The sequence below is a fragment of the Salinibacter ruber DSM 13855 genome (assembly GCF_000013045.1).
GTDB lineage: Bacteria > Bacteroidota > Rhodothermia > Rhodothermales > Salinibacteraceae > Salinibacter > Salinibacter ruber.
In genome coordinates this window covers 343,667-805,039 of the sequence record NC_007677.1, presented here as the reverse complement: position 1 = coordinate 805,039, position 461,373 = coordinate 343,667, and the positions used below count along the sequence as shown (strand labels likewise).

Sequence of the window (461,373 nt, the reverse complement as noted above, 5' to 3'; positions counted from 1 at the left end):
CGCCTCTTCCGACCAAACGAGAAGCCACCGCTGCTTGACTTCTCCGTATGTCGAATGGAGAACCTCTCCGCGATACCCGTCGGTGAGGGACTTCATTGACTCGCGATCCGCTCTCGCAACGGCTTGCTTGGCCTCCTCGATCGTACCCGGGACCCGCGTGATGAACTTGGTCCCCGTCTCGTCGAGATCCCGGATGTGACCAGAACTGTAAAGAGCACTGTCGGCCACCACGTAGTCGAACCCGTGAGCATGCTGGAGATGGCTTAAATGCCGGTCGATCAGCTCCGGAAGGCTCCCCTGATCGCTCGCGTTGCCGGAAAGCGGCTCCATAAGCATGGGGAGCCCTGCCTGATGCTCGACCATCAAGTCGAGAACGACCTGGTTGAGGTCTGGGCGCCGATCCCGAGAATACCCTTTCTGAACGCTGATAACCTCGCCGGTGGACTCCTCCTCAGACTCATACTCGCCGTGGAACGAAAAACTGGTCGCGTCCAGGTGGGCAAACCGAGAGGTCAGGTCCAGTTGATCGGCCGCATGAGTCGCTAGATCCCGGAATAACTCAGTCACTCCGTAATCGTAGAGATCGTCGAGCGCCCGCCCGAGAGTGTCGTCGTGAAGGTGTCCCGGCTCGATCCCCTCTCCGATCAGGCTTTCGGTGGGCTTGCTCTCAAAAAATTGCGGCGTCAGATAGAGGGACTGTTGGCAAATCCTAATCCGTTGAGCACCATTGCCTTAACAGCGCGTCCGACAGAGACCTCGCGCTGGGAGAAGTCCTGAGCAATGTGATCATCGATGCGCCTGCCAATCTCCAACCCCTCGTACATCCCAGCAACCAAACCCAAATGGCCCAAGTCCTTGCTCTCACACCTCTCAAGGAACTCCTCGATCGCGATGTCCTCTCGGGTCGGATCCATGCTAGAAGCGCAGTTCAGAAGCCACAAACGAGAGCAAAAAGCAAACTGTACTTCTGTAGACTATCACTGCGGCGGGATCGGTTCCAGGGCAATCATGGTCAGGGTGCGCTTTTTGTTATCCACGCCACTTCAGGGGTACGGAAGATGGGTTGCATAATGCAGGCGATATACAATGTCAGATAAAACTAGCACAGGCGTGTATACTATGACCATAATTCCCATAGATTTATAGTAGAGGGCCTATTCTCATGAGGGGTTCTATCTAAGATCTGCTCTACATCACGGATATGAGGCTTAAATTTTACGAGCAGCTCCTTCTTCATTTCTGCCGGAAGTGGATTATTACGCGACGATGTAAATGACAAGATTCTATTTAAGTAATCACCAATAATAGCGCCCGTTCTACCCGGTATCATGCGCTCAATATCAATCAATGTCTTGTACTTGGTATTTACTTTAGGTTTTTGATCGAGGCTAGGAGGTACGTAGGTCGATTGAACACCCAGGTGGCTGAATACTTTCCGCACAACGTGTTTTCGATCACATTGTATATCATCATAAAGAACAACCAAAAGACTATCAGGGCTATACTGGTCAACATAGGGCGCCAGCTGCTCCCCATAAAAACTCCTGGTAACTAAACTATCAAGATGTGGTTCATCAAGACGATTAGGAAACCCTGTTGGCTGAGATAGCAGCGGCTTAAAAGCCCTTTCTATAGGTTTGTTTGGCAAATACCCCCGACGTACCTTCCAAAAATACGCTGAGACCATTCTGTCAACAGGGTTTCGTATGCATGCCACAAACTTTGGGTTTCGTGTGTAGTTACTTACAGCGCAAGGTGCGGCTGGGTCTATCATATAGTCAACCGCTACGTCGCCAACTACCTTCTGCTGGTCAGTCTCCGAAAACCGGCCAAAATACCAGTCCTCACCCTTATTTTTAAATAGGTCTCCACCAATATACGCATGCTCGACCTTATCATCAGGCACAATTACCTGCGGGTGCTCATCTAAGCAATAGTATAGCCATGACGTAGCACATTTCTGTGCTCCTATAACAAAAAAATCAATTAAAAAGGGTTTACTACTTCTCATTCTATCTTCTACTTTTTATTTGTATCGGCGATTTTATAACAAAAGAAAGCAATAGAGAAAGGCTTATCATATCTTTTAGTGTGCCGACGATAAATCTCGATAAGTCCCCCCCCACTAAACCTAACCCTAACTTTGTGCCAACAAAAGTAAAGAATATAATATGTACTGGACTATTTGGAACAAGTAAAGTGAGATTTGTGTAATTCACCATTAGACCTAACATATACATTACTATTATTGCGCCCATGAAGCTAAAGTTGATGTAACCCTCCATCATAATTGTAGGGGGTACACCGGACAGATTGTTATTGCCGTATACTTTCCTATTAATTGTTTTACCGATACTAATAATTGGCTTGGATGGCCACATACTTCTGGGTATTGGTGCATACACCCATCTTACCATGGTCGACCCATACATGTAATTCATATTTTCTGGTACTTCTTTGTAAATTTTAGCTGTCTTTTTTATACCAAACATATTTTCATTGAGTATTATTTTATCAGTCTCCTTATACAAACTGTGGGCTATATTTCTGGTGCTCAGTGTGGGATCTCGCAGAATAGTCATGAAAGCAAACAGTATAACAGATATTGATAACCCAGTCACAACAGCTCGTACACTGATCCTTTTTTGTAAGAAATGGTATATAATTATTGTGTATATTATTAAAGAAATTACCCCACCTCTTGAGCTTAGTACGAAATAATATCCTGTACTAAACAAAAATAAAACAACTAGAAGTAATGAGTCAACAGACCACAAGCTCTTATCTTTATAAAAGTAATATGCCGCATAAATTACATACATGTACGTTACCAGACCGGCTGCCCACCTCATATAACCGGAGGATGTATATTGCCATTTTTCTCCGCCAACAAACGTTCTTCTCTTAGACGAGACTTCTTCGAGTGTCGTAAACAATAATGTATTTAGATCAAATAACTTGTAACTAACCCATCCTGATATGACTATTACCACCACGCTTATGCCTATTAAATATCGCCTACTCCATATTGCTGGGTTAGAGAACTTAAATGGTACCCTGACGTTTTTTATTTTCGTATAGTAACCTAAAAGATATGCTATTAATCCAGAGAAAACGAGTGGGTATGCGCTTAATACGTCCGTTACTGATATAGATCCTAAAAATTCGTTTACACTATCCGTCTGAAATAAACTTATCCATATGCCCCTCAAAATAACGCCAATAACAACGGACAATAGAACGAATGAGTGGGCTTCGAACACGTCATAATCGGGCTTTATATATATAGGAGATACTATTAGGCCCAATACTGATACACTGCATATATATAATATTAATAGTTTTTCGTCATTTATCGTCAACGCTGGAAAGATGCTCAACAGTCCTATAACACCGACAAATATCTGTAAATTGGTTTTATGTCGTATTCTTTTTCTCATATAACTACCTTATTTATCCTCCGAAATATGTCCATCTACTGCCGTCCCTTTCACCAAACATCACCGTCTTCTCAACTCCCTCCGCCTTCAAGTGGGTCAGCCGACTCGTAGCCTTGGCCAAGCACCAGTGTCTCGAGCGCGAATTATGCATCAGGTCTAGACTTTTGTGTAACGCGCCCTGCCTGTCAGGCCCGCTCCAGCGTGGGATTAGGAGATTCCGATTGCAGTTCTTCAGTGCCTCTTTCGGACTCTTTGATCCGCCCCTCGTTGAACTTCTCCATCGTCCAGCAGCGCCGTCCGGTAGACCATTCCTCGTGTTTTTCGGCCAGTAAGGCCCCGACGTTTCGCCAGGCTGACGCCTTGATCGATAAGATCCGAATAACCTTCTCCCGTCGGCGGCTCTCCTGAGTGAGCCGCTCCACCACGTTTGTCGTTCGGGGTCTCTTGCGATACTTTTCTGGAAGAGCTAGAACAGCAGTGACATCCAGAAGGACTTCTTCAAGGGCCTTGAAAACGGACGGGGCTTTCAGTTCAAGCTCCTCGGAAGTCTCTTTGAGGTGGGCCTGTGCCTCCGTCTGGGAGCCGGTCTTCAGAACCCGATCGAGGAGCTTATGCATCCAGTCCTGGTAGTCAGTAGACGTCTTATCGAGCACGTTGCGGCGGAAGTGCTCCGGACGTACCCGGGGAAGGCCTCCCTTAGAGACCGTTTTGATTTCAACCTAAGTTAACATTCGTTTCCAAAAAAGGTGGGAGTCCGCCCCGTTTTCGGAATGAGTCTACGATCTCTTCCGAAAACGATTTGCCAGAGCCATGCGCCAGAAGCGCTACGACTCCGACCTGACGAACTCCCAGTGGGAACGACTCAGCCGTTATTTTGCAACCGACCGTAAGCGAAGCTATTCCCTGAGGTACCATGTGCTAGACGCGATCTTGTATGTTGTCAAAACAGGTACCCAGTGGCGCATGTTGCCCGGCGAGTTTGCTCAGTGGCAGACCGTGTACTACTACTTTCGCCGGTGGCGAGAGGAAGGACGTATCCTGTGCATTTTGAGTATTATCTCTCGTGCAGCTCGGCGCCGGACCGGTCAGCACGGAGAACCAAGTGCACTGATTATCGACTGCCAGTCAGTTCCGAGCACGCGAGTGGGCGGAATCAGCAGTTTCGACGCCTTCAAAAAGGTTGATGGACGAAAACGACATATCGCTGTCGATACGCAGGGCTTGCTCTGGGGGCTGGTGGTCCATGCGGCTGGAGATCACGAGACGCAGTGGGCCTTGCAGTTGCTCGCTCCGGTCGCCTCTCGCTTAGACCGCGTGGAGACGGTCTTTGCCGATCAGGCCTATCAGGGCCTGGAGGAGAAGCTCGACCGGGAGCTCGGATGGAAGCTTCAAGTTGTCGACTCCGAGGAGGAGACCCCTGGATTTTCCATCGATCCGAAGCGATGGATCGTGGAACGAACCTACGGGTGGTTCGGAGGATGGCGCCGGCTGGACCGAGAGTACGAGCGGCGGACTGACTCCAGCGAGACAATGGTCTGCTTCGCCATGCTTCGCATCGCCCTGAATCGGCTCGACTAAAAATCAAAACAGACTCTTAGAGCAGATTTAAGGCTCTCATGCACGTCGCTATTTTCCAGTTCCGCGTCGGAGGGTCCTCGATCCATGAGCTGGCGAATAAACCAGTGACATCCTCCTCACTCCAAGCGAGGGTCCACATGAACCCTTTCTTAAATTATATGTCGAGGATGTCAAACTGTGGATACAAGTTACTTTGTGTACTTCGTATAAATATGCCAACTCCCTGGGGTTGAAATAGCTTCTTATTCATTTCTTGCACCACATTACTCATCTTTACGGGGTTATTATTTGTAACTCTTTCTGTTCCATGTGTTGCGGAACTCGGTACACTCTCATGCGTCCAAAAGTAGCCTTCAGATAGGTCAACTCCATATAGCACTATTCGTTTATAATCCATTATATACGCAATGCATAAACACATATCCAAGGTTCCCCGTATTTGGGGTAAAGGTTCGCAAAAGGTTAAGTCCGTATATACCTCCGGATCTATACTACCCGCATCCTCCAAATGATATTTCCACCTTGGCACCATAAATATTCTAGATACTTCGAGTCTTGATATAACCCCAGATAATGACCCTCTCCTATAGAACCAAGGAAACGACTTGATAATAAACAATGTATCGCTATACTCGCTAGACCTATTATTTATAAGCTCAATATCTTTATCATCTCGTCGAGGATTATGGTTTCCTTCGTAAATATATATATCTGGTATTATTTCATCGTTATGCGCCCATTTATTCATTGCTATTACGTCACATTTCTCCAAAAATGATATATCTTTTTGATCAATCTCATTAATACTTGGCCCATTGCCCATTATCGCAACTGTGTTCGAATCCTTCATTTTTTTAGGGTTTATACGTTTTTCCCTATATCTGTTATATTCTTTTATACTTTCAACCAATGATGTTTTTTTTCTTCTAAGAATGAAATAAGCTATCTCTGGTGTATATTGCAGGAGATTCCATGTTTTATTTTTAATTAATTGTATGAAATTCATCTTGCCAGAATTATTTAATTTTACGACACATACACCTACACGTACGGGTTTTCATTTAAACCTTTTCACCTTTTACATATTCCCAACCTCAACCATCTTCAACTTTTCTTATCGTAGAGGTGAACTGCTGCTCTCCAAACGATCTTTCAACAGTTCGCACCACGCTAGATCTAACGCCGTATCTACATCCGCCGACCGCTCAGGCGGCATTGGGTGCCCGATGGTGGCCTCGGTGTAAAACGATTCGTGTTTCTGCAACCACGATGTTTCGGCTGCATACACAGCCCCATTCGGAACGTAAACGTCCGGTGCCGCTTGTCGTCGTGTGATCGACTCCTCCTGGTCCACCACCGGTTCCAACCGGTGATTATCGCGTAAAATATACATCCACTGCGGCGGCTTGTCTGTCTCGGTCACCGTTACGCAGGCTGTGCCACCGTTTCGATGACAAAGGGACATGGTTGCGTCGATATCATCGGCCGTGCGAAGGGGCGAAGTCGGCTGGAGCAGCACAATGTAGTCGTGCGATTCGACCTGTTCGATGGCGTGGAGCAACGTGTCTATGCTCGGGGTGTCGTCCTGCGCCAGCTCCGCGGGACGCTGAAACGGGACCTCGCAGCCGTACTCCTCCGCGACTTCCATGATCTCGCCATCGTCGCTGGAGAGGATGAGTCGGTCGAGGTACTCAGACTCGTGCCCGGCTTCGATTGTCCAAGCAATTAATGGCTTTCCCGCCAGGTCGCGGATGTTTTTGCGAGGGAGCCCTTTCGACCCGCCACGAGCCAGAATGACACCGAGTACGCTATGCCCATCAATCATGTGTCGAAGACCTCCTCGTATTCGCCATTCACGCGGTGAAAGTCTTCTTTCCGCCCCACGTCCTGCCAGTACTCCCGCACCGGAAAGACCGTCGCTTCCTTCCCCTCGTCTATGAGACGCTTGAAGAGGTCCGGCATGTCGAAGAACTCGTTCTCCGGCACGTAGCCCAGCGTCTCCGGCTCAAGCACGTAAATGCCCGCGTTCACGAAATAGCGTTCGGTGGGCTTCTCTTCGATACCCTCCATGGACTGATCGTCCGTCTCTATGACGCCGTAGGGCACCTGCGTCTCGTGCTCTCGCACGCACATAGTGGCGACAGCGCCGTGCTCGCGGTGGAAATCCAGCAGGTGGGTGAAGTTAAGCTTCGTGAGCAGGTCTCCGTTCATGACGATCATCGTCTCGTCCGGCCGTTCGGGAAGTAGGGAGAGCGGCCCCGCCGTGCCGAGTCGCTTCTCCTCGTGAACGTAGCTGATGTCAACGCCCCAGTTGCTCCCGTCCCTGAAATAGTCTTCGATCATCCCGGCCTTATAGTTCACCGATAGATAAAACCGGTGGAAGCCATGCGCGATGAAGCCCTCAAGGATCGTCTCCAGGATCGGCTTATCGCCCACCTCCAGCAGGGGCTTGGGACAATCATCTGTGAGCGGTCGGAGCCGAGTTCCGAGGCCCCCGGCCATAAGGACGACCGGATTGGGTCGAGCCTCCGGCTCTAGCAAATCGTCGAGTACCTCGATCCCTACGACGCGACCCTCGTTGTCCACCAGCGGAATCTGATGAATCCGGCGGGCCCGCATCGTGTCGATCAGGCTTTGCCGATCTTCCTGTGGCCGCGCCGTGATGGGATCTTCGTTCATGACAGACGCGACCGGCGCGCCGAGATCGAGGTCTTTCAGGATGCCGCGCCGGATGTCACCGTCAGTTACAATGCCCTGCAAGTGGTCGTGGCCGTCCGCAACGATCGCGATCTGGACTGCGCCCTCGTCGATGACCTCCAAAGTCTCGCGGATGGACTCGTCAGGGCGTACCGCTATTTCTCGCCAGTTATTCATTGCTTAACGCTACTTTGGATGTGCTGGAACGCCGATAACGACCGTCTCGGGGGGAACGTCTTCGATCACCACCGCTCCGGCTCCTACGACACTGTTCTTCCCGACGTCCACCCCCTGAATGATTGACGCACCCGTTCCCACATGGACTTGGGACTCCAATACAACTTCTCCCGATAGAGTTGCTCCCGAAGCGACATGGGAATGGGCTCCAATCTGACAGTCGTGGTCTACGGAGGCATTGGTATTCACGATCACATTTTCGCCCAGCGACGCGCCGGGCTGAATCACGCCCCCAGCCATCACCTGTACCCCTGCTTTTGTCTTTGCCTCAGAAGCTAAGACTGCATCCGGATGGATGAGCGTAGGGAACCGAAATCCGTTTTCGACCTGCTCGGTGAACAGGCCGGCGCGATGGCCGGTGTCTCGTACCGATCCCATGCCCATTGTCAACGCCACCTTGGACGGATCCTTCTCGGTGAGGATTTTGTCTCTTCCAAGGTGCTCGATGCCGTCGCCAAGCGTTGCCTCTTCATCAGGATCCGTAAAGCCAAGAATTGTTTCGCCGAGCCGACGAAGGGTGCTTGCCACGACTCTGGCGTGTCCCCCTCCTCCCACAATGATAAATGAACAGTCGCTCATTGGATTTGCTCCCCTTCTGAGTAGCGACGTGAAGAAGCGGTACCCAGATACTCCCAGTAGCGCATGGGCGAAATACCATCTCCCGGCCGCTTAACACCGAGACTGTCCGTCGTAAAATCCTCTCCCTCGTCGATCGGCTGCGTCGCCACCAAACTTTTTCGGACAGCCGGACGGTTCTTCCACTCTGGTTCAGTAGGAGCCTTACGCGCCGTTCCCAGTGCGGCCTCGGTGTCGCGAATTCCCTGTACCATATCACGAAGTTCCTCCGGCTCCAGGGAGGCTTCGTGGTCGGGACCCGGCAGCGAGCGGTCGAGGGTAAAGTGCTTCTCAATCAGCGTGGCGCCTCGGGCAACCGCAGCGATGGGGACGGCAATCCCCTCTGTATGGTCGGACAATCCCACAGGAAGGTCGAATGCTTCATGTAGCGTATCCATCGCACGGAGATTTGCGGCCTCCACCGGCGCAGGATACTCCGTAACACAATGAAGCACCGTTACATTTTGTGCAAGGGCGTTCTGTCCCTCCGTGGACGCGAATGCCCGTTCAAGCTCTTCTACTGACGGCCGGTCCCCGTCCGTGATGTACCCGTACCCCAGCACCGAAAGGGCCTGCTCCACTTCCCCGAGCGTGCCCATTCCCGTCGATAAGATCACGGGCCGCCCAAGACGAGCGATGTTAAGGAGAAGAGGCCCGTTGGTCAGCTCTCCAGAGCCGATCTTTACGCGTGGCATGTCGAACTCGTCGACCAGGAACCGGGCGCTCTGTGCATCGAAGGGCGTCGAGAGAAATTGTAGATCGTGGACGGTGCAGTGCTGTACAATTGTGTGATGCTGTTCGGGACTTAGCTCCAACTTTCGGAGCATTTCGGCCTGTGACTCTTCGGCGTCAGTCGTCTCGGTCTGGTAGTCTGCTTTCGGTGCATCTTCCGCGACCAGCTCTTCAGAGCGAAAGGTCTGAAATTTAATGGCATCCACACCGGCCTCGGCGGCCACCTCAACCAGGTCGCGGGCCAGGTCCATGGAGCCGTTATGATTGACGCCAGCTTCGGCAATTATGTACGTCGACATCTCTAGTCTACGAAACTCGTTCTCTCAACAGCATGAAGGCTTCCGCGGCATCAAAGCCCGCCGTCGACCCGCGGAGGGTTGCTCTTGCTCGTATGGCAGACTCACTTCGCGGAAAGGGATGCTCCCCAATCTCACTGTCATAGATCCGCATGATCCCAATTTTTTCCTCCACTTTCCCTGTGATGTCGATAAACACATTGGGCTGGAACCCACTGACATCGGGATTGAGCGTAAATTCTGTTTCGGAAAGCGTCTCATAGGCCAGGACACGCTGGACTGACGGATAGCGAAACCACTTCGTGCAGGAGGTTACGGCATCGAAGACAACCGCGTGGTCGGTATGGATGTCATTTCGGTACGGGGTGTAAACCAGCTCCGGCTCGATCTCCTGAAACGCATTTCCAATTGCATCTACAAGCGCGTTCATCGGCTGCGCGTCGAGCCGGGTCGTCGGAAACTTGAGATTGATCGGTTGCTCTATGCTATAGTGCCCGGCAACACGCTCAATTTCCTGCTCTCGTTGTTCAATTCGTTCCGCCTCAAATCCAAACTCTTCTAGGATGTGCGTCACGATGAGCCAGTAGACGGTGTCTCCCTGCTCCACGTGTCGCAGTATTGTCCCTCCGCATCCCAGCGTTTCATCATCGGGATGAGGAGCAATGACCAGTACCGTGCTCATCTCAAATAGTCTCCCTCGTCTGGAAGCTTATCAAATTCATGCTCCTGAATCTGAATAACACCTTCTCCGCATTTCACTACAACACGCTCATCGTCCGAAGCAAGAACCTTTCCGGGCTCCAAATTTTCAATATTCCCAAACTCACCGTCAACGACATCGGCCGACCATATTTTCACTTCGCGCCCGTTGACGGTACAGTGCGCCCCGGGATATGGATGGGTAAGAGCCCGAACAAGGTTATACACAGAACTAGAGGACATCCGCCAATCAATTTCCCCGTCTTCCCGCGACCGCTTCCGCCAGTAATTGGCCTTCTCGTCGTCCTGTGGATTGCCCGAATGTTCGCGCGCCGCAAGCTTAGGCGTGAAATCCGAGATCTGCTCTTTCGCAACGTCCATCAGACGATCGTAGAGGGAGCGAGCGTCGTCCTCCCAACGGATCGGAACGTCGCGTTGGCTCAAGAGATCTCCGGTGTCTGCTCCCTCGTCCATGAAGAAGAATGAGGACGCGGTTTCCTCCAGCCCAAGTGCGAGCGCCCAGATAACCGGGTGGCGCCCTCGGTTTCGGGGAAGCTTCGTTGGATGAAATCCAATGAATCCGAGCTCAGGGATCGAAAGCACCTCGGGATTCAACAAGTATGACCAGCCGAAGCAATATCCCACTTCGGGACGTCGTTCCTGGATCCAAGACGCCAGGTCCGTCTGATTATTGTCGGTGTCGATGTAACAGGGAATGTCGTTCTTCTCGGCCAGTGGTTCCAACGAGGCGAAATCGGCATTAAATGAAGAGGAACGCCGCGTTACGATTCCGACGACCTCCCCCTTGGGGATTTGAAGAACTTGCCGGAGCATCCGCTGGCTGGACTCTACGCACCCGATGTATACAATTCGCATTGGTCTACTGGCCATCCAAGTCATAGAATCCTTTTTTGAGGACATCCTCGCCTAACGGCACTTCTTTTAGTTTCTGTTTGATCCGCGGAGAGGTGTGCCCCTTTCCGTACGGCGACGCAATATTTTGAATCTCCTCCCGAAAAGCCGAGGAAAGTGCTTGCTCAAGAGCGTTTCGGATGCTTTCCCGCTCTTCGCGGCAATCGATAATAGACTCTGCTCGGAGACGTCCATCCTGGCGATCGCCGAGATTCACCGTTGGAACCGGTACAGCAGGTGCCTCAATAATGCCACTTGACGAGTTTCCAACAACTGCATCCACATGCTTCAGCGCACTCAGGTAACGCCGTTGTCCCAGTGACGTAAATACGCAGGCTCGCTCGCCATGAGTGGCCACATATTCCTCAATCATTTGATTGATGACCCGGCCTTCCGTGTCTGCATTGCACTTCGTAAAAATGATCCGCAGATCCGGAAAGTCATCAAGTGCATCGAGCAACTCTCCAAATGGCTCGGCAGGCGAGACCTCACTGAGCGTGACAGGGTGATACGTGACGATGCATGATCGCTGACCAAGCTCAAAGCCAATGGACTCTTCGAAGGCTTTTCGGCCCAAGAGATCCAGTCTGTTCAAATGATCGAGTTGAGGCGCCCCAAAGTTATAAACTTTCTCCGGATGCTCCCCAAGCTGAATGACTCGCCTGCGATATGGCTCTGCGGCTACGAAATGGTAGTGCGATATTTTAGTTAGTGAGTGTCGAATCGGATCGTCGATCAGGCCCTGAGTGGCCTCACCACCATAAACATGTGCAATTGGAATCCGCGACACCATGGCGGCCTGCGCAGCCGATAGCGCTTCGTAACGATCACATGGGATGAGTGCTATATCCGGTTCGAGCCGGTCAAATGCTTCGGCAAACCCGATCGTGCCGAGTCCCATCGACTTGGCCACTCCAATGGGCGTATCACTGGAAAGCAACATTTCCACCTTCTCATTAATTTCAAAACCGTCCTCCTCGATAGCCCGGTAGGTCAAACCAAACTCGGGAGAGAGGTGCATGCCCGTGGCGATGATCTGAAGTTGAAGCTCCGGGTCCTCCTTAATTTCGTGCAGGACCCACTGTAGCAGCCCATACTCCGATCGTGCCCCGGTGACAAAGCAAACTTTGCGGTTGGCCATCGACGGACTCCGTGTACTTGAAGTTCGATGCTATATTTCGAAGATCACTGCACGATGTTTGACTAATATTCCAGTCTTAGAAACGATCTGACACGCACCTGAAGACATGATCAGAGCAGGCCTCTTGTCACGACTGTACTTCTTCCACGAGAGAAGGTGTGCTGGGAATGTTGATCAGGCGGCGCTCCAGGTCCTTGGCCGTCGAGAGATCCATCCGCGAACAACCTTCGTACATCGGCAAAGACGAGAGGAGCTGCCACGTCGGGCGCGTCATAAGACCTGCCTCGTTGGTGGTTTCCAACACTGCGTCGCGCCGATCGGCGGCATCCTCATCGAGGAGAAGCACATTGAGCCAGTAGTTGCTTCGCGTGCCCTCCCGCTCCGTAAAGAACGAGACGCCGTCCACGTCCGCAAATGCATCTCGATAACGCTCCGCCAGCGCTCGTTTACGATCCAGAAAGGAGGGCAACTCCTCCAACTGAGCACAGCCCAGCGCGGCATTCAGATTCGGAAGACGGTAGTTGTACCCCGTTTTGTCGTGGAAATACTCCCACTCGTGATCCTTCTTCGCAACCGTCGTGAGGTGCTTGGCCTCATCGGCCAAATCGTCATCGTCCGTGAGAATCGCCCCGCCGCCGCCCGTCGTGATCGTCTTGTTGCCGTTAAAGCTGAGTACCCCAAGGCGACCGATCGTTCCCGTATGGGTACCGTCGTAAAACGAGCCCAAGGATTCGGCGGCATCCTCCACGAGAGTTAGTTGATATTGCTCACAAACCTCCTGGAGCGGGTCCAGATCGACTGGATGGCCATATGCGTGCATGGGCACCACGGCCTTGATCGGGTTTCCTGTCTGCGTATTTATGCACGTCCCATCGCGCACCTTTGCAATGTCGTCGAGATAGGCTCCCAGCTTTGCCGGATCGAGCCCAAGCGTGCGCTCTTCGCTATCGACGAAATGCGGCGTTGCCCCCTGATAGGTCACGGCATTGGCCGTTGCTACGAACGTAAGTGCGGGTACCAGCACCTCATCGCCCGCCTCCACACCCACGAGTCGTAGGCAGACGTGAAGGGCCGAGGTCCCATTCACTACGACGACGGCCCGCTTCGCCCCTGTGTAATCGGCCAAGTCCTCCTCAAATCGATCGACATACGAGCCTACCGAGGAGACCCATTCGGTATCGATGCATTCCTTCACGTAGTCCCACTCGTTGCCCTCGAACGTCGGCTTGTGGAGGGGGACAAATTCGTCTCGGTCTCCGATCACCGTCCGAATAGCATCGATGATCCGCTCCTCCACAGATGTACTCACAGTGTCCGTTGCCATTGAAATAAGGCTCTTTTCGCGTTACTCGAAGACCTCTCGTCCAGATCGGTAATAGTCGGCGTACCACTCCACGGTTTCGCGTACCCCCTCTTTCCAGTGTACCTGCGGCTCATAGCCGAACACCTCCCGGGCCCGGTCTACGTCCGGGCACCGGCGGGACACGCTGCCTGCGTGCGAGGGCCCCTGTTCGTACTCGCCGTGAAAGTCCATGAGATCACCGATGTATCGAATCAGCGTCTCGATCGTGATCTCGTGCCGGTCGTCTCCGATGTGATAGGTTCGCCCGGCCGCTTCGGGCGTCTCCATTGCTTGCACCACGCCGCGAACTGCATCGTCAACGTGACAGAAGGCCCGCGTCTGGTCGTAGCCGTAGACCGTGAACGGATCCTCCGCCTCGTGGAACCGCTCCACGACCTGCGGAATCACGTGTTTAAACCCCATCCGCGGCCCATACACGTTGTGGAAGCGGACAGTGACCTGCTCGAAGTCGTACGCCTGCGCGTAGTGCGCAATGCCCGCCTCGCCGAGCATCTTCGTCACCGCGTACGTGAAGCGGGGCTGCGTGATGTCGGTGATGGAGAGCGGCACGTCCTCCGGGGTGGGAATCTCGGCCCCGAATTCTTCTACCGTGCCCGCGTAGGTCTCACTCGTCGAGGCAAAGAGCACGCGGGAGACGCTGCTCTCGCGAAGCCACTCGAACGTGTTGAGCGTGATCGCCGTATTGATCCGCCACACCTCCTCCGGCATGTCTTCCGTGTAGCCCACCCCGACCACGGCGGCGAGCGCGTAGACGTGATCGTACTCGTCGTCCAGCTGGTCGAACGTCGAGCGCTCGGTGAGGTCCCCTTCGACGATGTCAACGGCCGACGACTGGAGAAGCGTGTCCAGCTCCTCGTCCTGTTTGCTCCGAAAGAAATTGTCAACCAGCGTCACCCGGCAATCGCTCCGCTCCACGAGGTGACGTCCCAGGTGGTACCCGATAAACCCGGCACCGCCGAGCAGAAGAACGCGTTTCATGAAGAAGAGGTGGCAGTGGTCGAAGAATCGAAAGAGGGCACAGGAAAGGAATCAGTCTCCGTGGAGTGCGTTTGTTCGGAATGAAGATCCCCGCGCCCCGACACTTGCACGCGGTGCGTGCTCTGAAGCGCCCCAATCTCCCCGTCGCTCAGCACGCCCCAGGCATCGTGGACCACGATGCTGTCGGGGAGTGCATGCAGCCGTCGTTGCAGTTCAGCGTTATCTTCGTATTCGGTATGCGGCGTCGAAAATACGACGGCGTCGACCTTCTCCGTGAGGACGGCCTCCAGGTCCTGACGTACCTCACGGTCTCGCTCGTCCCAGTGCTCGACGTATGGATCGTGGAGCTTCACCGCGGCCCCATGCTCTTCCAGGAGGTCGTACAGGTACGCAGCGGGCGTATACCGCGTGTCCCCCACGTCCTTCCGATACGACACGCCGAGCAGCACGATCGTCTTTCCTTCAACCGTATCGTCCAGGGCCGTCTGGAGTCGCTCGAAGGTGTGACGGGGCATTCGATCGTTGATTTCGACCGCCGTTTCACTTTGTGGAAGGTGGGCTTCCCCATCCCCTTTTCCGTGAGCAGAGCGGGCCCAGGACGCCAGAAGCGGATCTTTCGTGAGGCAATACCCCCCTACACCGAGCCCCGGAAACATGAGGTTCCGGTGCGTCGGCCGCTTTCGAATCGCCTCAATGACCTCGTAGAGATTCACCCCCACCTCTTCGGCAAATTCCGTCCACTCTTGCACAAACGCAATGTTCATCGCCCGATACGAATTCTCCAGCACCTTCGTCATTTCTGACGCCGTGGTGCTGCCAAGACGAGTGAGCGGAAACTCATCCGTGTAGATGATCGACTCCAGAAAGTCGCGGGTGGCGTCCGCACTGTCCTCATCGATCCCCGCGTACACGCGGTAGAAATTGCGGATGGAGTCAACGTAGTCCGGTCCGGGCATCACCCGCTCAAAGGAGTGACCCAGCCGATACGTCTTTGCCAGGCCGCGCTTCTCAAACGTCTCATCGAAGATTGGTTTGACGACGTTTCGACACGTCCCCGGCGGGACCGTCGTCTCTACAATCACGAGCGTCTCGGAAGGGCAACGCTCAGCAACTGTGCGGCAGGCGCTTTTGAAGGGGGAGAGATCTACGTCGTACCCCCGAAGTGCTCGATCTGAATCCGTGTTCTTTTCTACGTCCAGATTGACATCCACGACGACGACATCGGCAACCTCATAGGCGTGCTCGTTACACGTGGCGAGGAAGTTTTGCTGATCCAGTGCTTGCTCGTGTAGTTCTTCGACTGTCGGATCAGCCGACTCAATTGGGAAAACGCCCTTATTCAGCGCATCAACCTTCTGCTTCCCTTCGTGTGTTGGCAAATCTACCCCGATGACTACGTAATCTTCATGCGGTGCATTTGCCACTACCAGTGCCATTACAGCCCCCACGAATCCAAGCCCCTGCACCACCACGACCTCCCTCTCGGGATGAGTAGCAACGAACTTCTCGATTTTTGGGACTGGGTCCGTCATTCGATAAATAAATTATGCAAGTATCAAATGATACCCGTTTGCAGAGTTCAGGAATGAATCCGCTGATTTCCGGCTCTACCGGCGATGGCGGCTGGAATCTGAAGCCAAATTCCTGAACTGATCAACAGGATTTGGTATGAGGTCAATATCGTAGGTGTGGAGTTTAAATCAGTGGCGTCACATGATACACCAAGTCGATACGACGCATCGCCCCAGGTCCTTCTAAGATAGCGCCATAGAACGAAACTTCGAGTGACCCTCTGCTAGCTCATCATACGTTCCTTCACCGACTTTCCGGCCCTGCTCCAGCATCACAATGTTATCCGCGCGTTTTACCGTACTCAACCGGTGCGCAATTATAAGCATCGTGTGATTTTCCTCCAGCTCATAGATGGCTTCCATAACGCTCGCTTCCGTTTCCTGATCAAGCGCGCTCGTCGCCTCGTCAAAAACGAGAACAGACGGATTGTGATAGAGCGCACGGGCAATACCTATACGTTGCTGCTGCCCACCGGAGAGCTTTACACCCCTCTCGCCTACGACCGTGTTCCATCGGTCCGGAAGTTCGCCTTCGACAAAGTCGTAGATGTGTGCCTTGCGCGCAGCATCTCGCACGGCGTCTAAGTCGATTTCATCCTCGGACACACCGAAGGCGATGTTCCGCGCCACAGTATCGTCCGAAAGGTAGATGTCCTGTGGAACATACCCAATGGCCTGCTGCCAACGACGGATGGTATCGTTTTGGATTGGTGTACCGTCGACAGAGATAATGCCCTGCTGCGGGCGTAAAAGCCCCAGCACAAGATCGACCGTGGTTGTCTTACCCGACCCTGTCTTACCTACGAAGCCAACCGTCGAGTGCGCAGGAATCTCTAGAGTCAGACCCTGAATAGCTGGCTCTTTTGCACCGGGATACGTAAAGTGTACTCCTTCGAGTGCGAGGTGGTCGTCGAGCGTGAGGGGCTCCTGCCCCTGCCTCTTCTCGACGTCTGAATATACCTGCGGCGGGGATGCTGTCGTTTCTTTTAGCCCCATGCGCAGCTTTTCCAGCGCCGCGAGGTTGTAACGCGCACTGGCGATACCCTTAAACGCACTTTGAAGTGCAGGCATGAGCCGATACCCCGCAAAGGCGTAAAGGCCAAGCATAGGAATCACCTGCCGAATGTTCTCCTGCACGGCGATCAGATATATGGCTATGAGAATTATGCCGCCGAATGCTATAGCCTCCAAGACATATCTCGGCGCTCTTTTCATTACTCGGTAACGTGCCTGGTAGCGGGAATACCACTTGGAGGGATTGTTGTATTGATCCAGAAACGCATCTTCCTTACTGCGGAGTTTAACCTCCTTAATCCCGCCAAAAGCTTCACTCACAAACTGGTAACGCTTTGTGTTCTCTTTTACTCGCTTCTCTCCGTAAATATCTAGCCGCTTTCGTACTGCAAAGTAGACTCCCATATATGCTAATCCTAGTATGGTTGCGACCGACAACGCCACGAACGGATCGATGAATACCAGGAAACCGATTATAAAGAGCGCCACAATTCCTTTTGCAATTCCACGGAGCCCTGGTATTAACATCTGGCTGACCACTTCCTTCACTTCCTCCAGAATGTTCTTCCCTAGTTCAGCACTGTTGCGCGTGAGAAAGTATTCGTACGGCCGGTATAGGTAGCTGCGCAGAAGGCGACTCGAGAGGCTGTGGTTGCGCCCCCATGCGTAGCGTTGCAGGGCCCACGTAGTCAATACAATAAACGCGTTACTCAAAACGAGTACCGCGAATGCTCCCAATCCAAGTGCAATGAGGAAGGTATTGGTATCGGTAAAGCCGAAGGTCTCGTAGAACCAGCTCAAGTAGACGTTCTCGTGCACGCTCGCCGGGTCGGCTGCCACCTTTAGAAAGGGCATGATGGAGCCGATGCTCACCACTTCCAATCCAGCCATTAAGAGCACGGCGCCGAAGAGCATGTACAGATTACGCCGCTCGCGGCGGGTAAGGATATCGAAAATGGCTTTCAAAATGTTCACGTTACCATTCATCTATTCACACGCCGTCTCACAATATTCAGGTGAACATTCTTCCCAAATATTAAACTCGATCATTTCGTTTGGGCCGGCATTTTAATTCTGCCTTGAAGTACTCCAGCGTCCGCTCCAGCCCTTCCCGCCGATCGACTTCCGGGGCCCACCCGAGCACCTCCTTCGCCCGCGAAATGTCCGGCTGCCGCACCTGCGGGTCGTCCTCCGGGAGCGGCTCGTACGTGATGTCGCTGTCTGAGCCGGTCACCTCGATGATCTCCTCCGCAAACTCCTTGATCGTAATCTCGTCCGGGTTGCCGAGGTTGACCGGCTCTGCCCAATCGCTCATGAGAAGCCGGTAGAGGCCCTCCACCAGGTCGTCCACGTAGCAGAAGGCCCGCGTCTGGCTTCCGTCGCCGTACACCGTGAGCGGCTCGCCACGCAGGGCCTGCCCCATGAAGGTCGGCAGGGCCCGCCCGTCGTCGACCCGCATCCGCGGGCCGTACGTGTTGAAGATCCGCGCGATCCGCGTCTCGACCCCGTGGTACCGGTGGTACGCCATCGCCAGGGCCTCCCCAAAGCGCTTCGCCTCGTCGTAGACGCCGCGCTCCCCGATCGGGTTGACGTTGCCCCAGTAGTCCTCCGGCTGTGGATGGACCAGCGGGTCCCCGTACACCTCACTCGTCGACGCCAGAAGCAGGCGCGCGTCTTTCGCTTTGGCGAGGCCGAGCGCCTTGTGCGTGCCCAGGGCGCCGACCTTCAAGGTCTGAATCGGATACTGCAGGTAGTCGTCCGGCGCGGCGGGGCTGGCAAAGTGGAGGACGTAGTCCAGCTCACCGCCCACGTGCAGATAGTCGGTCACGTCGTACTCGACGAACCGGAAGCGGTCCTGCCCGAGCTCGAAGAGGTGCTCGATGTTTTCCGTGTCACCGGTAATGAGGTTGTCCATGCAAACGACCGAGTGGCCCTCCTCGATCAGCCGGTCGCAGAGGTGCGAGCCTAAAAAGCCTGCGCCGCCGGTGATGAGCGTTCGGGGCATGTGTGAGCGTAGGTGTGCGGGGGCGCGGGAGTGGAGAGGGGCGAAGTGCGAGAGGCGCTCTGGCCGTTCAGGCTGGTTGGCCGTTTTGGGCGAGGGCCGTCTCGATCGCTTCCTCCTTCGTCTCTGGCGCGTAGCTGGGGCGGCCGATCGACTGGTACTCAAAGCCCATCTCCGCCATCCGGGCCGGGTCGTACAGGTTCCGCCCGTCGAAGACAATCGGCTGGGCGAGAAGATTTCTCACTTTGCCCAGGTCCGGCCGCCGAAACTCGTGCCACTCGGTGCAGATGATCAGCGCGTCGGCCCCTTCGAGCACCTCGTACATCCCCTCCCCGTACTCGATCTGGTCCCCGAAGGTCTCTCGGGTGGTCCCCATCGCCTCCGGATCGTACCCGGCGACCTCGGCGCCGTCTTCCAGTAGCTCGTGGATGATTACATGGGAGGGCGCCTCCCGTGTGTCGTCGGTCCCCGGCTTGAAGGACAGGCCCCACACCGCGATCTTCTTGCCGGAGAGGTCTCCGTCGAAGCGCTCTTTCGCCTCGATCGCCAGGCGCCGCCGCTGCCAGTCGTTGACGTCGAGGGTGGCCTCCAGCACCTTCGGCTCGTAGCCGACCTCCCCTCCCTTCCGGGCCAGCGCCTTCACGTCCTTCGGGAAGCAACCCCCCCCCGAAGCCGATGCCCGCATACAGGAAATGCGCCCCGATGCGGTGGTCCTTGCTGATACCGAGGCGCACCTTGTCGACATTGGCCCCGACCCGCTCGCAGACGTTCGCGATCTCGTTCATAAACGAGATACGGGTCGCAAGCAGCGAGTTCGCCGCGTACTTGATCATCTCCGCCGAGCGTCGGTCCACGGTCAAAATGGGGTTCCCCTGCCGAACGAACGGCTCGTAGAGGCGCTCCATCTCTTCGGCGGCCCACTCGATCTCGGTCCCGATCACCACGCGGTCCGGCTTCATGAAGTCCTCCACCGCCGACCCCTCCCGCAGAAACTCGGGATTGGAGACCACCGCCACGTCGGTGCCGTGCTCCAGACTCCGCTCGGCGAAGACCTCCTCGACCTCCTCGCCCGTGCCGACCGGCACGGTACTCTTGTTCACGACGATGCGCTGCTTGGGGCCCTGGAGAGTGCCCGACGCGAACAGGTCGGCGACGTCCCCGGCGGCCTGCTTCACGTAGGTCAGGTCCGCCGACCCGTCTTCGCCCGGGGGCGTCGGGAGGGCGAAGAAGATGACTTTTGCCCCGTCGATGCCCTCGGCCAGATCCGTCGTGAAATGGAGGCGGCCCTCCGAGCGGGCCCGCTCGAAGTACTTCTCCAGGTCCGGCTCGTAAATGGGCAGTTCCCCCGAGGAGAGCTGAGCGACTTTTTCCTCGTCGATGTCCACACAGGTCACGTCGTGGCCCATCTCTGCGAAGCAGGTGCCCGAGACGAGCCCGACGTAGCCGGTGCCGATGACCGCAATTTCCATACTGAACTGCAAGAACGTCGTGAGGTGAAAGAACCAGAGATGCGAGTTTTCTAAACCAGGCGCTTCACCGTTACGTCATCGCCGCAATGAAGTCTTCGTCCCGGCTCTCGTCCACGAAGCCGTCAATGTAGTCCTGCGTCTGCTCCACGTTGCTGTGGCCGAGAAACTTGCTCACCTTGTAAATGTCGCCGACGTTTTGGTACAGCTTCCACGCTGCCGCGTTGCGGGAGAGGTGAAACGTCACCCGCTTCTCGATCCCAGCCTGCCCGGCGAGCTCTTTCAGGTGCCGGTTCGCGGCTGAATTGCGCTGACACTTGCGGCGGTGCAGCGCCTCTTCGTTTCCCGGATCGATGCCCTCGGAGATGGGAAAGACCCAATCTTCGCCGTCCCCCTCCTCGTAGCGACATAAGATCTCCTTCGCCTCGGGGATCAGGGGCACGCCGACCGTGTCGGCGGTCTTCTTCATCTTGTAGCAGACGCGGGGCCTTCCGGAGCGGCCCTCCCGGATGTGCTGCCACTGGAGGGTGGCCACGTCGGAAAAGCGCATCCCCCCGGCGTAGTACGCAAACAAAAACCAGCGCCGCGCCTCGGCAGCTGGGCTCTCTTCGTCGATCTCCAGATCCGCGATCCGCTCCACCTCCTCCGGGGTGAGAAGCTCTTTCTGGCTCGGCTCGCTGTCGATCGTGATGTGCTCGAACGGGTACGCCGACAGCTTCCCTTCTTTCATCGCGTGGCGCACGAGCGTGCGCATGATGCCCAACTCGCGGCCCACGGTGTTGGTGCTATTGCCCCTTTCCTCGTAGCAGTACGTCCGAAACTCCCGAAAGAGCTCTGCTTCGAGTGCACCAAAGGGCACCTCGTCCCGCCCGTAGGTCTCCTCGATGAACGCCGTGAACTTGCGGCAGGTGGTCCGGTAGGACCGGAAGGTGCCGATCTGCCCGCGCCGCTTGTAGCCTTTGACTTTCTCGCGGGCAAACGCGAGGAAATCCTCCGGCGCGCTTTTCACCTCTTCACGCTCCTCCTGGATTTCGTCTTTGATACGCTGGGCCGTAATGAGCGTCCCGGCCCGCTCGAGCCGCGAGATTACCGAGAAGGCCGCCCGTTCCAGGTCCGACAGGAAGGTATTGATCTCTCCTGCGTCCGGGTGGGTCCCGGTCACCCGCCGTTTGTCTCCGTTCCACTTTTTAGCGAGGACCTTGACGGGAAGCGCGATGAAGCGTTTTTCCCCGCGGTGGGAAATGCGGAGCCGGATCGGAACGCGTCCGTGGTCGTCTTTGCGGCGGGTGCGGGCGATGATTGAGATCGCTGGCATGGGCGGGATTTGGGATCCATAACGGGTGCGATCGAACGGCCGCGTTATGGAGACAATCCCGGGACAAGCCCGCCGGACCCCCCCCTTAGCAGCCGTAGACGCCGATTTTGACGCGGTATGTCTACGGATGCGGCGGGGGGGAGCGTTGCGCCCACACCACACGCTCTGCCGATTTATTCTCTACAGCGGCGTTGAAGGAAGGTTTTACCTCAACGGGTGCGAATTTTAGGAGCGGTGGCGTGAGCGACTCTCACATTAAGCGCTCCATAGCGCACCCCCCCCAAGTGCATCCGCCACTGGCAAAGCCCTACCGCTGGGTGAGGGAGCCGTCAGGGTCGTTCTCGATTCCGAGCTCCTCTCGCACACCTTCCGCAATTCCAGACGGCTTCCATGCCTTTTGAACTTCCTGAATTTGCTCCTGAGCTTCTCCGTCGTCTTCTTGGCTTTGGATTGCCGATCGGAAAAAAGTAGCACCCACCCCAAACAGTCCGCCAAGGAAAAGCGACAGCACGACGTTCAGCGTTCGGTTCGGCGCGCTCGGCTCAGCTGGTGGTGCCGGCTTCTCAGCAACCGTGACAACTGGCTGCTCTTTTTGAAGTTGAAGCCGGGTCTGGGTAACCTGCTTCTGCATCTGGCTGTAGAGCTGCTCTTTAAATCCCACTTCCCGGCGGAGACGCTCCCTGCGGGATTCAAGTTGAGGCTTGCTACCTGCAGCCAGAACGCCCTTGTTTCGCTCGAGAAACTGAACCAGACGGTTTTCTGCAGCATCAAGTTCTTGCTTTACTTCTCCAAACCGCTTTTCGACAAACCGCAGGTTTCTCCGCGTTTTCTCCGTCTGCAGCTCTCGGACGCGGGTGCGAAGGTGCTCTATGAAGCGTTCGTTGAGCCGCGCCGATAGCCCTGGATTGCCTGACGATGCAGAGACCGTCATCAGGCCACTTCCTCCCTCCAGTGCTCCGGACTCAGAAACCGAAGCAGAAACCATTTCACCCAGCGCGCTTATCGCTTTTTCCTCTTCTTCAGTCGGGTAGATGAGCGTTCCTGTACTGTCGGTTCCGGCAGAACGCTTCCCTTGGCCGCTACCGATGAGGCTGCCCAACGCCCCTTTCACCGTCCACGGTAGGTACACGGTGTAAGACAGGATTTGATCAAGTGTACCGGGTGGCCTGTTTACGTAGTCCACGAATGTCGTACGCCGCCCAAGCGACGGGAAATAAAACGTATCCCGCGCTACTGCCAAACGGACCTCTCGGCTTGTCGCAATTTCCGGGTACGACGCCGGCGAGAGCCCGACGCTGCCTCCTCCCCCGATGTCAATACCGAGTCCACCTGCGATCCCCCCGATACCACTCGGCAAACTGGGCCCGCCTCCGCCTTCTCCAGCTTCTCGGATGACTTTCGACTCGGCAGTGTACCTCGAGGGTGTCGCTACCGAATAGAGAACACCGAGAAGGCCAATCCCAACGACCGAAAGCACAATCAGCCCTCGCCCGCGGCTCAGAGTGACGATCAGCTCCATAAGGGTAATCTCATCTTCAGGCGGGGGCATTCGCCTCCCTGGCCGAGACCCTCGCGGGCCGCCATCCCTTGATGGAGTGGATTCAGAGTCGCTCATCCGCGCGTAACCGTGTCAAAGAGGTTCTACAAGATCGAAAATCGATTGAGCTACCCTTTCCTGCAGTAGGGATGCTGCGAGTTTCTCAAGCATGAGGAAGTTCTTATGCGCGCTTCTCACAGCTGTGTGTTGCTCGCCTCTTGCAAGCGCTTGATTCTCACTTTTCCAGAACGGGCGTTCTGAGTCGGTGTGATCTTTTTTCCGAGCACCGATGTCACACGGAGCGTTTCTGAATAGCTCAGGCGCGCTTCTACCCCTGCAGGGAGAAGTGTGTTGGAAGGTACCTATAGGCAGTGGGAAAGCCTCATCCGCAAGGCCTTCGGAGCTTTTGGTCAGGCACTGGGCCAGAGGGCAATTTACCTTCACATCTCTACTTTTCGCCGAAGACCCTCTTGGAACAGGGCCCTCTTAGGAGAGGACCCTCCGAGAACATGTACTTTACCCTCTCGGCAGCGACGTTTCTCGGCAGCGACGATTCCCGGTGGCCGCCATAGATCAGAAGATGGCTAAAGAGAGAGGAGACAAATATTACGTCTAGATGCAGCTCCGCCACGTCAGTCCCATTCAGCATTCGAAAATGGCATTTCCTGGCCGCTCCTTTTCGGTAGCGCCGAAACCTTCCGAGAGGTTTCGGCGCCGGTCACCTGCGTCACGCCCAAGAAGCGTGCCTCGGGTTTCGCAACTGCGCAAGATTCGCCTCAGCTAGGTTGCCTCCCCGGGCAGTATTCCACGCTATAGCCCTTCCCGGCTGACTCATCGATCATGTATCGACTGAAAGCACTGGGAACTGAGGAATTCAGTGTTTACTCTCAGCACAGGAGTCGGAGCTTATGTTCTTTCAACCGTTCCACATAGTGAACCCTCACCTAGAGATTCGCAAGCGCCTCTACCGGATTCAATGTTTCCTCAACTTCGGTTGAGCAGCACGGATAGCAGTTCAACACGTGGGGGCAGTTGCTCTTTAAGAGGTGGCGCGTCCGGTCCGCCAGCCTGGCCTCTCAGAACGGCTTGCGCTACACGTCGAAGGTATGTGATCCGGCCAAATAGAAGCAGTAGGGGCGGTTTTCCGGTCTCGAATGAGACTCTACACTCATTCAACCGGCGACGCCCCTGCTGCTGTGATCGAATGCGCCCTCCTGCCAAAGAGTTGTTCCTGACTCTCCACTGGAGTCGCCCACGACCCCCGCCCGAAAGCTGCGCCCGACTGGGTTCGGTGGCGCAACGGGTCAGGCCACGTGGACATGCCCCGCCCAGAAGATATCACCTTGTCGGTCATGCAAACCTTATCGATCATGCAGGAGGACCGGTCCGACGAGATCACCACGCCCGAGTCTCCCCGATGGAGATCGGCGGTGATGCCTATTTGTGCCGCTGAGGCGGGATTTTCTCCGTCGAAGCGGAAATTTTTTTCGGGTTCATGCCGCATCTGCTTGTGTTTGGCGACGGATCAATCTGCGACTTTGTGCTCAGCCCAGCGAATGTCAGGGAGCGCCGCGCCCAAGTGCACTTGCTTGCCGCCGAGGCAAAGCGGCAGGCCCGGTAGTCGGCCTTTCTTGCGAAGGCCTATCCGGTGTTGGCCGTGGGCGGACTACTGCGGCGATTGGCTCGCGATCCTTTTTGGCAAAAGCGGCAAAGCGCTCTGGCATGTGCTGCGGCGAGGCAAGAAAGCCAAATCGGAAGGCAAGACGGCGCTTCGGGCCTCCCGCCGTGGCCCTCGGGCTCGGATCGAGAGCATCTTCTCGTCGCTCTCCGGGCAGTTTCAGGTTGAAGAGACCCGGGCTCGGTCCGTTTGAGGCGCAATGACGCACGTCGTGTCGAAGCTACTGTCCTACACGATCGGATTCGTGCCCAACGAAGCGCTCGGCCGACCCGGAACGGCTCTGGAGAGCCTCTATCGGTGATGAGTACATGTCAAACACCACAGCACAACCCGTTCTTAGCATTTCACATGGCTTTTCTTCAGGATGCTCCAGTTCTCGCCTCACGGGGGATCCTTCTTCCCGAGATTGCCAGGGAACCTATCGCTTCACTTTAACGCCTGGAGCTATTGTTTACCGGGACATGAGCGGCTTGTGGTAGCCAATGCAGCCGTGCTTTGCAGAGAGCAGAACGAAATTAGCGGTCGATCTCTGTGGTCATGCGGACTGCTTCGCTGGCCTTTTGCTCGGTCATATCGGGGAGTTCTGGTTATCTGGTGCCCCTGGGAAAGCCGCAAGTGCAGTTCCCGATGTAGGCGAGAAACCAGCGCAGTTTTCGGCAGGTGTCATCTTTCGGCAGCGCGGTCACGGCTTCTTGCACACGAGCTTCTTGCATGCGAGGAGGACGTTCGCCCTCTGCGGGAGAGCGTCCACCCTTTTCAAGACAGCTCACACACGGGCACTTCGCGCAGGTATTTCCAGAGGCGAGGGAGTACTCAGGACGTGACCGACTGAGGCATGTGTCCCTACCCGAGCCTCAGAGGTAGATTCCACCTTTGGTCTAGTTGAAGGCCTGGGTCGCGAGCACGATCAAACTCAGAGTGCTTGAGACGACCTGTGCCACGTTGGAGGCAATCTCAGAGTAGTCAATCTCTTGGTCTTGTTCAGGCTCGGCCTCAACCCGGATGACAGCCCCATCGTCCACGACAGGGGCGCGCCGGAACCAACCCGTGTTCACCTCAAAGGTGGCGCCGGACGCCTGGGTGAGGAACACATCTTGGGTATTCTGGCGCGTTCCTCCAGCACGGTCGAGGTAATAGCCTACGCGCCGGCCCTCTTCATGCTTGATCAAACCCTCATTCGCCACGTTCCCTCGCACAGATACCGTATTCGGCTGAGTCGGAATCACAATCTCATCGCCCGGGCGGAGGATGAGATCTTCAGCCGGATTGCCCCGCACGGCTCGTCTCATCTCCACGATGACTTGCTGCCCGTCTCGCTGAACCTGAAACCCCTGCCCCCCCTGATTCTCTTCTGGTCGGATGAGCCGCCCGCCTTTCAAGTAGCCGGTGGGCAAAACGCCCCCAGCCCGCTGGATGACGCTGGAAAGGCGCTCGTTGTCTTGAAGAATCGTGTATTCGCCAGGATACCGCACCTCCCCTTCGACTGAAACCGTTTCCTGTGGCTGAAAGGAGGGGCTCTCTCGCACGAAAATGCGGTCTCGGTGCTGCAGGTCGAAGTTTTCGGCTGCCTCTAGAGCACGCGCTGTATCTTGAACTGAGAAGTTCACATCTTTAGGGTCTATGTCCCGCTTTACAAGGGGAACTGAGATACTGCTGGCACGCTGCCCTTCCTCATCCTTCTTTTCTACCATCCGAGTGATCTCTACTTCCTGTAGAGATGCTCCTTCGCCAAACCCGTTCGCCTGGAGAATAGCATCCTTGAGCGTCATGTTGTCGCGGAACGCGTAGCGGCCAGCGTCTTGAACGGCCCCGCTGATCCGAACAAACTTCTCCTCTAGACGCCCGACAGTCGCGGGGTAGACGCGAATCTCATCTTCTGGGCGCAGCTCGCGGTCAGCCATGCCCTCTCCCGCCAGAGCGTCGCCCAGGTGAAACGGAATAATCCGCTCCTCCCCCCCATCGCGCGAGACCCGGAATAGGTCGGCCCGGCCCAGAAAGACGTCCTTGAGGTACTCGTCGTCGGTCAGCCCGCCAGCCTTCTGCAACAGGCTCCGAATCGTCATGCCCTTTCGGAAGCGATAGCTTCCAGGGTCGCGCACATTGCCTGTGATGCGGACCTGCCGGTTCCCTCTCATCTCTTGAATAGAGGAGACGTGCAGGCTGTCACCCGGCTGGAGAACGACGTTAGCCTGAGGCTGATCGTTCATGACGGCCTGGAGGTCAAGGGATCGGCTCGTCTCGCTCAGGGTGTCGCCAATCCGCACAAGATCAGCTTGCTGGCGGTACGCATCGCCTGTGAGGCCGTCGGCTTGCTCGATCAGGTCCTTAACCGTGCGCACCGGTCCCCCGATCTCGTACTGCCCGGGCTGGAAGACCGCTCCCGTGACCTCTGCGGCGTCGACCCGCGCCTTTACGGCCTGGTCCTGAGCTTCCGTAAGGGACAGGACCTTAACGCGGTCACCGTCGGCAAGCGGCACCTGCGCGGTGTCGGCGCGGGCTGCCTGCAGGCTGGCGTCGAGCACCTCACGGGCAACGGACGGGTCCTCCCGTTCAGAGGGTGGCACAATGCGCTCGATCTGGAAGCGCTTGGTGTAGGCGTTCGGCTGGAGGCCGCCCGCGTAGTCGATCAAGTCCGCGACCGTCTCGCTCTCTTTCATCTCGTAGTATGCCGGGCGCTTGACCGGCCCCGTGATGGCGACGGTTTCCCCGCGAGGCGGCACAAAGATGTAATCGTTGCTCTGCAGCTGTACTGGATCGGGGCTGTAGCCCTCCAAAAGATAGTCGTACAGGTCGACGGTCTCGACCACCTCTCCGTCGCGGATGACGCTGATGTTGCGCAGGCTCCCACGGCGCAGCGGCCCGCCGACGCTGTAGAGGGCATTGAAGACAGTTGCAAAGCTGCTGACGGTGTATCCTCCAGGTTGTGGTACCTCGCCAAGCACAAAGACCTGTGTGGGTCGCACGCGGGTGAGCGTGAGGTCCATGTAAACCGTTGGTGGGTCGCTCGTAAGGCCTGAGTAGCTCTGGGAGAGCCACTGTTTCATCTCTCTGCGCAGCTCGTCGAGCGACTTGCCGGACACGGTGAACTGTCCTACATTGGGCACTGTCACCCGACCTCCGCGGTCAACTTGGAGATCATATGTGAACTCTGCACCTCCCCACACTGTGAGCCGGAGTTCGTCTTGCGGCCCTACCACGTAGCTTCCATCAACCGGGCCTGTAGACTGAGGAGTGAAGGCCTCAGGAATAGTTTCAAAAGTGTCGTACCCGAAGTACGGCAGCGTCTCCGCTGCACCCGTGGGACGCTGCTCCATTTGCTCTACGATTTTCAGCTCGCGACCAGTGGGAAGTACTGTGCTTGTATCCTGGTTCGCCACCCGAACGTAGAGCCCCCAAGTGCCAACGCCCGTTTCTCTCGGTACTGTCACCCTACCACGCCACTGCCCGTCGATGACGGACCCACCGATGCGGTTTACGTCTTGCACCTCCACTGAGTCTCCATCCGCGGTGAGGAAGCCTATGCGCACCTGCCGAATTTGACTTTCACTGCGAAGTGGGACGGTCGCTGCGACGTCCACCGGCAACTGGTCAACGGAGATACTGTCGGGCTCAATTCCTGGCGTTCCAGAGAGCGTCGGCGCAGGTGGCGCAACTGAGCCACCTGTGCTCTGCATGCCCCCGCCGTCTCCCTGTCGGTCCTGTACGGCTTGAAGGAGCGCCTGTATCCGTGCTTCTGATACGCCCAACTCACGGGCTCGCTGAGCAGCCTGCTCAGGGTTGTTGGGATCGATGCCCAACTGCCGTAGGCGCTGGCGCGCCTCTTGAACTGTCATCTCCCGCTCCTCCAGCGCTTGCTGAGCCTCCTCCGGTAGATCACTTCGCTGCTGAGCTTGAACCGCCCCGGGAAAAACAGTCAGGGCAACAAGGAAGACGCACAGTGTTGAGGAGATCCAACGCATTGCAGCTGTAGTCGAGTTGAAAGAAAAGCAGTAGAGGCTACCCGACTACCGCCACACGAACAGGGTACCGTGACAGCAGAAGGGACAAGCCAGAGATGTTTGTTAGGCAATGCCAGGTAAAAAGGCGAACCAATTCCGACTGTACCCGACAACTTTTTCGAATATTCGCTGGTACGCCACCGAAATCCCGCCCGCCCATCAGCCGCGCGCCAGGCGCTCCCCGCCGGCAGTCCGCACGCGCTTGCGGAACCGGTCCAGCTGCGCCGTCCACGTCGTGGCCGGCAGGTCGAACGCGGCCCGGGCGCGGCTGGAGTCGAGCACGGTGTAGGCCGGGCGGGGCGCGGCCGTTTCGTATTCGTCCGACGACACCGGCTGGGCCGCCACGTCCGTGCGCCCAAACTGCGCGAAGACCGCCCGGGCGAGGCCGTACCAGCTCGTCTGGCCTGTGCCGGCGAGGTGGTAGCACCCGGCCTCCGGCGCGGCGTCGTCCGCGAGGAGACGCTCGCAGACCGACGCCGTCGCCTCCGCGCACCAGCCCGCCCAGGTCGGCACGCCGATCTGGTCGTCCACCACGGTCAGCCGGTCGTTCTCGGCCGCCAGGCCCAGCATGGTCCGCACGAAATTCGAGCGGCGGCGGCTGTACACCCAGCTCGTGCGCAGGATGAGGTGGCGCCCGCCGACGGCCTGAATGGCCGCCTCCCCGTCCCGCTTCGTTCGCCCGTATACGCTAATGGGGCTGGGGGCGTCGGCCTCGGTGTACGGGGCGCGCTTCGTCCCGCCAAACACGTAGTCCGTGGAGTAGTGCACCAGCCAGGCCCCCACTGCCCGGGCCGCCTCGGCCAGCACGCGGGGCGCCTCGGCGTTGATCCGGGCCGCCCGCCCTGGCTCCTCCTCCGCCCCGTCCACGTCGGTATAGGCCGCCGCGTTTACGACAAGGTCCGGCCCCAACTCTCGCACCGCCGCCCGCACGGACGTCAGGTCCGTCAGGTCCACCGCGGCGCGGCCTGGCGTGTGCACTCGGCCGAGCGGCGCGAGGGTACGCCTCAGCGCGTGGCCCACCTGGCCGGTGGCGCCGAGCAGCAGAATGGAAGCGGTCGCGTCGGGCATTGCGGGTCGATGTCATCGCACGTCGTCGAACCGAAGGGCCTCGCGGGGGATTTCGTCCAGCGCAGGCGCCCCCGCATCCTTCTCCGACAGGATCGGGTCTTCTGTTGGCCAGTCGATGCCAAGGGCCGGGTCGTCCCACCGGACCGTCCGGTCGGCCTCCGGGTGGTAGAAGTCGGTGCACTTGTAATGGAAGAGGACCTCGCCGCTCGTCGCCACGAAGCCGTGGGCGTAGCCCTCCGGCACGTACAGCTGCCGCGCGTTCTCGGCCGAGAGGACCTGCCCCTCCCACGCTCCAAACGTATCCGCCCCCGCCCGCACGTCGACGACCACGTCGTAGACGGCACCCTCCAGCACCGAAATCAGCTTCCCCTGCGCCCGGGGGTTCTGGAAGTGCAGCCCCCGCAGTACCCCTTCGCGGGACCGGGACAGGTTGTCCTGCACGAACGTGACGTCAAGGCCGTGGTGGCCGTAGTCCCGCACGTTCCACAGCTCGGCGAACGAGCCGCGATCGTCCGTGTAGACGTCCGGCTCGATCAGGCGCACGCCGGGAAGGGAGGTCTCAGAAACGGTCATCGGACAGGAGGACAGGGAAACAGGCGGGCTAGGCGGAGGTGGGTGTGGTGTCGCTCTCGGCGCGCTCCACGAGGTCGAGCAGGTACTGGCCGTAGGCGTTGTTGTCCATCGACCGGCCGATCCGCACCACGTCGTTGGCCTCAATCCAGCCCTGTTGCCAGGCAATCTCCTCGGGGCAACTGATCTTGAGGCCCTGGCGCGCCTCGATCGTCTGCACGAAGTTCGCCGCCTGCAGCAGCGAGTCGTGCGTGCCGGTATCGAGCCACGCCATGCCCCGCCCGAGGGTTTCGACCTGGAGCTGCCCCTCCTGGAGGTAGTGCCGGTTCACGTCCGTAATTTCCAGCTCGCCCCGATCGGACGGCTCCAGCCCCTCGGCGACGTCCACGACGCTACTGTCGTAGAAGTAGAGCCCTGTGACGGCGTAGTTGGAGGGCGGCACGTCGGGCTTCTCCTCGATGGCGAGGGCCCGCCCCGCCGCGTCGAAGTCCACGACCCCGTAGCGCTCCGGGTCGCTTACGTAGTAGGCGAACACGGTCCCTCCCGAGGGCTGCCCGGACGCCCGGCGCAGCTTTTCGCTCAGCCTATCCCCGTAGAAGATGTTATCACCGAGAATCAGACATACGTCGTCGCCGCCGATGAAGTCGGCCCCGATCGTAAGCGCCTGCGCGATGCCCTTCGGCTCCGGCTGCTCGGCGTAGCGGAGACTCAGGCCCCACTGGCGCCCGTCCCCCAGCAGGTCTTCAAACCGGGGCAGGTCCTTCGGCGTCGAGATGAGCAGGATGTCCCGGATGCCCGCCCGCATCAGCGTCGACAGCGGGTAGTACACCATCGGCTTGTCGTAGACGGGCACGAGCTGCTTGCTCACCGCCCGGGTGGCCGGGTACAGCCGCGTGCCGGCGCCGCCGGCCAGCAGGATGCCCTTTCGGGTACGTGTTGAAGGGTCCGTTTCGTCGTTGCTCATCCTGTCAAAGCTGCGCTTCGATGCGTAGGCGCTTCGTCAACGCACGTGGTGCGTGAGGAGCGACTCGTGAGGAATGATGCATGATATGCAAGCAAGTTGGCCCGTACTGCCTTCCTCCCCCTTCACGGTTCACGCACCAATTTGTCTCACCCGTGTATTGCGTATTTCGTATTGCGCATCTCGTGCTGCGTGACAACCGTCAAATTAGAGTCCCCCCAACCCTCAGCCCTGCACCGCCCGCACCCAGTCGCGGTGCTCTACGTACCAGTCGACCGTCCGGCGCAGGCCCTCCTCAAACGAGACCTCAGGCGCCCACCCGAGCTCGCCTTCGATTTTGCTCGCGTCGATGGCGTAGCGCCAGTCGTGCCCCGGCCGATCCTCCACAAATGTAATCAGGTCGTGGTGGCTCTTCGTCTCAAGGGTGCTGCCCGGCGGCCGCGTCTCATCGAGGATATCACAAATCTGGCGGACGACCGCAATGTTCTCTCGCTCCTGCCCCCCCCCGATGTTGTAGGTTTCGCCCACTCTCCCCTCAGTCAGCACGCGCAGCAGGGCCCGCACATGGTCCTTCACGTAAAGCCAATCGCGCACATTTTTCCCGTCGCCGTACACCGGAATGGGCTCACCCTCTAAGGCATTCAGGATCACGACCGGAATCAGCTTCTCCGGGTGCTGATGCGGGCCGTAGTTGTTCGAGCAGTTCGTGATGAGCACCGGCAGGTCGTAGGTGCGGTGCCACGCCCGGGCGAGGTGGTCGGCCCCGGCCTTGCTGGCCGAATACGGGGAACTCGGGTCGTAGGGCGTCTCCTCCGTGAACGCGCCGGTCTCCCCGAGCTCCCCGTACACCTCGTCGGTCGAGACGTGGAGGAAGCGAAAGCCGCCCGGCCGGCCCTGGTCTTCCCAGTAGGTCCGCGCCGCCTCCAGCAGCACCTGCGTGCCGACCACATTCGTCTGCACGAAGGCGGCGGGGCCGCCGATGGAGCGGTCCACGTGCGACTCCGCCGCGAGGTGGATTGCCCCATCTGGCTCATGCTCCTCGAACAGCCGATGCATCACCGGGGCGTCGGTGATGTCCTCCTGCTCGAAATGGTGACGGGGACTTTCCATCACCGGCGCGAGGTTTTCGCGATGCCCGGCGTAGGTGAGGGCGTCGACTGTGACAACCGTCGCCTCGGTCTCTTGGATGAGGTGGCGCACCACCGCCGAGCCGATAAAACCGGCCCCACCGGTGACAAGAAGGGTGTCGTTCATGCGACTGGATCGCGTCAGTCCGCTTATGAGTCTGGCGTCTCCCCGCCCGTTTCGACATGGCCCTCCACCCACTCCACGACACGTTCAGCGATTGCTACAGCCCGTTCGTAATCGTCCTCGCTTACGGGATCGTCCAACCCAGGGTAGCACGTGAGGACTACGTAGCGTGTAAGCCGCCCGGCTTCCCGCACTGCGTCAGGCACAGGCTGTCCTTCGTCTTGAAGCAGCGTCACGAGGCGTGCCAGATCATGCACGTAGGGAAAGTCAATCCCACGCTCAATACAGAGGGCCTTGAGGGCTTTCTCAGCGGCTTGTTGGGCATCAAAACAGAGATCCTCTAGGTATACATCCGGCATCCGTTGCCGGGACCGGATCAGGTTACTACGCGCCCGATCCAGCCAGGCTTGCGGATCATCCGGACGACGCTGCTTCTCGTGTGGCACGGTACACCTCCTGGCCTTCATCCAGAGCTGGCGAAATGACTAGCGAGTGGCTGTCACGGTACTCTTCAATCTCTTCCGGGCTCACGACGATCACATCTACTGCCTGACCTACACCGATGAGATTCATGTAGATCTCCTCCACGAGATGTCCCCGGGACCTCCCCTCGACCTTTCTCACCACCAACAGATCCAGGTCACTGTGCGGCCCCATCTCCCCGTGCGCCGCCGACCCAAACAGGATGATGCGTTCGGGATCAGCCACCTCCACAATGCGCTCGATGATGGTATCAAGGACTGGCGGTTCCATAAGGAGCTGTCGATGATTGGAAAAACGGAGGTGCCTCACTCCGTAGAGGCCATCCGGTCGAGTGTGTCGGTGAAGGCGCGAAGATCCTTGAAGACGAGGTCAGCGGTGTTGGGCAACCGCTTTACAAGAAGGTTGATCTGTTCGGGGTCGAACTCGAAGGCATGCGCGTTGCGAACCACGTGCCGGAATCCTCGATATCGGTCCAGTCGTTTTCGGGCTTCGTTCGACAAGACCGGCGGCCGGACCCCATTCAGCTCCGCGTTCATCTGCCCTAATAGCTCCTGGCGCCAACTCCCACCTTCTGGAACCGTCTGATCGATCCGGTCCGCTATCGTCTTGAGTATCCGCTCCAGCCCCGCATAGAACCCATGCAAGTTGAGCGCAACGGCGTCGATTCTATGGTCCGCTGGACGATCGAGATCCACATCGTTCCAGATTTCCTGGGCGCGATCCACGACCGTTTTGATCTGCTCAAGCTCCCGGCGAATGTGCCCTGCCACGGCGAGATAGGACTCCCTCATATCTCGCGGCCCTCCCGCCGAACCACGTCCCGGAGCGACGCGGGACACTGTTCGAGACGAACCAGATCGACCTGAAATGGGGCCGCCTCGTCCTGAACACGGGCGACGGCCTCAAAATAGTCATCCTTGTCGAGCCCCCGAACGGCCAGATCAATGTCCGACTGGGGCCCGAGGGGCACCTCCTCACCGGCCACAGGCCTAGACAGCACGACGCGGGCTGCGCCGTAGGTGTGCCGGAGATACTCGGCAACCCGTCGGGCGGTCTTCTGCGCGCGACAGCGACGCCGCTCCTGCTCGCGGCGGGCCTGTCCGCCCCGTCGGCGCATCGTGTTCCAGTAGGAGACAAGCGGGCCCGCCATTTGAACGAAAGGGCTCCGATTTCCGCGGAGCATCAGTGGAAGAAAGCAACTATTTTCCAATATGTTTTAACGCAAAACGGACCGTTCAGGGTTTCCGGTCCCGTTGGGCTACAGCCACACCAGCGAAATGATGCCCACCGACGTTCCCATGACCAGCAGCGTCACCGGCCAGCCTACGCGGGCGTAGTCGCTAAACCGGTACCCCCCCGGCGCCATCACCATCAGGTTCGTCTGGTACCCGATGGGCGTGAGGAAGCTCGCGGAGGCCGCCACGGCCACGAGGACCCCGAAGGCCACGGGCGGGGCCCCGAGGCTCGACGCCGCGGCCATCGCGACGGGCAGCATCAGCACCGCCGCAGCGTTGTTCGTGATGATTTCGGTGAGCAGGTTGGTGAGAAGGTACAGCGCCACGAGGACGACCACGGGCCCGAACGGCTCGGCGACGGAGAGCACCCCCTGGGCCGCCGCCGTCGCGAGGCCGGTGGTCTCGATGGCTTTCCCGATCCCAAGGGCCGCTGCGATCACGACGAGCACTTGCACGTTGAGCGCCCGCTGCGCCTCCGCCGGCCGGATGCACCCGGCCAGGATCATGAGGAGGGCCGCGAGGAAGGCGGCCGTGACGATGGGGGCCAGGCCCGTTGCTGCGGCCAGTACCATCGTGCCCGTTAGCCCTAAGGCAATCGGCGCCCGCCCCGACCGATCCGTCTCCTCGTCGTCGTGTTCAGGCGCCCCGCCCTGGCGCGCCCGTCCGTCGCGGGGCGCCACGAGGTAGAATTCCTCTCGGCTCCCGCTGCTCCACCGCTCCTCGAAGTCGCCGGGCGCCTCCACGATCAGCAGGTCGCCCGCCTGCAGCTCCGTCGTGCCCACCGGGCTCGTCACCGGCTCGTCCTGGCGCTGGATGCCAAGGACGACGCCCTGGTACTGCTCGCGGAAGTTGGCCTCCCCCAGCGTGGTGCCCACCAGGTTCGACGATTCGGCGATGACCGCTTCGTAAAGCGGCAGGGTTTCGTAGCGGGCGGGGTCGTCGTGGGTCCCGTCCGGATGGGGCAGGGTGCGCGAGAGGCCGGGGCGCTCCAGAAGCCGCTCGCGTGCGGCCAGACTGCCGTTGAAGGCCAGGATGTCGCCCTGTTCAAGGGTGCGGTCCGGGCGGCCCTGCAACACCTCCGTCCCACGGCGGACGTGCGTCAGGTAGGCGTCACCGAGGTCTCGCAGGCCCGCCTCGGCCACCGTCTGGCCCACGATGGGGGACGGTGCGGTCACCGTGACCTCGAACATGTTCTGGCCCAGCCGCCGCTCGGCCGCCGGGGCGGAGGTGCCGCGGTCCGGCAGCAGCCGATGCCCACCCAGGACGAAGTAGGCAACGACGACTAGGGCCGCAGGGACGCCGACCCAGGTGACGTCGAAGAGCGAAAGCGGATCGTACCCTTCCGCCTCCATCAGCCCCGCCACGATGAGGTTCGTGGAGGTCCCGACGAGCGTCATCATGCCCCCGGTGATGGCCGCGTAGGAGAGCGGGATCATCAGCTTCGAGGCGGGGATGTCCTGCGCATCGGCCCATTCCTGCAGGCGCGGCGTGAGCATCGCCACGATAGGCGTGTTGTTGAGCAGCCCGGACAGGACGGAGGTCGGCACCATGAAGCGGGCCAGAACGGGCCCGAGCCGCGTGGTGTTGGGAAAGAGCACCCGGTCGAGCCTCGAGAGGGCACTCGTCTGTTGCACTCCCCCGGCCACCACATAGAGGGCGCCCACGGTGAGGACGGCGGGGTTGGAGAACCCGGCAAAGGCCTCCGCCGGCGGCACGACGCCCGTGACGAGCAGCGCGGCGAGGCCGCTCAGCAGCACAAGGTCCGGGCGCCCGAGGTCCGACATCAGCGCTCCTACCAGCCCAACCACCACGGCAACGGTGATCCAGGCATCGGGGCCGAGACTGCTAAGCGGAGCCACGAGACGGGCCGTCGAATGAGCCGTAGAACGCGGTCAGTTTTTCAACAGAGGAGCAGGCCCCTCGGTCGAGATAGTGTGCCCCTCAGAGATACCGAGCAAACACGGAGCGGAGCCGCTCAATTTCACCGAGGCGATTCTGAATCGCGTCGTGCACAATGGTGCGGTCAATGTCGATGTAGTCGTGTACGAGCACATTCCGAAAGCCAATCATGTCGGCCCACTGGTCGCGCAGTTCCCCCCCGATCAGTCCTTCGGACTCGAAAATGTGGGGCAAATCCTGAGCCCGTTCCGCGGCCCCGAGGTTCTCATCGACGGCCACATGGCTGGCCACATCGTTGATGGCTTCGATCGACAGCTGCAGAAATCGCTCAGCACTTCCGTAGAGGTGAGGGTCGTCGACGAATTCCGAACGAGAATACTGCTGTGTTTTCCTCAGAATGTCGAGATGCTCACCGAGCTTCTGCAGCCGGCGCCGGATCACACTTGGGTCAACCATGGGCCTTCTCTTGCAGGCGTTCTTTGAGGGCCTTGCGCTGCCGCCGGAGGTGGGGCTCGAAGTCCCAGTACATGCGCACCACCTTTGAGACGAACGCTCCGTGGTCGAAGTCATCCGCGCCGTAGAGCGGTGCGTTCGGCCGCACGGCCTCAAACTGCAGCACGAGGGGGGCACCGTTGAGCACGACGAGGTCGATCCAGTCCCGCCCTGCCGCCTCCATGCAGTCGGTGATGAGCGGGACCTTGTCGTCGGTGGGCTCCCACCGATCGGAATCGACGACGATGCCGAGGTCAAGGTCGCTGCGGTCCCGTTCGCGACCCGCCGCAACGGATCCGAAGAGGTACGCCGCCCGCACGGCAGGGTGATCCGCAAAGACGTTTCGGAGCCGATGCTCAGTGGCCTCGGAAAGCATAACGGCGGGGCGTCTGAGACAAAGGGGAGTCTGCCGACGAGTATGCCGACCTAAACGAAGCGTCCCCAAAAAAGATCACTGTCCCGTCCATCTCCCCCAGTCGGCTAGACATCTCCTCCAATCGGCTAGACAATGCCACGCGCTTCGAGGGCCTCGACGATCTGATCGGCGCATGCCTCGACGCCCATCTCGTCGGTGTTCACGACCACATCCGGGTCCTCGGGCGCCTCGTACGGCGCGGAGACGCCGGTGAAGTTGGTGATCTCACCAGCCTCAGCCTTCTCGTAGAGGCCCTTCGTGTCCCGCTCCTTGCACACCTCCAGCGGGCAGTCGACGTGCACCTCCAGGAAGCGGTCGCGCACGTCCTCTGGCAGCAGCTCGCGGGCCCGGTCGCGGTCCTCCTGGTAGGGGGAGACGAACGAGCAGAGCGTCACGTTGCCCTGCTCGAAGAAGAGGCGCGCCACCTCGCTGACGCGACGGATGTTTTCTGTGCGGTCGGCGGGCGTGAAGCCAAGGTCGCCGCTCAGGCCGTGCCGCACGTTGTCCCCGTCGAGCATCATCGTCTGCACGTCCGCGTCGAAGAGGCGCTCCTCCACCGCCTTCGCGATGGTGGACTTGCCGGCGCCGGACAGGCCCGTCAGCCAAACGACGCCTGCCTTGTGCCCGTTCTGCTTTTCACGCTCCTCGCGCGGAACCGAGAGCCCCTCCCACGTCACGTTCGGGGAGCTCTCTGCCTCATCCTCCGCCTGCGGCTCTGCCTGCTGGCCGAACGGCGTCACGCCGGTGGCCACGCCCCGAATCATGCCGGCGGCCACCGTATCGTTGGTGTCCGGGTCGATGAGGATGAAGCTGCCCGTGGCCCGGTTGAGCTTGTACGGGTCGACGAACAGCGGGTCGGCGGTCTCGATCTCCACCCGCCCGATGTCGTTGAGCTCGAAGGTAGAAGCCTCCTCGCGGTGGAAGGTCTCCACGTTGGTGCGGTAGACGATTTTCGACACGTAGGCCTGCGTCCGGCGCGTGGTGTGCTGCAGGACGTAGGGGCGGTCCTGACGCATCGCCTCCTGGTTCATCCAGCAGAGGTCGGCGTCCAGCTGCCGCGTCACGTCCGGCTTGTTGCGGCTCCGCACGATCATCGACCCGCGGCTGACGTCAAGCTCATCCTCAAGGGACAGCACCACCGAGTCGCCGGGGCCCGCCTCGTCGAGATCCCCGTCCAGCGTCGTGATCGTGTCCACCTCCGAGGTGTAGCCGGACGGGAGCACCGTAATCTCTTCCCCCGGTCGCACCTTTCCGGAGGCCACCTGCCCGGCAAAACCGCGAAAGTCCTGGTGCGGCCGGATCGTCGTCTGCACCGGGAACCGGAAGTCCACCTGGTTGCGCGTCGACTCGGTCCGCACGCTCTCCAGGCGGTGCAGGAGGGTCGAGCCCTCGTACCAGGGCATGTTACCCGAGTGGTGCACCACGTTGTCCCCCTTCAGGGCCGAGATCGGGACGAACGTGATGTCCTGCACGTCCAGGTTGTCGGCGAAGTCCTCGTACTCGGCCACGATCTCGCGGAAGCGCGCCTCGCTGTAGCCGACCAGGTCCATCTTGTTGACCGCCACGATGACGTGGGGGATCTGCAGCAGCGAGGTGATGAAGCCGTGCCGCCGCGTCTGCTCCAGCACCCCGTTCCGGGCGTCAATCAGCTCCACGGCCAGTTCCGCCGTCGAGGCGCCGGTGACCATGTTGCGGGTATACTGCTCGTGGCCCGGCGTGTCGGCGATGATAAACTTGCGCTCCGGCGTGGAGAAGTACCGGTAGGCCACGTCGATCGTGATGCCCTGCTCCCGCTCCGCGCGGAGGCCGTCGGTCAGGAGGGCCAGCTCCAGCTCCTCGTCGTCCCGCTGGGTGTTGCGCTCGATCTCCTCCATTTTCTCCTCGAAGATCTCCTGGGTGTCGTACATGAGCCGCCCAATGAGCGTGCTCTTACCGTCGTCGACGCTCCCCGCGGTCGTAAACCGCAATACGTCCATGTCTTGGGTGCTGGCGCCTTGTGTCTCCATCAGATCAGTGTCGAGTTTCGAGATGCGAGTGTCGAATTGTGCGTTCGTGCCTACAGGCCGCGCACACGGACCGCTGAACCGGGTCAGTCGCCCAACGCCCCCCATTGCCCCACTCAGCCACTGCCAAAATCAGCCCACGGCCCCCAATGCCAAAATGCCCAAAATGGCCCCAATGCCAAAATGGCCACAATACTTCAATGACCAAATGACTAGAAGTACCCCTCTCGTTTCCGCTCCTCCATCGCGGCTTCGGCCCGCTGGTCGTCGGCCCGGGCCCCGCGTTCGGCCTGCTGCGTCGTGGCCACCTCCGCGATCACCTCGTCGAGCGTCGTCGCCGTCGACTCCACCGCACCGGTGCAGGTCATGTCCCCGATCGTCCGGAAGCGGACCGTCTTCTCCACGTAGTGCTCATCCTCCCGCAGGTCGTTGTACGGGGACTTGGGCAGCAGCACGCCGTCCCGCTCGAACATCGTGCGCTCGTGAGCGAGGTATAGGCTCGGAATCTCGACGCCCTCCTGCCGGATGTACTGCCACACGTCCAGCTCCGTCCAGTTGCTGAGGGGAAAGGCCCGGAAGTGCTCACCCTGCCGGCTCCGGCCGTTGTACAGGTTCCAGAGCTCCGGGCGCTGGTTCTTCGGGTCCCAATTCCCGAATCGGTCGCGGTGCGAGAAGAAGCGCTCCTTCGCCCGCGCCTTCTCCTCGTCCCGGCGCGCCCCGCCCAGGGCCGCGTCGAATCCGTATTCTTCAATCGTGTCGAGCAGCGTGACGATCTGAAGCTTGTTGCGGCTCGCGTCCGGACCCTGCTCCTCCTTCGCCCGGCCCGACTCGATCGTCTCCTCCACGCTGCCCACGATCAGGTCTAAGCCATGCTTCTCCATCAGGGTGTCCCGGAATTCGATCGTCTCCGGAAAGTTGTGGCCCGTGTCCACGTGGAGGATCGGGAACGGCACCTTCGCCGGATAGAACGCCTTCCGCGCCAGGTGAATCATGGTGAGAGAGTCCTTCCCCCCACTGAACATGAGAACGGGGTTGTCGAACTGGGCCACGGTCTCCCGCATGACGTGAATCGCCTCCGACTCCAGCCAGTCGAGGTGCTCAGAGGTGCTATCGGACATGGGCATAGTTGGCGTGCTGCTTCCGTGGAATTTAATATGAAGCGAGGTCGTTCACGTGCGATGCCGTGGCATTCGGATAAGAGGCGTTACCCGAGTGCGAATCCAACGCAATGGGACGGACCAATTGCATCGCTTTTACCTGTCCAGATCCTACTCGTGGTTTACGAGCGGTGTATTTTGGTTGGGCCAGCCGTGTCTCCCCTGTAATTTTTAAGGCACAGGACCATTCTTAAAAGCTCCAGCCGAAAAAGCAATGGGCTCCGTCCCCAAAGTGTCATTTGGTCGGGGTTCTATCCGATCTTCATTGCGGCAAGGGTGCATGGCAGCCATTCATGTTCTTTTCCACAGGGAGAGAGCCACTCTTGCCTCGATACGCCGTGGCGGGACCACCAAGTGGCAGGATCACCAACTTGCTGAAGCCAACGGTCCAGAGGCAGACATTAGCCACTGCGGCCTCAGCGACTGCCAGAGACCAGATCATTTGACTGGTACCGTTTGTTTTGCAGGATTTCCGGGCGGAACAGTACAACTTTGGCTGAGACGCTTCTGGTTCTCATCTGCAGACCAATTTGGTGCGATTGCACTTGACAAGCAACCGATGGGGCAGATGCTCCCCGAGAAATGAAACAATTTAGTATCTCGAAAAATAAACGTCTCGCTTACGGCGGTAGCTGTAAGCTCCCCTGCTGGCTGTCCCTTCCAAGAGACCAGGCCAGCAGGGTTTTTTTGTTGCAATGGGAAAGGTGCTGGAAATGCTTAACCCAATTTCAGTCGCGGGTTGAATCAGCGGGTTGGGACACGATGCCGGCTCGCTCCAGATTGAAGTGGAACACCTTCAGCAGCAGGCTTGCCTGTGGGCCGTGCCAGGACTGTGCGTAGACTCGACCGGTGAACCGGCGCCAGAGGCCCGAAAAGCTGCTTTCGGCCTGCCGGATGGCCTGGCGCACGGCCAGTCGTGGCGCACGGACAGTCGAAGAGGTCGCTACCCCGGTATCCCCTATCGGCCAGAAGGACGCCTCCGCTCGTCGACCGCGCCAAGGCGGGAGCGGCGACCTGGTCGCTTCGGTTGCCTGGAAGGAGCATGGCAGCGGATACCATCTGCGTCGGCCGGTGGATGAGCGCGTGAATCTTGAATCCGTAAAACCAGTCTCCTAGCGCTTTCACCCCGACCTTTGCGCTGTCTTCGGCTAGTAGGCGAGCCCGGCCATGGCGCGCCACCTCACGCAGCGAGATCGGCAGCGAGTCGGCCGCTTGACTTCTCCCCCGGATGATGGTGATTGAGAAATTATACCTGTAACACGTGGGCCGGGTTATCATGGGAATCAGCACCTATCGTCACGCTGTCTTCTCACGCCGACCCTTTTGCCCATGCCCTCCGCGCTGACCCTTGCCCTGACCGACGCCGAACGCCGCACGCTCTGCGATGCTCGCAAGCGCCACGACAAGCCCTACGTTCGGGAACGCGCTGCTGCTCTGCTGAAGATAGACGACGGTTGGTCCGGCCGCAAAGTTGCCCGCGGGGGTCTTTTGCAGTCCCGTACTCCCGACACCGTCTACACCTCCTATCACGACTGGCAAGATCACGGAATTGCTGCCCTACACATCGAGGAAGGCCGCGGGCTCTGGGCCCGCTTTTCCCCTGAGCACAGCTTGGAGGAGGAGGCTCGCGAGGCCGCGCTACGCCTGGTGCGCCGCACCCCGCGCAGCATGGGTCTCGATCGGACGCGCTGGACCCTGGGTCTCCTGGCCCGGAAGATGGAGGCGGTCGGAGACATTCCCGACAGCACCCGCCCGAGGAGGATTCTCGAATCTGCTCGGCCGATTGGGCATCTCTTACAAGCGGGGGCTCTCGGCGAATGCGAAGTCCAGATCCAGACTACGAAGAGAAGCGCCAGTACGCCGCCGAGCGGCTTCAGGAGGCCCGCACCGACTCAGACGTGACGCTACTCTACCTTGGGTGAGCGCGGGCACGAGAAGATCCCTACCCTCGCGACCGAGGCTACGAGGCGAAGGGAGAGAAGCAGCCGACCGCCGCTCCTTCGCAGAGCTCCAGCCAGCAGATGCGCGTTGCGGCCTGCCTGAACGCCACTACCGGGACAGTACACGCTCGCCGGGCCGAAGAGACCGGCCGACAGGTCTTGCTCGATCTCTATCGGGAGGTTGTCGACTGCTATCCGGAAGCTCAGGTAATTTACATAGTACAGGATAACTGGCCGGTTCACTACCACGCCGGCATTATCGGAAAACTGGAGCCCCAGCAGTGGCCCTGGCCCTTCAAGGTCCCTGGCAACTGGCCGGAGGTTCCCTCAGGAGCGACAGCCGAAGACCCGCTGCCGATTCAAGTGGTTGGCCTGCCGACCTATGCTCCGTGGCCGGGTCCGATTGAGAAGCTATGGCGCTATCTGAAACAGGAAGTGGTTCATCTACATCAAGAAGAGAACTTCGCCCCGCTTCACGATCACGTCGATGCCTTCCTGGATCAGTTCGCGGACGGATCCCAGCATCTGCTCCGGTGTGTAGGATTGTTACCAAATTAAATAATCAACGACCATAAGCCGGGAGTCCATGAACCGACAGGTTCAGGCCTTTCTCGTGCTCTACCCAATACTGTTAGGGATTGATGGGGCCTTCGGAAACACCCTTCTACGATGGCAGGTAACGGGAATCCTTCCTCTTCTGAGATCTATATGCTTCACTGTGATCCCCGACTTTCTACTGCCCGAGTGGGTGCCCAACGCACATCCACTCATCGTGCACTTCCCCATCGCTCTCATTTTCGTGGCCATTGCCGCCGACGCCCTCGCCCTATGGCTCGGGGAGCGCTGGGAGACAGGCCAGGAGGTGGCGACGGGGCTCTACGCGGCGACGGGGCTGAGCGCGGTCGTGAGCTACTACAGCGGCACCTGGGCGATCGACACGGTTTCCATCGTGACGCCCGGCGCCGCCCAGACCCTGTCGGCGCACTCGTTCTGGGCGTGGTACACGATGGTCTCGACGAGCGGGTACGCCCTCCTTCGGGCCGCCGGGCTCTTTATTCACTGGGTCCGGACCCGGCGCGCCGCCCATCTCGTCCTGTTCCTCCTCGGGCTGGGGACCCTGGTTCCGATGCACGAGACCGGGGAGAACGGCGGGGCCATGGTGTACAAGCGGGGCGTCGGCGTCACGCGCACGCAGGAGATACCGGCCCCGTCTTCTCCCGCCCCGGACTCCACACGTCGGGACACGGTGCAACAGGACACGGTGCAACAGGACACGGTGCAACGGGACACAGTGCAGGGTCCCGCCCCGGCGGCAGGCTCGTCCTCCCCCGGCGCCGGGGCCCCGTAGCCCCGCCGGGCAGGTCTAAAACGCGGCCAGGTCACGCGCCGCCTCCAGAATGCCCTCGTCGCTCGGGAGCACGCTCCGCTCCAGCGAGTGGGCGAACGGGATGGGCGTAAACTCGCCGGCGACGCGGCGGATGGGGGCGTCGAGGTACGTAAACGCGTCGTCGGCAATCTGGGCGCTGAGTTCGGCGCCGAAGCCGATGAACTCGTGATCCTCGTAAACGACGAGCGCGCGGTTCGTCTTCCGCACCGACTCCAGAATCGTCTCCGAGTCGAGCGGCACGATGGTGCGCAGGTCGACGACCTCCACGTCCACGCCCTCCTGCTCCAGCTCCTCCGCCACGTTGAGCGACTTTTGGGTCATCATGCCGTAGGTCACGATCGTCATGTCCGACCCCTCGCGGGCGATGCGCGCCTTTCCGAAGGGCAGGGTGTAGTCCTCCGGCGGCGTGGGGGTGCGGGCCGACGCGGCGCGGTAGAGCGCCTTGTGCTCCAGGAAGAGCACCGGGTCCTCCGAGCGGATGGCGGTGGCGAGGAGGCCCTTCGCGTCGGCGGCCGTGGACGGGAGGGCCACCTTCAGGCCCGGCGTATGGCCGAAGATGGACTCGATGTTCTGCGAGTGGCACAGGCCGCCGTGGATGTAGCCCCCACAGGGCACGCGGACGACCATCGGGCAGCTCCACTCCCCGTCCGAGCGGTAGCGGAAGGGCGCCACCTGATTGCGCAGCTGCTGCATTGCCGGCCAGATGTAGTCGGCAAACTGGATCTCGACAACCGGCGTGAAGCCGCTCGCGGCGTACCCCACCGCGGTGCCAATGATGGACCCTTCCGCCAGGGGGGAGTTGAAGCAGCGGTCCCCGCCAAACTCGTCGGTGAGGTCCTTGGTCGCGGTGAAGACGCCGCCCTTGTCGCCCGCCACGTCCTCGCCGTACACGATGACCGACTCGTCACGCGCCATCTCTTCTTTGAGCGTGCGGTTGATGGCGTCGACCATCACCATCGGCTCGGCGTCCTCGTCGAGGTCGTCTTCGGAATTGTAGTCGAGACCGAGGTCGCCCTCGAAGAAGACGTGGTCGCCGGCGGTTTCAGGGGAGGGGCCGTCCTGCCGTTTCGCCCACTCGGTCGCCTCGTCGACCTCTTCGTGGACCTCCTCCTGCAGGGCCTCGGCATCTGCCTCCGTCAGAATGCCTTCGCCGATGAGGGCCGCCTCCAGGCGGTCAATGGGGTCGATCTTGCGGTCGGCCTCCAGCTCGTCGGGCGTGCGGTACTTGGTGTGGTCGTCCGAGGAGGAGTGCGGCAGCAGGCGCACCACGTCGGCCACGAGACAGACCGGCCCCTTGCCGTCGCGGATGTGTTGGATGGCGGCCTGCGCGGCGGCGGCACTGGCGAAAAAGTCGGTCCCGTCCACGCGCATCCGGCTGAGCCCTTCGTAGCCCGCAGCCAGCTTGTAGGGGGTGCCGCCCGCGGTCTGCTCCTCGATGGGAACGCTGATGGCGTACTTGTTGTCCTGCACCAGAAACAAGGCGGGCGCCTGCTCGCGGGCCGCCCAGTTGAGGGCCTCGTGGAAGTCGCCCTGCGAGGTGGCCCCGTCGCCGCACGAGATGTACACATAGCTATCCTCCCCGCGCTGCTGAATTCCAAACCCGAACCCGACCCCGGGGTTGAACTGCGCCCCGACCGACGAGGCCGTTGTCATGACGTTGAGGTGCTTCAGGCCGAAGTGCTCCGGCATCTGACGACCCCCCGAGTTCGGGTCGTCGGCCTTGGCGAGGTGGGCCAGCAGGGCCTCCTTTGTCGTCATCCCGAGGGAGAGCGCCATGCACAGGTCCCGGTAGTAGAAACAGAACCAGTCGTGGCCGGGGCCCTCGCCGGGCCGGGAGTAGCGGCTGAGGGCCGACTGCACGGCTTCGTGCCCGGCACACCCGATGTGGAAGTGTCCCTCCCCCTGCTTGAGCAGCGTCATCATCTTTTCGTCGAGCCGCCGCGAGAGCATCATCGTGCGGAGCCGCTGCCGCAGGTCGTCGGGCTCAAAATCGGCGGGGGACAGCTCGTCGACCTCAATCGATCCGTCCGACGTGATGGACGGAATCTGGGGGATGGCCGCGTGGCCGTCCCCATGCATGAGGTTTTCGGCCGGAATCTCCTCCGCGGCCGTCTTCACGCCCCCCGCCGCGCCGGACGGCGAGGACGATGCATTCGTCTGAGTGTCACGGTCCGAGTCGTTCGTGTCTTGCATCTCGGGTGGTAGCCATTGGTCGAAGCCAGCTGGATAAGTCGACACGGCGTCGAGCGCCAAAGGATCCCCTTCCGCCGTTTGTCCCCGCCTGCCTCCCGCCCATGCGTTCTCCAGGACACCATGACCGCCATGGGGGTGCGTACTGCGTCACCCCCACTTGAAAGCGCTTCCGGAGCGTCCGTTCTCTAAGGAAAAGGGGCAGACACCTCTTCTAGAGTATACAAAATTCTCGGGACTCCAAAAAGCCCCCTGTGGCGGCCGGTCGCGAAGGCAGGACGACCGAGCAACGACGGCCGCAGGCCACACGTCGGGCTACGCCTCAACGGCTTCCGGCTCCGGCTCGTAGGGAAGCTCAAACCAGAATCGGGTCCCTCGTCCCTTGGTGCTCTCGACGTGGATGTCTTCGCCGTGGGCCTGCAGGATCTGCTTGACGATGCTGAGCCCGAGCCCGGTTCCCCCACTCTCGCGGGAGCGGTCCGGGTCCACCCGGTAGAAGCGTTCGAAGATGCGGTCGAGGTGGTCTTCGTCGATGCCCTGCCCCGTGTCCACGACCTCCACGCGGACCTTGTCGAGGCGCCGCTGCACCCGGCACCGCACCGACCCGCCCCCCGTGTAGGCGATCCCGTTCTCGATGAGGTTGGTCAGTACCTGGCGGACGCGGGAGCGATCGGCGTGGACGAAGAAGCGCGACACGTCGGCCTCCAGGTCGAGCCCCTTTTCCTCGGCCTTGGGCCGAAGCATCTCGGCCACCTCGTCGACCAGGTCCTTTAGGTCAAACACCGACCGGTTGATGAGGTCCTCCTTGTACTCGAGGCGGGCAATGTCGATGAGATCGTTGAAGAGGTTCTGGAGGCGATTTAGGTTGGTGAGCGCCTTCTCGGAGTACATCTTCCGCTGCTCGTCGTCGAGCCCGGGCGTCCCGAGGGCCTCCAGGTACCCACTGATGGAAAAGATCGGGTTGCGGACCTCGTGGGAGACGTTGCCGATGAACTCGCTCTGCAGCCGGGTCATGCGCTCCAGCTCTTCGATCTTCTCCCGGAACGTGTCGGAGGCCCGGTTGAGGCTCTCGGCAAGGTCCTGAAACTCCGCCGCGCGGGACTCGACCTGAATTTTGCCGGTCAACTTTCCATCCGCCACCCGGCGGGCCGTTTCGCTAATGCGGGTGAGGGGGGTTGTGACCTGGTAGGCCGCGATGAAGCTGCCGATGAGGGCCAGCACGAGTGCCAAAATCATCCCCAGCACGAGCACGACCTGAGAGCGCTGGGCCAGCGAGTACAGCGGCGGGGGCGGCTGGCCCACCTGCACGATCAGGTTCGCGGAGGGGCGGTAGAGGGCCGCAAGGAAGAACTGCTGCCCGTCGTCGGGGTCGTGCCGTGCAAACCGGACCGTCTCCTCCGTCATGTTCCGGAGGGCCGACACCTCGACCAGCGTGTCGGCCGGAAACGGGGGGGCCGTCTGCGGGGAGGGACGGTAAGTCGTGTCGGGGGTAACGAGGGAGACGTGCAGGTCTTGCAGCTCCGTCAGGTTGTCCACGATGCGCCCACGCCCCGCCGGGCCGGGCTCCTGCTCCGCCTGCACCGCAATCCGGTCGGCCTGGTCGTGGAGCGTCTCCTGCATGGCCGTTCGCATCTCTCCCCGGAGGACCAGCATCACGTACAGCCCCACGCCCACGACGGCCGTGCCCACGAACAGGGCAAACGTCAAGACCATCCAGGTCTGCGTTGAGGCCCGGCGGGGCAGGAGCGCGTCCCGAATCGACCGAACGAAAGACATACAGCGCAGGCAAGAGCCAACTCCCGCGAATCACAGGCGAACCCCGATGGGACTACGCTTCGTGGGACTACGCTTCGGCCGATTCCTCCTCCTGCACGAACCGGTACCCAACGCCCCGAACCGTCTGGATGTGCTTGGCGAAGTCGCCCAGCTTCTCGCGCAGGTTCTTAATGTGCGCGTCCACGGTTCGCTCGGTCACCATCATCGCGTCCTTCCAGATGGTTTCCAGCAGCTGCTGGCGGGTAAAGGCCTTGCGCGGATGGCGCACCAGGTAGCGAAGCAGCTCAAACTCCGTCAGTGTCAGGCCCAGGTCCTCCCCGTTCAGTTCCGCGCGGTACTCGTCCTCGTAGATCTTGAGGCCGTCCACTTCGAGGATGCTGCTCTCCTCCACGCCGGAGCGCCGGAGCACGGCCTTCACGTGCGCCACGAGCACCTGTGGCGAGACGGGCTTGGTGAGGTAGTCGTCGCCCCCAAGCATCAGGCCCTCAATCTGGTCCTCCTCTTCGGTCTTTGCACTCAAAAAGACAATGGGAATCTCTTCGGTCTCGACGCTGTCTCGGAGCTCTCGACACACCTCATAGCCGTCTACGCCGGGAAGCATGATGTCCAGGACGATCAGGTCGATTTTTCCGGAGGCCGTCTCGAGGGCCTCCTCCCCATCGAACGCCGTGTGAACAGTATATCCTTCCTCCTCAAGAAAATGACCTACGACTTCGACGACATCTTTTTCGTCGTCAACGACGAGAACATCGATGTCGCTGGGGTCGGCAGTAATGGGCATTGGTTATAGGGGGATTAATGAGTAGAAATAAACCTTTATAGATCGTTCTGATCGCAGATCGGGAACGAACGATTCGCTCGCCTTACATCCTATGCGACAGCCACAGGATGGGATGCAGCATCTGCATTGTGACTGCCGACTTAAATGTAACGATAGCGTGTATCGTTCAGCCCCCCGACGCGGTGGGCCGTGTCAGACGGGACGGAGCCCGCATGTCGTCGGTGCCGTTTTCGTCGGTGCAATTTACGTGCCGTCGGGGCACACGGGGGGACACCCCGCACAGAATCTCGTAGGGGATGGTATCGCTCCACTGGGCCACGTCGTACGCGGTGGGCCCGGCGGGGCCGAACAAGACGGCCTCGTCGCCCCGGTCGACCCGCGTGGCCGGGGCCTCGTTTGGCGGCCCAAGATCAACCATACACATGTCCATGCAGATGGTGCCCACGATGGGACACGAGGCGCCCCCAATCCGCACCGAGGCGCGGCCGGAGCACCGGCGCGGGTAGCCGTCGCCGTACCCGATGCCTAGCGTCGCGATGCGGGTCCGGCGCGGGGCCTCCCACTGCGCCCCGTAGGAGATCGGCGTGCCGGCCGGGACCGTCTTGAGGTGGGTGACCCGGGCCGCAAGCCGCATCGCCGGACGCAGGTCGAGGCGGGCGCTCAGCTCCGGGGTCGCCGCCAGGCCGTACAGCGCAATGCCGCTCCGGACAAGGGACGCGTCGAACTCGTGGGTGGGCGCCCCGATGGTGAGGAGCCCCCCCGTGTTGGCCGCGTGCACGTGCTCGACGTCCACGTCGACCGCGCCCACCACCGCCCGAAAGCGATCGAGTTGGGTCTGTGCAAACGAACTTCCGGGGGCGTCGGCCGTCGCGAAGTGGGTCCACAGCCCGGCGAGGCGGACGCCGGAGGCGTCGGCCAGGCGCGTCATCACCGCCGGCACGTCGTCGGGGGCCAGTCCCAGGCGCCCCATGCCCGTGTCGACCGTCACGTGGACCCGGAGCGGGGCCTCCGGCGACGCGTGCCGCACGACCGCGGCCGCAACGTCGGCCGAAGAGACAGTCAGGTCAAGGTCGTATTCGGCATACCGCGGCAGCTGCGTGGGGGCCGGGGCCCCAAGGACAAGAATGCGCCCCCCGTGTCCGGCCTCCCGCAGGTGCACGCCCTCCGGCAGCCGGGCCACGCCGTAGTGACGAATCCCCGCCTCGTAGGCCGCCTGGGCCACTGGGCGCACGCCGTGTCCGTACGCGTCGGCCTTGATGATGGCCATCACGTCGGCCCCACCGGCCCGCTCCTGCAAAACGCCTGCGTTGTGCCGAATAGCCGCCAGGTCTACGGTGGCGGTCACCGGCGCGGCTCCGACTGTGTGAGGCGACCGATCGATGGCAAAAGGGACAGGGCTGCGCGCGAAGATGAGTGAGCAGGCGCATGATAGGCGCCTGCCCGGACGATGGTTCCCAAAGCCCTCAGCCCCGATGGCCCGACGGACGTGTTCGCCGCGCCCGCCGGCCTCGCAACCCACAGGGCTTCGACCAGTTGAGTTAACTGGCACCACAAATGCCCCACGAGACGAATATGTTCTCGGCAGTCGTGCCGGTCATTTCTCCCTAACCAGTTCTCCGTCCTTGATGATGCGCCGCATCGCCTTTTCGCTCGTCGCTCTTCTGGTGCTCTCCGTCCCCGCAGGTCCTGTGCAGGGGCAGGATGGCCCCGAGTTTACCCTCGAAAGCATCCACGCCTCGGCCACGCTCCGCGCCAGCACCTTTCAGGGCGGGAAATGGGCGGATCAGGGCCCGGTCATCACGTACATCGAGGCCGCCGACTCCGCCGACGCGACGCACCTCATGCGCTACAACCTGCGGACGGACAAGCAGACGCGGGTGATTGACGGGACGACCCTGCATGCAGGCGACGTAGGCCGGGTCGTGCCGATTGAGGACTACACCTTTGGCCCAGCGGGCGACAAGGTGCTGATCTACACGGACTCGAAGGAGGTGTGGCGCGCCAATACGAAGGGCTACTATTACGTCTACGACCTCGACGCACAGACGCTCACGCCGGTCTCCGATCGCGACAGGGGGTACCAGATGTTTGCGAAGTTCAGCCCGTCGGGCGCGAAGGTGGCCTTCGTCCGGAACCGAAACCTGCACGTCGTGAACCTGACGACGGGGACGGAGACGGCCCTCACGACGGACGGCGACGAGGGCACCATCATCAACGGCACGTTTGACTGGGTCTACGAGGAGGAGTTTGGCGTGCGGGACGGCTGGCAGTGGGGCCCGGACGGCCGGCGCATCGCGTTCTTCAAGCTCGACGAGTCTGAGACCCGCTCGTTTCCGCTGATGAACAACACCGCGCGCTACCCGGACATCACGACGTTTCGCTATCCGAAGGCGGGCGAACAGAACAGCGAGATCAAAATCGGGGTGGTCGACCTCGCGGCGGTCGACACCACCGCCCGGGGCCAGCCGCAGGCGATCCAGTACTTCGACACCAATACGTGGAACGCCGGGGGCCAGGCGCACGAGTACCTGGCCCGCATGGGCTGGACCCCCGAGATCGACGGCACACACCGGGTTTGGATGTACCGTCTCAACCGGAACCAGAACGTCCTCGATCTCCTGTACGGCCACCCCGAGACCGGACGCACGGAACCGGTCCTCCAGGACACGCAGGACACGTACATCGACGTCACGGACGACAAGCTCACCTACCTCGACGACGGGGAGCACTTCGTCTTCCTGTCGGAACGGAGCGGGTACAACCACGCCTACCTGTACCGCACCGACGGCACGGAGCTGGGCCCGATCACCGGGGGCGAGTGGGAGGTGACGCAGTTCCATGGCGTGGACACGGAGGCCTCGACGGCCTACGTCACCGGCACCCGCGACACCTCGCTGGAGCGGCACCTCTACGCGACCGACGTGTCGCTTGACGCGCACGAGGAGGCCCCGCCCGCCCGTAAGGTGACGTCGCGACCGGGGTGGCACGCCATCAACCTGTCGACGGACCGCGACTACTACATTGACCGGCACTCGGCGGCGGGCACCCCGCCCTCCTGGGCCCTCCACGAGGCGTCCGGCGACCGTCTCACGACGCTCCAGGCTAACGACACACTCGAGAAGCGCCTCGACAGCCTCAATCTTCCCCCGAAGCAGTTCACGCGCCTCCCGGGGGCCGACGGCACCGCCCTCAACGCGTCCATCATCAAGCCCAACGACTTCGATCCCGCCCGGACGTACCCGGTGCTGATGTACGTGTACGGCGGGCCCGGCGTGCAGACGGTCACCAACCAGTGGGGCAGCAGCCGGCAGCTGTGGCACCAGTACCTGGCCCGGGCGCACGACATGGTCGTCGTCAGTGTCGACAACCGGGGCACCGGCGGGCGCGGAAAGGCGTTCCAGGACGTGTCGTATCAGCGCCTCGGCCAGCCGGAGTCGGCCGACCAGATCCGCGCGGCACAGGCCCTAGCCGACTCCGCGTGGGTCGACGACGCCAACATCGGCATCTGGGGCTGGAGCTACGGCGGGTACATGACCCTCATGTCCATGCTGACCGAGGACGGCCCGTCCACGTTCGACACGGGCGTCTCGGTGGCCCCCGTCACCGACTGGCGGCTCTACGACACCATCTACACCGAGCGCTACATGTCGACGCCCGACCAGAACGCAGACGGCTACAAGAACGGCGCCCCGCAGGCCTACGCCGACCGCCTGCGCGAGGACCAAAACCTACTGATCGTACACGGCGACGACGACGACAACGTGCACTTCCAAAACAGCGTCCAGATGGTGAATCGTCTGCAGTCGGCCAACAAGCAGTTCCGGTTTATGATGTATCCGACCCACGAGCACGGCATTGCGGGGGGACGGACGCGGCTGCACCTGTTCACCATGATCACCAACCACCTCACCGAACACTTGTCTTCGGACGAGCCCGCACAGCACACGGAATAGCCTCCCCGCACGATGACGCCGGCCCTACTGCTCTCCCTTCTCGCCACGGTCGGGATCGGGATGCCCGCCACCGCAGGCGCCGCTCCTCCCCCCGACTCGGTGGCCCCGCCAGAGGCCTTCGACCTGCAGGGCCACCGGGGCGCCCGCGGCCTCGCCCCCGAAAACACGATTCCGGCGTTCCGTCGGGCCCTGGCACTCGGCGTGACGACGCTGGAGATGGACGTTGTGATCAGTGCCGACGGGGCGGTCGTCGTGTCGCACGAGCCGTGGATGCACCCCGACATCTGCACGCTCCCGTCCGGGGCCCCGGTGCCTGAAGGCGACGCACGCGGGCACAACCTCTACCAAATGCCGTACGTCGATATCGAGCGGTACGACTGCGGCCGGCGACGACACCCTGACTTTCCCCGGCAGGCCCCCCAGCCGGCCGTCAAGCCCCGCCTCCACGACGTGATTCGGATGGCGGAGGCCTACGTGGTGGAGCACGACCGCCCCCCCACGTTCTACAACATCGAGATCAAGTCGCGGCCCGCTTGGGACGGGACGTTTCATCCCGAGCCGGAGGCCTTCGCACAGCGTGTCCTCGAGGTGGTGCGTGGGCGTGGCGTCGCGGCCCGGACGACGATCCAGTCGTTCGACGAGCGGGCCCTCCGGGCGGCCCGGCGCCTGCGTGGGGACGCGGACCCGGCCGTGGGGCTTGCCCTTCTGGCAACGGACGGCACGGCGGAGGCCCTCCCGGACCAACTCGACGCCCTCGGCTTCGTGCCGGCCGTATACAGCCCCGCCCACACTACGGTCGACGCGGGGCTGCTGCGGGCCGCCCACGACCGCGGGCTCCGGGTGGTCCCCTGGACCGTCAACGAGCGCGACACGATGCGCCGCCTGATTCGCCTCGGGGTCGACGGCCTCATTACCGACTACCCGGACACCGGCATGGACGTCGTCGAGACCATGTCCGTCGGCGAATGACCCCCTTCCGGGCTTCCGGCACCGCCCCCCACTGCCAATTCATTCCCCCCTTTCTTCCATGACACGCGACGGCCCAGACACGGACGCCCCAGACACGGACACGTCCGCCAAGCGACACTATCGGAACTGGACGGTTCTTGCCCCGCTCGGCCTCCTGGCCACCGGCCTCGGCGCCAGCGGCGTTGGGCAGTCCACCCTCCTCAAGGGCCGCGGCGCGCCAACCTGGAAATGGGTGGCCGCCGGCACGGCCAGCCTCGTGGCGCTCAACGCCGGCCTGTGCCTCTTCGGCGACGCCATCAAGCACCGCGCGCTCTACGAATGGGCGCACGAGCAGGAGGCCGAGGCCGACGATGCCGGGCATGCGGAGGGGCTCCAATGAGGAGGGGCTCCAATGAGGAGACGACGGAACGGAGGATCCGCCAGGGGACGTCGACCGCGGCGGAACAGCACCCGCCACGGGCCTTGCCTTCGTTCGTCCGCACCGGTATGCTGGTAGCGCTCATCGTGCGTGGCGCCCACGCGCGCCTCGACCGTCGCCCCGGGCGGGCGGGTCCGGGGCCCAATCACTGCTTTTTTGACCACGCAGCCCCCATCGCCTTGAGCCTGACTGTAGTCGCGAACCGTGTCCCCATTCGACAGACCGACGACGGCTGGGAAACGTCGGTGGGCGGCCTCACCACTGCCCTCCTTCCCGTGCTCGAAGAGGAAGGGGGGATGTGGGTGGGCATGGGCGAAGACCCGGACCTGCCCGAGCGCCAGGAGTACCCGGCCGACGATCCCGACTTTCTCGTGCGGCGCGTGCCCCTGAGCTCGAAGGAACTTGAGGGGTACTACTACGGCATGGCCAACCAGATCCTGTGGCCGCTGTCGCACTACCTGATCCAGCACCTCAACCTGGACGACCAGTTCATCGAGACGTACCGCCAGGTAAATGAGCGCTTCGCCGAGGCCGTCCTCGCGGAAACCGAGACGGGCGACGAGGACGTCATCTGGATCCAGGATTATCACCAGATGCTGTCGCCCAACCTCATCCGGCAGGAGCGCCCGGACGCCACGATCGGCCACTTCTGGCACATTCCGTGGCCCGCCATGGAGATCTTCCGCATCCTGCCGTGGTCGCGCGAGCTGCTGCGCGGCATGCTGGGCTGCGACCTGATCGGCTTTCACGTGCAGGAGTACGTCGACAACTTCATCGAGAGCGCCGAGGTGCTGCTCGGCGCGGAGGTCGACGGCGACCGCGTCCGGCACAACGGGCACGAGACCCGGGTGGAGGCCCACCCCATCGGCATCGACGTGGACCGCTTCAAGGAGATGTCCCGGGACGACTCCATCGAGCAGGACGCCCAGAAATTCCGCGAGCGCCTCGGCTCCGACCACATCGTCATCGGCATCGACCGGCTCGACTACACGAAAGGCATTCGGTCGCGCATGCTGGCCTTCGAGAAGTTCTTGGAGGAGAACCCCGAGTACCACGGCAATGTGAGCTTCTTTCAGATCGCCACCCCGAGCCGCACGGAGCTGGAGTCGTACCAGCAGATCCGACGCGAGGTGGACGAGGTGGTGGGCCGCATCAACGGCCGCTTTGCCGAAGAAAACTGGGTGCCCGTCAACTACCGCTACCGGACGTACACGCAGTACGAGCTGTGCGCCTTCTACCGGGCGGCCGACGCGGCGCTCATCACGCCCCTCCGGGACGGCATGAACGTGGTCACCCAGGAGTTCGTCACCGCCTCGCAGGACGGCGTGCTCATCCTCTCAGAGCTGACCGGGGCCGCCTACCTGCTGCCGGAGGCCGTGCAGGTCAACCCCTACGACCACGGCGGCGTGGCCGACGCCATCCGCACCGCCCTCGAGATGCCGACGGGCGAGCGCGAGGAGCGGCTCGCCGGGCTCAAGGACACCATCGAGACCCTCGACGTGCACAACTGGGCCGGGAATTTCCTAGACTCGATCCAGGAGTAGGAGCCTCGTGATCTGTGGTTTGCCGTCCGGAGGCCAGAGGCTGCTCCGGCGTAGAGGCACGTGTTGCGTAGTGCGTATTGCGCAATGCGTGGCACCCCACGGATACGAAATACGGAATACAAAACACGCGACACGAACGGCCGCTCATGCCCACCGTCGTCGAGCCCCCCCTATTTTTCCTCGACTACGACGGCACCCTTGCCCCCATCGTGGACGACCCGGCCGCGGCGGTGCCCCACCCCGAGGCCCCGGACCTGCTCCGCGACCTCGACGCGCAGTTTCCCCTCTGGATCGTCACGGGGCGCGACCTGCAGGCCCTCTCCTCGTTTCTCGATCGCCCGTACTCGGCGATCGGCCTGCACGGGGCGCAGGAGGGCGTCGTGGGCCGGGACATCCACAACCGCATGTCGGACGAGGCCGCCGCGGCCCTCCGCCGCCTCCGCGCCTCCGTGCCGTCGGTCGACGGGCTCCGGGTTGAGGACAAGGCCCGCTCCTTCGCGGTGCACTACCGCGAGGCCAGGGACGAGTCCGGCGCACGGGACCAGCTCAAGGACTGGCTCGCCGACCTCCCGGAGGTCCTCGACGCCATCTGGGGCAAGAAAGTGGTGGAGCTCCGTCCGGACGGGTTAACGAAAGGCACCGCCGTGCGCCGCATCGCGGCACAGCACCCCGATCATGTGCCCGTCTACCTGGGCGACGACGTGACGGACGAGGACGCATTCGCGGCGCTCCAGGAAATGGACCGGGACGCCGTCTCCATTAAGGTCGGCCCCGGCGACACGCGGGCCGACGCGCGGCTCGACGGCCCCGACGCCGTCATGGCGTACCTGCGCCGGTACGTGTAGGCCCGGCCGCCGCATCGAACCGGACAGTCCGGCGGGGCCCCCGATGCCGGCCGGGCGCCGCCCTGGTCACACGTACTCCTCAAACTGGTGGGCGTGGAGGTACTCCACCACCTGCTTCACCTGCTGGGCACTCTCGCGGTCGCAGACCAGCACCGCGTCGCCGGTGTCGACGACCACCTTGTCGTGGATGCCCACGAGCACCACCAGCCGGTCCTCGGTCTGGACGTAGCACCGGCTGGAGTCCTGCATGATGACCTCCCCCTCGATGACGTTGCCGTGCTCGTCCTTTTCGCTCAGGTCGTAGACGGCCCGCCAGTCGCCCACGTCGTTCCAGTCGAACGTGCCCGGCACCACGTAGACCGTGTCGGCCTGCTCCATCACCCCGTAGTCGATGGAAATGCGCGGGCTTTCCCGGAAGGCTTCGGTAAGCGTCTCGGAGTCGGCGGCGCCGTCGGCCGCACGGACCGGGGCGAACGCTTCGTGGGCATCGGGCAGATGCGTCTCAATCTGGTCGAGGATCGTGTCCGCCCGCCAGATAAACATGCCGCTGTTCCACAGAAAGTCGCCGGCGTCGATGAACCGCTCGGCCGTGGACTGGTCCGGCTTCTCGGCAAAGGTGCGCACGGGATAGGCCTCCAGGGCCGGCGGGTCCGCCCCGGAGCCGTCGTACTGGATGTAGCCGTACCCGGTGGCCGGATACGTGGGGTCGATGCCGATGGTGACGAGGGCGTCGCGCTCCTGGGCGGCGTCGAACGCCACGTCCAGCGTGTCGTGGAACCGGGCCACGTTCCCGATGACGTGGTCGGCCGGGAGGACTGCCATCGTCGCGTCCGGGTCCCGCTTCGCGAGCGTCGTGGCCGCGTAGGCGATGCAGGGGGCCGTGTTGCGGCTGATCGGCTCCGCGAGGATGTTCTCCTCCGGAACGGCCGGAAGCTGCTTCTTCGTCTTCTCCACGTACCGCTCGTGGGTCACCACCAGACACCGCTCCGGCGGCACGAGCCCCTGGAGCCGCGCGATGGTGTTTTGGATGAGCGTCCCGTCACCGAAGATGTCCAGAAACTGCTTGGGGTGCTCCTTGCGGCTGACAGGCCAGAAGCGGGTGCCGATACCCCCGGCCATGATGACAGCATACCTCATAGAAACGTCGGATTGAAGAGAAAAAATAAGAGTTGCTTCAGCGGGCAGCGTCCCACGCGGAATCGTGGGGCGTGGCTCATGAGGAGAGCTTTAAACATAGGCCTCGACGCGGGAAGTTGCACGCCTCTATTTAGACCTCCACCGCCTCCCGCTGAAACGTGGAAGCGAGCGGGCCGAGATCCATCAGCCTCTCTGCGGTTACTTTCGGATGTCCTATCTGTCAGATGGCCCGTCTGTGCTTATTGAAAAGCCTGTGCTATAATATTCAATTTGAAAGTTCAAAGCCCGCGAGTCAGTGAAACAGACATCAATACTGCTTATCCTCATTGTCGTCAGGCGAATGCCGCGTTGCCCAGTTTTCTAGCAAAGCCGGCGTCTAGGAAAAGTCACCGGTGCTGAATTGCTGCGGGAGTAAAGAGCCCCGCCCTTCTGGGCGGGGCATCAATCGCACTCTCGTGAGAATTGCCTTCAGGAGTAATTCATCTCCGAGAACAGATCGCCTCTGGAAGCAAGCCTCTAGAAAGACACGTTAGTCCATAATCCGTTGCCACTGTGGGGTCCTGTCCCTTTCTGGCGGCGTGATAACTTCTGGCGGCGTGATAACCAGAACCGAACCTTCTTGAGTGCTCATATTTACAAAGGGTGCTGCTCTAGTCAGGGCGGTGCCTTCATGCGCTCCCCCACACGCCAGGCCTCGACTGTGCTTCCCGAACGAATTCCCATCCCCAAGTCCCTTCACTCCATCGAGACCGGGGACCCGATCGCCACGTGCCTCGCCTGCGATGCGCCCCTGCTGGACGGGCCCACCGAGTACCTGGTCGAAAAGGGCTACCGCCAGTACGAGGCCTACGACGTGCAGGAGACCGTCTTCGAGTACGCCATCTGTATGGACTGCCACGCCGAAATGCGACAGTCCTTCTCCGAACCCTCGAAGCGCCGGTGTCAGGCATACCTGTCCGAGCACGTGGACCTGGCCGCCCGCACCGGGCGGCTCCTCGACGCCGACTCGCGGGACCCGGCCGACTGGACGCGCCAGTGCGTGGTGCACGGCACGCCCCGGGACGAGCTTGAGGAGTATCAGGTCATCGCGCACTGCCAGGGGGACGAACTGCTGCTTACCCACCTCCCCCTCTTGATGGGCGGCCCCGCGATCGACGCCCTTGTGCAACGTCTCTCCAGCGAAACGCTCGACGACCTGGGCGGCTTCCGCGACGAGCACCTCGGCCTCCCGCCCGAACTGAAGCGCGACCTCCAGGGCCCGATCGTCGCGTAGTCCCCCGTCCCCTCCATCTCGTCAGGACCCTCCGCTCCATGAAGCCCACCACGCTCCTCTCGACGCTCGTTCTCGCGTTCTTGCTGATTGGCTGCGCCGGGAGCCGCCCTCCCACCACGCCGACGACCTCCGATTCCCCTGCGCCATCCAACTCAGCGGCCCCGGACACGACCACCCAAGCGGCCGACGTCCCGCCGCCGGCCCCCTCTCGGGCCCCGCAGGATTGGTACCACCTCGACCGCGTTCCACGAAGCGGGCCCGGCCTCGACACGCGGGCGGCCTACCGGGACGTGCTTCAGGGCCGGCCGCCCCAAGACACGGTCCAGGTCGCCGTTATCGACTCTGGCCTTGACATCGACCACGAGGACCTCGCGGCCAAGCTGTGGACCAACGCCGACGAAATCCCCGGCAACGACGTCGACGACGACGGCAACGGCTACGTCGACGACGTGCACGGGTGGAACTTCATCGGGGGCCCCGGCGGCAAGAACGTAGATCAGGACACGTACGAGCTCACCCGGATCTACGTGGACCTTCAGGAGCGCTTCGCCGGGGTCGACTCGGCACGCGTTGGCCCCGACGCTCGGGACCGGTACCAGCGGTATCAGGACATCAAGCGCACGTTTCAGAAGAAACGACGCGAGGCCCGCAAGCGGCTTGCAAAGGTCGGAAAGGCCCAGAAGGCCGTGCAGGCGTCCGTGGACGTGCTCAAGTCCCACCTCGGCACGGACAGCCTTACCCAGTCGGCCGTCCGATCGGTAACGAGCTCCCGCCGCGATGTGCGTCGGGCGCAGCAGACCCTGCAATACTTCTACGATCAGGACCTCTCCCCCTCCGACCTCAAGGACTACAAAAACCAGCTGGAGCGCCAGGTCGAATACAACTACAATCCCGACTTCAATCCGCGCCCCATCGTGGGCGACGACTACGCGGACAAGACCGAACGGCGGTACGGAAACAACGACGCGGAGGGCCCCGACCCCGGACACGGTACGCACGTGGCGGGCATCATCGGCGCCACCCGCGACAATTCAATCGGCATCGACGGCGTCGCCCGGGGCGTGCGCCTCATGTCCGTCCGTGCGGTGCCGAACGGGGACGAGCGCGACAAGGACGTCGCCAACGCGATCCGCTACGCGGTCGACAACGGGGCCGACGTGATCAACATGAGCTTCGGCAAGTCGTACTCCCCGCACAAAGGCGTGGTCGACGCCGCCGTGCAGTACGCCGACTCGATGGGCGTCCTCATGGTCCACGCCGCTGGCAACGACGGGGCGAGCGTCGACTCGACCGACAACTTCCCGTCGCCCTACTACGCAGACGGCGGCCGGGCGCAGCGGTGGATCGAAGTCGGGGCCTCCTCCTGGAAAGGGGGCGAAAAGCTGGCCGCCTCGTTTAGCAACTACGGCGCGGAGCGCGTGGATGTCTTTGCGCCGGGACACTCCATCTACTCGACCGTCCCCGACGACGCGTACGAGCGCAACGATGGGACGAGCATGGCGGCCCCCATGGTGAGCGGCCTCGCCGCCCTGATCATGGCCTACTACCCGTCCCTGACCGCCACGGACGTCCGCACCATCATCCTCGAGACGGCGACGCCCTACAGAAACCGGACGGTCGCTCGTCCCGGTGACGGCGAGACCGTTCCGTTCGGCACGCTCTCCGACACCGGTGCGGTCGTGAACGCCCACGCGGCCCTCCGGCGGGCCGCCGACCGGGTCGCCGCGCAGTAGATTGCGGCGGCCGTCCGGGGCGGGGCCCCCTGGCGAGAGCCCTCCGCGAGAGCCCTCCTGCGAAAGGACGTTCCGCGAAAGGGCGTTCCGCGGGACGAGCCCGGGATTCCGCTCGGCCGGCCCCCTCCCCGTCCTCCCAAACACGAAAAGCCACGCGCCGGCGCAGGGCCGGGCGTGGCTCTCGCGCATGGCACGGAAGCCGCCGGGACACTCCCGGGGCCCCTCGTGCACAACCACAGCACCGCAACGCTGCTCAAACGCTGCGGTCAGGCATCCGGGCGGCCGACGGGACGAGACCCGACAGGACCTGGTCTGCCCCAAACGAGGGCAGTGTCCCGCCGCGGCGCCGGACGGCCTGTGGTGGGGCTGGAGGGCCCACTTTTTGATGCGGTCGGGGGTCGGTTTTCGACGAAGACATAACGGATCGAGTCAGGGTTCACACGGCGGTCTCACACGGCGGTCCACTTCTGCTCGAGGCATGCGCCCCGGCGCTACTCAGTCCATCATCTTGCGGAGGAACGCAGGGGTGTCGGTGTCGTCGTCGGTCTCCTCCTCGGAGCGGGAGCGCTCGTCGCGGTCCGTCCGTTCGTTCAGGTCGTCGGCCTCCAGGCGACGGATGTTGGGAGTGTCGTCCTCGCTCTCCCCGTCCGTCTCGTCGGTCGGCTCGTCCTCCGACGGTTCGGAACGAAGGGGCGCATTGCGGCGCTCGTAGGCCGGCGTGTCGAGCTGCCGGAGGTTGGTTTCGCCCTTGTAGTCCGCCGGGTCGTCGTCCTCGTTTTGGTCCTCCAGCGGCACCGTGCGCCGCCCGTCGTCGCCCTCGTCCTCCGGCTCCTCGTCGCGGTCGAAGCCGGTGGCGATCACGGTCACGCGGAGCTTGTCCTCGATGTCCTCCTCGATGACGGTCCCGAAGATGACCTCCACGTCCTCGCCGGCCTCCTTTTGAATGACGCTCGTGGCCTGGGTGGCCTCGCGGATGCCGAGGGACGGGCCGCTGGTGATGTTGACGAGCACGTTGGTGGCGCCGGCGATGGAGAGGCCGTCCAGCAGCGGGCTGCTGATGGCCTGCACGGCGGCCTTCTCCGAGCGGTTCTCGCCGGTGGCCGTGGCCGAGCCCATCAGGGCCGTGCCGCCGTCCTTCATCGTCGTCTGCACGTCGGCGAAGTCGAGGTTGATCAGGCCGTGGACCGTGATCAGGTCGCTGATCCCCCGGGTGGCGTTGTAGAGCACCTCGTCGGCCTTTTCGAACGCCTCGATGAGGCTCGTGTCCGGGTCGGCAATGTCGAGCAGCCGCTCGTTGGGAATGACGATGAGCGTGTCGACGTTTTCGCGCAGCAGCTCGATGCCTTCCTGCGCCGTGTTCATGCGCCGCGACCCTTCGCAGTCGAAGGGCTTGGTGACAATGGCGACGGTCAGGATGTCGAGGCTGCGGGCGATGGCCGCCACCACGGGCGCGCCGCCGGTGCCGGTGCCACCGCCCATGCCGGCCGTGATGAAGGCCATGTCGTAGCCGTCGAGGGCCTGCCGGATTTCTTCGCTGCTCTCCTCGATGGCCTCGGCGCCGACGCTGGGCCGCGCCCCGGCCCCCAGGCCGCTGGTCAGGTCCTGGCCCGCCTGAATTTTCTGGGGCGCGCGGTTCTCGCTAAGCGCCTGCGAGTCGGTGTTGACGGCAATAAACTCCACGCTGCCGTGGATGCCTTTCTGCACCATGTTGTTGATGGCGTTGCCGCCCCCGCCGCCGACCCCGACGACGCAGATCTTGGCCTCCTCGTTTGCGGCATCGTCGAACGAAAATTTTGAGCTAAAGTCTTGGTCCATGGTCCCTCCAGTGGGTCTGTGGTGTTGAGAGTATGAGAGTACAGCCCGGCGGGCCTGAAGTGAGCGGCTCCAAGCGCGTGCGTGCCGGCCTGTCGAAGTGGCGTTGTACTAGCTGATTGTGGCGTGTAGGTCTGAACGTAGACGGCGGGCGGCATGGGGACGGGTTGGCGGAACGATTGGGCGGTCCTCCTGCCCGTCACCGCCGATTTACAATTCGTCGAACCAGGCCTTCATGCGGTTGGCGATGCGGGCCATGAGCGTTTCTCCGCCGGCCTGCCCATTCTGGTGGGCCCGCACCTCTTCGGAGAGCGTGGTGCCGCCGATGATGTCGGGGCGCATGCCGTAGAGGACGAGGCCCACCCCGGTCGAGAACTTGGGGTCGCTCACCTCCTCCACGAGCCCGCCGCTCAGGCCCATGGGGCGCCCCACGCGGGCCTCCATGCCGAGCACCTCGGCGGCCAGTTCATCGGTGTAGGGGACGAGCGACCCGCCCCCGGTCAGCACGGCGCCGACGCCCAGGTGCCGGCCGTAGCCGCTGCGCTTGATTTCCATCGCCGCGATCTCCAGAATCTCTTCCAGGCGCGGCTGAATGATCTGGGCGAGGGCGTCGCGCCCAATCGTCTTCTCGTCCCGCCCGCCGATGCCCGGAATCTCGATTTTCTCGTCCGAGTCCGCCTCCCCGGCGAGGGCCACGCCGAACTGGCGCTTCAGCTGCTCGGCCTGGTCCCGCATCACGCCGAGGCCCTTCCGGATGTCGTCGGTCACCTTGTCGCCGGCCACCGCGATGACGGCCGTATGGCGGATCGTGTGGTCCTCGAAGACGGCAATGTCGGTCGTGCCGCCGCCGATGTCGATGAGGGCCACCCCCACCTCCTTCTCGTCCTCGTGCAGCACGCTGAACGAGGAGGCGAGCGGCTCCAGCACCAGGTCGGACACCCGAAAGCCGGCCTTCTCGATGCACCGGTAGATGTTCTTGGCGGCGGAGACGAGCCCGGTGATGATGTGCACGTCCGCCTCCAGGCGCACCCCACTCATGCCCACGGGGTCGGCCACGCCGTCCTGCCCATCCACGATGAACTCCTGCGGGATGACGTGCAGGATCTCGCGGTCGGCGGGCAGGGCCACGTGCGTCGTGTCCTCGAGGAGGCGCTGCACGTCGTTCTGCGTAATCTCGTTGGCGTTGATCGTCACCACCCCGCGCGTCTGGAAGCTTTGCACATGATCGCCCGCGATGCCCACGACCACGTTCTGCACCTCCACGCCGGCGGCCCGCTCGGCCTCCTCCACCGCCTCCCGAACGGCCGCCACGGTGCGGTCGATGTTGACCACCACCCCGCGGTTGAGGCCGTCGGAGGGGGCCATGCCCACCCCAAGAATGTTCACGCGGTCGAGGTCATCCTTGCCGGCGACGACGGCACAGACCTTGGTCGTGCCGATGTCGACTCCTACGACGATGTTTTCATTCATGGCAGTTTGGGGGATCAATGTCAGGCTGAGTCGTGATTCGTGATGCGCGATGGCGCGTGCCGTCCCGCGGCTCACACGTCACTCATCACTGAGCAGAGCACAGCGCACTATGAAGACCGGATCGCATGCATTATCCGTCGAGCGGGCGCGTTCGGGTGACCACTTGTCCATCGAAGCGGAGGTCGATGCGTTCGATCGGCTCGTCCGGCGACGATGCGAGCACCTGGCGCGCAAAGGCGCGGAGCGTGCGCAGTTTTCGGGACACGTTGCCGCTCCCGAGGTGCACCGGCAGGGCGTCGTGCGGGCCGATCGGGGTCGTCGTAAGTTGGATCGCATCGTCGGGCTGCATCTCAATCTCGGCCACGAGGTCGGCCACCCCCGCCTCGGGGAGGGCCCGAAGCACCCGACGCAGCGACGACGGGGTCTGTGCGGTGTCGGGCTGCGTCCAGGGGGCCTCCGCCTCGAGGCCCCGCACGAGCGGCACGTCGTACCCGGCACTGTCGGGCAGGGGCATCGCGTGGCCGCTCCGGTCGAGGTAGTAGGCCGGACGGCCCTGCGCGTCCACCGCGAGGGCCGCGGGGGTGCGCTCGGTGACCGAAATCGTTAGGGCGCCCTGCATCCACTGCGTCTCGGCGGTCGCCTCTTTCACCCACGGGTGGCGGGCCACCCGATCGGCCACGAGCATCGGCGCCACGGCCCGCATCGCCGTGCCGCGGCCCACACGGGCCAGGCGGCGCAGCGTGTCGGGCGGGGCGTGCTGCGCCCCGGTCACGGCCACCCGGTCCACCGTCACGTTCGCCCGCCACTGCCAACCCAGGAGGCCCAGCGCCACGACGCCCGCCACGAGGAGCCCGCTCCCCGCGACGCGGAGGGCATGGCGTCCGAATGTCGCAGTTTGGTCCCGTGTCATGAGTGTCGAAAAATGATCGTCGTGTTTGTTGAAACGGCCGGAGAATTCGTGATTCGTGGAACGTGAAGCGTGAAGAGAGCGAACGCCCTGTTCTCACACGTCACGGTTCACTCGTCACGCCTCACGCATCACACCGTCGATCAAAATTCAGTCGCGTTCAATTGCTGTCCCACCGTCGTTTTCAAGTAGCTCCACGAAGGCCTCACTCGCGCGCCAGATGTCGCCCGCACCCAGCATCAGGACGACGTCGCCCGGCCCCACGAGCTCCTGCAGGCGGCCCGGGAGGTCGGTCTTCTCCGGCACGTAGTGCACGGCCCGGTGCCCGAACTGCTCGGCCCGCTCGGCCAGGCGCCCCCCGGTCACCCCTTCGATCGGCGCCTCGCGCGCCCCGTACACGTCGGTCAGGACGAGCATGTCGGCGTTGAAGAAGGAGCAGGCGAACTCGTCCATGAAGTTTTGAGTGCGGGAGTACATGTGCGGCTGAAAGACCGCGACGACACGGCGGTCGGGAAAGCCCTGGTGGGCCGCGTCCAGGGTCGCCTCAATTTCGGTTGGGTGATGGGCGTAGTCGTCGAGCACCGTGATGCCGCCCACCTCTCCCTTCTTCTCGAACCGGCGGCGGACGCCGGTGAAGGTGCCGAGCCCGTCGCGCACCCGCTCGAACGAAATCTCGAGCTCCTGGCCCACCGCCACGGCGGCAAGCGCGTTGCGCACGTTGTGCATGCCCGGCACGTGCAGCTCGATGGTGCCGAGGCGCTCTCCGCGCACCACCACGTCGAACCGGGTCGTCATGCCCTCCCGCCGGACGTTCTCGCCCCGCACCTCCGCCTGGCGTGTCGTGCCGTAGGTCACGACGCGGCGCTCCACGTCGCCGACGATGGCCTGCACGTTTGGGTCGTCGAGGCACAGGATGGCCGCCCCGAAGAACGGCACGCTGTTGGCGTACTGCGTGAAGGACGCCTGGATGGCCGCCAGGTCCTCGTACACGTCGAGGTGATCCTCCTCGATGCTCGTGATGACCGCCAGCGACGGCGTAAGGCGCAGGAACGTGCGGTCGTACTCGTCGGCCTCAATCACGAGGACGTCGCCCTCCCCCGTGATGGCGTTGGAGCCGAAGGCCGTCACCTTCCCCCCCACGATCACGGTCGGATCGAAGCCCCCCTCGGCCACCACGAGCCCCGCCATCGAGGTCGTGGTCGTCTTGCCGTGGGTGCCGGCCACGCCGACGCCAAACTTCATCCGGATCAGCTCACCCAGCATCTCGGCGCGCGGGATGAGCGAGATGCGGCGGCGTTCGGCCTCGCGGGTCTCCGGGTTCTCGTCGGGGTCGACGGCACTGGAATAGACCACCACGTCGGCCGTGCCCACCTGCTCGGCGGCGTGCCCCTCGTGAATGGTCGCCCCCTCCGCCTCCAGGCGCTCGGTGACGTCGCTGCGCTCCAGGTCCGAGCCCGTCACGTCGTAGCCGCGGTTCAGGAGCACCTCGGCGATGGAGCTCATGCCGATGCCGCCAATGCCCACCATGTGGACCTGGCGGATGCGGCCCAAAGCCGGTTGTGTTCGAAGTTCAGCCATCGCGTCCGTTCGGGTCGGTCGGGTTGGTGGCTCCGCGGGGCCCGGGCAGATGCCCACGGGCCGGCGGGAGCGAATCGGAATTAATTCGTGCGGTAGCGGTCGGCAAGGGCGAGCACGTCGCGGGCAATCGTCTCCGCGGCGTCGGGGCGGGCCCGGTCGCGGGCGGCCTCGGCCATCCGGGCGCGCCGGTCGGAATTGCCGAGCAGGTCGAGCAGCACCGTCTCCAGGTGCGCGTCGAGGTCCGCCTCGTCCAGCCAGACGGCGGCGCCGGCCCGTTCCAGGCTCCGTGCGTTCTTGGTCTGATGGTCGGCCGTCACGTTGGGCGAGGGCACGAGCACCGCGGGCGTGCCCGTGACCGTCAGCTCGCTGCAGGTGAGCGCCCCCGCCCGGCACACCGCGAGGTCGGCCGCGGCGTAGGCGTGTCCCATCTGGTCGATGTACTCGACGACGCGAAGTCGCGGGTGCTCGTCGAGGTCCTCCGTCAGGTCGTCGTAGTACCGGGTTCCCGTCTGCCAGACCACATGCACGTCGCCCTCGGCCAGCAGGGGATCCAGGATCCGCTGGATCGCCCCGTTGATCGCGGCACTGCCCAGCGACCCCCCCATGACCAACAGCACACGCCCGTCCTCCGGAACGTTGAAGGCCGCCCGGGCCGCGTCGGGATCTGCGTCCCGCAACGACTGGCGCGTGGGGTTTCCGCTCACCACCGCGTGCTCGGCGGGCACCCAGTCCTTCGCCTCAGGAAAGGCGAGGTGGATGCGCAGCGCAAGCCGCGCGAGCACCCGGTTCGTGAGGCCCGCGTAGGCGTTCTGCTCCTGTATCAGGAGGGGCCGTCCACGCAGCCACGCCGCCATCAGCACCGGGGCGGCCACGTACCCGCCCGTGCCCACCGCCACGTCCGGCTCGATGGCCCCCACGAGGCGCCAGCTCTGCACCAGGCCCTGCGCCACACGGAACGGCAGCAGCAGGTTGGACGCCACGGCCCGTCGCTGAAGGCCCTGCGCCGTAATCGGGTGGAGGGCATATCCCGCCTCCGGCACGGCCCGCGCTTCGAGCCGGTCCTGCGTGCCCGCAAACACGATCTGAGCGTCCGGACGGAGGGCCCGCACCGCGTCGGCAATGGCGATGGCCGGGTACACGTGTCCCCCAGTGCCACCACCCACCATCAGTATGTGCGGAGCGCGCGTGCTCATTGGTCACAAACGAAATCATCGACGGGCCCAAGGGCCCAGAGGAGAGAGAAAGATGAACGAGTCAAACCCGCTCGGCGGAACGCTGTCCCGCGTGACGGGAGATATTCAACAGGACTCCAATCATGATGCCGTTGGCCAGCAGAGACGTCCCTCCGTACGAGACAAACGGCATGGGCAGGCCCGTCACCGGTAACAGCCCACTGGCCACCCCGGCGTGCACAAACCCGTACGTCACGACCAGTGTGGTCATCCCCACCGCCAGAATGAGCCCGAGCGGGTCCGGGGCGTCCCGCGCAATGCGGAGGTACCCGCGAAAGAGCAGCACGAAGAACCCGGTCAACAGGGCCAGGGCCCCGAAGATGCCGTACTCCTCCGCGATGATGGCGAAAATAAAGTCGTTATAGGGTTCGGGAAGGAAGTCGCGCTGGACACTCTTCCCCGGCCCCACCCCAGTGAACCCGCCCGCCGCGAAGGCCATCCGGGCCTGCCGGGACTGATACTGCTCCCCCCGCGCGTCCATGACCTGCTCCGTATCGGTGTTCGGAAACAAGTCCATCCCGAGGTACGCCTCCAGGCGGGCGGCCCGGTCGGGCGATGTCGACAGCACGCCGAACGCCATCACGCCCCCCAGCACGGCGAGCCCACCGATCTGCAGAACGCTCACGCGCCCCACGAAGCTCATCAGCAGCACCCCGAGCAGCAACACGAGGGCCGTCGACAGGTCGTCAAGGGCGATGAGTCCCACCGTCACCCCCACCCAAAACAGCACTGGCAGGAACGTGCGGCTGAAGCTCTTCACGTAGTCCTGCTTCTGCACCAACAACACCGCCACGTACAAGACGAGCGCCACCCGCGCGAACTCCGACGGCTGAAACCCGACCCCGCCAATCTGCAGCCAGCGGTCGGCCCCGCCCGAGAACAGACCGACGACCTTGACGGCGACCAGCAGGAGCAGGGTGCCCACGAGCGCCAGCCGGCTGTACCGGGCCAGCGTGCGGTAGTCGATGAGGCTCACCACCCCCATCGCCCCGAGGGCAATCCCCACACGGGCCAGGTGGCGAAGCAGGAAGTGCACCGGCTCGGTCCCGGCCCGCACCTCCGCCAGGTACGTGACGGCGCTATACACCGCCACCACGCCCACGGACGACAGCGCCAACACGACCCACACCACGTACTTGTCCGCCGGGGCGCGGTCGGTCACTTTCTGTGTGAGGGACTGGACGATGCTCATCGAGCGTCAGTGTGAAGTCGGAAAATTGAGTCGTCGGGTTGAATGTCGTGCGTATTTCGTATTGCGTACGTGGTCGGAGAGACGATCGGATACGCAATACGCAACACGTAATTCCTATAGCAGCGTCTCCACGAGGCGGCGGAAGGTGTCGCCCCGCTCCTCGTAGTTCTCGTACATGTCGAAGGAGGAGCACGCCGGGCTCAGCAGCACCACGTCGCCCGGCTGGGCCGCGCGCTGGGCCTGGGTCAGGGCGTCCTCCATCGTCTCCGCTCGGCTGTGGTCGGGGGCTTCTCCGCCAAGCTCCCGCTCCACTTTCTCGGCACTCTCCCCGAGGGCCACCACCGCCCGCACCTGGTCGCGAACGAGCGGCTTGAGGTCCGTGTAGTCGTTTCCCTTGTCTCGGCCCCCGGCAATCAGGACGATGGGCCGGTCGAAGCTCTCCAGGGCGTACCAGACCGCGTTCACGTTGGTGGCCTTCGAGTCGTTGACGTACAGCACGTCGTCCACCGTGTGCACCTCCTCCAGCCGGTGCGGCACGCCCTCGAAGCCGGACAGGCTCTCGCGAATGACGTCGTTCTCGACCTCCATCACACGAGCCGAGACGGCGGCCGCAAGCGAGTTGTACATGTTGTGACGCCCTCGAAGGGCGAGCTCGTCCTGAGGCATAAGCGAATCGTCTTCGTCGTCGGTTCGAAGCACGATGCGGCCGTCCCGGAATCCGGCCCCGGCCGCCGGCACCCCCTCTCTGGTGATGGCCATCGGGCGGACGCCCTGCTCCGCGGCCGCCTCCTCCGCGGCGTTCCGTACGTCGTCATCGTCCCGATTGTAGACCACCACGTCGCCCTCGCCCTGATTGCGGAAAATGTTGTGCTTGGCCTGCGCGTAGGCCTCGAAGTCGTGGTCGTAGCGCCCCAGGTGATCGGGCGTGATGTTCAGCAGCACGCTCACGCGCGGGCGGAACGTCTCCACGTGGTCGAGCTGGAAGCTGGACACCTCCAGTACCACCACGTCTGTCGGCTCCGTCTCGAGCACGTAGTCGGAAAACGGGTACCCGATGTTGCCGGCCACGATGGCCTCCCGGCCCAGGGTGTCCGCGAATGCCGTTCGGAAAACGTGCCCGGTGAGGCTCGTCGTGGTCGTCTTGCCGTTGGTACCGGTGATGGCCACGATGGGCGCGTCGCAGAACCAGGACGCCGCCTCAATTTCGGAGTACACGTCGAGTCCCGCCCGCAGCGCCTGCTGCACGATGTTCGACTGCGTGGGCACCCCGGGACTGAGCACAAGAACGTCGGCGTCGAGGGCCTCGGCCGTGTGCCCCCCAAACTCGTACTCGACGCCGGCCTCGTCGAGGGCCGCCGCGGCCCCGTCCGACGGGGCGTCCTGCTCGGTGAGAAACACCTCGCCCCCCACCTTCGCCAGCAGCCGGGCCGCGGCGCGCCCACTGCGGGCGCCGCCCACCACGGTGGCTCGTGTCCTGCGGACTTCGTCCGGTGTCATTGCAGAGGATGAGGGGGATTGGAGGATCGGTTCGGCCCCACGCCGCAGCGCGGGGTTCGTCATCGGAGTCGCTATCGAATGCGGAGGATGAGCAGGGCGGCAATCACGGTGATGGCGGTCACAATCCAGAAGCGCGTCACGATTTTTGCCTCGTGGAGCCCGCGGGCCTCATAGTGGTGATGCAGGGGCGCCATCCGGAAGACGCGCTTTCCGGTGCCGGTGCGGCGTCGGGTGTATTTGAAGTAGCTCGTCTGCACGATGACCGAGAGCGCCTCGGCAAAGTACACGATGCCGAGCAGCGGCAGCAGCAGCTCCTTGCGCACCATGAGGATCGTGCTCCCCACGGCCCCGCCGAGGGCGAGGGCGCCGGTGTCGCCCATAAAGACGGTCGCCGGGTATCCGTTGTACCACAGAAACCCGAAGCAGGCCGCCGTGACGGCCGCCACGAACACCGTCAGCTCCCCGGTGCCCGGCAGGTGCATGACGTTCAGGAACGTCGCAAACTCCGCGTTGCCGGACACATACACCAGCGCGACGAGCCCCAGCGACACGAACGCCGTGACGCCGGTCGTCAGGCCGTCGAGGCCGTCGGTCAGGTTCACGGCGTTGGAGACCGCCGTCACAATGAAGACGACCACCGGAAGGTAAACGAGCCATCCGAGGTCGACCCCCAGCTCTAGAAACCGAAAGAGGTCATAATCGAGCACCTGATCTTTCAAAAAGGGAATGAACGTGAACGTATTGTAGGCCGCAAAGTCGGGATGGAAGTACAGCACGCTCCCCACGAAAAGCCCGACGGCGACCTGCCCCGCCACCTTGTACCAGGCATTGAGGCCGTCCTTTTGCTTCCGTACCGTCTTTACGTAGTCGTCGGCGAAGCCCACCACGCCGAGCCCGCCCATCGCCACGAGGGAGAGCCACACGTACGTATTGGCGACGGCCCCCCAGAGCAGCGTCGCCCCGCCCACGGACAGCAGGATGATGATGCCGCCCATCGTGGGCGTGCCCGCCTTGTGGGCGTGGCTGATGGCCCCGGCCGCCTCGCCCTCTCGCACCTGTTCCCCCAACTGCTGCTGCCGCAGCCAGCGGATGATGCCCCGGCCCGCCCCCAGCGCGATGCCGAGCGCCGTGATGGAGGCCAGCGCCGCCCGCACGGTGATGAACCGAATCACCTGAAACCCCGGCGGGTGGTACAGCCGCTCAATGTAGTCGATGAGGTAGTAGAGCATTGTGGGTAGGCGCCGGGGCGGGCATCGGACTTCGATCACACCCGCCCGGACGCGTCGTCAGCCAAAGTATCGTCGTGCCACCTCGCGGTCGTCGAAGGGGCGGGTGTCGGTGCCGATGGTCTGTGTCGTCTCGTGGCCCTTGCCCGCGATCACGACCACGTCGCCCGGCATCGTCTCGTCGGCCGCGGCCTGGATGGCCTCCTCCCTGTCTACAATCCAGCGCATCGATTCCGGCCGCTCCACCCCGTCGCAGATGTCCCGCAGAATGGCCACCGGGGCTTCCGTGCGGGGGTTGTCGCTCGTCACGATCACGCGGTCCGCGAGCCGCTCGGCGATGCGGCCCATCGTGGGCCGCTTGCCCGCGTCGCGGTCGCCCCCGCACCCAAACACGCACCAGAGCGCGGCCTTCGCCGGGGTCGTGTCGCGCACCGTGCGGAGCACGTTCTCCAGCGCGTCGGGCGTGTGGGCGTAGTCGACAATGACCGTGGTGCCGTCCCCGAAGCGCAGCGGCTCGACCCGGCCCGGCACCGGCGGCGCATCGGCGAGGGCGTCGGCCACGGCCTCCGGCGCGTGGCCGAGGGCCGTGCCGGTCCCGTAGGCGGCCGCCATGTTGGAGGCGTTGAAGCGCCCCGCCAGTTGGGTGTCCCGCTCGTGGCCGTCGAGCCGCACCCGTTGACCGTCGAGCCGCGCCTCCAGCACAGTCGCCTCGATGTCCGCGTCTCGGTCGAGCCCAAAGGACACGACCCGCGCCTCCGTATCGGCCACCATCGTGGGGCCGGCCTCGTCGTCGGCGTTGTAGAGGGCCGTCGCGTCGGGCCCGAGTGCGTCGAACAGGGTTTTCTTTGCCGCCCGGTAGTCGTCCAGCGTGTCGTGGTAGTCGAGATGATCGACCGAAAGGGTGGTGAAGATGGCCACCTCGTAGTCGAGCCCGTGCACACGGTCCTGATCGAGCGCGTGGGACGACACCTCCATCGCACAGGCCGTACAGCCCCGGTCCACCATGCGCCGCAGCGTGCGGTGCAGGACCAGCGGTCCCGGCGTCGTGAGGGCGAGGGCCGTCGTCTCGCCGCCCGCCTGGACCTTGATCGTGCTGAGCAGCCCGGCGGTCTCGCCCAGCGCCTCCAACAGGTGGTGGACGAGGTAGGCGACGGTGGTCTTTCCGTTGGTGCCCGTCACGCCCACGAGACGCAGCTCGTCGGCCGGGTCCCCGTGCAGGGCCGCGGCGCCCTCGGCCAGGGCCGTCCGCGTGTCCGTCACGCGCGCAAACACGACTCCGGGGAAGCGCTCGCGCGCTCGGGTCGGCAGCGCCTCGCACACGACGAGGCGCGCTCCGTTGTCTACCGCCATGTCAATGAACGAGTGGCCGTCGGCGTCCACGCCGCGAATCGCGACGAAGCCACCGCCCGGCGTGACCGCCCGACTGTCGTCCGTCAGGCCGCCGATCGCGAGGGTGTCGGGATCGGGGGCTTCCGCCCCCGCTATCGTTTCGTCCAGCAAATCCGCCTTCCGCAGCCGACGCCGGAGCGCCGACCAGGGGAGGGGATCGGGCTCCCACTCCGAAATCCGCTCGGTGTGTGCAGACGTAGGGCCTGGCATCGGCTCACTGGGCCGCCGTGAGAAGGGCACGAGTTTCTGGAAGCGGGGCCCCGGGACGAGGCCGCTGGCGCACCACTTTGCCCGCCCCGCGAAGCTGTGGCTCAATGTCTCGCCCCCGCAACCACGCCACCGCCCGGCGCGTGCTGAGTCCCGTCAGGTCGGGCATCGCGTCCGGCCGGCCCGACGGAAGCGTGTCCACCGACGGACGGACCTCCATCGGCGCCGCGGTCGGTGCGGGCGACGGGTCCGGCGTCATCCGGTCCACCACCGCGGGGAACGTGCCGGCCCACCGGCGCGCCACCCGCCGAAACACCGGCGCGGCCACCTCCCCACCGTGGGGGCCTCCGTCGGGCGCCCCCAGGACCACCAGCAGCGCCACCTCCGGCGCGTCGGCGGGAAAGAACCCCACAAAGGAGGCGCGGGTCTCGTCCGCAGAATACTCCCCGTCCGCGAGTTGAAGCGCCGTGCCCGTCTTGCCGGCCACACGGAGGCCGTCAATCTGGGCGTTGGTGCCCGTTCCGGTCTCGACGGCGCGCTTAAAGGCAGACCGGAGCGTATCGGCCGTCTCTTCCCGAAAGGCCCGCCGGATGGTCTCCGGCTCGTTCTCCCAGAGGGTCTTCCCCGTCACGTCCCGCCGCTCGGCGACGACGTAGGGGCGCTTGAGGAGGCCGCCGTTCGCCAGCGCGCTGTAGGCCGTGATCAGCTGCAGCGGCGTGATCGACACCTCGTAGCCGATGGCCATCGAGGTCTGGGTCGTGGCGCTCCACTGGGGCGGGCGCTTCAGTACGCCCCCCACCTCCCCCGGCAGGTCGATCCACGTGGGCTGACTAAAGCCCATGTTGCGGGCGTACTGGTAGTAGGTGCCTCGGTCGAGTTCGTCCACCGTCTTGGCCATGCCCACGTTGCTCGATTTCGCAATGACGTCGGCGAACGAGATCGTCCCGTGCGCCTGCACGTCCTTCATCGTGTAGCCGTGGAAGACGGCCCACCCGTCGCCGGTCTCCACCGAGTCGTCGAGCGACACGAGGCCCTGCTCGATGGCCGCAACGGCCCCGACGAGCTTGAAGGTGGACCCCGGCTCGAAGCGATCGGTGAGGGCCCGGTTGCGCCGCGCCCCACTGGGGGCCCGGCCCGGACGGTTGGGATTGTAGGTCGGCACGTTGGCCATGCCGAGGATGGCACCGGTGCTCGGGTCCATCGCCACGGCCGTCCCCCATTCGGCCCCGCTTTCCCGCACGCCGCGGCGAAGCTCGTTTTCGAGCGCCGCCTGCCGCGTCAGGTCGATCGTGAGCACGAGGTCGTCGCCCCGCTCCGGCTGCACCACCGTTCCGCCCACGTACGCCTCGATGCGCCCGCTCCGGTCCCGCCGCACGATGCGCCGTCCGGGCGTGCCGGTCAGCGTGTCGTCGTACGCCAGCTCCAGCCCGGCAAGGCCGGTCCCGTTGCTCCCGACGTGTCCGATCACGTGGGCCGTCGTCGACCCGTAGTTGTAGCGCCGCCCAAACTCCGGCGTGAGGATCACGCCCGGCACGTCCCACCCCCGAATGGCTTCGTACTGGCGGGGCGTGAGCTCCTCCCGCAGCTTCACGTACTGCGGGCTGTGCCGGTCGCGCACCCGCCGCCGGTACCGCGACGCCGGCGCGTCGGTTAGGTCGGCCAGCTTGTCAAAGAACGTCCCCGCCTGTCCCCGAAACCCCTCCACCGTCGGGTCCACGGCCAGGTCGTACCGGGCCGTGTTCGTTGCGAGGCCCCGGCCGTCCCGGTCCCGGATGGCGCCGCGCATGGCCGGAATCGTCACCGACGAGCGAGCCTGCGCCCGCACCTTATCGCGGAGCGCGTCGGTCTCGGTCACTACAATCCGGCCCATCTGTGCCGCGACGGCCAGCGGGGCGAGGCCCACCAGCGTCAGCGCCACGTACATCCGGGCCAGAATCTGGTCTTTGGGCTTCATGGGCACGTGTGGTTCGAGTGGGAGTGGGCGCCGGCACGTCGGGACGCCCCGGCGCGCTGTTCGGTATCATTCAGCGGGGTCGACGGTGATGGGCGGCCCGTACGTGACGCTCCCCCGCAATCCGAGTTCGCGGGCACGCTCGTAGATGACCGACGGGCCCACCTGGCGACCGAACTCGCCCTGGAGGCGGTTGTGCTTGAGGTGCAGGCGCTGGTTCTCCGTCCGGGCCTGCTGAAGCTGATTGTACAGATCGGTCGTGGCGTGCACGTGCCCCACGTACAGGGTGAACACCGCCCCCACCGCGAGGATGAGGAGCGAAAAGCGAAGGGTCGACACGTTTTCCAGGAACGCGCCCTCGGACGTTCGGCGGCGCCGGTTCTGCGACGGCTCGAGGTCGGTCCAGCTCGGAAGCGCCGTGCCGTGCCGCACCCACCCGTCGGACGCGGCCCTGGAGACCGCACTCGACGCGGCGGAGTCGTTCGGGGCCCCATCGCCGCGGCCGGGCCGCAGGGGGGCGCCCGTAGACGATCGTTCTGCATGTGAGGAGCCGGTTCGTCTGCTCATGATGCTGTGTCGGATCGAATGGTGCGGGTGCGGGTCCGCCTCAAGAGAGCGGCGGGAGCGGAGCCCCCGCCTCGTCGTCGTCTCGTCGTTCGGCCACCCGGAGGTGCGCGCTTCGCGCCCGGGGATTGGCCTCCACTTCCGACTCGCCGGCCTCGATGGGGCCGCGGGGCGTCTCGGCCCAGGGCGCCACGAGGGTGCCGTACAGGTCGCGGCGCGGCTCGCCCTCGAAGTTGCCGTAGCGGAGGTACCGCTTCACCCGCCGGTCCTCCAGCGAGTGGTAGCTGATGGCCGCGATGCGTCCCCCCGTGCGGACCACCTCCGTGGCCTGCTCCAGCACCTGCTCCAACTCGTCGAGCTCGGCGTTCACCACGATGCGGAGCGCCTGGAAGACGCGGGTCAGGGTCTTGACCGTGTCGGGGGGCGGCGCGCAGTCTTCTACGACTTCCGCCAGGGCCCGCGTTGTGTCGAGCGGGCGGGCGTCGCAAAGGGCCCGGGCGATCTGTCCCGCCCGCGACTCCTCCCCGTACTCGCGAAGCACATCGCGCAGGTCACGCTCGCCCCAGCCGTTGACGACCTGCTGTGCAGTGAGGCCGCGCTGCGGGTCCATCCGCATGTCGAGCGGGCCCTCGTCCCGGAAGCTAAAGCCCCGCTCGGGCACGTCGATCTGATGGGACGAGACACCGAGGTCGAGCAACAGCCCGTCGATGGGGATCAGGTCCTCGGCCGCCAGCACGTCTCGTAGGTTTCCGAAGGTCCCGTGCACCGCCCAGAAGCGCCCCGCCTCGCGCTCGTCGGCCAGGCGGTCGCGGGCCGTCTCCAGGGCCTCCGGGTCCCGGTCGATGCCGAGGACAACCCCGTCGGGGTCGAGCACATCGAGCAGGGCTCGGGCGTGCCCGCCCCCCCCGAGGGTCGCATCGACGTAGCGCCCCGATGCGTCGGTGACGAGCCGGGCCTGTACGTCGTGTGAAAGAACAGGTGCGTGAAAGTCGGTCGCGTACCGGCGAGGATCGCCCTCCGGAACGGAATCGTCTTGAGAATCGTCGTCTGACATCGGTTCGGGTCCACGTCCCTGCGGGAAGTCGTCTACCTCATGACGCTCTCGGCGAGCGTTTCGTAGTCGTCGGGCTGCTCGTTGAGGTACCCGTCGAACTGCGCCGGGTCCCAAATCTCAATGTGGTCGAACGCCCCCAAGATAAGGGCCGAGTCGTCGAGCCCGGCAAAGTCGATTAGCGGATTCGGAATGCTGATGCGCCCCTGCCCGTCCAGGGAAACTTCACTGGCCCATCGCATGATGAGGCGCACGAAATTTCGAACCTCTCGATCGTACATGCTCAGCTCGTCGATCTCCTCTTCAATGTCGGCCCACTCGTCCATCGGGTAGAGGAAGATGCAATCCTCGAACCCCCGCGTGATCGTAAACGTCTCGTTCGCAGCGGGCGACAGGGACTTCCGCATCTTGGCCGGAATGGCGACCCGGCCCTTGCTGTCGACGGAATATTCGGCCTGTCCTTTGAACGCCATGACTGTACATGCCCCACGAGTGGCGCGGCGGAACGGCAAACGAGAACGGAGAAGCGAAAACCATCCTGGGACGATTCCCCACATTTCCCCACGCGCCCCACAATGTACGCGGTTCCGGGCCAATGTCAAGGTTCAGCGGCGCCAAAAGCCGATTATCGCCCCCATTTCCCCCGGGCCGGGCCGCCCGCACATATCGAAATACAGGCCGGCTCCGTCCTGTCGGCGGCAAAATAAAAATTTTTTCACCCCTTGAAGAAAATATTTTCACCTCTTTGCTCTTGCCCGGCTGGGGCGGGCGCACATATGTTTGTAGTCCCTCACGACAACGTTCCCGTACGCCCCCTCGCCCTCCGCCTCAGCCCGCCTCGTTCTCCATGAGCAAGGAGCCCCTCACCCAGCGCCAGAATCAGGTGTACGACTTCATCGAGCAGTACCTCGACCGCCACCGGAAGCCCCCCACCCTGCAAGAGATTGGGGACGCCCTGGACATCGCGTCCACGAACGGCGTCTACAAGCTTCTCCAGAAGCTCGAAGAGAAGGGCTGGATCGAGCGCGAGAAGCACAAGGCCCGGAGCATCCAGCTTGCAGGGCGGGAGCAGGACCCGCTTGGGCAGGGCGGGGGTCCCCCGAACCTTCCCATCGTGAGCCGCACGCCCAGCGACCACCCGGAGCGGCTCCGGGAGCGGCCCGCCGGCACCCTGTCCGTCGACCACCAGCTTCTGCGCAACGCTCGAACGCCCGACGATTGTCTGCTCGGACGGGCCGGCGACGATGGAATGATCGAGACGGGCATTCAGAAGGGGGACCTCCTGTTGATCGAAGAGCGGGAATGGGACGACCTGGACAACAGGACGCTCGTGGCCGTTCTCCTTCAAGACCAGTTGCTGGCGCGCGAATTCGAGTTCGCCAACCGAAAGATTCACCTCCGCCCCACCGCCCCCCATTACGCCGAGGAGACGTTCTCCCCGACGGAATCCGACTACTACGTCGTCGGTCGCGTGTTGGGCCTCATCCGCACGCTCTGACTGCGTTGGACGGTTGGTGCGTCAGAACGTTGAACGTTCAGGCACTAGCAGGCGCCTGCGGGGAGGCCCGTGAAGAACGGGGCCGGGCACACACGAGGTGAAGGGCCACGTTCCCCCGCCCTCGCCAGAACGGACCCACACAACGGTCCGACCTACAACACGCCGGCGTCCCGACGCGATCTACATGTCGACCGACGCGAGGGGGACCGCCTTTCGCTCGGGCGGCTGGGGCGAGGTGACGAGGTCCTCCTCGTGGGCGTAGGCCGTACAGGCCCGCACAAACGACCGAAACAGCGGGTGCGGATCCCCCACCGTGGTCCGGTATTCCGGGTGGAACTGCACGCCCAGGAACCAGCGCTTGTCGGGCAGCTCCATGATCTCGACCAGGTCCGTATCGGGGTTCACGCCGCTGAAGCGCATGCCCTCCTCCAGCAGCTTGTAGCGGAGGACGTTGTTCACCTCGTACCGGTGCCGGTGCCGCTCCTGGACCATGTCGGCCTCGTAGATCTCGTGGGCGCGCGAGCCGTCCTGAATGCGGCAATCGTACTGCCCGAGGCGCATCGTCCCCCCCTTGTCGGAAATCTCCTTCTGCTCCTCCATGAGGTCGATGACGGGGTAGGCGGTGTCCTCGTCGAACTCGGTGGAGTGGGCCCCGTCCCACCCGCACACGTGCCGCGCAAACTCGACGATGGCGCACTGCAGCCCCAGGCAGATGCCGAAGAAGGGCACGTCGTGCTCCCGGGCGTACTGGGCCGCCAAAATCTTGCCCTCCACGCCCCGGTCCCCAAAGCCGGGCGCCACGAGAACACCCGCCACGTCTCCGAGCTGGGATTCTACGGTGTCCGGCGACAGGTCCTCCGAGGGCACGTACTTCACCTCCACCTGGACCTCGTCGGGCACCCCGGCGAGGATGAAGCTCTCGGTGATGGACTTGTAGGCGTCCTGGTGCTCTACGTACTTTCCCACGAGGGCGATGGGAATCGTTTCTTCCGGGTTCTTCAGGCGCTTCAAAAACCCAATCCAGTCGCTGAGGTCGGGCGTGTCGCTGCATTTCTCGTTTTCGTCGCCCCTCTTGGGGTAGAAGCGGTCGACGACGAGCTCGCCCGTGCCTTCGTCGCGGAGCAGGAGCGGCACCTCGTAGATCGACTCCGCGTCGAGCATCTGGATGACGGCCTCCTCCTCGACGTTGCAGAAGAGGGAAATCTTGCGCCGCACTTCCGCGGTGATGGACCGCTCCGACCGGCAGACGATGGTGTCCGGCTGAAGGCCGTGGGCGAGGAGCTCCTTCACGGAGTGCTGCGTCGGCTTCGTCTTCAGCTCGCCCGCGGCGCGCAGGTGAGGGATGAGCGTAAGGTGGGCGATCATCGTGTTGCGCGGGCCCAGCTCGTTGCGCAGCTGGCGGATGGCCTCCAGGTAGGGCTGGCCCTCGATGTCGCCCACCGTCCCTCCGATCTCGGTGATGACGACGTCGTAGTCGCCCGTCTCCCCAAGCTTCAGCATCCAGTGCTTGATCTCATCGATGATGTGGGGCACCACCTGCACGGTCTTGCCCAGGTACGCCCCCTCCCGCTCCTTGCTGATCACCTCCATGTAGACCCGCCCGGTGGTGACGTTGTTGGCCTGGCTGGTGGGCTGGTCGAGGAACCGCTCGTAGTGCCCGAGGTCGAGGTCCGTCTCGGCCCCGTCGTTGGTTACGTACACCTCCCCGTGCTCGTACGGGTTCATCGTCCCCGGGTCGACGTTGATGTACGGGTCGAACTTTTGAATCGTCACGTCGAGCCCGCGGTCGGAGAGCAGCCGCCCCAGGGAGGCACTGAAGATGCCCTTGCCGAGAGAGGACGTGACGCCACCGGTGACGAAGATGTACTTGGTCTGCACGGCACGAAAGGAGATTGGAGGGAGGAAAGACGACGGGACCCCCGATCCGTGAGGTCTGTCCTCAAGATAGGGGGCCCCGTGGGGCTTTATCAATTCGACCCGTCGGCGTCGGCCCCGCACCGCACAATCATGACTCAGTTTTCTTCGGCCAGCCCGGGGGCCCGGCCGTCGACGCCCGAAACCACACGCGGCGGCGTGCCGGTTGGCTCGACCCGAGACCCCGCGGTCGGGGCGCTCACGCCCCCTCCGACACGTAATACTCCAGCATGTCCTTTCCGGTCACGATGCCGATGAGGTCGCCCCCCTCCACCACCGGCAGCGACGACACGCGGTTGTCAAGCAGCGTCTGGGAGGCCTCCTCGACCGGCGTGCCGGGCGCGACCGTGATGGGGTCCCCCTGCATGATCTCCGATGCCGGCCGGCTGAGCGTCTTTACGTCGCGATGCTTCTCACTGTAGGTGTCGAGGAAGGGACTGATCGCCTTCAGGACGTCCCGGTCCGAGATCACGCCGCACAGTGCGCCGTCCTCAACGACGAGCATGTGGTTGAACCCGCCTTCTTGAAGGCGCTTGCGGATGTCGATGAGGGCCGCGTCCGGAGCGACCGTGACGACGTCGCGGCTCATGATGCGGTCGATGGTCATGGTGAAGCGGGGGTCGGGGTCAGGAGAACGTGATCGGACGACCGTAGGGTCGGCGTGCGGGCCGGGGAGCCGCCCGTCTCGTGACAGAAACGCAACGAAGAGATGGGCGAGGCAAGACGACGCCGGGGGCTCCGTGGCACTTCGTGTGCCGCCGTCCGCAACCGGCAAATCGTGCCGGTGTTCGGTGGACACAGGGCGTGCAAATTCAGTCTCCACAAAGGAGATATGAACACTCTGTGAGGCTACGGCCCGCCCGATCCCCCGTTCCGCGACTCGGGCGTCGGCGGGCGACGGGCGACCATGAAGAGCCCCGTGCCGCGGGCGTTGTCGCGTTTCACGTCGGTTGCGTTGAGGAGCAGGCCCAGGGGCAGTGCCGCGGCGTAGTAGAACGGGAGCGCGAGGAGCGACGCCCAGGTGGCCCCCAGCATCTGCATGGGCCACTTGATGAGCCCCCGCCACGCCGCGGCGCCGTACGGCCCGTAGGTGTAGAGCCCCCGCACCGGCTCCAGCCCCGCGGCCCGGAGTTTGTCGGCAAGCTCGGCCCGCCCGTAGCCCTCCCGCACGTGCTCCCCGATAAAGCTCTCGTCGCCCTCGTCCTGCACGTCCGAGCCGCCCTGGTCCGAGGGCGTATTGATGATGACGTGCCCCCCCGGCCGCAGCACGCGCTCGAAGTGCTCGAACACGGCCTCGTCGTCGGGAATGTGCTCCATCACGTCGACCGCCAGGATCAGGTCGAACGGCCCCTCCGACTGCAGGGCCGTCAGGTCGTCAATCGCCCAGTCCACCCGATCGGCCTGCGGGGTCTGATCGACGAATGTGCGGGCCCGCTCCAGGTACTCGCGCTTCACGTCGACGGCCCGCACCTGCGCGTCCGGGAACGTGCGGGCCACGAAATAGGCGTACTGCCCGAACCCCGTGCCGGCGTCGAGCACCCGTGCCGGGCGGTCGACCGGGCGGGCACCGAGGAGCCGTCGCACCGCCCGCCGCACGTACCACGCCCGGAGGAAGAGCAGGTTGAGGAGCCCGAAGAGCAGTCGCTGCAGCAGGGGGTGGCGGCTCGCAAGGTCGCCGAGCCGGTCCTTGATGGGATCGTACTTCATGGGACGGTGAGGCGCGCCCGAACGGAGAGGGACGCGAACGGTCACGAGAGAATGAACACAACAGGGATGTGAGACTACAGTCTGTACCCTGAAGCATCAACTCTGTTCGTCCCTGCTTTCTTCGACGCCCCCACAGCTCTCATGACGCACGTGGACGCCGGGGTCACGATCGAACTGACGACGGGCGACATTGCGAAGCAGTCCGACGTGGAGGCCGTCGTCAACGCGGCCAACGCACAGCTGCGGTCGGGCGGCGGCGTGGCCGGCGCCCTCCATTCGGCCGCCGGGCCCGGGCTCGCAACGGAGACGCGCCCCATGGCCCCGATCGAACCCGGCGAGGCCGTCATTAGCGGGGCTCACGACCTTCCGAACGACCACGTCATTCACGTCCTCGGGCCCGTCTACGGGCGCGACGAACCGTCCGACGAGTTGCTGCGGACCGGCTACGAGAACGCCCTCCGGCAGGCCGAGGAGAACGGCATCTCGTCCGTCGCCTTTCCGGCCCTCTCGACGGGCGCCTTCGGGTTTCCGATGAGGCCGGCCGCCCGCATCGCCTTAGAGACAATCCTCGACGCGGCCCCCAACCTCGACTCGGTCACCCACGTCCGGTTCGTGCTCTTCGACGAAGCCGCCCGTTCGGTCCACGAGAAGGCCCTGTCGGCCGTCCGGGACGAGACTGATCCGTAGCGCAGGGTGCATTCGCCCCGTCGCCCGTGTCGTTCCCCATCCCCGGGCCCAGCCGGATCGGGGCGACTTCCAGCCTGCCCGTTCGCGCCACGTGGGCGCGCCGCTCCCGACGCGCCGCGCTACCCCTGAAACAGGCTGCGCAGGACGAACCAGACGTTTTCCTTCTTCTCGCGCAGGCGGCGGGAAAAGTACGGAAACCACTCCGTGCCGTAGGGCACGTACACGAGCATGTTGTAGCCGTCCGCCGCCATCTCCCGCTGCGTGGTACGGCGCAGGCCGTAGAGCATCTGAAACTCAAAGTCGTCCCGGTCGATGCCGCGACGGTCGACGAATGACTTGGTCGCCTCAATAAGCTCGTCGTCATGCGTGGCGATGCCGGAGTCGTCGGTGTGCTGCAGGAGCCGCTCCGTGTAGTCGAGGTACCGCTCCCGGATCTGACTCATGTCCTGGTACGCGAGCGAGGTCGGCTCGGCGTAGGCGCCCTTGCACAGGCGCACGCTCACGCCAAGCTCGCACATGCGGTCGACGTCGCGGTCCGTTCGCTTCAGCATGGCCTGCAGGACCGGCCCCACGTGGTTGGGAAAGTCGGGGTAGACGGCCTCAAAAAGGTCGAGCGTCGACTGGGTGAGGTCGCTGCCCTCCATGTCCAGCCGCACGAACAGGTCGTGCTCGGCGGCCACCTCCAGGAGCCGCCGCAGGTTCTCCTCGCAGAAGTCCTCGTCGATGAGTTGCCCCATCATCGAGAGCTTGATCGAGATGCGGTTCCGCTGCCCGTGGTCGTCCCGCTCGGCCATCGTGCGGACGAGGTCGATGTAGGCGTCCCGGGCCGCGATCGCCTCGCTTCGGTTCTGGACGTGCTCGCCGAGCTTGTCGAGGGCCACGTGGAGCCCGTCCTGATTGAGGTCGTCCACGACCGGAAGGGAGGTCTCGAGCGTCTCGCCCGCCACGAAGCGGCTCGCGAGGAAGAAGGGCAGTTTCATACAGCGTGAGGCACGGATCTAGGGTGAAAGCGCTATCATTCCCAACACCCCGGAATCAAAGAAGTTGGAAGGACGACGTAAAGTGGTCCGCAATTTCTCAACCGTTTCCCGCAATGCCTTCTTCTACGGAACCCAGTGCCTGGGTGGCCGGGACGGACGGCTTTCGCGACGGCTGGGTCGTCGTCCTGCACCGTCCCCGCACCGGCACGACGCGGTGCCGCACCGTCGACGGCGTCGACGCCCTGTTCGACCTGCCCGAAGATCCGTCCGTGCTCGGCGTCGACATGGTGATTGGCCTGCCCGACCGGGCCGTCCCCGGCGGGCGCACGTGCGACCAGGCCGCCCGCCAATTGCTGGGCCACCCGCGGGGCGCCAGCGTCTTCTCGCCGCCCGCCCATGCCGTGCTCGGGGCCGAGACCTACGACGAGGCCCAGCGCCGCAATCGCGCCAGCAGCCCCGACGCCCCGGGCCTCACGAAGCAGGCCTTCCACCTGCTTCCCAAGATGCGGGCCCTGGCCGAGCGCATGACGCCCGCCCGGCAGGATCGTGTCCGCGAGGTGCACCCGGAGCTCGCCTTTTACGCGATGAACGGCGACGCCCCCGTCGCGGACAGCAAGCACACCGACGCGGGCCGGGCGGCCCGGTCGGCGCTCCTCGCCGCCCGCGGGTTTTCAGAGATTGAGACGGTCACCGACGGACTGTCGGGCGGCCCGGTCGGCGCCGACGACGTGCTCGACGCCCACGCGGCGTGCTGGACGGCCCGCCGCATCCACGCGGGCACGGCCGAGCGGTGTCCGTCCAAAGACGCCGCCGCGCCGCGCAACGACCGCGGCCTGCGGATGGAGATCTGGCGGTAGCCGCGCTTCGAGCCGGGCGGGGGCACGGCCGTATTACACCCCCGCAAAAGATGCGGCCCGCCCGAAACGAGGGGCTGTACCGGGGCGTTTCGAACTTGCTGTTTTCGACCACAACTCATTCCGCCCATGTCCAAGCTCGCTGACCTACGCCAGGAGTACGCCCGGGCCGAGCTCTCGCGCGACCACGTGACCGACGACCCGATCGAGCAGTTCCGGGCCTGGTTCGACGAGGCCGAAGACGCGGAGCTGGAGGAGCCGAATGCCATGACGCTCGCCACCGCCGCCACGGACGGCACGCCCTCCGCCCGCATCGTGTTGCTGAAGGGCCTCGACGACCGCGGCTTCCACTTCTACACGAACTACGAAAGCCGCAAGGGCACCGACCTGAGCCAAAACCCGCACGCGGCACTCGTCTTCCTGTGGAAGCCGCTCGAACGGCAGGTGCGCATTGAGGGTACGGTCGAGCGCCTGCCCGCCGAGGAGTCGACCGAGTACTTTCACCGCCGCCCCCGCGGGGCGCAGATGGGGGCCTGGGCCTCCCCCCAGAGCCGCGTGGTGGACAGCCGGGCCGACCTGGAGGAGAACCTGGATACCGTGAAGGCCGAATATGGAGACGAGGACGAGATTCCCCGGCCCTCCCACTGGGGCGGCTACGTGGTGCGCCCCACGGAGGTCGAGTTCTGGCAGGGCCGCCCCAATCGCCTCCACGACCGCCTCCGCTACCGCCGGTCCGACCCGGCAGGCGACTGGACCCTCGAACGCCTTGCGCCCTGAGCAAAGCGAGGAAGTGCTTTCAGAGTGCGCCGTGAACAAAGTGAACAAGTACTCCCCGGAGTGCCCCCTGAGCGACGGTTACAACCAGCCCACGCTTTTCACCGAACGTCGCCCCGTACCGCCCGAAGTGGTGCGGGCTATCCCAGCAGGAGGTAAAGGACGAGGAGCACGACCGCGGCGGCCCCGAGCACGCCCGCCACGCCGCCCGTCGACATCGTGAGGGCTGCCGGCTCCCCCGTCCCGTCGGGCTCCTCCGGCCGCTCCACCGGCTGCGGCAACAGGTCGGCGGCGTCGAGGGCCTCGTAGGCGTCCTGGGCCGCCCCGCTCATGCCCACCAGCTTGACCCCGTGCGGGCGCTGCATTTGCGGGTGCATGCCGCCGGCGTCGTCGGCCTGCACGAACGCTTCGATGTCCGCCTCCTGCAGGTACTCTTTCGCCACCTCCGCGTCGCGGCGCGTCGAGTAGATGGCGAACACGGTTGTCTCTTCGGTGGATCGATCGCGGGACACGGCACCTGAAGGGGCGGATGAACGAGGACCACTGCGGCATCGGACCGGCTTGAGCCCTGTGTTATGGTTAACTATTTCTTTGCAAAACGTCAACTCCAGCGGCGAAAATCCCGATCGCCTGCTCTCCCTGGGGGGATGGGCTCCGTCCCCCACTGCGTTTCTCCCCTGAACCCCTTACGTTGAGTCGTCCCCCGCAGGGCAGCGCGCGCTCGATTTTGGCTAGACGCACCCATTCCGATGACGGTCTACTTCAACGGCAGCTACATGGACAAGGCGGACGTGTCCATCTCTCCCGACGACCGGGGCTTCATGTTCGGGGACGGGGTCTACGAGGTGGCCCGGGCCGAGGACGGCGCCCTCTTTCAGCTGGATGCCCACCGGCGGCGCCTCGCCCGCAGCCTGGAGGCGATCCGAATCCACGACGTCGACCCCGACGCCCTCTGGGAGCGCGTCCGCGGGCTGCTGCCCCGCAACGGCCTCGACGCGGGCCCCGCAAAGGTGTACCTGCAGGTCACGCGGGGGGCCGCGCCGCGCCAGCACGCGTTTCCCGATGCGTCGACCGAACCGACCGTTTACGCCCGCGCCTCCGCCCACGAGCCCCCGTTGGCGAAGTGGCGCAACGGCGTCAAGGTGATCCTACGGCCCGACCAGCGCTGGGACCGCTGCGACATCAAGTCGCTCAACTACTTGCCCAACGTGCTCGCCAACCAGGCCGCCCAGGAGGCCGGCGCCTACGAGGCGCTCCTGGTCCGCGACGGGTTTGTGACGGAGGGCTCCCACTCCAGCGTGGCGGCCGTCTTCGACGGCACGGTCACGGTCCACCCGTTCACCAACCGCACCCTGCCCGGGATCACGCGGGAGGTCGTGTTGGAGCTCTGCGAGGACCTGGGCCGTCCCGTCGAGACCTTTCCGGTGGCCGTCGACGCCCTGCCCGACGCCGACGAGCTCTTTCTGATGGGCACCACGACGGGCGTCATGCCCATCGTGCAGGTGGACGACTGGACGGTGGGGGACGGCACGCCCGGGCCGGTGGCGCAGGAGCTGCTGGCGGCGTTTCGGGCGCTGGAGCCGGCGTGACGCCCGGGCCGCCTGGACGGCGCCTCCTCAATGAGCTGTCGGGGGCGCGGCCCCCAACAGGAAACCCTCTCGTCCCGCCGTGGAGCGGGACGCGGCGAAATCGGTGCGCATCAATGGGAATTCTGTTCTCCAGCTGCCGAAGTCTTGCACGTCCCCTCCCACCTCTGCTATGCTTTGAACAGAGATGGTGATTTTCTCTTTCGTGGGCCGTGTATAATCCTTTCGTCCGATGCAAGACTCATCGTCCCAGCACGAGCCTCTTTGGGACCGTTTCGGCGATCTTACCGTCTGGAAGCGCGGTGACCAGCGGGCCCCACACAAGCCACTCCTCATCCTCTACGCGCTGGGACGACTCGCGCAGGGAGACCGATGGCTCCGGTTTTCTGACATCGAAGAGGATCTCACGGACCTCTTGATCGAGTTCGGCCCGCCCCGGCAGAGCCATCACCCGGAGTATCCCTTCTGGCACCTACGGTCCGACGGCGTATGGGTGGTGCCAGAGGCCGACGTCCTGGAGATGCGACAAAGTGCGTCGAACCCGCCCAAGACTGAACTCCGCGAGAAGGAGGCACGGGGTGGGTTTTCCGACGACATTCATCAGGCCTTTCGCAACGATTCTGAACTTCGGCGAGGGATTGCCCGGTTGCTCCTGTCCTCCCATTTCCCGACCTCTCTCCACGAAGACATCGCCACTGCAGTGTCCCTCGACCTTGAGGGAGCAGCTTCAGAACGTCGAGACCCTGAGTTTCGCACGCAGGTACTCCAAGCGTACCAGTACCGGTGTGCGATCTGCGGCTTTAATTTGCAGCTTGGTATGAGCGGAACACCAATCGGTGTTGAAGCGGCGCACATCAAGTGGAAGCAGGCGCGGGGCCCAGACGAGATTTCCAACGGCATTGCTCTCTGCGCACTCCATCACAAAATGCTCGACAAAGGAGCGCTGCACGTCACCGAAGATCTGCGTCTCTTCGTTTCCGAGGCCGTCCACGGCTCTCAGCCCCATCTTTCTCGCTTGCAAGACCGACACGGCAATCGCATCCACACTCCTCAGCGCGAGACATATTATCCGAACGGAGAGGTCGTGACCTGGCATGTGAACGAGGTCTTCCGGGGCCCGCCGCGGGTGTAAAGGGCATAGTGAATAAGAACGCAGTAATGAACACAGCTACTACCCACAATCGATGTTGCTATGTCGCAACAAGACGCGAGATTAGGGCAGCACGCAAAGCAGTTCGAACGACTGCGGAAGGACAAAAATCAAAATCGGTACCCGGCGTCTACAGAGCACACCGCCCCCCACAAGCCATTTCTTCTACTCTCTGTCCTTGACCTCTTTGCGGAGGGGACGCTCAGCAAGAACGTGATCGCGTTGGATCCCCAGCTCCTCGATCTCTTCAATGGGTACTGGGATCTGATTATGCCCGAGCAGCGACGCGGCAATATTGCACTTCCCTTCTACCACCTGTCCAGCGAGGACTTCTGGCATCTCATTCCACAGGACGGCAGCGAAGATGTGCTCGACGCCGGACGGCGCCTCCGCACCATTCGACAGCTCAAGGAGCACACCCGCGGGGCCCGACTCGACGACGCCCTCCATACCCTCCTGTCCCACGAGGAACCCCGAGACATTCTCCGGACCACCCTGATCGAGGCCCATTTCGACGAGTCGGTTCACGAGACCCTAGCCGACCAGAGCTCAATCCATGTCGAAGCCTTCGAATATAGGCGAAAGCTACTGCGGCAGGCCCGCGAGGAAGACGAAACTGCAGAAGACACGTCTTCTGAAATCACCGAACCGGCCCGGGACCAGGGATTTCGACAAGCCGTCGTGGAGGCCTACGACTATCGATGTGCCCTCAGTGGCGTTCGCATCCTCACGGTGGACCACCACACAGCCGTCGACGCAGCACACATCAAACCATGGAGTGTGAGTCACAACGACGATCCGCGAAACGGCCTCGCGCTGAGTAAGCTCTGCCACTGGGCCTTCGAGGAAGGACTCCTCACTGTCTCGGCTGACTACACGATTCTTCTCTCCCCCGAACTGACGGCCCCCTACAACACGACGGGTCACCTGGACACACTCGACGGCCGCTTGCTCCATCTTCCGGACGAAGAGGCTCTCTGGCCCGATCAGGAATACTTGTCGTGGCACCGGAGGAAGCGATTTCGGGGCTAATTTCTCACCCCGAGCCCCTTGTCCGAAAAGGAATTCTCGAACAGCGTATCGTTTCCCTCATGGCCGACAACTCATACCCTCCGCTCGACCACCCCAGGCGCATCGCCGATATCTGGGTGCAGGCCTGGAACCGGCGCGACGCGGACCGGCTGGCCGCCCTATTCGAAGCGGACGCCGAGTTCGTGAACGTGACGGGGCTGTGGTGGCACGATCGCGCAGCGATCCGACGGGCCCACGACTACGGCCTCCGCACCATCTTCGACCAGTCGACAATCGCGCTCGTGGACCGGCGCGTCCGGTGGCTCGTGGGCGGCCCGGACGGGGACCCGGCCGTGGCGACCGTCCACGCCAAAATGGAGCTGGAGGGCCAAACCGCCGTCGCCGACGTCGACGATCCCCGCCCCCGCCGCACCATCTTCACGTTCGTGGTGCGCCGGACGGAGGAGGGCTGGCGCTGCGCGTCGGCTCAGAATACCGACGTGGTGCCGGGTGCGGAAACCAACGTGATCGACGATCAGGGGCGGATGCGCTCCGTCAGCTACCGGTCGGGCGATCCGCCCGATTGGAACTGAACGTCTTCAGCCGCCCACGCGCCCTTCTTCCTCCTCACCCGATCACGCGCAGGTTGGCGTATTTGAGCTTCAGCTTCTTGTTGCCCACGTCCGAGCCGAAGAACACGACCGCGGTGGCCTTGTCCCCCTCCCCCTCTAGGGACTGCACCTTGCCCCGCCCAAACTTCTGGTGCTCCACCTGGGCGCCCGGCACGATCTCGCCGTGCCCCTCGTCGTAGACCACGCGCCGCCCGCCGCCCCCGTCGGTCGACTCGATGCGCCGAAGGCCGTCCGACGAGCCGGTCGCCCCGCCGTCCCCGCTCAGGTCCTGCCGGTAGTAGTGCGGGTCCATCTCGTCGTAGTCGGCCGAGGGGCCCTCCTCCGCCGAGAAGCGGTCCGTCTGCTGCTCCAGCTCGCCGCCCGCCTCGGTGCGCACCACGTCGGAGTCGACCTCCTCCAGGAAGCGGCTGCGCGTGTTGGAGGTCTGTTCGCCGTAGCGGTAGCGGCTGCGCGCCCAGCTGAGGTAGAGGCGCTCCTCCGCCCGCGTGACGCCGACGTAGAAGAGGCGCCGCTCCTCCTCCAGCTCCGCCTTCTCCTGGGTCGCCTGCTCCAGCGGAAAGAGCCCCTCCTCCAGGCCCGCGACGAAGACGACCGGAAATTCGGTCCCCTTCGCGGCGTGGAGCGTCATGAGCGTCACCTTGTCGTCCCCCTCTTCGGCCTCGTCCTGGTCGGTCATGAGGGCCACCTCCTGCAGGAACGTGCTGATGGTGGCGTCCTCGGTGGACTCGACGTACTCGGCCAGCGCGCTGATCAGCTCCTGCACGTTCTCCCAGCGCTGCAGGTTTTCGCGGGTGTGCTCCTTGCGCAGCTCGCTGAGCAGGCCGGCGTCCTGGATCAGGTCGCGCGCCAGCTCGTCGGCCGGCACGCTGCCGGTGCCCGCCTTCGAGGCGTAGCGGGCAATGAGGCGCCGAAATTTGCCGACGGCCCGCTCGGCGCGCGTGCCCAGCGTCTCGATCTCCTCCACCCGCTCGACGGCCTGCCACAGCGAGAGGCTGTGCTGCTGGGCGTAGCGCTGGAGGCGCGCCTGCGTCTTGTCGCCGATGCCACGGGTGGGGTAGTTGATGACGCGCTGCAGGCTGGCCGTGTCGTTCGGGTTCACCAGCAGCTTCAGGTACGCCAGCACGTCCTTGATCTCCTTCCGCTCGTAGAAGGACGTGCCCCCGATCACGCGGTACGGCACGTTCTCCTTGCGCAGCGCCTCCTCGATGGCCCGGCTCTGGGCGTTGGTGCGGTAGAGGACCGCAAAGTCGCCGTACTCCATCCCGTCGCGCAGGTGCAGGTCGCGGACGCGGCGCTCGATCTTTTGCGCCTCGTCCTTCTCGCTGAGCGCCTCCATGAGCGCCACGTACTCCCCCTCCGCGTTGTCCGTCCAGAGGCTCTTCTCGATCTGGTCGTCGTTCTCCTCGATGATCGAGTCGGCCAGGCGGATGATGTTCTCGGTGGAGCGGTAGTTGCGCTCCAGCCGGATCGTGGTGGCGTCCGGGTAGTCGTTGTCGAAGTTGAGGATGTTGGTGATATCGGCCCCGCGGAAGGCGTAGATGCTCTGCGCGTCGTCGCCCACCACGCAGAGGTTTTTGTGGCGGGCGGACAGCTTGCGGGCCAGAACGTACTGCGCCTGGTTCGTGTCCTGGTACTCGTCGATGTGGACGTACTGCCAGCGGGTCTGGTACTTCTCCAGGACGTCCTCGTGCTGCTCAAACAGCTCGATCGGCTTGAGGAGCAGGTCGTCGAAGTCGAGCGCGTTGGCCTGCTTGAGGGCGCGCTCGTAGGCGGGATAGACCTCCGCGACGATCTCCTGCTGGTCCCCACGCGCCAGCTCCGCGTACTCCTGCGGGTCGATCATTTCGTTCTTGGCGCTGGAGATCATGCGCTGCACCGACCGCGGCTTCACCACGTCGGTGTCGAGGTTGCGCCCCTTCATCTGCTGTCGGATGAGGCGCTTCGAGTCGGCGGTGTCGTAGATCGAAAAGTCCTCCGAGTAGCCGATCTTGTCCCCCTCCATCCGCAGCAGCCGGGCGAACGAGGAGTGGAAGGTGCCCACCCACATCCCCCGGGCGTCGTCGCCCACGAGGGCCTCCACACGCTCCTGCATCTCGTTGGCCGCCTTGTTGGTAAAGGTGAGGGCCAGGATGTCGCGCGGCTGGGCTTTGCCGGCGGCCAGCAGATAGGCGATGCGGTGGGTCAGCGCGCGCGTCTTGCCGGACCCCGGCCCGGCGATAATCATGACCGGCCCCTCGGTGGTCGTCACGGCCTCGCGCTGCTTGTCGTTGAGGCCGTCGAGAATGCGCTGCTCGGCCTCCGGGTCGGGGTCAACCTGGGTGTGGGTGGTGGAACGGCGGATCGGGATGCGGCGCATGCGGCAGGGCAGGAATCAGTGTAAGGCAGGCCTATCGACATGCTTCTGTACGCCCGGGGCACGGTGGCGTTCGGGCGCCGGCCCCGGGCTCAGGCCGGACGGTGCGCCCGGCCCTAACCATGCTTTAACGTTTTCGTCCTTCTAATTCGCCCACAGAAGGATTACGTTACAGGGTGTCGGCGCTTTTTCTCATCAATCCCCCTCCCTCCCGCCATGCGTCTCCGTCCTCGCCTGCTTACCAGCGTCCTGGTCGCGGCGCTCGTCCCCATGCTGTGGGGCGGGGCCTTCGCCCAGCAGTCCCCCGACCAGGTGCCTGAGCACAACCTCGAGGCGTTCGAGCCGGTCGACCTCCCCGACCCGAACCGCTACCGCGACGCCGACGGCAGTCCCGGCCGCGCGTACTGGCAGAACGCCGCCGACTACCAGATCGACGTGGCGCTCGACACGGCGCGCAAGCGCGTCACCGGCACCGAGACCATCACCTACACCAACAACGCCCCGGAGGCCCTGGAGCGGCTCTGGGTGCAGCTGGAGCAGAACTACTTCAAGACGGGCAGCCGCGGCAACGCCGCCGTGCCCGCCGATGCCCGTTTCGGGGGCTTCTTCGAGGAGGCCGGGTACGACCTTTCGAACCTCCGGCTCCGGCGCGGGGGCGAGACCACGACGCCGGACACGCTCGTCGACGGCACCCGGATGCGCGTGTCGCTCGATGAGCCGCTCGCGTCCGGCGACAGCCTTCAGCTCTCGTTCGACTTCGCGTACACGCTCCCGAAGGACGGCGCCGACCGCCACGGCTGGATGGAGATGGAGGACGGCACCGTCTACCAGTTCGCCCAGTGGTACCCGCGGATGTACGTCTACGACGACGTCCACGGCTGGAACCCGCTCCCCTACCTGGGCCAGGGCGAGTACTACCTGGAGTACGGCACCTTTAACGTCAACATCACCGTGCCGCGCAACATGATCGTGGGCGGCACCGGGCGCCTCCAGAACCCCGACGACGTGCTCACGGAGACGCAGCGCGAGCGGCTGGCCGAGGCGCGCCAGAGCCGCGAGCCGGTCATGATCATCGACAGCACGGAGGTGGGCGCCCCCGACACCCGCCCCGACGGGACGGGCCGCCTGACCTGGCGGTACGAGGCCGACCGGGTGCGCGACTTTGCGTGGGCGGCCTCCAGTGCCTTTATCTGGGACGCGGCCCGGGCCAACGCCGGGGACCGCACGGTGCTTGCCCAGTCGCTGTACCCGAGAGAGGGGCTCGGCACCGACCAGAACCCCGGCTGGGAGCGGTCGACCGCGTACACCCAGCACTCCGTCGAGTTCTACTCCGACTTCGTGGCGCCTTACCCCTATCCCAACGCGATCAACGTGGCCGGGCGGGTGCAGGGCATGGAGTACCCCCAGATCGTGTTCTGCGACGTCAACTCGCGCGGGCGCTCCCTCTTCCAGGTCACCGACCACGAGTTCGGGCACACCTGGTTTCCGATGGTCGTCGGGTCCGACGAGCGCCGCTGGGTCTGGATGGACGAGGGCCTCAATACCTTCATGAACCAGTACTCGGCGCTCGACTTCTACGGCCAGGGCCGGGTGCCGCCGGCGAAGGTAATGGGCGGCCTCTCGAAGTACGTGACGAAGCAGATGGGCTCCCCCTTCGGGGACCAGCCGATCATGACGTACGCCGACCGCATTCGGGACGACGCCCTGGGGTTTCTTGCCTACCTGAAGCCGGGCTACGGCCTCATGGTGCTGCGCGAACACGTGCTGGGGCCCGAGCGCTTCGACTCCGCCTTTAAGGAGTACTTCGACCGCTGGGCCTACAAGCACCCGAAGCCCGCCGACTTCTTCCGCACCATGGAGGACGTGAGCGGCGAGGACCTGGACTGGTTCTGGCGGAGCTGGTTCTACGAGACCGACGCGCTGGACCAGGCCGTCGACTCGGTGGCCCGCGGCGACACGACGATGGTGACGGTCTCGCAGAATGAGCAGCTGATGCTGCCGGTAACGGTGCAGCTCACCTACGAGGACGGCTCCACGGAGCAGCGCCGCATCCCCGCCGAGGCCTTCTACACGCGAGACACCAACACCCTGCGCGTGACGGACGGGCCTCTGCAGCGCATCGCCCTCGACCCGAACCAGATCCTGCCGGACATGAACCGGGGCAACAACATTTGGACGCCGTCGGACGCCACGGAATCGTCGTCCACGGGGTCGTCCACGGAGTCCACTTCGGACTCGGGTCGCTAAACGAACGACGTTCCATTCCGGGACGCATCCACAGGGGCACTCGGCCGTCCGCCGGGTGCCCTTGCTGTTTTGCGGGGGCGACGAACGCTCGGGCCGGGGCGACTTGTGTTCGCGTCCATGGTGGTTATCTTACGCTCGGCTCGGAGGGAGGGCTCCGCCGTACTCCCCTCGTCTTACATCCATACGCGCCTTCATGTCGTTTCCCGTCGCCCTGCTTCGTGGCCTCATCGGCCTTGTCGTCTTCGTCGGCATCGCCGTGCTGTTCTCCACCAACCGCAAGGCCATCAACTGGCGGCTCGTGGGCGCGGGGATTGGGCTGCAGCTCGTTTTCGCGTTCCTGGTGCTGAAGACCGGCCCGGGGGAGATGCTGTTCGACACCCTCGCGACCTTCTTCGACACGCTGCTGTCGTTCACGTACGAGGGGTCGGAGTTCATCTTCGGCGACCTGGGCAACCCGGACGAGGGCAACAACTTTGCCTTTCAGGTGCTGCCGACGATCATCTTTTTTGCCTCCCTGATGGGCGTGCTCTATCACCTGCGGATCGTCCAGCCGCTCGTGAACGGCATGGGGTGGGTCATGCAGAAGACCCTGCGCATCTCCGGGGCGGAGTCGCTGGCCGCCGCGGCGAACGTGTTCATTGGGCAGACGGAGGCACCCCTGGCCGTGAAGCCCTACGTGGAGGACATGACGCGCAGCGAGATCATGACGCTCATGACGGGCGGGATGGCGACCATCGCGGGCGGGGTGCTGGCCGCCTACATCGGGTTTCTGGGCGGGGACTCCCCCGAGTCGCGGCAGCTGTTCGCGAAGCACCTCCTGTCGGCGTCGGTGATGAGCGCGCCCGCGGCGATCGTGATGGCGAAGATTCTGGTGCCGGAGACCGAGACCCCCAAGACCCAGGGCGGGGCCGAAATTCAGGACACGGAGGAGGCCGACAACGTCATCGAGGCCGCCGCCAACGGCGCCTCCGACGGCCTGCGCCTCGCCCTCAACGTGGGCGCCATGCTGCTCGCCTTTCTGGCCCTCATCGGCACCATCAACGCCGGGTTCGAGTGGGTGGGCGCGCCGGTCGTCTACGGCGTCGAGCTCTACAACGTGAACGAGCTCGTGGCGCAGGCGTCCGGCGGCCGCTTCGACGCCCTCTCGCTGGAGGCGGTGTTCGGGTTCCTCTTCGCCCCGCTGGCGTGGGCGATGGGCGTGGGGGCGGCCGACATCCTGCAGTTCGGCACGCTGCTCGGCGAGAAGGTGGCCGTGAACGAGTTCGTGGCCTACGCCTCGCTGCGCGACCTCCAGGGGGCCCTCAGCGAGCGGTCCATGATTATCGGCACGTACGCCCTGTGCGGGTTCGCCAACTTCTCGTCCATCGCGATCCAGATTGGGGGCCTCGGGGGCATCGCGCCGTCGCGCAAGAGCGAGATCGCAGCGCTCGGCCTGCGGGCCGTGCTCGGGGGCGCGCTCGCCTCGTGGCTCACCGCCACGGTCGCCGGCGTCCTCGTGGCCTAACCGTGACCTAGCGGACGGGGGGCTTTCTTCGCATCGATCGCCCCCACATACGCTCGGCCCCTCCGCGCGGGGCAGAGGGGCCGAGTGCAGGGCGCGCTGGGCGGGCCGGCCTGGACGGACCGGCTACGGCTTGGAAGGCGATCCTACCGCATCTGGAACGGAATGTTGAACTGGACCCAGCTCTCAGTTGGGGTCCAGCTGCCGTCTTCCAGAACGTAGGCGGGCTTCCACGTGGCCTGGGTCGCGGCCTTCAGGGCAATGCGATTCAGCGTCGGGTGCGGCCCCGAGAGCACCTCCACGGCGTCGGCCCGAGAGGTCGCGTTCTCCCCCTCGCCCTCCACGTCAAGGTGCACCTGCAGCTGCACGACGCCGGAGTACTCCTCCGACCGCAGGCTGTCGGGCCAAGTGATGTTGTCGGGCGACTGATCGCGCTGGGGCTCGCGGAAGTACTCGGTGATCGCTTCGTAGGCCACCTTCTGGTTCTTGTTCAGCAGGTCCGACTTCAGCTCCCCGTTGCTCTGCAGAACGTTTCCGCCCAGGTCCACCTCCTCCAGTTGCGGGGCGGCGTACTCCTCAAAGAGCGAGTCGACGACCATCGGATTGTTGCGGTAGAGCGGCAGGAGGCTGCGCTTGATCGCCGCCTGGAACTGCTCCTGGTTGACGTCGCCACTCGCCGACAGCTGCACCTCTGCGTTCTCAACGCCCATGCTGGAGAGGCTGTCGAGCGTGATGAACACCGCCGAGGTGTCTACCCCCTCCGCCCACCAGTGCATGTCCGACGTCTGCCAGCCGTCCGGCGGCGCCGTGGGGCTGTTGCCGCCGCCGCACCCGACGACAAAGAAGAAGAGAACGCCGACGAGCGCTGTGGCAATGTTGCGGGTCGAAAACATGATACAATCCTGTAATCAGTGAGATGGGTGAAATTGTGCTACGATGTTAGGAGCCCGGTCCGGAGGCGTTCCCGGCGTGGGGCCGGCTCGGGGCGGCGTCGGCCGGGTCCGGTCATTCGATAAGCACCGGCGTCCCGACGCGCACCTGCTCCCAGATCACGTCCATGGCTCCGTTTCGAATGGCCACGCAGCCCTGCGTCCAGGCGGTCGCGTCCCCCGTGCCGTCGCCGTGAATCTCAATCCACCCGCCCAGGTCCGTGCCCATGGGCGGCATCCGGTGTTCCTGCTGGGCCTGCCGGATGGCCTCGTACTGGGCGCGGGAGATCAGCCCTGCGTCCAGCCCCCGGCGTGCGTCCTCCACCTTCGGGTAGTTGAGCACGAGCGCCTTGTAGAACTCGCTCTGCGGGTTCTTGTGGACCACGTAGAACGTCCCCTCGGGCGTGCGCCAGTGGTCGGGGCGGGTTTTGCCGCCGTTTCGCTTCTTGTCGGCGAAGGCATTGTAGGCCATGTCCGCCTCAAAGGCGTGGGCGAGCTCCGCCCCGCGGTACACGTAGACGCGCCGCTTCCGCTTCGAGACGCGGATCCACACGTTGGACAGGGCGTCGGCGGCGACGTACCCGGTCGTGCCCCCGTCGGTCCGCACCCGGCACCAGTCTGCCTCGCACGACAGGCGCCGGACGGGCGTGCGCATCGCCAGCCGGGTCACCGGGGCGTTCAGGCCGGAGCGGTTGTGCAGGGTCGCCGCGTCTTCGGCCACGTAAAACAGCGGCGTCGCTTCCAGGGCGCCGCCCTGCCCTGCGAGGTCGCCCGAAGCGGGGGCCGGCGATGGGGCCACGGCGTCCCCTCGGATGGTGTCGGGCGGGGCGCTCGGCTGGCCGGCGGCCGACGACAGGCCGCCTGCCAGTCCCCCGATGAGAAGAAGCAACCATCCTATCGTGCGCATGACACGTCGGCTGACGAGGGTGAGACGCGGACGCTCGGGGCGGTGCGTAGGGGCTCGAGTTAGGAGTCGTTCTGGGCCCGACAATATCGGAAGGCCTCCAAGACGCCGTCAAGAACCGTCCCCTCCGTCACATGGTCCACCTGGGCCCGCACCGTCGCGTCGGCGTTGGCCGGGGCGAACGACGTTCCGACGGCGTTGAGGGCCTCCAGGTCGGTCTCGGCGTCGCCGATGTACGCCGTCTCGTCGAGCGCCAGCCCGAGGCGGTCGGCCAGCCACTCGACCCCGTCCCGCTTCGTGATGCCGGGCGGCACGACGTCCACCGAAATGTCGGTCGCAAAGACGTGGAGGCCGGGCGTCTCCTCGGCCACGAACTGCTCGGTGCGGGGCCGCAGGGCCCGAATTTCGTCCCCCTTCGGCGAGACGACCCCGGTCTGCGTGCGCTTGGCGTGGTCGATCGAGATCTGAGTGCCCGGCACGCACTCCGTCGCGAACCAGCGTTCCACGGTGCGGAGCTTCGCCTCCACCTCGTCGGTCAGGTGCGGGCTCCAGGCGGTTTGGGCTGCCACCGGGTCGAACTGCCCCCCGCCGGCCTCGAACAGCACCGGGGTGGTGAGGGCGAGCGCCTGCGTCATGGCCTCCACGTACGGGTAGGAGCGGCCCGAACAGAGGGTGAGGGCCGGGGCCGTGTCCGCCTCATGCGGGAGCCGCCGGAGCGTGTCGAGCCCCGTTAGGTCGTACGCCTCGTAGGGCGACGCCAGGCACCCGTCGATGTCGGCGATGAACAGCTCAATCACAGCGTTGGTGCGGTGTGCGTTGGACGATGGGACGTTCGACGTGCAACGTGCCAACCTGAAACACTACTCGTCCTCCTCGTCCTCCGCAAAGGCATCCTCCATCGCCTCCACGATTTCGTCGGAGATGCCCATGGTGGAGAAGCCGCCGTCGTGGTAGAGCGTCTGCATGGTCACCATGCGCGTGAGGTCGCTGAGGAGCGTCACGGCGTAGTCGGCGCAGCTGTCGGCGTCGGCGTTGCCGAGGGGGGCGACGCGCTCGGCAAACTCGTACATCGCGTCGAAGCCGTCGATCCCGGAGCCGGCGGTCGTCTTCGTGGGGCTCTGGGAGATGGCGTTGATCCGGATGTTGCGCTCGCCCAGTCGGTAGCCGAAGGAGCGCACGATGCTTTCCAGCAGCGCCTTGGCGTCGCCCATCTCCGAGTACTTCGAGAAGATGCGCTCGGCGCCGATGTAGCTCATCGCCAGGATCGACCCGCCGTCGTCGATCGCCTCGGTGTCGAGGGCGTGGTTCACGATGCGGTGCAGGCTCACGGCCGACACGTCGAGCGTCTGCTCGTACCAGTTGTAGTTGAGGTCCTCGTAGGGCACGTCCTTGCGCACGTTAACGCCCATCCCGATGGAGTGGACGATGAAGTCGATCGAGCCGTACTCGTCCTTGACCTCTTCGAAGAGCGCGGCGAGCTCCTCGTCGTCGGTGGCGTCGGCCCAGATGATGGGGCTGTCCGTCTCCTCCGCCAGCGCGTCGAGGGAGCCGAGGCGGCGGGCCACCGGGGCGTTGGAGAGGACAAAGTCCGCCCCCTCGCGGTGACAGGCCTGAGCAACCGACCAGGCGATGCTGTCCTCATTGAGGGCCCCAAAGATGACGCCCGTCTTTCCGTCGAGCAGGTCGTAACCGTCCATGACAGTCGAAGTCGTAGTTGGAAGAAAATGAGCAAGGAGAGGCCCCGCACGGCCGGCTACAGTCGCACGTCGTCCATCGGGGCCAGGTGGCCCAGCAGGGCGGCGTGCACCGGCCCGTTGGTGGCGCACATCTGTTGGTCGAATACGGGCGTGAGCCCGGCGTCGTCGTGATAGTTTGTGACCCGTCCGCCGCCCTCACGCACGAGCAGGACGCCCGCCGCGATGTCCCAGGGATTGAGCCCGGTCTCAAAGAAGCCATCGAACCGGCCGCAGGCCGTCCAGGCCAGGTCAACCGCCGCGGACCCGTGCCGGCGCACCCCTTGAGCGTCGCGGAGGATGTCGGCCAGCACGTCCAGGTACCGGTCCGTGTGCTCGAACCGGCGGTAGGGAAACCCCGTCGCCAGGAACGCCTCCCCAAACGCGTCCGTCGCGCTCACCCCTTCTTCCTCCCCGTTCACCTGAAGCCCGTGCCCTGCCACCGCCGTGAAGAGTTCGTCGCGCGGCACGTCGAGCACCACGCCGACCACAATCTCGTCCTCCTCCTGCAGCGCGATGCTGACGGCGTAGGGCGGCACCTGATGCATGAAGTTTGTCGTGCCGTCGATCGGGTCCACGATCCAGCGCCGCCCCGACACGACCGGCGCCTCCCCGTCGCCCGCCGCCCCTTCCTCGGCGAGGATGGCGTCTCGGGGAAAGGTCTCCCGGAGAGACTCGACGATGACCGCCTGGGCCCGCTCGTCGGCATCGGTCACGAAGTCGTTGCGGCTTTTGTCGCGCACGCCGCCGGGCCTGCCGGCCTGCTCCCGAATGACGGCGGCGGCCCGGCGGGCCGCCTGCACGGCCGTGTCGAGGAGCAGGTCGTACGGCGAGTCGTGCATGGGGGCGTCCATCTGTGCACGGTTGATTGCGGGCGCCGGAGGCCGAACGCCCCGAAGACTTTACGAAGCCCATTGCACGGGCCGAAACTTTTGTCCGGTTCTAGGCTAGCGGTACCGGAATGCGCCCCAACATATAAACCGACGATGAGTGATGCAGCCCGCCCCCTCCAAACGCGCCCGTTTTTTACATATCATTGTGGGCGGGTGGCTCCTGGCACTCGGGGGCCTGGGCTGTACGTCCCCCCCCGAGCACGGCGGGACGTACGCCGCGTTCGGCGCCCTCGACACGATTGAGGCCACAGACACGCCTCGGGACTCGGCCCTCGCCGTTCTTGCGCGACTGGACCGGACGGCGTTCGACTCGGCCTTTGCCCGTCTCGATGCGTACGCCGTCACCCGGGACGTGCGGACCGAGCAGCTGGACACGACCGGGGCCACCACCGCCTACCGGACGCGCACGCTCCGGTACCCGCCCGGCACCGGCCCCGGCACGATTCAACGGGCCGACTCGGCCGGCCGCTTCCAGGCCGGCGGATTTTTGGCACGCCTCACCCCTTCGCAGTCCCCTCGCGCCCGTCCCGGCAACCTGGCGGGGCAGGCCCTCGCCGACCAGCCGGCATACCTCGCCCCCCGCACGCAGGAGGCCTACCGGTACGCCCTGCGCCGCGACTCGCTTCTGGACGGCACGCCGACCCACGTGGTGGAGGCGAAAGTGCGCTCGGGCGAACGGGGCGCCGACCGGAGCATCCGGTACGCCCGCCTCACGGTCGATCGTGCGTCGCACGAACTGGTGGGCCTCACCACGACCCGGGCCAGCCGGATTCTGCTGTTCCGCGAGCGGAGCCAGATCACGCTCCGTCTCCGCCGCGCCCCCGACGAGACCTGGGTGCCCCACCTGACCCGCGTCCGGGCCGTCGTGGACGTGCCCCTTCGCGCCCCGCGCCAGTTCCGGACGGTGTCGGCGTACCGCGGGTACGCCGCCCGTTAGCAGAGGGCCGCAGGGCAGTGTTCACGCCCCGTCTCGATTTCCCCGCACCGACGCTTTCGTCTCATGCCCCTTCCCCTCGCCGCGGACACGCGGGATCGGCTCTCTACCGACCGCTTCGGCCGGTCGATGCGCGGATTCGAGACGGTCGGCTCGACGAACGAACGGGCGGCGCAGTGGGCCGCAGCGGGCGCGCCGGAGGGCGCCACGGTGCTTACCGAATACCAGACCACCGGACGGGGGCGCCACGGGCGCGACTGGACCGCCGACAAGGGCCGCAATCTTCTCTTCTCCGTGGTGCTCCGTCCCACGCTGCCGCCGGACCGGTTTGGGCTTCTCACCGTGGCCGCGGGCGTGGCCGTTGCCGAGGCGATTGAGGACTTCGTCTCGCCCCACTCGGCCGCCCTCAAGTGGCCCAACGACGTTCTTCTAGAGGGCCGCAAGGCCTGTGGCATCCTGCTGGAGTCGTCTCTGGCCCCGCCCAACACCGACGCCGTCGTCGTGCTGGGGGTCGGCCTCAACGTCAACCAAACCGACTTTCCCGACGCCCTCGCCGACACGGCCACGTCGCTCCGCCTCGCCAGCGGCCGCCCCGTGCCGCGCCCTCCCCTCCTGGCCCGGCTGCTCCGGGCCCTCGAACGTCGGTACGACGCCGTACAGCACAACGGGGCCGGCTCAGTCCGCGGCGCGTTCCGGGAGCGCCTTGCCGCCCTCGGGTCCTCCTTGTCCCTGCGCCTCCCCGGCACCGACGAGACCCTCTCGGGCACCGTGCAGGGCATCACGGAGACCGGGGCCCTGCGGCTGCGCACGGCAGACGGGGTGGAGAAAACGGTGCACGCGGGTGAGGTCACGACCCGGCGCTAAGTCTTTCATTCCCCCTCCTTTCCACACATGCTTCTCGCCCTCGACGTCGGAAACAGTGCCGTGAAGGCGGGCCTTTTCTCGGGCGACGAGCTCGTCCGCGTCTTCTCCGTCGACCCTCCGGACGCCGACGCGACGGACGCCTCCTACTGGCGAGCGGAGCTCGACTCGGCCCTTGCCGACGCGACGGTCGAGCACGCGGGGCTCGTGTCCGTCGTCCCCGCCCGCACCGACGCCGTGGCCCGCGGGCTTCGGGGCGTCGTGGACGCCCCCTTGACGATCGTTGCCCCCGAAATGGCCCTCCCCTTCACGCTCGACTACGACACCCCCGACACGCTGGGCACCGACCGGCTGGCCGCGGCGGCCGCCGGGTGGACCCGATACGGGCGCGACGCGTCCCGGAGCGTCATCGTGGTGGATGCCGGAACAGCCGTCAACTACGAGGTGGTGCACCGGACCGGCACCTACCGGGGCGGGGCGATCGGGCCGGGGGCCGTCCTCATGCGGAACGCCCTTCAGGCCGGCACCGCCCAGTTGCCCGACGTCCCCCTGCACCTTCCGGAGACGCCGGTCGGCTCCTCCACCCGGACGGCCCTGCAGAGCGGGATCCTGTGGGGCCTCATCGACAGCGTTCAGGGGATGGCTGCCCGTCTCGCCGCCCAACTCCCCGATGCGCCCCGGCTCGTCCTCACGGGCGGCTGGAGCAATCCACTCATCGACCACCTCACGATCGAGGCCGCGCACGCTCCCCACCTCGTGCTGCGCGGCGTGCGGCTGCTTGCGGAGAAAAACCGCGCGTAGCCCCCGCCCGCTGGGGCGGCGTGCCGGTGCTATGCCTGCAGCGTTCCCTGTTCCACCAGGCGGAGCAGCTCTTGAATCCGCGACATCACCATCTGGATGGCCACCTCGTTGTGCCCGCCCCGGGGAATAATGATGTCGGCCTCCCGCTTCGAGGGCTCGACGAACTCGAGGTGCATCGGGCGGACGGTTCGCTCGTACTGGCGCAGAATGCCCTCGATGGACCGATCCCGCTCCTGCATGTCCCGCCGGATGCGGCGCATGAGCCGGATGTCGTCGGCCGCGTCGACGTAGATCTTGATGTCCATCCGCTCCTCAAGGGCCGACTCGGCCAGCACGAGGATGCCCTCGATGATGATGACGGGGCGGGGCTCTACCGTCTCGGTCTCCTCGCGGCGGGTGTGCGTGGTGAAGTCGTACACCGGCTTCTCGATCGCCTCCCCCTCAATGAGGCGGTCGAGGTGCTCGCGCATGAGCGACGTCTCCAGCGCGTCGGGGTGGTCGAAATTAAACTGCGCCCGCTTCTCTCGGGAAAGGTGCGAGAGGTCGTGGTAGTACGCGTCGTGGTCGAGGATCGCAATCGGGTCGGACCCAAACTCCTCGAGGATGTGGTTCAGGACCGTCGTCTTGCCCGACCCGGACCCACCGGCAATACCGATAACGACCGGGGGGTTCATGGGCATCGGGGCGCGAGGGGCAGGCATGCGCAGGCAATGGGCGAGTCAGAACGGGGGCCGGGACGGCCCCACCGAGCAATTGGGGACTAGTCTTGTACCATGACGATTTCCCACGTTTTCGTGTCCTCGTCGTAGGTGGAGGCGTCTTCGTCGAACGTAAGTTCGTCGGACTCCTCTTCCGACCACTCCCGAAGGTCCTCCATCTCCTCGGCCGTCTCCTGCACGATGAAGTTCACGAACTGGCCGCGCTGCACCTCCAGGTCTTCTCCGGTGATGGGCACGCGCTCCCCGTCCTCGACGCGCTCGAACTGCACCTCAACGCGGGCCGTGTACGTGTGCTCGTCGGTCCAGGCGTTCCGGTGCACCTCAGGCAGCAGGTCCCACACCCACCGGTCCTCGAGGCTTTCGTTGAGCATGGGGCTGATGATGGGCCGCCAGTAGTCGGCCACCGGCCCCACGTCCGGCAGGGACGCCTCCATGCCGAGCTGGTAGTTCGGGATCAGGTCGTCGGGGCGCAGAAGCCCGAACAGCCCCGACAGGATCACTCCGTTTTCGAGGAGGCGACGCTGCGCCCCCGTGGGGAGGTTTGCGAAGTCCATGGCGGCGTACATCACGCCCGGGCTGAACCGGTCGAGGGCCGACATGAGCGGGGCATCGTAGATTTCGTCGTTGACGCGGATGGCCTCCTCCAGCTCGTAGCCCTCCACCCCAAACACCTCGCCGAGCGCCTCTTCGTCTTCCTCGTCGACCACCGCCTGCAGGGTGTCGATGAGTTCGCGCCGGTCGGGGTTCAGGTCGTCGAAATAGTTGAACGTCCCCGATGTGCGGTAGTCAAACATGTCCGGGGCGAACGGATTTCCGCCGGGCTGCTTCTGGTCGGCGGGGGAGAGCAGGACGGTCAGGTCTGGCATGTAGGGGTGGGTGGGTCAATCGATGGCGACAGAATGGAGAGCGGGGCCGAAGAGAAGGGGGCCCCGGCACGAGACGGGAGTCAGTCTGCGTCGTCGGCCTGCGACGCCTGGCGGAGCTCTTCCATCAACGCGTCAATGTCGTCGCGGATGTGGTCGGCCCGGGTTTCTGCGTCCTCGACGACGGCGGCGCTGTTGCGGCGCCCTTCGCTCTCCCCCCCGGATTGAAGGAGCCGACGGAACAGCACCCCCGTCTGGGCCGACAGTTGTTCGAGCTGATACGCGATGCGGCGGCGCGCGTCGGGGCCCCGCTGTGGGGCAAACAGCATGCCCAGGGCAAACCCGACGGCCCCGCCCGCCAATGCACTGCACACCCCAATTCGAGTCATGCGTTTCCGTGACGTCTCCTTCATGAACAATCGGCGTGCTAGGCGAGAAAACGTGTGGGGGAGCTGAATGGTGTTCTACCGCACAACAACGGTCCAGTTTCTCTCAGCGAGGGACCCGGCGCGGGTGCACGGCGGCCGCGTCCCCCGGCCGGAACGAGCCTCTTCCGCAAATCTTCGTTGCGTTCCTCGTGGTGCCCGGGCGGGGGGCAGGACGAAAAACGAACCCTTTTGGGCTCAGGGCTTTGAATATTATCGACCTCGTGCGTTTCTTGCAACACGTAATTGGGAATCTACACGGCCTTTGCCTACGCGCGTCGGCCGATCTTGCTGTTCCCCACCGACCGGGCCGGGGCCTCCCCGCCCGTCTCTGTGACGGTACCCCGCAGGTCGTACGCGTCGCCCTTCGTTGGGGCCTGAGGGTCGTTCCGGGCGTTCCGCCGGGAGCGATGCTCGGCGCGGCCTCGAACTGCCCCGCCCTCATTGACGACGAGCCTACGACGTATGCACGAAACCCCCTTCCCCATCCACGAAACGGGCTCCTTCCGCTACAACGCGGAGGGCCCCACCGACTCCCCCCTTCCCCCGGTCGTCCTCCTGCACGGCATGCTGGGCGACCTAAGCAACTGGGTCGACACCGTGGAGGCCCTCTCGGACAACGGCTACCGGGTGCTCGCCCCTATCCTTCCGGTCTACGACTTCCCGCTGTCGGAAACGGGGGTGCCGCGCCTCACGACGCACGTCCGGGACTTCGTGGACACGCTCGACCTGGATCGCGTCGTCCTCGTGGGCAACTCCCTTGGGGGGCACGTCGCCCTCCTGTACGCCCTAGACCAGGTGGAGAAGGTCCACGCCATGGTCCTCTCCGGGTCCTCCGGCATTTACGAGACCACAATGGGCTCGTCGTTCTTTCGGCGCCAGGACCGCGAGTTCATCCGGGAACGCACCGAGATGACCTTTTACGACCCGGCTCACGCCACCGAGGAGCTGGTCGACGAGATGCTCGAGATCGTGAACGATCGGCCGCGGGCCTTTCGGCTGCTCAAAATTGCCCGCTCGGCCGACGAGGAGACCGTGACGGAGCAGCTTTCGCAGCTTGACATGCCGTCGCTCCTGGTGTGGGGCCGCGACGACATCGTCACGCCGCCCGAGGTGGGGGAGGAGTTTCGGGATCGGATGCCGGACGCTCGCCTCGAGTTCATCGACAAGTGCGGGCACGCCCCGATGATTGAACACCCGGATACGTTTAACGCACTGACGCTCGAGTTCCTGGAGGAGCTCGCCGAGGAGGCCCCCCTCACGCCCCCGTCTGGCCGCTAGGGGGCCCGCGCTGTCCAATCGGCCGGACAGCTGTGTGGCGAAGCGCACGCCGTCCCCCCTGTAGGCGGCGCTCATCCGCAGAAGCGCCGACCGATTCCTGCCTGGCACACACATTGCAGGCTCTCTACGACACAGCGTCGGTCGCGTGCGCGGTCACGTTGTGCGGGACGTTACAGTCCCTAGGAGGCCTCCATCCTTGCCGGGCAGGTGCGTCTTTGGGTGAGCGCATCTGCCCGGCTTTTTTTGTTGTGAGGGGGGCCGCGGGCGGCACCGAAGCGCCTGCAAGCGCCGGGACGGCCCCAGGCATTTCTTTTGTTTGGCACAAAAGTTATGGTACAGGCCGTCCGTGTGTCTGTGGAACGAACAAGGGTTCGTGCTCTTCTTTTGGCGTTCGCCCGTACCGCAGCACCGTCCCGGGACACTTTTCGCGGCTCGTCGTATAGAGAATCCCGACACGGGACCGTACGGGGGCGCGGGCACTCATCGATCTTCGAACAATACGGCTAGGTGGTCATCATGGCACGCGGAGTCAACAAGGTCATTCTCATCGGCAACCTCGGCGACGATCCCGAACTGCGGTACACCGGCAGCGGGACGGCTGTCTGCAACATGTCGCTCGCGACCAACGAAACCTACACCGATAGCGACGGCAATGAGGTGCAAAACACCGAGTGGCACGACGTCGTGGCGTGGGGGCGGCTCGGAGAGATCTGCAACGAGTACCTTGACAAGGGCTCCCAGGTCTACTTCGAGGGCAAGCTCCAAACCCGCTCTTGGGAGGACCGCGACAACAACACGCGCTACTCGACGGAGGTGAAGGCCCAAGAGATGATGTTCCTCGACAGCAATCGCCAGGGCGGGGCGGACATGGACGGCTTCGACCAGACCCGTGGGGACGAATCCCTGGACCAAACCCGCCAGGAGCAGCCCGCCGGCTCTTCCGGTCCGCAGCCTGGGCAGCAGGCGTCCTCCGGGGGCGAGGACGAGGACACATTCGAGCCGGACGATGATCTTCCGTTCTAGTCGGGGATCGTTCCGGCACAGCTCCCCGCCATCGTGCGTCTTGAGAGGAGGGAGGTCGAGATTGCCTCGGCCTTCCTCCTCTTCGTGTTTTTGTCCATCCTCCGTCTTGACCTTTCGGTGTCGTGCCTCGTGGCATCGGGGACGCAAACCCGGAACTTGCCTTTTTCCTCGGCCTCCCCCGGCGATTTGTTGCAGCTTCGTTTGCAGATTGCTCCTCTGCGGTCGATCTTTTGCATTGTATGCTCGTTGCGGTAGGGCGACAACGCAACAACCACACTCTGTCACGGCCCTCAATTCGGGCCCACTGTCTCCTTGAGACCCCAGTACAATGAGCATCGCCTCCTACCTGTCCGAGGACCTCGGGACCTCCGTCGAATTCGAGACGTTCCGGGACGCCTTCCAGAAGAAGCTCCACAAGGTCTTCCGCATGCGCGGCGACTTCGATGCGGTCAGCACCCAACGCGGCCTCCCGCCGTTCATGATGCGGGAAATTCAGTCGATGACTCCGCTCTCGGTCTTTATCCCCGAGGAGTACGGGGGACGGGGCGGCCACGTGCACGAGTGCCAGTCCATCCTCGCCACGGCCTCCTACGAGTCGCTCGCCCTCTCCCTCACCCTGGGCATCAACGGCGCCCTGTTCCTTCAGCCCCTTACGAAGTACGGCGCCGAGTCCATCAAGCCCCCGGTTTTTGAGCGCTTCATTGAGGAAAAGAACCTGGGGGGGCTCATGATTACGGAGCCGGACTACGGGACCGACGCCCTCAGCATGGAGACGTCCTACACGGAGACAGGGGACGGCGACTACCACCTCACGGGCACGAAGCACTGGGCCGGCCTCACGGGCTGGGCCGACTTCTGGCTCGTCACGGCCCGGCGCCAGGGCGCCGACGGCGACCTGGGGCGCGACATCGACTTCTTCGTCGCCGACATGAACCAGCCCGAGCAGATGATCGAGGTCGAGGAGTTCTACGAGAACCTCGGCCTCTACATGATTCCGTACGGGCGCAACCACGTCGACATTCAGGTGCCCGCAAAGCATCGTCTCCAGCCCAAGAGTACGGGCATCAAGATGATGCTCGACACCCTGCACCGGAGCCGGATCGAGTTTCCGGGGATGGGCATGGGCTTCCTCCAGCGCATTCTCGACGAGGCGCTGGCGCACTGCAAGGAACGCTTCGTGGGCGGCAAGTCGCTCCTCGAGTACGACCAGGTGCAGCGCCGCGTGGCGGACATCCAGGCCGCCTACACGGCGTGCTCGGCCATGTGCCTCCACACCAGTGAACACGCCCATACCGACAACAACCTTGCCGGAAAGGCCCTCTCGGCCAACGCCACCAAGACGGTGGTGACGGACCTCATGCAGAACGCCGCCCAGTCGCTCCTGCAGCTGACCGGGGGCAAGGGCTACCGGCTCGACCACGTGGCCGGCCGCTCGGTGGTCGACAGCCGCCCGTTCCAGATCTTCGAGGGCTCGAACGACGTCCTCTACCAGCAAATTACGGAGTCGATTCTCAAGTCCATGCGCCAGGCGAAGGAGCGCAACCTCCGCTCGTTCCTGGAGGACCACGACCTGACGGCCCGTGCAACCGATTACTTCTCCGGGGCGCTCGACTTTGAGGTCGACCAGTCGCTTCCGCAGCGCAAGCTCGTGGACCTGGGGCGCGTCCTGGGGCGCGTCGTCACGATGGAGATGGTCATCGAGCTCGGCGATCGGGGCTTCCGGAGCGACCTGATCTCCAACTGCCTGCAGTCGTTCCAGGAGAAGGTCGAACGCCTGCTCGCCTCGTACGGACGCTCACAAACGCCGTCTGTGATCGACGACTACGTGGAGGGAAGCGCGTGGCTCGACTTCGTGAAGGCGTAGCCCCAACCCGCGTGCCGCTGCGGATTTTGAAAGCCGGACGCGGCCCCCTCTGCGGCCCCTGTTCATCCTCTTGTTTGCCCACCGCCCTGCTTCCTCATGTCTGCCCGCTTCGGTGTCGTCGTCTTTCCGGGGTCGAACTGTGACCACGACGCCTACCATGCCGCCCACGACGTCTTCGACCAGGAGGCGCGCTTCATCTGGCACGAGGAGGCGTCGCTCGGGGACGTGGACGTGGTGATCGTGCCGGGCGGGTTCTCGTACGGTGACTATCTGCGGTCCGGCGCGGTTGCGCGCTTCTCGCCCATCATGCAGGACGTGGTGCGGTTCGCCGAGGACGGCGGGCTCGTATTCGGCATCTGCAACGGCTTTCAGGTCCTCTGCGAAGCGGGGCTCCTCCCCGGCACCCTCATGCGCAACGAGTCGCTCCGCTTCGTCTGCAAGGACACGCCGCTCCGCGTCGAAAACGCCGGCACGCCCTTCACGAACGCCCTGACGGAGGGCCAGGTCATCACGATTCCGGTCTCCCACGGCGAGGGCCGCTACTACGCCGACGAGGATGTGCTCGCCCGCATCGAGGCCAACGACCAGGTGCTCCTCCGCTACTCCACGGCGGACGGCGCGGTCACCGACGAGGCCAACCCGAACGGCTCGGTCCACGGCATCGCCGGCCTCGTCAACGAGGCGGGCAACGTGTGCGGCCTCATGCCCCATCCGGAGCGGTGCGTAGAGTCGCTGCTCGGGGGAGACGACGGCCGGCTCATCTTCGAGTCGCTCCTGAACCACGTCTCTATCGTCGCGGCGTAAGGCGTGACGGGAGGGGCGTCTTCTCCAGCGCCCTCCACACGCCCTGCGGTGTGTCGGCACGCATTTCCGCCCCCGCCCTCCCCCTTCGTTGTCCAGTTCCCCCGCTTTTCTCGTCTCCCACGTCCCGCTCGTCCCCCGAATGGAGCGTCTGCTTCAGGCCCCCATCACGCTCGCGCTGCTGCTCTCCAACCTGGGCGTGAGTCTGTACGCCTTCACCGACCCGTCCCTCCTCCGGGAGCTGTCGTTCCGGCCCCACCGCATCCGGACCCACCGGGAGGGCTACCGGTTCCTCACGGCCGGCTTCGTGCACGCCAGCGGCACGCACCTGGCCTTCAACATGATCACGTTCTACTTCTTCGGGCCCTTGCTGGAAGGGATCTTGGGGATCGGGGCGTTCTTGCTGCTCTACTTCGGCTCCGAGCTCGCGGCCCACGCCCTTACGTTCGCCGCGCACCGCGACGATCCGAACTACTCGGCGGTCGGGGCGTCGGGCGCCATCAGCGGGGTCGTGTTCGCGTTCTGCGTGTTCTTTCCGCTTCGCAACCTCTACCTGTTCTTCGCACTGCCCATTCCGGCCGTCCTGTTCGCGTTCGGGTACGTGTTCGGGTCGATCTACGCCATGGGAGGTGACAGCCGCGGCGGTGCGCGCGGCAGCGTGGGCGACTGGATTGCGCACGAGGCCCACGTGGGGGGCGCACTCGCGGGCGTCGCGCTCACGATCCTCCTGGAGCCGCGCTCCGTACAGGTCTTTCTGGAGTCGTTCCGGCAGCTTCTCGGGTAGCCTAGAGCACCCGGGCGCGCAGGTCGCCCCAGTCCGAGAAGGTGAAGCCCCGCTCGTTCGTCGAGTGGCCGTTGGTGCCATTCCGGGCGTACCACGCCACCCGCCACCCCACCGGCTCCGCACCCTCCACGTCGGACCGGTACGAGTCCCCCACGTAGAGCACGTCTTCGTAGGCGACCCCTGCCGTCTCCGTGGCGTGGTCGAACACCTCCGGATCGGGCTTGAGGACGCCGACGTCCTCACAAATCACGAGGGCGTCGGACCGCTCGCGAAGCAGGGGAAACTGATCGAACTTCTTCTCTTGCACCTCGGCGAAGCCGTTCGTGATGACGCCCACCGGGTGCCGATCGGCGATGGCCTCAAACGTCTCTCGTGCCCCTGGAATAAAGGCCCAATGCTCGGCGTAGCGCTGCATGTAGTGCCGGGCGATAAGGGTCGCGTCGGCGTGGGGGGCATCCACCGCCTCCAGCAGCCCCTCGAAGCGCCGCTGCTGCACGGTCCGCTTGTCGATCTCCCCGTCGGCGTACCGGCGCCAGAGCGGGGCGTTGATGGTGTGGTAGGTCTCCTGCAGCTCGTCGACCGAGAGGGCGCCGAAGACAGTCAGATAGCGGGTCCGCACGTCGGCCAAGGCCTTCCGCTCGGCGGTCTGGTGGTCGAGCAGTGTGTCGTCGAGGTCGAAGTACACGAATTCGGGGTCCATCGTCGGAGGGGCAACGTTCGGGGTCGAGGGGCGGGCGTCGGTGTGCAGTCGGCCGTTCGCGTCTTTAGTCGTTCTGGGAAAGGGGCGTCTCGAACATCGCGTATTCCTTGTCGACGACGGCCCCCAGGGACTCGACGTGGTTTTTGAGTCGGTCGTTCGTATCGAGGACCCAGCTCATCTCGCAGGCCGCGTAGCCGTTCGCCGGCCCATTCTCGATGGTGGCGAGGACGAGCATGCTATCCAGTCCCTTTCCCTGATAGTCCTTCCGAATGCCCATGAGCGGCATGCGGCACTCGTGAACCCCGTACTGCATGTGGAGGAACAGCGTTGTGAGGCCGGACGGCACGCCGTACGGGAAGAGGCGCCCATCGGGGACGTGCCGCAGCGCCTGGTTCACGTCCGGGAGCGCGACGGAGAAGCCGACCGGCGTGCCCTCGTGCTCGACGAAGAAGACGATCTCCGGGTCGACAATCTGCTTCAGCTCGTCGGCGAGCTGCTGGAGCTCCCCCTCCGTCATGGGCACGAACCCCCAGTTGTCGGACCACGCGTCGTTGTAGATGTCGCGGACGGTGCGCACCTCCTCTTCGAGGCGGTCCATGTCGAGCGTACGCAGCGACAGGCCCGGCGTGCGTCGTTTGACCAGATCCACGCCGCGCTGCAGCCGCTCGTACTTCGCGTACTTCTTGTGGAGGTAATACGCCCACATCGTCATCGCCCGCTCCAGTCCGTAGCGCTCCAGAAAGCCCTCGTGGTACGGCGGGTTGTAGGGCATGAGCAGGGACGGCGCCCGGTCGAACCCGTCCACCAGCAGGCCGGCGGTGTCGTTGAGCGACGGGTTGGCCGGGCCGCGCATGCGGCGGAGGCCCTGCTCGCGGAGCCAGTCGGCGGCGGCGTCGAGGAGCGCCTCGGCAACGGCGTACTCCTCCACGCACTCGAAGAAGCCAAAGAACCCGGTCCCGTCCTCGTGCTTCTCCAGGTGCATGCCGTTGACGATGCCCGCGATGCGCCCGACGACCGCGCCGGAGGCATCCTCCGCCAGGAAGAGCTGCATGTCGCCATGTTCGAAGAACGCGTTCGAGGACGGGTCGAGCGTGTCCTTCACGTCGCGGCGCAGCGGCGGCACCCACTCCGGGTAGCGCCCCGGATAGAAATCGTAGGGGACGTCGATGAACCGTGTCCGGTCGCGCCCCCCATCGACGGGGCGGACAGTCACGGCGGAGGTCGAGGCCGGCATGCGGGACGAACGGGAGCTGTGGGAGGGCCATGCGAAAACGCCGCCGCTTCCCGACGACAGATCGGAAAACGACGGCGTCATTACGGGCCGAATGGGGCCGCTGTTCGGGACCGGCTACGCGCCCGCGGGCACCTCGTGGCCGTTCGTTCCGATCACGCCCAACTTCTTGCCCACCTTGTGAAAGGCGTCGAGAATCTGGTCGAGTTCTTCGTCGGTGTGCGTGGCCATGTAGGAGGTGCGCATGAGGGCCTGCCCCTTCGGCACGGCGGGCGGCACGACGGCGTTGACGAAGACCCCCTCGTCGATCAGCTCCCGCCAGAAGCGGAAGCACAGCTCCATGTCGCCGATGACGACGGGGATGATGGGCGTTTCGCTCTCCCAGACGTCGAAGCCGAGGTTGCGGAACCCGTCGCGCATGTAGTCGGAGATCTCGTGCAGTCGGTCGAGCCGCTCCGGCTCGTCCTGAAGAATCTCGAGAGACTTCAGGACGGTGGCCACGGTCGACGGCGGCATCGACGCGCTGAAGACGTGGGTCGACGCTTCGTGCCGGATGTACTCAACCACGTCGTGGTCTCCCACGCAGAAGCCCCCGATGGAGGCAAAGCTCTTGGAAAAGGTGCCCGTGATGAGGTGGACGTCATCCTTGCGGCCGAACGTGGAGGCCGATCCGCGCCCGCCGTCGCCGATGACCCCAATTGCGTGGGCGTCGTCGAGCATGAGGGCCGCGTCGAACTCGTCCGCGAGGTCGAGCAGGTCGGGCACCCGCGCAATTTTGCCGCTCATGGAGAAGACGCCGTCCGTGGCGATGAGCTTGCCTGCGTCCGGGCGCTCCTCGTGGGCCCGCTTGAGCATTTTGCGGAGGTGGTCAAAGTCGTTGTGACGGTACCGCTTGGTCTCCGCGAGGCTTTTCTGCGCCCCTGCATTGATGCAGGCATGGTTGTCTTTGTCCGAAAAAATGATGTCGCCACGGCCCGCCACGGCTTCGAGCACGCCTTCGTTCGTCATGTAGCCGGTGGAGAACAACACGGCCTCCTCCTTCCCCATGAAGTCGGCGAGCTTCTCCTCCAGCTCCAGGTGCAGGTCGAGCGTTCCGTTGAGGAAGCGACTGCCGGTACAGCCGGTGCCGTACGTGGCCGTTGCCTCCTGGGCCGCCTCCTTCACCCGGGGGTCCGCGGTAAGCCCAAGGTAGTTGTTCGATCCTGCCATCACGAGCTCGTCGCCGTTCATGACGGCCCGGGACCCTTCACTCTCCTCGATGGGCCGGAAGTAGGGATACAAGTCTGCTTGCTTCAGTTTGGCGTAGTCGCCCGACGGATCGAAGAAGCGGTGGCACTTCTCAAACAGAGACGGCTCTTCCTGGGCGGGAGACGCCTGCTCGGGCTCCTCGGGCCGGGTGGACTGGCGGGGGGGGCGATCGGGTGTCGTCATAAAAGCGGGAACGCAGTGCGTAGTTCAGGACGCGAAGGACGTAAGGTATGCCGCGCGTTCGTGGGTGCCCGCGACGAAGCACAGTCTTTCTGCATCTAGGTATCGCCGCACCGCTCCGAACGAAAGTAACACGCGACGCCCGGGGCTTCCCGCTGCGTGGGGTGCTACAGTTCTCGGGCCCGGGGAATAACAAAACGTGATTGATCAGTACGTCTCGCGGCGCAGGGGTTTCACCAGTTTCCCGCATCGAAGGGCTTCCATTCTCCCCCATGCCCAAAATTTTGGGGCAGTTTTACATCTTGTTCGCCGCGGGCGTGATCGGGCGCGCCGCTAGAACCGGACGTGGAGGCGAACCCCAATGCCATTAATATCTCGCAAAGACACTTCTTCGGGCGTCCGGTCGGTCCCGTTCTGCCGTCCCGCGACCACGGGCTCGCCTCCGCTCGGACGCACGTCGAGCGCGACGTCCCCCACATTGAAGCTCAACAGGTGCGCACTGACGTACGCGTCCAGCACAGTGAGGGCGTAGAACAGGCCCGTGCCTAGAATCGACAGGTCGCGCCAGCGCCGATACTGATCGCGCTGGTCGCGGAGTTGACGCCCCCCGACGGTGCTACCCTGCGGGTCGCCGCCCAGTCGCACGACGGCCTCGTCGTACTCCCCTTCGAACTGCCCGTACGGATTGTCCCCGCCATTTTCCTCGGCCCGGTTCCGTCCAATCACGTAGAGGTTGGCGTTCCGGAACAGGCGGTAGCGCCGGGTCAGGGTGTAGATGGCGTACCCGCCGCCCGCCAGGCCCGCGTAGACGAACGGCATCTTGTAGTACTGACGGTTGTAGAATTGTCCCCATCCGGGCGCGGCGGCCGCCCGCCAGAGGGCCCCACGGGGAGAGTGATCCGGCGAAAATCCCTTCTCCTCCAGGATGGAGGCGCGCACGCTGTCCGGCTGCGCGGAGGCCGTGCCGGTGCTTAGGCTCGCTCCCAGGAGCACAACGAGCAGTCCCAAGCCGAGTCCGACACGGCGCATCTGGATCACAGGCACCCGATCGACGAACGAAACAACACGGTGTGTCACCAGGGGAGGCGTCTCCTCCCCGGCCGCTCCCGGTCCTTGGCCGGGGGCCCCGATCTCAACCCCGCTTCAAAGCAGTGGCCCCACCTACTCGCTCGCCAGAAGCTCCACGAGACGATTCAGGTCCTCCTCCGAGTAGTAAGAAATTTCGATCGTTCCCTCGCCGTCCTTCCGGTGCTGAATCTGTACCTGGGTGCTAAACCGGGACCGAAGCCGGTTTCGGAGCTCTTCGAACTGAAGATCGTCCCGGTCGGGGGCCGTCTCGGGAACCGCGGTGTCGTCGGCCCCCTCTGCTGCTTCGGAGTCGGCCGCCCCCTCGTCTTCGTGCCACTGGCGGGCCCGTCGCTCCACCTCACGCACCGACAGGTCCTCCGCGATGGTTTCTTCGAGCAGCGCCACCTGGGCCTCGTCGTCGTCCATCGCAATGAGGGCCCGGGCGTGGCCCATGCTCACCTGCTTGTCCCGGAGTGCGGCCTGAATGCGGGGCGGCAGGCGGAGCAGACGAAGGAAGTTGGACACCGTCGCCCGGCTCTTGCTCACGCGCTCGGCCACCTCTTCCTGCGTCAGGTCGCACTCCTCGACGAGGCGCTGGTAGCCGAGGGCAATCTCGATGGGGTTCAGCTCCTCGCGCTGGACGTTTTCGACGAGGGCCATCTCGAGCATTTCCTCCGAGTCGGCCTCGCGGATAAATGCCGGCAGGTGCTCCATGCCCGCCCGCCGGGCCGCCCGCAGGCGACGCTCACCCGAGATGATCTCGAACTCGCCGTCCCCCAGCGCCCGCACCGTAATGGGCTGGATGATGCCGATCTGCTCGATGGAGGCCGCCAGCTCGTCGAGGGCCCCCTCCTCGAACTCCTGGCGCGGCTGGTAGGGGTTGGGCCGGATGCGCTCCACCGCCACCTCCGCAACGCGCCCCAGCAGGCGGGTCCCGTCTTCGAACTGGTACAACTGACTCTGCTCCTCCGGCGCCTCGTCGGTTGAACCCTCGCCGTCCCCCGACGCCTGCTCGTCCTGGTCTTCGGGCAGGAGCGCGTTGAGGCCTTTGCCTAGTGCTGATTTCTTACCCATTCGAAACCGGGGATCGACGAAAAAGGAGAGCGAAGCAATCAGGTACGGCGATCGCAGCGTCCAGGGCTACATGGAGAACTCGTCGGCCGGCGTGGCGGCGTCCTCGTCGGCCTCGGACGACGCCCCGATCGCGTCCGACAGGGTTTCCTGGTCGCCGGCGGACGGCGTCTCGATGCTTTCCGCGTCGCCCCGGCCGTTGCTGTCCGGTGCAGAATCGAGGTACTCCTCGTTGTGGGCCAGAATCTCGCGGGCAAGGGCCATGTAGTTCTGGGCCCCGGTGCTGGACGCCTCGTACAACAGGGCAGGCTTCCCGAAGCTGGGCGCCTCCGAGAGGCGCACGTTGCGCTTCACGATGGTCTCGAACACCCGCTCGCCGAAGTACCGGCGCACCTCGTCGGCCACCTGGTTGGACAGGCGAAGGCGCGTGTCGAACATGGTCATGAGCACGCCCTCGATGTCCAGGTCCGGGTTCAGGTGCTGGCGAACAATCTTGATCGTGTTCAGCAGCTGCCCCAGCCCCTCCAGCGCGAAGTACTCGGCCTGCACCGGGATGAGAACCGAGTCCGAGGCGGTGAGCGAGTTGAGGGTGAGCAGCCCCAGCGAGGGCGGGCAGTCGATGACGATGAAGTCGTACTTGCGCCGGATGCGGGGCAGGGCGGCGCTCAGCAGCTTCTCGCGCTGGGTCTCGTCGATGATTTCAACCTCGGCGCCCACGAGGTTGATGTGGCTCGGCATCATGTCGAGGAACGGCATCGCCGTGCTCATCACCGCGTCGGACGCATCCACCTCCCCGATGAGCACCTCGTAGATGGAGTTGTCCACCTCGTCGGACTCGATGCCGATGCCGGAGGTGCAGTTGGCCTGCGGATCGATGTCCAGCAGGAGGGTGGGGTGCTCCGTCGCCGCCAGGGAGGCGGCCAGGTTGATTGCGGTGGTCGTTTTGCCCACCCCGCCCTTCTGGTTGGCGATCGCGATAACTTTTCCCATAGTAAACTACCGAAGACAATCTCGCTCGCAAAGAGGTTCACCCGGCCCCACGCTTGACGACGGGCCCGGACATGACGACGGGGGACTATAACCTACGAACCACGCCCCCCCAATGTCTACCCCCCGCGACCGGATCACTCGTCCCGGCACGGAGGTTTAGTACGTGGTTCTTTTTGCCCGGCCCCTAATCCTGGGACTGTCTCCCAACCGGCCGCTGCCGGTCAGTGTTCTGCCCACCGCGGGCGCCACGCCGGCCTGCCCCCCGCCCCGTCGCTGTCTCACCTCGCTGTCTCGCCCACGTCCTCGCTCCCCACCATGGCGCGCCGCATTGTACTGTCGTCGGACCGGGACGAGCCGTCGGGGTCGACCGAAGACCTTACGATCGAGTACGCGGAGGCCCTCAACGAGCAGCAGTATGCGGCGGCGACGGCTGGGAAGGGGCCGCTCCTCATCGTGGCCGGGGCGGGCACCGGCAAGACGCGCACCCTCATCTACCGCCTCGCCTATCTGGTCGAGACGGGCACGCGCCCCCAGCAGATCGTGCTGCTCACCTTCACGCGACGGGCGGCCAACGACATGACGGCCCGCGCGTCCAATCTGCTCGACGGGCGTTGCGAGAAGGTGCGCGGCGGCACGTTCCACGCCTTCTGCCTGGAGGTCCTGCGGCAGCACGCCGAGGCCCTCGGCTTCCCGCGCAACTTTACGGTCCTCGACGCGGCGGACGCCGCCGATGTGCTCAGCGTCATTCGCACCCGCGGCGAGTACGGCGACGGGGAGGAACGCTTTCCCCAGAAGAACACGCTCTACTCGATGTTCTCCTCGGCCACGAACCGCGACGAGACGCTCGGCGAGACGATTACGAAGCGCTACCCCCAGTTCACGAGCCTGCACGCGGAGCTCAAGGCCCTCCGCGACGCGTACCGGCGGTACAAGAAGGAGCACGGGCTCATGGACTTCGACGACCTGCTGGAGCGCACGCTGGAGCTCCTCGAGACGGACGACGATGTGCGGCACCAGGTGGCCAGCCGCTGCCGGCACGTGCTGGTTGACGAGTACCAGGACACCAACGCCCTCCAGGCCGAACTGGTCAAAAAGTTTTCGTCGGTCCACGGCAACGTGACCGTGGTGGGCGACGACGCGCAGAGCATCTACAAATTTCGGGGCGCCGACTTCCGCAACATCTTCCGCTTCCCCGACGAGTTCGACGACACCGAGGTCGTGAAGCTGGAGCACAACTACCGCTCGACCCAGCCGATCCTGGACCTGGCCAACCGCGTCATCGAGCAGGCCGAGCGCTCGTACGACAAGACGCTCTTTACCGAGAAGACAGAGGGAGAGCTCCCGGCCCTCGTCCCGGCCGCCGACGGCGACATGGAGGCCCGGTTCGTGGCCGAGATGGTGCTTCGCCTGCGCGAAGACGGGGTTCCGCTCAGCGATGTGGCGGTGCTCTTCCGCAGCAGCCACAACGCGTACGACCTGGAGGTGGAGCTCAACCAGCGCAACATTCCGTTCGTAAAGTACGGCGGGATGAAGCTCAACGAGGCGGCCCACATCAAGGACGTGCTGGCCCACCTGAAGGTGGTGGAGAACCCGCAGGACGCCGCCTCCTGGAACCGGGCGCTCCAGCTCATCCACGGCATCGGGCCCAAGACGGCCCAGTCCCTCATCGAGTGGACGACGGAGGCGGCCGAGGACCCCCTGACGCTCGGGGACGGCGCCCCGTTCTCCGACCGGTACGCGGCCCGGCTCAAGCAGCTCTTCTCGACGCTCCGCCACGTCCGCTCCGACGATACGTCCGTCACCGAGCAGGTGGAGGCCATCCTCGACTACTACCAGCCCCTCTTCGAAAACAAGTACGCCGACGACCACCCGAAGCGGGCCCCGGACCTGGAGCACCTGGCCGGCCTCGCCGCCAACCACGAGTCGCGCCAGCGCTTCCTCTCCTCGCTCACGCTCGATCCCATCGAGCTGACCGCCCTGGACCAGGAGACCGGAGAGGACGACGAGCCCCCCCTCGTGCTGTCGACCATCCACTCGGCGAAGGGCCTCGAATTCCACACCGTCTTCCTGATCCGGGCGCTCGACGGCACCATTCCCTCGCGCCACGCGCTCCGCGAGCCGGGCGGGGTCGACGAGGAGCTGCGCCTCTTCTACGTGGCCGTGACGCGGGCGGAGGAGGGCCTGTTCATCTCCTACCCGATGACGCAGTACCGGCGGGGGCAGGGCGAGTACATGACGACCCCGAGCCGCTTCGTCGAGGACCTGCCCGACGACGTCCTCGAACCGGTGCAGCTCGTCGAAGAAGACGCCGTGGACGAGAACGCCCCGGATGCGCCTGAGGGGGGCGACACACTGCCCTCTTCCCGGAACGGGGAGGCCCCGGCGCCCCCCGAATCCACGCGGGACGACGGGCCCCCCGACGACCCTGCCGACGCCGACGGCCTTCCGTTTTAGACGACACGCTTCCGACCTGCTCTCCCCCACTGCTTCATCATGAGGACGCCACACGAGCATTCCACGCCGCCCGAGGCGCACGAGGCGGCCAAGGTCCCCCTCGAGATCCTGGAGGTGGGCATGGAGCAACTCGATGCAATCCGGCGCCTCAACGTCGCCATCTTCGACGACGCCCACATCATCGAGACGTTTGAGCGGGACGACCTGCTCATGCTGCTCGCCCGGTCGGGCGGCACCGACGTGGGCTTCAAGCTGGGCTACCGGCTCAACGAGGCCGCGTTCTACAGCGCCAAGGGCGGCGTCCACCCGGCCCATCGTCGCAACGGCATTGCCCGGGCCCTTCTCTACGACATGCTCGACGTCGTGGCCGGCCGCGGCTACGAGCGATTCGTGTACGATACGTTTCCAAACAAGCACCCCGGGATGACGGTCCTCGGCCTCGACGAAGGATTCGAGGTGATTCGGGCCGGCTACAGCGCCAAGTACCAGGACTACCGGCTCCGCTTTGCGTGGACCTTCGACGCGGCATGACGTTCGGGCGGATCAGGGACCGCGCCGACGGTGCCAGAACGCAATCGACGGGTGCCCCCCACAACACATCTCCGATACTCTGCCTTCCCTCACACGCTCTTCTATGGATCGCGACACCGCCAAGCAGGCCGCCGCCGAGGCCGCCGCTCAACTCGTCCGCGACGGCATGTGCGTAGGCCTTGGCTCCGGCTCCACCACCGCCTACGCCCTCGAATTTCTCGGCCGCCGCATTCAGGCCGAGGACCTCGACGTGCAGGGCGTCCCCACGTCGTTTGCCACCGAGCGCCGCGCCCGCACCCACGGCATCCCGCTCACCTCGCTCGACGACACCCCCAGCCTCGACCTTGCGCTCGATGGGGCCGACGAGGTCGACGACGCCTTTCGCCTCATCAAGGGCGCCGGCGGGGCGCACGCCCGCGAGAAGGTGGTGGCCCACCAGGCCGACCGATTCGTGGTGCTGGTCGACCCGACGAAAGAGGTGAGCCGGCTCGGCACCCAGTTCCCGGTGCCCGTGGAGGTGCTCCCCATGGCCGCGACGCCGGTAATGAACGCCCTAGACGCAGCGGGGGCGACGCCGACGCTCCGCACGGCCGACGCCAAGGACGGCCCGGTGGTCACCGACCAGGGCCTGTGGATCATCGACGCCCGGTTCCCCGACGGCATCGAGAACCCCGACGCCCTTAATCGAAGACTTTGCGACCGCCCCGGCGTGCTCGACCACGGCCTGTTCCTGGACATGGCGACCGATGTCCTCGTGGGCCGTCCCGATGAGTCCGTAGACCACCGTTCGGCGTCCTAGCCCGGAGGGGCCGGGCCAACTGCTCGCCCTGCACAAAAACAAAAAAACGCGCACCGCGGGTGCTCCCACGGTGCGCGCTGAAACGGACCAGACGAGAATCGGAGGCCGCGTTACTGAAGCCGGAACGTCACGGGAAGGGACATCTGGACCTTTACGGCCTGTCCCCGCTGCTTCCCGGGCTTGAAGCTCTGCTCCTTCACCGCCTTGACGGCTTCCTCATTCAGAAGCTTGTGGACGCCCCGTGTCACCTTTGGGTTCTTCACGTTGCCCTGCTCGTCCACGACGAACTGAACGATCACGCGCCCCTCGATGCCGGCCTTCTTCGCAAATTCGGGGTACTCGACCGACTGCTGGAGCGCCCTCATGCCGCCGACCAACTCGGGTTGGTTCTCGACGACCATAAAGATTTCCTGCTCCTCTTCCTCCTCCTCTTCCCCGTCGTCGGGCGGCCCTTGACTGGTGTCCAGCCGCTCGTCCATGTCGAGCGAGGCGTCGAAGTCGGTCTCATTCTCGATAACTTCGTTGTTCGGCACCTCCTGGGGCACCGGGGGCTTCGGGGGCGGCGGCGGCTCCTTCTCCTGCTGGGTCTGCTGGATCTGCTTCATGTCCACGGTCTCCTGCTCCTCCATCTGGACCTGGAACGAGCTTTCGTTCGAGAAGTCGGCCCGGAAGGCCACGATGAGGAGCGTAAGCGAGAGAACCAGGCCGATCTCTACGTACAGCGGGTACTGTTTGCGTAGATCCGCCCCTTCTTCCTTGCGCAAGGCCATGGTGGGTCACCTTGTTGTGAGACGATGCGAGTACCGCCGCGCGGACACACGGCCGGATGCTGAGCAATACGCGAGACGAAAATGAATACACCGGCCCTTTCTCGATGTTTCATCTTTGGGGCGCCCCCGTCACGCGGATCGGGCTCGCCGAGGGGCCCCGTCGGCCCGCCTGCCCTCCAGTGTAGCGCCACGGCCTAGGCCGATGCCCGATCCGTCCGACGCACATGGTAGACGTAGTATCCTACAAATGCAACGCCGAACCCGAGGAGGTCCGCCGTGACGTCGTAGGGATCCGCCATCCGCTGGACGGGCAGCAGGTGCTGGTACACCTCCGTTCCCACCGCAAACAGCAGCCCCCCGACGAAAAACATTCCGCCGCGCCGACGAAAGCACGCCGAGAGCCTCTCGGTGTCCGGCGGGCACAGGCCGCGCAGCCAGAGAATTCCGAATCCGGCGAAGAGCCCCGCGTGCACGACCTTGTCGAGACCAGTGGCCTGGGCGTCCGGCATGCTTCCGGTGGGGAGGGTCAACGCAACGAGAATGCCGACCGTCCAGAGCGTCGCAAGAAGGCGGTAGTGAACGGTGCGGAGGGACGACAGAATGCGCATCGGGCGGAGGCGTATCAGGGAGAAACAGAAATTTCAGGGAAGGCGCGAGATTTACCTCTGCCGACGCCCCTCTCCGAACCGTTCGGCGGCCACACGGGGTATCATGTCGAGCAGGTCGGTCGCCACCATCGACCGGGGGTCGTGGGTGGCGCCGTACCGCTCGGCCGCGGCCCCGCCCACGTGCAGGGCCGCCGCGGCAGCATTGAGCGGCGACAGCCCCTGGGCCATGAGCCCCACGCACTGGCCGGCCAGCACGTCGCCCGTGCCCGCCGTCGCCAGGGCCGGCGTGGCAATGCTTCCGAGGACGGTCCGACCGGTCGGCCCGGCAACGACGCTCGGCATGCCTTTCAGCAGACACACGGCGTCCCACCGCTCCGCGTAGGTTTGTGCGGCGCGCACCCGGTCGGTGAGGGCCCCCTCCTCCCCCGCAAGCCGCCGGAACTCCCCGGCGTGCGGCGTCAAGACCCACGGCGCCTGTCGCTGGTCGGCCAACTCATCGATGTGACCGGCCAGTGCGTTGAGGCCGTCGGCGTCGAGCACAAGGGGCGTATCGACCGTCCGCACCAGTCGTCGCACGAACTGTGCCGTTCCCGGGGCGCGCCCGAGGCCCGGCCCCACGAGAATAGCGTCCGCAGTGTCTGCGGCCTCGGCCAGCGCATCGAGGGCCGCGTCTGGGGCAATGCCGTCGTCGTCCCCGGTCGGGAGTGGAAGGGTGGGAATCGTCGTGAGGGCCCCGGCGAGCGTCGCGTGGATGGTCTCCGGCCCCGCACACCGCACGTACCCGGCGCCGCTGCGCCCCGCCGCCTTTGCCGCCATGACCGGCGCCCCCGCAAACGGAGGCGCCCCCCCGACGATCAGAGCCGTCCCGACACTGTATTTGTAAGCGTCGGGGTCTCGTGCCGGCCACCACGCCCGCACCGCCGCGTCGGTCGTCTCGCGCACGCAGCCCGGCTTCTCCGCGGCACGGTCGAGCACGAACGGAGGCATGCCAATATCGACGACCTCGACGGTTCCGGCCCGCGTGGGCCCCTCGCCGACCCGCAGGCCCACCTTCGGCGCGGCCATCGTCGCCGTGCGGTCGGCCCGGACGGCGACGCCAAGAACCGCCCCGGTGTCGCTGTGGAGGCCGGTGGGCACGTCGAGGGCCACCGTCGGCGCCGTCCGCCCATTCACCCACGTCACGAGGCTGCGGATGGGCTCCCGCACGTCGCTCGTGAGCCCCGTCCCCAGGAGCGCGTCGACGTAGAGGCGAGGCCGAAGCGGCGCCACCGCGGCCGTCAGTGTCTCCACGTCCTCCAGCTCCCCGATGGTCAGTCGCTCCCCGACCGCCCCGTCCGCCTGGAGTTGCCGCAGCAGCGACAGATTGTGGGCCGCGTCGTCGCTCAGCTCGTCGGGGGCGCTCGCCAGGACGACGTGTACCCGCGCCCCGTCGGTCACGAGGTGCCGCGCCACGACGAGCCCGTCCCCGCCGTTGTTGCCCTTGCCGCAGAGCACCACCACGGCCTCGTCCTCCAGGGGCCCGTAGGCGTCCTGGATGCGCGCGGCACAGCCCCGACCGGCCGTCTCCATGAGCGTAAAGCTGGGCAGGCCGTACTCCTCAATCGTGTAGCGGTCGGCCGCCTGCATGGCACCCGCCGTAAGGACGGGGGGGCACAGTGCTTCAGCGTCGGAAGAAGCCATCATTTCGAGCAGTGTGTTGCAGTTCAACCAATCGCGCGGAAGTCGTCTCAGCGGCCCCGCCCAGCGGATCCGGATGTGTCGGGCGGCGACGCGTCGGGCCGGGCCGGCTCCGGCACGAGAACCGGGATCCGCAGCGGGACCGGCAGCTCTGTCGTCCACCGGGGGCGCGCCTCCAGCGGCTCCCGGAGCCACGTCACCGGTTCCGCCGGCACGTAGGGCTGGATTTGGCCGCCGTCCCACCGCCCGTTCTCGTTGCGGTCCAGGTACGCCCGGAACCGATACCGGCCCTCCGGCAGCTCCGCGAACTCAAACAGACTGTCGGGCGGCGTGGTCAGTCGGCGGGGGGCCACCGGAATGGAGGACTCGACCGCCGTCAGGTCGACCGCAACCGGGCCGCCGTCCAGCAGCGAGTCCGGAGGCGTCGCGTCCCGCTGGGTCCCCAACGAGTCTTCGGGGGCGGCGAGGGAGTCGGCCCGAGCCGAGTCGGCACGAATGGGCGACGGGCGGGCCGCGGGGGCGTCCGCGTCCGCTTCTCCCCCCTCCTCCGCCGCGCGCGTCGTGTCGATGACGCGGGCCCGACCCGCAAGCGCGCCGAGCACCCGGCCGGTAACGCGCCGGAAGCGACGACGAACGGTCGTGTCCGGCTGGGCAAATACGTCCCCCGCCACCCGCACGTCGACGACCTTCCCCGGCGAAAGGGGCGGGTCGGGCCGAAGTCGGTAGGTGGTGCCGTCGTCGGTTGCGAACGAGACAGACTGGGGGGCGCCGGTGGTGTCCCGGACGTCCACGCCCTCCCGCAGTGCCGCGCTGTCCGGGGCCTGATTAAATCGGACGCCCGGCTGCACGCCCGGCAGGAGGGGACGCGCCCCCGTCGAGTCTTGCCCCAGGCCGGTCGGCACGAATCCTCGGAACCGCGTGCGCAGGGTGTCAGCCCGCGCGGCCGCCCGGAACCGGGCCGTGTCCGGCCTGAGCGGCTGCCCCAAGGTATCGACCACCGCGCCACGTCGCAGCGGCAGGGCGTGGCGCGCATCGGGCATCGGCGCCGTGCGCACCACGATCGCGTTCGGGCGATCGGGGGCGTTGTACACCCCCCGCACGGCCACCGGGGTGCCGGTGGCCGAGTCGCGCGGGGCCCATGCCGTCGGGGATCGCGTCCCGAGCCGCACCGGCTCGTCGAAGCGCAGGCGCAGGCGCTGCCGACTCACCGGCCGCACCTGCTGGAGCTGCGGGGCGGTCGTGTCGCGCCGCGCCAGGAGCCAGGGCACCGGCACCGCCGCGGCCCCACTGTCGGCCCGGATCGACAGCCGGGGCGGCACGGCCACCGGCTCTTGGGGATCGGGCTGACGATTGCGGTTGTTGTCGCGGAGGGCAAGAACGTAGTAGGGCCCTTCCCGCATGTAGTCGAACGAAAAGCGCCCCCCCTCGCCGGTCTGTGTGCGATAGCTGGGCGCGTCGGGCAGCGGCCGGACGGCCGACGCCCCGGGCGGGAGGGCGTAGGCAAACACATCCACGCCCTGCTGGGTGGTGCCCGAGGGGCCGTTCACGACGCGGCCTTCAATTTGGCCCCGATTGATGCGCTCCCCCGTCGAAAACGCCACCGTGATCGGGGTTTCGAGCGAGACGCCCCGGGCGTCGCTCAGGGTCGTGCCGAATGTGAAGATGTAAGTCGTGCTGTCGCGAAGCGCGGACGGAAACTGAATCTCGACCGCCCGTCCGTCCCAGCTGAACTGGGGCCGCTGCTCGAAAGTCGGGGTAATGGACAGGGCCTGGGAGAGGGTGCTCCGCTCCACGTACTCCGAAAACTCGACACGCAGCGCGCCCACGTCCGTAGACACGTCGACGGTGTCCTGTACGGGGCGTGTCTGGACGACCGAGGGGGGCGTGCTGTCCCTCGGGCCGCCGCTCGGGGCCTGCGGATTGGCACAGGACACGAGAAGCCCAATCAGCAGCCCGAAGGCACTTCCGACGGCACACCGGCCCCCATTTTTAGTGCCTCCGTCCCAGCCCCCCCCGCCGCTACCCGACACTGACATTCCGTCCATCCTCGTCACATCCATCAATCGAGACCAGAGAACTGCATATCCGGGATTGGTCGGGTCGTCGTTCACGCGTAGATTCCGCGCATCCGGAGCGCCTCGGCCACCCGACGGATTCCCACCACGTACGCCGCGATGCGGAGGGAGACGTCGTACTTGTCCGCCGCCGTGTAGACCTTGTCGAACGCCTCCCCCATCATGCGGTCGAGGCGGCGGTTTACTTCCTCCTCGGTCCAGAAGAAGCCCTGTCGGTTCTGGACCCATTCGAAGTACGACGCCGTCACGCCCCCCGCATTCGCGAGAATGTCCGGGATGACGAGCACCTCCTTCTCCGCCAGCACCTCGTCGGCCGCCGGATGGGTGGGTCCGTTCGCCCCCTCCGCCACGATCCGGGCCCGCAGGTCCTCGGCGATCTCGCGGTTAATCTGATCCTCCTTGGCCGCCGGCACGAGCACGTCCACGTCGAGCGTCAGGAGCTCTTCGTTAGTGATGTGCTGTGCCTCCTCGTAGCCCGCCAGGGTCCCCCCATTCTGCTGGGTGTAGGCCTTCATCGCCTTCAGGTCGAGGCCGTTCTCGTTGTAGTACCCCCCCGTGATGTCGCTGACGGCCACCACGGTACACCCCTGCTCGCCCAGCAGGTCGGCGGCCGTGGCCCCGACGTTGCCGAAGCCCTGTACGGCTACGGTGCAGTCGCCCGGCGCAAGCCCGATCTGCTCCATCGCGGCGAGCGTCACGGTCATCACGCCCCGGCCGGTGGCCTGCCGACGCCCCTTCGACCCCCCGAGGCCAACGGGCTTGCCCGTCACGACGGCATTTTCGGTCTGACGGGCGTGCATCGAGTACGTGTCTAGCACCCAGGCCATGATCTGCTCGTTCGTGTTCATGTCGGGGGCCGGGATGTCCTTGTCCGGGCCGAACACGTCGAACAGGTCGGCGGTGTAGCGGCGCGTGAGCCGCTCCAGCTCGCCCGGGCTCATCTCCTCCGGATTGCACGCGACCCCTCCCTTCGCGCCGCCGAAGGGCAGGTCCACCAGCGAGCACTTCCACGTCATCCAACCGGCCAGCGCCTTCACCTCGTTGAGCGTCACGTCCGGCGCGAAGCGAATGCCGCCCTTGCTGGGCCCCAGGACGTTGTTGTGGATGACCCGGTAGCCCTCGAAGATCTTCACGCGGCCCGAGTCCATCTCCACCGGGATCGACGTCACGTGCATCCGTGCCGGGCGGCAAAGATACTCGTAGAAGCCAGGGCTCAGTTCGAGAATTTCGGCGGCCACGTCGAACCGCTCCATCATGGACTGGAACGGGCTGTCGTGGTCGATCGGGGCCGGCTCACGATACGCCGACCGCTCGTAGACGTCAAAGTTGAACGGCATGGGACTGCGGACCAAAATGCGATGATGGTGAACGGAAGGCCCTTCTGCCTTCCCGAATGAAGCCGGACGGGGAACCAGGAAGATCCGGATTCTCCGCCAAAAAGTCGAACGGCCGACGGTTCCCCTCCAAGCGAACGATCCGCGGCGCCTTCAGTTGCTCCGCCGCGTCGTTCGCCGTTCCCTTTCCCTCTTGTCGGTCAATTTTCATGCCCACGCCCCTGTCCAACCGCCGCCGCAAGGCCATCGCCGCCCTCACCCGCCGCCGGGGCCGCCGGCGACACGACCGGACGCTCGTTGAAGGGCCCCGTGCCCTCCGGGCGGCGCTCGACGCGGACGCCCCCCTCGTGGAGGTCGTCGTGACCCCGGAGGGGCGTGGCGACCCGACCGTTCAGGCCCTCCTGGAGCAGCTGTCGGTCTCTGTGCACGAGACGGACCCCGACACGATGACGACCCTCACCGACGTGGAGACGCCCCAGGGCGTCGTGGCCGTGGCGGAGCGCCGTCTTCGGGATCCCGAAACGGTGCCCGAGCAGATCGGCGAGGCCGGCACGGTTCTCGTGCTGGACGGGATTCAGGACCCGGGCAATGTGGGCACGCTGCTCCGCACGGCGGCGTGGTTCGGGGCCCAGGCCGTCGTGGCCGGGCCCGGCACTGCGGGCCTGTACGGCCCCAAGGTGATGCGCGCGGGTGCCGGCAGTCACTGGGCCCTGCCTCTCGCCCGCACGGACGCCCCGGGCCCCTTCCTCGACCGCCTTCGCCGCCACGGGGCTGCCCTCTACGGGGCCGACCTCCAGGGCACCCGCGCCGATGCCTGGGGCCCCGACCGGCCCTCGGCCCTCGTGCTGGGCAGCGAGGCCCACGGCCTCAGTGCCGCCGTGCTCGACCGCCTCGACCTGACGGTGTCCCTCCCCGGCGCCCCCGATCGTCCCGCCGCCGAGTCGCTCAACGTGGCCGTCGCCGGTGGGATTCTCCTGTACGAGTGGCTTGGCCCCTGACCGCAGATCCGCTGTGCCGGATAACCATTAAGAAATAAGAAACGACGTTAGGTCCCGGACGGCCCGCGTGTCTACCGGATGCATTTCATTTGGGGCACATTTCTCCCAAAGCCCGGTCTCTTGGTGGGGGTCCGGGCTTTTTTCTGTGCCGGTACGCAATTTTTGCGGCCCTTTCCCGAACGATTCGTCTCCCTCGGCCGCCTCGTGGGTGGGAGGGTGGAAACGGCGACGACCCACACGCATTGGGGACCGACGGCTGCTCACCTCAAGTCTGTGTCTCTCATTCTTCTTTCGCTCCTATGCCCACCTACACGATCATCGGCTTCGAGAAGGACGGCTTCGATCCCTTTTCGAGCGTCGCGACTGCCGACACCCCCGCCGAGGCGGCCCAGAAGGCCATCCAGGACACGTTCATCAAGACCCAGGGCCGGCGCCCCCCCAACACCGAAGCGCTTGCCCAGCTCGAAAACGAAACGGGACTCTTCGTCGTCGGCATTGTTGAGGGCGAGCACGACAACCTGAACGAGATCGTCGATCACTACGAGCAGTGGGACTAGGGGCTTGCGACGTGCGACCCGCAACGCACACGGGCCCCGCCCGCTTCGCGGCCCCGTCTTCGTCAGTGGGGGCGTCGGGAGTGGGCCACTACCCCGATGCGAGCAGATCGTCCAGGGCCGCGCTGATCTCTTCGAGGCACCACCGGTAGTCGGCGAGCGACCCGCCGTAGGGGTCGGGGACGGCCCAGGTGACCATCGCGTCGGGGGCCCAGTCGTGATCGTCTCGGAGTCGGCGCGCCACCGCCGGACTCATGGCCACGATCCGCCCGGCCGCCGTCAGGTCCACCGCAGACACGTCGCGGGGCGTGTGGCCCCGTAGCGACAGCCCTCGCGCCTCGCGCAGGGCTCGATCTGCATTCGGCGCCGCCCCGTCGCCCGGGCCCGCGGCCACCCCTGCACTCTCGGCCGACACGCCCCGCGCCTCCGCGAGGGCTTCGGCCAGGGGACTCCGGCACGTGTTGCCCGTACAGACAAAGAGATATTGTGCGCTCATGGCAGGTCGTCAGGGATCTGATGCGGGGTCGATCAGAACAGCGGGGCCCGAAGGGTGGCGCCTCACGACCGCCAGACCGCCCATCCGACGCGGATCACGGACGCCACGAGGTATGCCCCGTAGATCAGCCCGCCGATGACGGCGGCGTCGCCGAGCGTCGCCGGGTCCACCGAGGCATGGAGGGCCCGGTGAAGTTCTCGTGGGGGCGCCAGCCAGGCCGCACAGACGGGGTTCTCGGCCCCCTCCCAGGCGCACCGGAGCGCGGGCACCGTGAGCAGCAGGCTCGCGCCACAGAAGGCCGTGGCCCCCGCTCGCCAACGCCGGAACCAGGTCGCCACGGGCCCCTCCCCCAGCGACGCAGGCCCGGGCACGAAGAGCACGTCGCCGGCATGGAGCGCGAGCGGAATCGCGACGAGGGCCGTGTTGCCCGCCACGAAGGCCCCGGGGCGGCCGTCTACCATCAGGTAGACCGTCACCATTAGCAGCGACGAGGCCCGCCAGTAGGCCAGGAGGCGTCCCCGCACCGCGGGCCGCCACACCGACGCGAGCAGGAGCCCCAGCGGCGCGGCGACCAGGAGCGCCGTGGCGAGAACGAAGTCGAGACGAATGAGGACGGGAAGCACGGAGCAGCGTGCTGTATCAAACGGACCGTCGCGGATGGCCCACAGGCCGTAGCCAGAGCAGCATGCATCCTGGCACGTGGGGCAGAGGTGGCGTTCCCCGTTGTGTCCTGCGCGTCTCGGGCTCCGCAGGTCGCCAACGCCTTTCGTCCCAAGGGCCCTCCAAAACGCACCAAGCCCCCGGTCATCCGGAGGCTTGAGAGGAAGCGGTGGGCCCTCCTGGATTTGAACCAGGGACCTCTCGCGTGTGAGGCGAGCGCTCTAAACCGCTGAGCTAAGAGCCCGCGCAAAATGGACGGGTATTAACGGGGGTGGCTGGACCGTGTTCGGCCAAGATGGAGCAAAGTCCTCCCCATTGACCTCAGCGCTCCCCGGCCGTCATAAACGTCGGTGCGGCACGGCCCGTGTCGGTGCTCGGTGACGGGGCCTCTGCCGGAAGTGTGAGAAGCCGGTCGGCCGACGAAAACGATGAGGCGCGCGGCGGTCGGCCTCGGTCGGCTGCGCCCCGGCGCGGCGATGCTTCGTCTCGCCCCTCCGACGGCGCGGCCTGTCGCTCAATCGCAGTGGCCGGTCCGGACGAGAGCGTAGACGGCTCCACGAGCATCGACCCGGCAAGAAATCCCACGACGAGGGCCACCGCAATGGACGACGCAAGCCCGAGGGCCACGACGGACCGACTGGTCTCCTCCGACGCAAGCAGTTCTGGAGCGGCGTCTCGGAGAAGGTCTTCTTCCACCTCTCGCGCGGCTTCCATCGGGGCCGTGGGCGGCGCCCCGGTGTCCTCGCCCCCGCAAAGCAGTTCGCGCGTCTGGCGAAGGCGCTCTATGTGGGCCCGCAGCTCAGGATTGGCCTCCACGTACTGCTCAAAGACGGCCTCGACCGAAGGGTCCATTGTCCCGTCCACGTACTCGCAGAGCCACTCGTCGAGCCACTCGTAGGAAGGGACCCCGTCGCCGGACGCCTCTCCGTCAAAGGGTCGCTCGGGGAACTGCATAAACGGTGGTTCGCCGGATGTACGTTTGCGTCGGAAACCGTGGCACGAGATCCTCCGTCGAGCCGCCCTCGGGCCCCACAACATGGGGAAACGATCGTCCCATGCGGTGCGAACACGCGCTGCGGATCTGGGGGCAGCTCGTCATCGATACGTATTCGGGCTACGCACTCCTTGTTTCCGTGAATTCCGGGCCTGGCCGGCGCAAACGGATCTGAACGGCGCCATGGCGACGACGCGTCACCGTCCGGGAACGCTCTCCCCCTACGCCGCCACCGGACGGGCATCCGGCGGAAGCAGCCGCCGCAACAGGAGCGTCATCACGAGCGAGGCCTCGCGGGACGCCCCGCCCTTGAGCTCGTAGTCCGCCGCCACGAGGGCCGAGTAGGCGTCGGCAATCGCCGAGCGGTCGTAGCGCTGGGCGGCGTGCTTGTACTCCTCTACGAAGTAGGGGCTGACCCCGATGTAGCCGGCAAGGTCGTACTTGTTCTCGCGCAGGGCCCCGGGCTTCTGCAACTTCCAGAGCTTGTCGAAATAGCCGTTGAGCACGGCCACCATCATGATGGCCTCGCTGCGCGGGTTGGACGCCTGCTGCAGAATGCGGTCGACGATACGCTGTGCGTCGGCGGGACGCCCCTCCCCCAGGGCGCTCTGCAGCTCAAAGACGTTGAACTCGCGCGTCTGGCCGCTGGCGGCAAGCACGTCGTCGGCCGTGAGCCGCGTGGCGTCGCCGGCAAACGTGATGAGCTTCTCGATCTCGCTCGCCGCCCGCTGCAGGTCGGTGCCCACGTAATCGGCGAGCATCTGGACGGCCTTCGGCTTGATCTCGTACCCCTGGCCCTGCACGTAGTCCTGAATCCAGCCCGGCATCTCGTTGTCGTACGGCGACTCGAACTCGGACCACGTGGCGTGCTCCTTCAGCGCGCGGTACGGATGGGCGCTCAGGTTCGGCTTGCTGGTGCAGGCGAGCAGGACGATGGCCTGCGGATTGGGCTGGGCGGCGTAGTCCTTGAACTGACGGTTGTTCTCGAGCTTCTCGAACTCGCGGACCACCACGACCCGCTTCGGCGCCCCCGCCGGAAAGCCCTGGCACAGCCCAATCACCTCTGAAGCCTCCGTCTCCGACCCGTACACCACGTCGAGGTTGAAGTCGTGCTGGCTCGGGTCGAGCGCCTCGTCGATGAGCAGCTCCTGCAGCTCGTCGATCAGGAAGGTCTCCTCTCCAAAGAAAAAGTAGAGGGGCTCGAAGTTTTGGTGCCGGAAGGCCGTGGCCAGATCGTCGTAGGACGGGCCCGTGTCTTTTGCCATTGGCGTGGGTCAATGCCGAATTGCGGATGAACGCGCTCGTGTGCCCCTCCGATGCGCCCCGTTCGCGCGCCGCGGGCGTCAGGTCGGCAGGGGCTCATCGTCCTCGGAGAGGTGGGCCCCGTGGAGCCGGTAGCCGAGATCGCGGAGCCGCTGGAAGTCGTTCTTCGTCATGCGGTGGACCAGCCCGAAGAGGGTAAGCGTCTCGTCCTCCAGCGTGGCGGCGCGGTGCCAGGCGTCGAGGGGCAGCGTCTCCAGTCGCTCGGTGAGCGCACGCCGGGCCCCTTTCACCTCCTGCAGGATGTCGTCGATGGCCCGATCATTCCAGCCCGCGTCGTACACCTCCGCGTCCACGTCGACCGGCGCCAGGTCCGGCTCCTCCTCGTCAACAATCCGGTCGACCCGCGTCCGACGCACCTCGGCGTCGAGCGTCGCGATGGCCCCGTACAACTCTTTCATCGTAAGGGCGTCGGGCTCGGGGCGTCCGCCAAGAATCTCGTCGGGCAGGCCGTCCACCACCGTCCGGAGGGCCGTAATCTCGTCAACGAGGTACCCGAACTGGTCCACCAGGGCGTCTCGCAGGGCCTCGGGGTCCTCGGCCCGCGCCTCGGCAATGTCAATGGTCTCTTCCATCTGCGTGTGGACGTGTTTTGGGGAGAAAGGGGACGTGCCGAGACGGGGGCACCCGTTCCCACCCGACCGTGGCGACTGTTTCGGCTTTGCGATGGCGGTGCGGCCAGCCGCCTCCCGACTACTCCGCGGCGTGCTTGGTCTGCGGCGGGCCCTGCCGGTCGCCCCCCCAGTCCTGATCGCCCTCCGTGGCCATGCGATCTTCACGCTGGTGGGTGGTGTCCAGGTCGTCCATGCCCTCCTCGGCCAGCCAGTCCAGGAAGTGCTGGTCCTTCACGCTGTGGAGGTTGTTCTCCTTCTTGAAGTCCCACTGCTGCCCGAACTGCTTGTTTTTGTACTGATCCAGGTACTCGAGGCGATCCTGCATCTGCTCGCTCGGCCGCAGCAGGTCGTCGAGGTCGAAGACCGCCTCGTCGCGGCTCTGGAAGGTGAGGTCGTGCTCCTTCGACATGACGATCGCCTCCTCCGGGCACACCTCCTCGCAGAAGCCACAGTAGATGCAGCGGAGCATGTTGATTTCGAACCACTCCGGCTCCCGCTCCTTCACATTGTTCACCTCCTTCGACTGCATGGAGATGGCGAGCGGCGGGCAGGCCCGGGCGCACAGGTTGCAGGAGACGCACCGCGGCCGATCGTCCTCCTCCACGAGCACCGGCCGCCCGCGGTAGCTGTCCGGCGGATACCACTGCTCTTCCGGGTACTCGAACGTGTAGGTCGGCTCGTTGGCCATCCGGTCGAACGAGTAGCCGAGCCCCTTGAACAGCTCCGGCAGGTAGAGGCTCTCCCAGAAATTGAGGTCCCGCTCGTTCTCTTTCTTTGTGTTCTCGGGCGTGCCAGGCATGGGGGTTGTGGGTTAAAAGTTGAGAGTTAGGGGTTCAGGATGAAGGAGGCAAGAGTCGGGGGAGTGATCCCAACAGGCGCATGAAGTATACGCACTGCAGGAAGAAGGATTCCATCTCGCGTCTGCCCTCCGTCAAGAGCCCATTCATTCCATCTCCGTGCCGCTGAAACTCTCAACACGCAACGCTCAACGCAGAACCCCTAATTCATCCGGGGGTCGTCGGGAAAGTTGGCGAGGACGGCGTACTCCCCACCCATGCGCCGCAGAATGGCGCGCCAGAGCTGATCGGGATCGGTGTCAAAAACGAACTCGGCGGCGCCGGGCGCCGGAATCCAGGCCTCCTCCCCGAGCTCGCCTTCGAGCTGACCGGGGCCCCACCCCGCGTAGCCGAGGAAGAACCGCAGGTTGTCGGGCGCGGCGTCCCCGCCCTTGGCGAGCTGCTGCACAGCCTCGAAGTCGCCGCCCCACGTCATGTCGCCGGGCAGCGCCACGCCGCCCGGAATGTCCTCCCGCGTGTGGAGGTAGTGCAGGGTTTCGCGCTGCACCGGGCCCCCCATGTACAGCGGCGGGTCGTAGGTGACGTACTCGTCGAGCACATCCCCCAGGCTCACGTCGAGCTCGCGGTTCAGGATGAGCCCGAAGGTGCCCTCCCGGTCGTTGTGCTCGCAGAGCAGCACCACGGACCGGCGGAAGTTCGGATCCTGCATCATTGGGGCCGAGATGAGCAGCGTGCCGGGGCCGAGGTCGACCTCGTCGGAATCAGGCATCGGACGGACAGAAGACGGGATGGGCTGAAAACATCGCGCTACGCGCTATCGAGCAGGGTGCTACTGATGCCCCTGGCGCATGGTTCACACCCCGCAAATCTGCGGCCATTCTTGCTAAATCGGCCCCCTCCACGCCGCTACCCAAAGAACCGCCGCGTCCACGCCTCGATCTCGCCGACGCCGAGCCCCCAGGCCGCCCCGAGGTAGGCGGCCGCGTACGCCGCCACGACGAGCGGCGCCACGAGGAGCACATGCCAGCTCGGGAGGAGGCCCCACGCGGCCGCCCCCGGCCCGAGCGACACGAGCGCGAGGCCCACCATGCGCCCGACGGGGCCCCACGGAATGCGCGCGTCGGGGAGCGGCCCCCGAAGCCAGTGCCGCAGCGCCGCGACCTCCACCCACGCCCCGACCGTGGCCCCCAGGCTGAGCCCGAGCGCGCCGAGGAAAAGCGCGTCGCCCGACAGCGGGCCCACAACCCGTTCGAGCGCAATCGTGTCGAGCCAGAACATCGCGGGCACGGCCACGAGCGTCGAGACCGTGACGCGCAGGACGGCAATCCAGGCCGGCGTCGTGGTGTCGCCGATCGCGTAAAACGCGTTCTGGAGGAGGCGCGAGAAGGTCGTCGCCAGGATGCCGAGGCTATACCCGCCGAGCACGATCGCGACGAGCCACGTGCTCGCCGCCTGGAACTGGCCGGTCCGGAAGAGCGCCCCCACCAGCAGCACGCCGAAGGCAAGGTAGCCCACCACCGTCGGCACCGTGAGGAACGCAATCTGCCGCAGCGAGCGGCGCAGGCGTGCCGAGAACGCCGCCACCTTCTCTTGCGTCAGGCGCGACAGCTCCGGCAGCTCCGAAGCGGCCACCGACATGCCAAAAAGACTGATGGGCAGCATGTAGAGCAGCTGGGCGTAGCGGAGCGCGCTGAGGGCCCCCACCGCCAGCCACGACGCCAGAAACAGATCGAGGTACGCCGACAGCTGCGCCACGCCCCGGCTCGCCACCACCGGCCCGAACGCGCTGAGCGCCTCGCGCACCCCCTCCACGCGCGTCGACAGCGACAACGAGAAGCCCTCCATCTCCCGCACCACGAACGGCAGCTGCACCCCAAACTGAAACAACCCGCCGCCGAAGGCCCCCACGCAGGCAACCAGAAGCAGCTGTGTAAGGGCGTCGCTCGACAGGGCGTCCGGCGCGCCGGGCGTGCCGGCCAGCACGTACCCGCCGCCGAAGAGGGTTGCGATGATGGCCGCGTTCCACAGCGTCGGCGCCACGTAAGGGACAAAGAACTGGCGGTGGCTGTTGAGCACGCCTAACGCCCACGCCGAGAGCACGAGCACCCCGGCCATCGGAAAGATGAGGCGCACGGCCCGCACCGCCAGGTCAAATCGGTTGAACGGAAGGTCCCCCGCCGCTACCTGGGCTGCATCGTCCAGGAAGCCCGGCGCCAGCACCGTCACGATCGGCTCCGCAAAGACGACCCCGAGTAGCGCCACGCCGCCCGCCGCGGCCAGCAGCACCCCAAAGATGGCCCCCGCAAAGCGCCCCGCCGCCGCGGGCCGGTCTTCGTCGAGCAGGCGGCTGTAGATGGGGATGAACGCGGCCGAGATCGTGCCCTCTCCCAGCAGGTTCTGCAGCAGGTTGGGCGACTTGAAGGCCACCTGCAGCACGTCCGCGTGCGCCCCCACCCCAAAGAAGTAGGCCACCGCCCGCTCCCGCAGCAGCCCAAACATCCGGCTCAGGAAAATGCCGCCCGCCACCGATCCCGCCGCACTCTCCCCCTCCGCGTCCGACGCGGACTCTGCCTCCGCCGATACGGTCTCCGCTTCGTCACCCATCACTTGTTCTAATAACCCAACCTCCAACCAACGACCCCACCCGATGCCCCCTCAACTCTCAACGCAAAACCCTCACCGTTCAACCCATAACCAGAAACCTACCACAGCCGATCCACGACGAGGTGGCTCAAATACCCCACCACCGCCGCCCCGTAGAACGGGAGCCCCACGAGCGGCCGCCCCGGCACGTGGAGGTACGGGAGGATGAGCAACGGCGACGGCACCAGCACCATCGCCCACCAGGTGTGCGTCCAGCCCCGGTGCGTGCTCAGCACCAGCAGCACCGCCACGAGGCCCAGGTAGGCCGCGGCCCGGAACTGCTCCGTCACCACCAGGAACAGGTCTACGGCAAAGAAAATCGAGTAGAAGATCTCCTGCCCCTTCGAATCGGTGTCCACGTCCGGCCAGAGGCCAAACAGGAGCGCCAGCGCCAGGAGCGCGAGCGGGTAGCCCACCTGCTCCAGCGCCGTAAACTGCCGGTAGGCCGCGTCGACGGAGAACGCGTACCCGAGGGCCGCCAGGTACGCGCCCCCAAAGACCGTCGCGCCCGCAATGTGACCCTTGTAGCCCGCCATCTAGTCAGTACCGAAATGCAACAGCAACAGCAAACGGAGAGATTGGAGAGAGGGCCACGGTGGGAATGAACAGCCTCTCCCAACTCTCAACCCTCAACTCTCCACGTTCCCACACTGCACGTCTCTCCGGAACGGCCTCCCTGTCCGTCCCCCGCACTCCCTCACGCCTCACGTGTCACGGTTCACGAAGTACTCCACCGCCAGCCGATACCCCGCCGCCCCGAACCCGCTCATCTGCCCCACGCAGGCCGGGGCGATCCGCGACGTGCGCCGGAAGTCCTCGCGGGCGTGGACGTTGGACAGGTGCACCTCCACCACGGGCGGATCGATGGCGGCCACGGCGTCCCGCAGGGCGACGGACGTGTGCGTGTACCCGCCTGGATTGAAGACGACGCCGTCGACGCCATCCTCGTGCGCGGCGTGCAGGTGATCGATGAGCGCGCCTTCGCTGTTCTCCTGCGCGAACCGAAGCGTGACCTTGAGAAACGCCGCGGTGAGATCCGCCTCAATGTCGGCGAGCGTCGTGGTGCCGTAGGTCTCCGGCTCGCGGACACCGAGCAGGTTCAGGTTGGGGCCGTTGAGGACAAGGAGGGGCACGGGGCGCAACGGGTCGTGACGGAGAAAAACTCCCTCCCATCAATTGCCGACCGGGCGGAAAGATTCACCGCTCGTCCTGCCCGGCAGAATCGTACGCCGGCACCTCCAGCGTGAGCCCGTCGTGGGCGAGGTGGACGTCGTCGGGGAGGGCGGCCTCCGCCTCGGCGTGGCGCACGTCGTGGGTCATGTGGACGAGGTACGTCTCGCGTGCTCCGATGCGGCGGGCGGCGGCCACGGCCTCGTCGAACGAGAAATGGGTGGGGTGCGGCCGGGGGCGGAGGCCGTCGAGGACGAGCGTGTCGATGCCCTGCAGTTGCTCGTAGCTGGCCTCGGGGATGGCACTCGCGTCCGTCAGGTACGCGAAGCGGCCGAGGCGGTAGCCGTACACCGGCACGTCGCCGTGCATCAGCAAGATGGGGTCGACGGGAACCGCGGTGTCGGCGGCGGTGCGGCTCGGCACGCGGAACGGGCCGTCCACGACCTCCAGCTCCACGTTCGCGGCGCCGGGATACGGGTCCCCCCCAAAGACGTAGTCGTAGTTGCGCCGGAGCACCGCGGCGGTCTCGGCGTGGGCGTAGCACGGCATCACGCGCCGGTTGTCCCGGAAGTAGGGCCGCAGGTCGTCGAGCCCCACGACGTGGTCGAAGTGGTGGTGGGTGTAGCAGACCGCGTCGATGCGGTCGATGTCTTCGCGGAGGGCCTGCGCCCGAAAGTCCGGGCCTGTATCGATGAGGAGGCCCATGTCGCCCACCTCCACGTAGCAGGCACAGCGGGTGCGCGTGTCACGCGGATCAGCGGAGGTGCACACCTCGCAGTCGCACCCGATGACGGGCACCCCGGTGGAGGTCCCCGTCCCCAACAAGGTGGCGGTGACCGGGGGCGTACGGGCGTGGCGGTCGGCCGGCGGGACGTCTGTGGACACGTGGGGACTAGTGGTCATGTGGGGCCTCCGCCGACATGTGCTCCGCCCAGGCCTCTTCGAGGGCCCGTCGCACCGCCGGCTTCAGGTAGATGGTATCGAGCGGGGCGTCCCGCAACGCCTCGGCCAACACCACCAGCTGCGTCTCGGGCAGGTCGTTCGTGTTGAGCATAATCACCTCCTCCCCCGCCACGACGCAGCGGCCCCCACGGAAGTTGCCAGCCTCGGCCCGGACCTCGATCCCCAGCCGGGCCGCAACCCCTTCCAGTTCGTCGATGATCGTAGTGGTGTCCATACCGCACAGTCACACTCCAACAAAAACGCGCCCCATTTCATCCCGGGCTGCCCCCCAGTTGTTTCCCCGTCGCCGGCCCCCGCTACGGCGACTCCGGCAGGGGAGCGCCGGACTCGTCCGTCACCTGAAAGGTGTGCGGCGGCACCTCGGTGTCCGCCTCGACGTGGACGCGCACCAGGTGCTCCATGAACCAGCGGGTCGTGTACGTGGGCACGGGGCGCCGCAGGAACGCCGCGACGAACGGATGCACCCGGAGCGTCACGGCGCGGTGGGTGTCGCTGTGCGCCACGAGCCACTGCTCGATGTCCTCCACAAGTTCGTCGGGGGCGGCGTCCCCCTCTGCGGAGGCGGCGGATCCATCCGACGAAGACGGACGTGGCGTCGCGTTCTCCGCCGTCTGCTGGGCCCGGGCCGCTTCGAGCTTGTCTTCGAGCGCCTGAATTTTCTGCCGCAGGGCCGTCACCTCTTCGTCCGGGGTGTCGTCCTCCGCCTTCAGGCGCTTCACCTCGCGCTCGCGCTTCTCCACCTCCTTCTCCAGGCTCTGAATTTTGCGCTCGGCCTGGCGGAGCTCTTCGGGGTCGGCCCCGTCGTCGCCGTCGTCGGACGGGGTCCCGTTGGCCGACGAAAAGGTCGTCGTGATGCTGGGGCGGAGCCGCTGGCGGGTGATCTCGACGAGCCCAAAGTCGCTCATCGGCAGCACCTTCGTCACCGCGCGGTCTTCCTCGAAGCCCTTCTTGACCTCGTCGTAGACCTTTTTCTTGTCGTCCTCATCCCGCAGGTCGATGAAGTCGACGACGATGATGCCCCCCAGGTCGCGGAGTCGAATCTGCCGGGCAATCACGCGGGCGGCCTCCAGGTTGACGTTGAGCGAGTTTTCGGCCTGCGATTTGCCCTTCCCGGAGCGTCCCGAGTTTACGTCGACCACGTGCATCGCCTCGGTCTTCTCGATGAAGAGGTAGCCGCCGGACGGCAGCTCCACGCGGTCCTTGAACGCGCGGTCGGCCCCGTGCTGGATCCCCACCGACTCGAAGACCGGCTGGTCGCCCTCGTGCAGCTCCACGCGGTCGACCAGCTGCGGCCCCACGGCCCGCACGTAGCTCTGAATGCTGCTGTACAGCCCCTCGTGGTCGACCAGGATGCGGTCGTACTCCTCCGAAAACTCATCCCGCACGATGGAGGACGCCATGTCCACATCCTCGTGCACGAGCTCCGGGGGACTCGGCTTGTCCTTGAGGCGCTTCTCCACGCGGCGCCACCGCTCCATCAGCAGCTTCATGTCCTTGTCCAGCGACTTGGCGTCGCGGTCCTGGGCCACGGTGCGCACGATGACCCCCACGCCGTCGGGGACGAGGCTGCTGGCCAGGGACTCGAGGCGGCGGCGCTCCTCGTCGTCGGTAATCTTGCGGGAGACGGCAACGTAGTTCTGCAGGGGCACCAGCACCAGGAAGCGCCCCGCGAGCGAGATGTCCGTGGAGATGCGGCTGCCCTTGTTCGAGATGGGCTCCTTGGTGACCTGGACGAGGATCGTCTGCCCGCGGTTCAGCAGGTCGGACGGGCGCTTGTCCCAGTCTTTCTTTCCCTTCGGCACATCGATCGCCTCCACCGTCGGCGCCTCGAGCCCCAGGAAGTCGAGCAGGTACGGCAGGTTGTCGGACAGGTCCGAGAAGTGGAGAAAGGCGTCCTGCTCCTGCCCGATGTCGACGAAGGCCGCCTGGATGCTGGGCATCACCTTTCGGATCTGCCCCAGGTACAGGTTGCCAATCGTGCGCTTGTGCTCGGCGTTTTCAATGTAGAGCTCGACGAGCTTGCCATCTTCGACGATGGCGATGCGCGTCTGCTCGTTGCCGACGTTGAAGACAATTTCTTTGGACATATGTGGGGTCGGGGTGTGCCTGCCCCTGTGCCGGCGGGCGGGAGTGGGTCCAACGGGCGCTTCGCAACATCAGTACAAACGGAACAACAGCGAAGGGACCAAGCGGAACTGCCACCAGGGTCGGCCAGGCGTGATGTGACGACTGGCTGCGAGGCACCGCCGTGCGGCGCCCAACGGACCCTGAACCGGCACCGAGTGCTCGGGCACGGATTGACTCGTGAGCAATGGGTTCGAACGGGGCTGCCTCCCTGTGTCCGGACACAGCCAAACGGAGTGGGATGCGGGTCAGTAGACGAAGCCGAACGGGGACCGCGACGAGGCGCAGGCCGTGCCTCTGCTGTGCAGAACGGCCGGCCCGCGCGTCTGCGTCCCCAGACTCGCCCCGCGAGCCATGCCGTGGTCGATTGCGTGTTTTCGGCTGCTCGCGTGCATGAGCGCATCCCTGGCACCCTCGGGAACGCTTCCCGTGAATGCCGAATGTCACCTAAGAGTATTGTCTTTCCGGCTTGAATGATCCCCAGGGGGACGTGAGACGGCCAGCGCCCCCCCGAGCCCTCCCTTAAATCAAAATTCGTGAGTCCGTCGCGCCGTCGTTTGTATAATGGGGCAGCTCCAAATGTTGCTCTGCAGTGAGAAGACCCCTGCGTGGGCGGGCCCTCGGGGCCTTCTGCAAAAGCGCTCCCGGGCGGACTCACTGAACGCGGGCCTTTCGCAACGCCCCGCCTGCCTGCGTCCATGTCCCTTCGGCCGTGACGGCCATGCTGTTTCCATTCCACTTCGGCTTTCACCACACACGTTCTTCGATATGGCTGACCAAGAATCTGTAACGGAGTTGACAACCGACAAGGCTCCCATTAAGGCCCGAGGACTCGAGGGCGTCATTGCCCTCGAATCAGAACTGTCCTCCATCGATGGGGACAAGGGCCAACTCATCTACCGCGGCTACGACATCCACGACCTCGCCGACCACGCCTCGTTCGAAGAGGTCGTGTACCTGCTCCGCCACGGCGAGCTTCCAACCCAGTCCGAGCTCGACGACTTCTCGTCCCACCTGCGTAGCGAGCGGGCCCTCCCCGCCCCCATCCTGAATCTTCTGCGCGAGACGCCCGCAGACGCCCACCCCATGGCGGTCCTCCGCACGGCGGTGTCCGCCCTCGCCCTCTACGACGAGGAGGCCGACACGATGGAAGAGGCCGCCAACCACCGCAAGGCCGACCGCATCCTCGCCCAGATTCCGACCATCATCGCGGCGTTCGATCGCCTGCGGAAGGACAAGGAGCCGGTCGCCCCGCTGGATCACGGCTCGATGGCCCACAATTTTCTCTACATGCTGAACGGGGAGAAGCCGGGCGCGGCCGCCGAGGACACCTTCGACGTGTGCCTCGTGCTACACGCCGACCACGGCCTGAACGCCTCCACGTTTACCAGCCGGGTCATTGGGTCGACCCTCTCGGACATGTATTCCGCGGTCTCCGGGTCGGTCGGCGCCCTGAAGGGACGGCTGCACGGCGGGGCCAACCAGGAGGTGATGCGTATGCTCCTCGACATCGACGAGAAGGGCGCGGACCCGACGTCGTACATCCGGGACCGCCTCGACGCCGACGAGCGCGTGATGGGCTTCGGCCACCGCGTGTACAACACGATGGACCCTCGCGCCGCCATCCTCCGCACCATGGTGAAAGAGCTCAGCGAAGAGGCCGGCGACATGAAGTGGTACAAGTACACCACGAAAATCCACGAGACGATGACGGAGGAGACGGGCATCGACCCCAACGTGGACTTCTTCAGCGGCCCCACCTACTACCAGCTTGGGCTCGACCCCGACCTCTTCACCACCATCTTTGCGTTGAGCCGCACGGCCGGCTGGACCGCCCACCTTCTGGAGCAGTGGGCCGACAACCGCCTGATCCGACCGCGCGCCCAGTATGTGGGGGCCCGCGACCGGACCGTGGCGCCCATCGCGGAGCGGTAGGAGGCATTCGGGGGCCGAGGCAAATCTTCGGTTCCCGAAACCTCTGCCTCTCCCCCTTCATTTTGATCCCTGCCGCGGGTATTGTTGTATGAGGCGAGTAACGATCTGACGCGTGCCTCCGCCTGCCCCGGTTGTTTTGCCACGTCACAATCCCTACCAGGCCCATGGCCGTTGACACCAAAGAACGCCCCTCGGCGCCCCAAGAGACGAACGCGACCGCCGAGCAGGAAAGTCGGTTCCAGTCCTATCGCATCCGGACCGGCATGTTTGCCTGGATGATGCACCGCCTCACCGGCGTGGGACTGGTCGTGTACCTCATCGTCCACATTTGGGGCCTCACCGCACTGACGGACCCGGAGACCTTCAACGCGCTCATCGCCAAGTACCACAGTCCCATCTTTAAGGTCGGCGAGTTTGCCCTCCTGGTGGCCGTGGCCTACCACGCGATGAATGGGCTGCGCCTTGTGCTCATCGACTTCCTGGGGTGGAGCCCGAAGCAGAAAAAACTGTTCTGGACGCTAGGGGCCGTGACGGCCGTCATCATCGCCGTGGGCGGCTGGCCATCGATCTACGCGCTCGGCGAGTGGCTCCTCGGGCCCGGCTCGATGCCGACCCTGTTCCTGTAGCGTCCCCGGCCCGCCTTTCCGCCCCCGGCTCACCCTCAGGCCCCCTGTTGCTATGGCTCAGACCAACGCGCTGAACTGGTTTCTTCACCGCATCACCGGCACCTTCCTCATCTTCATGCTGATCACCCACTTTTGGGTGCAGCACTACGACCACCAGGCCGCCTCGGTCACCCACGAGGTGGTGACGGAGAAGAACGAGATGCCGGACTACCCGGACGAGGCGAAGGAGGGCGTGAAGGCCCGCTTCGGGCCGGACGCCGAGGCCACCCCGTACCAGGTGGTGATGCAGCGGCTAGCCGACCCGGTCTATGCGGTGCTGTGGAAGGGGTTCAACATCCTGTTCCTCGTCGTGGCCCTCCACCACGGCTTCTACGGCCTGAACAACGTGATGACCGACTACATCCGCGACCCCATGGGCCGACTGGTGGCCAAGTCGCTGTCGTGGACGGTGGCCCTCGGGCTGCTCATCATTGGAACCTACTCGGTGCTTACGGCCGGGTGGTGACGAGAACTAGTGCGTAGTGCGTATTGCGTATCGGAGCAATCGGCACCAGTCAGATTCTCCACGCAATACGGAATACGCAGCACGAGATACGCAATACGAAATACGCAACACGCACCATGACTTTTGAGCACGATGTCGTCGTTGTTGGAGCGGGCGGGTCTGGCCTGATGGCCGCCCTGTATGCCCGCGAGGGCGGGGCCGACGTGGGGGTGGTCTCGAAACTGCACCCCCTCCGCTCCCACACCGGGGCGGCGCAGGGCGGCATCGCCGCGGCCCTCGGCAACGAGGAGGAGGACCACTGGCTGTGGCACGCCTTCGACACGGTGAAGGGCAGCGACTACGTGGGGGACCAGGACGCCATCGAGGCGCTCTGCAAGGACGCGCCCCGCACGATCGTGGAGCTGGAGCACTACGGCGTGCCCTTCAGCCGCAACGAAGCGGGCAAGATCTCGCAGCGACGGTTCGGGGGCCACACCCGCAACTTCGGCGAGGCGCCCGTCAAGCGCTCCTGCCACGCCGCCGACCGCACCGGCCACACGATCCTGCACACGCTCTACGACCAGTGCACGAAGCAGGGCGTCCGGTTCTACGACGAGTTCCAGGTGCTGGACCTCATCATGACGGAGGACGGGGAGTGCGCCGGCGTGGTGGCCTACGAAATCCTCACCGGCGAAATCCACACCTTCCACGCCAAGCAGGTGTGCTTCGCGACCGGCGGCTACGGCCGTGCCTTCGAGACCACCTCCAACGCGCACGCCGGCACGGGCGACGGCATGGGCATCATGCTGCGCAACGGCATCCCGCTGGAGGACATGGAGTTCGTCCAGTTCCACCCGACCGGCCTCTACCGCCTCGGGATTCTCATTACGGAGGGCGCGCGCGGAGAGGGCGGCATCCTGCGCAACAGCGAGGGGGAGCGCTTCATGGAGCGCTACGCGCCGACCGTGAAGGACCTCGCCCCGCGCGACCTCGTGAGCCAGTGCATCTACCAGGAAATCCGAGAGGGCCGGGGCGTGCAGGGCGAGAACTACGTCCACCTCGACCTGACCCACCTCGACAACGCGATCCTCGACAACAAGCTGCCGGAGGTCACCGAGTTCTCACGGACCTACATGGGCGTGGACCCGAAGGAGGAGCCCATTCCGGTGGTGCCCACCTGCCACTACGCGATGGGCGGCATTCCGGCCAACGAGGACGGCCACGTGGAGGTGGGCGAACGGGGCGAGTACGTGCCGGGCCTCTACGCGGTGGGCGAGTGCGCCTGTGTAAGCATCCACGGCGCCAACCGCCTCGGCACCAACGCCCTCCTGGAGCTCGTGGTGATGGGCCGCCGCACCGGCATCGAGATGGCCAAGCAGGTGCGCCAGGGCAAGGACTACGCCCCACTGCCCGAGAAGCCGGAGGCGGACACGCGCGACATGCTCGATGACCTGCTCTCCAACACCCGCGACGAGGGCGAGCCCATCGTCAACGTGCGGAGCGAGCTGCAAGAGACGATGATGGAGAACGTGTCCGTCTTCCGCAACGACGACACGCTCTCCACGGCCCTCGACGACCTGCAGGGCCTCCGGAAGCGCGCGAAGAACGTGGTCGTGGACGACAAGAGCAAGCGGTTTAACACCGACCTGATGGACGCGGTGGAGGTGGGCTTCATGGTCGATTACGCCGAGGCCATCGCCGCCGGGGCCCGTCACCGCACGGAGAGCCGAGGGGCCCACTCCCGCGAAGACTACGAGGAGCGCAACGACGAGGACTGGCTCAAGCACACGCTCTTCCACAGCGACGCCAACGGCAGCTACGAGTTCGACGACAAGGAGGTCGTCATCACCCGGTTCGAGCCGAAGGAGCGCAGCTACTAGGGCACTCGACCCGACCGTGGGCCCGTCAATCCGGCCCCGCACCCTGTTTCCCCAGATGTCTCCACACGCATAGCGTTTTTGGACTTATGGCTGAGATGCAGCTCAATCTTGAAATCAAACGATACAACCCCGAGGAGGACGACGAGCCGCACTGGGAGTCGTACGAGGTACCGGCCGACCCGCTCGACAGCGCCCTGTCGCTCCTGCTCCACGTGAAGTGGCACATCGACGGCACCCTCTCGCTCCGCAAGAGCTGCGCGCATGGCATCTGCGGGTCCGACGCCATGCAGATTAACGGCGAGAACAAGCTCGCCTGCTCGGTGCTGGTGCAGGATCTGGTAGACGAGGATGGGGACACGATCACGTATGCCCCCCTTCCTTCCGCCCCGGTGGTGAAGGATCTTATCATCGACCAGAGCCGCTTCTTCGAGAAGTACCGGGAGGTGAAGCCGTGGCTCATCACCGACGGGCCCGCCCCGGAACGGGAGCGGGAGCAGAGCCCCGAGGAGCACGCCATGATCGAGGACGCCACGAAGTGCATCATGTGCGGCGCCTGCACGCACGCCTGTCCCTCCACCTGGGCCGACCCCGACTATCTCGGGCCCGCGGCCATGCTGAAGGCGTACCGCTACACCTTCGACAGCCGCGACGACGGGGCCGAGGAGCGCCTCGACGTGGTCGACTCGCCCGATGGCCTCTGGAAGTGCTACACCATCTTCAACTGCAACGAGGCCTGCCCCAAGGACATCGACATCACGCGCTGGCTCTCGGCCCTGAAGCGCCGCGCCGCTACGTCTCAGGCCTCCACGACGGCCTAGCCGCTCTCGGCCAGGCGGCGGCCCGGCCGTTTCTTGCCTGACTCCCTGTCCCCATCGAGGCCTCCTGCCCCCAGGCAGGGGGCCTTTTTCGTGTCTGCGCCCCCCACGCTGCCGAGCGCATCTCGGGGCGCGTGCGACGACCCGGGACTGGGGGGCTACCGGCCGATCGTCGACGCCGTGAGCGGGAACGCCTGAACGGCCAGCAAAATTGGGGACAAGAGGGCATTGGCATCGTCCACCAGGGGGGCCGAGGGACACTGCAGGGCAGTCCTCCCTGCGGCGGCCCGGAAACAGAACCGACAGGGCTGACGCAGGGACGGATGCACGTCTCAGTACGCCCCCTCGACAAGACGACCCCTCAGGCGTGTCCCGATCGATTGCCAACGCCCCCACGAGCCGGATCGTCACGGAGACAGTTCCCATCGGCCGTATCCTCCCGGTTCACGTACGTTGCCTTCGACCAGTAGCAGAGCAGACGCGCACCCCGTCCACGTTCTTGACGTACAAAATTTGTAAAAATACTGCCGGAAAGACCGACTCTAGACGTGGGTCTGGCCTTATGTTTGTGGTGTATTGTCGTATGGAGCTAGAAAACATTCAGCGTTTCCTCCTTTTTGCAGGGCTCTCCTTCCGCCGTGCCCCGAAGCGATGACTTCGTGTGGATGCTGCACAGTGCCGTGAAACGCTACGGGATCCGCCTCGCGTGTGGAGTCGTCGTGGGCGCTCTCCTGCTGTCTAGTCCCGCAGCCGCCCAGAACAAGCGCATTACCGCGTACGAGACCGAGGACGGCCTACCCGAAATGCAGGTATGGGATGGGCTTCAGGGACCGGAAGGGTACCTGTGGCTCGGGCTGTACGGAGGGGGACTGGCCCGATTCGACGGCCAGGAGTTCAAACGCCTCACGATCGATGAGGGCCTTCCGGGGAATTTGGCCACGACCGTTCACACCGATTCGACCGGAGTGATCTGGGTCGGGACACTGAGCGGACTGGCACGCTACGACGGACGGGAGATGACGACGCTCACGGCGGACAACAGCGCGCTCGTTCAGAACGGCATTCAGTCGATCGTTGGGGGTACGAACGGCACCCCGGTATGGGTCGGCACGTCCGATAACGTGTACGTCCACGACGGAGAGGGCTTGCGGCAGCTCGCTCCGGACCGCCTCCAGAACCTCTACCCCGACGGCCTCGCCAGCCGAGGCGACACGCTCTGGGTGGGGACGAGCAACGGCCTGTACCGGTACACCGACTCTACACTGACCGCCCTGTCCGTCGTGGACGGCGGGGCCACGGCATCGGTGACCACGCTTGCCGCCCCGCCAAGCGGTCGCCTCTGGGTCGAGACCGGACAGGGGCTGTTTCGGCGCGTCGGCTCCCGCTTCGAAAAGCTGCCCGGCACGTCGGACCGGGACGTGCTCTCCATCCTGGACCCGTCGGGGCGGGCCCCCTGGCTCGGAACCCGGTCCGGCCTGTATCGCTGGCGGGGCGGACGGCTCCAGTCGACCGCCATCGGCGATGTGTCTGTACAGGGGCTCTTCGAGGATCAGGAGCAAAATGTCTGGGTCACCACCGATTCGGAGGGCCTCTACAAGTACCCGCACACCCCCTTCGACCATTTCTCCACGGCCGACGGCCTTCCCGGAGACGTCTCCTGGGACGTCGATCGGGGACCAAACGAGAACCTGTGGATTGCAACCCGCAACGGGCTGAGCCGCTACGACGGCACCTCCTTTACCGACGTGCCGGGCCCGGACGATCAACTGCGGCAGGAGCTCACCTCGATCCATTGGACCCAGGACGACATCCTCTGGATCGCAGCCCGGTCGACGCTCTTTCGGTACGACGGAGACACCTACACCTCGTACGACCGGGTCGAGGGCGATCCCGTCGGCACAGTGACCCGCATCGTGGAGACCCCCTCCGGCACGCTCTGGTTTGCAACCACCGAGCGTGGGCTTCTCCGTTACGACGGCTCCGGCTTTGCCCGCTTCACAACGGCCGATGGGCTGACGAGCGACCAGGTCCGGAGTGTGACCGTTGACGATACGGGCCAGGTGTGGGCCGGAGAGGGCGCAAGCCGCTTCGACGGGGCGTCGTTCCACCCCACTCCGGCCGTCGACAGCGCAGATCTCGGGGGCGTCTTGAGCCTGGAGGTGGATGCAAAGGGGCACCTGTGGATTGGGACCCAGCGCGGGGTGTTCGTCCACCCGCCCCCGCAACGGGGCGAAGCGGCCTCCCTCCGCCGCATCACCCCGGACGATGGGCTCAACGGCACGAGCTCAGTGAATCTCCATCTCGATCGGCACAACAACCTCTGGGTCGGGAATGAGGGGGGATTCAACCGAATTGACGTGGACGCGTACCACCGGACGGGGCAGGTGTCGATTCGCTCCTACGACAAGGACGTCGATCTGCGAGGGGGCGTGGCGACCGAGCATGCGACCTACGAGGCCGACGGCGGCATGCTCTGGTTCGGGACGAGCACAGGCCTCGTGCGCTATAATCCCGCACAGGACCGGGGACGGCCTGCGCCGCCTCAGACCCACCTGACGGATATTCAGCTCTATCCCGAAGACCCCGACTGGAGCCGGTACGCGGACGGCACCACCCCGTGGGAACAGCTTCCGACCAATCTGTCGCTTCCGTACGACAAGGACCACCTCATTTTTCGCTTCATCGGCATCAACTACACCGTTCCGGAGCGGGTCGCGTACAGGTACCGCCTGGAGGGGCTCGACGAGAGATGGTCAACGGCCACCAAACGACAGCGGGCCACCTACTCCAATCTGCCCCCCGGTTCGTACACCTTTCAGGTCCAGGCCGCCAACAGTGATGACGTGTGGGGCCCGGTGGAGGCCTATTCCTTCACCATCACACCGCCGTTCTGGCGGACGACATGGTTCTACCTCCTCTGCGCGATCGGCGGCATCGGGCTGGTGACTGGGCTCATCCGGTGGCGCACCTGGAGCCTACAACGACGGCAGCGTCTTCTGGAGGCGAAGGTGGCCGAGCGTACAGAAGAGCTCGAAGAGGCCCGTGAAGAGGCGCTGGCGGCAGCGGAGGCCAAAAGCAAGTTCCTCGCCAACATGAGCCACGAGATCCGCACGCCGATGAACGGGGTCATCGGCTTTGCCGACCTGCTCTCCGACACCGACCTGACGCCCGAGCAGCAGCAGTTCGTGGACGCGATCCAGAGCAGTGGGACCACGCTCCTTTCCATCATCGACGACATCCTCAACTTCTCGAAGCTGGAGGCCGGCGAGACGGAGCTGGAGGAGGCGCCCATCCGCGTACAGACCTGCATCGAGGAGGCGCTGGATCCGCTCGCCGCCAAGGTGGCGGAGAAGGGCATCGAGTTGACCTACCTGATCGACCCGGCGGTCCCGTCCGTGATTCGCGGGGATCGAACCCGCCTCCATCAGATTCTTCTCAACCTGCTGTCCAACGCGGTCAAGTTCACCGAAGAGGGCGAGGTTGCGCTCCGGGTCCGGGTGGCGTCGTCGCCCGCTACGCCGGACGGCACGTATGAGCTCCACTTCAGCGTGCGGGATACCGGCATCGGCATCCCAAAAGAAAAGCGCGACCGGCTCTTCGAGTCGTTCAGTCAGGTCGATGCGTCGAAGAGCCGGGAGCACGGGGGCACCGGGCTCGGCCTCTCCATTTCCCAGCAACTCACAGAAGCGATGGGGGGAGAAATGTGGGTCGAGAGTGCGGTCGGCGAGGGATCTACGTTCCACTTCACGATTGAGGCGGAAGAAGCGGAAGACGGCGCGCAGACCGACAAAAACGGAGTTGCTACCGGATCGTCTTCCGCGATGCAGGGCGTGCAGGTTCTTATTGTCGCCCCCAACGACACCAACCGTGCACTCCTCCGGCAGCAGACGGAGACGTGGGGCATGGAGGCGACCGTCTTCGCATCGGGAGACGAGGCGCTCCAACAGTTGGACGCGGACCGTGCCCACGAGGTGGCCCTGATAGACGAGCACCTGCCGCAGATGAGCGGACACGCGCTGGCGACTCAGCTTCGAGAACGAGCGTCCGGGACGGAGCTTCCGGTCGTTCTCCTCGGGGCCGGGCCGGCCGCCACGCCCGACCTCACGGCCCCCACCTCTCGGCTCCACAAACCGATCAAACAGTCGAGCCTCCACGACACGCTGACCGCGCTTCTGACGGGTCGTGAGAATGGCGGCTCGGGGAGGGACGGCGATCGGTCCGGCCCCGATTCGCCGTCTCGTCGTGTGCTCCTCGCGGAGGACGATGCCGTGAACCGAACGATGACGACGCAACTGTTGGAGAAGATGGGGCACGAGGTTTACACCGCATCCGACGGGGCGGAGGCCCTGGCGGCGGTCCGCGACCAGGCCTACGACGCCATCTTGATGGACGTGCAGATGCCGGAGTTGGACGGACTGGAGGCGACGCGCCGCCTCCGGAACGAGATGCCATCTGAAGAACAGCCCTACGTCGTGGCCCTCACGGCCTCCGTCACGGAGGACGACCGCAGGCGCTGCCTGGAAGCAGGGATGGACGCGTTTCTCAGCAAGCCAATTCGGAAAGACGAGCTGGCCGAGGCCCTGGATCTTGGCACTGCGCCGGACGAGGCGAGGACGGCCGCCCCCCCGCCTGAGGACCACTCGGCCCCCGACGCGTAGTCGCTGCGGAAAAGCAGGCGCCCGGACCGGTTCGGAACGGCGTGCACACACCCCGACTCCCATCCCAAAAAGGAAGGCACCGCTAGACGCCAGAAGAACGAGGGGGCATCACGGGGAATCGAGATCAACGGGCCCGAACCGACCTCGGCCCTCCCCCCATGCGGACCTCTACTTACGCCGGGGGCGACGGTGGACGGGCCTCCCGAACCGCCGTGAGCACATCCGCCAGCACCCCCGCGGCCGTCACGGACGGGCCCGCCCCCGGCCCGCGCACGACGAGGGGGACGGCGGCGTACCGGTCCGTCGTGACTTCAAACAGATTCTCCTGCGCCCCCAGTTGCCCAAGGGCCGTATCGCCCGGCACCGGTTCAACCCCCACCTCGATCCCCTCCGGCGAAAAGCGGCCCACGTACTGAAGGACCGCGCTCTCGGCCGCCGCGGCCGCCGACCGCTCCCGCCAGTATGGGTCCACCGTCGAGAGGCGATCGAGGAAGGCCTCGTAGGGGGCATCGGCGAGTGAATCCGGCACCAGGGATTCGACCTGTACCTCCGTGGGCTCGACGGCGTAGCCGGCAGTGCGCGCCAGGATCAAGAACTTCCGCGCCACGTCCGTCCCCGAAAGGTCGTCGCGCACATCAGGCTCGGCGTACCCCCGGTCGACGGCGGCCCGTACCGCCTCGCTGAACGAGGACCCGTCTCGCAGCGCGCTGAACAAGAAGGTGAGCGTGCCGGAGACGACCCCGCGGATCGAACGAACGCGATCGCCGGTGGCGACGAGGTTCCGAACGGTCTGCACCACGGGCAGCCCCGCCCCTACGGTCGTTTCGTAGCGGTACTGCACGCCCGCTTCCGCCGCCGCCTCCCGCAGCCGGTCGAAGGCGGCCTGCGAGCGGGTGTTGGCGAGCTTGCTCGGCGTAACGACGTGGACCCCCGCCCGGAGGAGTGGTTCGTAGTAGTCCGCCACGTCGGGGCTGCCGGTCGCGTCCACGAAGACGAGCGGGCGCGGCGTCTCCTGCGCAAGACGATCCACGATGGCCGGCCAGTCGGGCGGCGCGGCCTCGTCCACGCCGGCGAGCGGGGCCTCCGGATCGCGATTGGGGGCGCCCCACGCGGCGCGGCGCGACGTGCAGGCGCCGATCACATGGAGATCCCGCCCGGCGTCCCCCCGGGCGTCGATCTGTCGTAGTAGGGCCGCCCCCACGTCCCCCACGCCTGCCACGTATACATGAACCGGGGACGGACACGAGGATGTCGACGGGGCGACCGGGGGAGAGGCCGAGAACGAATGAGAAGCCATCATATGGGTGTATCAGTGCAGAGTTACCCCTGAGCGAGAGTTGGGGCGGGGACGATGCGGGTGCCCGGGGCCGCGGGGCGGTGCGTGCACCGGACGCGGAGCGGAATGCCGGCGTCCATCAGCGGATCGAGCGTGCACGGATGCATGCCGAGCCGTCCGGCTTTCGTCCAGGCGCGGGCCTGCTCGAAGTCGATGCGTTGGAGGGGCTGCGCGTCGCTGTGCGCATCCGGGTCGCGGGTATACAGGCCCTCCACGTCGGTCCAGCGCTCCATCCGTTCCGCCGCCAGCGCCCAGGCGAGGACGGCAGCCGACAAGTCACTTCCCCCGCGGCCGAGCGTGGTCGTCTTGCCGTCGGCCGTCTCCCCCACGAAGCCCGTAACGACCGGCAGGCCGGCGGCCCGCGTCCGATGCCAGTCGCGCACCTGCCGCCGGGTGGGGGCCCACTGCACCGTCGCGTCGCCGTGCGCGGCGTCGGTGCGGATGAGTGTCGCCGCGTCGACGGCCTGCGATGTGCACCCGGAGGCGTCGAGTGCGGCGGCCAGTAGCGGCACCATCAGCCGTTCGCCGGCGGCCAGTACGACGTCACGAGCCGCGGCGGCGTTTGGCCCCGCCATCTCCTGCAGCGCGCGGCGCAGCTCCGACAGTTCTGTCCGCAAGGCGGTGTCGTAGCGGGCCCGCAGCGCCTCGTCGGCAAGGGTGTTCGCGGCCAGGGCGCGGTAGCGCCGCCCCACCCGCCGCGTCCAGGCCTCGACGGAGCCGCGGTCGGCCCGGGACTCCTCTGCGGCCTGCACGAGGGCGTCCGTCACGCCCGCCGCGGCAGACACCACCACGACCGGCCGACAGGTCTCGGTGGCGGCATGAACGAGGCGGACCGCGTTTTTTATGCCGTCGGCGGAGCCGACCGACGTGCCGCCAAATTTGAGAACGCGGACGGGACGGGACGCGCATTCCGTCGAAGAGAAGGAACGATCAGGCATGGTCAGTCAGTGCTGTCGCGAGGGATGGTGCGTAGTGGGGCGGTGTGACGTGCCGTGGCGAATGTCTCCACCGGGGGCATCTGGGAGAGCGGAGGCTGTCTTCCAGCCATTGTCCACGCCCGGATCACGGCTCAGGCCGCCACGGACGAACAGATGTTGGCCCGCCACGTCGACACGAGATCGTTGAGGGCATCGAGCTCGATGAGGAACGTGTCGTGTCCGTGCGGCGCCGACAGCACCTCGAGGGTGGCGCTGGGCAGGTGCTCCGCGAGCTCCTCCTGCTCGGACAACGGATACAGCACGTCCGAGTCGATGCCCACGACCAGGCTTGGCTGCTCGATGGCCCGCAGCACCTTCGCGTAGTCGCCACGGCCGCGAGCCACGTCGTGGGTGTCCATCTGACGGGTCAGGGCCACGTAGCAGTTTGCGTCGAAACGATCGACGAGCTTATTGCCGTGATGGTGCAGGTAGCTCTCCACGGCGTAAGGCGTGCCGTCCTGTTCCGGCATTGCGTCCCGCCCGAACCGGCCGTCGAGGGACGGCCGGGACCGGTACGACACCATCGCCATCATGCGGGCCGTCGCGAGGCCGTTTGTCGGGGGGTCGTCCGGCGGGTATGTTCCGTCTCGCCACTTCGGATCGGCGAAGATGGCCTGCCGCTGCGCCGCGCCCCATCCGATCTGCCAGGCCGTATGGCGTCCCCCCACGGCAATGGGCACGAGCGACCGCACGAACGGCGCCCCGTCGTCGGTCGCCTCGAAGGCCCACTCCAGCACGTGCATGCCCCCCATCGATCCGCCCACGGCACACGCCACCCGTTGCACGCCAAGGGTCTCCAGCGCGCGCCGATGAAGGCGGACCGTGTCGCGGGTCGTAAACGGCGGGAAGCCGGCCCCGTAGCGCTCGCCGGTGTCTGGATTCACCGTCACCGGCGCCACCGAGCCGTAGGGGGACCCCGGCACGTTCAGACACACCACGAAGTCCTCCGTGGGATCGAGGGCGCGACCGGGCCCGAGGAGCCCGCCCCACCAGTCGGCCACGTTCGTGTCGCCGGTGAGGGCGTGACACACCAGGACGGCGTTGGTGCCGGTCGCGTTGAGGGTGCCCCACGTCCGGTACGCCACGGGCACGTCCCGGAGCGTCGTGCCGTTTTCGAGGGTGAGGGTTGGAACCGTGAGCGTCTGCGACATCGGGAATCAGTTGGCTGAACGCGTCGGAGCAGGCGAGGGCAAAGCGTATTGCGTGGTGCGTATTGCGTGAGAGGTCCTTGGCAGTCGTCCTCGGACGGATACGCAACACGAAATGCGTAATACTCCCTCATCACGAAGCCGCCGGCGAGGGCAGCTCCGCAAACGCCTGATCAAAGTCCGCCTTGATGTCCTCGATGTGCTCGATGCCGACGGAGACCCGCACCATGTCGGGCTCGACGCCGGAGGCCTGCTGCTCCTCCTCGGTCAGCTGCTGATGGGTGGTAGAGGCGGGGTGGATAACGAGCGTCTTCGCGTCCCCCACGTTGGCGAGGTGACTGGCCAGTTCCACGTTCTCGACGAAGCGCTTGCCGCCGTCGACACCGCCTTCCACTCCGAACGTGAGCACCGCCCCGTACCCGTTCTCCAGGTACCGATTCGCCCGCTCGTGATAGGGGTGGTCCTCCAGGCCCGGGTAGCTGACCCACGACACCGCGTCCTGCTCTCGGAGCCACTTGGCGAGCGCAAGGGCGTTGTCGCAGCTCCGCTGCACGCGCAGCGACAGCGTTTCGAGGCCCTGCAGCAGGAGGAACGAGCCGAACGGATTCTGGGCCGGGCCGAAGTCGCGTAGCCCCTCCACCCGGGCCCGCATCGCGAAGGCGACGTTCGTGTCGAGCACGCCGTCCGGGCCGAACGTCTCCCAGAACTGCAGGCCGTGGTAGTTGGGGTTCGGCTCGGTGAACTCGGGGAAGCGGCCGTTGTCCCACGGGAACGTGCCCGCGTCCACAATGACGCCGCCGATGGTGGTGCCGTGCCCGCCGATCCACTTCGTCGCGCTGGCCGTCACGATGTCGGCCCCGTGCTCGATCGGGCTGCACAGGAAGCCCGCCGCCCCGAACGTGTTGTCCACCACCAGCGGCACGCCGTGGGCGTGGGCGATGTCGGCGATCCGCTCGAAGTCCGGGATGTTGAAGCGCGGATTGCCGATCGTCTCCAGGTAGACCGCCTTCGTGTCCGCGTCGATCAGGCGTTCGATCGAGTCGGGGTCGTCGCCGTCGGCGATGTGGACGTCGAGGCCGCGGCGGGGGAAGGAGTTCTTGAACTGATTGTAGGTCCCGCCGTAGAGGTAGCTCGTGGAGACGATGTTGTCGCCGTGCTCACAGAGGGTGTTGAGGGCCAAAAACTGGGCGGACTGCCCGCTGGCGGTGGCGACGGCCGCGACGCCGCCTTCGAGCGCGGCCACCCGCTTCTCGAAGACGTCGTTCGTCGGGTTCATGATGCGGCTGTAGATGTTGCCGAACTCTTCGAGGGCGAAGAGGTCGGCCCCGTGCTCCGCATCGTCGAAGGTGTAGGAGGTGGTCGCGTAGATGGGCACGGCCCGGGCGTTGGTGGCCGGGTCCGGCTCCTGTCCCGCATGGAGTTGGCGGGTTTCGTAGCGGGGCGCCTCGGGGGCGTCGGGCCGCTCGGATTCCTGAGGGTCGTGCTGTCCGTTCTGGGCACTCATAGAAAGATCGGCTCTCTGGATGAAGAGGACGCAAGTGCTCATCCAGAAGAGCCGAGGACAGGCCCGGAGGGCGCTCCGTTATGTGCCGACGCGACCGGAGACAAAAGAAAAATCCCCAGCCGCCAGGAAAGCAGATGGGGATCAGCAACCAAAAGGGTCGCGGGTCCCACTCATCTTTCCTCGACAGCAGTCGAGGCAGGATGGGGCACCTTTCCGTCGGGGGGTGCCGACGGCGGTTGCCAGGGCTTCATCGGGCCTGCTCCCTTCACCCTTCTGGATGAATGTGGCGCTACCAGTAATGTAGCAGTGCAAACAGTACGCGCTGCGTCCGGCAATGTCAACGCTCGATTGTGAAGAAGCAGACAGGCCGGTTTTCGGCGCGTCGCCTGCGCTACCGCTTCTCGACGGTGACGCTCTTCAGCGTGTCGCTCTCTTCGATCGCGTCGACCACGTCCTGCCCGTCGGTCACGTCGCCGAACACGGTGTGCTTGCCGTCAAGATGCGACTGCGGCGCCCGCGTGATGAAGAACTGGCTGCCGTTCGTGTTGGGGCCCGCATTCGCCATCGAGAGGACGCCCGTCTCGTGCGTGAGTGGGTTGCCGTCGATCTCGTCGTCGAACTCGTACCCCGGTCCGCCCCGGCCCGTACCGGTGGGGTCGCCGCCCTGCACCATGAAGCCCTCAATGACCCGGTGGAACGGCGTGCCGTCGTAGAAGCCCTCGTCGGCGAGGAAGGCGAAGTTGTTGACCGTATGGGGGGCGTGCTCGGGATAGAGCTCAGCGTGGATCGTGCCCTTGCTGGTCTCGAAGGTCGCCTCGTGGACGGCGTCCGTGTCGATTTGGAGGTCGGGCGGGTGGTCCCACTGCGGATGGTCGGCCATGGCGAGAAGAGGACATCGGCAAAAAGGCAAGTGTAATCGCTCCTGTCCGACGGCAGGCGCGGGGTGGTGTTTCGGGGCTGCCGTCGTCTTTCCGGAAAGCCCATTGCCGCCCCTGCGACGGGTCCGGGGCGCGACCGGACAGCTCTTGTCCCCTTCGGCGAACCCGCGCCTCCTTCACGTCGCCCCTGGTCCGCCACGCCCCGCCGAGGGGACGCCTTTCTTTACACGACAGTTAACCATTTGGTTGAACCAAGCAGTGGGCCCTCGATTACAGCAATCACTTCTGCCCCAGATGCGCTCTCCATGCCTCCCCCTTCCCCCTTTCCTTCCGAGTACTCCGAGACGGAGCGGCAGATCTTCGACGCGGCGCTCCACGTGTTTGCCCGGGAGGGCCGGCACGGGGCTCGGATGCAGGCCATCGCCGACGCCGCCGACATCAACAAGGCGATGCTGCACTACTACTTCCAGGACAAGGGGACGCTGTACGAGGAGGTGTTCACCTACACGGTGGAGCGGTTCATGGCCTCGTTCGGTGCGTCGCTGCGCGAGGCCTCCACCTTCGAGCACACCCTGCGCGCATTCATCGACGGGTACGTCGAGTTCGTCCGGTCCGACGAGGCGGCCATGCGCCTGATGGTGCAGGAGAATCTCGCCGGGGGACGCCTGCTCGGCACCCACCTGCGTGAGGCAACCAACGCCGGCGACGCCCCGCCCCAGATCCTGGTCGAGACCATCGCGGCGGCCGTGGACGCCGGGGAGATTCGGGATGTCGACCCGCAGCACACGGTGCTCTCTGTCGTCTCGACCTGCCTCTTTTTCTTCATGGCGCGGCCGACCGTGCAGATTATGCATCCCGACGCAGAGGACGACTGGGGCGCGTTCGTGGAGGCCCGGAAGGAGCACCTGTTCGACCTCATCTACCACGGCCTTGCGCCCCGACCGGAGGGAGGAAGTGGGTCCCGGGCCGCCCCCCGTGAGTAGCGTTATCCGTTCAAACGTTCAACGTCGAAACGTTTACTGAATGATAGGCTCTCGCTTGCTTATCGCCAGCTTTCTGTTGGGGATGCTGACTGTGGCCGGATGCTCGATGACCCCGGAGATGTCCACCCCGGAGGCCGAGCAGGACCTTCCGGACCGGTTTGAGGCGGCCCCCGGCGACACCACCCTGCCGGCCGCGGCCGCCGACACGGCCGCCTACGACGCCACGCGGTGGTGGGCCGCGTACGAGGACCCGTCCCTCACGGCCCTCGTCGACACCGCCCTCGCCGCCAACCTCAATCTGGAGGAGGCCCAGGGGCGCGTTGAGGAGTTGGCGGCGCAGTTCCGGATTGCACGGGCCCCCCTGTTTCCGAGCGTCACGGCCAACGGGCAGGGCAACTACCAGAACCAGCCCGCCAACACCGGCATCGGGGGCGCCATCGGCGGGGGGCAGGGCCCGGACCGCTTCGAGTTTACCGACTACCAGGCCACGCTCGGCCTCTCCTACGAGCTCGACTTCTGGGGCCGCGTGCGGAGCCAGCGCACGGCGGCCCTCAGCCAGTACTTCGCCACGGCCGCGGACCTGCAGACCGCCCGCCTCTCGGTCATCAGTCAGACGATCTCGACGTACGCCCAAATCGCGTCCCTCCGGCGGCAGGTGCGCCTCGGGGAGCGCACCGTCGGCCTGTTGGAGGAACGAGTCGCCGTGACCGAGGACCGCTACGCGCGGGGCCTCGTGCCGTCGTTTCAGCTGTACACCGTCCGTCAGAGTTTGCAGGCCGCCCAGGCCGACCAGCCGGACCTCGAACGCCGGCTCTACGAGGCCCAGAGTCGCTTTGCAACGCTCCTCGGCCGCTTCGCCGGGGAGCAGCGCGCGCTCCTGCCGGACTCGATGACCGTTCCCCTTGCCCCCGAGCCGGTGCCCGCGGGCCTGCCCGCGGACCTGCTGATGCAGCGGCCCGACGTGCGCGGGGCGGCGCTCCGCCTGGAGGCGGCCCGCCAGGAGATCGGCGTGGCCCGGGCCGAGATGCTGCCGAGCCTGTCGCTGACCGGGCAGGGCGGGACGCAGAGCAGCGAGCTGGCCGACCTGGTGGACCCCGGCCAGGTATTCGCCAGCTTTGCCGGCCAGCTGACGGCGCCCTTGTTTCAGGGCGGTCAGCTCCGCGCCAACCTGAACGCTGCCGAAGCCCGCTACAAGCAGCAGGCCGCACGCTACGAGCAGACGGTCCTGACTGCTTTTCAGGAGGTGAAGGCCTCCTTGGTGGCCTACGAGAAGCAGCGCCAGCGCTACCGTGAGGTGGAGCGGCAGGTCGACACCGCGCGAGACGCGTTCCAGGCCCAGCGCGACCGCTACGAGCGCGGCGTGGGGGATGTGCTCAGCCTGATCGACGCGGAGCGCACCCTCCTGCAGGCCCGCACCCGCCTGGCAGGCGTTCGGCGGGCCGTGACCAACGCGCGCCTTGCCCTTCACCGCGCGCTCGGCGGGCCGTGGACGGATGCGGAGCCTGTCGACGATCCGCGCCTGTTCCGGTAGCCCGGGGATTCCTGATTTGCCATCGTCCGGCCTCTTTTTTGACTGACCCCTTCGATTTATGGACACCAGCACCCTCAAGTGGGCCCTCATCGGGGGCGGCCTCCTTCTCGGCACCGCCGTCGTCGTGGCCCTGCTCACTGTGTTCGCCCCGGCGCCGGAGACGAGCGACCCGCCGCCGCAGTCCCCCCTGGTCTCGACGGTTCCCGTGGACGTGCGTGCCGGCAGCCTCCTCGTGCGCGGCACCGGAACCGTGCGGCCCGTCCGCGAGATTGAGCTGACCGCCGAGGTCGGAGGGCGCCTCGTGGACGTCTCCGACGCGCTCGTGAGTGGCGGCCGGTTCGACGCCGGGGCAACCCTGGCCCGCATCGACCCCGCCGACTACCGAAGCGCCGTGCAGCAGGCCGAGGCGCAGGTGACCCAGGCCCGGGTGCAGCTCCTGCAGGCCCAGGAGGAGGCGGGCGCCGCCCGGGAAGACTACGAGCGCCTCCGGGGCCGCACCGGCGAGACGCCCGCCCCCGACAGCACCGAGCTCGGGCGGCTCGTCTTCAACGAGCCGCAGGTGGCACAGGCCCAGTCCACCCTCGAAAGTGCCCGGGCCGCTCTCCAAAACGCGCGCACCAACCTGGAGCGCACCCGCCTCCAGGTGCCCTTCGACGGCATGGTGCGCCAGAAGCAGGCCGACCTCGGCGCGTACGTCGCCCCGGGCACGCCGGTCGCCACGGTCTACGGCACGGAAGCGGCCGAAGTCGTCGTGTCCCTGCCGTCCCGCAAGGCCGCCCTCATCGAAAACCTGTGGGCGACGAGTGGGCAGTCTGCCGACGCCGGGCTCCCGGCCACGGTGACCAGCGCGTACGGCGACCAGACGTATTCGTGGGAGGGGCGCGTCCATCGGGTCGAGGGGGCCATCGACCAGCGGACCCGGACGGTCGACGTGGTGGTGCGCGTGCCGGAGCCGTACAACCAAGCCCCCACCATCCAGTCGCGGCGGCCCGAAGTCCCTCCGGAGCCGCGGGGCCGAACGCGCCCCCCGCTGGCCATTGGCACCTACACGACGGTCGACATCGAAGGCCGTCGGAACGGCACCTACCACGTGGTGCCCCGCCGGGCGGTCCACACCCGCGAGCCGGGCCAGCCGCCGGTCGTGTGGACGGCGGTCGGGGACTCGATGCTGGCCGAGCGCACCGTCGAGCCCATCCAGACGGTGGAGGAGAACACCTACCTCGCCCCGACGCTCGACCCGGACGCCCGCGTCATCACGACGGACCTGCGCGTCCAAACGGACAGCATGGCTGTTCGCGTTGAACGTTAAAACGTTGAAACGTTGAACGTTTTGACAACAAAGACCTTACTTCTGAGGTGCTTTTCAACCCCACAATGTTCCAACGTTCAACGTGCAAACGTTTCAACGCCATGGCCACAATCGAGCGCTTCGAGAAACTTGAGGTCTGGAAAACCGCCCGGAAACTGACCAACCGCGTTTACAAGCACACCCAGCAGGAGCCTTTTGCCAAAGATTTCGGGCGGCGCGACCAGATCCAGCGAGCCTCGGTGTCGGTCATGAGCAACATTGCGGAGGGCTTTGAGAGCCGAACGCAGAGCATCTTCGTGGATCATCTCGGCCGGGCCCGAGGGTCAGCGGGCGAGGTGCGCGCACAGCTTTACGTCGCCTCCGATCAAGGCTACCTGTCCGACGCCGAGTTCGAGGCCACCTACGACCTCGCCGACAAGGCCTCCCGACAGCTATTTCGGCTGATTCAGTACCTGGAATCGAAACCCAATGCCTCCCGCGTCCGGGAGAAACCCGCGTCCGGGAGAAAAGCGTCGAGTACCAAATCAACCTGGACACACCGGAGTGACCTTCTCCGGCCTAACGTTCCAACGTCCAACGTACCAACGTTCCAACGATGAACAGAGCAATCGACTGGTTCGCCCGCAACGGCGTAGCGGCCAACCTGCTGATGCTTCTGCTCCTTCTGGGGGGCGGCGCGGCGGCCTTCACCACCGTGCAGGAGGTCTTCCCCGAGTTTAGTCTCGACTCGGTGCAGATCCAGGTCACCTACCCCGGCGGCTCGCCCGAAGAGGTGGAGCAGTCCATCGTCCGCCGCATCGAGGACCGCATCGAGGGCGTCGAGGGCATCGACCGCATTCTGGGGACCGCCACCGAGAACAGCGGCGTGGTGACCGCCGAGCTGAAGCGCGGCACCGACCTCTCCCGGGCCCGCACCGACATCAAGTCGGAGGTGGACCGCATCACCGCGTTTCCGGAGGAGGCCGAGCAGCCGATCGTCACGGAGGTCACCAACCGGCAGCAGGCGCTCCAGATTGCCCTCTATGGCGACGCGAGCGAGCGCACCCTGAAGGAGCTCGCCCAGCGCGTGAAGGACGACCTGACGCGCAACCCGCAGATCTCCTTCGTGCGCATTGGGGGCGTGCGGGACTACGAGATTTCCGTGGAGGCCTCCCGCGAGGCGCTTCGCAAGTACGGCATGCGCCTCGCGGAGGTCTCGCGGATCGTGCGGGAGGGGAGCCTCGACCTGCCGGGCGGAAGCGTAGAGACGGACGAGGAGGAGATCGTCATCCGGACGGAGGGCCAGAACTACACGAAGGAGGACTTCGAGGACATCGTGGCCCTCACCCGCGACGACGGCACAAAGGTGCGCCTCGGTGAGGTCGCAAGCATTCAGGACGGATTTGCCGAAAACTCCGACCTCATCACGCGCTTCAACGGCGAGCCGGCCGCCATCCTCAACGTCTTCCGCACGGGGCAGGAGCAGGTGCTCGACATCGAGGAGACGGTCAAAACGTACCTCGACGACGACCTGCAGGCGTCTCTTCCGGCCGGGGTTCAGGCCGCCATCTGGCAGAACCAGGCCGAGAGCCTCCGCAGCCGGCTCAACCTGCTGATCGAAAACGGCATCTTGGGGCTGTTCCTCGTCGTCCTCACGCTCACCCTCTTCCTCGCCCCCCGGCTGGCCTTCTGGACCTCGGTCGGCATCTTCTTGTCGTTTACGGGCACGTTCATCCTCATGCAGTACCTGGACGTGTCGATCAACCTCCTGTCCCTCTTCGGCTTCATTCTCTCCATCGGCATCGTGGTCGACGACGCCATCGTGGTGGGCGAGAACGTGTACGCCGAGCAGGAGGGCACAGGCGATCCTTTGGAGGCCTCAATTCGCGGGACGCAGCGCGTCGGCATCCCGGTCATCTTCGCCGTCTTGACGACCGTCGCCGCCTTCTCTCCCCTCCTCTTCATCGGCGGCACGATCGGCAAATTTCTCGGGGACATCCCCACGATCGTCATCATCGTCCTGCTGCTGTCGCTCGTGGAGGTGCTGTTGATCCTCCCCTACCACCTGTCGGAACGTCCGGACCAGGAACCGGGCACCCCCACCCTCCCGATCCGCACGCTCAACCGGGTGCGGCGGTGGGTGGCCGCCCAGCTCTGGGCCTTCGTGCGCGGCCCGCTCACGACGGCCCTCCGGTTCGCCACCCGGCACTACGGCGTGACCCTCGTGGCGGGCGTGTCGCTACTGTTCATCTCCTTCAGTTTCGCCAGCAACGGGTACATCGGGTTCTCCTTCTTCCCCAGCGTGCAGGGGAAGCTGGTGACGGCCCAGCTGGAGATGCCGGTGGGCACCACGCCGGAGGCCACCGAGCGCATGACGGCCCGCCTGCAAGAGACGGGGTACGAGGCCATCGAGGCCCTCGAAGCGAAGGCCGGACAGGACCTCGTCGAAAACGTGTACGTGGCCGTCGGCCGTCAGCCCCAGGCCAACAGCGACCCCGGCGCGGGCGGCTTTACCGCCACGCAGGCCAACGTGGCCGAGGTGAGCTTCGAGATGATCGACCCGGAGGAGCGGGACATCACGTCCGCGCAGTTTGAGGAGCGATGGCGCGCGGAGACCGGACGGGTGCCCAGCGCGCGCTCGCTCTCGTTCACCGCCAACGTCGTGTCGGTGGGCAAGCCCGTCTCGGTGGAGCTGTCGGCCCCCACGCCCGACAAGCTCGACCGGACGGTGGCCGCCGTGCAGGACTCCCTGGCCCGCTTCGGGGGCGTGTTCGACATCAAGTCCGACCAGGAACAGGGCAAGCGGGAGCTGGAACTGTCGATGAAGCCGGGCGCCCGGACGCTCGGCCTCTCGCTCAACGACCTCGCCGGCCAGGTCCGCGCCGCCTTCTTCGGGCTGGAGTCCTACCGGCTCCAGCGCGGACAGAACGAGGTGCGCGTCTACACCCGGCTGCCCGACGACCAACGCAACTCCATCGAGGACCTGAGCGACTACCGCATCCGGACGGCCGCTGGGGCGCAGGTGCCCCTGGAGGAGGTCGCGGACGTGTCGTTCGGGTACAGCCCCTCGCAGATCAACCGGCAGGACGGCCGCCGGGTCGTCACGGTGACGGCCGACGTGGACCCGGGCGTCACGACCGGCAACGCGGTCAAAGCGAGCCTCCAGTCCAGCGTGCTCCCCAACATTCAGCGCGCGATTCCGGGGGCCACCTTTACCTTCGGCGGGCAGCAGCGGCAGCAGCGCAAGGCGCAGAGCGCCCTCGTGATCGGCTTTCTGCTCGCACTGTTTGCCATCTACGCCCTGCTGGCCATTCCCTTCCGATCGTACCTCCAGCCCCTGGTCATCATGAGCACCATTCCGTTCGGCTGGATCGGGGCCCTGCTGGGCCACCTGATGCTCGACATCCAGCTCGGCCTGCTCAGCATCTACGGCATCGTGGGCCTCAGCGGCGTCATCGTAAACGACGCGCTCGTGATGCTCGACTTTGCCAACGAGGAGCGCGCCGAGGGCCGCGACTGGCCCGACGCGCTCGTCCGGGCCGGGCAGATGCGCTTCCGCCCCATCCTGCTCACGTCCCTGACGACGTTCCTGGGCCTCTTCCCCATCATCGTGGAGCAGAGCGTGCAGGCCCAGTTCCTCATCCCGATGGCTGTGAGCCTCGGGGTCGGCATCGTCTTCGGCACCGCCGTCCTCATGATGATCGTCCCCTCGATCGCCATGTTTCAGGACCGTGCCGTCGGGTGGGTGCAGACCCGCCTCCTCGGCTACGACGAGCCGGTAAAGCACTTCGGGCCGTACGAGGAACGGCACGCAGGGGACCCGTCCGCCTGAACGGGGAACGGCAAATGTTTCCGTCCGGGGCCCTTCCCACTTCCGGACCGGCCCGCGCAACCGACTGCCGCCCACCTGCTTCCTGCGAGCGCCTGTCTGGGGGGGTGCGGAGGCATCCAGGACGTGACCGGGCGGCCCGCCGGGGTGGTATGGTCATTGCGAAATGATTCGTGACAGATCAAGCACGCATCCGTTACGCCCCACCCGGTTCTCCGCCGACATGATCTCCCCCGCCGTGCAGAACCTTAACGACGACGAGGCGCTGCGACGAAGCACCGTTCTTGAGCGCGTGAGCGAAGGCGTCGTGGCCCTCGACACGAACCTCCGGTACACCTACGTCAACGACCGGGCCGAGCAGATCCTAGATGCCGACCGGGCGCAGTTGATCGGCCGGCACGTGTGGGACGCCTTCCCGGAGTCGGAGGAAACCGCCGCGGAGGACGCCCTCGACCTGGCGCTGGCGACCCAGGAGCAGCAGTCCTTCGAGCGGTACGACCCGGGCCTGGACCGCTGGTTCGAGGTCCGCGTCTATCCCGACGAGAGCGGACTGTCGCTCTACTTCACCGACATCACGGACCGCAAGGCCTCGGAGGAAGAGCTCGCGCAGAAAAATCGCCAGCTCAGCGCGCTCATCGAAAATACCGCCCAGGCCGTGTACGTCAAGGACCGGGCGGGCCGCTACCAGTTCGTGAACGAGGCGGCCGCCGACCTTGTCGGGCTCCCCCCCGAGGAGGCCGTCGGAAAGCGCGCCGAAGACCTGTTCGATGCCGAGAGTGCCGCCGAAATCCGCCGGATCGACGAGCAGATTCTCGCGGACGGGACCGCGGACTCCTACGAGGCCACCCGGTTCATCGACGGCACGAAGCACGTCTTTCTGGAGAACCGGTATCCGCACCGCGACGAGGACGGCGCCATCGTGGGCATTGTCGGCATCAGCCGGGAGATCACCGAGCGGAAGCGACGTGAGAAGACCCTCGAGGGCAGTCGCCAGCGCCTGAAGTCGCTGTTCGAGAATCTTCCCGACTCCGTCGTGATCCACGACGCGGAGGGACACATCCTGGACGTCAACGAGCAGACCGTCGACGAACTTGGCTACACGTACCGGGAGCTGCGGTCCATGAACGTGGCGGACTTCGAGGTCGGCCTGTCTCAGGAGGAGCTGCGCGAGACCTGGAGGACCATGGAGGTCGGCGACCGGGCCAAGAAAAGCGGCCGCCACCGCCGCAAGGATGGCTCCTCGTTTCCGATCGAGGTGTGGGTGGACAAGACGGAGATCGGCGGCGAGAAGCGCTTTATCGCCCTCACCCGCGACGTGACGGAGCAGCTCCAGAAGGAACGCAAACTCAAGGCGCTCACCGAGGAGTACCACGCGCTCCTGGAGAACGCCGAGGACGCCATCTTCTTCCTCGACGTAGAGGAGGAGGAGTCGGGCACGGAATTTCGCTTCGAGCGGCTCAACCCGTACCACGAGGCCGCGACGGGACTGGACTCGGAATCCGTCCGGGGCAAGACGCCCCGGGAGGTTCTCGGCCCGGACCTCGGCGCCGAGCTCGAGGCGAACTACCACCGCTGCGTGGAGGCCGGGGCGCCCATCTCCTACCAGGAGGAGCTCGACATGCCCGCGGGGCCGCGCATCTGGCAGACCAAGCTCGCGCCGGTCGTCGTCGACGGCACAGTGACCCGCATCGTCGGCATTGCCCGCGACGTCACCGCCCAGGTGCACCGCGAAGAAAAGCTCCGCCGCAAGAACGAGCGCCTCGACGAATTTGCGGGCATCGTGGCCCACGACCTCCGCAACCCGCTCAACGTCGCGCAGATGCGCACCACGCTGTCCGTCGAGGATCCTGATTATGAGGAGCTCCACCGCAGGAAGGTGCACGAGGCCCTCGACCGGATGGAGGACATCATCTCCGATACTTTGGTTCTCGCCCGGCGCGGCAACGAGGCCGAATCCCTCGAGCCCGTTTCGGTGACGGACATCGCGGACCAGTGCTGGGACATGGTCGAGACCAACGCGGCGTCCCTGATCGTCGACGACGCGTGCACGATCGAGGGCGACCCGGACCGCCTCCGGCACGTCTTCGAGAACCTCTTCCGCAACGCCGTCGAGCACAGCGAGGGCGACGTCACGGTGCGGGTCGGGCGTGCCGACGACGCCGTCCTGTACGTGGAGGACGACGGGCCCGGCGTTCCGCCTGCCCGGCGCGAGACGGCGTTCAAGCCCGGGGAAACCTCGCGGGAACAGGGGACCGGCTTCGGGCTCTCGATCGTGAAGCGCATCGCCGAGGCACACGGCTGGGGCGTCCGCCTCACGGAGTCTCCCGATGGCGGGGCCCGGTTCGAATTTACCGGGGTCGAAATTCGCTCGTAGTCGTCCGCCTGGGCCCAGGGGGCTATGTTCAGGGGGCCATGTTGAAGACAGGGGGGCTCCTGACCCGCCACCAGATTCCGAATCTTGCCCCCTCGTCTTAACCTCCTCACCAGGCGACGCACAGGCCTGGGGGCCCGCACGATCCGGCACGAGTCCGGATTGTTTTTTGTAGCGTTTTTTCCGGCCGCGCACCGGAGCTACCCGATTCACGTCCTGTGCTCGTGTAGGACTCATCCGACAGGACGAGAAGGCTTTGGCCATCGTCACAGGGGCTCCGAGTGAAGCTTGTGGCGACTTTTCTTCGTTTCAGCAATTCCCCTGCCGCCCAGAATTTTCTTATCCCTCCAGAATTTCCTTTTCACTCAGGAAGCCCGCGGTCCTTTTGCCAGTGTAATCGGCGTCGATTTAGCAGCTCCGCCCCCCTCTTTCTGTGTCTTTGTGCAGCTGATATCCGAGAGGAGCGAGCGGGGCAAAAACGACACCCACCGATTCAGACGACGATTGCAGCTCTCTTATGCGGGCAGGTCGGGACACCACTCCACGAAGTAGTCTTCCGCCTGCTCGCAGATCCCGCTGACGGTCAACCGCCGTTTGACGGGACCGAACACGCAAACCGGCAATCCCCCTCGTCGGCGGAGTTTGGATCCGCGGTGTTGCCCTGCCGCTGTGCAATCACGGCGAGCTGGCTCCAGGAACGGCCGTAGACGCGCGGGGAGATTCGAGTGGGCACGGAGGCAGCGCCCATGTCGGCGCAGGCGGCCCCAGAATGCATTTGCCTTCTCGCCTGGGCCGCTCTTGACGGCATGGCTCCTCAACACCTGGTCGGCATGAAAGACGCGACGGTACACAGAGATGGCTGAATTTTACGAGGCCATCGCATTTGGACGGGCATCAGCTGCACCTTTCCCGGTGACACGTGAGTGTATGTCACCGCGTAGGGAATCTTTTGGAGTATATCTTATAAGAAAGCATTCCTTACGATGCAGGATTCGAGTCCGGAAGAGCCAAAAAGCTGCTTGTGTAAATCGCCCTAGACCGACCCACCGCCGTCAAGCAAGTCGATCGGGGCCGGAGAGATCCAGCGGAAGGACGACCGGCGCTGGACTGTTGGTCAACAACCACGCTGCTACAACACGCGGCTGGACCGACTGCCTTACAGAGACTCTCAACGCAGGGGGCGAAATTACCGACGCAGAGACCATATCGGAGCGACGTCCTTCTCCGAGAAGACGACGGCGCGTGTACTGAAGCGTAAGGGCACCCCTCATCCTCTCAAAAAGGAGAAAACTTTAAAATAGAATATAACAGAAGCGTACGGGCGTCCGAAGTGAGCCCAAAAGAAAAGACTGGCATTTTTGTTGCCCTACAACAGACGGAAGATTCTTCCGGACTTTGCCCCGAGGCATCCCAGTTTGCGTCCCTCCTTATCACCCCCTAGACCCGTTCGCATTTGCCCAACCGTTACCCTTCGCCAATCGAAAGAAGATTCTGACCCGCCTACCCCTCCGGTAACGGACTGGTTCTGCGTGGTGGACCGCTCTCCCGCAACGGCGGAAGAGCAGTGGGCCCTCGCCGACGGAAGTGTGGTGCTGACCCTCTCGGCAACTCGGGCCGACGCAATGGCAGTGGCCGACCTGGATGGTGTCGGCATCGTCCGGTATGCCCACCTGTCCGATCCCGACCGGGCGGCCCTGCGCCGGCACCTCGCTCCCTACCGCCAGGTCAACGGCTAAGGGGCACTCCGCAAACGCGTGCACGAAGCGGCCCCGGTGTCTCGAGGGGACGCACGGCACGGAAGTTTTGCTTTTTCCCTACCCCCGACGCGCCCCATGCCCACTGGTCCCCCTGATTCGAATCTCTCCTCCTCAAGCAGCAAATACGCACGAATAGATCCCCGCCGCCTCCAGGCCCTACGCCGGTACGACGTCATCGACACCCCCCCGGAGGAGACGTTCGACCGCATTGCGGACCTCGCGGCGGCCCTACTGGACGTTCCCATTGGGCTCGTCACTTTCGTCGGCGACCAGAAACAGTGGCACAAGGCCTGCATCGGGCTCGACGCGCAGGGGCTTGGGCTCGATGCCTCCTTCTGCGTGCACACCCTCGACGAGGGCCAGCGGCTCGTGGTGGAGGACGCGACCGAGGACGAGCGGTTCGACGATAATCCGCTCGTTACGGAGGATCCCCACGTCCGCTTCTACGCCGGCGCCCCCATGATCACCCCGGACGGCCACGTGCTGGGGACCGTCTGCGTGCTGGATACCGAGCCGCGCGCGCCCTCGGAGCGACAACTCACAGGACTGGACGATCTGGCGCAGATGGGGGTCGATCAGTTAGAGCGGCGCCGCCGACAGAAAATCAGCGCGGTCGAACAGGGGGGCGCCGAGTCGGACGAGACGCGACTCAATGAGCTGCTTGCGTCCCTCGACGACGCGGTCTGGGAAGTGCGGATTCATCCTACCGGCTCGAGCGAGGCCGAGCCCGTCCGGCATGAACTGGCCTACGTGAACAGCTCGGAAGAGCACATTTTCGGCCGCCCCACCGACGCGTTTGTCCGAGACCCGATGCTCTGGCGGTCGGCGGCGCACCCGAAGGATCAGCCCGAGCTTCCAACCGCCCGTGACCTGCTTGAGCACGGGCGCTGGCGCGGGGAGTACCGCGTTCTTCGACCGGACGGAACCGCCCGGTGGGTCGAAACCGCCGTACAGGTTATCGGGCGCCCCCCGTTTTCCTCGCAGGACGAAAGGGCATTGGATGCCCCCGTGAAGCTGGCCGGCATCACCCAGGACATTCACCAGCGCAAGCAGGCAGAAGCCTCCGTACAGGAGAAAAGTGCGGCCCTTGCCGAGGAGAAGACGCGCCTCCGGGTGGCCCTCGGCGCCGCCGACGCCGGCGTGTTCGAGTGGTCCATTCCGGACGACCGGCGCGTGTGGGACGAGCGCACGCAGGCCCTTTTTGGGGTCGATGCGGCCCCGCAGACAACCGGAGCACTCCTCGGGCACGTCCACCCAGACGACCGGGGACATCTCCAGGACACAATGGCCCGCGTCCTGGGGACCCCCGACAAAGAGACCTGCCAGGTCCGATACCGAATTCGCCGGCCCGACAGAGAAGACCGACATGTGCAGGCCCGTGCACGCATCCTGCGGGACGAAGACGGCGACGCGGAGCGACTGATCGGAACCTACCAGGACGTGACCGAGAGGCGGCGACGGAGACAGAAACTGCGCCGCCGTGAGCGCCAGTTCGAAGCGGTCTTTCAGGATCCGAACCTCCTGACCGGCCTCCTCGACCTGGACGGGACGCTCCGCAGGGTGAACGACACGGCCCTTTCTTTCATCAACGCAGGCCGGGAAGAGGTGGTGGGGCAATCCTTCTGGGAGACGCCCTGGTGGGACCACGATTCTGCCCTCCAGGCGGACCTTCAAGAATGGATTCAGCGGGCGGCCGGCGGAGAGTACGTGTCGTACCAGTACCAGCACGTAGACGCCGACGGGCTCGAGTATACAATTCGGGGCACTATCCGTCCCGTCACGGACAGGGACGGTGCGGTCACGGCCCTCATCGCTTCGGGCCGCGACGTTACCGCTCGGGAGGACCAGCGGCGCGAGCTGGAGGTCCTCCATCAGGCCGTCGAGGATTCTACGGAGGGCATGGCCGTGCTGGCCGGCGACGAGTACGTGTACGTGGACCAGACCCACGCCGACATGTACGGCTTCGACGACAAGGAGCAGCTCCTGGGCAACACCTGGCGGATGCTCTATGGGGAGGACGAGATCGAGCGCCTCGAAAAAACGGTGTTTCCCGTGCTCGAGGAGGAGGGGCACTGGCAGGGCCTCGTGACGGGGCAGCGCCCGGACGGCAGTACATTCCCGGCGGCGCTGTCCCTCACCGTTACGGAGGCAGGGCGGCTCGTGTGTACCGTGCGGAACATGACCGATCGCCGGAATCGGAACCGGAAACGCCAACTGCTCCTCACCGCGAGCGAAACCGGCATCGCCGAGTGGGACCTGCAGGCCGGCCAGATCCGGTGGGACGGCATGCTTCGCAACATTTTTGGACGCGCACCGGAAAGCACAGACGACTTCTTTGCCCTGATCCATCCGGAGGACCGCTCGCGGGTGCGGGACGGGTTCGACTCCGTCGTCGACAGCGCATCCTCCTGGAACGGAGAGTTTCGAATCGAGGACGGGGACGGGCGCACCCGCTGGATCGAGACTTTGGTAATTCCCATCTTTGAGGACGGCGAGGTGGGCCGCCTCCTCGCGTCGGGGACCGACGTGACCGAGCGAAAAGAGCGCCAACGGAAGCTCGACTTGGCGCTTGCGGGGACCGACACGGGGGTCCTCGAGTGGAACCTACAGACCGGCGAGATGCAGTGGGACGAGACCCTCCAGGATCTATTCGGGCACGACCCACAGACGTTCGAGGCCTTTACCGAAATCGTTCATCCCAATGATCTGCCCGATGTGGAGGCGGCCCTGGAGAACATGACCAGCACCGGCGAATCGTGGGAAGGAGACTTTTGGCTGTTCCACCCCGAGGAAGGGGTTGCTCGAATGAGCCTCCGGGCGACGCCGGTCCACGAGAAAGGGGAGGCCGTCCGCGTCTTGGGCATCGCCACCGACGTGACGGCCCAGTGGGAACGCCAGCGTGATCTCGCGACCAGCCGGGAGCGCTACCAGACCCTCCTCCAGGCAAACCCCGATCCCGTCCTGGTTGCCGACGCGGAGACCGGCAAGATTGTGGAGGCCAACGCGGCCGCCACAGGCCTGCTCGGGCGTCCCCGCGAGGAGATCATCGGGGCCCACCAGACTGACCTCCACCCCTCGGGCCGGGCCGAGGCGTACGCGTCTCTGTTTCGGCGGAGCCTCGACGAAGACGGCCCGATGCGGGCCCTCCCGGACGGGACCCAGATTGAAGTCGTCACCGACGAGGGCACTACCGTCCCCGTTGAAGTCAACGCCACCACCGTAGATCTCCCCGACGGGCGCGTGGTCTACGGGGTCTTCCGGGACGTCTCCGAACGAAAGGCCATGCAAAAGCGCCTCACCCGCCGGGAGCGCCGGTTCCGAATGATGTTCGAGGGCCACAGCGCCCCGATGCTGCTCATCGACGAGGAGACAGGCGCAATTGAGCAGGCCAACGCGGCGGCCGTTGAGTTCTACGGATACGAGCGGGACATCCTGATGTCCATGTCGATCCAGGACATCAATCAACTTCCGGCGGAGGAGGTGGCGCGGGAGCGCCGTGAAGCGGCGGAGGACGGCGACGAGTTCCTGTTCGAGCACGAGCTCGCGTCCGGGGCGGTCCGAACGGTGCGGGTCCTCTCGGCCCCAATCCCGAACCTGGACCGGGCCGGGACGCTTCTCTTCTCGGTCATCCACGACGTCACCCAGCGCGAGGAACACCGACAGGACCTGGCCGACCAGAAGGCGTTCCTGGACCAGGTCCTTGACACGATTGACGACGTGTTTTACCTGCTCGACGAGCAGGGAGATCTCCTGTTCTGGAACCGCCGCGTCAATGAGGTCACCGGCTACACGGACGCGGAGCTTGAGGCCATGACGGCCCTCGATCTCTTCGAGGGAGACGATGCAGCGCGCATCCGAGACGCCATCGAGGAGAGCGCCGCGGGTCAGGCTGTTCGAGTAGAAGCCCCCCTGGTCACCAAGGACGGGCGTCGGGTGCCCCACGAGTTTGTGGGGGACGCCTTCGACGCCCCGACACGGGGCCGCGTCTTGTGCGGGATCGGGCGCGACGTGACCCAGCAGAAGGAGCGACGCCGGGCCCTTCGGCGTGCCAACCAGCGGTTCGAGCAGCTCGCGGAGACGGTGCCGAACGCGTTTTATATCGTTACGCCCGATTACTCAGAGCTCCTTTACGCCAACAGTGCGGTCGAAACGCTGTACGGCGTGGACCGGGACACGCTGCGCGACAACCCGAGTGCCTGGACCCGCCACGTCCATCCCGCGGACCTCGCGGCCCTTCGCTCCGACATCGAGGCCCAGAACGCCGACGAACCACGCTGGCCGCAGCACCAAGAGTTCCGCGTGCTGCATCCCACGCGGGGCCGCCGGTGGCTCACGGCACGGATCGATGCCATCTACGACGACGAAGGGGCTCTTCAGCGGCTCGCCGGCGTGACTACCGACGTGACCGACCAGAAAGTGCGGGAGCAGCGCCTTCGCACCCTCTACCGCGTGACGCGGGACCTTCTCGACGTGAGCACGAAAGCCGGCGCCGCGTCGACTGTCACCGATGCCCTCGGCGACACCCTCGGCCTCCAGGAGGCCGCCGTGTACCTGCGCGACGGCGACGTGCTGGTGCGGGCCGGCACCATCGACAGTGAGGTGGTCGGGTCGATGCCCCGGGTCGAGCAGGGACACACCCCGCTCTGGGCCGCCCTCAGCACGGGCGACACCCATGCGTACTCCGATCCCAGCACCATCGACGACGGCGTAGACCGGTCGGGCCTCGAAGGCTGCGCGTACGTCCCGCTGGGGCAGCGCGGTGTGCTCGCAGTAGGCGCCGCTGCCCAAAACCGGCTCGACGACGATGAACTCCGTCTTCTAGAGGTCGTCGCCCAGAGCTTTCAGGACACCCTAGATGCGCTGGACCAGGAGCGTGATTTGATCGAGCGTGAGCGCCGCTACCGGACCCTCGCCGAGAATATTCCGAACGGGGCGGTGTTCCTCTTCGACGAGGGCCTCACCTATACGCTGGCGGCCGGGGAACTGCTCGGCACGTACGAGCTGGGAGAGTCCGACCTGCTCGGGGCACAGGCCGGAACCGTCCTCGTCGGCATCGAGGGGGGGCGGCACCCCATTGTGGACCGCTTCGAGGCGGCCCTGGAGGGGGAGCAGACGGACCGCCGGATTGGGGTGGGCGGCCGCACGCTGCGCGTCCACGTCGTGCCCCTCCAGGGCGACACCAATGCAAAGGGCCTGATGCTGGCGCAGGACATTACGGAGAACGTCCGCAAGGAGCGCGAGCTTATGAGCGCCAAGAAAGCCGCCGAGGAGGCCAACCGGATGAAGTCGTCCCTTCTCGCGAACATGAGCCACGAAATCCGCACACCGCTGACGTCGATCCTGGGGTTTGCGGAGATGATTGAGGAGGAGATCGGGAGCCTGGAGCCTCCGGCCGAGGCAGGCGACCTGAAGCCCCTCGGGGAGTTTGCGGGCCTGATTCAGAAGAGTGGCCAGCGGCTGATGGATACGCTCACCGGCGTGCTCAACCTCTCGCGGCTGGAGGCCGGGGAAATGGACCTGGCGGCCGAGCCGGTGGACCTGTCCGAGCAGGCCCGTGAGGTCGCCGGCGAGCTTCGGCCTCAGGCCGAGGCGGAAGGGCTGCGCCTGCAGGTCCAGGCCGGAGGCGAGCCAATCTGGGCGCAGGCCGACGGCGGCGGCGTGCAGATCGTGCTCCGCAATCTGGTCTCCAACGCCATCAAATACACGGACGACGGCGAAATACGGCTCCGCGTCTACCGGGAAAACGGGAGTGCGATGATCGAGGTGGAGGACAGCGGCATTGGGATGGACCCCGAAAAAATCGAGGACCTGTTTAAGCCCTTCCGGCAGGCCTCCGAGGGAATGGCCCGGGAGTACGAGGGCACCGGGCTTGGGCTGGCGGTAACGCGGGAGGCCGTCGAGCAGATGGACGGCTCAATCGAGGTGGAGACGGAAAAAGGCAAGGGCACTACGATTCGTGTCCAGCTGCCGAAAGAAGAGAGCAGAGAGACGGGCAATGGCGATGTTGATGATGCGGAGTGCTGAAGGACCTGGGCGACAAGGCTGCGTGGGACCTACGCGCTGAGGAGAGCCCCTGTACGGGGGTAGAATCCTTTGCAAGACCGGTCCGGCCGGTGATCGAAGCCCCTCTGCGCGCCCGTGACACGATGCGCCCGCGACGTCACCGGCAGGCCACTGGGTCCTCCCTGGGTGACACCTTCGGGACCCCGACCGGGCTCGCCCGTGCTTTGTTCGAGACGGTGACGGGGTCCGGGCCCGCCCTTCCGACCCACTGCCGGAAAAGGGCCAGCCGCCGGGCGGGACAGCCGGAGACGATTAGACTTGCACGATCCGCGTTCCCGTGGCATCACCGATCTCTTTGATGGGCTGTCCCCCAATTCAAAGAAATTGGGGAAGGACCTGGTACGAATTTACCGCCGTGAGGTCATCTCGTCTTTTTGCAATCCGTGTCTGTGGGAACAGTGGCTCTTGAGCCGGAGCGTTGCGGTCCACGCCTTCGTCCACGATCCGGCCCCGGCGCCGCAAAGCGTAGTTTTCCCGCTTATCTCATGAAGAGGTGACAAACATAGCCTATTTTTCGGAATTACGGCATGTTTGTTGCTCCACTTTTAGCAGAAGTTTTTTCCGGTCATGGATTCTGGTACTGGTGCCCTGGCTTCTGTACCCCCCGGCTAGAGTCGGCCCCTTGCTTCACCCTCAGCAGAAGGAACTGCCCACGCCCTCTTTTCCACTGCGACGAGTCTTTTTTATACAAATGTATACTTTATAAATATCGAAATTCTATTTTTTCTTCTGAAGACCTTTCTTTAATAGTAGCACTCATAATAACAGCTGTTGTCTATTTATACCACAGGTCGGACTGACAAAAATTATCTCTTTAATTACTTATAGTCATTGACCTAAATTCTTCTCGAATTATAGGAAACGAACTCCGATGTCCTTATCACCGCACCTTCTCCTCACATGTTTAAGACCAAAACCCTACCAAGCGTATTCGAAGCCAGCAATGCTGAGCTTGTCGACGTATCGGACAGCCTTCTCACCGGTTTAAAGATCGGGCACAACGGGCGCAGTTACGTCGTCGGGGAGCTTGCCCTGTTAGAAGGGAATGCTCCGCACAAGGGCATCAACAATGCGCCGTCCGATTTGGACTACCGCCTCTTGCTTCAGGCCGCCCTCGCGGTGACCAAAGCCGGAGCTGAGGAGCCGATGTACGTCACTACTGGCTTTCCTTCCTCCACGTATGCCGCTCACCGGGACACGGCTGAAGAACTGGTAAAGGGAACGCACGTCATCGACCTGGACGGTCGCACCTTCGGGAAGAGCCCGGACACCAGCATTCGAGTCGAGGTCGATCAGGTGGAGATCATCCCCGAAATTGAGGGCTTCACCTTCGGGGTGCGGCAGGGAGAACCGCGCGAGCGCGACCCGTTCTTTGCCGTCGGGCTCGGGTACGGGACCATGGAGGCGGCCCTCAGCCTTCCGTCCGGGATTGTGCAGCGGACCACCGCCTCGGCCAGCGGCCTCCAGTACGCCACCCAACTCATGTCGGACCGTCTTCAGAAGGAGCATTATCTGGATATGGTCACGGAGCACCAGCTCGACATGGCAATGCGCAAGGGCAGTATTGTGATCGGTCGCAAAAAGATGGACCTTACCGAGATGCGCCAGGACGTGCTGTCGACCTACTACGAGGACATCGTCTCCCCGACGCTCAAGCGAGCCTTCGACGACGCCGATTTTGGCCGTGCACGGAAGATGTACGTCGGGGGTGGAGGTGCACTGTTCGATGAGCTTGTCGACGCCTTCACCGACGAATTCGGGGATGTTCTGTCTCTGGAGGTTGTTCCCAACCCTGCATCGTTCATCAGCCAAGGGTACGCGCTGCACGCCGCGGATGCCAACGGCGGCCATCGAGCGCGGGCTGTGGGGCTCGACATTGGGAACGCCAACACAGTCATCAACCTCCTCCGTGAAGAAAGCGTGTAGGGGGGGGGCGTGGACGTCCCGGGGGGCTCCTGTGCTGAAGGGCCAGCGGCCGAGTCGTCTCTGGGGCGCGCTGGAGGCAGCGCGCCTAACTGCTGTTGAGGCACAGCAAATGCTTTTGAGGCACAGCAGAGGGCTGTCATGGTGTGCTCCGGCGCCGCGCACGCAGCCTGTTCGCAAATGGCCGGCTCGTGTGTTCCTTCGGTACTACTTTCGGCCCTGCGTTCTACTTCCTTCTCAGATTTCTTATGTATCCATTCAGTGACCACTCTTCCTCATATGGAAATAGGACCTCATCCATCCCTGATTCTTTCTCCGGTTCAGTCTTGAACGAGGAGGACATAGCTCAGGGAACGCTTCGTCTTGGAACTTCTGACCTTCTCGTAAGAGGGCACGTGCATGGACCGATCACAACTAAGGGATCCGTTCACATCGCTGAAAGCGGCTCCACTCAAGGCTCCATTTGTGCCTCAGAAGTGCGCGTGGCCGAGGGCGCTCAGGTTAGTGGCACCGTGCGCGCCTCGGATCTGCACATCGGTGGGACATTGCAGGGAGCAATCCTCGTATTCGACCACCTCTTGATTCTGAAGACGGCACACGTGCACGGGGGCATCCTGACCCTCCAGAGGGCGACACTTGAGGTGAAGCTCGGGGCGCAGTTCACCGGAACAGTAAGTGAGGTAAAGAGGTCATTTGTGGCACCCGACTCTCCAGAACAGGGAGATGGCTCTCCGGGACGAGCAATGTCAGCGTCGGTTCGCCCCCCAGATTTCTGCCTCCCGTCCCACCATATGAGCGAAAAGCCCCCGGCCAACCGGCCCGAGCAAGAGAAACTGGGGGCGCCTAGTCCAGCAGAGACGCCAGGGGGCGACGATTCGTCGTCTCTCCGAGATGACTCAACGCCAGAGAACGGTTCGGAATCGGACGTGGACGAAGACTTTGGGATTGACTGGTAGGGAGACAAGGGAAGTAAAGTTGTCAGTGTTATGGCATAGCTCAGCAACACGAGAGGGCCCCACAAGTCCTTGCTCTCGCTTCCTCTCGTGGCCCGTGGTCCTCGGGCAGGTCGATCTCGAAGTCCAGTCAAGTCGCCTCGATTGGAAAGACCAACCAGGAGTTTCAAACTGCGTGGTCACAGTGGGCTGGTAGAGGATCCATAACTGACCCCTAAAGCGTGCTGCCGAGGAAGAATCGATAATCTTCGTGTTCAGGCCCGCCGGAAGGCAGACAGCCAGCACCACGCTTCACAAACCCGATGAACGGCACGATTGAAGTCGAGGCGGAGAAACAGGTCGGAAGCCGATTCGTCGTTCGGCTGCCACAGCCCACCACGTGCCCCGCCCCCTCGCCTCGGAGACGGTCCCTGACGGCGTCGTAGTTCCGGCCCCAATCACCGGACCGAAGGCGGGCACGTTCGCCGGCAGCTCGGGGCCTCTGAATCAGGGACGCCGCCGCTGGCGCCACGGACTCCGATCCTCCCGGCCATTCGCCGCGATTGTTGGGGCCTCGTCGGCCTGCGTCTCGGCGTAGTAGAGCGTCGCCGCGAGGGCCGCAAGCTCGTCCCGCTCCGGATCCTCCAGTTGGAGGGCGGAGGGGTCAAACTCCTCGTCCACGAAGTGGGTGGTAAAGTCGCCCGCGCGGAAGCCCTCGTGCTCCATCGCGAAGCGGCAGAACGGGATCGTCGTGGCCATGCTCGCCACCTCGTACTCGTCGAGCGCACGGATCATGCGGTCGATGGCCGCCTCACGGTCGCGGCCCCATGTGGTCACCTTCGAGATCATCGGGTCGTAGTGGATCAGCACCTCGCCCCCCTCCTCCACGCCGGCGTCGACCCGCACCCCAACCCCCGACGGGGCGGAGTGCCGCTTGAGCGGGCCGGGGTCGGGCAGGAAATTCGAGGCCGGGTCCTCCGCGTAGACGCGGCTCTCCATGGCGTGCCCGTTGATCGACAGGTCGTCGGTGGTGTAGCCCAGCGCCTCCCCCTGCGCCACGCGCAACTGCTCGGCCACCAGGTCGACCCCCGTCACCCACTCGGTGACCGGGTGCTCCACCTGCAGGCGCGTGTTCATCTCCATGAAGTAGTAGTTCAGGTCCGCGTCCACCAGAAACTCGACTGTGCCCGCGTTCCGGTAGCCGCACGACTCGGCCGCCGCCACCGCCGCCTTGCCCATCTCGCGGCGCACCTCGGGGGTGAGCACCGACGAGGGGGCCTCCTCGATCACCTTCTGGTGGCGGCGCTGGATGGAGCACTCCCGCTCGAAGAGGTGGACCGTATTCCCGTGGTGGTCGCCCAGGATCTGAAACTCGATGTGGCGGGGCTCCTCGATGTACTTCTCGATAAAGACGCGCCCGTCGCCGAACGAGGACGCGGCCTCCCCCTGCGCCCGGTCCATTGCCCCCGCAAAATGTTCGGGCTCGTGGACGATCCGCATGCCCTTGCCGCCGCCCCCGGCCGCGGCCTTGATGAGCACCGGATAGCCAATGTCCTCGGCGATCTCCTCCCCCTCTTCCGTGCTGGCGACCGCGTCGGTCGTGCCGGGCGCCATCGGCACCCCCGCCTCCTTCATGAGCTGACGGGCGGCCGTCTTGTCCCCCATCGCCCGGATCGCCGCCGCCGGCGGCCCCACGAAGTGAACGCCGGCCTCGGCGCAGGCCTCCGCGAAGGCCGCGTTTTCCGACAGGAAGCCGTAGCCGGGGTGAATGGCGTCGGCCCCGCTGCGGCGCGCCGCCTCCAGGATCGCCTCCGAGTCGAGGTACGACTGTGCGGCCTCCGCCGGGCCGATGTGGTACGCCTCGTCCGCCCGCCGCACGTGGGGCGCGGAGCGGTCCGGCGTGCTGTAGACGGCGACCGTGTTGAGGCCCTGCTCGTGACAGGTGCGCAGGACCCGCAGGGCAATCTCCCCGCGGTTGGCAACGAGAACTTTGTCAAAGGGACGGGATGTCACGGTCGAGTCCGTCATTTCGTCTTGTTGAACGTAATGGCATGAATTCTGTTATGAGGATCCCGCCGCAAAGGCCCTGCCCGTTGTTTTCGGGCCCGAAGCCCGGCTCGCCGATTGGTTTCACAGTGCTCCCCCGCCGCTATGCCGCAGACCGAAGACCTCTACGACGTGCTCGGCGTCGACGAAGACGCGAGCCAGGAGGAGATCAAGAAAACGTACCGCACACTCGCGCGCAAGCACCATCCGGACCGCAACCCGGACGACCCCAACGCCGAGGAGAAGTTCAAGGAGATCCAGAAGGCATACTCCGTTCTCTCGGACGAGGAGAAGCGCGAGCAGTACGATGCCCAGCGCCGGTTCGGCGGCGGAGGCGGCTTCGGCGGGGGCGGCGGGGGCCGCGGCGCGTGGGGCCGGTCCGCCGGCGGCGGGCCCGAGGTTCGGTTCGAGCAAGGCGGCTTTGACGAGGCCTTCGGCGGCCGCGGGGGTGGGGGCCTCGGCGACATCTTCGAGAACTTCTTCGGCGGGGGCGCCCGCACGCAGCGCCAGAATCCCTTCGACGGGGGCCGTCAACAGCAGCGACAGCAGCGGCAACGAGGGCGCCAGGGCGGTCAGGACCTCGAAACGACCCTCCGCCTTTCGTTCCGGGAGGCCCTCGAGGGCGGCCGCAAGCAAGTCGAGCTTCCCTCCGGCGAGTCCATCCGCCTCAAGATTCCGAAGGGCGTGCGGGACGGCTTCAAGATTCGCCTGAAGGGCCGGGGACAGCCCGGCCCCACGGGACAGCGGGGCGACCTGTACGTGACGTTCGAGGTGGGGGATCACCCTCACTTCGACCGCAAGGGCGATGACGTTCACCGGACCGAGACCATCGGCATGTTCGAGGCCGTCTTCGGGACGGACATCCGCGTTCCCACGCCCTACGGGCAGCACCTCAAGCTCTCGGTGCCCGCCGGCACACAGCCGGGCGAGAAGCTGCGCCTGAAGGGCCAAGGGGTGAAGACCGACGACGGGGCCGGCGACCTGTACGTCGAAATCGACGTGAACATCCCCGAAAATCTCTCCCGGAAGCAGCGCGCTGTGCTCCACGAGGCGGCCGAAGACGCAAATCTACTGTAGCTGCCGCGCTGTCGCGGCTTCGGCTCCGTCTTTCCTCCCTCCACTTCTCCAAAGCAGGCCCCCCCGCCCAGGAGCTGCCGCGACGGTGCCGGTTGCACTTCTCCGGTACTGTTTTGCATATTTGATCGTCGCAACACTTGCACCGGACGGAATTGCCCCTGACACCACCCAGAGGCCTTCGTTTCCAGGGGTCCGCCCCGCGAAACGTACGTCGACGCCTTCATTCAGGCGTTGACGCCTCCACCTCGGTCTGGCGAATGTTCGCTTCTATGACCCTTTGCTGTCTGACGTCTCGTCGGTCCCCCTCCTGTTCTCAATCCCGACGAGAAGACCTATTCTCTCAACGGCAGCACCCGGACGTCGGGGCCTCTGTCTGCGTCCGCACTGCGACGACTTCGGGCCTGGTTCAGGCCCCCCTATCCCACCACCACAAAATGATCGCCCTGAGTTCTTTCACCCATGTCCGACAAGCCGAAGAACGTTTTTCGCATCGACATCGAGCCCACCGAAGACAATCCCGACCGTCACCCCACCCACGGCTGGCAGGTGCGCATTAAGCGTCAGAAAGAGCAATATACGAAGTACTTTTCCGACAAGCGACACGGCGGCCGCGAGGAGGCCCTCGAAAAGGCCGTCGAGTACCGGGACGAGCTGCTCGACGAGTTGCCCGAGCCGATGGATCCGGTCCGGCGCTCGGCGGAGGCCCGCTCGACGACCGGCGTAATCGGCCTCAACTTCTGCTGGAAAGACGACGGCAGCGGCACGCCCAAGCCGTACGTGCAGCTCAGCTGGCTTGAAGACGACGACACGCGTCGCAGTGCGGCCTACTCCGTCCGCAAGTGGAACCTGCGCCGCGCAGTGTGGAAGGCCTGTGCCCGTCTGCACGAGGCCCGTGCGGAGCACGACGGCGAGGCCGAAGAGGTGAACGACATGTTCCAGACGGCCTTTCCCAACATCAAGGAGCAGTACGAGGCCGGCCCGGACGGGGAGGGACTGCCGGAGGAGGACGAGGAGGTGATGGAGGCCGCCGCGTAGCGTGCGGGGCGGAGAGACGGCCTTTGCCCTCCGCATCTACATTCGGCGTTACCCCGCGGCGCGCTCCTCCTGCGCGCGGCGGCGGGCCTTCGGCTTGCGGTGGCGCTTGCGGAGCCGGTACGCCTCCGGGGTGACCTCCACGAGCTCGTCCTCGCGGATGAACTCGATCGCGTCCTCCAGCGACATTTCACGGGGGGGCGGGACGTGCTCCAGCTCGGTCCCCGCCGCGGCGCGCATATTGGTGAGCTGCTTCTCCTTCGTCACGTTGAGGTCGAGGTCCTGGGGCTTGTTGTTCTCGCCCACAATCATGCCCTTGTAGACGGCATCGCCGGGCGCCACGAAGAAGTCGCCCCGATCCTGAAGCTCCATGAGGCCGTAGGGCGTGGTCTCGCCTTCCCGATCGGCCACGAGGGCGCCGGAGGTGCGGTGTGGAATCTCGCCCGCCCACGCGCCAAACTCCTCGAAGCGGTGGGTGAGGAGACCTGTCCCCTTCGTGTCCGTGAGGAACTTGGAGCGGTAGCCGATAAGCCCCCGGCTCGGCACCCGAAACGTGAGCCGCACGCGCCCGCTGTCCTGGTGCACCATGTGCTCCATCTGCCCCTTCCGCTCCCCGAGGCGCTCCATCACTACGCCCATGTACTCCTCCGGGATGTCGATCTCAGCGGTCTCGTAGGGCTCGCGGGTCTCGCCGTCGATCTCCTTCGTGATCACCTGCGGCATCCCCACGCAGAACTCGTAGCCCTCGCGCCGCATCTGCTCGATGAGAATGGCCATCTGCAACTCGCCACGCCCGTAGACGCGCATGACGTTGGCCGAGTCGGTCTCCTCGACCCGGATGGCCAGGTTGTTGCGGGCCTCGTCGAAGAGGCGGTCCCGGAGCTGGCGCGAGGTTACGAACTCGCCCTCCTGCCCGCTGAAGGGCCCGTCGTTGATCCGGAACTCCATCGACATGGTCGGCGGGTCCACGTCGAGGGGCGTCATCGGCTCCGGGTGCTCCGGGTGCGAGATGCTCTCGCCCAGCCCGATGCCCTCCACCCCGGCGATGGCCACGATCTGGCCAGGCCCGGCCGCGTCGGTCTCCTCGCGCTGAAGCCCTTCGTACTCGAAGAGCGCCGTCACCTCTGCCTGCTCGGTGCTGCCGTCGCGATGGCAGAGGGTCACGTCCTGCCGGTCCTGTAGGACGCCCTGCTCCACACGCCCGATGGCCACCGGGCCCAAGTAGTCGTCGCGCTGTACGCTGGTGACGAGCACCTGGAGCGTGCCGTCGGGGTCGCCCGTGGGCGGCGGGATCTCGTCGATCATGGTCTCGAAGAGGGGGCGGAGCGTCGACCACTCCTCGTTGTCGAGGTCCGTTTTGCAACGGCCCTCCGTGGCGACGGTGTAAAGCACCGGGAACTCCAGCTGCTCCATGTCCGCCCCGAGGTCGATGAAGAGGTCGTAGATCTCGTCGAGCGATTCCTCGGGCCGGGCGTCCTTGCGGTCGATCTTGTTGAGGACGACGATGGGCGGGAGGTCCAGCTCCAGCGCCTTCTGCACCACGAAGCGGGTCTGGGGGAGCGGCCCCTCCGCCGCGTCCACCAGGAGCATGATGCCGTCGACCATGCGGAGCGTGCGCTCCACCTCGCCCCCGAAGTCGGCGTGGCCCGGCGTGTCGACGATATTGATCTTCGTGCCCTCGTAGCGGACGGCCGTGTTGTTGGCCATGATGGTGATGCCCTTCTCCCGCTCCAGGTCCATCGTGTCCATCACGCGCTCCTGCACCTCCTCGTTGTCGCGGAAGATGCCGCTCTGCCACAGCATCGAGTCCACGAGCGTGGTCTTGCCGTGGTCGACGTGGGCAACAATGGCGATGTCGCGAAGATCGGTCTGCTTCATGGCGGGGCAACGGTTGGAATGGTCCTGCGGGGCACTGCGCCGGGTTGCAACGGCGTGCCCGCGCAGATTGGCATTAGATAGATGAATGGTACCCACACACCGGGCAGACGTTCATTGCTCAGCCGCCCCAGCAGGGCTTCGGGACCGAATTGCCGTAGACTTCGTGGGCGACGGGCCCGAGCCCGGGGAATCACCTCGCTGCTCGTATCCAGCTTCTTCATCGTCCCGTTCCCCCGACTTCCGATGACCAGGAGCCCCCCTTCTCGCCGGGGCGGAGCCCAGGTGCCGCTGCACCAGACCGTGATCGGGCAGGGGATCGAGGGGCGCTCGCGCGGGCCGGCGCGGGGAAAACGATTGGCTTCAGCCTCTGCGGCCACGGCCACTTCGCCCCCGGCGCATGCGGGGACGTCCGGAACGGCGAGCCGGCCGACCTCCAGCGCTGCCGGACGAGGAGATCGCCCAGTGCTTGGCGGCGGGGCCGGACGTGGAATAGCGTGCCGGTGCGGGATCAGACCTGTCCTGCCTCCTTCTGCTCGACGGGGCGAATCTGACACAGGGCGTGGAGGCGCGAGACGGTGCGGTCGAATTTCTCGGCCACGGCCCGCGCAAGGCCGGCGTGCCGGTCGGGATCAAACCAGTCGTCCGGCGGCCGGGCGGCGGTAAAGTAGAGCCTGGGGGCGTCCTCGTGGAGGTACAGTGCGTCGACGACGCGGAGGAGGCGGAAGGCGTCGTCCGTGTCCGCGATGGCGACGCCCTCGATGAAGAGGTGGTCGAGCCCGACCAGGTCCTCAATGAGGTCGGTATGGGCCGTGTCCGTCGTCGCCCGCCGCAGGTCCGCAAACGTCCACCACCGCGCCGCCCCCGTCGCGTCCGCCCGTGCCTGCCGCATGGCCCGTTGCGTGGCGTCGGAGGGCCCCACCCACCCCCGCCCGGACTGCTCCACCGCTCGCGTCCGCCGGTAGTCGTCCCCGCGGACCCCAACCACACGGTACGCGTCCCGCACCTCCGTTCGGAGGAACCGCTGGACGCGGCCGTCGCCGAGCTGGGTCGCCAGGTACTCCTCCGGCGCCACGTTGCTCGTGGCCAGGAGCGGGACGTCCCGGGCCGCCAGCGTCTTCATCACCCCCGCGAGGCGCATCTCGTTCGCCGGGTCGTCGATCTCCACCTCGTCGAGGCAGCAGGCCGCGTACTGGTCGGCCAGCCGGTGCGCGAAGGCGTCCGGCGGCTCGGTCTGCCGAAACAGCGTGCTGGAGTGCAGGAAGGCACAGGCCCTCTCGGGCATCAGGGCGTTGCACGTCGCGGCCAGCAGGTGCGTCTTGCCCGTCCCCGTCGGCCCCACCAGATACAGCCCCTGCGGCAGCCGCTCGTCCCCCACACCCAGAAGCGCCCTGAGCCGCTCGGCCCACGACGGGGTCCGGCGCAGTTCGGCCACGAATGCGCGGGCGACCCGGAGGGCCTCGGCCTGGCTCGGCGTCTGCGGCTCGTAGCTCTCGAACGTGGCGTCGCGGAAGCGCTCGGGGAGGGTCAGGGTCATAGGGAGACGAACAGTTCGCGCGACATCGGTGCACCGGGCCCCTCATCGCCCCAAGTGATCCTGGACCCGGGCCGCGAGCCGCTGGGCATCGTGGGGGGCGTGGCCCTCGCCCGCGGTGTTGTTGAAGTAGACGTACACGTCGAGCCCGTCGGCCCGCCAGTCGGCGATGGCGTCGGCCCAGTCGTCGAGCTCGGCGTCCGTGTAGCGGCCGTGGTACGCCTCCCCCCTCCCGTGCAGGCGCACGTACGCCCAGTCGGTCGGCACCACGCGGTAGGTGGAGCGGTCGCCGAAGTCGTAGACGCAGAATGCCGCGTCGTGCGCCCGCAGCGCGTCGTAGGTCTCCTCGTTGAGCCACGTGGGGTCCCGGAACTCGAAGACATGCCGGTGGGCGTCGTCGAGCGTCTCCAGAAAGGTGTGCAGGCGGTCGAGGTTCTGGTGCCAGTTCGGCGGGCACTGGAAGAGGATGGGGCCGAGGGCATCTCCGAGGGGCTCCACGTTGCGGTAGAGGTTCTGCACCGGTTCGTCCGGGTCCTTCAGCTTCTTGAAGTGGGTGATGTACTGGTTCGCCTTGACCGCGAACGTGAAGCCGTCGGGCGTCCGCCGCCGCCAGGCACGGAGCGTGTCCGCCTCGGGGCTTTGGTAGAAGGTGTTGTTCACCTCGACGGTGCCGAACGTGTCGGCGTACCGGGCGAGCCAGTCGTCCTGAGGCACTTCGTCGGGGTAGAAACGGCCGGCAAAGGGGTCGTGCTGCCAGCCGGAGGTGCCGATGTGGGTGGAGGGCACAGGCGCGTGGGGGTGGAGAGCGTGAGGGTGGAGAGCGTGGGGGTGGAGGGTGTGGGAACCGGGCCTACTTCGGGGGCGACTGGCGGGTGGGGGAAAAGTAGGCCGTGCGGCCGGAGACGGTCTCGGTGTCGAGGGGCACGCCGGTCTTCGGGCAGTGCTCGTCCCCGTAGCGGTGGGGCAGCATGAAGCGGTCCGGGTCCAGGGCCTCGGGGTCGGCGTCGACCGCGATGGCGGCGTCCAGGACCCGTTGAATTGCGTCGTAGAGGCCGCGGAGGTCGGTCTCGGAGAGCTCCGGCACGGTCGTTCGCGGGTGGATGCCCTCCTGGTAGAGGGCCTCGTCGGCGTAGATGTTGCCGAGGCCCGCCACGACGCTCTGGTCCAGCAGCCGGCCTTTGATGGCACCGCGGCGGGACGCGAAGGGCGCCAGAAAAGCATCGACGTCGGCGCGGCGCGCGTCGGGGCCGAGGTCTTTCGCCTCGACAAACGCGTCCGGCGTGTCGACGAGGCGCACGCGGGCAAACTTGCGCGGGCACTCGAACGCCAGGGCGCCCCCGTCTTCAAAGTGAACCTGGACGTACGCGTATTCGGGCATCGTGCCGTCCGGAACGACCTGCACACGTCCGGTCATGCCGAAGTGGAGGGCGAGCCAGCCGGTCTCTTCCCCGTACCGGACGAAGACGTGCTTGCCGTGGCGGTGGGTGTCGGTCAGCGTGCGGCCCCGGAGCACCTCTCCGAGGCGATGCGGCTCCAGGCCGTCGCCGAGAATCAGTGGATCGACGACCGTGGCGTCGGCAATCGGGCGGTCGAGGGCCGCGTCGGCAAGGCGCCGCCGGTAGACGACGGCGTCGGGCAGTTCGGGCATTCGTGTGGGCGTGGGGGTTGAGGGCGTAGGGGTGGAGAGCGTAGGGCGCGGGGGTCGAGGGCGTAGAAGCAGCGTGGCTCTAGACAATCAGTCGAGCACCACGAGGCGAGAAACGCGGCAGTTTTCCTTGAGGCGGCAGCCCATTCGGCTCACCACGAGGAGGGTTTCAATCGGGTCTCGGCCCTCATCCAATACGAACGCACCGTGGTGCGCTCCCGCACGCAGCGTGCGCTCTAGGGGCGTCACGACCGCCTGCTGCCCGTCGTCCAGGCGCAGCGACTCGTTGTACTGCACGACGTACGCCCCCTTTTCCAGGGTCCACCACCCGTAGTCGTCGTCCGGATCGTCGAGGGTCGGCCCAATCCGCTCACGGGGCACGGTCTGGAACTCGCCCCCGCCGAAGTCGAGCTGGCCGGGCCCGGTGGTCCGGAAGACCGCATCGACCGTCAGGTCAATGCCGGTGGAGGCCCGCTGGGTGTCGAGGTGAACGAGCCCGTCGAGCTGGGACGCGAGGGCGTTCGCGGTGTCCATTGCGCAGGGACGATACTGATGAGTGGAAACGCGTTGAGGAAACCTCAAACCAGCCCCAGCGCCTTCAGGTTCGACCGTTTGGTCCCGGTTGGGCTCTGAGGCGCAACTGTCCTCATCCATATCTGGCCCCTTTCGTTCGCGAATGCACTCCCTGTTCGTTTTCCGGAGAATGACTTGACGTATCTGGGTTGATTTGCTATCTTGCAGTAGGTGAAGTTAGAAATTCTTCCCTGTTAGAGCAGACCTACAAACGCCCGTCCGCTCCGTCGTACAGGGAGGCTTCTCGTTCTTCAGTCTCTTCGTCGTACTGCCGTTGTACTGCGGGGTGGAAAGACGGCGCCACGCGCGTCTGCCCCCTCCTTCGCCACCGCCAACGTTCCCCAATGTCCGCCATGTCCACGCAATCCGTACCCGCTGTATTCCGCCCCGATCGTGGAAGCGCTTCCGAGACGAAGGAGTCGCCCCACACCCCGATGCTGTATTTGGACCGCAGTGGCACCATTCAGCGGGCGAACGAGTCGGCCCGCCGCGCCCTCGAATACGGGATCAACGACACGCTCGAGCCCTGCTTCTTCTCCCACGTCCACGGCCGCAACCTGCACCGCGTGATGCGGGACCTGGCACACATGGTGAGTCACCGGACGCAGCGGACCCGATGGCTCCTGCGCCTCCGCACCGGAAACGGGCGCTGGCGCTGGTACCGCGCCATGGCTCGCAACCATCTCGACCGCGCGAACGCCCGCATCCGGGTCCAGCTTCGGCCCCTATAGGCCCGACGCCCCCTGCGCGCAGACGTGGATGGGGACTCCGGCACCCGTTGTCCCCTTCGTCTGGGACGCGGCCCGAGGCCGGCTTCCCATTCGTTCGCCCCCTTGCCGGGACGTGTCCGACAGGGGCCTCCGTGTTCGATTGCCCCTCGTTCAGGGCGCACTCCACAAGCACTTCCTCACTCGGCTACACCTCGTTCAGGGCGCTCACGGAGGTTTCAGTGTGCACCGCCTGGATGGCGGCCGCGAATCGAGGGGCCGCGTTGCAGATCTGTAGGCGCTCGGCCGCCGCGCCCGTGAGCCGCGGCGCTACCGTGTTCGTGACGAAAAGGGCATCCAGGGGCGCCGTTTCCAACCGCTCATCTGCCTCGCCGACGAAGAGGCCATGGGTGGCCACGGCGTAGACGGACTCCGCCCCCTCCTCGGCACACGACCGGATGGCCTGCGTCATCGTCCCCGCGGTGCTGACCATGTCGTCCACCACGATGGCCGTGCGGTCCTCCACCGACCCGACCAACGCTCCCCCCGTCACCCCGTCGTCCTTCCGCATCTTCTCGACGAACGCCGTTGGTACCTCGCAATTGAGCACCGCCCCCAGTCCCTCGGCAAATTTCCCGGCGCGCTTCACGCCGCCCTCGTCCGGGGACACCACGGCCACCTCCTCGGCCCCGACCACGTCGGTCAGCCGGTGCACGAACAGCGGATGTCCTAACAGATGCTCGGTGCGGGCCTGAAAGGCGTTCTGAAGAACCGCCAGGTTGTGCACGTCCATCGTCAGAACGCGGTCGACCCCGACGGCCTCGAACAGGCCCGCCACGTAGCGGGTGGTGACCGGCCCGCGGGGGCGTGTCTTGCGGTCCTTGCGCTGGTAGCAGAGATACGGAATAACTGCCGTCACGCGCTCGGCCGAGGCGTCGCGCAGGGCCCCAAGCATGAAGAGAAGCCGGCACAGCTTGTCATTTACGCTCCACGTGTCGTCCGCATAGAGGGACTGGACGACGAAGACGTCGCGCCCTCGCACGTTCACCTCCGGACGCACCTCGTGCTCCCCGTCCGTGAAGGTCCGTTCGTGGTGGGCATCGAGCTCCGTGTCGAGCGCCGAGGCGATGGCCTCGCCGAAGCCCCGGCTCTCGGAGAGCGCAAAGAGGCGAAGGTCGTCGGGCATGGGGGAGGTGGAAGTGCGTCGGGTACGGTGAGACGTGTTATTCTTGGTCCGCCTTCAGGGCCCGCCGGACCAGCTCGTCGGCCGACTGGATGCCGGCGTTGTCGCGCAGCACCTGACGGATGGACCGTTCGGCGTCGGCCTTGCTGAGCCCCAATTCGGTGAGGGCCTCCAGGGCGTCGGCCCGCGCCTCCGCCCGGGCGTCCGACCCGCCGCTGAGGGGCGATGTGTCTTCGAGCACGTCCAGGTCTGCGAGGCGGTCGCGGAGCTCGACGATGAGGCGGTCGGCCGTCTTCGTGCCGACCCCCGAAATCTGCGTCAGTCGGCTCTTGTCCCCCTCCATGACGTGGTCGCGCAGCTCGGTCGGGGTCATCGCCGAGAGGGCGGACAGCGCCAGCTTCGGGCCCACGCGCGAGACGCCGGTCATCGTTTCGAAGACCGTCCGCTCCGCCTTGGTGGCGAAGCCGTATAGCGACTCGTCGTCCTCCCGGAGGTAGTGGTACGTGTGCAGGGTGACCTCCTCGTCGGTGTCCGGCAGCCGCTTGTAGGTGGAGGTGGGAACGTGCACCCGGTAGCCGAGCCCGTTCACGTCCACGAGGGCCGAGTCCGTCGTCTTGTCGACGAGCGTGCCGGAGACGTAGTCGATCATGTCTGTGGTGGGGCGTTGAAGGGGCGGACGGCCACAGTCCTGTACGGCCGGCCGGGATCGCGTCCGACGGTTGATACGAGACTTGAGTCTTCCCCCCAGCATGCCCCGACGCCCTAGCAGCGCGCCAGCGGCCGGCCCGCTCAGCGGCGGCAACGCGGCGGGGCCTACTCCGCGTCCCCCGCGGCCTTCTCCTTGCGCTTCGCCTCGATCGAGATTTCGGTGTGGGGCACGGCCTCCAGCCGCTCCTTCGCGATGGGCTTGCCCGTCACGCGGCAGACGCCATAGGTCTTGTTGTCAATCCGCTCGAGGGCGCGGTCGAGGTACCCGACGTACTTCTGCTGGCGGGCGATCATGAGGTGGAGCTTCTCCCGCTCCATCGCGTCGGTCCCGGCGTCGGCCATGTGGATGCCGTAGGCGGTGTTGTCGTCGGACTGCTCTTTGGCCTGTTCGACCTGCTTGCGCATCTGCTCGATCTCGGACTTCGCCTCCTGCCGGCGCTGGAGGATCAGCTCGCGGAAGTGCTCCAGTTCGTCGTCGGAGAAGGGCGTCGTGCGCGCCTCCCCATCTTCGGTCGTGTCCGACTGTGCGTGAAGCGGGGCGTCGGGCGCATCCCCCTCGGGCTGTGCATCGTCGTTCGCCATGGCGTTCAGAGTGGGCCTATCAGTGGAAGTGATGCGTGGCGTGCGCTCCACGGGCCTGCGTCCGGCCCCGGGGAGGGCTCAGGCATTCAGTGCTTCGTCGGCCTCAACGCGACGGACCCCGATCGTGAGCCGCTCGTCGCCGACCTCGAAGGTCTCGACCGCCTCCCCGGTCGGCTCATTGGACGGCTGCAACTCCAGGGCCAGGGTCTCGTTCCGGATCCAGTCCGCGTACGCGGCCACGGCGTCGGCAATCTGGGCCGAGCCGTCGTAGGCCACCGCGATGCGGTCCGTGACCTCGAAGCCCGCCGCTTTGCGAAGGTCTTGAATCCGCTTAACCCCCTCGCGGGCGAGCCCTTCGGCCCGGAGCGCCGGCGTGATGTCGGTGTCGAGGGCCACGGTCACGTCCCCCTCCTGCTCCACGAGCCACCCCTCGATGCCCTCGCTCTGAATGATGAGGTCGTCGGGGCCGAGCTCCACCTCCTCCCCGTCGACCGTCAGCGTGAGCGCTCCGGTCTCCACGTACTCGTCGATCGTCTCGTCGTCGAGTTGGCGCACCTTCTGGTTCACGGCCTTCACCAGGTCGCCGAGGCGCGGGCCGAGGCGGCTGAAGTCGGGCTTGGCGGAGCGGCTCACGACCTCGCTGCTGTGCTCCACGTACTCGATGTCCTTGACGTTCACCTCGTCGAGGATCACGTCTTTCACCTGCTCCACCTCCGCCTCCGGCACGCCGGTGCCGGTGACCACCAGGAGGCGCGGCAGCGGCTGGCGCACGTTGATCTCGGCCTGGTTGCGGAGCGAGAGCGTGCTGGACGCGATGGAGCGGGCCAGCCCCATGCGGCGCTCCAGGGCCTCGTTGCGCTCCTCCTCGCGAACCTCGGGGAAGGAGGCCAGGTGCACCGAGTCGGCCTCCGTGCCGGTAACGTCGCCGAGCGTGCGGTAGAGCCACTCGCCGAAGAAGGGCGCGATGGGGCTCATCAGTTTCGCCGTGGCCGCCAGGCACTCGTGGATCGTCTGGTACGCGGCCTCCTTCTTCGCCGCGGCGACCGTGCCGCCCTGCCCGGCCGGGCCGTTCTGCTCGCCTTTCTTCGACGCCCAGAACCGAGGCCGCGAGCGGCGCAGGTGCCAGTTCGAAAGCTCCTCCACGAAGTCCTCGACCGCCCGGGCGGCCGTGGTCGGGTCGTACTCGTCGAGCGCCGCCTCTACCGCCTGCGTCGTGGTGTGCAGGCGGCTGATGATCCACTGGTCCAGCTCCGGGCGCTCCTCGACCGGCATCCGGTCGCGCTCGTAGGCGAACCCGTCGATGTTGGCGTAGGTGGCGAAGAACCGGTAGACATTCTCCAGGGTGCCGAAGAACGTGCGGCGGAGGTCCCGCAGGCCCCGCTCGCTGAAACGGATGCTCTCCCACGGGGGCGCGTTGCTCATCATGAACCAGCGCACCACGTCGGCCCCGTAGTCGTCGATGACCTCGAACGGCTCGACGGTGTTGCCCACCGACTTCGACATCTTGTTGCCGTCCTCGTCGAGCACCAGGCCGTTGACCACGACGTTTTCGTAGGCGACCTCGTCGAAGACGACCGTCGCGATGGCGTGCAGCGAGTAGAACCAGCCGCGCGTCTGGTCGACGCCCTCGGCGATGAAGTCGGCCGGGAAGTTGGCCTCAAAGTCGTCCTCGTTCTCGAAGGGGTAGTGCCACTGCGCATAGGGCATGGCGCCGGAGTCGAACCACACGTCGATGAGGTCGGGCACGCGGCGCATGGTGCCGCCGTCGGGGCCCTCCCACGTCAGCTCGTCGACGAACGGGCGGTGCAGGTCGATCTCCTCGTCGTCCTCCGGCAGCTGGTCGCCGGCCTTCTCGCGCAGTTCTTCGACGGACCCGATCACCTCGTAGTAGTCGGAATCCTCCTTGTCGCTCTCCCACACCGGGAGCGGCGTGCCCCAGTAGCGGCGCCGGCTGAGCGCCCAGTCGACGTTGTTCTCCAGCCACTCCCCGAAGCGCCCCTCGCCGATGGCCTCGGGCTGCCAGTTGATCGTGTCGTTGAGCTCCACCATCCGGTCTTTGAGCTTCGTGGTCTCGATGAACCAGCTCTCGACCGGGTAGCTCATCAGGGGCGTGCCCTTGCGCCAGTCGTGCGGGTAGTTGTGGAGGTAGGTCTCGTGCTTGTAGAGGCGGCCGCGGGCCTTCAGGTCGTCGGTGATCGTCTTGTCCGCGTCCTTGAACCACGTGCCCGCCACGAGGGGCGCCGCGTCGGTAAACTCGCCGTCCTTGTCGATCGGGTTAAAGAGCGGCAGCCCTTCCTCCTGCGCCACCGCGTGGTCCTCCTCCCCGAAGGCCGGCGCCATGTGCACCACGCCGGTGCCCTCCTCCGTCGAGACGACGTCGGCCCCGAGCACGTACCAGGCCTCCTCCCCCGCCTCGGCCCGGTCGGTAAAGTAGTCGTAGGGCGGCTCGTAGCGCTGCCCGATCAGCTCCTCGCCGGAGAACGTCTCTTCGACCGTGTAGTCCTCGCCGATCACGTCGTCGAGCAGTGCCTCGGCCAGAATCAACTTCTCCTCGCCCTGATGCGGATCGTCGTGGTGGATTTTGACGTAGGTGAGCTCCGGCCCCACCGCGAGCGCCGTGTTGGAGATGAGCGTCCACGGCGTCGTGGTCCACGCCAGAAAGTAGGTGTTCTCTTCGCCCGCGACCGGGAACCGAATGTACACGCTCGGGTCCTGGGTCTCCTCGTAGCCGAGGCTTACCTCGTGCGACGACAGCACGGTGTGGGAGCCGGGGCTGTACCACTGAATCTTGTGCCCCTTGTAGAGCAGGTCCTCCTCCTCGATCTGCTTCAGGAGCCACCAAACGGTTTCGATGTAGTCGGTCTCGAACGTGACGTACGGGTCGTCCAGGTCCACCCAGTACCCCATCCGCTGGGTCAGGTTGTCCCAGAGGTCCTTGTACTCCAGGACGCTCCCGCGGCAGGCCGCGTTGTACTTCTCGATGCCGTACTCCTCGACCTCCGCCCGCGTCTCCAGGCCCAGTTCCTCCTCCACCTCAATCTCGACGGGCAGGCCGTGGGTGTCCCAGCCGGCCTTGCGGTCCACCTGGTAGCCCTGCATCGTCTTATAGCGGCAGAAGATGTCCTTGATGGCCCGGGCCAGCACGTGGTGGATGCCGGGGGTGCCGTTGGCCGTGGGCGGGCCCTCGTAGAACGTAAACGTCGGCTGCCCGTCCCGCTCTTCGATGCTGCGCTCAAAGATGTTCTGGTCCTGCCACCAGTCGAGGACGTCCTCTTCGAGGTCGGGGAGCGAGAGCTGATCGGGCGTGTCGAACTGCGCCATGGGGGTCGTCGGGGATGCGGAAGTAAAACAGCAACGACAAGACTCAACGCCGCGGCGCAGGCGGATGTTCGTTGGAAGCCGGTGCGATGGATTGGGACCGTCGCGCTTCCTCGTTGCCGTCCACGGGGAGCCTCCTGCGTGTCCGTTGACGGCGTTCGACGACTTGCGCCCCGCGTCCGTCTCTGGAGCCGAATGACCTCGGTCGTCAGCCCGTACTCACCTCTTCGGCAAGGCCGAGCCGGTCGCGCAGTAGGGCGTCGAGGCGGTCGTGGGTGTCGTTGTCGCGGATGTTGAAGGCCGGCAGGTCGGTAAGCTGGGTGAGCAGGTCGATGCCGCCGGCCGTATTGGTGGCGATGCCCGTTACGAGATCGGGCGCCAGCATGTCGAAGGCGGTCTCCAGGCCGAGGACGGCGTAGGGGTCCGACGCGCAGAGAACCGTCATGGCCAGGGCCTCCTGCAGCTCCTCAACGGCGATGGCCCCGTTGTACGGCTCCAGGGGGGACGCCCCAATCTCCACCACGGCCACGTCGGCCGGCGGCTGGGCCATGCGGGCCAGCAGTTGGCGCACGGCGGTTCGGTACTCCTCTTCCGGGATGACGGTGGACGGCAGCCCCGCGTCCACGAAGTCGAGTCCCCAGTCGGCCCCGGCGTCCTGAATGGAGAGCACGTCGCGGTAGCGCCCGGCCCCGCTCACCTTGGCCCCGAGCACGTCCAGCCCCATCCGCTTCAGCCGGCGGGTCACGATGCGGGCAGCGGTGGTCTTGCCGGCGGACATCGACGTACCGGCGAAGAGGATCGTGGGCGTGGTGTAGGGCTGCTCGTCGACGGGCGGCACCGCCCCCGCCATTGTCACCTTGGTGGCGTCCCGGCAGACGTGTCCGTGGTACCGGAGTTCGAGGGGCGGCTGCACCAGGGTCGACCGCGACTCGACGTGCCCGAAGAGCCCGGCTCGGGTGAGGGCGTGCATGAGCTGATCGTCGCCAATCTCACGCCACGAGCCCGTCATCTCCAACGTCGCGTGTCGCGTCCCGAAGGCCCCCACGACGGCGTCGCCCTCGGCCACCTCCATGTTTCGGCCGCTGGGCAGCTCGATTGCCCGATAGCCCGACGTGTCGGTGACGATGCCCACGACGTAATCCCCGGTGTCCCACTCCGAGGGGACGCGGGGCTCGATCTCGAAGGGCCGGGCGCTGAGGTCCGTGATGCGGGCGAGGGAACCAAAAATGCACCGGTCGAAGATGGGGGACATCATGGGATTGGGGGCGAGTCGAGTGGGCGAGAACAGCGCGGGCCGTCCGAGGTCAGGGCGCCTGCGTGGAGGCGGGCGCGCCGAGCGTCTCGGCCGTGGGGGCCGCATCGTCCGGCGTCGTCGGCAGGGGCGGCTGGGCGAGCAGCAGGGCCAGCAGGGCACTGCGTTCCACCATTCGGTCCACGTAGCAGAACTCGTGGCGGGCGTGGGCGCCGTCTCCGACCGCTCCCAGGCCGTCGAGTGTGGGGGCGTACTGGCTGATGATGTTGCCGTCCGAGACGCCGCCGGAGCGGCCTTCTTCCAGCTCAAGGCCGAGCAGGGAGCCGGCGTGGCGTGCCCGCGCCCACAGCCTCCGAGCCGCGGGGGTCGGCTCCATCGGCGGGCGCCCGATGCCCCCTTCGATCGTGAGCGATGTGCCGGGCGTGGTCGTCTCCAGGCCCCGGATGGCCGCCGCCACCTCCTCGGCCTGCTCGCGGGTCGCGACGCGCACGTCCACCTCGGCGGACCCGGCGTCGGCCACCACGTTGGGGTGCGTGCCGCCCCCAATGGTGCCCACGTTCACGGACACGCCGGCCTCCAGGTCGTTGAGGGCGTGGAGGGCCTGCACGGTGCGCGAGAGCTCCAGGATGGCGCTCGACCCGCTCTCCGGATCGAGCCCCGCGTGGGCGCTCTCTCCCTGAATCCGAATCGTAAACCGCCCGGCCCCCTTCCGGGCCGTCTTGATCTTGCCGTCAAGCCCGAGGGCCGGCTCCAGCACGAACGCCCGGCACGCACAGCGGGCGAGCCGACGCAGATGACGCTGCGACGTGGGGCTGCCCTGCTCTTCGTCGGAGTTGACGAACACGACCGGCACGACCGTCGGCTCCACGGATGCGGCCCGCAGGGCCGCCAGGGCAAACAGCATCTGCGCCAGCCCGGCCTTCATGTCGAAGACGCCCGGGCCCCGCACCTCGTTGTCGTCCACTTCGAACGGTATCTCGTCGAGGGTGCCCCGGGCCCACACGGTGTCGCTGTGGCCCACGAGGAGCTGGACGGGCCGGCCCCGCGGTCGGTCTTTGGGGCGGGCGTAGAGGTGGCCGCGCTCCTCCTCGGCCGCGGGCAGGGACCGCACGCGAAAGCCCAGCGTCCGCAGAAGACGGGCCAACATGCCCTGCGCCTCCGCTTGGGCCTCCGGAACGTCGGTGGGCGACTCGGCCCGCACCAGGGCCTCCAGCACCGCCAGCATGTGCTCGCGGTGCCCCGCGAGGTAGCGGCGGAGCGCGTGGGCCAGTTCGGACTCAGAAACAGATTCCATGGGCGAATTGGATTGCGCCGCCGAAGGACGGAGGTGCATGCCCGCCTATTTCTCAAAGCCAGCGGGGAAGGGAAAGGCGTTGGTCTCGTCGATGGCCGCGTAGCGGTCGGGCGGCAGGTACGCGAGAAGGGGATTGTCGCGGATGACGGCGTCGTCCTCCTTCCCGGAGACGCGGAGCGCCTCTTTCTCCACGTGCACCGCCTCCACCGCCCCGATGAGCAGGCTGTTCTCCCCCAGATTGTCCACGTGCCGCTCCATCGTGCACTCTAGGAGCAGGTACGCATCGTCGAGAAACACCCCGTCCACCGCCGCCGCCGCCCGCATGGGCAACTGGTTAAGGGCCGGCTTGCGCCGCGGCCCCTCCGGCGCCCCCACACGGGGCGAGGCCGACAGGCTCGCCAACACCACCTGCGACGGCTTCGGGTAACTGACTGTAAACACGCCGGTGCGCACGGCGTTGCGGTACGTCTTGTGGCGCGGCGTGCAGACGAACCCAAAGTAGTCGTCCCACCCCATGGGCGCGGCCATGTGCTTGGGGGCCAGGTTGTAGGACTCGTCCTCGTTCTGGGTGCCCACCACGATTAGGGGCGCAACCATGTAGAAGCGTTCCCAAAACGACTGCTCGGGGTCGAGCGAGACGACAGCGTCGGGGTCCAGGGGCTCCATGGGGCCGGGAAGACTTGGGGAGGCAAATGTGTGTCTTTAATTTCGTATGTAGCAAAAGGGTTCTGCGTCCGCATGGCCCTTGTATATCCGTAGGGCCCATGACGACACTTGTGCGGGGAAAAGCCCGACGCGGGAATCGACGTCGGGCACAAGGCCCAAACCAGCCCGGATGCGCCGTCCATGAGAGCTCCCGTTCCGATATGACACTTCTGATTGCCTCCGCCCTCCTCTCCCTTCTCGTTCTGCCCGGGGCCGCGCTCGTCTGGCTCACGCGCCGCAGTCCCTGCCGTCTCCTGTGGGGCCTGAAGGCCGCAGCGGTGGGCGGGTACGTGGGGCTCACGTATCATCTCGGGAGCTGGTACATGCTCTCCACCCACGGCCGGTATGTGCTCCTCGGGCTCTTCGCCGTGGGGGCCGGCTACGGGGGCTGGCGCATGCGGCACCAGGTATTCTGGACGCGGCCGAGAGGTTGGCAGTGGGCCGGGCCGGGGCTCGCGGCAGTTCTGCTCCTCCTCAGCGTCGTCGGGCTGCGCCAGCGGAGCCAGGCACGCGAAATCCCCGCCCCGCCGGTGAACCTGACCGTTCCATTGCGTGACGGGCCCGTCTACGTGGCGAGTGGCGGCAGCCGGTCCATCACAAACCCGCACCTCAAGGTGGACGCCCCCGAGCTGCAGACGTGGCGCGGGCAGCGGTGGGGACTCGATCTCGTCCAGCTCTACCCGTCGGGCAACCGCGCGAGCGGACTCTACCCGACGGCTCTCGCGCGCTACGCCGTCTTCGGGGCGCCGGTATACGCCCCGTGCGACGGGGTCGTCGAGACGACGGCGGGCTCCCTCCCCGACCGTTCCCCGCCGGCCCGCGATACGGCCCGCAAGGCCGGAAACCACGTACTGCTCCGCTGCGCGCCGGAGGCGTACGTGCTCCTCGCCCACCTGAAGCAGGGGAGCGTGCGGGTGGAACCGGGCGATTCCGTCTCCCCCGACACCCGCCTCGGGCGGGTGGGCAACAGCGGCAACAGCTGGGAACCGCACCTCCACATCAGCGCCCAAGACACGGTGGGCACGTCCGCCCTCCTGGATGCCGACCCGCGCCCGATCACCTTCGACGGCCGGTTTCCGATCCGCAACGACGTGGTGCGGACCAATGGAGCGGGACGCCGGTGAGCCGTTTCCGGCAACGCCGCCCTCGTCGTGCGCGCCTCGTGACGATCAGACACAGGGCCCTGCCGGAAGGGCCGCGCCGAGCACCCGAGACGTGGCGCCCGGTCTGCGGGGACGTGCGGCGCTGTTCTGTTTCACTACCCCACAGCGGACATGACCCCCGCCCCCCGCCGAACGGCCGCCCGCCTCTCGGTGGCCGTTGTCCTCCTGATGGCGCTGTCGTCGGGGGCCGGCCTGTTTGCCTACGACCTGTACCGGGACAACGCGCTGGTCGCGGCACGCTGGTACGGGAGCGACCTGGTGACGCTCGGCGTGGCCGCCCCGCTGCTGGGAATCGCCCTGCTGGGGGCGTGGGGCGGGTCCCGACGGGCCGTTCTCGTGTGGATGGGAATGCTGGCGTACTCGCTCCACAACGCCGCGTTCTACCTCTTCGGGGCCGCGTTCAACAGCCTGTTTCTCGTCTACGCCGCCCTGGTTGCGCTTTCCGGCATGGCGCTGGTGTTCGGCCTCCTGTCGATCGACGCAACGGCCCTGCACAGACAGGTGCAGCCGGGCCTTCCCGTTCGATGGATCGGCGGCTTTCTGGCGGGGGTGGCCGTGACACTGGGGGGACTCTACGGGGCCTTCTCGCTCCGGCATGTCGCCACCGGCCAGGGGCCCGCGCTGCTCGACGCGATGGGGCCGCGGGCCCACCTGGTTGCGGCCCTCCACCTGACGATGGTGGTACCGGTGGGGTTGTTGGCGGCATCGTGGCTCTGGCAACAACCCCCGTGGGGCTACGTGTGGGCCACGCTCTGGGCCGTGGCGGGCGCCGCCTGCATGCTGTCCCTCTCCGCCGCCACCGTCGCGGCCGTGGTGGTTGGCCCGTCAACCACCTGGATGCCGCTTCTCCTCTGGGCTCCCATCGGGGTCGGCTGCGTCCTTGTCGGCGGCGTGCTACTGCGGGCGCTGCGCCCCGATTCGCGGACCCGATGAGCACGGACGCCCGCCCCACGGCCCGAACGGAACCGTCACGTCGGCCCGGACGGTCGCTCGCTACTCCGCCGGCTCCAGCCGGTAGAGCGCCCCCTCCGGCGCATCGGTGAGGAGATAGAGGGATCCGTCCGGCCCCGTCGCCACGTCCCGGATGCGCCCCAGCTCGGCGCGCAGCAGTTCCTCCTGGTCCGACACGTCCTCGCCGTCGAGCTCCACGCGCATCGCCTTCTGGTGGGCGAGCGCCCCCATGAAGAGGTCGCCCTGCCAGTTCGGGAACGTGTCGCCCGTGTAGAACGCCATGCCCGAGAGGGCCGGCGAGGGGTCCCAGTACTCGACCGGGTCGGTCACGCCGGGCGCCGTCGTGCCCCCGATGGGCGACTGGTCGGTATAGCTGTCGCCGTACGAGACCGCCGGCCACCCGTAGTTGTTGCCGGCCTCCACGAGGTTGAGCTCATCCCCGCCGTGCGGCCCGTGCTCGTGCTGCCAGATCGCGCCCGTCTCAGGGTGGATCGCCATTCCCTGCTGGTTGCGGTGGCCGTAGGCGTAGACCTCGTCGAGGCCCTCGTCGCTCCCCACGAACGGGTTGTCGGCGGGCACCGACCCGTCCATGTTGAGGCGGACCGTCGTGCCCACCGACGTGGTCGGCGTGGGGATGTCGACGGTGCGCTCGCGGCGCTGCCCCCGCTCGCCCATCGTCACGACGAGCGTGCCGTCTCCGGGGAACGCGATGCGGGAGCCGAAGTGGTAGTCCGGCGCCAGGAAGGGCGTCTGCCGGTACAGCTCTTCGACGTCGGTCAGCGCGGTGCCGTCGAGGCGGGCCCGCGACAGCACCGTCCCCCCCGTGTCGCCGTCTTTCAGGGAGTGCGTAAAGTAGATCCAGCCGCTCTCCTCGTAGTTCGGTGCGACGCGCACGTCGAGCAGACCGCCCTGGTTTTTGGCCCACACCTCCGGGACGTTGGCGAGTTGGGTGGGGCCGTCGCCGTCGACGAGAAGCATGCGGCCGGGCCGCTCGGTGACGAGCATCCGCCCGTCGGGGAGCCAGTCGACCGCCCACGCGTGCTCCAGGTCCTCAACCATTTCTACGACCTGAAACGTCTCCTCCTCCGACTCGACGCGCTCCAGGACGACCTCCTTGTCTGGAGATGACGAACGGGCTTCGGGCGCCTCCGATCCGTTCCCGGGGGTACAGGCGCAAAGAACGAGCGCGAGGAGGCCGATGAGGGTACGCATCGGAATGGCAGGGGGGCTAGACATGGGGGGGCGTGAGGAACGCACTTGTTGTGAGGGATTCTCCACGCTCCCCCCCTTCCGCCGTTCCCGCCCGTAACGTGAAGGGCACATGGGTTACGCGGATATCATTTCTGGACAGACGAGCAGGCATCAATCGCTTCCGCGTGGCATACAAGTTTCGTTGCCACTACGTTCAACCGTTCCCTAATCTCCCCAGGCACCGCGCTACTGGACCGCATCTCGCCTCGCAGGCCTCCCCGACAGACGCCCACACGCCCCACCCGCAATGCCCACCACCGAACGCCTCCCCACACAGGACCCCGTCATCGCCAACGCGTCGGTCACCGCCCGCGAGTCGGCGCAGGACCACATCGTGATCCGCGGGGCGCGGCAGCACAACCTGAAGGACATCGACCTCGACCTGCCGCGCAACGAGCTCATCGTCTTCACCGGCCCGTCCGGCTCCGGCAAGTCGAGCCTCTGCTTCGACACGATCTACGCGGAGGGCCAGCGCCGCTACGTGGAGAGCCTGAGCGCCTACGCCCGCCAGTTCCTAGAGCGGATGGACAAGCCGGAGGCGGACCTCATCACGGGCCTCGCCCCGGCCATCGCCATCGAGCAGAAGACCTCGGGCAAGAACCCGCGCTCGACGGTCGCCACGCAGACGGAGATCTACGACCACCTCCGCCTCCTCTTCGCCCGCATCGGCACCACCTACTCGCCGGTGAGCGGCGAGCCGGTGAGCAGAGACACGCCGCACGACGTGGCGGACCGCCTCGACGATGCGCTGGACGACGGCACGCGGTTCTACCTCTGCGCCCCCATCCCGGAGCACGCGGACATGGCCCTGCGCGACCAGCTCACGAGCCTGCGGGAGCGGGGCTTCTACCGCATCCTGCGGCTGCCCACCGAGCGGCAGGCAGAACAGGGACAGGAGCCCGAGATTCTCGACCTCAACCAGGAGGCCCCCAGCAGTGTCAACCACTACGGCCGCGCTCGGCTGCGCGTCCTCATCGACCGCCTCAAGGTGAAGACGGGCGACGCGGACACCCGCTCCCGCATCGCCGAGTCTGTGGAGCAGGCCTTCGACGAGGGCGACGGCTACTGCACCGTCATTCCCGCCCCCCGCGGCGGCTACGACGAGACCGCCCACCCGGACGCCTCGCAGCATCAGGGCCCCATTCCCCTGTTCGAGTTCAGCGCGCACTTCGAGCGCGACGGGATGCGCTTCGAGGAGCCGACGCCACAGCTCTTTAGCTTCAACAGCCCGGTCGGCGCCTGCCCCACCTGCCAGGGCTTCGGGCGCGTGCCGGGGCTCGACGAGGACCTGATTGTCCCGAACAAGCAGCTCTCGATCCGTGACGGCGCCCTCGCGCCGTTCCGGGGCGACAAGTGGGGCAAGCACTTCAAGGACCTGATTGCCGTGGCCGCCGACGTGGGGCTCGACATCGACTGCCCCTACCACGAGCTGGCGGACTGGGAGGAAGAGATCGTGTGGGAGGGGAAGGACGACTACATCGGCCTGCACGGCTTCTTCGAGTTTCTGGAGGAGAACTCGTACAAGCGTCACTACCGCATCTTCCGCGCCCGCTTCCGCGGCTACTCGGAGTGCCCGGACTGCAGCGGCCACCGCCTGTGCGACGACGCCCTGTACGTGAAGGTGGGCGGCGACGCCGTGGAGCAGAAGCACATCGGCGAGATCTGCGCGATGACGACGCGGGCGGCCCGGGACTACTTCGAGGCCCTGGCGCTGACCGACTACGAGCAGGAGGTGGCCGGGCGCGTGATGGAGGAGCTGCGCGAGCGGAGCCGCTACCTCGTGGACGTGGGGCTCGACTACCTCACGCTCGACCGCCTCGCACAAACCCTCAGCGGCGGGGAGACGCAGCGCATCAACCTGTCCACCTCGCTCGGGTCCTCGCTCGTGGGCTCCCTCTACGTGCTCGACGAGCCGACGGTGGGCCTGCACCCCCGCGACAACGAGCGCCTCATCGACATCCTGCAGCGCCTGCGCGACCTCGGCAATACGGTGCTCGTGGTGGAGCACGACCCGGTCACCATGGAGGCGGCGGACCAGCTCGTCGACCTCGGGCCCGCCTCCGGGGCCTTCGGGGGCGAGGTCGTCTTTCAGGGCCCCTACGACGAGATTCTGGAGGCCGAAGACTCGCTCACCGGCCAGTACCTGAGCGGCCGGAAGGAGGTGCCGGTCCCCGACGAGCGCCGCCCGGCCGACCCGGACGACACGCTCGTGATCGAGAACGCCCGGCAGCACAACCTCAAACACGTCGACGTGGAGATCCCGCTCGGCCAGATCGTGTGCGTCACGGGCGTCTCCGGCTCCGGCAAGTCCACCCTCACGAACCAGACGCTCTTTGAGGGCCTGCACCGGCTCAAGGGCGGCAGCGGGGACGGCAAGGTGGGGGCCCACGACACGATCCGCGGCCACGAAAACGTCGACGCCGTGGAGATGGTCGACCAGTCGTCCATCGGGCGCTCGCCCCGTTCCAACCCCGCCACCTACACGAATGCGTTCGACGGCATCCGCAAGCTCTTCGCCCAGGCGCGGCAGTCGCAGGTGCACGGCTACGACCGGGGCACCTTCAGCTTCAACACGAAGGGCGGGCGCTGCGAGGAGTGCGAGGGGCAGGGCGTGGTGAAGGTGGAGATGCAGTTCCTGGCCGACCTCTACCTGGAGTGCGAAGCCTGCAACGGCCAGCGCTACAAGAAGGAGGTGCTCAACGTCACGTACAACGGCAAAAACATTGCCGACGTGCTGGACATGACCGTCGATGAGGCCGCCGACTTCTTCGAGGGCGAGCGGGCAATCATCAACAAGCTAGAGGTCCTGCAGGACATTGGGCTCGGCTACCTCACGCTCGGCCAGCCGTCGACGACGCTGAGCGGCGGGGAGGCCCAGCGCATCAAGCTCGCCAGCCACCTCAGCGGCCGGGCCTCGGACCGCACGCTTTACATCTTCGACGAGCCGACGACCGGGCTCCACTTCGACGACATCCGGAAGCTGCTCGGCGCCTTCGAACAGTTGGTCGAGAACAGCCACTCGGTCCTCATCATCGAGCACAACCTCGACGTGGTGAAGTACGCCGACCACGTGATCGACCTCGGGCCGGAGGGCGGCGACGCGGGCGGGAACGTGGTCGCGACCGGCACGCCCGAGGAGGTCGCGGCCTGTGACGAGAGTCATACCGGGCGCTTTCTCCGGGACGTGCTGTAGCTCTTTGACGTGTAGAAGGGTGAAGGTGGGAACAGTAAAAGTGTTGGGAAACGAGAGGTGTCTGTTCGTTGCACCGCCGACTCGAGACGGTTCCTGAATACTGAAGCTCTGAGTGCGTCTACGTCCATCTGTCCGGGAAGCCAGTCCCTTTGTGCATTGAGCCCGAAAACGCCCCACGGATAGGGCCTCTTGTCTTTCGAAAAATGTTCCTCTATCCTACGTAAACCGATAGCAGTTTCTAATGTCAAAAAAATAACTAAAAACGGTTTGCAAAACAGGCTGTGGTCGAGCTCTCCAAGTTGCATGCTGTGGCGACGGGTGACATTGTGGAATCGTCGGATCTCCCCGCCGATCGACGTCGGCAACTGCCCGATCGCCTCCGATCGACGTACGAAACAGTTCAGCAGACCGCTCCAGAGGAGCTTCCGTACGAGCTGGCCATTACCGGCGGCGACGGGTGGCAGTGCTATGTCCGCAACCCGGCGACGGCACTGGCCCGTCTCCTCCACTTCTGGACGCTCCTCTACGCCCAGGGCCTGCCATCGCGGATGGCGCTGGTCGTCGATACGGTTGACTTCGTCTCCGAGGAGGATTTAAACGAAAGCGACGGCCGGGCCTTCCGTCGATCCGGGCGACTCTTGTCAAGCCTCAACGGCGAGCGATGGTTTGACGGTGCCCTCCCTACCGACGCTTCCGAGGCTCATCACGTAGCGAGTGAATGCATTGGGGAGCTGGTTGACCTTTTTTTCCACGAGTGGACCGAGGCCCAGGCCCGGGCCATTGCAGGAATGATCGGCACAATCGGCACAGAGCGCGAAATCACCCAGGAGAAGATCGCCGCGCAGTGGACGCCCGAACCGGTCACGCGGCAGGCGATCAATCGCCACCTCAAGCGAGCACATTGGAATCGAGTCGAGCGCACAGTGACCCGCTTCGAACACCTCTGTCACTCCCTCCAGACTCCGACTCTTGATGAATGAAATCCCTCTCTCCATTCTTGTCTCCGTCGCCGGGGCAGTCGTCACGGTATGGATTGGGGGCTTCGTCGTGGGCAGAATCGTTTCGCCCTACGCCGACCAACTGGATGAGAATTCTGGGCTCAAGGAGGGAGGACGCCTCATCGGATACTGCGAGCGGTTGCTGATCTACGTGTTTGTTCTGGCCAATGCCCCGAGCGCGATTGGCTTTCTAATTGCGGCCAAGTCCATCTACAGCTTCGGTGAGTCTTCGGGTGAAAGGCAACATAAGAGGTCTCAGTACGTCATCATCGGTACGCTCGTGAGCTTCGCGTACGCAGTCACTCTGTCATACCTTGTCCGGTGGGTGCTAAGGATCTTTGCATAGACCCGCTTCAGACCGTTTCTTCGATAGCAGTGTGGCCTCTTCCCGGGTTACCCCCTTCCCCTGTAACAACCAGCAGCGCGGGCACGTCTTGGGGAGTGATTGTCGCCAGTTTCCTGCAAACCCGCCCCACGACCCGTGGGAACCTCACCTCCCGGCAGCGCTTCCGTGAAGCAGTTGCCCTGCTTCTCCGTCCCACTTAAAACGGGTCCCGGGCGACGACGGCCGGTCCCCGCGACGGAGCCCTCCGTCCCTTCACTCTCTCCACCACGCAATTGCGTTTGACATGCGATCCCGCACACTCCTCTGGATCCTCCCCCTCACGCTTCTCCTCATCGTCGGCTGTAGCAGCTCGGCGCAGATGACGGACTCGTCCGCCTCGGCGCAGACGGCGAAACAGCAGGCCGAGAACGCCGACGAGGAAAAAAGCGACTTTGAAAAGGCCATCGCCAAGAGCGACTCGCTCGGCGGCCTCTTTACCGTCTACCGCGACACGACCGACGGCTCGCTCCAGATGGCGCTCGCCCCCAGCCAGATCGGCCAGGAGTACATCTACTTTACCCACACCGTCGACGGGGTGCTGGAGGCCGGCACCTTCCGCGGGGCCTACCGCGACAACACCGTCTTCAAGGTCCGGCGCCACTACGACCAGATTGAGTTCGTGGAGGTGAACACCAACTTCCACTTCAACGACGAGAGCACGCTCAGCCGCGCCTCGGACGCCAACGTCAGCCCATCGGTCCTCCACGTCGAGAAGATTGTGGCCGAGAACGACTCGACCGGCCGCCTCCTCATCAGTGCCGACGATCTGTTTCTCACCGAGTCGCTCACGCAGGTCAAGCCGTCTCCAACCCCTGGAGGGTCCCCCACCGACTTTAAGCTGGGCCGCCAGAGCCAAAAGAAGTCGAAGGTGGAGGGGGTCCACAACTATCCGAAAAACACCGACGTGGTCGTCGACTACGTCTTCGAAAACCCGCGCCCCGTCAACCCGGGCTCCGACGCGGTGACCGACGCGCGCAACGTGACGATCACCCTGCGCCACAGCCTCATTGAGGTGCCGGAGAACGACTTCGAGCCCCGGTTCGCGGACCCGCGCGTCGGGTACTTCACCCAGCAGAAAGACAACCTGACCTCCACCAGCGCCACGCCCTACCACGACCTCATCAACCGCTGGCACCTGAAGAAGAAAAACCCCGACGCCGAGCTCTCCGAGCCGGTGGAGCCGATCACGTGGTGGATCGAGAACACGACCCCCGAGCGCATCCGGCCGATCATCCGCGACGCGGTGCTGGAGTGGAACACCGCCTTCCGCGAAGCCGGCTTCAAGAACGCGATCGAGGTCAAGGTGCAGCCAGACACCGCCTCCTGGGACGCGGGCGACATCCGCTACAACGTGCTGCGCTGGACCTCCTCCCCCAACCCGCCCTTTAGCGGCTACGGCCCCAGCTTCGTGAACCCGCGCACGGGCCAGATCATGGGCGCGGACGTGATGCTGGAGTACGCGTTCTTGACCAATCAGGTCAACCAGAACAAGCTCTTCGAGGAGACCGGGCTGCCGCTCCAGGCCGCCAGCGAGCGGCCGAAGACCCTGCCCAAGCACGCCTGCACGCTGCCCGGCTTCCTGCACATGAACACGCTCTTCGGCAAGGCCGCCCTAACCCCCACCGCCGCGGACCCGAGCCCCGAGCAGAGCGGCCCCTCGGACCTGAACGGCGAGATGACGCAGCTCATGGAGGAGGCGCTCCACTATCTCGCCCTGCACGAGGTGGGGCACACCCTGGGCCTGCAGCACAACATGAAGGCGTCCCAGCTCCACCCGACCGACGAGGTGCACGACGCCTCGGTCACCCGAGAGAAGGGGCTCGTCGGCTCGGTCATGGACTACCCCGCGGTGAACGTGGCCCCGCCGGACACCGATCAGGGGCAGTACTACACGACCCGCCCCGGTCCCTACGACGTGTGGGCCGTCGAGTACGGCTACACGCCCGATGCCTCTGAGCAGGAGCTCGACGCCATCCTATCGCGCTCCACGGAGCCGGCGCTTGCCTTCGGGAACGACGCGGACGACATGCGCGCCCCCGGCAAGGGCATCGATCCCGACGTGATGATCGGCGACATGTCGAAGGAGGCCCTCGACTACGCCGAGGGGCGCATGCAGCTCGTTGAAGGCCTGATGGACGACCTCCTGACGAAATACGAGGACCCCGGGCAGTCGTACCAGGAGCTGCGGAATGCCTTCCTGAGCGTGACCGGCCAGCACGCGCAGATGGCCGCCGTCGCCTCCCGCTACGTGGGCGGCGTTCACGTCGACCGCGCGCTGATCGGGCAGGAGGGCGCCACGGAGCCGTACCGCCCGGTGCCCCTCGAGAAGCAGCAGCGGGCCCTCGACCTCCTGAACGAGTACCTGTTCGCGCCGGACGCCTTCGAGATCATTCCGAACGAGCTCTACCGCCACCTGCAGCCGCAGCGACGCGGGTTTAACTTCTTCGGCGCGTCGGAGGACCCGAAGGTCCACGCCCGCGTGCTCGGCATTCAGGAAAATGTGCTGGCCCACCTCCTGCACCCGAACGTGCTGGAGCGCATGACCGACACGCGCCTCTACGGCAACGAGTACACGCTGGCCGCGTACATGCGCGATCTCACCGACGCCGTCTTTGCGGCCGACGCGCAGGGCAACGTGAACACGTTCCGCCAGAACCTGCAGGTCTCGTACGTGGAGTCCCTGGCGACCGTGGTGGGCGAGGAAGGCAACACCCGGTACGACAACGTGGCCCAGAGCGCGGCCCTCCAGAGCCTGCAGGAGATCGAGCGCATGATTGATCGCAAGCGCGGCGTCAACGCCGAGACCCGCGCCCACACCGACCACGTGCTTCACCTGATCGACGAGGCCACCGCTACCGAGTAGTGTGTGGCGGCCGCGGGAACAGCAGTCCGCGTTTCCCCGGCGGCAACATCCCAAAACGCCAGAGGCCCCAGGGACGTCTGCTCCCTGGGGCCTTTTTGGTGCCGGTCCCTCGTGTAGGGCGTCCGGAGGACGGCCTGCGTTACTTTCTTCTGGTTGAGGGCGGCTGTGTAATTTCGAAGATCCTTTCCCAACTACGAGTGCCGTGCGGGCGTTGCGTTCACGTCCCCGGCGCCGTTTCGCGTAGCCCCTTTGCCCGTGCCCTCACCTGCATGAGCCCCGCCCCCAACCCGCAATCTTCGCGCGCCGATCGTCCCTCCCGCCGCTCTACCCGGCGCATCGCGCTCTTTGCCGGGGCCTACACCCACATCGCCGACGGGGTCTCGCTCACGCTCAACCGCCTCGTCGAGCACCTGGAGCAACAAGGCGCTGAGGTACGCGTCTTCGCCCCCACGGTGGACGACCCGGCCATCGAGGACCACGCCGGCACGCTCACGTCCGTGCCCTCCCTGCCGGTGCCCGGCCGCTCGGAATACCGGCTGTCCCTGGGCCTCACGCCCTCCGTTCGGCAGGCGCTGGACGACTTCGCCCCGACGCTGTACCACATCGCTACGCCCGACCTCCTGGGGCACAATGCCCTCCAGCGCGCCCAGGACACCGACACGCCCGTCGTAACGTCCTACCACACCCACTTCAGCTCCTACCTCAAGTACTACCACCTCGGCCTGCTGGAGGCGCCCGTCTGGGGCTACCTGCGCTCGTTTTACAACCAGTGCCGGCAGGTCTACGTCCCCACCCACGCCATGGCGGACGTGCTTCGGGGACACGGCATCGACAGCGACCTTCGGCTCTGGCCCCGCGGGGTGGACACCGACCGCTTCGCCCCGAGCCGCCGCTCCGCCGCGTGGCGCCGGGCCCACGGCATCGGCACCGACGAGGTGGTCGTCGCGTTCGTCAGTCGGCTCGTGTGGGAGAAGGGGCTCGACGTGTACGCCGACGTCATCGATCGGCTGGAGCGCCAGGGCGTCCCCCACCACAGTTTGGTCGTGGGCGACGGCCCGGCGCGGGAGGAGCTGGAAACCCGCCTGCCGAACGCCACCTTTCCCGGCTTCCTCGACGGCACCGACCTGGCAGAGGCCTACGCCTCGTCCGACGTCTTTCTGTTTCCGAGCGACACCGAAACGTTCGGCAACGTGACCCTGGAGGCGATGGCATCGGGCCTGCCGACGGTCTGTGCCGACGCGGCCGGCAGCCGCGACCTCGTGGACGACGGCACCACGGGCCGGCTCTGCTCCCCCGGTCACGTCGAGGCGTTTGCCGAGGCGGTGCGCACCCTCGTCGTCGACGAGCGGCGTCGCGACCGCATGGGCACCGCCGCCCGCAAGCGCGCCCAGGACTTCACCTGGCCCGCCGTCCTGAACCGCATGAGCCGGTACTACGACGAGGTGCTCCCCCATCCTCCGTCTCCCTCCCCGCAAGACCCGGCCCCGACGGGCGCAACTGCGTAGCGTCTTCCCACCACCGGTCGGCATCCCCCGTGCGCCTTCTCTTCGTCTCCCATTCGCTCCCGCCCGAAGGCCGCCCCCTGGCCAACGTGGGCGGCATGCAGCGCGTTGCCCTGAAGCTCCACGAGACCCTGGAGGCCCGGGCCGACGCGAACGCGCTCGACTACGACGCCCTGCTGCTGCGCAGCGCCTGGCGCACGGTGCACCTGAAGACGCCCCTGTTTCTCGCCCGGGCCGGCTGGCAGATTGCCCGGGCCGCCCGGCAGAACGCCGTCGACGTCGTTCTTTTCTCCTCGATGGTGACGGCCAGCCTCGCGGTGCCCCTGCAGGGCCTGCTCCGCCGACACGGGGTCCGGACGGCCGCCATCGTGCACGGGCTGGACGTGACGACCCCATTCCCGCCCTACCAGTGGTTCGTCCCAAAGGTGTTCGGCGCCCTCGACGCGGTGCTCCCGGTCAGCCGGGCCACCCGCCAGGCCTGCCTCGACCGCGGCGCCGCCCCCACCCAGCTCCGCGTCGTGCCCAACGGCATCGACACGGATCGCTTCGAGGCGCCCGCCGATCGGGCAACGGCCCGCCGGGCCCTGGCCGCGAGTGTGGAGGCGTCGCCCCCCTCCCCCCCACCCGACGGGCTCCTGCTCTGCAGCGTGGGACGACAGGTCGAGCGTAAGGGCACGGCCTGGTTCGTCGACGCCGTGATGCCCCGCCTCCCCGCCGACGTTCACTACTGGGTCGCCGGCGACGGCCCCGAGCTCGACACGATCGAGGCCGCCATCGCGCGGCACGACCTGGCTCCTCGCGTCCGCCTCCTGGGCCGGATTCCGAACGACACCCTGGGCGCCCTCTACCGCGGGGCCGACCTGTTCGTGATGCCCAACGTGCCCGTCGAGGACGACATGGAGGGATTCGGGATCGTGCTGCTCGAAGCCGGGCAGTGCGGCACCCCCGCCGTCGCCGCCCGCCTCGAGGGCATCCAGGATGTGATTGCCGACGGCGTGAACGGCCATCTCGTCGCCCCCCAGTCCCCCGACGCGTTCGTGGACGCCATCGCGGCGTACCGCAACGACTCCGAGGCCTTGGACGCCGCCGCACAGCGGGCCCTCCACCACACCGAGGACACGTTCGGGTGGCCCGCCGTCGCCGACACGTACCTGTCGGTCCTGCGCACCCTGTGGCGGCAGGGCACCCCGCCCGCCCCCGACACGACCGGTCGCCCCCCTGCCCATTCCCACGCGGCGGGATAGCGGCCCGCCGGGCGGAGCCGCTTGCCACTCGGGCCGCCGTCGGGAACGACCGGGCCCGGGCTTCTACGACCCGACGGCACATTCCGCTGCCCCGGTCGTATGACAGTGCTCAAATATCATCCGACGACCCGACCGGGACCTTCATGCCGAACCGCCTCGCCCGCGAACTTACGGAGCTCCGCAGCCGCCTGCTCGACATGGCCACCATCGTGGCCGAGCAGTTTACCGACGCCGTCGACGCCCTGCTCGCCCACGACGTGGACCAGGCCGAGCGCATCATGGACCGTGACCGTGAGGTCGACGCCCTGGAGCTGGAAGTCGACGAGTACTGCCAGCGCATCCTGGCCCGCCACCAGCCCGTCGCCACCGACCTCCGCACCCTGCTCACGGTCGAAAAGATCAACACCGACCTGGAGCGGATTGGGGACCACTGCCGCAACCTGGCCGGCAACGCGGAGCACGTGACCGAGGCCCCCGGTGTCCTGGACGCGGTCAAAATCCGCGAGATGAGCCAGGCGGCCCGCCGCATGCTCGACGAGGCGAAGCAGGCCTTCCTGGACCAGGACGCAGAGCTGGCGCGCAGCATTCCCGATCTGGACGACGAGGTGGACCGCCTCCACCACGAAAACTTTCGGGGGCTGGTGGACTACATCCAGAAGAATCCCGAGCATGCCGAGGTGGCCGCCCACCTGATCACCGCCAGCAAGGCCATCGAGCGGATCTCGGACCACTCGACCAACATCGCGAAGGGCGTCGTCTTTCTCATCGAGGGCGTCGACATCCGCCACGCCAGCGTGCAGGAGGAGATGGCCCCCGGCAGCAGATCGCCCCTCCGCTCCTCCTACTCCTCGTAGCCGTCCCGCCACCGGACCCGGGCGACGACGGGACGGTGGTCCGACACGAAGTCCGTGGCCTCCAGCCCCGGAACGGTGGCCGAGCCGACACGCCACTCCGGCCCGACCAGGACATGGTCGATCTGTACGAGGGGCCACCCGGCCGGAAAGGTGGCGCCCCCGCCCGCCGCCCTAAGGCCCTGCAGTAGGTGGCGGTAGGCCCACTGGTGTGGGGTGCTGTTGAAGTCGCCCGTTACGAGCACCGGGCGCGTTTCCTGCTCGATGTGCCGGTGGATGCGGCGGGCCTGGTCGGCACGGTGCAGCGCCCCCGCCCGGTACGTTCGCAGGAAGGTGCGCCAGCGCGCAAGCGAGGCGGCCGTGCCCGGCAGGTCCCAGGGGCGAGTGCCCACCGTGTGGAGGTGGACGTTGTAGAGCACGGCGGGACGCCCCTGCCAGGTGAAAAACGTACGCGTGTAGCGGGAACGGGGGTCGGATCCCCCGGACGGGGGCAACGGGTGCACACGCATCGAGTCCAATCGCACCTGTCCCAGCACCGGCCGGTAGATCGTGGTCTCAGGGGGGCGGGCCCGTGGAAGGGCGTACCCGACCGAGTCTTCCAGGAGCACCCGGAGCGGCCAGGACACAAACAGCCCCCCGCCGTCCGACGCCGACCGTGTTTTCATCCACGTCTCCTGGACGCTCAGCACGGCGGGCGCTTCCCGCTGGACGAGCTCAGCCAGCGTACGCTCGCGGTCCGGCCCGCGGGCGAATGCAGGGGACAGGTTGAACGTCATCACCCGCAGCGCGTCCGCGTCGCGCCCCGACGCCTCCCCCGTTGGCACCGTTCCAAACCGCAGTGCGACGAGCAGGAGCAGTGCCCCCCGATCCCCAGGCGCCCCCACCGTCCCGAGTAGGCCCCTTGGCCCACCAGCCCGATGCCCAGCAGGCCGACCGCCCCGGCGAGGGCGGGAAGCAGCACGGCAAACAGGTCCGTCCACCAGAAGCGGGCCGGCGGGAGGTACGGCGCCGCGTAGCCCATCAGGAACGCGGCGACCAGCAGCCCGGCCCCGCTCCACGCCAGCCCCTGCAATGCGCGTTGGAGCCCCATGGCGATGCCTCGTTGCGAACGTTCAACGGACGGGCGGGCCCCGCATCAAGCCGCCTCAAGAATTCGCTCCGCCACCCGCGGCCCCAAAGACCCGGCGACAGGGCGGCGGGCGGCCGCCTCAAGCTCTCGCACGAAGCGGCGGCGCCCCTGCCGCACCCACGCCTGGAAGCGCGCCTCCGGGGTCGATCCGCGGTCCAGCGCAGCCCGGAGGTGCCCGATGTCGAATTGCGTGCTGCGCACCCCTGCGCCGGCCCGCACCGCGTCGACGGCATTGCAGCGTTGCTCGTAGTGCCCCTCCACCGGCACCACCTGGACCGGCGTCCCCAGGTACATCGCCTCCGCGATCGACTCAAAGCCGGCGGTGGACACGAAGCCGCGGCACCGGGCCATGAGGCGGAGGAATTTCTCGTCGTCGAGCTGGTGGAAGGTCAGCGTCTCGTCGTAGGCCTCCACGGGGGCCGCGTCCGGCCGGTCCCAGAAGCAGTGGAGCGGCACCGTCGGGTTCTGCTCGTGCCACCGGATCACCTCGTCGGCGTACCCGCTGTTCAGGATGTAGACGAGAATGAAGGGCTCGCTTCGGTCCTGGGGCTGGCGGAACACCCCGGGCCGCAGGAGCGGCGGCAGCACGGCCAGGTCGTCTTGGGAGCGATCGGGGGCCGGGTAGAGCGAGAGCGCGAGGCGCCGTGAGGCGCCGCAGGCCGTGAGGCGAGCAAACGCACGGGCCGCCCACCGTTTGTCCCTGCGCCCCGACGGAAATCGGTAGGCGGGGTGCAAAAACATATACTGGTGTGCCACCGCCACGACCGGCACGGACGGCGAATGCGTCACGGCGTAGAGGCCCATCAGGGGCTCAAAGAAATTCACCACCACGTCCGGGTCATGGCGCTTGATGGCGGCGTCGAGGGCCGACAGGCTGCGCCAGTAGGTCGGCGTGCGCCCGAGCGCCCGGCGCAGCGTGGCCCACGGCCGCACCGAGCGGTCCGCGTCGTCCGACACGAAGCCAGGGCTCTCGACGTCCGTGACGGGGGCCTCGAACGCCGCCCGGAAGAAGGCCGGCACGGCCTGGTCGTCGCTCTTGCCCACGACGACCCCGGCGACCCGATGCCCGGCGTCCCGGAGCATGCGCCGCAGGGCCATCGCCTGCGTGAGGTGGCCGCGGCCCTCGCCCTGGACGACAAAAAGACAGCGCAGCGCCATTGCGTCGCCGGTGCGTGGTGGGTGGGACATTCCGACTGGACTACCACACGCACACGAGATGCGGGTGCTCCGTTCCCAGTCGGCGAGTGGCCTTCCGGGCCCGCCCTCGGGGCCCCAACACAAAAACACCGGGCACCCCCGTCAATCGGGGATGCCCGGCGAAGGAAGCTTCGTGTGACGCAACGTACCAGCGTACAGTCGCTTTCTACTGCACAGTGCCGTCCTGGGTGATCTTCGCCCAGTCACTGTCTAAGTTCCACTCCGCCCCTGAGCCGAAGGCGCCTCGAAAGCTGACGCTTGTCCAACTGTCATTCACTCCCGCCGACTTATTGCCGAAGTCACTCGGCTCGTTGGCGCCGCTGGTCGCGGCGTTGACCGGTGTTGGGTCGAAGCTCTGGATCGCGCCGTTTCCGTTCGTCCGGCTGATGCTCGCGTACGGATTTTTGTTTACGATCGCATTGTTCTCGCTGCGGAGGTAGTCCGCGAGGTTCCCCTTGAGTGCATTGCCCCGGTCGCCGGACGGGGTGCCGTCGTCGTCCGTGGTCAGCTGGATGAGATCCTCGAACGTCGTTTGGCCACTGAAGCCCGGCCCGATGTTGTACCAGAGGTTGTCCTGGTGCTCCAACTGCCCGGCCGCCCAGCGGTTGGCGGCGTCTTCGCTCCCGGCCTCCAGGTCTTCGATCTGGATTCCTGCGTTCGTCCGTCCGCCGGCGAAGACACTGTTGTGGTAAGAGGTCGCGTTGTTGTCGCGGTGGATGATGAAGGGGTCATTCGCGTCCCCCGAGGCGTCGCTTACACCAGGGCCCATGCCGAGGTACGTCGCGTTGGAGATGATCGACTCGGCGTACGGCTCGGCGCTTTCCGGAGAGCCGGCACCGTCCATCTCGGACGCTCGTCCAGATTCGTTTCCGCCCTGTACAGCCAGCCAGAACTGATTGCTGCCGCGGTAGCCCTGATCGATGTCGAAGGCGTCGTCCGATTCGTAGGCCGTGATCAGGTACTTGGTGTTGACGGTGCCCCCAAACCACTCGAAGCCATCGTCGTCGCTGGCGTACGATTCCACGTACTCAATGGTCGAGCCGCTGCCCACGCCGCCGAGCGTCAGGCCCTGAATTTCATCGCCGTTGCCGAGTTGGGTGCCGGTGTGGCGGATGGAAACGTACTTGAAGGTGCCAACGTCGTGATCAACATTCTGACCGCCGTAGAGAATGCGGGCCCCTGTGTTGTCGGGTACGCCTTCGATGGCGACCTCCGACCCGTTGTTGGTCGGCGCATCTCCAAGCAGGATGACGCCACCCCAGAGTCCGCGGTCGTCCCGGCCGAGGGTCTCGTCCGCGGCACGCACAGACGTGAAGACGATCGGATCGGACGCCGTCCCTTCGGCCTCAATGACCCCGCCCGACGCGACGATCAGGGCCGAGGCGTCTGCCCCCCCGCCGAGTCGCCCTTGGATTTCAGTACCGGGCTCAATTTCGAGGGTGTCCCCGGGATTGACGAAGACGAAGCCGTTGAGCTCGTATGTCTTGTCGCTGCTCCAGGTGACCGTGCTTCCATTCGCGTCACGGGGCACGACTCCGTTGTTGTTCACGTCGGTTACCCGCACGACCTCCGCCGTGCCATCGTCGTCATAATCAACGTCGACGTTGGTGTCCGTTTCCTCTACCGGCCCTGTATCCAGCCGTGCTGGCTCCTGCTCGGCCGGAGGGGAGTCCATGTTGTCGCCGCTGCCATTCGAGTCGCACGCCGTGATAAACACAAGGGCGGGAATGAGCAGGAGACCGACGAACAGGGGTCCAAGCGATCGCGATTCCAGTATGGTTGTACGGAAAAAGTTCATGGTCGCGTGTGGTTTAGAGAGAAGAGGTAGGGTGTTAGTCGTGGGAGCACGGAGTTTTTAATTCCATAACTTCCTCCCACAAACCACCGAGGGGGCGAGCCAACGTGTGGCTCGCCCCCTCGAGGCAATCGAAAAGGAGTAGTGGTGCGTCGGGGCGATGGGGCCCCAGCGGTACGAAGTAGGCTTTAGTAGCTGTAAGACACGCCGACGGATACGGTGCGCCCGAGTGGACGCCGGTCGTTGATGAATTCGTCCCCCTTGAAGGTTTGCGAGACGACCTCGTCGCTGTTAAGTACATTCTTGACCGAAATCGACGCCGACACCCCCGGGAGCAGCCGTTGCGAGAAGTTAATGTCTAGCGTACTCCGGGCCCGCTCGAAGATGTCCGCCCCGTTCGCCGAGACGGTCTGGAGCCGGTCGCCGAACCGGTTGAAGAACACGTTCACGGCCGTGCCCGTCTCGGGGTTGTCGTAGCCCGCATTCACGTTCGCGATGTAGGGCGACTGTCCCTGAAGCTGCCGTGTCTCGTCTGGATCATCTCGAAACTGTCGAATGAGGGTGAGCACCTCCTCAGTACGGTCGATTTGGGACTGGGTCAGCGTGAGGTTTCCCCCCACCTGCACGTGCTCCAGCCAGGGAGCGAGGCCGCCCAGTCGCTTTCGAGCTTCCAGTTCCACCCCGTAGACCCTTGCACTTTCCCTATTTCGGTACGTGATAATGCCTTGATCAACGGACTCCGCGACGAACGTTCGTTCGATCGGATCGGTGAAGTCCTTGTAGTACAGGCTCGCCGACAACAGCTCTCCGGCCCGGGGGAACCACTCCCAGCGCAGGTCGAAGTTGTCGACTCTCGTGCGCTTGAGGGCTGGGTTTCCTCGTTCCGTAAAGTCCCCGATGAAGTTGAAGGACTGGAACGGAGCAAACTCCCGGAAGGACGGCAGCGCAATGGTGCGACCGTAGGCGAGGCGCAGGTTCATGTCCTCACGGAGCGTCCAGACAAGATTCACCGAGGGGAGCACGTCGAATTGTGAAAACGCCCCTTCTGTGTCGGTGTCGAGCGTATTTAGCGACATGTCCGTGTACTCGAACCGCACCCCACCGATGAACTCGAGGGACGGGACGCCCGGCACCGGGGTCTCGGTCATCAGGTAGCCGGCCCCTGTGTCGAGAGCCCCGTCGTAGTTCCCGCCCTGCGATGGGACTTCAGTCACGTAGGTGCCGAACGTCCCGTCCGAAAGAAGGCCCGACCGCTCATCGACGTACGCCCCCGGACGTCCGCTAAACCCGTGTCCGATAGGGGCGTCATGTTTGAACACGCGTTCGCGAAACTCCCGCGTTTTCGTTCGGAAGCGGCCTCCCGCTTCGAAGAGGGTCGGTCCCACCGGTACCTCAACCGAGGCTTCGCCCGACCAATCTTGCTCCGTGAGGTCCCGGAAATATCGGGTGGGAAGCCCGGTGACCGGCCCGGAGATGGCAAACGATGTGTCGCGCTCTCCGGGAGAAAACTCGTTCGGAAAAAAGCGATTGTCCGGCTCCTCCCGCCTTACTTTCGAGTAGGCTGTTTGCCACTCAAGACGCACCCCCTCCGCCCCACTGCCAAACTGATGGGTGCCGTCAAGCTCCGTCGTCCGTACGGTGCGCTCAATCACACGGGCCACCCGCGTCTCGAATCTCCGGTCTCCAGAGATATTGTCACGGGGAAGGATTCCCGATTCGTATCGGGCGATGTGCTCGTCGTCGCGGTTGTAGAGAAGACGCACTCCCAATTCGTCCGTGGGCGTAAGCTGAAACGAGATCCCCGCAAGCCCCCCGAACAGTGTCTCTTCCACGCCGCGCCGTGTCGTGTAGGAGGCCTCAGGGCGGAGCTGCTCCGCGTTGATGCCCGTTTGAGAGAAGCGGGCCGTCGTCCCCCCGTTGTATCCGGAAAAAGAGTGGTCGTACGTCAAGGAGGCGATGACGCCGAGCGAACGATCTCCCATGACGGAGAACCGGTCACCGAGGGAAACCTCCGCGCTTCGGTTTCCGAGCACGTCGTTGGACCGCGGGGACACACCAGTGGCAAACGCCTGCGTCACTTGGTTTAGCGCGTCGCGCCGCTCGGGGTCCGACGTAGGCCCCGGTGGAACACTGCTGCTGTTCGCCACGGGCGGCACCTCTTCCAGTCCGTCCGGGGGAAGCAGGATGCCGCCACCGACTCCCACCTCGCTGTTGGAAGAGGTGGAGACCGATGCGTTTAGGAAAAAGTCGTTCGGAAACGACTTCGTCGTGATGTCGACCGAGCCTCCCGTAAAGGTACCGGGCTTGTCCGGCGTGAATGTCTTCTCGGTGACGACGTTATCGATCAAACTCGACGGGAAAATGTCAAGCGCCACACTGTTGCCCTCGGGGTCTGCGTTCGGGAGTGTCGTACCGTTGAGCTGCACGTTGACGTATCGCCCCTGCAAGCCCCGAATGTTTACGTGTTTGCCCTCTACGACCGATCCTCCAGTCATCAGCCCCATCGCATCTGCTACCGTTCCGGCTCCGGCCCGGCTCATGGTCTCGGCACTAACAGCATTGCTCACGGCAGCCGCTTCGGCGCGCTTCAGTATCAGACCGGCCTCCGAGTCGCGAGCGGCCTTGGCCTCCACGACCACCTCGTCGAGCCGCTCCGTTTCTTCGGCCAGCGTAATGTCAATCTCCGTGGTCCCTCCCGCCGTAACCTCTACCCCCGTCACAGTCTTCTGCTGAAATCCGACGAAGGAGAATCGCAAGTCGTACGTTCCAGGGTCAAGATTCTCAATGCGGTATCGTCCATTGAGGTCTGTCGTCGTGCCCGTCGACGACCCGGCCACACGGACGTTGGCCCCCGGCAGCGGCCCTCCACGCCCGTCCTCCACAACAACCCCGGTTACTGTCCCATTCGTATCTACCTCTTTCGGACTCGCGTCCTGCGCAACGACCAGTGGGCTCGTTCCCGCCCCCACCAGAAAAAGAAACGCAACCAACAGAAGGTCTCGATACCAACCGTTAACCATTTTGGACGCGGCAGTTCATACGGGAAACGTTCAGGTCGGGCCGTGTGCCAGGTTCTTGCGGACTCCCCGAATCGATTTGTTGTTCGTTCCACACAATAACGGGCGAGTATAACGCCGCCATTACGCACAGATCACCGTTGTATTAACTGGGCCGGTTTCCCGACGTCTTCACTCGACTGCGTCTCGGCGTCTGCCCCGGCACGCAGCCGGCCGCACGGAACGCCACCCGGCCCGTGAATGCATCCCCTTCCGACCACCTGGCCCCTCCCGTCGCGGGCGAGCGGCAAACTTCGTCAAATATTTGGGCGTGCATCCTGCATGTGGGCCGCGTCCTCCTGATTTTAGAAGCTTGAATTCTCACTTCGTCTGCCCCCTCATCGCCCCCCTCCCTTCGTGCCCGACACGAAAACCTCGAACCCGTACCTGATCCTCTTCGCGCTCTGGCTGATGATGTTCTCGGCCAGCAGCCAGTTGATCATCATGGTGCCCATTCTCCCCGAGATCGCGGCGACGCTCGGGGTGAACGCGTTCTGGCAGGGCATGCTGCTGACGGCCTACGCACTCTCGCTGGGGGTGTCGGCCCTCATCACGGGGCCGGCGTCCGACCGCATCGGGCGCCGGCTCATTCTGCTGTACGGGACCATCCTGATGGCCGTCACGCTCACCCTCCACACGGTGGCGGAGAGCTACGTCCTGCTGTTCTCCATGCGCCTGCTGGCGGGCATCGGGGGCGGCATGCTCACCAGCGGCTCGGTGGCCTACGTGGGGGACTACTTTCCGTACGAGCAGCGCGGCTGGGCCAACGGGTGGGTGATGAGCGGCACCGCCTTCGGGCAGGTGGCCGGGATCCCGATTGGCAAGGTGCTCGCGACCGGCTTCGGCTACCGGTGGCCCTTCCTCATGTTTGCGGTGCCCATGGCCGTCTCGGCCGTGCTCATCTGGCTGTACGTCCCGCAGCCGGACGCCGACCTCGACGACCAACGGCTCACGCCGGCCCGCCTCGTCGAGAAATACCGGGCGGTTCTTCAGGGCTCCGACGCCGTCAACGCCGTCGCGTCGTACCTCCTCATGTTCTCCGGCTTCGGGCTCTTCACGTCGTTCCTCCCCAGCTGGCTCGAATCCACGGTGGGCGTGTCGAGCTACGAGATTGCCCTCCTCTTCGCCATCGGCGGGACCGCCAACATCCTCGCGTCCCCGCTCGGGGGGCGGGTCTCCGACCGCATCGGGCGCAAGCCGATCGTGGTGTGGGCGTCGCTGGTCCTCGGCCTGCTGATGGCGCTCGCCCCGCTCTACATCACGGGGTTCCTCATCGCGGCCGTGCTCTTCTTCCTGGCCATGGGGCTGATCGGGATTCGGGTGGGGCCCCTGCAGTCGCTCATTACGGCGCTCGTGCCGGACCGCCAGCGCGGCCTCCTCATGGGCCTCGCCATGAGCGTGGGCCAGGCCGGGTTTGGGTTCGGCAGCTTCGTGGCCAGCATCACGTACGGGCCCTACGGCTTCTTCAGCAATGCCGTCGGCGGCGCGCTCGCGATGATCGGGATGGCCGGCCTCGTCCACTGGGGCCTGCCGGAGCCGCCGCTCGCCTCGGTGGAGGAGCCCGCGCCCGAGGCCCCGAGCGTCGCGGAGACGCCGTAGCGGGCCGCCCGCGGCCGGAAAGACCCGGGGGCCCAATCAGGCAAACTGCCAGAGGAGGAGCGCAAGCACGGCCAGGGCACTGCCCCAGAGCACAAGGGCGATGCGGGTGGAGGTGCGCGCCTGCGCCACGTCGCGCCAATCGCGGGGCCGCACGCCGAGCAGCAAAAACGTGCACACCGCCGCCAGGTTGAGGGCGACGACGTTGGTCACCGTGAGCAGGCCCGCCCGGAGGGCCGGGTCGGGATGCCCCGCCCCGAGCAGGAGGCCCGTGGCCACGGCGGGGGGAAGCAGTGCCACCGCCACCATCACCCCGACGAGGCCCGTGGCCCCACCCCGGGTGACCGCCAGCGCCCCGGCCGCCCCCGCCGCGCCGGCCAGCGCGATGTCGGCGATCCCGATGACCGTGCGCCCCGCCAGCTCGCTCGTCGCCGGGTCGACCGTCATGACGACCCCGAGGCCCAAGGCCCCGCCGAGGGCCAAGGCCAGCCCCGTCACGTTTGCCCGGACGGACCGCTTGAGCAGGTCCGGGTCCCCGAGGGTGGTGCCGAGCGCGAGGGCCAGGTTGGGGCCGACGAGGGGCGCGATCACCATCGCCCCGATCACCACGGCGGTCTGGTTCCGCAGCATCCCCCCGGCCGCGACGATCACCGAAAGGGCGATGAGCGAGTAGTAGTAGCTGGAGACGTCCGTCGCATCGCGGGCGTACTCGTAGAGCTCGGCCCGCCCCACCCGCGCGGCGCTCTCCTCCTCGTCCTCCTCGGCGGCCTCGCCGCCCGCCTGCGTCTCGCCTTCGTCCGCGTCCACCTCGGGCCGCGGCAGCGTCGCCTCCACGGCCTGGATCACCACCCGATACTCGGTGATCGCGGTGCCCTCCACCCAGTCCAGGAACGGCTCGGTGTCCTCCACCTCCATGAGCAGGCGGTCCACGCGCTGCCCGTCGTCGATCGCGTAGGTCCAGTGCCCGAGCACGTCGTGGGGGGCGTCGGGCACGTCGAGGGCGTCGTCCGTGTCCGGGTGGTAGAGGTCGATCAGGCGGAGAGCCATACGGGCGGCACGCGCGGGGCGAGGAAGGAGGGTGGCGGGCGTACTCTTAGAGGATAACCACGACGCCGCTGCCCATCCAGCCGGGCCGGTCGGGGCGCTTCCGTAGATGCGTCCGGCCTCAAGAAAATACGGCCCCAATACAAAAGGGACGCAGGCGGCACCGGAGGCCCGGTGGCCTGCGTCCCTGTACGGAGACGTTCGTGTCGCCGAACCGTCGGCGGGGATCGGTTAGAAGTAGATCCCAATGTTCACGTTGAAGGCCGTTCGCCATTCGTTGTCGTTCTGCTCCGCCATCACGCTGGCAAAGTTCGCCCCTGGATGGTTGAAGGGGTGACCCTTGCTGATATTCAGGTCCGTGTAGACGAACAGCGGACCGGCGGTGGTGAGGAAGCCGATGTCGTGGGTAGCGTTGTCATTCCAAGAATCGACGTTTTTGTTCGTCACCAAGCTGAAGTCATAGTAGGGCTTGATCTGAGAGACCGGCCCAACGCTCACCGGGATACGGTAAGACACACTGGAAGAGTATACCGTGTGCTCGGCCGCCACGCGCTGGGGGAAGTTATATGCTCCCATGACCACGAAATCATCCGCGTCATAGTTCACACCACTTATGTCTCCTTCTGGCCCAGGCACACCGTCGTCGTCTTGATTCTCAGTCTGCTGGGCGCTCTGAAACGCGGTTCGCTCTTGATCGGTTAGGGGCGGATTCAACTCCTGCTGCGCGAATTCCAACTTCGCACCGAAGCCACCGTAGCGCCCTTGAAAGTGAACGGCGTATGCAGCGTGCCAGTCCGTATCGCCGGTGCTCAGGTTCTTGAGCTGGCCTCGCTGACCAGACACACCGACCTTCGTGAAGCCGAGATCACCATGGTCGAAGGAGTAGGCGGCTTTCAGGTTGAACTGATTCGCTTCCGCTATAGGACTACGGATCTGATTGCCTTCACCATCCACACCCGGTACTACTTCGTATCCGCCAACACCAGTGACATCGTTTGCGTCACCCGTGCCATTGGCTTCACCCTGTGTGTCGAAGGGAGGGAAAGAGTTCACTGGTACAACGTCATATGAGTATCGGCCGAAGTTGCTACCGGCGAAGAAGTCCGTCTGCTCGGCGTTCATGTAATATCCCCCTTGGATGTCCCAGTTGCCAGGACTAAACATCGCTTTGATACCGGCATCGTAATCGTCTTCCAGACCCACGTAGTAGGTGCTGTTGAAGAACCAACTACTGGAAGCATACGGCTGAATGCCGAACGGCACCTGGCTCACGCCTACCTGAATCTGTCGATTTTCACTGAACTCATAGCCAACCCAACCCTTCTGCAGAAAGACTCCGCCAAAGGACTCTGGGTAAACAGCCAACTCGCTGTCGAATATCAGGCCACCGTACGATCCGTTGGCCCCGATGCGAAACGTGTCGAACGTGAACCCACCGTCGCCGAGTGTCTTATCGGCCTGCTCTCCATACGAGCGAAAAAGGGCGTTAAAGCGAAGCGAGCCGTTGATGCTCACGTCGAGCGTCGGCTCGTCCTGCTGGGGCGCCGCCGTCGTGTTGTCGCTCTCCCAGGCGTTGGCGACCAGGGAGGTGGCGTTGGTGCTGTCATCGGCGGGCTCCGGGTCGTCGGCGAGGGCCGAGCCGGGAAGCACCAATCCAGCGGTGAGAAAAAGCGCGAGAACTGCAGTGCAGTACCGATTCATATGGGAACGTAGTGCGTTATGAGAAAGGGTCACAAAGGGTAGCGTAGTGCTACAAACGAGACCGGAGGTGATCCGGTCATATCGTGTAGATCAGGGGAAGAGATTGCGATAATGTTATCAGGGCGGCGCCCGGGGGCCGCGGCCGGCCGCACGGCCCTACGCCTCCTGATCGCGTGAGTGGGTCGCGTCGTCCGGGAGGGGCGTCACGGCCTCGTCCGAGGCGGCACACGCCTCGGCCTGGTCGAGCCACTGGGTGACGTACCCCGGGTGGTTCCGCACCCACTGCTCGGCGGCCCCGCTCTTGCTCATGTCGCCGCGGGTGCGAAACGTGTTCATGAGGCTGCCGATCTGCTGATCGGTCACCTCAAACTTTTGCAGGAAGCAGACGGCCTCTTTCGGAAACTCGTCGATGAACTGGTTGTCGACGACCGTGAAGATGTCCTCCGGCGGCCCGTAGGCGGGCGACTGGTTCGTCTTCCCGTCCTTGAGGTACCGAAGGTCAAACGCGCTCCACTTCCAGTGCGGCTTCCACCCCGCCACGATGATCGGCTGGCGGTCCTGGATGGCGCTTCGGAGGCGCTGCCACGTGGCCGGGCCGCTGGCCGCCACCACCGAGAAGCCCTCGATGCCGTGCTGGTCCAGCACCTGGCGGATGTTGTCGTTGGTGGGGGAGCCGGCCTCAATGCCGTAGATCTTTTCGCCGAGCGCCTCGCGGTACTCCCCGATGTTGGCCGCCGAGCGAAGGTCCATGTACGCCGGCACCACGAGCCCGCCCGAGGTGCCCCGGTACGTGTAGCCGAGCTTTTGGAGTTGACCCTGGAGGTCGCCCCACGAGTTTTGGTGCGTGGTGGGGAGCCAGGCCTCGTTGAAAAAGTCCCGATCCCCCTCCGCCACCGACGAAAAGGCGATGCCGCCGCCCTGGGCTTCCTTCAGGTCCACCGGCACGTTCAGGCTGTCCTCCAGCACCTGGGCCTGCATGTAGCTCATGGCGAGGCCCTCGATCCAGTTCACCGTCACCATCTTCAGGGGGGGCGACGATGCCGACGCGCCACCACCGGCGCTGTCGGAGGCATCCCCCCCACAGCCCATTGTGCCCAGCGCAAGGAGCGACGCGGCAACGGCCGCCGCGCAGTACGAGCGGCACAGGGCGCGTGCCGCAGTGATGAGTCGTTTCATTGGAAGGACGCATTAATCAGAGAAGTAGCATGAAAGGCAAGGCACCAAGAGCGCTCGCGCAGGGCGTGCGCGGGCCTGTCGGCGCCATGTCCGTCCATAAAACACCCCCGACCGCCGGACGGCAATCGGGGGTGCTGCGTCGTCAAAACCAGAATCAGACGCCTACGTGCTTTGCTTGCGCGAGTAGGTGGCGTCGTCCGGAAGCGTCTCCACCGAGCCGTCGGAGGCAGCGCACTCCTCGGCCTGCTTGGTCCAGGCGTTGACGTCCTCCGAGTGGTTTTCAATCCACTGGCTAGCGGCCTCCCGCTTGCTCATGTCGCCGCGGTTGCGGAAGCTGCCCATGAGGCTCTCGATCTCCTCGTCGGTCACCTCCGAAACCTTCAGGAAGCACACGACCTCTTTCGGAAACTCCTCCGTGAACTCGCTGTCCACGATCTTGAAGACATCCTCGGGGTCCCCGAAGACGGGCGACTGTCCGGTCTGCGCCCCTTCGAGGTACTTCAGGTCGAACGAGCCCCACTTCCAGTGCGGGTACCAGCCCGTGACGACGATGGGCTGCTCGTTGTTGACCGCGTTCTCCAGCGCCTGCCACGTCGCCGGGCCACTGGACGCCACGACCGAAAATTCGTCGTTGAGGCCGTTGTTCTCCAGGATCTTGCGCGTCTGGTCGTTGACCGCCGCGCCGGACTCGATGCCGTTGATTTCGCCACCGAGCTCGTTGCGGTAGTTTTCCAGCTCCGAGACGCTGGAAATGTCCATGTACGCCGGCACGGTCAGGCCCACCGAGGTGCCCTTGTAGGTGTATCCCAGCTTGGCGGCATTTCCCTGCGCCTTGCTCCACGGGTCCTGGTGGGTCGTGGGGAGCCACGCCTCGTTGAAGTAGTCGCGGTCCCCTTCGGCCACCGACGAGAAGGCAATGCCGCCGCCGCCCACCTCCCGGACGTCAACCTCCATGTCGTACTGGTTTTCCATGATCTGCTCCTGGACGTAGGTGAAGGCCATCCCCTCGATCCAGTTCACCGTGACCATGTTCATCTTGCGGGACACGTCCTGGCTATCCCCGCCCCCGCCGCAGCCGGCGAGTCCGGTCCCGAGGAGACCAACGGCCGCGACCACGGCGATGAACGAGCGAAGTGATGTCGAAGAAAGATTCATAGCGTTAGGGCTTTTGCTTGTGATGATGAGTGTCCAAGTCGTACGGCAAAGCAAAGAAGAGTGCCCGGACGACGGCCAGTCCTGACGCCCTCGTCCGGGCCATGTTGCAGGAGCCTCCCCCTTTCAGCAGCAGGCGCGGGTCACCCTGTCGTGGGCTGGGTCGAGGCGCCCGCCTTCTCCCCCACGGCCTGCGTGATGCGGTCCAGAAAAATCGCCAGAATGACGATGGCCAGTCCCCCCTCAAACCCGACCCCGATGCGCAGCTGCTGAATGCCCTCCACGACCGGGTCCCCGAGCCCGCCCGCCCCAATGAGCGCGGCGATTACGACCATCGACAGGGCCAGAAGCACCGTCTGGTTCACACCCGCCAGGATGGTGGGCAGCGCCATCGGCAGCTCCACCTTGAAGAGCATCTGGCTCGGGGTGGACCCGAAGGACTCCGCCGCCTCCACGGCCTCCTCCGACACCTGGCGGATGCCGAGGTTGGTCAGGCGCACGCACGGGGGCGTGGCAAAGATAAAGGTGGCGATCACGCCCGGCACCGCCCCCAGCCCGAAGAGCACGACGGCCGGAATCAGGTACACGAACGCCGGCATCGTCTGCATGAAGTCGAGCACCGGCCGGACAATCGCGTCCACCACATCGTTTTTCGCCGCCCAGATGCCCACGGGAATGCCCACGAGAAGCGAGATTAGCGTCGCCGTGGCGATGAGGGCGAGGGTCTGCATCGCAAACTCCCACAGCCCCATGCCGAAGGCAATCTCCATCCCGAACAGGGCAAACTCGACGTCCTCCAGGAGGGTCAGCCCGACGACCGTAAAGAGGGCCACGCCGCGGGACGCCACCCACCACGCGAGGACGGTAAAGAGCACAATCATCGCCCAGCTTGGGAGGAAGAGCAGTACGTCCTTCGCCCCCTGGATGGTCGCTCCGATTACGAGCTCAATCCCGTCGAGAAGCGGACCGAAGTTGTTCTGAATCCAATTGATGAGGGACGCAAAGGCGCCGCCGAGGTCCAACTGCATTGTGCACTCGAGTGTCTTCGTTCAGGGCGATACGCGTAGGGAACGGACAGTCCGTCGTCGGGGATCAGGCCACCGCTGCTTCGGGGTCTTCGTCGGTCCGGCCGGCGCGGGCGTCTCGCCGCCGCGCCCCGTCGGCATTCTGCACGACCTCCTCCATCACGGCATCCTGGCTGACGACGCCCTGGAGGGTGCCGCCCGAGTCGCGAACGGCCAGGGGCCCGTCGGCGTCGACCAGTGCCGGGAGCAGCTCGGCAATCGGCGTGTGGGGCGAAACGGACGGCCCGTCGGCGGCCACCGTCTCGTCGTCGCCGAGGGCCCGCATCACGGTCCGGGCGGGGACGATCTTCGTGCGGTCCACGTTTTCGACGAAGGACCGAACGTACTCGTCGGCCGGCTCGGTGAGGATTTCGGTGGGGGTGCCGATCTGGGCGATGCGGCCGTCCTTCATGATGGCGATGCGGTCGCCCATCTTCAGCGCCTCATCGAGGTCGTGGGTAATGAAGAGAATTGTACAGGCCGGGTCCCACTGCTCCTGAAGCTCCAGCAGCTCGTTCTGCATGTCGGCCCGGATGAGGGGGTCCAGGGCGCTGAACGCCTCGTCCATCAGCAAAATTTCGGGGTCGTTGACGAGGGCACGGGCCAGCCCCACCCGCTGCTGCATGCCCCCACTCAGCTGGCTGGTCTGGCTGTCCTCGTATCCGTCCAGCCCCACGAGCTCCAGCGACTGGCGGGCCTTTCCGCGCCGCTTCTCCTTGTCCATGCCCGCCACCTCCAGGCCGTACTCCACGTTCCCGATGACCGTCCGGTGGGGAAAGAGCCCGAAGTTCTGAAAGACCATCGACATCTTGGTCCGGCGCAACTTGCGGAGGCGATCCTCATCGAAGGCCGTCACCTCGTCGTCGTGAACGTGCACCTTCCCAAATGTCGGCTCGATCAGGCGATTGACGCACCGGAGCAGGGTCGACTTGCCGCTGCCCGAAAGGCCCATCACCACGAAGATCTCCTGCTCCTGGACCTCAAAGTTGGCATCGTCGACCGCGATCACGGAGCCGGTTTCCTCCTTCACCTCGGCCTTCGACATGCCCTCCTTCGCAAGGGTGCGAGCGCGCTCGGGGTCCCCCCCAAAAATTTTCCAAAGTCCCTCTGCCTCAATAACAGCCATGGCGTACGTAGCTTGTTCGCTGGGTGTGAGCGTGGTGGGACAGGCACTGCCTCGGGGCGACAGGCGGACGCGACGTTTCTCTCCTGTTCCCAAGACTCTACTTAATTAGCTCCTCGAAGGGAACATGTTTAGGAAACGGGGACGGTTTCCTGTGTTCTCCCCCTCTTTCATACAACCTTATCAAGAATCACAGGGATAAAGGCCTACCTTCTCATTTTTGGCCTTTTATGCCTCAAGAATCTTCGAAAAAGCGTTTGAAGTATAGAACCAAACAAAAAGCCAGAGAACGTTCGGGCGTCGCCGCCCCACGGCCCGCCCGACGGCGTCGGGCCCGAACGCCCGGGGGCCCGATTCGTAGACCGACTGCTTGCATTTCCAATCAACCGGTTCGTGCTCCATGCCCGACGATCGCTCCGCGAAGGTCATCGAAACCGTCGCCGACGGCCTGCGCCTGCAGGTGGGCGACCTGCCCGGCGACTACGCCCCCACCCTCCTGAAGGCCGAGCCCGCCGCCTACGTCGTCGGCTTCACGGCGGGGGTGAGCCGCGCAATGGACGTGCCGGTGGGCAACCACACGATCCGCACGCTGGAGCGGGGCTGCCGGCAGGGCCTCCCCCGCGACGGCGACCTCGGGCAGCGCCTCGCCGACATCGCGGCGGGCATCGTCTTCGACGGAAGCGTCACGAGCGACCCGGACCTCACGACAATTCGGGAGGACGGCGAAGAGGAGGGCCGGGCCTTCGTCGAGGACCGGTCGCCTCCCTCCCTGCTCGACGACCTGGTGCGCGGGTGAACGGGGTCCGACCGGCGCCCCTAGCGGTGCGGCCGGTCCGTTTGCCTTCGGTCCGTTTCCCGTGCCCGGGACGCCTCGGGCCCCGCCGTCATAGAAAAGAGCGCCGGTCCCAGCAGGACCGACGCTCCATGCTCGTCGAAGCAACCACGGCCTGACGCCACGGCACTAGGCCGTGACCGGCTCGGCGTGCTCGATGCGGGTGCCGAGCACGTCCAGGAACTGCCGGATCCAGGCCGCGTGGGCGGGCCAGGCGGGGGCCGTGACAAGATTCCCGTCGGTCACCGCCTCATTCATCTCCACGTCGACGTAGGTGCCCCCGGCCGCCTCCACCTCCGGGGCGCAGGCCGGGTACGCGGAGCAGCGGCGGCCGTCGAGCACGTCGGCGGCAGCGAGCGTCTGCGCGGCGTGACAAATGGCCGCAACGGGCTTGTCCGCCGCAAAGAAGTGCCGCGTCATCTCAATAACGCGGTCGTTCAGGCGCAGGTACTCCGGCGCGCGCCCCCCTGGCAGGCAGAGCGCATCGTAATCGGCCGCGTCGACCTCCTCGAAGGTCGCGTTCAGGGCAAAGTTGTGGCCCGGCTTTTCGGTGTAGGTCTGGTCGCCCTCAAAGTCGTGGATCGCGGTCTTTATCGTGTCGCCGGCCTCCTTCTCCGGGCACACGGCGTGCACCTCGTGGCCCGCCAGGTCGAGCATCTGGAAGGGGACCATCGTCTCGTAATCCTCGGCAAAGTCGCCAACGATCATCAGAATGGATTTGGACATGGCGGCGTCGGGAAATTTGTGGAAGGAACGCGATCGTGCGTGCTTCTGCGCCAGTTCAGCCGTGACGGCATTCTATTCCTGACAAAAGGGTAACGCACGGCCGGCACAAAAGCTCCAGCCTGCGAGGACCGGCCCCAGGCGGGCGGCAACGATGCGTGGGCGGCGGCGTGGTCGACCTAAACGTCTTCACGCCCCCTCCGGCTCACTACGCCAGCGCCCGTGCGGCGCGGCGGCCCGCCTCGATGGCGCCGTCGAGGTAGCCCGGGTGCTCGGTAGCCGTCTCCGCCGCGGCGACGTGCAGCCGCCCCTCCCAGTGCGGGCGTTGGAGGATGGGGGCCGGGTCCGGCGGCGTGTGCGGCCCCGGCGTGGGCCCCGCGGGCGGCGTAGTGGCCGTGTCGTGACGCCAGTCGGCCGTTGCGAGGCCGGTGGGCGCCCCGGCCGCCTCGCCGAAGCAGTGGACGAGTTGACGAACGAGGGTCTCCTCCCGCTCCCCCGGATCGCTCGGCGTGGGAGAGTCGGGGCCCGGGGGATGCATGAACCCGACGAGCGCGGCGGGGCCGTCGGGGGGCGTGGCGTCGTGCCAGTCGTGCACCGGACCGGCCGCGCTCCGCACGCGCCCGGCGAGGCCTTGCTCGCGCCAAAACGGACGGGCGTAGGTCACGGCCGCCTTGGCCGAGGGGCTCATCCAGGTGGTGGTGCCGCGGAGGGCCGAGGCCAGCGCGTCCGGGAGGGCGGGCTCAAACTGAAGGGTGTGCCCGGCCAGCCGGGGCGGGACCGCGAGCACCACCGCGTCGACCGACGTGGTCTGCGGGCCGTTGGGCGTCTGGGCGGTGGCCTGCACCGAGGCGCCCGTGCGCCGTAGGGACCGGAGACGGTGGCGACGTCGGAGCGCGGCGTCCGGAAGCGTGGCGGCGAGGCGCTCGTGCAGGGCCTGGGTCCCTTCCACCAGGCGCCAGGAGGGCGGCGGCGCGTCGGGCCACTCGAAGTGCTCCACAGGCTCGTCCCGGGCCCATTCTTGGACCGCTACACCCGGCTCGTGCTGGCGCACCCGCTCAAGGCCGAGGCGCTCCGCCAGCGCGCGCACCCGCCGGTGCTCCGCCCAGTGCCAGGCGGCCCCCAGGTCGAGGCGCACCTCGTCGGGGCCGACGGCCGGGCTTCGGCACCGTCCCCCCACGCGCCCACGCGCCTCCCAGACGCGGACCGACACGCCCGCCGCGTGCAGGTCCGTGGCCGCCACGAGGCCTCCGAGCCCCGCCCCCACGACGAGAACGGACGACGACTCAGACACGCTCGGCCTCCCCCGATCCGGTCGACGATCGAAAATACGCGTCTACGCTGTACCGGCCGGGGCCCGTCAGCAGGAGCGCGACGAACACCGTCGCCATCTCGGTGGCGTGCCAGGGCCCCTCGCCGGCCGCGAGGTGGCTCGAAAAAGCGACCGTCATCACCACGAGCAGGAGCCCGAGGACGGGCCGGAAGAGCAGGCCGAGCAGGAGGCAGAGGCCGCCCACGAACTCCGTGGCCGCCGCCATGAAGCCCCAGAACGTGGGCCAGAAGGTGATCCCAAAGATTTCCATGGTGCGTCCGAGGTCGGCCCACGTCCCCGGACCGCCGGCCATCTTGTCCCACCCGTACACGAACACAAACGAGACGCCGATGCCGACGCGGAGCACGAGCAGGGCGAGATCGACGGAGGTCCACCGGGACGAATCCATATCCGCTGCTGCCTGAACGTTCGTAGATGCGAGGGGCCGTTGCGGGCCGTGTCTCGTCGCCCGCAAGGGCCGTACGGGCGCTATCCCGCGATCTCGTCGACGCTGTATTTGCCGGGGCCCACGAAAACGAGGCTCAGGAAGACGAAGCCGTAGACGAGCGCGCTCTCCGGACTGCCGTCGATCATGCCGGTCATGTGCGCGGTGGCGGCGACCCCCATGTTGATCACGAGCAGGAGGGCGGCCGGGCGGGTGAACAGGCCGAGGACGACGAGCAGGGCGCCCGCAAACTCCGCAAAGGCGGCCATAAACCCCCAAAAGGTCGGGACGAAGCCGAGACCAAAGAGCTCCATGGTGCCGCCCAGTCCGGCCCACTGTTCGGGCCCCCCGAGGATCTTGCCCCATCCGTGCCCGATGGCCATGTACAACCCGATCGTCCCCCGGAGCAGAAGCAGGCCCAGGTCGCGAAACTTGCTGAGGTGCGTCCAGATCATAGCTCGACGTGCAGTTGAAGAAAGCTGGGTGAACCCGCTTCAAGTATAGAAAACGGCGGGCAGTTTGTCGAGCGGGGTCGTCTGGTCGGAGACAACGTGGGGGGAGAAGTCCCGCGTGCCGCGTCGAAGAGCCCCCCGAGGCGCGGCGCGAAGGGGCCTACTCGATCGTCCACGTTTCGCCGGAGCGGAGCAGCGCGTCGAGGTCGCCGTCGCCCTGCTCCGCGGTGACGGTGTCGATCTGCTGGTGCACGCGCTCCGCGTACGTGGGCCGCTCCGTGCGGTGGATCACGCCGAACGGGCGGGGCAGCTGTGTGCCGGTCTCGTCGAGGCGGGGAATCGGGTCGCCGTCGTCGTCCTGCCACGACATGCGCCCGAGGATGGTACCAAGCTCCTGCGAAGTCTCGTCGTGCACGAGGCAGTCGTCGACCGACCAGTCGTCGGCCTCCAGGTCAATCACCTCGGGCTGGAGGGTGTCGAGCCGAATGCCCCTCGTGCCGTTGGCGAACGTCATCGGTTCGCCGTGCTCCAGGAAGAGCGCGCGTTCGTCTTTTGTCTCCCGCTCGGTGAATTCAAAGAAGGCCCCGTCGTTGAAGATGTTGCAGTTCTGGTAGATCTCCAGGAAGCCGGTGCCATCGTGGTCGTGGGCCGCGCGCATCATGGCCTTCATGTGCTGCGGGTCGCGGTCCATCGTGCGCGCCACGAACGAGGCGTCGGCCCCCAGCGCGACGGAGACGGGGTTGAAGGGACGGTCTACGGAGCCGTAGGGCGTGCTCTTCGAGATGGTGCCCGCGTCGGAGGTGGGGCTGTACTGGCCCTTCGTGAGGCCGTAGATCTCGTTGTTGAAGAGCAGGATCTGCGTGTCGAGGTTGCGGCGCAGGACGTGGATCAGGTGGTTGCCCCCGATGGAGAGCGCGTCCCCGTCCCCCGTCACCACCCACACGTCCAGCTCCGGGTTGCTCGTCTTGAGGCCCGTGGCGATGGCCGGCGCCCGGCCGTGGATGCCGTGCATGCCGTAGGTGTCCATGTAGTACGGGAAGCGCCCCGCACACCCGATGCCACTGATGAACACGACGTTCTCCTTGTCCACCCCCAGGTCCGGCAGCAGGCGCTGCACGGTGGACAGGATGGCGTAGTCGCCGCACCCGGGGCACCAGCGCACCTCCTGGTCGGACTGGAAGTCCTCGCGGGACAGGGCCTCGCCCGCCCCGTCGCCGCCGTAGCCGGGCGGGAGCGTGGGGCCGTCGTCTCCGTCGTCATCACTGCCGGGCGAGGGCGGGCCCGCGGGTTTTTTTGCCCCCGGCGGCCCGGCCGGTTTTTTCGTGCCCGGGGCGTCCGATTCGCCGTTCTCGCCCCCCAGCCCCGGGGGAAGATCCGGTTTCTTCGTGCCGGGCGATGTCTCCTCGTCGGACGCGCCCTGGTCTTGATCGTCGCTGCCATCGGCGAGGCCGGGCGGGAGGTCCGGCTTCTTGGTGCCGTCGGGCGTCTGGCCGTTTGGGCTCGGGTCGGGCGTGTCGTTGCTCATCGGTTCGTGTCGGGTCCGTCAGTGGGGATGCTTTCCTGGAGCGACGTATTTCGTATTGCGTATTTCGCACCTCCGCCTCGGACCGATACGCAATACGAAACACGCAATACGGCGAAAGGAAGAGGGCAAACGAATCTCAGTCTGGCAGACAGTCATGCAGGGGCCGGTCTCCCAAGAAGAGAGCCAATCTTCTCCACAATCTCCTCCGCCCGGAAGGGACGCCCCTGGATCTTGTTGAGGGGCGTGAAGTCACGATTCGGGTACTGGTCGCGCAGGACGCGGATGAGCTGGCCGTTGTTGAGCTCGGGCACGAGCACGTGGTCGAAGCGCCCGAGCACATCGGCGAGGTCCGCCGGCAGGGGCCACACGTGGCGGAGCACGACGCTGCCGACACGACGCCCCCGGTCGACGGCCCGTTCGGTGGCCTCTTCAATCGCGCCCTTCGTAGAACCCCAGCCGAGCACGAGCAGGTCGCCGTCGGAATGGCCGTACACCTGCGTCGGCGGAATGTCCTGGGTCACGTTCTGCACCTTCTGCGCCCGGATCTCCACCATCTTTTGGTGGTTCTCGGCGTCGTAGGACACATTGCCCGTTTGGTGCTCCTTCTCCAGCCCCCCGAGGCGATGCTCCAGGTCGGGCGTGCCGGGCCGGGCCCAGGCACGGGCCAGCGTCTCCGGGTCGCGCACGTACGGCAGGAACTGGTCGTTGCCGTCCTGGTCCTTGTGCATCGTGCGCTCGGTCGCCTCCGTCTCGAAGTCGACGTCGAACGCCGGGAGCGTGTCGGTGTCGGGGATGCGCCACGCCTCCGACCCGTTCCCGAGGTAGCCGTCGGCCAGCACGAGGACGGGCGTGCGGTACTTGACGGCGATGCGGCACGCCTCGTAGGCGGTGTGGAAGCAGTCGCCCGGCGAGGTGGCAGCGAGCACCGGAAGCGGGGCCTCGCCATTGCGGCCGTACACGGCCTGCAGGAGGTCGCCCTGCTCCGGCTTCGTGGGCAGGCCGGTGGAGGGGCCGCCGCGCTGCATGTCGATCACGACGAGGGGCAGCTCCGTCATCACCCCGAGGCCGATTGTCTCCGTCTTGAGGGCCACGCCCGGGCCGGAGGTGGCGCACACGCCGAGGTCGCCCCCGAAGCTGGCGCCGAGCGCCGAGGTGGCGGCCGCGATCTCGTCCTCGGCCTGGAAGGTGATGACGCCAAAGTTCTTGTGCTCGCTCAGCTCGTGCAGAATGTCGGACGCCGGCGTGATGGGGTAGGAGCCGTAAAAGAGGCGCAGGTCGCTCTTCACGCTCGCGGCCACCAGCCCCAGGGCGAGCGCCTCCGCCCCCCGCACGGCGCGGTAGGTGCCGGGCGCCATCGCCGCCTCGTTCACCTCGTACCGCGTCCCGATGGCGTCGACGGTCTCCCCGTAGTGGAATCCCTTCTCGAGAACCGTCAGGTTGGCGTCCCGAATCGCCGGCTTGTCGCCAAACTTCTCTCGGATCCACTCCTGCGCCGGCTCCACGGGCCGGGAGTACATCCAGAGGGCCAGCCCGAGGGCAAACATGTTCTTCGACCGGTCGACCTTCTGCAGCGACAGGTCCGTGTCGGACAGGGCCTCGCGGGTAATCTCGGTCAGGGGCACCTCCTGCACCTGGTAGTCGTCCAGCGTGCCGTCCGTGAGCGGATTCTGGTCGAGGTCGGCCTTCGTCAGGTCCTTCTCCTCGAAGGCGTTGACGTTGACGATGATGGTGCCGCCCGGCCGCACGCGGTGGAGGTGCACCTTGAGCGCCGCCGCGTTCATGGCGACGAGCAGGTCCACCTTCTCGCCCGGCGTGCGCACCTCTTCGGCGCCGAAGTGAAGCTGGAAGGCGCTCACGCCAAAGGTGGTGCCGGCCGGGGCCCGAATCTCGGCGGGGTAGTCCGGCAGCGTCGCCAGGTCGTTCTGGGCGTAGGCGGAGGCGAGGGTAAACTGCGACCCGGTAATCTGCATTCCGTCCCCGGAGTCCCCAGCGAAGAGGACCGTAGCTTCGGGGATTTCCTTCGTATCTGTCGTGTCGGCGGGCGCGCTCATCCGTATCGTTTAGATCCGTTCTAAATTGGCGGCACGTTCAACGCTGGTCCCCACCCGAAGGTTCGAGTGCGGGGCCGCACGCGGGGTCGTCCCCCCGCTGCTTTCAACTGGGGTTCACGCCGCCAGGGCGCGCCGGTCGGGATCGCCTCTGCCGGTTACGACTCCGCAGCGTGTGCCCCGTCTTCGTCCTCCGGTGACGTGTGGAGCCCACACTCCGTCTTGTCCCGGTCGCTCCAGCGTCCCTCCCGCGAATAGCCGTCGGCCTGGTCCACCGGCTCGGTGCACGGCACGCAGCCGAGGCTAGGGTAGCCCTGGTCGTGCTTCGGATTGTAGGGGAGGTCGTGCTCGAAGAGGTACTTCCAGACCTCCTTCTGCGTCCAGTTCGCCAGCGGGTTGATCTTGAACACCCCGTACTGGCCTTCCCAGGACAGGATGTCCGTGTCGGCGCGGCGCTCGGACTGGTCACGCCGGACGCCGGTAATCCAGGCCCGGCGGTCGTCCAAAAAATTCCGGAGCGGCTTCACCTTGCGGAGGAAGCAGCAGCGGTTCGGGTTTCGGTTCCACAGCTCCTCCCCCTCCTGCTCGGCCTGCTCGTCGAGCGACAGCCCCCCGTGGACCCGCGTCACGTCCACGTCGAGCCGCTCGTCCAGGTCGTCGCACAGCTCGTAGGTCTCCGGGAAGAGCAGGTCGGTATCGAGGTAGAAGACCGTCGTGCCGGGCCGGAGGTCGGCCAGCATGTGCATGATGACGATCCCCGACGGGCCGAATCCCGTCCCCTGCGCCAGGTCGTCGCCGAAGGTGTGCGTAGCCCAGTTGAGGATGGCTTTCGGGCCGTGCGGCTCAAACTGCGCGTTCAGGGCCGCCAGTCGCGTACTCGACCAGGGCGAGGCACTTTCGTCGGAGGCGAAGGCCATTGCGGCGAGGGACCGTGAACGAAGAGCAGGAGAACCTGGGTTGGCACCCGATTTGCACCAGATTGATTCAAAACAAGGGGCTGGCGCGATGGTCGTCAACCGCCCGGGCCCGCGAAAGCGGTTCTGTGAAATCCGCGGCCCCTCCATTGCGTAATTCTTTGCCGGCCGGTAACAATGTGGCCGTGCATTTTTCGGAGACGCCTTCGTTTTTCCGTATTGGCTCGGACCCACTGGACGCTGTCCCCAACGCCATGATCAGTTACGCCTCCACCACGCGCGGCATCACGGTCACCGTACGGCCCATCTACCTGGACGAGCCGTCCGACCTTCTGGAGCGCGAGTTTGCGTTCGGGTATGCCATCCAAATCGAAAACACCAGTCCGAACGAGGTCCAACTGCTCCGGCGTCGGTGGATCATCGAGGCGGGCAACGGCAGCCGGCAGGATCTGACCGGCGACGGCGCGCTCCGGCCCCATCCGGTGATTGCGCCCGGCGAGACCCACGTCCACGACGGGTCCTGCACGATCGAGTCGTTTAGGGGGACGGTGGAGGGCAACTACCTCGTGCAGCGGGCCGACGGGGAGCAGTTCCGCGTCTCGGTCCCGCCGTTCCCCCTGCACGCCGCGGCGAATTGAGCGTGTTGCGTATTTCGTATTGCGTATTTCGTGTCTGGTGGAGGAAGCAATTCCACGCAATACGCGTCGCGCAATACGCACCGTTCTCTCCGAGAGAGCGTCGTTCCCGCAGAATCAGTGGCGGGTCCCCGAGCGGATGCCGCGTCCATCAACTCGCCACGACCTCAATCTCGATGTCGTAGTCGTCGGTCGTAAGGGTGATCGTCTGGTTCTCGTTGGTGAGCCCGTAGTCCGTGATCGCGTCCGGAAAGGTGTCGTCCGGGGCGCTCATGTTGAACAGCGCGTCGGCCACCACCTGCCAATCTTCCGGCGTGAGGTGCACGGTCGCGTCCCGTCCTTCGGCGACCATCGGCGCGTATTCGAGCACCTTTTCGAGGTGGTTGATCGCCTGCTTGAGGTGCTTGTTCTCGGGGATGTCGGAGTCGAGATTGGCCATGTCGGAGGCGGCAGCGTCCGTAGAATACCGAGTGGCTGCGCTCAACGAGGGGGCTCGGCGGCACGTTCCCGGGCAGGGGCATGGGGGCGCGGGGGTAGAGCGTGTAGGAGCATGGGGGTGCAGGGGTGGAGAGCACGGACGTGCCGGGCATGCCCCATCGCCCCTCGATCCTCGTCAAGCACGGGCACACTCCAGACCGCCCCGAATCGGTGCCAGACATTCTGAAAACGGAGACACGCCCCCTCTGCGCCCCACAACCTGCACCCCGCCGACGCGTTGGGGTCCTCGAACCATCTTCTCGCTGCCCCTCGCTCTTCTCCCCCCACGCCCAGATGCGCCAATACCTCGACTACCTCCAGGACATCCTCGACCACGGCACGCGGCACGAGGACCGCACCGGCACGGGCACCATTCGCGTGTTTGGGCGACAGCTTCGGTTCGACCTGACCGAGGGCTTCCCGCTGCTCACCACGAAGCGGGTGTGGATGCGCGGGGTGACCGAGGAGTTGCTCTGGTTTCTGCGGGGGGAGACCAACATCCAGTCCCTGGTGCAGGCCGACGTGTCGATCTGGACGGACTGGCCCCTGCAACGGTACCGGGACGAGACCGGCGACGAGATCAGCCAGGAGGCTTTCGAAGAAAGAATCGCCACAGACGACGCCTTCGCCGAGCGGTGGGGCGACCTCGGACCCGTCTACGGCACACAGTGGCGCGACTTCGAGGGGCCGGAGGGGCGGGTGGATCAGATCGAGCGGCTCGTCCGTGGCCTCCGCGAGACGCCCCACTCGCGCCGCCACGTCGTGAGCGCCTGGCATCCTGCTCAGATTGAGGACGCCGCGCTTCCGCCGTGCCACTACGCGTTCCAGTGCTTCGTGGAGGGGGAGCCGGGCGACGGGCGCCTCTCGCTGATGTGGCAGCAGCGCAGTGTCGACAGCTTCCTCGGCCTTCCGTTCAACATCGCCAGCTACGCCCTCCTCACCCGCATGCTGGCCCAGCAGGCGGGCCTCACGCCGCACGAGCTCATCTTCAACGGCGGCGACTGCCACATCTACCAGAACCACGTGGAGCAGGTCGAGGAGCAGTTGACCCGCACGCCCTACGACCGGCCCACACTCCGCCTCCGCCAGCGCGACTCGATCTTCGAGCATGCCGCCGACGACGTGACGATTGAGGACTACGAGCACCACCCCGCCCTGACGGCCCCAATCGCCGTGTAGAACATGCGGCCTGCCTCAGAACGAGATCTGCATCCGCGTGAGGAGCAGCGTCTCGGGGTCACGGGCGGGCCCCGCCCCGACGGCCTCAAACCCAGTGCGCTCCATCCCGAGCATAACACGCACCATGGCGTTGGGGTACCAGCTCAGGGTGAGCCCCCAGGCCGTTGCCCCCGACGCCGCCGTGGGCGCCGCGAAGGCCGGAAACGCCTCGTCGTCGAACGTGACCCCGTGGACGCGTCCTCCCAGTTCGATCGCGCCCGTCCCCCGCTCGGCGCCGAAGGGATCGTCGGGGACCACCTCGCCCTCCCGGGCGTCCTCTCCCGTCAACACCACGGCGGCGCTGGCCTGCCACGCGCGGTGCGTGAGCGTCTCCTGGTCCGGCCCGCGCCGTGCCGTCTCCGTCGTCACCGTGTACGTCCCCAGCAGCTCCACCGGCCCCGCGTACAACCGGGCCTGTGGCGCCAGGCGCCACCGCCGGCCGTCCGCCCGCGCCTCGTCTCGATACCCGAAAAACGACTGCCGACCCGTCGTGCGCAGTCCCGTGAGCGCCGGCGTGCCCGCCGTCCCGGTCACCGTCCCCACCGTCCCGGCCAGCCCCACGCCGAGCCCCTTCCACATCCCGTTCGTGCCCGCAAACGGCACCACGAACACCCGTCCCGCGGCCTCTTTCGCGTCGTCCACGTCCCCCCCTGGCTCCGACGCCCCGGGCGCCCCGTTGAAGAGCCCGAGCGCGTAGTGCAGCCGCCCCGCCCCCACATCGCCCGCAAGCATGACGCCCACATCGCGCTCCGGGACGAGCCCCGACGGAAACCCCCGCTCAACGTGCATCAGGCCCGTCGACGACGATAGGACTTCCAGCCCCACCGGCACGTTGAACCGCCCCATGCGCAGCCGGAGGGCCGGGGCAAACCGGGCCTCGACGAACGCGTCGTCAATCTCGGGACCGCCGATCCCGAAGTCGCTCCGGAGGCTGAACGCAAACCGGTCGTAGACGCGCCCCTGAAGGCGGGGCCGGGCACGCCGGAGGAAAAAGCGCTCGGCCCCCGCCGGCTCCGTCGTGCCCGAAAAGAAGCGCGCGTCGGCGTAGAGGTCGCCCCGGAGGCGAAGTGCAAACGCACCGTCGCCGGACACGACCCGAAACCCCTCCTTCCCCGCCTGCGCGTCCCCGCCCGCCCCCGACGCACCGCCCGTTTGCGCCATTCCCAGATTCCCGATCCCGACTCCCCCTAGGACCGCGAGCAGAACGACGAACAGACGTGGGCAGGCGGTACTCATACGGGAGATATCGAACCGGAACGTCGAGCGGCGGCTGTGAGGTAACGAAATTGTTAACCAGCTCTACCGATCACGCTCAAAAGTGTTACCGGTCCGCAACGGCACGCAAGGAGAAAATTCTTTGAGACCACTCGGGGTCAGAACGGCAGCGCCGTCTGCACACGGTAATAGAGCTGTACGTCATCGCGCGTCCCCACCTGGGCGGCCGGCTGCGCCACCCCCAGGGCGTGCCCGACCCGCACGCCGAACAGGCGCAGGGCATTTTTGACCTCCACGCCCGTCCCAAGCTGCCGCGTTCCTCCCCGAAGGTCGGCGTCCCGCCACACCATGCCCCCGTCCACGAACACCGAGAGCGTCGTGTGCCCGAGGCCGATGAGCCCGAGCACGTTGGTCTGCAGGCTGGAGGCAACGGGCACGCGGTACTCGGCACGCCCGAAGGCCGCCCGGTTGCCCAACACGTACTGCCGGTAGCCGCGCACCCGCTCGGCGTCGCCCAGCGAGACCGGCACGGCGCCGGGCAGGGGCAGGTCGATCGCGTCGTAGCGCGAGAAGCCAATGTAGTCTTGCGGGAACGACGCTCCGGTCTGGGCCTGCAGCCGCCCGTAGAGGAAAACCCGGTGGTCTCCGATGCTCGGATACACGGCGTATCCCGCCACGTCCCCGCGCAGGAACGAGCGGTCGCCGCCCAGCACCTCGGCCGCGCCGGTGGCCCGGAGCCGGAGGCCCCACCCGTCCAGCGGGTGCACGAGGGTGTGCCGGGACGGCGGTTTCTTGCGGCGCAGAACCTGGAGACGCACGCTTGCTTGCTGCCCGGCCTGAGGAGGGGAGAGGGGCCCGAGGGCCGTAAAATCGTCCGGGTCGAGCGGGTTAAGGTCGGCGTAGCGCAGTCGGGTAGAAAACGAGGTCGAGACGTAGGGCGCCACGTGCCAGTCGAGCGGCCACCGCACCGTGAGGGCGCCCCCCGTTCGGTCCTCCACGAGCAGGTCGTTCCCGTAGATGCGGCCCGACGAGGAGGCGCTAAACAGGCTAAGGCCAATCGTGGGGCGTAGCTGCCGGTTCAGGTACGTCGCCACGACCTCGCTCTTCTCGTCCGGGTCGGTGAAGGAGACGCTGCCCGCCGCGTTGAACGTATGTGTGCCCAGCGGCTCGGTCCAGGACGTCACCCCCGCAATGCCAAAATTGTCGGTGGACGTGTAGTACGGCAGCGCCCCCGACGCCCGGTGCGTGAGGTTGGAGAGGGCGTCGTAGTCGCTTCGGGTCTCGATCAGCGACGGATCGGGGGCCAATTGCTGTGGGATGGTGCGGGGCGGCCGGGTCGTCGTCCAGTCGTCGTACTGCCCCGGCACCGCGGGGGCGATCGACCGCGCCGTGCGGTGGGCAGGAAGGCGGAAGGCCCCGTCGCGCGCCTTCGAGAGGGCCGTAGAGGTCACGAGCGCCCCCTCCGGAGCGGCACGGCTCGACTCGGCCCCGAAGGCCGAGTCGGCGGGCACCCAGTCGTGCACCGTGGCGCCGCGGACGAGGTGGGTGGCGCGGCGGTGCGTGTGGGTTGACAGGTCGTAAACGAGGGCGTTGGGGACGCCGTCGCGGAGGGAGGTGTAGGCCAGCTGCGAGCCGTCGGGGCTCCACACGGGCCGCCGGTCGTCGGTCGCGGGATCGGTGAGGGCGGTCGACGCCCCCGTGTCCAGGTCGTAGAGGACCAGTTCACGCTCGGCCTCGGAAACGCGGGCGAAGGCCAGGGTGTCCTGCGTGGGGTGCCACCGGAGCGCCGTGATCTGCACGTCGCCCTCATAGTCCGTCACCCGCGTCGTCCCGCCCGTCTTCAGGGCCCGCAGGTGGACGTTGGCCGTGCCGCCCTCGGTTGCCACGAACGCGAGGCGGTCCCCGTCCGGCCCAAACGTGGGGGCCGAGGTGCGGCGGCCGTGTGTGAGGCGGCGCTCGTCGGTCCCGTCCGCATCGACCACGAACACATCGTCCACGAGCGAGCCGTGCGCGGCCCGCGTCCGCCGACTAAACGCGATCCGCTCGCCGCTGGGATGCCACGCCACGGGCGGCTCGATCGCGCCTTCCGCCCCCCTCGTCACGGCGCCGGTCGACGGGTCGATCACATGCAGGCGGCGCACCGGCCGGGCCGGCGAATGCTGGGTGAGCGCGGCGATGCGCGACGTATCGGGGCTGTATGCCAGGCCGTCCACGTACCGCCCCGGCACCGCAAGCGTGTCGGTCTGGAGCGAGTCGAGGGTTTCGAGCTGGCTCGCGAGCGTGTTGTAGTAGACGTTCACGTCGCGCCGCCACTGCTCGTAGAACGTCTCGTAGGACTGCCCGGCGGTCGCCCGAAACGCCGCCTCGAAGTCGTGCACCTCGGCGAGCCCGAACAGCACGTCCGTCTTGTGGTGGAGCAGGTCCGTGAGCGTCGAGTCGCCGTGCTGCTGGGCGAAGTAGCGCACCTGGCTGTGGCCGGAGGCGTAGAGGAGGCGCCCGTTCCAGAGCGACCGGCCGTCGTCGTAGGCGAGGGCGTCGTCGAGGACGGCGGCGCGGAGCCAGCGCTCGCCCCGTTGCGCGTTCCACGTCTCCGCCTGGTACTGCGCGAGGCCCTCCGTCCAGACGCGCGGAAACGAGCCGCCGAGCGCGAGCGCCCAGACGCCCAGGCCCGACCGCGCCGCCTCGTAGTGGAAGATGTGGGTCAGCTCGTGGGCGAGCACGAGACGGAGCCAGGAGGTGGCTCCCGAAAAGGAGGCGGCCCAGTCGTTGGTATTGACCCAGATGTCGGTATAGCCGGTGCCGAACGGGACCGCAAAGCCGTTGACGATGGCATCCTGGTCGCTCAGATAGACACGGATCCGCTCATCGAACGCCACGTCCAGGGTGGCCGAGAGCGTGTCGTAGGTCGCCTCCGCGATCGGCGCGGCCTCGGCGGCGATGTCGCCGAGGCGGGCGGGGTGGACGACCTCGAAGTGCTCCGTCGTCGCCACACGCCAGTCGATCTCGGGGTGATTGCGGCCGGTCACCGTGCTGAAGCTCTGGGCCTGGGCGGTGCCCGTCGTCGCACAGAGGAGCAGGAGAGCGGCGACCACGTTGCGGATGGTCATCGTCGGGTCGAGGCGGTGAGGTGTTTTGGTGCTGGGGTGTTGGTGTCTTGGGCGTGGGCGAGAGGGCGAATGGGAGAAGGGGCGAAGCTGTGTTGGCGTGAGGGAAGAGTCATGAGAGATGAGTCATGAGGGGTGGAGTAGGAGCTCAGTCGGGATTATTCAGACAGCTGAGTCGGAGATCCTCCCATTCGCCCTTTCTCCCCCTCCCCCATTCGCCCCTTCCCCATTCTCTCGTTCAGATCGGAACTCCGGTTCCGGGACCACCACGCGACACGTCGAATCGGCCCCGAACGGCAAAATCAGAGACTGAGCTGCTCGCGGAACGCACGGGACCGGCGGCGCGACAGCTCCACCTCGGTCCCGTCCTCCAGCGTGGCCTTCAGCTTATCCGTCGCCCACGGCGTCACGTCGGCGACCCACCGCAGGTTGAGGATGTGCTGGCGGCTGGCCCGAAAGAAGCGGTCGGGATCGAGTCGTTCTTCGAGGTAGCTGAGGGAGCGATGGGTGAGCGGCTCCTCCCCGTCGAAGTAGAGCCGCGTGTAGTTCCCCGCCGCCTCAAACAGGCGCACGTCCGCCAGCCGCACGAACCAGCACCGCTCCCCGTCCTTCACGAACACCTGGTCTTCGGCCGCAAGGGGAGATCGGGACTCCTCGTCGCCCGCCCCTGCGGCCTGCGGCCCGTCCTCGGCGGCCCGCGCCTGCACCGTCTCGATCGCCTGCGCCAGGCGCTCCGGCTCCACCGGCTTCACGAGGTAGTCCAGCGCGTTGACCTTGAAGGCGCGGATGGCGTACTCGTCGTAGGCGGTTACGAACACAACGTGCGGCACCGCATCAAGCCGCGTCAGCAGGTCGAACCCGCTGTCGCCCGGCATCTGCACGTCGAGCAGCAGCAGGTCGGGATTCTCCTCGTGGACGGCGGCCTCTGCCGCGTCGGCGTTGGCGGCCTCGCCGGCCACCGTCACGGCCCCGTGGGGCTCCAGCAGGCGCCGAAGCTCTCGGCGCGCCAGGCGCTCGTCGTCCACGATGAGGGTACGGAGCACAGGGGGAGACGCCATGCCGGATGCTACGGGGTTGTGCGGTCGTATAGCATGTCGGAGCTGGGCTTCGTTCTCTGGTCAGTCGCGGGCCGCAAGGGAGACCCTCCCCTGCACCACGGTCGATTCGGGGACGGCCCGGACCGGAAGCACCGCGGTCGCGGAGACGGTCTCGGCGTCCGTATTTTCTACGGTCAGCGACGCCTCCGTCCCGAAGAGCAACCGCAGGCGCTCGCGGGCATTGTCCAGCCCGGTTCCGCCCTCCTCCGTGTCGAGGGTCCCGGGATTGGTCACGCGGATGTGAAGGGCCCCGTCCACCACCCTGCCCCGGACCGTGATGACGCCGCCCTCCTGGCAGCACGCCACCCCGTGCTTGATCCCGTTCTCCACGAGCGTCTGCACCAGCATGAACGGAACCGGGTGCGAGCGTGCCTCGTCGTCCACCTCAATTCGGTGACGGAGCCGGTCCTCGAAGCGCACCTTCTCGAGCTTCAGGTACGTGCGCACGGTCGACAGCTCCTCCTCCAGCGGTACGGTTTTCATGTCGTCGGCCTGAAGGGTGCTCCGGAGCAGGCGGGCCAGACGCGTCACCATGCGCTGTGCGCCGTCCGGATCTTCGGCGATTAGGGCCCGGACGCTATTGAGGCTGTTGAAGAAGAAGTGGGGGTTCAGCTGCAGCTTCAGGGCCTTGAGCCGGGCCGTCTCGGCCTGGGCCTCCAGCTTCCACTTGTCCACCTCGGCCTGCCGGTAGCTCCAGAAGTAGTGGACGCCGAAGTAGATGAGCGACCACAGCATCAACAGAATCCACATGTTTACGACGGAGGCCAACAGCATCCCGATTTCCGATTGGACCTCCTCGTAGAAGTCCCGCTCCAGCACGTAGCGTCCCACGCCGTCCATCGTGAGGTGCAACAGGAGGGCAACCGTGAGGGTCGCCCCCACGACGCGTGGCGCCAACTGGCCCAGCGACATCTGCGTCCACTCGCGGCGCTTCGCGAGGTGCCGGTAAAGATGGGTGTACAGCACCCCTGCCGCAATGAACACGACGTACGACACGCCCCACTTCCAGGTAATGGTCTGGAAGAACGAATACAGGGTGAGGCGCATCACCGAGTATCCGGTCCACCCGCCGAGCTGACAAATCCAGTAGGCGTGTCTCCGAGACATCGTCGGGGGGGTCGTCGGGAGGGTGTCGGCTCGAACGAGGATGTCCACAAACGGGTCGAGTGGGCCGTCAGGTTCGGAGGGGCGTCGGCACCACGTGACGGGGTCAGCATGCCGGCACCGGCGGGGAGATGGCCCCCTTCAATGAGCGGGGCGAGGCTTCGCTGGGGAGGCGTCACGGCCGGGGCCGTCCGTCGTCCCGCCCTCGACCACGAGGGAAGATCAAAAGACGAGACGCGACTGCGTCCGGGCATCATCGTTCGTCGGGCCATTCCTCCGCTCATCGACCGCAGTCCCCATTCGTCGAAGCCTCCTTGCGCTGGCCGAAAATGGCACGTATGCTTATGAATCCAGCGTCTGCGGTGTCCCCGGGCGTCCGGCGGCCCGACGTTCATCGAGGACGGCTGTACGCATCCACACAGACTTTTCGAGCGGTGGGGCCCCGAAGTGCCCCGGTCGACGGTTGACCGGGGGCTTCGGGTCCTTATTTTTTGGGCCTGGGCCGGCAGTTCGGAGGCCGAACGGAATCTCGCGGCCCGTCCCCCCGTACGAGCAAAGGTTCGTCGGTTTTTGCCTCCCCGTGTTCCGCAACGTGCCCGACCTCACATCCTGCTCCGCCGTTGAGTTGGCCCGTCGCATTCGTGCCCGCGAGGTCTCCGCCGTCGAGGTACTGGAGGCGCACCTGGACCGCATTGAGCGCCAAAATCCGGCCGTCAACGCCGTGGTGACCCTCGACGCGGAGCGGGCTCGCGCCCGGGCGAACGCCGCCGACGCGGCCCTGGCCCGGGACGAGGTGTGGGGCCCCCTCCACGGCGTCCCGTTCACCGTCAAGGACCAGTTCTCGACGGCCGGCCTGCGCACCACGTACGCCCTGCCCCACTACGCCGACTTTGTGCCCGCCGCGGACGCCCCGCAGGTGGCCTGCTTGAAGGAGGCCGGGGGCGTCCTGATGGGCAAGACGAACCTGCCCCTGGCGGCCTACGACTGGCAGTGCGACCATCCAAATTTTGGCCGTGCCAACAACCCATGGGCGCTCGACTGTACGCCCGGTGGCAGCTCGGGCGGCTCCGCGGCGGCCCTTGCGGCGGGCCTCACGCCGCTGGAGCTGGGCGCGGACGTGGCCGGCTCGATCCGCATTCCGTCCCACTTCTGCGGCGTGGCGGGCCTGCGTCCAACCGAGGACGGGCCCCTCCGGGGCATCCGCCCGCCCGACCGCCCGGCCACCGTGCGCCACATTGCCGTCGCTGGGCCCATGGCCCGCACGGTAGAGGACCTGCAGCTGGAGTGGGCGGCGCTCTGTGGGGCCGACCCGGCAGCGTCCGCACCGGCGACGCCGTCCCCCGATGCCCTCCGCATCGCCGTGACGCCGGAGCTGGGCGGCGTCCCCGCTGACACCGACACCCAGCGTGTGCTCCGCGACGCCACCACCGCCTGGGGCGCCGCCGGGTGCGAGGTCAAGCGCCGGCCCGCTCCGTTCGACGTGGAGGACGCGTTTGACACCTGGGCCCGCATCCAGGGCTTCGAGCTCACGGCCGGCCTGCCCGCCCCCCTGCGCACCCCGCCGTTGAAGCAGCTCGTGTGGCAGGGCTACGTCCGGTCCAAGTTCGGCTCGCTCGCCGGACGCATGGCGAAGGGCGCCTCGCTCGGCCCCCGCGGCTACTTTCGGGCCCTCGACCGCAGGGCCGCCCTCGCCGACGGCCTCGACGCCTTCTTCGACGACTGGGACCTGTGGGTGACGCCCGTGGCCGCCACCCCCACCTTCACGCACCGCCCCACCGGGGCCGCCCGAACCCTTGAGGGCGTCTCGGTGCCCTACGCCCTCCCCATCGCCCCCTACAACTGCCCGACCGCCGTCCTGGGCCACCCCATCCTCACCCTGCCCGCCGGACGCACGCCGACCGGGCGGCCCATCGGCCTCCAGGTGCACGCCCGCCACGGAGCGGACGCAACACTTCTCGCGGCGGGCCGACGCCTGGAAGCAGTACTAGGCTGTGACCCGGCCCCTGCGTCCCTCGCCGAGGCGCCCCGTACCGACGACAGCGCCTGAATGGCGTTCTCTTCCGCTTCTCTTCCAACCTTTGATCTTGCCGCTGCCCTCATGCCCGAGCTCGTCATCATCGCCGCCGTCGCCGAAGACAACCGGGTCATCGGTCAGGACAAAGACCTGCCCTGGCACATCCCGGAGGACCTGAAGCGCTTCAAGCAACTCACCACCGGGCACCCCCTCTTGATGGGCCGCCGCACGTTCGAGTCCATCGTGCACCAGTTCGGCGGCCCGCTGCCCGACCGAAAGATGGTGGTCCTCACCACGCAGGACGACTACGAGGCGTATCCCGAGGTCGACACCTACGCGTCCGTCGACGCGGCCCTGGCGGCCCTGCCCGACGACGCCACCGTCTTCATCGGCGGGGGCGAGTCCGTCTACGAACAATTTCTCCCGCACGCCGACCGGCTCGAGCTCACCCTGGTGGAGGGCGCGTACGAGGGCGACACCTTCTTCCCCCCGTTCGAGCACCTCATCGGGGACGTGTTTGAGGAGACCGCCGTGGACGCCCGGGACGGCTTCCGCTTCGTCACCTACGAGCGGAAGAACGTGGACGTGGACTGATCGACCGGCTCCCGCGCAAAGAAGGCCTCGATGCGGTCGTGCTGGCGCCGCGCGTCGTTGTATCCGATCTCAAGGAGGCGGTCCAGATAGTCGGGCTGAAAGAGCAGCATGCTCCACCAGTCGGGCGGGGGATCGGTGCGCCACTGGACGGAAGACAGAAGCGTCCCCATGGCGCCACCGAGGTCCATCTGGTAGTCGCCCGCCAGGGCCCCGAGGTCGACCGACGGCCGCAGGACGAGCAGGTCGATGGGCCGCAGCGGCTCGTGCGTCCCGGGGCGCAGCTTCCGCACGAGGCGGTTGATGCGGCGCAGCACGGCGGCGTCGTGCTCCAGCACGTCGAGCATGAGCACGTTGGCAAGAATGCCCATCATCTGGAAGAGCGACGGGTAGGCCGGCGTGCGGGCCGACCGGTTGGCCTCGGCCTGGGACCGCTCGTAGCGGGTCGAGACGACGAAGAGGCGATCCGCCCCCAGGTGGACGGCCGGCGCGAGGGGATCGAGCATGCGAAGCCCCCCGTCGCCGTACCAGGCGTCGTCGAGGCGCACCGCCGGAAACACCATGGGTAGGGCCGTGGAGGCCATCACGTGGTCGAGGCCGAGGCGTGCCCGGCGCCCAACCCGGTTGGGACGCTCCCAGTCGTGCATCGAGCAGCCCTGCACCCACGTTACCGTCTGGAGGGTGGCGTAGTTGGAGGTGGAGATGGCAAGGCCCTTGAGGCGCCCCGCCTCCAGGTTGTCGGCCACGCCCGTGAGCCGCCCCGCGTCGTCCGTCGGTAGGCGCCGGTCGAGGTAGGCGCGGAGGGGGGATGTGTCCAGAAGGGTTTGTGTTTTGCTCGGCCTCCCCCACAGCATCGACCGCGCAATCGCCCAGGGGGAGCGCGGCGCAAATACATCGTCCGCCGTCAGGCCCTCCCAGTAGCGCACGAGCCGTGCGGTGCGGGCCTTCCACGGCCCGGGGTCGGCCGCGAGGTGGGCCGCGTTGATGGACCCCGCCGACACGCCCGTCATGAGCGGCATCGACGCGTCCGGGAACGCCTCCCCCACGTAGTGAAGGACACCGGTCTGGTAGGCGGCCCGGGCTCCGCCCCCGCCCAGCACGAGCGCCGCGGGCGCCTCCGCCGAGCCGTTGGGGTCCGGATCCACGGTCCCGTCGGACGATTCGTCGCTCATCGAAGGGAAGGGGGGATGCGAGCTTGCGTTGAGGCACCAGGTCTACCGCGGGTGGTGTCCGCGGCGTTGCGTTTCCTCCCACGCCCGACCGGCCTTCGGGTTCAGGAGGTGTGCCATCGATACCGACGCAGGACCTCGGGGTCCCGCGTGCGCTTCATCACCGTGCCGCACTCCTCACAGTAGAACACGACCTCCCGCAGGGGCGCCGAGACCCCGAGCATGAAGAAGAAGCCCGCGCTCCATCCGTACTGGGGCTCCACGGCCACGCGGGGATGGGTCAGGTCGTGGCCGCACGCACACGGCTCCTCGTCCACACGCTCGGCGAGGACCTCCTTCGTGCTCGTCGCCGATGCCGAGGCCACGGCCACCCCGCCCCCATTTTCCGTGGGCTCGGGACCGGGCTTCCGCTCAAAGTCTTCGTCGCGCCACCAAAGCTCCGGGGCTTCGTCCTGCAGCTCCGGCTCCCGCTCAAAAACGTACCGGTCGGCCGACCACTCGCCGGGCCCGAAGACGAACACAATCAGAAGCAAAACGAATACGAGGGCCGAAAACTCAAGGGACTGGTTGGCCGACAGGAGGCCCTGCTCCAGGTGGACCAGAAAAACGGCCCCGGCCAGGATGGGAATCTGCACGAGCGCCGCAAGGCGGGTGAGCAGTCCCGCGGCCAGCAGGAGCCCCCCCACCAGATGCGCGAACGTCACGTAGTGGGCAAGCGCCGCCGAGGCGAACGAAAACGCCGACAGGTCCACGAGGGCCCCTACGCCCTGACTCTCGTACGCAAACAGCACCCCGCGGACGAAGAGCCCGATGCCGAGATAGACGCGGACGAGATCAAGTGCGACCGTCCGGTGCTCGTTGATCCAGTCGACGACGTCACGATAGCGAGACATGGCTGGAACGGTGCATTTTACGCAGGGCGCGAACAGATCGTCACTCGGAGGGTGTTTGTGAGCGGCCCTCCATCTGCGTTTCACTTTTCTTTTTCTTCACAGAAACATGACGGGAGCGGCCCGTCCTCGTTCCCCCGGCCCTGTGGGGCCCCGTGCCCCCCACAAACAACTGACCGGGTCCAGCTTACAAGAACGACACGCCCGCTTCTTTTCCCCGTCCCCTTGCGCCCCATGGCCGACCCGCCCGCCTTCTCCGCCCTTCCGGACGACGCGCGCCTCTGGATCCACGCGACCGCCGCGCCGCTCGACGACGCCACACAATCGGCCCTGCTCGACCGGCTCTCGGCGTTCATGGACGGGTGGACCTCTCACCAACAGCCCGTAGAGGGGGCCGCGACCATTCTCGACGACCGGTTTCTGGTTGTCGCCGCCGCCCCGGTTGGAGGGGGCGACATTTCTGGGTGCGGCATCGACGACCTGGCCCACGCGATCGACGACGCGGCGTCGGCCCTGGACGTCGACTGGGTCCCCTCGCTGCACGTGCTGTACCGCACCGCCGACGGGGGCGTCGCCGCCGTCTCCCGCCGCACCTTTCAACAGCGTGCCGGCGACGGCGCCGTGACGGCGGACACGCCTGTGTTCGACCCGAGCCTCACCACGCTGGGTGCCCTCCGCGAGGGGGCGTTCGAGGCGCCCGCCCGCGAGTCGTGGCACGCCCAGCTGCTGGGCACGCCAGCCGCGAGCTAGAACGCCAGCGTCCCGCCGGTGCAGCGCGGGCCCCAGCTCTGCACCGGACACTCGTCGTGCGGGTTTTGTGTTGCGTGGCGCGCAGCATCGCGCGGTGCGCGAAGAAGGAAACCAAACAATCCGCCGTACGCCACACGCAATGCCTGGGGCGCCCCCTCTCCACTGCTCTCGCCCGCCCCCTCGACGCTCACGCCCGACCGTCTCATGGCCTTCATTCGGACCCCGTGGGAGGCCCTGATTTCGTGGCTGGCGCGGATGGAGCCGTCCCGCCGCGAGATCTTTCTGGCGGCCCTGGCGCTGGTGCTTCTGTTTGCCGTCGGCACTGCGGGCTACGTCCTGCTCGAGGGGTGGTCGGTGGCCGACGGGTTCTACATGACGTTCATCACCCTCTCGACCATCGGATTTCAGGAGGTGAGTCCCCTGTCCGATGTCGGTCGGTTTTTTACCTTCGGGCTCGGGACCACCGGCATCGGGATCCTCAGCTTCGTCGCCGTCCGCTCCGCCCAGCTTCTTCTCGTTAGCGACCGCCTCCGAGAACGCCGCATCATGAAACGAATCGACGCGCTTTCGGGCCACTACGTCGTCTGCGGATACGGACGGGTTGGGGAGCGACTCACCGAGGACCTGATTCAGGAAGGGGAGACGGTGGTGGTGGTCGACACCGACGAGGAGATTTGCGCCTCGCTGTCTGAAGCCGAGCGCCTGCACGTGCAGGGCGACGCCGAGGACGAGGGAACCCTCCGTGCCGCCGGGATCGAGCGGGCGCGGGGCCTGATCCTCACCCTCCCCGAGGACAGCAGCAACGTCTTCGTGGCCCTTACGGCCCGGGAGATGAACCCCGACCTCTTCGTCCTGGCCCGCACCATCGATCACGACAACCGGAGCAAGCTGCGCAACGCCGGGGCGGACAAGGTGATTGCCCCGAGCGAGGTGGGCGCCGACCGCATGGCACAGGTCGTGCTGCGCCCGCACACCGACGATTTTCTGGAGCGCGTCCTCCACACCAGTGCGCTGAGCCGCCAGATCGACGAGGTGCAGATTCATAAAAACGCGCCCTTGGCCGGACAGACCCTGGCCGAGAGCAATTTCCGCCAGCAGTTCGACGCCATCGTCATCGGCATCATCGATGCCGACACCGGTGCCATGACGTTCAATCCCTCCCCCACCGAGCGCATCGACGTCGGGGACATTCTCATCGTACTGGGCGAGACCGAGATTATCGACGCCCTCCGCGAACGCGTGTGTCTTCCGTAGCTGCCGGGCCCGCCGTGGAGAAACGGACCGTCCCGGCGCAGGTACACGTTCTCATCTTTTCGGCACAGCTCCTCTCCGATCCATGCACGCGCACAGGACGTTGCTCCTCGTCGGTCTCGGCGTGCTCCTGTTCCTGACGGGCCTATCCTCCCCGGCCGCGGCGCAGGGGTACTTCGACCAGTACGCCATCGAGAACATTCTGGCCCGGCAGGCCGACAATCTCAATGACCTGCCGGAGGTGTACTACGAGTACGCCGTGCTCGACGACCCGAGCGGCAACAGCGTGGTGGCCCGCGATCGGTTCTACCAGCGCATCGGGGAGGGAAGCTCCGAGACGGGCCGCAAGCGGTCCCAGCTCGTCGAGCTGCTCAACCGACAGACCGTCGAGAACACGCCCCTCGGCGACACGCTCGTCGTCCCCACCGAGTTTGGCCTCGACTTCCGGGCCTACTCCCCCTTTCCCCGCTACTACCCGGAGGCCCACCGCATCAAGAAGCTGTTCGTCATCCACAAGACGGTGCAGGCCTTCGCCGCGTACGAGTACGGCCGGCTCGCGCGCTGGGGCATCGTAAACACCGGCAATCCCGACTCCACCGCCACGCCGACGGGCCGGTTTAACTTCAACTGGAAGGAGAAAAAGCGGGTCTCAACGATGAGTCCGCCCGGGGAGGAGTGGACGATGCGCTGGGTCTTCAACTTTCACGCGGCCCGCGGCATCCACATCCACCAGTACTCGATGCCCACGGGCGGCCCCACGAGCCACGGCTGCGTGCGCCTCGTCGACGCCGACGCCGAATGGATTTACGACTGGGCCGAGCCCTGGCAGACGACAAAGGGGCACATGGGCCCGTCGTCCGGACGGGGCAGGCTCATAGAGCCCGGCACCATGGTGCTCGTGGTGGGCGACGATCCGGAGGGCTCCCCGCGGCCGTTCGAATACAGGGCCCAGTACCCGGTGCTGAGGCGCGTGGAGCTGCCGAGCAGTCCCTACGACGTGCCGGCCGGCACCAATCAGCAGGAAATGTGGGACCGGCTGCGGGAGCAGCGTGCCTCTCGGTGAGCGGGCCCCCACACCGGAACGTTCGGGGCAGGGAGAAACCATCAAGGCCCGTCCCCGCGGTTCTCAGCGCGCGGGGAACCGGTCCGTGACAACCGGCGGGCGGGCCCTTGACGACGAGTCGGGCAGGGGAACGCCGGCCGTCTGGCCCCCGGACAGCTCATTCATGACCGGCTGTTCACGAAAAACGCCGGCGTCCGCAATGGGGCGCAGGATGCGCCCGAAGCGCGGGAGCCATGCCTCGTGGTCCCACGAGAAGTACGTGAGGACGGCCTTGCCCACGACGTGATCCATGGGCACGAAGCCCCAGAACCGGCTGTCCTGCGAGTTGTCCCGGTTGTCGCCCATCGCGAAGAAGTAGTCCTGTTGAAACGTGTAGGTGGACGTGCGGGCCCCATCGATGGCAAAGGTGGAGTCCGTCATCTGGCGCGCGTCGTGCCCCTCGTACCGCACGATGACCGGCCTGTAGAGGGCCCAGTTCCGGTCCGTGAGTTTCACGGTGGTCCCTTTCGCCGGAATGTGAACGGGCCCGTAGTTGTCCGGCGTGTACCCTCGCCCGGAGGGGTACATGAGGTCGTTGTACTCGTCGCTGTTCAGAACGTAGGGCTCGATGGAGCGTACCCACGAGCGCTGGCGCATTTGCTTCGCTCCCTCGGGCGTCGCCAGCACGCGCACCGTCTCCGCGCGGTTGGTCCGTCGCACCTCGCTGATGCCCATCTCCTCCATGCGTCTCCGTGGGATCTGGTAGCGCGCGTCGCTCTTGGTGACGGTCCAGTACTGCTGCATGCCACGCCCCAGGGGCAGGGGATCCCCGTCGATGTGTACGAGCTTGTCCCGTACCGACAGGGTGTCGCCCGGCATGCCGATGACCCGCTTCACGTAGTGCACCTTGCGGTCGATCGGCTCGTCGTCCGGCGGATAGTTGAACACGATTGGGTCGCCCCGCTGCACCTCGGAGAACCCGGGCAGGCGGTGGTACGGGAACGTGACGCCTGGGAGGTGAATGGACGTCAGCGGGATGCCCAGCGAGACCGGCGTCCGGGGCCCGTAGTGCAGCTTCGAGACGACGAGGTAGTCCCCCACGAGGAGATTTTCCTCCATCGAGGGGGTCGGAATGCGGAAGAGGTCAAACAGGAGCGACCGCACGATGAGGACGATCACGACGGCCACGACGAGGGACTCGCCCCATTGTCGAAGCTCGCTCTTGCGCGCGTCGGCGTCCCGGCTCGAATCGTCGGTCGACATACTGGTGTGGGGGTGGAATGAGGTGGAGTGTGGTTCAACCCGCCCGCCGTCCGGTTACGGCGATGGCGGGGACGACGCGGAGGCGTCTGAGGTGCGTGTCGTATCCAGACGCGGACGGCGCCCCGGCACGATGGCGCCGCGCGAGATGGGGGTGAGGAAGAACGATCGGCCGTCGTACCCGGTGCGGTACCACCGCCTGCGACGCTCGTCGTAGTAGTAGTCCACGTGCGGCGCCGGCCCCGCGTCTTGAAGGGGAGCAAGCAGGGTGTCCCGCAGTCCCCGCAGCCGATGCCGATACGCCCGGTCCGCCGCTACGATGAGGCCGCGCCCCTGGGGCCCTCGCCCGTCCATCACCTGTACCGGAATGGAGTCGTTGACCACGAACCAGTATTCGAACTGGGGCCGGCCCGCCAGCGAATCCTCGATCGGGGCGTCGGCGAGCGTCTGCGTCGGGTCCCCAAACTCGGCCTGGAGGCGTGCCCGCAGGGCCGGGGTCCGGGTCGTGTCGAGGAAGGTGTAGTCGGCGGTCCCGCCCAGGAAGGCCCACTCGGCGTCCGCAAATCGCGACCGGAACCACTCTCGTTCTAGGTGCCGCACCGGACGCACGTCGTCGAGGGGGAACGATGGGAGCTGGGCCGTCGGGGACGGGACGGACGGGCGGACGAGATGGAGCGAATCGGTGGGGGTCGGAAGCTGCACGGGCGGGTGCGCGGGCCATGTCCCCTTTTGGCGCAGGTGGCGGCGCGCCAGGGCGCGGTACCGCTCGTTCTGGTAGCGCTCGACGAGGCTGGCGTCCCCCCCGGTCGTCTGGGCGGCGGCCGGCCCCACCCCCCCTACCGTCAAAAGCGCCCATCCCACCACGCAGACGGCGCACAGGGCGCCGGACCGAAGGGCCTCCTGCGGATGCCATCCAGGCGGATGTCTCATGCTCGGGTCGTCGTGCCGGGGCGAAAAGAAGAGTGGCGCTCCGTCCCCCCTGGGGAGCCGTCGGGCGTCTCGGGGCCGAAACGGGCCTAGTCCTCGTCCACCGAGAGAATGGCGAGGAAGGCCTCCTGCGGGACGTCGATCTCCCCCATCTGTTTCATGCGTTTCTTGCCCTCCTTCTGCTCCTCCAGCAGCTTCTTCTTGCGGCTCACGTCCCCGCCGTAGCACTTGGCCGTCACGTCCTTGCGCTGCGCCTTGATCGTCTCGCGGGCCACAATGCGGCTCCCGATCGACGCCTGCACGGGCACCTCGTAGAGCTGCCGGGGGATGACGTCCTTGAGCTTCTTGGCGAGCTTGCGCCCCACCTCGTGGGCCGAGTCGCGGTGCACGATGGTCGACAGGGGCTCGGCCGGCTTCTCGTCGATCAGGATGGTTAGCTTCACGAGGTCGCTCTCGCGGTACTCCAGCAGCTCGTAGTCGAACGAGGCGTAGCCGCGGCTCGCGCTCTTGAGGTTGTCATAGAAGTCGAAGACAATCTCCGCGAGGGGCAGCTCGTACTCCAGCTTCACCGTCTGCCCGTCGAGCCAGCGCTGACTCCCATACTCCCCGCGCCGCTTCTCGCAGAGCTCAATGACGTTGCCGATGTAGTCGCTCGGCGTAATGATGTCGGCCTTCACGTAGGGCTCGTGGACCGCCTCAATGTCGCCGTAGTGCGGCATGTCCTCGGGCTTGTCGACCGTCACGGTCTTGGGCTCCCCCTTTTCCTCGACCTCCACCTCGTACTCCACGTTGGGCACCGTGGTGATGATGTCGAGGTCAAACTCGCGCTCCAGGCGCTCCTGAATAATTTCCATGTGGAGCAGGCCCAGGAAGCCCACCCGAAAGCCGTACCCGAGGGCGGAGGAGCTTTCGGCCTGGTACGTCAGCGAGGCGTCGTTGAGCTGTAGCTTCTCGAGCGCGCCGCGCAGCTCCTCGAAGTCGTCGGTCTCGGTGGGGTAGATGCCGCTGAAGACCATGGGCTTCACCTCCTCGAAGCCCGGAATCGGCTCCTCGGCGGGGTCGTGGGCCGTCGTGATGGTGTCGCCGACGCGCGCGTCCTGGATGTCCTTGATGGAGCCGATGATGTAGCCCACGTCGCCCGCCGTAAACGTGTCGACTTTCTGCCGCCCCATCCGCAGGATGCCCATCTCCTCGGCGTCGTACTGCTTTTTGTTGGACATGAACTCCATCGTGTCCCCCGCCTCCAGCGTGCCGTCGAAGACGCGGGCGTAGACGACAGAGCCGCGGTACGAGTCGTAGATGGAATCGAAAATGAGGGCGCGCAGCGGCGCGTCCGGGTCGCCGGACGGGGGCGGCACCCGGTCGATCATGAGATCGAGCATCTCGTCGACCCCCTCGCCCGTCTTGGCGCTGATCTGGAGAATGTCCTCGGCGGGCTCGCCGATCAGGTCCTCCAGCGCCTGTGCCACCTCGTCGGGCCGGGCCACCGGCAGGTCGATCTTGTTGATGACGGGGATGATCTCCAGGTCCTGCTCCAGGGCGAGCCACAGGTTGGAGATGGTCTGCGCCTCGATGCCCTGCGCCGCGTCGACCAGCAGGATCGCCCCCTCACAGGCCTTCAGCGCGCGGCTCACCTCGTAGGTGAAGTCGACGTGCCCGGGCGTGTCGATGAGGTTAAGCGTGTACTCCTGCCCGTCCGGGGCCGTGTGCGCCATTCGCACGGCGTGGCTCTTGATGGTGATGCCCCGCTCGCGCTCCAGGTCCATGTCGTCGAGCGTCTGCTCCTTCATCTCGCGCTCGGTGATGGTCCCGGTGCGCTCCAGGAGCCGATCGGCCAGGGTGCTCTTCCCGTGGTCGATGTGCGCGATGATGCAGAAGTTGCGGATCGTCGAAAGGTCAGGCATGAGGCACGAAAGGCCATCGGATGGGCGTCCAGTGAAGGGCCGCGGGGCGGCCGGACCGGTGGGTTGCGTCCGGCCGGGCCCTCAATTCACGGGGCGTATAACGGGCCACCGTTCCTCGCGTTGCACGACGGGGCGCCCGTCCCGCTCGCCGCAGCGGCTAGGGGTGCGGCTCCGAGACGGCCGACGACCGGGCGGAGGCCGACGCCGCGCCGCTTCCGGAGGCCGCCTTCCCGCGCGATGCGGGGGCGTCCGGCTGCGTCAGGGCCGACGGGGCCGGGGGGGGCGCCTCCAGGTCCAGGTCCGAGAAGACCGCCGCGGGGCGCCGCCACGTCCGCCCGTCGGCGCGTGCGGCCCGGCGTTTCGCAATCCGGCGCTCGTGGAAGGCCTGGTGGAAGACCATGACCCCGACCACCCCGACGACAATCGACATGTCGGCCACGTTCCAGATGGGAAACAGCTCCATGTACGCCCCCCCGAAGACCGGAATGATCCGAGGGATGAAGCCCTGCCAGAGGCTCACGTGAATGAAGTCGACCACGCGCCCGGTGAAGTACGGGCCGTAGTCGAGCAGCACGCCGTAGAAGACGCGGTCGATGATGTTGCCGAGCGCCCCGCCCAGAATGAAGGCCAGGCTCCAGCGGTAGGGCGCGTAGTCGTTGCGCACCTGATAGATGTACGCCCCGACCAGCATGGTGGCCAGGAGGGAGAGGACGGTTACGGTCCCGGGCGGGCCGATCGTGATGCCGAACGCCATGCCCGGGTTCTCCGTGAAGGTCAGCCGCAGCCAGTCCCCGAGGAGAGGAATGGACTGCTCGCGGTACATGAACTGGAGGACCGTCGCCTTGGTGGCCTGGTCGAGGAGCACAACGGCCCCGGCAATCCAAAAGACACGCATCAGTCAGGGGGGAGGTGTGAAAGGGCAGGGGACCCGTCTCGGCGTCGCGACGGCCCTCCAGCGCTACAGGTTCGATACGGGCTCCTCGGCGGCGAGTGCCTCCATGGCCTCGCGGTCCCATTCCATGACGATGGGAATGCGGCGGCCGATGCCGAAGGCCTTTTCGGTGACCCGGAGGCCGGGGGGCGCCTGGCGCCGCTTGTACTCGTTCTGGTCGACCTGCCGCAGCACGCCGCGCACGAGGTCCTCGTCGAGGCCCGTCTCCCCGACGATGGTCCCCAGTTCCTTCTTCTGCTCGACGTACCGCTCCAGGATGGCGTCGAGCGTCTCGTAGGGCGGCAGCGTGTCGGTGTCCTTTTGCCCCGCCCGCAGCTCCGCGGAGGGCGGCTTCTCGATCGTGTTTTGTGGGATCACGTTCGCCCCGGCCCGCACGTTGATGTGGCGGGCCAGCTCGTAGACGCGCGTCTTGAGCACGTCGCTCAGCACCGCCACCCCCCCGTTCGTGTCGCCGTAGAGCGTCACGTAGCCGATGGCCACCTCGCTCTTGTTGCCCGTCGACAGCAGCAGGTGGCCGAACTTGTTCGACAGCGCCATGAGCGTGACCCCGCGGGCCCGGGACTGGACGTTCTCCTCGGCCACGCCGGGCTCGGTGCCCGCAAATTCATCCGCCAGCATGTCGTCGAACGCGTCGACCGCCGGCTTAATCGGGATCTCCTTGAACTCGATGCCCAGGTTGTCGGCGAGCGCCTGGGAGTCGGTCACGGACCCTTCCGACGAGATTTCGGAGGGCATGGTCACCCCCACCACGCGCTCCGGCCCCAGCGCCTCGACGGCCAGGGCACAGGTCACCGCCGAATCGATGCCCCCCGACAGGCCGACGAGGGCCTTGTCGAAGATGCCGGTCTTCTCGTAGTAGTCGCGGACGCCGAGGACGAGGGCGTCGTGCAGGTCGGCGATCGCGTCGCGCCCCGTCGTGCAGGCCTCGGGGGAGGACTCGGTGTCCCAGAAGAGCAGGTCCTCCTCGAAGGAGGCCGCACACGCAACCTGTGTGCCGTCGGCGGCGTGGACGCGGCTGTCGCCGTCGTGGATGATCTCGGTGTTGGCGCCCACCTGGTTGCAGAGCAGGAACGGGCGCTCGTGGCGGCGACAGATGTGCTCGACGAGCTTGTCGCGGACCTCGTGCTTCCCGATCGAGAACGGGGAGGCGCTGATGTTTACGAAGAGGTCCGGGTCCAGGGCCGCCAGCTCCGCGACCGGATCGCGTTCGTACCGCTCGCTCTGGTCGACCCCTTCGGGCTGGTGCACGTTCCACATGTCTTCGCAGACGTGGAGCCCGATGCGCAGGCCCCGCCACTCCAGGAGGCGCCGTTCCTCGGCGGGCTCGAAGTGCCGGTCCTCGTCGAAAATGTCGTAGGTCGGGAGCAGGGTCTTGTAGACACGGTCCTGCACGGCCCCGTTCTCCAAAAGCAGCGCGGCGTTGTGGAGCGGCTTGCCGAACCGGTCGCCGTTGGGGACCGGCGCCCCGATGATCACGCCAAGATCCGCCGGCAGGGCCCGGGCCAGGTGGTCGACCGTGCGCTGGACGGCCCGCTTGAAGAACGGGTTTTCGAGCAGGTCCTCGGGCGGATACCCCGTCACGCAGAGCTCGGGGAAGACGACGAGGTCGGCCCCGCGGTCGTCCGCCCGCCGGGCGTAGTCGAGAATTTTTTCGCGATTGCCCTCCAGGTCCCCGATGGTGGGGTTGATCTGGGCCAGGGCGATTTGCATAACGGAGCGGGCGGTCTCATCGGATTCCAGAGGGTATCACACACGCCTAGCGTTCGGCCTGCGTTCCGGGACGCCGGGACGGTACGGGATGGGCAGCAGCGGTCACCCACCGCCGCTCATCCTCCAATCGGAGACGCTTGGAACAGGTTGAAGACGGCTCCCCCGAACGCCAGAAGCCCCAGGGCGCCGTGAACCCACCTCCGGTCGGTTACAATGGGCAGCGCCAGGACCGCGGGCACGACCGACAGCGCCACCCAGCGCCCGGCCAAAATGCTGAGAAGCGTAGCGTCCATCTCGACCAGAAGGAAGAAAACCGTGATGCTCTCGAACAGCACGATGATGGCGATCAGTGTGCCGAAGAACCACCGCCGGTGCGACGCCGAGAAGTAGAACACCTCCAGGTTGAGAGCGCTGGTGGACGCAGGAGACGTGCCCGACTTCTGTGCAGGCGATTCCGGGGTGGTGCCGGGGGTCCAGTCGGAATCGGGGAGGGCGAAGGCGCAGGCCAGATACAGTGCTAAAAACATGAGCAGGTACGGAAGAAACACCAGTACGCGCCCGAACGCCGCCTCCTGCAACACGCCGAAGCTGGTCCACCAGATCTGCAGCACGAGGAGAAAGACCGTCACGCTCCACAGGACCGGGAGCCAGTGCCAGCGCACCGCCCGGTTGGGTCGCACCAGCTCGCGGACGCTCTGGATTAGGTCCGCCAGGCCAAGGCCGACGATAATCGAGACGAGCGGGATGAGATACTCGATTTGGGACACGAGACCGGTCTGTCGTGCAGGAGGCAGATGGGGGAGTCGCCAAGGTTCATGCTCGTATCGAGGAGCCCTCGTTTCCGCATTTTCGGTGTCGCGCTATCCAGATTCGCGGTCCGGCCCCGTTCCTCCCCCCGCGAGAAGCGATTTATCAATCGGCGGCGCGTCCAGCGGGGCGTGCAGCACCGACACGTCGCCCGTCAACTCCATCACGATGGCGCGCACCTGCGACCACCGCGTCACGTTCGCCTCTCGGAGCTTGGCGCGCAGGTCGGCCTCCGTCACGTTGGCCCGGCGCAGGTTGTCGCACAGCACCTCCGTTCCGTCCATGAGCAGCGGCGGGCGGGTGTCGACAAGACGGGTGACGCCGGGCACCCGCTTGCGCAGATTTCCGACGACAAACTGAAGGGTGAAAAGCATTCCCATCGTGACGGCGCCTTCCAGGAGCGTCGGCTTCTGCCAGAGCGTGACGCTGGCGAGCACCGCCCCGATCGCAATGGTGACGGCACAGTCAAAGGCACTCCCCTTCGAGAAGATATGCAGCCCGACGAGTCAGGCGTACAGGATGTGCAACCCGTAGAGCGCCACCGCCGAGAGAATGACCATGAGCGGGGCGTCTTCGACCGCCCGGGTCCAGGTCTAGTCGATCAACGGATATAGACGTGTAGATCCCCCTGTCCGCTCCCTACACCGCCTCCCCCGCCGCCACGTCTTCCAGGGGGACGCCCTTCAGGCCCATCGCGTCGTACGTGGCGCCCTCAAAGGCGTCCACCTCGGACTGCACCTCGTCCATGATCTGCTCCGGTCCCTTCGGGTAGTCCATCTCGGCGCCGTAGCGCCGGGCCACCTCCGGCAGAATCTCCCAGCTGGGCTTGCAGTTGATGCGATTCTCGTCGTTGTGCCAGCGGTCGAACGGCGTGCCGTGCTCGTCCTCGCGGTTGGTGCCCATCTCCATCATGAGCGTGCGGTTAACGCCCTGAATCTCCTTCGCCGGGCGCACGCGCTGGGCGTGGCCGTCCTGGTTGACGTAGGTGCCCACCGTCTCGACCACCATCGCCGCGGGGAGGGCCGCGGTGGCGCGGGGCAGCGTCTCGTTCGTCGTGTTGTAGTAGTGGAGCACCACGTCCGTGTCGGCCAGCGCCTCTGCGTCGCAAAGCCCCGCCCCGACGGGGTCGTCCTCCAGCATGTACACCAGGTCGTACTCGCCGCTCGCGATGCGGGAGCCGACCAGCTCCTCGTCGACCGGTCGGATGCCGAGGCGCTCGCATCCCTCGGCGTTGGGGGTCTTGTCGTCCGTGATGAGCCAGTCGTCGCCCGCGCCCGGCTCCACGTGCGGGATGTAGCGCGGCGCGTCGGCCCCCACCGCGTCGGCGAGCCGGGTGAGCAGGTAGTTGTCCTCCACCGTCGCGTAGGCCGAGCCGAGGAACAGGATGCGCTCCGGGTCGGCACTGCCCAGCAGCGAGGCCGCTCGGGCGTAGGCCTGCGTCCAGTTGCTCTGGGTTCGCGTGTCGTCGCGCCGAATGTGCGGGCCCTCCGGGCGGTTGTCGTTGAACTGGTTGTAGACGAGCCGGTCCTCGTCGGGCAGCCAGTACTCGTTCACTTCCATATTCTGCCGGGGCGTGATGCGCAGCACCTGGTTGTCGCGCACCCAGTAGTGGCAGTTCGCGCCCGTGGCGTTGGTCGTCGTAATCGACGGCGTGGAGCTCATCTCCCAGATGCGCGCCTTGAAGCGGAAGTCCGACGACGTGAGCGCGCCCACCGGGCAGATGTCGATCGTGTTCATCGAGTAGGGGTCGTCGAACGTCTCGCCCGGGGCGGTGATCGGGTAGTTCTTGACGCCCCGGTTTGCAATGGTGAGCTGGTTGCTCTCCGACACCTCGTCGGTAAAGCGGGTGCAGCGGGTGCAGTTGATGCACCGCTCGGCGTCGAGCGTCACGCGGGGGCCCAGCTTCACGCGCTTCGGCTTGTGCACCTTGCGGAACTCGAAGCGGGAGCCCTCCGGCCCGTACTTGTAGGACTGGATCTGGAGCGGGCAGTGGCCGGCCTGGTCGCAGATCGGGCAGTCGAGCGGGTGGTTCGTCAGCAGAAACTCCAGGTTGTCGGTCTGCGCCTGCTCCACCTCCTCGCTGGTGCGGTGCGTCTTCACGACCATGCCGTCCTGCAGGTCGACCGTGCAGCTGGCCTGCAGCTGCGGGAAGTACTGGATTTCGGGCTCCCCCTCCTCGTTGCGCACCACCTCGCCGGTCTCCCGATCCTCCTTCGGCATGCCCACCTTCACTAGGCACTGCCGACAGTTGGCCGGGATGGACATGGCGGGGTGGTAACAGAAGTGGGGCAGCTCGATGCCCTGGTTCAGGCAGAACTGCAAGAGCTTCTGCTCCCCCTCATACTCGTAGGTCGTTCCGTCGACGGTGACGATCGGCATAGCGGTAGGCGGTCAACGTTCAGGGTTGAGCGGAAAGCATCAGGGGGGTATTCGGAGCCCGGCTCCGAGGTCCCCTGTTCTCTGAATGTAGTAAGGTAGGCCTCAGAGAGAAAAAGTTCAGCCTCGGTGACAGAGGGGCCAGCGCCGAAGCCGGTTCGCTGCCGCCCGTTCCTTCCTCCGACGCGGTACAGGCGGCACAAGTCAGGGGGTTCCGGTCACATGGCACTACGGGCTCGGCCCGGACGGGCCTGCGTCCGAGATACGAACGGGCGTGACCCGCACCCCGTTCGCAGTTAGGCGGAGCGTGTCGTCCGCGATGCGCAGTGTGCCGGCAGCGACCGCGAATCCCTGCGCCGCCCCCGGCACGGTCCAGGCGCAGCCGTCGGCCTCGGTGCGCGGGGCCGCCACGACGAGTGGCCGGCTGCCGGTTGTGAGGGTGACCTCGCACCCAGTGGCCCCAACGGCGGCGATGCGCCCGTCTACGGTCACCGGACGCCCCTCGTAGACGCCCGCCTCCGCCGCCACGGCCGAGGCCGGGAGCGCCGCCGTCGCGTCGACGGGCGTGCCCCGGGTCTCTTCGGCCTCGGTGGCGTTGGTTTCTGTTTCGCCCGTGCCGCAGGCCGCGAGCAAAGCCCCACCGAGAAGGATTGCGGCGCATCGGAGCATGGAGCAACAGAAGGCGAAACGAAAGGCAGCTCTCCCCCGCCGCGTGGCCACGGCCTACTCCGTCGCCGCCACGGCCGACCCCGCGCCGGCGGACACCTCGGTGCTGACGGGGTGGACGGACGCCTGGCACTTCGCCGCGAACTCCTCCCGGAAACGCTTGACGGTGGCCCGCACCGGCCCCACCGCGCCGTCCGCAAAGGCACAGATGGTGCGCCCCCCGTCCATGTTGTCGCACAGCTCCAAAAGCAGGTCGATGTCGCGCATGCGCCCCTCCCCCTCGTCGATGCGGGCGAGGATCTTTTCGAGCCAGCTCGTGCCCTCGCGGCAGGGCGTGCACTGCCCGCAGGTTTCGTCCTGGTAGAAATGCGCCACGCGGCGGAGGAACGAGACCATGTCGGTCTCCTCGTCGAGCACGAGCGGACAGAACGTCCCCGTCCGCGAGCCCACCTCACCGAGGCTCTCGTCGTTCATCGAGATGCCGTCGATCTGGTCGGCGGGCACCGGCGGCACCGAGGACCCCCCGGGCACCACGGCCTTCAGGTCCTTGTCGCGGGCCATCCCGCCGCACACGTCGTAGATCATGTCGGTCAGTAGCATCCCCGTCGGGAATTCGTAGACGCCGGGGTTCTTCACGTGCCCGGACATGCCGTAGAGGGCCGGCCCCGGCATGTCCCCCGCCCCGATGTTCGAGTACGCCTCGCCCCCCTGCTCCACGATGAGCGGGACGTGCGCCAGCGTCTCGGCGTTGTTGATCGTCGTGGGGGAGCCGAAGATGCCACTCTGGGCCGGGAAGGGCGGCTTGTAGCGGGGGTATCCGCGCTTGCCCTCCAGGCTCTCCATCAGGCTCGTCTCCTCCCCACAGATGTAGGCCCCGGCCCCCTTGTGGAGCACGATGTCCATCGTGAAGTCCGAGCCCATGATGTTCTCGCCCACATAGCCCGCCTCGTAGGCGTTCTCCAGCTGCTCCTTCAGGTGCACGATCCAGTCGGTGTACTCGCCCCGGATGTACACGTAGGCCGTGTCGATGTGGAGGGCGTACCCGGCGAGGAGAATGCCCTCGAGCATCAGGTGCGGGTTGTACTCCATCACCTGACGGTCCTTGAAGGTGCCGGGCTCGCTCTCGTCCGCGTTCACCCCGATGAAGCGCGGGCGCTCGTCCGGCTCCGGCATGAAGGTCCACTTGATCCCGGTGGGAAAGCCGGCCCCGCCGCGCCCGGTGAGCCCGGAGGCCTTCACCTCGTCCGTGACGTCGCTCGGTTCGAACGCGTCGTCCTCGAGGACGCGCCGGAGGCGGTCGTACCCGCCGTGCTCCTCGTACACGCCCAGCTTGTGGAGGTCCTGAATGGGCGGCAGCAGCATCCGCTCGTACGAGCGCCAGTCGCCGGCCGGACTTTGGGGCGTTCCGTTCGTTTCCATATGCAGTCTCAGGTTGCGAAGGTGAAAGTGCAAAGGGCCGGAGCGGGAACCGCGAAGCAGGGCAGTGCCCTCCGTTCACGCCTCCCGTCTCACGCATCACGTCTTACTCCGTGTGCTCCGCCCGGGGCTGCGTCTGGTACGTCTCCGTGTTCTCGACGTCGGTGCGGCGGTTGCCGTCCAGCTCCTCCTCGTCCTGGGGCAGCGTCATCGACGTGAACGAGGGCACCTCCCCCGCACGCAGGCTCTCGACGAGGTCGTCGATCTTGTCGGGGGTCAGGTTGTGGACGTAGACGCCGTTCGTAATCTCCATCATGGGCGCCGAGCCGCAGGACCCAAGGCACTCGGCCTCCTGGATCGTAAACATCCCGTCGTCGGTCGTCTCGCCGGCGTGAACGCCCAGCTTCTCCTCTAAGTAGTGCAACACGTCGTAGCCCCCGCACACCTGGCAGGTGAAGCAGGTGCACACGTCGAGCACGTAGGTGCCCTTCTCCTCCTTGAAGTACTGGTGGTAGAAGGTCGCAACGCCGTAGGCCTGCGTGAACGTCATGTCGAGAGTGTCCGCGCAGAGCTGAATCACCTCCGGGGCCAGGTAGCCGAATTTCTCCTGGGCCAGCCACAGCACCTTCATGATGGCGGCCTGGTCCTCCGGATACTGGTCCTTCCAGGCCTCGATCTGCGCCTCTTCCTCGTCGGTCCACACGAGCTCGTCGTCCGAGAACGCCGGATCGGGATCCTGATCCGGAAGCTCGACAATGGGCTGCTGAACGTCGAAACTGGACATGTTCGGGTGTCGGTTTTCGAATGGCAAGTACCAGGGAGCGAATGCGATGCCGGATGCCGGGCCCCTCGACACTCAGCATTCGCCGATCGAACGTGGGCTACTTGTCGGCCTCCCCCATGACCGGGTCGAGGGAGCCGATGATGACGACCGTGTCGGCCACCATCTCCCCTTCGAGCATGTGCTCCATCGCCTGCAGGTTCGTAAACGACGGGGCGTTGATGCGCACGCGCCAGGGCCGGCCGGTGCCGTCGGACGTCAGGTAGAACCCGAGCTCGCCCTTGGGGCCCTCGATGGCGTGGTAGGAGTGGGCGCCCTTCGGCGGCACGGTGCCCACGTCGGTGTACATGAAGTCGTGGATCATGCCCTCCATCGAGTAATAGACCTCCTCCTTCGAAGGGTAGGCCTCCTTCGCGTCGTCGGAGCGGATGGGGCCCTCCGTCATCCGGTCGAGGCACTGCTCGATGATGCGCACGCTCTGCTTCATCTCGTCGAGGCGCAGGAAGTAGCGGGCCAGGCAGTCCCCCTCCTCGCGCACCGGAATGGTGAAGTCGACCTCGTCGTACTTCAGGTACGGCTCGAAGCGGCGCACGTCGTAGGGCACGCCGGAGCCGCGCAGGTTCGGGCCCGTCAGGCCCAGCTCCAGCGCCTCCTCCTTCGTCACGCGGCCCACGCCCTTGTTGCGCTCGACCCAGATGCGATTCTTGTTGAGCAGGCCCTCCCAGCCCGCAATCCGGTCCGGAAACGTGTCGACGAAGTCGCGAATCATCTCGATTGCGCGGGGGGAAAAGTCGTTGGCCACCCCGCCGATGCGGCTGTGACTCACCGTGAAGCGGGCCCCTGCCACCTCGTCCATGATCGAGTAGATCTCCTCCCGCTCCTGGAAGGTCCAGACGAACCCAGACACCGCCCCCGCGTCCATCATCCCCACCCCGAGCCAGAGGCAGTGCGAGGAGATGCGCGCCAGCTCGCTCATGATCATCCGAATCCACTGCGCCCGCTCCGGCACCTCAATGTCGGCCAGCTTCTCCACGGCCAGGCACCACGCCACGTTGTTGGAGTAGGGCGACAGGTAGTCCATGCGGTCGGTATACGGCATGAACTCCTGGTACGTCTTGTGCTCCGCGAGCTTTTCGATGCCGCGGTGCAGGTACCCGATGTCGAGGACGGACTTCTCGATCGTCTCCCCGTCCATCTTTACGACACAGCGCAGGACCCCGTGCGTGGCCGGGTGCTGGGGCCCGATGTTGAGGATCATCTCGTTTTCCAGCGGGTCCACCTCCGACCGCTGCGTCGCCGGCGGCTTCCCGTCCCCCTGCGCGGCGGCCCGCTTCTCTTCGAGCCAGGCGTGCTTGTTCTCCAGCCGCTCGTAGATCTTCTCGTTGTGCTTCGGCCAGAACCGAAACTGGTCACCGAGGTCGTTCCCGGGGAAGTCGGGCTTTTGAGTCTGAGGCATGGCGTATGCGTCTGTGCGTTAGAGCATCCGAACGGGCCGCGGGGCGTCCCAGCGCCTATTCGGAGTCGGGGTCGGTGGCGGGCTCCTCGTAGCTCTTGACCGGCTGGGAGCCGTGGGCGGCGGCAAAGGGGTCCATCGTCAGGTCCCCATCCGGCGTCTGCGGGGGGAGCGGCAGCGAGCCCGGAATGCCCAGCTGCGGGAATTCCTTGCGCAGCGGGTGGTAGTCGAAGTCCTCCGGCATGTACATGCGCCGGGGGTCCGGGTGGTCGACGAAGGAAAAGCCGAACATGTCGTAGGCCTCCCGCTCGTTCCAGTTGGCCGCCCGGTAGACCTCCGTCACGCTCGGCACCTGCATGTCGCCCTCGTCCACCTGAACCTTCAACCGGAGGCGTTTTTGCCGCTCGGTGCTCACGAGGTTGTAGAAGACCTCGTAGCGGTCCTCCGCGGTGAAGTTGTCGATGCCGCCGAGGTCGACGAAGTAGTCGAAGCCCTCCTCCTCTTTGAGGAAGCGGCAGACCTCTCGAATGCGGTTCTTCTCGACGTAAATGGTATCCTCGTTCGCGTAGCGCTCCACGTCGAGGACTGCCGCCCCAAACTCCTCCCGCAGGGCGTCGATGACCGCCGGGACGCGGGTCGTGTCCTTCGCGTGGGCGTTCTCCGTTTCCTGTTCGGCCCCGGGCTCATCGGTCGGGGTGTAGTGGAACCGGAGCTCCTCCGGGTTCTTGGGGTTTTCGTCGCGAGGGTTGTCGGGCTTGCTCATCGGCACTCCGTCGTGTTGGGGCGTCGCGGGCGCTCGGACGCCGTCTTGCAAGAAGAAACGCAGCGGGCGGAACGGCGGCGTGCCTACGCGGCGACCGGCTCCGGCGTGGAGGCCTCCTCCGCGTCGTCGGCGTCCGGGGCCTCCAGGGTGAGGGTCGAGGTTTTCGGCTTCTCAAGCTGCCCCGGAAACCTGTTCGTGTTTTCCGGCATGATCGGGGCGCGCTCCCGCGCCTTCCCAAACTCGTAGTCCTGCACCACCGAGTACTCGTTGCGGATCTTCTCCTGGATGTCCATCAGCGCGTGCAACACCGACTCCGGACGGGGCGGGCAGCCGGAGATGTAGACGTCGACCGGCAGGAAGTTGTCCACGCCCTGCACCACGCCGTAGCAGCGGTGCATGCCGCCGGTGGAGGCGCAGGCCCCCATCGCGATGCACCACTTCGGGTCGCCCATCTGGTCCCACACGCGACGGATGGCGTGGCTCATCTTGTAGGAGCACCAGCCGGCCACAATCATGAGGTCGGCCTGGCGCGGGGAGAAGCGCATGGCCTCGCTTCCGAAGCGGGCCGAGTCGTACTTCGGCCCCGCGAAGCCCATCATCTCGATCGCACAACAGGCCAGCCCCATCGGCATGGGCATGAGCGAGTTGGAGCGAGCCCAGTTGAGGAAGGTGTCTACACGGGTCGTGAAGAAGCCCTGCCCGTTGGTTCCGGAGGATCCAGCCATGACAATAAAGAGTCGGGCGGTTCAGAAAAGTTCGGAAACGGAGCACACGGTGCACCCAATCGGGATCATAAAGCCGTGTGCTTCCGATGCACCGCGTTAAATGACGCGGGTCTCCCCCTGTTCCCCCCCCGCCCCACCGCACGTGAACGTACGGAGGATGTCACGTTCTCGTCGGCCCCGCCGCCCCGACGGGCGCTACTGTTCAAAGTCCAACCCGCCCTTCTTCACGTCGTAGAGCAGGCCGACGAGCAGGATGAGCGTGAACAGCGAGATGACGGCGATCACCCCCAGCCCCGCACCGCTCTCGACGAAGCTGTGGAAGCTGGCGGCCCACGGCCACATGAAGACAACCTCCACGTCGAAGACGATGAAGATCATGGCCACGAGGTAAAATTTGACCGAGTACCGCTCGTGGGCGCTCCCCACCGGGTCCATGCCGCTCTCGTAGGGCATGGTCTTCGTTCCACTGGGCCGGCTCGGCCCAATGTAGGCGGCCGCGGCCAGCAGGGTCAGGGCCAGCCCCAGGGCCAGCGCAATCATCAGGAACAGCGGCACAAAGTCGCCAAACATGGCCGGTCGCGGTTGGGCGAGCGAAGAACGGCGAAAGCCCCAACGGGAATGATACGTGGGGGTAACGTACGGTACAGATTAGGCGTCGCGGATGCAACGATCCGCCTGCTCAGCCGCCCAAAGAGCCGGTGAACTATCCCTCATGGCCTTGCGCACGAGCGTGCACTCATCTCAAGGGGGTCGTTTCGGGACTCCGTCCCCTCAAGGCGACGGAAGCTCGTAGGTGAGGCGGGCAACGACCATGCGCCCCAGCGCGGGGCTCCCCACGAACTCTCGATGGGCATTGCCGAGTACGTTCTGGGCCGTGACGTTCACGCTCAGTCCCGGCACCGCCGGGAGGGAGGACCGCAGCCGCACGTCGAGCAGGGTGTAGGCGTCCACCGTTCCCGTGTAGGGCCCGAAGCGAACTGGGAAGTCGTCCACGTGATGCACGGTGGCCCCGATCGTCGTTCTGTACGGGAGCCCGTAGTCGACGCCGCCCTTTCCCTTAAAGGCCGGCGCGTTGAGGGCGATGTCTCCACGCCCGGCTCCCCCCTCGAAGGAATCGTCGCTCACGACAGACATGGTGCCGAAGGCCGTGAGCGCGTCGGAGGCCCGCAGCTCCGTCGATACGTCGAATCCCCCGTACGAGATCGTCCCGCCATTTTGGTACTCGACCGGGATTCCCACCGGCACGAAGACATCGTCCCGCGTCTCGTAGTACCCGTCTACGCCAATCCGGAGACGGTCGGCAACCTGTCCCTTGTAGCCCACCTCCAGGGTCTGGGTCACGGTGGCCCGCGGCGGCGCCGACACCTCTGGCGCAAGCTGAAGGAGCGGCGACGCCGAGGACACCGACGCCGTGCGGTTGTAACTGACGCGAAGGGCATGCTTCGGGGCGGGCGTGTACACGAGTGCGGCCCGGGGCGAGAATTGGACCTCCTCCCGAACACTCAGGTAGTCGGCCCGGCCCGCGAGGGTGAGGGACACGGAGGGCGCCAGTGGGGTAATCGTCTGGAGATACGTTCCGAACGTGCTGAACGCCTCCTCGTCCGGGGTCGTGCCACCCGGAACGGACTGCAGGCGCGTGACGTCCAGCGCCGAGCCGACGAGCACCTCCGTGTTGAGACGATCCACACCGAACGCGTACTGCATCCGCCCATCCACCCGCGTGCCTTCGTCGGTGATGGCATTTCCGGTCCGGTAGAGATAGGTGCCATCCCCGGAAAGATTGCGGTCGAGGCCCACCTGAGCAGAGAGATCACCGGCGTCCAGGCGGAGCTGTCCGTAGGTGTAGCCCAGATTGGAGGCCTGAAGCGTGCCGATCGGCGATTGCAGCGGGCTCGTCAGCGACGCGTACCCGCCCCGCAGGGACAACGAGGTCGTGCGGTCGAAGCGGTACCTCAGCAGCCCATTCACATTATACCGCCGGTAGCGGTCCTCTCGACGGAGCTGCGCCTCCGCGCTGCCATCCCCGTCCACGTCCCGCACCACGAAATTTCGCCCCTCCAGGGCCGGGGACTCCGGATCCTCGTAGACGCGGTAGCGCCCGAGCTCTGCAACGTCCCGGGCGTTCTCGGGATCGAGGCCCCACTCGTCGGCCCGCCCCCACTGGCCGGTAAACTTGTAGCCCACCGCGCCGCCCAGGACCCCGGCCTGACGGAACTGGGCGTTGAGGTATCGCCGCGACCCGCCGGAGAGGGCAAACGACGTACCGGGGTCCCGGAACGGGTCTCTCGTGACGAAGTGGAGCACGCCCCCGTCCACCCCGGTTCCGTACAGCGCCCCGGCCGGCCCCTGCACCGCCTCGATCCGGTCGAGGTCGAGCGTCGTGTTCGGCATGACGCTGTAAAGGTTCAGGCCCAAGGCGGGGGCGCGGGCCTCGCGGTGGTCCGTCCGGACGTGGGGCCCGGCGGAGACGGCGCTGTTGAACCCACGAAGGGCCACCTCGCGCCGGTCGATGCCCGTCTGGGCCACGTCGACCCCCTCCGCGGCCCGGAGCGCCTCCACCGACGACGTTTTCGCCTCCCGTCGGATGCGCGCCGGCTCCAGAACAGTCGTCGAGGCGGGGGCCTCCAGAAGCCGCTGTCGCGTTCGCGATGGGGCCTCCACGATCGTTTCGAGGCCAAAGGCATCCCGTCGCAGCTCGACGTCCACGCTGCGCGACTCGCCCACTTCCATCGTGACGTGGACGTGGCGTCGCTGGTACCCAAGGGACGTCACCTCAAGCACGTAGCGCCCGGGCCGGATGCGGTCAAGCTGATAGGTGCCTGTTTCCCCCGTCACTCCACGCCGGACCACCGTCGGAGCAGCGGCGGCCCGCAGCCTCACGGTCGCCCCGACGAGGGGCGCCCCGTCGGCGGCATCGACGACCGTTCCCGTCACGGCCCCTGTGCCCTGCGCCATTGCCCCCAGGGGCACAAGGCCCAGCAGCACAATCCCGGCGACGATTCGCCACCCGCACGCACGACACCCTCGGAGAAGCTTGCTGCACCCGGCGACCATACCGACCCACGTACCGATTCGTCTGTGCCGCACGTCGTCATCTCAACCGCTGCTCTTTTTACAACGGCCCTTGTCCAGACTGACGTTCCGGACGCGTGAGGCCTCCCCAGTCGCTCTCGGGGCGCTTTTACTCGGCAGGCGGGAGGCTCTGGCGGAGCACGCGCACGACGTTCGCCCCCATGATTTGTTCAATGTCTCGTGGAGAGAACCCTTCAGCGAGGAGGGCCTCCGTGAGGAGGGGAAAGCCCGTGGCGTCGAACGGAACCGAGACCGTCCCGTCGAAGTCGGTGCCGAGCGCCACGTGCTCCACCCCCACGAGGTCGGCCACGTGGCGCATCGACGCGGCAACCGCGGCGGGGCCGGTGCCGCACACCGCCGTCTCCCACAGCCCCACGCCGATCACGCCGCCGCGGGCGGCGACGGCCTTGATGTGGCGGTCGCTCAGGTTGCGCGGGCTGTCGCAGGTGGCCCGCACGCCGGTGTGACTCACGACGACGGGCCCGCGGGTCCGTGCCAGCACGTCGTCGATGAGCGCCTCGGACGCGTGGGCGAGGTCGATCGTCACGTTGCGGGCCACGAGCCGATCGACCACCGCGGCCCCGTAGCCGGTGAGGCCGCCCTTGTCGAGCCCGGTGGACGCACCGCCGAGGGCGTTGTCGTGCATGTGGGTGAGGCTCATCATGCGGTAGCCGTCGTCGACGAGCGTGTCGACGTGCGCCGCCTCGCCCTCCAGCGCGTGGAGCCCCTCGACGGCCAGCAGGGTCCCCATCGCGGCCCCCTTCGTGCGGCGCCGTGCGAGCAGGGCGTCCAGGTCGGCCCGGGTGCGGAGCAGGAATAGGGCCCCGTCCCGGGCCGCGGCGCGACGGAGCTTCTTGGCCTGGTACCGGGCCCGTTCCAGGCGGCTCGTCCAGGTCCGCACGGGCCAGCGCTGGGCGGCGGCAAGAAACGGAATCTGGTCGAGGGCATCGGCGTCCGTCCCTGCGTAGCTGCGGCCCCGCGGCACCTGCGTGACGGCGGCAAACACCTGGAGGCCCACCCCGCCCGCCCGCAGCCGCGGCACGTCGGTGTGGCCGCGGTCGTGGCGCGTCAGCGGGTCGCGCCCCCACAGGAGCAGGTCGTTGTGGAGATCCGCAACCATCAGGGTGTCGTGCAGGGCCTGTGCCCGCCCCGAAGGATCGTAGGGCGGCTCGGCCTGGACGGTGTTGTAGCGGGCGTCGGCGATGGGGGCGGCAACGGTAAAGTAGCCCGCGACGACGAGGGCGGCAAATCCGATCAGGACGTACAGAAGCAGGCGAACCATGAGTGCGAACACGCAGAATCCAGGAAACGAGTGCCAACGGTGAGTGGGAACGAGCAGCGCTCACGGTTGATCGTCGTCCGGGCATGGGGGAGGGCCCGTGGGCATGCGCGCTGATATTCACTGCGTTCCCGCCTTTCCTTAATTGAATGGTCACCCCTGTACCCTGATGCTTGCACCAGCACAAGTTTGCACTTTCACGAACACCGGTTTCGTTGTTGGATGAGCGACGACTCATTTCTGGATTCGATCCGCTTTTCGGTGACCGCGGCCCTCTCCCTTCTCGCGTTTGTCACGATTCTCGTGGGCGGCGGATACTACGTGTATCGGTGGACGGCCCCCAAGTATGAAGAAGCCCAGCGAGAAACCTACGAGCAGAGCCGGCAGCACGTGGAGGGGACGGTGGAGGACCTCATGCGCTACCGCGTGAAGTACCAAGAGGCAGACAGCACCCACAAGGACGCAGTCCGGAAGTTGATCCTACGCCGGGCCCGAGACATTGACCGCGCCGACATGCCGAAGGACCTTCGCCAGTGGGTCGAGCACCTCCGGACGCGAACAGACCCGTAGCCCGAACAACGAACAGGTCCACGGACTGAATTTCGTTTTCGCCGACCTTTCCCATCCATTCTCTACGCTTCCCCGTCCATGCGCACACCATCCTCCGGTCTCCTCTTCTTGGGACTCGTTTTCGCCCTGCTGGGCTGCGGCGACTCCGCCACGGAAAAGGCAAGTGAGGACGTCCAGCAGCTTGCTCAGCGCCTTTACTCCGAGGTGGGAACGCCTGAGATCAACAACTTCCAGGAGTACAAATTCGCCAAGCAAATCATGGAGATGCGGGACGAGCGCATCACGACATACACGTACCATGTCGATCGCAACGGGCGCCGTCACTTCATCTGCAAGTCCATCGGCTATGGCCTGCCGTACTCGACCCAGTTAACCAATCCGAAGCAATTTCAGAACGGCCTCGGCGAGGCCGCCAACACGCTGCCACAGCGGGAGCCGAACGGCCTCTACATGCCCAACAACGTCGACGCGACCTGGGTCTTGTGTGCCGACGGAGCGGGTGGTGTGGAGCCCGTCTACAGCGAACCGAAGCTGTTCGTCTCCCCCGTTCCCATCGATAGCCTGGCCGGCCGGTAGCCCGCCTCCTCGTGCAGACGGCAGGGCTTCGTTTCCCGTTGTCCGGGCCAGCCGGCGCGGACACGAGGGCCAGGGCGAAGCGCCCCGCGCCGCATCGCGCAGTCCCTACAACAGCCCCCCACCCCCAAGCGGATAGAAAAGCCCGAGCAGCATGCCGTAGACGATGTGCCCCACGATCGTCAGCACCGGCGTACTGCGGCCGTAGTTCAGCGCCAGAAAGCCGGGCGGCTCCAACTGCCGCGTGGGCGTGGGCCCGTGGTGGGTGCTCGCCATGCGCGGGTGGAGGTCCGGGAGGGCGGGCATCAGGACGGCAAGCAGAAACAGCCCGTGGAAGACGCCGAGCAGGCCCCCGAGCCACCACGTGGCCCACTGCCAACTCTCGAAGACCAGCGCGTAGAGAAGCGCGAAGCTCATTCCGACGGCCAGGTGCACCAGGAAGCCGATCCCCATCGCCCGTCCTCGGTGGGACGTGAACATGCTCCCGATCATGTACGGAAAGCTAATCCGGGACCACCCCAGGCCCTGGCTCCCCGACATTAGCAGCGTGAGCAGGCCGGTGGCGAAGAGGCCCCACAGGAGGGCCGAGCCAACATTGAGGGCGAGTAGGGACGTCATTGTGGATCGGGCTGTTCGTGTAGGGCAGTGGGGGCCTCCTCCTCGGCCTTCGTGATGGTGATGGCGGCGTTGATGAGCCCGACGTGCGTAAACGCCTGGGGAAAATTGCCCAGGAACGCCCCGGTCTCCGGATCGATCTCTTCGGCAAAGAGCCCAAGGTCGTTCGCGTACCCGATCGTCTCGCCGAGCTTTTCGCGGGCCTCGTCGAGCCGCCCCAGCCGGGCGAACATCTCTTCGTCCCAGAAGCTGCAGAGGCCGAAGGCCCCTTCCTCGGACGTAAATCCGTCGTTGGTGTCGGGGGGGTACCGGTGGAGGAGCCCGTTCTGGGCCAGTTCCTCGTGGATGCGGGCAAAGGTCGATTTCATGCGTGGGCTCGTCGCCTCCTTGTACCCGTAGGTGGGAAGCAGGAGCAGGCTTGCGTCCAGCCGGTCCCCGCCGAACGTGGCGACGTAGCTTTCCTTTTCCTCGTTGTAGCCCTGCTCCTCCACCGCGGCGCGAATGTGGGCCGCCTCCGTCCGGTAGCGGTCGACCGGGACGGTGACGTATCCCTCCTCGTGCAGCGCCAGGAGGCGCTCCAGGGCGACCCAGCACATCGCTTTCGAAAACGTGTGGTGGTGGCGTCCGGAGCGCACCTCCCAGATGCCCTCGTCCGGCTCCTCCCAGCGGGCACACACCTCGTTGCCCAGGCTGACGAGGAGGCGGCGGTGCCAGGGGTCGAGCTCGTGCTCCCGCCGCACAAATTCGTAGGCCGCGCTGATGAGCTCCCCGTACGTGTCGAGCTGGAGCTGGTCGTGCGCGCCGTTGCCCACCCGCACCGGCGGCGACTGCCGGTAGCCCTCCAGGTGCGACAGCGTCCGCTCCGTCAGGTTGGTATTGCCGTGCACGTCGTACATGACCTGCAGCTCCGGCGCGGTCGGCCGGGTGGTGTGCAGGAGCCACGAGAAGAAGGCCCGCCCCTCGTCTTCGTAGCCCAGCTCGTACAGGGCCCGCAGCGTCAGGGCCGCGTCGCGGAGCCAGCAGTAGCGGTAGTCCCAGTTTCGCTCGCCCCCAATCGCTTCGGGCAGGGAGGTGGTGGGCGCCGCCACGATGGCGCCCGAGGGGGCGAAGGTCATGAGCTTCAGGGTGAGGGCGCTCCGCACCACCGCGTCGCGGTAGGGCCCGTCGTACTCGCACTGCCCCGCCCAGTCGCGCCAGTAGTTGATCGTCCGGGCCAGCTTTCGCTGGGCGTGGTCCCCCAGGAGCGGCAGCACGGCCGGCGCCTCGTCGTCGTAGGTGAGGGAGAGAAAGCGCCGGTCGCCCGCCCGGAGCGTCTGCTCTCCATAGAGGGCGTTTTGCCCGGGCGACGGTGTAAGGGGCACTTCACTCCGGGCGATGAGGACGGCCCCGTCGTAGTTGTAAAAAAACCCGTGTGCCCCACGGTCTTCGAAAGACAGGTCGAGCTGGGCGTACTCCACCTGCGGCTCGCATGCCACCTGAACGGGGACCGTGCCCTCCACGCACTCCACCCGGCGCAGGATCTCGTGGGTCGGCCACAGCTCGCGTCGGTACGCCTCGGGCGGCCCCACCGGCATCAGGTCCGTCAGCCGAAGCACGCCCGTCTCCGTCGTGAAGGTCGTCTCCAGCACATTCGTGTCCCCCATGTACCGCCGCTCCACCGAAGAAACGTCTTGCGTCGGCCGCACCTGAAACCGCCCCCCACGCTCCGCGTCCAGCAGGGCGGCAAAGATGGACGGGCTGTCGAACCGCGGCCAACAGAGCCAATCGATCGCCCCGTCCGTGCCGACGAGGGCGGCACTCGCACAGTCGCCGATGACGGCGTAGTCCTCGATGGGGGCGTACTGGTCGTCGGGGCTGTGCATTCAGAACAGGACAATGACGAAGCACGGCGCGTATTTGCTCCTCTTCGGGCCTACTTGTGTGGCCCGTGCGTCTCCTACCTACCACTCGCACAAGATCTGTACCACCGGGCGAACGCCGCCCCGCCCTCTTCAAAGAGGGCCGTTTCGCAGGGCCGGGCGGTCGTCTACGTTCCGATGTCGGGGTGCCACGACACGGTCCCGCCCCCCAGGGAAGCGGGGGCCGGCAACAGGCATCTCCCCCCCTCATTCCTCCAGCCCCACCCGCCGGAAGATCCGGTCCACGTTGCGGACGTGATAGGTCGGGTCGAACGCCTCCTCGATTTCGTCGTCGGACAGGACCTCCGTAATGGCGTCCGATTCCGCCACGACCGCCTGGAAGGGGCGCTCCTCCTCCCACGCCGTCATCGCGAGGGGCTGGACCCGGTCGTACGCCTCCTCGCGGTTGAGGCCCGTGTCGATCAGCTTCAGCATGAGGCGCTGGCTGTTGTAGAGGCCGTAGGTCTCCTCCATGTTCTCCCGCATCGTGTCCTCGTAGACCACGAGGCCGTCGATGATGCCGCGGAAGCGGCGGAGGGCGTAGTGCAGCAGCGTCGTGGCGTCCGGCAGCACGATGCGCTCGACCGAGGAGTGGCTGATGTCGCGCTCGTGCCAGAGGGCCACGTTGTCGAACTCGCTGTTCATGTAGCCGCGCAGGAGCCGCGCGCAGCCGGTGATGTTTTCGGAGCCGACGGGGTTGCGCTTGTGCGGCATGGCGGAGGAGCCCTTCTGGCCGGCGCTAAACGCCTCTTCCGCCTCCCGCACCTCGCTCCGCTGGAGGTGCCGCACCTCCACGGCCATCTTTTCGAGGGTGGCGCCGATGCCCGCGATCACGCTCAGGTAGTTCGCGTGGCGGTCGCGCGAGAGGACCTGCGTGGAGATGGGCGCCGGCTTGAGGCCGAGGCGCTCGCACGTGAGGCGCTCCACCTCGGGCGGGATGTGGGCGAACGTGCCCACGGCCCCGGAAAGCTTGCCCATCCGCATCTCCTCGGCGGCCCGCTCGAACCGCTCCTTCTGGCGGTTCATCTCGTCGTAGTAGCGGGCCATCTTGAGGCCGAACGTCGTAGGCTCGGCGTGCACCCCGTGCGTGCGCCCCATGGTGAGGGTGTGCTTGTGCTCCCGCGCCTTCTCCGCCAGCGTCTCGATCATCCCGTCGAGCTGGGTGCGGATGAGGCTGTTCGCCTTCTTGATGCGCACCATGTAGGCGGTGTCCACCACGTCGGTCGAGGTGAGGCCGTAGTGGACCCACTTCTTCTCCTCCCCCAGCGTCTCGCTCACCGCCCGCGTGAAGGCCACCACGTCGTGCTTCGTCTCCTTCTCGATCTCGTGGATGCGGTCGACGTCGAAGTCGGCCTCGTCGTAGAGGGTCTCCACGTCCTCGGGCGGGATGGCGCCGATCTCGCTCCACGCGGCACAGGCGGCCAGCTCCACGTCGAGCCAGGACTGAAACTTCTGCTCTTCGCTCCAGAGGTCGCCCATCGGCGGGCGGGTATAGCGGTCAATCATTCGGGGATGGGGAAAGCTCGGTACAGAACGGCGCGGCGTTGCTTCTGCACGTAAGGTAACGGTCCGGAGGCGGGGAATGCCAGGACGAGTGGACACACCAACGCACGGAGGCAAAAAATTGGCGGGCCTTCAAAATTGGCGGGCCCGCGGGGGGCCGGCGGGCTCCGGCCCTCTCCGGGCGGCGCGGAAGCGGGGACCGCCGCCGCGTCGGCCGCCCGTCTTTCGCCCGACGGGTCTCCTCATCCGCCGTAGAAACGGCCGGTGCCCCGCTCGGGGCACCGGCCGCTTCGACGCTCGTTGTCTCACCAAATCGCTTTCCGTTAGAACGTCTCCAGGTAGCGGTCGAGCTCCCACTGCGAGACCGACGCGAGGAATTCGGTGTACTCCTGCGTCTTGGCCTGGGTAAACTTCTCGCTGACGTGCGGCCCCAGGGCGTCGAGGACCACGTCGTCCTTCTGCAAGGCCGTCACCGCCTGGCCGAGCGTGCTCGGGAGCGTCTCGATGCCGCGCGCCTCGCGGTCCGCCTCGGTGAACTCGTAGATGTTCTCGCGGACCGGGTCGGGGGCGGAGCGCCCCTTCTCGATGCCGTCGAGCCCGGCGTGCAGCATCGTCGCCAGCGCGAGGTACGGGTTGCTGGACGGATCCGGCGAGCGGAGCTCAATCCGGGAGGCCGCCGGGACGCGGGCCGCCGGCTTCCGCACGAGGGCCGAGCGGTTGACGTCGCTCCAGGCCACGTAGATCGGCGCCTCGTACCCGGGCACGAGCCGCTTGTACGAGTTGACGGTCGGGTTGCAGATCGCCGTCAGGGCCGGCGCGTGCTCGAGGATGCCGCCGAGGAAGTCGTACGCGGTGTCACTCAGGCTGAACTCGTCGTCGCCGTCGTGGAAGACGTTCTCCCCGTCCTCGAACAGCGAGAGGTGCGTGTGCATGCCCGACCCGTTGATGCCGGCGATCGGCTTCGGCATGAACGTGGCGTGCACGTCGTGCAGCTCCGCGATGGCCCGCACGACCGAGCGGAAGGTGGCGATGTTGTCCGCCGTGGTCAGCGCGTCGTCGTACTTGAAGTCAATCTCGTGTTGGCCCTGGGCCACCTCGTGGTGGCTCGCCTCCACCTCGAAGTCCATCGCTTCGAGCGTATAGATCACCTCCGCCCGAATCTCCTGCGCGAGGTCCTTCGGCGCGAGGTCGAAGTAGCCGCCCGCGTCGTGGGTCTCGGTCGTGGCCCGTCCGTTCTCGTCCTTCTCGAAGACGAAGAATTCAGGCTCGGGGCCCGCATTCAGCTCGAAGCCCATGTCGGCCGCCCGGTCGATGGCGCGCTGCAGGACGTAGCGCGGGTCCCCCACGAAGGGCTCGCCGGTGGAGGTGTCGATGATGTTGCAGATGAGACGGGCCGAGACGGTGTCGTCCCCGCGTTGGCTGCGCCAGGGGAGGACGGCGAAGGTGTCCGGGTCCGGATCCAGGCGCATGTCCGACTCCTGGATGCGGACGAAGCCCTCGATGGAGGAGCCGTCGAAGTAGATGCCCTCCTCGAAGGCCTTTTCGGCCTGGTGGGCCGGCACGGAGACGTTTTTAACCGTCCCCAGAATGTCGATGAACTGGAGGCGCAGGAAGTCTACCCCTTTGGCCTCGATCTGCTCAAGGACGTCGGTTTTGGTCGGCATTGATCGTCGGAAGGATTGGTTCGTAGGTACGAAGAATGAGGGAGGCCCGGCCCGCACCGGTCGGGTCCCCGGGGGGCCGGCCGTCCGGGGCCTACTCGTCGGACGACGCGTCGTAGTCGTACAGCTCCATCGGCTCGGTGGGCACGGTCCGCTCTTCCTTGAAGGTGCTCAGCACAATGCTCGTGGTCGTCTTGCTGACGCCGGAGATCGCCTGAATATCGGAGAGGAACCCCTCCAGGGCGGTCGTGTCCGTCGTCCGCACCTTCATGAGGTGCGACCCGGCCCCCGTGATGGAGTGCAGCTCCAGCACCTGCTCCATGCCCTCCACCTGATCGACGAAGTTGGGGTAGTGCTCCGACCCGTCCACGGACACGCGAATGAACGCCGTGATGTCGAGCCGCAGTCGCTTGGCGTCAACGACGGCCCGGTACTCCTCGATGACATCGCGCTCCTCAAGCTTCCGCATGCGCTCGCTGACCGCCGAGATGGAGAGGTCCACCTCCTCGGCCACGTCGCTGCGCTGCATGCGCCCGTCGCGCTGAAGCAGTTCCAGAATTTTCGCGTCGATTTCGTCGATGCGGTGTGACATGGCCTCGCTGTCGCTATCTCTTTTTGCTACGGCTCTACGTTACACCACTTTCTTTGGTTTGTCAAGCAGTACGGACAAATAATTTTACAAAACCCGTAAAGATCCGCGGTGGAAGCGCTTCGTGCATCTACAAAAATGGCGGGGACGGGCTGAAAGCGGTTCCGAACGCACGGGCGCACGGTCCGTACGGCACGAGCGTGATCGAGGGCCCCTCCTTCCCCTTCGGAAGGACGCTTCCGGGAAAACCGCGCCGAACCCGCGATTCGGGGGCAAGTACGACACGTCTCGCACAGGTCTCGTTCAATTGCCGCACACGTCCGAGCACATGCGCATCCTGGTCACCGGTGCCAACGGCCAGATTGGAAGCGAACTCGTTGAGGCCCTGCGCCAGCGGCACGGCCCCGAGCAGGTGGTGGGCCTGGACCTCAATCCGCCCCCGACGGCCAACGGCCCGTCCGCCGCCGCGCCCTTCGAGGTGATGGACGTGCGCGACCGGGAGGCCCTGGCCGGCGTCCTCGACCGGCACGAGATCGGCACGATCTACCACCTGGCGAGCCTGCTCTCCGCCACCGGCGAGCAGCACCCCGACCGCGCCTGGGACGTCAACATGAGCGGCCTCAAAAACGTCTTGGACCTCGCCCGGCGCCGCCCCGTCGACACGGTGTTCTGGCCCAGCTCGATCGCCGTGTTCGGCCCCACCACCCCGCGGGACGACACGCCCCAGAACACGGTGCTCGACCCCACCACCATGTACGGGGTCACCAAACGGAGCGGCGAGCTGCTGTGCCGCTACTACCACCGCCGCTACGACCTGGACGTGCGGAGCCTGCGCTACCCAGGCCTCCTCAGCTACAAGACGGCCCCGGGCGGCGGCACAACCGACTACGCCATCGACATGCTGACCCAGGCCGCGGCAGGGGAGGACTACACCTGCTTCCTCGAGCCGGACACGCGGCTGCCCATGATGTACATGCCGGACGCCATCCAGGGCACCCTCGCCCTCATGGACGCCGACGCGGACGCCCTGTCGGTGCGGGACAGCTACAACGCGGGCGCCCTCAGCTTCGCCCCGGCGGAGCTGGCCGCGGCGATCCGGGCGCGCGTGCCGACGTTCGACTGCCACTACGAGCCGGACGAGCGGCAGCGCATCGCCGAGAACTGGCCGTCCTCGGTCGACGACACGGCGGCCCGAACCGACTGGGACTGGGCGCCGGAATACGACCTGGACGCACTGACGGAAGACATGCTCCACCACCTGCGAGAGAACGTCCGGGCCCCCGGGAACGTGGGAGAAAAAAAGCGTGGACGCTGAGGGCGTGGCCGTACGGACGCGTGCCCCTTCTTCCATTCGCCCTCCTCCGTCCTCTTTCGGCACGCCCGTGTCATCCGACTGCTTCCGACTGCTTCGCACACCCCTTAAACCACCCCCCACACCGTCATGCCCATGACCGACGACGTTGCGGCCGACTTTCGGCAGACGCTGCAAGAGATCAAGAACGCCGGCACCTACAACGAGGAGCGCGTCATCACCTCCCAGCAGGACGCCGACATTGAGGTTGAGGGCGGCCAGCACGTCATCAACTTCTGCGCGAACAACTACCTCGGCCTTGCCAACCACCCGGAGATCATGGATGCCGCCAAGCGGGGCGTCGACCGGTACGGCTTCGGCGTGGCCAGCGTCCGCTTCATCTGCGGCACCCAGTCGGTGCACAAGGACCTGGAGCACGCCCTGTCCGACTTCCACGAAACGGGCGACACCATCCTCTACAACTCGTGCTTCGACGCCAACACGGGCCTCTTCGAGACCATCCTCGGCGAGGACGACGCCATCATCAGTGACGCCCTGAACCACGCCTCCATCATCGACGGGATCCGGCTCTGCAAGGCCGACCTGCACGTCTTCGACCACAGCGACATGGCCGACCTGGAGGCGAAGCTGCAGGCCGCCCAGGACGCGGAGACCCGCATGATCGCCACCGACGGCGTGTTCTCGATGGACGGCGACGTGGCGAAGCTCGACGAGATGTGCCGCCTGGCCGACGCGTACGACGCGCTCGTGATGGTCGACGAGTGCCACGCCACCGGCTTCATGGGCGAGGGGGGGCGCGGCGCCAGCGAGGCGAAGGGCGTGCTCGACGAGGTGGACATCATCACCTCCACGCTCGGCAAGGCGCTCGGCGGCGCCACCGGCGGCTTCACGACGGGGCGGAAGGAGATCATCGACCTGCTCCGGCAGGAGTCCCGCCCCTACCTCTTCTCCAACGCCATCGCGCCGATGATCGCCAACGCCAGCCTCAAGGTGCTGGAGATGCTGCAGACCAGCGGCGAACGACGCGAGCAGATCTGGGAAAACGCCCGCTACTTCCGGAGTGAGATGGAGGCGCGCGGCTTCGAGATCAAGCCGGGCGACCACCCGATCGTGCCCATCATGTTTTACGACGCGAAGACGAGCGGCGCCATCGCCGACGAGTTGCTCGACCGCGGCATTTACGTCATCAGCTTCAGCTACCCCGTGGTGCCGGAGGGCGAGGCGCGCATCCGCGTCCAGATGTCCGCCGCCCACTCCAAGGAGCAGCTCGACCGCGCCATCGACGCGTTCACGGAGGTCGGCCGCAAGCACGACGTCATCTAACGCAGTGTCTGGTCAAGGCGACAAGAGGGACGAGCGGAGGCGTTGTCTCCTCCCCCCTTCTGCCCTTCATCCACGCCCTGTCCTCTCTTCCCAACCTGCACATCGAGCTTCATGACCGACGCCTCTTTCCTTCGGGTAAGCGTTGCTGCCGTTCTTCTGCTCCTGCTCGGCGGGACGGTTCCGCCGGCCCACGCCCAGAGCATGGGGGCGTCTCCACTCAAGCGCAGCCTCCCGCCCGACACGGCGATTACGAAGACCGATCGCGTCACGGTGAAGGGCGAAGAGGTGCCCTACGAGGTCACGACCGGCACGCAGCCGGTGTACGGCGACGACGACACGGCCGTCGCCTCGCTCCACTATACCTACTACCGCCGGTCGGACGTCGACGACCGCTCCGGGCGCCCGCTCATGATTTCCTTCAACGGCGGCCCCGGCTCCGGCTCCCTCTGGATGCACCTCGGCTACACCAGCCCCAAGCACCTGCTCATCAGCGACGAGGGCTATCCCGTGCAGCCCTACGGGGTTGAGGACAACAACCAGTCCATCATCGACGTGGCGGACATCGTGTACGTCAACCCCGTCAACACCGGCTTCTCCCGCGTCATCGACGACGACACGGACGCGGAGCAGTTCTTTGGGGTCAACGCCGACGTGGACTACCTGGCGGACTGGATCGACACGTTCATCTCCCGCCACGGCCGGTGGCGCTCCCCGAAGTATCTGATTGGGGAAAGCTACGGCACCACCCGGGTTGCGGGCCTGGCCGGCGAGCTCCAGAACAGCCACTGGACGTACCTGAACGGCGTGATCCTCGTCTCCCCCACCGGCCTCGGCATGGAGCCGGCCGGCCCCTCCCCGCGCTCCGAGGCGCTCAAGCTGCCCTACTACGCGGCGACGGCCTGGTACCACGAGCAGCTGCCCGACGCCCTTCAGAGCCGGGACCTCCAGGCCCTGCTGTCCGAGGTGGAGGACTATACCATCGAGGAGTACATTCCGGCCGTCACCCGGGGCGGCTTCGTCGAGGACGCCCGGCGGCAGGCCGTGGCCCAGCAGGTGGCCCGCTATTCCGGCCTCTCCGAACCGTTCGTGCTCGACCACAACCTCGCCGTTCCCGCGGATGCCTTCTGGAAGGAGCTTCTCCAGGACGAGGGGCGTACGGTGGGGCGCCTCGACTCCCGCTACGAAGGGATCGACGTGACCAATGCCGGAAGCGAATACGACTACCCGGCGGAGCTCACGGCCTGGAACCACGCCTTTACGCCCGCCATCAACCACTACCTCCGCGACGATCTGGGCTTCACGACGGACCTGCAGTACAACACCTTCGGCAACGTCTACCCGTGGGACGAGACGGAAAACAACACCGGCGCGCAGCTCCGCGAGGCGATGGCCCAGAACCCCTACCTCCACGTCATGGTGCAGTCCGGCTACTACGACGGAGCCACGGACTACTTCTCGGCCAAGTACGTGATGTGGAACCTTGGGACGCGGGAGACGATGCGCGACCGGCTCCGCTTCGAGGGCTACCGGAGCGGCCACATGATGTACCTGCGCTCGGAGGACCTGGCGACCTCCAACGAGGACATCCGCACGTTCATCGAAGAATCCATCCCGGACGAGGGCACGCCCGCCCGGTACGGCCGAAACCGGTAGGGAAACGGGCGGTCGTGCGGCGGACACACGCCGCCCGTGCCCGCTACATCGTCGCCACGACCTCCAGCATATCGAGCGCCGTGATGACGCCACGCACCTCTCCGTTCGTGGTGACGAAGACGCGGTGGATGCCCCCGCGGTGCATTACCTGTGCCACCTGCTGCACGGAGGTGTGCTCGTTTACGTCGTAGACCTGCGGGGTCATGACGTGCTCGGCGGTCGTCTCGCCCCCCTCACTGATCTGTAGGTTCTCGAGGTCCTCCTCAGCGTACTCGGTTTCAAGCTCCGAGCGGTAAAACGAGGCGGGCCGGTCGGAGGCCGGCTCGCCCGCCGTGCCGTTGTGACGCGCGATGTCCGTCAGGGAAATCACGCCCACGAGCTGGTCGTCCTTCACGACGGGCGCACCGGAGATGCCGTGGTCGGTCAAGAACTGGGCGACCCGGTCGATCGGCCAGCTGGCATCAACGGTCTGCACGTCCGCCGTCATCAAGTCTTTGGCGCTGTTCCACTTCATGAGGGGCGAAAGAACGGTTGTGGGAAAGAGATCCGAGTGCGTACGACAGTATCCCTATTGGTCGCCCACCCCCGTGTTGCATGGGCCGCGTGGATCGGCGGCGAATTCTTACGGCCCGTGTGCGCCCGTGCCCCGGGAAAACGGAACCCACTGGGCCCCACTTCGTGGGCACAGCTACGGTGACCGGGGCCCGTAGCTCAGTTGGTTAGAGCCGCCGACTCATAATCGGCTGGTCGCAGGTTCGAGCCCTGCCGGGCCCACCCCTCGTGCCCGACGGCGCCACGAGGCCCTCCGGGCACAACGCCTCTCTGGTCCTCTTTCGCATCAGCGCGGTCGCCCATGCCCCGCTCCATCCAACAGGCCAAGTGGAAACGTGCATCGGCCGACTCGTACACCGATATCACCGACGCCGTCGACGAGGGCGTGCTCGCCGCTACCCCCCATCCGGACGACGCCATCGACCGTCCGAAGGGCTACTCGGTCCGCCTAACCCTCGCCCCCGACAGCACCGCCCTTGCCGACGCTCTCCAGGACGCCCTCCTGGACGTGGACCCGGCCCGCATGACCCTCCACCTCGAGGGCGTCGACGAGCCCATCTCGGCGCTCCCCGTCAGTGTGAGCAAGGTGCCTCACCTGGGCACGCAGAACACGGCGGAGCTCGGCGTTCCGTCCGAAGGCCACGACCAGCTCCACCCGCACTTCTAACCGCCCCCCTCTTGCAGTCGACGGCATGCGAGCCGTTCGAGGCTTCGCCCTGCAGCTGCTCGTGCCGCCGTTCCCCGCCCTCTCGAATCTTCCCCTTCCCTCCATGGAGCTTCCTGAACAGTCCTCAACCGGCGACGGGTCTGCGCGGCAGCCCTTCTCGTGCCCGGAGTGTGAGCGGACCGTCGGGCACGCGAATGTTCTCACCGGGGACTTTACCTTCAACGACGTCACCCCCAAGACGACCCGCCCGGACGGCTCGCCGGAGTTTCAGAAGACGGGCATGGAGGGCGGCCCCCAGAAGGCCATCGAGTTGCGGTGCGACTTCTGTGGCGAGGAGTTCATGCTGGGGGTCGAGACCGGCGACACGGACTAGCGTCTACCGCGGCGGTTCGTCCGACCGTGACCGCCGGCCGGGCGGCCTCTGGGTCCCCGACGGCAACTCGGCGCTGTAGAACCAGGAGAAGCCCCCTGCGATCACGATAAACGCCAGGGCAAGCCCTCCCATCTCCCCGAGTGAGGTCTCAGGGGCCCCGATCTCCGGAAGGGCCACGAGCCCCCCCACGAAGACGACGAACGCGAAAATGAACATTCCGAAGTACTCGACGAGTACCTTCATTAAGCAGCGGCGGTCTCGGCCTGGTCAACGAGATCAGCTAAAATCCAGAGCGACGGGACCCATAGGCCCACGAAGATTGCGGCTTGATCGCTGCCGCTGAACCAGAGATAAAGGGAGAGGGCGAGCGCCACGACACCGGCGGCAAAAATCCACCCTTTGCTGTTGGTCATGAACCGATCGGGATTCTGGGAGACGCAATGTGCGGGAAGCAGATAGGAGAACGAGCCCACTGCTTTTGAGGAACTGTCTTATCGTTCCGACTCCGTTACGGCAGTCGACACACAGAGGATCCGCCCCCCGCAGATTGTTGCAGCCGTTCCACATTGTGCCGGTCCACGGGGGCCCTACTCGGCCCCTTCTTTAGTGGCGTCTCGGTGGCGGAGGGCCAGCACGCTGCCAATCACCAGGTTGACGGCGGTGCCCAGGGCCGTGTACCAGGGCCAGCCGATCGTGCGCAGGTTCGCCGCCTCCACGCGGGCGTCCGACGGGTTCAGCACAAAGAGCCACCCCTCCGTGGGGCTGTGCCACACGCCGAAAATGACGAGCACCATCACGCCAATCGAGACGACGAACGCCACGAGCGCGTCGACCTGACGCGTGCCGCGGTGCCACAGGCCGAGCAGGAAGGCGCCGAGCAGTCCCCCGTACGTGAACGAGGCGATCGATAGGCCCAGCTCCACGACGGGGTTGCTGCTGTCCTGGAAGAGGCTCGCGAAGCCGATGAAGACGACGCCCCAGAACAGCGTAAGCAGCCGCGAGACGCGCAGCCCCCGGTCCGCGCTCATGGAGTGGCCCGAGATGCGCTCGTAGAGGTCGTTGACCGACGAGGAGGCCAGGGCGTTGAGCGACGACGAGAGGGAACTCATGGCCGCCGCCACGATGCCGGCCAGGATGAGTCCCGAGAGGCCTGCCGGCAGCCCCTCGATGATGTACTTGGGAAAGACCTCGTCGCCCCGCTGGAGCCCGAGTGCCTCGACGGACGCGCCGTCGTAGTGGGCCCAGAGGAGCAGGCCCACCCCCAGGAAGAGGGCAAACTGCACCATGACGATGAGGGCACTCCCGACGACCGCCTTCTGACTGTCCGCCTCGCTTCGGCAGGCCAGCAGGCGCTGCACGATGAGCTGGTCGGTGCCGTGAGAGGCCATCGAGAAGATGGCCCCGCCGACCACGGCCGTTCCCAGCGTGTAGGGCTGCGTCCACCAGCGCCCGAACGACGCATCCAGGCCGAGGTCGATCAGATTGGTTTTGCCGGCCGCCGCCGCCTTTCCCCACCACCCCGGCGGCACGTCGCCCAGCAGGAAGCCGATGGCCGCGAGCGCCCCGCCCACGTAGAGCCCCATCTGCACCACGTCCATCCACACGACCGCCCGGATGCCGCCCACCAACGTGTAGACGGCCGTCGCGACGCCGATCACCAGGATGATCTGGAAGTAGGTGGCGTCCACCCCCGACATGTTCGCAATCACCTTCAGCGGGATGGCCGTGGCGAAGAGACGCACGCCGTCGGCCAGCAGGCGCGTTCCCAGAAACGTGACCGACGCGGCCCCCTGCATCGTGGAGCCGTAGCGGTCGCCAAGGAACGCGTAGGCCGTCTCCAGCTGGCCCGCGTAGTAGCGGGGCAGGACGTACGCCCCGACGAGAATGCGCCCCACCAGGTACCCGAGCGTAATCTGCAGGAAAGTCAGCGTGCCCCCGTACGCCACGGCCGGCACCCCCACCACCGTAAGCGTGCTCGTCTCCGTGGCCACCACGGAAAAGCACACCGCCCACCACGGCAGGTCCCGCCCCCCGAGAAAGTAATCTTCGGTGGACTCCTGGGCCCCGCCCGCCCAGACGCCAAAGGCCGCCACGCCGAGCAGGTACACCGTCAGGACGACGAAATCGAGCGTCGTAAGCATAGGCCGGAGCGGCACGTGGAAACTCAGGAGCGATGGACGCGGGGCTCTTCTCGCATCGGACAACGTCACGGTGAGAGCGCAGAAGCGCGAACGCGGCTTCCTATCCTCTTGGCCGCCCTCCAGCCTCCTCCGCCCGACTCTGACTCGCGCGCCTGCACGCCGCGGCACCACACGGCGGACTGGGCGGTGGGGCCCGGTGGGCTCACGCCGGTTCTGCACGCCTCCCGTTGTGGCCGCTGTGGCAGGCCATCCCGCGTGTCGGCAGTGCCACCGCCCCCTCGTCGGACCAGGGGCACCGGATGGCGCCGTCGTGCGTCTCCCCCACCGGGCGCACGCGTCGAATTTTCTCACTCGTCCAGGCGGCGCGCACGGCGCAGGGCCCCCACGACCGGCTCGTGGCGGAGCACCTCCACGGACCAGTCCGGGACCCGGTCGGCAAGCGCGCGACGGAGGGCCGCCGCGTAGTGCTCGTTCTGGAGCATCCCCCCGAGCAGGGCAATGCGGGGGGCCACGTCGTCCGTCTCACCAAGCAGCCACTCGACCTGGCGCACCAGCTCGTTCACCTGAGCGGTCAGAATGTCCGTCGCCACCGTGTCCCCGTCCGCCGAGGCCTCGATCACGAGCGGCGCCACGTCCTGGAGAGGGGGCCGGTCCTGGTACACCCAATGAATGAGGGCGGCCCGTTCGTCGACGCCGTACTCCTCCGCGACGCGGGGGCGCAGGATCGTGTCGGCCCCGCCGTCGAGGGCCTCCGCGACGGCCCGCAGGCCCGCCTGGCCCACGGCGTACCCGCTGCCGGGATCCCCCAGAAGGTGCCCCCACCCCCCAACCCGACGGGCCGTTCCCCCCCGCGTCCGGGCCAGCACGACGGAGCCGGTGCCCGCAATGACCACGAGCCCGCTCTCCGCACCGAAGGCCGCGTCCAGGGCAATGCAGGCGTCATGCACGACCTCAACGGAGACCGACCGGGCGTCGTCCCCAAGTGTTCGGCGGAGCCGGTCGGCGAGGGCCTGCTGCTCGTCGGGGCGGCCGGCCCCGGCCACGCCCGCACAGACCGACAGGTGATCGACGGGCCGTTGGGCCCGAAGGGTTTTTTTTACCAGGGCGGACAGCACCTGGACCGACTGGTCCATCCCGACCCGCTGCGGGTTGGCGGCGGGTCCATGACGGTCGATCCGTCCCGGACACTCCTCGCACTCGGCGAGCAACAGCGTCGTGGAGCCACCGGCGTCAAGGCCGACGAAGAAGGGATTGGCAGACACGGAGAGAGGGAGAGAGGGCCAGTGTCGAAAATGAGATGCGGGGTGCGTGCGGGCGCTCCGCCCACAGCCACCGTCTAGTCAACGGTTCTGTTACAACGGGGGTCAGTATAGGCACTGGGGCATAGAACTGGAACGCCCCCGTGGAAGATGGAAGCGGTTCCACCCCCCCCTTTCGCTCAAAGGGCCGTCTCGGCCGGCCTGGGCGGGAACGGAAAGCAAAACAGGGACCGGTTCCAGGCGGGCTCCTCCGCCGGCCGTCTCTCAAGTCGCCGTTTTTCCCATTGAGCCGCCGTCCAACACCGGAGCCGCGCCCCTAGGGGTCGCCCCCCCGCAGTCGCAACGTCACTGTTCCGGCGCGGGGCCGGGAAGCAGCGGGCGGGGCGGCCCGTCGATCGCGCGGTGCACGATGTCGGCCGCCCGCGGACGCACCTGCGTGATTCGATCGGCGGTGTCGTCCGGGTACACGCGGTTCGTGAGCAGGACGAAGAAGAGGTCCTCCGCCGGATCGACCCAGAACGAGGTGCCCGTGTAGCCGGTGTGCCCGAAGCTCGCTGCCGAAAATTCGTCCCCGGCCGAGGAGTATCCCTCCGCACTTTTGGTGTCCCACCCGAGGGCCCGAGTACTGCCCGGCACGTCGGCCTGGGCGGTGAACGTCTCGATCGTCTTCGGCTCCAGGAACTGTCGTCCATCGATTCGCCCCTCGTGGGTCAGCATGTACCCGAAGCGGGCCAGATCGGCGGCCGTCGAGAAGAGCCCCGCGTTCCCCGAGACCCCATCCATGTCGCGGGCCATCGGGTCGTGGACGCTTCCGCGGCGCCGCGTGCCCGCGGTGTCGGTCGTGGGCGCCACCCACGCCCGGGTGACATCGGTGTCGTAGAACCCCGTCTGGTCCATCCCGAGCGGCTCGAAGATGTGCGTTCGGCAGAACGCATCGAACGGCCGGCCGCTAATCGTTTCCACGATGCGCATGAGCGCAATCGCGTTGAGCCCGCTGTAGGTGGACCGGGTGCCGGGCGTGTACGTGAGCGGCTGCGCCATGAGGGTGTCGAGGAGCGCCGCGCGCGTCGGGCCGCGCTCGTCGGGGTCCAGGTACGGCTTCAGGCCCGACGAGTGGGTAAGCAGTTGGCGCACGGTGACCGCCTCCTTGCCGTTCTGGGCGAAGTCGGGGAGGTACCGGGCGACCGGGGCGTCCAGTTCCAGCGAGTCGGCCTCGTAGAGCTTCATGACGGCGGTGGTGGTGGCCACCACCTTCGTGAGCGAGGCGAGGTCGTACTGGGTGCCCGTCTGGACCGGTTTCGTCTCGTCGTAGGTATGGTAGCCGTAGGCGTCGAGCCGCGCGAGGGCCGGCCCGCGCCCCACGGCCACGGCGGCGCCCGGAAACGCGCCGTCGAGCATGGCCGAGCGGAGCAGCGTGTCGAGGCGGGCAAGCTGCGCGCCGTCCATGCCCACCGATTCAGGGGGGCCCTCACGGGGCGCGACCGGGGCGAGCCGACGCCCTTCTCCCTTCTCGGCCACCCCCGGAATGGTGACGGGCAGGCGCCCCGGCGTGCCGGCGCCGCCCCCGAGCGCCTGCGCGGCGGCCCGCTGCGACGCCTCGCCGGAGCCGTAGGCGGCCAGGATGGCGTCCGGGGCGGGCTCTAAGCCCGTCGGGGCGTAGGGGTTGCCGAAGGCTACGAACGCGACCGGCGTGTCCGTGCCCGCCAGGTCCTCGAGGAAGTCGTGGTGCATGTCGCTGAGGCCGATGGACCCACTCCACGCCTGCACGCGGAGAAAAGACGGCACGACCACGACGTCGTAGTCTGCGGCGTCCGCCAGGTGGTCGTTTACGTCCGTCGAGTCGGAGCGCGGGTCGAGACGACGCGTGTCGAGGGTTTCGATGGCGGGCTGGGCCCGGAGCCGGTCGACAAACGTGTCGCCCGTTCCCGGATACTCGCTGTCACTGAGCGTGACGACGAGGGCGTCGTGCTGCTCCGGCGGCGTGAGGGGCAGCAGGGAATCCGCGTTGGCGAGGAGCGTGAGCGACTCGCGGGCCACCGTGCGGGCCAGCACCTCGTGGGACCGCTGCGCCACGCGGTGCCGGGTCGTGTCGAGCGAGACCCGCCGCGTCTCGTGGAGGCGGAGGTCCTGCTTCACCCTCAGGAGCCGCCGCACCGAGTCGTTGATCTCGGTCGTGTCGATGCGCCCGCTGGTCACCGCCTGCCGGACCGCCTGGTGTGCCGCGTGCGGGTTGGTGGACATGAGCACGAGGTCCGCCCCCGCCTCCAGCACGCGCACCGCCGTCTCGCCGACGCCAAACGTGCGGGTGACGGCCTGCATGTTCAGGGCGTCGGTCACCACGAGTCCGTCGAACCCGAGCTCCTCCCGTAGAAGGCCGTGCGTCAGGGGGCGGGAGAGGGTGGCCGGCACGCTGTCCGCCGCAATTTCGGGGAGGGCGAGGTGGCCGGTCATGACGCTCCGCACGCCCGCGTCGAAGGCCTGCCGGAACGGCGGCAGTTCGAGGGAGTCGAGGCGGCTTCGGTCGAACCGAAGGACCGGCAGGTTGATGTGCGAATCGACGTCCGTGTCGCCGTGGCCGGGAAAGTGTTTCACCGTCGCGAGGGTGCCGCCGCGCTGCGCCCCCCGGGTGAAGGCCGACGCCATGGTCCCCACCAGGGAGGGCGACTCGCCGAACGAGCGGACGTTGATGATGGGGTTCTTGGGGTTGTTGTTGACGTCCGCCACCGGCGCGTAGAGCTGGTGCACGCCGAGCGCACGGGCCTCCCGGGCCGTTGCGTAGCCCACCCGGTAGGCGTGGGACGCGTCCCGCGTGGCCCCGATCGCCATGGCCGGCGGGAACGAGGTGGCCGCGTCGATGCGCATGCCCACGCCCCACTCCGTGTCCTGCGCCACGAGGAGGGGCCGTTCGGCCTTCGCCTGCAGGTCGTTGGCCATCGCAATCTGGGTCATCGGCGTGCCCGGCCCAAAGATGAGCCCGCCCGCCCCAAACTCCTCGACGAGCGCGACGGTCTCGCGGTACGAGGGGGTGTTCGCGTTTTGGAATTCCCCGTCGATCCGGACCACGAAGAGCTGCGCGATCTTCTCGTCGAGCGTCATGTCCCGAAACTGGCGCCCGGCCCAGCTCGATTTGGGCGGGGCCTCCGCCGTGTCCGCAGCCCCCCGATCCGACATCGAGGACCCCGCCGAGAGGGGGACCGGGCCCGGCGCCCCAAAAATTAGAGCGGCGACCGCGAGAACGACCACGAGCCCCGCGGCCATGAACGAGCGTCGAGACGAAGACATCATGGTGGCACAAGCCGTTCAGAAAACACACAGACTCCCCCTCTTTCCCCCTATCGTTCTTCCGTCGCGTCCTTCTCCTCTTTCATTTCAATCAGCGAGATCTCGTCCCGCTGCAGGTCCCGCCACAGGTACGCCGCCGCCGTCAGCGCGACCGCGATGCAGCCGGCGCCCCAGAGCGTCCACCCCAGAATGAGATACCCGGTGCCGAAGAGGGTGCTGTACACGAGCACGACCCCCACGAGCCAGTCGAGCGCGAGCCGCCCGAGCCCGGAGTCCGGCGTCACGTCGGGGTGTCGCTCCGCCACGGGCGTCCAGCCGGGCCCGCCGGGATGGACCGTCCGGTAGAACGCATCGAGCGTCTCCGCGTCGGTCGGGCGCGTGAGGAAGGTGGCCGCGAGCCAGACGACCGTCGTAAACCCGACCACCGAGTAGAGGTTCAGGGGAAAGTCCGCCTGCAGGCCCGGCACCTGCACCCCAAACACGTTGAGGACGAGGGCCGCCACGGTCAGCCCGATCGGGGCCAGGGTGGCCGCCATCTCGCTCCACGCATTTACGCGCCACCAGTACCAGCGCAGGATGAGGACGAGCCCCAGCCCGGCGGAGGCGGACAGCAGCAGGCCCCACGCCTCGGCGATGGTGTCCAGGAAGAGGGTGACGACGAGGCTCAGCAGGGCCACCCCGAACGTGAGGACCCGCGAGACGCGCACGTAGTGGGCCTCGTCCGCGTCGGGCCGCACGAAGCGCCCCCAGAAGTCGTTGACGAGGTACGAAACGCCCCAGTTCAGCTGCGTGGACACCGTGCTCATGAACGCCGCCAGGAAGGACGCAAAGAGGAGCCCGAGCAGGCCGGGCGGCAGCACGTCCTTCATCACCAGGACGAACCCGGCGCGCGGCTCGTCGAGGTCCGGGTACAGCACCAGTGCGGCCAGCGCCACGATGATCCAGGGCCAGGGGCGCAGGCAGAAGTGGGCGATGGTGTACCAGAGCGTGGCGAAGAGGGCGTTCGGCTCGTCCTTCGCGCTCATCATGCGCTGCGCGATGTAGCCGCCGCCGCCCGGCTCGGCCCCCGGATACCAGCTGGCCCACCACTGCACCCCGGCGTACGCTGCGAAGGCCAGCGCCGAGAGCGAAAAGGTCGCCGCCCCCTCCGCCGCCCCGCCGATCGTGGGCAGCAGGTTGAACGTCTCGTCCGGAAGCTGCTCGCGAAGACCCGCCACCCCGCCAATCTCCGGCATGTCGAGCACGAGCACGGCGAGCGCGATTGTGCCCCCCATCGCCACCACGAACTGGAACAGGTCCGTCACCATCACGCCCCAGAGCCCCGACAGCAGCGCGTAGACGGACACCAGCAGGATCAGCCCGCCCGTCACCACGAGCGCCGCGCTCATCTCCCGCCCCAGCACCGAAAAGGCCGCCTGCCCGAACAGGGTGAGGTCGGGAAAGAGCCGGTCGATCACCGTCTCCATCGCCAGCGACACCCACCCGATGATGAGGATGTTCAGCAGAAGGCCGAAAAAGAGCGCCTTCAGGCCACGCAGCCACGCGGCCACCCGCCCGCTGTACCGGAATTCGACGAACTCCACGTCCGTCATGACGCCGCTTCGGCGCCAGAGGCGGGCAAAGAAGAAGACGGTGAGCATCCCCCCGATGGCGGCGTTCCACCAGAGCCAGTTGCCCGCGATGCCGTTCTGGGCCACAATCTCCGTCACCAGAAGCGGCGTGTCGACGGCAAACGTGGTGGCCACCATGCTCGTCCCGGCCAGCCACCAGGGCATCGCGCGGCCCGACAGGAAGAACTCCGAGGTGTCCTCCCCGGCCCGCTGGTAGAAGTAGAGCGCGATGCCAAAGGAGAGGATCAGGTAGGCGGCGACAAAAAACCAGTCGAAGCTTGTCACGGGCAGGGGCGGGGCCAACCAGGAAAAACAAACAGAGAGACGGCGCGGGCGGAGGGGTCAGGCGGCCTCGGGCACGGGCCGTCCCGTGGGGGAGCGTCCACGGCGGCGCGCCCAGGGCCCGCCGGTCGACGACTGTGGCTCAACGCCCCCTTCCTCCGCTCGATTTCGGGCATTCGGATCGGTCCGGGCCCCGAGCTTCACAGTCCTAGCCGGCTCCACAGTGGGGTCCGAAGATCGCTGCCAACTGGTCATGGCGAGACGCAAAACGGCTGCTCAGTTCGACGTGTGGGCGCCGCCCTCCTCCGGCCTCACTCCCCGGTCACCCAGACCTTTCCGTCCTGACGGATGTGCACGGTCGTTCCCTCCGCCCCGGGCGCCGCGATTTCGTACATCGTCTGGGTCGTGCGGAGCGTGGGGGCAAAATCGCGCTCGGGAAGCTGCACGTTCGAGGCGTTGAGGGCCGAGAGGGACCCGGCGTACGTGCCATGCGCCTCGTGGTGCGCCCGCTGACGGTGGTAGAGGCGCCGCAGGGCCGCCTTGACGCGCCGATTGGGGCGCTCGTCGACGGACACGGTCGCGGTGCCGACCTCGGCGTCCGCGAACTGCACGATGCCCCAGTGTTCGGGCCGGTGCATGTCGATGGCTCCCTGCGGCGACCACACCCAGTTGCGCTCCGGATGCGCCTTCGTGGTGTCGAGGTCCTTTTCGTAGGTGCCATTCTTGACGGCAAGGGGCCAGTCGACCCGCGAGAAGTTGAGGCGCCACTGCTCGCCGGCCTGGGGCGGACGTCCGCCGGGGGCGGCCTCTTCCAACGACGACCACGGCAGCTTTATCTCCACCGTCCACCCGTCGTCGGTGTCCGAGGGGTCGTTGAGTGTGCCCTGCACGTGCACGGCCGCGTCGATGCCCCGTACGTCCCAGGCGTCGACGGCCGGTCCGCCGTCGCGGTAGGGCTTCAGGAGCATCAGGTCCCACACGGTCTCGAGCGCGTTCACCTCCACCTCGTAGTAGTTGTGCGTCGTTCCGTTGGGGTCGATGAAGACCTCGAAGTCATCGTCGTAGTACACCACCGTGTCCCGCTGGGTGAGGGTGCCCCACACGTCCGGCTCCTCGAGGGAGGCCGCCACGTAAAGGGCCTCGTCGTCCCACAGCATCTTGGCCCGGGTGCGGAACCGCGGCGTCGGGGCGTCGCGCCCACGAATGTCGACGAAGTCGGCGGTCCACGGCGCCGCGGCCCAGTCGCGTTCGTCGAGCCGCCCGTCCACGGCAATCGGTCCGGACGCGCGGTAGATGGCGTAGGTGCGCGGGGGCGCCTCGCTCTCGGGATTGTTTTTCGCGGCGTCCCCCGAGGGCCGCCCCACCAGGGCGGAGACCGACTCGCCCCCTGCGAGGACGAGAACGAAAACGCCGACGATCGTCGTCAAGAGAAAGCGTCGCATGGAACCGCGGGCCGACGGGAAAAGCAGCGCCTCACAGAATAGAAGGCACAGGATCGGTCCGCAATGGGGACGGAAAATCGGAACCGCTTCCAAACCCTCGTCGGCAAAATGAGGGGCGTCACGAGGCGACGCATCGTTCGACCGAGCCCCCGCCCGCGGTCTTCGTGGTGGGATGTTCGTCGTCTGTTTCGACCGCGGGGCGTTCCGCCGTGGCGCCCCCAAGCTACGGGTTCTGCCGGGCCCCGCAGCTCTGCCGCACCACGAGCTCCGGCTCAAGCTCCGTGTGCTCGGGATTGGGCTCGGCGTTTTCGATGTGGTCGATGAGCAGGTCGATCGCCGCCTGTCCCTTCTCGTACACCGGCTGGCGGACGGTCGTAAGCGGGGGAATGGTGTACTGGGCGGCGGGCAGGTCGTCAAACCCGACGAGTGCGACCTCGTCGGGGACCGCGTAGCCGGCCTCGTTGAGCGCGAGCAGGGCGCCCATCGCCATCGTGTCGCTGGCACAGAACAGGGCCCGGGGCATCCGCCCCTGTTCCGCCCACGCCCGGACGATGGAGTGCCCGCTCTCTTGGGAGTAGTCCCCCTCGGCGACGTGCCGGTCCGACACTGCAATCCCGGCCTCCGACAGGGCCCGCTCGACGCCCTGTCGCCGGTGTGCGGACTCCTCCAGGGCCCGACTTCCCAGAATCAACCCGATCTCTTCGTACCCGAGGTCGCAGAGGTGACGGCCCGCCTCGTACCCCCCTTGCTCGTTGTCGATGTCGACGGAGCTGAAGGCGTCCCAGCTCGTGTCCTGTCCGATGAGCACCGTCGGGGCCCCGTCCGCTTCGAGCGTCGACGCAACGAGGTCCGTGACCTCCGTCGTCACCAGGACGTACCCGTCGAACCGGGAATCCCGGGCCCGGTCCTCAATCTCGTCTTCCATCCGGTCGGAGACCATCGACAGCGATACGAAATACCCGCGCTCCAGGCACCGCTCGAAGAGCCCCGAGTACAGCAGCGGCCAGTAGCCGTTGGCCAGCGACTCGTCTCCCCGCCGGGGGGTGAGCACACTAATCTCGAAGGAGCGGTCGGTGGCGAGGCTCCGGGCAACCGAGCTGGGGCGGTAGTCGTGCTCTTCGATCACCCGCATCACCCGCTCTCGGGCCTCCTCGCTGACATTGGGGTGGTCGTTCAGCACGCGGGACACCACCGACCGGGAGACGTACGCCAGCTCGGCCACCTGATCAATGGTCATGTCGTCTTCCATGGCGGGATTGGGGCGTGTGTTAAAAAGTCGACGTACCCATCGCGCACACAGAACCGAGGGGGGCGACACTGTGCCTCCGGAGACAGGGGCTTTGCCGTGCCCACAAGGTAGGACGTCGAAACGAGGGAGACAACCCGTGGAGTGCCTCGGCGGCGTACGCCCCCCGCACCGCCTTTTCTCGTCCCTCGCACGGCCTGCTTCATTCTGCCCCCGGGACCGGATGCGCCTCCCCTACGCTCTATCCGCCTCGCGGCAGGACAGCCCCCTTCGCAAGTCCTACGGGGATGTGGGGACCGTGACGGTCCGGCCGCCCCGCCCCAGCGTGTCGAACGTCCGCAGTCGGACGGTGGCCCCCTCGGGAACCGGCACCGGGGCGGTGTATCGGGGCGACGTGGCGGTCGGGCGGGTGCCGTCGGTGGTGTAGCGGACCGCCAGCCCGGGCAGGGCCACGTTCGCCCTCAGCGTCCCCGCCTCCACCGTGGCCCCGGGCGGGGGGAGCCGGTACGACCAGTCCGGGTGGCGAATGCTCAGGCGGGGCAGCTCACGGTGCCCGAGCCGATTTGCAAACGCCGTCCATGCCTCGGCCCGCCGGGCCCGGAGTGCCCCGCTGTCGTCGAGCGTGGCCCAGCCGGGCCGCGGGGCCCACGCCCGTTCGGCGAGGCTCAGAAGCCGCGGGACGGCCATGTACTCCATCCGGTCGGGTTTGCGCAGGGTCTCCCCCCAGAGCTGTCCCTGCAGGCCCCGAATGTTGTTCCGCGCGGTGTCGGCGAGGCGCACCTGATCGGCAAAGGCCGTATCGGGGTCGATGGGGTGCCCCATCCTCGTGCGGTCGGCGCTCTTGTAGAGGTCGAACGGCACGAAGGCAAACGGGGCCTTCGTGTCGACGAAGCCGGCCCAGTAGTAGCCGTCCTCTCGGGGGTGCTTGCTGTAGGCCATGTCGAAGTAGAAGTTGGTCGCCTGCGCCATCACCACGTCGTAGCCCGCGTTGGCCAGCCGGTAGGCGCGGTCTTCGGTCCCGCCGCCCCAGATGTTGCTCCAGACGTAGGGCTGAACGTCGTCGTCGACCAGGGCCTCGTTCGGGGTTGTGGTTGCGGACCGGTGATCGGCCTCTTCCAGCCCCACCTCCTCCCACCCCGCCATGGCAATCCCCCGCGTGGCGAGTGTGTCCTGAAACCGGCCCAGAAAGTGGCCGAAGAGATCGTCGGCCCCGTCGACCCCCTCGGTGCGCGCGATGTAGTCGTCGCAGATGGGAGAGCCCGCCCACGCGCCCTCCGGCACCTCGTCCCCGCCCACGTGGACGGCCGGGAGCGGCGCCCCCGCCGCCTCGTGCAGGCCCCGCAGCTCATCGACGACGGTCGACAGGAATCGGTAGGTGGATGGGCGACACACGTTCATCACGTTGTCGTCCCACCCCTGCACGGACTCGTAATCCGACGTGTCGGCCGGGTCTCGAAGCCGGTACGCGCGGGCCGCCGCCGTGTCTCCCGCCGCCCGGAGTCGGCGCGTCCGGGCCTCCATCGCCTGGATGGCGGCGCGGGCGTGGCCGGGCACATCGATCTCGGGCATGACGGTGATGTGGCGCGCCTTCGCGTAGCGCAGGATGTCGAGGTAGTCCGCCCGACTGTACCAGCCGCTTCCGCGCGACGCCTCGGGGGACGGGCTGGGCCCGGACCCGTAGGACGGCATCAGGTGGGCCTGCTCGTCGAGCGTGTGGCCGCGGCGGCCGCCCACACGGGTCAGCTCGGGCAAGCCCTCGACGGCCAGGCGCCACCCCTCGTCGTCGGTGAGGTGGAAGTGAAAGGTGTTCAGCTTGTAGAAGGCCATGATGTCGAGGAGCCGCTTCACCGCCGCCACCGACTGCATGTTGCGCGCCACGTCGAGGTGGAGCCCCCGATGGTCAAATCGGGGCGCGTCCAGGACCTGGACGGCCGGCACGTCCACCGGCGACGACGGCGCCCGGTAGGCCGCCACCGGGAGCCAGGCCTCCAGGCTCTGCCCCCCGTAGAACACGCCCGCGTCGGTCGCGCCCGTGATGGTGATGCCCGTCTCCGGATCGACCGTGAGCCGGTAGGCCTCGGCCGACGCCGTATCGACGGCGGGCCGCGGTGCCTCGGCGCGGCGGAGCGTGATGGCGGCGGCGGAATCCGTCCGGGTCGTTCGGGGCCGTCGTCCCAGCGCCGCGGCCAGCCCCGCCGCGAGCTGCCGGGCCTCGGCGGCCAGCCCCGCCTCGTAGCGGATGGTCGCGTCCGCCCGGAGCGCAAACGCCCCGGGACGCCGATGGATGGAGTCCGGCGTCGGCACAATGCGTCCCTCCGCGTCGGGCGGGCGGGCCGTGAGGGAGCGGTGGTCCGCGTACCGGGTCGCGGGGGTCGGGACGGGCCAGGTGTCGCCCGGGCCGCGGGACGTCTGGGCGGGACGGGTGAAGGGCTCAACGGTCACGTCCGACACGACGGCCGGCGGCCGGGCCCGGCCCTCCGCGTCCTTGAACACGACGTAGAAGCCGGCCGGGGCGTCGATGCGCTTGATGACCGACCCGGGGGCCTCGACCGTCACCCGCAGCTGGTCGCCGGGCTCGATCGGGGGGAGGTCGGCGTCCGGCTCCAGCCGATAGAAGTCGCCGTTGAGCCGCGTGATGCGCACCGGCGCCGTCACGCTCGCCGGGTCGATCTGGCGCGAGAAGTTGAAGTAGAGCGTCCAATGCGTCGTGCCCAGCGCCACGTCCCCGTGGTTCGCAATCGTGAACGACGACCGAAATCGGTTTCCGTCGTCCACCCGATTCGTCTCCACGCCCCAGCGGATGGAAAGCTCGTCGGCGGGCGGATGCGTGGCGTCGGACTGGGCGTGCGCGGCCAAGGTCCCGCCAAAGAGCAGAAGGAGGAAGGAAAGCAAAATGTGACGCATGGAGCGGGCGAAGCGCAGGCGGAAAACAAGCAAAGAAAAAAGGAGGGCCCGCGTAGGCCCTCCCCTGTGGTTTTCTCGGCGGAAACGGTAGCCCCCCCGAGCTCATTCGGCGCACTGGTCGGCGTACGCCCCACAGTCCCACCACACCCGCGCCGTGAGGCGGTTCGACTGCGTGATGTTCTGCCGCTCACGGGCCTCCTGGTAGTTATCGCCATTGAGGTCCCTCTCGCCCTGTGGATAGTCCAGACGCCGAATGAACTGGCCGCCGGTGTCCCCTTCCTCCGGAGCAGGAGTCAGTTCCGGATAGCCCGACCGACGCCAGTTTGACCAGGACTCGATTCCATTGAGGAAGGTCGCCGCCCAGTACTGGTTGTTGATCGCCCGCAGGCGCGCTTCTCGTCCGCTCGGGAGAGAATTGTCGGAAAGATACTGGGTGATCTCCGAATCGCTCACGCTCGTGTTCTCTCCGTACCGGGTGATATAGTTCATGGCCGCCCGCACCCCTGCTTCGTAGTGGGCCTCCGCCGATCCGGGCACGTTCCAGCCCCGCACCGCCGCCTCGGCGAGCATCAGCTCCACCTCCGCGTAGGTCTGGAAGAACATCGGATCGTTTCGGTCCCGAAGGTTCGGGTGGATGCGCGTGTACTGGTCTAGGTCGTCGGTGTACTCGTTGCTCGCCGCGAGCTCGTTGTTATCAAACCCGTTGGGCATACCGCGCTGCTGGGCCGGATCCTCAACCAGTGCACTGTCGAGCCCCCCCGGAGCGAGCGCTCCATACTCGGTGAGACGGGGGTCGCTTTTATCCTTCATCCAATCCACGAACGTCTCGCTGAGCCACTGTCCCGGGAAGCTCTGCATGACCTCACTGTGGGCGTTCGTATTGAAGCCCGCCGGACCGCCCGACGGCCCCGATTGGTGAGGCACGTAGGCATCATCTTCGACACTCTGCATGACCCCCCCGTCGGCGTTGACCGCCTCCTCGGCCCAGCTCTGCGCCAGGTCCGGCCGCACCTTCACGACACGGAGGGCCAGGCGCAACTGCAGCGAGTTGGCGAATCGTTTCCACTGCTCGATGCTGCCGTTGAAGAATAGATCTGCACCTCCAAACGTGGGTTGCGATGCGTCGAACTGATCGACCGCCGCCCGGAGCTCATCGTGCAGGTCCATATAAATGCTGTCCTGGCGTGTGTAGTGGGGCGTGAATTCGCCCTCCAGCGCGCCCTTTCCTGCGTCGAAGTACGGAACGTCCCCGTAGACATCAGTGAGACGTTGAAACGTGAGCACACGCATGATGCGGGTGGCCGCCAGCCGATTAACCTGACGAGGCTTTCCTTCAAGCTCGCTGATGAGGGTCTCGGCGTTGGTGACGGTGCGGAGAAAATTCGACCCATTGGGCCCTCCCCCGTACCGCGTGTCGAAGAAGGACGCCGACCAGGCCCCCACGTACTGGTTGAAATTGCCCGCGTAGAAGCCCGGGTTTGCGATATGCTGCACGATCGGCATCGTGTAGATCAGATTCGTGCGCCACATATCAAACCGGCTCCCAGAGACCCCGAGCTGGAGCGTTGTGAACTCCAGGTCCGGATTCGGATCATTGGCGGTCGTGGGGTCCTCGTTCGTGTCCCCGAAGTCCCCTACCCCATCACAGGACAGGAGGACGAGTGCCAGCACTCCGGCGGAGAGGAGGGAAGCAACACGAGCAATTCGCGAGCGAGTCAGAAACGGCATGGCGGGAGTATATGGAGTAAGGGGGAGAGTAGAGGAGGTCGGGGTGGGCCCGCAGTCAGAACCGGAGATTGACCGATGCACCAATACTGCGCGACTGCGGAACGCCCGCCTGCTCGAAGCCCGGCGTGGCTTCGCTGTTGTAACTCGACTCGGGACTGATATTCGGTACCGAGTCGTACAGATAAAACAGGTTTCGGCCTACCACCGAAACGCTCGCACTACGCACCGGCACACGGCTCATCACGCTGCTCGGGAGGTCGTAGCTCAACCGGAGCTGGCGGAGCTTGATGAAGTTGGCGTCGTAGACGAACTCCTCGGCAATCTCCCCGGAGATCCGTCCGTAGTACTCGGAGGGCCGAACGCCGACATCGTTCTGGCGGTCGACGGTGACCTCCCCCTCGCCGTTAACGCTGCCGATCACGCCTTCTCCAACAAAGCAGTCCTCCGGATACCGGCCGTTTGAGCCAGCTTGCTCGTCACAGGCCGCCCGGGCGTCGAGCGTCGCCTTGTGGAGGCCGTTGCCGTAGGCGTTGGCGTTGGTTCCGGAGAAGACCTTGCCCCCCCACTTCGCGTCGATCAGAAAGTCCAGGCTGACATTCTGGTAGGAGATTGTATTCGAGAAGCCGAGCGTCCAGTCGGGGGCGCCGGTGCCCAGCACTTCTTTTTCTCCCGACAGGGGCAGTCCGTCCTCCCCGTGGACGATGCGGCCCTGATCGTCGCGGACGTACGTATTCCCGTAAATCGCATTGGCCGGCTGCCCAACAACCTGGGCAATGTTGGCCGTGGCCAGCCGGTTTTCCGGCCCTACCCGCACATCGAGGCCCGGCGCGAGGGACTCAACCTGACTTCGGTTCGCCGCGAAGTTGACCCTCGAATCCCAGGTCCAGTCCGCCGTCGAGAATGGGATCGACGTCAGGAGCAGCTCCACGCCTGTATTTCGGATCTCGCCGCTGTTTGCCGTCCGCGCCGTGTAGCCTGACGCCGACGACACGGTGACGTCCAGAATCTGGTCGACCGTGCTGCGGCGGTACCAGGTAAAGTCGACGCCGAACCGGTCGTTGAAAAACTGCGTCTCGAATCCGAGCTCAATCTCTCGCGTGGACGTCGGCTTCAGGTCGAGCAGGGGGACGCTCAGCTGTGTGATCGTTTCGAGGGCCTGCCCTTGGTGCTGCCCGATGATGCCATAGGTCAGACTGGTCCGGTACGGATCCGTATCCCCCCCGATCTCCGCCCAGGAGGCCCGGACTTTGCCGTAGCTCAGTGCGTCCGGCAGGTCGAAGGCGTCGGTGAAGACGAAGCTTCCGCTTACCGACGGGTATACGAATGGATTGTTGTCCTCCGGAAGGGTTGAGGACCAGTCACTGCGCGTCGTCAGCGTGAGGAACAAGTAGTTTCGGTAGGTGAAGGACGCCGACCCGAAGAAGGAGCGGATTTGCTGCTCCGAGAAGTCGTAGTTGCGAGTGGGGTTGGCCGTGTTGGAGATTGTCTCTAGGTCGGGAATGCTGAAGTTTCGCCCGAAGACGCCCACCTGTTCAAACTGGCGGTGTCGCAGACTGCCCCCCACGTCGAGCCGGAGCGAAAGCTCATCGGTGAGGGAGGGCGTCGCGGTCGCCAAAAGCTTCGAGTTGCTCTCCCACACCCGGTAGGTGTCCTCTGTCATGGATCCGCCCGGCTCGAACGCGGACCCAAACGCATCGACGTTCGTGCGCCGGAGCGAGTACCAGTCGAGCCCCGTTTGTCCCTGTAGGGAAAGCCAGTCGTTGATCGAGTAGTTCAGGTTGACATTTCCGAGAATACGGTCCTTGTCGTCGTCGGCCTCCAGCTCATTGACGGCCCAGTAGGGGTTGGTCGGAAGCCCGTCGGAGGTAAATTGCTTCTCAACGCCCTCCTCGGTCGCACCCGGCTGCAGGGCGCTTTTGGGAATGTTGTTCGGCAGAAACGAGATCAGGTAGTTCGGATTCCGGGCCGCATCGTTCAGAAACGTCCGGTTGTCCGTGAGCTCATTCTGGTACGTGACGCTTGCGTCGGCCGTGAGTCCCCCGAGTCGGGTCTGCCCCCGAAGGTTGATGTTGGTCTGCTCGTACCCCGAATTCGGGACGACGCCTTCGGTGTTCTGGTGCGACGCCGACAAGCGGAGCGAGGTGTTCTCGAAGCCTGCATTGATCGACAGCGAGTGCCGCTGCGAGAGTCCTGTTCGGTAAAACCCCTGTCGGTCGGCCACATCGTCATACGGCCGCACCGTCCCGTCAAACTGAGGAGCCTCGTCCACCTCACCAAGCGGGGCTCCCCAACTCGAAAGACCGGCGCTGAGCGCCGCGTCCTGATTCGACGGCGCCCGGCCCTGCGTGCCTTGTCCGTACTGGCTTTGGAAGTCGGAGAAGCCGCTGATAACATCCTTGGCCGTGACCGTGGAGCTGTACTGCACGCTCACCTCCCCCGGGGCCGACGTGCGGCCCGTCTTCGTCGTGATCAGTACCACCCCGTCTCGGGCCCGGGTGCCGTAAAGCGCGGCGGCCCCGGCCCCCTTCAGCACGGAGATGTCCGAGATGTTCTCCGGACTTACTACTGACAGCGCACTTCCTCCATCCCGACCGCCAAACTTGCCAGCCCCTCCAATGACCGTGTTGTCGATGGGAACCCCGTCCACGATAAAGAGCGGGTCGTTATTTCCCGCAATCGACGAGACGCCACGGATGTTGATGCTTGAGGATGAGTTCGGACCGGACGCATTGGAGCTGAGAACCAGTCCCGGCACGTTTCCCTGTAGTAAGTTCGCCGGATTGGATTCCGTGACGTCCACGAGGTCCTGGGCCTCAATACTGCTCGTCGCGTAGCCTACGGAGCGCTGCTGCCGCTCGATGCCAAGCGCCGTCACTACAACCCCCTCAAGCTCCTGTGATTCCGTCTCAAGCACGACGCGAATCTCTGAGCGCCCGTCGACCGGGACCGTTTTCGTCTGGTACCCGATGAACGAAAACGTGAGGGTGTCCTGGGGACTGTCCACCGCAAGACTGAACCCTCCGTCCGGGCCTGTGACGGTCCCTCGGCTGGTGCCCGCCTCTCGAATGTTCACCCCCGGAAGCGGAGACTGATTGTCGGCGGACACGACGGTGCCGGTCACCTCGAAATCCTGTGCGTGCACGGCCTGCACTCCCCCCGGCAGCCCGCAAGCAAGCAGGACCCCGAAGACGGCCGTCAACACGATCTTAAAAGACGAATACGAAGAGACGAAGGGGGGCATGGCGGTGTGACCTGCAGTCCGTGAGGGGGGAGCGCAATAGAGACGGCGTCGTGGACGTCTCAGACCGTCCGATTTCGGTTGACCTACTGCTTCGCATCGACGGCCTGTCCGATGGATGCGCTTCCATGATACCCCGACGGGGTCTGTCAGATCAAGGAACTGTTATCTTTTGGGACCGCTTCCACCTCCTTTTGGAAGCGGTCCCAAGCCGGGGCAATCGACCAGCGATCTGCCCCTTCGTGGCTCTGACGTCGCAGGGGCGTTGTGTGGCGTCCCCTCAACACCAGACGGGCTCATCACGGCGACAGACCTGTTGCCGCTTCCGGGTCGGTCAGTTGAGCCCGCCGCACGGCGAGCCACGCGCTTAGGCCCGCCCCGAGCAGGGCGACGCCCGCCAGGGCCCCGAAGAGAAGCGGAGGGCCGGCGAGCTGCAGCAGTCCCCCGGACAGGGCGGCCCCCGCCGCCCCGATGCCAAAGACGGCGAGATACGTATAGCCGTAGGACAGCCCGCGCGTGTCGGGCGGGGTGTACTCGGCCACCGTGGCCTGGTAAAGCGGCTGCACCAGAAACAGCACGAAGCCCAGGCCCGCACTTACGACGAGCAGCGCGCCGGTCCCCCCTCCGGCCACCGGCAAAAAGACGACGGCCACCAGGGACAGGAGCCCCAGTGCGCCGGCAAGGACCCACTCCGTCCCGCCTCGATCCGACAAGCGCCCGCCCACGTACTGCCCCGCGATGCCCACCGCCAGGAGGCCGGCGTAGACGTACCGGCCCGCCGACACGTCGATCGGCAGGTCGACCGTTACGAGGGGCGTGAGCAGGTCCGGCAGGAAGGTGAGCACCCCGCGGTAGTAGAGCCCCGACAGGGCCACGAGCACGAACACCCCCGCGAACCCCGACGCGAAGAGGTGCCGCGTCTGCCGCCACAACGCCGTGAGACGCCCGGGGTTCGCCGAGGCCGTTGACGACGGGCCGTCGGTTGCGTCGTGGCGCCCCACGGCCGCGGTCTCGTCGACGGACGCCCGCCAGGCCCCGGCCGCCGCGATGAGGCCGGGCAGGCCGAGCAGGACGGCCACCGTCGCCCAGTCGAACACGAGCAACAGGAGGGCCGTGAGGAGCGGGCCGCCCGCAATGCCCACGTTGCCCGCGATGCCGTGGTAGGCCAGGGCCCGCCCCCGCTGCCGCACCCCCGTACTGATGAGGGCGAGCCCGGCGGGGTGGTACACGCTGGCCGCCGCCCCCCACGCCAGCAGCGCCGCCCCCAGGCCCCACAGCCCCGGAAGGAGCCCCAAGAGCACGAACGCGGCCCCCATCCCCGCAAGCCCACAAGCAATGAGTCGGCGCGACCCGAACCGGTCCACGAGGATGCCGCTCGGCAGCGCCCCGGCCCCGAACAAAAAATACCCGCCCCCTACCACGGCCCCGAGGGTCGCCTCCGCAACGCCCAGCTCCGCGAGCCAGACGGTCATGAAGATCGGAATCGACAACTCGTAGGTGTGGACCAGCCCGTGGCCCGTCGTCACGAGCGCAATGATGGAGCGGTCGTTGGCGTTCATGAAGGACAGATAGAAGTGGCAGAAATCGATCCAAAATGTTGACTTCGTGCGGACGAGTTCTTTCTGGATCCCGTGTTGCGTATTGCGTAAGAAATCGACGCGATACGCAATACGAAATGCGCACTATCCCCGCAGCTCCCGAAGCACCGGCATCTCCTCCAGGTCCGCCGCCGAGAGGGCCGTCCAGTCGATGCCGGTCGGCGGCGCGGGCGGATCCGCAACGTCGATCGTCTGCTCCGGCGTCACGATCCGGGCGAGGGGCAGGTCGTGCGGGTCGGTCGGCACCGACGCGACGCGTTGGCGGGAATGCACCGTCGTCGCCACCGGGACCGGGTCGTGCCCGAGCTCCCGCAAAATCGCGTACTCGAGATCGCTGTACCCTTCCCCCTTCCCACAGCGATGCCCGCCGGTCGTCACGGCCACCGAGCCGGTCACGATTGCGTCGAGCGGCGGGAGGTCGTCGAGGGCGACCGGCTCCGCCCAGCGGTCCATCTTCGAGAGGCTTGCGGCCGGCTTGGTCTCGTCGTCGGAAATCGACGCGGGGTCGAGCCGCTTGAACCCGCCACGCAGGCGCGGCGTGGGCACGAACACGACGCACCCCCGCCGCAACGCCTCGATCCGCACGTGGCGCTGGGGCGCATCGGGGTTGACCTTGAGGCGGCGGGCCCCTGTGAAGGGCGGCTCTTCGAACAGTCGCTCGGCCGCGGCGGGCGCCCCTTCAAAATTTGGGATGCGGCCGTGCGGGGGAAACGGAAAACGTGCGATCCCCTCGTCCTCCAACGCATCCCACACGGCCTCTCGGGCCGCTGATTTGGTGTCGAACCGGACGTCCATCGGGGCCGTCTAGGCGCAATGCGTAGAGAGGCAGGAGAAGAATAGTGGGGGGTTGTACGCCCCGGGTCACAGGGCGTTCAGGGGCCTCCACGGTCGGACCCATCCAAATCGGACATCATAAGGAGAGCCACACTGGGCCCACTTGTGCGTTCAGCCCATCCGAGTTTCGTCACCGATCCCGTACTTTCGTCATGATACAGCGCCTGCTCGTTCTTCTGGTTGCCGGGGCGGCCGCCCTTCTCGCCCCCGCGGCCGCTGCGCAGTCCTCGAACATCGAAACGATCGAAGGCTCGAGCCCCGGGGAGAAGATGACCCTCACCATCACGCCCCACGTCCTGAACGACGACGTGTCGGCCCGGGCCGTCGGCATCGAGAGCCCGACCGGGACCCGCTGGGCCCTCACCCTCATCGGCATCAGCCGGGCCGACTCCGTCGGGCTCTCTCTGGGAGAGGAGGCCCTCCCCATTGCGGACGTCAGCCGTCCTGGGAAGGACGAAGTGGGCCCCACCCGGGTGTACGTGTCCCAAGAGACATTCCTCACGGTGGCCGAGCAAAGTAGATCTCGTCTTCACGTAGGCGACGCCACGTTGTCCCTCCCCGCCCCGATGCGCGCCGATATGCAACAGATCTTCGACACTGTCTTGTAGCCTTGCAGCGCGTGTCCGGGTGCGGCGACGGACCGCGCCGTGCGGTGCTGAACCGCCACGCCTTCCTTTTGCCCCCCTACCGATCGGGGCGCATCACCACACCGGTGTGACCCGGAACTTCCAGAAGCAGTACAGTGCCGTTCTGCTGGAGTCTGGCCGCAGCGTTTTTCGGGACGTTCCGTAGGATCTCGTAGGGGCGACGGAGGGAATCCGGGAGGGACACACGCACACTGTGCGCCGCGTCGCTCCGGTTGAGTGTGACAAGCACGGTGTCCGCCGGGTGCGTGCGAGCGTAGGTGAGCATGTCCCGTGCGTCATCGGCCTGCACCACACCGAAGGATCCGCGGCGCAGAGCCTCGTGCTCGCGACGCAGCGAGATGAGGTCTCGGTAGGTCGCGAACAGATTCTCGTTGAAGGCCACCGGGTCGGCCGGTCGGTCGTGGCCGTACGGATGGTCATCCTCCACGTCGTAGTCCTTGTCGGGCCACACCATGGGCTTCCGGTCGTCGGGGTCGTCGGCGCCCCACATCCCGGCCTCATCGCCGTGGTACACCATCGGCGCGCCGACGTACGTCATCTGGAAGAGCACCGCGAGCCGCTGGAGGCGTCGCTCCTCTGCGGTGGGGGCCCGGACCTTGTAGTTCGGGTTCTTGCGCAGGTCCACGATCGCGCCGTTGTCGTAGTCGAACCGCTCCGGCTGGGCATAGCCCGTGTCGGCACGGTTCACCACCATCGTAGCGAGACGGGGGGTGTCGTGCGACCCGATCAGGTTCTGAAGCCCCCGCCGCACCCGCGGCGGATGGGCCGCCCGGCGCTCGCGCAACAGCTCGGCGAAGCGAGACGGCTCGATCGCGTGGTCGACGAGGAAGCCCTTCAGGGGAAAGGCGAACCCGTGGTAGTTCATCGTGGCCGAGAAGCCCGTCTCTTCAAGGTAGCCGGAGGCATCCTCCCACACCTCGGGCACCGTGTACGCCTCCGGGTTAATCTCTCGCACGTGGGCGTTCCACTCCTGCCAGAACCCCACCGGCACTTCTTCCGCCACGTCGAGCCGCCACCCGTCCACGCCGTCTGACGGGTCGCCGTCCCCATCCGGATCCATCCACTTCTTGGTGGCGTCCAGGATGTACTGCTTGGGCCCGGCCTGTAAATTGGTGCTGGCCTCGTTAGTAGCGAACTCAGGGAGGGACTTCACGCCCCACCAGCCCGTGTAGTCAAACTCGCTGGTGTCCGGCGTGGCGGGGTCGTCGAAGGAATTGACCGCGTACCAGTCGGCGTAGCGGGACTCAGCCTGGTTCTCGACGAGGTCCTCGAAGGCGAAAAAGTCACGTCCCGTATGGTTGAATACCCCGTCGATAATCACCCGCAGGTCGCGGGCGTGAGCCTTCTCTAGCAGCACAAAGAAGAGCGAGTCCGCCGCGGTCGTGTGCCAGGTAGAGGGGTCCGTGGGATCCTCTCGGGCAATGAGTTGTCGATCACCGTCGGGGTCCGGGCCAAAGTTCGGATCGATGTGGTGGTAGCTCGACCCGTCGTATTTATGCAGGGAGCGGGCGGAGAAGACCGGATTGAAGTAGAGGGCCGTCACCCCGAGGGAGTCGAGATACGGCAGGCGGTCGATCACGCCCTGCAAGTCGCCGCCGTAGCGCCGGTCGTACACCCCGTCGTAGAAGCCGCCCATCTGCTGCTCCCAGTCGGCCTGCTCGTACCAGTCGCGCGTCCAGCGGGTGGGCCGCCACGAGGCCGGCACGTCCGCAATCGGACGCTGGAGCGTCTGCCGGGTGGGGTCGTTCGACGGGTCGCCGTTGCGGAAGCGCTCGGGAAAGATCTGGTACCAGACCGCGTCCTGCGCCCAGTCCGGCGTACGGTCGGCCGGGGCGATGGAGGGGGGCTTCTCCGATGTAGACTGACACCCCATCAGGCTCAAGAGTCCGAACAACACCCCCAGTGCCGTTACGGAAAACACTGAAGATTCCGTTCTTTTTCGGTTGTCCACCAGGAAAAAGCAGAATCCTGACACGAGCAGAACAATTCTCCTTCCGAGTTACGGACGGTCGGGCGGACTTGCAAAGACCTGCACCTTGAACGCATCGGTGGCTTCCCCTTGCTCATTGCTTGCCGTCACCATGATCTCTGCCTCTCCACCCTCCAGTGGAGTGACCGTGAGTGTGGCGCTGTTGACCGCCACCGACGCAACCCCTTCATCAGACGATGAGGCCGAATACGTTAGCGGAGTCCCTGAGGGCGCCGAGAACACCTGCTCCAGGCCCACCTCAATGACATCATCCCCCGCATTTGCTTGTTGATTCTGAATCTCGTTTTCCACCACGGGGGACGGGGCCATGCCTCCATTTCCACCTCCGCTATCGCATCCTATTTCCCACACAGAGACGAAAAGCACAAGCAACGCCGCCCCGAGAAGGCGAGATATGACCACCCGAAGAGAACCAGCAGAACGCATGGCAACAGAAGGAATGAAAGGACGGAACAGAAGAGATTACCGAACGACCGTGATCCGTCTCGACCTGACCGCATCGTCGGCTTCAAGGCGGACGAAGTACACCCCACTCGAAAGAGATGCTCCCGACTGCCCCGGACGCCACGTCACTGTGTGTTGCCCCGAAGTCCTCTCACCGCGGACCAGCGTCGTGACGCGGCGCCCCAACACGTCATAGACGGAAAGCCGGACCGACGCCTGCTTCGGCAGATCGTACTTGATTGTAGTAGAGCGGTGGACGGGATTCGGGTAGTTCTGGTACAGTCGCACCTGCTCCGGCGTTAGCTCGGACTCATTGTCCGGCACCGAGCCGACACGGAGCTGCAATCGCGTCGTCGACGATGCCGGCGTAAACTCCACAGTCTCTCCGTCGCCGACCTCGTAGGTCGTGCCTGTCGCCCGATTCACCAGCGTCACCGGCTGATTGGTAAAGGCATCAAGCCCTTTGGGACGGAGCGTGACCGACTGCCCCTTGGACGCGGACAGCCGGAGGGGGTACGAAAGCCGATCGGTCCGCACCGAATCGGCAGCCGTGGGCACCACCTGTGTCGCAAGCGCGTGTCCGTCTCCCCCCGCCACCAGCCGCACATCGCTAAACGAGGCTCTGGGGGCGGCATGGTGGACCGGCTCTGTCCCCTCGCTGTAGCCAAGGCGCACCGAGGTGGTAGTGCCGTTCGCCTGCGCCTGTAGTTGGAAGGTGGACGCGCTGCGGAGCGTCGTAACAGCTTCCGGCATCGCCGCCTGGGCTGCCTGGCGGTCGGCCACGCTGCCCGGATACGGCACCGCTAGAGAATCCTTTCCCGTCGCATTTTTGAAGTAGAACGCCTCCCCCGTCGCCGCAGTCCGGAAGGTATCCGCCTCCACAAAACTCCCGTTCTTCCATCGATACAACGGTGCACTCACGCTGTTGTCTGCCTGCACGCGCGTCCACGGCACCGACAGGGAGAAGGGATTGCTGATAATATTCCATCCCTCGTGGAGCGGAATGTGCGCTCGATTTTTTCGCAGAGAGACGCTGGCCACCGAGTCTTCGTAGGCGAAGGTCCGCTCACTCAACAACCACAGGCCCATCCCATTCCCCAGCTCGAAGCGCTCGTCGGCGTTGCTGTACTCGACGAGGTAGTCCGACCCGGCCCCCGTTTCGTAAAACGCCCGCCACGTGTCGCCGGGCGTGCCGAAGGCCGCCTGCGTGAGGGGCACGTCTATGGAGCCCGGCAGGGCCACGAGCCGGTAGTTGCTCGGGTCCGTGACCGGCCCAAAGGACTGTTCCACGTCCACGTCGATGCGAGAGGGCGGATTGATAGTGCTGGGCACCAATCCCTCTTCGGGCGTCACGGCCGGCTCGCCGGACGTGTACACTCGAAACTCGCCGGGGCGAAGCGGAAGGGTCTTGGTTGCAGTCTGGATGTTGACCTCCCTGTTGGCAAAGACGTTGTACCATGTCCCCGTCTGCGGGAACGTCACGGTCGCGTTCCGCTGCAGGAGCCCAAAGTTGCCCACCACGAGGGCATCCATCGTGGGATGGGAGAGCCGAATCCACCGAATGCGCTCCCCGTCACCGACCAGCATCTCCACTTCGGTGTCCGGACTCCGAAAGACCTCGTGGGCCTGGCGCAGATTGATGAGGGCCGACCAGGTTTTGTACAGCCGCACCCGATCCGGACTCGTCTCGGGATCGCGGTACTCCCAGCGGATCGGTTTGGGAGAGGTCCGTCCCGGATCACTGGCGGTGCAAGCGTCGCTTTCCTTCAGGCATTCGTTCTCCCCCCAGCCGTACCCCAGTTCCCCAAATTGCCACATCATGCGCGGGCCCGGCGTGGTAAAGAAAAACCCTCCGACCAGCTTCTGCCGGTTGAGGGCCGTCTCAAAATTTCGGGTGCTGTACCCGTCGGTGCTGTTTCCGAAGGCCTTTTTCCGGCGTATGAGCCACTGTTCGTCGTGGCTCTCCATGTAGGAAATGAAGCTGGCCTGATCGTACCCCGATCGGTTTTCGTAGTAGGAGGAGGAAAAATCAGAAGTGCCCCCATCTCCTCCCAGATAGCCCATGTCCGCCTGGCTGTAGATCGAGTTCATGTTGTACCAGGTTATCATGCTGCCAGTGTTCTCGTCCCGGTATCCACCCAGCTCATTTTCTACACCAGGGCTACCGAAGAACTCCAGGATCATGAGGGCATCCGAATCCACGGTATCCCAGACGTGATCGGCCACGTCCTTCCAGCCCTCCGTCACTGCAGCCTGATACCCGCTGTCGTTCACGTTTACCCCGTCGTCGGCCACGCACTTCGCGAGGTCGAACCGAAACCCGTCGACGTTGAATTCCTCGAGCCAGTACTCATTGGCGCGGTCGATGTAGTTCTTGATAAACGGGCTACCGTGGTTTAGCTCTTGGAAGAAGTCGTCACAGAAGCCACGATCCCTGTTCGGGTCTTCTCCGGGCTGCGGTTCCAGAAAGGGATTATCGGTATTGGACGCGTAGAGCTGCGACAGTGGGGACTGAGCGGTAATGTGGTTGTACACCACGTCCATGATCACCGCGATGCCCCGTTGGTGCGCCTCTTCGACAAACTGCTTGAATCCCTGAGGCGGCCCGTAGGACTTGTCAAGGGCCAGATGGGAATTGGGATTGTAGCCCCAGCTGTTGTTGCCGCCAAAGTTGGCGACCGGCATAAGCTCCACGGCATTTACCCCAAGCCGGTCCAGGTAGTCGAGCGTATCGCTCAGCACCGCAAACGACCCCTGCTCCACGAAGTCACGAAGCAGAAGCTCGTAGACCACGAGGTCTTCCCGCTCCGGGGGCTCGAAGCTGGAGAAGTCGAAGGAGTTGCTCTCCTGATCCGGGCGAATCACGGAGACCAGATTTTCAGTCTGGTTCTCTGGATAGGGCTCCAATCCCGAATAGATATCTTCGCTAATTCCTCCATCTTGCGGAGTGCGAACCTTGTGGGCGAAGGGATCGGAGGTACGAATCGTACCGTCCACGAAGTACTGAAAATCGTACTCGTCCTGCCCACGTAGATCGGCAGCCGGAATGGTCACCCACCAGTGTCCGCCATCCCGGTTCATGAAGTAGTCTGCATCCAGCTCCCAGTTCGAAAAATCGCCGATCGCGTATATAAAACTCTTCTCTGGGGCGTAGAGGGAAAGCGTCACGCTCCCGTCCGAATTGTAGGTGATCCCGTCGTTTTCCCCAGGGGCGCCCTGTATGCTGGACGGGCGGGGCGCGTCTTGCACCTCCGGTGCACGAACGAAGAGAGTGCTCGTGCTGTCGGTCAGGGTCGTACTGTCGGTCGTCGCCTCCGCCTCCACCCGAACATCAAAGCGCCCCGGCGAGGACGTATCCAGCGTATAGGTGAGCGACGCCTCCGAAGTCGAAGCCACCTGCGTGTCGTCCACAAACAGTTGCAGGGACGCAATGGACGCTATGTTCGCCGTATCGGCCGAGACTGCGACGTCCACCGAGGTGCTCTGCGTGACGAACGGGTACAGTGGGGGATCCGACTGCGGAGACTGGATGGTGGCCTGCAGTGACGGCTCATCCCCCACGTCGAACACATCTACGAAAATATCTCCCCCTCCTGCTGCTCGTCCCGACCTCGATCCATCGTCATTACGGAAGACCATGTTCATCGTCTCGATCTTCTCGTCTGCCCCGAGGCCGCACTCCGTGCTGGTGTCTTGGTAATAGGCGCGGATGTCGCTGATCTCCAGCCTGTACCGATTCGGTTCGCCCGCAACCTGCGTGAGCTGCGTGTCGTCCCGATTGCCCGAAAAGGCCTCCTCCGTCGGCCAGTTGTTCTTCACGCACTTCCACTGCTCCTCAGGATTCTGATCGGTGGAGATGCCGGTATGGGCATAGATGGTGCCGTCGTAGCCTTCAAGTCCGGCGTTCCCCTCATCCGCGTTAAAGTACAGGGTCACCGACTGGTCGGTGCGAGGTGGACTCGGCGTCGTTTCCACGACCTGACCGGTTGCAGGCGGAGCCACCAGCAGGGCGAGGCCGACCACAAGAAGCCACCAGAGACGGGACATGCCGTGCGCAAGCGTGTGGAGGAAGAACTACGCGGAAGCTAAATGCAGGCGAAGGCGAAATACCGGAGGCGCACCGGCGCATTGGGCCAGTGCGCCTCTGACGCCGATCGCTACAGATGCGTCTCAGATTTCCAGTGAGACCGGGCTACTCCTTCGGCATGATCTTGACGTCGTCAAGCAGGAAGGTGCCGTCCGCGTTGAACCCAATATTGTTGATGCCCGGGTCCAGCAGGGCCGACGGGTCATCGCCCAGCTGGCTGATGGGCACCTCGAAGGTTTTCCAGTTCCCGTCGGGAGCAACCCGGCTCACAGTGCCGCCAAAGCCCCCGGCACCGCCGGTCTGTACAAACACCTCGACCACATCCTCGCCGGCAGTGTCTGTGCTTCCCTTTGCCCGAAAAGACAGCACGTCGCTGCCGTCCACGTCAACGTACAGCCGCCCGTAGTTATACCCGAAGCAGTCCTGCCCGCTCAGGCGCCGGGACGTGAGGCCGTCGCTGGCGGTACTCACCGAGTCGGTCCCCATCGCGAAGCCGTAGGAGTTGCCGGTACAGAAGGGCGGCCCGTAGGCAAGCGTGGTGCGCTCAAAGTCGTGAAATTCGGCGCGTCCCCCTACGCCCTGCTTTCCGAAGACCAGTTCGTCGATGGCGTACGTCACGTCGCGATCCGCCGAGAGGTCGATGCTAGTCAGTGGGCCGTTGCCGCCAGCGCGGGCGGCCACTGGATTGAAGCCTTCGAAGAATTCGAAGGGCACGCCAATCTTGAGCCAGCCGCCGCCCGCGGGAATCGGGAGGTCCAGCTCGTAGGTCTCGGGGCCGTTTTCCGTTTCTTCCGTGAAGGAGATCGTGAGGATGAACGACGAGGACGCCGGCCGTACCAGGAAGGTGAAGATGTCGGCGTTCGAGACGCTCATCCAGCGCTGGATGGTGGTGGAGCCGGAGCTACTGCCCTCAATCTCCAGGTAGCGCACGCCATTGCTCCCCCCCGGCTGGTTAGTGCTCTGCGAGAACGACTGGTTCACGAGCGTCGTGGAGGTGCCCCCACTGGTCTGGATGGTGCGCTGTGATCCCTCGTAGGCCTCGGTTGCCGGGTCGTTTCCCCCGTACGTGCTGGCCGTGACGTCCCCCTCGTAGTCCGCCACAACGGCGAAGCTGCTCGTAAAGTCGCGCTGCACCTGCAGGGTCGTGGTGGCCGAGACCGCCAGGGTGTCGGTGATGGTGCGCCCCCCTGTGGTACGTCCTTCGATGAGAACGCTCGCCTGCGCAAGCACCTGGTCGATGTTATCAGTCGTGAGGCTCAGGCGCCAGCGCCGCTCGCCGCCCCGGGTCGCATCGCCCTGCGTAGACACCGTGTCGATGGCGAGAACGTCGGACGGTGAGGAGGCAGTGGGGGGCGCCGCAAGGCCCTGGTAGTTCACAGAGAACTGCGGGCTCAGGTCCGGCGTCACGGTGCGTCCGGTCGGCGTGTTCATGTTCTCCTGAATGTCGAAGTCCTCCACCTCAGATGGATTGCTGTCGAAGGTGTCGCACCCTGTGAGCCACCCGAGGGATGCGAGGACAAGAAGGCCGGTAAAGAGTGTGACGGAACGTCGCATATCGAACGCGAGGGGTAGGGAGAAACTCAGTGTGTAGGTCTCGATGCAGATGCGGCGCCGGTGCTGTGGAAGGCGGAGGCCGCCGCCTCCGCCCCCAGCGCCTGCAACTAATAGCCCGTGTTCTGATCCAGGTTCGGGTTCACCTGCAGCTCCGACTGCGGGAGCGGATACAGAGCCCGATAATCCGGGATGGAAGCCCCCGCCTGGTCGTTACCCTTCCAGGACCACGCGTAGTTGCCGCCGGTGAACAGGCCGAACCGAATTAGGTCCATCCGGCGGCGGGCTTCCCAGAAGAGCTCGCGCCCGCGCTCCTGCAACAAGAACGGCGTGCCCGACTGGTCGAGGTCCTGCAGGTCCGAGGCCGCCACGTCGCGGCCCAAGCCAGCCCGCTGCCGCAGGTCATTCACGAGGGAGACGGCCCGGCCAATGTCGCCGTCACTAGCGCCCCGCACGGCCGCTTCGGCGTAGATGAGGTAGGCCTCCGCGAGGCGGAACATCGGGTAATCGGTGTCCGGGAAGGTCGGATTCACGCCCGGTTGCCCGTCCGAGGCCACGTTTTGGTACTTCGGCACCGCGTAGCCATCCTGGAAGTTGAGCAGGTCATTCACCTCCAGCGACTGGCCGTCGGTAAAGAAGATGCGTCGGTCGTCGGACGCTTCGCTGTACAGGTTCACCCCCTCAGGGGTGGTGCGCAGGCCGGCGTAGCCGAAGTCGATGCCGTACGTGCTGGGCTCCATGTTGCCGCCTACGGCCGCGTGGGTCAGGAACTGCGTGCCGCCGTAGTGCTGGGTCGTTTCCCCGTCGTGCGGAATGGCGAAGACGACCCCGTCAGCGGTGTGGTTGTCGGCCAGAAACAGGTCCTGGTAGTTCGTCTCAAGCGAAAAGGCACCCGAGTCGATCACGCGTCCGGCGTATTCCACGGCGCGGTTCATGGGATCCGCGCCGATGACCTCCTGCGGGTTGTCAAGGTAGACGGGAGCGTTGAGGTAGAGGTTGGCCAGCACCATGTAGGCGGCCGCGCGGTCGGCCCGGCCGTACGGGGCGGCCCCGATGGGCACAAGGGACTCGCCCTCCCCGTCGATAATGGCCAGCAGCTCGCTCTCCACGAACTCAAAAACCTCTCGGCGCGTGTTGTCCGACGGTGGGGCGCCGCCCCGGGGCTGGTCCTGCGTCACTACCGGAATGCCCCCGAAGAGGTCCACCCCGTGCCAGTAGCTGAGGGCGCGCAGGAACCGCGCCTCGGCACGCCACTGCGGCATCTTGTCCTGCACCTCCTGGCTCACCCCGCGCGAGTCGAGCTTGCCCGGAGTGGACTCTCGCAAAAACTCGTTGGCCTGCATCACCTGGAAGGAGATGCGCGCGTACATTGCCGAAAGGAAGCCGTTCGTCGACGACCAGTTGGTGCGCTGGAGGGTCTGCGGAGCGCCGCCGGCGTCCTGAAAAGTAATCACAGCCTCGTCGGTTGGGAGCTCCTGCATTTGCCACCAGAGCCGCACGTACTGCGAGAACCCCTCGTCGATGCCTTCAATGTCGGCATTGCCGGCCGGCCCCGACTGTCCCGTCACGTTCAGGCCGGCGTACAGCTTGGCAAGGTACGACTCGTAGGCCCCGTCGTCCTGAAAGATGTTGTCTCCGGAGGCCAGGCCCTTCGGCTGCGTGCCGACCTGATCGCAGCCGGAGAGTCCGACGGCTACGGCAAGCAGGAGCATGAGGCCCAGGGAGGCGCGTCCGAATATCGTCATCATGGAAGTACGCATGGTAGTTGGTTCGGTATGCAAGAGTTGGAAGACCAGTAGACCTGCCGCTACGTTAGAGCCGGATTTTGAGACCGGCGGTCCAGGTGCGGGAGCGCGGATACACGGTGTCGTCGATGCCAACCCCCGAGGAGTAAACCTCCGGGTCGGGACCACTATAGCCGGTGAGCACGAGGGCGTTACTCACTCGGCCATATATGCGTAGGCGATCTACAGACGGTATCGACCGGATGGTATACCCGAGAGTTACGTTGTCAAGACGCAGGAACGAGGCACCTTCCACATACTCATCGGAGAGATACTGCGGGGATTGAAAGTTTGTCTCTAATACCGACTCGTGGACGTTGGTCGGGACCTGGTTGGTGGCAATCCGATCGTAGTTGCCAAAGTTTGACGCCACGTTGTTGTATACCTGCTGGCCGAGCTGCGCCCGCAGCGTAAAGCTGAGGTCGAAGTTCTGGTAGCGTAGGTTCGACGTGTGCCCGAGGATGACATCCGGGCGCGGGTTGCCGGTAATTTGCCGGTCCTGTGCGTTAATGGTGCCGTCGCCGTTCACGTCCACGAACTGCGTGGTGTCCATCGCGGCGGCCTCGGCCCCCGTAAGTGGCGAGCCGTCGTCGTCGCGCACGTGCTCATAAGTGAAGAAGGAGTTGATCGGCTCGCCCTCCTTCAGAACCTGCACCTGGTTGCCGATGCCTCCACTGATGCCTCCGGTGAGGATTTGTTCGGCGGCTGTGCTGATGCTGAGCAGCTCGTTCTGGTTGTAAGACGCGTTGAACTGGGCATCGTAGGAGAAGTCGCCCGAGTTTACCACGGTGCCGTCCACCGAGAACTCAACGCCCTGGTTGCGCATCTCTCCCACGTTCGTGAGCACAAAGTTGCTCAGGTTTGAGAACCCGGCGGCGGTGGTGTTGAAGAGGAGGTTGTCGGTATTCTTGCGGTAGAACTCCAGCGATCCGCTCACGCGGCCGTCGAACAGGCCGTAGTCGATCGCGGCGTTATAGGTGGTCGTCTCTTCCCACTGGATCGTCTGATCGGCGGCACGCGGCCGAATCGTGGTCACGGCCCCGTCCCCGAAGAGGGCCTGGGCGCGGCGCCCGCCCGCGGTGTAGAACGGCGCGTAGTTGAAGTCGCCAATCTCTTGGTTTCCGGCGGTTCCGGCGGAGAGGCGCAGCTTGAGGGAGGAAATGGCAGGCACGGCGTCCATGAACGGCTCGCGGTGAATGCGCCAGCCAATGGCGGCGGATGGAAACGTGCCCCAGCGGTTGGCAGGGCCAAACTTTGAGGAGCCGTCTCGGCGCACCGTGGCCGTCAAGAGGTACTTCTCCTGGAATGTGTAGTTGACACGCGCAAAGACCGATATCAGCTTGCTCGGAATTTCTGCGACCGTTGGGCTCACCTGGCTCAGCGAGTCGGACCGTAGCACGTCCACTCGGTTGGGCCCGTATATGTTTGAGCTCAGCCCATTGACGCTGTACTCGGGGTATTCTTCGTTAAACTCCTGCCAGGAGTAGCCGAGCGTGCCCTCAATACTGCTGTTGATTTCGTCGACGTCGCGGGTGTAGTCGAGGAAGGCGTTGAGCCGTGTGTTTAACTGGCGAAAGCTTGCACGCGTGACCGAGCCGGGGAAGGTACTTTCGGCCTGCCCCTTCAGGAAGGTGGGAGCAAAGAACTCTCGCTCGCCAGTCGTGACGTCAGCCCCTACGTTGGCACGCAGGCTCAGCCCAGTGAGGAAGGGCATGCGGTATTCCGCCTCGATGTTGCCGAGGCCGCGGTAGGTTTCGCCGCGGTTCTGCTCGTAGATGTAGGTCGCAACCGGGTTGTTTTCGGGGAGGGAGCGCTCCCACTCGAAGAACCCGCCGTACGGACTGCCTGGGTCACGCACCGGCTGCGTGGGATCGAAGCTGGCGGCGTTGCCCACCATCGACCCAGGTTCGAACACGTCGGTGGTTTTCGAACCCTTCAGGCTTGTTCGCACCGTCAGGTCGTTATCCAGCAGGTCCTGATTGTAGTTCAATGACAAGCTCACCCGCTCGGTGGAGGACGCCTGGAGAATGCCCTCCTCGTCAAGGTAGTTTAGCGAGAGCCGAACGTCGGAGTCTTCGTATCCACGCGAGAAGCTGAGGGAATGGCTCTGCCCAAGAGCAGTGCGCTGGACAAGGTCCTGCCAGTCAGTGTTGGTATCGCCAAGCCGGGACGATACGCTGGGCGCTTCCTGACGCACCACGCTGCGGAACTGATCGGCACCGAGCATGTCGATCTGATCGGTCACGCTGCTCGACGAGATTGAGCCGCTGTAATTGACGTTGGCCTCGCCCTCCTCGGCGTTCTTGGTCTCAATCAGGATGACGCCGTTCGCGCCACGCGAGCCGTAGATGGCAGTGGCTGAGGCGTCTTTCAGCACCGTGATGTTTGCGATATCGTTCGGGCTCAGAAAGTTCAGTGGGTTGCGTTGAGCCGTGTTGCCATCGTTGGTGATGGGGACGCCATCTACTACAAAAAGAGGACGGCTGCTCGCATTTATCGACGAAGGTCCACGAATACGGATGAAGGTCCCAGCCCCCGGAGCTCCACTGCTTGAGGAGATTTGCACCCCGGACACCTTTCCAGAAATGAGCTTCTCGGGACTTACATTGGACGACTCGTTGAAGTCGGCCGCGTCAACCTTGTCAACCGAACCTGTCACATCACCGGCCTGCTGCTCCCCATACCCGATCACCACCAACTCGTCGATCTGCTGGGCGGCCGGGGCAAGCGCCACGTCGATCGTGGTGCGCCCGGCAATGGGCACGGTCTGCGCCCGGAAGCCGACGAAGGAAAAGCGCAGCGAGTCCGCGTCGGTGGGCACCTGCAGCGAGTACTGGCCCTGTGCGTTGGTGGCCGTCCCGGCAGTGGTTCCCAGAACGGACACATTCGCCCCCGGAAGCGGCGCGGCGTCGTCGGCACTGGTGACCGTGCCGCTGATTGTCTGCCGGTCTTGTGCCTGAACCGCTCCCACGCAGAGGGCCATCCCCAAAAGCGCGAGCGTCAGGATCGAGTGTCGGTATTGCATAGGTTGGATTGCTGTATCGGTGATTTGGAATCGGATCGGGAGCCGCCTCGTCGAACGCCGCCAGGCACGCATCGCCGGGGCCGTTCCACACCACCCCACGATGCCTCCTACCAATGCCCTGTTGGGAGAGCGCTTACATTCGAAACAAATGTCGAACGCCCCCCTTCACTGGTCTCTCAGCACGAACCCGGGCGACGCGGCTTCGGACTCGGGCCGCTCCCCACACGTCCGACGGACGACGAGCTCCGGGGAGAACACGGTGCTTGACACCGGGGGGGCGCCGGCCGCTTCAATGCGTCGAAGCAGGGTTCGGGTTGCCCGGGTGCCCATGGTACGGGCCGGTTGGCGAAGCGTCGTAAGGCCGGCACACCGGCTCAGTTCGAGATCGTCGAACCCGACGATCGCAAGGTCCTCCGGCACACGGAGGTCGTTCTCGTGGGCCGCCTGCATGGCCCCCATCGCCTGCATGTCCGACGCCGCGAACACCGCGTCCGGTCGGGGCTTCCGTCCGAGAAGGGTCGTCATGGCTCGGTACCCGCCTTTTTCGGAGAACGCAAACGGCCGCTCGTCGCTCGCGGCGATCAGTTTGTCCTGCACCGCCCGGTTGTCGTCCCGGAGCGCCTGCTCGTAGCCTTCTCGACGGTAGCGGGCCGGGGGCGGATCGTACTCGACGGTAATGTGCCCGATGCGCTCGTACCCCCTATCGATCAGGTGCTGCGTCGCCTTGTATCCCCCCTCCCGACTGTCTACCGCGAACGACTCAAATCGGGGGTGCTCGCCGTCCACCAGGACGACCGCCCGGCTGGTCTCCGCCAGTCGGTCAGCCCATTCGTCCGTCAACGGCATCGAGAGCAGAAGAATGCCGTCGTTCCGCCCCGGCTGGAGCGCCCGGGCCATGTAGGTATTGAGGGACTTCGGATCGGGCTGCTCGTGAATGCGGTCCTGCGGGTTCGCCGGGGCATGCACCATGAGGTCCATGTCCCGGTCCGCAAGGGCGTGTTGAATGCCACGCATCACGTGCATGTAAAAGTAGTTTGCCACGACCGGCGCCACGACGGCAATCTGGTTCGTGTGCTGCCGCGCCAGGTTCTGTGCCGAGGCGTGGGGGCGGTAGTTCAGGGCCGCCGCCGCGTCGAGCACATGTTGCCGCGTGTCTTCACTCACCCCAGATTCGTCGTTGAAGACCCGGGACACTGTCGCCGTCGACACGTCTGCCCGTTCCGCTATGTCGTAAATGGTCGTCGACACAAATAGAAGGGGCGTGAATGTGATAAACTGCGTGCGTAAGCGCTTACACGCTAACACTGGGGTAGTACAATGTCAAGGTGATGTGCGTCTGCGATGCTGCGAACGGCACACAGGTCACGTGCATTTTTCAGGCCACCCTGTAGAGGGACGCTCGGGACGATTGTCCCGGACCTGGATCCCCCGTACCGCCACGTCTCAGAACGGCTTGTGCTACATGTCGAAGGTATGTGATGTATCCAAATAGAAACAGCAGGAGCGGTTTTCCGGTCTCGAATGGGACTTTACACTCATCCAACCGGATACCATACCCCTGCTGTTATGATCGAACCGACCCTCTCGACCGAAGAGTTGTTCCTGATTCTCTATTGCATTGTTGACGACCTCTATCCTGAGGTAGCCCCTGACTGGGTTCGGTTCCGCAGGAGTACCAACCAGATGGGCCTGTCCGATTCGGAAGTCATCACCTTGTCCATCATGCAGGAAGGACGCTCCAACGACTCGGAACTGAGCTTTCATCGGGTGGTCAAGAAGGACTACCTTCACCTGTTTCCAGGTCTCATTAGCCGCTCTCGTTATCACCGCAGGCGCAAGAACCTGATGGGTATTCAGCGGGAGATGCTCCGCAGTCTGATGAACCGATTTCGCCTGTTGGCGATGTGGCTTTCGATGGATTCGGCACCGATTACCACTGCCGAGTCGCCCCGCTGGAAATCGGCGCAGATGTCGATTTGGGCGGCTGAGGCCGGTTTTTCTCCTTCGAAGCGGCAATTTTTCCTCGGGTTTCGGCTCCATCTGCTTGTGTCAAGTACTGGAGCAATCTGTGACTTCGTGCTCAGCCCAGCGAACGTCGGAGAGCGTCGCGCCCAAGGGCATCTGCTTGACGTCGAAGCGGCCTGGCAGCAGAAGCAGTCAGCCCTTTATTCAGAGGCGCGCCCCGTCCTGGCCGACAACGGGTACTGCGGGGACTGGCTCACGGGGCTTTTTGGAAAAAACGGGGGAGCGCTCTGGTATGCCCTTCGACGTAGCAAGGAAGCCGCCTCTAGAGAAGAGGCTACGCTCCGGGCCTGGCACCGCGGCCTTCGGGCTCGAATAGAAAGTGTGTTTGGTTCACTGCAGGATCAGTTCCAGATGGAAGAAACCCGAGCTCGATCGGTGTGGGGCATCATGACGCGAACGGTGGCAAAGCTTCTGGCCTACATGGTTGGATTTTTGGCCAACGAGCTCCTTGGGCGCCCTGGAACGGCCCTGAAGAGCCTGTATCGGTGACTGACATATGTGATGCACATGTAGCACAGCCCGTTCTCAGACACACGCAGTCAAACACACGCGTTGCGGGAGGGGTCTTGCCCCCGTCTTGCCCGCTGCCCCGGAGCAAATTGGGGCCACGGCCGGATCCTCCACACGAGACTGCATCTTGCGTCCCTTCCTCGCCCTTGCTACTTTTTCGTAACCGCTTACATCAACGGCCGCGAAACCATTACGGCTTCCTGCAAACGCTCCGGCGTTTCCCCAATCCCATTCCGCCCCATGTCCCCGGACTTTCCCCTCGCCCCCCTAGACCTGGCCATCATCGTCGGGTACTTCGCCGTCGTCGGGATCATCGGGTACGTCGTGGCCCAGCGCATCGAGAGTGGTGAGGACCTTTTTCTCGCCGGGCGCACGCTCACGTGGGGCACCATTGGGTTCTCGCTCTTCGCGTCGAACATTTCGAGCACGACCCTGATCGGGCTCGCCGGCGACGCCTACCGGACGGGCATTGCGGTCTCGAACTACGAGTGGATGGCCGGGATTGTGCTCGTGTTCATCGCCGTCTTCTTCGTCCCCTTCTTCATCCGGTCGGGCCTCACGACCATTCCGGAGTACCTGGAAAAGCGGTTCGACGTCCGCTCCCGGAAGTACTTTTCGGGGCTCACGATCTTTACGAGCGTCATTATCGACACGGCGGGTGGGATCTATGCCGGGACGCTGGTCATCAAAACGTTCTTCCCAGACCTTATCCCGGGCATGGGACCGGAGATGGACTTCTACGTGACGTGCTTCATCCTCGCGCTCATTGCCGGCGTGTACACCGCCGCCGGCGGGCTCGCGGCCGTCGTCTACACCGACATTCTGCAGGCCGTCATTCTGCTGGTGGGGTCTGTCTTTATCGCCGGCATCACATTCGCCGAGTTCGACTTCTCCTGGGCGCAGGCCACGGCGCAGCTGCCAGAGGGGCATCTATCGTTGATGCGCCCGATGGGGGCCGAGGGGCTCCCCTGGCTCGGAACGCTCGTGGGCGTGCCCATCCTCGGCTTCTACTACTGGGGCCTCAACCAGTACATCGTGCAGCGCATCCTGGGGGCGCGTGACCTAGACAACGCCCGATGGGGGGCCATGCTCGGCGGCCTCCTAAAATTGCTCCCCCTCTTCATCATGGTGCTGCCCGGGGCCTTCGCCCTGCAACTGTACCCGGACCTTGGCAACCCCGATCAGGTCTTTCCCACGCTCGTGACGGACCTGCTGCCGGTGGGCATTGTGGGGCTCGTCATGGCCGGCCTCATCGCCGCCATCATGTCCACCATCGACTCGACGCTCAACTCGGCCTCCACGCTCATCACCATCGATTTCGTCAAGCCCCGGTGGCCGGACCTTACGCCTCAACAGGTCGGCACGGTTGGCCGCGTTACGACGATCATCCTGATGCTCTTCGCGGCGGTGTGGGCCCCGCAGATTCGCGAGTTTCCGGGCCTGTGGAGCTACATTCAGTCCGTCCTCTCGTACCTGGTGCCGCCGGTGGTGGCCGTCTTTCTGCTCGGGATCTTCTGGCCGCGCACAAACGGCAGCGGGGCCTTCGCGACGCTGCTGGGGGGCCATGCCCTTTCGATTGCCGTCTTCCTGTGTGCCCAGGACGGCCTCCTGTTTGCCGACGCACCGATCGACCTCCACTTTACGATCATCGCCGGCATCCTCACGGCGCTCTGCCTCGGAATGCTCGTCGCCTTCTCGCTGACACTGGGCCCTCCCCCGGCCGAGGAGGAGATCGACGACCTGACCTGGGCGAATCGGGTGCTTGAGACCGGCCCCGCAATGGCCTGGTACAAGAACTACCGGGTCCACGCGGCCACGGTGCTCGCCCTCACGGCGGTGATGCTGGTCGTTTTCTGGTAACGCCCGCCGTCCCTTTCCTCCTGAGGCGGGCTGCAAGCCACAAGATACGGTCGTCCCTCACGTCGGCACGGAGCCGTTTCGTTCAAGTGGACTGTGTCCGCACGCCTGGCAACGGACGTAGCCGTCGAGAACGCGGACCGTCCACGTCGTCCGCGTGCGGTAGTGCGGACAGTCCCCGCCGTACTCGGTGACGTGAGCGGCCGTGGCATGTCGGAGCCAGGCGTCGAAGAGGTGTCATGGGGCGTGCCCTCTGATCGTGAGAAGAATTCGTTCGGGGGACGACCGCCCCGCCGTTGCGGTTCGCCCCTGCCAGTCAGTGCCGGGTCCAACAACCCCAAGTGCCCTCCGTCGTTTTGCCGCAAGCGCTTTCGATTACACAACATTAATTTTCAGAAGGAGCATGGGGGGGCGGTCCGTCCGGGCGGTTCTGGTTGCCGGAACAAAGTTGCCGGGGCAAAAGGGACCCTCCGGCGACGGGCCGTTCGAAGGGACGAGGCCCCTCTCATGCAGGCGACGCCTCGCCAGTCAAGGGGCCTGCCAGTCGAGGGGCCCACCCGTCGAGGAAAGACGAGCCGGATTCCCTGGGCCGGTCGGCCGGCGAGAGCAACCGACGGGTCCGCCCTCGCGATCAGGGCGTCCGCTCTCCATTCTCGCTCGCTTCTCCCCCTCCGGCCGTCGGAAGCCGCACCGTGAATCGGCTTCCTTCTCCCTCTTCGGTGTCGACGTCGACACTCCCGTCCATCTCTTCGGCCGCCCTCTTCGTGACCGCCAGTCCCACGCCCGTCCCCTCATACTCGCGGCTAAACCCTTCGGACGCCTGTCGGAACGGCTCAAAAAGATCGTCGACCGCTTCCGGTGCCATCCCGATGCCGGTGTCTTCGACCTCCAGCACCGCACGGCCGTCCGCCCTGTAGCTCCGAACCCAGACGGTTCCATCGGCCTCGGTGTACTTGATCGCGTTGGAAAGCAGGTTTCGCGCGATAATTTGCACGCCCCCCTCGTCGGCCTCCGCCCACGCGTTTTCCGTCTCCAACCGAAGGTCGATTTCCTTCTCCCGGGCCTTCGGTTGAAGCTCTTCGGCGACCCGCTGGACCTCCGAGATCAGGGGCACCGGTTCGGCGTCAAGCTCCATCTGGCCCGCCTCCAGCTTCGAGAGGTTGAGCACCCCCTCAAGCGTATCGAGAAGTCGCTTCCCCCTTGTTCAATCCGGTCGGCACAGTCGGGCAGCGGGCTGCCCGTCGGCAGGTCGAGTGTGCTGGTCTCGGTGCCAACCACCTCGGCAAACCCGATGATGGAGGTGAGGGGCGTTCGGATCTCGTGGCTCATGTTTGCGAGCAGGGCCGACTTCATCCGGCTTGCCTCTTCGGCCTCCTCCTTCGCTTCGCGGAGGGTTGCCTCCCGGTCCAGCCGGTTGAGCACGAGGGCGGCGTAGCCCGACAGCACCTCGATCAGGCGGAGATTGAATGGATCGAAGGCCTCCACCTCTGTTTTGCCGATGACGACAACGCCCCATTCCCCGATGGGAACCGCCGTGGCGGTGCGGAGCGCCCCGTACTCCACATCGTTGTCCAGGGAGCCCGCATCGTCGACCACGACCGTATTGCCGGCCCGCGCAAGGCCTGGGCGGAGAGACTGTCTCCGTCCGTCGACCGGCGCTCCGGAGGCGGCACGCCCACTGCATGCTCGGCCGAGGTCTGGTCCAGGACAATGCTCTCGCCGTCCACGAATCCCGTGTTCTGGAGGGGGTAGTCGAAGATGTCTTCGAGCAACTTGTGGATGCGCGTGGACACCGATTCGAATTACTCGGCGGTAAGCAGGCGCTGGGTGGCCTCGTAGAGGGCCTCGATCTTTTCCTGTCGCTCCCGGAGGCTCTGCTCGTGTCCAAGTTGATCGAGCACCACCGCCGCGTAGCTCCCAAGCACCTCGATCAGGTGCCGGTCGAACGGCCCGATTGCCTGCGGCTCCTGGGAGGCCACCGCGAGGGTGCCGTGCCTCCCCACCGGCACCACGACCCCGGACCCGGGGTTGCCGTAGTAGTTTGGAGATGCCCTGCAGGGCTTCACGTCGAGGCGGCCGCTCCCGCAAAGGGCGTTGGGAACGGCGCGTTGGCGTTGCGCCTCCCGCAGGATGGGCAGAAACATGCATCCCCCTCCCCCGGCGACGGGGAAGGGGACGTGTGAGGAACGACAAGTGTGGGGCGCCGTGTCGACCTAAAATTCCGTCGAGAGGCCCACCGTCACGGTGCGGCCGCTCCGGTAGTGGAACCCGAGGTTCTTGGCCCGCCCCGTCTGGAAGACCTCCGGCTCGTTGGTGATGTTCTGCACCTGCAGCAACAGCTCCGGCTCCCCCAGCACCGACTGGAACTGGTACGTGGCGTTGATGTCCACGGTCGTGCGGTCGCCGACGTATTCGTCCTCAAGCGGCGAGCTGCCGTCGATGCCCTCCAGGTACTCGCCCTGGTAGTTGATCGCCACACGCGCCTCGAAGCCTCCGGTCTGGACGTAGGGGATGATGTTGTAGACCAGGTCCGACTGCTGGAAGAAGGAATAGTCGGGCCGGGCGGGACTGTCCTCGTACTCCGGGACGTCCACGTCCGAAGTGGTGAGGGTCGTGTTGGCGTTGAGGCCGAGCGCGTTGAACGGCTCCGGCAGGAAGGTGAACGGCTGCTGGTAGGCAATCTCCACGCCGGTTACCGTTCCCAAATCCGCGTTCCGCAGTTGCGATCGAGAGATGCGGTCGAACGTGCGTCCCTGGCCGAAGGGATCCTGTACGTTCCGCTGCTCGGAGCTGAACGTGTAGATGGCGTTGTCAATCCGCTTGTGAAAGCCGCCGATCGACGCCAGCCCGCCGTTGGGGAAGTAGTACTCGGCCGCGAGGTCGAAATTCATGGCCGTGAACGGGTCGAGGGTCGGGTTCCCCTCGTTCACGCTCGCCAAGAGATTGCCGCCTTCCTCGACGATTTCGACCTCGCTGAAGGCGCCAAGGTCGTCGTATTCCGGCCGTCCAATCGTGTTGGACCAGGCGGCCCGCAGCTGCAGGGCCTCCGTTGCCTGCAGCGTCAGGTGCAGGGACGGGAGAACGTTCGTGTAGGCGTTTTCGAAGGTCTGCCGAACCACGTCCTCCTCGGGGTCGAACTCCTCGTCCTCCCGGAGCTGAAAGCGGTCGGTCTCGGTGGAGGTATGCTCGACGCGAAGGCCGCCGAGGGCGGTCAGGGCCCCCACCTCGACCGAGGCCATCGCGAAGCCGGCGTAAATCGCCTCCGCGTTCTCGGAGTCGTCCTCAATGTCGGCGATGGCCAGGTCCTCGGCCCCCACGCGCTCGTAGACGGCGTTGGAGGCCCGGCAGCGCCGCTCGCCGGCGAAGCGCTGCTCGGTCGACGGGTTGCAGAGATCCCCGAGAAAGTCGGCCACCATCGCCTGGGTGTTGGCGAACGGCATCAGGCCATTTCCCACCTGCACCGTTTGCACGCGGGGCGCCTCAAAGTCGGCCAGCGTGAGGCTGCCGCCCCCGACGTAGTCGTACCCGGTGTCGGCCGCGTCGATCGATTTGTCGCGGGCCTGAAACTGGCCCCCGGTCTCGACGTAGCCGGACACGCCAGCGGACGAGAACGGAACGCGGAGGTCGGCCTGCGCCGCGTAGGTGTTCTCGATGTTCTCGTTGTACTCGAGGTCCACCTCGTTGGCGGTGTAGTTGGCGCCATTGCCGACGTAGTCGGGGTTCTCCGGGTAGTAGTCGAACAGGAAGTTCCCCATGTCGGCAACCCCCGACGCCCGCGTGGTTTCCGGCGTCTCGAACTCGGCGTCCTCCTGACGACGGTCGAGCACGCCGCGGGAGTAGGAGCCGCTTGCCGAGAGGGTGACGGCCCCGTCGAACTGATGCTCGACCCCGAGATTCCCGCCCCAGAGCGACTCCTCCTCGTCGGTGTCGCTGAGGTCGACCGAGCCGAACCCGCGGGCGAACCGGGCCCCGGACTCGGTCGTGGTCGGCCGCGGGTCCCCCGGATAGTCCTCCGGGTCGTACACCATGTTGTACTCCAGCTCGTTGTCCAGCTTCTTCTCGTCGGTGAACGTGTAGTAGGGCCGGAGGTAGACCTCGACGTTCTTGTTCGGGCGCCAATCAAGGCTGGCGTTCACCGCAAAGCGGCGACGGCGGTTGCGCTCTACGATCTGCTCCTGCGCCTCCGGAACGACGGCGCCCCCAAAGTCGGGGCGGAGGTCGATGCTGCCCTCGCCGGAGAACTCCCCCCAGCCCTCCCCCTTCAGCCCCGAGGTCGTAAAGTCGCGGCGCGAGCCGCTGGCCGAGATCAACAGGCCGAAGGCGTCGTCCGGGCCGACCTTCGTTCCGGCGGTCACGTTCGCGCGGAACGGAAACGCCGTCTCCCCGAGGTCGGGCACCTGCTGGTCGTGTGAGAGCGCCCGGACGGAGCCGAAGGCGAAGGCCCCCTCCCGGTCGAAGGCCGAAAGCGTGCTGATGTCAATCGAGCCGCCGATGGCGTTGCCGGGCATGTCCGGCGTGACGGCCTTCGTGACCTCCACGTTCGACACCATCTCGGCCGGCAGCAGGTCGAGGGCCGTGGCCCGCGAGCCGGCGGTGGAGGCGAGCGTGTTGCCGTTGAGCGTCACGTTGTTGAGATTCGCCGCGCCGCCACGAATGGACACGAAGCGGCCCTCCGTGCGGTCGTTTCGGAGCACGATGCCCGGCAGCCGCTGCACGGCCTCGGCAATGTTCTTCTCGGGCAGGTTTCCGATGCGGTCGGCCGCCAGGGCGTCGACGATATTGAGCGACTGTCGCTTCTGGTTGATCGACCGAAACTGACTCCGCCGAAGGCCACGAACGACGACCTCCTCTCCCTCCAGCACCTCGCTGGCGAGCTCAACATTGACCGTTTGGGCCTGGCCCGCCTCCACGTCGACGGTCGTGCTGCTGGACTTGTAGCTAACGAAGGATACCGTTAGGGTCTGCGGGCCGGCCGGGACGCTCGTGAGCCGGAACCGCCCGTCGGGGTCGGTGGACGTCCCGATCGACGTGCCCTCCACGACCACGTTGGCGCCGGGCAGCGGGGAGCCGTCGCCCGTGTCGACGACCTGGCCCTCAATAATCCCGGCCGACTGGGCCGCGGCATCCGAAAACGCGAGCGTGGCCGCCCCAATGAGAAAGAGTACGACGAGGACGTATCGATGCCTGCGAAACATGCGTAGTGTATGTGTTGGTGAAGAGGCATGTAGGACGAGCGTGTCGCGGCGAACGCACCGCCACACCGGACGCGACACCGCCCGCGTCCGCACCACATAAATACCAACGCCAGATTAAGCCCATAGAACCGTCATATTTCGATACCTTGACGGTTCCATTTCCAAAGTGTCCCCCCCAGTGAAGCGGAGGGCAGGGCGGGCAGGTGTCCCGGTTCGCCCTTTCCCCGGGCCGTTCCGGTCGTCCCGCGCCGCAACTCTCGTTTTGGGAAGCGCGTACGGCATCCCCGCGCGGGCTTTGCCCCAAATACAGCCTCCCCCATGAGCGACGAGACAACACTGCTCGTGCACTTCCAACCACCGTCGGACGAAGGCCCCAGCGACATCGTCGGCGCCTTCACGAACGAGGCGGACGTGGCGCCCGACGCCATTGGGGCCATCGACATCGACGACGACACAGCGACGGTGAACGTACGCCCCGACGTGGCCGACCGCATCGTGCAGGCGCTCGACGGCGGCCGCATCGGCACCTCGACGGTCTCGATTGCGCTCCTCGACGCGGAGACCGAGTCGGCCCGGGCGTACGCCACCCGGCTGACCGACCTCGTAGAACTGGAGCGGGAGGAAGAGATGCGCCGCCACGAGCGGGAGATTGAAACCCTCTCGGGCCGGGAGCGCGAGGATCGGGGACGCGCGCTGCTCCGCATGCGGGGCCGCGACGAGGGCGAGGGCCTCGGCGGGCACCACGTCAAGCTCATGCGCGAACAGAAGGGCCAGCCCCTCCCCGACCACGAGATCCGCGTGGGCGATCTCGTGATGATCTCGAAGACAGACCCGCTCCGCGACGACAACCCCACCGGGACCGTCACCCAGGTGACCAATTACTCGATCACGGCCTCCTTCGACCCGAAGCCCGACGGCTGGGTGTTCGGGAAGGGGCTGCGCCCCGACCGCAGGGAGGAAGTAGTCTCTGGGCTGCGCGTAGACCTCTACGTGAACGACATCCCCTACCAGCGCATGCAGGACGCGCTGGCGAAGCTCCCCACCGCCGATGGTGCTCTCAAGCAGCTCCGCGACGTGAGTACCGGCGTGGCGTCACCCGCCGCAACCGAGCCCGCCCCGATCGACGACTGGCACAATTCGGCCCTCAACGACGCCCAGCGACGGGCGGTCCGCAAGGCCGTGGCGACCGACGACGTGCATCTGATCCACGGCCCGCCCGGCACCGGCAAGACGACCACCGCCACCGAGGTCCTGCAGCAGTGCGTGGACCGCGGCGAGTCGGTGCTCGCCACCGCCGCCTCCAACACCGCCGTCGACAACGTGGTCGCGTTCCTGGCCGAACAGGGGACGGATGTCGTGCGGCTGGGGCACCCCGCCCGCGTGAATGACCGCCTCCGGACGCACACGCTCGACGCCCAAATTGAGGACACCGACACCCATCGGCGGTCTCAGCAGAAACGGGAGAAGGCCTTTGCCGTGCTCGACCGGCAGGAGGACCTCACCGCGCCCTCCGGCCGCTGGCGCCGGGGCATGTCCGACCGCAAGATCAAGGAACGGGCCGAGCAGGGCCGCGGCTCGCGGGGCGTACCGCCGGAGCGGATCGAGGAAATGGCGGCCTGGCTGGCGCTGCAGGAGCGTGCCGATGCCCTCTTCGACGAGGCCGAGGCGCTGGAGCAGGAAGCCATCGACGAGGTCCTGGGGGCCGCCGACGTGGTGTGCAGCACCAACTCGACCGCCGGGAGCGACCTGCTGGACGGCCACACGTTCGACACGCTCGTGATCGACGAGGCCACGCAGGCCACGGCGCCCTCCTGCTGGATCCCGATGACGCACGCCCGCCGCGCCGTCCTCGTGGGCGACCACAAGCAGCTCCCGCCCACCATCCAAAACCAGGAGGCCGCCCGACGTGGGCTCCGACACACCCTCTTCGAGCGCCTCGCCCACCACCACGAAACGGCCCCCGAGGCGCCCGGCTCGATCCGGAGCCTGCTGCGCCGGCAATACCGCATGCACGAGACGATCATGGGCTTCCCCAACCGCACCTTCTACGACGGGCGGCTGGAGGCGGACGACACGGCACGCCACCGGACGCTCGCCGACCTCGGCGTGCCCGAGCACGCCCTCCCCGCCGACGAGCGCCGCGCCATTCTCGACCCGGAGGCGTCCCTCGTGTTCGTGGACACGAGTGGGATCGACGCCCCCGAGCACCAGCGCTCCGGCTCCCACTCCCGCGAGAACCCCCGCGAGGCCGACCTCATCGCCCAACTGACGACGGCCCTGTTGGAGGCGGGCGTGGCCCCGTCCGCCATCGCGGTGATCTCCCCGTACGACGACCAGGTCGACCGCATTGACCGTGCTCTCGCCCCGGACGGGCCCGAGACGGACACGGTCGACGGCTTCCAGGGGCGGGAAAAGGAGATCGTCCTGCTCTCGCTCGTCCACAGCAACGACCGCGGGGCGATCGGCTTTCTCGACGAGCCGCGCCGCTTCAACGTGGCCGTCACCCGCGCCGAGCGCAAGGCCGTGGTGGTGGGCGACGCCAGCACCGTGGCGGCTGCAGACGTGCTCGGCGCGTTCGTTCGCTACGCCGAGACGACCGGACGTGCGGTCCCGCTCTGACCCCTTACCTTCCTCGCAGGGTGCACGGCCGGGTGCACGCCCACGCCAGCGGCGCCAACCATGGACGGGGCGGCACGCAGGGCCACGGGCACGGAGACACGACCACACCGCTCATCACATGAGGGGCGCGACCGCCGCAGGTGTCCTCCCACCGCCCCGCCGTGCAGCATCCCCGGTATCCCCGCCCGAGGCCGCCCGGCGGCACGGCCCGAACGCGCGGCCTTCATGAAGGCACATTTCGGGACAACACGTCCCGGTCCCTCTGGACAACATCCCGAGCACCACCCCCGGTCTCTGAGAGGGCACGGTTTTTGTTCGCAAAAAAAGACGATGCTTCGCACCACGCCCTGCCCGAACAGACGGGGACGACGCTCGGCATTGGCGGGCGGGTCGGACGCGCCGTGGTCCCGTCCGCCGTCCATGCTACACGCCTCCCCCAGCTTCGGCTCGTGGCCCCGAAAAAACGTTGGGCTCCGAAAAAATTGTCAACTCGCAAACCATTCGACGACTTTAACATCTAAATAAGGCCCCACCGACCGCCAGTCCTCGGGCTGGCCTTCTTCATCACCGTTCCCATTTGAGACATGAGCGAATCGAAAGCCCCCTCCCCAGTCGAAAAAGAACTGATCGAAAAGTTCGGCAACATCTACGAGTCCTACGGCCTTCGGCGCCTGCAAGGGCTGATCGTCGGGCTCCTGCTTACGAAGAGTGAGCCGGTGTCCCTCGACGACATGGTCGAGATTCTTGACCGCTCGAAGGGCCCCATCTCCATTTCCGTGCGGCGGCTCGACGACATGGACTACGTCCGCAAGGTAGAGGGCCCGAACAACCGGCGGAACTACTACGAATCTCACCCCAACATTTTCTTCAACAACTTCAAGTTCAACATGCAGACGGTTCGGGAAAACCGCTCGATCGCCGAGCGTTTCCTCAACCGGATCGACACCGAGGGCGACGAGACCGAGAAGACCAAGAGAAGCCTCGAGCACATGGAGGCATTTTATGACCTCATGGAGTCGTTCTTCGAAGACTTCGCCGAGCGCTGGTGGGAGGTCAAGCAGGAGCAGCTGGGGGAGGAATCCAACCAGGAAGCCGTGACCCCTCGGTAGTGCCGCCCCCTCCCCGTACGCCCTCGTCCCCGCCATTCGGGGCTCCGGGGGCACCGCGAGAGGGAGGACGGACGCTTCACCTCGGCCCCTGACGACCGGGCGACCGGCCACGAGGCCCGAGGCCAATCCCCTTCAGTTCTCGACCGCCCGCCACTGAGGGCCTGGTCTGTGAGTTCGTGCGGGCCGCCCCCTACGAGCGGCGCGCCGGCCTCCCCCACCGGCCCGGACGGGAGGACGCCGTCGTCCAGTGGATGCGGCCTCCCCGCTCCCACGCTTTGACGTCTATGCGCAGATTCCTCTTTCTTGTTCTCGCCCCCCTCCTTCTCGCCGCATGCACGACGGTGAACGTTCGCCCGGATGACGCGGCCGACGAGCCGGGCGGGCCCTCGACCGAGGCCGCCCCGCCCACCGACGACGACGGGACGGCGGGGGCGGACGATGGCGAGGACGACCCATTCGAGCCCTGGGGCGAGACGCTCGAGGGCACCCGAAAAGTCGACGGGTTTCTGCCCCTGCACGAGAAAGACGACGGGACGCTCTACGCCGAGATTCCGTCGGAACGGATGGGCGACCCGTTCGGGCTCACCCTCCACGTCAGCCAGGGCGTAGGGGTCTTCAACCTACACGACGGGCTGCCCCTCAGCGACACGCGCCTGATGCAGTTCCGCCGTGTGAACCGCTCCGTGCACCTCGTCCACCGCAACGTTCGCTTCCGGGCGGATGCGGGCCCGATGCGCACGTCCCTAAACGACAACACCGGGGACTCCGTGGTCGAGGCCTTCGACATCGTCAGCCGCAACGACTCGACCGGACACCTGCTGATTGAAGTGTCCGACTTCCTGACGTCGGACTACCCCGAGATCGGCGACCGGCTCAGCCTGTACTTTGGCGGGGCCCCGGCCACCCTTCAGGGCGGAAAGAGCTACGTGAAGAAGGCCCGGGGCTTTCCCGCCAACACGGAGATCGACGTATCGCTTACCTATCAGGGCTCGTCCGCCCCGCTCATCGGAGGCGAGGCCGTCCCCGACTACCGGGCCGTGCCCGTGGGCGTGCGGTACTCCCTGTTTGCACTCCCGAAGTCCAAAATGCAGCGACGCCGCGCCGACGACCGGGTGGGCTACTTCGTCGACGCGGTGAAGGACTTTTCTCGAGACCAGGCGTCCACCCCCTACGTCCGCTACGTGCAGCGCTGGCGCCTGGCGCCCAGCGACACCGCGGCCTACAAGCGCGGCGAGCTCGTGGAGCCGGCCGAGCCGATCGTGTACTACGTGGACCGCACGGTGCCCGACCGGTACCGCGAGTACGTGAAGCAGGGCATCGAGGCCTGGAACGAGGCCTACCGCGCCGCCGGGTACAAAAACGCGGTCGAGGCCCGGGTCGCGCCGGACGATTCCACGTGGAGCGCCGAGGACATCCGCTACTCCACGGTGCGGTGGACGGCGGCCCACCAGATGGGCTACGCCATCGGCCCCTCGCAGACGGACCCGCGGACGGGCGAGATTCTGAACGCCGACATTCTCATCTCCTCCTCGTTCGTGCGCGGCTGGCAGAACACCTATAGCCAGATCACCCCCGGCCCGAACGCGGACACGGGCGCCCTCACCCAGGGGCCGGTGTCGTCCCGCACCCCCAAGGCCCTCCGCAAGATGCTCTCGCCGGAGCTGGCCCGGCAGGCCTGCTGGGCGGAGCGCGGCATGGCACAGCAGATCGGCCTGCAGCGAACCCTCCTCCTCGCCCGAGGCGCCATCGCTCCCGGCGAGTCCATGCCCGACAAGTACCTCGGCGCGGCCATCAAGGACCTCGTCATGCACGAGGTCGGTCACACGCTCGGCCTGCGGCACAACTTCAAGGCCTCCTCCGGCATCCCCAACGACGAGCTCCACGACGAGAGCTACACCGAAGAGCACGGGGTGAGCCTGTCGGTGATGGACTACGCCCCCGTCAACGTTGCCCTTGACGAGGAGGAGCAGGGCCACTACTGGAACCCAACCGTGGGGCCCTACGACGAGTGGGCCATCAAGTACGGGTACATGCCCATCGCCGAGCAATCCGACGACGGCGCCCTCACCCGAAACGGGCCCCTCGCCGACACGGCGACCGCCGCGACGGCGGGCCTCCACAAGATTGCCGCCACGTCGAGCGACCCGACGCACCGCTACGGCACCGACGAGGACACCTGGCTGGGCGGCTACGCCGTCGACCCGCTGACGAACGCCTGGGAGCTGGGCAGCGACCCGATGGCCTTCGCCGAGACCCGCGCGGCCCTCGTGAAAACGGTGATGCCGAAGCTCGACGACCGGCTCGTCTCGGCGGGCGAGCGCTACTACCCCCTCCGCCGGGCCACCACGGCCCTCCTCATGGAGCGGTACCGGTCGCTTCGTCCCGTGACGAAGACTGTGGGCGGCAGCTACGTGGCCCGCGACCATAAGGGCACGCCCGACGCCCGTCCCCCGCTTCGGCCCGTACCGGCGGAGGAGCAGCGCGAGGCCGTACAACTGCTGGTAGACGAGGCCTTCGCCCCCGACGCCTTCGAGTTTGACCCGGAACGGCTCAACAAGCTGGCCCCAAACCGACGCTCGCACTGGGGCACGTCCCCGAGCCTTCCCCTCGACTACCCCGTGCACCGCCGCGTCCACACCATACAGCGCAACCTGCTCCGCGAGCTGCTCCACCCGGCCCGCCTGCAGCGCATGATCGACGCCCAGGCCCGCACCCCGGACGGCGCCGGGTACGCACCGGGCGCCCTCTTCCGGACAATGACCGACGCCATCTGGAGCGAGCTCGACACGGCCGGCCCCCAGCCCGCCCCCATCAATTCGTTCCGGCGGCCGCTGCAGCGCACCTACGCCGACATGCTGATTGAACTCATGATGGGCACCACCAGCTGGATCACCATCACCACGGCCGGCATCGACCAGATCGACGCCCCCGAGGATGTCCGCTCGGTGGCACGGCTGGAGCTGACCGAGCTGTCCGACCAGATCGAGACCGCCCTGGGCACTCCCGGTCTGAAGCGGGAGACACGGGCCCACCTGTCCGAGACGCAGGCCCGCATCGACCGGGCCCTGAACGCATCGCTGGACCTGAGCCCATAGGGTGTTGAGGGGTGGGGTTTTGCGTTGAGGGTTCTGTGGGGACAATCGAGCATTCCGTGGAGCCAGCCCCCCACCCCTTCCCCCTAAACGCTCAACTCCCAACGCCTTCCCTCCCTCGCGCAATCCCCCTTTGTTCCCCCCATGCCGTTCGACGATCAGCTCCGCCCGGACACGTCCGCGCTGTACACGGACCTCTACCAGCTCACCATGCTGCAGGCCTACTGGCGGGAGGACATGGACGAGCCGGCGGTGTTCGACCTCTTCGTGCGCCGCCTGAAAGACCGGCACTACCTGGTGGCCTGTGGGCTTGAGCAGGCGCTGGAATTCTTGGAGACGCTTTCGTTTTCGGAGGCGGCACTCGACTACCTCGCCACGCAGGACCCGTTCGAGCCCGCATTCCTCGACTGGCTGGCCGACTTCGAGTTTACCGGCGACGTGTACGCCGTGCCCGAGGGCACGCCGGTCTTCCCCGACGAGCCGCTGGTGGAGGTTGTGGCCCCCATCGGGGAGGCCCAGCTCGCGGAGACGTTTCTCCTGAATCAGATTACGTTCCAGACGACGATTGCCTCGAAGGCGAGCCGGATCGTCGAGGCCGCCCAGCTCGATGGAGAGGACCGGATCGTGGCCGACTTCGGCATGCGTCGGACGCACGGCACCGACGCGGCGGTGAAGGGCGCCCGCGCGGCGTACGTCGCGGGGATCGACGCCACCTCCAACGTGGCCGCCGGCCAGGCCTACGACCTGCCGGTCACCGGCACCATGGCCCACAGCTACGTCGAGGCGCACGACTCGGAAGTGGAGGCCTTCCGCGCCTTCTCGGCGCTCTACCCGGAGACGATTTTGCTGGTCGACACCTACGACACGCTCGACGGCGTGCGCAAGGTAATCGACCTGATGAACGAGACAGGCGACGAGGTGCAGGTGCGCGGCATCCGGCTCGACTCGGGCGACCTTGCGGAGCTGGCCCGCTCCTCCCGTACCCTGCTCGACGAGGCCGGCCTTGCCGACGTCATGATCTTCGCCAGCGGGGGGCTCGACGAGCACACGATCGCGGACCTCCTCGACCGCGGCGCCCCCATCGACGGCTTCGGGGTCGGCACCCGGATGGGCACGTCCGCCGACCAGCCCGCCCTCGATACCGCCTACAAGCTATCCGGGTACGCCGGGACGCCCCGCATGAAGCTCGCCCCCGAGAAGTCGAACCTACCGGGGCGAAAGCAGGTCGTCCGCCAGTACGAGGACGGCACGGCCGTCCGGGACGTCATCGCGACCGAGGACGAGCAGACGAACGGGGCGCCGCTGCTGGAACGCGTCATGGCCGACGGGAAGCGGACCGAGGCCGGGGCCCCGCGTCCCCTGTCGGCAATCCGGGAGCACGCGGCGGCGCGGCTGGACGAGTTGCCGTCTCGCCTCCGCGCTCCCACCGCCAACCCGGAGGACTACGACGTCGTTCTCAGCGACGCCCTGGAGAAACGGGTCGCGGACACCCGCGACGCCCTGGCGGAAACGATGGCCGCCGAAGCCGCGTAGCGGCAGGTTCGCGTTCTCTGTCTCGCTTCTCCCGGGGCGAAAGGGGCGAAGGCCCAACGGACTCGGCCTTCCCATCGCGAGGCGCCGGCCCGAGATTACGGACGGGCCCCTCGCGGTGGGCGGCGAAAATAGGTCGACACGACGTTCACGGTCCGGCGTCCACGACGAACATGGGGGAGCGTAGGAGAACGAGAGACTGGAAGAGGGCAGCGCGGGCACTGGCGCATGCGACGCACCTCCCGGCTCGGAGATGGCCACGCAACCTCCAATTCCCCACCGTCCAATCCTCACCACCTTCAGCCAACAACATGGCCGTAAACTGGGGCATCCTGGGCACCGGCAACATCGCCCACCTCGTCGCCGAGGATCTACGACGCCTTCCCAACGCAGAGCTAACCGCCGTGGGCTCTCGGGCGCAGGCCCGGGCCGACACGTTCGGGGACACGTTCGACGTTCCGCACCGGCACGGGTCCTACGAGGCCCTCGTGGCCGACCCTGCCCTCGATGTCGTTCACGTGGCGACTCCACACTCGGCCCACCTCGAACACGCCACCCTGGCGCTGGAGGCCGGGCACGCCGTCCTCTGCGAGAAACCCCTCGCCCTGAACGCCGCGCAGGCCGAACGGCTCATCGACACCGCCCGGCGGCACGACCAGTTTTTGATGGAGGCGATGTGGACCCGCTTCCTCCCTGTCATGGACGACGTCCACCGCCTCGTGCACGAAGAACGCGTCCTCGGCGACGTGCACCTGCTCCGGGCCGACATCGGCGTGACGCAGCCCGTCGACCCGACCCACCGACTCTTCGACCCTGCCCTCGGCGGCGGGGCCCTCTTGGATCTTGGCGTGTACCCCGTGGCGTTTGCCTTCGACCTGTTCGGCGCGCCGGACACGGTCACCTCCTCGGCCGTCCTCGCCGACACCGGCGTCGACGCGCAATGCGCGGCCGTCTTCCGCTACGACGACGGGACGCAGGCGATGTGGCACGCCTCACTGGGGGCCGACGCCGGACGGACCTGCGTGCTTGCCGGCCCGGAGGGACGCCTGCGGGGCACGCGGGCCTGGTGGAAGGGGGCCCCGTTTGAGCTCACCCGGAGCGACGGCGCGACGGCGTCCTGGGCCCGCCCGTACGAGGGGAACGGCTACCAGTTTGAGGCCGCCCACGTTATGGCCTGCCTCCGTGAGGGGCGCACGGAGAGCCCCGTGATGCCCCTCAACGAGAGCCACGCCCTCCTGCGGACGATGGACGCCCTCCGCGCGGAATGGGGCGTCGCGTATCCCCAAGAGGCGTAGGGGACGGCCCGGCCGCGGTCCCACAACCGCCGGCGGAACCCGGCGGCAACTTCGCGTCCGGACCGTCGTTGGGAACGGGGCACCGACTAGACTTCCCTCTACACCTTCTCTCTCGCTTTCCCTTCTCGTTCTACATGTCCATGTCGTCTGTTCGTCATTCCACGCCCCTGGTTCTCCTCGTCACGGCCCTCCTGCTGGGCGGGTGCTCGTCACTGAGCAATACGGAGAAAGGAGCCATCATCGGAACCGGCGCCGGCGCGGCCGGCGGCGCGGCCGTGGGCAAGGCCGCCGGGGGCACCGCCGAGGGCGCCATCATCGGCGCGGCCGTGGGCGGCGCGGCCGGGGCCCTTATCGGCAACCGCATGGACACCAAGGCCGAGGAGCTCGACGAGGAACTCGACAACGCCGACGTGGAGCGGGTCGGGGAGGGCATCAAGGTGACCTTCGACAGCGGCATTCTGTTTGACTTCGACTCCTCCACCCTCCGCGCCGAGGCCCGCCAGAACCTGACCGAGTTCGCGGAAAGCATGCAGGGGTTCGAGGACACCAAGATTCTCGTCGTGGGCCACACGGACGCCCAGGGCTCCGAAGAATACAACCAGAAGCTATCGGACCGACGCGCGGAGTCGGCTACACGGCACCTCGTGGACCGCGGCGTCGATCCGAGCCGCCTGACGTCTGTGGGACGGGGCGAGACCGAGCCCGTCGCCTCCAACGAGACGGAGGAGGGCCGTCAGCAAAACCGGCGCGTCGAGGTTGCCATCTACGCCAACGAGGAGTACCGGGAGCGCGTGCAGGCGCAGACGGAGGGCAGCGGCGGCCGGTAGCGGTAGCCTCCCCCTTCGAGGCGGCTCTGAGCCGACCAACGCTGGGGCCGGGGCGAGGCCCCTTCAGCCGGACGCCCGCAACCGGGCCGACCAGGTTGCGGACATGGTTCCTCATCCCCCCGAGCCGAAGAGGGGGCCGTCCGTCCCGACACAGACGCGAGCACCCGGCGCAGACCGACAGGGGCGGCATCCAGGTCGTGCTGCACAACCGGGCGTCGAACGCGATCACGTCCCCCTCCGCCTCCCCACACTGGTCTCCGCTTCCCCTCCACGAGAGCCCACCGTCGCCCACTAGTCCTCTTCTCCGCGGAGGTGCCAGCGCCCGAGCCGCCGCTCCAATTCCTCCAAGACGAACGCCGAGAACCGCCGTCCCAGACGGGGACACAGCGGAAGGGGGGCGCCTGCGCCCTCCGGGCGGCTGTAGGTGAGCCGGCACGATGCTCCCTCTTCGATCGTGCAGAACACGTCGTACACGTTGCCGCCCACATGCTCCACCGCGACCCGAAGCCCCACCTCGAACCGGTCCCCACACCGCACCTGGATCTTCACCGGCGGCCCCGGATCGGTCCGGGCGACCTCCACGTCCATGCCGTGCAGATCGGCACACCGCTGGGCCAGGGCCGACGCAAGGCTGCGGCAGGTGACGTCGGCAATCTGAGTCGCGGGCGCGCCCTCATCCGCAGAACGCGAGTGGGCATCGGGCATGGCGCGGCGGGTCTCGTGGCACAAAGGCGGGGTCGGGGGCCAGGCCCTCGGACAGGCCCTGGCCCTCCGATGCATCACGTGCATCCTACGGGGCCTGCTTCCAGTCAAACGAGGGGCGCACGCCCAAACGGCCCGAGGGATACGCCCTCTTCACAAGTGTGCACTTGGTATAAAGCGAGGGACACGCCAATGATCCGTGGAAAGGGCCCCGCTTGCCCTTCGTGAAGGGGCACCCAGGGGGCAGGCGGAGGCACTGGGGGGCGCCCCAGGCCGCGGCGACAGCCACAGGGGCCACAGGAAGCCGAACGCGACACGACGGGGCGCAGAACGCGTCGCGCGTGGTCCCCGTGGTCCAGGGAGCATGGGGCGTGCCTTGGCTGGTAGCGTCTCGGAGCGACCGCCAGAAGGCAGGCGGGTTGCCTTCATGCCCCGCGACCGACATTTTGGAGGTGCTCGGTGCTCTTTCCTTCCTCGTGACCCGGATCTGCCGCGATGCAGGTCGAGACCCATCATACCGACGACACGCTGGTCCTTGCGCCCGTGGGTGATTGGACCCTTGACCGGCCGCTGCCCGACGCACGGGCCGTGATGGTAAACGCCGCCCCGTCGAGCCCCGTGGCGGCGGTCGCCTTCGACACCTCCGGGCTGGGCGACTGGGACAGCAGCCTCGTCACCTTTCTCTTTGAGGCCGCCGAGTACGGCCGGGCCCACGACCTGGACGTGCGGATCGACACGCTCCCCACGTCCCTAGAGCGGCTCGTCGCGCTCTCGCAGGCCGTGCCGGAGGCGGACACGACGCCGGAGGCGGCGGACACGGCTCTGCTCGCCCGCCTCGGCCACTGGGGCCTGGCGGCGTACGACGAGGCGCACGCACTGGTTACCTTCCTGGGGCAGGCCGTCCGCAGCGTGGGCGCCATCCTCACCGGACGGGGGCGGATGCGCTGGCGCACGTTCGGGGTGGCCCTGCAAGAAAGCACCGCCTCGGCCCTGCCCATCGTCACGGTCATCAGCCTCCTCGTGGGCCTTATCGTCGCGTTTCTGGGGGCCGTGGTGCTCCAGCGGTTCGGGGCGGACTACTTCGTCTCCTACCTCGTCAGCTACGGCATGCTGCGGGAGTTGGGGGCCCTCATGACCGCCATCATCATGACGGGCCGCACCGGGGCCGCGTTCGCCGCCGAGCTCGGGAGCATGCAGGTGAACGAGGAGATCGACGCGCTGGAGACGTTCGGCATCTCGCCGATCGACTTTCTGGTGACGCCCCGCATCCTGGCGGTCGTGCTGGCGCTGCCCATGCTCACACTCTACGCGGACGCGCTGGGCATCGTCGGCGGCATGGGGGTGGCCGTGACCATGCTGGACCTCACGACCACGCAGTTTCTCACGGGCCTCCTGGAGCCGGTCGTGCTGTCCGACGCCCTCGTGGGGATCTTCAAGGCCGTCGTGTACGGCGGCATCATCGGCCTCGCCGGGTGCATGCGGGGGCTACAGGCCGGCGACGACGCCTCGGCGGTGGGCCAGGCCACGACATCCGCCGTCGTCACCGGCATCCTCCTCATTGTCTTCGCCAACGCCATCATCGACTGGGCCGCGGCCGTGCTTCAGGTGTAGGGACGGCCCGTAGGATCCGCAGCGCGTCATGCGCCTCGACCGCTTGGCGTAGATTGTGGGATGGTGCTCCGTGGACCGTGAGGGGTGAGGCAGGGCTCCGATTTTGAATTGCCCCGAATCACGCGTCCCGCACCGTGAGCCACGCATCATTCCGGATCGTCCTCCCGTACCGCTCGACATCCCGGTTTCTCGCCCATGTCCCCCCCCGAATCCGCCCCTGCCATTTCGGCCGAGGATCTCGTGCTCGCCTTCGGGTCCTTCGTGGTGATGGAGGACCTCACGTTTGACGTGGAATCGGGCGAGATTTTTGCCATCATGGGCGGGAGCGGGTCGGGCAAGAGCACCCTGCTCAAGCACCTGTTCGGCCAGATGCACCCGTCCGCGGGCACAATTCGGATCGGCGGGCGCGACCTGTGGGCGATGAGCGCGGACGAACGCGCCGCAATGCTCCGCGAGGTGGGCATCCTCTACCAGGCGGACGCGCTCTGGAGCACCATGACGCTCGCCGAGAACGTGGCCCTGCCCCTCGAAGAACACACGGCCCTCGCGGCCCCGGACATTGACCGGATCGTGTCGCTCAAGCTCGCCCTCGTCGGCCTGCGGGGCTTCGAGGACTTCCGTCCCCACGAAATCAGTGGGGGCATGCGGAAGCGGGCCGCCCTCGCCCGGGCCGTCGCCCTCGATCCCGACCTGCTGTTCTTCGACGAGCCGACCTCCGGCCTCGACCCGATCAGCGCCCGGCGCCTCGACGACCTCATCCTACAACTGCGCGACAGCCTCGACACGACCGTCGTGGTGGTGAGCCACGACCTGGAAAGCATCTTTACCATCGCCGACCGCGCGCTCTACCTCGACATCGACACCAAGACGATGACGGCCCTCGGCCCCCCTGAGGACCTGCGAAGCAACCCACCCAACGAGCGCGTGTACCAGTTTTTGACTCGGTCTCTCGACAACGAATAGCACCGGGCCCCCGCCCGCTCGCCCCCCCAATCTATGAGCCAACGTGTCAGCCCAACCCTTATCGGCCTCTTCGTCGTCGGCGCCCTGGCGCTGGGCGTCGTGGGGGTGGGGGCCTTCGGCTCCGGGCAGTTTTTCGAGCAGCGAACGACGTTCATCAGCTACTTCGACGAGTCGGTCAACGGGCTCGACGTGGGCGCCCCGGTCAAGTTCAAGGGCGTGCCCATCGGCGAGGTGACGGACATCAACCTGCGCGTCGACCTCGAAAACGAGACGTTTCAGGTGCCGGTGCAGTACGCAATCAACCTCGATCCCGTGACGGACACCACCGGGGCGCGCCTCAACCTCGACGACCCGACCCTGCTCCGCGACCAGATCGAGGATGGGCTGCGGGCGCAGCTGCAGCTCGAAAGCATCGTCACCGGCAAGCTGTACGTCGAGCTCACGTACATCTCCGACCCGGACTCGGCCGTCTACGCCCAGGGCCCGCCGTCCCGTCTCTCCATTCCGACCGAGCTCTCCCCCCTGGCCAAGCTCGGCGAGGGCGCGTCCGGCCTGGTGACAAACCTGCGCCAGTTCGACGTGACGCAGATCAACGAGAACCTCGTCACCTTCCTCGTGAACGCCAACGACAAGCTGGAGGCGCTCGACGCCGAGGCGATCAACCGCTCGGCCCTGTCGACCATCGAGTCGGTGCGGAAGGTGGTGGAGTCCAAGGAGGTGCGCACCGCGTTGCAGGACATGCCAAAGGCCACCGAGCGGCTGCGGGCCACCATCAAGGACGCACAGGCCCTGATCCAGCGGCTCGATCGGGGCGTGGAGCCGACGGCCGACGAGCTCGAAAAGACGAGCCGGCAGCTCCGCGCGACCCTAAAACGGATGCGCCGCACGATGGACGAGGTGGATCAGACCCTCTCCCCCAATTCCGGCATCGGCTACCAGATGAACGAGGCCCTCTCGAACCTCTCGGAGGCCACGGAGGCCCTGCGGGTGCTCGTGCAGTCCCTGGAGCGCAACCCCAGCATGTTCCTCCGCGGCCGCGAAGAGCCCCCTCCCTCGAACCAGCAGTAGTTCCATGACTGTGCCCGTCCCCTCCGTTCTTCTCCGTCGGCTCGGATGGTGCGCCGTGGTCGTCGGCCTGGTCGCGCTCTCGACGGCCGGGTGTGTGCGCCTGTTGGAGCCGCGCACGAGCGACGCCACCTATTACCTGCTCGACGGCGCGTCGCCCCCCGATACCGCGGCGACGCCGCCTCCATCCACGGACCCGACCGGCCTGCGGATCGGCCTGCAAAGCCCGCGCCTGGCCCCTTACCTCGACGAGACGCGCCTCGTGACGCGCCACGGCCCCAACGCGGTCGCGTTTTCCGAATTTCACCGGTGGGGCGAAACCCTAGACCGGGGCATCGGCCGCACCGTGGCCCGCACGCTGGAGGCCCGTCCGGGGATCCGGTCGGTAGATGGGGTGCCGTGGCCGCGCGGGGCGACCTTCGACTACCTCCTGCGGCTGCACGTCCTCAGCTTCGAGGGCGTCGGGCCGCGCCCCCCAGGGCCGGACGCCGACGACGATGCCCCCCCACCGGACGGCCACGCTCAGATGACTGTGCAGTGGACCCTTCGCCGGCCAGGGGCGGACACCGTGTTGGTGCAGGAAACCACCCATCACCGAACGGAAGACTGGCGTGTAACCGACTACGAGGGGCTCGTTGCCCGCCTTAGCCGCGGCCTCCACGTGCTCGCAGACGACGTGGGGACGCACCTTCAGGCGCTCCACCGCCCGTAGCCCCAGTGCAGGCGAGCGTTCGCGGGCGTGCCCGCCTCCGACGCCGCTACGACTGCCGGCTCGTCCAGTCCAACCAGCCGGACAGGCCGAAGTAAAACGCGGGGTACACGAACGACACCCCGAGGACCCAGTCGCCCCCCCATGCCGGCAGCTCGGGGAAGGTGGGCAGCAGCGCCAGCAACAGCCCGAGCCACGCGACGCCCCCCACCGTCACAATGGCGCGCCACGGCGTCGGGGCGGCGTTCGGGTAGACGAACCGGACCGGCACCAGCGTCAAAACGGTGAGCGTAAGGACCGACCCCAGCGACACGTAGGCCCCGACCGCCCCGTACTCGACGGCGAGCAGGCCCACGTAGTACGCCACCACGTTCCAGTACGAGGGAAAGCCGAGGAAGAAGCCCTCCTGGCTCTGCTTCGCCGCGGTGTTAGCAAACCCCAGGAGGCTGGCCACCATTGCGAGCGTGACCCATAGGCCGTCCCACCCCGGCAGCCAGTCCATCCGCCACACGAGGGTAAGGGGAATGAACGTAAACGTCAGGTAGTCGACGATCAGGTCGATGGTCTTCCCTAGGATGCGGGAGGCGTAGAGCTTCACGTCCCACAGCCGCGCCAGGGGCCCGTCCGCCGCGTCGATGAAGACGGCCAGGGTCAGCCAGCCGAAAACCCATCGCGGGTCCAGGTCGACCCGCACGACCTCCCGCATGGCCAGAAACGCGAACGCCACCCCCGACGCCGTGAATAGGTGGACGAAGTAGGCGCGCACCTTGCGGCCCAACCGGATCCGTTCGGACCGGTCCTTCAGATCGCTCAAGTCAGTGGATCCCATGCGGATCGTATCCTCTGCGGCACCGGTGTCGGCGGCCGCACGTGGGCGGGAGTGGCAGTGGATGCCTATTACCTACAGATCAAGCCCCATAGGTGTCCATGACGAAACAGCAACATAAACGGGTTCTCTTTCCGTTCCACGGGGCGGGGCTCCAGGCGTCCATGCCTACTTTTCCTTGAACACCAGCGTCAGCGGAACGCCCTCAAACCCGAGCGCGTCCCGCAGCTTCCCCTCCAGGTACCGCTTGTAGTCGGTGCGGATGCCCTCCGGGTGGTTCGCGAAGAACACGAACACGGGCGGGGCCGTGCGCACCTGCGTGGCGTAGGTGATGTTGACGAACGCCCCGCTGCTGGTGGTGGGGGGATGTTTTTCGTCGAGGGCCGCCTGGACCACGTCGTTCAGGGCGCTCGTCTGCACGCGCGTCGCCCGCGCCTCCGCCACCTCCAGGGCTTTGTCGAGCAGCTCGTACACGCGCTGTTTGGTCACGGCCGACACGTACACGATGGGCACGTGGTCGAGCGTGCCCAGGTACTGCCGCAGATACTTCGTGTACTGGTCCATCGTGCCGTCGTCTTTGGGGACTAGATCCCACTTATTGACCGCCACCACCATGCCCTTCTTGTGCTCGTTGACCTCCGAGAGCACACTGAGGTCCTGCTTGTGCAGCTCCTCGGTGGCGTCGAGGACGAGCACGCACACGTCGCCCGCCCGGATGGCCCGCTCGCTGCGGACGGTGGCGTAAAACTCGACCCCGTCGGCCTTGGAGCGCTTCTGCATGCCGGCGGTGTCCACGAGCATCAGGTCGCGCCCCTCGTACTGCACGACGGACTGGACCGTGTCGCGGGTGGTGCCGGGCCTCTCGGTCACGATGGCGCGGTCGAACCCCAGGGTGGCGTTGACGAGCGACGACTTGCCCGCGTTCGGCTTCCCCACCAGCGAGACCTGCACGCGGTCTTTGTCCGCCTCGTCTTCCGTGCCGGGAAGCTCCTCCACAAGCGCCGCCATCATGTCGTCCACGCCCCGCTTGTTGGTGCTGCTCACCGGATACACCTCGCCGAGGCCCAGCTGGTAGAACTCGCTCGCGTCCCACTCGCGCTCCTCGTTGTCCGCCTTGTTGGCGACGACCATCACGGGCGTCTCGGTGGGGCGGAGCACGGTCGCAATCTCCTTGTCCATCTCCGTGATGCCGGTCGTCACGTCCACCACGAAGAGGATGACGTCGGCGTCCTCCAAAGCAATCTCGGCCTGCTCGCGGATCGCCCGCTCGTAGGGGTCGTCCGAGCGCGGGACGTAGCCGCCGGTGTCGACGAGGGGGATGGTGTGCCCCTTCCACTCGGCCTCCCCGTAAACGCGGTCGCGCGTGACGCCGGGCGTGTCCTCGACGATGGCCTGGCGCGAGCCGGTGAGGCGGTTGAAGAGGGTGGACTTGCCGACATTCGGCCGGCCGACGATGGCTACCAGCACAGCGGGAAGGGGGAATTGGGAAGAGGGAAGGAGTGGCGAGAGCGGGCTTACGACTGCAGGGAGCGCATGAGGGAGAGGAGCATTTGGCTCTCTGTGGTCGTCCTCCGGAGGGATTCGTTCCGGGGTCCTTCTGTCATACACGACAGGCGCTCCGCGATGATGACCTGCGCCCCCCAGCAACGAACTCCGGATCTGCTCCAAATGGTACCTGCTCCACATGGTACACGCACTCGTCGCGCGAACTGTATCCCTACCCCTCGGCAATATTCGATGGAATTGGGACCGCAACCCGACGCAGTTGCGAGATTAGCTCATACTGCTCCCGCTCCGGAAATCCGTCCCTCACGTCCCTCTTCCCCCGAAAAGCTATCGTCGTTCCTTCCAATCCAGGTACAGTGCCCGGGCGCACATGAAGGCCGACTCGGCGGTCTGCGTGGTAAACCAGTAATTGACGCCCGCGCCCACAGCCGCGCCAGCCAGCGGGACTGTCTGCCCCAGCTTGCGCTCCAGGAGCGTCTTCGCAATCTCGCGCGGCAGGTGGCGGTTCTGGTCGCGGAAGGTGCCGGACACGCGCCCCGCGTAGTCGAGGTCGTCGGCGAACGCAGCCGCGGCCACGCTCACCTCGCGCAGCGCCTCGTTGCGCGCCTCGCGCCCCCCGGACGCCGCCACGTTGAAGATCGACAGCACGAGCGGCTGAAACATCGGCCCCTCCAGCGAGAAGCCGTAGCTGGCCGCAATCTGCTGGATCAGACGCAGGTTGATGGTGAACAGGAGCGGGATGTCGGCGGCGACGAAGGCGGTGCCGGCGAGCCCCGTTCCGCCCCCTTCCAGGGCCGCAAGGAGCGTGTTCTGCCGGAAGCGGCTGCGGGCCAGCTCGTCGAGGTCGGCGACGGGCCGGTTGCGCAGGTCCTGGACGGACTCGGCGGGCAGGCCGCGGTCCTCCGCGGCGGCCAGGATGTCGTCGGCCGCGTGCGTCCATTCCGACGCGTCGCTGAGGGTGGAGAGGAACTGCTCCACCCGGTCGGTCACCTGGTCCATCTGGTCGGGCGAGACGACCTGCTCCACGGCCCAGTCCACCGGCCGCATGGCCCAGTCCATGGCCTGCGACGCCACGGAGGCGTCCGCGTGTTGCCAGTCCTCAATCTCGCGGCGAACGGCTTTTTCCTCGTCGGTCAGTCGCATGGTGTCGGGCATGAGGAAGAAGAGAACAACCGTTTCTATAACGCGAGGCACCCTGAAAAGATGCGGACGGGTCTTTGATGTCGTTCCTCGCGGGGGACGAGAGTGCCGAAGCGATTGTTACGAACGATCCGGTCGCCTCCATCCCCGACGCCGATACACCTCCTCCGGCCCATAGACGATTCGACGCGGGGCCGCCTCGTCGGGCGCGAGGCCGTAGCGCTCCGGCGCGTCGCGGTACAGCAGGGCCCCGAGCGGCAGCATGATCGCCGCCCGAAGTCCACCCATGATCAGGCACGTCGTCTGCCAGCCGTAGGCCTGGCGGCCCCTTTCCATGCGGGACGGGAAGAGCGCCGTGGCCCCGGCCGTGCCCAGTCCCAGCCGCTGACCCAGCGCATGCCCGCACAGCTCGCCGCGAGTAGCGCAATCAGGACGACGGCCACCCGGCGCGGCCCGTACCGGTCGAGCAGTCGTCCCGCGAGCGGAAGGCCGAGAGTCGCGACGGAGAGCCCCCCACCCGTAGTACACCGGACTCCGCTCCACGAGCGCGGACGACACGACGGAGCCGTTCGGAGACGCCATACCCTCCGATCTGCCCAATACGACAGCGAACGTCCCCCTCTTCCCCCTTCCCACGTCCCTCTTCCCCCAGCATCCTACAACAGCCACAGCCCCAGCCCGCCGATCAGGAAGCAGTAGTACGCAAAGTACTGCAGATTCCCCCGCCGCACCACGTCGAGCACCACGTAGATGGCCCCGATGCCCGAGCCGTAGGCGGCCACCGTCCCAATTCCCAGGGACAGCCCCGCGGCCCCCACGCCCTGCTCCATCAGCTCCAGGCCCTTGAGCACCGTCCCCCCGAGGACCACCGGCAGCAGCATCAGAAACGAGAAGTTCGCCGCCCGCTCCGGCGCCACGTTCTGGTAGAGGGCCGTGCAGATCGTGGCGCCCGACCGCGAGATCCCCGGGACGAGGGCACACGACTGCGCCACCCCCACCACGAAGGCCTTGACGCCGCTCAGGTCCCCGTCCGGCCGCGGCCCAATTCGCGTAAGCAGGAGGAGGACGCCCGTCCCCACCAGCATGGCACTCGTGAAGCGGGGGCTTCCGAAGGCCTGCTCCAGGGGCTCCCGAAAGAGCACGTACGCCACGCCGGTGGGCACGAGCGTAACGAGGATGAAGACCCCGAGCCGGAAGGTGTCGTTCTCCGCGAAGCGCGTGGGGACGGCCCGCGGCGCCCGGAGCCCGGCCCAGGCCTCCTCCACCAGCTCCGCCACGTCGTCCCAGTAGACCGTGAGAATGCTGAGCACGGTGCCAAAGTGGACGAACACCTCGAACGTCACGTCCGCCGCCTCCTTGTCGAGCCCCAACAGGTACTGCCCCAACACGAGGTGGCCGGACGAAGAGACGGGGATGAACTCGGTGAGGCCCTGAATGAGGCCGAGGAGCAGCGCTTCCCACCAGGTCATCGTGGAGAACGGGGGTTAAGCGGAGGAGAATCGGAACTGCGCTCCGCCAATCTACAAAGCACACGGCCCCCGCCCAAGCCCACGGCTTGAAACCAGGATGAGGCCGCGACGCCCGCCTCCGGTTCGCCCCCGTTCCTACGGAAGCGGCAGGCGGCACTCCACCACCGTCTCCCCGTCGTCGCTGGTAAGACGCAGGGTGGCCCCGATGAGGTTGGCCCGGTAGCGCATCAGGTGCAGGCCGAGCCCCTCGTCCTCCGGGGTGTCTCCCTCCCACCCGCGCCCGTCGTCCCGAATGGAAAGCACCAGGTCGGCGCCCTCCTCCCTCAGCCCGAGCTGAATTCGGCTCGGGTCGGCGTGCTCGCGGGCATTGGCCACCGCCTCGTGGGCGATGCGGTACAGGTTCATCGCGTCGGTCTCATCCTCAGGGCGCGTCTCGCCTTCCTCCCCCACGAACACGCACTCAACGTCCGAAAAGTCTTCTTCCTCGTCGGCCAGGTCCGCGAGGGCCGCGGCCAGGTGGTCCTGCCGGAGGGCCCGGGGAATGAGGGCGTGGGAGAGGGAGCGGATCTGGTCGGCCGCCTCCTTTACCTCCGACGAAATGCCCTCCAGGTCGTCGGCCGTCACCGCCGTGCCCTCCTCTTTGAGCCTGTGGGCGAGGGTGTCCGTGCGCATCACGACGTGGGTCAGCCCCGAGCTGATGACGTCGTGCAGGGCCTCTCCGATGCGCTGGCGCTCCCGGTCGCTGATCTCGATCACTTCGCGCTCCAGCTCGCGGTGCCGGGTCATGTCGGTGCCCGTCACGATGAAGTGCTGCACAGCCCCCGATTCGTGCCGGAGGGCCGTAAATGACCCTTTGATGAGGCGCGGCTCGCCCTCCGCCGGCGCCCACCGCATCTCCAGGTCGGCCCGGTCGGTCGTCCCGTCGGCGAGGGCGTCGAGACGGCTGGTCACCGCCTCCCGGTCGTCGGGGGCCACGAGCAGATCGCGCAGGTCCGTCCCCTCCGCCTCCGCGGCGTCGTAGCCGGTGAGGCGCTCGCAGGCCGTGTTGAAGCGCACGATGGACCCGTCCTCGCCGAGCACCACGATCAGGGCCCCGGCGGTGTCGATGAGGGCCGACACGAGATCCCGCTCCGCCCGCAGCGTCTCGGCGGCGTGCTTCTGAGCGGTGATGTCGACGAAGGTCATCACCACGCCCTCCACCTCGCCCGACACCGTGCGGTACGGGCGGAGACGCATCAGATACCACATCCGACCGGGGCCCTCCACCTCACGCTCGATTGAGGCCTGCTCCTCAAGCACACGTTCCGCATCCGCCACCAGCGCGTCGTACGCAATTTTGGGGATAAAGTCCGTGATGGGACGCCCCTCGTCGACGCTCCGAAGCCCAAAAATGTCGGTCATCGGCGACGTGTAGCGGCGGATCTCCAGGTCCCGGTCCAGGAACAGGGTGCCCACCTGGGTCGCCTCCATCAGGTTCTGCAGGTCGTTGTTGGCCTGGTCGAGCGCCTCCACCTTGGCGTTGAGCTGCTGGTTGGTGGTCGTCAGCTCCTCGTTGACGGACTGCAGCTGCTCCTTGCTGGTCTGAAGCTCCTCGTTTTTGGCCTGGAGCTCCTCGTTCATCGACATCAGCTCCTCGTTGGCCGTCTCCATCTCCTCGGTGACGGTCTCGTGCTCCTCGCTCGTAATCTGGAGCTGCTCCTTGACGTCCTGAAGTTCACTTTCCAGGTCGCGCTCCCGCTCCGTCGGCTCCTTCGACGACACGGTCGCCTCGCCATCCTCGTCCACGCCCCGCCCCGGGGCGTCGGCCTCTTCAAAACAGACCTGTGCGAGACGCTGCCCCCCTTCGGCGTCGTCGAGGGGCTGCACCCGAACCCGCACATGCTCGGGCCCGTCGCCCGCGTCGGGAAAGGGAACGGTCCGCTCCGTCGCCTCCCCCTTCTGGAACGCCTGGTAGAGCGCCCCGCGCAGTTCGAGTCGGAGCAGCGGGTGCACCTTTTCCAGCAGGTTGTGCGTGGGGGTGCCCGGATTGTGCTCCAGAAAGCGTCCCGCCCGCCCCGTCAGGTGCACGATCTCGCGGTTTTCGTCGACCAGCAGGCTCGCCACCTGATCCATGAGCAGGCGCCGATGCGTGGCAGCCACGTCCGTCGGCGCCGACACCGGAGACGGGGAGGACGAGGGGGGCTCCGACGCAGCGCGCGATGGGGCAAAGAGCGGCATCGGCCGGTCCTCGTCGGGCGCGGGCGGTTTCGCCTTCAGGATGCTCCGCGTGTCGTCGACCACCGAGAACGAGGACTGCGCCGGGCCGACGGCCTCCGAGGGCCCGAGGAACAGAAATCCTCCCGGGTCTAGCGCGTACTGGAACAGCCGAAACACGTACTCCTGCATCGTCTGGTCCAGGTAGATAAGCAGGTTCCGGCAGCAGATCAGGTCGAGCTTCGAAAAGGGGGGATCCTCGATGAGGTTGTGCTCGGCGAAGACAACCGTATTCCGGAGCGACGACGTGACGTGGTACCGGTCCTCCTCCCGGTAGAAGAAACGGTTGAGACGCTCGTCGGGGACGTCGGCCTCGATAGACACCGGGTACGTGCCCCGCCGGGCCGTGTCGAGCCCTTCGGTGTCCACGTCGGTGGCAAACACCTGCAGCTCCGGCGGGGCTTCCCTCGCGCGGGCATGCTCGTGCAAAAGCATCGCCACCGAGTACGCCTCCTCGCCCGTGGCACACCCGGGGACCCACACCCGAACCTCATCGTCGGCCGCCGTGTCCTCAAACAGCCTCGGGAGAACCGTGTCCGCCAACTCGTCGAATGCCTCTGGCGTCCGGAAAAAGCGCGTGACGCTGATGAGCAGTTCCTTGTAGAGGGCCCGCGTCTCTCCCGGCCGGTCCTCAAGCACCTGGAGGTAGGCCTCCAGCGTCTCGGTGTCGGTCACCTGAAGCCGCCGTTCGAGCCGCCGCAGCACGGTCGACCGCTTGTAGTGGCTAAAGTCGTGCCCGGTGTGGGTCCGCAGCGCGGCGAAGATCTTCTGGAGCGTCGTCTGCTCGCCGGAAGGGAGCGCCTCTTCGGACTCGGGCAGCTGGATGGCATGGGCGTTCCGGTGATAGGCCACCAGCTGCTCCGCGAGCGCGGAGGCCGGGCGCACGAGGTCAATCACCCCTGCCTCCAACGCATTGCGCGGCATCTCCTCGTGCCCCGCGTCGGCGGGCTCTTGCACCATGGCAATGCCCCCGTGCGTCTTGATGGCCCGCAGGCCCAGCGTGCCGTCCGTGCCGGTGCCCGACAGCACGATGCCGACGGCCTGGGCCCCGTGCTCCTCGGCCAACGAGTCGAACAGCGCGTCGATGGTGTGGGGACGGTGCCGGTCGGAATGAGCCGACAGGCGAAGCTGGGTCCCCTCTACCCACATCTCGTGCCGGGGCGGAATGACGTAGACGTGGTCCGGCCGCAGACCACAGTCGTCCGTCGCCGTCTGCACCGGCATGTCGGTGTCGTGCTGGAGAATCTCGGCGAGGCTGCTTTCGTGATCGGGCGAGAGGTGCAACACCACGACGAATGCCATCCCCCCGTCGCTCGGCAACGCCTCAAAGAACGCACGGAGCGCCCCCACGCCCCCCGCCGACGCCCCAATGGCCACGACCGGCACGCTCTGCTCCGACGTCTCGTCCGACCCCGGACCTACAGGAGATGCCTGAATGGCCTCTTTCGAAGAGGAGCTCATGCAATCCGCGACGCAACCTGTCGCAATTTGAAGAAAGAGTGATGTGTGCGCTCTCCTACGAGGACACTCTGGGAATGTTGAACCGGGACCCGGACGGACACGCCCGACGTGAACGAACCCGCCGACAGTCGCCCGCACCGACTCATGTTTCCCGAATCGACAGCGGACCGTCAGCGTTGTATCGACAAATTTATTCTTCACCGCCTGTCTCGACCATGCCCACTTGCACCTACTGCGACGCGCCCACCGACGCCCCCGTCACGGCCGAGGACGTGGACGGCGTGTTCTGCTGCTCCGGCTGCCTGGAGGCCCACCGCGTCGCCGACCCCGACGCGCACGACGCGTGCTGCCACCACGGCGACGGACACGGCCACGCGGGACACGACCCCGACCGGGACACCGACGAGACCGAGACGGCCTTCCTGCACGTCCGCGGGATGCACTGCACCAGCTGCGAGGACTTCATCGAGACGGTCGCCGCGTCGACGGACGGCATCCACGAGGCGGAGGCGAGCTACGCCTCCGACATGGCGAAGGTCGCGTACGACCCGTCCCGGCACCACGAATCGGACCTGCCCGCCCTCCTCAGCCAGGCCGGCTACGAGGCGCACCTGACGGCGCCCGAGGACGAGACGGCCGACCAGAACACCGCCGCGCGCCTCGTCTTCGGCGGCTTCTTCGGGATGATGGTGATGGTCGTGTACATCGTCCTCCTCTACCCCGTCCACCTGGGCGGGGAGGGCCTCGTCGACCTGAGTACGGAGGGCGGCACCTACGTCCTGGCAAACGTGTGGGCCTTTACCACCTTCGTCCTCCTCGTCACCGGCTGGCCCACGCTGCGGGGGGCGGCGGTGAGCCTGCGCGTGCTCCAGCCCAACATGGACCTGCTCGTGGGCCTGGCCGCCGTGAGCGCCTACCTCTACAGCGGCGGGGCCGTGCTCATGGGGCAGACGGACGTCTACTTCGACGTCACGGTCGTCATCATCATGGCCGTGTCGCTGGGCCACTACTACGAGGACCGGGTGAAGCGCCGCGCCACCGACCTGCTGAGCACCCTCACCCGCGAGCAGGTGGACGAGGCGCGGCGGGTCTCGGAGGGGGCGACGGAGACGGTCGCCGTCGACGACCTGGAGCCGGGCGACCGCGTGCAGGTGCGGGCCGGGGAGCGCGTTCCGGTGGACGGCACCGTGGCGGAGGGGCGCGCCGCGGTCGACGAGTCGCTGGTGACCGGCGAGTCCCTTCCCGTCACCCGCGCCGAGGGCGACGACGTCATTGGCGGCGCCGTGGTGACGAACAACGCCCTCACGGTGGAGGTGGGCGCGGCCGCCGAGAGCACGCTCGACCGCCTCGTCAACCTCATGTGGAATATTCAGTCGAGTCAGCCCGGGGCCCAGCGCGTGGCCGACCGCATCGCGGCGGTGTTCGTGCCGCTCGTGCTGGTCCTAGCGGCCGTCGCGTTCGGCTGGCAGTGGGCCAGCGGGGCGCCGGCCGCGACGGCCCTGCTTACGGGGCTGTCCGTCCTCATCGTCTCGTGCCCCTGCGCGCTCGGCCTCGCCACGCCCCTCGCCGTGGCCTCGGGGCTGCGCACGGCCCTGGAGCGCGGCATCGTCATCCGGGACGTGTCGCTCTTCGAGACGGCGCCGGACGTCGATACGCTGGCGGTGGACAAGACCGGGACCCTCACCACCGGCGCCATGCAGGTGGTCGACGCCGCGGCCGACGCGGCGACGTGGCGGCGGGCCCGCGCGGTGGAGCAGCACGCCGCCCACCCCGTGGCCCGCGCCATCGTCGAGGACGGGGAGCGAGTTCCCGCCGGCGACGGGGCGCCCGCCCGGGCCACCGATGTGCGCAGCCGCCCCCGGGGCGTGGAGGGACGCGTGGACGGCGACCGGGTGCGGGTGGGCCACCCCGAGTGGCTCCGGACGGAGGGCCTGCGCATGGACGACACCCTGGCCGAGCGGGCCGAGGCCGCGCAGGAAAACGCCCAGGTGCCCGTCGCCGTGGGGTGGGACGGCGCGGTGCAGGGCCTCATCGTGGTGGGCGACACCCTGCGCGACGAGGGCCTCGCCGTCATGGACGCGCTCCGGGGCGACGCGCGTGAGGTCGTGGTCATCACCGGGGACAGCACCGCGGCGGCCCGCCCGCTCCGCGAGCACGACGCCATCGACCGCGTGATCGCCGAGGTGCAGCCCGCCGAGAAGTCCGACCTCGTCCGCGGGCTGCGCGACGCCGGGACCGTCGCCATGATTGGGGACGGCAGCAACGACGCCCCCGCCCTCGCCGAGGCCGACGTGGGCATCGCCTTCGGCCCCACCGCCCTGGCCGCCGACTCCGCCGACGTGGTGATCCTGCGCGGCGACCTGACCCACATCCCGGCGGTCTTTTCCCTGGCCCGCGCCGCGCGGCGCCGCATTCGTCAGAACCTGGCCTGGGCCTTCCTCTACAACGCCGTGGCCATTCCGCTGGCCCTGGTCGGCCTCATCAACCCCCTCTTCGCCGCCCTCGCCATGGCCGCCAGCAGCCTCGGCGTCGTCGGCAACTCGGCCCGGTCCCTCCCCGTCGCGGATTCTCGACCCACCGACGGCAACGAGAAATGACGATTCCTCCACGGCCCCGCGCTCGAGCGCGTCAGTTTTTGAACGAGGACTCCGACGCCAACACTCAACTCTCAACCCGAAACCCTCAACGCTCACCCCAATGGACCTCCTTCTCTTCAGCGACGTGCACGGCGACCGCGAGGCCTGCCAGCGCCTCGTCGACCGCGCCGCCGACGTCGACGTGGTGGTCGGCGCCGGCGACTTCTGCGTGGCCCGGCGCAACCTACAGGCGCCCATCGAGACACTCTCCGCCATCGACACGCCGACGGTCCTGGTGCCGGGCAACGCCGAGACGGAGGACGAACTGGAGGCCCAGATCGACGCCGCCGGCTGGGGCGCCGCGCACGTGCTGCACGGCGGCGGCACGACGATCGACGGCACCCCGTTTTTCGGCCTCGGCGGCGGCGTGCCCGTGACCCCGTTCGGCCCGTGGAGCTACGACCTGACCGAAGACGAGGCCCGGACCCTGCTGTCCGACTGTCCGGAGGGGGCCGTGCTCGTGGCGCACTCCCCGCCCAAAGACGCGGTGGACCGCGACTCGAAGGGCCAGTCGCTCGGCAGCGTCGCGGTCCGCGAGGCCATCGAGGCCCACACGCCCCGGCTCACCGTCTGCGGCCACATCCACGGCAGCTGGGAAGAGACCGCCCATGTCGGTCCTACACCGGTCCACAACGCCGGGCCCCACGGGCGCATTTGGACCCTTTCTGAGGCGGACGGGGCGTAGATTCATCGCGGCGCCGGAACGTTTATCGCCGTTGAAATTTAACTTCCAGAAGAAGTGGTTATTTTTGCAGAAAGCACCATCCCCCCTCAGAGGGCCTGCACCACATCCCAAGGGCCCTGTCGCCGGCGCAGCGGGACTGGGGGACGCATTCGTGCTCCGACATAGCGCTCTGATCCCGACCGGATGAACAACCCCGCCTCGCCCCCAGGGACATTTTTCTCCGTGGATGGAGACCGCAGCGCAGAGGTCCCGATTGAAAACCCGGCCTACCGAGATCGCCTCCGCGGCCTCCAGACCGACGACACCCGCCCCCCCAACGAGACGCTACGGGCCCTTCTCCGACTCGGCGCCGAATGGCTCGACGTGGAGCTTGGGTATCTTGCCCGCGTCGACCCGGCCGCGTCCACGTACGAAGTCGCGGCGGTCAGCGGGCCCCATCCCACCGTCACGAAGGGCGATACCGCCCCCCTGGCTCAGGCCTACTGTCGGCGCGTCATCGTGCGCGACGACGCCCTGGCCCTCGAGGACGCGCCCAGACAGGGCTGGGACGGCGACCCTGCGTACGAGACGTTTCGGCTGTCCACATATCTCGGGGCCAAGGTCGTTGCGGATGGGGCGCTGTACGGGACCCTCTGCTTCGTCGACCGGGCCCCACGGCAGGCCGCGTTCGACGAGTCGGACGCCGCGGCCCTCGCCCGCCTCGTCCAGGCCGTGGAGCAGACGCTGGAGCGCCGCCGGCCCGAGGCCCGTCCCCGGCAGACCTCGGCCCGCCTGGAGGCCCTGTTCGAAGAGGCGCCCGACATGATCACCTTCCATGACGCCGACGGGCAGCTTCTTCTGGCCAATCCGCGCCTCTGCGAAATGACCGGCTATGACGCCGACACGCTCACCCGCCGGCACATGTGGGACGTCGATGTTTCCCTGAACCCGGACGACGCCCGGGCCCGGTGGGCCACCATGGCCCCCGGCGATCAGCACCGCCGGGAGGGCCGGTATCGCCGAAAGGAGGGCTCGACGTTCCCGGTGGAGGTCGATCTCCGGTGCATTGCCGTCGATGGGGCGCGCCAGTTCGTGGCGACTGGGTGGGACACCACCGAGCATAGACGGACGGAAAACGCCCTCCGCGAGAAAGAAGCCCGGCTGCGCGGGCTTGCCAACAGCCTGCCGGGCGTGACCTACCAATTTTACGTCCGTCCCGGCGGGGAGTGGGGCTACCACTTCGTCGGGGAGAAGGCCGCGTCCGTCCTGGGGCTCTCCCCGGACCCGGACGGGTTTTACGACCGGTTTGTGCAGTGCATCCCGCCCGAGCACCGCGAGCGGTACAGGGCGAGCACGAAGGCCGCGGCCGCGGAGCACCGCCCCGCCCGCATGGAACTGCCGTTCGAGCGGCCCGACGGCACCCGCATCTGGCTGCTCTGTTCTTCGATGCCCGAGCGCAGAGAGAATGAGACCCTCTTCAACGGGGTGCTCCTCGACATTACCGACCGGCGGGAGGCCGAGCAGGCCGTGCAGGCCGAGCGCGACCGGTTCGAAACGCTCTTCCACAACCTGCCCACGCCGGTCGTGCACGGCTGGTCCGACGAGGAGGGCCACCTCCGGGTCCAAACCGTCAACGACACCTTCGAGTCGGTCTTCGGGATCGGCGAGGAGCAGATCCGAACCAAGGACCTCCAGGCCGAGATCGTACCGCCCGACGCCCAGGACGAGGCGGACTCGATTCGCCGCTGGTTGCTGGCCGGTGAACCGGTGGACCGGGAGGTGCGACGGGAGACGAGCGACGGCACTCGGGACTTTCGGGTCCAGGTGACCCTTCGGGACGACGGCCCGGGCCCGACGGAAGGGTATGCCATCTACACCGACATCACCGAACGGAAGACGAAGGAACGCGAGCTCCGCACGCGTGGGCGCCTGTTGAAGCAGCTTCGCGAGAACATTACGGACGTGGTGTGGATGAGCCCGGCGGACAAGTCGGAGATTGAGTTCATCAGTGACGCCTACGAGGAGATTTGGGGCCGCCCGACCGATCAGCTCCACGACCACCCAAACGCCGTGGTGGAGGCGATTCACCCGGCCGACCGCGATCGGGTCCAGGCGGCCCTGGACACCCAGCGCAAGGACCCGGACGCCTACGAGGAAACGTACCGGGTCGTCCAGCCCGACGGCACCGTGCGGTGGGTGCGCGACCGGGCCGCGGGCGTGTACGGCGAGGACGGGCGGCTCGAACGCATTATCGGGGTGGCCACCGACATTACGGAGCGGAAGCGCCGTGAGCAGGTCCTCCAGGCGCGTCAGGACAAGGTGGAGGCCCTCTACACCACGACGAGCCAGGTGCTCCGTGCCGAAAGCACAACCGCGGTGGGCCGCTCCATCGTGGACCTGGTGAACGAGGTGTTCGGGTACCCTGTCGTCATCGTCCGCTTTCGCGAGGACGAACGCCTCGTCCCGGTCCAGGCCTCGCCCGACGTCGCCGACCACGTTCCCAACCCGTCGTCCTTCGACGTGACGGGCGAGAGCGTCGTGGCCACAGCCTTCCGGGACGGGGCGACCGCCCTGTTCGACGACCTGAGTGCCGTCGGCGATTCGGTCGACTACGGGGCGGTGCGGGCCACGGCCGTCGTGCCGATCGGGACGCACGGCACCATCTCGGTCGCGGCCCTGGAGGCCGGAGCCATCGCGGGCTTCGACCGCCGCCTGATCGAGATTCTCTCCACCTACGCCGCCCTCGTGCTCGACCGGATCGAATACGAAGGCGAACTCGTCTCGGCCAAAGAGGAGGCCGAGCGCCTGAATCGAATGAAGAGCGCCTTCCTCGCCAACATGAGCCACGAGATCCGCACCCCACTGACCTCGATCATTGGGTTCGCCGAGGTGATCGGGGACGAGGCCACGAGTCTCTTGGAGCATTCGGACTCTCCCCCCGACGCGGTCACCGCCCTCGACCAGTTTGCCGACCTCATCGAAGAGAGCGGGCACCGCCTGCTGGAGACGCTCGACACGGTGCTCAACCTCTCGCGGCTGGAGGCCGGCGAGATGGAGCTTGACTGCAGCCCGCTGAACCTGGCGGACGAGGTGGCGGAGGCCACCGACCTGTTCGAGCCCCAGGCCCTCACCGAAGGCATCGACCTGCAGGGGGAGACGGCGGAGGGGCCCCTCTGGGCTCGTGTCGACGAGGGCGGCCTGCGCATTGCCCTCCAAAACCTCATCTCCAACGCCCTCAAATACACCGAGGAGGGCGGGACGGTCCGCGTCCGGGCCGGCCGGAGGGGGGACGACGTGGCCCTGGAGGTCGAGGACACCGGCGTCGGCATGGACCCCGACCACGTGCCGGAGCTCTTCGAGCCGTTCCGCCAGGAGTCGGAGGGGACCGGCCGGACGTACGAGGGCACAGGCCTCGGCCTGGCCGTCACGAAGCAGGCGATCGAGCAGATGGGCGGCACGATCGCGGTCGAGACCGCAAAGGGCGAGGGCAGCTGCTTCACCGTGCGGGTGCCCGCGGCGGACGCCCCGGACCCGGCCTAGCGGCGCAGGCGTGGGGACACGGAGAAAGGTTTTGGAAATTTGCCCGCGGCCTGCGCCAAGCCGCCCCCACACGCTGGACGCTTTCCCTGCTCCTGCATATCGTTTGGGATGAAGCTAGGGGTGTTCGGCGCCGCACGGCGGCCGGGCTGAGAGAGTCCCTCCGAACCTGATCCGGGTCATGCCGGCGCAGGAAAGCACAGTTCTCCCCCGTCTTTCTGTGGGCCTCGCGCCCCTGGCTTCGCGTTCATTTCGTTCTGCAACCCACCCCGCGAAGCCCCCATGGACCTGACTGCCCCCCTCGACACCCGTGCCTTCTCCGTGCCCCCCTTTGCGGAGGCCTGCCTGGACCACGCCGACGACACGTGGACGGCGGCCTTCGACCACCCGTTCGTCCACGCCCTCGCCGAGGGCACGCTGGACGCGGACACCTTCATGTTCTACCAGATGCAGGACGCGCGCTACCTGGAGGCGTTTGCCGACGCCGCCTCTCTCCTCTCCACCCAGTGCACAGACCCGGACGACACGCTCTGGTTCATCGACGCGGCCCGCCTCGCGATCGTCGTCGAGGGGGAGCTCCACGAGGGCTACGGCGACGAGCTCGGGTACGGCCCCGACGACATCCGCCAGCTCCAGCTGACCCCAAACAACCGGGCCTACCAGAACCACATGATCGAGCGGGCCCAGCGCGGCACGCTCGTGGCGGGCACGGCCGCCATCACGCCCTGCCCCTGGCTCTACGTGGAGCTCGGGCAGCGCCTCGAACGAGACATGGGCGCGATTCCCGAGGACCATCCCTACGCCGAGTGGCTCGCCATGTATCGCGACCCGGAGTTCAACGAGTACATGGACAACCTGCTGGAACGCCTGCAACGGTTTGCCGACGCGGCCGACGACGCTGCACGCGAACGCGCCAAGACGGCGTTTACCACGAGCGTCCGCTACGAGTGGATGTTCTGGGACCAGGCCTGGACGCAGCAGGAGTGGCCGGTGTAGGAGCGCCTCCGCGTTGCGGGTCCGGCGCCGGAGCGGCCTACAACTGGAGCGTCACGTAGCCCTTCGCCTCCAGCCGAAACAGCTCGTGGAAGCCGTTTGGGGCGGTGTCGATGCCATCGAGAAGATCCCCTTCAGTCACGCCTGTCTTTTTCATGGCGAGGCCGCACGCCACCACGCGAACCCCGGCGTCGAGGCTCTCGGTCAGGGCGGCGGCGTGCGGGCCGCCCGTCACGAGGCCTTTCACGGCGGGCCCCACGACCACCACGTCAGCGGCCGCGGCCGCAAAGCCGTCCGCCTCGCCGGTGAGCGAGGTGCGAGCGCTCATGAGCACCACCGGGAGCATGTCGGCGCTGCGGACGAGGTAGGCCGTGCGGGGCGCCTCTGCCGCGGCCCGCGAGGGCGCATCGGGCGAAGACGTGGTGGGCTGTGCCTGGGCGCCCAGCGGCAGCAAGAGAGCCGCAGCGAGGAGCAAAAGGGACTGCGCACGGCGGCAAACGAGAGCGTTCATGCGGTGAACGGTCATGGGGTAGAAGGTCATGGGAGAGGAGTAGAAAGTGAGGCCGGTCGGATGGCCGCGGGGACGCCGCAATGCGCCCCCGTGGTGTTCAGACGCAAGGGCGCGCATCACCTCAGAACAGGGACCGGAGGCCCGCCACCACGTCGCGCTGCAGCATCGCCAGGGCCGGCACGATCAGCATGAGCACGGCCGTGCCCACCAGGATGCCACCGCCCAGGCTGATGGCCATGGGCACCAGGAACTGCGCCTCCACGCTCCGCTCCAGGATGAAGGGCGCGAGGCCAAAGAAGGTGGTGAGCGAGGTCAGCAGGATGGGCCGGAAGCGCACCTGTCCGGCCCGGACGAGGGCCGCGCGCCACGAGGCCCCCTCGTCCCGCTCCTCGTTCGCAAAGTCGAGCATCACGAGCGCGTCGTTCACGATGACGCCACTGAGTCCGATGATGCCGAAGATGCTGGGCAGGATCAGGTTGTACCCGAGCAGAAAATGGCCGAACAGGGCGCCGATCCAGGCGAAGGGGATCGTGCTCATGATGATGAGCGGCTGCACGTAGGAGCGGAAGGGGATGGCCAGGAGGCCGTAGATCGCGAACAGGGCCAGCAAGAAGCCAATCTGGAGCGAGCCCTGTGCCTTCCGCTGCTCGCGCTGCTGGCCGCCGAACTGATAGGACAGGGTCGGAACCTGCGCCTGCAGGGCCGGAAGCGTCGCCCGTTCGAGGCGGGCCGTGGCCGCCCCGCCCGTCGTGACGGCGGGATTGACGTCGGCGCTCACCGTGACGACGCGGCGCCCGTCCTGCCGGTCGATCTGGGTGGGGCTGTAGCCGAGCGAAACCGTCGCCACCTCCTCCAGGGGAACCTCGGCGCCGCCGGGCGCGCGGATGCGGTAGTCGCTCAGGTCCGCCACGGCACTCCGCTGCGCAGCGGGCAGGCGGACGTACACCCGCACCTCGTCCTCGCCCCGCTGCAGGCGGAACGATTCCGTGCCGAAGAAGGCCGCCCGCACCTGCCGGGCCACGTCGCTCAGCGTGAGCCCGAGGGAGCGGGCCGCCGGCTTCATGCGGAGGGACAGTTCGCGCTTTTCCTCCCAGTCAACTGTTACGTCCTGGACGCCGGCGTACCGCCGGAGCGTGTCCTGCACGACGTCCGCGGCACGCGTCATGACGTCGGTCGTCGGGGCAAACAGCTGCACAGAGACCGGGTCGCCGCCCGGCCCGCCCGCGGTGCTGGTAAACGCGAGGGACTGCACCCCGGCGGGCGTTCCGACGGTGTCGCGCCACTGCTCTTCGAGAACCGGGGAGGGGACGCTGCGCGCCTCCGCGTCCACCATCTCGATGCTCACCTCCGCCACGTTCGGGCGCGGGGCCGTGAAGCCGGCCTGCGTGCGGCCGCCCGAGGCCACCGGCTGGCGGCTCACCGTCGTGTAGGTGTTCTCGAGCAGCCGCTCGTCCGCCTCCTCTTCCAGATCGCGGAGCACGCCCAGGCCCTGCGCCCGGAGCCGCTCGGCCCGGCGGGCGGTCTCGTCGGCATTGGTGCCCGGCGGCATCTCCAGCTGGGCCGTCACCACGTTGCCGGGGATGCTGGGGAAGAATTCGTTCTTGACGTACCCGTTCGCCACGAGACTAAACGTGACGACGAGGAGCGAGAGCCCGCCGACCAGCGTCACCCCGTAGCGGCGGGTGGCAAACCGGAGGAGGGTCGTCAGCGGCCCGTGGACGAACGCCACGAGGCGGTCGTGGACCCCGGCACGGATCCCGTCGAGCCATTGGCCCACGGCGGTGGACGGGCCGTCGTCGCCGGTGCCGTGGGACAGGTGGGCCGGCAGCACGAAGAGCACCTCCACCACCGACACGATCAGCACGAAGATGACGACCGTGGGGATGTCGCCGAGAAACTTCCCGATCGTGCCGCCCACGAAGAGGAGCGGCGCGAACGCGGCGATGGTGGTGAGCACGGCAAACACCACGGGCGTCGCCACGCGCTGGGTGCCCTCCACGGCCGCCGTCAGCGGGGCGCCCGTGCGCTCCTGCTCGGCGTAGACGTTCTCCACCACCACGATGGCGTCGTCCACCGCAATGCCCATCGCGATGATGAAGCCGAACACCGACAGCATGTTGATCGACACGCCCAACTGCTGCATGAAGATCAGCGCGCCGACGAACGAGAGAAGGATGCCCGAGGCGGTCCAGAACGCCTTCCGGGGGGCAAGAAAGAGCGTGAGCACCACCAGGACGAGAACCAGCCCCAGGACCCCGTTCTCGACCATGATGGTGAGGCGCGTCCGCAGGCTCTCGGCGCTGTTTCGCCAGACGGTGGCCTCAATGCCCCGCGGCAGGGTCGGACGGAGCGTCTCGCTGAGGTAGGTCTTGACCGCCTCCTCCACGCTCAGCGCCTGCTCGTCGCCCGTCCGGAAGACGTTGAGCAGGACGGCGGGATCGCCGTCAAATCGCGTGCGGAGGTCTGAGTTCTGCTCGAACCCGTCCACGACGGTCGCCACGTCTCCGAGGAGCACGTTGGTGCCGTCATTCCGGCTCAGCAGGACGATGTCTTCGAAGTCCGACTTCGTGTAGTTCTGTCCCTCGGTCCGAATGGTGATGTCCGAGTCCTCCGTCTCGATGCTGCCGCCGGGGAGGTCGAGGCTCCCCTCGCGCACGATCCGCGACACCTGCGCCAGCGTGAGCCCGTGCGCCCGCAGGGCACCCCGGGACACTTCGATGGAAATCTCCTCGTCGGGCACGCCACTGACCTCCGCATACGAGACCTGCGGGGTGCGCGTGAGGTCCCCCTCGGCGCGTTGGGCGGCGTTTTTGAGGGCGCGCAGGGACGCCTCTCCGTGGAGGGCCACCTGGAGCACCTGCTCGCGGTTGGTCACCTCCGTCACGACCGGCTCCTCCGCGTTTTCGGGAAACGACGTGACGCGATCGACCTCCGACTTGATGTCGGTGCGGGCGCGGTCCAGGTTGGTGCCGCGCTTCAGCTCCGCGGTCACCACCCCAATGTTGTCCGCCGCGGTGCCCAGCAGCCGGTCGATGCCCTCGACGCCTTCGATGCGGTCCTCCACGCGCCGAATGATGTCGTCCTCGACGTCCTCGGGGGAGGCGCCGGGATAGCGCACACGCACCTCCACGGCGTCGAGGCTGAACTCGGGAAAGTTCTCCTGCACCACGAGGCCCCCGGCCGCGACCCCGCCGACCAGGAGGAGCATCATAAGCAGGTTGGCCGCCACGCCGTGACGCGCAAACCAGTCAATGGCGCGGTTCATGAGACACTAGAGGGGAAAACGGAGCGGTGCAATGCCCTCCCGGCGATTCGTCGACGTGAGGAGAGGCGCTGCGACGAGAAGCGGCTACAAACAGAAAAAGCCCCCGCTCCCGGTCCGGAAACGGGGGCCATGTCTGCACGTCCCGGCGGGACTACAGGTCGTTGAGCCAGGCCCGCAGCATCCAGCGGTCCTCCTCAATCTGCTCGCTGAGGTCCTCGAGCACAGTGGCCGCGCCGTCGGCATCGTCGGCCTCCTCGGCCCGCTCGGCAAGCTGCTGCACCTGCTCGTCGAGGGCCGCGAGGTCCGCGATTACGACCTCGACCATCTCCTCGGCCGCCGGGGTGCTCGGGTCCTCCTCCAGGGAGGCCAGATCCAGAACGTCGGCGAGGGTGTGGACGGGCCGGTCGCCCCGGCTGCGCACCTGCTCGGCGATCTCGTCGATGGCGTCGTTCCAGAAGGTGTAAAGCGCCTCGAACTCCTCGTGGAGCGTGAAGAAGTGGGGCCCGGTCACATTCCAGTGGTAGTGCCGCACCTTCTGGTAGAACACCGTGGCGTTGGCCAGAAGGGCGTTCAGTCCGGTCGTCACGTCGGCTTCCGCCGTCTCCGGGGCGACGTCCGTACTGGGGGCGGAAGCGGTCGTCGTGTTGGGGTCGGGAGCGGACATAAGGGTCAGGGGATCGGGTTTTGTGGCGAGAATACCGCGAACCAGCCGTCGTCGGAGGCCTGCGGGCCCCCTCGGTGTCGTGCGCTTTCTATAACTACTTGTGTTTACATGTGTTCCTTTTAGGGGACGGGCCGTGTGAAGCCCACGTTGGCACGCCTGCCCGATCGCGGCGGGGGGACGGCCGCGATCCGCCCTACACGTGCAGCACGAAATGCTGGAACGCGAAGAGGGCGGCGAACGCCAGCGTGACGGCCGCCCCCGCGGTAGGACCGGGCACATCCTCCAGCGCATCCGGGATGAGCTCCGCGAAGACCATCCAGATCATCGCGCCGGCCGCCAGCCCAAAGCCGATCGGCAAAAACGGCTCGAAGACGAGCACGAACAGAAAGGCGGGAACCGCCATGAGGGGCTGCGGCAGGCTCGTGAAGATGCTCCACCCGGCCGCCTTCCAGAGGGGCGTGCCGCGCGGCACGAGCACCAGGCTGATGGCCAGGCCCTCCGGAATGTTGTGAACGGCAATGGCCGCGGTGATGAACGCCCCCAGCTCGTCGCCGCCCCCGTAGGAGACGCCCACCCCCACCCCTTCGGCAAACGAGTGCGCCGTCATGATCCCCAGGATGAGGAGCGCCTTCCGGGCGTCGGCCCCCGCGAGTTCGGCCACGTCGTGGTCGTCGCCCCGGCTGATGAAGGTGTTGGCCCCCAGAATGAGGGCCAGTCCGACCAGAATGCCAATCAGGGTGCGGCCCGTGCTCAGCATCGATCCCTCGGTGATGAGGCTGTGACTGGCCGCCAGCATGAGGCCGCCCGCGGCGGCGTTGAACACGCCGAGCCACCAGTCGCCGATGTCGCGCACGAATAGAAACGGAAGCGCGCCCAGGCCGGTGGCCACGGCCGTGACGGTGGCGCCGAGAAGGACGATCCAGACACCGGTTTCGATGACCACGGGCAGTGGGGGGTGGACGAGTCAGCAGGGGGAAGAAGCGGGCTGGAGGCTTTCGGAATGTATGCGTTGGGACGCTCCTGGCTCCACCTCGCCTCGTCCCCCTCGTCTCTCGACCCGTCGCACCGCCCAGTTACGGTGGTCTCTGGGGGCACGTTCAAGATGCCGCCCGCACTGCAGAGGCGCCCCTCGATGCCGCCCCTCCCGTGGCCCCGTCGTACGTGCACGGATCGCCCCCCACGTCGAGGCAGGGCCGCAGGCGCATTCCGAACTGTGACATCGGGTTCGAGGCGGAGCCCCCTAAACCCGAGCCGGACGGGGCGACCTCGTCGCCTTTTGCCGTCTGATGTTTTGCGGTCGGCTCTCTGAGGGAAGCGGGGCCTCGCCCCACACCGATCCGGATCGCGGTCCTCTCGTCATCTTGAGGGGAGGCGGCGTCAGCCGACCATCGCCACGACGTTCTGTCCCAGGATGACGATGCCCATGAGGACCAAAAAGATCGCGAAGCCCCGCTTGAGGCGTGCCTGCGGCACGTACGCCCCAAGGCGCCCCCCAACGAAGCTCCCCACGATGCCGATGCCCGAAAAGACCAGCACCAGATCCCAATGAATGGAGAGGCCGGCCGCCTCCATCACGTCGAGGTACTTCACGAATCCGCTGACGCTCTTGAGGGCAATGATGGCGAGGCTGGTGCCAACGGCAAGGTGCATCGACAGGCCCCCGAGCACCACCAGCGCCGGCACGATCAAAAATCCGCCCCCGACCCCCACCAGGCCCGTGAGCACCCCCACGCCCAGTCCGTCCACCATCACCTTCCAGAAGGCCCGGTCCGGCTCATCCACCAGCTCGGAGGGGGTGCGGCGGAACATCAGGACCGCCGCCCCGAGCATCACGACGGCGAAGATGGCGAGCTGCACGGCCCCCGACATGAGCTGCGACAGGGAGGCCCCGACGTACGCCCCCACGATGCCGGGCCCCCCAAACCAGCCCACCGTCCGCCAGCTCACCCGTCCCCGAAGGGCCAGCGGAATGGCTCCGACGAGGCTGATGAGGGCCACGATGCCGAGCGACTCGGCGATGGCGAGCTTGCTAGGCTCCCCCACTAGATACACCAGCACGGGCACAGTGAGAATCGACCCCCCGGACCCCAGGAGGCCGAGCACCAAGCCGACGAGGAGAGCACCGAGCCAGGCGGTGTACATGGAATTGGGGCCGGGGGACCAGACAGAGGAGCAGAAACGCGAGGGGCGCCCCCGACACGCTCGCCGGACGCCCCCACCGCGGCGCTTCGGCGATGCTACGCCGCCACGGCCTCTTCGGAGGCCGCTTCGTAGTTTGCAAAGTGGTCGTTCACGTACTTGACCGAGTGCCCCGTCCGCGCCAGGTACGAGGAGGCGGCCGCCGCCCGCGCCCCGCTGCCGCAGTGCACGAGCAGCGTCTTGTCGGTGGGCAGCTCCGTCTCGTACTCCGGCATGCGGGTGTAGGACGCGTTCAACGCCCCCTCCACGTGTCCCTCCTCATACTCCGAGCGGTAGCGCACGTCGAGCACGCCCGTCGCTTCGTCCTGCAGCTCGGCGTCGAAGTCCGCAAACGTGATCTCGTCGATCGTCTCGCTCGGGCCGCCCGCCTGGAAGTAGCGCTGGAGCGTGTCGATCTCTGCAAAGCCCGTCACGTTGTCGTAGCCGATGCGCACCAGGTCGCGAACGGCCTCCTCTACGTCCCCTTCGTCCGCGATCAGCACGATGGGGGTGGTCTCGTCCTCCACCAGCGAGCCGACCACCGTGTTGAAGGTGTCGTTCATCGGCGCATAGAGGCTGCCGGGAATGTGGTTGGCCATGTAGGCCGACCGGTCGAGCCGCGTGTCGATGACGAGGGGCGCCTCGTCCGCGGCGGCGTCCTCGAGTTCGCGCACCGTCAGCTCGCGCGGGGCGGGCAGCGAGCCGAGCACCGGCATTCCCTCCTTGTTGTCCCGCTTCATGCGGGCGAAGTAGATCTGCGGCTCCGGCTGGTCGGCCAGGATCGCCTCGACGAACGCATCTTCCCCCTCGCGGGCCGCGTCGATCATCGGGTTGAACTGCTTCTCATACCCGAGCGTGGACTGCGGCACCGCGCCGAGGGCCTTGCCGCAGGCCGATCCGGCCCCGTGCGCGGGCCACACCTGCAGGTGGTCCGGCATCTCCAGCACGCGCTGCACCGACGTGTACAGGGTGCGCGCCGACGGCTCCATCGCCCCTTCCACCTGCGCCGCCGACTCCAAGAGGTCCGGCCGCCCGAGGTCGCCGACGAACACAAAGTCACCGGTCAGGAGGCCCATCGGCTCGTCCGCCCCGCCGCCGCGGTCGGTCACGAGGAAGGACAGGTGCTCCGGCGTGTGGCCGGGGGTGTGGAGGGCCGTAACCTCGACGCTGCCCACCTGGAACGTATCGCCGTCGTGGAGCCACGTCACGTCGTAGTCCCCGCCGCCTTGTTTCGGCCCCTGTGCCCACTCGTACTTCCAGTTCTCGTCCCCCTCGTCCGAGAGGTAAAGCGTCGTGTCGAACCGCTCGGCCAGCTCGCGGGCGCCGGACAGGAAGTCGGCGTGGATGTGGGTTTCGGTGACGGCCGTAATTTCGAGGCCCTCGCGTTCGGCAAGGTCGAGGTAGCGGTCGATGTCGCGCTCCGGGTCCACCAAAAGCGCCTCGCCGGTCTCTTGGCACCCGATGAGGTAGGCGTACTGCGCGAGCTTCGCGTCGTTGATCTGTCGGAATAGCATGGGAGAGAATTGGTTGGGTTCGGAAGGGCAGAAGAGGGGGCATGAAACAATGGACAGGGGGCGACGCGCGGAGCCCCCCTCCGCACGTCGTGTCGTGAAGCGTAGGGGCATCCGTCCCACACGGCCCACTCAGGGGCCACGCCCCCCATCCCACTCAACTCCAGGTCCCCCTTCGTCGTGTCCGAGGCCCCGGTCCATTTCTACCGAAAACGCGCGCGGCCACCACGCGGTGGGTCGGCCTGCCAGTATGTTGTTTCATGTATTAACAAGCACAAGTTCGCGCAATCGTATTTTGGGAGGATGGAAATGGTTCCGGTCACGGGTGAAGCCCCTCTCCTACGGGAGTGCCTCCGGGGAGGCTATTCGTCGCAGCCGAAAGGCGTTGCCCGTCACGAGAATACTGCTCAGCGTCATAATGACGACCGCGGCAATCGGATGCAACAGGCCCGCGACGGCGAGGCCGAGGCCGATGGCGTTGTAGCCGAACGTCCACCACAGATTCTGCTGGATCACGCGGTGGGTGCGGCGGCCGAGGTGCTGGAGCCACGGGACGAGCCGGAGGTCGGGGTTGTAGAGGGTCACGTCCGCGGCCTCCATGGACACCGAGGCCCCCGACGACAGCGCGATGCCCACGTCTGCCTTGGCCAGCGCGGCCGCGTCGTTGATCCCGTCGCCCACCATCACGACCGGCCCGTGCGCGTCTCGAAGGGCCGCGAGCCGGTCGACCTTCTCATCCGGGGCAAGCCCCGCCTCCGCGCGCACCCCGAGCCGGTCCTCCAGCCGCCGCGCCGCCGCGGGCCGGTCGCCCGTAAGCACCGATACGGCCTCGGATCGCTCCCGGACGGCCCCCACCACGGCCTCAGCGTGCGGCGCCACGCGCTCCTCGATGCTCAGGAGGCCCACCACGGCGGTCTCGTCCACCACGTAGAGCGGGGTGCGCCCCGCGTCCGCCTCGTCGGCAAACGCCTCGTGGAGACGCGGCGGACCGGTCACGCCCAGCGCATCGAGCAGTCGCTCGTTGCCCACGCCCACCCGACGCATCCGCCCGTCCACCTGCACCCGGCCCACCACGCCCGCCCCGGGGTGTGTCGTCACGTCGGCGACCGCCGGGAGCGACAGGTCCCGATCCGCCGCCGCCTCCACGACGGCCGTCGCGAGGGCGTGGTTCGTGCCCTGCTCCACGGCGGCGGCCCGCCGGAGCACGGCGTCGTCCGCTGGCGCCGGAGCTTCCTCCACAGGAACCGTCTCCGGGCGCAGCACCCGCACCGAGGGCGCCGTGAGTGTGCTCAGCGTGCCCGTCTTGTCGAACGTCACGGCCGTGGCCCGGGCGAGGTCCAGCAGCGTGCGGCCCGAGCGCACCAGCACTCCCTTCCGCCCGGCCTGCTCCAGGGCCACGGTGAGCGACAGGGGGATGGCGATCCCGAGGGCACAGGGGCAGGCAATGAGGACGACGCTGAGCGCCACGTAGAGCGCCTTTGAGAACCCGACCGCCCCCCACCAGCCCGCAAACGCGACGAGCGCCAGCCCCACGACGCCGGGAATGAGCCACCGGAGAATGCGATCGGTGAGGCGGGCGAGGCGTGGGGGCTGCTCCAGGGCCCGGTGCATCATTTGCGCCACGCGGGCGAGGCGCCGGTCCTCCGCCACCGCCGTCGCGTCGATCGTTAGGGCCCCGTCCTGGGCCGTCGTGCCGGCGTACACCGTGTCGCCCGCCTCTTTGACGACCGGCTGCGACTCGCCCGTCAGGCTGCTCTCGTCCACGTAGCTCCGCCCCTCCACCACCGTTCCGTCCACCGGGATGACGTCCCCCGCCGGCACCCGAATCCGGTCGTCCACCCGCAGGTCGTCGGGGGCGACCTCCCCAGCGTCGGGGCCCAGGCGCACGTACGTGGTGTCGGGCACCTCTAGGAGGCGGCGCAGCACGTGGGTCGTGGTGTCCTTGGCACGGGCCGTGAGGTAGCGGCCCAGCGTGTAGAGCGCCAGCAGCATGACGGCCGTTTCGAGGTAGATGGGGCCGGTGCCCCGGGCGTAGCTCACCCCGCTTACGACGACTGCGCTCGTGGTGCCGAGCGTAAACAGCACGTTCAGGGTGAGCCCTCCTCCTCTCAGGTCGTCCCAGGCGGAGCGGAGGAGCGGCGGCCCGAGCAACAGAAGCGCCGGCACGGCCGCCAGCAGCAACACCCAGTGGGCCGTTCCCACCTCGTGCTCCAGCCGCTGCAGGGCCCCGAACCCGTACCCCGAGCTGATGGCCAGGCTGAAGACCATGACGAACCCCGCCATGAGGACGCCGGCGAAGAGCCGCACGAGGAGGGTCTGCTGCTCATCCGAACGGGTCGCCTCCTCGTCGTCGCCAAGCGTCTCGGCCCGCATGCGACACCCGTAGCAGCAGTAGTGCGTGCGGCCGGCCACGCCGGAAACGGCGGTGTCCTCCGTCCCGGAGATGGGCATGTCACAGTGGTCGCAGCGCTGCATGAGACAATCGGCGTGCGAGGGTCGGACGGCAAGCGGGGAGAGGCGCTATCGGGCAGGGGCGGGCATCCGGTTCGGCGACGCCTGCGCGACGAGACGGTCGTACAGGGCCGGGCCGACCGCTCCCGACGGGCCCCGGGCGGCGGTGTCGTCATTGCCGCCGGGCACGGTCTGATTCTCGGAGGCCTTCAGTTCTTCGGGCGACCACGTGTCGGACCGTCCCTCGGTCGCCGCCCGCACGGACGCCACCTCGTCGGGGGTTACCTCCCCGTAGTCATTGTCCCAGGACTGCCGGATGTGCGTAATGACCGCAGCGATCTCCTTGTCGCTGAGCGTGGAGCCCCAGGCGGGCATGTTGCCGTTGTAGGTCGCCCCTTGGACTTCAATTTCGCCCTGCAGGCCGTGGAGCAGGATGCGGATCACCTGGCCCTTGTTTTCCACCCACCGCGTCCCGATCAGCGTCGGGAATGCCCCCGAGATGCCCTGTCCGTTGGACTGGTGACAGCTCGCGCAGCGGGCGCTGTACACCTGCGCGCCGCTCACCGGCTCCGGCTCGGGCGGCCCGGTGCGCTGGGCCACGGGCTCCGGGGACTGGAGCCACGGATCGGGGCTGAAGTCGCCCATGTAGGCCCCCAGGTAGAACGTACTGAAGAGCAGGACGCCGAAGATCAAAATCCAGAGCCACATCTTCGGGGGCTCGCCCCCTTCCGGCGGCAGGGGCTCCTCGCGGAAGAGGGGGCGCAGCATGTCAATCGGCTCGGGCGACGGGTCAGGGTCGCTGCGCTGCTCCGGGTCCGGCTCGGGCAGGGACGAAGAGTCGTCGGCCATGATGCGTTGAGGAGAGGGGAAGAGTGGATTGATCGACGCGGCGTCGCGGTGCCGGATCAGTTGGACGACTCACGATCCATGGGTTCAAGCTTCAGGGTCATGAGGTAGTCGTAGAGGGCGAGGGCTCTTTCGGTGGCCACCACCACGCTGTCGCCCGGCGGCGCGTATTCTGGACTGATTGGCACCGTCGTCTCTGACGCCATGACGCTCGACTTCTTCTTCACCTCAAAGAGGTAGGGGTAGGCCGGCATCACCGAGCCCGGGCTCACCGAGCGGGGCTGGTAGAGGTGGGCCAGGTGCCAGTCGCGACTGGGCTGGCGGCTGGCGATGTCGTGGAGGTCCGGCCCCGTCCGCATCGTGCCCAGTTGATGGGTCTCGTCGTACACGTAGTCGCCGGGACGGGACCCCCGCGGCCCCCATCCGCGGGCCACGTCGGACCCGAAGCCCTCCGGCCGCACCTGCTGGCTGTGGCAGTACATACAGCCCTCCTGCTTGTAGACGTCGCGCCCCAGCTGTTCGGAATAGGTGTAGTCGGTGGTGCCCGGTGTGGGCTCGACCGTTGAGAGCTGCAGGCGAGGCAGCAGCGTGAGGGCCGTAAAGCTCATCGCGATTGCCGCAAACGCCCCCAGAAAAATCAGTGCAATCCGAGTCATCGTGAACGGGAAGTTCGTGGTGCAAAACGCAGCGTGAGGCGGGCCTAGCGTGCACTCTCCTCCCCCGCCGGGCCCGACGGGACGGAGCGGGCCCCGTCCCCGCCGACATGCTCGAAGGTGCCCGCCGGCACCGGGTGGAAGTACGTGGGGCCGTCCGGGCGCTCGCCGCTCTGCACGACGATTTTGGCGAGCAGGTACGCAAACACGAGGTGCCCCACCGTCATGAGCGTGCCGGACACCGACCGCACGACGAGCCAGGGCTTGGTGTCCTCCACGATCGTCAGGAAGGCCACGTCGGGATCGAGCAGCTGCAGGCCCTGAATGACGCCGCCGATGGTGAGGGCCGTAACGTACGCCCCAATGCCGAGGCCCGTGGTCCAGAAGTGCAGGCTCACGAGGCGCTTGCTCCCCCACTCCCAGTTCGTCACGCGCGGCATGATGTAGTAGATGGCCCCGAATGCGATCATCGTCGCAAACGCGTAGACCCCCAAATGCGCGTGCGCAATGGTGTAGTGCGTAAAGTGAGTGACCTCTTGCCAGTACCGGAACGACTGGAGCGAGCCCTGCAGGCTAACGGCCGTGTAGCTCATGGCCCCGAAGACCACGAACCGGAGCGTCGGGCTGTACTTCAGCTTCTTGAAGTGCCCCACGACGGTGAGGTGGTGGTTGACCGCCACCACGATGACCGGAATGATCATCATCGCGCTGAACACGATCGACACGGTCGCCACCCACTGCGGCGCGGGCCCCCCGACCAGGTGATGCACGCCGGCCCAGTTGTAGAAGAGGGCCAGCGTCCAGAAGCCCAGGTACGACAGGTGGTAGCTGTGCACGGGCCGCCCGATGACCTTCGGAATCAGGTAGTAGGCGGCTGCCAGGCCCGGCGGGGTGATCCAGAGGCCCAGGATGTTGTGGGCGTACCACCAGTTGGCCGTCGCCTCCGGCACCCCGCTGTAAATGGGAAGCAGAATGGCGATCACGAGGAGCGGGCCCCACAGGATGGCCGCGCCCAGGTACCAGACGGAGATGTACAGGTGTCGCGCGTGCCGGTGCCACAGGGTGCGGACAAACGACACGACCAACAGCCCCATGGCCGGGACGATAAACGCGAACGCGACATAGGGCATCTCCACCCATTCGATGGCGCGGGAGTAGCCCGCCAGGATGCCGATGGTGCCCACCAGCACCCCCACGTTCCAGAGCGCCGCACTGAGAAGCAGGAGCCCGCGGCCCCGAAGCTTGGTCTTCAACAGACGGGCCCAGAGCCATGAACTCACCCCCACGCCCGCCATCGAAATCCAGCCGTAGATCATCGTGTTAAGGTGGGCGGGCCGCACGCGGCCGAAGGTGAGCCACGCCTGATGGGTCCACCAGTCCGGAAACTGGAACTTGAAGCTGGCGATGAGGGCCAGCAGGGAGCCCGCGACGAGCCAGAAGGTCCCGCTCACAACGAACGCGATGACGGGCCAGCGCGTCGACGCGTCGACGACGCGACGCCACTTGACCTCTGATTGGGACGTGCCCGCCGAAGGCGCGGGCGTGGACGAATCGTCGGGCATCGCACAGGAAGAACGTTGGGAAGAAACGGGTCAGGCCTCCGGATCAGGCGCGCCGGTCGGCTCGTCTGGGGCGTCGAACACCTGATCCTGTGGCTCCCCCACCGGCTCATCGTCGTCGAAGATGACGTAGGCCTCCGACTTCAGATTGTCAAAGTGCCCCTTCCGCTGGGCATAGAACAGCACCGTCAGGGTAATCGCGGCGCCGACCACCAGAACGAGCAGAATGGTCAACAAAGGCGTGTAGCTCATGCGTGGTGTTCGGACACAGGGATGGACGCTGAGGCAGGGGGCCCTGCCGACGGGTGCTCGACGCGCACGGCCTGAGACGCATTGGACGCACCGGCGCGCTCCTCCATGTCGCGCAGGACGAAGTAGTACATCGCCCCCACCAGCAGAGAAGCGGCAAGGAAAAGGGCCAGGACGAGACCGGCCGTGGCCCGCTCAACGTCGAACTGCGGATCGGACATGGGATGCAAGACGGCGGCCCTACTGCTTGTGTTTACAAGTACGTACCAGTACGTTGAAGGCGAACGCCCCCGGAAGGATCCACGATGGCGGTCGTCCTGCTGATCTTCACGGCCAGATCATTTTTCTCCCCAACCGATGCGTTCGCCCTCGGTTCTTCGGCTTTTGATCCTCAGCGTCCCTCTTCTCATCGTCGGATGCGGCGGGTCCGATTCGGCCCCCACCAGCTCCCAGACGCCGCCCGACGCCGTCCGTCGGGACGTGGAGCAGTCCATCGCGTCGCTGAACGAGATGCGCGAGTCCCTGGCCGCGACCATCGACACGTCCGCGGTCGACAGGCGCACGTTCAAGCGCGTGTGCGCCCCCGTGGGGAAGCGCGCCAGGCAACTCGGCGCGGACCGCGGATGGGAGGTGCAACAGCTCGCCACGAAGTATCGAAATCCCGCCCACGAGCCCGACGCGGAGGCACGCCGCCTCCACGAGGAGTTTGTCACGTCCCCCGAGCTCACCGAGCGGTGGATCCGAACCACCCGCAGCGGCCACGAGGGCTGGCGCTACGCCCGCCGAATTACGGTACAGCCGTCCTGCCTGGCGTGCCACGGCCCCAAAGACGAGCGCCCCGCGTTCGTCAAGAAGGACTATCCCGAGGACCGGGCCTACGGGTTCGAAGACGGAGACCTGCGGGGCATCTACGCAGTCTTCGTCCCGGATACGAGCACCGGGGATGCATTTTAAGTAGCCTGTGCGCCTTCTAGGGACCACCTTGCAACGGTCCTGAAACACTGGCCCTAGTTGTAAATACAGGTAAATACCGAAACGAGGACATCGGTGACCGTTCGCCTCTCCCGTTGACAGCCGACCCGAAGGGCCCATGGACGACGTACACACAGACGGCGCCCCCTCCCTAGAAAAGCGCTTACAAGACCGCGACACTCGTCAGACGCTTCACCGTCTCCTCGACAAGCTCGATACGATCGAGGCGGCCCTCGACCGGCTCGACCGCATCGAGGGCGAGGTGCCCCCTCTCCTTCAGACCACCGCCGACGTGGTCGACGACGAGTTGACCCGGGCGGCGGACCGCGGTGTGGTGCTCGACGAACGGGCCGGCGAGGCGCTGCGGCTCGCAGAGAAGCTGACGGAGCCGGAGACCGTCGAGGTACTGTCGGCCCTTATCGACCGGCTCGACCACCTCGACGATCTCGCCGACCTGGCCGAGCAGGTCCCCGCGGCCGCCACCGTCACGGTAGACACGATCGATGAGGCGCTCACGCGCGCCGCCGACCGGGGCGTGGTCGTTGACGAGCGGGCTCGGGAGGGCCTCCGGCTGCTCGAAAAACTGACAGAGCCTGAGACCGCCGCGGCACTTGAGCACCTTCTGGACCGGTCCGACCAGATCGACGAGTTGGCGGCCCTCGCCGAGAAGGCCCCCGACGCCATCGCCACGGTCGTCGACATCCTCGATGCCGAATACGCCCGGGCCGCCGCGCAGGGATACGACCCGGAGCGCACCCTCCGTCAGGCCTTCGGCGCCCTGAGCCGGCTCGGGACGCTGTTCCAGACCGACGAGTTCGAGGCCCTCCTCCACTCCGGTGTGCTCGACCCCGAGGCCCTCGAGGCCGTCGGCAGCCTCGGCTCGGCGCTCGTCGACACCCAAAAGGAGGCGCAGCGCGGAGACACCCCATCCCAGGGGGTCTTCGGCCTGCTCGGCGCCCTTCGCGACCCCGACGTGCAGCGGGCCGTCGGCTTCATCACCACCTTTGCTAAAAAGTTCGGGGGGAACCTCCGCTCGTGAGTCAGGCCCTGTGCCTCAGATGCCCACGGGACTTCGTCCGTTCGATTTCGCACACGCACCCCCTTCAGACCCATGACCGACACCCATCAGGTTCTCATCGTTGGAGGCGGCACCGGCGGCCTTACCGTTGCCTCCCAGCTTCTCTCTCGGGACGACGCCCCCGAGGTGGCCGTCCTTGAGCCCGCCGACACCCACTACTACCAGCCCCTCTGGACCCTCATCGGGGGCGGGGTCTTCGACAAAGAGGAATCCGCCCGTCCCATGGGCGAGGTGATGCCGAGCGGCGCAACCTGGATCCAGGACGCCGCCGCGGAGGTCGACCCCGAGGGCGGCACCGTCACCACTCGGGGCGGCGACACCCACGGCTACGACCGCCTCGTTATGGCCGCCGGCATCCAGATCGACTGGGACGGCATTCCGGGGCTCGCCGCGTCCGTGGGCCAGCCCGGCACGGGGGTGGTGAGCAACTACTCGTACGACACCTGCGAGACCACCTGGGACGCGATTCAGAATTTTCCGAAGGGCGGCACCGCCCTGTTTACCGAGCCCACGACGGGCGTCAAGTGCGGCGGGGCCCCGCAGAAAATCATGTACCTCTCCGACGATGCCTTCCGCCGCCAGAATGTGCGCGCGGGCAGCCGCATCGCGTTCATGAAGGCGAAAGGGAGTCTCTTCTCCTCCCCGCCCTACGAGGAGACGCTCTACGACGTGGTTGAGCGGAAGGACATCGACCTCAACCTCATGACCGAACTGACGGCATTGGAGCCTTCGAAAAAGCAGGCGACGTTTCAGCACCTGGAATCCGGCGAGGAGGAGACGATCGACTACGACCTGATCCACGTGGTGCCCCCGATGTCCGCGCCCGACTTCATTGCCGACAGTCCCCTCTCCGACGAGGAGGGGTGGGTGGACGTGGATCCGGGCACACTCCAGCACACGCGGTACGACACTGTGTTTGCGCTCGGCGACAACTCGAATCTGCCGACCTCGAAGACCGGGGCGGCCATTCGGAAACAGGCCCCCGTGCTGGTGGATCATCTGATGGCCACGACCAACGACGCCGCCTCCGCCAATGGCACCTACAGCGGCTACACGTCCTGTCCGTTGGTGACCGGCTACGGCAAGCTGGTGCTCGCCGAGTTCGATTATGACAAGGAGCCGGAGGAAAGCTTTCCGTTCGACCAGACGGAAGAGCGGTACAGCATGTATGCCCTGAAGGCCTACGGCCTGCCCCGCATGTACTGGAACGGCATGCTGAAGGGGCGGATGTAGTCGCCGTGGGCACCCGGCCGCCGGCGGATGTGTGCCTTCTCCCCGTCCCGCAACATGACGCCTACTCCTGGTGCGCGTCCACATCATCGTCGAAGACGGGCTCAAACTCACGGAGGGGCATGCCGTGCTCTCCCGCATCGTGCCGGGTGGTGTCGCGGGCCAGTTCGAGCTCGTAGGCCACCCGGTCACTGCGGTAGTACCGCCGCTGGAAGTAGACGCGCTTGTCGCCCTCCGTCAGCGACAGGCGCTCGATGAGGAGCAGCGCCTGCCCGGCGTCCACGCCGAGCAGGTCCGCAATGGGCGCGTCCGCGTTGGCGGCCGTGATGCGGTAGTGGCCGCGCAGGACGGGAATGTCGTACTCCGCTTCGAGAATATGGTAGATCGTCTCCTCCTCCAGGTCGTGGCCCTCCAGGAGCTGCGCGTAGAACATGGGGAGCCACGTCCGGTCGAACGCAACGGGCCGCCCGTCTCCGAGGCGAAGGCGGTCGAGTCGCATCACCGTCTGGTCGTCCGTATCCAGGTGGACGGCAACCGCGGGCGGGGGGGACTCCGGGGCGTGATGCTCGACCTGAGAGGACGCTTCGAGGCCCGCCTGTGCCATGTCCTGCGCAAAGTCCGTGAGGCGCACGAGGCCCTGCGCGGCCCGGCGCTCCTTGACGAACGAGCCGAGCCCCTGCTGGCGGTAGATGTAGTCCTCATTCTCAAGCGTCTGCAGGGCCCGCCGCACCGTCACCCGGCTCACGTCGAACCGGTCCCCCAGTTGCTTTTCGGAGGGGAGTTTTTCGTCGACCTCGTACGTGTCCTGCTCAATCTGCTCGCGCAGCCAGTCGCTGATCTGTTCGTGGCGCGGGCGTCCCGACTCAAGCTCCATGAAAGGTCTCGTCTGGTGGTGACGACAGTGCGTGGGGCCAAGAGAGTGGCCATGTCACAACAGGAGAACATAGGGGAAGATCCCTACTCGGGGGAGGCGTGCCCGCCTCGCCTCGTCAGAATCGGCTCGGTCGCCCCGTCCCGGGAGCCACCGAGCCTCGGGGAAAAAGACAAATTCCGGGCCTGGGGCATTTCACGGTGGAAAACGGATCGCTCCCACCGACTAGCGCTCCATCTGCACCGGCACGTGCCCGAACGAAATGCGCCGGCGCACGGTGCGGGTGGAATCCGCGGCGTATTGCAGCTGCGCCTCGGCGATGAGTGACTGCGGGCGGGCGTCGGCCCCCATCGGCCAGGCGGCCCGGAACCGCGTCGAGTCGCCGGGGGGCCACGTCGCCGTCCGCCTCTCGTCGAGCACCGTGCCGTCGTCCGTCTCCAGGGCCCGCAGGGTAAGGCGGTAGGGCGTGTCCGTGCGGTTGTCCACCGCGACGGCGAGCCGGAAGGTCCAGGGCCCGGACGACTGGGCCCGCACCTGCATTTCCACCACGCGCTCCGTTACGTCGGTGGCCGGCAGAAGGTCGTCGCCGATCCGGAGGGGGGCGTCGGACGCTTGTGGCCCTCGTGCGCCCGTCGGGGCCTCCTGTTTCTCGGCCACGGTCTTCGACTCCCCCTCTCCACTCAGCAGGTAGCTACGCACCAGGGTCATGCCCTCAATCCCGAACGCCAGCCCGAACGCGAGAATGAGAAAGAAGCGGACCACCCAGGGGTTGACCTCGTCGGGCGCGTCGGGCGCAGACGGGGACGGAGCATCGTCCGTCTCGGAAGAAGAGGGATCGTCCATCGAACAGAAGGCCGGGAATCGTCGAGACAGCCACCGGACGGGTTCAGTTCGGGCCTCCGGGCCCCGCCCCAGCCCAGGCGCGCCGGGCGCCGCCGTTCTGGCGCCCATGCGCGTCTACATCGGCGCCGGGAACGCCCCCGGCGAGAAGAGCCCGTCCATGACCATCTCGGCCAGCGGCAGCGTGTAGGCGATAAGGACCAGCGCCACGGCCACCCCCATCCACAATTTCAGGTTGTCCAGGATCTTCGGCGAGTGCTCCGGCCCCGAGAGGGCGGGCGGGATCACGTCGTCCACGTCGGTGGCGGGGGCGCCGCTCCACCACGTGCCCCCGATGACCACGAGGAAGAGCACCATCGACACGAAGAGAATGGTGCCCCCGATGGCCACCTGCCAGTCCATCTCCGCCATCGTGCCGAACGGCACCTCGTAGTCGATGCCCGCGTACTGGGGCTCCGCCACGCGGCGCGGCACGCCCGCCAGGCCCTGCCGGTGAAGCGCGTTGGACATCAGCGTCATCCCGATGAACCAGGTGTAGGGCTGGGCCAGGGCCAGGTTTTTGAACTTGAGCGCCTTCCCCGTCAACTGCGGCAGCAGCCAGTAGGTGATGGCCATGAAGGTGAGGGCCACCGCCGTGCCCACCGTGAGGTGGAAGTGGCCGGGGATCCACGCGGTGTTGTGGACCAGCATGTCGATGTTGAGCGAGGCGTTAATCATGCCGCTAAAGCCGCCCGCGGCGAACATGATGCCGGCCAGCGCACAGCCCACGAAGGCGGGCTGGCCCCACGGCAGCGCCCCCATCCAGGCGAAGTAGCCGCTGCCGCCGCGCTGCCGCGCCCCGTGCTCCATGGACGAGATCACCGTGAAGGCCGTCATGAGGCTCGGCAGCAGAATGACGAGCGTCATGATGAGCGCCCACATCTTGTACACCAGGGTGATGCCCGGGTCCGCGTACTGGTGGTGGTAGCCGATGGGCGTGGACAAGAGCAGGAAGAAGATGAAGACGACGCGGGCGAGCGGGTCGCTGAAGAGACGGCCGCCCGAGAGCTTCGGCAGAATGGAGTACCACACGAAGTAGGCCGGCAACAGCCAGAAGTACACCACCGCGTGCCCGAAGTACCAGAAGAGCGTGCGGGGCAGCAGCGGATCAATCTTCTCGACGAACCCGAGCGACCACGGGATGAGGAGCACGACCACCTCCAGCGCCAGCCCCAGCGAGCAGAGGTACCACATGAGCCACGTGAAGATCACCATGTAGGTCTGCAGTGGGATCCGGGCGTCGGGGTTGTCGGCCCGCCACTTCCGGTACGTCCAGAACCAGTCCGCCCCGGCCAGCCACGAGCCCACGACCAGAAGCGCCGCGCCGATGTAGAAGAGCGGATGCGCCTGCAGCGGCGGGTAGAACGTGTAAAGCACCGCCGCGCTCAGGCCGCTGCCCGGCACGAGCCCGCCGAGGATGGCCGTGGCCGTCATGGTCGTCCCCACTCCCATCATCGCGAACCACGTCCACGAGAACGCGGAGCTCTCCGGCTCACGCTCCATGGTGCGCGTGACGCCCCACTGGTACAGCCCTGTGATGAAGAAGGTGGTGAACACGAGGGCCAGCAGGACGCCGTGGCCGGTGAGCACGTCGTAGTACTGCACCGAGGAGACGAAGCCCCGAAAGACATCTGTGCGGTGTAGCGCCTGAATGAGGCCGAAGAAGCCCCCGATGCCGAGGGCCACGAACGCGACGATCAGGTTGGCCTTGACGATGCGCGCCGCTTTCGGGTAGTGGTCAACAAACGTCATTGCGATATCAAGTTGCTCTCGTCAAACTCGGATGGGGGGACGACCTTGATTTCTCCCTGCATGTTGTGGTGGGCCGAGCCACAGTACTGATGGCAGATGATGCCGTAGCTTTTGGCCTCCGGAAACCGGGTCGTGAAGGTCGCGACCTGCCCCGGGATGACCGTCGAGTTCAGGCCGCTTCCCGGCACCTCGAACCCGTGCATGACGTCCGGGCTCGTCATGTGAAAGGTGATCTTGGTATCGGCCGGCAGGGTCAGAGGCCGGGTGCTTCCGGGGCGAAAGATAAACTGCTGGGCCAGCATGTACACCTCGTAGTGGTCGTCACTGATCTTCCGCACCCCGGGCTTTGCAAACGGCCCCTCCGACAGGACGGTCGCCGGGTCGACGGTCTCGCCCGTTTCTACGCCGGGCACCTTCAGGTTCATCACCGTGAACCCGAAGAGCACAATCCCGATAAAGGCGGCGATGAGGAGCAGGGAGAGCCCGATCCAGAGCTTCTCAAAACGATGAACGTGCATGGTCGATCAGGGCTTACTCAATGATGTGGGGGGCGTGCGTGGCAAACTCGACAAAGTACAGCAGCGCGTACAGCACGAGCAGAAGAATGAAATATGCCCCCGTGACCGCGAGGGTCCCGTAGGGCTGGAACTCGTCGAGGGAAATGTCTCGGGCCTTGCCCGAGTCGTCCCCCGCCGCAGCACCGTCGGTCGAGGCGTCGGACTCATCGGTCGGCATGAAGAGCAGACACACAATTCGGGAGAACGGCGAACGGAAGCGGCCGACGCGGCCCCAACAGGCACACGTGCCGTATTTCTCACAACTATGGTACGATTCAGCATCTCCTCCCGCAACCCTACGCTCTTGAACGATCGGGTGGGGCGTTCCCCCACTCCCCCTCTCCGCGCACGCCTTCCTGGAGGGCGGCCGGGCCCCGCTCCACGCGCACACACCAGACGCGGGGGCCCTTCTTGAGGTATGCCCACCGGACCGCCCCTGAGCGCTCATCCCTGATCCGCAGGCGCAACGTTCTCGGGTCTACGTCGTCCACGAGCACGAACGACTCGCCCGCATCGAGCCCATCGAGGACCACGAGCACCGACTCGAACTTCCGCTCCGCCTGCAGGGGGCGGACGTCGAGAATCGTGGGGACGGTGGTGGACATGGAAGCGCGAATGTTTTATTCTGTACGACCCGAGCAGTACATCGGCCTCCAGCCCCCGGCGTCCCCGCTCCGGCCGAAGCGGACTGGTCCCTGTCGCCATTGGCCCCATGGACGTGTCGCCCGCCGACATCACCGACGCAATGCGTGATCATCCCTTCTTTGGGGGCGTGTCCACGGAGGAGCGCGAGCGCCTCATCGACCTCGGACAGGCCCGTACGGCGGCGAGCGGCACGATCCTGTTCCAGCGCGGAGACGCGTATCGGGGATTCTACCTTCTCGTCGAGGGCGGCGTCCACGTTTATCGGCTGAGCCCGGAGGGCCGGATGCTGGTGCTGCACGTCATCCGCCCCGGCGAGTCGTTCGCCGAGGTTCCCCTGTTCGAAACGGACGCCGGCGACACGTACCCGGCCACCGCCGAGACGCTCACGGACAGTGCTCTCTTCTTCTTCCCGGCCGACGCCTTTCTCTCGTTCGTCGACGCCCATCCGCGGTCGGCCCTGCACATGCTGGGCCAGATGGCCGGGGGGCTGCGCAGCGCAGTGCGCCAGCTCGACGCCGTGTCGCTCCAGGACGTGACGGAGCGCCTGGCCCGCTATCTCGTCGAGCAGGTGCCCACGGTCCCGGACAACCCCCCCACCGTGCCCACCGTCGAGCTCGACATTCCCAAGTCCGTCCTCGCCGCCGAGCTGGGCACCGTCCCCGAGACGCTCTCGCGGGCGCTTCGGACCCTGCAGGACAAGGACCTCATCCGGACGGAGGACGCGGACATTGTCCTGACGGACGTGCGGGGCCTGCGGCACCTCGTGGATTCCGCCTGATCTCACAGGTCGAGCCGACGGAGGCGCCGACAGGCCAGCAGGAGCAGCCCGCCCGTCCACACCGCCGTGAGCACCGCCACCCAGGCCGGCAGCCCCGCCATCAGGTCTCCCATCCACGCCGCGTCCCCCGGCGCCGAAAACGGCACGTCTTCGAGGGCAAAGAGGCCGGCCAGCCGCACCGCATCGATCGGGTTGAGGAGCAAGAGGCCGACCCAGAACGCGGGCACGGCCTGCATCGCCCCGAGCCCCGACAGCCCCAGCGCGGCCGCGTCGTAGAGCGCAAAGACCACGACCCACACCACGAGAACGACCATGAGCCCGCGCGCCCGGCTCGTCGTGTATTGCCCCGCGGCGAGGCCGGCACTCACGCTGACCAGCACGAGCCCCGTCCCCAAGCCCCACAGGAGCGCCAGCGTGCCCGCGCTCGCCCCCACCACGGCCCCCGCCACGAGTGCCCCGAGGAGCACGGCCGCCAGGGCCACGATGAGCGTGACCGCCTTGCCCAGCACGAACGCGGCCCGCGGCACCGGCTGGCTCCACAAAAACGCCCGCTCGTCGCGCTCCTCGTGGGCGGCGCTTACGCCGACGAGCAGCCCAAAGAGCGGCACCAGATACAAGAACAACAGCAGCAGCCCGTACGGCACGGCCTCGGGGCGCCCGCTCAGGGCCGCAACGGCGATGCTCCCCGCCCACGCGACGACCGCAAAAATCTGCACGAACCGGTTGTGAAACGTGGTGACAACTTCGCGCCGGATGAGGGCCCGGTAGACCGAAGCTGGCAGTCTGGCAAGATGCATGGTGGGGTCGAGAATTTGAGGGTCAAGAGATCATTGCGTAGTGCGTATTGCGTATTTGTTCTACCACGGACGACGCAATCCGAACGACGCAATCCGAACGACGCACCCCGAGTCACACCGCGGAGGCGTTCTCGTCGACGGAGGCGACAGCCCCAGTCGTCGGCTCCACTTCCCGGACCGTCCCGCCCTCACAGCGGAGCACGCGGTCGGCCAGGGGGCGCCACACGTCCAGCAGGTGCGTGGCCATGAGCACCGCCGCCCCCTCCTCCACCCGCGCCCGGAGGCGGTCCATGAGGAAGCCCCGCCACTTCGGGTCCAGGCTCAGCCCCGGCTCGTCGAGCAGGAGCACGGGCGCCCGGGCCAGTTCGAAGACCGCAATCCCGAGCCGCTGCCGCATGCCCCCCGAGAGCGCCCCGCACGACTTCTGGGCGGCGTCGGCGAGCCCCACGTCGTCGAGCAGCGCGTCGAGGCGCGCGTCGGGGGCGTCGCGGAGTCCCGCATAGAACCGTAGCACCTGGCGGGGCGTGAGGGCATCGTGGAAGCGCACGTCCTGCGGCAGAAACGCGAGTCGTTCCTGCGCCGCGGTCCGGTCGGTCGTCACGTCCGTCCCGTCGATCCGGGCCGTCCCGGCGTCCGGCGTCACGAGCCCCGCGAGCACGTGCAGGGTCGTCGTTTTGCCCGATCCGTTGGGGCCCACCAGCACCGTCGCGGTACCCGGGGCCGCCGAGAACGACGCGCCCTGCAGGACCGCCGCGTCCCCGAACGACTTGTAGAGATCTGCTACCTCAATCATACCACTCGCCTCCGCAGCGCAACCGCACCGACGGTCAACAAGACAATGCCAAGCGTGAAGAGGGACCCGAGCCCGGTTGCGCCCTCTTCCTCAGGGGGCGAAGGGGGCGCCACGAGCGGGTGCTCGTCGGTGATCGTCGGGATGCCCGTGCCCGGCACGCGCGCCAGGGCGTCGGCGAGGAGCGAGAGGCCGGGGCTGCCCGCCAGCAGGTCGACGTACGGGAAGTCCTCGCGCCGCTCCCCAAACAGGTCGACCGTCCGGTGCGGCAGCTCGCTCACCCCATCGGCATTCAGGTCGAGCAGGCCGCGCGGGCCCCAGTAGTTGCCGCGCCCGTCGACGTGCCACGCGTTCGTGGCACGGGCCCCGGACACCGTGGCCGTGTTCAGGTTGCCCCGGATAACGTTGCGCCCAAACCGGTTTTCCATCGAGCTTCCGGTAACCCGGATCCCCCGATAGTTGGAGGCCACGACGTTGTCCGCAAACGTATTGCGCGTGCTGTTTTCGAGGTAGACGCCCGTGCCGTTCTGGATCATGCGGTTGTGCGCGAACCGGCTCTTGCTCACGGTCTGCAGGAGCAGCCCGTAGCCCCGCTGCGACCGGTTGTCCCGGAAGACGTTGTGCCGCACCGCGATCCGCGTGGAGTACATGAGCGCCGACCTGGACTCGTTGTCGAAGAAGCGATTGTGCTCGAACGTGTTGTCGTCCGAATACATGTAGTGCAGGCCGTAGCGCACGTCGTGAATCGTGTTGCGGGCCGCGTAGGTGTGGTTGGAGTGTGAGAAATAGACCCCGTCCCGCGTGTGGTGCACGGTGTTGTGCGTCACCGTATTGTGGAGCGAGCTCCACAGGTGAATGCCGTTGCCCCGCTGCGGGACCGGAAGGGGGACGGCACAGTCGCCGCCCCCCGGCGGCACCGAGCAGTCGTGGCGCCGGGCCTCCTCGGGGGACACCCGCCGCGTGACGGTGGGCGGTCCCTCGATCACGTTCTCCACGACAACCGCCCGGTCCGCTCCTTTCACGTACACCCCGTGCAGCACGTCGGACAGGTGATTGTCCCGGATGGTCGCTCGCGGCGCCCGCACCATCACGCCGGCGTGGTCGTCGCCCAGGTCCGTGCCCGACCCGGAAATGCGAAATCCCTCAATGGTGACGTCGGCGGCGTCCACCGCAACGACGTGCGTCTGCTCGTCGCCCTTCAGGTGCGGGCGGTTGCGCCCCCGCAGGACCAGCGGGATGTCGACGACGAACGGCCCCTCGTGCACCCCGCCCGTCACGACGATCGTGTCCCCGGGCGCGGCGGCCCCAATCCGGGCCTGCAGCGACTGGCCCCACGCGGAGCCAGGCGCGACACCAGCCAGCAGGCAAAATGTAATTAGCCAGCGGACGACCCTCATGTGTGGTTTGAAAGTTTTTGGGGTGCCGGTTGAGCGGTGGGTGGTTCGTCCTCAACCAACCCTCAACGCGCAACGCTCCCCCCGAGTACGTTATGCGGACATCGCTTCAGCGTCGGACCGCTCGTCGGCGTCAGGGGCGGCCGTCTCACGCCCGGAACGCACGCCCATCCAGATGGCCGTTCCGAAGCAGACGACGGCTCCCAGAAGCAGGGCCGAGCCCTCCCGCGGATAGCTGTACTGCGTGAAGTTGGCAATCTTCTTCCACCCGATCAGGATGGGCGTGAAGGGCTCAATGTCCATCGGCGCCCGCGGGTCGAGGTTGTGGGCGTACGTGTACAGCTGATGGTAGAACCGCCACATCGAAAACGCTCCGAAGTACACGAACAGCACGAGCGTGTCGACCACCGACTTCACGGTGCCGAAGAAGGCCCCCCGCAGGGCCAGCAGCGAAAAGCCGCCAAGGAGAAACGGGATAAACGTCATCTCCGCAAAGTCCTCCTCCTTGATCGGCGCCATCCCGATGTAGTGGTTCAGGCCGTTAATTTCCTTGAGGTCCTGCCCCTCGTTGCCGGCCTCCAGCTTGTAGCTGTGAATGTAGAGGTCGAGCCCCTCCTGATACTGCGGGGCCACCAGGTGGATCTGCCACAGCGGCAAAAAGATGGCGGCCCCGAGCAGCGCAGCCCCCACCACGAGCAAGAGTCGCCCGCGCCCGGGCACCCGCCGGTCAATGAGCTTCGGAATGCGGTCAATAAAGTCAAACATTGCGGCCAAGCACATGGATGCGTGAATACGCGACGGCAACACCGCGGAAGCACGAAAGAGAGAGGAGGCGGACACGCCCCCTCTCCCTTCCCCCTTCCGCGCATCCCTCACCTACCGCGGCTTCACCTCCAGGTACCCCTGCATCTCCTGATGGAGCGCCGAGCAGAAGTTGGTGCAGTAGAAGGGATACACCCCTGCCTCGTCGGCCGTGATGGTGAACGTCTGCGTGTCACCGGGGGGCACCACTCCGTTCATGTTGTACTGGGCGATGCCGAAGCCGTGGATCATGTCCGACACCTGCTCGATGTTCGTCAGGTGGAACGTGACCTTGTCGCCCTGTTGCACCTCGACCTTGTCCGGGTAGTACTGGCTGCGCTTGGCGATCATGTGGACGGTGACCTCGTCTGGGCCGGTGCGCTCCACGCCGGTGTTCTCCGGGTCCCAGCGGGCGTCGGGGTGGTCGTTGTTCTCCTTCTTGTAGACCTCGATGGGGTTGATCACGTCCGCCGGCACGGCCTGCGCAAAGTGCGGCTCGGGCCGGGTGTAGTCTTCCTCGATCATCTCCATCTCCTCCCCCGAGATGTCGATGAGCTGGCTCGTCTCCGGCTTCTCGGGGCCGACGTTAAGCCCGCGGCCCTTCTGGAGCTTGTTCATCGCCACGAGCCAGTTCCCGTACGGCTCCTTCGTGTCACTGCCCGGGATGACGAGGTGGCCGATGTTGTAGTGAACACTGATCTTGTCCGTCACGGCCTTGCTCATGTCCTCCGTGGTCTCTTTGTCCCAGGGCGGCAGTTTCCACTTCGTCACGCTCGACTCGATGAAGAGCGACGTGTAGGCGTTGCCCTCGCCGTCGAACTGCGTGTGGAGCGGGCCCTGGCCGACCGGCACCTCGCCTTCCACGACGGCGTCGTAGTTCACAACGGGTACACCGCGGAATTCACCCTGAAAGTCTTCGTTTTCGATCGCGGTCTTGAACTGCTTGAAGTCGAACACCGTGGTGGTCGGTTGCAGCTTGCCGGAGGCCGCGATCCAGCGGCCCGACGGCGAGGCGTCGATGCCGTGGGGGGACTTGCTGACCGGCACGAAGTACATGACGCCCTCGTGTTCGGCCGGATCGATGAGCGGCACCCCGTTGCGACGGTTCAGGCCCTCGTTGTTCTCGACGACCTCCTCGGCGCGCTCCCAGTTCACGAACGCGGCGTAGTCGCGGTCGCGCTGGCTGGCGTTGATCTCCAGGGAGTCGTGCGCCATCTCGGTGTTGTAGGAGGTCCAAAACGCCCAGCCGTCACTCGGCCCCTTGCCGGTGGAGCCGAGGTCCCAGTTGAACGGGGGCGTTTTGACCTGCCACCCCACCTCCATTTCGCCCGTCTCCGGGTCGATGTCCACGCCACTGACGATGCCGTTGAAATTCTCCTCGTAGGTCTCAACGGGGGCGTGTGTGCCCTTCGGCAGCGGCACCGAGAAGCGGGTGGCGACGAGCAGGTACTCGGTGTTCGGCGTGACGAAGGAGGAGCCGTGGTTCCCCATCGAGTTGGGGATGGGGCCGAGGATCTGTTTCGTCTTAAAGTCCCGCAGGCTGATGCGCGCGACCCGGTTGTTGGCGTTGTCGTTCACGAAGAGCCAGCGGCCGTCGTACGTGCCGTCCGTCTTCGAGAGGCCGGGGTGGTGCACGTCGCCCCATCGGTACTCGCCCATCATCTTCTTCGACTTCTTGCTGAAGCCGTAGCCGTGGCCGGGGGAGGGGGTAAAGACGGGGATCTCTTGAATCTCGCGAAGGGACGGCAGGCCGGCCACGAAGACCTGGCCGGAGTGGCCGCCGGAGTAAAAGAGGTAGTAGTCGTCCTTCTCGCCGGGGGGGACGTACGAGGCGGGCGCGCCGTCGTCAGAAGCCGACGACCCGCCACAGCCCAACAGGCCCAGCGGGAGGACGAGCAGGAAGAGGTATGTGAGTGATCGCATAGGTATCGGGGGTCGTATTTTAGACAAAAAGATACGAAACAATTTTTTACCCCAGAAGGAAAAGCGGGCCTTCCACGGAACGTGTCTGCCAGCACGCCCCCCTCCGTCCCGCCCCGAGTGGCAACGGCCTGTCTGCAGCGCCGCAGATCGTCCCGACGTCGGCGGTGCGAAGCGGCACGACCGGATATCGGGGGTGCACGGGAGGAATGGGGAGGTCGTTAGGCAATTCGGGGTTTATGCTATCGGAATTGTCCGAGAGCCGCCTTGATCTATCTCAACTCCGGGGGATGTGCAGCACTGATTGACATTGTCTTTGCACTCCGCCCACAGGAGAGACGAGGCCCTTTCCTCGGCGCCGGAGGCATGAGATTGGCCGTGCCGTAACGATGCTCCGTCCATGCACACCCACGGGCCACACCCCCATGCTCCCACAATAATACTGCCCCCGCCGCGCACGTTGGTTTTTCCTTGACGACGAAGGCATCCCACGCGATTGCTCTGTCGCAGGCCCCTACCCCGACATGCGATCTGTTGCCCCCGTTGCCTCCCTGTTTGCGTTCGTCCTCGCAGGCCTTGCGCTCCTCGGCGTGCCGGACGCCCGGGCGCAGTACTTCGGGCAGAATAAGGTGCAGTACGACCAGTTCGACTTTCGGACGCTGGAGACGGAGCACTTCGTCTTCCACTTCTACCCGGAGGAGGAGCAGGCCGTGCGCGATGCCGCGCGGATGGCCGAGCGCTGGTACGACCGCCACACGGAGGTCTTTCTGCACCGCTTCGACGAGAAGAAGCCGATTATCTTCTACGCCAACGACGCGGACTTTCAGCAGACCAACGTGACGCCGCAGCCGATCAGCCAGGGCACCGGCGGGCTCACCGAGCCGCTGCGGGAGCGCGTGGTCATGCCGTTCGCGTCGTCGTACGGGGAGACGGACCACGTGCTGGGCCACGAGCTGGTGCACTCCTTTCAGTTCGACCTTGGCCTCAACGCGGACAGCCTGGGCATTCAGCTTGGCAATCTCCCGACGTGGCTCATCGAAGGGATGGCCGAGTACTTGTCGGTGGGGCGGCAGGACTCGCACACGGCCATGTGGATGCGCGACGCGGTGCGCCGGGACGACATGCCCTCGTTCGAGGGGCTCGCCAATCCCCGCGAGTACTTCCCCTACCGCTACGGCCAGGCGTACCTCGCGTACATCGGTGGCAAGTACGGCGATCAGGCCGTTCCGGACCTGTTTAAGCGCGGCGGACAGGTGGGGCTCGACTCCGCCTACGTCGAGCTCTTCGGCGTGTCGGCGGACTCCCTCACCAACGAGTGGGCCGAGGCCACCCGCGATGCATACGAGCCGCTCATGAAGGGCCGCACGCCGCCCGACTCCGCCGGGCAGACGGTCCTCGCCCCGGAAACGAACGGCGGACGCATCAACATCGCCCCGTCCCTGAGCCCGGACGGGCGCTACGTCGCGTTCATCTCGGAGCGGGAGCTGTTTTCCTTCAACCTGTACGTGGCGGACGCCGAGACCGGGGAGGTCATCGCGGAGCTGGACCGGGCCGGCACGACTGGCCACTTCAATGCCCTGCGCTTCATCAGCTCCTCCGGTACGTGGTCGCCCGACGGGCGGCGCCTCGCTTTCGTCAGCTCCGAGGACGGCGACAATCAAATCACGGTCTGGAACGTCGTGGACGAGGAAATTGAGCGCAGCTTTTCGGTGGACGGCGTCACGTCGATGAAGAACCCGGCGTGGTCCCCCGACGGCACACGGCTCGCCTTCGCGGGCACCGACGGGGGCATCAGCGACCTCTACGTGCTGAACCTGGAGACGGAGTCGGTGCGGCAGCTCACCAACGACCGCTACGCGGACCTCCAGCCGACGTGGGCGCCCGACGGGGAGACGATCGCCTTTGCGACCGACCGGGCGGAGACGAATTTGGAGACGCTGAGTCCGTCCTCGAACATGGACCTCGGGCTGGTGGACGTGTCGAGCGGGGAGGTGACGGTCCGGGCGCCGTTCGGGGACGCCCTGCACCACAACCCGCAGTTCGCCCCGGACGGGCAGAGCCTCTACTTCATCAGCGACCAGGACGGGTTCAAGGACGTGTACCGCATGGACCTGTCGAGCGGCGACCGCTTCCGCGTAACCCGCCTCAAAACGGGCGTGAGCGGCATTACGGCGCTGTCCCCGGCGCTATCCATCGCCTCCCAGAGCGGCGACATGATGCTGTCGGTCTTCGCGGACGGCAATTACACCGGGGTCCGTCGGCCCGCCCCCGAGGCGCAGGGCACGCCCCTGAGGGCCGCCTCCACGGCAGGGGGGGCCTCCGCTGCTCGCGTTCCGGCCGCGGCCGACACGACGACGGACGAGGCGGGCACGCAATCCGCCGACACCTCGCGCGTCGCCGGTCTCCTCCCCTCCCCCGCCGCCGCGAGGGACGGCCTCATCGCCTCGAACCTCCGCGACGCCACCACCGGCCTTCCGCCCGACTCCACCCACTACGACGCCGACCCTTACGACCCGACGCTGTCGCTGGAGTCCATTTCCCGGGCCAGCGGCATTGGCGTCTCCGTCGGCGGCCCGTTCGGGGGCGGCCTGGCCGGCGGCATCGGGCTCCGGTTTGGCGACATGCTAGGGCACCGCACCCTCGGGGTGGCCGTGCAGGCCCAGGGCACCTTCCGCGACATTGGCGGTGGGGTGTCGTACATGAACCAGCGCGGCCAACTCAACTGGGGCGGCTCCCTGAGCCACACGCCGCTCATCTTTTCCGCCAACACGGTTCCATTTCGGAACGACGCCGGACGGCTCGTCGGCCTCGGAAGTGTGGTGCAGCGCGCCTACATCACCTCCGCCAGTGGCAACGCCTCCTACCCGCTGAGCCCCACCCGACGGTTCGAGTTTTCACTCGGCGGTACGCGCTACGGATTCGGGACAAATGTGCGCACGGCGGGCCTCGCCCCCGACGGCGCGGAGCAAGCGTTGCAGGATCAATTCGGGGACCGCACCCCGAAATACCTAGCAACAGCGAGTGCGGCGTACGTGCGCGACTTCACGACGAACGGCCTTACGGGCCCCCTCCAGGGCGGGCGGTGGCGGCTGGAGGTGTCCCCCACCCTCGGCTCGCAGAATTTCGTCACGGCCCGGGCCGACGTGCGCCGGTATTTCTACGCCGAGCCGTTCACGTTCGCCTTCCAGGCGCTCCACGTCGGCAATTACGGCGCTTCGTTCAACGACGAGTTTGGCATCGGGAACGAGTACATCGGCTACCCCTACGGTCAGGGCTTCGTGCGCGGCTACAGCGTGCAGAGCATCGCGAACGGCATCCGGGAGAACGGCGGCTGCACCCGGGTCGACAACGCCCCCACCACGTCGCCGTGCGCCGAGATCGACCGCCTCTTCGGCACGCGGGCCCTCACGACGCGGGCCGAGATTCGAATTCCCCTTCTGGGCCCGGAGCGCCTTAGCCTCATCCCGTTCCGGTACCTGCCCACCACGCTGGCCCCCTTCGTCGACGCCGGCGTGACCTGGACGAACGACGAGGGACCGGACCTCTTTACGTTCGACACCGACAGCGCCGACACGACCATTCCGGTGGTGAGCGCGGGAGTGTCCGCCCGCTTCAACATCTTAGGGAGCCTTCTGCTGGAGACCTACTACGCCCGTCCCTTCCAGCGCCGCGACACGACCTGGGAGTTGGGCTTTCGCATCTCACCGGGGTTTTAGCGGTGGTACGTTTGACGTTGGAGCGTTTTGACGTTCAACGCTCCGACGCGCCAACACCTCACTCCGGAAGGCCCGGCTCCACCATGAGCACGTCCTCGCGGTCGACGCGCACCACGCCGGGGTCCGCGCCGGTCGGGCTGGTGACGTACTTGCGCTCGGTGATCATGACGGGGGCTACGTCGCTGCCCTTAGATTTGCTGTAGTGGGCGGCGATGGCCGCGGCGACGTAGCGGCGGCGCTTGCCGGGCTCGGCGTCGCGGTTTGGGCGGTGGAGCACGGTGTGGGCGCCCGGCACGCCGCGCGCGTGCAGCCACAGGTCGTAGGGCTGGCTGGCGTGGAACGTGAGGTCGTGGTTCTGGCGCGCGTTTTTGCCGACCCACACCTCGAAGCCCTCCCCGAGGTCGAACCGGCGGAACGGGAAGTCGTCCACGTCCGCGTCGTCCCGCTCCACGAACGGCAGCAGCTCGGCCTCCCGCTCGTCCCGGAAGGCCTTGATGCCGTCGAGCGTGTCGATCTCGCGGAGGGCCTGGAGGAGCGCCTCGGCCCGTTCGGCCTGCTCGATCGTGTCGTCCAGTCGGCCCTCCGCTTCCTCCCGCGACCGCCGCGTGCTCCGGGCCCGGTCGTAGTAGTGCTCCGCGTTCTCGACGGGCGACTTGGCGGGGTCGACCGGAATGGTGACGGGCGCCCCGTCCTCGAACAGGTCGGGCAACTCGACCTCCTCCGCCCCGTCGGGCACCTGGTCCTGCTGGGCCATGAGGAGGTGGCCCCATCGCTCGTAGCGCCCGGCCCGGCTCTCGCTCTGAAGCTCCTCCACCATGCGCTCGGCGCTGCGGCGTTCGTGCTCGGCCGCCGATTCGAGGGCCTCCTCCAGCGGATCGTAGAGGCGGTGGAAGTGCTGCTCGGCCAGCGTGCGCCGCACAAAGTCGGCCACCGCAGCGTCCACCGTGTCGAACCGTTCCGCAGGCTCGTCTTCGCGGTGACGCAGCGGGATGAGCGAGAACGCGTCCGGGAACTGCCCCGCGCCGTAGAGTACGGGGGCCGGGTCCTGTAGCGCCTCGCGGAGGGCCATCGACGCCTCGAAGAGGGCCCGCCGCTCGGCCGCCGTGCAGTCTGCCGGCGCGTCGGTCGTCACGCCCGCCCGGTGCAGCGTCTCTCGCGCCAGGTCGCCCCCAAAGAGCGACACGGCCGACTGGACCGCCTGGCGCGTCTTGTTGCGGCTGGGCTTCCATCGGTCCTCGAACGCCTCGAACGTGTCCGGCATCGGCGCGGCGTACGGCTCCGGCGCCGCCGTTCCGGTGAGCTCGTCGTGGCGCTGGAAGGCGGCAACGACCGTGTCGTCGGGCGCCACGTGGAAGGCGTTGGCCCGCGCGCCGAAGAGCTGCCACAGAATCCGGCCCCCGCTGCCCAGCTCGATGGACACGAGCCGGTCCCGGTCGGCGATGGACACCCCCGCCACGGACTGGCCGATGGTGCCCTCGAAGAGGGTGGCGACGTTGCGGCGGGCCTTGTGGTATCCGGGGCGGCGAAACAGGTACAGAAACGGCCGCTGCACCGAGCCGCGCACCATCCAGTCTTGCTCTGCTCCACTCAGCGCGACGGTCAGCTCATTCTTCGTCTGCGAGTAGACGTCCCGGACCGTCGTGCCCTCCAGGTCGGCGTGCCATTCGCGGGCGAGGGCGCGGAGGGTGTAGTAGCTGTTGACCACGGGTGTCGTCGGCTCGGCGGGAAGTTCAGTCTAGCATGATCGGTGAGCGGCAACGGGCCCTCACCGTACGCTCGTTCCTCGACCCGACTCATTTTCTCTCATCCACTCCCCTGTCGTGCGAGCCGGGCGTACGGGAGGCGCACGGGCCCCGACGTTTTCACGCCCTCGCCACCGGCAGCTCGTCCCACCGGGTCGTGTAGTGCTGGGAGGTGTTGTCGCGCGTCATGGTCCAGTCGCGGTCGCCCGGCAGGCCCGCCGCCGCGACCCCGATGGTGCCCCGCCCCATCGTGCCGTTGATCCGATCTACGGCCTGCATGAGGGCCTCGTCGTCCTGAACGGGACGCCCGAACAGGCTGCCCTGATGAGGGCGCCGGGGCCGGATCGCGTACAGCATGACGCCGGCCTTTCGGTAGGCCGGGCCCGCCCGGTATATGGCGTCTAAAAGGCGACGGGACGACCGGACGAAGGGCGGGGCCGCCGCGGTGTGCTCGTCGAGCGTGGCCTGGGCCTCGTCTGCGTAGTGGGGCGGCGGGCCGTGCGTCTTGGTAGTGATAAACGCACTGATCCCTCGGGCCACGAGGTCCTCCTCCCGCAGCTTCTCGGCGGCCCGCTGCGCATGCTTGGCGAGGGCCTGTCGAAGCTCCGCCTTCGCCTCCACGGGCGCGCCGAACGAGCGCGACCGGACGAGGGATTGGCGGTCGGGCCCCACGAGGTCCAGGTCGAGACACCGCTGCCCCCGCAGCTCGCGGGCGAGGCGCAGCCCCACCACCGTCATCGTCGACCGGATCCACGGGTCCGGCAGCGCCCGGAATTCCGCCGCCGTCGTCACCCCGTGCTCGCGCAGCGTCTCTTCGTAGCTCGGCCCAATGCCCCACACGTCCCCCACGTCGGTGCGGTAGAGCAGCACGTCGAGGTCCGGCTCCGGCGGGCACACGTACACCCCCGTCCCGTCGCCCGCCCGCTTGTCGGCCTTGGCCTTCTCGTCCGCGATTTTGGCGAGCGACTTGGTGGGCCCGATCGCCACACGCACCGGGATCCCTACCCAGTCCCGCACGCGACGGCGGATGCGCTCGCCCAGCGCCCGGAGGGCGTCGCGGTCGAGCGCGGGCAGCGTCACGAAGCACTCGTCGATGGAGTACCGCTCCAGGTCGATGCTCATCGTCTCGAGCACCGCGGTCACGCGACGGCTCAGGTCGGCGTAGAGCGCGTAGTTGCTCGACAGGACCGCCGCGTCCATCGCCTCCAGCTCGTCCCGCCACTTGAACACCGGCGCGCCCATCGGCACGCCCGCCGCCTTTACCGACGCGGAGCGGGCGATGATGCAGCCGTCGTTGTTGGACAGCACGACGGTGGGGCGGCCGCGGAGCGCGGGGTCGAAGACGCGCTCGCAGCTGACGTAGAAGGCCTGGCAGTCGATGAGGGCGATGACGGAATCCACGGGCAGGAGGCAGCAAACTGGACGGGACGACGCGAGGACGCGTGGGGCGTGCCGTCACGACACTTCATGGACCACGTGCTGCACGACGCCCCATACCACGAGCTCTTGCCCGTCCCGGACCGGAATGGGGTCGTGGTGCTGACTCTCGGGGACGAGGAAGGCCCGTCCGTCGCGCGTCCGGAGCCGCTTGACGGTCAGCTCGGCGTCGAGCGCGGCCACCACGACGTCTCCGTCCGCGGGCTCCACGGCACGGTCGACCACCAGGATGTCCCCGTCGTGAATGCCCGCCCGCGTCATGGACGTCCCCGACACCCGGAGGTAGTAGGTCGCGGCCTCGTGCTCGATCAGGTGCTCGGCCAGGTCGAGCTCGGTTTCCACGTAGTCGGAGGCGGGCGACGGGAAGCCGGCCTCGACCCGGGTCAGGAAAAAGGGCTGGCGTAGGCGCGGCGTGTGACGGGCCGGACGCGCGGCCGTCACGACGACGTCGGACTGGACAGAGGAGTGGTTCGGGTCATCGGCACTGCACAAAAGCGACATGGGCGCGGTGGGATCTGCTGAGCGGGGCATGGCGTCGATGCCCCACCACAATACAAACCAGCACACATATTTCAAACATGTCCCTTCTCCCAGTCCCCGCACGCCTCAGAACCTGGCATGTCGACGTTCCCTCGCGGAAGGGCCCCTTCCCGGACCGGTCGTCGGGAGAGGCGAGGCCGCTCGCGGCCCCGAGGCCTGCATGAAAACAGGGGTCTAGCTGCCGGAAATGAGGTCGCCGAGGATGCCCGTCCCGCCCGGGCCCTCACTCTCTCCCCGGTTGGCAAGCTCGCCGGCCACGATGCGGTCGGCAAGGCGTGAGAACGGAAGGCTCTGCAGGTACACGGTGCCGGGCCCGGTGAGCGTGGTGAGGAAGAGGCCCTCGCCGCCAAAGAGCGCGTTCTTGAAGCCGCCGATGAACTCGATGTCGTAGTCGATGCTGCTGGAAAACGCCGCGAGGCAACCAGTATCGATCCGCAGTGTCTCACCGGCCTCGAGCGTGCGCTCGACGACGGTGCCCCCGGCGTGGATGAACGTCCAGCCCTGCCCCGTGAGGCGCTGCAGGATGAACCCCTCGCCGCCGAAGAGGCCCGCGCCCATGCGCTTGGTGAAGGCCACCTCGATCTCGACGTTGGCGTTGGCGCAGAGGAACGCGTCCTTCTGACACAGGAACTCGCCGCCAAAGTCGTCGAGTTGAACGGGAATAATCTTGCCGGGATACGGGGCCGCAAATGCGACATGGCTCTTGCCCTGCCCCTCGTGGACGAACGTCGTGATGAAGAAGCTCTCCCCGGACACCATCCGCTTGAAGCCCTTGAAGAGGCCGCCCCCGGTATCGGTCTGCATGCGGACGCCGTCGTCCATGTAGATCATGGTACCGGCCTCGGCGCGCACGCCTTCTTGGGGGTCGAGCTCCACCTCCACGAGTTGCATGTCGTCGCCGATGATGTCGTAGTCGATGCCGTCGGTGCGGATGGTGCTCATTGGACCTGCGGGGTTGATTCGTGGGAGGGGACGTGCCGCTGCGCCATGGGCCGCGGTCGGCTTGGGCTTTCAATATGCGAAGCAGCAGCGATGGAAGAAAGGGGGGCGATGAACCGTGCGCGGGACCGACGGCCCTTCGAACAAAGGGGGATCCTCTACCTTCACCGTTTGTTCTCATCCCCATTGCCGTACCCAAGACTGGTCCCAGACGCCATGCCCACCACCAAGACCCACGCGGAAGAGCACCAGGAGCAATGGCAGGAGATTGTCGCCGATCCGATCCTCCGCGACCTCCCCTACAAGGTCGAGACCAATCATCGAGGCCAGATTGTCTTGAGTCCACACACCACACACCACGCCCGCCAGCAAAAGCGTATTCAGGAGACGCTCGACGCGCTTCTTGACGCCGGAGAGGCGTTTTCGGAATGGCCCATTGCAACCGCCGGTGGGACAAAGCAGGCCGACGTGATCTGGGCATCGGAAACCCGATTCGAAAACATGGAGGAAACCGGGGAGCCGCCGACGCTTGCCCCGGAGGTCTGCGTCGAGGTGATGAGCGCCTCAAATGACTGGGACGAGATGGAGGAGAAAATTGCTCTCTATCGAGACGCCGGGGCCGATGAGGTGTGGGTCGTGGATGAGACGGGCCGCGTTCACTTCTTCGCGGACGAGGAGCTGGAGCAGTCGGACCGTGCCCCCGACTTTCCAGACACGCTTTAGCGCAGACCATGGGGCTACGCCGATTCATGCCGGTTCGGGGGCCAGCATGACCTCCGAGGCGGGCTCGCGCAGGTTGTACCGGTTGCTCATGCTCGCCCCGTAGGCGCCCGTCGTCGCCACGAGCAGCGTGTCGCCCGGCTCGGTGGGCGGCAGGCGGCGGTCGTGGCCCAGCACGTCGCCGGTCTCGCACACCGGCCCCACCACGTCCGCCGTCATGGCGGGCGGTTCGTCGAGGCGACTGAGGTTGACGATCTCGTGGTGGGCGCCGTAGAGGGCCGGACGCAGGAGGCTATTCATGCCCGTGTCGAGCCCCACGTACGCCGCCGCGTCCTTCGTTTTCGTCTGTGTGACGCGGGCGAGCAGCACGCCGGCCTCCGCCACCAGGTAGCGGCCCGGCTCCATCCAGAGGTCGTACTGCGGGTGCCGGGCGGCGGCCTTACCCAGGGCAGCGTCGAGCGCGTCGAGGTCGAGCGGGCGGCCGCCCGAGGCATTCGGCACGCCCAGCCCGCCCCCCACGTTCAGCGCACGGACGGCGGGGAACTCGGCGGCGAGGCTGGCCAGCAGGTCCACGAGGCCGGCCCACGTGCTCTCGTCCGTAATGCCGCTCCCGACGTGCGCGTGCAGGCCGACGACGGTCGCCCCCGCCTGGTCGACGGCCGCGCGCAGCCGCCCCAGGTCGTCGGGGACGACCCCAAACTTCGACTGGGCCCCCGCCGTGCGCACCTTTCGGTGATGGCCCTCGCCCTGTCCCGGGTCCACCCGCACAAACAACTCCTCTCCCGCAAACACGTCCGGGTGTTCGGCCAGGGGCTGCACGTTGTCGACCGTCACGTGCACGCCGCGCTCGAAGGCGTCGGCATACTCGGCGGGGGCCGCAAAATTGGGCTGGAACAGGACGCGCGCCGGGTCGAGGCCCGGGCACGCCTCGAAGACGCGATCCAGCTCGCCGGGGGAGACGCACTCGAAGCCGAGGCCCCGCCGCTCCAGCAGGCGGAGCACCTCGGGGTGCGGGTTGGCCTTCACGGCGTAAAACGATTGGTCGATCGGCCCGAGCCCCTGCACCTCGTCGCTGCGGGCCGTCACCACCTCCGGGTCGTAGACGTAGCGCGGCGACTCGTCGTCCGCCAGGCGCAGCAGGGCCTCGCGGCGCTCCCGCCACCACACGTCCGGCGTCTCCTCGGGCGTGCCGTCCTCGACCAGCTCCTGCCACCGCGGCCCAAAGACGGCATCCGGGGCTCGGTGGCCGAAGAACTGCGCGTGCAACTCGCGGACGAGGCGTGAGGCCTGGTCCTCGTCCACCACGAAGCTCATGTTGAGATCGCTCGCGGCCTGGGTGACGAGGTGGACCTTCTGCTCGTCGAACACCTCGAACGCCGGGCCCAGCTCGCTCAGCAGGGAGCGGATGTGGCGCCCCACGAGGCTGACGATGGCGCACGGGTCGATCAGCTCGGCGTCGCAGTACCGGTTCAGGTCGTGCAGCAGCCGGTCGAGGATGTCCGGGTCGAGGGCATTGGCCACCGGGTCGAGCGTCACCGTTACGTTCGACTCCGAGGTGGCCATCAGGTCGACCGACAGGCCGTGGTGTTTGAAGACCTGAAAGACGTCGGCCAGGAAGCCCACCTCCTGCCACATGCCGAGCGTGTCCATGCTCACGGCCGTAATGTCGGTCTTGGCCGAGATCGCCTTCACCTGGGGCCCCACGTCGGGCCCCTCGCCGCTTACGATCGTGCCGTCGAGGGACGGGGCCTCGGTGCTGCGGACGTGAAGGGGGATCTGGTGGCGCCGCGCCGGGTCGAGACAGCGGGGGTGGAGCACCCGCGCGCCCATCGTCGCCAGCTCCTGGGCCTCGTCGTAGTCCAGGCGGCGCAGCAGCCGCCCCGACGGCACCTCGCCCGGGTTCGCCGTGAACAGGCCCGGCACGTCGGTCCATACCTCGGTCCGCTCGGCCTCCAGCTTGGCCGCAAAGTGGGCCGCCGACGTGTCCGAGCCGCCCCGCCCGAGCAGAACGGTCTCATCGAGGGCATTGCTCGCGATGAAGCCCTGCGTGAGGTAGACGGTCTCCGGGGCGTCGGCGAGACGGGCCTGCAGCCCCGGGTCGGCGTGCGACGTGCAATTTGCGGCCAGATACTGGCGCCGCGGCGGCAGGTGCGGGTCGTCGGTGGCCCTTAGGAACTCGCGCGCGTCGAGCCACTCCGCCGGCAGCCCCTGCGCCGACAGGTAGGCCGCGCCGAGGCGGGTCGACAGCAGCTCGCCCGTGGCCAGGACGGCGGCCCGCTGCCGCGGCGACGGCCCGTCGGTCGCCTGAATCTCGTCGACCCACCGCTCCAGGCGCGCAAACTCGCCCGACAGCACCGCCTCGGCCTCTACGCCGAGGTCCTGCCCCAGTGCCCGGTGCCGCTCCCGGATGGTGTTGAGCGTCGATTCCGGGGCGCCGGGCTCGGCGGACGCGAGCTGCGCACACAGCGCCTCCAGCTGATCCGAGATGCCCTGCAGGGCCGAACAGACGAGGAAGGGGGCGCGCCCCTCCGCCCGGTGCGTGCGTACCACCTCGACAATCGTGTCCCACCGGGCCCGGCTCGACACGCTCGTGCCCCCAAATTTGCAGACGACCCACGGACGACCTGACGCTGGCATCATTCTTCAGCTCCCTTCTGCACAAAAAACGACGCGACGCCCTCCACATCGGGAGGGCGCCGCGAAAATCAGTCTCGTACGTCCCGACCACGTGTGAGGAGCGCACTTCGGGCCGGTCTCGTTCCGACCCGCGCCCCCACTGCCGCGCCGGCGCGTGGCCTAGCTGCACCGCGAGTGCCCGCAGTCCGCGCACTCCATGCAGCCCTCGACGTGGCGCACGTTCGCGGACCCGCACTTGTCGCAGGTGACCTCGTGGTCGGTGGCATGGGCGCGCAGGGCCTTCGCCATCGACTGGCCGAAGGAGGCAATCGAGCCCTCCGCCTTCTCGAGCTGCTCCACGAGGAAGTCAATCTTGGAGCCGTGGCGCAGCGCCGTGGACACGAGCCGCGTCTCCACGCGCACGTCGTCGGACGGCATGTGGCTGGTGATGTCGCCAATCACGACCGTGCCGTTCGGGCCCAGAAGCGAGTAGTGGCGGCTCTCGTTCTTCCGGATGTAGCCCTCGTCGACGCGCTCGCTGTCATCGCCAAAGAGCGGGGCCTCGCCCTCCGACTTGAACGCGAAGACCTCGTAGGGGTGGTCCTCCAGGAAGCCGACCAGGATGGTCCAGTGGTCGCCCTGGTACCGCACGCGGTGGATGGCACACGGCAGGGTCTCCGGGCGGTCGGGCGCCTCGGTGCGGGGCACGGTCCGGTCGTCGTCCCCGTCGTCCTCGCCGGAAAGCACGGCACTCATGGTGCCGGCCCGGTACGTGGTCACGCCCTTGATGACGCCCGTGTCGTGGGCCTTCTTGTAGAGCTCCTTGAAGTCCTCGAAGGGGTAGTCGTTCGGGACGTTCACCGTCTTGGACATCGAGGAGTCCACGAACGGCGCCAGCGCCTTCATCTGGGTGAGGTGGTCGTCCACGTCCAGGTCGCGGGTCGTGACGGCCCAGTCGGCGTCCGGGTCCCAGGTGCCGTCCGTCTCCATGTGGCGCACCGCGTAGTCCTTGACCTCCTGGTCCTTGCAGATGTCGCGGGTCGGGTGAATCTGCCAGTGGGTGTGGCCCTCTTCCTGGCAGCGGAGCACCGTCTCGTCGCCCTGCTCCTCGGCGGTCCAGGCCGTGCCGTCGGCGTCGATGTCCTGCCCCACCTCGTAGGCGTTCGGGGACATCGGCGGGCGGTTGATGCCGTCGGGGAGGGCCGGCTGCTCCGACGTCCGGATGTAGCTGTGCATGAACACCGGCTCGATGCCGCTCGACGGGGCGTTGCCCAGCGTGGAGGTGTTGCCCGTCGGCTGGATGCTAAGCAGGTGGCTGTTGCGGAGCCCCAGGTCGCCGATCATCTCCTTCGTCTTGTCCGAGAGGCGCTGGACGAACGGACTCGACAGGTACTCGTCCTTGTCGAAGAGCGGGAACGCGCCCTTCTCCTCGGCGAGGCGCGCGCTGGCCTGGTAGGCCTGGTTGGCGAGGTGCTCCTGGAACTCGCGCATCACGCGGGCGCCCTCCTCGGAGCCGTAGCGGGTCTTCATCATCATGAGGGCCGAGCCGTCGCCGTAGTGGCCGAGGCCGATGCGGCGCTTCTCCTGCAGGTTGCGCTGCTGCTCCTCCAGCGGGACGTAGCTGAGGTCGTTGACGTTGTCGAGGAAGCGCACCGCGAGCGGGACGAGGTCGTCGACGAGATCGTAGTCGATCGTGCCCGCCTCCCGGTCCACGAGCTGCGTGACGTTCAGGTTGCCCAGCAGGCAGACGCCGCCGACCGGCAGCACCTGCTCGCCACACGGATTCGTGGCGTTGATGTGCTCGACGTAGCCCAAGTTGTTCTCCTTGTTGATGGTGTCGACGAAGATGACACCGGGCTCGTTGCGGTTGTAGGTGGAATCCATAATTCGATTCCAGATCTCCCGCGCCTCGTAGACGGCGGGCTCGCCGGTGGCCGGGTCTGTCCACGTCTTCACCGTGCCGCCCTTCTCCTGGTAGGCCTTCAGGTTGCCGTCCCAGTGCTGCTTGTAAAACTCCTTCTCGTTCTCGTAGTCGGGGAAGCGAAGCGCCCACGTGTCATCGTTCTTGACCGCCTCCATGAACTCGTCGGTGATGAGGACCGACATGTTGAACTTGTGGAGGCGCCCGGGCTCCTGCTTCGCCTCGATGAACTCGATGATGTCGGGGTGCCAGATGCCCATGGTCACCATCTGGGCGCCCTTGCGGATCTTGTCCTTCACGTCGTCGCGGTCGGACTTCATGCCGGAGCCGGCGACGATGGTGGCGGCCTGCTTATTCCAAACGTCGAGCATCTGCACCGCGCCGGGCGTCATGGAGCCGACGCCGCCGATGCGGGCCCCGCGGGGCCGCATGATGTGGGCGCAGAACCCGTAGCCGCCCTCCGAGGCCAGGATCTTGGCCTGGCGGGTCAGCTCCGCCTGGATCTCGTCCATCGAGTCCTGGTCGTGGCCCTGAAAGCCCGACACGAAACAGTTGATGAGCGTGGCCTTGCCGAGGCCGGTGCCCGCGTTGGCGAAGATGCGTCCGCCGGGCGTGAAGGGGAAGGGACCGGTGCCCAGGCCTTTCCCGCTCAGAAGCTGATAGAAGCGCTGGGTCCACATGTCGGTGTCGTCTTCGACCTGGGCCATGGCCCGCGCGTTGCGGTACCAGGTGTCCGGCACCCGGTCGTCGGTGCCGTACTGGTAGTTTTGCCCGTAGACCTCTTCGGAGATCTCGGTCTCGAAAATGTCGTCGTTCGTCCGGTCGTCTGTGATGAGGTCGCTTTCGGACAGCTGGTACTGGTGCGACCCGTTTCGTCCCGACCGGGTGTTGACGCGGTGGCCGTTGGAGGCGTGCCCGTTGGTCGATTCGGCCGGGGCGGCCACGTCGGCCGCCGAAGAGTCTGTAGAGGAGGGGTTCTGGGACATAGCTGAGCGCTCGGTTAGTAGAAAAAGGACCTCGGACGGTTGGCGCGCGTCGCGAAGGTCAGGGCGCGCTGAGAGAGGCGATGCAATACAGGACGGCCCCCGGCAGCAGGAGCGAACTGCCCGGAACGGTCCGGCCAATGCCGTCAATCAACTCGTACGCCACGGACCACATGCCCTTGAGACGCGCAGGGCTCCCCCTCCGGCACGGCGGCCCAAGGGGACGTGATCGCTCTCCGAGCGGGCATTCGGGCTGGAACCGTTGCGCGGCAGCGCCGGCCTTCCACCGGACTTTCCCCGTGACGCAGGAGCACCCATCGGCGCGTTCCTGCCGCCATGCCACGACAGCACGACCCCGGAGAGCACGTGCTCACTAAGCGTGTCTTGTACGGTAGGTTTCTGGCGCCAAAGTATCAAATGACCGCTGTTTATTACTGTTATTGTTTCACCGCGAAAACCCTTCCTCAGCGCCGATGCGTGGAGGTCGTGCGGGAACGTGGCTTTGTGAATTCCTCGATTCGTGTGCGCCTCGTCTGTGGTGCCGTGGAATCTCACGGAGCCTGAGTCTCCTCTTCGAACGGGCTCCACATACGAAAAATTCTCGTCTGCAGCGGCCGGCGACCGAACGTTCACGCGGGTGGGGACGATGCCTCCCCAACCGTGTGCCCGAACACAGGGGATACGGGAGCGACAATTCTCCCGTGGTGGTCCGAATCGAGAGGCCTTCGGCTGCTGCTTTTCCACCGGGCCGTCTCAGGCTACGCCGTCGTTGCCGGACGCCCTCCGCCAACCCGCTGTGGTCTGGACTCCGACTCGTCCGGGGCGGTCGGGACGGTTTTCGGCCACGGACCGACGTCAGAGCCCTCGCACCAGGCGACCGCTTTCTATTACTGTTATTGATCACGCCGGGGATTCCTTTTTGGCGCCGGTCGGCGTGGACAGGACGGACGGGGGCCGTACCGCGGTTTTTGGCCCAGCTCCCTCCTAGCAGACAGGGGCGTCTCCTTGGTCCCGCCCCGGGCGCTCACTCGTCCCCGCCGTCGTAGCGGAAGTTGTACGAGATGCCAACCTCGGGCGTCCCGTGCACCACGTCGAGCCCGCCGTAGAGCACGACCCGTCCGAGGTTGCCCACGACCCCGGCCGAGACGACGGGATCCCAGTCACGCCCCGCCTGGGGATCGATGTGCGCACCGAGCCCCAGGGCCGGCTGGACGCGCGATTCGAACACGTCGTAGAAGCCGAGGGCGCTGACGCTGAGCTCCTGATCGGGGCCGTCCTCCAGGACGGCACTGTTGACGGCCGCCTGGAGCTGGACGCCGCCCCGTGGATGCGTGTAGCCGGAGGCCAGTCCGATGGGGGTGTCGCCCCGCCCGTAGAGGCCGGCCGTGCCCCCCGCGAAGGCGACAATGCCCACGGCGGCCGCCGCCCCGAGCGCAGGAATGCCAAGGTCGGTCTCCTCTTCGTCCTCGTCTTCCTCGTCGTCCTCGTCCGAGAGAATCTCCTCAACGCGAGAGCGGCCCTCCGTGTCTGCCTCATCGTCCTCGCCCTCCTTCCCGGAATCATCCCTGGCGCCCCGTCGCCCCTCCGTTCGTTCGTCTCGGCCCGTCTTCTCCGACCGCTCCGTGTCCGCCGCCGAGCGGCCTACCGTTTCGCCCCGGGGGCGTCGGGTGCGATCATCATCCTCGTCCTGCCCCCCGACGTAGTACGGGCGCGGCGCCACCCGCCAGCCAATGTAGATGCGCGACCGGGGCCTGTAGATGCTCGGCGATCGGGACGGCTCCGGCCGGCGCTCGCGGGCCTCCCCGTCTCCGGTGCGGGGGGTGCGCTCGGCCGCGTCCGACGTGAAGCCCATCCGCTCCACGACGAGGCCTTCGAGCGTCGCCCCCTCCGCGAGGATCCGACGCGCCTCGGTCGGGGAGACGTCGAGGAAAACCCGTTCGTGAGGCACGGTCACGTTGAACGCGAACCGGTCGGGGACGGGGCGGAGCGCCATGCTGTCGACACCGATGATCATCTCGGCGCGCTTCTCGCCGTCCACCCGCACGTTGGCCCGGAGCTCGACGTTCGTCATGCGGACGCCCGCCGGCCGCTCGCGCCAGGGCAAGACTTCGCCTTCGTAGAGCACCCGCTCGGCGGGGCGCCAGTTGACGACGAACGACCACCGCGACGTGGTGTCGGTCGCGGCGTACCGGTAGTCGAGCGCCATCGAGTCGATGCGGGGCAACAGGTACGGCGCGTCCTGTCCCATCTCGTCGAGGAGGGTGGGCAGCGAGCGGGGCCAGCCTTCGAGGGCCGCCGTCCCGTCGCCCGTCCCGCGGGGGGCCTGCGCCTGTCCCGAACTCACTCCGGTGATCAACAGCACGCCAACGAGCAGCACAAGCCGGAGCCCGGCAGACACGGTTCGGTGCATGGGCCTTTGATATCCAAATGGGAGAAACGGCTCTGGAATCCGTATGGCCGCACAGAGCCCCGAGTTCGTCACACCGCCCTCTCCCTCAGGCTCCTTTTTGGAGAGCAGACGACACTGAGCTATTTCTGTGCGTCCACGTGCTTCGTGCGTTCACGTGTGCTCGCGGATCGTGTCGAGGAACTGCCGGCCGTACCGTTCCAGCTTTACGTCCCCCACGCCGTGGAGGGCGCGGAAGTCGCTTTTGGACTGCGGCCGGTGCTCCACCATGGCACGGAGCGTTTTGTCGTTGAAGATGACGTAGGGCGGCACTTCTTGGTCCGTGGCGATCTGCGTGCGGCGCTCCCGGAGGGCCTCAAACAGCTCCCGTTCCGGGCCGTCGGCCGGGAGGGGATCGTCGGTCGCGGTTTTCGTGGTGTTGGGCGAGGCCGACGCCGCGGCCCCGTCGCGGAAGGCGACCGTCTCGCGGCCCTTCAGCACCGGGCGGCAGTCTTCGGTGAGCGTGAGCGCGCCGTACCCCATCACGTCCACCTCCACCATGCCCTTCGCCACCAGCTGCCGGAGGACGGACCGCCACTCGGCCTTCGACCGGTCGGCGCCGATGCCGTAGGTGGAGACGGTGTCGTGGTCGTGGCGCTGAATTTTCTCGGTGTCCTTGCCCAGCAGCACGTCGGTCACGTGGCCGCTGCCGAAGCGCTGGCCGGTGCGGGCGATGCAGGAGAGCGCCTTCTGGGCGGCCGTGGTGCCCTCCCAGGTGTCGGGCGGGCGCAGGCAGTTGTCGCAGTTGCCGCACGTGTCGCCCCCCATGTCCTCGCCGAAGTAGTTCAGGAGCACCTTGCGGCGGCAGTCCGGCGCCTCGCAGTAGCCGAGCAGGGCGTTCAGCTTGTGGCGCTGGGTCCAGCGGTGCTCGTCGTTCTCGGCGGAGTCGTCGATGAGCTGTCGCATGCGGACCACGTCCCCGCGGCGGTACGCCATCCAGGCGGTGGCGGGGCGGCCGTCGCGTCCGGCGCGGCCGGTCTCCTGGTAGTAGGCCTCCAGCGTTTTCGGGACGTCGAGGTGGGCCACGAAGCGCACATCGGGCTTGTCGATGCCCATCCCGAACGCGACGGTGGCCACCACGATGAGGCCGTCCTCGCGCAGGAAGCGGTCCTGGTGCTCGCTGCGCTTGTGATCGGAGAGGCCGGCGTGGTAGGGCACAGCGGTGTGGCCGTGGTCGGTCAGCCAGTCGGCGGTGGTCTCCACGCCGTTGCGGCTGAGGCAGTACACGATGCCGTTCTGGCCGGGGTGCTCCCGCTCGATAAACTCGTGTAGTTGTTGACGGGGCCGGTTTCCCTTCGGCTCCACCACGTAGCGGATGTTGGGGCGGTCGAAGCCGGCCACGAACCGGTCCTCATCCGTCATGCCGAGGCGGTCGAGGACGACCCGCTGCGTGGGCGGGTCGGCGGTGGCCGTGACGGCGATGCAGGGAATCTGCGCGAAGTCGCCCCGAAGGTCGGCCAGCGCCAGGTACTCGGGGCGGAAGTCGTGCCCCCACTGCGAGATGCAGTGCGCCTCGTCGATGGCCAGCAGGGAGGGCCGGGCCCGCGAGAGCAGGGTTTTGAAGCGGTCGCGCGTGGCCCGCTCGGGGGCCACGTAGCAGAGGTCGAGCTCGCCCGCCGTGAGCCGGTGCTCCACCGCCTCCCGTTCCTTGCGGCCCAGGCTGGAGTTGAGCACCGCCGCCTTCACCCCCACCTGCTGCAGGGCGTCGACCTGGTCCTGCATGAGCGAGATGAGGGGCGAGACGACGATGCCGGGGCCGTCCCGCACCATCGCCGGGATCTGGTAGCAGAGCGACTTCCCCCCGCCCGTCGGCATCAGCACGAGCGCGTCCCCGCCGTCGACGAGCCGCTGCACGACCGGCTCCTGGTACGGGCGGAACGTCTCGTACCCGAAGACGGACTGGAGGACGTGCGTGGGATCGGCGTGGGTGACGTCCATCGAGCGGGGGCGGCTGTGAAGAACACGGAGGCAGAGGCTCAATCTTCTACGGCGTCCCGCACTCCTACGACACGACGTTTCGGAAATGTTCGTGCTGCTTGCGGGCCCCTAACACGTCTCGCATCATGGCATGCCCGCGTGCACTTGAAAATCGCCTGCTCTTAGCGTCGGCCCCGCCCTTGACTTTTTGGCCCGCCGAAACGTATGGTGTTGATGTGTTAACGTTTAAGAATCAACACTCCCTCGCAATCCGCCCCCATGAACGGTTCTCTGTACAACGAACTCGGTCGCCGCGAGGGCCAAATCATGGACGTGGTGTACCGGCTGGAGGAGGCCGGGGCCGAGACGATCCGCACCAGGCTCCCCGACCCGCCCTCCAACTCCGCGACCCGGTCGATGCTCCGCCACCTGGAGGAAAAAGGCTACCTCGACCACCGGCAGGAGGGGCGCCGCTACGTTTACTTTCCCACCCGGCCGAAGGAAGAGGTGCGCCGGTCGTTGTTGGACCACCTACAGGAGACGTTTTTCGGCGGGTCGCTGTCGGAAACGGTCGCGACGCTTCTCTCGGCGAAAAGCGAGGACCTCTCTCCCGAGACGCTCCGAGAGTTGGAGCAAATCGTCGAGGATGCGCACGACTCGTCTGAATCCTCGGAGGCCGGCTCGTCCAAGACGGATGCTTCAGGGGACCCGTAGCCTCCCTCGCACCGCATTGCAAACGAACAGATGGCACCGAGCCCAATGGTTCGCCCTCTTGCGTCGTCCCATCTGAGCACCCTCCTTCTCGATGTCTTGCTGAAGGGCGCAGTCCTCTTGCTTCTTGCCCACGTGGCGAGTGCGCTACTCCGCCGATGGGAGGCGCCGGCCTCGCTTCCGCGGGCCGCCTGGGGCCTGGCATTTGCGGCGCTTCTGGCGCTGCCGATCGGGCAGATGGTTCTACCGCAGTCGTCCCTCCCCGACCCGGTCGATGAGGTCGTACGGCTCGCGGACGATTCGGCCAACGGGCCGGCGGTCCGCCGGCCGTCCTCACGGCGTGACGAGCCGTGGTCCGATTCGAAGTCGGCGTCCGGGGCCTCTGGGGAGGGGCGCACCTCCGCGTCTGCCGGAGCGTCGGGCGGGGCGGGCGCGTCCCCGGGCCGCTCCACCTCGGCGCTCGGCGAGGGCCGTGCAGACGAATCATCCTGGCTGCTGGGGTGGGCGTGGGGACCGGTCCTGCTCGGCGTCTGGGGGACCGGGGTGGTGTTGCTGCTGGCTCGCCTGCTGGTCGGTCATCTGCGATCCCGGCGCCTCCGCCGGCAGGCCCGCCGGGCCGACGCCCCGGACTGGGACGAACGCCTCCAAGAAGTTCAGGAGCAGCTTGGCTCGGGGCGTACCGCCGAGATTCGGTTTCACCCGGGGGCGACGCCGATGTCGCTCGGGCTGTTCTCCCCGACGATCCTCCTCCCAGATTCCGCCCGAGAGTGGCCCCCCGAGCGACAGCGGCTCGTCCTTCTCCACGAGATGGCCCACCTGAAGCATAGGGACCTGCTTTTGGGGCTTGTCGGGCAGCTCGGGCGCGCGCTGCACTGGCCCAATCCGCTGGCCTGGACGGGGTGGTCGAAGCTGCTTCAGGCCCGCGAGGCGGCCTGCGACGAGACGGTGCTCGCCGCGGGCGAAGATCCTGAGACGTACGCCCATCAACTGCTGGCGGCCGCGCGCCGTGCGGTGAGCAATCACGTCCCCACCCCCGCCCTGCAGATCGCCCGGCCCACGCGGCTTAAGGAGCGCATCCTCGCCATCGTAGGCCGGGACGACGTTGCGTCCTGGTCGCCCAGACGCAGGGCGCTCCTCGGAACGCTCGGCCTGGTGCTGACGCTGTTGGTGGTGGCTGTCCGCCCTCTTCCCAACGACTGGTATCCCCGTGCGGAGCGGTCGGGGAGCAGCCTGGCTGCCACCACGGTGTCTGACGCGGAGATGTCGGCTCGCAGGGCCGCGGAGCCGAATCAGAAGATTCAAAATCTGCGGGCCTTCGCCACCCTCTACGGCTACGTCCGCTACTTTCACCCCAGCGACGCGGCGGCGGAGGTCGACTGGGAGACGTTTGCCGTCCACGGCGTGCGGCAGGTGACAGGCGCCAGCAGCCGGGCGGAGTTGCGCTCGACCCTGGACTCGCTGTTCACACCGATCGCCCCGACGATCCAGTGGTACGAGACGGGCGCCCCCCCGCCCGCCCCGCACCGTGTGCTTCCGGCCGCCGACACTTCAGCGCTCAACCTCGTCGCCTGGCAGCACAAGGGCCTCGGCCTCGGCAACCGCGGGCCGTACGAAAGCGCGCGTCTTCATCGAGCACACGAAGACAGCACGAACCGACCGCCAATTGCACAGGCCATGCAGGGGCTCGACGCCACCCCGCACCGCGGGAAGCAGATTCGCCTTGACGCAGCCGTAAAGACCGACACGACCACAAACCTTGCGCACCTCTGGCTCGCCATCCTCCGTCCTAACCAACGCCCTTCGCCCGAAGACCTTTATGACTCGCCAATTTCGGCAAAGAACTGGACACGTGTGAAGCCACGCCTGGATACTGTGGCGCAGGACGCACGGCAGATTGCCGTCGGGGCTACCATCCGGAAACCCGGAACTGCCTGGATCGATCAAGTGGAGCTTTCTGTCCGAGGCTCCTCTGAGGAGGATTGGACGCCAATTGAGATTACCAATTCGAATTTCGAGAACAAAGGAGAGAACGGCCAGCCCGCCGGCTGGCGAACATTTGGCCGGTCAGGGGCGGAGGTGGCGGTAGCGTCCGAGCAGGTGGATGCGGGCGAACGCTCCCTTGAGCTACGTATTTCGCCGCAGTCGGAGGCGAGTCTTTTCGACGCTCATCCTGCCTCGGGAGAAGTGGCAAATACGGCCCTCGGACGCAACCTCTCTGCCCAAATTCCGCTTGCGCTCTACAGCCACAACGACCAAACGCTTCGCCCCGACGGCGTCCCCTCCCCGGACCGTCTCCACAATACGCTGGACGCAGTGCAGATGGGCAAGCTCTCCGCGGCGGACGAGGCGCTGCGCCTCGCGGACGTCGTCATCGCCTGGAACGTCTTCCAGCACTTCTACCCGTACTTCGAGGTCGTAGACACCAACTGGGACCAGGTGCTGACTCGAACCCTCCAGCGCGCCGAGGCCGATACGTCCAGTCGCGACTTTCTGCGCACGCTCCGGCGGATGCTGGTGCCCCTGAAGGATGGGCACGGGCGCGTGTCGCACCCCGCCGACAGCCTGACGGCCGGTCTCCCGCTCCAGTTCGATCGGGTGGAGGGAAATGTGGTGGTCGCCGACACGGCCGCCTCCGCCGCGGCCCAAAGCTGCGCGCGGCCCGGAGACGTGCTGACCGCCATCGACGGCACGCTGATCGAGGAGGCCCTTCAGGAAGAAATGCGCTCCATCTCCGGCTCCCCGCAGTGGCGGACGGTCCGCGCCCTCCGGCAGCTTGGCGAGGGGCGGCCTGGAACCACTGCCCGTCTTGAGCTTCGCCGGGAGGGACAGGCGGTGGCGTGCCAGGTTGCCCGACCGAGCGACAGCTCGACCCGCAGGCGCAAGCGGCGCCGGCTCCAGGCCGAGCCCCGGCCCGATTCGATCGACGTGCTCCCGGGCGGCACCCACTACGTCGACCTGACACGGGTCGGGATGGAGGCACTCCGCCCCCGTCTCGATACGCTCGCCCAGGCCGAGTCGGTGATCTTCGACGTGCGCGGCTACCCCGAGGGCGGCAACCAGGAGCTCCTCCAGCACCTCTCGTCCGAAACGCTCCGCTCGGCCCACTTCGAGATTCCGAAAATCATCTATCCTGATCGCCGCAAGATTGCCGGCTACACGGGCGGGCGCTGGACCCTCCCGCCGAAGTCGCCACAGCTTAGCGGTGAGGTCGCGTTCCTGACGGATGCCCGCGCCATCAGCTACGCCGAGAGCATCATGGGCATCGTGGAGCACTACGACCTGGGCACCATCGTCGGCCGGCCGACCGCCGGGGCGAACGGAAACGTGAATCCATTTACGCTTCCCGGGCAATACCAGGTCTACTGGACGGGCATGCGCGTCCAGAAGCACGACCGGTCTCAGCACCACCTCGTCGGCATCCGGCCGGACGTGCGGGCCACGCGCACCGTCGAGGGGGTGCGGGCCGGTACGGACGAAGTGTTTCGGACGGCGCTCCGCGTTCTCGAACGGTCCCCGTAGTCGCTTCCTCCCTCACAATGGCTCTATTCAGTAAAGTGCGCCGATCTACGCTGGTTGCCGCGGGCCTCGTGCTTCTCGCCGGGGCCGCCGCCCTTACGTACACGTACCGCGACACGCTCGGGCTAACCGACCCACCACGAGGCGAGCAGGTTGAAAATCTTCGTGCCTTCGCCACCCTCTACGGCTACGTCCGCTACTTCCACCCCAGCGACGCGGCGGCGAATACCGACTGGGACGCGTTTGCCATCCACGGCGTGCGGCAGGTAAGGAACGCCGCCAACCGGGCCGAACTGCGGGCCGAACTGGAGGCGCTCTTCGAGCCGATCGCGCCGACGATCCAGCTGTACCGGACTGGGAACGAGCCGCCTACGCCCGCCGACGTCCTTGCGCCCTCGGATACGGCAGGGCTGAATCTCGTGGCTTGGCAACACCAAGGGATCGGCTTCTCTCAAGGCAACGTTCCGAGCAAGGTCCGTCGATTGAACGACTCGCTCAGAACATACCGTAGCATCCGTCTCAATCGCCCCCCCGGGCGAGACCGGCTTTTCGAGGCACACGCCGCCCCGAAGGAAATGACGGCGAAGCCGCTGGGGCGAGGCTTGTCTGTTCAATTGCCGCTCGCTCTGTACGGGGAGGCCGGACAGACACTCCGCCCGGCGAACGCCCCCTCGCCGTCTGCGCTGCGGGACTCGCTCAGCCACGTCGAGACCCCAATTCTTAAGACTACCTCCTCGCTTCGGCTCGCGGGCGTGACGATCGCCTGGAACGTCTTCCAGCACTTCTACCCGTACTTCGGGGCCGTAGACGTCGACTGGGACGCAGTGCTCACGCGCACCTTTCGACGGGCCCTGGCCGATGACACGTCGACGACCGAGTTTGTCCAGACCCTTCGTCGCATGGTCGCCCAACTGGAGGACGGGCATGGCCGAGTGGTTCACTCAGGAACGTCTTCCACCTCCGGACTGCCCGTCCGGTTTGGTCGGATCGGGGACGAGATCGTCGTCGTAGACACCGCGGGGCACCTCGATCGGACTCTGTGTCCGGACATCGGAGACGTGGTCGTGTCGATCGGTGGTCGTCCTCCCGAGCAGCGGTTGCAGGAAAGGAAGCGGTATATCTCCGGCTCGCCGCAGTGGACGGAGGGGCGGGCCCTGCAAAAGCTGGGGCGGGGAGACCCAGGATCGCCTGTCTCTCTCACCGTTCGGCGAGGGAACGCCGAGAACACGTGCAAGGTGACGCGTTCCGACCGGCGCATCCCCTGGCGACAGCTTCAGGTGGATGATCGTCCGAACACAGTAGATACGCTCCGCGCCGGCGTTCGCTACGTTGATCTCACTCGGGCCGTGTGGCCTACGCTCCGGCAGCACATCGGGGAGCTTGCAGACGCAGACAGGGTTGTCTTCGATCTTCGGGGGTACCCAACCGGCGGTGCGCTCAAGCTTCTGCCCCACCTGTCCGGGGACACGCTCCGATCGGCCCGGTTCCAGAAACCACAGTTCATTTACCCCGATCAGGAGAAGATCGTCGGCTACGACGCGTCCGGGCGGTGGACGCTCCCCCCCGAAAAACCACAGATTACCGGCGACGTAGTGTTTCTGACCGGGCCGGGGGCCATCAGCTACGCCGAGACCATCATGGGCATCGTGGAGCACTACGAGCTAGGCACCATCGTCGGCCAGCCGACCGCCGGGGCGAACGGAAACGTCAACCCCTTTGAGCTTCCGGGCGGCTACAAGGTGTGGTGGACCGGCATGCGCGTCCGCAAGCACGACGGCTCCCAGCACCACCTCGTCGGCATCCGGCCGGACATCGAGGCCGAGCGCACGATTGAGGGCGTGCGGAACGGGCGGGACGAGGTGCTGGAAAAAGCCCTAGAAGTGCTCCGGTCCAGCGGGCGGGCCCCATCCAGCGAGCGCGGGGCCACCGCGTCCAACTGATCCGACCGCCCCGCTGTGCAGCATGATCGTCTATCTGGCGCAAAAGTACCTCGCGAACACGCTGGTGTTTGCGGCCGCCTTTGGCCTGCTTCCCGTCCTCTTTGGCGGTTCGCTAGCTGCGACCCTCGTGCCCGCTCTGTTCTGGGGCAGTGCGGCGGCGGCCGGCTACACCTACTGGCGCTTCCGGAAAAAGCAGGTGTGGCCGCTGTACGACAACCTCCGACGGCCGCCCGTCATTTTGCTCGGGGCACTGTTCCTCGCGGTCCAGCCGCTCACCCTGACGCTCGCCTTCTGCCTGTAGCCCCACCATGAACGACGACTCGGCCCTCATTCTGGATGGGGTGTTCTACCGGGTCCCGAGCCTTGACATCCTCCAGGGCGTGCACCTGAAGGCCCACGCGGGAGCGATCACCGGCCTCTTCGGGCGCAACGGCAGCGGCAAGACGACCCTACTGAAGGTGGCCGCCGGGCAGATTCAACCCAACAGCGGCCTCACCATCATCGACGGCACGCGGCTGCACAAGCAGTCGAAATGGAAACGGTTCTCGACGATCGCCTACCTGCCTCAGGAGTCAATGCTTCCCCCGGACGTGACCGTGCGGACCCTCGTCCGGAGTGCCGGGCTGTCGTCCCACCACGTCCCCGACCAACTCGCCTCCTCCCCCACCCGGACGGTGCGGACCCTCTCCGGGGGCGAGCGGCGGCTTCTGGAAGTCGCGATCGTGTTGGGGCTGGAGCGCGACTACGTCCTGCTCGACGAGCCCTTCACGGGCGTGGAGCCCCTCCTAATCGACGCCATCGGTCGGCGCATTGAGGAAGCGGCCGCACAGGGGACCGGCGTCCTCCTCACCGACCACTACCACCAGCACGTGACACCGCTCGCCGACGACGCGTACGTCCTGTGGCAGAAGCAGTGCGTTCCGCTCGACGGCGACGCCCCCCTCCACGACCAGCTCGTGGAGATGGGGTATCTCCGGGCCGACGCGGCCGCCCGCTCGTAGCCGAGGCCGACAGGAGCGCCCGGGCGACCTCCCGGCGACACCTGGTCTCGGACATCCGGCGAACGCCTCTTCTCCCCCTTCGTACCACCGGCACCAATTCTCTTGGCCTTCACACCCCCCCCTGTGATGGACACCGACGGCTGCCCCCACGAGGGCGACGGCGAGACGCTCCTCGCCGATACACGGATGGCCCTCTGCCGCTGCGGCGCTTCCGAAAGCAAGCCCCTCTGTGACGGAGGCCACACGGAGATGGGCTTCGAAGCGGGTTGAGTGCGTTGCTCCTTCACGGGACGAACCGCTCCCTACGAACTGGATTGAGAGCGCGGGGGCGTGGAAGCACGGGAGCACGCGGGACCCTGGCCGTCTCGCACGCCGCCGGGCCCTCGTCGCACTCTCTCACTCTTCATTCCTGCGCTCTCCTCCCCTACACTCTTCACGCCCACGCATTCTTCCCCTGCGCCCAAACCAACATGGCCTCGTCGAAGAAGGCAATTTACGCCGCCATCCTTGGCAACTTCGCCATTGCCGTCACCAAGTTTCTCGGGGCGGCCGTCAGCGGCAGCTCCGCGATGCTGGCGGAGGGCATCCACTCGCTCGTGGACACCGGCAACGGCGGCCTGCTCCTGCTCGGCCTTCGTCGCAGCAAGCGGCCCCCGGACGAGAACCACCCCTACGGCTACGGCAAGTCGCTCTACTTCTACACCCTCGTCGTCGCGGTGCTTATCTTCGGGCTCGGGGGCGGCATCTCCCTCTACGAAGGCATCCTCCACACGCTCGACCCCGGCCACGGCGGCGCCAGCACCGCCTCCGTCCTCGGCGTCACGGTCGGCGGCCTCATGCTCAACACGGTCGTCCTCGGCGCCGCCATCGTGTTTGAGGGCCTCGCCCTGCGCACCGCCCTTCAGGAGTTCAAGAAGCAGCGCGGCGACACGCCCTTCTTCGAGGCCATCGTGACGAGCAAGGACCCGACGACCTTCACGGTCGTGTTCGAGGACACCGCCGCCCTGGCCGGCCTCGTCGTCGCGCTCGTTGGCATTCACCTTGCAAGTCTACTCCACATGCCCGTGATCGACGGGATCGCCTCCATCATCATCGGGCTCATCCTGTGTGGCGTGGCCGCCTTTCTCATCTGGGAAAGCAAAAAGCTCCTGATCGGCGAGGCGGCGGCCCCCGAGATTCGGGACGACATTCGTCGCATGGCCCACGACGACGCGGACATCGCGTCGGTCGAGCGCCTGCTCACGATGCACATGGGCCCTCGCGCCCTCCTCCTGAACATGGACCTCCGCTTCCGGGACGACCTCGACGCCAACACCGTGGAGGCCGCCGTCGATCGGCTGGAGCGCGCCATTCGGAAGGCCCACCCCAGCATCCGGTACATTTTTGTGGAGGCGGGCTCGATTGCCCGCACGCGAGCATCGGACTCGGGGGCCTCTGCGGCCGGCGGTCCGCCCTCGTAGAGAATATTCACCGTCGGCGCCGACGCACTGCATTGACGATGGGCCACGGATTCCGTATCCATCATTCTGCCCTCGGCCCCTTCCGCTGTTCCCTCGTTCCATCTTCACCTCCATGCCGACCGTTCTCTCCCGTGCCCTCTTCCGCGGCGGCTGCGCCGGCCTCGCCCTGCTCGTGCTCGCCGGCTGCGGCGGCTCGCTCTCTTCGCTCGCCCCGACGCCCGAGCCGAAGCGGGTGCCCGAGGATACGATCCTGGTGGCGGACACGGACACCACCGCCCTCGACCCGGAGGTGGCACGCCTGTACGCCCTGGAGTCGGAGCTCCTGGCCGCGGACGACAGTACGCGCCGGGCCCACCTCCTCAACCAGGCCATGGCGGAGCTGGCCACCCTGCTCCGCACCCGGCCGGACGCCCTCGAACGGAGTGCTGTCCGGTCGGTCTACGGGGGGCTCACGGCCGAGTACCGGCGCTTCCACGGCTACCCCAGCGACCCGGACTCGACGCTCCTGGCCCGGGGGCAGATTTTCTCCGTCCGGGCCCGCTTGTTCGCGGAGCTGGAGGACGTCGAAAATCCGCTTCTGGAGGGCGCCCCCGTCCGTCCGGAGGCCGAGGTGGAGGGGACCGAGATTCCGATGACCTCGAACCGGTTGGTGAAGCAGAGCACGACCGCCCTCGAGGAGGAGCCCAGCGAGCACGTCAACCATTGGCGGCGGCGTGTGCAGGTGTACGGGCCCATGATCGAGCACATTCTGGCGGAGGAGGGCGTGCCGCAGGAGCTGAAGTACCTCGCCATGATCGAGAGCGGCCTCAACCCCGACGCCCGGAGCTGGGCCGGCGCCGTGGGCATGTGGCAGTTCATGCCCGGCACCGGCCGGCGGTACGGCCTTACGGTGAACGCGTGGGTCGACGAGCGGCGCGACCCGGAAAAGGCCACCCGGGCGGCCGCCCGGCACCTGGGCGACCTGTACGACGAGTTCGGCGACTGGCACCTCGCCCTGGCCGGCTTCAACTGTGGGGCCGGCTGTGTGCGCTCCGCGCTCCGCCGGGCCGACGCCGAGGACCCGTCGTACTGGGACGCCCACGAGTACCTGCCGCGCGAGACGCAGGGCTACGTGCCCATGTTCATCGCCGCGGCCCGCGTGATGGAGAACCCCGAGGCGTTCGACCTCGCCCCGCCCGAGCCGGCCTCGCCGCTCGCCTACGACTACGTCCCGATACACGGAAGCCGCCTCTCGCTCCGCACCGTGGCCCGCCTCGCCGACACCACGCGCAGTGCCATCGAGTCGCTCAACCCCGAACTGCGGCGGGGCCGCGTGCCGCCCTCCAAGGAGCGGTACTACGTGCGCATTCCGCTGGGCAGCTACCCGCGGTTCGCCTGGAACTACGCCGAGCTGCCGGACGAGAAGAAGCAGCCGGCCACCACCTACGCGGTGCGCCGGGGCGATACGCTCTCCGAGATTGCCGTGCGCTTCGGCACCTCCACCGCCACGCTGAAGCGGCTCAACGGCATCAGCGGCGCCATCATCCGCCCGGGCGACCGGCTGGTGGTGCCCGTCCAGGAGTACGCGAGCGCCCTTAGTGCGGCCGACCAGCGGCGCCCCCTGCGCGTGCAGTACGACACGTCGCCCCCCACGCGCCCGCTCGACGCGATCGAGACGGCCCGCGCCCCGTCGGACACGACGTCCGGGCCGCCCGATGCATCCCCCGCCTCCAGCCCCCAAACGGCCGCCTCCGCCCCCACGTCCTACCGCGTGACCCGGGGCGACACGCTCGGGGAGATTGCGCAACGGTTCGGGGTGTCCATCCGGGAGCTCCAGGCCTGGAACGACCTCAGCGGCACCCGCATCCGCCCGGGCCAGCGCCTGCAGATTCGGGACTGACCCGGCGGGACGATTCTATGCGCCGTCGTCCGCTGTGTCGTACACGGTGCGGACCGTCTCGGCCACCTCCAGCGCCACGTCCCGGTTGTAGCGGAAGGCGAGGTCCTGGTACTTGATGACGTCGTAGATCGTCCCGATCAGGCACAGCCCGCCCGTGAAGAGATAGACGAGCCCCAAGGCAACCTTTCCCGTGTAGAGCCGCTGTAGCCCCGCGGCGCCGACAAACCCCACCGCTGCGAGAATCAGGATGTGGGCCGGGTCGCGACGGCGCGACCGGTAGATGCGCGCGAAGTGTTCGGCCTGCGCGTCGCTCATGTCGTTGAGCAGGCGGGCGACCTCGACCTGTTCGTCGCCCTCGAGTTCAGGGAGGTAGCGGAGCACGTTGGACATGGGCGGAGAAGCGGTGGGTGTGAGAGAATGGGAGGCTCAGTGCGACGGGGCGGGCGCCGTCCGGCACAGCGACACGACGTGCACCGCGAGCACGCCGACGACGGGGCCCGCCAGCGGGTGCGCGTTCCACGACGCCGTCCAGTGCCCACGGGCCAGGTGCGCGATGGCCGTCCCCAGGCCGTCGCCCGGACACGGGAGGCCCAGCTGCTCGATCAGGCACAGGTTGATCCCGCCGGAGGCCTGGGGGGCGATGCTGGCCGCAGCGAGCAGGGCCGCCGTCCAGAAGACGGCCTCGAACGGCACGGCCCGAAGCCGCCGGACGACCGGCCCTACTGCGCCTTGGACGGTCGGCATGGGGAAAGGACGGATCGAATGAGAACTCTTGAGTGGGCCCCTATCACGGGTCGGGCCCCTGCACTGTTACACCCGCATGGCCCTCCGCTCCTACGCCTCCAGGTGGCCGAGCAGCAGCCGGTTGACGGTCGCCGGGGCGTCGTGCTGCACCCAGTGGGTGGCGTCGTCGATGATCCGGAGGCGCCCGTCGGCACACATCGCGGCGCTGGGGGCCGCCATCTGCCGGCTGAGGGCGATGTCCTGGGCGCCCCACACCACGAGCGCCGGCACGTCGACGGCCCCGGACGGCGGAGTACTGCGCAGTGCTCGGCGGCCTGCGGCCCGGTACCAGTTGAGCATGCCCCGAAGCCGGCCCGGCCGGCGCCACGCCCGGCGGTAGGCCGCGAGGTCCGCGTCGGCAAACGTGTCGGGGCGCCCGCTCCACCGGAGCATCGTGGCAAGGCCCTGGCCGTCGTTGCGCCCGAGCAGCCACTCCGGCAGGCCGGGCACCTGAAAGAACAGCGCGTACGTGCTCCGCAGCAGCTGGGTGGGGCTCGTGCGGAGCGTGTCCCGAAAGACGTGCGGATGGGGCACGTTGAGCACCGCGAGGCGCCGCAGGCGCTCCGGGCGGGCGTGGGCCAGGTGCCACGCCACCATTGCGCCCCAGTCGTGCCCCACGACCGAGGCGCGAGCCCGGCCCGTGGCGTCGACGACCGCGCACACGTCGTCCACGAGACGGTCCAGGTCGTAGGCGGCGACGGCCCGCGGCGCGTCGCTGTGGTTGTAGCCGCGCTGGTCCGGCACGACGACCCGGTGGCCCGCCGCGGCGAGGGCCGGGATCTGACGGCGCCACCCGTACCAGAACTCCGGGAAGCCGTGCAGGAGCACGACGAGCGGGCCGTCCTCGGGGCCCGCCGCCCGCACATGCAGTCGCACCCCTTCACGGTCGACCCAGTGCCGCTCAAGAGACACCGAGCAATGGTTCGTGGGATCGCTCTCCATCACTGTCTCACTTTCATCGTGTCCGCCCACCTCTCCAATCCTCACCCCTCCAACCCTCAACTCTCTCCCCTCAATCCACCATCGGACTCGCGGCCGGATCGTATACCTCGTTCTGGTGGTGTTCTTTCAGGCGCTCGTACGCGGGATCGTCCGTGAGGGCCTGCCACGCGTTCCGAAAGACGACGGCCGCCGCCCGCTTCTCGGGATCGGCCCACTGCTCGGGCTCCCGCTCGGTGCCGTCGTCTTCATACTTTCGCCCGCCCGGATACTTTGCGTACCGCATGGCCCGCGTGAAGCCCATCTGCAGGTACTTCCGTGCCATGTCCATGCCCACGAAGTCGTCCGCGGCCCGGTACCGTTCGTAGGCCTCCCGGAGGGCCTCCACCGCGGCCTCCGCGGCGGCCTCGTCCTTGAAGCCCCAGTCCGGAAGCAGCTCGTCCTTGTACGGCTGGACCTTGAACACGCCCTGCTCGCTGGAATCGTACCGGTAGGCCTCCGGGTGGGCCCGGAAGTCAGTCTCGTACGCGCCTGCCATGGATCCAGACCTCCTCGTTGCGTGCACGTCCTGGGTCCCGTCTCACTCCGCGGACGCCGAGTCCGGGTTTTGGGGCGTCACCTGTCGGGGCCGGGTGCGCTCCTCGGCGAGCCGGGCCCAGGTGCGCTCGGTGAAGTCCCGAAACGTCTCTTTCTGGTGGAGCCACCCGAAGTGAAGGGCGTAGGGCGTCACCTCCATGTATTCGCCGGCCCTCGGCAACGACTCGGCCCCCCTCAGCAGGGCGTTGCGCAGCGACGTGTTCGAAATGCCGCGGAGGCTGTACACGAACCGGTTGGTGTAGAGGCGATACGACACCTCCTTGAAGTCCGGGTCGTGGTCGGTCAGGCTGTCGATGTAGTCGAGCTGCGGGCTGTTGCGCCCCTGCAGCCACGGAAATACGTGCAGGTCGAGCTTGCTCATGGCCAGGGCGATGCTCCACTCGCAGGTCTCCTCACTGCGCCCTTCGTCGAGCCGGCTCCGGAAGTGCGTCTTGCCCACCCGATCGAGAAAGGACGCGGCCGCCGCGTCGACCTCTCGGGTGCAGGCGTCGTCCTGGGCGTAGATCATGCCTGCCTGCACGCGCGGCAGTTGGGTAAGGCCAAGCCGACGTAGCGTGCGGCGGCGGCGCCCCAGCAGCACGTCGACGACGACCCCGAGCCCCTTCGGCCCCCCAAAAAAATGGTCGGCGTTCTGCAGGCCGGTGGCGGTAAACGGGAAGGCCGAGAACTGCCGCCAGAGGGGATCCGGGTTGCGGCACCATATGATGTCCGCGTCCACGAAGAGCGACCGCTCGAAGGCCTTGAAGCGATGGAGATGGTGCTTGAACCCGACGATCGACCGGTGCTCTCGGGGCAGGTCCTCGAGCACGTCGAAGTGCGCATCCAGCCCCCGACGCTCCAGCAGGGCCCGGTGGTGCTCCGGGCAAAAGAGGGCCACGGGCCGGTCGGGATCGTGCCGACGAAGCGTGTGGACCGACGCCACGACGTGCTTCACGTATCGATCGGGGCCGTAGCTGTGAAGGACGTAGCCTTCGCGGGGGGAGGACATGAAGACAGAAAGGGCAAGCTGATTCGACGGGACATGCTCTTCAAGACGCGGGCCCCGTCGATTGGTTCATGTCTCGCGACCGGCCACGTGGAGCCTCACCGGGGCGGAAGCAATTCGATGTCGTCGACGTCGACCTTTGCCTCGTCACCGGTGGTGTCCGAGTCGCTCCACAGCGTGATCGACACCGGGCGATCGGGGGGATCCTCGCCAAACACCTGCCGGTAGTCGTCCCGGATGCGCCGCTGGACCGTCTCCCACTCGCCCGTGCGCGGCTCGCGGGCCGAGTCGACGACGATGACCTTCAGCGGGCCAAAGGAGACGGTCGTGCCCACCGGCAGGGAGGAGCTGTAGGTGTACTTGATGCTCTTCGGCCGCCCCAGCCAGTCCGACCCGAACGTCACGTACACCGCGCCCCCCGTGTCGTTTTGGTCCCGTTCGCTGGCGCCCTCCGGCAGCTTGCGGGCCCGCCAGCGCCACTTGAGGCGGGGATGATCCTTCAGGTTCCATTCGAAATCGACGCCGTTTCGCTTCGTGTACCGCAGCGCCTCCCCATCTGTGATGAGCTGGACGTAGCGGTTCCCGTTCTCCTCCCGCACCTCCACGGTCTCGCCCGGATCGCGGCTCTCCTCGTACGACTGGATGTTCTCATCCGACTTCACGAACACCCATCCGTCGGGAAACGTCCCCGGCGCGTCGTCTTCAAAGTTGTCGACAATCACCGGGTCCCCCTCATTCGAGGTCGCCCCCTGTGCGTGCCCAGCCTCAGGGGCGGAGAGGGAAATCCCCAGAGCCAGCCCCCCGACACACAGTCCCAGTCGACGGACCGTCTCGCCAAAAAGCGCTGAGTATGTTGGAAGAATAGAGTGGGGCATAGGAGAGCATTTGGTTGAAAAGGAGTGAGCACCTTCTCCCCCATTCTTCGCGCGTTCTGGTCCGTTCCGTTCACGGCCACGCTCCGTCCATGACGCCGCGTTCGGCCTTCCAGAAGTAACTGTGCCGGATGCCGTCTCGGTCCAGCCGCGCAGCCCCAAAGAGGCCCCACAGGTACACACACGGTTGCGGCGTGCTCCCTCACCGAAACGTTTACACCAAATTCCGAGACCAATTGCACACTCGCCCTCGTCCTACACGTCCTCCTTTCCGTGCCGGCCTGCAGCCCGGACGGCTTGACTTCTACGTCTCGTTGTGCCGAAATTTACACTGCATTCCACCGGCCCTTTTCTGCGGACGCACCGTTCCTTGGTGGGTCCGTTCGGAAGAGCGCCGGACGCCGCCCCCCAAGCCGACGACGTCCTTCTTCCGATAGGTCTTTCCCTCAGTAGCCAACTTTGTGCCCCATGGGCTTTCCCAAGCGCGCCCTCCAAATTGTGGGTGGGGTGTTGGTGGTCTACGCCCTGCTCGTAGCTACCCACCTCGGTGAATTTTGGCCGTTTAGCATCTACCCGATGTTCTCACAGGCGGGCAATCCCTGGACCCGGGCCATGGTCCGCGAGATGCCATCCCAGACCGACCCCGACACCCTCTCGTGGGACGCGGTATCGCTTCAGAGCCTTCCTGGCGCGTCCTACCCATTGGCGCCGAAGGGCATCAACCAGAACGACGTGGCCAACTACGTGTCGAAGACCGACCGGTGGTCCGACGAACGCGTGCAGGGGCTCCGCAGCCTCTTCTTTAAGAACCGGTCGGTGAATTCCTCGCTCCTCGTGTATCGCGTGCGCGGCGAACTGGTGGCCGATTCCGTCTCCATCTCCGCCACCCCCGTCCTTCTGTTCACCCCCGGCGCCAGTCATCTCAACCCGTCGCCCAGCGACCGCACCGTGGCGGGACGCTCCCCCCCTGCCGAGTAGCAACGCCTTCCACCTCCGCGTCTCGCCCGTCTTCCTCTGCCTCCCCCATGTCTACACTGGCCCGCTTCGCGCACACCCTCCGCTACGAACTCTTCGAGAACACACCGCCGGACACAAAGGGGCGTCGCCTCTTCTTTCGGGGGCTGGAGCTGTTCATCATGGGGTACGCCGTTTACTTCTGCTGGACCTGGGGCGTCTACATCCAGCAAAATATCAGCTCGGTCCTGCTCCCCTTGGGACTGGCGAACTACATCGACGTGTCGTTCATGTTCGACCACAACGTGGCCCTCATCAATGCCGTTTTGGTCGGCATGCTCGGGCTCGTCGGGTTTTTCCGGCTCTGGCGGCCGGCCTACCTGCTGGCCCTCCTTGCGTTTCACCTGCAGTACGTGGCCCGGTACTCCCTGGGCGAGATCTCACACGGGTCCAATCTCATCGGCATGGGTGTTCTCGGGCTGGGGCTGGCCCTCGTTGTCTTCCAGGGCGAACGCCAGCGCCGTCGCTTCACCTTCGGCTTCCTGTACTTCTTCATCGGGCTCGGCTACACGTCCGCCGCCGTCTGCAAGCTCATCGGCACCGGCATCACGTGGCCCGACGGGCGTCACCTCCTCATGTGGATTGGCGAACGGAAGGTCGACACCCTCTCCAGGTTCGGAAGCTTTGACGCCACCATGCTCCAGGATCTGGTCTTCTACGACTACCACTTCGGCACGCTCATTCTGCTCGTGGGCCTGCTCACCGAGGCCGTTAGCTTCCTCATGTGGTGGGGCAAGTACCGATACCTCGTGGTTATGCTCGTGGTGGGCATGCACTTCGGCATCTTGTTCAGCATGAACATCTTTTTTCAGGCCTCGACCATTCTTCTCATTCTGCTGGGCCTGCCGTGGCACCGGCTCATCGACTACGGCCTCGACCGCGCGCCGGCCACCGTCGCGTCCTCGTAGGTCGACCCCCCTGAGCGAGACGCGCCCTGCCTCCTTGCGTTCGTGCCCTTCGTATGCGCCTCCTGTTTGTCACCCAGGACTTCCCGCCGGACGTAGGCGGCATTCAGACGTACTCCTGGGAGGTCGCGACCCGGCTGGCCGAGCGGGTGGAGGCCCTCGAGGTGATCGCCCCTCACCGCCCCTCTGCCGCGAGGGTCGACCGGGCCGCGCCCCCCGCCGTCACCCGCGTTCGCGGACGCCCCGACCTGCTGCCCGTCACGGCCCTCTTCACTGTCGCACGGCGGGCCGTTCGTTTGCGGGCCGACGTGGCCCTCCACGCCCAGTGGCAGACGGTGGGGGCGTCCGCACTTGCCCGGTGGCTCACCGGCTACCCGCGCCGCATCGTCTGTGCCGCCCACGGGCGCGAATTGCTCTTCAACCCGCTGTCGGGCCGCTCCGGGCTTGGGGCTGCCTACGACCGGTTTCGGCGGTGGTCGCTGGCGCAGCCCGACGCCCTCCTCCCGGTGAGTCGGTATACAGCCCGTCTCCTGCAGGAGCGCGGCGTCCCGCCCGCCCGTCTCCGCGTGGTTCCGAACGGCACGGACCCGAACCGCTTTCGTCCCCGAGGGGGCAGGGCGCTCCGCGACCGCCTCGGCATCGGCCGCCGTCCGATGCTGTTGACGGTGGGCCGCCTGGTCCCGCGGAAGGGCGTCGACACGGTTCTCCGAGCCCTTCCCCGCATCGCCGCCTCCGTGCCGGAGGTGCAGTACATGGTCGCCGGCACCGGCCCCGACCGCAGTCGGCTGGAGCGGCTGGCCGTCCGGAAGGGGGTGCGCGACCGTGTGCACTTTGTCGGGCACGTGGCCGACGACGCGTTGCCCTCCTACTACTCCGCGGCCGACCTCTTCGTAATGCCGGCCCGCGAGGCCCCGCCCGACGTGGAGGGATTCGGGCTCGTCTTCCTGGAGGCCAATGCCTGCGGCACCCCCGCCGTCGGGGCGCGGTCCGGGGGCGTCCCCGACGCGATCGTGGATGGGGAGACCGGCCTGCTCGTGCCCCCGGCCGCCCCAACCGCCCTGGCCTCCGCCCTCGCTTCTCTGCTGCACGCCCCGGAGCAACTCGCGACCCTGGGGCGCCAGGGCCGTACGCGCACCCTGCGCACGGCCAACTGGCAGGAGGTGGCCCGGAACGTCCACGCGTTGCTGTCGGAGGTGGCATCGCATCGCCCCCTTCCGTAGGGGGCTCAACGCCACCTGACCCGGTTCGAGTGGCCGCCGTCCCCTCGTCTTCTCCGCGAACGGACACAACATCCCTGTAACAACAGTTGCCTTCGTGGCTCTGCTTTACGTATTTTTGGCACGGAGATGCCCCAGATTCCGCAGAATTCGCTCCTCCCTCTCATCTCACCTGATGCAGAGCAAATTTTCGAAAATTTGGTTTGTTGCCTCGGTGGCACTGCTGGCCTTTTTGATTGGCTTCGCGGTGCGGGCGGCCCGGGTGCCTCCCAATGACGTTCTGAAGCAGGCATGGATGCAGGCCCGGTCGACGGTCGAGCCCCCGACCTTCTTGAAGCCCAGGGTACACGACCGCAGCGGCTTCTCCCTCGGACGCAGATCCTTCGGCCGAATGAACATTGTCCTCGCCGCCGGCGTCGTGGTCGGCTTTGCCGTCATCATCGAACGCCTTCGCCTTCCCGGGCACGCCCGCCAGGTGGGGCGGCACAGCACCACCTGTCTTCGGGTGCTTCGGGACGACTCCCTGGATGACGCGGCGAAGGAAACGGCCCTGCAGAATCGCGCCCGGGAGCTTTTCGGGCTCCTGGGTCGACTGGTGGGGGGAAGTGCCCTCGCACTGGGGCTTCCTCTGGGGGGTGTCTGGCTTCTTGGCCGTGCGGGCGTCGGCTCATTTAGCGGCACCTTCGCCACGCTTCAGCGCATTGATTTTCTCGCCGTGACGACGGCGGTCGGCCTGCTCGCATACGTCCTCGTTCAACGCACCCGTGCATCATGACTTTCGAGGACCGCTACGGCTGGCTCGATCGGCTTCTCCACCGCACGGCCTTCCGCGCCGGCACGGCCCAGCACGCCCTGTCCGACGTAGAGAACATTCTGTACCGGGACACCCTCAGCTCGATTTCGGTCGACGATCCGGTTTTTATCACGGCGCTCCCCCGCTCGGGCACGACCATTGTGCTGCGCCTCCTGTGGAACACGGGCCGGTTCGCGAGTCACACGTATCAGGACATGCCGTTTCTACTATGTCCCTTGTTCTGGGACCGGTTCTCCGATCAGTTCGACGGCGGGACCCAGACGACCGAACGGGCACACGGCGACGGGCTTCAGGTGTCGGGCAAGAGCCCCGAAGCCTTCGAGGAAATGATCTGGAAGCACTTCTGGCCGGATGCATATCGGGGACGGTGCATCCAGCCCTGGTCGGACGACGACCACGACCCTGCGTTCGACACGTTTTACGAGTCCCACATGCGCAAGGTCGTGGCCGTACGGCGGGACGCCCCCTCGGCCGACTTGCGCTACCTCTCGAAGAACAACCTCAACATTGCCCGTCTCGGGGCCCTCCCCCGGCCGCTTGAGGCCGGTACGTTCGTGGTCCCTTTCCGCGCCCCATTCCAGCAGGCGGCCTCCATGCTGCAGCAGCACGAACGCTTCCTCCAGCTTCACGACGACGATGACTTCGTGCGAGAGTACATGGAGGCCATCGGGCACCATGAGTTTGGGCACGGCCTCCGCCCCGTGAACTTCGACGGCTGGGTCGACGACGCCCCCGAGCCCACGAGCCTTGCCTTCTGGGTCCGGTACTGGATCGCGGCCTACCAGCATGTGCTGGCCCACGCCGACGAAAATACTGTCCTTCTCTCGTACGACCGCCTCGTTGACGAACCGCGCACAGCCCTTTCTCGTTTGGCCGATCTCATTTCTGTAGACCCATCTGCCCTCACCGGTCAGGCCGATCAGTTGCGTCCGCCCCGCTCCCATTCCGTAGAGACCGCCGCCCTCTCTTCGGAAACGCGACGGCGCGCCGCTGCGCTGCACGAGACGTTGAAGCAGCGCGCCCCCCTTTGACCTCGGTAGTTCTCTCCTCTTCTTTCGCTCGGCTCTTCGGGCCCTCATGCTCCAGCGGTTCTACGAGACCCTTTCTACCCTCCGTGCCCGCTGGACTCGGTTCACCGAAAGCCCCATGGGGGCGTGGGTTCGGACCGGCCTCCGCTGGCTGTTCGTGGGGGGCATCGTGGCGTACCTGGCCTACGAACTTACGACCATCGGGTGGGGGGAAGTGGCACGCGCCCTCCCCGTTACGCCGTGGTTCTACGTCCTGCTGCTGCTCATGTACGGCACCCTGCCCCTCACCGAGGCGGTTCTCTACGGGACGGCCTGGGGCGCCCAGTACCGCGACCTCCTGCCGGTCCTCTTCCGAAAACGGGTCCTGAACAACGACGTGCTCGGCTACTCCGGGGAGGCCTACTTCTACCTGTGGGCCCGCCGCGAGACCAACCTGGGCACGGGAACCGTGCTCCGCACCGTGAAGGACAACGTGGTGATCTCCTCGGTCGCGTCCACCAGCGTGGCCTTCGGGCTGCTGGCCGTCTTCTTCCTCACCGGCCAGATTGAGCTGCTCCGCCAGTACCTGCCGTCGGAGGCCTACACGCTCGGGGCCGGCGTGGCCGTGCTGATCATCCTCGTGAGCGCCGTCGTGGCCTTCCGGCGCTCCATTCTGTCCCTTCCGTCGTCGCTGCTGGGGCTCTTCGCCGCCGGCCACGTTGCCCGCTTCGTCCTCAACAACGGCCTGCAGGTGACGCAGTGGGCCGTGGTCATCCCGGAGGTCTCGGCGGGCACCTGGATCACGCTGCTCGCGCTGTACATCGTGATCCAGCAGGTCCCGTTCGTGCCGTCCCGGGGCCTCGTGTTCATGAGCGCAGGCGTGGGCCTGTCCGGGCCGCTCCAGATTCCGGAAGCGCCCCTCGCCAGCATGCTCCTCGCCCAGAGCCTGCTCGACCGCGGCCTCAACTTCCTCGTCTACACGGGCACGACCGCCGCCGAGGCCGTGGGGGACGACGTGGAGGAGCTCGACGACCTGTCGATTCCCGAGGAAATGGGGTAGGCGGCGGGCCGTCCGGCGCACCAGTCCGGCCGACGCCGTTCGGGCACGGCCGCCCCCGAACGCGTCGTCGAGGGCGCGTGGCGGCCGCCGCGGGCCCATCGGCGGGGACAAGGAGGGCCACTGTCGGCAGTCGAACGGGGGACCGATTGGGGCACGCCCCCGCCTTCCGTCTATTTTCATTTCCGCAGGCCCTCCCTCGGGGGCAGGGGCATGGGGCTCCACACGAGGCATCCACACCGGCGGTGCGACGCCCTCGCCGACGAGCACCGACTCGTTTTTGCGCGCTGTGGCCCCGGCCCTGGGGCCCGCACCGCTGTTTTGTGCTCTTCAATGGCCGCCCGTCGCCTTGCGCCTGCGCCTCGGGAGCGCTTTTTTAGGAGCGCTCGCTCCAAATCGGAAGCGCGCGTTCCCTGCTCTCCGCCCGTTTCACCACTGCGCACTGATACATGGACTCCGCCGCCGTCGCGTTTACGACGCTGGACTACGTCATCTTTGGCGTCTACCTGTTTGTCATCGTCGGGCTCGGCCTCTGGGTCTCCCAGGAGGAGGAAGGGGAGGAGAAGGACAGCGCCGATTACTTCCTGGCCAGCAAGGCGCTTCCGTTCTGGGCCATCGGCTCCTCCCTGATCGCGGCCAACATTTCCGCCGAGCAGTTCATCGGCATGAGCGGCTCGGGCTTCCGGGTGGGCCTGGCCATCGCCTCCTACGAGTGGATGGCCGCCGTGACCCTGCTGGTGATCGCCTGGTTCTTCTTGCCGATCTACCTGGAGAAGGAGATCTACACGATGCCGCAGTTCCTGGAGGAGCGCTACGACGGGCGGGTGCGGATGCTGCTCGCCATTTTTTGGCTGCTGGTGTACGTGTTCGTGAACCTGACGTCGGTGCTCTACATGGGCGGCCTGTCGATCAACGTCATCATGGGCTTTCCGCTCTGGGCGTCGGTCCTTGGACTAGCCGCGGTCGCCACCGCCTACAGCCTGTACGGGGGCCTCAAGGCCGTGGCCTGGACCGACGTGGTGCAGGTGGTGGTGCTGGTCGGCGGGGGGCTCCTCACGACCTGGGTGGCGCTCGACGCCTACGGCGGCAGCGAGGCCGGGGTCGTCGGGGGCTTCACGCAACTGATGGGCGACGCGTCGGGCCGGTTCAACATGATCCTGTTCGAGGGGGAGCTGATGTACCGCAACGACGAGGGCGCCCTGAAAGACGCCTACCAGCTCCTTCCCGGCCTGAGCGTGCTGTTTGGGGGCCTGTGGGTGGCCAACCTGTTCTACTGGGGCTGCAACCAGTACATCATCCAGCGCGCCCTGGCCGCCAAGAGCCTGAAGGAGGCCCAGCGGGGCCTGGCCTTCGCCGGCTACCTGAAGCTGCTCCTTCCCCTCATCGTGGTGGTGCCGGGCATCGTGGCGTTTGCGCTGGACGCCCCCATCCAGCGGGGCGACGAGGCCTATCCCTGGCTGCTGGGGGAGTACGTGGGGTCGGGCTTTCGCGGGCTGGCCTTCGCGGCCCTGGTGGCGGCGATCATCTCCTCGCTGGCGTCGATGATGAACAGCGCCTCCACGATCTTCACGATGGACCTCTACCGCAACTACACGAGCCGGGAGGACGTGTCCGAGCGGCGCCTGGTACGGATTGGGCGGGCGGTCGCGCTGATCTGCATCGTGGTGGCCGCCGCCCTGGCCCCGCAGCTGGCCGACCTCGACCAGGTCTTCCAGTACATTCAGGAGTACACCGGGTTTGTGAGCCCGGGCGTCCTCGCCATCTTCGTGCTGGGGCTATTCTGGAGCAAGGCCACCCCGAACGCGGCCCTGGTGTCGGCGGTCCTGAGCATTCCGCTCTCGGCGGCCTTCAAGTTCTGGACGCCGGGGGTCGCGTTCCTAAACCGGATGCTGATCGTGTTCTTCATCTCCGTCGCCCTGATCGTCGCGATCTCCCTGCTGGAGAACGAGGGGGAGGACCACCCAAAGGCGATCGACGTCGGGGGCATCGAGCGCGAACGGGATCCCATCTACAACGTGGCGGCCTTCGGCATCCTCGCCATCACCGCCGCGCTCTACGCCTTCTTCTGGTAGGCTGCGGGGCCGGCGCTCGCTCCCAGCAGCGCGGCCGTGAGCGTGTCGGCAGGCCGCCGGAGACGTGCAGGGGGGCCTTACGCCGTCGTGGTCGCGGGGGTCTCGTCCCGGGCCTCCTTGTAGTCCTCCCAGTCCGCCAGGAAGCGCTCCAGCCCGCGGTCCGTGAGCGGGTGCTCCAGCAGGTTCGTCAACACCGAGAACGGCATCGTCGCCACGTCGGCCCCCGCCAGGGCCGCCCGCTTCACGTGGGTCGGGTGCCGGATCGACGCCGCGAGAATCTCGGTCTCAAACCCGTAGTTGTCGTAGATCTGCACGATCTCTTCGATCAGGCCCATGCCGTCGGACGAGATGTCGTCGATGCGCCCGATGAAGGGGCTGATGTAGTCGGCGCCCGCCTTCGCCGCCAGCAGCGCCTGCGTCGGCGAGAAGCAGAGCGTGCAGTTTGTCTTGATCCCCTCCTCGTCCAGGGCGCGGAGCGCCTTGATGCCGTCTTTGATGAGCGGGATTTTGACGACGACGTTGTCGTGGATCTGGGCCAGGGTGTGGGCCTCCTCCATCATGCCGTCGAACTCCGTCGCCGTCACCTCCGCGGAGACATCTCCATCCACGGTCTGGCAGATCTCCAGCACGCGCTCGTGGAAGTCCACGTTGCCCTCCGCCTTCACGAGGGAGGGGTTCGTGGTCACCCCGTCGAGGACGCCCATGCCCGCGGCTTCACGGATGTCTTCAAGGTTGGCGGTGTCTACAAAGAACTTCATAGCGAGTCGGGTTTTGTTGATCTGAGGGCTTTGTTGACCTCAAAAATGCGTCTTGCTGACGGTGCAGGGACGGGCCGATCTCGCCCGTCCGGCGTGCGGGGCGGGGGCTCGGGGCCCTACCCCCGCACCAGCGAGCGGGCTTCCTCGGCGACCCGCTCGGCGGTCAGGCCGTACTTTTCCATCACGGTTTCTCCGGGGGCCGACGCCCCGAACCGATCCACCCCGATCGCGGTGCCTTCGGGGCCGACGTAGCGCTCCCATCCCTGCGTGACGCCCGCCTCGATCGAGACGCGCGCCTCGACCGACGGCGGCAGCACCTTTCGCCGGTAGGTCTCGGACTGCTCCTCGAAGAGCTCCCAGCTCGGCATGCTTACCACCTGCGCCTGGATGCCGTCCTTCTCAAGGGCGCGGGCGGCCTGCAGGGCATGCTGGACTTCGCTCCCGGTTCCCATCAAGATTACGCCTGGCTGCCCCGCCGCCTCCCGCAGAATGTAGGCGCCGCGGTGGAGCCCCTCCGCCGTCGTCAGCTCGGTGCGGTCGACAATGGGCAGGGTCTGCCGCGTCAGGGCCAGCGCCGTCGGCCCGCCGGTCCGGGTCACCGCCGCCGCCCACGCCCGGGCCGCCTCGTTCGCGTCGGCCGGCCGGATCAGGGTCGCCCCGGGGATCGCCCGCAGCGCCATCAGGTGCTCCACCGGCTGGTGCGTCGGCCCGTCCTCCCCAAGCCCAATCGAGTCGTGGGTAAACACGTACACGACCGGTTGCTCCATCAGGGCACTCAGCCGCAGGGACGGCCGCAGGTAGTCGCTAAAGATGAGGAACGTCCCGGCGTAGGGCTGGATGCCTCCGTGCAGGGCCATCCCGTTGGAGAGTCCCGCCATCGCGTGCTCCCGCACCCCGAACCGGAAGTACCGCCCGCTTCGGCTGTCTTTCTGGAAGTCGCCCCGCCCCTCCACGTCGGTCTTGTTCGAGCCGGTGAGGTCCGCCGAGCCCCCAATCAGGTACCCCACCTCCGGGGCCAGCGCCTCGAGGGTGAGCCCGCTCGCCTTGCGGGTGGCCAGCTCCTCCCCCGTGTCCGCCGTCGGCTCGAACGCAGGAAGGGCCTCCTCCCATCCCTCCGGCAGCTCCCGGTTCATCCAGCGCTTCAGCCGGGCGGCCTGCCCGGGGTGGGCCTCCTCGTACGCCTCGCGGAGGGCCTCCCACTCGCGCTGGGCCTCCTGCCCCTCCGTCTTCGCCGCCCGCATGTGGTCGTAGACCGCGTCGGGGACGTAAAACGTCTCCCCGGGCGGCCAGCCGAGGTTTTCCTTCGCCCCCCGCAGCTCCTCCTCGCCGAGCGGCGCCCCGTGGGCCGCGGCGGTGTCCTGCTTGTTCGGGCTGCCGTAGCCGATGTGGGACTGGACCCGGATCAGCGAGGGCCGCTCGGTCTCGGCCTTCGCCTCCTCGATCGCACGGTCGACCGCCTCCAGGTCGTTGGCATCCTCCACGTGGGCCACGTGCCAGCCGTAGGCCTCAAACCGGGCGGCCACGTCCTCGGTGAAGGCCAGGTCCGTGGAGCCGTCGATCGTGATGTCGTTGTCGTCGAAGAAGTACACCAGCTTGCCCAGCCCGAGGTGGCCCGCCAGGGAGGCGGCCTCCTGCGAGATGCCCTCCATCAGGTCCCCGTCCGAACAGATGGCATACGTGTGGTGGTCGAAAAGCGGAAAGCCCTCCTCGTTGAACTCGTCGGCCAGGAGCTGCTCGGCGATCGCCATCCCGATTCCGTTGGCAAAGCCCTGCCCGAGCGGGCCGGTCGTCGTCTCCACGCCCGGCGTCAGGTGCGCCTCCGGGTGGCCGGGCGTCCGGCTGCCCCACTGCCGGAAGCCTTTCAGCTCCTCCATCGGCAGGTCGTAGCCGGTCAGGTGGAGCAGGCTGTACAGAAGCATCGAGGCGTGGCCCGCCGACAGCACGAACCGGTCCCGCCCCGGCCAGTCTGGGTCCCGTGGGTTGTGCCGCAGGTGGCGGGTCCACAGGACGTAGGCCACCGGCGCCAGCCCCATCGGCGTCCCCGGGTGCCCGCTCTCGGCCCGCTGCACCGCATCGGCCGACAAGAACCGGATGGTGTTGATCGTCTGGGTCTCGATGTCTGTCTCCTCAAGGAGGTCCGTCGCCATGGAATGGTGTGCTGTGTGTTGGGGGTGTCATCAAACTGCCATCCGGGGCGGGTCGCTCCCCGGATGGCACTGCCTGGTCGTGGGGTGTTCCTCTTTCGCCGCACAGAAGAACGCGGCCGGTCCTCACTTTGTCTCTGCCGGCCTTGATGGGTTACAGAGGGCAGGCCCTTCCCGTTCTCCAGAAGAACAAGAGCGTAACGCGTGCACGGCCCACGCCCGGGCCCGGCACCCAGTTGTGCGGGCGCGGCTCGACTGTCGGACGCGGCTCGTGTTTGGCCGTGTCTGCGCGGAGGCGGGAAAACAAACCAACGGCATTATACGGATCGGTCTCGTGGGATTCGATTACTTTTCCGTGATCCGTTCGCCGGGGGCGGGGGGTCGAGCACCCGTTTTGGGGCGTGCCCCCGGCAACGGGGCCCGGACAGCGACGCGCCCCATCGGCTGCCCATCCTGCCCCGCACGCCGAGCATCCGAGGGTCGGGACCTGTCCGTCCGTCCGCCTCGTTTGGGGAAGGCAATATCCGGGCGGTCTGCCCGATGCCCCCAGTCTCGCTTCTCGCTCGCGCTCTTCTGCCGATCATTCTCGCTCCCTCGACAATGTCTCGTTTGCGTCCCATAGCGATTTCTCTCTCCGCGGCCCTCCTCGTGCTCTGGGCCGTTCTGCCCCTGCGGGGAACCGGTCAAACCGTGGACCCGCTCCCGCCGATCCTGCAGGAGGAGTCGCTGACCGAGTCGGCGGTCATCTCCGACTCGGACACCGTCGAGAAGGACGTCCCGTACGTCTCCACGTCGCAGCGCGTTGTGAACCGGATGCTCGAGGCGGCCCAGGTGACCAGCGACGACGTGGTGATCGACCTCGGTAGCGGCGACGGGCGCATCCCGATTGCCGCCGCCCAACGACACGGCGCCCGCGGCATCGGCGTCGAGATCGATCCGGAGCTGATCGCCAAGGCCCGCGAGAACGCGGAGGCGGCCGGGGTCTCCGACCTGGTCGAGTTTCGGCAGGGAGACCTGTTTGAGGCCGACCTGGGCGAGGCGACGGTCGTGACCCTGTACCTGTGGCCGGAGATCAACGTGAAGCTGCGCCCGAAGCTGCTCCGGACACTGGACCCTGGGGACCGGATCGTCTCGCACGACTTTCGGATGGGCGACTGGGAGCCGGACCGGGTCATCGACCTCGGCCCGGGCAAGATCGGACAGGAAACGGTCTACCTCTGGACCGTCCCCGCCTCCGTCCCCGAGGACCTGCTGGACATCAGCGACGAGGTGGAGGTGCAATGAGCCGGGGCCCCGGGTGGGCTCGTTGCCCTTTTCCCCTCTGCTGCCCGCCAGGAGGGAACAGCACTCTTCTCGTTGCGGGGCTCCCACTCGGCCCGGATTGTTCTCGGTCCCGAACCGACGACCGTCTGCGCCCGCCTGGGTTGCGGCCTCCCTGACGCCATGCCGGCGCACCTCTTCCGATGGTGACGCGCCCCGTCGCGTTGTACGTTCAGATTCGCCCTCATCCGCCACCAAGCCCCCACGTCCCCCCATGTGCTTTCGCCGTCCCGCACTGGCCGCAATGCTCGTCGGGCTTCTGCTCCTCAGTGGGGCGAGCTGCGGCTCCACTGCCGCCACCACCTCCCAGCCCCCCGCGGCGACCGACGCGCCCGTCCTCGATACGGCCCGGGTTGCGCGGATCGACGTGCCCGACCAGATTGCGACCTCCGACACCCTTCGAGTCCACCTGTCCGGCACCGTGGGCCCCAACGGCTGCTACTCACTCGCCCGGATCGACGAAGGCCGCACGCCTGGCCGGCTCACGCTGACGCCACGGGTCCGGCCCCCGACCGCGGACGACCGGGCGTGCACGATGGCGATCGTGCCGCTCGACACGACGCATGTGGCCTCCCCGCCGTTTGAGCCGGGCCGCCTTGCCGTGAGGGTCCCCCAGGGCAATCAGCCCGCCGTGACGGACACGATCACGGTCACGGACCGGCCCTGACCGGCCTCCTCACGACCCGCCCGACGGCTGCAACGCCGACAGCGAAAGGGTGTGGTCGAGCAGCGTCTCGTTGTCGGTGCCCCGCACCTCGAACCGAAGCGTAACGGGATCGGCGGCCCAGTCGATCGTCACGAGGCCGTAGTTGAGCGCCGCGACGAGCGGCCCGACGCGGTGCCGGTTTGCCGCCTCGTGCATGGGGGCGTGGTGCGTGAGGCCGCTGGACGTAAACTCGTAGAGCGAGTCCCCGGCGGCCTCGTCGTGACGGGACAGCTCGGAGATGTGGCGGTCCCCACTGAGGAGCACGGCCCCAGGGACGCCCGACGCGTCAATGACGCGGAAGAGCCGCTCGCGGGCCCGGGGAAATTGGCCCATTTCGCCCACGGATGTTGGCTGGAGACGGCCTGGATGCTGGTCCCGATGAGATGCACCTGCGCGGTGCTCGTGCGCAGCTCGCGCTTCAGCCACTCCCACTGCGCCTCGCCCAGGATGTCCCCTCCTCGTTGGGAAAGTAGCGCTGACGGCCGATCGGGTCGCGCGTGATCGGATCGCGGTGGTGGCGCGTGTCGAGCAGGATCACCTTTGCGCGCTTCCCGGGCGGGCCGCAGGTGTGGGTGCTGTAGACGCCCGCCCGCTCCCGGCCGGGATGATCCTCCGACACGTCCATGAAGTCGAGGACGTGCGCCTGACTCCGGTCCCGCTTCGGGTAGGAGCAGCCCGCATCGTTGGCGCCGTGGTCGTGGTCGTCCCACGTGCCGATGACCCGTGTCGACTCGCGGAGGGTACGGTGGCCGGACCGGCGGTTCTGCCGGGCATAGATTGAGTCGAGGGCCGTCATGTTGAGCGTGTCCGCGTAGACGTTGTCGTCCATCCAGATCCACAGGTCCGGCTCGGCGGCCCGGATGGGGGCTCAGAGCGGCTGTGGGGCCGCCGGGTCGTTGCACGAGCCGAACGCGATGCGCGTGATTGGCGTCTGGGTCTTCACCTCACTGGGGGTGGACGGGGGCTCCGACTCGGTGCCCCCACTCCCGACCAGCCCCCCAGGAGGAGCACCCCGACGAAATGCATCTGCGAAACCGACGGGCCGTACCTGCAAAAGAGGGGACCGAGAACACAGCGAGAGGCCTTCCGAGAAGCAGGCGGGTTCATCCCCTATTTGGGGAAGGGCGGGCCACGTAGGTGCGCCCGAAGGGATCGGTGGCCTCCACGCGCACCCGGTTCGCGTCGGGGTTGGCGGGCGCGTAGTACAGATGGGCGGTGGGCTGGGGCTCCACCCACGTGTGCTTCTCCGGCTGGTTGTCCCCTTCGTGACGGCGCCGGCTCATCGGATCGAGGCCCACGCGGCGGGCCATGGCGCCGGTGCGGATGCCGTCTTCGTACCACACCACCGTCCAGTCGTCGGTGGCGTCCCAGACGTTGGCCACCCACTCGCCCGGCGCCTCGGGGTCGGCCCCGGACGGGTACGCCCGCACCTGGTGGTCGGCGGCGCGGCCGGTGGCCTTGTAGCGCCACGCGACGGAGTCCCCGTCCACCTCGTAGACCGCGTAGCCCTTGGGCGTGCCGTCGTAGCAGACCGGCCCGGTCCACCACGCGCCGCACACCGTGCCCACCACGTGCTCGTGCGGCCCGTCGGCAAAGCGGTGCTCGTTTTCGTGGACGTGCCCGCTGACGATGTGGGCGTCGAACGGATCGAGCAGTTCGTAGAGCGCGGCCCGGTTTCCGATTCGGCCCCGGACCGACGGGCTGTCCTCGCCGCGCCGCTCGTAGGCGGTACTGAGGGGCGGGATGTGCGTGAACACGACGACGGGCCGGCCGTCCTCCACGAGCGCGAGGTCCTGCTCCAGCCACGCAAGCTGGGCGGCGTCGAGATGGCCGTGGTAGTCACCGGTCTCCCGCCCAAAGCCGTCGCTCCCCGGCCAGTACACGTCGTCGAGCACGACGTAGTGGACGGCCCCCCGGTCGAACGAGTAGTACTCGGGGCCGAAGTGCTGCCGGAAGGTGGCCGTGGAGCCCGGATCGCCCGGCGCGTCGAAGTTGAGGTCGTGGTTGCCCACCGCCTGTACGAACGGGATGCCCATCTCCTCAACCGCCGCCTCGTAGCCGGAAAAGAGCGACAGCTCGTCGAACACGAGGTCGCCCCCGCCCACGCCGAAGACGGGACGGTCCCCGAGCGCCCGCACGGCCTCCTGCACGTCCGGCACCGTCTCGTCCCGGAATTGCTGCATTTCCGCCGCCGTCCGGGTCTGCGGATCGGCCAGGAAGAGGAACGCGTGCTGCTCGTCGTCGCGGTCGAGGGGCGTGAGCCGAAACGACGCCTCCGCCGTGCCGCCGCCCGCCGCGCCCAGAGGCCGGTAGAACCGGGCGGTGCCCGTCTCGTGGGTCGGGAGGCGGTACCCGCTCGGCACCGAAAGGTAGACAAACGGCCGGCGGGGCGAGGCGGCCAGCTCGTAGCGCCCGTCGGGGCCGGTCTGCGTGACGGCGACGCCGTCGGTGACAGGCACGCCCTCCAGCCCTCCATCCGGCCCCGTCACGCGGCCGGTGACGGCAACCGACTCACGGCCGGCGCTCAGGTGCGGCGCTCCCGTGGCCACGCCCGGGACGCCGAGGGCGGCCCCGGTGAGGCTGAGATACTTCAAGAAGTCGCGGCGGGTCTGAGACATCGGTTGGGAAATATTTGCACAGAACCTGCGGTGGGACCAAGGTGGAAATGCACACTCGGAAAATCATCCGCATCGCGTTATCGCATTATGACCTGGCGCCTGCCCCCCCTCTCAGCACCCTGGGGGACTTCCTCCCCCTTCCCGTTACTTTAACCATGTTGAACCAGCGCTTCTAAGACTCCCCAAAGACTGCCCGCTATTTCACACTGCCCACTCGTTCTCGAAACGAAGTGCCGTCGCCCGAATAAGTTCGTGCGTTCTAACTATTATATTAGCCAATACTAAAAATGAATCAGGGCCGCCCACTGGGTGGGGGAGGAGACGCCCATGACTGAATGGATCGAGATCATGCTGATTGCGGCCGGTGCACAGCTTGCCGTGCTGCCGGGCGAGAAGGTTCAATTTATCATTGCCGGCCTCTCGACCCGATTTAGCCCATACCTCATTGTGGCCGCGGCCGGAAGTGCTTTTGCCGGCTGGACGATCCTGGAGGTAACCTTCGGGGCGGTGCTGCGCGACGTCCTGCCTCAACTCTACCTCGACCTCCTTACCGCCGGCCTCTTTTTGCTGTTCGCAGTGTTGATGTATCGGTCGGCCCCCGAGAGTGGCACGACCTCTCCGGCGTCGGAGGCAGACGACGAGGGCTGGATCGGCGCCGGGACCGTGGAGGTCCTGGGTGTGGAGCTCCCCAGTTCGCTCGCAACCTTCCTCGGCATCTTCTCGATGATGGCCTTCGGGGAAGTGGGGGACAAAACGCAGCTCGTGACGATCAGCCTTGCTGTGCAGTACGAGGCCGCCTCGGCAATCTGGCTGGGCGAGATGCTTGCCATCCTCCCAGTGAGCCTCGCCAACGCCCTGTTCTTCCACCACTTCGCGCACCGGGTCAACTTTCGAAAGGCCCACTTCGTCGGAACGGGCATCTTCCTCTTCTTTGCTCTGGACATGCTCCTGTCCGTCACTACCGGCCACTCGATCTGGGGGACGGCGGTCCATACCGTCTCCAACGTCGTTGCGACGGGCGGCGGCGTGCCGTAACCGTCCCCGGGCCGAGGCCTCGGCGGGTGTGAGCGCCCCCCAATCGCTCTCTTGCGGACGGATCGAGACGACGGATGTACGGTACACAGTGTCCACACATCCGTTTTCTTCCGCGATCTCCTTCGTCTATGAGCGAGGACTTTCTTCAACAGGACGTCCGCTACGTAAAGGGAGTGGGGGAGAAGCGCGCCGACGTGTGGGCGGAGCAGCATGGCGTGCGCACGGTGCACGACCTGCTGCGCTTCTACCCCCGCCGCTACCTCGACCGCACGACCGTGACCCCGGTGCGCCAGCTGCAGGAGGGCCCCGACTCGGTCACGGTCGTCGGGACCGTCCGCTCCGTCAACGTGGTGCCCGGCAACAACCAGAAGCGGCTCGAAATCATCCTGGAGGGGGAGCAGGGCGGGCGCATGAAGGGCACCTGGTTTCAGGGGGTCTGGTGGGTGCGGAAGGCGTTCGACGAGGGCGACCGCGTGGCCTTCCACGGAACGGTGGAGAAGTACGGCCGCTGGCACTCAATGACCCACCCGGACTTCGACCGCCTCAACGACGAGGGCCCCCTCCTCGACACGGGCCGCATCGTGCCGCTCTATCCGGGCGGGGAGGCCATGAGCAACGTCGGCCTCACGAGCCGGACCGTCCGCCGCGTCCTGTACGACCTGTTCAAGGAGCACGGCCTGAAGCTCACGGAGACGATGCCCGACTGGATCATGGACGGGTACGACCTCATGGAGGGCCGCGTGGCGCTGCGGGCCATTCACTTCCCGAAGACCCAGCAGGAGCTCTCGCGGGCCCGGCGGCGGCTCAAGTTCGAGGAGCTCTTCTTCATCCAGCTCCTGCTGGCCCAGATGCACGAGCAACAGGAGGAGGTGGCGGGGCCCGCCTTCGACGACCCTGGCGCATACACCCGTGAGTTTGTGCGGGAGGTGCTCCCCTTCGAGCTCACGGGCGCCCAGACCCGGGCCCTGCGCGAGATCATCGGCGACGTACAGACGGGCACGCAGATGAACCGCCTCCTGCAGGGGGACGTGGGCAGCGGCAAGACGGTCGTCGCCGTGGCCGCCATGATGCACGCCTACGACAGCGGCTACCAGAGCGCCTTCATGGCCCCCACCGAGATCCTCGCCGAGCAGCACCACGCCAATCTGCAGGACTACCTCCAGCCGCTGGGGCTGGAGCCCCGCCTGCTGATCGGGAGCCAGACCAAGGCAGAACGGGAGGCGGCGCTCCAGGCCGTCCGCAGCGGCGCGAGCCCGGTCGCCGTGGGCACGCACGCCCTCATCCAGGACGAGGTCGCGTTCGACCGTCTCGGCCTCGCGGTGGTCGACGAGCAGCACCGCTTCGGGGTGGCCCAGCGGGCCGAGATGTTCGAGAAGGGCGAGCGGCCCCACATGCTCCTCATGACGGCCACGCCCATTCCCCGCTCCCTCGCCCTCACGCTCTACGGCGACCTCGACGTGTCGAAGATTGACGAGATGCCGCCGGGCCGCAAGCCGGTCGAGACGCGCCTGCGGGCCGAAAAGCGGCGGGGGGAGGTGTACGCGTTTCTAAACGACCGGCTGGAGCAGGGCGAGCAGGCGTTCGTGGTGTACCCGCTCGTGGAGGAGAGCGAGAAGATGGACCTGAAGGACGCGGAGAGCGGGGCCCAGGAGCTGCAGGAGAAATTCCCGGACTACACGGTCGGGCTGGTGCACGGCCAGCTCTCGGCCGACGACAAGGACGCGACGATGCGCCGGTTCAAGGAGGGGGACATCGACCTCCTCGTGGCCACGACCGTGATCGAGGTGGGGGTCGACGTGCCGAACGCGACGGTGATGCTCGTGGAGCACGCCGAGCGGTTCGGGCTCAGCCAGCTCCACCAGCTGCGCGGCCGGGTGGGGCGGTCCGACCAGCAGAGCTACTGCGTCCTCATGGCCAGCTACAAACGAAGTCAGGAGGCGAAGCAGCGCCTGGAGGCGATGGCCCGCACGAACGACGGCTTCGAGATCAGCGAGACGGACCTCCAGATCCGCGGCGCCGGGGACTTCTTTGGCACCCGCCAGAGCGGCATGCCCGACCTCAAGATTGCCGACCTCACCGAGGACGATGAAATTCTGGAGGTCGCCCGCGAGGCCGCCTTCGCCCTCATCGAGAAGGACCCGCACCTGCGGGCCGACGAGCACGAGCGGCTCCGCCGCCGCTATCAGGAGGACTACGCTGAGCACGGCCTCGGCTTCGCTCGGGTGGGATAACGGCAGAGTACCCAGGCCAGACTTTCCCCGATGCCAGCGCCACCGCGTCCAGGGGGTGTCCCAAGCATCCGTTGAGAAGAGGTCCTCCACTCGGCCGAACGGAGCCGCCCCCCCCTCTTGTCGTAGTGCTCGTGGCCGCCCCATAGCCTGCGCGACGAACCTTTCCGCGCACCCGAGGTAGGAGTTAAGTCACTTCTCCCGACCAACGTCGCATTCGGCACGCGGATGGCCGACGATGCCCCGTTTCCGGAGCCAGATGACGCTGCCCGTTCGGGGGCCGGCTCTGCGTCCTGGGAGCCGTACCAGTCCCCACAGGGAGGCAGGGGCGGAGCACTGCGCCTGCTGCGCCGCTACGCGTTTTCGATCACGGCGGGGACAATCGCCCTCGCGATCGGGCTGCTGATCTACTTCGCCCCCACGCGCCTTACGTCCCCGCCGGCCGACGACGAGCCCACCTCCACCCTGTCGGTCGACTCCCAGCCCCCCGGCGCCGTGGTGATCGTGGGCGCCGACACGGCCGGCGTCACCCCGATCAACAACCACCCGCTCTCGCCCGGGACCTACCTGGTCACCATTGATCGGGCAGACTACGGAAGCCGCGACACTGTGATCACGCTGTCCGCGGGTCAGTCCGCCGCGCTCAGCCCCCGCTTTTCTCGGGACGAGTCATCGGTCGCCGCACAGGACCAGGCCGCCGCCCGCTCGCAGGGGAGCGCCCCCGCCGGCCTTTCTCCCGGCGAGCCGTCCCCTTCCTCCCCCTCGCCCAGCCCGCCCGGCCCCGGCGACGAGACGCCGGGCTCGGCCTCCGATAGCCCCACAGCCAACGGCCAACCGGATCCGTCGACCGCCCCCGCGGCCGGCGACATCGCGCCGGTCACCGGCACCCTCGTGCTGCGGGCAACGCCCGACCGGGCGACGGTTGCGCTCGATGGCGAGGAGGTCGGGGCGACGCCGGCGACCCTCACCGAGGTCACGACGGGGACGTACGAGGTCACCTTCTCTCGTCTCGGGCATAAAACCGTGACCCGGCGGGTCGACGTCAGCGCCACCGACACCGCGACGGTGACGGCAACGCTGAAGCGGCGCACCGGACACCTCCGCGTGCTGGTCCGCCCCTGGGGCTCCATCTACATCGACGACCAGCGCCGCGCTGAAAATTCGGATGTCTGGTACGACACCACCCTTCCGGCCGGCCCCCACACCATCACCGCCCACCACCCGGCACTCGGGGAAAAGAGCCGGCCTGTCACCGTTGCCCCCCAGGACACCCAGTCGGTCGTCGTGGACCTCCGCGAGCAGTAGCGCCGCCATGGGAAGGGCCTGCTGCGCAGGGGCCTGCGTGGAAGTGGAAGAGCCCCCCTTGCCGCACGACCGTCCCTGCCGGGGGCCGACTCACCGCACGACCGTCAGTTGGCGCGTCTGCCGGAACGTCCCGGCCCGCATGCGCACAAAGTACTTCCCGCTCGGCAGGGTGCCCGCGTCGATCCGGGCCCGGTGGACCCCGGTCCGGCGCTTCTCGTCCACGAGGCGAGCAACGCGCCGTCCCAGCACGTCGTAGACGGCGATCGAGACCTCCGACTCCTCCGGAAGCGTGTACTCCAGCTCGGCGCCCCGGCGGATCGGGTTGGGGCTGGCCTTTCCGAGCCGAAATTCGTCCGGGGTCGGGGCGGCAGTGACCCCGATCCGGTCTGTGGACTCCTGGATCTGCGCGGCCGGCTGCGCCGCCGACAACGCGTGGCGCTCCCCCCCGGCGGCGATTTCAATCCGTCGGGCGCTCCCGCCGGTCTTCAGCCGGACTTCTACGGGGAACGTCGCGCCCTGAAGCTGCACGGCATGCCCCGGTGCCGACGCCTTCCCCGACGCGAACGCCGCCGCCGCGTGTCCACTTGCGAACCGCACGTCGAACACATCGCCCGGCGGAACGGGGGGCAGCTCCGAGCGGCTGCGCTGCCGGTCGGTCAGGCCTTCTTCCAGCCGAAGCGTATACTGCTGCCCCTCCGCGTCTGCAATCGAGAGGCGCACCACGCCCGCCGGGTCGTTCTTGGACGTCTCCGACCCGGCCACCAGCGTCCCCGCGGCCCCAGACAGGTCGAGCGTCCCAGCCTCGGTCGCCTTGACCCAGTACGCCTCGCCGGGACGCAGCGCCGCCGTGGGCGTATACCCCTGGCCCGGCGGTAGCCGGAAGAAGTCCGACGTCACGATGCCGGACGGGGAGGCGGTCACTGCACCGACCGACACCGTGTCCTCGACACTGCCGATCAGATTCCATCCGGCCGCCACCTCAACCGTCGTCGGGGGCACCGTTCCCGTCACGCTCGTGGTGTCCGCCTGGCACTGCACGGCAATCCCCATTCCTACCGGCACAGCGTCCCCGTCCGATAGTGACGTGTATCCGTTTCCTGGCGTGTACGAGAACCCCCCCGAGCACTCGGGGAAAAGGGCCCCAAACGTCGCGTCCGATTCTACGGGCACCGAGACAAAGCTCCAGCCCTCCGCCACCGTGATCGTACGGGTCACCGTCTCGGACGAGTCGGCCTGGAAGCCTGTCACCCGATGGAACGTCCCCGGCTCGTACACTCCCTCGGCACAGACGGGCACGTCAACTCCACTGCACGAGCTGAACGCAGCGGCCGAGTCTACGTCGACGGCCGTCCCCTTCGACACGTCGAAGACCTCAAACTGCAGGGACGCGCCCGACGCGTACCCGTCCGGCGAGACATCGATCGAATCCGATCCCGCGGCGGCGAGCGTAGCCCCCTCTCCGTCCGTCCACACCCCGTAGCCCGCACACGTCCCGTCGGCCGTATACACCGCGATTGTGTCCCCCGCCGCCACGGGCGTGCCGTCCGGAAGGGCCGGGTTTGCCGTCGACGGGACGTGCACCGTCGCGTTGTCGACGTTCGTGATGCACTCTTCGGCGTAGGTGAACGACTGCCCCAGGGCCGCAGCGGGCACCAGGACGCCGATCCCGAGCAGGACGGCACACACCGAAGCAGAAAGGCGGGCGAGCATCGTATTCTGTGATCCTTTAGGTCTTCAGATTCCAATCTTATGGATCACAATATTTATTCCTGATGCTCTCTTGAGCGCAAAAACGCCCGGTTTCAACGCGGCAGGGCGAAACAGCACAAAAGATAGGAATCGGCTAGAGCCGCGCCTCTACCGCCACAGCCGCCCGTATCGGCGAAATGGCCCCTCCAGGAAGGCATCTCCTCTAGCTGACTAGATCTAAAAGATGACGTAATGCGACGTATTCGGAGCATCTGATTCGTTCCCTATTGCCCGATGCGCTTTCATTTCGAAATCCTTTTCCTACCAGAACGGCGCCTCGTCGGGGTCCACACGCCCGGCGACGACCAGTAGGGGCGCCATTCGGGGCCTCGTTCGCCGCAATTCCCCCGTCCCCCTCCCCTCGCTTCCGGCTCGTCCCTTCGCGCTTCCGTCTCTCCACCAGAGGCATAATCCAAATCTACCATACCCAGGGCGGACCTTTTACAACCTGCGTGCTCCAAAGATGGGCGCGCTGCCTCTCTATATGCTTATAGGTCCGCGTGCATGCCCCCCTATCCTTAGGAGTGCAGATTCAGATGCGTATCAGTTCGGCAGGCAACTGGGGAATTGAAGGGCCCCGACGGACACATCTTCGTTGCCCCTGGCCGCCCGCATCCCCTCTCCGCACTCAGGTAGCGATTCATGGCCACACCTCTGTTCCTCGGGCTTGTCGGAAGCGTGGTCGCCGGGTTTCTGGTGACGGTGCTCCTTACCGGTCTCGTCTGTGAGCAGGCCCCGCGCCTCGGCCTCTTGGACCGTCCGACGCAGGCCCGCAAGGTCCACAGACGCGTCACCCCGACGGGAGGAGGGATTGCGATTGCTGCGGGGCTGGCGGTGGGGCTTGGAGTGCTCTGGGGATTTTGGGGCTCGTTCCCCGGCGCCGTTCAGTCTCTTTCGTTCTGGGTCGGGGCGGCGATCATGCTCGCCACGGGATACTGGGACGACAAGCATGCCCTCGACGCGAAGGCCAAATTTGCGTTTCAGCTGGTCGCCGCCTACCTGCTTCTCCATTCGGGCACGATTCTTCCCCTCTCCGGAGGACACGCCGACGCACTGTCCCCCGACGTCGTCGCGGGGGCCCTTCCCTTCAGCGAGGCGCTTTACATCATCCCGCTGTCGATGCTCTGGATCGTCGGCATCATTAACGCGGTCAACCTCATCGACGGCCTCGACGGCCTCGCGACGGGAATCATCGGCATTGCCTTCCTTGCGTGCGCGGCCCTCTTCGGGGTGAAGGGCGAGATCGCCCTGACGGCCGTCGGCATCGTGATGGCCGGGGCGCTGGTCGGCTTTCTGCCCCACAACTTCAAGCCCGCCACCATCTTCATGGGGGACTCCGGCAGCCTCCTCCTGGGCTACCTGTTGGCCGGGTATACGCTCCAGGGCCCCCTCCACACCGACCCGGTCCTTGCCCTCCTCATCCTGCCCGTTCTTCTGGGCGTGCCGATTTTGGACACCGGAACGGCCATTGTCCGGCGCTTCGCTTCGGCCCGCACCATCTTCGCGCCCGATCGTCGCCACGTGCACCACCGCCTGGTCGACCGCGGCACCGAGCAGGGCGCCGTGCTCACCCTCTACGGGGTCGGGGCCTGGTTCGGGAGTGCGGCCGTGCTGATGGGGGTTCTGCCAGCGGTGTGGGGCTACCTCCTGGCCGGCGGCACCGCGGTGGTTGCCGTCGTGTGGGCCTGGCGCCTCGGGTGCCTCACGCCCGTTCCGGCCGCCGAGGGGGCGGACGCGCGCTCGCAACCGGTCGGGGGGCTTGCCGAAAACGAAATCCCGGTGCCCGTCGACATCATCACCACGGGCGACCCGGCCTCGGTAGGCGGCGACGGCGCTTCTCCGGAAGCCGTGCAGGACCGGTCGGCCGATGAGCCGGAGGCCGACGAAACCCCAATTGCGCCGTAGGTCCTGGGCTTCCCCCCTCCCCGACAGGTGGCATTTCACTTTGCCTGTCCAGAGGCGCTTCCTGCCCGCTTTTGGCACGGGGCGTTCCTGTCCTCCTCACAGTCGCGGCCCGAAAGCGAGAGCCGGACCGACGAGCCGGAGCCCGGCTTGGGGCCCAGCTCCGGGGTGTTCGGGGGGCTCGGGCCGTAGCGTCTGGCTGTGGGGCGCCGGATCGGTTCGGGAACCGGCCCTCCTCCCCCTGTCTTCTCGACGCCGCTCTCGCACCCTCCCGCCGTTGGCGGGCAGTTCCGGTGGCGGCCCGTCGCGCCTCTGCTTCGGCTGTCTTTGTTTTTGCGATCCATGCCCCCCACAGCCCAGCAGAACACGGGGCCCGTTCTGTTCGGCCCAGCCCGTTGCGCAGACGTCGGGCCATCCCCCGCCAGATGTGACGGGCCACAGCTCTCTGCCCGGCACCGGCGCCCCACGTCGCAGACGCGAAAAAATGTCGGGGCCTAAAATTGACAGCCCCCATGCCGCGCGCCCCCGTCCCCCCGATAATTTGTATCGGGATCCGTCTCAACCACACGGGGCTCTGTCGTTTCAGTCTTTCTTTTCCGCTTTCGGCTCCCTCCCGTTCACCCAGGGTCCTGCGTCGTACTGATTCTCAGGACGGGTCCCTTTCTCGTCACAGCCGAGCCGCCAGATAATCGGCCCTGGCAATGAACGGCCCTAGCAACGAGACATTCTGCGCTTCGGCCGGCAACGTCTCTCCTGACAAACGCCAGAGACGGAAAAGCGGATCGGAGAGGTCGGGGGCCCTGCACGCAGAAAGGCCCCCGCAGCGAAGCCCGCCCCCGGCTATCGGGGATCGCCGCTCCACCGGCCCGGCGATTTTCCTCGAGGCGCCCACTCCGAAGGCGGACGCCGCGTCGCTCAACGCGACCTGCCCGACCATCTGGAGGCTCGTTCCAGTGCAGGCAGGCGGTTCGACTCGTCGGTCCCACACGCGCTTCGTCGATCGGTCCCACACGCGCTTCGTCGATCGGTCCCAAACGCAATCAAGGCGGCCCGGTAACGTCCTTTTGCAAAGTTTCTTACGTCCCTTCATCAAGATAAACAGTTGTGGGCCATGACCGACCGTCTCGTGGGCACCCGTGTTTTTTCCTGTCTCCCTGCGGCTTTCCTTTTGCTCACCCCGTTTGGCCTTCTTGGCGTTGGCCTTCTCGGCGCAGGTCCGGCCGCGGCCCAGCCCACCTGGCCCGAAGGCACCTGGACCGAAGCGACGACCGGCAGGCCGCAGGTGAGCCTGGACTGGACGAAGCCCTCCTTCGATGGAGAAACCGAAGCCACGAGCCTGCTTACCTCCCGTCTGGTCCTGTCCGGGCAGTATCCGATTGGCAAAAGTACGCGACTCGTGGCGGACCTGCCGATCAGCCGGTTCGGCATTGACGACGAGGACGCCGGGCGGGTGGACGGTGTCTCTAGTACAAAAATTGGCAACCCGTACCTCGGGGTCCACACTCGCCTGAGTGGCGGGTGGGCCGTCGGTGGGGGGGCGAGGCTCCCACTGACGTCGGCACCCGAGGACCCTGATACCGGGGAAGAGTTTCGGCAGAATGCAGCCGACGTTCTGGCCCTGGCCACCGGATCGCTCGCAGACATGAGCCGAATAGAGGCCTTCGGTGCAGAAACCTTCACGGCCCGCGGCTACGGGGAGTACACGCTGCGGTCGGCCGGTGGGCTCTCGGGCCGGCTCCGGTCGGGGCTGACCCTGCTTGCGCCTACCGAGAATACCGACTTTCGGGCAAACGTCGTGCTCCTCGATTATGGGGGACGGGCCTGGTACGACGGCAAGCGGTTCCGCGTCGGCCTCGGCCTCGGGGGGCGCACCAACCTCAATGCTGACGAGACTGAGACCTTCAACGAGCGATCAATCTACTTCTTCGACTCGGCCGTGCAGGCCCGGCTCGGGCGGGTGCGGCCTGGCCTCACGTTCCGCACGCCGCTGGGCGGGGAGCCGTCGGACCTGCTCGACTTCGCTGCCGGGATTAACGTCACGGTGACGCTGTAGCCCGCTCATGCCCGGCAGTAGGGCCGTACCGGACTGCCCAAGTTGATGCGTGCAAGCTGCCGCGTGCAAGTTGCCGCGTGTAGGCTGCCGCATGTAGGCTGTTGCGTGTGATGACCGCGGTGTCGGCCGTCCAATCAAGACCGGACCTGCCACCACCAAACGATTTGCCACCACCAAACACAGATTCATGCCCCATACGCTCGTGTCGCGAGGGATCCGCCCACTCGTCTTCGCGGTGGTCCTACTCTGTGGCCTCGCCCCGTCCGGGATCGTGGCCGCTCCCCTACCGGCAGAACCCGGGCAGTCGGCCACGAGCGGCCCGGCCCTTCCCAACGACCGCCCCCTCCCGATGCATATAGATCCGATGTGCGCCCGACCGGCAAGGCTGGCGGCCAGTCCCGCGCTGTGTCCGGGGCCGATGGACCTGCTCCACGCCGGTGCCACGCGCGCGGTTCCTGCGCCTCGCCAGTCGTTGGCTGCGTTTCGGCGGCCCCCGGTTCGACGCGACGTCCCGTTGCGTCAAATCGTATTGCGTCAACGCGTATCACGTCAACGCATGCAAGGACCCGAGCGACCGGCATTGGAGCTGGGGGACTCGCAGGCCGGCAGGGCCCTCTGGGGAAGCGTGATCGGAACCGCCGTGGGCTGGGCCTTGGGAGGGGTTCTGCTCGCTGGGGCCGACGAGGTTGAGGCGCCGCCTCAGTCTGCTGGGGGCAACCAGTCCACGCCCGAAGGGGTCGCACTGCTTCTTCTCGCCGGAGGGCCGCCCGCGGGCGCAATCATCAACACGGATGTCGAGTGGGGAAATGCGAAGGCGTGGGCGCTGGGCGTGCTTGGGGGAGCGGTCCTGGGCGGGGCCGGAATCGCGTTGGGGACCGCAATCGGCGGGTCCGATCGAGGGGAGGCGGTCGGCGCACTGGTGCTCGGCGCGCCGGGCGCGGCAGTCGGAGGGGGCGTGGGCGTTCTGTTGGCGGCGCCCGATGGCCGGAGCGCGCTGCGCTACAGCGCCGAATCCGGCACGTGGAGCGTGGGCCTGCCGGCCGTCCGGGTGCGTCCGGGAGCAGGCCCTGAGGCCGACCTGACAGGGGAGGTCTCACTGGTGACGGTGGACCTGTAGTCGGCTATTGGGCGGTCCCTAACTGTTGGAAAGATTGGATACAGGTTCGGCGTACAAGCCCTGTAGATCATCGATCCCGTAACTCGACATGGCTCACCCGAGACTCGACGCCTCCTCGATCCGCAACCAGTACGCCACTCATCTCCAGGCTGGGCTCGCCCTCTCACTGGTTCTCCTTCTCGGCGCTGTCCACCTTTCTCCGCCCCTCGGCAGGGAGGTCGAACCGACGATACGAGGGCACGAGGCCGCCGTCCTCCGGCACGTCCAGTCGACACGGCAGGCCCAGGCCCCTCCAGCACCGCCGACGCCGGTGCCCCCGCAGGTGCTACCGCGCGAGAAGGTTGTGGAACCTCCGAGCGTGGAGTTCGACCCTTCCCTGGGCCTCGATGCGACCGTAGACCGGAGCGATGGGGGCACCAAGCGGCCCGACTGCGGCGGGCGCCGGGCGCTTCGAGGGAAGACGTACTACCCGCCGTCGGCATTGAGGGCGGGGCTGGAGGGCCGCGTCCGGGTGAAGTTTGTCGTCGGCAAGGACGGAGACATCGAAAGCCCGACGATTGCGGATGGGGCCGGTGCGCTCCTGAACCGGGCAGCGCTCCGGGCCGTCCGGCGCTTGGAGTGCACGCCCGGCAGAGAACAATCCCGCCCCGTAGAGGCAGAACGGACCAAGACAGTTGTCTTTGCGCTCCCCGAAAAGATGGATGGCTCCTGAGACGAACTGCCAGCTGGTCTTTTCACTTCAGGTTACGCCGACCGATAAAATAACCCCTCAGCCTACCATGCGTGGCTTTTTTCTCTGTGTGATTGCTTCTTTTCTTGCCTTGAGCCCCTGCGCACGAGCACAGCCTCAAGAGCTCACGTTTGCTGAATACCAGTTACAAATCGACGCCCCTCCATCGGTCGTGGAGGATACGGCGACGGCGCTGGCTGAGAAAAACCAGTACTTGAGGGGAATTGCCTTGCCGCAGGGCAATCGCCTGCCTGCGCTGGTGCCTGGAAGCGTTCTCTTAAGTTTTGCGGGGACCCCATACACTCTGTACCTCCGTTCGACCACTCACCATACCGAGGCTGTACTGAAAAGCCAGAAGCTGGACCTCTCCGAAGAAGCTCAGCAAAAGGCACAGCAGTTTCTTCAGCAAATTGCCGACCGGGTAGGCCCTGAAAACGGGTAGAACTTGACCCACGCGGACTTGACTGAGCGTCTCCCGATCGAACAGCCACTTTGGAAAAGGCGAGTGTTCGGGTGATTCTAACTTTGGGGGCGGGGGCTACGGGCACGGCGCTGGGCCCCCGATCGTGGGTGGAGAAGGATACGGGCTGATCGCACCGTCTCAAGGACATCAGGGACGGGAAGTGTCCGTAGGAGGTGGGAGGCGAGTTGGAGTACCGGTTTCGGCACTCGGGGGACGGAGGCCTTCAGGTGGGACTGCGAGCCGGATACCTGCTCTCGCCTTGTGAGGCAGACTGGCGCGTCAATGGCCGCCGCCTTTCAAACGCTCCTGGGGCGCCCTTTCAGGGACCGTTTGTGCAAGTGCTGTTGGGAGGAGGGGGGAGAGTGCAGTGACAGCCGGTATCGGAAGGACCGAAACAGAAGACTACTCAGAGCATCAAAGCCGACCTCGGACAGGAGCAAATATAGGTTTTCGCAAAGACCCACTGAACGAACATTGTACCTGCGAAGCACGACGCCTGATCACATCTTGCCTAAGTACCACATCTTACCTAAGTACTATGACTCAGACCCAGCAGTGGCTTGTTGGCCAGATCGGTGTTCTCCTCGCGTTCGTAGGCTTCATTGCGCAGATACTGGTTGAGCAAGGGACGGCGGTACTCGGCGTGCCATGGGCCCAGGCCGGGGCGGATGGATGGGCGTTTTGGGGCTTCTTGGTCGCCGCCGTCGGGACAGCGGTCCAACTGGTCAGGTTTTACCAGGGAGGGGTTGACCTTTCCTGCCACCAGATGCCGGGAGGGGCAGGTCGTTGGGTCTATCCCATGCTCGCAGCAATTGGCCCCTTGTCGGCGCTTGCCAGCCTGGCGCTCCTGGCTCTTGAGATAAGCTCATAAGCCGCGGAGGTCCCTCAATCAGCCGAAGGGGCGCTCTTCAGCGTGGACGTCGGATCCAAACTATGAAGACCAATAACACAGGAGTATCGGTTGTTGTAATCCAGGCTACTCAAAGCGCCGAAGTTGCCCGCAAAGGCTCCTTCATTCGCCTGGGCGTTCGGAATCATTCAGCGGGCAGCCGCAGGTCTAGCGCGAGGGGCCGTGGCGCCCCAATCTCCAGTTCCTCAAACTCTGGGTGCCTGGGGTTGATCAGGTAATTGTGCTCGGCGGGCACGACTACACTTGGGACCCTGAGAACCGCGGAGGCCTCCGACTCGCCCCACTGGTCTCCGACCTGCTGGCCTGCGGGCCCGTAGGGCCGGGCGCCCAAGCCCTCCGAAAGGTCTTCCTTCTCGTGGACAGTGACACGTTTCTCATCGAACGATAGGGTTTTTGCCTCACGAGGCGGTACCAAAGCACAGCCGGGGGAAGTTTGGCAAAACCGCTGATGCGCACGGCTTCATAAAACCCCTCTTCCCACCCAGCGGGCCGGATGTACGTCAGGATAAGCTCCTGCAATGGCTTGGTCGTTTGAATATGAATAAGTGCCCCTGAATGAGTGCTCCTGAATGAGTCGCCCTAGCTACCGGACACTTTTGAGCGCAAACAGATGAGGCTGCCCGGTGCCGGAGCTCAGGCGGAATCTGGAGGCTGATCCCGGCGAGGCTGATGCCCGGTCGTGGAGGGAGTGCCGCGCGTTGGATCCGGAGGAGGGAAGCGGTCGCTCTCTCCGAGAAGTCTCGATCACGAGAGACCATGACTTCGGACCGGTCAATGTTCTCTACCACTGGGCCGAGGGCGAGGAGGAGCCCCGGCGGCTGGTGACGAATCTTTCCCCTGGGTTCAGGGTCGTTCGGCTGTATAGGCGGCGCAACAAGCGGCGCATGTGGATCGAGGAGCTGTTCGGGGGCTGGCCGAAAGGGACGTTCCATCTGCACCAGCCGCGGCTCTGCGACCCGGAGAGGCTATCTCGCCTCCTGCTGGGACTGAGCCTGATGGGACTGAGCCTCGCGCACGTCTGGCCTGTGTCGGTGGCCAGTTACGTCGCCGGGGCGAGTGTGGCGCTCCCTCATCGACCGGACCGACCGGCGAGCCCCCAGCCCCCTGACCCTCGGGCTCCGATGGGCCAACAGACGTCTCCAGAATCGAGAACCGCCTCAGATGCGCTTGCAGCCGTACGTCTGCAAAACGTCCGGTAGCGAACCATCCGCATGTAGAAATGGCCTGCCTCAGAGGGTCTGCGGCCCGAGGCGCGGGAGCTCTGAGACAGGCCAAACCAGTCTTTGCCGAAACCGGCCATAGCCACAAAAAGGCTCGCCTCGGAGCAGGAGCGGGGGAGGAACTCCGAAACGAGCCTGTAAGGCCAGCGCAGACTATGGGAACCAGTCCGCTCCACAGAGGGTAGCGGGCCAGTTTTAAAATCATCGTCACGCAGCTGCTGGTAACATACAAAAATCACCTCCCAGGTTGTCAAGGGACAGGCGTGACGGTGAAGTAACCCCTGGCCGAGACTGCGCGAACCAGCCCCGAAACCGTCGCGTGAGCCCTGAAAGTGAGTTTCGCTTTCGAGGTCCTGGTACGAAAGAAAGCGCCGAAACTGTCGGGGAGTCGGCAATATGGGGCCGTTTCGGGGCAAGTTTCGGGGGCTGTCGCCGAGTGAGTTTCGCTCTATAGGGAAAGCACGAAGCCGCAAAACCGGGTCGAAGCCCACTCCGAAACTCAATTTCGGTCGTTCGGTCTGGGGCCTCGATCGCCCCGGTTCTCGTGAATGCGTTACGCTTTTCCGGCTGTATGGCCGTATAGCCGTTTTGCTCGTGAATGCGTAGCGATAATATGTATTTCCGTAACTCATACACGGCCCCGAACGACAGTGCCGCCAATCAGCGGAATTGCGTAACGTATTCACACAAAAGGGGCGTGGTCATCGGGTTAGCTGATAGAGGTGCTTGACGGCAGGGCCACGGTTGTGTGCGGCCGCCCGCCCAGTCGAGTGTTTACCAGTCGAGTGTTTACGTGCCCACGACCAGCATCCGCAAATCCACAAATGAGAACCACAAACGAGAAAGGGCGTGGCGACCGGCCACGCCCTTTGCAAGCTCCTTGCAAAGCTCCGTGAGGGGAGCAAGGCAGGAGACTGAAAAACAAGAGACTGAAAAACAGGAGTCCGCAAAATAGAGGACTGGAGGCGAGAAACTACATTCCCTCACCGGCCTCCGGGGGAAGGAGAACGCTGTCGATGACGTGAATGACGCCGTTTGACGCCTCGATGTCGGTCTGCACAACGCTGGCGCTGTTCTGGCCCATCAGGCGGACGGTGCCATCGTCGACCTGAATCTGAACGGACCGGCCCTCAAGGGTTGGGGCGGCGCTCATGCTGGTCACGTCCGAGGCCGTGGCCTTCCCCCCTACAACGTGATACTGCAGGATGGCCTGAAGCTGCTCTCGGTTTTCAGGCTGGAGAAGAGACTCAAGCTGGCCGTCAGGCAGCGCGTCGAACGCTGCGTCGGTAGGAGCAAAAACGGTGAACGGACCCTCCCCCTTCAGGGCCTCCACGAGGCCGGCGGCCTCCAGGGCCTGGGCAAGGGTATTGAAGTCATCGGCCTCCACGGCCGTGTCGACAATGTCGGGCTGCTCGCCGTCTCCGTATCCTTGTGCCACTGCAGGCCCGGCCAGAAGCGCGAGCCCAAGAACGGCAAGGAAGGCTGCCCGAGGGACGTATGCTGAGATTGAGCGGGTAGACATTAGGCGGGTAACCATTATTGGTCAGATAGAAGACGTTGAGGGAAGAACTGACACGGCCCCAAACCCTTTGCCTCTCGGCAATATTGCCTGCCCGGTGGAGGGCCGACGCTATCGTTACCGCCGTCTCGTTTTCATACCGATCCGTAACAGTTGTCTGAAGAGGGTGCTCTGGCTGATCGGCACCGGGTCGGTGCTACTTCCCGCTGCCTTTGGCGTAGCATGTGGCTGATGTAACTGTGGCTTGGTCCTTGGCCCAGCGCAGTACCGGGCCCGCGGCGGCCCCGCTGCCCTGCGCCGAACACAAAACCACCCACTGGGCGAAGTCAACCGCTCATTCGGCACTTGGTCCGTTCGTCGCGACCGGCTTCACCACGGCGCTCGTGCCCTGTACCTTCTGGCAAGTCGGTTCCACAACATCTCTTGCCCCTGTGTCCCAATGCTACCCTTTTTCGGTCGAAGCCGCGAGTCCCGCTCGTTTCTCTGGCTCCTTGCCGCCGCGCCGCTCATGTTCGTGGCGACGGGACTGTGGTCCCTGCCCGCCGCGGCCTGGCTTGCCCCCATGTTTTTGCTTCGCTTCGTGCGCGACCAGCCCACCTGGCGCGGATGCGTAATTGCCGCGCTCCTCCTCATCGTCGTCTCCTGCGCGGCGTGGCAGGGGGCCACGGGACGATTTCTTCAAGCCCCACTGCCCTACGTCGTCGGCGCGGCGCTCGGGCTCGTGGCGGCCCTTCCCTATCTGATCGACCGCCTGTTGAGCCCGCGTCTCTCAGGCCTCGCGGCGACACTCGTCTTTCCTGCATCTGCCGTGGTAGTGGAGTTCGCCGCATCGTTTGGGCCATTCGGGACGTGGAGTAGCGCGGCGTACACCCAGCAAAATTTGGCCCTCTTGCAGCTTACGTCCGTCACCGGCATCTGGGGCGTGAGCTTTCTCCTTTACTGGACGGCCAGCGTCGCCAACGCGGCGTGGGAGGAATGGGCCATGTCGCCGGAGGCCCAAATGTCGCCGGAGGCCCGCACGTCCTCAGAGGCTCGCATCTCGCTGAGGGTCCGGTGGACAGTCGGCCTGTGGGCCGGCCTCCTGGCGGCGGTATTGATGTTCGGAGGTGCGCGCTTGGCGCTGGACGCTCCGCCTGATACCGTTCCGGTAGCTACGGTCACGGGGACTCACGACGCCTCCTCCTTCTGGGGCGTCCATCGTCAGGCAGAGAGCCGTGGGGCCGTGCGCGACTCGGCGCGCGCCATCCAGCGAGACTACCTGCAGCGCGCCCGGCGGGCCGCTCAGGCGGGCGCTCGGCTCGTCTCGTGGCCCGAGGCCGCTGTTCCAGTCCCCCACGAAGACACGGCGGCCTTTCTAAGCAAGGCGCGCCGGCTCGCGCGGGGTCAGGAGGTGTATCTCGCGATGGCCCTCAACGCGCTTCCTCGCCCGGATGCAGGCAAGAAGCTGGAGAACAAGGTCGTCTGGGTCGGCCCCAGCGGAACGGTGCGCAAAGAGGGACTCAAGGCCCACCTCGTCCCCGGCGAACCTGGACAGGACGGATCCGGCACGCTTCCGATCGTTTCGGCGCCAGCGGGGACATGGTCGAGCGCCGTATGCTACGATCTCGATTTCCCCGCCCTCATCCGACAGGCCGGTCGGCAAAACGTCGACCTCCTCGTTGCCCCGTCCAACGACTGGGCCGCCATCGCCGAGCGGCATGCACACATGGCACGCATCCGGGCCATCGAGAACGGGACCGCGCTTCTCCGCCCCACCTCCAATGGCCTCACTCTCGCAACCGGCCCTCTGGGCCGAACTCACGGCCGAGTGAATCACTTCACGTCCCAGGAGCATCTTCAGATGACCCGCCTTCCCACAGAGAGCAAATCGACCGTTTATGCTACTTTCGGGGACGTTTTCGGCTGGGGCTGTGGGCTGGGGCTCCTTATGCTGATCGCAGGGGCATTCTTTCAATTGAGGCTTCCACTCGATTGAGGCTTCCACTCGATTGAGGCTTCCGCTCGATTAAGGCTTCCGCTTTCAGAGGCAGATGCGCAATCGGCGTCCTCCTGGCCTCTGAAGCGTCCCCCTTGACTCCTTCCTGCTTATCGGCAACGCTTTTCCGCCTACCTCCGACTGATCGCCATTACGGCTGGGCACTGCACTCATGCTCACTGCGATCCGCAATGCACTTCCGGGCCCGAGGCGCCTCGCCCGTCAGGCGGGACTTCTCCTCGGCATAAGCGTCCTGATCGGCGCATTTCTTTTCCACGTCTGGACGGGGCTGGGGCAATTGTCGGAACGCTGGCCTACCCTGCTCTGGAACGTGTACTTCACGCTCGTCCATGCCACAATCATTGTCGCTAGCGTGAAGGCGGCCATGTCCGTCTTGAGGGCCTCCGTGCCGCTCCAGTCACGGCGAGCTGTCGCGTTGCATGTTGGTACTCTGTCGGTTGTAACGGTCGTGGCGTTCGGAACCGCGACCGGTCTCTGCAAGGCGCTCCATCCTGGGTTTGACCTCAGCTGGCAGGTGCTCCTCACCTCGGCGACCACTGCCTCCGCGGCCACGCTCATCTGGAGCGCGTTTTCCTACATGAGCGCGTTTTACCAGCGGCTCCGTGAGGCGGAGGCGGCCCGGTATGAGGCGCGCCTGTCGGCGCTTCGCGCTCAGATCAACCCGCATTTTCTGTTCAACGCCTTCAACTCGATCGCGGCCCTGGTCCGCACCCGGCCAGGGGAGGCCGAGGCAGTCGTCGAAGACCTGTCCGACCTCTTCCGCTATGCCCTGCGGGCGTCGAAGGATGGCGGGACGGCGACACTGGGAGACGAGTTGGAAGCCGCCTGCCGCTACTTGAGCGTCGAGAAGGCCCGGTACCGAGGCCGCCTGACCGTAGAGATCTGCGTGCCGGAGCAACTTCAGCCTCTGCCCATTCCGAGCATGACTCTTCAACCCCTCGTCGAGAATGCCGTCCAGCACGGCGTCGGCGAAACGCAAGGCGACTGCACGGTGTCGGTAACCGCCGAGCGGGCCGACGGGACGCTTTTGCTCCGGGTCCTCGATACGGGGCCGGGCTTCGATTCGACCGACCTGGGCGACGCATTGGGCGAGGGATCCGGTCTCGCGAACGTCCGGGAGCGGCTGGAGCTCTTCTTTGGAGAAGCCGCGCAGATGAGGCTACTTCCACAGGGAATTGAGCTCCAGATCCCCTTGCGCGGGACGGCGGAGACGCGTCCCAGGTCTGCGGTTGAGGAGCATGCGTTTGGGAGCGACGAGCATGCGTTTGGGATGACCGAAGCAGAGTAGACAAGCCCCTATTGCACAAGCGAGCTTTGAAAGCGATGCCTATGCGTTGTCTCGTGGTCGATGATGAGCCCCTGGCTAGAGAGCGCCTCCGTGCCCTCCTCGATGAGGCCGACGAAGATGTGGAGGTCGTGGCCGAGGCCGAGGGCGGAAAGGAAGCCGTCTCCCTCATCCACGACCGCGAGCCCAGCGTGGTCTTCTTGGATGTACAGATGCCGGTCCTCGGTGGCTTCGATGTGGTGGACCTGCTGCCTGAGCCTGGCCAACGTCCCCACATCGTGTTTGTCACCGCGTACGACGAGTATGCGATTCAGGCCTTCGAGGCCCGCGCGCTCGACTACCTGACCAAGCCGGTCCGGCTCGAACGCCTCAACAAAACATTGGGCCGCGTGCAGGATGCGCTGGCAAACGATGACGCCAGGGAGCAGGAGAACCTCGACGACCTTCGGGACTCTCGGCAGGATCAGGCCCTGAAGCGGCTGACAGTTCACGTCGGGCACCGCCTCCGTGTGGTCCCGCTTGAGGAGGTGCGGTGGATCGAGGCGGATGAGGGATTTGTGTTTGCCCACACCGAGGGCGGGCGGTACCGAACCGACTTCACGCTGGAGGAACTCGAAAGCCGCCTTCCTCCAACCCGCTTCGTGCGGGTCCACCGCTCAACGATCGTCAACCTCGATGCCGCTTACGAACTGGTGCCTGAGCCGGCCGGAACCGCAACGCTCCGCCTTCAAGACGGCACCGAGGTAAAGGTCGCGCGTCGCCGTACCGATGACGTGAGGTCAGCTATAGGCGGATGAAGGCCCTGGCAGGTTGAGGCGGCACTTGAGGCGGCACTGCACGCCAGTTACCTGAGACGGCCCTGCTCCCGGGTCACGTGGCAGATCCAAGTCATTCGGTAGATCTCATTTGGTAAATCACATCGCTCAGAAGAACGCGCCCAGCAGATAGTGTGTACTTGAGTCGTCGCCGGACTCTTCATCGCTGTCATCTATCATCGCTGCCATCTGTCATCAGGCCAGAGCCCTTGTTGGTTCTTGCCTCGGGTAATCACGCAGGCGCAAAATTCCGACATGGACACCAAGAGGACATGGACACCAAGAGACAGACATGCCCGAACTGCAGCACCGAGAACGTCATCGGGCAGTGCGGGAATTGCGGCAGGCCGTTTGTGCTATCGGAGGCCTTCCCCCGAGGCAGGGCTCGAAAGCTTGGGGACGGCCCTCTCGCCGAGGTGCCAAGCGGCCTCAGCTCCGGGCCCTGTAGCTACTGCAGACTGAGGCAAAAAGGGCAGATGATGGAGGCAATGAGCGCGGCCCGCCGGCAGAGAACCTGCCCCGTCTGCCACACCGAATGTCTCTCTGGGTAGCCCTCTCGGCATGGCCGGCAGGCACAGGATTACCTGCCGGGGGACTTTCTGCAGTCGCCACGTCTCACTGGTAGCATATTGTACCGGTAGCACATTACAGGCCCATTTCGGAAACGAGCCTGCTGCAGAGATTTGTAGTTCGCACGCCCAGCATCTGGTAGGATTCCCCCCAGGAGCAGCCCCCTCCAAGGGGACGAGGGACGAAAGGATTGAGGAACGAATAGAGCTCGTCCCGCCGGAGGTATACCGGATACTTGCGCTGACGCATGTTAGCGTTCCAGCGTGCGCCGCTGCAGATCTCCCGTCGCCGATGAGAAGCAACCCCTCGTCAAAATTGGACATCGGTAGGGATGCACACGGCACGCCCGGTTTTGAATCTAGTAAGCTCCCAAGTGGCTTTTGAGCATCTGCACATTGATTTTGTTTGCCTTAAACGCAGCATCGATGAGGTCTCCTGCCACTGGAATGGCACCTGAAAAGGCATCCAAGACGATG

At 66.2% G+C, this 461,373-nt stretch carries 361 protein-coding genes, 2 tRNA genes, 5 pseudogenes and 3 riboswitches (2 of these 371 only partly in view); of the genes and pseudogenes, 130 read left to right on the top strand and 238 right to left on the bottom strand.

Annotated features, from left to right (window positions below; genetic code table 11):
* From SRU_RS15430 to SRU_RS03200, 4 genes and pseudogenes are all read right to left on the bottom strand, one after another.
* Positions 1–824 (bottom strand): annotated as a pseudogene (locus SRU_RS15430) (IS1634 family transposase) (it extends 267 nt beyond the left edge of the window).
* 293 nt (positions 825–1,117) lie between these two features.
* Positions 1,118–2,011, bottom strand: a complete 894-nt coding sequence (locus tag SRU_RS03210) for a sulfotransferase domain-containing protein (RefSeq protein ID WP_164923464.1) — start codon at positions 2,009–2,011, stop codon at positions 1,118–1,120.
* A gap of 1 nt (position 2,012) precedes the next feature.
* On the bottom strand, positions 2,013–3,380 hold the full coding sequence (locus SRU_RS03205) for an oligosaccharide repeat unit polymerase (protein WP_237701884.1): 1,368 nt from the start codon (positions 3,378–3,380) through the stop codon (positions 2,013–2,015).
* Positions 3,381–3,625: 245 nt separating this feature from the next.
* Complete coding sequence (locus tag SRU_RS03200) at positions 3,626–4,153, bottom strand: transposase (RefSeq protein WP_272481477.1); 528 nt, start codon at positions 4,151–4,153, stop codon at positions 3,626–3,628.
* Positions 4,154–4,250: 97 nt separating this feature from the next.
* Between SRU_RS03200 and SRU_RS03195 the strand changes: the two genes are divergently transcribed.
* On the top strand, positions 4,251–5,018 hold the full coding sequence (locus tag SRU_RS03195; protein ID WP_011403385.1) for an IS5 family transposase: 768 nt from the start codon (positions 4,251–4,253) through the stop codon (positions 5,016–5,018).
* Between the two features lie 154 nt (positions 5,019–5,172).
* On the opposite strand, the gene SRU_RS03190 is transcribed toward SRU_RS03195, so the two are convergent.
* The 33 genes and pseudogenes from SRU_RS03190 to SRU_RS15945 form a co-directional block, all read right to left on the bottom strand.
* Complete coding sequence (locus tag SRU_RS03190; protein WP_164923462.1) at positions 5,173–6,024, bottom strand: hypothetical protein; 852 nt, start codon at positions 6,022–6,024, stop codon at positions 5,173–5,175.
* A gap of 108 nt (positions 6,025–6,132) precedes the next feature.
* The gene (locus SRU_RS03185; protein ID WP_011403384.1) at positions 6,133–6,843 is read right to left on the bottom strand and encodes a cytidylyltransferase domain-containing protein; all 711 of its coding nucleotides are present in this window, start codon (positions 6,841–6,843) and stop codon (positions 6,133–6,135) included.
* On the bottom strand, positions 6,840–7,892 hold the full coding sequence (locus SRU_RS03180) for a nucleotidyltransferase family protein (RefSeq protein ID WP_011403383.1): 1,053 nt from the start codon (positions 7,890–7,892) through the stop codon (positions 6,840–6,842). Before SRU_RS03180 ends, SRU_RS03185 begins: the two co-directional genes overlap by 4 nt.
* A gap of 9 nt (positions 7,893–7,901) precedes the next feature.
* Positions 7,902–8,531 (bottom strand): acetyltransferase, encoded by a 630-nt coding sequence (locus tag SRU_RS03175; RefSeq protein ID WP_011403382.1) that lies wholly within the window; start codon positions 8,529–8,531, stop codon positions 7,902–7,904.
* Positions 8,528–9,598: an N-acetylneuraminate synthase gene (gene neuB, locus SRU_RS03170; RefSeq protein WP_011403381.1), complete on the bottom strand. Its 1,071-nt coding sequence runs from the start codon at positions 9,596–9,598 to the stop codon at positions 8,528–8,530. Before neuB ends, SRU_RS03175 begins: the two co-directional genes overlap by 4 nt.
* A gap of 7 nt (positions 9,599–9,605) precedes the next feature.
* Positions 9,606–10,277: a PIG-L deacetylase family protein gene (locus SRU_RS03165; RefSeq protein ID WP_011403380.1), complete on the bottom strand. Its 672-nt coding sequence runs from the start codon at positions 10,275–10,277 to the stop codon at positions 9,606–9,608.
* Positions 10,274–11,038, bottom strand: a complete 765-nt coding sequence (locus SRU_RS03160) for a methionyl-tRNA formyltransferase (protein WP_237701879.1) — start codon at positions 11,036–11,038, stop codon at positions 10,274–10,276. The genes SRU_RS03165 and SRU_RS03160 overlap by 4 nt, the downstream gene beginning before the upstream one ends.
* Before the next feature lie 136 nt (positions 11,039–11,174).
* Positions 11,175–12,347, bottom strand: a complete 1,173-nt coding sequence (gene neuC / locus SRU_RS03155; protein ID WP_011403378.1) for a UDP-N-acetylglucosamine 2-epimerase — start codon at positions 12,345–12,347, stop codon at positions 11,175–11,177.
* Between the two features lie 127 nt (positions 12,348–12,474).
* A complete protein-coding gene (locus SRU_RS03150) occupies positions 12,475–13,671 on the bottom strand; it encodes a LegC family aminotransferase (protein ID WP_011403377.1) in 1,197 nt (398 codons plus the stop codon).
* A gap of 21 nt (positions 13,672–13,692) precedes the next feature.
* Positions 13,693–14,688, bottom strand: a complete 996-nt coding sequence (locus SRU_RS03145) for an NAD-dependent epimerase/dehydratase family protein (RefSeq protein WP_011403376.1) — start codon at positions 14,686–14,688, stop codon at positions 13,693–13,695.
* Positions 14,685–16,220: a nucleotide sugar dehydrogenase gene (locus tag SRU_RS03140; protein ID WP_164923461.1), complete on the bottom strand. Its 1,536-nt coding sequence runs from the start codon at positions 16,218–16,220 to the stop codon at positions 14,685–14,687. Before SRU_RS03140 ends, SRU_RS03145 begins: the two co-directional genes overlap by 4 nt.
* A 222-nt stretch (positions 16,221–16,442) precedes the next feature.
* Positions 16,443–18,260 (bottom strand): ABC transporter ATP-binding protein, encoded by a 1,818-nt coding sequence (locus SRU_RS03135; RefSeq protein WP_011403374.1) that lies wholly within the window; start codon positions 18,258–18,260, stop codon positions 16,443–16,445.
* 49 nt (positions 18,261–18,309) lie between these two features.
* Positions 18,310–19,278: a UDP-glucuronic acid decarboxylase family protein gene (locus SRU_RS03130; protein ID WP_011403373.1), complete on the bottom strand. Its 969-nt coding sequence runs from the start codon at positions 19,276–19,278 to the stop codon at positions 18,310–18,312.
* A gap of 67 nt (positions 19,279–19,345) precedes the next feature.
* Positions 19,346–20,744 (bottom strand): annotated as a pseudogene (locus tag SRU_RS15950) (UDP-glucose dehydrogenase family protein).
* Positions 20,745–20,814: 70 nt separating this feature from the next.
* Positions 20,815–22,056 carry a site-specific integrase gene (locus tag SRU_RS03120; protein ID WP_164923460.1) on the bottom strand — a complete coding sequence of 414 codons (1,242 nt, stop codon included), beginning with the start codon at positions 22,054–22,056 and terminating at the stop codon, positions 20,815–20,817.
* 307 nt (positions 22,057–22,363) lie between these two features.
* On the bottom strand, positions 22,364–23,239 hold the full coding sequence (locus tag SRU_RS03115) for a GNVR domain-containing protein (RefSeq protein WP_237702049.1): 876 nt from the start codon (positions 23,237–23,239) through the stop codon (positions 22,364–22,366).
* A 51-nt stretch (positions 23,240–23,290) separates the two neighbouring features.
* Positions 23,291–23,605, bottom strand: a pseudogene (locus tag SRU_RS15820) (Wzz/FepE/Etk N-terminal domain-containing protein); the annotation flags it as partial.
* A gap of 2,544 nt (positions 23,606–26,149) precedes the next feature.
* Positions 26,150–29,230 carry an SLBB domain-containing protein gene (locus SRU_RS03110; protein WP_164923459.1) on the bottom strand — a complete coding sequence of 1,027 codons (3,081 nt, stop codon included), beginning with the start codon at positions 29,228–29,230 and terminating at the stop codon, positions 26,150–26,152.
* Between the two features lie 198 nt (positions 29,231–29,428).
* Positions 29,429–30,337 carry a dTDP-4-dehydrorhamnose reductase gene (gene rfbD / locus SRU_RS03105; RefSeq protein WP_011403367.1) on the bottom strand — a complete coding sequence of 303 codons (909 nt, stop codon included), beginning with the start codon at positions 30,335–30,337 and terminating at the stop codon, positions 29,429–29,431.
* A 12-nt stretch (positions 30,338–30,349) separates the two neighbouring features.
* Positions 30,350–30,910, bottom strand: coding sequence for a dTDP-4-dehydrorhamnose 3,5-epimerase (gene rfbC / locus SRU_RS03100; RefSeq protein ID WP_011403366.1), 561 nt, complete (start codon positions 30,908–30,910; stop codon positions 30,350–30,352).
* A gap of 28 nt (positions 30,911–30,938) precedes the next feature.
* Positions 30,939–31,871, bottom strand: a complete 933-nt coding sequence (gene rfbA, locus SRU_RS03095; RefSeq protein ID WP_011403365.1) for a glucose-1-phosphate thymidylyltransferase RfbA — start codon at positions 31,869–31,871, stop codon at positions 30,939–30,941.
* Between the two features lie 222 nt (positions 31,872–32,093).
* Complete coding sequence (gene rfbB, locus SRU_RS03090; RefSeq protein WP_011403364.1) at positions 32,094–33,122, bottom strand: dTDP-glucose 4,6-dehydratase; 1,029 nt, start codon at positions 33,120–33,122, stop codon at positions 32,094–32,096.
* A 23-nt stretch (positions 33,123–33,145) separates the two neighbouring features.
* Positions 33,146–33,586, bottom strand: a complete 441-nt coding sequence (locus SRU_RS15815; protein WP_011403363.1) for a HEPN domain-containing protein — start codon at positions 33,584–33,586, stop codon at positions 33,146–33,148.
* Positions 33,534–33,872, bottom strand: coding sequence for a nucleotidyltransferase domain-containing protein (locus tag SRU_RS03080; RefSeq protein ID WP_011403362.1), 339 nt, complete (start codon positions 33,870–33,872; stop codon positions 33,534–33,536). Before SRU_RS03080 ends, SRU_RS15815 begins: the two co-directional genes overlap by 53 nt.
* Positions 33,873–33,907: 35 nt before the next feature.
* Positions 33,908–34,393 (bottom strand): hypothetical protein, encoded by a 486-nt coding sequence (locus SRU_RS03075; protein WP_164923458.1) that lies wholly within the window; start codon positions 34,391–34,393, stop codon positions 33,908–33,910.
* Positions 34,390–34,752 carry a nucleotidyltransferase family protein gene (locus tag SRU_RS03070; protein WP_011403361.1) on the bottom strand — a complete coding sequence of 121 codons (363 nt, stop codon included), beginning with the start codon at positions 34,750–34,752 and terminating at the stop codon, positions 34,390–34,392. Before SRU_RS03070 ends, SRU_RS03075 begins: the two co-directional genes overlap by 4 nt.
* Before the next feature lie 108 nt (positions 34,753–34,860).
* Complete coding sequence (locus tag SRU_RS03065) at positions 34,861–36,696, bottom strand: SLC13 family permease (RefSeq protein ID WP_011403360.1); 1,836 nt, start codon at positions 36,694–36,696, stop codon at positions 34,861–34,863.
* An 82-nt stretch (positions 36,697–36,778) separates the two neighbouring features.
* Positions 36,779–37,192: a type VII toxin-antitoxin system HepT family RNase toxin gene (gene hepT, locus SRU_RS03060; RefSeq protein ID WP_164923457.1), complete on the bottom strand. Its 414-nt coding sequence runs from the start codon at positions 37,190–37,192 to the stop codon at positions 36,779–36,781.
* Positions 37,185–37,604: a type VII toxin-antitoxin system MntA family adenylyltransferase antitoxin gene (gene mntA / locus SRU_RS03055; protein WP_231847331.1), complete on the bottom strand. Its 420-nt coding sequence runs from the start codon at positions 37,602–37,604 to the stop codon at positions 37,185–37,187. The genes hepT and mntA overlap by 8 nt, the downstream gene beginning before the upstream one ends.
* 125 nt (positions 37,605–37,729) lie before the next feature.
* Positions 37,730–39,649 carry a sulfate adenylyltransferase subunit CysN gene (cysN, locus tag SRU_RS03050; RefSeq protein WP_011403357.1) on the bottom strand — a complete coding sequence of 640 codons (1,920 nt, stop codon included), beginning with the start codon at positions 39,647–39,649 and terminating at the stop codon, positions 37,730–37,732.
* Between the two features lie 209 nt (positions 39,650–39,858).
* Positions 39,859–40,764: a sulfate adenylyltransferase subunit CysD gene (cysD, locus tag SRU_RS03045; protein ID WP_011403356.1), complete on the bottom strand. Its 906-nt coding sequence runs from the start codon at positions 40,762–40,764 to the stop codon at positions 39,859–39,861.
* Positions 40,765–41,531: 767 nt separating this feature from the next.
* Complete coding sequence (locus SRU_RS15410; protein WP_011403355.1) at positions 41,532–41,711, bottom strand: hypothetical protein; 180 nt, start codon at positions 41,709–41,711, stop codon at positions 41,532–41,534.
* Positions 41,712–41,745: 34 nt separating this feature from the next.
* Positions 41,746–42,081, bottom strand: a pseudogene (locus tag SRU_RS15945) (transposase); the annotation flags it as partial.
* A 668-nt stretch (positions 42,082–42,749) separates the two neighbouring features.
* Here SRU_RS15945 and SRU_RS03035 point away from each other — a divergent pair.
* Positions 42,750–43,301 (top strand): annotated as a pseudogene (locus SRU_RS03035) (transposase); the annotation flags it as partial.
* 160 nt (positions 43,302–43,461) lie between these two features.
* The gene (locus SRU_RS03030) at positions 43,462–44,091 is read left to right on the top strand and encodes a DUF2231 domain-containing protein (protein WP_237701875.1); all 630 of its coding nucleotides are present in this window, start codon (positions 43,462–43,464) and stop codon (positions 44,089–44,091) included.
* 15 nt (positions 44,092–44,106) lie between these two features.
* On the opposite strand, the gene SRU_RS03025 is transcribed toward SRU_RS03030, so the two are convergent.
* The 4 genes from SRU_RS03025 to alr all read right to left on the bottom strand — a co-directional run bounded on the left by SRU_RS03025 (position 44,107) and on the right by alr (position 50,222).
* A complete protein-coding gene (locus SRU_RS03025; RefSeq protein WP_237701874.1) occupies positions 44,107–46,323 on the bottom strand; it encodes an alpha-ketoacid dehydrogenase subunit alpha/beta in 2,217 nt (738 codons plus the stop codon).
* 312 nt (positions 46,324–46,635) lie between these two features.
* The gene (locus SRU_RS03020) at positions 46,636–48,096 is read right to left on the bottom strand and encodes a sensor histidine kinase (RefSeq protein ID WP_193345377.1); all 1,461 of its coding nucleotides are present in this window, start codon (positions 48,094–48,096) and stop codon (positions 46,636–46,638) included.
* 67 nt (positions 48,097–48,163) lie between these two features.
* Positions 48,164–48,877, bottom strand: a complete 714-nt coding sequence (locus SRU_RS03015; RefSeq protein ID WP_011403350.1) for a response regulator transcription factor — start codon at positions 48,875–48,877, stop codon at positions 48,164–48,166.
* A 166-nt stretch (positions 48,878–49,043) separates the two neighbouring features.
* Positions 49,044–50,222 carry an alanine racemase gene (gene alr / locus SRU_RS03010; protein ID WP_237701873.1) on the bottom strand — a complete coding sequence of 393 codons (1,179 nt, stop codon included), beginning with the start codon at positions 50,220–50,222 and terminating at the stop codon, positions 49,044–49,046.
* Between the two features lie 280 nt (positions 50,223–50,502).
* Here alr and SRU_RS03005 point away from each other — a divergent pair, with 280 nt between their 5' ends.
* From SRU_RS03005 to otsB, 5 genes are all read left to right on the top strand, one after another.
* On the top strand, positions 50,503–52,830 hold the full coding sequence (locus tag SRU_RS03005) for a S9 family peptidase (protein ID WP_164923453.1): 2,328 nt from the start codon (positions 50,503–50,505) through the stop codon (positions 52,828–52,830).
* A gap of 12 nt (positions 52,831–52,842) precedes the next feature.
* Positions 52,843–53,799, top strand: coding sequence for a glycerophosphodiester phosphodiesterase family protein (locus tag SRU_RS03000; RefSeq protein WP_011403347.1), 957 nt, complete (start codon positions 52,843–52,845; stop codon positions 53,797–53,799).
* A gap of 58 nt (positions 53,800–53,857) precedes the next feature.
* Positions 53,858–54,178, top strand: a complete 321-nt coding sequence (locus tag SRU_RS02995; protein WP_011403346.1) for a hypothetical protein — start codon at positions 53,858–53,860, stop codon at positions 54,176–54,178.
* A 218-nt stretch (positions 54,179–54,396) separates the two neighbouring features.
* Positions 54,397–55,761 carry an alpha,alpha-trehalose-phosphate synthase (UDP-forming) gene (locus SRU_RS02990; RefSeq protein WP_013061099.1) on the top strand — a complete coding sequence of 455 codons (1,365 nt, stop codon included), beginning with the start codon at positions 54,397–54,399 and terminating at the stop codon, positions 55,759–55,761.
* A gap of 146 nt (positions 55,762–55,907) precedes the next feature.
* A complete protein-coding gene (gene otsB, locus SRU_RS02985; protein ID WP_164923452.1) occupies positions 55,908–56,606 on the top strand; it encodes a trehalose-phosphatase in 699 nt (232 codons plus the stop codon).
* Positions 56,607–56,672: 66 nt separating this feature from the next.
* Here otsB and SRU_RS02980 read toward each other — a convergent pair whose 3' ends face one another.
* Positions 56,673–57,743, bottom strand: coding sequence for a mannose-1-phosphate guanylyltransferase (locus tag SRU_RS02980; protein ID WP_011403343.1), 1,071 nt, complete (start codon positions 57,741–57,743; stop codon positions 56,673–56,675).
* A 670-nt stretch (positions 57,744–58,413) separates the two neighbouring features.
* Here SRU_RS02980 and SRU_RS02975 point away from each other — a divergent pair.
* Both SRU_RS02975 and SRU_RS02970 read left to right on the top strand, forming a co-directional pair.
* Positions 58,414–59,016 (top strand): hypothetical protein, encoded by a 603-nt coding sequence (locus SRU_RS02975; protein WP_237701872.1) that lies wholly within the window; start codon positions 58,414–58,416, stop codon positions 59,014–59,016.
* 38 nt (positions 59,017–59,054) lie between these two features.
* Positions 59,055–60,749 carry a S8 family peptidase gene (locus SRU_RS02970; protein WP_011403341.1) on the top strand — a complete coding sequence of 565 codons (1,695 nt, stop codon included), beginning with the start codon at positions 59,055–59,057 and terminating at the stop codon, positions 60,747–60,749.
* A gap of 495 nt (positions 60,750–61,244) precedes the next feature.
* Here the strand turns inward: SRU_RS02970 and ftsZ are convergent, their stop codons facing one another.
* From ftsZ to mraZ, 13 genes are all read right to left on the bottom strand, one after another.
* On the bottom strand, positions 61,245–62,564 hold the full coding sequence (ftsZ, locus tag SRU_RS02965) for a cell division protein FtsZ (protein ID WP_011403340.1): 1,320 nt from the start codon (positions 62,562–62,564) through the stop codon (positions 61,245–61,247).
* A gap of 207 nt (positions 62,565–62,771) precedes the next feature.
* A complete protein-coding gene (ftsA, locus tag SRU_RS02960) occupies positions 62,772–64,031 on the bottom strand; it encodes a cell division protein FtsA (protein ID WP_103015601.1) in 1,260 nt (419 codons plus the stop codon).
* A gap of 130 nt (positions 64,032–64,161) precedes the next feature.
* Entirely contained in the window at positions 64,162–64,941 is a 780-nt protein-coding gene (locus SRU_RS02955; protein WP_011403338.1) for a cell division protein FtsQ/DivIB, read from the bottom strand.
* Positions 64,942–65,088: 147 nt separating this feature from the next.
* Complete coding sequence (gene murC / locus SRU_RS02950; RefSeq protein WP_011403337.1) at positions 65,089–66,516, bottom strand: UDP-N-acetylmuramate--L-alanine ligase; 1,428 nt, start codon at positions 66,514–66,516, stop codon at positions 65,089–65,091.
* 80 nt (positions 66,517–66,596) lie between these two features.
* On the bottom strand, positions 66,597–67,709 hold the full coding sequence (gene murG / locus SRU_RS02945) for an undecaprenyldiphospho-muramoylpentapeptide beta-N-acetylglucosaminyltransferase (protein ID WP_011403336.1): 1,113 nt from the start codon (positions 67,707–67,709) through the stop codon (positions 66,597–66,599).
* A 61-nt stretch (positions 67,710–67,770) separates the two neighbouring features.
* Positions 67,771–68,940: an FtsW/RodA/SpoVE family cell cycle protein gene (locus SRU_RS02940; RefSeq protein ID WP_164923451.1), complete on the bottom strand. Its 1,170-nt coding sequence runs from the start codon at positions 68,938–68,940 to the stop codon at positions 67,771–67,773.
* A gap of 114 nt (positions 68,941–69,054) precedes the next feature.
* Entirely contained in the window at positions 69,055–70,437 is a 1,383-nt protein-coding gene (gene murD / locus SRU_RS02935; RefSeq protein WP_011403334.1) for a UDP-N-acetylmuramoyl-L-alanine--D-glutamate ligase, read from the bottom strand.
* 71 nt (positions 70,438–70,508) lie between these two features.
* On the bottom strand, positions 70,509–71,666 hold the full coding sequence (gene mraY / locus SRU_RS02930; protein ID WP_011403333.1) for a phospho-N-acetylmuramoyl-pentapeptide-transferase: 1,158 nt from the start codon (positions 71,664–71,666) through the stop codon (positions 70,509–70,511).
* Between the two features lie 57 nt (positions 71,667–71,723).
* A complete protein-coding gene (locus SRU_RS02925) occupies positions 71,724–73,262 on the bottom strand; it encodes a UDP-N-acetylmuramoyl-L-alanyl-D-glutamate--2,6-diaminopimelate ligase (RefSeq protein WP_237701871.1) in 1,539 nt (512 codons plus the stop codon).
* A gap of 4 nt (positions 73,263–73,266) precedes the next feature.
* A complete protein-coding gene (locus tag SRU_RS02920) occupies positions 73,267–75,213 on the bottom strand; it encodes a penicillin-binding transpeptidase domain-containing protein (RefSeq protein ID WP_011403331.1) in 1,947 nt (648 codons plus the stop codon).
* A gap of 66 nt (positions 75,214–75,279) precedes the next feature.
* Positions 75,280–75,777, bottom strand: a complete 498-nt coding sequence (locus SRU_RS02915) for a hypothetical protein (protein WP_011403330.1) — start codon at positions 75,775–75,777, stop codon at positions 75,280–75,282.
* 40 nt (positions 75,778–75,817) lie between these two features.
* Positions 75,818–76,828: a 16S rRNA (cytosine(1402)-N(4))-methyltransferase RsmH gene (gene rsmH, locus SRU_RS02910; protein WP_011403329.1), complete on the bottom strand. Its 1,011-nt coding sequence runs from the start codon at positions 76,826–76,828 to the stop codon at positions 75,818–75,820.
* Positions 76,829–76,860: 32 nt separating this feature from the next.
* Positions 76,861–77,298: a division/cell wall cluster transcriptional repressor MraZ gene (mraZ, locus tag SRU_RS02905; protein WP_103015609.1), complete on the bottom strand. Its 438-nt coding sequence runs from the start codon at positions 77,296–77,298 to the stop codon at positions 76,861–76,863.
* Positions 77,299–77,672: 374 nt separating this feature from the next.
* Between mraZ and SRU_RS02900 the strand changes: the two genes are divergently transcribed.
* Positions 77,673–78,323, top strand: coding sequence for a LexA family protein (locus SRU_RS02900; protein ID WP_237701870.1), 651 nt, complete (start codon positions 77,673–77,675; stop codon positions 78,321–78,323).
* A gap of 180 nt (positions 78,324–78,503) precedes the next feature.
* On the opposite strand, the gene SRU_RS02895 is transcribed toward SRU_RS02900, so the two are convergent.
* From SRU_RS02895 to SRU_RS02885, 3 genes are all read right to left on the bottom strand, one after another.
* Positions 78,504–80,201: a CTP synthase gene (locus SRU_RS02895; RefSeq protein ID WP_011403326.1), complete on the bottom strand. Its 1,698-nt coding sequence runs from the start codon at positions 80,199–80,201 to the stop codon at positions 78,504–78,506.
* Positions 80,202–80,436: 235 nt separating this feature from the next.
* Positions 80,437–80,844 carry a CBS domain-containing protein gene (locus tag SRU_RS02890; RefSeq protein WP_231847322.1) on the bottom strand — a complete coding sequence of 136 codons (408 nt, stop codon included), beginning with the start codon at positions 80,842–80,844 and terminating at the stop codon, positions 80,437–80,439.
* 242 nt (positions 80,845–81,086) lie between these two features.
* On the bottom strand, positions 81,087–81,944 hold the full coding sequence (locus SRU_RS02885) for a class I SAM-dependent methyltransferase (RefSeq protein ID WP_011403324.1): 858 nt from the start codon (positions 81,942–81,944) through the stop codon (positions 81,087–81,089).
* Between the two features lie 141 nt (positions 81,945–82,085).
* On the opposite strand from SRU_RS02885, the gene SRU_RS02880 reads away from it, so the two are divergent.
* Positions 82,086–82,631, top strand: coding sequence for a macro domain-containing protein (locus SRU_RS02880; protein WP_164923448.1), 546 nt, complete (start codon positions 82,086–82,088; stop codon positions 82,629–82,631).
* Between the two features lie 119 nt (positions 82,632–82,750).
* On the opposite strand, the gene SRU_RS02875 is transcribed toward SRU_RS02880, so the two are convergent.
* The gene (locus tag SRU_RS02875) at positions 82,751–83,611 is read right to left on the bottom strand and encodes a proline dehydrogenase family protein (RefSeq protein WP_011403322.1); all 861 of its coding nucleotides are present in this window, start codon (positions 83,609–83,611) and stop codon (positions 82,751–82,753) included.
* Positions 83,612–83,724: 113 nt separating this feature from the next.
* On the opposite strand from SRU_RS02875, the gene SRU_RS02870 reads away from it, so the two are divergent.
* Positions 83,725–84,468, top strand: coding sequence for a DUF429 domain-containing protein (locus SRU_RS02870; RefSeq protein ID WP_118826050.1), 744 nt, complete (start codon positions 83,725–83,727; stop codon positions 84,466–84,468).
* A 126-nt stretch (positions 84,469–84,594) separates the two neighbouring features.
* Positions 84,595–85,242, top strand: a complete 648-nt coding sequence (gene pdxH, locus SRU_RS02865; RefSeq protein ID WP_011403320.1) for a pyridoxamine 5'-phosphate oxidase — start codon at positions 84,595–84,597, stop codon at positions 85,240–85,242.
* A gap of 137 nt (positions 85,243–85,379) precedes the next feature.
* On the opposite strand, the gene SRU_RS02860 is transcribed toward pdxH, so the two are convergent.
* Positions 85,380–85,751, bottom strand: a complete 372-nt coding sequence (locus tag SRU_RS02860) for a hypothetical protein (RefSeq protein ID WP_118826049.1) — start codon at positions 85,749–85,751, stop codon at positions 85,380–85,382.
* A 237-nt stretch (positions 85,752–85,988) separates the two neighbouring features.
* Here SRU_RS02860 and SRU_RS02855 point away from each other — a divergent pair, with 237 nt between their 5' ends.
* The 4 genes from SRU_RS02855 (at position 85,989) to SRU_RS02835 (ending at position 89,579) form a co-directional block, all read left to right on the top strand.
* Positions 85,989–86,828 carry an aminotransferase class IV gene (locus SRU_RS02855; protein ID WP_011403318.1) on the top strand — a complete coding sequence of 280 codons (840 nt, stop codon included), beginning with the start codon at positions 85,989–85,991 and terminating at the stop codon, positions 86,826–86,828.
* A 229-nt stretch (positions 86,829–87,057) separates the two neighbouring features.
* Complete coding sequence (locus SRU_RS15810) at positions 87,058–87,957, top strand: phosphorothioated DNA-binding restriction endonuclease (RefSeq protein ID WP_011403317.1); 900 nt, start codon at positions 87,058–87,060, stop codon at positions 87,955–87,957.
* A gap of 60 nt (positions 87,958–88,017) precedes the next feature.
* A complete protein-coding gene (locus SRU_RS02840) occupies positions 88,018–89,007 on the top strand; it encodes an HNH endonuclease (RefSeq protein ID WP_164923445.1) in 990 nt (329 codons plus the stop codon).
* Positions 89,008–89,066: 59 nt separating this feature from the next.
* Positions 89,067–89,579 (top strand): YybH family protein, encoded by a 513-nt coding sequence (locus SRU_RS02835; protein WP_011403315.1) that lies wholly within the window; start codon positions 89,067–89,069, stop codon positions 89,577–89,579.
* A gap of 34 nt (positions 89,580–89,613) precedes the next feature.
* Here the strand turns inward: SRU_RS02835 and SRU_RS02830 are convergent, their stop codons facing one another.
* A complete protein-coding gene (locus SRU_RS02830) occupies positions 89,614–91,974 on the bottom strand; it encodes an ATP-dependent helicase (RefSeq protein ID WP_011403314.1) in 2,361 nt (786 codons plus the stop codon).
* Between the two features lie 213 nt (positions 91,975–92,187).
* Here SRU_RS02830 and SRU_RS02825 point away from each other — a divergent pair, with 213 nt between their 5' ends.
* Both SRU_RS02825 and SRU_RS02820 read left to right on the top strand, forming a co-directional pair.
* A complete protein-coding gene (locus SRU_RS02825; protein ID WP_011403313.1) occupies positions 92,188–94,218 on the top strand; it encodes a M1 family metallopeptidase in 2,031 nt (676 codons plus the stop codon).
* A gap of 193 nt (positions 94,219–94,411) precedes the next feature.
* Positions 94,412–95,722: a NupC/NupG family nucleoside CNT transporter gene (locus SRU_RS02820; RefSeq protein ID WP_011403312.1), complete on the top strand. Its 1,311-nt coding sequence runs from the start codon at positions 94,412–94,414 to the stop codon at positions 95,720–95,722.
* A 143-nt stretch (positions 95,723–95,865) separates the two neighbouring features.
* Here SRU_RS02820 and SRU_RS02815 read toward each other — a convergent pair whose 3' ends face one another.
* From SRU_RS02815 to SRU_RS02795, 5 genes are all read right to left on the bottom strand, one after another.
* Complete coding sequence (locus tag SRU_RS02815; protein ID WP_103015621.1) at positions 95,866–96,612, bottom strand: energy transducer TonB; 747 nt, start codon at positions 96,610–96,612, stop codon at positions 95,866–95,868.
* A 112-nt stretch (positions 96,613–96,724) separates the two neighbouring features.
* Entirely contained in the window at positions 96,725–97,555 is an 831-nt protein-coding gene (locus tag SRU_RS02810; RefSeq protein ID WP_237701868.1) for a L,D-transpeptidase family protein, read from the bottom strand.
* 59 nt (positions 97,556–97,614) lie between these two features.
* Positions 97,615–98,349: an HAD family hydrolase gene (locus tag SRU_RS02805; RefSeq protein ID WP_237701867.1), complete on the bottom strand. Its 735-nt coding sequence runs from the start codon at positions 98,347–98,349 to the stop codon at positions 97,615–97,617.
* A 63-nt stretch (positions 98,350–98,412) separates the two neighbouring features.
* A complete protein-coding gene (locus SRU_RS02800) occupies positions 98,413–99,249 on the bottom strand; it encodes an enoyl-ACP reductase FabI (RefSeq protein ID WP_011403308.1) in 837 nt (278 codons plus the stop codon).
* A 56-nt stretch (positions 99,250–99,305) separates the two neighbouring features.
* A complete protein-coding gene (locus tag SRU_RS02795) occupies positions 99,306–100,139 on the bottom strand; it encodes an inositol monophosphatase family protein (RefSeq protein ID WP_011403307.1) in 834 nt (277 codons plus the stop codon).
* Positions 100,140–100,278: 139 nt separating this feature from the next.
* Between SRU_RS02795 and SRU_RS02790 the strand changes: the two genes are divergently transcribed.
* The 3 genes from SRU_RS02790 to SRU_RS02780 all read left to right on the top strand — a co-directional run bounded on the left by SRU_RS02790 (position 100,279) and on the right by SRU_RS02780 (position 102,774).
* Complete coding sequence (locus tag SRU_RS02790) at positions 100,279–101,115, top strand: hypothetical protein (protein WP_011403306.1); 837 nt, start codon at positions 100,279–100,281, stop codon at positions 101,113–101,115.
* A gap of 63 nt (positions 101,116–101,178) precedes the next feature.
* The gene (locus SRU_RS02785; RefSeq protein WP_011403305.1) at positions 101,179–101,976 is read left to right on the top strand and encodes a biotin--[acetyl-CoA-carboxylase] ligase; all 798 of its coding nucleotides are present in this window, start codon (positions 101,179–101,181) and stop codon (positions 101,974–101,976) included.
* Positions 101,977–102,003: 27 nt separating this feature from the next.
* Positions 102,004–102,774, top strand: a complete 771-nt coding sequence (locus SRU_RS02780; protein WP_011403304.1) for a type III pantothenate kinase — start codon at positions 102,004–102,006, stop codon at positions 102,772–102,774.
* 29 nt (positions 102,775–102,803) lie between these two features.
* On the opposite strand, the gene udk is transcribed toward SRU_RS02780, so the two are convergent.
* The 3 genes from udk to SRU_RS02765 all read right to left on the bottom strand — a co-directional run bounded on the left by udk (position 102,804) and on the right by SRU_RS02765 (position 104,745).
* Entirely contained in the window at positions 102,804–103,475 is a 672-nt protein-coding gene (udk, locus tag SRU_RS02775) for a uridine kinase (RefSeq protein ID WP_011403303.1), read from the bottom strand.
* 59 nt (positions 103,476–103,534) lie between these two features.
* On the bottom strand, positions 103,535–104,359 hold the full coding sequence (locus SRU_RS02770; RefSeq protein ID WP_011403302.1) for a YaaA family protein: 825 nt from the start codon (positions 104,357–104,359) through the stop codon (positions 103,535–103,537).
* An 80-nt stretch (positions 104,360–104,439) separates the two neighbouring features.
* Positions 104,440–104,745 (bottom strand): YtxH domain-containing protein, encoded by a 306-nt coding sequence (locus SRU_RS02765; RefSeq protein WP_011403301.1) that lies wholly within the window; start codon positions 104,743–104,745, stop codon positions 104,440–104,442.
* A 501-nt stretch (positions 104,746–105,246) separates the two neighbouring features.
* Here SRU_RS02765 and SRU_RS02760 point away from each other — a divergent pair.
* The 5 genes from SRU_RS02760 (at position 105,247) to SRU_RS02740 (ending at position 110,534) form a co-directional block, all read left to right on the top strand.
* On the top strand, positions 105,247–106,062 hold the full coding sequence (locus SRU_RS02760; RefSeq protein ID WP_011403300.1) for an alpha/beta fold hydrolase: 816 nt from the start codon (positions 105,247–105,249) through the stop codon (positions 106,060–106,062).
* Positions 106,063–106,578: 516 nt separating this feature from the next.
* Positions 106,579–107,085 (top strand): single-stranded DNA-binding protein, encoded by a 507-nt coding sequence (locus SRU_RS02755; protein WP_011403299.1) that lies wholly within the window; start codon positions 106,579–106,581, stop codon positions 107,083–107,085.
* Positions 107,086–107,413: 328 nt separating this feature from the next.
* The gene (locus SRU_RS02750; protein ID WP_011403298.1) at positions 107,414–108,949 is read left to right on the top strand and encodes an acyl-CoA dehydrogenase family protein; all 1,536 of its coding nucleotides are present in this window, start codon (positions 107,414–107,416) and stop codon (positions 108,947–108,949) included.
* 96 nt (positions 108,950–109,045) lie between these two features.
* The gene (gene purQ / locus SRU_RS02745; protein ID WP_011403297.1) at positions 109,046–109,753 is read left to right on the top strand and encodes a phosphoribosylformylglycinamidine synthase subunit PurQ; all 708 of its coding nucleotides are present in this window, start codon (positions 109,046–109,048) and stop codon (positions 109,751–109,753) included.
* 139 nt (positions 109,754–109,892) lie between these two features.
* A complete protein-coding gene (locus SRU_RS02740; RefSeq protein WP_237701866.1) occupies positions 109,893–110,534 on the top strand; it encodes a rhomboid family intramembrane serine protease in 642 nt (213 codons plus the stop codon).
* A 1-nt stretch (position 110,535) separates the two neighbouring features.
* Here the strand turns inward: SRU_RS02740 and SRU_RS02735 are convergent, their stop codons facing one another.
* From SRU_RS02735 to SRU_RS02710, 6 genes are all read right to left on the bottom strand, one after another.
* Positions 110,536–111,234, bottom strand: a complete 699-nt coding sequence (locus SRU_RS02735) for an HAD family hydrolase (protein ID WP_011403295.1) — start codon at positions 111,232–111,234, stop codon at positions 110,536–110,538.
* A gap of 64 nt (positions 111,235–111,298) precedes the next feature.
* Positions 111,299–112,468: a hypothetical protein gene (locus SRU_RS02730; protein ID WP_237701865.1), complete on the bottom strand. Its 1,170-nt coding sequence runs from the start codon at positions 112,466–112,468 to the stop codon at positions 111,299–111,301.
* Positions 112,469–112,582: 114 nt separating this feature from the next.
* On the bottom strand, positions 112,583–113,896 hold the full coding sequence (locus SRU_RS02725; protein WP_011403293.1) for an aminotransferase class I/II-fold pyridoxal phosphate-dependent enzyme: 1,314 nt from the start codon (positions 113,894–113,896) through the stop codon (positions 112,583–112,585).
* Positions 113,897–114,226: 330 nt separating this feature from the next.
* Positions 114,227–114,922 carry a DUF5683 domain-containing protein gene (locus tag SRU_RS02720; RefSeq protein ID WP_118840721.1) on the bottom strand — a complete coding sequence of 232 codons (696 nt, stop codon included), beginning with the start codon at positions 114,920–114,922 and terminating at the stop codon, positions 114,227–114,229.
* Positions 114,923–115,054: 132 nt separating this feature from the next.
* Positions 115,055–116,035 carry a ParB/RepB/Spo0J family partition protein gene (locus SRU_RS02715; RefSeq protein ID WP_011403291.1) on the bottom strand — a complete coding sequence of 327 codons (981 nt, stop codon included), beginning with the start codon at positions 116,033–116,035 and terminating at the stop codon, positions 115,055–115,057.
* Between the two features lie 66 nt (positions 116,036–116,101).
* Positions 116,102–117,022, bottom strand: a complete 921-nt coding sequence (locus SRU_RS02710) for a ParA family protein (RefSeq protein WP_011403290.1) — start codon at positions 117,020–117,022, stop codon at positions 116,102–116,104.
* 315 nt (positions 117,023–117,337) lie between these two features.
* Between SRU_RS02710 and SRU_RS02705 the strand changes: the two genes are divergently transcribed.
* The 3 genes from SRU_RS02705 to rpiA all read left to right on the top strand — a co-directional run bounded on the left by SRU_RS02705 (position 117,338) and on the right by rpiA (position 120,806).
* A complete protein-coding gene (locus tag SRU_RS02705) occupies positions 117,338–119,476 on the top strand; it encodes an ATP-dependent helicase (RefSeq protein ID WP_011403289.1) in 2,139 nt (712 codons plus the stop codon).
* Between the two features lie 39 nt (positions 119,477–119,515).
* The gene (locus SRU_RS02700) at positions 119,516–120,007 is read left to right on the top strand and encodes a GNAT family N-acetyltransferase (RefSeq protein ID WP_103015636.1); all 492 of its coding nucleotides are present in this window, start codon (positions 119,516–119,518) and stop codon (positions 120,005–120,007) included.
* 103 nt (positions 120,008–120,110) lie between these two features.
* On the top strand, positions 120,111–120,806 hold the full coding sequence (gene rpiA / locus SRU_RS02695) for a ribose-5-phosphate isomerase RpiA (protein ID WP_112903052.1): 696 nt from the start codon (positions 120,111–120,113) through the stop codon (positions 120,804–120,806).
* A 110-nt stretch (positions 120,807–120,916) separates the two neighbouring features.
* On the opposite strand, the gene SRU_RS02690 is transcribed toward rpiA, so the two are convergent.
* The 5 genes from SRU_RS02690 to SRU_RS02670 form a co-directional block, all read right to left on the bottom strand.
* Positions 120,917–121,576, bottom strand: a complete 660-nt coding sequence (locus SRU_RS02690) for an energy transducer TonB (RefSeq protein WP_103015638.1) — start codon at positions 121,574–121,576, stop codon at positions 120,917–120,919.
* A 194-nt stretch (positions 121,577–121,770) separates the two neighbouring features.
* The gene (locus SRU_RS02685; RefSeq protein WP_011403285.1) at positions 121,771–122,184 is read right to left on the bottom strand and encodes a hypothetical protein; all 414 of its coding nucleotides are present in this window, start codon (positions 122,182–122,184) and stop codon (positions 121,771–121,773) included.
* Between the two features lie 51 nt (positions 122,185–122,235).
* The gene (locus SRU_RS02680) at positions 122,236–123,864 is read right to left on the bottom strand and encodes an NAD(P)H-hydrate dehydratase (protein WP_011403284.1); all 1,629 of its coding nucleotides are present in this window, start codon (positions 123,862–123,864) and stop codon (positions 122,236–122,238) included.
* Positions 123,865–123,911: 47 nt separating this feature from the next.
* Positions 123,912–125,897, bottom strand: a complete 1,986-nt coding sequence (locus SRU_RS02675) for an Ig-like domain-containing protein (protein WP_237701864.1) — start codon at positions 125,895–125,897, stop codon at positions 123,912–123,914.
* 71 nt (positions 125,898–125,968) lie between these two features.
* A complete protein-coding gene (locus tag SRU_RS02670) occupies positions 125,969–127,273 on the bottom strand; it encodes a Glu/Leu/Phe/Val family dehydrogenase (RefSeq protein WP_011403282.1) in 1,305 nt (434 codons plus the stop codon).
* 206 nt (positions 127,274–127,479) lie between these two features.
* Between SRU_RS02670 and SRU_RS02665 the strand changes: the two genes are divergently transcribed.
* Positions 127,480–128,268, top strand: a complete 789-nt coding sequence (locus tag SRU_RS02665) for a TrmH family RNA methyltransferase (protein WP_013061029.1) — start codon at positions 127,480–127,482, stop codon at positions 128,266–128,268.
* 299 nt (positions 128,269–128,567) lie between these two features.
* Positions 128,568–128,825 (top strand): hypothetical protein, encoded by a 258-nt coding sequence (locus SRU_RS15400; protein WP_237701863.1) that lies wholly within the window; start codon positions 128,568–128,570, stop codon positions 128,823–128,825.
* A gap of 88 nt (positions 128,826–128,913) precedes the next feature.
* On the opposite strand, the gene SRU_RS02655 is transcribed toward SRU_RS15400, so the two are convergent.
* From SRU_RS02655 to SRU_RS02590, 14 genes are all read right to left on the bottom strand, one after another.
* A complete protein-coding gene (locus SRU_RS02655) occupies positions 128,914–129,318 on the bottom strand; it encodes a low molecular weight phosphatase family protein (protein ID WP_011403279.1) in 405 nt (134 codons plus the stop codon).
* 62 nt (positions 129,319–129,380) lie between these two features.
* On the bottom strand, positions 129,381–129,941 hold the full coding sequence (locus SRU_RS02650; RefSeq protein ID WP_011403278.1) for a DUF3177 family protein: 561 nt from the start codon (positions 129,939–129,941) through the stop codon (positions 129,381–129,383).
* A 207-nt stretch (positions 129,942–130,148) separates the two neighbouring features.
* Positions 130,149–130,222, bottom strand: a tRNA-Val gene (locus SRU_RS02645).
* A gap of 77 nt (positions 130,223–130,299) precedes the next feature.
* Entirely contained in the window at positions 130,300–130,932 is a 633-nt protein-coding gene (locus tag SRU_RS02640) for an anti-sigma factor (protein WP_112903043.1), read from the bottom strand.
* Positions 130,933–131,193: 261 nt separating this feature from the next.
* On the bottom strand, positions 131,194–132,237 hold the full coding sequence (gene holA / locus SRU_RS02635; protein ID WP_011403276.1) for a DNA polymerase III subunit delta: 1,044 nt from the start codon (positions 132,235–132,237) through the stop codon (positions 131,194–131,196).
* A gap of 78 nt (positions 132,238–132,315) precedes the next feature.
* Positions 132,316–132,867, bottom strand: coding sequence for a DinB family protein (locus SRU_RS02630; RefSeq protein ID WP_103015645.1), 552 nt, complete (start codon positions 132,865–132,867; stop codon positions 132,316–132,318).
* A gap of 118 nt (positions 132,868–132,985) precedes the next feature.
* Positions 132,986–133,705, bottom strand: coding sequence for a NuoI/complex I 23 kDa subunit family protein (locus SRU_RS02625; RefSeq protein WP_103015646.1), 720 nt, complete (start codon positions 133,703–133,705; stop codon positions 132,986–132,988).
* Between the two features lie 200 nt (positions 133,706–133,905).
* The gene (locus SRU_RS02620) at positions 133,906–134,472 is read right to left on the bottom strand and encodes a YqgE/AlgH family protein (RefSeq protein ID WP_011403273.1); all 567 of its coding nucleotides are present in this window, start codon (positions 134,470–134,472) and stop codon (positions 133,906–133,908) included.
* 137 nt (positions 134,473–134,609) lie between these two features.
* Positions 134,610–136,307, bottom strand: a complete 1,698-nt coding sequence (murJ, locus tag SRU_RS02615; protein ID WP_011403272.1) for a murein biosynthesis integral membrane protein MurJ — start codon at positions 136,305–136,307, stop codon at positions 134,610–134,612.
* Positions 136,308–136,405: 98 nt separating this feature from the next.
* On the bottom strand, positions 136,406–136,882 hold the full coding sequence (locus SRU_RS02610) for a metal-dependent hydrolase (RefSeq protein ID WP_011403271.1): 477 nt from the start codon (positions 136,880–136,882) through the stop codon (positions 136,406–136,408).
* Between the two features lie 168 nt (positions 136,883–137,050).
* Positions 137,051–137,479 (bottom strand): type II 3-dehydroquinate dehydratase, encoded by a 429-nt coding sequence (aroQ, locus tag SRU_RS02605; RefSeq protein WP_011403270.1) that lies wholly within the window; start codon positions 137,477–137,479, stop codon positions 137,051–137,053.
* A 64-nt stretch (positions 137,480–137,543) separates the two neighbouring features.
* Positions 137,544–138,401, bottom strand: a complete 858-nt coding sequence (locus tag SRU_RS02600; RefSeq protein ID WP_112903041.1) for an MBL fold metallo-hydrolase — start codon at positions 138,399–138,401, stop codon at positions 137,544–137,546.
* Between the two features lie 7 nt (positions 138,402–138,408).
* Positions 138,409–138,693: a hypothetical protein gene (locus SRU_RS02595; RefSeq protein ID WP_011403268.1), complete on the bottom strand. Its 285-nt coding sequence runs from the start codon at positions 138,691–138,693 to the stop codon at positions 138,409–138,411.
* An 82-nt stretch (positions 138,694–138,775) separates the two neighbouring features.
* Complete coding sequence (locus SRU_RS02590) at positions 138,776–140,566, bottom strand: Rne/Rng family ribonuclease (RefSeq protein WP_011403267.1); 1,791 nt, start codon at positions 140,564–140,566, stop codon at positions 138,776–138,778.
* Between the two features lie 616 nt (positions 140,567–141,182).
* On the opposite strand from SRU_RS02590, the gene SRU_RS02585 reads away from it, so the two are divergent.
* From SRU_RS02585 to SRU_RS02560, 6 genes are all read left to right on the top strand, one after another.
* The gene (locus tag SRU_RS02585; protein ID WP_011403266.1) at positions 141,183–142,538 is read left to right on the top strand and encodes a citrate synthase; all 1,356 of its coding nucleotides are present in this window, start codon (positions 141,183–141,185) and stop codon (positions 142,536–142,538) included.
* 164 nt (positions 142,539–142,702) lie between these two features.
* Positions 142,703–143,164 (top strand): succinate dehydrogenase, cytochrome b556 subunit, encoded by a 462-nt coding sequence (sdhC, locus tag SRU_RS02580; RefSeq protein ID WP_013061017.1) that lies wholly within the window; start codon positions 142,703–142,705, stop codon positions 143,162–143,164.
* Between the two features lie 52 nt (positions 143,165–143,216).
* Positions 143,217–143,669 (top strand): succinate dehydrogenase hydrophobic membrane anchor subunit, encoded by a 453-nt coding sequence (locus SRU_RS02575; protein ID WP_011403264.1) that lies wholly within the window; start codon positions 143,217–143,219, stop codon positions 143,667–143,669.
* A 116-nt stretch (positions 143,670–143,785) separates the two neighbouring features.
* The gene (gene sdhA, locus SRU_RS02570; RefSeq protein WP_162713347.1) at positions 143,786–145,528 is read left to right on the top strand and encodes a succinate dehydrogenase flavoprotein subunit; all 1,743 of its coding nucleotides are present in this window, start codon (positions 143,786–143,788) and stop codon (positions 145,526–145,528) included.
* A gap of 86 nt (positions 145,529–145,614) precedes the next feature.
* Positions 145,615–146,346, top strand: a complete 732-nt coding sequence (locus tag SRU_RS02565) for a succinate dehydrogenase iron-sulfur subunit (RefSeq protein WP_011403262.1) — start codon at positions 145,615–145,617, stop codon at positions 146,344–146,346.
* Between the two features lie 635 nt (positions 146,347–146,981).
* Positions 146,982–151,001 carry a hybrid sensor histidine kinase/response regulator gene (locus SRU_RS02560; protein WP_237701861.1) on the top strand — a complete coding sequence of 1,340 codons (4,020 nt, stop codon included), beginning with the start codon at positions 146,982–146,984 and terminating at the stop codon, positions 150,999–151,001.
* A 172-nt stretch (positions 151,002–151,173) separates the two neighbouring features.
* Here SRU_RS02560 and SRU_RS02555 read toward each other — a convergent pair whose 3' ends face one another.
* From SRU_RS02555 to SRU_RS02535, 5 genes are all read right to left on the bottom strand, one after another.
* Positions 151,174–152,298, bottom strand: coding sequence for an aspartokinase (locus SRU_RS02555; RefSeq protein ID WP_011403260.1), 1,125 nt, complete (start codon positions 152,296–152,298; stop codon positions 151,174–151,176).
* 23 nt (positions 152,299–152,321) lie between these two features.
* Positions 152,322–153,275: an aspartate kinase gene (locus SRU_RS02550; protein ID WP_011403259.1), complete on the bottom strand. Its 954-nt coding sequence runs from the start codon at positions 153,273–153,275 to the stop codon at positions 152,322–152,324.
* Positions 153,276–153,406: 131 nt separating this feature from the next.
* Complete coding sequence (metX, locus tag SRU_RS02545) at positions 153,407–154,465, bottom strand: homoserine O-acetyltransferase MetX (RefSeq protein ID WP_011403258.1); 1,059 nt, start codon at positions 154,463–154,465, stop codon at positions 153,407–153,409.
* A 130-nt stretch (positions 154,466–154,595) separates the two neighbouring features.
* Positions 154,596–156,008: an O-acetylhomoserine aminocarboxypropyltransferase/cysteine synthase family protein gene (locus SRU_RS02540; protein WP_011403257.1), complete on the bottom strand. Its 1,413-nt coding sequence runs from the start codon at positions 156,006–156,008 to the stop codon at positions 154,596–154,598.
* A gap of 125 nt (positions 156,009–156,133) precedes the next feature.
* A riboswitch (SAM riboswitch) is annotated at positions 156,134–156,250 on the bottom strand.
* Between the two features lie 107 nt (positions 156,251–156,357).
* On the bottom strand, positions 156,358–156,846 hold the full coding sequence (locus tag SRU_RS02535; protein WP_011403256.1) for a peptidylprolyl isomerase: 489 nt from the start codon (positions 156,844–156,846) through the stop codon (positions 156,358–156,360).
* A 303-nt stretch (positions 156,847–157,149) separates the two neighbouring features.
* Here SRU_RS02535 and SRU_RS02530 point away from each other — a divergent pair, with 303 nt between their 5' ends.
* The 10 genes from SRU_RS02530 (at position 157,150) to SRU_RS15940 (ending at position 177,545) form a co-directional block, all read left to right on the top strand.
* The gene (locus SRU_RS02530) at positions 157,150–157,827 is read left to right on the top strand and encodes a TetR/AcrR family transcriptional regulator (protein WP_112903037.1); all 678 of its coding nucleotides are present in this window, start codon (positions 157,150–157,152) and stop codon (positions 157,825–157,827) included.
* Positions 157,828–157,867: 40 nt separating this feature from the next.
* Positions 157,868–159,358 (top strand): efflux transporter outer membrane subunit, encoded by a 1,491-nt coding sequence (locus SRU_RS02525; protein ID WP_013061007.1) that lies wholly within the window; start codon positions 157,868–157,870, stop codon positions 159,356–159,358.
* Between the two features lie 58 nt (positions 159,359–159,416).
* Positions 159,417–160,667, top strand: a complete 1,251-nt coding sequence (locus SRU_RS02520) for an efflux RND transporter periplasmic adaptor subunit (RefSeq protein WP_013061006.1) — start codon at positions 159,417–159,419, stop codon at positions 160,665–160,667.
* 101 nt (positions 160,668–160,768) lie between these two features.
* Positions 160,769–161,266, top strand: a complete 498-nt coding sequence (locus SRU_RS02515) for a four helix bundle protein (RefSeq protein ID WP_112903035.1) — start codon at positions 160,769–160,771, stop codon at positions 161,264–161,266.
* Positions 161,263–164,478, top strand: coding sequence for an efflux RND transporter permease subunit (locus SRU_RS02510; RefSeq protein WP_011403251.1), 3,216 nt, complete (start codon positions 161,263–161,265; stop codon positions 164,476–164,478). Before SRU_RS02515 ends, SRU_RS02510 begins: the two co-directional genes overlap by 4 nt.
* A 220-nt stretch (positions 164,479–164,698) precedes the next feature.
* Positions 164,699–166,849: a PAS domain-containing protein gene (locus SRU_RS02505; RefSeq protein WP_237701860.1), complete on the top strand. Its 2,151-nt coding sequence runs from the start codon at positions 164,699–164,701 to the stop codon at positions 166,847–166,849.
* A 1,529-nt stretch (positions 166,850–168,378) separates the two neighbouring features.
* The gene (locus SRU_RS15395; protein WP_237701859.1) at positions 168,379–168,582 is read left to right on the top strand and encodes a hypothetical protein; all 204 of its coding nucleotides are present in this window, start codon (positions 168,379–168,381) and stop codon (positions 168,580–168,582) included.
* 96 nt (positions 168,583–168,678) lie between these two features.
* Positions 168,679–174,627 carry a PAS domain S-box protein gene (locus tag SRU_RS02495; protein ID WP_164923444.1) on the top strand — a complete coding sequence of 1,983 codons (5,949 nt, stop codon included), beginning with the start codon at positions 168,679–168,681 and terminating at the stop codon, positions 174,625–174,627.
* Positions 174,628–175,566: 939 nt separating this feature from the next.
* Positions 175,567–176,592 (top strand): ParM/StbA family protein, encoded by a 1,026-nt coding sequence (locus SRU_RS02490; protein WP_011403247.1) that lies wholly within the window; start codon positions 175,567–175,569, stop codon positions 176,590–176,592.
* A gap of 245 nt (positions 176,593–176,837) precedes the next feature.
* Positions 176,838–177,545, top strand: coding sequence for a bactofilin family protein (locus tag SRU_RS15940; protein WP_372586311.1), 708 nt, complete (start codon positions 176,838–176,840; stop codon positions 177,543–177,545).
* Between the two features lie 483 nt (positions 177,546–178,028).
* On the opposite strand, the gene accC is transcribed toward SRU_RS15940, so the two are convergent.
* The gene (gene accC / locus SRU_RS02480) at positions 178,029–179,549 is read right to left on the bottom strand and encodes an acetyl-CoA carboxylase biotin carboxylase subunit (RefSeq protein WP_011403246.1); all 1,521 of its coding nucleotides are present in this window, start codon (positions 179,547–179,549) and stop codon (positions 178,029–178,031) included.
* A gap of 123 nt (positions 179,550–179,672) precedes the next feature.
* On the opposite strand from accC, the gene SRU_RS02475 reads away from it, so the two are divergent.
* Together SRU_RS02475 and SRU_RS02470 are read left to right on the top strand one after the other, a co-directional pair.
* The gene (locus SRU_RS02475; RefSeq protein WP_112903027.1) at positions 179,673–180,644 is read left to right on the top strand and encodes a DnaJ C-terminal domain-containing protein; all 972 of its coding nucleotides are present in this window, start codon (positions 179,673–179,675) and stop codon (positions 180,642–180,644) included.
* Positions 180,645–181,103: 459 nt separating this feature from the next.
* On the top strand, positions 181,104–181,679 hold the full coding sequence (locus SRU_RS02470) for an AP2 domain-containing protein (RefSeq protein WP_011403244.1): 576 nt from the start codon (positions 181,104–181,106) through the stop codon (positions 181,677–181,679).
* A gap of 48 nt (positions 181,680–181,727) precedes the next feature.
* Here the strand turns inward: SRU_RS02470 and typA are convergent, their stop codons facing one another.
* The 5 genes from typA to SRU_RS02445 form a co-directional block, all read right to left on the bottom strand.
* Positions 181,728–183,554: a translational GTPase TypA gene (typA, locus tag SRU_RS02465; RefSeq protein ID WP_202795389.1), complete on the bottom strand. Its 1,827-nt coding sequence runs from the start codon at positions 183,552–183,554 to the stop codon at positions 181,728–181,730.
* 508 nt (positions 183,555–184,062) lie between these two features.
* Positions 184,063–185,088, bottom strand: coding sequence for an AFG1/ZapE family ATPase (zapE, locus tag SRU_RS02460; protein WP_011403242.1), 1,026 nt, complete (start codon positions 185,086–185,088; stop codon positions 184,063–184,065).
* A gap of 42 nt (positions 185,089–185,130) precedes the next feature.
* The gene (locus SRU_RS02455; RefSeq protein ID WP_011403241.1) at positions 185,131–185,871 is read right to left on the bottom strand and encodes a DUF72 domain-containing protein; all 741 of its coding nucleotides are present in this window, start codon (positions 185,869–185,871) and stop codon (positions 185,131–185,133) included.
* 64 nt (positions 185,872–185,935) lie between these two features.
* Positions 185,936–186,733: an Fpg/Nei family DNA glycosylase gene (locus tag SRU_RS02450; protein WP_011403240.1), complete on the bottom strand. Its 798-nt coding sequence runs from the start codon at positions 186,731–186,733 to the stop codon at positions 185,936–185,938.
* An 87-nt stretch (positions 186,734–186,820) separates the two neighbouring features.
* A complete protein-coding gene (locus SRU_RS02445) occupies positions 186,821–187,264 on the bottom strand; it encodes a deoxycytidine triphosphate deaminase (RefSeq protein WP_237701858.1) in 444 nt (147 codons plus the stop codon).
* A gap of 392 nt (positions 187,265–187,656) precedes the next feature.
* Here SRU_RS02445 and SRU_RS02440 point away from each other — a divergent pair, with 392 nt between their 5' ends.
* Entirely contained in the window at positions 187,657–188,034 is a 378-nt protein-coding gene (locus SRU_RS02440) for a PAS domain-containing protein (RefSeq protein ID WP_162713345.1), read from the top strand.
* A gap of 184 nt (positions 188,035–188,218) precedes the next feature.
* On the opposite strand, the gene SRU_RS02435 is transcribed toward SRU_RS02440, so the two are convergent.
* The 7 genes from SRU_RS02435 to SRU_RS02405 all read right to left on the bottom strand — a co-directional run bounded on the left by SRU_RS02435 (position 188,219) and on the right by SRU_RS02405 (position 197,013).
* Positions 188,219–189,196: a ribose-phosphate diphosphokinase gene (locus tag SRU_RS02435; protein ID WP_011403237.1), complete on the bottom strand. Its 978-nt coding sequence runs from the start codon at positions 189,194–189,196 to the stop codon at positions 188,219–188,221.
* 37 nt (positions 189,197–189,233) lie between these two features.
* Positions 189,234–189,842 carry a Holliday junction branch migration protein RuvA gene (gene ruvA / locus SRU_RS02430; protein WP_011403236.1) on the bottom strand — a complete coding sequence of 203 codons (609 nt, stop codon included), beginning with the start codon at positions 189,840–189,842 and terminating at the stop codon, positions 189,234–189,236.
* A gap of 164 nt (positions 189,843–190,006) precedes the next feature.
* Positions 190,007–190,483 carry a TraR/DksA family transcriptional regulator gene (locus SRU_RS02425; RefSeq protein ID WP_011403235.1) on the bottom strand — a complete coding sequence of 159 codons (477 nt, stop codon included), beginning with the start codon at positions 190,481–190,483 and terminating at the stop codon, positions 190,007–190,009.
* Positions 190,484–190,561: 78 nt separating this feature from the next.
* Positions 190,562–193,804 carry an isoleucine--tRNA ligase gene (gene ileS / locus SRU_RS02420; RefSeq protein WP_011403234.1) on the bottom strand — a complete coding sequence of 1,081 codons (3,243 nt, stop codon included), beginning with the start codon at positions 193,802–193,804 and terminating at the stop codon, positions 190,562–190,564.
* Between the two features lie 205 nt (positions 193,805–194,009).
* Entirely contained in the window at positions 194,010–195,056 is a 1,047-nt protein-coding gene (locus tag SRU_RS02415) for a hypothetical protein (protein WP_011403233.1), read from the bottom strand.
* A gap of 49 nt (positions 195,057–195,105) precedes the next feature.
* Positions 195,106–196,347: a M20 family metallopeptidase gene (locus SRU_RS02410; protein ID WP_011403232.1), complete on the bottom strand. Its 1,242-nt coding sequence runs from the start codon at positions 196,345–196,347 to the stop codon at positions 195,106–195,108.
* Between the two features lie 45 nt (positions 196,348–196,392).
* Positions 196,393–197,013, bottom strand: coding sequence for a flavin reductase (locus SRU_RS02405; RefSeq protein WP_011403231.1), 621 nt, complete (start codon positions 197,011–197,013; stop codon positions 196,393–196,395).
* 200 nt (positions 197,014–197,213) lie between these two features.
* On the opposite strand from SRU_RS02405, the gene SRU_RS02400 reads away from it, so the two are divergent.
* Together SRU_RS02400 and SRU_RS02395 are read left to right on the top strand one after the other, a co-directional pair.
* Entirely contained in the window at positions 197,214–198,176 is a 963-nt protein-coding gene (locus SRU_RS02400; RefSeq protein WP_237701857.1) for a M23 family metallopeptidase, read from the top strand.
* A 150-nt stretch (positions 198,177–198,326) separates the two neighbouring features.
* The gene (locus SRU_RS02395) at positions 198,327–199,148 is read left to right on the top strand and encodes a hypothetical protein (RefSeq protein ID WP_112903023.1); all 822 of its coding nucleotides are present in this window, start codon (positions 198,327–198,329) and stop codon (positions 199,146–199,148) included.
* 60 nt (positions 199,149–199,208) lie between these two features.
* On the opposite strand, the gene SRU_RS02390 is transcribed toward SRU_RS02395, so the two are convergent.
* Complete coding sequence (locus SRU_RS02390; protein WP_011403228.1) at positions 199,209–200,402, bottom strand: PQQ-dependent sugar dehydrogenase; 1,194 nt, start codon at positions 200,400–200,402, stop codon at positions 199,209–199,211.
* Positions 200,403–200,664: 262 nt separating this feature from the next.
* On the opposite strand from SRU_RS02390, the gene uvrA reads away from it, so the two are divergent.
* The 7 genes from uvrA (at position 200,665) to phoU (ending at position 211,456) form a co-directional block, all read left to right on the top strand.
* On the top strand, positions 200,665–203,610 hold the full coding sequence (gene uvrA / locus SRU_RS02385) for an excinuclease ABC subunit UvrA (RefSeq protein ID WP_011403227.1): 2,946 nt from the start codon (positions 200,665–200,667) through the stop codon (positions 203,608–203,610).
* Between the two features lie 326 nt (positions 203,611–203,936).
* Complete coding sequence (locus SRU_RS02380) at positions 203,937–204,590, top strand: hypothetical protein (protein WP_164923442.1); 654 nt, start codon at positions 203,937–203,939, stop codon at positions 204,588–204,590.
* Positions 204,583–204,954 carry a hypothetical protein gene (locus SRU_RS02375; protein WP_112903019.1) on the top strand — a complete coding sequence of 124 codons (372 nt, stop codon included), beginning with the start codon at positions 204,583–204,585 and terminating at the stop codon, positions 204,952–204,954. Before SRU_RS02380 ends, SRU_RS02375 begins: the two co-directional genes overlap by 8 nt.
* A 283-nt stretch (positions 204,955–205,237) precedes the next feature.
* On the top strand, positions 205,238–207,856 hold the full coding sequence (locus SRU_RS02370; RefSeq protein WP_011403224.1) for a zinc-dependent metalloprotease: 2,619 nt from the start codon (positions 205,238–205,240) through the stop codon (positions 207,854–207,856).
* A 269-nt stretch (positions 207,857–208,125) separates the two neighbouring features.
* The gene (locus tag SRU_RS02365; RefSeq protein WP_237701856.1) at positions 208,126–209,361 is read left to right on the top strand and encodes a glycosyltransferase family 4 protein; all 1,236 of its coding nucleotides are present in this window, start codon (positions 208,126–208,128) and stop codon (positions 209,359–209,361) included.
* Positions 209,362–209,390: 29 nt separating this feature from the next.
* The gene (locus tag SRU_RS02360; protein WP_237701855.1) at positions 209,391–210,602 is read left to right on the top strand and encodes a glycosyltransferase family 4 protein; all 1,212 of its coding nucleotides are present in this window, start codon (positions 209,391–209,393) and stop codon (positions 210,600–210,602) included.
* 143 nt (positions 210,603–210,745) lie between these two features.
* The gene (phoU, locus tag SRU_RS02355; protein ID WP_013060977.1) at positions 210,746–211,456 is read left to right on the top strand and encodes a phosphate signaling complex protein PhoU; all 711 of its coding nucleotides are present in this window, start codon (positions 210,746–210,748) and stop codon (positions 211,454–211,456) included.
* Here phoU and SRU_RS02350 read toward each other — a convergent pair.
* The 5 genes from SRU_RS02350 to SRU_RS02330 all read right to left on the bottom strand — a co-directional run bounded on the left by SRU_RS02350 (position 211,444) and on the right by SRU_RS02330 (position 218,594).
* Positions 211,444–212,277, bottom strand: a complete 834-nt coding sequence (locus SRU_RS02350) for an endonuclease/exonuclease/phosphatase family protein (protein WP_164923441.1) — start codon at positions 212,275–212,277, stop codon at positions 211,444–211,446. The two genes, phoU and SRU_RS02350, sit on opposite strands and share 13 nt — an antisense overlap.
* Positions 212,229–212,543, bottom strand: a complete 315-nt coding sequence (locus SRU_RS02345) for a hypothetical protein (protein ID WP_164923440.1) — start codon at positions 212,541–212,543, stop codon at positions 212,229–212,231. Before SRU_RS02345 ends, SRU_RS02350 begins: the two co-directional genes overlap by 49 nt.
* Positions 212,544–212,588: 45 nt before the next feature.
* Positions 212,589–213,770 (bottom strand): glycosyltransferase family protein, encoded by a 1,182-nt coding sequence (locus SRU_RS02340; RefSeq protein ID WP_011403218.1) that lies wholly within the window; start codon positions 213,768–213,770, stop codon positions 212,589–212,591.
* Positions 213,771–213,945: 175 nt separating this feature from the next.
* Positions 213,946–215,454 carry a hypothetical protein gene (locus SRU_RS02335; protein ID WP_237701854.1) on the bottom strand — a complete coding sequence of 503 codons (1,509 nt, stop codon included), beginning with the start codon at positions 215,452–215,454 and terminating at the stop codon, positions 213,946–213,948.
* A 308-nt stretch (positions 215,455–215,762) separates the two neighbouring features.
* Positions 215,763–218,594 carry a TonB-dependent receptor gene (locus SRU_RS02330; RefSeq protein ID WP_011403216.1) on the bottom strand — a complete coding sequence of 944 codons (2,832 nt, stop codon included), beginning with the start codon at positions 218,592–218,594 and terminating at the stop codon, positions 215,763–215,765.
* A gap of 393 nt (positions 218,595–218,987) precedes the next feature.
* Between SRU_RS02330 and SRU_RS02325 the strand changes: the two genes are divergently transcribed.
* On the top strand, positions 218,988–220,229 hold the full coding sequence (locus tag SRU_RS02325) for an MFS transporter (RefSeq protein WP_011403215.1): 1,242 nt from the start codon (positions 218,988–218,990) through the stop codon (positions 220,227–220,229).
* Between the two features lie 36 nt (positions 220,230–220,265).
* Here the strand turns inward: SRU_RS02325 and SRU_RS02320 are convergent, their stop codons facing one another.
* From SRU_RS02320 to SRU_RS02295, 6 genes are all read right to left on the bottom strand, one after another.
* Positions 220,266–221,273: a TIGR00341 family protein gene (locus SRU_RS02320; RefSeq protein WP_112903015.1), complete on the bottom strand. Its 1,008-nt coding sequence runs from the start codon at positions 221,271–221,273 to the stop codon at positions 220,266–220,268.
* 228 nt (positions 221,274–221,501) lie between these two features.
* On the bottom strand, positions 221,502–222,971 hold the full coding sequence (locus tag SRU_RS02315) for a hypothetical protein (RefSeq protein ID WP_112903013.1): 1,470 nt from the start codon (positions 222,969–222,971) through the stop codon (positions 221,502–221,504).
* Positions 222,972–223,127: 156 nt separating this feature from the next.
* Positions 223,128–224,147, bottom strand: a complete 1,020-nt coding sequence (locus SRU_RS02310) for a glycine betaine ABC transporter substrate-binding protein (protein WP_011403212.1) — start codon at positions 224,145–224,147, stop codon at positions 223,128–223,130.
* Between the two features lie 162 nt (positions 224,148–224,309).
* Entirely contained in the window at positions 224,310–225,302 is a 993-nt protein-coding gene (locus SRU_RS02305; protein ID WP_112903011.1) for a glycine betaine ABC transporter substrate-binding protein, read from the bottom strand.
* Positions 225,303–225,442: 140 nt separating this feature from the next.
* Positions 225,443–226,327, bottom strand: coding sequence for an ABC transporter permease (locus SRU_RS02300; RefSeq protein WP_103017514.1), 885 nt, complete (start codon positions 226,325–226,327; stop codon positions 225,443–225,445).
* Positions 226,328–226,391: 64 nt separating this feature from the next.
* The gene (locus SRU_RS02295) at positions 226,392–227,489 is read right to left on the bottom strand and encodes a quaternary amine ABC transporter ATP-binding protein (RefSeq protein WP_011403209.1); all 1,098 of its coding nucleotides are present in this window, start codon (positions 227,487–227,489) and stop codon (positions 226,392–226,394) included.
* 397 nt (positions 227,490–227,886) lie between these two features.
* Between SRU_RS02295 and SRU_RS02290 the strand changes: the two genes are divergently transcribed.
* Complete coding sequence (locus tag SRU_RS02290) at positions 227,887–228,282, top strand: hypothetical protein (RefSeq protein WP_011403207.1); 396 nt, start codon at positions 227,887–227,889, stop codon at positions 228,280–228,282.
* Positions 228,283–228,447: 165 nt separating this feature from the next.
* Here the strand turns inward: SRU_RS02290 and SRU_RS02285 are convergent, their stop codons facing one another.
* The 7 genes from SRU_RS02285 to SRU_RS02255 form a co-directional block, all read right to left on the bottom strand.
* Complete coding sequence (locus SRU_RS02285) at positions 228,448–229,044, bottom strand: DJ-1/PfpI family protein (protein ID WP_011403206.1); 597 nt, start codon at positions 229,042–229,044, stop codon at positions 228,448–228,450.
* A 205-nt stretch (positions 229,045–229,249) separates the two neighbouring features.
* Positions 229,250–230,332, bottom strand: a complete 1,083-nt coding sequence (locus SRU_RS02280; RefSeq protein WP_011403205.1) for a flavin monoamine oxidase family protein — start codon at positions 230,330–230,332, stop codon at positions 229,250–229,252.
* Entirely contained in the window at positions 230,325–230,759 is a 435-nt protein-coding gene (locus tag SRU_RS02275) for a DoxX family protein (RefSeq protein ID WP_051010760.1), read from the bottom strand. The genes SRU_RS02280 and SRU_RS02275 overlap by 8 nt, the downstream gene beginning before the upstream one ends.
* 80 nt (positions 230,760–230,839) lie before the next feature.
* Complete coding sequence (locus SRU_RS02270; protein ID WP_011403203.1) at positions 230,840–231,250, bottom strand: DoxX family protein; 411 nt, start codon at positions 231,248–231,250, stop codon at positions 230,840–230,842.
* Positions 231,251–231,407: 157 nt separating this feature from the next.
* Complete coding sequence (locus SRU_RS02265; RefSeq protein WP_011403202.1) at positions 231,408–232,772, bottom strand: 2-oxoacid:ferredoxin oxidoreductase subunit beta; 1,365 nt, start codon at positions 232,770–232,772, stop codon at positions 231,408–231,410.
* Positions 232,773–232,924: 152 nt separating this feature from the next.
* Positions 232,925–234,823, bottom strand: a complete 1,899-nt coding sequence (locus tag SRU_RS02260; protein WP_011403201.1) for a 2-oxoacid:acceptor oxidoreductase subunit alpha — start codon at positions 234,821–234,823, stop codon at positions 232,925–232,927.
* A gap of 155 nt (positions 234,824–234,978) precedes the next feature.
* On the bottom strand, positions 234,979–235,737 hold the full coding sequence (locus SRU_RS02255; protein ID WP_011403200.1) for a phosphoadenylyl-sulfate reductase: 759 nt from the start codon (positions 235,735–235,737) through the stop codon (positions 234,979–234,981).
* A gap of 251 nt (positions 235,738–235,988) precedes the next feature.
* On the opposite strand from SRU_RS02255, the gene apaG reads away from it, so the two are divergent.
* A complete protein-coding gene (apaG, locus tag SRU_RS15390) occupies positions 235,989–236,372 on the top strand; it encodes a Co2+/Mg2+ efflux protein ApaG (RefSeq protein WP_162892917.1) in 384 nt (127 codons plus the stop codon).
* A 148-nt stretch (positions 236,373–236,520) separates the two neighbouring features.
* Here the strand turns inward: apaG and SRU_RS02245 are convergent, their stop codons facing one another.
* On the bottom strand, positions 236,521–236,808 hold the full coding sequence (locus SRU_RS02245; RefSeq protein WP_231847297.1) for a hypothetical protein: 288 nt from the start codon (positions 236,806–236,808) through the stop codon (positions 236,521–236,523).
* A gap of 332 nt (positions 236,809–237,140) precedes the next feature.
* Here SRU_RS02245 and SRU_RS02240 point away from each other — a divergent pair, with 332 nt between their 5' ends.
* The gene (locus SRU_RS02240; RefSeq protein ID WP_112903003.1) at positions 237,141–238,025 is read left to right on the top strand and encodes a thymidylate synthase; all 885 of its coding nucleotides are present in this window, start codon (positions 237,141–237,143) and stop codon (positions 238,023–238,025) included.
* Positions 238,026–238,040: 15 nt separating this feature from the next.
* On the opposite strand, the gene SRU_RS02235 is transcribed toward SRU_RS02240, so the two are convergent.
* The 4 genes from SRU_RS02235 to SRU_RS02220 all read right to left on the bottom strand — a co-directional run bounded on the left by SRU_RS02235 (position 238,041) and on the right by SRU_RS02220 (position 244,587).
* Positions 238,041–239,225, bottom strand: coding sequence for an OprO/OprP family phosphate-selective porin (locus SRU_RS02235; RefSeq protein WP_011403196.1), 1,185 nt, complete (start codon positions 239,223–239,225; stop codon positions 238,041–238,043).
* Positions 239,226–239,437: 212 nt separating this feature from the next.
* Positions 239,438–242,386: a BamA/TamA family outer membrane protein gene (locus SRU_RS02230; RefSeq protein ID WP_011403195.1), complete on the bottom strand. Its 2,949-nt coding sequence runs from the start codon at positions 242,384–242,386 to the stop codon at positions 239,438–239,440.
* Between the two features lie 299 nt (positions 242,387–242,685).
* A complete protein-coding gene (locus SRU_RS02225; protein ID WP_112902997.1) occupies positions 242,686–243,441 on the bottom strand; it encodes a LytTR family DNA-binding domain-containing protein in 756 nt (251 codons plus the stop codon).
* 60 nt (positions 243,442–243,501) lie between these two features.
* On the bottom strand, positions 243,502–244,587 hold the full coding sequence (locus tag SRU_RS02220) for a sensor histidine kinase (protein ID WP_221231526.1): 1,086 nt from the start codon (positions 244,585–244,587) through the stop codon (positions 243,502–243,504).
* A 589-nt stretch (positions 244,588–245,176) separates the two neighbouring features.
* Here SRU_RS02220 and SRU_RS02215 point away from each other — a divergent pair.
* Positions 245,177–246,631, top strand: a complete 1,455-nt coding sequence (locus SRU_RS02215; RefSeq protein ID WP_237701853.1) for an amidase — start codon at positions 245,177–245,179, stop codon at positions 246,629–246,631.
* Positions 246,632–246,682: 51 nt separating this feature from the next.
* Complete coding sequence (locus SRU_RS02210) at positions 246,683–247,192, top strand: dihydrofolate reductase (protein ID WP_103016487.1); 510 nt, start codon at positions 246,683–246,685, stop codon at positions 247,190–247,192.
* Here SRU_RS02210 and SRU_RS02205 read toward each other — a convergent pair.
* Positions 247,162–248,361, bottom strand: coding sequence for a patatin-like phospholipase family protein (locus SRU_RS02205; protein ID WP_112902995.1), 1,200 nt, complete (start codon positions 248,359–248,361; stop codon positions 247,162–247,164). The genes SRU_RS02210 and SRU_RS02205 overlap by 31 nt on opposite strands.
* Before the next feature lie 101 nt (positions 248,362–248,462).
* A complete protein-coding gene (locus SRU_RS02200; RefSeq protein ID WP_231847293.1) occupies positions 248,463–249,251 on the bottom strand; it encodes a DoxX family membrane protein in 789 nt (262 codons plus the stop codon).
* A 231-nt stretch (positions 249,252–249,482) separates the two neighbouring features.
* Here SRU_RS02200 and SRU_RS02195 point away from each other — a divergent pair, with 231 nt between their 5' ends.
* From SRU_RS02195 to SRU_RS02185, 3 genes are all read left to right on the top strand, one after another.
* Positions 249,483–249,998 (top strand): hypothetical protein, encoded by a 516-nt coding sequence (locus tag SRU_RS02195; RefSeq protein WP_043551861.1) that lies wholly within the window; start codon positions 249,483–249,485, stop codon positions 249,996–249,998.
* Positions 249,999–250,202: 204 nt separating this feature from the next.
* Entirely contained in the window at positions 250,203–251,252 is a 1,050-nt protein-coding gene (locus tag SRU_RS02190) for a potassium channel family protein (protein WP_221231527.1), read from the top strand.
* Between the two features lie 82 nt (positions 251,253–251,334).
* Entirely contained in the window at positions 251,335–252,312 is a 978-nt protein-coding gene (locus tag SRU_RS02185) for a L,D-transpeptidase (RefSeq protein ID WP_011403186.1), read from the top strand.
* Between the two features lie 63 nt (positions 252,313–252,375).
* Here the strand turns inward: SRU_RS02185 and lepB are convergent, their stop codons facing one another.
* The 17 genes from lepB to SRU_RS02100 all read right to left on the bottom strand — a co-directional run bounded on the left by lepB (position 252,376) and on the right by SRU_RS02100 (position 272,385).
* Positions 252,376–253,554 (bottom strand): signal peptidase I, encoded by a 1,179-nt coding sequence (gene lepB / locus SRU_RS02180; protein WP_011403185.1) that lies wholly within the window; start codon positions 253,552–253,554, stop codon positions 252,376–252,378.
* A gap of 54 nt (positions 253,555–253,608) precedes the next feature.
* Positions 253,609–254,481, bottom strand: a complete 873-nt coding sequence (locus SRU_RS02175; protein WP_011403184.1) for a hypothetical protein — start codon at positions 254,479–254,481, stop codon at positions 253,609–253,611.
* An 86-nt stretch (positions 254,482–254,567) separates the two neighbouring features.
* Positions 254,568–256,382 carry a translation elongation factor 4 gene (lepA, locus tag SRU_RS02170; RefSeq protein ID WP_011403183.1) on the bottom strand — a complete coding sequence of 605 codons (1,815 nt, stop codon included), beginning with the start codon at positions 256,380–256,382 and terminating at the stop codon, positions 254,568–254,570.
* Positions 256,383–256,539: 157 nt separating this feature from the next.
* Positions 256,540–257,277, bottom strand: a complete 738-nt coding sequence (locus SRU_RS02165; RefSeq protein ID WP_011403182.1) for a signal peptidase II — start codon at positions 257,275–257,277, stop codon at positions 256,540–256,542.
* Positions 257,278–257,340: 63 nt separating this feature from the next.
* Positions 257,341–259,044, bottom strand: coding sequence for an NAD+ synthase (locus tag SRU_RS02160; RefSeq protein ID WP_011403181.1), 1,704 nt, complete (start codon positions 259,042–259,044; stop codon positions 257,341–257,343).
* A 116-nt stretch (positions 259,045–259,160) separates the two neighbouring features.
* Positions 259,161–259,811, bottom strand: coding sequence for a hypothetical protein (locus SRU_RS02155; RefSeq protein ID WP_011403180.1), 651 nt, complete (start codon positions 259,809–259,811; stop codon positions 259,161–259,163).
* 93 nt (positions 259,812–259,904) lie between these two features.
* Positions 259,905–260,288, bottom strand: coding sequence for a YetF domain-containing protein (locus SRU_RS02150; protein WP_011403179.1), 384 nt, complete (start codon positions 260,286–260,288; stop codon positions 259,905–259,907).
* 202 nt (positions 260,289–260,490) lie between these two features.
* Positions 260,491–262,230 (bottom strand): 2Fe-2S iron-sulfur cluster-binding protein, encoded by a 1,740-nt coding sequence (locus SRU_RS02145; protein WP_011403178.1) that lies wholly within the window; start codon positions 262,228–262,230, stop codon positions 260,491–260,493.
* 225 nt (positions 262,231–262,455) lie between these two features.
* Positions 262,456–262,896, bottom strand: a complete 441-nt coding sequence (locus SRU_RS02140; RefSeq protein ID WP_011403177.1) for a hypothetical protein — start codon at positions 262,894–262,896, stop codon at positions 262,456–262,458.
* 54 nt (positions 262,897–262,950) lie between these two features.
* Complete coding sequence (gene nuoF, locus SRU_RS02135; protein ID WP_112902993.1) at positions 262,951–264,312, bottom strand: NADH-quinone oxidoreductase subunit NuoF; 1,362 nt, start codon at positions 264,310–264,312, stop codon at positions 262,951–262,953.
* Positions 264,313–264,415: 103 nt separating this feature from the next.
* Complete coding sequence (nuoE, locus tag SRU_RS02130) at positions 264,416–265,093, bottom strand: complex I 24 kDa subunit family protein (RefSeq protein ID WP_013060937.1); 678 nt, start codon at positions 265,091–265,093, stop codon at positions 264,416–264,418.
* A gap of 97 nt (positions 265,094–265,190) precedes the next feature.
* On the bottom strand, positions 265,191–266,546 hold the full coding sequence (gene nuoD / locus SRU_RS02125; protein ID WP_011403174.1) for an NADH dehydrogenase (quinone) subunit D: 1,356 nt from the start codon (positions 266,544–266,546) through the stop codon (positions 265,191–265,193).
* Positions 266,547–266,601: 55 nt separating this feature from the next.
* Positions 266,602–267,306: an NADH-quinone oxidoreductase subunit C gene (locus SRU_RS02120; RefSeq protein ID WP_011403173.1), complete on the bottom strand. Its 705-nt coding sequence runs from the start codon at positions 267,304–267,306 to the stop codon at positions 266,602–266,604.
* 83 nt (positions 267,307–267,389) lie between these two features.
* Positions 267,390–268,031, bottom strand: a complete 642-nt coding sequence (locus SRU_RS02115; protein WP_011403172.1) for an NADH-quinone oxidoreductase subunit B — start codon at positions 268,029–268,031, stop codon at positions 267,390–267,392.
* 195 nt (positions 268,032–268,226) lie between these two features.
* Complete coding sequence (locus SRU_RS02110) at positions 268,227–268,601, bottom strand: NADH-quinone oxidoreductase subunit A (RefSeq protein ID WP_011403171.1); 375 nt, start codon at positions 268,599–268,601, stop codon at positions 268,227–268,229.
* A gap of 201 nt (positions 268,602–268,802) precedes the next feature.
* Positions 268,803–271,016 carry a TonB-dependent receptor gene (locus SRU_RS02105; protein ID WP_237701852.1) on the bottom strand — a complete coding sequence of 738 codons (2,214 nt, stop codon included), beginning with the start codon at positions 271,014–271,016 and terminating at the stop codon, positions 268,803–268,805.
* A 196-nt stretch (positions 271,017–271,212) separates the two neighbouring features.
* Positions 271,213–272,385 carry a dipeptidase gene (locus SRU_RS02100; RefSeq protein ID WP_013060934.1) on the bottom strand — a complete coding sequence of 391 codons (1,173 nt, stop codon included), beginning with the start codon at positions 272,383–272,385 and terminating at the stop codon, positions 271,213–271,215.
* A 219-nt stretch (positions 272,386–272,604) separates the two neighbouring features.
* On the opposite strand from SRU_RS02100, the gene SRU_RS02095 reads away from it, so the two are divergent.
* The gene (locus SRU_RS02095) at positions 272,605–272,952 is read left to right on the top strand and encodes a hypothetical protein (protein ID WP_011403168.1); all 348 of its coding nucleotides are present in this window, start codon (positions 272,605–272,607) and stop codon (positions 272,950–272,952) included.
* Positions 272,953–273,030: 78 nt separating this feature from the next.
* Positions 273,031–273,528 carry a hypothetical protein gene (locus SRU_RS02090; RefSeq protein ID WP_011403167.1) on the top strand — a complete coding sequence of 166 codons (498 nt, stop codon included), beginning with the start codon at positions 273,031–273,033 and terminating at the stop codon, positions 273,526–273,528.
* A gap of 105 nt (positions 273,529–273,633) precedes the next feature.
* Here SRU_RS02090 and SRU_RS02085 read toward each other — a convergent pair whose 3' ends face one another.
* The 5 genes from SRU_RS02085 to SRU_RS02065 form a co-directional block, all read right to left on the bottom strand.
* Positions 273,634–274,143 (bottom strand): hypothetical protein, encoded by a 510-nt coding sequence (locus SRU_RS02085; RefSeq protein WP_011403166.1) that lies wholly within the window; start codon positions 274,141–274,143, stop codon positions 273,634–273,636.
* The gene (locus SRU_RS02080; RefSeq protein ID WP_011403165.1) at positions 274,140–276,002 is read right to left on the bottom strand and encodes a glycoside hydrolase family 15 protein; all 1,863 of its coding nucleotides are present in this window, start codon (positions 276,000–276,002) and stop codon (positions 274,140–274,142) included. Before SRU_RS02080 ends, SRU_RS02085 begins: the two co-directional genes overlap by 4 nt.
* Positions 276,003–276,245: 243 nt before the next feature.
* Entirely contained in the window at positions 276,246–277,544 is a 1,299-nt protein-coding gene (purB, locus tag SRU_RS02075) for an adenylosuccinate lyase (RefSeq protein ID WP_013060930.1), read from the bottom strand.
* 320 nt (positions 277,545–277,864) lie between these two features.
* A complete protein-coding gene (glnA, locus tag SRU_RS02070; RefSeq protein WP_013060929.1) occupies positions 277,865–279,205 on the bottom strand; it encodes a type I glutamate--ammonia ligase in 1,341 nt (446 codons plus the stop codon).
* 91 nt (positions 279,206–279,296) lie between these two features.
* On the bottom strand, positions 279,297–279,794 hold the full coding sequence (locus SRU_RS02065) for an Lrp/AsnC family transcriptional regulator (RefSeq protein ID WP_011403162.1): 498 nt from the start codon (positions 279,792–279,794) through the stop codon (positions 279,297–279,299).
* 325 nt (positions 279,795–280,119) lie between these two features.
* On the opposite strand from SRU_RS02065, the gene SRU_RS02060 reads away from it, so the two are divergent.
* From SRU_RS02060 to SRU_RS02050, 3 genes are all read left to right on the top strand, one after another.
* Positions 280,120–281,106: an NAD-dependent epimerase/dehydratase family protein gene (locus SRU_RS02060; protein WP_173387030.1), complete on the top strand. Its 987-nt coding sequence runs from the start codon at positions 280,120–280,122 to the stop codon at positions 281,104–281,106.
* A gap of 126 nt (positions 281,107–281,232) precedes the next feature.
* Positions 281,233–282,426, top strand: a complete 1,194-nt coding sequence (locus SRU_RS02055) for a glycine C-acetyltransferase (protein WP_011403160.1) — start codon at positions 281,233–281,235, stop codon at positions 282,424–282,426.
* 111 nt (positions 282,427–282,537) lie between these two features.
* Positions 282,538–284,079, top strand: a complete 1,542-nt coding sequence (locus SRU_RS02050; protein ID WP_231847288.1) for a S10 family peptidase — start codon at positions 282,538–282,540, stop codon at positions 284,077–284,079.
* 43 nt (positions 284,080–284,122) lie between these two features.
* Here the strand turns inward: SRU_RS02050 and SRU_RS02045 are convergent, their stop codons facing one another.
* Positions 284,123–284,593: a CBS domain-containing protein gene (locus SRU_RS02045; RefSeq protein WP_011403158.1), complete on the bottom strand. Its 471-nt coding sequence runs from the start codon at positions 284,591–284,593 to the stop codon at positions 284,123–284,125.
* 186 nt (positions 284,594–284,779) lie between these two features.
* Between SRU_RS02045 and SRU_RS02040 the strand changes: the two genes are divergently transcribed.
* The 3 genes from SRU_RS02040 to SRU_RS02030 all read left to right on the top strand — a co-directional run bounded on the left by SRU_RS02040 (position 284,780) and on the right by SRU_RS02030 (position 285,671).
* Positions 284,780–284,853, top strand: a tRNA-Ile gene (locus SRU_RS02040).
* Positions 284,854–284,932: 79 nt separating this feature from the next.
* On the top strand, positions 284,933–285,298 hold the full coding sequence (locus SRU_RS02035; RefSeq protein WP_011403157.1) for a hypothetical protein: 366 nt from the start codon (positions 284,933–284,935) through the stop codon (positions 285,296–285,298).
* A gap of 25 nt (positions 285,299–285,323) precedes the next feature.
* Positions 285,324–285,671 carry a hypothetical protein gene (locus SRU_RS02030; protein ID WP_011403156.1) on the top strand — a complete coding sequence of 116 codons (348 nt, stop codon included), beginning with the start codon at positions 285,324–285,326 and terminating at the stop codon, positions 285,669–285,671.
* A gap of 3 nt (positions 285,672–285,674) precedes the next feature.
* Here SRU_RS02030 and SRU_RS02025 read toward each other — a convergent pair whose 3' ends face one another.
* The 13 genes from SRU_RS02025 to SRU_RS01965 all read right to left on the bottom strand — a co-directional run bounded on the left by SRU_RS02025 (position 285,675) and on the right by SRU_RS01965 (position 307,196).
* Positions 285,675–285,914 carry a hypothetical protein gene (locus tag SRU_RS02025; RefSeq protein ID WP_011403155.1) on the bottom strand — a complete coding sequence of 80 codons (240 nt, stop codon included), beginning with the start codon at positions 285,912–285,914 and terminating at the stop codon, positions 285,675–285,677.
* Complete coding sequence (locus SRU_RS02020) at positions 285,914–286,084, bottom strand: hypothetical protein (protein ID WP_162862933.1); 171 nt, start codon at positions 286,082–286,084, stop codon at positions 285,914–285,916. The genes SRU_RS02025 and SRU_RS02020 overlap by 1 nt, the downstream gene beginning before the upstream one ends.
* A gap of 174 nt (positions 286,085–286,258) precedes the next feature.
* Complete coding sequence (locus tag SRU_RS02015) at positions 286,259–287,812, bottom strand: sodium:solute symporter (RefSeq protein WP_112902987.1); 1,554 nt, start codon at positions 287,810–287,812, stop codon at positions 286,259–286,261.
* 347 nt (positions 287,813–288,159) lie between these two features.
* Positions 288,160–289,074, bottom strand: a complete 915-nt coding sequence (locus SRU_RS02010; protein ID WP_011403152.1) for an N-acetylglucosamine kinase — start codon at positions 289,072–289,074, stop codon at positions 288,160–288,162.
* 342 nt (positions 289,075–289,416) lie between these two features.
* Entirely contained in the window at positions 289,417–292,356 is a 2,940-nt protein-coding gene (locus tag SRU_RS02005) for a glycoside hydrolase family 3 N-terminal domain-containing protein (RefSeq protein WP_011403151.1), read from the bottom strand.
* A 47-nt stretch (positions 292,357–292,403) separates the two neighbouring features.
* Positions 292,404–294,248 carry a sodium:solute symporter family protein gene (locus SRU_RS02000; protein ID WP_011403150.1) on the bottom strand — a complete coding sequence of 615 codons (1,845 nt, stop codon included), beginning with the start codon at positions 294,246–294,248 and terminating at the stop codon, positions 292,404–292,406.
* A gap of 308 nt (positions 294,249–294,556) precedes the next feature.
* On the bottom strand, positions 294,557–295,687 hold the full coding sequence (locus SRU_RS01995; protein WP_112902985.1) for a carbohydrate-binding family 9-like protein: 1,131 nt from the start codon (positions 295,685–295,687) through the stop codon (positions 294,557–294,559).
* A gap of 223 nt (positions 295,688–295,910) precedes the next feature.
* Positions 295,911–296,936, bottom strand: coding sequence for a LacI family DNA-binding transcriptional regulator (locus SRU_RS01990; RefSeq protein WP_043551852.1), 1,026 nt, complete (start codon positions 296,934–296,936; stop codon positions 295,911–295,913).
* Between the two features lie 276 nt (positions 296,937–297,212).
* A complete protein-coding gene (locus SRU_RS01985; RefSeq protein WP_231847286.1) occupies positions 297,213–299,837 on the bottom strand; it encodes a family 20 glycosylhydrolase in 2,625 nt (874 codons plus the stop codon).
* Between the two features lie 102 nt (positions 299,838–299,939).
* Positions 299,940–301,565, bottom strand: a complete 1,626-nt coding sequence (locus SRU_RS01980; RefSeq protein WP_013060921.1) for a SusD/RagB family nutrient-binding outer membrane lipoprotein — start codon at positions 301,563–301,565, stop codon at positions 299,940–299,942.
* Positions 301,566–301,620: 55 nt separating this feature from the next.
* On the bottom strand, positions 301,621–304,806 hold the full coding sequence (locus SRU_RS01975; RefSeq protein ID WP_013060920.1) for a SusC/RagA family TonB-linked outer membrane protein: 3,186 nt from the start codon (positions 304,804–304,806) through the stop codon (positions 301,621–301,623).
* 296 nt (positions 304,807–305,102) lie between these two features.
* The gene (locus tag SRU_RS01970) at positions 305,103–306,362 is read right to left on the bottom strand and encodes an MFS transporter (protein ID WP_011403144.1); all 1,260 of its coding nucleotides are present in this window, start codon (positions 306,360–306,362) and stop codon (positions 305,103–305,105) included.
* Between the two features lie 123 nt (positions 306,363–306,485).
* Positions 306,486–307,196 (bottom strand): 5-formyltetrahydrofolate cyclo-ligase, encoded by a 711-nt coding sequence (locus SRU_RS01965; protein WP_011403143.1) that lies wholly within the window; start codon positions 307,194–307,196, stop codon positions 306,486–306,488.
* A 191-nt stretch (positions 307,197–307,387) separates the two neighbouring features.
* Between SRU_RS01965 and SRU_RS01960 the strand changes: the two genes are divergently transcribed.
* The gene (locus tag SRU_RS01960) at positions 307,388–307,843 is read left to right on the top strand and encodes a hypothetical protein (RefSeq protein WP_103016435.1); all 456 of its coding nucleotides are present in this window, start codon (positions 307,388–307,390) and stop codon (positions 307,841–307,843) included.
* A 76-nt stretch (positions 307,844–307,919) separates the two neighbouring features.
* On the opposite strand, the gene SRU_RS01955 is transcribed toward SRU_RS01960, so the two are convergent.
* The 7 genes from SRU_RS01955 to SRU_RS01925 all read right to left on the bottom strand — a co-directional run bounded on the left by SRU_RS01955 (position 307,920) and on the right by SRU_RS01925 (position 322,011).
* Positions 307,920–309,755 carry a glycoside hydrolase family 13 protein gene (locus tag SRU_RS01955; protein ID WP_011403141.1) on the bottom strand — a complete coding sequence of 612 codons (1,836 nt, stop codon included), beginning with the start codon at positions 309,753–309,755 and terminating at the stop codon, positions 307,920–307,922.
* Positions 309,756–309,881: 126 nt separating this feature from the next.
* Positions 309,882–310,181, bottom strand: coding sequence for a hypothetical protein (locus tag SRU_RS01950; RefSeq protein WP_103016436.1), 300 nt, complete (start codon positions 310,179–310,181; stop codon positions 309,882–309,884).
* 153 nt (positions 310,182–310,334) lie between these two features.
* A complete protein-coding gene (locus SRU_RS01945) occupies positions 310,335–314,363 on the bottom strand; it encodes an alpha-amylase family glycosyl hydrolase (protein WP_011403140.1) in 4,029 nt (1,342 codons plus the stop codon).
* Between the two features lie 145 nt (positions 314,364–314,508).
* The gene (locus SRU_RS01940) at positions 314,509–315,957 is read right to left on the bottom strand and encodes a hypothetical protein (RefSeq protein ID WP_103016438.1); all 1,449 of its coding nucleotides are present in this window, start codon (positions 315,955–315,957) and stop codon (positions 314,509–314,511) included.
* Between the two features lie 107 nt (positions 315,958–316,064).
* Positions 316,065–317,702, bottom strand: coding sequence for a RagB/SusD family nutrient uptake outer membrane protein (locus SRU_RS01935; protein ID WP_237701851.1), 1,638 nt, complete (start codon positions 317,700–317,702; stop codon positions 316,065–316,067).
* Positions 317,703–317,766: 64 nt separating this feature from the next.
* Positions 317,767–320,763, bottom strand: coding sequence for a SusC/RagA family TonB-linked outer membrane protein (locus SRU_RS01930; protein ID WP_237701850.1), 2,997 nt, complete (start codon positions 320,761–320,763; stop codon positions 317,767–317,769).
* A 165-nt stretch (positions 320,764–320,928) separates the two neighbouring features.
* Positions 320,929–322,011: a LacI family DNA-binding transcriptional regulator gene (locus SRU_RS01925; RefSeq protein WP_112902983.1), complete on the bottom strand. Its 1,083-nt coding sequence runs from the start codon at positions 322,009–322,011 to the stop codon at positions 320,929–320,931.
* A gap of 318 nt (positions 322,012–322,329) precedes the next feature.
* Between SRU_RS01925 and SRU_RS01920 the strand changes: the two genes are divergently transcribed.
* Both SRU_RS01920 and SRU_RS01915 read left to right on the top strand, forming a co-directional pair.
* Positions 322,330–323,277, top strand: coding sequence for an IS982 family transposase (locus SRU_RS01920; RefSeq protein ID WP_011403135.1), 948 nt, complete (start codon positions 322,330–322,332; stop codon positions 323,275–323,277).
* 261 nt (positions 323,278–323,538) lie between these two features.
* On the top strand, positions 323,539–325,158 hold the full coding sequence (locus SRU_RS01915) for a sodium:solute symporter (RefSeq protein WP_112902979.1): 1,620 nt from the start codon (positions 323,539–323,541) through the stop codon (positions 325,156–325,158).
* A 628-nt stretch (positions 325,159–325,786) separates the two neighbouring features.
* Here the strand turns inward: SRU_RS01915 and SRU_RS15385 are convergent.
* From SRU_RS15385 to SRU_RS01905, 4 genes are all read right to left on the bottom strand, one after another.
* Positions 325,787–326,323: a sensor histidine kinase gene (locus tag SRU_RS15385; RefSeq protein WP_237701849.1), complete on the bottom strand. Its 537-nt coding sequence runs from the start codon at positions 326,321–326,323 to the stop codon at positions 325,787–325,789.
* The gene (locus tag SRU_RS15380; protein ID WP_237701848.1) at positions 326,260–326,751 is read right to left on the bottom strand and encodes a histidine kinase dimerization/phospho-acceptor domain-containing protein; all 492 of its coding nucleotides are present in this window, start codon (positions 326,749–326,751) and stop codon (positions 326,260–326,262) included. The genes SRU_RS15385 and SRU_RS15380 overlap by 64 nt, the downstream gene beginning before the upstream one ends.
* Positions 326,752–326,957: 206 nt before the next feature.
* On the bottom strand, positions 326,958–327,299 hold the full coding sequence (locus SRU_RS15375) for a hypothetical protein (RefSeq protein WP_237701847.1): 342 nt from the start codon (positions 327,297–327,299) through the stop codon (positions 326,958–326,960).
* A 69-nt stretch (positions 327,300–327,368) separates the two neighbouring features.
* Positions 327,369–330,350, bottom strand: a complete 2,982-nt coding sequence (locus tag SRU_RS01905) for a TonB-dependent receptor (protein ID WP_112902977.1) — start codon at positions 330,348–330,350, stop codon at positions 327,369–327,371.
* Between the two features lie 318 nt (positions 330,351–330,668).
* Here SRU_RS01905 and SRU_RS01900 point away from each other — a divergent pair, with 318 nt between their 5' ends.
* The 6 genes from SRU_RS01900 to SRU_RS01875 all read left to right on the top strand — a co-directional run bounded on the left by SRU_RS01900 (position 330,669) and on the right by SRU_RS01875 (position 340,822).
* On the top strand, positions 330,669–332,969 hold the full coding sequence (locus tag SRU_RS01900; RefSeq protein WP_112902975.1) for an IGHMBP2 family helicase: 2,301 nt from the start codon (positions 330,669–330,671) through the stop codon (positions 332,967–332,969).
* A gap of 584 nt (positions 332,970–333,553) precedes the next feature.
* A complete protein-coding gene (locus SRU_RS01895; RefSeq protein ID WP_011403129.1) occupies positions 333,554–334,078 on the top strand; it encodes a GbsR/MarR family transcriptional regulator in 525 nt (174 codons plus the stop codon).
* A gap of 284 nt (positions 334,079–334,362) precedes the next feature.
* Positions 334,363–337,173, top strand: coding sequence for a zinc-dependent metalloprotease (locus SRU_RS01890; RefSeq protein WP_237701846.1), 2,811 nt, complete (start codon positions 334,363–334,365; stop codon positions 337,171–337,173).
* Between the two features lie 141 nt (positions 337,174–337,314).
* Positions 337,315–338,703, top strand: a complete 1,389-nt coding sequence (locus SRU_RS01885; RefSeq protein ID WP_011403127.1) for a nicotinate phosphoribosyltransferase — start codon at positions 337,315–337,317, stop codon at positions 338,701–338,703.
* Positions 338,704–339,011: 308 nt separating this feature from the next.
* A complete protein-coding gene (locus tag SRU_RS01880) occupies positions 339,012–339,995 on the top strand; it encodes a Gfo/Idh/MocA family protein (protein ID WP_011403126.1) in 984 nt (327 codons plus the stop codon).
* A 134-nt stretch (positions 339,996–340,129) separates the two neighbouring features.
* The gene (locus SRU_RS01875) at positions 340,130–340,822 is read left to right on the top strand and encodes an OmpA family protein (RefSeq protein WP_011403125.1); all 693 of its coding nucleotides are present in this window, start codon (positions 340,130–340,132) and stop codon (positions 340,820–340,822) included.
* 291 nt (positions 340,823–341,113) lie between these two features.
* Here the strand turns inward: SRU_RS01875 and SRU_RS01870 are convergent, their stop codons facing one another.
* Positions 341,114–341,527: a hypothetical protein gene (locus tag SRU_RS01870; RefSeq protein WP_237701845.1), complete on the bottom strand. Its 414-nt coding sequence runs from the start codon at positions 341,525–341,527 to the stop codon at positions 341,114–341,116.
* A 492-nt stretch (positions 341,528–342,019) separates the two neighbouring features.
* On the opposite strand from SRU_RS01870, the gene SRU_RS01865 reads away from it, so the two are divergent.
* From SRU_RS01865 to SRU_RS01850, 4 genes are all read left to right on the top strand, one after another.
* A complete protein-coding gene (locus SRU_RS01865) occupies positions 342,020–343,135 on the top strand; it encodes an ABC transporter permease (RefSeq protein WP_011403123.1) in 1,116 nt (371 codons plus the stop codon).
* Between the two features lie 195 nt (positions 343,136–343,330).
* Entirely contained in the window at positions 343,331–344,098 is a 768-nt protein-coding gene (locus SRU_RS01860; RefSeq protein ID WP_011403122.1) for an ABC transporter ATP-binding protein, read from the top strand.
* 33 nt (positions 344,099–344,131) lie between these two features.
* Positions 344,132–345,166 (top strand): MlaD family protein, encoded by a 1,035-nt coding sequence (locus SRU_RS01855; protein WP_011403121.1) that lies wholly within the window; start codon positions 344,132–344,134, stop codon positions 345,164–345,166.
* 4 nt (positions 345,167–345,170) lie between these two features.
* On the top strand, positions 345,171–345,875 hold the full coding sequence (locus SRU_RS01850; RefSeq protein WP_011403120.1) for a PqiC family protein: 705 nt from the start codon (positions 345,171–345,173) through the stop codon (positions 345,873–345,875).
* A 46-nt stretch (positions 345,876–345,921) separates the two neighbouring features.
* On the opposite strand, the gene SRU_RS01845 is transcribed toward SRU_RS01850, so the two are convergent.
* The 6 genes from SRU_RS01845 to SRU_RS01815 form a co-directional block, all read right to left on the bottom strand.
* Entirely contained in the window at positions 345,922–346,686 is a 765-nt protein-coding gene (locus SRU_RS01845) for a CDP-alcohol phosphatidyltransferase family protein (RefSeq protein ID WP_118838093.1), read from the bottom strand.
* A 180-nt stretch (positions 346,687–346,866) separates the two neighbouring features.
* Positions 346,867–348,165 carry a ribosome biogenesis GTPase Der gene (gene der / locus SRU_RS01840; RefSeq protein WP_237701844.1) on the bottom strand — a complete coding sequence of 433 codons (1,299 nt, stop codon included), beginning with the start codon at positions 348,163–348,165 and terminating at the stop codon, positions 346,867–346,869.
* Positions 348,166–348,531: 366 nt separating this feature from the next.
* Positions 348,532–349,347: an EcsC family protein gene (locus SRU_RS01830; RefSeq protein WP_237701843.1), complete on the bottom strand. Its 816-nt coding sequence runs from the start codon at positions 349,345–349,347 to the stop codon at positions 348,532–348,534.
* 117 nt (positions 349,348–349,464) lie between these two features.
* On the bottom strand, positions 349,465–349,632 hold the full coding sequence (locus SRU_RS01825) for a hypothetical protein (protein WP_162713341.1): 168 nt from the start codon (positions 349,630–349,632) through the stop codon (positions 349,465–349,467).
* A gap of 368 nt (positions 349,633–350,000) precedes the next feature.
* A complete protein-coding gene (locus tag SRU_RS01820; RefSeq protein WP_011403116.1) occupies positions 350,001–350,813 on the bottom strand; it encodes an undecaprenyl-diphosphate phosphatase in 813 nt (270 codons plus the stop codon).
* A 135-nt stretch (positions 350,814–350,948) separates the two neighbouring features.
* The gene (locus tag SRU_RS01815) at positions 350,949–354,527 is read right to left on the bottom strand and encodes a chemotaxis protein CheB (protein ID WP_237701842.1); all 3,579 of its coding nucleotides are present in this window, start codon (positions 354,525–354,527) and stop codon (positions 350,949–350,951) included.
* Between the two features lie 215 nt (positions 354,528–354,742).
* Here SRU_RS01815 and SRU_RS01810 point away from each other — a divergent pair, with 215 nt between their 5' ends.
* The 4 genes from SRU_RS01810 to tenA all read left to right on the top strand — a co-directional run bounded on the left by SRU_RS01810 (position 354,743) and on the right by tenA (position 362,360).
* Positions 354,743–357,124 carry a heavy metal translocating P-type ATPase gene (locus SRU_RS01810; protein ID WP_011403114.1) on the top strand — a complete coding sequence of 794 codons (2,382 nt, stop codon included), beginning with the start codon at positions 354,743–354,745 and terminating at the stop codon, positions 357,122–357,124.
* A 100-nt stretch (positions 357,125–357,224) separates the two neighbouring features.
* Positions 357,225–357,848 carry a metallophosphoesterase family protein gene (locus SRU_RS01805; RefSeq protein ID WP_011403113.1) on the top strand — a complete coding sequence of 208 codons (624 nt, stop codon included), beginning with the start codon at positions 357,225–357,227 and terminating at the stop codon, positions 357,846–357,848.
* Between the two features lie 222 nt (positions 357,849–358,070).
* Positions 358,071–361,367 (top strand): PAS domain S-box protein, encoded by a 3,297-nt coding sequence (locus SRU_RS01800; protein ID WP_237701841.1) that lies wholly within the window; start codon positions 358,071–358,073, stop codon positions 361,365–361,367.
* Between the two features lie 106 nt (positions 361,368–361,473).
* A riboswitch (TPP riboswitch) is annotated at positions 361,474–361,577 on the top strand.
* 69 nt (positions 361,578–361,646) lie between these two features.
* Positions 361,647–362,360, top strand: a complete 714-nt coding sequence (gene tenA, locus SRU_RS01795) for a thiaminase II (protein ID WP_011403111.1) — start codon at positions 361,647–361,649, stop codon at positions 362,358–362,360.
* A gap of 37 nt (positions 362,361–362,397) precedes the next feature.
* Here the strand turns inward: tenA and SRU_RS01790 are convergent, their stop codons facing one another.
* The 12 genes from SRU_RS01790 to SRU_RS01735 form a co-directional block, all read right to left on the bottom strand.
* Positions 362,398–362,868: a DsrE family protein gene (locus tag SRU_RS01790; RefSeq protein ID WP_162713340.1), complete on the bottom strand. Its 471-nt coding sequence runs from the start codon at positions 362,866–362,868 to the stop codon at positions 362,398–362,400.
* A gap of 121 nt (positions 362,869–362,989) precedes the next feature.
* Complete coding sequence (locus SRU_RS01785) at positions 362,990–366,133, bottom strand: efflux RND transporter permease subunit (protein WP_011403109.1); 3,144 nt, start codon at positions 366,131–366,133, stop codon at positions 362,990–362,992.
* Between the two features lie 151 nt (positions 366,134–366,284).
* A complete protein-coding gene (locus SRU_RS01780) occupies positions 366,285–366,797 on the bottom strand; it encodes a Dps family protein (RefSeq protein WP_011403108.1) in 513 nt (170 codons plus the stop codon).
* 193 nt (positions 366,798–366,990) lie between these two features.
* Positions 366,991–367,740 (bottom strand): ZIP family metal transporter, encoded by a 750-nt coding sequence (locus SRU_RS01775; protein WP_011403107.1) that lies wholly within the window; start codon positions 367,738–367,740, stop codon positions 366,991–366,993.
* Positions 367,741–368,174: 434 nt separating this feature from the next.
* Positions 368,175–368,939 (bottom strand): sulfite exporter TauE/SafE family protein, encoded by a 765-nt coding sequence (locus SRU_RS01770; RefSeq protein ID WP_011403106.1) that lies wholly within the window; start codon positions 368,937–368,939, stop codon positions 368,175–368,177.
* A 95-nt stretch (positions 368,940–369,034) separates the two neighbouring features.
* The gene (locus SRU_RS01765) at positions 369,035–370,489 is read right to left on the bottom strand and encodes an MBL fold metallo-hydrolase (RefSeq protein ID WP_112902961.1); all 1,455 of its coding nucleotides are present in this window, start codon (positions 370,487–370,489) and stop codon (positions 369,035–369,037) included.
* Positions 370,490–370,825: 336 nt separating this feature from the next.
* Positions 370,826–372,937, bottom strand: a complete 2,112-nt coding sequence (locus SRU_RS01760) for a heavy metal translocating P-type ATPase (protein ID WP_158442665.1) — start codon at positions 372,935–372,937, stop codon at positions 370,826–370,828.
* A 69-nt stretch (positions 372,938–373,006) separates the two neighbouring features.
* Positions 373,007–373,786, bottom strand: coding sequence for a c-type cytochrome (locus SRU_RS01755; RefSeq protein ID WP_011403103.1), 780 nt, complete (start codon positions 373,784–373,786; stop codon positions 373,007–373,009).
* Between the two features lie 56 nt (positions 373,787–373,842).
* Complete coding sequence (locus SRU_RS01750) at positions 373,843–374,439, bottom strand: cbb3-type cytochrome c oxidase subunit II (protein ID WP_011403102.1); 597 nt, start codon at positions 374,437–374,439, stop codon at positions 373,843–373,845.
* Between the two features lie 44 nt (positions 374,440–374,483).
* Positions 374,484–375,998 (bottom strand): cbb3-type cytochrome c oxidase subunit I, encoded by a 1,515-nt coding sequence (locus tag SRU_RS01745; protein WP_011403101.1) that lies wholly within the window; start codon positions 375,996–375,998, stop codon positions 374,484–374,486.
* A gap of 30 nt (positions 375,999–376,028) precedes the next feature.
* On the bottom strand, positions 376,029–376,247 hold the full coding sequence (locus SRU_RS01740) for a cbb3-type cytochrome oxidase assembly protein CcoS (protein ID WP_011403100.1): 219 nt from the start codon (positions 376,245–376,247) through the stop codon (positions 376,029–376,031).
* Positions 376,244–376,465, bottom strand: a complete 222-nt coding sequence (locus tag SRU_RS01735; RefSeq protein ID WP_231847278.1) for a hypothetical protein — start codon at positions 376,463–376,465, stop codon at positions 376,244–376,246. Before SRU_RS01735 ends, SRU_RS01740 begins: the two co-directional genes overlap by 4 nt.
* A 136-nt stretch (positions 376,466–376,601) precedes the next feature.
* Here SRU_RS01735 and SRU_RS01730 point away from each other — a divergent pair, with 136 nt between their 5' ends.
* The 3 genes from SRU_RS01730 to SRU_RS01720 all read left to right on the top strand — a co-directional run bounded on the left by SRU_RS01730 (position 376,602) and on the right by SRU_RS01720 (position 379,527).
* Positions 376,602–377,198 carry a Tll0287-like domain-containing protein gene (locus tag SRU_RS01730; RefSeq protein WP_011403098.1) on the top strand — a complete coding sequence of 199 codons (597 nt, stop codon included), beginning with the start codon at positions 376,602–376,604 and terminating at the stop codon, positions 377,196–377,198.
* A gap of 136 nt (positions 377,199–377,334) precedes the next feature.
* Complete coding sequence (locus SRU_RS01725; RefSeq protein WP_013060880.1) at positions 377,335–378,255, top strand: DUF1641 domain-containing protein; 921 nt, start codon at positions 377,335–377,337, stop codon at positions 378,253–378,255.
* 72 nt (positions 378,256–378,327) lie between these two features.
* Complete coding sequence (locus SRU_RS01720; protein ID WP_011403096.1) at positions 378,328–379,527, top strand: NAD(P)/FAD-dependent oxidoreductase; 1,200 nt, start codon at positions 378,328–378,330, stop codon at positions 379,525–379,527.
* Positions 379,528–379,588: 61 nt separating this feature from the next.
* Here the strand turns inward: SRU_RS01720 and SRU_RS01715 are convergent, their stop codons facing one another.
* The 6 genes from SRU_RS01715 to SRU_RS01690 all read right to left on the bottom strand — a co-directional run bounded on the left by SRU_RS01715 (position 379,589) and on the right by SRU_RS01690 (position 384,188).
* Positions 379,589–380,398 (bottom strand): GntR family transcriptional regulator, encoded by an 810-nt coding sequence (locus SRU_RS01715; RefSeq protein ID WP_011403095.1) that lies wholly within the window; start codon positions 380,396–380,398, stop codon positions 379,589–379,591.
* Positions 380,399–380,620: 222 nt separating this feature from the next.
* Positions 380,621–381,238: a hypothetical protein gene (locus tag SRU_RS01710; protein ID WP_237701840.1), complete on the bottom strand. Its 618-nt coding sequence runs from the start codon at positions 381,236–381,238 to the stop codon at positions 380,621–380,623.
* Between the two features lie 114 nt (positions 381,239–381,352).
* A complete protein-coding gene (locus tag SRU_RS01705) occupies positions 381,353–383,026 on the bottom strand; it encodes a b(o/a)3-type cytochrome-c oxidase subunit 1 (protein ID WP_011403093.1) in 1,674 nt (557 codons plus the stop codon).
* On the bottom strand, positions 383,023–383,544 hold the full coding sequence (locus SRU_RS01700) for a cytochrome c oxidase subunit II (protein WP_011403092.1): 522 nt from the start codon (positions 383,542–383,544) through the stop codon (positions 383,023–383,025). Before SRU_RS01700 ends, SRU_RS01705 begins: the two co-directional genes overlap by 4 nt.
* A 13-nt stretch (positions 383,545–383,557) precedes the next feature.
* The gene (locus tag SRU_RS15270; protein ID WP_043551831.1) at positions 383,558–383,761 is read right to left on the bottom strand and encodes a hypothetical protein; all 204 of its coding nucleotides are present in this window, start codon (positions 383,759–383,761) and stop codon (positions 383,558–383,560) included.
* Positions 383,762–383,879: 118 nt separating this feature from the next.
* Positions 383,880–384,188 carry a DUF2249 domain-containing protein gene (locus SRU_RS01690; protein ID WP_013060876.1) on the bottom strand — a complete coding sequence of 103 codons (309 nt, stop codon included), beginning with the start codon at positions 384,186–384,188 and terminating at the stop codon, positions 383,880–383,882.
* A gap of 107 nt (positions 384,189–384,295) precedes the next feature.
* Here SRU_RS01690 and SRU_RS01685 point away from each other — a divergent pair, with 107 nt between their 5' ends.
* Positions 384,296–385,006 carry a Crp/Fnr family transcriptional regulator gene (locus tag SRU_RS01685; RefSeq protein WP_164923439.1) on the top strand — a complete coding sequence of 237 codons (711 nt, stop codon included), beginning with the start codon at positions 384,296–384,298 and terminating at the stop codon, positions 385,004–385,006.
* 2 nt (positions 385,007–385,008) lie between these two features.
* On the opposite strand, the gene SRU_RS01680 is transcribed toward SRU_RS01685, so the two are convergent.
* The 5 genes from SRU_RS01680 to nosZ all read right to left on the bottom strand — a co-directional run bounded on the left by SRU_RS01680 (position 385,009) and on the right by nosZ (position 390,711).
* Positions 385,009–385,803, bottom strand: a complete 795-nt coding sequence (locus tag SRU_RS01680) for an ABC transporter permease subunit (protein WP_118825927.1) — start codon at positions 385,801–385,803, stop codon at positions 385,009–385,011.
* Between the two features lie 112 nt (positions 385,804–385,915).
* Entirely contained in the window at positions 385,916–386,596 is a 681-nt protein-coding gene (locus SRU_RS01675; protein ID WP_011403090.1) for an ABC transporter ATP-binding protein, read from the bottom strand.
* The gene (locus SRU_RS01670) at positions 386,593–387,990 is read right to left on the bottom strand and encodes a NosD domain-containing protein (protein ID WP_011403089.1); all 1,398 of its coding nucleotides are present in this window, start codon (positions 387,988–387,990) and stop codon (positions 386,593–386,595) included. Before SRU_RS01670 ends, SRU_RS01675 begins: the two co-directional genes overlap by 4 nt.
* Before the next feature lie 90 nt (positions 387,991–388,080).
* Positions 388,081–388,752 (bottom strand): hypothetical protein, encoded by a 672-nt coding sequence (locus SRU_RS01665; RefSeq protein WP_237701839.1) that lies wholly within the window; start codon positions 388,750–388,752, stop codon positions 388,081–388,083.
* A gap of 111 nt (positions 388,753–388,863) precedes the next feature.
* The gene (gene nosZ / locus SRU_RS01660; RefSeq protein WP_112902951.1) at positions 388,864–390,711 is read right to left on the bottom strand and encodes a Sec-dependent nitrous-oxide reductase; all 1,848 of its coding nucleotides are present in this window, start codon (positions 390,709–390,711) and stop codon (positions 388,864–388,866) included.
* 521 nt (positions 390,712–391,232) lie between these two features.
* Here nosZ and SRU_RS01655 point away from each other — a divergent pair.
* Positions 391,233–394,424, top strand: coding sequence for a DPP IV N-terminal domain-containing protein (locus SRU_RS01655; protein ID WP_164923437.1), 3,192 nt, complete (start codon positions 391,233–391,235; stop codon positions 394,422–394,424).
* A gap of 58 nt (positions 394,425–394,482) precedes the next feature.
* On the opposite strand, the gene SRU_RS01650 is transcribed toward SRU_RS01655, so the two are convergent.
* From SRU_RS01650 to SRU_RS01635, 4 genes are all read right to left on the bottom strand, one after another.
* Positions 394,483–396,129 carry an Rqc2 family fibronectin-binding protein gene (locus SRU_RS01650; protein WP_011403085.1) on the bottom strand — a complete coding sequence of 549 codons (1,647 nt, stop codon included), beginning with the start codon at positions 396,127–396,129 and terminating at the stop codon, positions 394,483–394,485.
* A gap of 157 nt (positions 396,130–396,286) precedes the next feature.
* Positions 396,287–397,567 carry a Y-family DNA polymerase gene (locus SRU_RS01645; RefSeq protein ID WP_011403084.1) on the bottom strand — a complete coding sequence of 427 codons (1,281 nt, stop codon included), beginning with the start codon at positions 397,565–397,567 and terminating at the stop codon, positions 396,287–396,289.
* 54 nt (positions 397,568–397,621) lie between these two features.
* Positions 397,622–398,134 (bottom strand): LexA family protein, encoded by a 513-nt coding sequence (locus SRU_RS01640; protein WP_237701838.1) that lies wholly within the window; start codon positions 398,132–398,134, stop codon positions 397,622–397,624.
* Between the two features lie 183 nt (positions 398,135–398,317).
* Complete coding sequence (locus tag SRU_RS01635) at positions 398,318–399,085, bottom strand: TIGR00266 family protein (protein WP_011403082.1); 768 nt, start codon at positions 399,083–399,085, stop codon at positions 398,318–398,320.
* A gap of 213 nt (positions 399,086–399,298) precedes the next feature.
* Here SRU_RS01635 and SRU_RS01630 point away from each other — a divergent pair, with 213 nt between their 5' ends.
* Positions 399,299–399,805, top strand: a complete 507-nt coding sequence (locus SRU_RS01630) for a Uma2 family endonuclease (RefSeq protein ID WP_164923436.1) — start codon at positions 399,299–399,301, stop codon at positions 399,803–399,805.
* 24 nt (positions 399,806–399,829) lie between these two features.
* Here SRU_RS01630 and SRU_RS01625 read toward each other — a convergent pair whose 3' ends face one another.
* The 4 genes from SRU_RS01625 to recQ all read right to left on the bottom strand — a co-directional run bounded on the left by SRU_RS01625 (position 399,830) and on the right by recQ (position 409,706).
* Complete coding sequence (locus SRU_RS01625) at positions 399,830–402,439, bottom strand: bifunctional aspartate kinase/diaminopimelate decarboxylase (RefSeq protein ID WP_237701837.1); 2,610 nt, start codon at positions 402,437–402,439, stop codon at positions 399,830–399,832.
* Positions 402,440–402,598: 159 nt separating this feature from the next.
* Positions 402,599–405,325 (bottom strand): adenosylcobalamin-dependent ribonucleoside-diphosphate reductase, encoded by a 2,727-nt coding sequence (locus tag SRU_RS01620; RefSeq protein ID WP_112902941.1) that lies wholly within the window; start codon positions 405,323–405,325, stop codon positions 402,599–402,601.
* A gap of 231 nt (positions 405,326–405,556) precedes the next feature.
* Positions 405,557–405,633, bottom strand: a riboswitch (adenosylcobalamin-variant (AdoCbl-variant) riboswitch).
* Between the two features lie 713 nt (positions 405,634–406,346).
* On the bottom strand, positions 406,347–407,732 hold the full coding sequence (locus tag SRU_RS01615; protein ID WP_164923435.1) for a hypothetical protein: 1,386 nt from the start codon (positions 407,730–407,732) through the stop codon (positions 406,347–406,349).
* A 150-nt stretch (positions 407,733–407,882) separates the two neighbouring features.
* On the bottom strand, positions 407,883–409,706 hold the full coding sequence (recQ, locus tag SRU_RS01610; RefSeq protein ID WP_011403078.1) for a DNA helicase RecQ: 1,824 nt from the start codon (positions 409,704–409,706) through the stop codon (positions 407,883–407,885).
* A 258-nt stretch (positions 409,707–409,964) separates the two neighbouring features.
* On the opposite strand from recQ, the gene SRU_RS01605 reads away from it, so the two are divergent.
* The 8 genes from SRU_RS01605 to SRU_RS01570 all read left to right on the top strand — a co-directional run bounded on the left by SRU_RS01605 (position 409,965) and on the right by SRU_RS01570 (position 420,192).
* The gene (locus SRU_RS01605) at positions 409,965–410,399 is read left to right on the top strand and encodes a BlaI/MecI/CopY family transcriptional regulator (RefSeq protein WP_011403077.1); all 435 of its coding nucleotides are present in this window, start codon (positions 409,965–409,967) and stop codon (positions 410,397–410,399) included.
* Between the two features lie 45 nt (positions 410,400–410,444).
* Entirely contained in the window at positions 410,445–413,915 is a 3,471-nt protein-coding gene (locus tag SRU_RS01600; protein ID WP_237701836.1) for a M56 family metallopeptidase, read from the top strand.
* A 35-nt stretch (positions 413,916–413,950) separates the two neighbouring features.
* The gene (locus SRU_RS01595) at positions 413,951–415,852 is read left to right on the top strand and encodes a S41 family peptidase (protein ID WP_237701835.1); all 1,902 of its coding nucleotides are present in this window, start codon (positions 413,951–413,953) and stop codon (positions 415,850–415,852) included.
* A 22-nt stretch (positions 415,853–415,874) separates the two neighbouring features.
* Positions 415,875–416,153, top strand: a complete 279-nt coding sequence (locus SRU_RS01590) for a hypothetical protein (protein WP_011403074.1) — start codon at positions 415,875–415,877, stop codon at positions 416,151–416,153.
* A 7-nt stretch (positions 416,154–416,160) separates the two neighbouring features.
* A complete protein-coding gene (locus SRU_RS01585) occupies positions 416,161–416,853 on the top strand; it encodes an ATP-binding cassette domain-containing protein (protein ID WP_011403073.1) in 693 nt (230 codons plus the stop codon).
* Positions 416,854–416,979: 126 nt separating this feature from the next.
* The gene (locus SRU_RS01580; protein ID WP_118828485.1) at positions 416,980–417,123 is read left to right on the top strand and encodes a CDGSH iron-sulfur domain-containing protein; all 144 of its coding nucleotides are present in this window, start codon (positions 416,980–416,982) and stop codon (positions 417,121–417,123) included.
* Between the two features lie 200 nt (positions 417,124–417,323).
* Complete coding sequence (locus tag SRU_RS01575; protein ID WP_118828484.1) at positions 417,324–418,313, top strand: cation diffusion facilitator family transporter; 990 nt, start codon at positions 417,324–417,326, stop codon at positions 418,311–418,313.
* 112 nt (positions 418,314–418,425) lie between these two features.
* Positions 418,426–420,192, top strand: a complete 1,767-nt coding sequence (locus SRU_RS01570) for a lytic transglycosylase domain-containing protein (protein ID WP_164923433.1) — start codon at positions 418,426–418,428, stop codon at positions 420,190–420,192.
* Positions 420,193–420,207: 15 nt separating this feature from the next.
* On the opposite strand, the gene SRU_RS01565 is transcribed toward SRU_RS01570, so the two are convergent.
* From SRU_RS01565 to SRU_RS01540, 6 genes are all read right to left on the bottom strand, one after another.
* Entirely contained in the window at positions 420,208–420,582 is a 375-nt protein-coding gene (locus tag SRU_RS01565) for a TM2 domain-containing protein (RefSeq protein WP_011403069.1), read from the bottom strand.
* Between the two features lie 36 nt (positions 420,583–420,618).
* Positions 420,619–420,936 (bottom strand): DUF2752 domain-containing protein, encoded by a 318-nt coding sequence (locus tag SRU_RS01560; RefSeq protein WP_011403068.1) that lies wholly within the window; start codon positions 420,934–420,936, stop codon positions 420,619–420,621.
* 90 nt (positions 420,937–421,026) lie between these two features.
* Complete coding sequence (locus SRU_RS01555; protein WP_011403067.1) at positions 421,027–421,917, bottom strand: alpha/beta fold hydrolase; 891 nt, start codon at positions 421,915–421,917, stop codon at positions 421,027–421,029.
* 70 nt (positions 421,918–421,987) lie between these two features.
* Complete coding sequence (locus tag SRU_RS01550; RefSeq protein WP_011403066.1) at positions 421,988–422,452, bottom strand: DUF4385 domain-containing protein; 465 nt, start codon at positions 422,450–422,452, stop codon at positions 421,988–421,990.
* A gap of 42 nt (positions 422,453–422,494) precedes the next feature.
* Positions 422,495–423,499, bottom strand: a complete 1,005-nt coding sequence (locus tag SRU_RS01545) for a hypothetical protein (protein WP_011403065.1) — start codon at positions 423,497–423,499, stop codon at positions 422,495–422,497.
* A 95-nt stretch (positions 423,500–423,594) separates the two neighbouring features.
* Complete coding sequence (locus SRU_RS01540; protein WP_011403064.1) at positions 423,595–424,371, bottom strand: DUF3047 domain-containing protein; 777 nt, start codon at positions 424,369–424,371, stop codon at positions 423,595–423,597.
* A gap of 465 nt (positions 424,372–424,836) precedes the next feature.
* On the opposite strand from SRU_RS01540, the gene SRU_RS01535 reads away from it, so the two are divergent.
* The 7 genes from SRU_RS01535 (at position 424,837) to SRU_RS01505 (ending at position 432,454) form a co-directional block, all read left to right on the top strand.
* Complete coding sequence (locus SRU_RS01535) at positions 424,837–425,346, top strand: hypothetical protein (protein ID WP_237701834.1); 510 nt, start codon at positions 424,837–424,839, stop codon at positions 425,344–425,346.
* A 47-nt stretch (positions 425,347–425,393) separates the two neighbouring features.
* A complete protein-coding gene (locus SRU_RS01530) occupies positions 425,394–426,290 on the top strand; it encodes a hypothetical protein (RefSeq protein WP_112902917.1) in 897 nt (298 codons plus the stop codon).
* A 53-nt stretch (positions 426,291–426,343) separates the two neighbouring features.
* Positions 426,344–427,507 carry a glycosyltransferase family 4 protein gene (locus SRU_RS01525; protein ID WP_011403060.1) on the top strand — a complete coding sequence of 388 codons (1,164 nt, stop codon included), beginning with the start codon at positions 426,344–426,346 and terminating at the stop codon, positions 427,505–427,507.
* Between the two features lie 172 nt (positions 427,508–427,679).
* Positions 427,680–428,279 carry a hypothetical protein gene (locus SRU_RS15220; RefSeq protein ID WP_193345375.1) on the top strand — a complete coding sequence of 200 codons (600 nt, stop codon included), beginning with the start codon at positions 427,680–427,682 and terminating at the stop codon, positions 428,277–428,279.
* A complete protein-coding gene (locus SRU_RS01515; RefSeq protein WP_011403058.1) occupies positions 428,276–429,349 on the top strand; it encodes a sulfotransferase in 1,074 nt (357 codons plus the stop codon). Before SRU_RS15220 ends, SRU_RS01515 begins: the two co-directional genes overlap by 4 nt.
* Before the next feature lie 46 nt (positions 429,350–429,395).
* On the top strand, positions 429,396–430,385 hold the full coding sequence (locus SRU_RS01510; protein WP_011403057.1) for a hypothetical protein: 990 nt from the start codon (positions 429,396–429,398) through the stop codon (positions 430,383–430,385).
* A 446-nt stretch (positions 430,386–430,831) separates the two neighbouring features.
* On the top strand, positions 430,832–432,454 hold the full coding sequence (locus SRU_RS01505) for a sodium/sugar symporter (RefSeq protein ID WP_011403056.1): 1,623 nt from the start codon (positions 430,832–430,834) through the stop codon (positions 432,452–432,454).
* Positions 432,455–432,531: 77 nt separating this feature from the next.
* Here SRU_RS01505 and fsa read toward each other — a convergent pair whose 3' ends face one another.
* Together fsa and tkt are read right to left on the bottom strand one after the other, a co-directional pair.
* Positions 432,532–433,212 (bottom strand): fructose-6-phosphate aldolase, encoded by a 681-nt coding sequence (fsa, locus tag SRU_RS01500; RefSeq protein WP_011403055.1) that lies wholly within the window; start codon positions 433,210–433,212, stop codon positions 432,532–432,534.
* 116 nt (positions 433,213–433,328) lie between these two features.
* Complete coding sequence (gene tkt / locus SRU_RS01495; protein WP_011403054.1) at positions 433,329–435,359, bottom strand: transketolase; 2,031 nt, start codon at positions 435,357–435,359, stop codon at positions 433,329–433,331.
* 597 nt (positions 435,360–435,956) lie between these two features.
* Here tkt and SRU_RS01490 point away from each other — a divergent pair.
* Both SRU_RS01490 and SRU_RS01485 read left to right on the top strand, forming a co-directional pair.
* On the top strand, positions 435,957–436,640 hold the full coding sequence (locus SRU_RS01490; RefSeq protein ID WP_112902911.1) for an SAM-dependent methyltransferase: 684 nt from the start codon (positions 435,957–435,959) through the stop codon (positions 436,638–436,640).
* A 250-nt stretch (positions 436,641–436,890) separates the two neighbouring features.
* Positions 436,891–437,343 carry a hypothetical protein gene (locus SRU_RS01485; RefSeq protein WP_162713339.1) on the top strand — a complete coding sequence of 151 codons (453 nt, stop codon included), beginning with the start codon at positions 436,891–436,893 and terminating at the stop codon, positions 437,341–437,343.
* 9 nt (positions 437,344–437,352) lie between these two features.
* Here the strand turns inward: SRU_RS01485 and SRU_RS01480 are convergent, their stop codons facing one another.
* The 3 genes from SRU_RS01480 to SRU_RS01470 all read right to left on the bottom strand — a co-directional run bounded on the left by SRU_RS01480 (position 437,353) and on the right by SRU_RS01470 (position 440,000).
* Entirely contained in the window at positions 437,353–437,715 is a 363-nt protein-coding gene (locus SRU_RS01480) for a hypothetical protein (RefSeq protein ID WP_112902907.1), read from the bottom strand.
* Between the two features lie 85 nt (positions 437,716–437,800).
* A complete protein-coding gene (locus tag SRU_RS01475; RefSeq protein WP_011403051.1) occupies positions 437,801–438,211 on the bottom strand; it encodes a hypothetical protein in 411 nt (136 codons plus the stop codon).
* 274 nt (positions 438,212–438,485) lie between these two features.
* Entirely contained in the window at positions 438,486–440,000 is a 1,515-nt protein-coding gene (locus SRU_RS01470) for a calcineurin-like phosphoesterase C-terminal domain-containing protein (RefSeq protein ID WP_112902905.1), read from the bottom strand.
* A 327-nt stretch (positions 440,001–440,327) separates the two neighbouring features.
* Here SRU_RS01470 and SRU_RS01465 point away from each other — a divergent pair, with 327 nt between their 5' ends.
* The 3 genes from SRU_RS01465 to SRU_RS01455 all read left to right on the top strand — a co-directional run bounded on the left by SRU_RS01465 (position 440,328) and on the right by SRU_RS01455 (position 444,568).
* The gene (locus SRU_RS01465) at positions 440,328–441,035 is read left to right on the top strand and encodes a TMEM165/GDT1 family protein (protein ID WP_112905122.1); all 708 of its coding nucleotides are present in this window, start codon (positions 440,328–440,330) and stop codon (positions 441,033–441,035) included.
* A gap of 128 nt (positions 441,036–441,163) precedes the next feature.
* The gene (recG, locus tag SRU_RS01460) at positions 441,164–443,266 is read left to right on the top strand and encodes an ATP-dependent DNA helicase RecG (protein ID WP_011403048.1); all 2,103 of its coding nucleotides are present in this window, start codon (positions 441,164–441,166) and stop codon (positions 443,264–443,266) included.
* A 225-nt stretch (positions 443,267–443,491) separates the two neighbouring features.
* Positions 443,492–444,568 (top strand): PEGA domain-containing protein, encoded by a 1,077-nt coding sequence (locus SRU_RS01455; protein WP_011403047.1) that lies wholly within the window; start codon positions 443,492–443,494, stop codon positions 444,566–444,568.
* Between the two features lie 90 nt (positions 444,569–444,658).
* Here the strand turns inward: SRU_RS01455 and SRU_RS01450 are convergent, their stop codons facing one another.
* Positions 444,659–446,278, bottom strand: a complete 1,620-nt coding sequence (locus SRU_RS01450) for a T9SS type A sorting domain-containing protein (protein WP_011403046.1) — start codon at positions 446,276–446,278, stop codon at positions 444,659–444,661.
* 681 nt (positions 446,279–446,959) lie between these two features.
* On the opposite strand from SRU_RS01450, the gene SRU_RS01445 reads away from it, so the two are divergent.
* The 6 genes from SRU_RS01445 (at position 446,960) to SRU_RS01420 (ending at position 453,453) form a co-directional block, all read left to right on the top strand.
* On the top strand, positions 446,960–448,222 hold the full coding sequence (locus tag SRU_RS01445) for an MraY family glycosyltransferase (protein ID WP_011403045.1): 1,263 nt from the start codon (positions 446,960–446,962) through the stop codon (positions 448,220–448,222).
* Positions 448,223–449,387: 1,165 nt separating this feature from the next.
* Entirely contained in the window at positions 449,388–450,272 is an 885-nt protein-coding gene (locus SRU_RS01440; RefSeq protein ID WP_237701832.1) for a hypothetical protein, read from the top strand.
* Positions 450,273–450,828: 556 nt separating this feature from the next.
* Positions 450,829–451,389 carry a hypothetical protein gene (locus tag SRU_RS15370; RefSeq protein ID WP_237701831.1) on the top strand — a complete coding sequence of 187 codons (561 nt, stop codon included), beginning with the start codon at positions 450,829–450,831 and terminating at the stop codon, positions 451,387–451,389.
* An 88-nt stretch (positions 451,390–451,477) separates the two neighbouring features.
* Positions 451,478–452,101 (top strand): energy transducer TonB, encoded by a 624-nt coding sequence (locus tag SRU_RS01430; RefSeq protein WP_112902901.1) that lies wholly within the window; start codon positions 451,478–451,480, stop codon positions 452,099–452,101.
* Between the two features lie 67 nt (positions 452,102–452,168).
* Positions 452,169–452,561, top strand: a complete 393-nt coding sequence (locus SRU_RS01425) for a hypothetical protein (protein WP_162713338.1) — start codon at positions 452,169–452,171, stop codon at positions 452,559–452,561.
* 559 nt (positions 452,562–453,120) lie between these two features.
* The gene (locus tag SRU_RS01420) at positions 453,121–453,453 is read left to right on the top strand and encodes a hypothetical protein (RefSeq protein ID WP_103017728.1); all 333 of its coding nucleotides are present in this window, start codon (positions 453,121–453,123) and stop codon (positions 453,451–453,453) included.
* Between the two features lie 163 nt (positions 453,454–453,616).
* On the opposite strand, the gene SRU_RS15935 is transcribed toward SRU_RS01420, so the two are convergent.
* Both SRU_RS15935 and SRU_RS01410 read right to left on the bottom strand, forming a co-directional pair.
* Positions 453,617–453,907 carry an RES family NAD+ phosphorylase gene (locus SRU_RS15935; RefSeq protein WP_112902897.1) on the bottom strand — a complete coding sequence of 97 codons (291 nt, stop codon included), beginning with the start codon at positions 453,905–453,907 and terminating at the stop codon, positions 453,617–453,619.
* A gap of 1,778 nt (positions 453,908–455,685) precedes the next feature.
* Entirely contained in the window at positions 455,686–456,234 is a 549-nt protein-coding gene (locus SRU_RS01410; RefSeq protein ID WP_112902893.1) for a fasciclin domain-containing protein, read from the bottom strand.
* 436 nt (positions 456,235–456,670) lie between these two features.
* Between SRU_RS01410 and SRU_RS01405 the strand changes: the two genes are divergently transcribed.
* From SRU_RS01405 to SRU_RS01395, 3 genes are all read left to right on the top strand, one after another.
* The gene (locus SRU_RS01405; RefSeq protein ID WP_011403039.1) at positions 456,671–458,206 is read left to right on the top strand and encodes a nitrilase-related carbon-nitrogen hydrolase; all 1,536 of its coding nucleotides are present in this window, start codon (positions 456,671–456,673) and stop codon (positions 458,204–458,206) included.
* A gap of 172 nt (positions 458,207–458,378) precedes the next feature.
* Positions 458,379–459,515, top strand: a complete 1,137-nt coding sequence (locus SRU_RS01400) for a sensor histidine kinase (RefSeq protein WP_112902891.1) — start codon at positions 458,379–458,381, stop codon at positions 459,513–459,515.
* A gap of 35 nt (positions 459,516–459,550) precedes the next feature.
* Entirely contained in the window at positions 459,551–460,309 is a 759-nt protein-coding gene (locus tag SRU_RS01395) for a LytR/AlgR family response regulator transcription factor (RefSeq protein ID WP_011403037.1), read from the top strand.
* A 946-nt stretch (positions 460,310–461,255) separates the two neighbouring features.
* Here the strand turns inward: SRU_RS01395 and SRU_RS01390 are convergent.
* Positions 461,256–461,373, bottom strand: the end of a protein-coding gene (locus tag SRU_RS01390; RefSeq protein WP_112902889.1) for a DUF4112 domain-containing protein. 254 nt of this gene lie beyond the right edge of the window; only the last 118 of its 372 coding nucleotides appear in the window; its start codon lies off the right edge, out of view — the gene reads right to left on this strand; its stop codon occupies positions 461,256–461,258.

What these genes read in the sequence shown, in the direction of transcription:
- SRU_RS03210 (WP_164923464.1), bottom strand. Translation starts at nt 2,011, where the DNA reads ATGAGAAGTAGTAAACCCTTTTTAATTGATTTTTTTGTTATAGGAGCA.
- SRU_RS03195 (WP_011403385.1), top strand. Translation starts at nt 4,251, where the DNA reads ATGCGCCAGAAGCGCTACGACTCCGACCTGACGAACTCCCAGTGGGAA.
- SRU_RS03190 (WP_164923462.1), bottom strand. Translation starts at nt 6,024, where the DNA reads ATGAATTTCATACAATTAATTAAAAATAAAACATGGAATCTCCTGCAA.
- SRU_RS03185 (WP_011403384.1), bottom strand. Translation starts at nt 6,843, where the DNA reads ATGATTGATGGGCATAGCGTACTCGGTGTCATTCTGGCTCGTGGCGGG.
- SRU_RS03180 (WP_011403383.1), bottom strand. Translation starts at nt 7,892, where the DNA reads ATGAATAACTGGCGAGAAATAGCGGTACGCCCTGACGAGTCCATCCGC.
- SRU_RS03175 (WP_011403382.1), bottom strand. Translation starts at nt 8,531, where the DNA reads ATGAGCGACTGTTCATTTATCATTGTGGGAGGAGGGGGACACGCCAGA.
- neuB (WP_011403381.1), bottom strand. Translation starts at nt 9,598, where the DNA reads ATGTCGACGTACATAATTGCCGAAGCTGGCGTCAATCATAACGGCTCC.
- SRU_RS03165 (WP_011403380.1), bottom strand. Translation starts at nt 10,277, where the DNA reads ATGAGCACGGTACTGGTCATTGCTCCTCATCCCGATGATGAAACGCTG.
- neuC (WP_011403378.1), bottom strand. Translation starts at nt 12,347, where the DNA reads ATGGCCAACCGCAAAGTTTGCTTTGTCACCGGGGCACGATCGGAGTAT.
- SRU_RS03150 (WP_011403377.1), bottom strand. Translation starts at nt 13,671, where the DNA reads ATGGCAACGGACACTGTGAGTACATCTGTGGAGGAGCGGATCATCGAT.
- SRU_RS03145 (WP_011403376.1), bottom strand. Translation starts at nt 14,688, where the DNA reads ATGAAACGCGTTCTTCTGCTCGGCGGTGCCGGGTTTATCGGGTACCAC.
- SRU_RS03140 (WP_164923461.1), bottom strand. Translation starts at nt 16,220, where the DNA reads ATGACGGACCCAGTCCCAAAAATCGAGAAGTTCGTTGCTACTCATCCC.
- SRU_RS03135 (WP_011403374.1), bottom strand. Translation starts at nt 18,260, where the DNA reads ATGAATGGTAACGTGAACATTTTGAAAGCCATTTTCGATATCCTTACC.
- SRU_RS03130 (WP_011403373.1), bottom strand. Translation starts at nt 19,278, where the DNA reads ATGCCCCGAACGCTCATCACCGGCGGCGCAGGCTTTTTAGGCTCGCAC.
- SRU_RS03120 (WP_164923460.1), bottom strand. Translation starts at nt 22,056, where the DNA reads ATGCCAGCGATCTCAATCATCGCCCGCACCCGCCGCAAAGACGACCAC.
- SRU_RS03110 (WP_164923459.1), bottom strand. Translation starts at nt 29,230, where the DNA reads ATGCGTTGGATCTCCTCAACACTGTGCGTCTTCCTTGTTGCCCTGACT.
- rfbD (WP_011403367.1), bottom strand. Translation starts at nt 30,337, where the DNA reads ATGCCCGACGCGACCGCTTCCATTCTGCTGCTCGGCGCCACCGGCCAG.
- rfbC (WP_011403366.1), bottom strand. Translation starts at nt 30,910, where the DNA reads ATGACCGTTTCTGAGACCTCCCTTCCCGGCGTGCGCCTGATCGAGCCG.
- rfbA (WP_011403365.1), bottom strand. Translation starts at nt 31,871, where the DNA reads ATGAGCAACGACGAAACGGACCCTTCAACACGTACCCGAAAGGGCATC.
- rfbB (WP_011403364.1), bottom strand. Translation starts at nt 33,122, where the DNA reads ATGAACGACACCCTTCTTGTCACCGGTGGGGCCGGTTTTATCGGCTCG.
- SRU_RS15815 (WP_011403363.1), bottom strand. Translation starts at nt 33,586, where the DNA reads ATGAAGGCCAGGAGGTGTACCGTGCCACACGAGAAGCAGCGTCGTCCG.
- SRU_RS03080 (WP_011403362.1), bottom strand. Translation starts at nt 33,872, where the DNA reads ATGGAACCGCCAGTCCTTGATACCATCATCGAGCGCATTGTGGAGGTG.
- SRU_RS03075 (WP_164923458.1), bottom strand. Translation starts at nt 34,393, where the DNA reads ATGAGGGAGTCCTATCTCGCCGTGGCAGGGCACATTCGCCGGGAGCTT.
- SRU_RS03070 (WP_011403361.1), bottom strand. Translation starts at nt 34,752, where the DNA reads ATGGCGGGCCCGCTTGTCTCCTACTGGAACACGATGCGCCGACGGGGC.
- hepT (WP_164923457.1), bottom strand. Translation starts at nt 37,192, where the DNA reads ATGGTTGACCCAAGTGTGATCCGGCGCCGGCTGCAGAAGCTCGGTGAG.
- mntA (WP_231847331.1), bottom strand. Translation starts at nt 37,604, where the DNA reads ATGCTTTCCGAGGCCACTGAGCATCGGCTCCGAAACGTCTTTGCGGAT.
- cysN (WP_011403357.1), bottom strand. Translation starts at nt 39,649, where the DNA reads ATGGAGACACAAGGCGCCAGCACCCAAGACATGGACGTATTGCGGTTT.
- cysD (WP_011403356.1), bottom strand. Translation starts at nt 40,764, where the DNA reads ATGTCCGATAGCACCTCTGAGCACCTCGACTGGCTGGAGTCGGAGGCG.
- SRU_RS03025 (WP_237701874.1), bottom strand. Translation starts at nt 46,323, where the DNA reads ATGCAAGACACGAACGACTCGGACCGTGACACTCAGACGAATGCATCG.
- SRU_RS03020 (WP_193345377.1), bottom strand. Translation starts at nt 48,096, where the DNA reads ATGTCTTTCGTTCGGTCGATTCGGGACGCGCTCCTGCCCCGCCGGGCC.
- SRU_RS03015 (WP_011403350.1), bottom strand. Translation starts at nt 48,877, where the DNA reads ATGCCCATTACTGCCGACCCCAGCGACATCGATGTTCTCGTCGTTGAC.
- SRU_RS03005 (WP_164923453.1), top strand. Translation starts at nt 50,503, where the DNA reads ATGATGCGCCGCATCGCCTTTTCGCTCGTCGCTCTTCTGGTGCTCTCC.
- SRU_RS03000 (WP_011403347.1), top strand. Translation starts at nt 52,843, where the DNA reads ATGACGCCGGCCCTACTGCTCTCCCTTCTCGCCACGGTCGGGATCGGG.
- SRU_RS02995 (WP_011403346.1), top strand. Translation starts at nt 53,858, where the DNA reads ATGACACGCGACGGCCCAGACACGGACGCCCCAGACACGGACACGTCC.
- otsB (WP_164923452.1), top strand. Translation starts at nt 55,908, where the DNA reads ATGCCCACCGTCGTCGAGCCCCCCCTATTTTTCCTCGACTACGACGGC.
- SRU_RS02980 (WP_011403343.1), bottom strand. Translation starts at nt 57,743, where the DNA reads ATGAGGTATGCTGTCATCATGGCCGGGGGTATCGGCACCCGCTTCTGG.
- SRU_RS02975 (WP_237701872.1), top strand. Translation starts at nt 58,414, where the DNA reads ATGCGCTCCCCCACACGCCAGGCCTCGACTGTGCTTCCCGAACGAATT.
- SRU_RS02970 (WP_011403341.1), top strand. Translation starts at nt 59,055, where the DNA reads ATGAAGCCCACCACGCTCCTCTCGACGCTCGTTCTCGCGTTCTTGCTG.
- ftsZ (WP_011403340.1), bottom strand. Translation starts at nt 62,564, where the DNA reads ATGGACCAAGACTTTAGCTCAAAATTTTCGTTCGACGATGCCGCAAAC.
- ftsA (WP_103015601.1), bottom strand. Translation starts at nt 64,031, where the DNA reads ATGAATGAAAACATCGTCGTAGGAGTCGACATCGGCACGACCAAGGTC.
- SRU_RS02955 (WP_011403338.1), bottom strand. Translation starts at nt 64,941, where the DNA reads ATGACACGGGACCAAACTGCGACATTCGGACGCCATGCCCTCCGCGTC.
- murC (WP_011403337.1), bottom strand. Translation starts at nt 66,516, where the DNA reads ATGGCTGAACTTCGAACACAACCGGCTTTGGGCCGCATCCGCCAGGTC.
- murG (WP_011403336.1), bottom strand. Translation starts at nt 67,709, where the DNA reads ATGAGCACGCGCGCTCCGCACATACTGATGGTGGGTGGTGGCACTGGG.
- SRU_RS02940 (WP_164923451.1), bottom strand. Translation starts at nt 68,940, where the DNA reads ATGAGCATCGTCCAGTCCCTCACACAGAAAGTGACCGACCGCGCCCCG.
- murD (WP_011403334.1), bottom strand. Translation starts at nt 70,437, where the DNA reads ATGACACCGGACGAAGTCCGCAGGACACGAGCCACCGTGGTGGGCGGC.
- mraY (WP_011403333.1), bottom strand. Translation starts at nt 71,666, where the DNA reads ATGCTCTACTACCTCATCGACTACATTGAGCGGCTGTACCACCCGCCG.
- SRU_RS02925 (WP_237701871.1), bottom strand. Translation starts at nt 73,262, where the DNA reads ATGCCAGGCCCTACGTCTGCACACACCGAGCGGATTTCGGAGTGGGAG.
- SRU_RS02920 (WP_011403331.1), bottom strand. Translation starts at nt 75,213, where the DNA reads ATGAAGCCCAAAGACCAGATTCTGGCCCGGATGTACGTGGCGCTGACG.
- SRU_RS02915 (WP_011403330.1), bottom strand. Translation starts at nt 75,777, where the DNA reads ATGAGCAGACGAACCGGCTCCTCACATGCAGAACGATCGTCTACGGGC.
- rsmH (WP_011403329.1), bottom strand. Translation starts at nt 76,828, where the DNA reads ATGTCAGACGACGATTCTCAAGACGATTCCGTTCCGGAGGGCGATCCT.
- mraZ (WP_103015609.1), bottom strand. Translation starts at nt 77,298, where the DNA reads ATGGCGTTCAAAGGACAGGCCGAATATTCCGTCGACAGCAAGGGCCGG.
- SRU_RS02900 (WP_237701870.1), top strand. Translation starts at nt 77,673, where the DNA reads ATGAGCAAGGAGCCCCTCACCCAGCGCCAGAATCAGGTGTACGACTTC.
- SRU_RS02890 (WP_231847322.1), bottom strand. Translation starts at nt 80,844, where the DNA reads ATGACCATCGACCGCATCATGAGCCGCGACGTCGTCACGGTCGCTCCG.
- SRU_RS02885 (WP_011403324.1), bottom strand. Translation starts at nt 81,944, where the DNA reads ATGAAGTACGATCCCATCAAGGACCGGCTCGGCGACCTTGCGAGCCGC.
- SRU_RS02880 (WP_164923448.1), top strand. Translation starts at nt 82,086, where the DNA reads ATGACGCACGTGGACGCCGGGGTCACGATCGAACTGACGACGGGCGAC.
- SRU_RS02875 (WP_011403322.1), bottom strand. Translation starts at nt 83,611, where the DNA reads ATGAAACTGCCCTTCTTCCTCGCGAGCCGCTTCGTGGCGGGCGAGACG.
- SRU_RS02870 (WP_118826050.1), top strand. Translation starts at nt 83,725, where the DNA reads ATGCCTTCTTCTACGGAACCCAGTGCCTGGGTGGCCGGGACGGACGGC.
- pdxH (WP_011403320.1), top strand. Translation starts at nt 84,595, where the DNA reads ATGTCCAAGCTCGCTGACCTACGCCAGGAGTACGCCCGGGCCGAGCTC.
- SRU_RS02855 (WP_011403318.1), top strand. Translation starts at nt 85,989, where the DNA reads ATGACGGTCTACTTCAACGGCAGCTACATGGACAAGGCGGACGTGTCC.
- SRU_RS15810 (WP_011403317.1), top strand. Translation starts at nt 87,058, where the DNA reads ATGCAAGACTCATCGTCCCAGCACGAGCCTCTTTGGGACCGTTTCGGC.
- SRU_RS02840 (WP_164923445.1), top strand. Translation starts at nt 88,018, where the DNA reads ATGTCGCAACAAGACGCGAGATTAGGGCAGCACGCAAAGCAGTTCGAA.
- SRU_RS02835 (WP_011403315.1), top strand. Translation starts at nt 89,067, where the DNA reads ATGGCCGACAACTCATACCCTCCGCTCGACCACCCCAGGCGCATCGCC.
- SRU_RS02830 (WP_011403314.1), bottom strand. Translation starts at nt 91,974, where the DNA reads ATGCGCCGCATCCCGATCCGCCGTTCCACCACCCACACCCAGGTTGAC.
- SRU_RS02825 (WP_011403313.1), top strand. Translation starts at nt 92,188, where the DNA reads ATGCGTCTCCGTCCTCGCCTGCTTACCAGCGTCCTGGTCGCGGCGCTC.
- SRU_RS02820 (WP_011403312.1), top strand. Translation starts at nt 94,412, where the DNA reads ATGTCGTTTCCCGTCGCCCTGCTTCGTGGCCTCATCGGCCTTGTCGTC.
- SRU_RS02815 (WP_103015621.1), bottom strand. Translation starts at nt 96,612, where the DNA reads ATGTTTTCGACCCGCAACATTGCCACAGCGCTCGTCGGCGTTCTCTTC.
- SRU_RS02810 (WP_237701868.1), bottom strand. Translation starts at nt 97,555, where the DNA reads ATGCGCACGATAGGATGGTTGCTTCTTCTCATCGGGGGACTGGCAGGC.
- SRU_RS02800 (WP_011403308.1), bottom strand. Translation starts at nt 99,249, where the DNA reads ATGGACGGTTACGACCTGCTCGACGGAAAGACGGGCGTCATCTTTGGG.
- SRU_RS02795 (WP_011403307.1), bottom strand. Translation starts at nt 100,139, where the DNA reads ATGGACGCCCCCATGCACGACTCGCCGTACGACCTGCTCCTCGACACG.
- SRU_RS02790 (WP_011403306.1), top strand. Translation starts at nt 100,279, where the DNA reads ATGCAGCCCGCCCCCTCCAAACGCGCCCGTTTTTTACATATCATTGTG.
- SRU_RS02785 (WP_011403305.1), top strand. Translation starts at nt 101,179, where the DNA reads ATGCCCCTTCCCCTCGCCGCGGACACGCGGGATCGGCTCTCTACCGAC.
- SRU_RS02780 (WP_011403304.1), top strand. Translation starts at nt 102,004, where the DNA reads ATGCTTCTCGCCCTCGACGTCGGAAACAGTGCCGTGAAGGCGGGCCTT.
- udk (WP_011403303.1), bottom strand. Translation starts at nt 103,475, where the DNA reads ATGCCTGCCCCTCGCGCCCCGATGCCCATGAACCCCCCGGTCGTTATC.
- SRU_RS02770 (WP_011403302.1), bottom strand. Translation starts at nt 104,359, where the DNA reads ATGCCAGACCTGACCGTCCTGCTCTCCCCCGCCGACCAGAAGCAGCCC.
- SRU_RS02765 (WP_011403301.1), bottom strand. Translation starts at nt 104,745, where the DNA reads ATGACTCGAATTGGGGTGTGCAGTGCATTGGCGGGCGGGGCCGTCGGG.
- SRU_RS02760 (WP_011403300.1), top strand. Translation starts at nt 105,247, where the DNA reads ATGCACGAAACCCCCTTCCCCATCCACGAAACGGGCTCCTTCCGCTAC.
- SRU_RS02755 (WP_011403299.1), top strand. Translation starts at nt 106,579, where the DNA reads ATGGCACGCGGAGTCAACAAGGTCATTCTCATCGGCAACCTCGGCGAC.
- SRU_RS02750 (WP_011403298.1), top strand. Translation starts at nt 107,414, where the DNA reads ATGAGCATCGCCTCCTACCTGTCCGAGGACCTCGGGACCTCCGTCGAA.
- purQ (WP_011403297.1), top strand. Translation starts at nt 109,046, where the DNA reads ATGTCTGCCCGCTTCGGTGTCGTCGTCTTTCCGGGGTCGAACTGTGAC.
- SRU_RS02740 (WP_237701866.1), top strand. Translation starts at nt 109,893, where the DNA reads ATGGAGCGTCTGCTTCAGGCCCCCATCACGCTCGCGCTGCTGCTCTCC.
- SRU_RS02735 (WP_011403295.1), bottom strand. Translation starts at nt 111,234, where the DNA reads ATGGACCCCGAATTCGTGTACTTCGACCTCGACGACACACTGCTCGAC.
- SRU_RS02730 (WP_237701865.1), bottom strand. Translation starts at nt 112,468, where the DNA reads ATGCCGGCCTCGACCTCCGCCGTGACTGTCCGCCCCGTCGATGGGGGG.
- SRU_RS02725 (WP_011403293.1), bottom strand. Translation starts at nt 113,896, where the DNA reads ATGACGACACCCGATCGCCCCCCCCGCCAGTCCACCCGGCCCGAGGAG.
- SRU_RS02720 (WP_118840721.1), bottom strand. Translation starts at nt 114,922, where the DNA reads ATGCGCCGTGTCGGACTCGGCTTGGGACTGCTCGTTGTGCTCCTGGGA.
- SRU_RS02715 (WP_011403291.1), bottom strand. Translation starts at nt 116,035, where the DNA reads ATGGGTAAGAAATCAGCACTAGGCAAAGGCCTCAACGCGCTCCTGCCC.
- SRU_RS02710 (WP_011403290.1), bottom strand. Translation starts at nt 117,022, where the DNA reads ATGGGAAAAGTTATCGCGATCGCCAACCAGAAGGGCGGGGTGGGCAAA.
- SRU_RS02705 (WP_011403289.1), top strand. Translation starts at nt 117,338, where the DNA reads ATGGCGCGCCGCATTGTACTGTCGTCGGACCGGGACGAGCCGTCGGGG.
- SRU_RS02700 (WP_103015636.1), top strand. Translation starts at nt 119,516, where the DNA reads ATGAGGACGCCACACGAGCATTCCACGCCGCCCGAGGCGCACGAGGCG.
- rpiA (WP_112903052.1), top strand. Translation starts at nt 120,111, where the DNA reads ATGGATCGCGACACCGCCAAGCAGGCCGCCGCCGAGGCCGCCGCTCAA.
- SRU_RS02690 (WP_103015638.1), bottom strand. Translation starts at nt 121,576, where the DNA reads ATGGCCTTGCGCAAGGAAGAAGGGGCGGATCTACGCAAACAGTACCCG.
- SRU_RS02685 (WP_011403285.1), bottom strand. Translation starts at nt 122,184, where the DNA reads ATGCGCATTCTGTCGTCCCTCCGCACCGTTCACTACCGCCTTCTTGCG.
- SRU_RS02680 (WP_011403284.1), bottom strand. Translation starts at nt 123,864, where the DNA reads ATGGCTTCTTCCGACGCTGAAGCACTGTGCCCCCCCGTCCTTACGGCG.
- SRU_RS02675 (WP_237701864.1), bottom strand. Translation starts at nt 125,897, where the DNA reads ATGTCAGTGTCGGGTAGCGGCGGGGGGGGCTGGGACGGAGGCACTAAA.
- SRU_RS02670 (WP_011403282.1), bottom strand. Translation starts at nt 127,273, where the DNA reads ATGCCGTTCAACTTTGACGTCTACGAGCGGTCGGCGTATCGTGAGCCG.
- SRU_RS02665 (WP_013061029.1), top strand. Translation starts at nt 127,480, where the DNA reads ATGCCCACGCCCCTGTCCAACCGCCGCCGCAAGGCCATCGCCGCCCTC.
- SRU_RS15400 (WP_237701863.1), top strand. Translation starts at nt 128,568, where the DNA reads ATGCCCACCTACACGATCATCGGCTTCGAGAAGGACGGCTTCGATCCC.
- SRU_RS02655 (WP_011403279.1), bottom strand. Translation starts at nt 129,318, where the DNA reads ATGAGCGCACAATATCTCTTTGTCTGTACGGGCAACACGTGCCGGAGT.
- SRU_RS02640 (WP_112903043.1), bottom strand. Translation starts at nt 130,932, where the DNA reads ATGCAGTTCCCCGAGCGACCCTTTGACGGAGAGGCGTCCGGCGACGGG.
- holA (WP_011403276.1), bottom strand. Translation starts at nt 132,237, where the DNA reads ATGGCAAAAGACACGGGCCCGTCCTACGACGATCTGGCCACGGCCTTC.
- SRU_RS02630 (WP_103015645.1), bottom strand. Translation starts at nt 132,867, where the DNA reads ATGGAAGAGACCATTGACATTGCCGAGGCGCGGGCCGAGGACCCCGAG.
- SRU_RS02625 (WP_103015646.1), bottom strand. Translation starts at nt 133,705, where the DNA reads ATGCCTGGCACGCCCGAGAACACAAAGAAAGAGAACGAGCGGGACCTC.
- SRU_RS02620 (WP_011403273.1), bottom strand. Translation starts at nt 134,472, where the DNA reads ATGCCTGATTCCGACGAGGTCGACCTCGGCCCCGGCACGCTGCTCATC.
- murJ (WP_011403272.1), bottom strand. Translation starts at nt 136,307, where the DNA reads ATGGGTGACGAAGCGGAGACCGTATCGGCGGAGGCAGAGTCCGCGTCG.
- SRU_RS02610 (WP_011403271.1), bottom strand. Translation starts at nt 136,882, where the DNA reads ATGGCGGGCTACAAGGGTCACATTGCGGGCGCGACGGTCTTTGGGGGC.
- SRU_RS02595 (WP_011403268.1), bottom strand. Translation starts at nt 138,693, where the DNA reads ATGGACACCACTACGATCATCGACGAACTGGAAGGGGTTGCGGCCCGG.
- SRU_RS02590 (WP_011403267.1), bottom strand. Translation starts at nt 140,566, where the DNA reads ATGTCCAAAGAAATTGTCTTCAACGTCGGCAACGAGCAGACGCGCATC.
- SRU_RS02585 (WP_011403266.1), top strand. Translation starts at nt 141,183, where the DNA reads ATGTTGCTCTGCAGTGAGAAGACCCCTGCGTGGGCGGGCCCTCGGGGC.
- sdhC (WP_013061017.1), top strand. Translation starts at nt 142,703, where the DNA reads ATGGCCGTTGACACCAAAGAACGCCCCTCGGCGCCCCAAGAGACGAAC.
- SRU_RS02575 (WP_011403264.1), top strand. Translation starts at nt 143,217, where the DNA reads ATGGCTCAGACCAACGCGCTGAACTGGTTTCTTCACCGCATCACCGGC.
- sdhA (WP_162713347.1), top strand. Translation starts at nt 143,786, where the DNA reads ATGACTTTTGAGCACGATGTCGTCGTTGTTGGAGCGGGCGGGTCTGGC.
- SRU_RS02565 (WP_011403262.1), top strand. Translation starts at nt 145,615, where the DNA reads ATGGCTGAGATGCAGCTCAATCTTGAAATCAAACGATACAACCCCGAG.
- SRU_RS02555 (WP_011403260.1), bottom strand. Translation starts at nt 152,298, where the DNA reads ATGGCTTCTCATTCGTTCTCGGCCTCTCCCCCGGTCGCCCCGTCGACA.
- SRU_RS02550 (WP_011403259.1), bottom strand. Translation starts at nt 153,275, where the DNA reads ATGCCTGATCGTTCCTTCTCTTCGACGGAATGCGCGTCCCGTCCCGTC.
- metX (WP_011403258.1), bottom strand. Translation starts at nt 154,465, where the DNA reads ATGTCGCAGACGCTCACGGTTCCAACCCTCACCCTCGAAAACGGCACG.
- SRU_RS02540 (WP_011403257.1), bottom strand. Translation starts at nt 156,008, where the DNA reads ATGAGCACTTGCGTCCTCTTCATCCAGAGAGCCGATCTTTCTATGAGT.
- SRU_RS02535 (WP_011403256.1), bottom strand. Translation starts at nt 156,846, where the DNA reads ATGGCCGACCATCCGCAGTGGGACCACCCGCCCGACCTCCAAATCGAC.
- SRU_RS02530 (WP_112903037.1), top strand. Translation starts at nt 157,150, where the DNA reads ATGCCTCCCCCTTCCCCCTTTCCTTCCGAGTACTCCGAGACGGAGCGG.
- SRU_RS02525 (WP_013061007.1), top strand. Translation starts at nt 157,868, where the DNA reads ATGATAGGCTCTCGCTTGCTTATCGCCAGCTTTCTGTTGGGGATGCTG.
- SRU_RS02520 (WP_013061006.1), top strand. Translation starts at nt 159,417, where the DNA reads ATGGACACCAGCACCCTCAAGTGGGCCCTCATCGGGGGCGGCCTCCTT.
- SRU_RS02515 (WP_112903035.1), top strand. Translation starts at nt 160,769, where the DNA reads ATGGCCACAATCGAGCGCTTCGAGAAACTTGAGGTCTGGAAAACCGCC.
- SRU_RS02510 (WP_011403251.1), top strand. Translation starts at nt 161,263, where the DNA reads ATGAACAGAGCAATCGACTGGTTCGCCCGCAACGGCGTAGCGGCCAAC.
- SRU_RS02505 (WP_237701860.1), top strand. Translation starts at nt 164,699, where the DNA reads ATGATCTCCCCCGCCGTGCAGAACCTTAACGACGACGAGGCGCTGCGA.
- SRU_RS02495 (WP_164923444.1), top strand. Translation starts at nt 168,679, where the DNA reads ATGCCCACTGGTCCCCCTGATTCGAATCTCTCCTCCTCAAGCAGCAAA.
- SRU_RS02490 (WP_011403247.1), top strand. Translation starts at nt 175,567, where the DNA reads ATGTTTAAGACCAAAACCCTACCAAGCGTATTCGAAGCCAGCAATGCT.
- SRU_RS15940 (WP_372586311.1), top strand. Translation starts at nt 176,838, where the DNA reads ATGTATCCATTCAGTGACCACTCTTCCTCATATGGAAATAGGACCTCA.
- accC (WP_011403246.1), bottom strand. Translation starts at nt 179,549, where the DNA reads ATGACGGACTCGACCGTGACATCCCGTCCCTTTGACAAAGTTCTCGTT.
- SRU_RS02475 (WP_112903027.1), top strand. Translation starts at nt 179,673, where the DNA reads ATGCCGCAGACCGAAGACCTCTACGACGTGCTCGGCGTCGACGAAGAC.
- SRU_RS02470 (WP_011403244.1), top strand. Translation starts at nt 181,104, where the DNA reads ATGTCCGACAAGCCGAAGAACGTTTTTCGCATCGACATCGAGCCCACC.
- typA (WP_202795389.1), bottom strand. Translation starts at nt 183,554, where the DNA reads ATGAAGCAGACCGATCTTCGCGACATCGCCATTGTTGCCCACGTCGAC.
- zapE (WP_011403242.1), bottom strand. Translation starts at nt 185,088, where the DNA reads ATGACCCTGACCCTCCCCGAGCGCTTCCGCGACGCCACGTTCGAGAGC.
- SRU_RS02450 (WP_011403240.1), bottom strand. Translation starts at nt 186,733, where the DNA reads ATGCCCGAACTGCCCGACGCCGTCGTCTACCGGCGGCGCCTTGCCGAC.
- SRU_RS02445 (WP_237701858.1), bottom strand. Translation starts at nt 187,264, where the DNA reads ATGGACACCGCGAACGCCCTCGCGTCCCAGCTCGACGGGCTCGTTCAC.
- SRU_RS02440 (WP_162713345.1), top strand. Translation starts at nt 187,657, where the DNA reads ATGTCCACGCAATCCGTACCCGCTGTATTCCGCCCCGATCGTGGAAGC.
- SRU_RS02435 (WP_011403237.1), bottom strand. Translation starts at nt 189,196, where the DNA reads ATGCCCGACGACCTTCGCCTCTTTGCGCTCTCCGAGAGCCGGGGCTTC.
- ruvA (WP_011403236.1), bottom strand. Translation starts at nt 189,842, where the DNA reads ATGATCGACTACGTCTCCGGCACGCTCGTCGACAAGACGACGGACTCG.
- SRU_RS02425 (WP_011403235.1), bottom strand. Translation starts at nt 190,483, where the DNA reads ATGGCGAACGACGATGCACAGCCCGAGGGGGATGCGCCCGACGCCCCG.
- ileS (WP_011403234.1), bottom strand. Translation starts at nt 193,804, where the DNA reads ATGGCGCAGTTCGACACGCCCGATCAGCTCTCGCTCCCCGACCTCGAA.
- SRU_RS02415 (WP_011403233.1), bottom strand. Translation starts at nt 195,056, where the DNA reads ATGATGTCCCCCATCTTCGACCGGTGCATTTTTGGTTCCCTCGCCCGC.
- SRU_RS02410 (WP_011403232.1), bottom strand. Translation starts at nt 196,347, where the DNA reads ATGGAATCTGTTTCTGAGTCCGAACTGGCCCACGCGCTCCGCCGCTAC.
- SRU_RS02405 (WP_011403231.1), bottom strand. Translation starts at nt 197,013, where the DNA reads ATGGAGCCCCTGGACCCCGACGCTGTCGTCTCGCTCGACCCCGAGCAG.
- SRU_RS02400 (WP_237701857.1), top strand. Translation starts at nt 197,214, where the DNA reads ATGACACTTCTGATTGCCTCCGCCCTCCTCTCCCTTCTCGTTCTGCCC.
- SRU_RS02395 (WP_112903023.1), top strand. Translation starts at nt 198,327, where the DNA reads ATGACCCCCGCCCCCCGCCGAACGGCCGCCCGCCTCTCGGTGGCCGTT.
- SRU_RS02390 (WP_011403228.1), bottom strand. Translation starts at nt 200,402, where the DNA reads ATGTCTAGCCCCCCTGCCATTCCGATGCGTACCCTCATCGGCCTCCTC.
- uvrA (WP_011403227.1), top strand. Translation starts at nt 200,665, where the DNA reads ATGCCCACCACCGAACGCCTCCCCACACAGGACCCCGTCATCGCCAAC.
- SRU_RS02375 (WP_112903019.1), top strand. Translation starts at nt 204,583, where the DNA reads ATGAATGAAATCCCTCTCTCCATTCTTGTCTCCGTCGCCGGGGCAGTC.
- SRU_RS02370 (WP_011403224.1), top strand. Translation starts at nt 205,238, where the DNA reads ATGCGATCCCGCACACTCCTCTGGATCCTCCCCCTCACGCTTCTCCTC.
- SRU_RS02365 (WP_237701856.1), top strand. Translation starts at nt 208,126, where the DNA reads ATGAGCCCCGCCCCCAACCCGCAATCTTCGCGCGCCGATCGTCCCTCC.
- phoU (WP_013060977.1), top strand. Translation starts at nt 210,746, where the DNA reads ATGCCGAACCGCCTCGCCCGCGAACTTACGGAGCTCCGCAGCCGCCTG.
- SRU_RS02345 (WP_164923440.1), bottom strand. Translation starts at nt 212,543, where the DNA reads ATGGGGCTCCAACGCGCATTGCAGGGGCTGGCGTGGAGCGGGGCCGGG.
- SRU_RS02340 (WP_011403218.1), bottom strand. Translation starts at nt 213,770, where the DNA reads ATGTCCCACCCACCACGCACCGGCGACGCAATGGCGCTGCGCTGTCTT.
- SRU_RS02335 (WP_237701854.1), bottom strand. Translation starts at nt 215,454, where the DNA reads ATGGACTCCCCTCCGGCCGAGCAGGAGCCAGCACGGCTGGATACAGGG.
- SRU_RS02330 (WP_011403216.1), bottom strand. Translation starts at nt 218,594, where the DNA reads ATGGTTAACGGTTGGTATCGAGACCTTCTGTTGGTTGCGTTTCTTTTT.
- SRU_RS02320 (WP_112903015.1), bottom strand. Translation starts at nt 221,273, where the DNA reads ATGGCTCTCCGCCTGATCGACCTCTACCACCCGGACACGGACGACGCC.
- SRU_RS02315 (WP_112903013.1), bottom strand. Translation starts at nt 222,971, where the DNA reads ATGAATCGGTACTGCACTGCAGTTCTCGCGCTTTTTCTCACCGCTGGA.
- SRU_RS02310 (WP_011403212.1), bottom strand. Translation starts at nt 224,147, where the DNA reads ATGAAACGACTCATCACTGCGGCACGCGCCCTGTGCCGCTCGTACTGC.
- SRU_RS02305 (WP_112903011.1), bottom strand. Translation starts at nt 225,302, where the DNA reads ATGAATCTTTCTTCGACATCACTTCGCTCGTTCATCGCCGTGGTCGCG.
- SRU_RS02300 (WP_103017514.1), bottom strand. Translation starts at nt 226,327, where the DNA reads ATGCAGTTGGACCTCGGCGGCGCCTTTGCGTCCCTCATCAATTGGATT.
- SRU_RS02295 (WP_011403209.1), bottom strand. Translation starts at nt 227,489, where the DNA reads ATGGCTGTTATTGAGGCAGAGGGACTTTGGAAAATTTTTGGGGGGGAC.
- SRU_RS02290 (WP_011403207.1), top strand. Translation starts at nt 227,887, where the DNA reads ATGCCCGACGATCGCTCCGCGAAGGTCATCGAAACCGTCGCCGACGGC.
- SRU_RS02285 (WP_011403206.1), bottom strand. Translation starts at nt 229,044, where the DNA reads ATGTCCAAATCCATTCTGATGATCGTTGGCGACTTTGCCGAGGATTAC.
- SRU_RS02275 (WP_051010760.1), bottom strand. Translation starts at nt 230,759, where the DNA reads ATGGATTCGTCCCGGTGGACCTCCGTCGATCTCGCCCTGCTCGTGCTC.
- SRU_RS02270 (WP_011403203.1), bottom strand. Translation starts at nt 231,250, where the DNA reads ATGATCTGGACGCACCTCAGCAAGTTTCGCGACCTGGGCCTGCTTCTG.
- SRU_RS02265 (WP_011403202.1), bottom strand. Translation starts at nt 232,772, where the DNA reads ATGAGCAACGACACGCCCGACCCGAGCCCAAACGGCCAGACGCCCGAC.
- SRU_RS02260 (WP_011403201.1), bottom strand. Translation starts at nt 234,823, where the DNA reads ATGAGCGCGCCCGCCGACACGACAGATACGAAGGAAATCCCCGAAGCT.
- SRU_RS02255 (WP_011403200.1), bottom strand. Translation starts at nt 235,737, where the DNA reads ATGGCCTTCGCCTCCGACGAAAGTGCCTCGCCCTGGTCGAGTACGCGA.
- apaG (WP_162892917.1), top strand. Translation starts at nt 235,989, where the DNA reads ATGATCAGTTACGCCTCCACCACGCGCGGCATCACGGTCACCGTACGG.
- SRU_RS02245 (WP_231847297.1), bottom strand. Translation starts at nt 236,808, where the DNA reads ATGGCCAATCTCGACTCCGACATCCCCGAGAACAAGCACCTCAAGCAG.
- SRU_RS02240 (WP_112903003.1), top strand. Translation starts at nt 237,141, where the DNA reads ATGCGCCAATACCTCGACTACCTCCAGGACATCCTCGACCACGGCACG.
- SRU_RS02235 (WP_011403196.1), bottom strand. Translation starts at nt 239,225, where the DNA reads ATGGCGCAAACGGGCGGTGCGTCGGGGGCGGGCGGGGACGCGCAGGCG.
- SRU_RS02230 (WP_011403195.1), bottom strand. Translation starts at nt 242,386, where the DNA reads ATGACCATCCGCAACGTGGTCGCCGCTCTCCTGCTCCTCTGTGCGACG.
- SRU_RS02225 (WP_112902997.1), bottom strand. Translation starts at nt 243,441, where the DNA reads ATGGCGTCTCCCCCTGTGCTCCGTACCCTCATCGTGGACGACGAGCGC.
- SRU_RS02220 (WP_221231526.1), bottom strand. Translation starts at nt 244,587, where the DNA reads ATGTCTCGGAGACACGCCTACTGGATTTGTCAGCTCGGCGGGTGGACC.
- SRU_RS02210 (WP_103016487.1), top strand. Translation starts at nt 246,683, where the DNA reads ATGCCCGAGCTCGTCATCATCGCCGCCGTCGCCGAAGACAACCGGGTC.
- SRU_RS02205 (WP_112902995.1), bottom strand. Translation starts at nt 248,361, where the DNA reads ATGAGCGACGAATCGTCCGACGGGACCGTGGATCCGGACCCCAACGGC.
- SRU_RS02200 (WP_231847293.1), bottom strand. Translation starts at nt 249,251, where the DNA reads ATGTCTCGCTATCGTGACGTCGTCGACTGGATCAACGAGCACCGGACG.
- SRU_RS02195 (WP_043551861.1), top strand. Translation starts at nt 249,483, where the DNA reads ATGGCCGACCCGCCCGCCTTCTCCGCCCTTCCGGACGACGCGCGCCTC.
- SRU_RS02190 (WP_221231527.1), top strand. Translation starts at nt 250,203, where the DNA reads ATGGCCTTCATTCGGACCCCGTGGGAGGCCCTGATTTCGTGGCTGGCG.
- SRU_RS02185 (WP_011403186.1), top strand. Translation starts at nt 251,335, where the DNA reads ATGCACGCGCACAGGACGTTGCTCCTCGTCGGTCTCGGCGTGCTCCTG.
- lepB (WP_011403185.1), bottom strand. Translation starts at nt 253,554, where the DNA reads ATGTCGACCGACGATTCGAGCCGGGACGCCGACGCGCGCAAGAGCGAG.
- SRU_RS02175 (WP_011403184.1), bottom strand. Translation starts at nt 254,481, where the DNA reads ATGAGACATCCGCCTGGATGGCATCCGCAGGAGGCCCTTCGGTCCGGC.
- lepA (WP_011403183.1), bottom strand. Translation starts at nt 256,382, where the DNA reads ATGCCTGACCTTTCGACGATCCGCAACTTCTGCATCATCGCGCACATC.
- SRU_RS02165 (WP_011403182.1), bottom strand. Translation starts at nt 257,277, where the DNA reads ATGCGTGTCTTTTGGATTGCCGGGGCCGTTGTGCTCCTCGACCAGGCC.
- SRU_RS02160 (WP_011403181.1), bottom strand. Translation starts at nt 259,044, where the DNA reads ATGCAAATCGCCCTGGCCCAGATCAACCCCACCATCGGGGACCTGGAG.
- SRU_RS02145 (WP_011403178.1), bottom strand. Translation starts at nt 262,230, where the DNA reads ATGCCGATCGTCACCGTCGACGGAACGACCTACGAGTATGAGGGGGAG.
- SRU_RS02140 (WP_011403177.1), bottom strand. Translation starts at nt 262,896, where the DNA reads ATGCTCCGATGCGCCGCAATCCTTCTCGGTGGGGCTTTGCTCGCGGCC.
- nuoF (WP_112902993.1), bottom strand. Translation starts at nt 264,312, where the DNA reads ATGGAAACGAACGGAACGCCCCAAAGTCCGGCCGGCGACTGGCGCTCG.
- nuoE (WP_013060937.1), bottom strand. Translation starts at nt 265,093, where the DNA reads ATGTCCAGTTTCGACGTTCAGCAGCCCATTGTCGAGCTTCCGGATCAG.
- nuoD (WP_011403174.1), bottom strand. Translation starts at nt 266,546, where the DNA reads ATGCCTCAGACTCAAAAGCCCGACTTCCCCGGGAACGACCTCGGTGAC.
- SRU_RS02120 (WP_011403173.1), bottom strand. Translation starts at nt 267,306, where the DNA reads ATGAGCAAGCCCGACAACCCTCGCGACGAAAACCCCAAGAACCCGGAG.
- SRU_RS02115 (WP_011403172.1), bottom strand. Translation starts at nt 268,031, where the DNA reads ATGGCTGGATCCTCCGGAACCAACGGGCAGGGCTTCTTCACGACCCGT.
- SRU_RS02110 (WP_011403171.1), bottom strand. Translation starts at nt 268,601, where the DNA reads ATGTTTGGCGACTTTGTGCCGCTGTTCCTGATGATTGCGCTGGCCCTG.
- SRU_RS02100 (WP_013060934.1), bottom strand. Translation starts at nt 272,385, where the DNA reads ATGGTTCGCCTGCTTCTGTACGTCCTGATCGGATTTGCCGCCCTCGTC.
- SRU_RS02095 (WP_011403168.1), top strand. Translation starts at nt 272,605, where the DNA reads ATGAGCGACGACTCATTTCTGGATTCGATCCGCTTTTCGGTGACCGCG.
- SRU_RS02090 (WP_011403167.1), top strand. Translation starts at nt 273,031, where the DNA reads ATGCGCACACCATCCTCCGGTCTCCTCTTCTTGGGACTCGTTTTCGCC.
- SRU_RS02085 (WP_011403166.1), bottom strand. Translation starts at nt 274,143, where the DNA reads ATGACGTCCCTACTCGCCCTCAATGTTGGCTCGGCCCTCCTGTGGGGC.
- SRU_RS02080 (WP_011403165.1), bottom strand. Translation starts at nt 276,002, where the DNA reads ATGCACAGCCCCGACGACCAGTACGCCCCCATCGAGGACTACGCCGTC.
- purB (WP_013060930.1), bottom strand. Translation starts at nt 277,544, where the DNA reads ATGATTGACCGCTATACCCGCCCGCCGATGGGCGACCTCTGGAGCGAA.
- glnA (WP_013060929.1), bottom strand. Translation starts at nt 279,205, where the DNA reads ATGCCGACCAAAACCGACGTCCTTGAGCAGATCGAGGCCAAAGGGGTA.
- SRU_RS02065 (WP_011403162.1), bottom strand. Translation starts at nt 279,794, where the DNA reads ATGTCACACCGCATCGACGAAATCGACGCGAAAATTCTGGAACTGCTT.
- SRU_RS02060 (WP_173387030.1), top strand. Translation starts at nt 280,120, where the DNA reads ATGCGCATCCTGGTCACCGGTGCCAACGGCCAGATTGGAAGCGAACTC.
- SRU_RS02055 (WP_011403160.1), top strand. Translation starts at nt 281,233, where the DNA reads ATGCCCATGACCGACGACGTTGCGGCCGACTTTCGGCAGACGCTGCAA.
- SRU_RS02050 (WP_231847288.1), top strand. Translation starts at nt 282,538, where the DNA reads ATGACCGACGCCTCTTTCCTTCGGGTAAGCGTTGCTGCCGTTCTTCTG.
- SRU_RS02045 (WP_011403158.1), bottom strand. Translation starts at nt 284,593, where the DNA reads ATGAAGTGGAACAGCGCCAAAGACTTGATGACGGCGGACGTGCAGACC.
- SRU_RS02035 (WP_011403157.1), top strand. Translation starts at nt 284,933, where the DNA reads ATGCCCCGCTCCATCCAACAGGCCAAGTGGAAACGTGCATCGGCCGAC.
- SRU_RS02030 (WP_011403156.1), top strand. Translation starts at nt 285,324, where the DNA reads ATGCGAGCCGTTCGAGGCTTCGCCCTGCAGCTGCTCGTGCCGCCGTTC.
- SRU_RS02025 (WP_011403155.1), bottom strand. Translation starts at nt 285,914, where the DNA reads ATGAAGGTACTCGTCGAGTACTTCGGAATGTTCATTTTCGCGTTCGTC.
- SRU_RS02020 (WP_162862933.1), bottom strand. Translation starts at nt 286,084, where the DNA reads ATGACCAACAGCAAAGGGTGGATTTTTGCCGCCGGTGTCGTGGCGCTC.
- SRU_RS02015 (WP_112902987.1), bottom strand. Translation starts at nt 287,812, where the DNA reads ATGCTTACGACGCTCGATTTCGTCGTCCTGACGGTGTACCTGCTCGGC.
- SRU_RS02005 (WP_011403151.1), bottom strand. Translation starts at nt 292,356, where the DNA reads ATGATGTCTTCGTCTCGACGCTCGTTCATGGCCGCGGGGCTCGTGGTC.
- SRU_RS01995 (WP_112902985.1), bottom strand. Translation starts at nt 295,687, where the DNA reads ATGCGACGCTTTCTCTTGACGACGATCGTCGGCGTTTTCGTTCTCGTC.
- SRU_RS01990 (WP_043551852.1), bottom strand. Translation starts at nt 296,936, where the DNA reads ATGGAAGACGACATGACCATTGATCAGGTGGCCGAGCTGGCGTACGTC.
- SRU_RS01985 (WP_231847286.1), bottom strand. Translation starts at nt 299,837, where the DNA reads ATGCGTCACATTTTGCTTTCCTTCCTCCTTCTGCTCTTTGGCGGGACC.
- SRU_RS01980 (WP_013060921.1), bottom strand. Translation starts at nt 301,565, where the DNA reads ATGCCGTTTCTGACTCGCTCGCGAATTGCTCGTGTTGCTTCCCTCCTC.
- SRU_RS01975 (WP_013060920.1), bottom strand. Translation starts at nt 304,806, where the DNA reads ATGCCCCCCTTCGTCTCTTCGTATTCGTCTTTTAAGATCGTGTTGACG.
- SRU_RS01970 (WP_011403144.1), bottom strand. Translation starts at nt 306,362, where the DNA reads ATGAACGCCAACGACCGCTCCATCATTGCGCTCGTGACGACGGGCCAC.
- SRU_RS01965 (WP_011403143.1), bottom strand. Translation starts at nt 307,196, where the DNA reads ATGGACGTCCGGTTCGACACCAAATCAGCGGCCCGAGAGGCCGTGTGG.
- SRU_RS01960 (WP_103016435.1), top strand. Translation starts at nt 307,388, where the DNA reads ATGATACAGCGCCTGCTCGTTCTTCTGGTTGCCGGGGCGGCCGCCCTT.
- SRU_RS01955 (WP_011403141.1), bottom strand. Translation starts at nt 309,755, where the DNA reads ATGGGGTGTCAGTCTACATCGGAGAAGCCCCCCTCCATCGCCCCGGCC.
- SRU_RS01950 (WP_103016436.1), bottom strand. Translation starts at nt 310,181, where the DNA reads ATGGCCCCGTCCCCCGTGGTGGAAAACGAGATTCAGAATCAACAAGCA.
- SRU_RS01945 (WP_011403140.1), bottom strand. Translation starts at nt 314,363, where the DNA reads ATGTCCCGTCTCTGGTGGCTTCTTGTGGTCGGCCTCGCCCTGCTGGTG.
- SRU_RS01940 (WP_103016438.1), bottom strand. Translation starts at nt 315,957, where the DNA reads ATGCGACGTTCCGTCACACTCTTTACCGGCCTTCTTGTCCTCGCATCC.
- SRU_RS01935 (WP_237701851.1), bottom strand. Translation starts at nt 317,702, where the DNA reads ATGATGACGATATTCGGACGCGCCTCCCTGGGCCTCATGCTCCTGCTT.
- SRU_RS01930 (WP_237701850.1), bottom strand. Translation starts at nt 320,763, where the DNA reads ATGCAATACCGACACTCGATCCTGACGCTCGCGCTTTTGGGGATGGCC.
- SRU_RS01920 (WP_011403135.1), top strand. Translation starts at nt 322,330, where the DNA reads ATGATCGAACCGACCCTCTCGACCGAAGAGTTGTTCCTGATTCTCTAT.
- SRU_RS01915 (WP_112902979.1), top strand. Translation starts at nt 323,539, where the DNA reads ATGTCCCCGGACTTTCCCCTCGCCCCCCTAGACCTGGCCATCATCGTC.
- SRU_RS15375 (WP_237701847.1), bottom strand. Translation starts at nt 327,299, where the DNA reads ATGTTTCTGCCCATCCTGCGGGAGGCGCAACGCCAACGCGCCGTTCCC.
- SRU_RS01905 (WP_112902977.1), bottom strand. Translation starts at nt 330,350, where the DNA reads ATGTTTCGCAGGCATCGATACGTCCTCGTCGTACTCTTTCTCATTGGG.
- SRU_RS01900 (WP_112902975.1), top strand. Translation starts at nt 330,669, where the DNA reads ATGAGCGACGAGACAACACTGCTCGTGCACTTCCAACCACCGTCGGAC.
- SRU_RS01895 (WP_011403129.1), top strand. Translation starts at nt 333,554, where the DNA reads ATGAGCGAATCGAAAGCCCCCTCCCCAGTCGAAAAAGAACTGATCGAA.
- SRU_RS01890 (WP_237701846.1), top strand. Translation starts at nt 334,363, where the DNA reads ATGCGCAGATTCCTCTTTCTTGTTCTCGCCCCCCTCCTTCTCGCCGCA.
- SRU_RS01885 (WP_011403127.1), top strand. Translation starts at nt 337,315, where the DNA reads ATGCCGTTCGACGATCAGCTCCGCCCGGACACGTCCGCGCTGTACACG.
- SRU_RS01880 (WP_011403126.1), top strand. Translation starts at nt 339,012, where the DNA reads ATGGCCGTAAACTGGGGCATCCTGGGCACCGGCAACATCGCCCACCTC.
- SRU_RS01875 (WP_011403125.1), top strand. Translation starts at nt 340,130, where the DNA reads ATGTCCATGTCGTCTGTTCGTCATTCCACGCCCCTGGTTCTCCTCGTC.
- SRU_RS01870 (WP_237701845.1), bottom strand. Translation starts at nt 341,527, where the DNA reads ATGCCCGATGCCCACTCGCGTTCTGCGGATGAGGGCGCGCCCGCGACT.
- SRU_RS01865 (WP_011403123.1), top strand. Translation starts at nt 342,020, where the DNA reads ATGCAGGTCGAGACCCATCATACCGACGACACGCTGGTCCTTGCGCCC.
- SRU_RS01860 (WP_011403122.1), top strand. Translation starts at nt 343,331, where the DNA reads ATGTCCCCCCCCGAATCCGCCCCTGCCATTTCGGCCGAGGATCTCGTG.
- SRU_RS01855 (WP_011403121.1), top strand. Translation starts at nt 344,132, where the DNA reads ATGAGCCAACGTGTCAGCCCAACCCTTATCGGCCTCTTCGTCGTCGGC.
- SRU_RS01850 (WP_011403120.1), top strand. Translation starts at nt 345,171, where the DNA reads ATGACTGTGCCCGTCCCCTCCGTTCTTCTCCGTCGGCTCGGATGGTGC.
- SRU_RS01830 (WP_237701843.1), bottom strand. Translation starts at nt 349,347, where the DNA reads ATGCGACTGACCGACGAGGAAAAAGCCGTTCGCCGCGAGATTGAGGAC.
- SRU_RS01825 (WP_162713341.1), bottom strand. Translation starts at nt 349,632, where the DNA reads ATGGGTGGACTTCGGGCGGCGATCATGCTGCCGCTCGGGGCCCTGCTG.
- SRU_RS01820 (WP_011403116.1), bottom strand. Translation starts at nt 350,813, where the DNA reads ATGACCTGGTGGGAAGCGCTGCTCCTCGGCCTCATTCAGGGCCTCACC.
- SRU_RS01815 (WP_237701842.1), bottom strand. Translation starts at nt 354,527, where the DNA reads ATGAGCTCCTCTTCGAAAGAGGCCATTCAGGCATCTCCTGTAGGTCCG.
- SRU_RS01810 (WP_011403114.1), top strand. Translation starts at nt 354,743, where the DNA reads ATGCCCACTTGCACCTACTGCGACGCGCCCACCGACGCCCCCGTCACG.
- SRU_RS01805 (WP_011403113.1), top strand. Translation starts at nt 357,225, where the DNA reads ATGGACCTCCTTCTCTTCAGCGACGTGCACGGCGACCGCGAGGCCTGC.
- tenA (WP_011403111.1), top strand. Translation starts at nt 361,647, where the DNA reads ATGGACCTGACTGCCCCCCTCGACACCCGTGCCTTCTCCGTGCCCCCC.
- SRU_RS01790 (WP_162713340.1), bottom strand. Translation starts at nt 362,868, where the DNA reads ATGAACGCTCTCGTTTGCCGCCGTGCGCAGTCCCTTTTGCTCCTCGCT.
- SRU_RS01785 (WP_011403109.1), bottom strand. Translation starts at nt 366,133, where the DNA reads ATGAACCGCGCCATTGACTGGTTTGCGCGTCACGGCGTGGCGGCCAAC.
- SRU_RS01780 (WP_011403108.1), bottom strand. Translation starts at nt 366,797, where the DNA reads ATGTCCGCTCCCGACCCCAACACGACGACCGCTTCCGCCCCCAGTACG.
- SRU_RS01770 (WP_011403106.1), bottom strand. Translation starts at nt 368,939, where the DNA reads ATGTACACCGCCTGGCTCGGTGCTCTCCTCGTCGGCTTGGTGCTCGGC.
- SRU_RS01765 (WP_112902961.1), bottom strand. Translation starts at nt 370,489, where the DNA reads ATGCTATTCCGACAGATCAACGACGCGAAGCTCGCGCAGTACGCCTAC.
- SRU_RS01760 (WP_158442665.1), bottom strand. Translation starts at nt 372,937, where the DNA reads ATGCCCATCTCCGGGACGGAGGACACCGCCGTTTCCGGCGTGGCCGGC.
- SRU_RS01755 (WP_011403103.1), bottom strand. Translation starts at nt 373,786, where the DNA reads ATGGCCGACGACTCTTCGTCCCTGCCCGAGCCGGACCCGGAGCAGCGC.
- SRU_RS01750 (WP_011403102.1), bottom strand. Translation starts at nt 374,439, where the DNA reads ATGACTCGGATTGCACTGATTTTTCTGGGGGCGTTTGCGGCAATCGCG.
- SRU_RS01745 (WP_011403101.1), bottom strand. Translation starts at nt 375,998, where the DNA reads ATGCCCGACGATTCGTCCACGCCCGCGCCTTCGGCGGGCACGTCCCAA.
- SRU_RS01740 (WP_011403100.1), bottom strand. Translation starts at nt 376,247, where the DNA reads ATGAGCTACACGCCTTTGTTGACCATTCTGCTCGTTCTGGTGGTCGGC.
- SRU_RS01735 (WP_231847278.1), bottom strand. Translation starts at nt 376,465, where the DNA reads ATGTCCGATCCGCAGTTCGACGTTGAGCGGGCCACGGCCGGTCTCGTC.
- SRU_RS01730 (WP_011403098.1), top strand. Translation starts at nt 376,602, where the DNA reads ATGCGTTCGCCCTCGGTTCTTCGGCTTTTGATCCTCAGCGTCCCTCTT.
- SRU_RS01725 (WP_013060880.1), top strand. Translation starts at nt 377,335, where the DNA reads ATGGACGACGTACACACAGACGGCGCCCCCTCCCTAGAAAAGCGCTTA.
- SRU_RS01720 (WP_011403096.1), top strand. Translation starts at nt 378,328, where the DNA reads ATGACCGACACCCATCAGGTTCTCATCGTTGGAGGCGGCACCGGCGGC.
- SRU_RS01715 (WP_011403095.1), bottom strand. Translation starts at nt 380,398, where the DNA reads ATGGAGCTTGAGTCGGGACGCCCGCGCCACGAACAGATCAGCGACTGG.
- SRU_RS01710 (WP_237701840.1), bottom strand. Translation starts at nt 381,238, where the DNA reads ATGGACGATCCCTCTTCTTCCGAGACGGACGATGCTCCGTCCCCGTCT.
- SRU_RS01705 (WP_011403093.1), bottom strand. Translation starts at nt 383,026, where the DNA reads ATGACGTTTGTTGACCACTACCCGAAAGCGGCGCGCATCGTCAAGGCC.
- SRU_RS01700 (WP_011403092.1), bottom strand. Translation starts at nt 383,544, where the DNA reads ATGCACGTTCATCGTTTTGAGAAGCTCTGGATCGGGCTCTCCCTGCTC.
- SRU_RS15270 (WP_043551831.1), bottom strand. Translation starts at nt 383,761, where the DNA reads ATGCCGACCGATGAGTCCGACGCCTCGACCGACGGTGCTGCGGCGGGG.
- SRU_RS01690 (WP_013060876.1), bottom strand. Translation starts at nt 384,188, where the DNA reads ATGTCCACCACCGTCCCCACGATTCTCGACGTCCGCCCCCTGCAGGCG.
- SRU_RS01685 (WP_164923439.1), top strand. Translation starts at nt 384,296, where the DNA reads ATGGACGTGTCGCCCGCCGACATCACCGACGCAATGCGTGATCATCCC.
- SRU_RS01680 (WP_118825927.1), bottom strand. Translation starts at nt 385,803, where the DNA reads ATGCATCTTGCCAGACTGCCAGCTTCGGTCTACCGGGCCCTCATCCGG.
- SRU_RS01675 (WP_011403090.1), bottom strand. Translation starts at nt 386,596, where the DNA reads ATGATTGAGGTAGCAGATCTCTACAAGTCGTTCGGGGACGCGGCGGTC.
- SRU_RS01670 (WP_011403089.1), bottom strand. Translation starts at nt 387,990, where the DNA reads ATGAGGGTCGTCCGCTGGCTAATTACATTTTGCCTGCTGGCTGGTGTC.
- SRU_RS01665 (WP_237701839.1), bottom strand. Translation starts at nt 388,752, where the DNA reads ATGTTTGACTTTATTGACCGCATTCCGAAGCTCATTGACCGGCGGGTG.
- nosZ (WP_112902951.1), bottom strand. Translation starts at nt 390,711, where the DNA reads ATGCGATCACTCACATACCTCTTCCTGCTCGTCCTCCCGCTGGGCCTG.
- SRU_RS01655 (WP_164923437.1), top strand. Translation starts at nt 391,233, where the DNA reads ATGCGATCTGTTGCCCCCGTTGCCTCCCTGTTTGCGTTCGTCCTCGCA.
- SRU_RS01640 (WP_237701838.1), bottom strand. Translation starts at nt 398,134, where the DNA reads ATGCCCCGCTCAGCAGATCCCACCGCGCCCATGTCGCTTTTGTGCAGT.
- SRU_RS01635 (WP_011403082.1), bottom strand. Translation starts at nt 399,085, where the DNA reads ATGAGCACCATCCGCACCGACGGCATCGACTACGACATCATCGGCGAC.
- SRU_RS01630 (WP_164923436.1), top strand. Translation starts at nt 399,299, where the DNA reads ATGCCCACCACCAAGACCCACGCGGAAGAGCACCAGGAGCAATGGCAG.
- SRU_RS01625 (WP_237701837.1), bottom strand. Translation starts at nt 402,439, where the DNA reads ATGCCAGCGTCAGGTCGTCCGTGGGTCGTCTGCAAATTTGGGGGCACG.
- SRU_RS01620 (WP_112902941.1), bottom strand. Translation starts at nt 405,325, where the DNA reads ATGTCCCAGAACCCCTCCTCTACAGACTCTTCGGCGGCCGACGTGGCC.
- SRU_RS01615 (WP_164923435.1), bottom strand. Translation starts at nt 407,732, where the DNA reads ATGCACCGAACCGTGTCTGCCGGGCTCCGGCTTGTGCTGCTCGTTGGC.
- recQ (WP_011403078.1), bottom strand. Translation starts at nt 409,706, where the DNA reads ATGGACGTCACCCACGCCGATCCCACGCACGTCCTCCAGTCCGTCTTC.
- SRU_RS01605 (WP_011403077.1), top strand. Translation starts at nt 409,965, where the DNA reads ATGAACGGTTCTCTGTACAACGAACTCGGTCGCCGCGAGGGCCAAATC.
- SRU_RS01600 (WP_237701836.1), top strand. Translation starts at nt 410,445, where the DNA reads ATGGTTCGCCCTCTTGCGTCGTCCCATCTGAGCACCCTCCTTCTCGAT.
- SRU_RS01590 (WP_011403074.1), top strand. Translation starts at nt 415,875, where the DNA reads ATGATCGTCTATCTGGCGCAAAAGTACCTCGCGAACACGCTGGTGTTT.
- SRU_RS01585 (WP_011403073.1), top strand. Translation starts at nt 416,161, where the DNA reads ATGAACGACGACTCGGCCCTCATTCTGGATGGGGTGTTCTACCGGGTC.
- SRU_RS01580 (WP_118828485.1), top strand. Translation starts at nt 416,980, where the DNA reads ATGGACACCGACGGCTGCCCCCACGAGGGCGACGGCGAGACGCTCCTC.
- SRU_RS01575 (WP_118828484.1), top strand. Translation starts at nt 417,324, where the DNA reads ATGGCCTCGTCGAAGAAGGCAATTTACGCCGCCATCCTTGGCAACTTC.
- SRU_RS01570 (WP_164923433.1), top strand. Translation starts at nt 418,426, where the DNA reads ATGCCGACCGTTCTCTCCCGTGCCCTCTTCCGCGGCGGCTGCGCCGGC.
- SRU_RS01565 (WP_011403069.1), bottom strand. Translation starts at nt 420,582, where the DNA reads ATGTCCAACGTGCTCCGCTACCTCCCTGAACTCGAGGGCGACGAACAG.
- SRU_RS01560 (WP_011403068.1), bottom strand. Translation starts at nt 420,936, where the DNA reads ATGCCGACCGTCCAAGGCGCAGTAGGGCCGGTCGTCCGGCGGCTTCGG.
- SRU_RS01555 (WP_011403067.1), bottom strand. Translation starts at nt 421,917, where the DNA reads ATGGAGAGCGATCCCACGAACCATTGCTCGGTGTCTCTTGAGCGGCAC.
- SRU_RS01550 (WP_011403066.1), bottom strand. Translation starts at nt 422,452, where the DNA reads ATGGCAGGCGCGTACGAGACTGACTTCCGGGCCCACCCGGAGGCCTAC.
- SRU_RS01545 (WP_011403065.1), bottom strand. Translation starts at nt 423,499, where the DNA reads ATGTCCTCCCCCCGCGAAGGCTACGTCCTTCACAGCTACGGCCCCGAT.
- SRU_RS01540 (WP_011403064.1), bottom strand. Translation starts at nt 424,371, where the DNA reads ATGCCCCACTCTATTCTTCCAACATACTCAGCGCTTTTTGGCGAGACG.
- SRU_RS01535 (WP_237701834.1), top strand. Translation starts at nt 424,837, where the DNA reads ATGGGCTTTCCCAAGCGCGCCCTCCAAATTGTGGGTGGGGTGTTGGTG.
- SRU_RS01530 (WP_112902917.1), top strand. Translation starts at nt 425,394, where the DNA reads ATGTCTACACTGGCCCGCTTCGCGCACACCCTCCGCTACGAACTCTTC.
- SRU_RS01525 (WP_011403060.1), top strand. Translation starts at nt 426,344, where the DNA reads ATGCGCCTCCTGTTTGTCACCCAGGACTTCCCGCCGGACGTAGGCGGC.
- SRU_RS15220 (WP_193345375.1), top strand. Translation starts at nt 427,680, where the DNA reads ATGCAGAGCAAATTTTCGAAAATTTGGTTTGTTGCCTCGGTGGCACTG.
- SRU_RS01515 (WP_011403058.1), top strand. Translation starts at nt 428,276, where the DNA reads ATGACTTTCGAGGACCGCTACGGCTGGCTCGATCGGCTTCTCCACCGC.
- SRU_RS01510 (WP_011403057.1), top strand. Translation starts at nt 429,396, where the DNA reads ATGCTCCAGCGGTTCTACGAGACCCTTTCTACCCTCCGTGCCCGCTGG.
- SRU_RS01505 (WP_011403056.1), top strand. Translation starts at nt 430,832, where the DNA reads ATGGACTCCGCCGCCGTCGCGTTTACGACGCTGGACTACGTCATCTTT.
- fsa (WP_011403055.1), bottom strand. Translation starts at nt 433,212, where the DNA reads ATGAAGTTCTTTGTAGACACCGCCAACCTTGAAGACATCCGTGAAGCC.
- tkt (WP_011403054.1), bottom strand. Translation starts at nt 435,359, where the DNA reads ATGGCGACGGACCTCCTTGAGGAGACAGACATCGAGACCCAGACGATC.
- SRU_RS01490 (WP_112902911.1), top strand. Translation starts at nt 435,957, where the DNA reads ATGTCTCGTTTGCGTCCCATAGCGATTTCTCTCTCCGCGGCCCTCCTC.
- SRU_RS01485 (WP_162713339.1), top strand. Translation starts at nt 436,891, where the DNA reads ATGTGCTTTCGCCGTCCCGCACTGGCCGCAATGCTCGTCGGGCTTCTG.
- SRU_RS01480 (WP_112902907.1), bottom strand. Translation starts at nt 437,715, where the DNA reads ATGGGCCAATTTCCCCGGGCCCGCGAGCGGCTCTTCCGCGTCATTGAC.
- SRU_RS01475 (WP_011403051.1), bottom strand. Translation starts at nt 438,211, where the DNA reads ATGGACGACAACGTCTACGCGGACACGCTCAACATGACGGCCCTCGAC.
- SRU_RS01470 (WP_112902905.1), bottom strand. Translation starts at nt 440,000, where the DNA reads ATGTCTCAGACCCGCCGCGACTTCTTGAAGTATCTCAGCCTCACCGGG.
- SRU_RS01465 (WP_112905122.1), top strand. Translation starts at nt 440,328, where the DNA reads ATGACTGAATGGATCGAGATCATGCTGATTGCGGCCGGTGCACAGCTT.
- recG (WP_011403048.1), top strand. Translation starts at nt 441,164, where the DNA reads ATGAGCGAGGACTTTCTTCAACAGGACGTCCGCTACGTAAAGGGAGTG.
- SRU_RS01455 (WP_011403047.1), top strand. Translation starts at nt 443,492, where the DNA reads ATGGCCGACGATGCCCCGTTTCCGGAGCCAGATGACGCTGCCCGTTCG.
- SRU_RS01450 (WP_011403046.1), bottom strand. Translation starts at nt 446,278, where the DNA reads ATGCTCGCCCGCCTTTCTGCTTCGGTGTGTGCCGTCCTGCTCGGGATC.
- SRU_RS01445 (WP_011403045.1), top strand. Translation starts at nt 446,960, where the DNA reads ATGGCCACACCTCTGTTCCTCGGGCTTGTCGGAAGCGTGGTCGCCGGG.
- SRU_RS15370 (WP_237701831.1), top strand. Translation starts at nt 450,829, where the DNA reads ATGCAAGGACCCGAGCGACCGGCATTGGAGCTGGGGGACTCGCAGGCC.
- SRU_RS01430 (WP_112902901.1), top strand. Translation starts at nt 451,478, where the DNA reads ATGGCTCACCCGAGACTCGACGCCTCCTCGATCCGCAACCAGTACGCC.
- SRU_RS01425 (WP_162713338.1), top strand. Translation starts at nt 452,169, where the DNA reads ATGCGTGGCTTTTTTCTCTGTGTGATTGCTTCTTTTCTTGCCTTGAGC.
- SRU_RS01420 (WP_103017728.1), top strand. Translation starts at nt 453,121, where the DNA reads ATGACTCAGACCCAGCAGTGGCTTGTTGGCCAGATCGGTGTTCTCCTC.
- SRU_RS01410 (WP_112902893.1), bottom strand. Translation starts at nt 456,234, where the DNA reads ATGTCTACCCGCTCAATCTCAGCATACGTCCCTCGGGCAGCCTTCCTT.
- SRU_RS01405 (WP_011403039.1), top strand. Translation starts at nt 456,671, where the DNA reads ATGCTACCCTTTTTCGGTCGAAGCCGCGAGTCCCGCTCGTTTCTCTGG.
- SRU_RS01400 (WP_112902891.1), top strand. Translation starts at nt 458,379, where the DNA reads ATGCTCACTGCGATCCGCAATGCACTTCCGGGCCCGAGGCGCCTCGCC.
- SRU_RS01395 (WP_011403037.1), top strand. Translation starts at nt 459,551, where the DNA reads ATGCCTATGCGTTGTCTCGTGGTCGATGATGAGCCCCTGGCTAGAGAG.